Genomic DNA, 461,373 nt, shown 5'->3' with positions numbered 1-461,373 from the left:
AATTCCTGGGGAATGTTCGTGCCTCGTCGGTATTCCTGGAACCTGTGACAATGGGCAATTTCGGCGCCTTCCTGTGCCTCTGGGCGCTTTTCCGTTCAGGTATGCGTTATCGCTCACTGATGTTTGCTGCCGCTTTCGCAGCCGTCATTCTCCCAGACGCCCGTTTTGGAATGTTCGTTTGCGTTGCAATGGTCGCCGCAGCGGTGGCCGGACTCTTTCTGCCCAGAGTGACCTGGTGGAGCTTGCCGCTGCTGATCGTTTTCGCACTCGGCCTCTACGGAGGCTGGTCGACACAGATCGGATGGAGTGACGATTTTGCAGGCCGACTGGTGCACGCAAGCCAGTTGCTGCAGAAAGTCACGCCGGAGATCCTGTTCGGTGTCGACGGAAATGTGCCGTTCCTTGCAGACAACGGCTTTGCCTATTCACTCGCGCAAATCGGCGCCATCGGTCTTATCGCCCTGTGGACCTGCTATGTTTTCGCACCTTACGAAGATCAGCGCGCGATACAGTTCAAGGCATTGGCCGCGACCTACATCGCGCTGCTCATGACAATTTCCAACTCATTTTATTCGATCAAGCTTGCTGCGCTCTTCTGGATAGTTGCCGGCGCGGCCGACGTTGTCCGCCTCTCAGCCGCAAAACCATCAAGGCGGCCATCAAAACCTTCGCAAGTTGCCGAATTCCCAGGATCTGAGCGCATGAAGCGAGCCTGACTGGCTGCATGGCGAGACTCAAGCTGCAAAGATAGACCGGTAGAGATCTTCATACTGGCGCGCCCGTGAAGGCCAGCCATATGCCCGGGCGGCATGAACGGCGTCTTCGCGCAGATCCGGTCGCTGTTCCAGCTCCAGATATTCCGACTTTACAACATCTGCTGCCTGACGAGGTTTCGAATAGTCAACCGTGCGAACAACCGAATGTTTCTCCGCAATGACCCTGAAGGCTTCATTGGCTTCAACAACGGGTATCAATCCCGCGCTTAGCGCCTCAATCAGGACGAGCCCGAAACCTTCATACTCGGACGCACTGACAAACAAACTGCACCGCGTGATCAAGTCGCTCAACTGTGTATTCGTCAACCCGACATGAACGTCGACATTACCGGACACTCCACGGGTTTCGGCCATTTGCAACAGCTCATTGCGCGTCAGATCAGACTCCATGCCAGCGATATCGAGATGCCAACGGGGATCTTCGGCACAAAGCACTGCCATCATTTCAATCAGGCATTCCAACCGCTTGTTCGAAGAAAATCGTCCAAGTGTGAGCAGTCTTCGTTCTGGATGAAGCGCGGCGGCGTTCCGGAATTTTTCAATCGCCACGCCGTTTTCAATTAGGACCGACTTTCCTGGAGATATCTTGTTGAACAAGTCAAGATCACTGGTGCTGCAACAAGCAAGCGCTGAATACTGCGACGCTGAAAAGCGCGTAAGCGTATTGAACCAGACAGATTTCAGCCTGGCGAAGTTTCGCGTATGAAAAAATCCGCCATGTGTCGTGGCCACCAGTTTCCGGCGATGTACCGGTCTCGTCATTGCAAGAAAGTCGAAAAAGAAATCGATTGCGTGGACATGGACCAGATCAGCATCAGAAATCTGCCCGAGTACCGAAGGAGCGAGCGGATACCGCGAACTGCCTGAATAGGGAATACGAACCACTTCAATGCCGTCGATGACATCGTGGTGCAAAAGACTTGTCCCCGGATCGGTGAACAGGCGGTCGAGTGTAACGATCCTGACGCTGGCGACCCGGTCTTTCTGCTGTAACGCCAGATTTCTGACGACATCCTCCAGCCCACCGATGCTCGGCGAATACTGCCTCACGGCGTGAACAATATTCTTTCCCGAAAGGCTCGTGGGGTTGCTTTCCGCGATGTCCGGCTGACCTATTGCGTCCATCCAAGTTATCCGGCGATACTCGCTAAGTGGTGTTATCAGGAACCACATTATCATCTGCCCATCAACAATACCTTTATCGCCAGTCCATTTGACGCAGAAGCCTCCGAAACAAACGCATGTTCAAGCCCACTTCCGCTCTTCCATCGTCTCCTCCTCGGCTTGCAGCTGCAATTCGTCCAGCGTTCTTCTTCTGGTTCATTTGCGCCCTGGTCCCACTGCCTGCATCAGTTCAGGCGACCACATGCCTGCGGGGCGTTAATATTGCCGGCGCAGAGTTCGGAGACCCGGGTTCCATTCACGGTCAGGGTTACATCTACCCTTCGGAAACAACACTCGACTGGGCGGCGCAACAGGAAATGACCGCGATCCGGCTTCCATTCCTCTGGGAACGCCTGCAGCCGGAGCTTTTCGGCAACTTCGATCCTGCCGAACTCGCACGCCTGCAGGTCACCGTTCAAGCTGCCAACAACCGTGGCCTGAGCGTTGTTCTGGACCTGCACAACTATGCCGAATACAGGGGTCAGCGGCTTGGAACCGGCACGGTCACGAGCGAAGCACTTGCCGATTTCTGGAGGCAGCTGCCTCCTTATTTCGCTGGAAACGACATGGTCGTCTTCGGCCTTATGAACGAACCCGCCGACATCACGGCCAAGACCTGGTTCGAGGGGGCACAGGCCGGTCTCGATGCGATTCGCGACAGCGGCGCGGATCAACTGGTACTGGTTCCGGGCACGATCTGGACAGGCGCATCACACTGGTTCGACGAACAGGAGGGAGGGTCGAACGCGGATCATTTCCGGAACATTTCCGACAAGGCGGACAATTTCGCTTTCGAGTTCCATCAATATCTGGATGAAGACTACTCCGGAACGCATGCATCCTGCCCACGCACGCAAGATGCGCTCAGCGCACTCGAAAAGGTAACTGACTGGATGAGAGACCACGATTTCAAGGGTTTTCTCGGTGAATTTGGTGGCAGCCAGTCGGAAGATTGCCTGGAGGGTCTCAAGGACGTTGCCGGATATCTCAACAACAATCACGATACATGGATCGGCTGGACGGCATGGGCCGCTGGCGACTGGTGGGGAGACTATCCCTTGTCCCTGCAACCGTCCGCAGATGGTGAAAAGCCTCAAACTGTGGCGCTTAAACCGTTTTTCAACGGCTTTTCCGGCCAATGTGAATGAATGGAGCTCAATAAACACGTACATGCGTTGAAAGGTCTTTGAATGCCTGAGGAAATCCTGCTGGTTTCACGGCACGACTACCGGACCGGGTGGCGCGCAAACCTGCATTTTCTTGCCGATGCCTATCGCGACCTCGGCTGCAATGTCCGTTTCGTGTCCACCGGCTTCAGCCCGCTGTCGCTTCTTTCGACCGATCACCGCAAGGGTTTGTTTTGGGCCGGCAACACGTGGCAGAACATAAACGGTGTCGATTGTTACCTCTGGCGCTCGATCATTCATCCGTTCGGCAAGGGTCTGGGCAACCTCAAGTCCCTGACCAGTGGCTTGTTCAAATGGTGGATCAACTCGACATGCAACGCCCTGGACGACGCTGCAGCATCTGCAGACGTCGTCATTGTCGAGTCGGGCATCTCGGCGAGCCTGGTCGGACGTATCCGCCGCTCTGCTCCAAAGGCGAAAATCATCTACCTTGTGTCTGACCTGCTCGAAACTGTGGGGGCACATCCATTCATCGAAGAACAGCTCTTCCGGGACAGGGACGCCATCAGCCACATCGTGGTCGTTGCACGGGCGATGGCGGCGCATTTCGAACCGTATCATCGGCCCGTTCATTTCATACCGCACGGATTGTCGAAATCCGAATTCGACAATATAGGTCCAAGCCCCTATTCGGCAGGCAGGAACGTCGTCACCGTCGGTTCGATGTTGTTCGACCCCGGTTTCTTCCATGTCGGTGCCAGGAGTTTTCCGGACGTCCAGTTCCATCTCATCGGAACGCCACAGATGGAAGAGAAACCCGATAACGTAACGGAATACGGCCGCATGCCATTTGACCAGACACTGCCGTTCCTGAAGCATGCAGATGCTGGCATTGCCCCTTATCACGATCAGGACCATGCCGAATACCTGTCCGATTCCAGCATGAAGCTCATGCAGTATGACTACCTGCAGCTACCGGCAATCTGCCCGGACTTCGCGGCCGGCGACAAAGTGAACCGGCACGGGTACCGACCGGGAAACGAACCGTCGATCCGGACTGCCATTGAAAACGCCCTGCAGGCGCCATTCAAAGCAAACACAACCGAAATGCTTGACTGGAAGGATGTGGCAACAAGATATATTGAACTCTAGGGCACGGTTTCTGGTAATCAATCATCAAATCTTAATTGCTCATATCTATAAGTTGTTTCTGCTTGTACGACGGCAAATAACGTAAAATCCGGTGCGGAATCGCGGATACCGGAAACCGTTAGGGCACCAACAAAAAGACACGCCAACGGAATAACTGCGATGGGCCCCACCTGATGGCATCCATGTTGCGAATGTCAGTTGTGAATACTTCAGCCGGCATGCTGTCGATGATCGCAGGCTTTGTCTGCAGCATCATCGTTGCCAGAACCCTTGGTGTGGATGGAACCGGTATCGTTGCCTATGCGTTGTGGTTCATGTCGGTGGCCACGCTTGTTGCGGATCTGGGCATGCCCCAGGCGACATTGCGCTTCATTGCTCGGGACACCGACGGCAGTCCGGAACTGAGAAGCGGCTTGTTCCGCAGATTGTTTTTCCGCTTTGCATCGGCGTCCGTCGTGGCTGCGCTCGCAATGGCCTGTTACGCTTTCTGGCTGCTTCAGCGCGGTCTGGTCGAAAACGCGACTGTCTGGTTCGTCACCATCGCCCTCTATCTCAGCTATGCCTATTCGACCATGGCGATCGGAGCGGCCCAGGGACTGGGGCAATTCGACCGGGCGGCGCACCGGACGCTGGTCGGCTGTCTGATCCAACCTTTTGCCGTTCTGGGTGGTGCTCTCGCTTTCGGACCTGCGGGAGCCATTCTCGGACACGCGCTCCGGCATCTGCCGCAAGCAATGGACCTGAAATCCTATCTGGCAAAACGACCCTCCGAAAGAAAACCAATTCCAGCTGAAATCCGCAGGTATGCGAAAAACAACTGGATTTCAGGGAGTATCCTTGCGTTGTTCGGAGCGCGGATCGAGCTGGCGATCATCGGGTTCTTTTTTTCGATCACCCAGGTTGGTTTTTATTCCATCGGCCTGACGATGGCCGGCATGATCGCTCAGCTGGCGCTCTTCATTGTCGCGTTTGTGGTTCCCAAATTCGGGGAGTTGCACGATCAGGCGAACGACCGGGCCTTTGCCGATGCCTTCGAGAGAACAATCCGGTGGTTGTCCATCGTCATTGCACCAATCACGATCGGTGGAGCCGCAATTGCTCCCGAACTCATCCCTCTTGTCTTTGGTTCCGACTTCTCTCCAGCCGTCGGTCCGGCGGTGATACTGCTTGTCTTTTCCATTGCTCAGGCGCTGGCCGCAGTTCTTTCCCGCGCAATTCTCGCAAAGAACCGCAGCTCCGATGAACTTCGAATGTCACTTGTCTGGTGCGGCCTTTCGATTGTGGCCCTGATGATCGTTATTCCATCTTTCGGACAAACAGGCGCTGCATGGACGAGAGGCGCTGTGAATACTCTTCTGCTGGGCATTCTCACGATCTATTGCAGCCGTGTGCTCAACCTCCACGTTCCGGTTCTGACACTGACAAAGAGCATTTCAGCCGCCGCCCTTTGCGCTGCAGCCGCTCTTGCCGTTCTGCAATTTGTCTCCGGCATTCCGGGTCTCGTTCTGGCGGTGATGGCTGCCGTACCGGTCTATATCGTCGCGCTGCTCATGCTGCGAACGGTGCCCTCGTCCGAACTTGAACCGCTTGCGAACGAGGTCAGGTCCCGTCTTGGGTTGAATAACTTCTCCTGAGGCCCTGCACGATCCAAAACTGCGGAGGTCATCGGTGACCGGAGTTTCTCCCGAAGCCGTTTAAGCAGTTATTAGCCAGACTTTTTTATGGTGAAGGTGGTCCGGGGTCCACGGGGCCGCATCGATACAGATCGCAGGCGACCACGACACAGGATCATTGGGCTCGTCTCATGGGACGAAGACCGCCGCTCGTTGCCTTAACAAAGAAGATTGTTCCAAGTCATGACTATCGAAACCGCATTTGGCCATCGGTCCGGCCCTCTCTCGAATGCGCTTGGCCGGATCTTTTCCACGAACGTCGTGAACACCATCTCCGTAGGTGTCTTTTCCCTGATCGTACTGGGTACACTCGCGCTCGCCTATTTCAATCCCGTCTACAACTGGGACATTCTGGCGTATGTCGGTATCGCCGTGGAAGACAGGCTTGAAACGGCGGAAGAAATTCATGCAACCGCCTACAAGGAAGTTCAGGATGCCGCGTCCGATCTTCAGTTCTACAAGGTAACAGCGAGCATTCCCTACCGCGTCGGGCAGTACGAGAATCCGGAGCACTTCGTCTCCCTGTTTCCCATGTATCGCGTGAAGGTTGCCTATACCGAGGCCATCAAGATACTCGGGGATGTGGCTGGGCATGTCCATGCCACAACCATCATCTCGACCGCTTCAGCTGCGCTTGTCGGGTTCATCATCATCGTCTGGAGTTTTCGTCGGGACTTCGTGCAGGGCTTGCTTGTTGTCGGACCTGTCGCCATCCTGATCGGATACGTGTTTTCAGCTCGTGAAGCGACACCCGACCTCATGATGGCCGTCTTCAGTCTCCCGGCCATTTACTTCGTCTGCCGCGAAAAGCCGCTCTTTGCCGCACCGTTTCTTTATCTGATGTTTCTCGTGCGTCCGGACGGCGTCCTCTTGTTTTTCGCTCTCCTGCTGGCTTCGCTTGCACTCGGCAAACACAGGCTGATTTATCTCGGTCTGTTCGTCGCCTGCGTCTTCCTGTATTTTCCCGTCGTGGGATCCGCAGACCATCCCGGCTGGTGGACACACTTCTATTTCTCGAACATCGAATACCAGGACGATATGCGCGGGTTTGCTCCGGCGTTTGACGCAACCCTTTACGTGAAGGCGCTTGTCGTCAATCTCGCCAGAACCGTGCAGGCTTATGACTGGTTGATGCTTCTCGCGGTTTTCCTGTTCGGATTCGTTCTGCTGGTACGCAGTGGCAGGGAGATCTCCAAGGGGCAGTGGATCGCGGTGATTGCGCTGACACTTTGCATCGGTGGGAAGTTCGTTACCTTCCCGCTTCCGGACGACCGGATCTATCTGCCGTACATGCTGCCTCTGTTGCTGGTGCTGATGGAAATCTGGAGGCCGGAATTCTCATATCCGGCTGAAAGGATCAGGTCGGATCAGTAGGGGTGCCTGATCGCGATCCTGGAAGCAATAAACGCCGCCCGATGAGGGCGGCGCTTTGGTTTGTAATCCTGTGCTCGACACAGAGCGTTGAGACGGCAAATGCGCGTCACATGCCGCGTTGAATTCAAGCGCTCTTGCGGGACCTGAACAGCGCCAGACCACCAAGGGCCGACAGGAGAAGTACGGCGCCAGCTGGTAGCGGAACAACCGTGGCATGGACTGACCAGTATCCGTCTTCGATGGGGGGCAAGCTGCCTGCTGTTGCATCGACCTGGAAGGAATATGTTCCTGCTCCCAGAACACCGAGCCAGCTAGGCCCTCCGGTCCCACTGAAACTAAATGTATTTCCGGCCCAATTAAAATCACCGTCAAAAAGGCTACCGGCATGGGGTGCCCATCTAAAGGAGATATTGTAGGCCTTATCCAGGGTCATGGTCCAGCCGTCTTTGAAGTTGGTGCTGCTCGCATGTCTGACGGTGCCGAAAATGTTAGTATCGCCTACAAGGCTAAACGACGGATTCCCGGTTCCATTGCTGAAATCATCGTACAAGGGTGTACCGCCCGGCGCCCACGGGTTAAGCGGTTTGGGGCCATTTTCCTGAACGTTGCCGGATATGTTGCCCGAAATCGGGGCCGCATTTGCTATTCCTGCGGTTGCCAATGGGATAGCCACTGCTGCGGCCAATGCTAAGCCAAGAATTCTCATGTGAAGCTCCTACCAATACAAAATCTGCCCCAAATGTAAAAGACCGAGTTTCCTTAGATGAAACTTTCTCTTTTCATGCGGAATATTAACATATTATTAACTCTAAGGAAATGTTCGCATTGAAATAAAAAACATTACAGAACAATGGGTTACATGTTTACCCTGCAATCTCTGCATTATCCGGCGGACGCTCAAGCTTCAGGCGATATTTTTTCAGCGAGTCCGCTCTGGAGAAAATCACCCCACACGCCTGGATGGCGTTGGTACACACCGCAATGCAATCTGTCGTTTCACCAGATGGCATTTGCCTGATTTTCGCTCGTCCGAGACATTGCTCGCACTCAGCAAAAAACACAGGCTCACGCATCTTGCGATCGACACGTTTCACCGTGTTGTGGTGCTTGTCGTCAATCTGGCCATATTCCTGACGGCGTGTGGCTGGCTGATGTTTCCGGCGGTCTCGTACTGCCGGTCAGACGCAGCAGGGTGATACCCACGAGATGATGGTTCGCGGTGACCTGCCCGACGCTCTTCGTCGGCGGCACGTTCGTCTCATTCCACCTCCCGCACGAGCAGATCCACCCAGCTGCGAACTGCCGTTGTTTACGATGCCCGTTGAAAGGTGATCCAAGTTCTCAATCGGCCGCGCGAGGTCGTGGAACGATTTGGGCGGATTCGGAGCGCAACCTAACCCATCTGAAATCAAAAGGCCCGCTCGATCTGAGCGGGCCTTTCAACTTGTTCTCCAACCGGCGGCAGCATGAAGCGCTCCGGCATCCGGCAGTCTGCCGGTTATCCCTTTTGCGACTTGATAAAGCCATTGACGATGCTGACGATCCCCTTCGACAGGAGGTCATCAAGAGCGTCACAGAACGTGTCGACGTTCTCTGAGGTGCAGACCAGCGGCGGCTCGAGTCGGATCACATTTCGGTTGTACTCGGTAAAGGCAACCAGGATGTCATAGTCCCTGAGAAGCTGCGCGCCGATAAATCCCGACAGCGATCCCTTCAGCTTGTCATCCAGAAGGGAAATCATCGGTCTCAGCACTGCCGGCATCGTCTTGGAAAAGTCCTGGAACTCCAGCCCCACCATCAGGCCCTTGCCGCGCACGTCCTTGATGATTTTCGGGTAATTTTCCTGAAGAGCCTTCAGACGGGAAATCAGATGGTCACCGACACGCGCGGCGTTCTCGATCAGGTCTTCATCGTAAAGAACATTCAGACCTTCGATCGCGGTGATGCTTGCCTCGCCTATTCCACCGAAGGTGGCCTGGGCATGGATCATCGCCGTTTTCGGCGACCCGTAGGCCTTCATGTAGACCTCGCGTTTTGCGATCATCGCTCCGACGGCGGCCTTGCCGGCGCCGAGAGACTTGGCCAGCGCAGTCACGTCCGGAACAACACCATAGTGTTCGAATGCATAGAACTTTCCGGTGCGGCCATAGCCGCATTGAACCTCGTCGGCGACCCAAAGAACATCGTGTTTGTCACACAGGGCCCGCACGCCCTTCCAATAGCTTTCCGTGGCGGAAATGATGCCGCCGCCGCCCTGGACCGTTTCCAGCACGACAACGCCTATGTCCGGATCCGATTCAATTGCGCGGGTCAGAGCCTCCAGATCTCCAAACGGAACCTTGATGCGGTTCTCCACCAGCTTGAAATTGCCCTGGTAGAGGTCGGAGTCCGTGATTGACAAGACGCCCTTGGTCTTGCCGTGGAAGGAGTTCCCGGCGTGAACGATCTTGCAGTTCGGCCGACCGGAGGCCCGTTCCGCGACTTTGACCGCGGCCTCCATCGCTTCAGACCCAGAAGACCCGAGAAACACCATGTCCAGTTCACCGGGAGAACAGGCTGCCAGGTTCTTTGCCAGCGCAGACGCGTATTGCGACAGAAAGGCAATCGCGATCTCGTGTCGACCTTCGTCCTGAAATTTCTGACGGGCTGCAATCACGCGCGGATGGTTGTGACCGTGCGCCAGGGAACCGAAGCCACCGAAAAAGTCCAGGATCTTTCGTCCGTTCTGATCGACATAGTACATGCCTTCGGCAGTCTCGATCTTGACCTTGTGAAATCCGAGCAGCTTCATGAAGTGAAACTGCCCCGGATTGATGTGCTCCTTGAAAAGATCTGCCATCGACTGGGGATCAAGGGCTTTTGCCTCTTCGACCGTCAGAAGATCCGGCTTTGCGGTGTTCACGGGTTCGGCGTCAACATCGACTTCGGAGAATTCGGGGCGGATCGCGGTATTCTGCAACATCTGGAATTCCTATTCTGCGGGCTGGGCCGTGCCGTGGTCGACGCTGGTTCCGTCTTCTTTTTGTGTGCGATATTCGTCATATGCGGCAATGAGCATGTCTTCGTCCCGATACGCGGGAACCCAGCCGAGGTCACGTTCGCCCTTTGAAACGTCCAAAACGCACATTTCGTCAGCAATCAGGTACTGTTCGGGATCCATCAGGGGCAGATTGATCGCGTCCAGAAAATCGAGGGTCCGCTTCACGGCAAATCCCCATGTGGGCAGCAGGATCGACCTTGAATTTGCGTGCTTGACCAGATCGCCGAGCAATTTCCTGACAGGTGGCGGATCAATGGAACCCAGATTGTAGGCCTGGTTCGGTACGCCCGCCTTCCAGGCCTTGTAGGCCGCATCCGCGCAATCATAGACCGAGATGAACTGGTAGGGATTTTTCCCCGATCCGATCATGGGCACGGGCAAGTTCATGTCGATCAGCTTGAAGAGCTTGGTGAGGATACCAAGGCGGCCAGGACCGATGATAAGCCTTGGCCGGAAGAGCGTGATATTCATTCCCCGTTCCCGCCACTCGGCCGCCAGAATTTCGGTATCCAGCTTCGACTGCCCATATTCGCCGAGCGGTGCGACGCGATGATCTTCTGTCATCGGAAACGTGACCGTATGGCCATAAACCATGTCGGTCGTATAGTGCACCAGCTTACCCGCACCGGCACGGTCCATCGCCTCGATGATGTTCTTTGTGCCGTCAAAGTTGACCGGATAAAAGAAGTCGTGCCGCTTTGAACGCACCTGGATCGGCGACAGCATTTTCGCCGAGAGATTGTAGACCATATCTTCGCTGCTTATCGGCACGGCAGCGACGGCCTCGGGATCCGTTACGTCGCAATCGACAATCGTTGCATTGGCATAAAGATGCCGATGGCTGTCCGCGATGTCGGCGACGATGACTTCCTCGCCGTCCTCAAGCAGGCGCTTTGCAAGCTGCCGGCCGACAAAGCCGTCACCGCCAAAAAGGATATGTTTCACTTCGAGGTCTCCTCAAGAGCAGCTGTTTGAACCTTGGTGGATGTTCCGGCACGATCGTGGTTGGATCCGCCCTGTGCGATGAAGACCGTTCCGACACAAATCAGAGCAATGCCGAAAACGCGCATCGCGTTCAGATCTTCCTGAAAAATGAAATAGGCGTAGACGGCGACCACGACGTAGGCGAGCGACAAAAACGGATAGGCGTAGGACAGTTCCACCTTCGACAACACGTATAGATGAGACGCCATGGAAATCACGAACGTGCACAGCCCCAGGAACACAAAGGGCGAGAAGACGACCTGCAGCAGTTTGATGATCAGATTGCTATGCAACGTGCTGAAGTCACCGATCCGGACCATGCCGTATTTCAACAGGATCTGCGCAGCGGCGTTGGTCAGAACTGTAAACAATATGAAAGGAAGGTAGGTATTCATGCAGGGCCATCTCCGCGCGCGCTCGATGTATCAGCGAGATTATTCAACGAATTCAATTATTTTGTCTTAATTTTAAACTTGCTCCAACAACCCAATTCGACATGAATAATTAATTGTCACCAAGAACTATTGTTCTTACTAATAATTTTAACTCTTGGTTTACTTAATATTTTCATTGCAATGCTGTTCGTCGCCAGAAATCTGAAAGCAGCATGGGGTCTCGCAGCAATTCAAGACGCTGCCACTCCGGAAACGAGGCCTTGAAGGTTGCAGCCGACATTCGCCGGTCCTTGTACGGATTGACCGCACCGCCGGCGGCAAGTGTCACTTCGTCGAGTTTTTCCAGGAGCCGGTACGTCGAAGCTCCCTTGTCCGGAAAGTCCAGTGTTAGCGTGAAACCTGCGTGCGGAAAGCTCATGAATCCGGGACTTTTCATTGACCCAAAGCGTTTGAGAACCGTCAGGAACGAACCGTGCCGACTGGCCTGAGTGCACTCCAGGAGGGTTTTGACAGTCTCAAAACCCTGACTTTCCGGGATCACGCTTTGATGCTGATGAAGCCCGCGAGGACCATAAAGGCGATTCCAGCTGCCAATGCTATCAAGCGGAAAAAAGAAGGTGTCGAACGGAACGCGTTTCGAAGACGTCCCCTCCGGTGCATTCCGGAAATAGGTTTCGTTGAACATCCTCAAAAACGGACCCTGGAGCGGGCTGATCGGTGGCGTGAACGGTATGCTCAGTCTCGATGCGGCTCCGGTTGCAGGATGTCCCCCCGTCTGTTCGTGATCACCTGCGATCAGGTGACCGCGCCCGAAACGCCCTCCCTTGCTGAGAGAGTCGATCCAGGCGACAGCATATTCGTGTGTTTCGTCAATCCCCGGCGCGAGCTCGAAATAGGCTTCCAGATTGTCGAAGCGTGTTGTCTCCTGTCTGATCCACGACGAGCCTGCCTTCATGAGTTGCAACGAGGCCTTGCGGATCAGCCCCGTCAGGCCCAGTCCGCCAATCGTCGCTTCAAAGAGCCCTGTTTCATCACCCTGGTGCAGCACAAGGCTTCCCGCGTCGGAACGATCCAGGTGGATCTCGGTGACATGGCAACCGAAGGTGCCTTTCCGGTGATGATTCTTGCCGTGAATATCATTTGCGATCGCACCGCCAAGGGTCACGAATTGCGTCCCGGGAAGAACCGGCGGAAACCAGCCATGGGGTGCGACTGCATCAATCAGGTCGGAAAGCAGAACGCCGGCTTCTGCCTCGACAATTCCCGTGACCCGGTCAAATGACAGGATGCTGTTCGAACTTCGGTTCGCAATCGCAGTTCCCGATGCGTTCAGACAGCTGTCTCCGTAACTGCGGCCGTTACCGAATGGCAAAATGCTCCCTGCCGGTCTATCCGATTTCAGAAAGTCCTCGGGCTCAAGGAGATCCGGCGCTTCGACCTTCAGTCCACCCCAGCTCTGGATATGATTTGTCACGGCGGCCTACCAGATCGCTGCGACGAGGAACAAAAGGGCTCCGCATCCGATCATCAACTGGCTGCGCCAGTCTTTCAGGATAAAAACAATCGGGTCCTCATGCATTTCGTCCCGACGCGCGAGTATCCATATTCGCATGATGATGTAGAGAATGAGCGGACATAAAAGCCAGATCATCTGCGGCAAGGCATAGGCCTGCTCGATGGCGGGGCTCTGAATGTAAAGCGCGAGCACGAGGACCGCAGCGAACCCGGAGGTCATCCCGGCTTGCGAGATCGTTTCCAGATCCACATGACGATAACCGCGCCCTGTCACTTCCCTGGAGGCGATCTCGCCAACCTGCTGCAATTCGGTGAAGCGTTTTACAAGCGCAAGCGACAGGAAGAAAAACACGGAAAAGGCAAGCAGCCAGAAGGAATATTCGATACTTGCGGCCACTCCCCCCGCAAGGACGCGGATCGTGTATAGCCCGGCCAAAACAAACACATCCAGCAGCAGCATACGCTTGACGGAAAGAGAATAGGCCGTCGTGATGAACAGGTATAGAAGAAGAATTCCTGCAAATTCGATCGGCAGAAAGGCGGAAATGACGAATGCCGCCACGATTGATGCGAATGCCAGCATGAGGCCGTTCGGCACGCTCAAGCGCCCACTGGCGAATGGCCGTTTCCACTTGGTCTTGTGTTTCCGATCTGCTTCAAGATCCATCAGGTCGTTGAGGATATAGATGGCAGAGGCCGATAGTGAAAAGGCGACAAACGCAAGAGCCGCACTGAGAAACACAGAGCCTACGAAAATATCATGCGCCAGAACCGCCGGAACGAAGATCAACGCGTTCTTGAGCCACTGATGGGGCCTCATTGCCTGCAGTGCAGCTTTCAATTCACTTTCCGACGCATCGATGCGGTTCGCGCCTGACTGTTTCTGCCACTGGTTGGCGGCCCGGTCCGGAGCGACAACGATCGCTTCCGACGCTGCTTCGAACAAACAAATGTCGTGGTGCGAATTGCCATAGTACTCGAAGCCGACGCCGCCGGATTCCGCCTCGATGCGCTCCAGTTTGCGCACCGAGGTAAGGTTTGTTTCCTCATCCGATGCCAGAACACCGTCAAACAGGCCGAGATGGCCTGCAACTGCATGAGCCAGCTTCTCATTTGATCCGGTTGCCAGGACAATGCGCCGGCCCATGGCGCGCTGGCTGTTGAGCTGTTCAACAACTTCGCTTCGATACGGCAGTGCTGTCACGTCAATTCCGGCGATCTCCGCAAGTCTCGCCTTGGTGAAGGCAATTCCCTTCATGAGCCAGCCAAACAATGCGAAAATCACCAATGGGTTCCGTCGCAGGGCCTGAAACAGGCTTTCCCACAGCAGATCCGTGCGGAGCAGCGTTCCGTCCAGATCGACGTAGATTGCCCTGTTTGAAGTTTCTAAGCGCTGATCCATCACGCAGACGTCCCAAGATCAAACAACTGCTCCGGCTTTCTATCGAGCCCAGCAAACCTGATCTTTTCCCTGTTAGCCATTTCTAAACGCACAGTAATCGTGCTTCATTTTGGCTGAACGCTATCGCAAATTTCTTATCATGCGCTTTAAGGCAAAGTGGAAGAGTACGAAAGCTTGCACATTTTACGCAAACAACCCGTATTTTTGCCAAATCGATGCCGATATACTTAGCAAATCGTAAATTAAAAAATTCGAATTTTAGCCTTACAAAGTATGCGCCTGTTCAACAATTCACGCCTGGATAGGCAGCGAAGTCGATGTGACCGATCCTGACGCGGATCTCTCCGGACGCAGTCTGATCCGACCTAAGCCTCCGCCAGTCCTCCAAAACGTTGCGATCAAGACCTTTCCTCAGACCAAGACCTGCCCATCCATTCAGGAACTCCTCCAGAAAGTCCTTCTCTGACGCGTCGACACGCCAGTCCGACTGACCCTGCAAGACGTTGTATCCCCTCGCCTTGAAAAGCTCGACAGCACAGGGAGCCGCGCCAGGTCCCAGGGCAGGGCCGAAGCCTTTGTCCAGCAGCTGATCGGTGTTGAGGGCGTCCCGCATCGCCCTGTCCAGGGTTGCGGGCGGCGCGAAATCCGCCTGCCCGTCATACGTCAAGCTTGCCAGGAACGGCTTCCCTGCGCGGACGATGCAATCCACGAGCCGTGTGAGAAAACTCTCGGAGACAAGATCAAGAAATGCAGAGGTGCTGACGGCGTCTACTTCACCAAAGGGCAGATCCTCAAGCGCCCCGGCCAGATCAACCTGGCGGAATGAAAGGTCGCCTTTCAACCGGTTCTTCCAGCGTTTCGAGGCAACGTCAATCAAGCCCTTGTCATGATCCGTCAGCAACCAACGGGTATCGGCAGGAAGTCGATCTTTCAAGGCGGCCACGGTGGATCCCGCCCCACTGGCGAGATCCAGAATTTTTGGAGAGCCGCCAGGCAACTGCTCCAGGAAAGACTGTTCCACCGCACGATTGCGGGCTGCTATGTCGAGTGGTTCCCGAAGCGACAACCATTTGGAAGAAAATCCGCTCATGCGTCCCCCGCCTCCAACGTCAGCGCGAACTGGGTGGCTGCATCCCGCCAGCTTGGCAGTTGCGCCGCGGAGATCCTGGCCGCCGCAGACATGTCCCTGCGCCTGCCTTCATCAAGGATCAGCAACTGGAGCGCCTGGCGCAAACTGTCGATGTCTTCGGTACCGCAATAGACACTGGCGCGCGGAGGCAGCGTGTCCTTCACGGCGCCGCCGCCACTGCCGATGACCGGCAGCGCGTATGCAAGTGCCTCGGTGTAGGCCATTCCATATCCTTCATAGCGGCTGGCCAGCACGAAGACGTCCGCGCTCCGGTAGAATTCCGGCAACCTTTTCGGCGCAACAGCACCATGAAAGGTCACCCGGTCGCTCAACCCAAAGTCAACGACCTGGGCCTGAAGAGCCGAATAGCAGTCAGGATCTGCGTCCAGGCCTCCGACAACATCGAGGTTCCAATCCAATTCCGCAAGATCCGCCAAGGCGGCAAGCAGAAGATCATATCCCTTGCGGGGAACAACGGTTCCGACAGATAGAAGCCGCGTTGTGCCGGATGCTGCCCGCGAGACGGGGGCCGGAATGTCGGTTCCCGGAAGAACCACCGTGATATCCTTTTGCGCGATCGCAAAGAGGTCCGTCACCTGATCGGATGTTGCATGACTTGTGACGATGACATGTCTTGCATGCGCCAGGGATTTTCGCTCGCTTTGGAACAGTTCGGCTGCCTGATCGGGAGAAAGTCCCGTTTCACGGCACAGCGGGTGATGCACCAGTGCAATCAGGTCCAGCCGTTCAGCTTGTTCCGCGGCCGCCTCATCCATGACGCCAAGGGCCAGCCCGTCAACGACCAGCCTTCCACCATCGGGTACGCGTGCGAACAGCTCCCGTGCCTTTGTCAGCGTCGACTGCGACGGAAACGGGAACCCGTCGCCGAGCGACACAAGATCGACCTGCCACCCGAGGTCTCTCAGACCCGCGATGACCTTCCTGTCATATCCGTAACCGCCGGTGGGTGTTTCGAGATCCCCCGGATAGGCAAAACAAAGTGTTTTCATGCGGGATCAGATTCCGGCTTCGTACCAGGCCCGTGCGACGTGCGATTCGGAGATCGTCACCCGGATCGCCTTCAGTTCGTGCCCGGGCCGACCCAGACGGTCTTCTCGTGCCGCGTGCGCCAGATGGTCGTGAATGTGTTTGGTCAGAAATTCGGTCGTCGTGTTGACGCCCGCAAATTCAGGAACATCATCCAGGTTCTTGTAGTTGAGCGGTTCAAGCACTTCCTTCAAAGCCTCATGCGCGCGGCCAATATCGATTACCACGCCGTTAACGTCGAGCTTTTCTGCCAGAAAGGCCGCATCGATGACGAAAGTTGCTCCATGCAGTGCCTGGGCGGGACCGAAGAGGTCTCCCTTGAAGGAGTGGGCAATCATGACATGGTCTCGAACTTCAACAGCAAACATATTCCGGTTCCTGAAACTTCTGTGCAAATGGCGGGAAGGCCGTCGAGCGCTTTCTAGCAGGCTTTTGCGTCATAAACGACAACAGCTGCCAGGACATCTGACGCTTTGTTCAACAAATCGGGAAGTTGATCCGGCAATGCCCGGAAGGGCACCTCGTGCGTGATCAGCCTGTCGAGCACCGGGTCCTTCAACAGGGTCATCGCCACTTCCAGGCGCCGCCTGTAGGTCCAGCGTGGCTGGCGTTCCAGGGGAATGGAGCCCACCTGGCTGGACACGAGTTTCAACCGCCGGCTATGGAAGTCCGCTCCGAGCGGCGTGGCAACGCTCCGGGCGCCGTACCAGCTCATTTCAATGATCGATGTCCCGTCCCCGGCGCATGCCAGAGCCGTCGCCAGGCCTGCGGCACTCGCGCTTGTGTGAAACACGAGATCCTGATTGTCGGGAGCGTTTTCCGGCAGCGCAAAGGAAAGTCCCAGTGCTTTCGCAGTTTCTTCCCGTTGAGGGTTTGTATCAATGACGGTGACGGTTGATCCAGGCAACCTGCCGGCGACGTAAGCGGTCAGGAGACCGACAACACCACCGCCAACCACGCAGATGTGATCCCCAGGTGATGGTTTTCCGTCCCATATAGCGTTAAGCGCTGTTTCCATATTGGCAGCAAGAACAGCACGTTCCGACGAAACGCCATCAGGAACAGGCATGCAGGAACTGGAAGGGAGAGTGTAAGCGCTTTGATGTGGGTAGAGCGAAAAGACGGTTCGACCAACCAGATCAGGGTCTCCTCCGCGAACCGTGCCGACATTTGCGTACCCGTATTTCACGGGAAACGGGAAGTTGCCCGCCTGGAAAGGTGCGCGCATGCGCAGCCACTCGCTTTCGGGAACCTCACCTCGGGAGACGAGGCCCTCCGTTCCGCGACTGACACCGCTAAAAAGAGTTTGCACGAGAACCTCATCCGGTTTGGGTTCTTCAACCGCAACCGGTTCAAGTTCACATTGCCCGTTTCCGACGTACCACAGCGCCAGCGGCGTGGTTGTGCCGTGCGTCACCAGCCTTTTTTCCGTCATTCCCGTAACATTCCGCTTGCTCGCTTAGCCGTTGTCAATATTAGGACATTTTGACATGCGCACTATCGCCACGATTGCCCGGATTGGAAGTCACAAAAATGTTTCGAGTCACTGACACCTCCATTTCAGACAAAATAGCGACCAGAATGACGATCAGACGACTGATCTTCGCAATTCTTCTTGGAACCAGCTTTGTCGCACTCACTGCACTCATGGTGGTCACGCTGTCACCAGGCGGCCTGACACCGCTCGATCTGTTCATTGTGCTGTGCTTCATGGTCACGCTGCCCTGGACGATCATCGGATTCTGGAATGCGGTCATCGGCTTGCTGGTCATGCGGCTTTCACGCGATCCGCTTGCCGCTGTCTGTCCCATCAATGCAGGCGATCCGAAGATGCCGCTGAAAAGCTCGACGGCGCTCCTGTCCTGCGTGCGTGACGAGGACGTGGAAAGCCTGGAAACCAATCTCAGCGCGATGATGACCAACCTGATCCGTTCGGGTCAGTCGAAGCATTTCAAACTGTATGTTCTCAGTGACACGTCGCGCGGTGCAATTGCCCTTCAAGAGCAGGAAATGGCAGCGCGAATGTCCGAACGGTTCCAGGGCCAGATGGAAATCATCTACCGGCGCCGCTCGAAGAACACGGGCTTCAAAGCCGGCAACATCGAGGAATTCTGCGACAGTTGGGGCGACGATCACGATTTTGCGCTTGTGCTGGACGCCGACAGCTACATGTCCGCGGATGCAATCACGGGCCTCGTCCGACGGATGGAAGCCAATCCCAAGGTCGGTATTCTTCAAAGCCTCGTCGTCGGCCTGCCGACGGACAGCGCCTTCGCGCGGGTTTTCCAGTTCGGCATGCGGCTGGGGATGCGCTCCTACACAATCGGAAGCGCGTGGTGGCAGGGCGATTGCGGACCCTATTGGGGCCATAATGCACTTCTGCGCCTGAAACCCTTCAAGGAGCATTGCAGGTTGCCGGTCCTGCCCGGAAAGGGGCCGTTGGCAGGCACAATCCTGTCACACGACCAGGTCGAAGCTGTCCTGATGCGCCGTGCAGGTTATGAGTGCCGCGTGCTGCCTCTCGAAACTGGCAGCTACGAGGACAATCCGCCGCATCTGCTGGAATTCATCCGCCGCGATCTCCGCTGGTGTCAGGGCAACCTTCAGTATCGCCGCCTTCTGGGAATGAAAGGTCTGAAACCTGTCAGCCGTGCCCAGCTGTTCCTGGCAATTCTGATGTTCCTGGGTTCTCCCGCGTGGATCGGTTTCATGGTCGGCGCCGCAACACTTGGCATGACGACTGACTATGCGCCGTTTCGTGCCGACACCGGAGCGGTGCTGTTCTTCATGATCCTAACGATGGTGTTCGCGCCGAAGCTTGCGACAGTTGCAGATGTGCTCGCCCGCAAGGACTTGAGAAAGTCTTTCGGCGGGACGGTTCGTATCCTGATCAGTGTCGGCGCGGAAATCGTCTATTCGGCCATGCTGGCACCAATCATGGCCGTCGCACATACCCTGTTCATGGGAGGGCTGGTATTTGGCAAGAGCATCGGCTGGGGCGCTCAGGCGCGCGGCGTTGCGCGCCTTCCCGTGCCGCTAGCCGCAGCCAAGCTGTGGCCGCAGACGCTGTTCGGCCTCGCCGGATTAGGCTGGATCTCCACCCAGCCGATCGGTATGGTCTGGCCCGTTGTTCCGATTGCCATCGGACCATTGCTCGCCGTCCTCATCGCTGTTTCCACATCGACGAGATTTCTCGGAAAACTCGGGATCCGGTCGACATTGTGGCGTATTCCGGAAGAATCCAACCCGCCTTCCGAACTTGCCGACCTTTACTTGCCGGCTCTGTCCAAGGGAGCGGTTCAAACCGTTTCCCAGCCCGGCATGGTTCAAGGTGATCCCAACCCGGCGGAAGTCTGACACAAAAAAGACCTGCCCGGTCGGCAGGTCCTTTGTCATTTGAAACGATTAAGCTGCGTTGGAAGACGCCAGAGGCTGCGTCAGGTAACCGAATATCTGTTCAGCGTCCGAGGACGCGCGGATACCCTGGGTGACCGAAGAATCGCGTAACTGGCGCGCAATCCGGGCAAGAGCCTTCAGATGGTCAGCACCTGCCCCTTCGGGTGCGAGCAGCAGGAAAACGAGGTCGACCGGCTCGTCATCCAGCGCATCAAAATCCACTGGCTTGTCGAGCTTCGCAAATATCCCCATCAGGCGGTCAAGACGTGTCAATTTGCCATGCGGGATCGCAATGCCGTGACCTACTCCCGTAGATCCCAACCGCTCACGCTGAAGCAAAGTGTCGAAAATTTCGCGTTCGGAAAGACCGGTCAGTTCCGCCGCACGGCCGGAGAGTTCCTGAATTGCCTGTTTCTTGCTTTTAGCTTTCAGGCAGGAAACCACCGCATCTTTACCCAGAAGATCACTAAGATCCATTAGTTTGCCTACAAATTTCGGAAGCCGGCTCCGGCGTGGATGCCGGCTTCTTCCGCATCATTTTATTCGGCGGCCTCACCGGCCACCAACGCTGGGTCTATCCACCCTATATTGCCATCTGCTCTGCGGTAGACAACGTTTACACCGCCATTTGCCGCATTTTTGAACAGAACCACCGGTGCTTCGGTCAGATCCAGCTCCATCACCGCCATACCGACTGTCATGGTCTTAACCTTGGCAGAGGTCTCGGCAATAACAAGCGGATTGAAATCCACCGGCACTTCCTCGTCGTCCTCCGGTGACGCCAATACGTAGGATGCTGCTTCGAACGCCTCACGACCGTTGCCGTTGTGGCTGTGGTGATCCTTTAGCTTCCGCTTGTAACGGCGCAATCGCTTTTCGATCTTGTCCGCAGCAGCATCGAAACTGTTGCGCGGATCCTGATCCTGCGCCGACACCTGTAGCACGATTCCCGTGTCCAGGTGCAGGTTGCATTCAGACTTGAAGCCTGTGCCCTCCCTGCTAAGCGTGACGTGGCCAGTGAATCCGCCCGTGAAATACTTGGACAGGGCATCATCGATTCGGTCTGTGATGTGCTCGCGAAGTGCATCGCCCACATCAACATTCTTACCCGAAATCCGCAAAGCCATGGGGACCTCTTCTTTTTCTATTGGCCGATAAATCATCAGCAATTGCCGATGTCGAGACGCGAAACGTCTCAAGTCCACAGAATGGACCAGTCAGCGCGTCAGCGCCATCCCCTCATTACGTCATGAGGGCGGTGCTATAATTGCGCTAACGCAAAGTGTCAATTCTTAATAAACAGGTCGGCAAACGCATCGGAAGAATGGTGTAGTTCCAATAAATTGTCTCAGTGGATATTTCGATTTCAGTTCGAAATATTGCCATCTTTGGTCCTGTTGCTCGGCCGATCGTGTCTCAGATATTGGAATTTTTTTCGCGGCGGCGCTGAACCGACGAGCCGATTTTCATCGCTTCGCGATATTTTGCGACTGTTCTTCGCGCAATGTCGATCCCGTCATTCTTGAGAGTTTTCACGATCGTGTCATCGGACAGAATCGCCTTCGGGTCCTCGGCATCGATCATTTGCCGAATGCGGTGACGAACCGCTTCTGCCGAATGTGTGTCGCCTTCAGAGGTGCCGGAAATGGCAGACGAGAAGAAATACTTGAGTTCAAAAATCCCGCGAGGCGTTGCCATGAACTTGTTGGACGTCACGCGGCTGACTGTTGATTCATGCATGCCGATCGCTTCGGCAATGGTCTTCAGATTCAAAGGGCGCAGATGGGCAATCCCGTAAGTCAGAAACCCATCCTGCTGGCGAACGATTTCGGTTGATACCTTGAGAATGGTCTTGGCCCGCTGATCGAGGCTTTTGGCAAGCCAATTCGCGGTTTGAAGGGAATCTGTCAGATATTCCTTCTCGGTTTCATTTCGTGCCGTCTTGATAACCTTGGCAAAATACGTCTGGTTTACCAGAACCTTGGGCAAGGTATCCGAATTCAGTTCCACTGCCCAGGTGCCGTCGTTGGCCGGGCGGACAAACACGTCCGGCACCACAGGCTGCACGAGCGATGACCCGAACACGCTGCCCGGCTTGGGATCCAGAGCCCGGATCTCGGCGATCATCTCCGTCAGATCCTCGTCGTCGACACCGCAGATCTTCTTGAGCGCGGACAGCTCACGTTTTGCGAGCAGCTCGATATTGTCGATGAAAGCTTCCATCGCCGGATCAAACCTGTTCCTGTCAATCAACTGCAGCTTCAGACATTCGGCAAGACTGCGTGCAAAGACACCGGCGGGTTCAAAGGTCTGAAGGATGTTCAGCACCCATTCAACACGATCCGGCCCGACACCCAGCTGTTCAGCCGTTTCCTCCAGATCCAGATAAAGATACCCGTTTTCATCAAGAGAATTGATAAGATGACCGGCAATCAACCTGTCCGCCTCGTCGCTCAACGCGAAATGCATCTGCTCTTCAAGCGAAGTGACCAGAGAAGCCTCCTCGGCAACGAAGGCTTCCAGGTTGTAGTCTTCCGACGCGCCTCCGCTCGAGACGTTCTTGTAGCTGTCACCGGTTTTCAGGAGGGCAGGATCCGGAGATGCGGGCACGCCAGGTTCATCCGGAAATACATTGCCAAGATCGGTATCCATGCGCGATGCAATGGCCTCGGACCCGGTTTCCAGGTCGTTTTGCATCCAGTCCCCGGCATCCGGTTCTTCGCCAGCCGGAGAAGAACCCTCGGGATTGTCGGAGATCCGGTCCGAAGTGACGGAAGTGTCACCCGTATTTCCCTCGTTGGCCTCGCCGTCGGTTTTTTCGAGCAACGGATTGCGTTCAAGTTCGGATTCAACATAGGAAACAAGATCGAGATTGGACATCTGCAGAAGCTTGATCGCCTGCATCAGCTGCGGCGTCATCACCAGCGACTGGCTTTGCCGCATCTCCAGCTTTGTTGAAATGGCCATCGAGTTCCCGGGCGCCTATCAGCTACTTGTGGTCTGTTTTTTGCTTATAACTTGCAGACCTGCACTATACCCTAGCTCGCCACCCGTCATCAAAGCGTAAATTGTTCGCCCAGATAAAGCCTTCGCACGTCGGGATTCGTGACGATTTCCTGCGGCAGCCCTTCCGTGAGCACCTCGCCGGACGCGATGATATAAGCCCTGTCGATCAGACCGAGGGTCTCGCGTACATTGTGGTCGGTGATCAGGACGCCGATCCCGCGTTGCGTCAAGTGACGCACCAGTTGCTGAATATCACCAACCGCGATCGGGTCGATGCCTGCGAAGGGTTCGTCGAGCAACATGAAGGATGGACGGCTGGCCAGCGCCCGTGCGATTTCAACACGCCTGCGTTCTCCGCCGGAAAGGGCAATACTCGGCGATTTGCGAAGATGAGTCAGGCCGAATTCAGCCAGAAGCGAATCCAGTTCTTCGCGGCGTTTCTGACGATTGGATTCCACCACTTCCAGAACCGCACGGATGTTTTCCTCGACCGTCAGGCCCCGGAAAATTGACGCTTCCTGCGGCAGATACCCGATCCCCAGACGCGCCCTTCGGTACATCGGCATACGGGTGATGTTGAACCCTTCAAGCAGAATCTGGCCCTGATCAGGCCTGATCAGGCCCGTGATCATGTAAAATGTCGTGGTTTTGCCGGCGCCATTGGGACCCAGCAAGCCGACGGCTTCACCCGGTTTTACCGACAAGCTTACATACTTGACAACCTGGCGGCGGCCGTAGGTTTTGCCTATCCCCTCAACCACCAGCGCCTGTGACAGATCGTCTTCAGGCAAAGCAGGTTCCGGCATACTTCCATGCAATCCATTGTAGTCTGAAGAGCTTCTCTTCACGTAACAAAATTCCATCCAAAAATTGCCGGCGCGTTTCAGGTCAAGTAGCAACCAAATCCGTCATGCCCGCAGGGTAATAACTCAGTTCTCTTCCACGCTGTTCGGCAAGATACGAACCTTAACACGTCCACCACCGCCGCCCGAACCGGACACGTTGCCGTTGGCGGCCGTCAAATTCGCCTGTCCGGTCTTCAAATTGACCGTCAGCTTCTGGCCGACAACCACGTTCGGACCCTGACTGAGAACGACTTCACGGCCGGTCATCACCATGATTTCCTTGTTCATGTCGAAGCTTGCCGCATCCCCCTTGGCAGTCTGGTCCTTGGAGGTCACGAAAACCCCTCCTTCGGCTTCCAGGCGAGAAATACGTTGCTGCACCGCCCCTTCGTCTTCCGTTGAATCCGACCCGGCATAAAAAACTTTCAAGCGTTCGGTCTTAAGGCTGGTTTCGCCCTGGATCACGACAACGTCACCGACAAATGTCGCCGTGTTGTTGTTGTCTTCCACCCTGAGTTCACTCGCTTCAATCTCGATCGGTTCACCTTCGTTCGATCCGAAGCCCGCAAAAGAGTCCGAAAATGTCTGAGCGCCGGCAGTGCCGGTCAGCAGAACCGCAACAGAGGCGATCGCGAAAAGCTTGGAAAATGTCATCTGCTACTGTCCTTCCGATGCCGGTAGAATGGTCATCTTGATACCATCCGAAAACCGGACGAGACCTTTAGCCTTATCATATGAAAGTTTACCAGACTGAACACGACCTTGTTCCGACCGGATAGAAACCGGTTCTGACGTGCGCATCGCGCCATCCTTCAGATCGATATCCACTTCGGACAGATCCACGGTATATCCTTCGCTCCATTCGATCTGGATACCTTCAAAAAGACGCAAGGTCTCTGCCGCATTGTTGTAAGTGCCTTTAAGCGCAATGATTTCAGCGCTCTCATCCTCGTCGAGCACGATATCGGCGCGAATCGTCTCAAGATCGATGATACGCGGATCACTCAATCTCTGGATCGCGCGGCGCGCGGTCACCTTGTAGGATCGCTCGCCGTCATGACCGGACAATTCCGGATGATCCATCACTAGCCCGTCGCTGGTCAGCATCATGTTCGCCGCACCAAAACCGCTCAATACGTTGAACAGGACCACCAGCCCGACCATGACGGCCAGGATCAACAGGCCGATTCCGGGAAACAGCCAGCGTAAAACGCGCACCATAATGCTGTGCCGGCGGGCGGCCCGCTGTGCACGGCTGAACTGGTGCTTCGGGACCGATTGTCCCGTGTCTTCGCTGATGACTGTCAATGGTGTCTCCAAAAGAGCGACGCCGCCAGAACGCCGGCAACCACTCGCCCTGGTCAGGAATGAGCGAAAATGTCGTTTTCGTCCCAACCCTTGAGATCGAGTTCGGCACGAACCGGCAAAAATTCAAAGCAAGCCTTTGCAATGTGCCCACGTTCTTCCCGTTCGAGCATGAATTCCAGCTTTTCCTTCAATGCATGCAAATACAATACATCCGATGCGGCGTAGGCGAGTTGCGCATCCGACAGGTTTTCCGCGGCCCAGTCCGAACTTTGCTGCTGTTTCGACAGTTCAACACCCAGCAATTCGCGAGTGATATCTTTCAGGCCGTGCCTATCGGTATACGTGCGCACCAGTTTGGACGCGATCTTTGTGCACCAGACAGGTGTGACCTCGATGCCTAAATAGTGCCGCAACACGGCAACATCAAACCTGGCAAAGTGAAAAATCTTGGGCTTCGTCACGTCGGTAAACAGCCTGGCAAGGTTCGGCGCATCAGTCTGACCACGCGCTATCTGCACGACATCCGCGGTTCCGTCCCCAGAGGAAAGCTGGACGACACAAAGCCGATCTCTGTGCGGATTGAGGCCCAGGGTTTCCGAATCGACCGCAACCGCTTCCGCCGCCTCATAGGCCTTCAGATCCGGAAGGTCCCCCTTGTGGTACCGGATGGTCATGTCGAACTGTCTCCTGTTGCCGTGCCGTTGCAGCTTGTTTATCAGCTTTGTTTGACCGTCAGGTAAAACATGCTGCCCCATGTGGCAAGCAGATTGCTGAAGTCAACCGCTGAAGACGCGGCGTAATTGGCGACAGAAACTATTTTTTTATGCGGAATGCCTCGTGACAGGCTTTGCAGGTTCCCGCCATCTTCCCAAAGGCGGCCGCAACGGCTTTTTGATCCGCGCCTTGTTCTGCAAGTCCCTTCAAGGACTGCGCCGATGTTTGCAGACTGTCAGCATACCCGGAGAACTGCGTCCATTCATTCCAGATCGACGGGCTGGCTTCCGATGGCGCCTTCAAACTGCCTTCGGGAAACAGCTTGATCATCGCGTCACCTGCATGAGTGGCTATCGCCTGACCTGCACGCGCAATTTCAACGCCGTCGTAGGCCGCGTTGCCTTTCAGCATCTGGCCGACAAGTTTGACATTGCGGCTGATTTCCGTCATCGCATCCATGCGTTCCTTGACGATCCCCGTGGCTCCGCCATGGGCCCAGGCAGCTCCAAGGCCTGCAATGCCGGCCGCGATCGTCCACAAAACATGACTGGGTTTCATCAAGCTCTTCCTCTTCAATAGATACCGTTCGCCTGCTGAAGCGTACGCACATAGGCGACGATCTTACGCACATCATCCTGGCTTACATCCGCAACAGGCGGCATGTCGCCGAACGGCCAGTGGTGTGACCGGACACCTTGTGCAGCTGCCAGGAAAAAGGCTGCATCGCCGTGATGTCCCGGTTCATAGATCTTGTGGACCAGAGGCGGCCCCAGGCCTTCACGTCCGTCTGCGAGATTTCCGTGACAGGCAGCGCAATTCGCGCGGAAGACAGACTGTCCCTCCAAGGCAACCGGCAACAGCTCCGGTTCCGTCACCTGAACAAGTGGAGCACCTGTTTCGGCTGGCCGCGCGCCTTCAACAGATTGCAAGCGCCAGGTAACAGCCCCCGCCAGTATTGCGGCAAGCAGTGCAGCGACGGCCACTCCGGTTCCGATACGTTTCATGCTCTCGCGCCTCCGTCAGTCCTGATCCAGATCACTCTTGCCTGCAAGATCATCAATGATCGGGCAGTCCGGTCGGTCGTCGCCGTGACAAGCTTCCGCAAGCGTTTCAAGAACGCGCTTGAGCGATTTCAGCTCGCTTATCTTTCGATCCACTTCCTGGATCTTGGCGCGTGTCAGGGCCTTAACGTCCGCGCTTGCCCGGTTGCGATCCTCATAAAGCGACAGAAGATCCCTGCATTCCTCAATCGAAAACCCTAGCCCACGGGCGCGTTGAAGAAATTTCAGTCTTTGGACATCCACTTCCGAAAAATCCCGGTATCCATTGCCGCTGCGTGTCGGTTCGATCAGGCCGATCTCCTCGTAGTAGCGAATGGTCTTGACCGGCAGGTGGCTCAATTCAGATGCTGTTCCGATATTCATCCGGGTGTCCTCACAGTTTGAGGGTGCGCAAGCGCAACGCATTGCTGATCACGGAGACCGAAGACAAACTCATGGCGACCGCCGCCAGCATGGGCGACAGCAGAACTCCGAAAACCGGATAGAGCACGCCTGCAGCGACGGGAACTCCAACAGTATTGTAGGCGAAGGCGAAGAAGAGGTTCTGCCGGATGTTCCTCACGGTCTCACGGGCAAGGGTTCGTGCGCGCAAGATCCCTTCAAGATCTCCCTTGAGCAAGGTCAGGCCGGCGCTTTCGACCGCAACGTCTGCGCCTGTGCCCATAGCCAGTCCGACGTCAGCGGCTGCAAGCGCAGGGGCGTCGTTGACGCCATCTCCCGCCATTGCGACCGTGTGGCCACCGGCTTTCAAGTCTTCGACAAGCTTCTGCTTTCCTTCCGGCAAAACGCCGGCATGGACCTCGTCAATTCCCAAAACGGCAGCGACGGCCGCAGCTGTCTGCGGTGCATCACCGGTCGCCATGACGATTTTCACGCCATCATGATGGAGTGCAGCGATAGCCGCCTTGGCATTCGGTTTTACCGGATCGGAGACAGCAATCAGGCCTTGAAGAAAGGCTTGTCCCCCAAAATCCTGAACCAGGAACATGACGGTCCTGCCCAGTTCGGAAAGCTCCTCAGCACGTTCGTCCAGTCCGTCGAGATCAACACCGGTCTCCCTTGCAAAAACTGCATTTCCCAGGAAAACACGGCTGGTGCCGATTTTTGCGGTCACGCCCTTGCCGGTCACCGCTTCAAAACTGTTTGCCACCGGAATGTCGAGCTGTCGTTCTCCAGCTGCATCGAGGATGGCTTCGGCCAGGGGGTGTTCGGACCCTTTTTCGAGCGCTGCGGCCAGTTCCAGAACATGATTTTCCGTGACACCGGCATCGGGAAGAATATCGCTTACCACCGGACGACCTTCCGTAAGCGTTCCGGTCTTGTCGACAACAATCATATCGACCTCGGCAAGACGTTCCAGGCTTTCGGCGGTCTTGACGAAGACGCCCGCCTGCGCACCCCTTCCTGTTGCGGTCATGATCGACATGGGCGTTGCCAGTCCGAGCGCACAGGGACAGGCGATGATGAGGACGGAGACGGCGGCAATTACGGCATGCACCAGTGACGGGCTTGGTCCAAATACAAGCCAGGCACAGAACGCCAGCACTGCGACACCGACGACAGTCGGCACGAAATAGCCCGCCACGCGGTCAGCAAGACCCTGGATGGGAGCGCGGGACCGCTGTGCTGAAGCCACCATGTCGACGATCTTGGCGAGCATCGTGTCTTCGCCGACCAGCTGCGCTTCCATGACAAGGGTACCGGTCTTGTTGAGTGTACCGCCCGTGACCCTGTCGCCAGGTTCCTTTGCGACCGGAACCGGTTCACCTGTGACCAGGCTCTCGTCGACCGATGATCCCCCCTCCAGTACAACTCCATCGACCGGAACCGCTTCACCGGGCCGGACACGCAGCCTGTCGCCGGCCACGATGTTTTCAAGCGGTGCGTCATATTCGTCGCCATCAGCAACAATCCGCCGAGCGGTCTTCGGTGCAAGGTCAAGCAACGCGCGAATGGCGTCACCCGTGCGTTCCCTTGCATTCAATTCCAGAACCTGACCGACGAAAACCAGCGCAACAATCACCACTGCCGCCTCGAAATAGACCGGCATATGTCCGCCTGCACCCTTGAGGGTGTCTGGAAAAAGGAACGGCATGAAAGCGGCTATCATGGAATAAAGATAGGCGGCGCCGACACCGATCATGATCAGCGTCCACATGTTGAAGTGACGTGTGACGAGCGAAGTCCAGCCGCGTTGAAAGAACGGCAGGGCCGCCCAAAGCACAACGGGTGTGGCAAGAATCGCCTCGAGATAGATTGCAAAGCCTTCCCCGATCCAGTCGCGTACCGGCACGCCGACCATGGGTCCCATGGTCAGGACAAGAAGGGGGATGGCAGCCAACGCGCTGACCCTGAGACGAAGGGTGAAATCGATGAGTTCGTGATTGGGTTCGTCTGAGACACCGCTCATCGGTTCGAGCGCCATGCCGCAGATCGGGCATGTGCCCGGGCCCTCCTGCACGATTTCCGGGTCCATCGGGCACGTAAAAAGAGCGCCGGTCGCGGATCTTTCGGCTTCCAGCTCCTTCTTTTTCAGATTGTTGCCTGACAGGTAGAAGTAAGGGTCCGTCTCGAACTTGTCGTGACATTTCGGATTGCAGAAGTGGTAGTCTTCACCCTTGTAGCGAAGTGTCGGCTTGCCCTTGCCGAGCGCAACCGTCATGCCGCAGACCGGGTCGGTGGCCTCGCGGTTTTCCTCTGTTGGTGCAATTGAGGCAACGGTTTCCTGCATGATCTGGATACTCTTTCCAAGTTGACTGCAGGTGTCAGTTAGGGCTTCCAGTCACTGGAAGGTCAATCTGAAAAATCACGTATGCCTGTTTGATCCGCCAGCGTTTGCAAAGACTGCGCCTTGAGTTTTCACTCTGCCTTGCTTTTCAGGCTTGCCATCAGATTGTGAAACTTTTCGCCCTGAACCGCGACATGATTGCGTAGCGCATTGGCGGATTCCTCCGGCTTGCCGGTGGCCAATGCATCGACAATAGCCTCGTGTTCGGCCATGGATTGGGCCATCCGGCCGCGGAACTTCAATTGCTGCCGCCGGAACGGTTTCAAACGTTTGTGCAGTTTGGCCGCTTCCTGTTCCAGGAAACGATTACCCGACTGCCTGTAAATGGTTTTGTGGAAACGTTCGTTCTCGGTGTAGTAGCCGTCCGTGTCCCTGGCATCGACCGCTTTCTGGCACTTGGCATTCGCATCGCGAAGATCGTCCAGTGCCTCTTCCGATATCCGCATCGCCGCCAGGCGTCCGCACACGGCTTCAAGCTCTGCCATGACCTCGAACATTTCCATCAGCTCGATCGGTCCGGGCTGGCGAACGAATGCGCCCCGCCGAGGCACCAGTTCGACCAGGCCGGATAGCGCGAGTCTTTGAAAGGCCTCGCGTAACGGGGTGCGGGAGACACCGAACTGTTCGGCGAGCCTGACTTCATCGAGGCGATCCCCGTCCTGGAAAGAGCCGCTGAATATATGCTCTTCCAGCGCTTCAGCTATGTTGTCGGCGCGGCGTTGTTCCATGACATTTCTTGTAATTCGATCCCTTCTGAAACGCAAATTCGAATTTTTTGTATACAAGATTGTTGACTAAAAATACAAACCAACCTTAGATTGGCCACATCCACCCGGGTAAGCCTCCCGGGCGGACACTTCGGGAGGAAATTATGAAAACTTTTATGAAAGGTGCGGTGGCAGCCCTTGCCATCATGAGTTCTGCATCGATCGTCAACGCGACAGAACTACGATTGTCGCACCAATGGTCAAACAAGGATGTTCGCCACCAGGTGGCACAGATCGTTGCCGATGAAGTCGCAGCGGCTGATGTCGACCTGAACATCAAGATCTTCGGATCGAAGTCGCTGTTCAAACCCCGTGAGCAATACAAGCCGCTCAGCCGCGGTCAGCTCGACATGACCGTGTTCCCGCTGAGCTACGCCGGTGGCCAGCAGCCAGCGTACAACCTTACCCTGATGCCGGGCCTTGTGAAAAACCACGATCACGCAGCCCGTCTCAGCGACTCGCCGTTCATGGACGCCCTTGAAGCGAAAATGGCGGAAGACGATGTGATGGTTCTCGTCCACGGCTATCTCGCCGGTGGCTTTGCCGGAACCGACAAGTGCATCACGAGCCCTGATGACGTCAAAGGCCTGCAGACCCGTGCGGCCGGCAAGTCATTCGAACAGATGCTCGCCGGAGCAGGTGCGTCCATCGCTTCGATGGCCTCGTCCGAAATATACAACGCCATGCAAACCGGTGTTCTGCAGGCGGCCAACACCTCGTCCTCGTCCTTCGTTTCCTATCGGATCTACGAACAGGTGAAGTGTTATACACCTGCTGGCGACGTCGCGCTCTGGTTCATGTATCAGCCGCTGTTGATGAACAAGTCGAGCTTTGAAGGGCTGAACGAAGCCCAGCAGCAAGCGCTTCTGGCAGGAGCCGAGAAGGCCGAGGCGTTCTATCTGGAAGAAGCGAAGAAACAGGACGCCGCCTCGGTTCAGGTCTTTGAGGAAGCCGGGGTTGATATCGCCGAGATGAGCCCGGAGGACTTCGAAGCCTGGCGCAAGCTGGCCATGGAGACTTCCTACAAGAAATTCGTCGAGGAAGTGCCGGGCGGACAGGATCTGCTCGACAAGGCGCTGGCTGTCGAATAACGGCATTGCGGGCGGCCCAGGCCGCCCGCCCTTTCTTTCAATCCCGGATCTGGGGGAGTCGGTTATGGCCGGCCATAGCTCTGCTGTTGCCGCGCGCACTGGAAACAACCCGTTTCTGCGCGCCGTTGCAGCCATCTCAACCCTGGCAGGCTGGTGTTCCGCGACCATGATCGTCGCGGCCGTCGCCATTACCTGCCAGATGATATTCGTGCGATGGGTACTCAATGCCTCAACCGTCTGGCAGACCGAGGCCGTGATCTATCTTGTCATTTCCGCAACCTTGATCGGGCTGCCCTATGTGCAGCGCCTGCGCGGTCATGTGAATGTCGACCTCATTCCGCTTTCGCTTCCACCCCGGGCACGATTTGCGCTCGCCATTCTCACATCGGCGCTGTCTATCGTCATAATCTCGATCATGCTCTGGTATGGCTACGAATACTGGCATTTCGCCTGGGATCGCGGCTGGCGTTCCGACACGGTTTGGGGCGTCAGACTCTGGATCCCCTACCTCGCCCTTCCGATCGGTTTCGGCCTCCTCCTGCTGCAGCTTGTCGCTGACCTGGTGGCCGTACTGACCGGAGCAGACAAACCGTTTGGCCTGGAGTAACGGCGATGGACCCTCTTCTTCTTGGCGCAATCGTTGCCATTGCGACCATTCTGGTTCTCTTTTCCGGTGTGTCCGTTGCCATTGGACTGTTGATCGTATCCGCCGGTTTCCTGATCATATTCGATGGCCCCCGCTCACTGGAACTGATGCCGGAAATCCTTTTCGGCAAGCTCGACAACTTTGCACTGCTATCGATCCCGATGTTCATCATCATGGGCGCTTCAATCGCGTCCACCAGGGCAGGTGCAGATCTGTATGAGGCGCTCGAGCGGTGGCTGACACGGGTCCCGGGTGGGCTCGTCGTCTCAAATCTCGGCGCGTGCGCGCTCTTCGCAGCCATGTCCGGCTCTTCACCGGCAACATGTGCAGCCATCGGCAAGATGGGCATACCGGAAATGCGCAAGCGCGGATATCCGGATGGTGTCGCTGCCGGTTCCATTGCGGCGGGAGGCACGCTTGGCATTCTCATTCCGCCGTCCGTCACCATGATCGTTTATGGCATTGCGACCGAAACCTCGATCGGCCGCTTGTTTCTGGCAGGTGTAATCCCGGGCCTGATGCTGGTCGGCCTGTTCATGGCCTGGTCACTCTATTCGACCTGGAAATCCGGTGACGGCGGGCAACTGAGTGCGGGCAGTTACAGCTGGGCGGAACGATTTGAAATTCTTCCGCGCGTTCTCCCGTTTCTGGCCATCATCCTTGGCGTGCTCTATGCCATGTATGGTGGTATTGCGACCCCGTCCGAGACTGCAGCAGTCGGTGCTCTCCTGTGCCTGCTGATCGCCATGATCATCTACAAGCTCTGGCAGCCGCAGGCGCTTTGGGTGGTCCTGCGCGACAGCACCAAGGAATCGGTGATGATCCTCTTCATCATCGCCGCGGCCGGTGTGTTCTCGTACATGCTCAGCTCATTGTTCATCACGCAGTCGATCGCCGAATGGATCGGGACCCTTGATGTGAACCGCTGGATCCTGATGGGTGCCGTCAACATCTTTCTGCTGATCGCGGGCTTTTTCCTGCCGCCGGTTGCCGTCATCCTGATGGCCGCTCCGATCCTGTTGCCGATCATAACCACAGCTGGTTTCGACCCGATCTGGTTCGCCGTTGTACTGACTATCAACATGGAAATCGGACTGATATCTCCCCCCGTCGGTTTGAACCTTTACGTCATCAACGGCATTGCGCCGGATATCTCCCTGAAGACAATCCTGACCGGCTCCCTGCCTTTTGTCGGGTGCATGGTCCTGGCGATCATTCTCCTTTGCCTGTTCCCCGAGTTGGCGACCTGGCTTCCCGACGTGATCATGGGGGCGGCGGTATGACACTGCTCGCCGACCTTTTGTCCACCGTCTTCGAGCGTCGCTACCGGCAACCCGCACGATATCTGCGGAATGACCGGCCACTTGAAGAACTGGCTGGCGATCTGGTCGGCTCGGCGGGTGAAACGTCGGGACTGGCGCTCGCGCAGGACATCCTGTCGGGCTTCGAGGATCTGGACGATGAAGACAAGCTCGTCTTCTTCCGCACTGTCGCCGGCAGGCTCAACATTGACCCGGAAAAAGTGCGAACCGCACTGGATGCCTATGAGAAGAACCCCTGCAAGGCGAGTTACCGGGACTTCATGACGGCCTCAGAACCTCGAAGACAGGAACTCTTCCGGCGCCTGAACAGGGTGCCGGGAGCAACGGGCACACTCGTCAACATGCGTGCGGATCTGTTGAGGCTCGGCGACAAGGATCCCGAACTCGATGCCCTGGATCTCGATCTGCGGCACCTGTTTGCATCCTGGTTCAACCGCGGGTTCCTGGTTCTCAGGCCCATCAACTGGGAGAGCCCGGCCCATATCCTGGAAAAAATCATCGCCTATGAAGCGGTTCATGCGATCCATAGCTGGGATGATCTTCGCCGCCGCCTGGAACCGGCCGACAGGCGTTGCTTCGCTTTTTTTCATCCGTCGATGCCTGATGAGCCGCTGATCTTCGTCGAAGTCGCTCTGACAAAGGGAATTGCAAACTCAATACAGTCTCTCCTGGCGGAGGACCGGGAAGCGCACCCGGCCGAAGACGCCGATACGGCTGTTTTCTATTCGATATCCAATTGCCAGGCAGGCCTGGCAAATATCTCGTTCGGCAACTCACTGATCAAACAGGTCGCTTCCGATCTGGCCGCCGAACTCGGTGGACTGAAGACCTTCGTGACCTTGTCACCCATTCCAGGACTTACGAGATGGCTGGAACGCGAAGGCGTCGAGTGGCATGCTTCCGCGCCGGAAGAGATGAAGGCCACGGCGGCCCACTACCTGCTGAATGCAAAGTCCAGGGGCACCAGACCCTTCGACCCCGTCGCCCGCTTTCATCTTGGCAATGGCGCCATCATTCATGCAGTCCATCCAGATGCGGACACGTCGGACAAGGGCCGCGCACAATCCGGTGGAACGATGGTCAACTATCTTTACGACCTCGCCAAAGTCGCACAAAACCACGAAAAGTTTGCAACGACGCAGGAAGTGATGGCCGCGGATGCAGTCAAGTCACTAGCCAGATCCGCTGCGCTCCAACAGACAAGCAAAGGTAACGCCGATGCCTAATCCACTCTTTGACAGCCTGTTTGGCGTTCATGCCGGCAAGACGACACCGTTTCTCCACCTGCTGGACGGAAGCACGATCACGCATCAGGATTTCCTGGAAATGGCTGCGAGAACCGCCAATGTACTTGCGCAAATCGGGCTGACAGCCGGTGACCGGGTCGCAGCACAGATTCAAAAATCGCCGGAAGCACTCGCGCTTTATGCCGCCTGCGCCCAGGCGGGATTGGTGTTCTTGCCGCTCAACACGGCCTATACGGTCGATGAGCTGACCTATTTCATCGACAATAGCGGTGCTTCGCTGATCGTGTGCGATGGCCGCAGCAAAGATGCTCTGGAGCCGGTCGCGGCGTCACTGAACGCGAAGATCGAAACGCTGAATCCGGACGGAACAGGCTCTTTGAGCGCGCGCGCCGCCGAGATGCCGACACGTTTTGCCACTGTCGACCGATCAGGCGACGACCTTGCCGCGTTTCTCTATACTTCAGGCACGACGGGTCGGTCCAAGGGAGCAATGCTGACGCAGAACAATCTCCTTTCCAATGCCGAGACCCTTGTCGGGGAGTGGCGTTTCACCAAAGGCGATGTTCTTCTGCACGCACTGCCGATCTTTCACACGCATGGGCTGTTCGTGGCGACGAATGTCGTCCTGGCATCGGGGGCGAGCATGATCTTCATGCCGAAATTCGACCTGGACCAGATCATCGCACACATGCCGGACGTGACCGCGATGATGGGCGTTCCAACATTCTATACCCGGCTGCTTGACGACCCGCGGTTCACCCGGGAACTGACGGCTCACATGCGTCTATTTGTGTCCGGGTCCGCTCCGCTCCTGGCCGAAACCCACGTCCAGTTCGAAAACCGGACGGGTCATCGCATTCTGGAACGATATGGCATGACCGAAACGAACATGAACACGTCCAATCCCTATGATGGCCAGCGTCGCGCCGGAACCGTCGGCTTTCCGCTTCCCGGCGTGGAACTCAAGATCACCGATCCGGAGAGCGGTGCAACCCTGCCTCCGGGCGACGTCGGCCAGATCGAGGTGCGTGGCCCCAATGTGTTCAAGGGCTATTGGCAGATGCCGGAAAAAACCGCTGCCGAACTGCGTAGCGACGGATTCTTCATCACAGGAGATCTCGGGCGGATCGACGAGGACGGATATGTTCACATCGTTGGCCGCAACAAGGACCTGATTATTTCCGGCGGCTACAATATCTATCCCAAGGAAATCGAGCTTGTCCTGGACGATCAACCCGGTGTTGCGGAAAGCGCAGTGATCGGTGTTCCTCATCCGGATTTTGGCGAAACGGTGCTGGGCGTGCTTGTGCCGGAGAAAGACGTGGCCCCGGATATCGAGTCGATCCACGAAGCGGTCAAGACCTCGCTGGCGCGATTCAAGCACCCGAAAAAGCTGATCGTGATTGATGAACTGCCGCGCAACACCATGGGCAAGGTTCAGAAAAACATCCTGCGGGACAAGTTTCAGGACATGTTCGCGCCGGCCTGACCTGTCCGGCGCGCCCGGTGTCTCTCATGCTTGATGGTCTCCTCAAACAGGTCAAAAGATTGCCGGGATGATTGACTTGACGAAAAGACCGAACTAGCGTTCCGGACAGTCCACACGAGCCAAGGGAGGATCATTTGACGTATTTCCGCTTCCATGATCGAACCCGAGGTCCCGTCCAGGCCCTGCAAACGCGTTTGTAGGGCTGATCGGAGGACAATTTTTCAAGTCACCACGATCTGCCCAGAAGGCAGCTTTGATGCTGCGAATCCCGGTTCGAAAGTCGTGACACATGTCCCTGGTCAATCTGCGCAATCTCGGCGTTATTTACTCTACACCCCTGTTTGAAAACCTGAACCTTAGCCTTGGCAAAGGCGAGCGGATCGGTCTCGTTGCGGCAAACGGGACAGGCAAATCCACGCTGCTCCGCATTGTCGCCGGTGAGACCGAGGCGACACAGGGCGACATCATCCTTGCGCGGGGGACGAAGGTTGGACTTGTTACACAGGATGTTCCGAACGACCTTGAGGAACTGTCGCTCTATGACGCGGTCCTGTCCGCACTCGATCCCGAGCAGATCGAAACGGAAAGCTGGCGTGCCGATATCGCGTTGAATGACCTGGATGTTCCCGAGGTTCATTGGCGACGTCCCCTGAACCAACTGTCGGGTGGCTGGCAAAGGGTTGCGCTGCTTGCAAGGGCCTGGGTGAGCGAGCCCGATGTGCTTCTTCTGGACGAACCGACGAACCACCTGGACCTGAACCGGATCGGGGTTTTGCAGACCTGGATTGCGACCGTCGCGCGCAGCACACCGATGATCGTGGCCAGTCACGACCGGGCGTTTCTGGATGCGGTCTGCAACCGGACCCTTTTCCTGCGCCGCGAAAAATCGCATGTCTTCGCGTTGCCTTACACAAAGGCACGTGAAAGCCTTTCGGAACAGGATAGCGCTGCCGAACGTCAGTTTCAGAACGACCTCGCCAAGGCGAGCCAGCTCCGCCGCAAAGCTGCGAAGTTGAAAAACATCGGCATCAATTCAGGGTCTGATCTGCTGCTTAACAAGACCAAGCAGCTGAACGAGCGTGCCCAGAAGATAGAAGATACGGCCCGACCCGCTGAAAGGCATCAATCTGCAGGAAAAATCCGCCTGGAAAACTCAGGAGCGCACGCCAAGGCCCTGGTCAGCCTTGCCGAGTCTGCCGTGACAATTCCGGACGGCCGTACGCTGTTCAAGCTTCCACCGCTATGGATCAACCCCGGAGACAGGGTCGTTGTTCTTGGCGCGAACGGTACCGGCAAGACACGGCTGCTGTCGCTGGTGACGGGCGCACTTGATGCCGAAGTTGCCAATATCCGCGTTGCCCCTTCTGCAATCCCTGGTGTTTCCGATCAGAACCTTTCCCAGCTCGACAGGTTCAAGAGCCCGATGTCCGCGGTGACGGAGATGTCGGATGTCGGCGACCACAGAGCACGCGCGCTCCTGGCCGAAGCAGGCCTTCATATCGATCTGCAGGAAAAACGAATCTCCATTCTCTCGGGAGGACAACGCAGCAGGTTGGCGATGCTTTTGCTGCGCCTTTCAAAGCCGAACCTCTATGTTCTCGACGAACCCACCAACCATCTCGATATCGATGGCCAGGAAGCGCTTGAGCGGGAACTGCTCATCCACGACACCACAGCGCTGATTGTCAGCCACGACCGAACTTTCGTGCGCAATGTCGGCACACGATTCTGGCTTATCGACGGTAAACGGCTTGCGGAAACCGACAGTCCCGCAACGTTCTTTGACGTGCAAATGGACGGAGCGGTCTGAAGCTCAGCTCAGCACAACCACCTTGGTGCCGAGCTCGACGCGCTTGTAAAGATCGATAATGTCCTGGTGCCACATGCGGATACAGCCGCTGGACGCATTGGTCCCGATGCTGCTCGGCTGGTTGGTACTGTGGATGCGGTAGAGCGTATCCTTGTTGCCCTGCCAGAGATAGAGCCCGCGGGCACCGATGGGGTTTCGCGGTCCACCCTCCTGCCCGTCCCTATACTTTTCCAGTTTGGGGTCACGCTCGATCATCTCGTCGGGCGGGAACCATTTCGGCCATTCCCGCTTGAAACGGATTACCGCTTCCCCGTTCCAGGCAAAGCCCGCGCGCCCGACACCGATGCCATAGCGGATGGCGCGCCCGCCGGGTTGAACAAGATAAAGGAATTTCTTTTTCGGATCGACGACGATTGTCCCTGCAGGATATCTGGTTGGATAAAACACCGTTTGCCGCAGGTATTTCGGATCAAAAGACTGATAGTCGATCCCCGGAAGTGAAAATCCACCATCCCGGACCGGCGCGTAGGCGGACGCATAATTCGGTGTTCCGTCTGAAAGAGGGGTCAGACCCGCCTGAACAGTCGATTTCTGCTTGCCCTGACAGGCCGCCAACAGAAACGGAACTGCAAAAACCAAATGACGGCGGCTCAGTTTTGATGCCATTTTCAATTCCCTTTGCGCTCGGTCGAGCGGACAATCCAGTTCAACATTGCAACTGTGCGCCATCTGACCCCGGATCCGGGACCGAAAGGGCACTCTTCAATACGCAACGCAGAGTTCAAGCGAACAATATTATGGTAAACGGCAAATTAATGGCCGCTTCAAGTCATTGTGTTCTCAACCGGTTCCTTGACATCAATTCGGTTACCTTGGCGGAAGACAACGTCAACCGGGTTGCGTTGGAGCACCCGGCAAATCCGTTCGGGAGAAAAGCCTGACTTTGCAAGGCTTCCGGCCTTCGCCGCCGCCCCAACTTTATCCGTCCCCGATGATGTCAAACTCCACCGACGGCAGCGTCCGGAGCTGGCAGAAAATTCACACGGATATTGCGCGAGGGAGCATTCTCGTGACAAACAGCGGATTGAACCGCACGTGTTCCTGCCAACCGACTTCGGTCCGTTTCGGTAGCCCTTCGCCTCCTTTTGCAAGTTAAAGAGCCGCACATGCCCGCCAGCCCGATCGCAACCTACCTGTTCCTGGGTGCCGCCATCCTGGCAGAAGTCATCGCGACCTCCGCATTGGCAAGAACCGAAAACTTCACGCGTCTTGTGCCGTCGCTCATTACGATTGCCGGCTACGGTCTGTCATTCTGGCTTTTGTCCTACCCGATCCGGGTACTACCCACCGGTGTGGTCTACGCCATCTGGTCGGGTGCCGGAATCGTTCTGATCACCATGGTTGCCTGGCTGGCGTTCGATCAGAAACTGGACCTTCCCGCCCTTGTCGGTCTCGGCCTGATCATCGCAGGCGTCGTGATCATCAATGTCTTTTCGAAATCGGTCGCTCACTAGAAGCAGATACCTGCATGGCCTCTCTAGAGGCGCTGCCCTTGCCTGGCGATGAACAGGTTGTAGGCGGAATCACAACATGCTTTCGCCAGAGCGGTCGTATACCCGCCTGTCGCTGGATAACAAGGCCGAAGGCATCTTCGATACAATCAAGGCACGACATTTCCCTTTTGTTTAAAGAGGTTGCCGCCATTTCGTAAGGTAATGACAATAAAACTCAAATGCACCTCAACAGCCGCGTTGAAAATTACAAAATTCAGCAATATAATATCAATATACAGTTTGCTTTATTTTAGAATATTTCAATTCTTTCTCTTTTTGGTTGTGAGGGCGCGTGTATGTTGGCTTCAGACGACGAAAACAAACCTGAAATTACTGACAATATTGTTGGAATTACAAAGTGGGAGAAATACAGAAGCGAAAGAAACGGAGCCGAACAGGAGCGCAAGGACTTCGAGCGCTTCGCCCATGCGATCCTGAAAGTTCAGGACAAGGTCCGTCGCAGATCCGGTGCGCTGCGCATCGATCGCGCGCAACACGCCAAGGCACTTCTGGCGATTGACAATGCGGTGCTCAAGGTTTCCGAAGACCTGCCGGATGATCTGTCCGTGGGCCACTGGCAAAAAGGTGCGGAACTGCCTGTTGTCCTGCGCCTGTCCAACGCGAGCGGCCAGCACCAGCCGGACAGCGATCGTGACCTGCGAGGTGCGGCGCTCAGGGTGGATACCGGCGCCGGTGTCCAGGACCTCCTGATGACGAATTTTCCCGTTCCGCACGCCCGTGATGCCGAACAGTTCATCGCATTTGCCTCCGCCATGGCCGGAAACCGAATAGTCGGTGTCATCAAGCTGGTATTCGCGGTCGGTCCGCGGGAAGCCATTCGGATGCTTCGCAATGTTTCAGGTGGCACCAAGCGTCCCGTCCATTCGCTGACGGAGGAAAGCTTCTGGAGCCGCGGAGCGGCGCTCTGGGGTGACGCCGGTCCCGTGCGATACTTTATCCGGCCTGCCAACAGTGCTGCCGTAAAAGAGGGCAATACTGAAGTCCCGGACAATCCAAATTACCTGCGGAACGAAATCGCCCAATTGGTAAGTGAAGGGGACGCCAGCTGGGAATTTTGCGTCCAGCGCTTCGTGAACGAGGAGATCACACCGGTCGAGGATGCTGCTTCGGAATGGCCTGAAGACAGATCGGCACCGATAGTCGTCGCCGTCCTGACCGTGCCCGAGCAGGACGTCACCACGCTGGAAGCGCAGGACAAAGCCGTTCAGATCGACGGACTGGCCTTCAACCCATGGAACACCCGACCTGAATTCCGTCCACTCGGAAATCTCAACCGCGCTCGCAAGGCCGTTTACGCAGCAAGCGCTGCCCATCGTGCACGGAAACGGTTTTACGAACCAGTTCCGCTGCGCAACCGGATTGTCACGGCAGTACTCGAACGCGCCTTCGGGCTGCTCAACCGCTGGCGACCCTGGTACCGTCTGCCGCATCTGCTGGCGCTTTTGAACCTGTCCCTGCTGCGTCATCAGCTGCGCCGGGAAAACCTGATTGACCGCGAACCGGTCGAACCGAACCCGCAAGCGACGCAGCCCGGGGACCCGACACCGGAAGAGGCCTGGGACCGCAGGTCCTTTGACGGAACGCAGAACGACCTCGGCGTCCCTGACATGGGTAAGGTCAAGGCCGTGTTCGGTCGCAATCTGCCACCTGATCCGCGCCCGGACGATATCAATACGCCGAACCCGGTCGAAGTCAGCAAGCAGTTGCTCTATCGAAAGTCGTTTATACCGGCGACTTCGCTGAACGTGATAGCAGCCGCCTGGATCCAGTTCCAGGTCCATGACTGGGTTCAGCACAGCCGCCGTAAATTCGGGGAAGACGACATCCAGGTGCCAATGCCCGAGGGCGAAACATGGAAAAACACGCCCAAGGGTAAGAAAGAGACCGTCATGCGGATCTCCGGCGATGTTCCCATCGGGACTTCGGATGATCAGAAACTGACGTTTGAAAATACCGTTTCCCACTGGTGGGACGGATCGGAGATTTACGGCAGCAGCCTGCAGAAAGCCGCACGCTTGCGCGACGGCACCGGACCGATGCTGCGTCTGGAGGAAGGCTATCTGCCGGAAAACAATCTCGGCATGGAAGTTACAGGCTTTAACGAGAGCTGGTGGCTTGGCCTGTCCGCGTTGCACACGCTGTTTGCCCGTGAGCACAATTCGGTTTGTGACGCTCTCCGGCGTGAATACAGCACCTGGAGCGACGAGCGAGTCTATCAGACAGCAAGGCTGGTGATCTCCGCGCTGATTGCCAAGATCCATACGGCTGAATGGACGCCCGCCATCCTGGCAACTCCGGAAATCGATGTCGCCCTGAATGCGAACTGGTCCGGTCCGGGCGGGGCATTCACCCGGATGGGTCTGTGGCTTCAGGAAGCGCACGCACTGCGTGGCATTCCCGAAACGCTTCCGGACCATCACAACGCGCGATATTGCCTGACCGAAGACTTTGTCACGGTCTACCGGCTGCATCCGCTCCTGCCTGACGACTATCATATCTACGATTCTGCGACCGGCGGTTTCCGGGAGAAACTGGAATTCAATGATATCCAGGGGATCAGGACGGACGAAGTGATGCGCAGGGTCGGGCTGTCCGACGTGCTCTATTCGATGGGCAACTCACATCCGGGTGCGATCACGCTCCACAATTATCCCAGGTCGCTTCAGCACTTTACCCGTACATCGCCGGACCTCAAGACCGAGATCATAGACCTGTCGGTCGTCGATCTCGTGCGGGAGCGCTCGCGAGGGATACCGCGGTACAACAAGTTTCGTCAGGGACTTCACAAGCCGCCGATCCGGCGATGGGAAGACATCACGGCGAACAGCGAGGATGTGCGGCTCCTCAAGGACATCTACGGCTCGTTCGACAATGTCGACACGATGGTCGGTCTATTTGCGGAAACGCCACCACCGGGTTTCGGCTTCTCCGACACCGCCTTCCGGATCTTCATCCTGATGGCGACCCGCAGATTGCAATCCGACCGTTTCCTGACTGTCGATTTCCGACCGGAAATCTATTCACCGCTTGGAATTGCCTGGGTTCAGGAAAATACGATGACGAGCATTATCCTGCGTCATTTCCCTGAATTTGCGAGTGTCCTGCCCACGGGACAAAGTGCCTTTGCGCCCTGGCGCCCTCGGCAGACCTGAGGAGAACAGCTCATGCCAGTCTCCGTCCCTCGTCTCAACTATGTCTGGCGGGTCGCCCTTTGGGTGTTGAACATCGCCATTCTGATCGCCGTTCTGGCGACCGGCTACCTTGTTTACATCGAACGAGGCTGGGCCAAGCCGATCTATCGGGATGCGCCTCAGGCGTTTCGCAATGGCACGATCGGGACCGAAGTCATGCCGCTGCCCGTGGCGCTCGTCCTGCCGGATCTGTTTCCGCATCATTTCCAGCCTGGCGGCCAGGAGGCCGGCAACTGGGTGGAACAATTCGGATTTCTGGACGATCCGGACAATCCCGACGGCCTTCCTGTCGGGTTTACCACGACCAACTACCGGCCGCAGACGGCGGCCCCATCGCCGGTGCCGTTCGTCGCGCTTACCTGCGCGCTTTGCCACACAACCGAATTCAGCACGTCCGATGGCGCAGAACCCGTTCGGTTGCTTGGCCCCGGAAGCGTCTCCATCAACCTTTTCGCGTGGCTGGATGCCTTCCAGTCGTCGCTGATCGAACGCATGCCGACGGCCCCTGGAGAACCGGTGGAAGACGCCCCGTTCCGCCTGACGGTGCCGGCAATCATGGCCACTTACGAGGAAAAGACGGGAAAGAGCCTCAGCCTGCCCGAACGGATCATGACCGGCCTGTGGCTCCGTCAGATCCGGGAACGCCTTCTTGCAAACATCGAGCGATTTGACGAGCCATACGGCAATGGCCGCTCGCGAGATGAAGATGTCACTCCCACAGGGCCGACCCGAACACTGGCCTTTCGCACGTTGCTTCGAAACGTGATGCACTACCCGGCCAACAACCTGCCGATCCACTCCAAGATCGCGACAATCTACAATCAGGGCTGGCGCGAACGGGCTCAGTTCGACGGATCTGTTTCGAATGTGGAAGCGCGCAGTTCGCTTGCTGCCGTCGCGGCCGGCGCGACCGAGGTCAACCTCGCCCACCCCGAGATCGTGCACAATATTCGCGAAGCGATCGCCTACACGATTTCGCTCGCACCGCCCAAATTCCAGGACCTGTTTCCCGAAGCCGGGCAACCCGACCCGGGTGCCGTGCAGCGCGGACGGCAGGTCTACAGGAATTCTTGCATGTCCTGCCATGGCGACCGATCCGGCGAAGGGTGGGAACCGGGTGAAAGAACGCATGAAGTGATCCCCTTGTCTGAAATCGGCACCGACCCCGAACGGGTCATGTTCCGCCACTATGGCGAGATGCCGGATGCGCTCCACGCCTATTTTCCGAAGGAGCATCCCTTCGCCTTCGCTCGCGACGAGGTTCATCCTCAACCCCAGGACGCCGACAATCTGGCCATTCGCGGCTACGTGGCGGGGCCGGTCGACGGCGCCTTTTTGAGAGCACCGTTCCTGCACAATGCGAGCATTCTGACCCTGGCAGAGCTCATCAATCTCGAGCCGAGGCGGGCCCAGTTCTATCGCGGCTGGAACACCTACGACACCGACCGTGCAGGATTTGCCAGCCCATCGGCAAAAGACAGCCGGCGTTACTTCCTGTTCGAGACGTCAGCACCGGGAAATTCGAATGCGGGGCATAACTACCCGTGGGCGATCGACGACCCGGAGCGGGATCCGGCTGCCCTGTCCGACCTGCTTGCATACCTGAAAACCCTGTGAGGTCCGCCATGACCCGTGACAAACCTACCGCGCTGACGCTTGCGCAAATCACCATAGTGAACCTATCGGCAGGCCTTCTGATCATCTGGTGCATGATTGCGCCGGAGCTGGATGGTGACCTTGAGATGGGTCGCACAAAGCTGACCATCTGGGCGACCACATTCCTGCTGATCCCGGCGCTTGGCCTGTGGCTTATCAGGACCGCCGGCCAGACGGTCGCCAATCTGGCCTATCTTTTCTGGACAGGTGCCTGGGTGCTGTTCGTGCTGCATGCCTATTGGGCGATCTTCATAATTTTCGACGGTGTAGCCGATACGTTCGTACAACAGGGAACGTTGATCGCGGGCGGCAATTTCCTGCTGCTCGGCGTCTGGACACTCGATGTTCTGATGATCTGGCTGCTGCCAGCCAGAATGCAGTCCTTCTGGTTCCAACTGATCGCCAGACTGCTCGCCTTTCTAATCTTCGCCCTGACTCTTGTCATCCTGAGAGGGGGCGCGATCCAGATCCTGGGTTTTGTTTTTGCCGGCGCACTTGTCGGCGCGGCCCTGGTGCGGGCGATCGTCCAAGTACCGGCCAAAGTAACGGAGACCTGAGATGAACAAGCAGGCGGATATTCACAAGGGATTGGCAGACCTCCTCGCGCGGCCGTTGCTGGAAACCATCTGGCGCCGCAGAACCCACAGGGTTCCACGCGGCGTGGAGGAAGTCGCCGCGGGATCGATGACCTACCGTTCCGGTCAGGAGCCCAAACCCCTGTCCGATCTCGAGGAAGCCATCCTGATTGCCATGACCGGCGCAACAGGTCTGACGATGCCGGACCGGCCGTTCCAGGACCCCGAGACCGGTCGGCTGGTCATGGCCAAACCCAACCTCACCATGACCGGACGAACCGCGGGAAGCCCCGACAATGCACAGGGAACGCATTTTTTCCTGATCAACGACAGTGGTACCTATTTCCTCAGGCAGTTGCCGCCAAGCAGCGAACCGTTTTCGCCAGAGTTGCTGATCGAGCGCGCGAACCAGGCGAAAGTCCGTTTGCTCGACAAACGGCTGGATGTTGAACAGGGAGGGCGCAACTTTCCGGCCTATCTGGATTCCAACCGCCTCTTGTCAAATCTGCCGGGGACAACGATCCTGGTCCCGGTCGTCGACCTTTCGCATCAATATATCAACGGCCTGATGTATCTTCTGACCCAGCCGGACGGTTCGAGACCGGCGCTCGTAGACGACCGGAATTTTTACTTTTCCGCCGGCGTCAAGAACTGGGTTCGCCGCAAGTTCCTGAATGATGACATCAAGGTTCCACTCGGTGTGATCGGGTCTCTCAGAACCCAGCTGGAAGCACCCCTCCTCCTGCAGAACCTGTTTCTCGTGGCCGAGGCCATGGGACTTGGTGCCTGGATACACGCCACCATCAGTCCGCCTGTTCTGACGGGCGATCCAAAATTCAGCGACCGGTACGGACCCATGCTGGGATTTGACCATCACATACCCCGATGGCGGCTGCCGGACATTCTGCGCTGGCATGTCCCCTTGCCGCGTTTTGCCAATCTGCGGTCCCATCCCGTCGCCCTGCGCCACAATGGCGAAGACCTGATCGTCGCCAAGTGCCCGCCCAACTATGCCAACATGAGCGATGCGGTCGACGCGGTGCTTGCCAGGAAGTTCGGAGACGGTGGCGTCTACCAGGACAGGCACACTTTCAAGAAGATCTACAAGGGTGATTTTGGCGAACGCTACCTGCAGGAAGCTGCCGAATACAATCAGGATGTGATCAACTGCGCCCGAGATGTCTGCAACTATATCTACGACACCCACGGTCGCTTCCCGGCTCATTGCGAAGCCATTCACGTGCCTGGCGTCTGGCTGCAGGTGCATCACGTCGAAATTCCCTATTACGAGAAATTCTTCGAGGATGGCCTGACCGACTGCCACCGCAATCACGATGAGCTTTGGGATGGCGAGAGCGACAAATGAAAGACGCGGTCAGCGTTGGCGACATGTCAGCGGCCAACCTTGGAGCAATGCCAATAGAACCGGATCACCAGGGCTCGGAAATTCATGCAAGCAGAGGACGTTGCTTCTCCAGACATCACGGGGTTTGTAAGCCCGTTACAAGATGCTGACGAGACAAATCGAACCTTGAGCCAAAAACCACCCGTCAAACACGGTCGAGCAGGTCGGTTGAATGCCGGCAGAACGTCGAGTTACTTGTCCGTTGCCTTTTGCAGTGATTGTGCGACCAGTTGTTGTTGCTCATCAGAAATTGTCGCCCAGAACGGCAATCTAATCAGTCTTGACGACAATTCATTGGTAACTTCCAGATTGCTATGCGCGCGTCCGTAGCGCATTCCAGCCGGAGAAGAATGCAATGGCACGTAATGGAAGACAGATGCAATGTTGTGGCTCTTGAACTCATCCAGCACACTTTGCCTGTCCAGGTGCGGCTCAAGCAGGACGTAGTACATATGCGCATTATGCTGGCATTCATCCGGGATGACAGGGCGGCGCAGGACGCCCCGGGCTTCGAACGGTTTCATCAAGTCGTGATAGAGGTGCCAGTTCGCCAGTCTCCGGTCGGTGATCTTCTGTGCTTCTTCAAGTTGCGCCCACAGGAATGCGGCGATCAGCTCACCCGGCAGGAACGACGATCCGACCTCACGCCATGAATACTTATCCACTTCTCCTCTGAAGAAACGGCTACGGTCTGTCCCTTTTTCACGGATGATTTCCGCTCTGACTGACAGAGACTGATCGTTGACCAGCAATGCGCCGCCTTCACCGGAAATTACGTTCTTTGTCTCGTGGAAACTATACGTACCAAGATCACCAATGCTTCCCAGTGCACGGCCCTTGTAGCTTGCCATGACGCCTTGTGCGGCGTCTTCAACGACCTTTAATCCATGTTTGCGGGCGATGTTCATGATGGTGTCCATTTCACAGGCCACGCCTGCATAATGAACCGGGACGATCGCCTTGGTGCGCGGCGTGATCGCTGCCTCGATCAGGCTTTCATCGAGATTTAGAGTGTCTTCACGGATATCGACGAATACCGGCACACCCCCGCGCAACACAAAGGCATTTGCGGTCGAGACAAAGGTATAGGACGGCATGATCACTTCATCGCCGGGCTGGATGTCCAGAAGCAGGGCAGCCATTTCGAGCGCGGCCGTGCATGAGTGCGTCAGCAGTGCCTTGCTGCACCCGCTGTTTTGCTCCAACCAGGTGTGGCATCGTTGGGAATAGGGGCCATCACCGGCGAGGCTGCCGTTAAAATGCGCATCGGCAATGTAGTAAAGCTCCTTGCCCGTCATGTGAGGCCAGTTGAAGGGAATTGCTGAGCCGCTCGATTGGGTCATTTGTTCTCCTGCCTTTTCAGGACCACCAGACGGGACCCTCCGATTGGTAGCGACATCCCCGATTTGATGGCAACGTGCTCAATCCGCATGACAGTTTCCAGAATGCGATCAAGCATGGGATTGAGAGCCAGAGACTCAGTGTCCTGTGCCTGGCCCGCACGCTTTGCCTTCAACCGTGAAGCAAGCATCAACGGCAGAAGAAGCGTCACGAAGGATGTACTGCGCAAAACTTCAAATCCGGCAGCCGCTGCCTTTGCATGCAAATCATCCGCACTGTAGCGCCGCTGATGGCATGCGGCCTCATCGACCGGGCTCCAGAGCCATTGATGCTGCGGGACTGTTATCAGGCAACCGCCGCCAGGTTTGATGGCACGATGGATATTTTCAAGAACCAGCTCATCTTCCAGAATGTGTTCAAGCACGTCAAATGCACCAATCACATCGAACTCTGCCTCATAAGGCAGCTTGCGTGCATCCATCTGTGTCAACTCGACTCCAGGAAGACGCTCGCCAGCAAACGCTAGTCCAGCGGTGTAGATTTCGCTTCCCGCAAGACGTGCTTCCGGGTAGTTCCTGGAAATTTCCGACAGAACAAAGCCAGTTCCGCAACCAACCTCAAGGAAAGACCGGAAGTGAGGGAAATATTTTCCCAGCGCCCAGAGGATTATGCTGTTTCGGGTCCGGAACCAGAAGTTTTTTGCCTCGACCTTTGCGAGAACTCTGAAACTGTCTTCGGGAAATCCGTCATTGTGCCTCGCCAGGTCGGGCGCCCAAGCGGTAAATCCGTCCATCTGGGCGGGCATGAAGCCGCACTGGCGGCATCCCTCGTTTGGCTGGCGAATCTCGGCATTGCAGGAGGGACAAATAATCATTCGATGCTCAGAGAGATTGGGACGGGTGGGCAAATACGAAGTAGCGGAATAGCAGGTAGAGAATACCGGCTACGGTAACGATGGCAACGGCCTGCACCAGTTGGTGCGGGTATCCCAGCAAATCGGATAGCACAAACAGCAGCGCAACGTTGACGCCAAAACCCGTCAGATGGGCAATTATGTATCGAAAGATACCGTGTGATGTTCGTCCGAGATAGCCGAATGTATATTTGGCATGCCCGAAATAGGCGGTTACCGCACCAATGGGATACATGAGCGATACTGCGACAATAGGCTCAAGCCAGAGCCAGGTAACAAAAAGGTAGATCAGATAACTGAGCAGATTGTTAAGTACGCCAACCACGCCGTAACGCACCACCTGCCCCATTGTCGCGATCAGGTTGCTCATTGTCATGTTATTGACCCGACAGCGCCAGCAGGCCTTGCCGGTCAACTTTGCCATTGGCGTTTTTCGGCAGTTCTGAAAGAACGACAAGGCGACTGGGCACCATATAGTCGGGTACCAGCTGTCCCAGTTCCTTCAGCAGCACCTTGTCTTCCACCTTAACCTTGCACGAGACATAGGCGATCATTTTTTTGAACGCTGTGTGATACCAAAAATAAATACCTTCTGTTTGTATTTTTTGTCGAGGCATTCGCGCATTAATCATTTCCCGCCTTGAGCACAATTTGGCGCATAGCTTTCGACAACTTCTTGCAAAATAGTCTAATGGTTGCACGCGCTGCAAACCCAAATAAATGAACAAAAACCAGATCGAAGTTAACGTTCATATGAATGACTTTACGATCTAAGAATTGCTTTGATTCGGTACAAACACGAAAAGGTTACCACAATAATAACTGCCACGACATGAAGAGCAACATCTCGAAGTCGGACTATCATTTTGTATGAAGAAATCACGACCACAATGATATCTCGCCCGACAGTCACGCAGGTAGCAGAATCAAAAGTGCCTCCTACACAAGCGATTATTACGCAAAGTTGCAGTTAATCGAGGACTTACCAAAAAATTTATTGTTTTGAGAATAGGATTTTAACTTATTCTTGTACCGCTAAACCGAAGCCCGTTTTTCCATAGCCGTTACCATTATAAAGCAAGTAGCGCTTATCACCATGATCAAATACGAATGGATATTCAATCATTTCAGAATCCCAACCGTCGCATGAAACATCAATACCAGCGTTTTCCAGCTCTAGTTCCCAAGTAATTCCGTTCACCGATCGTGCGTACCCGATACGGTATTTCTCACCGGTTCCACTCCGATAAGAAAACCACATTTCTAAAGAATCTCGTGTTCCTGTAACTACGCTCGGCCGCGAAAATGCCTGAGCGACACCAATCTGGAAAGGAACAGCCAAACCATGACGATCCCATTTTCGCCCGTCACGCGACGTAGCATAGTTGATCACGTGCAGCATCTCATCATTACCAGCATCCCAAGTGAGTGTCGATCCATACCACATCTCGTATTTATCGAGTGAAGCGGACCGAACCCAAGGATACGATAGACTAATGGGGTCCACGCTATCGATTCCCAGAAAAACCTGTTGCGAGTCCAGTTTCAGCCTATGGTCCAGCGTCACGATCAACCGGCCAACATCGCCTCGCCAGTGCGCGTTTTGGGAAGCTTGCCATCCCATAAAAAGTATGTATTGAACACCGTTAGCCTTATAGGAGTTACCAATACTGACTCCATCAGCGAAGAAACTATTTTCTGGACCGTGTTCGAAAAAAGGATTGTAGTAGTCCCTGACAATCTTGCGCTGCACAATGTCAATATCAACCGCCCCAACAGATGAGCGATTCCTCTCATCCCGACCGCTGTAGAAAATCCTAAAGATGTCTGCTTCTTGGTGAATAGCCAGTGGATTTGCCGCGTGGGTAAGGAGCTTAGGGTGCCGGCCAACAGGATCAGGTTCATAAATTTGACCTAGCTTTGTCCATTTCTTGATCATATCCCCCTTAACCTCGAACTTGGGACTTTAGATCGTTCAGTTTCCGGTCCCAAGTATACTCCTCCTGGTGCAGCGTCTTTCAACAGGAGTGCTCCGGCGCCAATAACGCAACGATCTCCGATCTTGAGATGATCCCGAAGTGTTGCATTTACTCCCACGAAACACGCCTCACCAATTTCTACACCCCCAGAGACAACCACATGCGAGGCGACAAAAGTGTGATCCCTGATAGTTGAATGATGTCCGATATGGTTACCGCTCCACAACGTCACATTGTTGCCAATATTTGAGAAAGGCTGGATGGTATTGTCTTCCAAAATAAAACAGTTTTCGCCAATGCCTTGTTGCGTGAGAATAGTCGCCCTTGAGCTCACATAACTCGCCATTTCATAACCGAGGCTCTTTGCCGCGAAGTATTTTTCTTTGCGTAATGCATTAAGCTTAGAATAACTGAGCGCAACAAAGAAACTGAAATCGTTCGGTGGAAACTTTTCATCAACGCTGTCAAACGGGACGATAGGCAAGCCGCAATGCTCAGTTTTTGCAACGTACTCAGCATCGATGGTAAAGGCTGATACTTCATATACTGAATCAGTACTGAAATAGTAATGCGCTAGCTCTGCAATGTCGCCCGCTCCGAAGATTACTAACTTCTTAGACATTATACTTTCCTCACTAACAATGTGAATTCATAGAGTCCATAATCGTGAAGAAGCGCAACTTGAGGCGAGTATCGAACTTTACAAAGATCGAACAACATGCACGGATCTGCATAGTAAAGATAGTCACGCTTTTTATCTTCGTCAGAATATGAGGTAAGACAGTTGAAAGCAAAACCTCTCCGACTCGTTCTATCCAGAACATCTAGTGTTGTTTCCAAGTAATTTAACCACTCGTCATCGCTGCTCCCAAGTCGAACATTGAAGATCCCGCTCGCGAAGCCAAAATCCGATGTACTGTCGGGTTCCGTTCCCAAAATAAATCGCGCGTTCGCAGTCGCGTGAAAACATTTTTGTGCAGCAGCCACCATATCCTTTGAAACATCAACGCCAAGATAGGACGCAATTGAATATTTTGAATTTAAATACTCAAGTAGAGCGCCATATCCGCAGCCTAAATCTATGATAGACGACTGTTCGTCTTCATCTTGGATGATACGAGACAGTTGACTGAAGCGTAGCGTTTGGCCCTCAGCGCCATTCCAGTCCACCCCCAGGGGTGTTTCCCCGTATTTTGCCAATTTTTGAGAGTAGTAGTCAGCCACCTCAGACAGCAATGTAGTGTTAGTGTTTTCCATAAACCTGTCTCACGATCGTGTAAGGACGTTGCTTGGTTTCCGAAAAAATTTTTGAAAGATAGATGCCAACAACACCTATAAAAGATATAATCAAACCACCTAATAACCAAATGGAAGCCATTACTGACGTCCAACCACTCAAAGGCGTTGCCAAGAACAACCAATGCACGATCAAATAAACAATATAAAGTGATGCAAAAATAGATATCAATGCCCCAAAGTAAAAAATATTGACCAGCGGCGCATTACTAAAAGAAGTTACCGAATTCACCAATATAGACATTTTTCTTTGCAAATTATAAGTTGTTATACTAGTGTCGTGCTTTGTAATATTGCAAGAACACTGCTTGAATCCCGTGATGTGCCAAAGACCGGCCATGAAAACTTCGCGCTCTTGATGCCGCAAAAGCGAGTCAACATAACGGCGTGACATTAAGCGTGCCGTCACAACATTTTTAGGAAGCGCCAGTCCAGTCAAAACCTTGAAGGAAAGGTAGAACCATTGGCCACTGAGCCGTTCAAATCGATTGCCTTTTCTGCTTTCTTGAACACCGTATACGACATCACATTCCTCTTGGGCCATCATTGCACTAAACTTCAACAACCACTCAGGTTCTTCTTCCAGATCCGTATCGATCAAGAACACACGCTCTCCTTTGGCATGTGCTAAACCAGTCATCATGGCTTTATGGTGTCCAAAGTTTCTCGAAAGATCGACGACGACAACACGAGGATCGTTGTTAGTAAGCTCGATGGCACAATTCAGACTATCATCAGGCGAGCCATCGTTGACCAGGACGATTTCATAATCGTCTCCCACTAGTTTTTGAGCTATTGAACTTGACCGTTCAAAGAACTCTTTGATGTAGCGATCGGACTCATAGAGAGTTCCAACGATTGAAAGTTTCGTCATAAAAATCTCATGTATCTGGGTGCGTCTTTCCCGCAGTTGAACAGAAGATCAAGTATGGTGACATTGTGCGCAAAGTCCCCCCAAAGTTGCGGGTATTCGCAATAACCTGTGTAGTCGAACCAGGTAAGCTTGATGTTTCGGTCATGGAAGACACTTTCGTCGACATAGTCTTTCGCGGATGGGCCCGATATGTATTCGTCACCACCTGCATCAGCACAAAGACCAGCAAGCCGCTCTGTCTTGCCGTCGAGCAACGTGTAGTCCCAGGAGTTGGAAATTACCGTACGGATTTCCAGGAAGCCACAAACGGCTTCGATGAACCGTCGGTTCAACGTGGAAAGATGAGTTTCCTGACATTCGAGGTAGAGCGGTTCGAGCCAATCGGAAATTTCCCTGAAGCACGGCGCACGCCGGTAACACTGCAACAGATTTTTCCAGTGCGCTTCGGCCCAATCCGTGCCATCGATCCGGGTTTCCCGAATTTTCTGGTGGTACTTGCCTTTGACCTGCACGGGTATTGTCAGCCATTGCAAACCCTGAGGTGCCTTGATCTGATTGCGATTTCGCCAGTCGCGGCGCGTGTATTGCATGTCATCGAAAAGTACAAACTCATCAACGGCGGCAATCAGGTCAAAATAACCTTTCCAGGGAATATAGTTCGATTGAAGAATGGCTACTTTTTTCATTGTTCCACATCGTCTACGAGATCGTGTTCAACAGTCAGTCCGAATGTCAAATCGTCTGTTCCTCCATACACGCAATCAGAAGCGGCTGCGAATTCGTGAAACGTAATTCGTCCTGCCCGTCGAGTGCAACATCATCCATGATTGCCGATAACGGTACTGCTTCCTGTAAACATGCCCTCTCCTTTTTCAAGGACTTCAGTGCATGGAAAGGCGCGACGGATTTCCATTCTCGCGCTTCGCGGCTCAATTTGGCATAGGCACACAGCCGGAACGTATCGCGTGAAACGTCCTTCCGTTGGGCCTGAAGCGCTGAGGCAAAGCATGGTCATCAAGGCCCCCAAAGCGCCCTTCGAACCGCCCGAATGCTTCCAGACTGATTTCAATGGGATGAAGTTCCGACGCCGCTGCGAAAACACGGATATCAATGGGTCGGCATCATGTACTTGGACGGGTAGCGCGCATATTGCACGTCGGTCAATGGATTGCGATAAACTCTACATTGATCATGCGTTCTGGATCCAATGTGTCGATGCGATCTGCAACGAGTATGCGGTACACCAAAACGACAAACGCATCATGCACCTAGTCGACCCGATCGGTTCCGTTAAGGCCCACACCCAGGCGTCTTTTTCCATTTTCTGCCACATGCCAAAGTGGACCGATTGTCCAGGGCAATCCAGTTCATGAAAGGAACAGCGTACGCCGCTTGCGTGTTGCCGCCAATGGGATCAGGAGGCGGCCAACTTGGCATATCGGCAACAATATCCGCGACACCTACAGCCCCCTTCCCGCCCGTTCAAAGCCGTCCACCTGCCTGGCACCTGAGGGCAACATGCACCAGATTGAGGTTGCATTTGGCGAGATATGGGGAGCGGCGAGCAAAAGCTCACTATTTCACCCGCTTGGCCACAAAAGAATCAGCAGCGGCATAAGCCCTTTTTTTTCTGGCCTCATCAAGTTCATTCGAAATCTGACTTGAGAGCTCGGCGGCGTAGCCGGCACCACCTTTCTCGGCGATTGTCAGCCACATCAGCGCTTTCTCGAGATCCTTGGAAGTGCCGACGCCATCCCTGAAAAGTTGACCCAGTTTAGCCTGAGCCCAGGGATTACCCTGCGCAGAGGATTGCTCCAGCCAGTTCTTCCCGGTTTCGTTGTCCTGATCTACCCCTCTCCCGTCCAGAAACATTTCACCGAGACGTTGCTGTGCCCACATATGTCCCATTTGAGACGCGCCTGTCAGGAGCAGAACAGCCTGGTTGTAATTTTGGTCGATGACATCGCCTTCCAGATAGTAGACTGCAAGTTTCTCCATTGCTGCTGAAAACCCTTGCCGAGCTGCGCGCCAAAGCCAGTAGGCAGCTTTTTCTTTGTCGACCTCGACACCAAGCCCGTTCTCGTAGATGAGCGCTAGGTTAAATTCTGCGAAAACGTTGAATTTCTCGGCGCCCAACACGTACCAATAGCGAGCTTCGTCAAGGTTTTTTTCCAATCCTCGACCATCTCTGTAGACGTCTCCAAGCGAACGATAGGCAATCGGGAATCCTGCAGCGGCTCCCGATTTGTACATTTCCCGGGCCTCGTCATGACGCCCGGCTGCGTCTATCGCCCGGGCATAATTCATGAGGAGCCGGAGACTGTCTGGATATTCCTTGAGCGCATCCAGACATACTGCCAAGGCTCCTTGAGGTTCGATTTCGTGGAAAAAAACTCCAACGGCAGGATCTGCGGCTTCCTGAACGTGCCCGGCCAAGTAGTCGCATTCGGTTACAGGTGGATACAGCGGGTTGTCTTCAAACTCCTTAAAGTTCGGCGTGATGACGCTCGAAACCACTCCTATATCCTTGACGCCGGTGCCGGACACGCGTTCCAAACGCAATTTCGCCAACCGGGCGAACATTCCTTCAGGAAAGGCGACCAGGTAACGTTGGTATGATTCCGCGGTGCCTTCAAACGATGCCACATTCCAGGATTCAACGTCCGAAGCTGTTCCCAGGTTCCTAGCCGGTCCTTCGCCAGTCGTTTGCGCGCTCGCCAACACGGTGAGCTCCCGCATTCTCCTGTTGGCCAGATCGACAAACATGCCATCCGGCCAGTCATCAACATACTGCTCGTAGGCCTGACGCGTATCAGTCCGGGTTGCGCTTCGCCAAAACTCGACATCTTCGGCAACAACGGCCACGGGCGAAGAATCTGCTGCAAGAGCCTCACGAAAGAAGAAATCCTGTATGAGTGAAGAATTGTCCCAAGGAACCTGATAGCCATCCGTGGTCTCGACAACGCGTTCACGAACTCTCTTGAAAACCTGTTCCAACGGGAGCCCGGGCTGAGTAATAAAGTCTGCTATCGCAGCCGTGAACGGGCTGTTCAATCCAGCACCATCCGCGGCGATGCCGCCTGGTTCCGTAGCATAGGCAATGAACGTGCCGACTGGTCCCGTCGCGCGTGCGAGACCCACATTCGTGTCGCCTTCCAGATTTACGCCAACCTCCAAGGGATTGTTTCTACAAGCATCCAATATAATGACGGCAGTTTTCGGTTTCTTTTGAGAAAGCAGCTTAAAAACATTGTCAAGATTAAATGCCTCAAACGGCAAATCTTGCGTGGTATTCAAATTACTGTTAATCGGAATCAAGTAATTTTCTGAGAAAAATTGAACTCCGTGACCAGCGTAATAGAAAACAACTTCCGAATCCTCATCAATTCGATCTGAAAATTCCTTAAATACCGAGATCATTTCTTCCCGGTTGGCGTTTGTTGAATCTATGGTCGTGAAACCCACATTTTTTAGGGCATTGCTCATCAACTGGGCATCGTTTACCGGATTGGGGAGTTCGTTGAATTCCCCATATGCCGAGTTTCCAAACACGAGAGCGATACGATCGGACGCGTTCGATTGTGCGCTTGCAAAGCAAATCATGAACCCTAAAGTCGCCAATGATATTCGGCCAAGAACACCACGACGCGAAGCCGAACCATAAAAACGATACGACCGCACCAACCAACTTTCTTTTGCCAAATCAAGACTCCCTAAGAAAAAGTGCATTCCTAATTGACGCAATAGATCAGTCTTGAACTTTACGCAGAGTTCAAACTCGTCCTTCACATTGGATATTAAACAATTTGCTCAGCTCATGTCTATTCGGCAACCATCTGACAGCCCAAAAGATCACGCTCCATGAATTGAGCCACGATACGTGCTCCCTCGGGCTTGGTGCCACTGCTCGATACGCACTCGGCGCAGGCCCGGGAGAGCGCTTGCTGCTTCTCGTGCAACAGTAACTCGTCCAATACCAAGCGAATGTCTGCTTTCGCCGCATCCAAGTCGACCATCAAGGCGCAATGGTTCAAATTTGCCCATTTTGCTCTCAGATCCTGTCGATCCATATCAGGCGAAGTATCTGGAACAAAAACAGTGGGCAAACTTCCGAAAATTACTTCATGAAAAGTATTGTAACCAGCACGCCCAATGAATGCATCCCATGCGGCACTATAGGAATAAGCATGGAAGGGGATACGTCCAGATCTCGCTCCAGATCCGGAAGGAGATATGCTTTTCGTCACGTCGTCATTTCTTAACTCGAAGACTTCCACATCTGGCTGCGCGGCAAGGATTTCCAGAACCAGACTTCTTACAGTCTCAAAACGCTTGTTCCTTGAGCCTCCCAGGTCGACAGCAAATACCATTGCATTTTCGTCAACACCGAGCTTGTTCCGCGCCTCGATCCGGCTCAACCGCTGCTCGGGAGCGGTCAACAAAATAGGCGGAACGCGCATCACGCCGGTCATGTTTGTTATTGTTGGGCCATCATCGAAGCTCCCTGCCAGCTCTGCCGGCTCGATGATGTTTGAAAAATGAACGCCCGCCCCAAGATAAGACTCATGCAATCGCGGCCACATGGCTCTTCGAATCCACACGCTAGGTATGTTGATCCTTTGCAGGATCTCGATGACCCCATCGAAAATGAAATTCAGATCATAGACCAGGACTTTGACGTTGCCCGACGAGACAATGCTCTCGATTTCCCGCGCCAGGTTCTTGTGCCACCGCACAGTGTCCTCGCCGGTCGCATTGTGATGGGGAACGAAATGGGCCTGATGTCCTTTTTCGATCAACAGATCTATGTCTTCCGACATGGTCAAAAATATTGGTTTTGTTGATCCCAATTGCTCGGCGATAGCAATTGATCTGACCAGATGACCTTTTGCTGGGCCATCTCCTGTAATAAACAAAGCAGATTTTAACTGATTTATACCATTGAAGAGCTTTTTTCTTTTTCTTTCCTTCTCAATTGGGTTCGCCAGCCAACAACTCGTATGCGTCGCAGATATTTTCTCCAGAAAAAACACAGAATTGTTGTGGAAACCGTGCCACTGGTGTTCAGGAATTCCAATCTGTTGCAAGCGCTCGCGAGATAACAACCGCGTAGCGTCGTATCGCATCGGTGGATCAAATACTGACGAAATCACCTCCGCGAAATCGTCCGGTGAAAATACCCTGACATGATCATGTTGGCCGAACCGATCAATACGTTCGTCGACGGTTAGACCACTCAGGGATTCCTTGAAACCACCAAGCAAGAAGGGTAGCGAAAATACATGCAGCCCGCCAACCCGAAGCAGGTTGTCTATTTTTCTGAGCACTTCCTCATAGTCGCAGCTTAAATGCTCCAACACGTGATTATGAATGACAATATCGTATTCTCTATCCGCCAATTTCTCCAAATCACTGCATAGGTCAATTTGTTCGACCTGGAGGCCGTGATAGAGTCCGGGATCGATGTCGCATGCACGATAATCAGGGCCGAAGTGCCTGGTGAACTGGTCACCCAAACAAGTTTCTGGAGCGAAATGAAGGACACGCTGGTTCTTTGAAAGACGGCCGCTCTGTTGTAGCACCTCATAAATGAGGCGGTGCCTTTCCAATGAAAGGCAATCTTCACATTGAACATTCTTGCGGGTGAAGGTTGTATTACGATTCGGCTTCATATCGACAAACCTCCTGCAGCCGCAAATATTGCAACTCCGGTTCATTTCATCATAGCTATCGGCCATAGGTGTTTCCAGTTAGAATACATCCTTCGTAACATCTCGATCGGTTCGAACTAACCGCGCATTGTCCTCGATAAATTCCGCAATCTCGATCGCTCCGTTTCTCCATCGAATAGCATGGCATCGCGACCGTATGAATGATTGCTCGTCAGCATCCAGAAGCTGCCTCACCAGGAAACGGGCCTTTCCATCATCCCGATCTCGGCGATACATCAAGCCGCAACCCGTTAGTTCCGCCCATCTTCCTCTAGCAGCCTGCCGGTCCATTTCAGGGGCTTCGTTTGGCACAAAGAGAGTGGGTATGGCTCCAAGGACCTGTTCGTGAAAGGCATTGTAGCCAGCCACGGAAACTGCAGCATCAAATGCACGACTGAACCGGAAACTCGGAAAAAGCGAAATCTGCCGATACCTTGGATTCTCAGAACATTCAGCGCGGACATTGACGAGCGGGGAACAGATATCCAAGACAAACGTATCCGGGTATTCAAGTATTGCGTCTATGATTTCACGGCGCGCCCCTGACAGGTCAAAATTCACACCCGAACCCAATTGCAGGGCAACAACACGGACTTCATCGTCCAGACCCAGTGCCGCACGCGCACTTTCACGGGAAAGACGGGCCGTCGGATCAATTTGCAAAACCGGTGATACGGTGTGCACGGGCACGTTTCCTTGCAAGGTCGGGCCGTGATCAAACGCGTGTGCCAATTCTCCCGGTTCCAATATCAAATCAAAAGACGTTTCCGACTGCATGAATGGCTCATGGAAAGGTGCCCACATCGGTCGACGAACCCACACGGAAATCAGGTCTGGAAACTCCGCAAGAACCTCAGTGACACCACGAAAAACAGCAGTCGCATCATATGCAAGTACCGGAGGTTCAATGAATTTTATCAAGTCATACAGTTCTTCTGCGAGCATCGTGTTCCAGTTCTCTGATGGAACGTCAATTGAGGCGTGATGCGGCAAAAAGAAACTCAGATAGCCTGAATCTTGTACAATGGAATGCGCCTTGGACATTGTTGCAAAAACGGAATTCAAGCCCGACGGAAGTCTGTCGGCAATAGCCATCTGTTGAACCAGATGACCAACACCGATTCCGTTAGAGGAAAGGAATAAAATTGGCCTTTCAGGCAATGGCTGCAGAACTGGAGCACTTGCCGGAGCGGAGCGCACCTGCAAATCAAATCGGGCAAGCCGTTGTTCGTAGGCATCCGCTGAAAAATGACTGGAAACAAATGCGTGCGCACGATCAGATTGTTTTTGATACTCTTCAAGATCCCCTGCAAGTCGATCAACGATGTCTTGCACTTCTCCCGGCTCCGCGTAAATCGCGGCCTCTGCAAAGATCTCGCGAAATGTCGGTGGCAAGATAACAACAAGACCGACAGCCAACGCTTCCAATATCGTGCGACCGAATGCTTCAGACCATTCGTCACTATGAAAATACACATAAAAATCGAGAGACTGCAGGAACTCGGGTATGCCATCCCACGAAAATGGCAGCAGTTCCCAGTTTTGTGGGACTGGCCGATAAAGTTCCTCTAAGTATGGTCCTGCACCAAGCACCCTGACTTTGTATCTGCCTGCATCGTCCGGATATGCCAACAGAGCTTCCGTTCGCCTGTTTGGCCATTTCAATGGATCTGGTCGCGAATGCCGACCGATGACTACAGGGTTCCCGATTTCTCTTGATTTCTTGCGTGGCCAATCGTCCAGAAGAATCAGATTCGTCCAATTTTCTCCTGAAAGCGCGGCGTTTTCCGGCAACGGGCTCCGGAGGCTTCTGCGGACGGTGTCGCTCACCGGCGCGAGGACGACTTCCATGAAGAAGCTGTCAAAGCAATTCTGCACAACGCGATCAATATCATACTGCCGCTCACCCTGACGGTCGTACATGGGGTGATGAAGCACCAGCAGCAGCAACCTGGTACGTATGTTCAGCCGGCAAACCGGTCGGTTTTCCAGGATGTTTGGATGATGAACCAACACCGCTTCGGCTTGCACGTCGGACGTCGGATCGATCCGCTCAACCAATCCACTTTCCAAGAGACTTCGGATCTCCGGGTGCGTGGGAAACGTGGCTGGCAACAAGGGTCCCTTGATCATGAGCAACCCGACCCTGTAACCCGCTCGCACGGCAACCAACATCTCTGTCGCTATTGCGCTGGATGTTCCACCCTCGAACTTGCAGTCTGCGACAAAAAGCAGATCCAGTTGGATGCTCATTTTGAGAACTCGATGTCAGGCGCATTCTCGATGAAACGTTCTATGTTTTGACCGTAGGCGAGGATTTTCTTGGGTTGCCACTTCGAGAGCAGGAGATCCCAACGGTGTTGCAAATAGGTGCGCCATGGCATGGTATCGGAGTGCAGTTTTTGCACAATATTTGAGGGAAGATATTCGAATACAACTCCTCTCTTCATAAAAGCTGAAAAATCGGCGCAGTCAGTTACAAATACCAGGCGACTTGTTTTTGAATATCTTTTCGAGGTTACGGCGATAATTTCGTCGATCATCTCCTGCTCGACCGCAAAGATGGAGACAATTACAACAGGTTTTTTCTTGTCGTGAACGCACAATTCCCTTTTCGCCTCATCCGCTGTTTCTGCTTCCGGACGGCGAGAAAACAAACTACGAAGCCCTTGCAATTTTGTCCCCTTTTCGCTTGGAGTCACCGGTTTCATGAGCCACAAACAGTTTTTCGGAATTTGACCACTCAGTTATTTCCTTTAACGCAAACAATTCCTGCTCTGTTTTCTTTAAATTTCTCCGAAAACAAACGACTATGGAAGTTACTTCCGAAATCAATTCTATGTTTACATGCAAACATGTAATGCCGCTTTTTTGGGACCCGGCGACAGCGGGCTCCAGAGAACTCAATAGTATTTGGTTTTCTTTCGGCAGGACCAGATTGCATTCCAGAGAGACATCTTCCTTGCTCAATCTGGCCCCAGATCCATGTTGATCGACCTTCGCATCGGTGAAAACTCTCCAAACTGCCGAACCGGCTAACTTGCTTGATCCGGAAACCGAAGCCTGATTTGGCACAAGTTCGTCCCGGATCCACAGTGCGTCGTCAGACAACAGAACACCGCGCCTGTGGCGTAGTCCTGAACCTTCGCTTTCAATTTCAATCGCTGAGATCGCGTAATTTTCATGCCTGTAGCTAAACAACGAACGGGCCCGAGCGTTTTTGGATTGGTCAGCATCACCAATGGAAACGGTGTTATGCGCTTTTGTTTTCGCACGAAAATAGGAAAACCTGTCAGGGCCAAGGTAGCCTTCCCGGCTGTAATCCTCGCGTCCCAGGTCGCACAGGAAAGTCTGGCCGCCAAATTCAAACAAAACGGACCCCAGATCCAAATGCGCGTGATTTACTGAGTTGCTTCCCCTTTTCAGAAACACAAATGCATTGGGTAATGCTTTGGATGAAGACCTGATCACGGTCCCGATGTCTTCGAAATCGACCACATGCGATGTCTTGCAAGTGGTCGCTTTGACAACTGGTCCCGGCCAAACAAGGTCGAACGGATGCGGGCGTCCAGGTGCTGACCGTTGCCACTCTGCAGCGTCGGCATCGCCTGACTTCAATGCCAACCACCCCAAAAACGGTGAGCGTTTCGGGCGAAGAGTGCTATCCCCGTAGTTCACGCTCACTCCCGACGGACAGGTGAGTGACTTGCTGAATTTCCATGATTTCAGCACTCCTTCCGGTAACTCGATCGAGGGCTGAAACAAAGTTGCCAGGACCGAATAGCGGAGTGCCAACTCCCAATAGGACGGCCCTTCTAAATACCCACCATCTGGCCGAAAACCTGAAAAACCGGATCGAATTGCCGAAGACGCCAACTCCAGTAACTCATTGCGTTCCTGCTCCGGCACGCCATGCGCCACGGTGCACGCCAATATCAGACCGGAACAACATACGATGTTCCAATTTTGATGGGCATCAACCCAGAATTCCGATCTGGAAAACTGCTCCCGACCAGGGCGAATGGCAAAAGCAGCGAGCGCCTCATCGACGGCTGCTCGCTCCAGCGCCGTCATATCGCCGGCGAACCACACTCGCCCCAGAGATACCGCGGCCGCCATTTCGGCAACATCTAGAAAATGAGACGGGTTCCAGTCCGAAAACCTTGTAACGGCTTTGATTTCCAGGACTGCTCTTTTGCGAAAAACAGGGTTTGCCGTCAGCAAGGATGCAACAAAAAGAACACTTACCCGACGCATGAGAGAACGGCTAGTTGGCAGCAACACCCGACGTTTTCGTTCAAAGACCCTCTTTATCAGAGGTTTCTTCAATAACCTCAACGCATCCGAAACCACAATCTCGGCCGCGAAGGCGCCAAACGGGTCGCCCTGAGCAAATTTCCGAACGCGAAATGCTGTCTCCGAACTCTGCAGGGAAAAGATTTCAGCGGCGTCCATATCGGTGTACGCCTTCGATATTACACCGTTTCACAACGATCGAAATTTCTTCGGCAAACCAGATCTCAGTAATCCGAGCGACGGGTCTCATTGCTGCGATCCCGTTGTCCGCCGCTGACTCTGGCTGCTCTTTGTGAGTTAATGCTGTTTGTCACCTCAGGGGAACCCGCCTGTGTAATACAACCGGATGTAAGCATCGAAGATGAAATAAAAGCGGCAGCAGACACTACTTTTGTCCAAACAAATTTAGTCATAATAAAATCGCCCGCCCCAAAAAACCACAACATCACGTGAAGTTAGCTTCATGAAATATTCTAGTTTTATTAAAAGCCCAAATTTTCACACCTGTCAATACAATCGGAACGACAAGAGAACCTACACCAAACGGCACGAACCTGAGCTCCCAAGCCATTGTTGGAACAAATCCTTGCGGTTGACGCCACTTTCTTGCCTGATGACGTGTGCAACCCGTTCTTTGAATTTCGTTGCGCGCTAGGCCCTATGCCGTCGTGTTTTCACGCGATGGTTCCAGTGGGACAGGCTTCAAGCAAATCCGGATGCGTAGCGACAAAATGGTTTTGATGGTTCGGCAATGCTCTACCAGCAGCAAAATCCGCCATCCACCAGTAGATCGACGCCTGTGCAGAAGGAAGCTGCATCCGATAGCAGGAACACCGCCGGGCCAACCATCTCGTCAACATTTGCCATTCTGCCCATGGGTGTCTGGGCTTCGAATTCCTTTGTCTGATGCACCATCTCGGGTCGTGTGTTCATCGGAGTCGCAGTATAGCCGGGACTGATGGAATTCACTCGGATACCCTTGCCGACCCACTCCATGGCCATGGACTTCGACATCTGGATTACGCCTGCTTTCGAGGCGTTGTAGTGGACCTGGTTCAGACCCTTGTTGACGATCACGCCGGACATGGACGCTATGTTGACGATTGATCCGCCCTTGCCATGGGCGATCATCGCCCTGGCTTCGGCCTGACAGGAGAGCCAGACACCCTTCATGTTGATGTCCATGAGGGTCTGGTACTGCTCCTCTTCCATGTTCTCACATGGGTTGGCATTCGCAATTCCCGCCGCATTGAGAGCCAGATTAAGCGATCCCAGCCCGGCTTCGGTTTGCGACACTGCATCGGCAAGAGCTTTTGAGGATGTGACATCGGCCGAAATCGACAGGGACCTTCGTCCTGCTCTCGCGATGAGCTCGGCGGTTTGCGCCAATCCGTCATCCGTGCGTCGGTCGAGCAGCGCGACATCCGCACCGCATTGGGCCAACCCGATGGCAATGCGTTGTCCAATGCCGCTGCCGGCGCCTGTAACCATTGCAACACTGCCTGAAAGATCAAACAGTTTCGGCGCATTCAAATCGATGTTTTTCATAAGATACCCCAGCCATCAGGAACGACTTCAGGACATGATCAGACCGCCATCCACATTGATCGTCTGACCGGTGATGTAGTCTGCGTCTTCGCTGGCCAGAAAGGCAATGAGGCCTGCGACATCCTTGCCCTCTCCCGCCCGTTTCATGGGGATGTTCTGGACCCAACTGGCCATCAACTCACCCGGACCGAAATCACCCATCATTTTTCCCCAGACCCGGTCATTGTAGTCCCACATGTCGGATTTGATGATGCCGGGGCAGATCGCATTGACGGTGATATTGTCGAGTGCAACTTCCTTGGCAAGGCTTTGGGTCATGCCCATCACGCCATATTTCGAAGCCGCATAGTGAGGCGTATATATAAATCCGTCTCGGGCCTGTCCGGATGCCATGTTAATCAGCCTTCCACCGCCAGTCTTGCGCATGCGCCGGATGGCTTCCTGGCAACACAAAAATGCCCCCTTGGTGTTGACGTTGAGGTTCAAGTCCCATTCCGCCTCGGTCATGTCCTCGACCCTGGCAATGGTGATAACCCCTGCGTTTTGCACAGACACATCGATTGAGCCGAACTCACGCTCTGCGCGATCATACATCGCGACAACCGCATCGCGGTCGGTTACATCACAAAGAACACCGACCGCCCTTGCACCCATTGCACAAAGTTCGGCTGCTGCGTCCGCGACGGCCTCTTCGACCGACCCGATCACGACATTGGCCCCTTCAGCTGCGAACCTGCCTGCAATGGCAAATCCGATACCTCTGTTGCCGCCGGTGACAACGACGGTCTTGCCCTTGAAACGTTCCATGAAGATTCCTTCGTTGATTTATGGGCCTGAGAACTAGGCCGTCGCCAGTTCCATGACGGAAACGTCGTTTGCTTCCGAATGGTCGAGGATCCCCACCTGCCGTCCGGCCGCCATGACCATGATGCGGTTGGAAACACCCAGCACTTCTTCAAGATCGGAGCTTACAACGACAACCGCGACACCTTGCGCGGCCAGGCCGTGGATCAGTTCATAAATTGAAGATCGCGCTCCGACGTCGATGCCACGGGTCGGCTCGTCGAGCAGAACGACGTCCGGATTTCGGGCGAGCCATTTTGCGATGACTATTTTCTGCTGATTGCCGCCGGACATTTCATTGGCCATCTGGCTGCCAATTCCCTTGACGCCAAATTTCCTGATGTTTTCGCTCGCGAATTTTTTCACCCGCCGGTTCGACATCCATCCGGATTTGCTGACGGATTCGAAGTTGGAGTAGGCGATGTTTTCCTGAATGGAATGATCGAGGATCACGCCTTGAAGCTTGCGGTCCTCGGGAACCAGTATGATGCCGTTGCGAATTGCCTGTCCGGGAGATTTCGGCGTTATATCTTTCCCGTTCAACTCGACGGTTCCCGTCTGAATGGGATCCGCGCCGGCTATGGAACGAACGAGCTCCGTGCGACCGGCTCCAACCAGTCCGGCGATGCCGAATATTTCGCCCTTTCGCACAGAGAAACTCACGTCCCGGAATCGGCCGGTGGGTGAGGTCAAGCCCGACACTTTCAAGACCTGGCTGTCCTCTGGTCTGGCCAGTGGCGGGAACATCTGCTCCATGCTCCGCCCGACCATCGCCTCAACTATGGTGCGGATGGGAACGTCGGCAGTATCGAATTCCTGAACTTTCTCGCCATCACGCATGACGACGATACGGTCGGCAATCTGTTTGATCTCCTCCAGCCGGTGGGAGATGTAGATGATCCCGACACCTTCCGATTTCAATCGTTCGATCTGCTCGAACAACAGCTTTGTTTCTTCACTGCCCAGCGCAGCCGTCGGCTCGTCAAGTATGAGAAGTTTCGCATTCAACGTCAGCGCCTTGGCAATCTCGATCAACTGCTGACTGGCCGTCGAAAGTCCTTCCACGGGACGGCGCGGGGAAATTTCAAGACCGAGGCGTTTCAGCCCTGCCTGTGCACGCCGATCCATTTCTCCGCGGTCAAGCCGACCTGCCTTCATGGGATATCGGCCGACAAAGATGTTCTCTGCAATCGACAGGTGCGGCAGAAGCATTAACTCCTGGTGGATCATCGCGACCCCTGCATCAATTGCGTCGCGCGGGGTGGCAGGTGCGTAAGGTGCACCCAGCCAGGTCATCTCGCCTGACGACGGAAGGATCGTCCCGGAGATGATATTCGACAAAGTAGATTTTCCAGCGCCATTTTCGCCAAGAAGCGCCACGACTTCTCCGGCTGCAACGTCCAGATTGATCCCGTGCAGAACTTCAATCGATCCAAAGGATTTATGAATGTTCCGAAGGGAAAGAACCGGATTCTTGCCGTCGATCGTCATGGCGCTGCTCATGCTAATGCCTTGTTGGCTCAAAAGGCCTTAAGGGTGCTTTTCAACAAACTTCGCAGCGTCGTCGCATGTTGTCAGCACGGCATTCGGAATCTGGCGTGCAGGCACCGACGCGTCATTTGCGACCGCAATGGCAGAGTTCACCGCCAGAACACCCATGGCCTGTGTACTTTGCGTCGCAGTCACGATGAACGGGGTGTCACACGCCACAAGCGACTCCAGCGCGGCACCGTCGCCGTCATATCCGCCGACCACGATCTGATCGGCAAGGCCTGCGACCTCGACGGCCTTTGCAGCGCCCATGGCCAGGCCGTCAGCCTGCCCAAAGATGATGCTGATATCAGGATTTGCCTGCAACATGTTCTGGGCAATCTGAAAGCCCTCGTCCGGTGACCACTGCTGGCTCCACTGCTGAGCAACAAGCTCGACGCCAGGATTCTCGTCGATGGCCATCTTGCAGCCCTCGAAACGCTGAACTTCGGGAGTCGTTCCTTTCTGGCCATGGATAACGACCATTTTTCCCTTGCCTTCAGCCAGGCCGATAATGTGATCGCAAACCTGATACGCGGACAGAACGTTCTCGCCATAAATAACCGTATCACCGGGAGCGCCCTCAGGCTCACGGTCAACGTTGATGACAGGAATACCCTCCGCGCGCGCAAGGCGGGTCGGAACCGCAGCAGCCGCCGCCCCGGCAGGAATGTAGATGAACGCATCAATTCCTTGCGTGAGCAAATCCTGAACCTGGCTCACCTGTGTGGCGGTATCGTTCTTGGCATCAACAACGATAACTTCAATACCGAGCTTGCCGGCATAGCCCTCCACGCCGAGCTTGATCTGGTTGAAGAAATCAGCCTGCAGGTTGGGAACTGCAAGACCTATCTTCTTGATGCCGACACCTTCTGCCGAGGCGGTTCCTGCTGCAGCAACGAGCGCTGCCGCCGCAATCATGCTTTTAAATGCGGTTTTCATAGAATTCCTGCTCCTCCGTTGGTGGCCCGTTTTGTCTTATGGACCTATTACAAACCCGATAGACGGGCCTTCCTCGCGAGGCCGAAGCCCCTGTCTTATTTGTTTCTGTGCTTGAATGTCTCTGCCGCGACCGCGAGCACGATGACCAGGCCGATAATCACGGCTTGCAAAAACGGTGATACGCTCAAGAGATTCAGCCCGTTTCTGAGAACGCCTATGATCAAGACACCGATGATCGTGCCCCCGACACCACCGGTGCCGCCGGCAAGGCTCGTTCCACCAATGACGACGGCCGCGATTGCGTCGAGTTCGTATGCGACGCCTGAACTTGGCTGCACCGCGTCAAGGCGCGCTGCCAGAAGAACACCGGCGAGCCCGGAAAGCGCTGCACATGCGGTGTATGTCAGAACTGTCGCCCGCTTGACGTTGATGCCGGCAAGTCTCGCGACTTCCGGGTTCCCCCCGATCGCATAGAGCATGCGGCCACCTTCACGGTAGCGCTGGAACAGCAGCGCCACCACGAAGACGACGAGCATTACTGCAACCGTTGTCGTGAGCACACCGCCATGGCGAATGATGGCACCCATGTTGAACCATGCCGGGAAGCCGATAATCTGGGATCCGTTGGTGATCATGTTCGCCAACCCCCGTGCGATGGACATCATCGCGAGCGTTGCAATGAATGGCGGCACCTTGAATTCGGTAATCAGAAGCCCCGCCACAACTCCCACAAGCGCCGATGCGACGAGTGCACCGCCGATGGAAATGGCCATAGGCAATTCAGCTTCAACATTGAGAAATCCGAGCACCATCATCGACAGCGCAAGCACCGAGCCAACCGAAAGGTCGATCCCCGCAATCAGGATCACAAAAGTCATTCCGACAGCCATGATGCCCAGCACCGTGATCTGGTCGAGAATGTTCAGAAAATTGCGGAAGGAAAGGAAGGAGTCGGTGGCAATGGACAGGAATGCACACAGTAAAATCAGCCCGATCAACGGCCCGGTCGCACCTCCGAACGAAAACGCACCGCGTAAACCGGAAGAGGCCTTGATCATCGCGCTGTTCGTGTCTTCGGTCGATTGCATCCGATCCCCATTCAGACATAGAATAATTATGCAATAATGACTTTATATCCGTAACAAATTGAAAAAAACCTGTCAAGGCAAGGGAATGGCAAAATAGCGCGGCCCCGATTCCCTAATTGCCGCATTCACTCTTGTTGACAATCAGGAATTCTGCATATTAAATAATAGATGCATAAATATGCAGAGGATAGCATGAGTCCCGAAGAACTTCGCAAAATTGCAAACTGGATCCGCAAACGTGATCTGCAGGCTGTCTACGAAGCCGGTGCCGGGCATATTGGCGGAGAGATGTCGGTGACAGACCTGCTCACCGCACTGTATTTTCACACCATGTCTGTCAATCCGGATGCACCGCTGGATCCACAACGGGACAGACTGGTATTGAGCAAGGGTCACACCGCACTTGCGCTTTATGTCACGCTTGCGAAAAAAGGATTTATCCCGGAAAGCGAGATTGCGACATTCCTGAAACCTCACTCACGGCTGAACGGTCATCCGAACCGGACCAAGGTACCCGGAGTTGAAACAAACACTGGGCCGCTGGGTCATGGACTGCCCGTTGCAGTCGGAATGGCGAAAGCTGCGCAGCTGAACGGTGACAGCTGGCGGGTATTCGTGATTACCGGTGACGGGGAAATGCAGGAGGGCTCCAATTGGGAAGCCATCATGGCAGCCGCCCAGTTCAAACTGGACAACCTGACGCTGATCATCGATCACAACCGGCTGCAGCAGGGTGCCAGAGTGGCCGATACCAACAATCTTGCGCCGATTGCTCCGAAAGTTGAAGCCTTTGGCTGGATGGTTGAAGAAATAGATGGCCACGACATGAAGCAGATCTGCAAGGCACTGGCACCGGAAACAACAGAACCTGGCAAACCGAAATGTGTCGTGGCCCACACCAACAAGGGACAGGGCATTTCATTCATGACGGACAATGTGGCCTGGCACCACAAGGTTCCCAATGAGGAACAATTCCGCCAGGGCATGAGCGAGCTGGAAAAGGCGCTGTCATGAGTGCTCCGATTGAAACCTCCAAACTGCACGACTGCCGCGATGCATTTGTATCGACCCTGGAAGCTCTGGGAGAGGCGGACAACAATATTGTTGCCGTTTGCAACGATTCCGTCGGCTCTTCCAAGCTGGGCAATTTCAGGGACAAGTTTCCGGACCGGCTGATCAATGTCGGTATCGCAGAGCAGAACATGGTGGGTGTTGGCGCCGGCCTTGCCAACGGTGGCAAGACGCCTTTCGTTTGCGGTGCCTCACCGTTCCTGACCGGCCGCGCGCTGGAACAGATCAAAGCGGATGTGGCCTATTCGGAAGCCAACGTCAAACTCGTGGGCATCAGCGCCGGCATGGCCTATGGAGAATTGGGCGCAACGCACCATTCGATTGAAGATTTCGCATGGATACGCGCCCTGCCGAATGTACCGGTGATTGCCCCGGCGGACCGCATTGAAACCGCCGCTGCGGTGAAATGGGCGGCAGAAAATGAAGGGCCCTGCTTTCTGAGACTCAGCAGGGTCGGGGTTCCTGATCTGTTACCGGCCGGCCATGTGTTTGAACCCGGCAAGGCGAACAGGCTGCGCGAGGGTGGTGATGTCACCCTGATTGCCAATGGTGTCCTGGCACACCGTGCCTTGAACGCAGCACAGTTGCTGGCGGACCATGGAATTTCCTGCAGAGTGATAAACATGGCCTGCGTCCGCCCTATCGACACCGATGAAATTATCGCAGCCGCATCGGAAACAGGTGCGATCCTGACATGTGAGGAGCACACTATCTTCGGCGGCCTCGGGAGTGCTGTCGCGGAAGTTGTCGTTGACCATCACCCGGTCCCAATGAAACGGTTGGGTGTCCCCGGTGTCTTCGCTCCCACGGGGTCCGCAAATTTCCTGCTCGACGAATTCGGGATGGCTGCGGAAAGTATTGCAGACAGCGCCAGGGAGTTGTTGCGCCGAAAAGGATAACAGATGGCACGCCAGGTGATTCTTGCAATCGATGAAGGTACGACGAATTCGAAGGCGATCTTGATTGATGAGAACGGCAGCATCATCGCGGGCGGATCCGAGCCTGTTCCTATCGAACATCCAAAACCGGGCTGGGTGCAACAAGACGCCAATGCGATATGGCAGGCGACACAACAGGCTGTCACGAGTTGCCTGAACAAGGCGCCCGACGCTGAAGTCACAGCCCTGGGCATTTCAAACCAGCGTGAATCCATCCTGGCCTGGGACAAGAGAACCGGTGAGCCCTTCGGGCCCGTCATCACGTGGCAATGCCGCCGCACGGCGGAGGAATGTGACACGTTGAAAGCCGACGGGCACGAGGCCGACGTGATCACCCGAACCGGCTTGCCTCTTGATCCGCTCTTCCCCCCCACCAAGGCGGCCTGGTTGCTACGGCATTATCCATCTGCGGAAAGGGAAACCTGTATCGGCACTGTCGACAGCTGGTTGATCTGGAAGTTTTCCGGAGGCGCGCTCCACGTCACCGACAGTTCCAACGCTGCCCGGACACAATTGTACAATCTGGCTGAGGCACGATGGGATCCTGCATTGTGTGACTTGTTCGGCATCGATCAGGACATGTTGCCGGCAGTGCATGACTCGTCCCATGTCTTCGGGAAAACACAAGGCGCTGAAGTCATCCCGGACGGCATTCCAATCGCCTCGGCGATCGGGGATTCCCATGCTGCCCTGTTCGGTCATGGAGCGTTTGCCATCGGCGATGGAAAAATAACCTTCGGTACCGGGTCGTCCGTAATGACTACGGTGTCGGAATTTCTTGCTCCGCCACAAGGCATTACGACAACAATCGCATGGTCGATCAACAAGGTCCCAACCTTCGCCTTTGAAGGCAACATCCTGGTGAGTGCGTCGATCCTGCCCTGGACGGCAGAACTCCTGGGCCTGAAAAGCGTCGATGAGTTGCTGGATCTTGCTGCAACCGTCTCTGACACGAAGGAAGTTGCGTTGGTGCCGGCCCATGTGGGACTGGGCTCGCCCCACTGGGATTCGCATGCACGAGGGCTGATCAGCGGACTGTCGTTTGCGGCCGGCCGGGAACATGTGGCATTGGCCGCCGTCCAGAGCATGGCTTTTCAGGTCTGCGATGTCCTTGCAATCATGGAAGACACGTCCAGCAACATTGGACACCTTTATGTCGACGGAGGACCAAGCGGAAATCCCTTCCTGATGCAAATCGTGGCCGACCTGACAAAACGGCCGGTCCTGCCGGGCACCGATACCGAGCTTTCCGCACTGGGAGCCGCCTATCTGGCGGGCCTGGCGACTGGATTCTGGCCCGATATCGACGCGATTTCAAAACTCCCTCGTCACAAGGCGGAGATTCCGCCCCGCATGCCACCGGGCGACTGCGACGCGCTCATCGCGATGTGGAGAAACGCGATTGCCCGCAGCACTCTTAGAGTGTAGTGAATATTTATTCAAAACTGACTGCAGGAAACAACAGATGTCCCGACTAAATGAGCTTCGCATGATATCCCGCGTCGCTCAGATGTATCATGTCGAAGGTCAGCGTCAGGCCGCGATTGCCTCGCATCTGCGGATCTCGCAAGCTACGGTCTCCCGCATGCTGAAACGGGCACAGGAAGAGGAAATCGTCCGCACAACGGTTGTTTCTCCGTCAGGTACATATGGTGACCTCGAGGCACAGCTGAGAGCGGACTTTGATCTGTCCGAAGCGTTCGTTGTTGAATGTTCGGAAGACCGTGATGGCGCGATCATGTCCCGAATTGGCGAGGCGGCTGCGCATTTTCTGGAAGCCACGCTCCAGACCGGCGAAATCATTGGTGTTTCCAGCTGGTCCGAAACCATTTTGAAAATGGTCGACAACATTCATCCCATGAAAAACGGCAAGGCCCGCTACGTGGTTCAGACCATGGGTGGTGTCGGGGATCCAAGGGTACAGGCCCATGCCAACCAGTTGACAACACGGCTGGCAAGACTGACGGGCGCAGAAGCGCATCTTCTGAACACCCCCGGTGTTGCCCAGTCGCGGGAGGCCAAGCTTGTCCTTTTGAGCGATCCTTATGTGCGCGAAACCATGGATCTGTTCAGGAAACTCAGCCTGACCATTGTCGGCATCGGTTCGATTGAACCCTCAACCATGCTTGCGCGCAGCGGTAACGTGTTTTCATCGCGTGAATTGACGGAGGTAAAGGAAGCCGGTGGCGTGGGAGAAATTAGCCTGCGTTTCTTTGATGCCGACGGAAACTACGTGAAAACACCCCTGGATCAACGTGTCATCGGGATGACCCTGGAGGAGCATTCGGAAGTTGACCGTGTTATCGCGCTTGCTGGCGGACAATCCAAGACGAGGGCGATCCGCGCCGCATTGAAAACGGGCGTCATCGATATTCTCATCACCGACAAGTTCACCGCCCGGCGACTGGTCGGGTCCGAACCCTGATATTGCCGCCGGCTCGCGAAGGGCGGATTTTATCATTGCCCGGAAACTCAAACATGCAGCGGAACAAGGTCAGGCTGTCCACACTCAGCTATGCGAACCTTCGCTGTCGGCATTTTACATTCACAAGATCTGCTGACACGTTCGCATGAATGTCGCTCTCGGGCTTTTGCCGCCGGAGGGGAATATCACCTAGAGCGCATCCATTGAATGTTGGTTCGTTTGATGCCGGAAAGCAGGTCACTCGGCAAGGCGCGTCACGAAGGGCGATGCGGTGCATCGGTCAAGTGGCGCAACGCTGCCGATGCGCTGCTTTCCGGCACCCGAAGGGCCGGGCTCTTTCTCCCGCTGACTGCGTTGGCTTGCGCTTGTGGTGGGGTACACCGCTGCACACAAGCCGCCTGGGCAGCCGAAGAAAGCGCGCCGGTCAAATGATCCAACATTCAATGGATGCGCTCTAGCCTGAGAAAGAAGACCGCAGGCACACAAGGGCAAACAAGGGCATACCAGCCACCCGCACCGGACCTGCTCCCGGCTTCACCAGTCTATCCAATACAGGAAAGGACATCATTGAGTGTCCTTCCTCCGAACAAGTCCATCATCCGGCAAATCTGACTGTCCTCTGCCTCGAATTTCGAGGCAGAGGACAGTCAGCATTTTCGTGTCTTGAATCCGGCACGCGTGCAGCCCGCTGGCGTTCTCCAGGTCAATGAGAGCGGAGAACTGTTTAACGCGGAGTAGGCACCAGATCGGTACACGTTGTATCCGCATGATGCCGGTTTGTGGAGCGGACACGGTGCTGATTAAATGAGTTACCGGAAACAGACGATGTACACTGATGTACACTGCGGATGACCCACAAGATCATGTTTCACGAATTGCTGAAAACGAAGCCCTTTGCGCTGCACTGGGCTTGCAAGACAAGACAGCAAGGTCAAACACTGCGATGACCACAACGCCTTGATCAGGCTTAAGTATTTGGCGGGAAACACTCTTGAAGAGTGATGGTGCCAGGAGAGGCATGTGATTTTCGATATAAGTTATTATTTAATATGAGAATTCTTTAGTTCGATTTTCCTAAGACCAACAGAAAGACCAACTTTTCTTACCAATTATTTGTCTCTAACGTCAAAATCCAAGAAATTTTCCTTGGTGAAAAAAGAACACGAGAAACTCTGGCCATAACTTGATGCACAAATTTGTCTTTTCGCACGAACCCGCGTGTGAATGGCAACCCGTATTGGACACCGCGGCATGAAAATGCCATCTCTAATATACTAACTCAATCCCGGCATTAGTCTTGGGCAAGTGTTGGTTTTGATGAAGTAAATTAGCGCAACAAAACTCCGATAATTCGCAACGCTGGTGCTATGTTACGGGACAACATCAGCAGCCGGCGTTTCCGCGGGCGTTGTTTTGACGTGAGATTTGTCGTTCAGATTGGGCGCATTCTGAGCTGGCTGCCCGAAAGAGAATTTGAGTATTTCCTCGAACTGCCTTGCGTATCCGGCGATCAACTCCTTTTTATCACCATTTGCATTCACAATGTCTCGGGCCTCCTCATAATTGCTTTTTTCGTTCCCGAAGAAGTCCTCCAATTTGTGTGGCGGTCGGAATTGGCCCTTCTGCATTCCCTGAGCCAGTATGCAATAGGCATTTTTGGGCTCTAAGGCTTTGTCTGGATCTTCAACCAGTCCCGCAATGTTGCAACTTCTGCCGAGATCTTGATAGTTTCTTTTCCACGTTATCTGCACATATCCGCGTCCGTAGTATTTTGCTCCGTCTACCTTGCTGACGTGTAGCATCCTTTGTGCATCTTTGTGACCGGAGACTTTCTTGCCATTCTTGTAAACAGCCGGACCGTACTTCTCTCCAAAATATTCGCTCTTCTTACCGTTGTACTTCTCCCTTTCCGGTTTAAAAGTGTGCCCGGTTTCATGTTTCACGGTCGCCATCACATAGGCAATTTCTGTTATCGAATTGTAACTGCGATCTTTTTCAATAAAGCTTAGGAACGTTTCGATATTCGCTACCAACTTACTGTTTTTAATTCTCCCAAATTCATTTCTGTATTTCTCGAAGAACCTCTTTCTATCAAAAATGTAATTTTTGTTTTTTAGCACTTTATCGCCAGTTTTATGCTTGGAAGCCCTAGCTTTCATATTAGTTGAATCTGTCATCGCGTCGAAACTCCGTGTTAAAATCCAACCACATCCCGATCAGGTCCCAATAGCAACAAACGGTCCCCAGATCGCCGGGTGCCTGAGATCTTCTTCTTCACTGTTCAGGAGATCGAGCATGGCCTGGCGCAGCGCCTCGTTGATCGACTTTTCAGGCGCCTCGAGCCGGCGCGAGATAATCCGTGGCAGCAAGATTGCCGTTCCCACATCTGAGATGTACCAGTTGCTCGCCAGGACGGTCTTCGCTCCCGAGTGAAAGAACGAGCGGACGAGCCCTGAGAAGCCTGGAGCCCCTGGACGTCCGCTTGAACCGGCTGTGTTGCATGCCGACAGAACCACGAGATCGACATCCATGCTGAGCGCAGCGATTTCGCTTGCGAGCAGGACACCGTCGTCCTCGCGCGTCGGAAAGTCTGGCCGACTGAGCAACAGAGCAGGTTCCTGAATTTCGGGAACTTCGTATGCGAGAACTCCGTGTGTCGCGAAATAGACCACGTCAAACGCGCCATAGTCGGTCTCCTTGACCGTCGTCTCGGAAGCCTCGCGTCCCAGCAGGGTGGTCGTGTTCTCTAACCCCAGCAAGTTCTCGATGTGGATCAGTTCCTCTTCGGTGAAGGGCAGTTCCGGGATGTTCACGCCATCGAGATAGTAGACGCCCGGCTCACGGTTCGCCGATCCCGCGACCGTGCCACGCTTCCCGTCCTGGTCATCGCGCGTCTTATAGTAAGGGTTTCCGAACCCGATGGAGCGCATGGATTCTTTTGCCGACGCGCTTGTCTGGCGGCCGACAAACAGAATGTCGACCGCAGGCACCGTCGTCATCAGCCAGCGCTCCAGCATGAAGGTGTTTTTGCGAACGGCGTCAGTGTCGATCCTGCTAACGAGGATGGAGGGCGGGATGCCCTGCAACTGCGCATCGGCGACATACAAGATCTCGTCGACAGCTTCCAGCGCATCCTGGATGCCGGAAAAAACACACTGCTGAAGACCATGCGAAGACTTAGCATCGAACGTCTTTTCTATTCTGAGTGTCGCGCGGATGTTTTCGACGAGGCTTGTGACGAGTATCGGGTCGCATTGGGAGCGGTTGAAAAGCACCGTCTCCTTCGTGATCAGCAAAACATAGAGGCCTTCCTTGCCGAGAAAGGTCGAAACGACACCCTGCTCCGGTGAAATCTGGTCCTGTGTTTCCTGCACAGTTCGGATACGCGGTGAAAAATAGGCTGCAAATTCCGGGTAGGTGACCTCGATCATCCGATCGATCGCCTCGAGGCGGCTTTCCAGGACATTCAGGCGCTCGGTGAACCGGGTCGTTGCCTCAGTTGTATAGGCAACACCAAAGTTCCGCACATTATGGGAAAAGGATTTGGACAGGGTTCGAATGTCGCGCGAAATCGAACCGCGCTCTTGCAACGCGCTTTTCAGTTCCGCGGACTGCACCTGCGCGCCGACGGCGACCTGTCTCACGGCCTCCGATGCGGTCGAGAACAGCGGAAGCTGAAATGCGAAGAACAGATCATCAAGGTTTATCGGTGGCCCGCCACTTGCGACGGACGCTGCAGCAATCTCCAGATACCTTTCCACATCGTCCCGAACCAGGTTCGTGGCGAACTCGTTGCTATAGGTCGGACGCCGGGAGACCTGCTTCAGGCGCCGTTCGTGGAGCACCAGATTCCTGTGCATCTCTGACGAGGCTTCGTCCCACTGCCCTTGCGCTGCAAGCAGTTTGGCCCTGACGGCGGAAATATTGTGAAAGGCGGTTGGGAACCTCCTGTTCAGTGCGGCGGTCAGTTCACGGGCACGATCCGCATGTCTTTCGGCAGCCTCAAGATCTCCAATATCGGTCTTGGCCTCCGCCAGATTGGTCAGAACCGGGATTTCGTCAATTGAAACGTCCCCTTCGACCTTCGAAAAATAGTCGACCGATTTTTCGAAGGACTCGATGCTTTCCTCCGTTCTCCCCTGCTCGTAAAGCGCCCGGCCATGCCCGTTCCACCTGAGCGCGAACCGGTGATCAGAAACACCTGAGGATACCTGTTGTGAAATAGCCAAGCTGGTGCTGCTGTCTTGCTCGGCATCGTCCAGTCGACCCTGGAGACGCCTAAGCCGGGATCGCTCGGCAAGGGTCCCGGCCAGTGCATCATTTTGCCCATCGTCGACACTTGAGAACACTTCTATAGCGCGCCCGTAAAACCGATCACTCAGTTCAAGGTCGCCAAGTTCCTGGTAGACCAGCCCGAGATTGTGAAAGATCGTACCAAGATTGGTGGCGCGATCAGAGAATATAAGTTCGGCCGCTTCCAGTGCCGCCAGAAACTTGCGTTCCGCGTTGACATAGTCGCCAGAGAACATCGCAGTGCTTGCGGACTGGTTCAAGAATTTAACTGCTTCTTCGCTCTCTGGGATCTGGTCGACAAGCGACTTTAGCTTAGCCAGAGCGGCGTCATGATCGGCAATACGCATCTCGAAAAAGGCCAGTTCGGCGTTGAGAAACTCGGTACCAATCTTGAGACTTTGATCTTGAGAGCAAATTGCAAAAAACGGCCGCTGTTTGAGAGTTCCGAGCTCAGCTTTGACCCGATCGACCTGTGACAATCGCAAACGAGCCTTCAGCGTGTCCAAGAGGATGCGGCACTTCATCAAGGCATTCTGCTGCGTAGACATGTCGAGATAGCCCAACGCATCGTCAAACATTCGAACTGCATCCGTGAATTCGTTCCTGTGGAAATGAAACGTTGCGGTCGTAAAAGCGAGCTGCAGTCCCAGGTCCGGCTGCAAACGAACGACGTCGAGAACAGATGCATTGTCCAAATAACGCTGGGCGGCTGGCCAATCAGCTTGCGCAATGGCGACCTTTGTGGCTGTCAGCAGAAACTGAGCATGATCGGCCTGCTTGACGGTTCCGTCATCGACAATCGAAAGGGCTCGTAGGGTATGGAGTTTCGCCGCCTCAAGACTGCGCGCTTGCAAATGGGCTTTTGCCAGGTCGTTCTCGACGATTGCCACGGTCCAGTGACGATTCCCTGCCAGTGAAGCCATAACAGACAGTGCACTTTCATAAAGCGAAATTGCCTTAGGTATCTGCCCGCGTGTCGCCTGCTCACGCCCTTCTTCAACGGTCTTGAGTGCGGAAAGGAACCGAACGCTCGGATCTTGCTCGTTCGCGCTGCTGCCCGCCGCACAAAGGATGCAGACCGCAAGAAGAGATGCCAAAAGGCATGACCGTTTCCATGCACCGATCATTTGTTCACGCGACCCGTCCGAATGTCTTCAAAAGTTATTTCACTACGGTGCCATCAGCCGCGAACGTGCCCACCGCGTTGTAGTTGCCGCCATTTCCGATCGCAAACTGACCAGCAAGACCATTCGGTGTTCCTGAGGAATTCAAACCGCCTACAAAATTTCCCGAAAGTGTACCTGTGAAGTTATCTGCGGACTTTACAGTGCTTGCGTAAGCGGCTGAGCCTTCAGGACTACCGCTAAGTCCGTCGAAATTGCGACCGTCAAATTGAACAGCGGTACTACCTCTTCTAGTCGCAAAATCAAATGTGTCGGTGAACGTACCACTCGCAACATAGGTGTTGTCATTGTATTTTACGTTCCCGATCAAGTGGCCGTCGTAGCGCACAGTTCCTTTGCCTTTAAAGCCACCATCAACAGGTGCACCGGTCGCGAACGTGCCCATATGAACGTGGTGTGCATTACCTTTCTCATCAAACGCATCACCGAAGAAAAATCCCCACTGCACGTGTTTGTAATCCTTGGTGCGGGCAGCTTCGAACTCAGAATTGTTGCTTGGCAAACCTTCCTTGACAAAGTCGCTTGATACAAAGGTTATATTCTCTTGGCTTTTGGTCACGTCATCTTCATCACCAATTGAATAACCTCGGTTGAAATTCATCACGTCAAACTGTGAGGAAAGCGCGAAAAGGCTGTTGGAGATGTAGACGCTCCCAGCTGCGTTGGCCTGAGCAGTCGGGACTTCACTCTTTGTGCCTAGATTAATCGTAACCGCCGCGTCTTCAGCGAACATGTTCAAGTCGACAGTTCCGCCGATGGTATTGATGTCGCCATCCGCCTGGTAAATCGTTAAATTCGGTACAGTGTTAAATCCCTCTGAGTTGGAAGTTGAAAATATCCCATTCTGCGACGTCACACTATAAACTGATGAGATGCTGACAACGCCATCTGCAGGCTTATCAGGATTACTAGAGCTTTCAACGACGCCAACTGCGAATCCTTCTGCGACAATTCCCTTGTCTGCTGCCTCGTTAAGCTCAGCCGGTTTAGTAAAGCTCCGAGGATCGTGTCCAACGTTTTCGGTGAAATCAAGGTTCAAGCCACCGACTGCAGTCGCTAAACGAAGCAACCCGTATTGGAAATCTCTTTCGGGGCCTGTTCCTACGGCAAACTCAGCTCCGCCAGGAATGACATTATCTGTAGGCACGCCAAGCTCTTCGGACAATTTCACTCCATCAGAGACCACTTCTGTAATTTCGTTGCCAAATTCACCGAAGTTCTCAAGCACCAGAAAGCCAAGCCCTCCGTCGCCAGGTGAAGCCGGGTTGCCCCCTCCAGCGGCAGTGCTGAAGATACCAGACGTAAAAGAAACCGATCCTTCTCGTGCATCAGCAGTTAGTTTGCCCGATGTCGAACCAACTGTGCGACCTGCAGCAAAAACATCTGCCGAAACAACGGCGTCAGAATCTGTGATCTTTTGTAGTTCTGTTTGCGAATTCAGAATGACGGTTTTGCCATTCTCTTGGCGCGTGAAAACGTAACTCAATTGGCCAATCGTTGCAGAAATCGAAGAGTCTTGTATGCGACCTTGGCCCTCGCCGGTTTCGTTTACAAGAAAATCGAAATGCGCAAACACGCTTGGGCGATGAAATTTTTCATCACCTTCTGGTGACACTACCAAAATCCCTGTGTCAACGACTTGCTCTTGCTTTCCTGCCCTGAATGTTTCGAAACTCTGAAACCCACGAATGCCACTGGAAATCAAGGGGGACAGATCAGACGTCGCCCCCAAAATTGAATGACCGTTGGCTTTAGGATTAAGAGAAAGGCTATTTGCCGAGCTAACTGGGAACCCTTCGTCGTCGAATTTGAATTGTATCGAATCCAGACCCGGACTTAAAAAGTAGCGAATAACTCGCGCGTTAGCATCAAAATCTTGTGTAGTTTCAATCTCGTTTGCGATGGCCGAGCTTTGCGTGCCAGACAATTCCTTGACTGCACCATTCAAATCACCGTACCCAACCACTATGTTGTTTCCAATAGCATCCTCAAATAACCCAATCGTGTCTGTAAATATAAATTTGTCTTCATTGAATACTAAGTCAGTTTTATAGGCTACTATTGGATTTATCGAATTCCCGAGCAGATTTGCGTTCTCTAAATCTATCTGCGTCGTGATTGCATCTCTGATGAAAACAGGAGAAATTTTTTCTCCAATTCCAGAAGTCAATATTTTTCCTCTGTACCGCTCATCTAGATCGCCTCCAACTAAAAAAAGTTCAGCAGAATTGCCAAAAGAATCGCCCCCTTCCGCAGCATATATTTCAACTATATCTGGATAAAATGGCGGTTTTTCTTCGTTGTATTGATAGATATTCTTCCCGGTAAAAATACTCGTCCCTTCAATTTTTGCGTCAACAGGTCTAGGTTGACCTGACATCACGATTGAGAACAAACCTTCGGTTTCAATCCCGATGCCAGTATTGGCAAATCCAGCGCCAAGTGAATCGGATTGCACAAAACCCCCAGGCCCAAGAGCCGACTGCAATTTATCTACCGTCAAGTCGTCATTGGAAAACCCGCCACCCCCACTGTTCAAAAAGACCAAACTTCTATTTGTGGTCGACGCAGTGGTAGCACTATTAATATCGTTTAGTAGACTTCCGTTGCGTTTCTTGTAAAAATCTTCTGTATTTTCTAAATAATTTCGAAATAAAACAAGCTCTGAATTCGGATCAAAACTAGCCCTTACAGTAGAGCCCATTACTGTAAATTGATCGTTTATAAACACATCTAGAAGAGTAATGTTGTTTAGACTGGCCCGATTGCTTGTGACTTGGGAGGCATCAAAATTACTGCCGTTGGCTATATTGTCGAAGCTCACACTTAAAAGCGAAATTTGCGGCGGTTCTGCAATCACTGGCCCAACCGCTGCAGGCGTCGGGATAACCGGCGTCACCTGCCCCGTCTGGTCATCAACTGTAATCGGATTGTTCACGTTGACCGGATCATCGAACCCGTTTGTACCGTCTTCCTCATCAGCCGCCGCCAGATTGACAGGCTCGTCGGCGAGACCCGGATCGCCGGATTGCTGCTGTTGTGAGGAAGACGAATTGATGCTGCCGGTCGTGATGTTGTCGTCATCGGGCCCCGCAGGCGGCAGGCCGTTCGCGGTCTGATTGTTGCCTGCACTAGCGCGCGGCAGAACCCGGACCGGGACCACGCTGATCTTCAGGAGAGCAAGATCGTTCTGGATTTCCCTTTGATCCACACGTGCCGGCCGTGTCGGGCTGCCGCCATTGGACGTCGTCTTGAAGCCGGGACGGAAGATCCGCTTGCTCCGGTTGTTGCTCGTGAAGGTGAAGCCCGCGCCATTCAGCAGATGTGCTTTTGTCTCACCACCGCTGACGGCAACGAGCGCCGTTCCGGCGTCAAGCGCAATGCTCGCCTGGGGCGTTTCGATGGTGAAGGTGTTCCGGTTGTTCGCCAGACCGCCGGATATCCGAACCGTGCCGTTATTGATCTTCAGCCTCAGCGAACCGTCATTGCCGCCATTGTAGGTGAAGGAGACGATATCGATGCTGGCGCCCGGCGACAGGGTAATCACCGTTCCGTCTTCAAGCAGCACTTCGGTAACGTTGTTGCTCGGGGCGGTAATACGGCGCGAGGTGACGTTCTTGCCTTTCACGCTCTTGACCACGGCGGCCTCTGCCGGCCCCCCCACGACAACAGGCGCCACCAGCAGCGCAGCTGCAACCAGCGCCCCCACAGAAACGGCGGACATAAAGGAAGTTCTCTTTTGCCGGAAAGTCATCTTCAAAACGCCTCCACAAAACTAGAATTTGATGACCAGTCCTCCCGAACTGCCCAAATTTTCGAATTCATTAATGTCGTAGTTCGACTGGTTACGGGTGCCGTAGACATCGAACTGCAATGCAACGTTGGTGTGGATCGGAAGCTCAACCGAAAGACCCAAATCGGTGCGGTTGTCCTCGCGATCCTCAAGTGAAATGACCGGATCCGGCGTGTCGTAGAACCTGTGCCGAAAACCGACATAGCCGGACAGCCTGATGACCGGTGCTTCTGGGAAAACAATATTCTTGAAAAGCTTGGCGAGGCCGACCCGGGCGCCGGCCTGAGAGTAGGCCTCGTAGCCAACATTGGCATCGAACCGCTCGGCGTCCGCCGAAATGAATCCACGCAATGTCGGCGTGAACAGGTAGGTAACATATGCCCCGCCGCCGTAAACGCCCGCGTCGCGGCTGTCGAGAATCGGATTTTCGGCACTCTCGAGAAAGTCGTCATAGCCCGCGAACAGGTTCAGTCCACCTGCGAGCCGGCGATTGAACTGGGTGGTGACGGCCAGTCGAGCCTTGTAGGAATTAAGGTAGTTGTCGCTGCCCTCGATGACGTGGTCGTAGGTCAGGGAGGGAGAAACCGTCACAGGCAGCCCCCCGCCCTTGCCGAAAAAGATGTTGGTGCCGAGCCCCAGCGAAATGACATCCAAATTGATATCCCCGCGTTCGAAAAAGTGTTTCCCGTAATAGCCAGCATCCGCGAAAATTGTGTGCCCTGACTGGAACCCCAGGTCATACTCGACGCGAAGATTTGCAGTTGTAACGGCGGAAAAATCGTCTTCGGCAATCGAGTTGGGGTCGATCAGGGTCGCCAAGACGGGGGTATTGTTGGGGCCAAGGATCTCGACGAGGGCACTTTCGGCAGCTGCATTCGCGTTGCTGTCGTAAGCAATGCCGCCAAACGCCCGTCCCGTGATCCTGAAACGCTTCTGCGCGTCGTTGGTTGCACGCACCAGGGTTTCTCCACGAGCCCTGACCTCTTCCGGCACATCTCCCGACGCAAGTGCCTTTTCAACCATTGGGACGCCGACTTCCGGCAATCCTGCACGAATGTATAGAAATCCGAGTTCAAAGCGGATGTTGTCCAGTTCAGGATTGAGCAGAAGTATCCGCTCAAGAGCCGAAATCGCAATTCTCAAGTCGCCCGCCGCGACGGCTGCCTGAACAAGATTAAACGACGCGGCAGAGTTGCCAGGCTGCTCCAATACTGTTCTGAGAGCAGCATTGAAATTGCTCTGCACTACCTCCTGCCGAGACTCGTCCTGCTGAGACCATGAACTTGTTGAAGCGGCAAAAAAAACAGCAATAAAAACAAAAATAACTCGAACCAAGGCCACCCCTCCGCCTCGTGCGAAATTTGAGAAAATTTAAACAAAATGTTAAAGGTTGTAAAGCTGGTTGCTACAGCTCACGCTAGGGAAACAAAAAATGAAATATTTGCAATGACTTACAGTCGTGCTCAATTGAAGTGTTTAGCTGCAATCATTTCGCCGTGGTAGCTCAGCTTATAGTTTCAAAATTTTGAATGTCTATGTGGAGTCGACGTATGGTGCGCCATTTTTTTGTTCTTACGCTTTGCATGATGGCCTGCAATGCCCCGGTTTATGCGCAAGAAGGTCAGGCAGCTGATGAAGTCAAGCAGAAGGAGCCGAACCTGGCCTGGATCATCAGTTGTAGCTCTTCCGGCCAGAGCACCGACCTCACCTGCCAGGTGTCTCAAAGGATCAGCAGCGCAAAGTCGCGGCAACCGATCATGACGGTATCCGTTCAGGCCCTGAAATCGAACAATGAAAACGCCATGCTTATCAATCTGGCGCACGGCTTTTATCTGGTCGACGGCGTTAAGGTGCAGGTCGATGGGGGTGAAACGACAACACTACCTTTCCAGACCAGCGATTCAACGGGATTGGCCGCAGCCATGCCCCTGTCTTCTTCGCTTTTGGCATCGATGAAAGCCGGGAATGTAATGAATGTGACTGTGACGCAGTACAGCCCTCGGAACAACCTTACCTTCCCGATTTCACTAAAGGGATTCACCGCGGCATTCAGAAAGCTGAGTGGCTTAAAGTAATGCCCTATTTTGTATCTACTGCCACTGACAACTCTTGTGTATTGAGACTTTTTTGAGGGCAAGGTGACATGGCTAGATGGGAAAAAGATCACTCTTGGAACGACTTTAAAGAGACGATACAACGTCGCGGAAAAGCTCTTCGCGTAGATTTGATATTTGAGAACGGTTATCTAATTGTGCCCCATCGCACAAAGTATTGGCGTGCTTGTAGCGGCATAAAAGGTAAGTACGATCCTATTCCTGTAGGTTACTACATTGCTCACACGTTCAGAGTAAGAAATGAAGCTGCCATGAAACGTGATGGCGTCGGCTTCAGTGTTAATCTAGATCCTCTATTTGCCACGAACAGAAACTTGTTACGAATCCATCCAGACGGCATCACCGGCGGTAGTAAAATAGGAACGCGAGGATGCATAGGGATACAAGAGAAATGCCAAGAAGCGAACAACGTGTTAAAAAGCTTCTTTAGGAAGCCAACAGACATCGTTTACTTGCACGTGATCAACAACACGAACGTTCCATCACCGGATTAGGTATTGCAAGTTTCAAAGGGCATCCAAAGGGCCCCGGGGCTCCTTTGTGAAGCGTTCATTTGTGCAGGGTTGGGTGCCATCATTAAGCGTGGCTTACACGAGCGGTTTGACGCGCCGACACGCCAAGTTGTTGACGGATATGATTGATGCAGGCGTGACGACGGCCGGGTCTTAGAACTTGGGCAGCGTGGCCACTTCGCAGAACACATTGGAAGCATCCGACAAGATCAGCTTGTTAAGGAGCAAATCACGCCGATCTTCCAGAGCAAGAACTTATCGCCATCGCGAGACGCCGTCTGGACGTGCCAAGGGGACTTCAAATTGCTACACAAAAGCCAGTTACACGATTTTGGCAAAGACCCAAGGCGGGAAATAGCAACAGGGGCTCGGTTGGTCTGAATTTAGAAGAGCGCAAACTGACCTGACAATCAAAAAGTAGATTGTTTTTGAATTGATTGAACCTGTTTTAACTGGAGGGAAAAGGGGTTGACCCGCGCCGTTGCAGACGGTCGTACACACCGCAGCAAATGTCTCTAACCCGCTCAATAAGACATGCGCCTCTTGGGTCCTTCCACTCCTCATTTACGATTTCGTATCGACAAATGCTGCAAAACCTTAGCGACAGTGGCCGCATCCGGCACGTCGGCGCCGAATTCTTGCTGACCTTCAGACAGACGTAACTCATTCGACATCTCCGCCTGCCTGTGGCTGGTAACCTCGTCGTAGCTGGTGAAGGTCGTCAGAACCTTCTCATGAACAGGTTCTGGCTTCAGGCCTTGAACTCTTCTGGCTTACGGCAGGTATGTTCGCCGATCTGCGCTAGTGTTTGCGGAAGCTATGAGCGTGAAAACGCGATCTTTTCGAAGAACGCACCGCCATAGGCGGTTCACGCTTGGTGCTCAAATCTCTCTCAATATATCCGCCGTTCGCTGGGCATCCGTCTTGGCGTAACAGCTCAAGGTCGTGGCAAGGTTTTCGTGACCGAGATTGCGAGACCAAGCAAGCATTTGTTGCGCTGGCAAATTCAGCTCCACAGCGTGGTGCGCGAGCATGTGTCGAAAGCTGTGAGGACCAAAGGCAGGAAGCCCGACGTCGGCAAACGCTTTCTTGATTATTTCGCGCGCCGGGCCATCGGATGACCAAGCCTGCCGGTCAAGTCCCACCGTTTGAAAACCTCGGCCGGGCACCGCTTCAGTTTTGGACTTCGGAAACAACGGCTCCGTTGGACCGGCCAAGCGTTCTGTTTTGAGGAAATCGATCCAATCCAGAACGATGTCTTTGATGCCGTCACCAATTGGAAAGAACGTCGTTTGCATCGTCTTGGCAAATTTTGTGTCAACTTCCCGTGCGTCCTGAAACACATAGCCTTGCGCAACGTTCACATGTTTGAGGCGGAGCGAGATAAGGGCGCTGATCCGAATGCCGGTCAGCGCGGCCAAGGCGATCAGAGCCTGGTCCCGCTTTTGAATATCCGTATCGCGTGGCATCTGATCCAGCACATGGATGACTTGGGCAACCGATGGATGCTCCTTCGGCTTTGAGCGCTGGGCCTGAGAGTCTTCCTTTCGGCCCAAGTTGAAGTAGTCGCAGTCCGAATAAGAGACTGACGCGCGAAACCCCTGTTGATCCGCAAGCCAGAGAAAGAAGGCTTTGACGGCTTTCAATATGCCGCGTGTGGTGGAGAGTGAAAGAGGTTTTCCGCTACGCTCATTCACTGCCTTCTCCATCAAATGAATCTTGAAGGCTTTAGCATGTTCGATATGGAAGGCTTTGAACGACCGCCCCTTGTTGAACGTTTCAAAGCGATTGATCGCCGCAAGCGCTTGATCCACCGATGTGTCGCACAAGCGTCTTGCATGGATGAGATAATCAGCATGGCGTTTCTTCAAACGCGCATTTTCCATGTTGGTTTTCACCATGGTTCAACTCCTTTCCTGAAGCGGCGGATTAAGCAGGGATTGGGGCGTCCTAATAGTGTCCTCACTCACCTTATGACCTTCACCTCAGCATCCGGCCAATTGCGCGCGAGCTTTTCTTCACCAATACGTTGTTTCATCACAGTTGAGCACACCTCGCAGAGTCCGGAAATAGATCCCGCACCGATATCCGACGGCCTGAAATCCAGAGCATTGAACGCTGGACGGCGTGGGGCTTTGCATTTGAAACAATAGATATGTCCAGGCGGGCAAGGCCGCTTGCGTTCGGCATCGCGCTCATCGAGAAATACCTTAACCGCCATTCCCTCAAGCAAATGAGGGCGTTGATCATCGATGACCGGCAATCCCTTGGTCTTTACCCATTGCCGGATCGTTCGTTTGTGGACACCCAAGGCACGCGACAGCTCGTCATACGTATATAGCCTGTGCTTTCCCACCATTCGGGACGTTGGTTTGGACTTGCGCATGGGTTTATTCCCTTGCACCAATCTGGATTAACACTCTGATGTCCTCCACCCGCCAAACGGTGATGCGTTCGCCGAGCTTCACGGGCTTGGGAAAGCGCCCGTCTTTTACCCCTGCCCACCACGTAGACTTGCTGACGGGAATGGGGCCGTTAGGCGCGATAATGGATTTCAATCGTAGAAATCCAGTGGATGGAAGGCCGTCGGAAGTTGGTGATGCTGTATTCATGGTCGCGTTACCTGGTCTATACCGGACAACCCCGGCTGGTAACGGAACAAATATTTGGAGTGCCCGCGATTCGGGATGTCGAAACCTAGTCGTATGAGCCCGTAGTTACATCATCCTTGTCTTGCCGCCGGGAGTTTACCGCCCGGACTGTAGCCTCCCAGGCAACATCAGGCATGTCATCTCCGCCACATGCCCATGCCGCTTCAAGAAATTCCATAAAAATTGTATTCGGGCCTGATGGGGCATTGTCGCCGGTCAACAGAAACCAGAGATGAGACATACGAAACACAAACTCGTGTCGCCACTCCGATTTCGGTTTACCGCCTTGCGGAGGAGAGATTTCATCATAGCGTTCTCCCGACCACCTTTCAAAGTGATCGAGATAAGAATCGAGATTTGCAAGGCAATCAAAAAAATCGTAAGTAAATCTCATACGAAAGCCAAATTCTTCTTTTGATAAATTGCGCATGATAGAATTAAAATAAACAAACGACTGAATTTCGATGGTGGAAAATTCTGCAAGGGCGCGGCGTAATTCTTCGCAATTCTCGAGAAACCGCTGCGCTTCCTCAATCTCCATCTCTCTACGTTCTGGCGTAAGAGTGGCCACAGCTGAGAAAGCCATTTCAATGTGACTTCTGGCCAAGCCATACGGGCCGAAAACTCGCCAAATCAACAATGCGTATCGACTGTTCTCCGTTTTAGGGCGTAATTTCGGAGGTCTATTACGAGAAGCGATTTTCTTGATTACCTCATCAATAGGCAGCCACCATTTAGATCCGTATTCCGGAACAAGATCTTTCGGAAAATCGCGCGTATCTTCAACCAATCGGAAGTGGGCTTCGTACAAAAGCTTCTCATGATCAGAAGTCAAATCTGCCTTTGAAACAAGTCGTCTTTTCCGCAAACTTCACCTCAGTTACAGACCCTGCTGGAAAACTTACTTGAGCAGTTGTTCGATTTCACCAGACCACCACCCTGCCATTTTCTCGCGCTCCTCCCAATAGGCAGCTCGATGATAGGCCCGTCGCACTTCGTCCGCGCCAACATGACCTAACTCTGCCTCGATAGCATCCGGATTCCATTTGCCGCTTTCGTTGAGCAAAGTAGACGCCGTCGCCCGAAAGCCATGCGAGGTCATTTCCTCCTTCGTGAAACCCATGCGGCGCAGCGAGGCGTTCAAGGTGTTTTCGCTGATCGGACGCTTTGGGGAGGAAACGGACGGGAAGACGAGAGGCCGATTACCGGTTAGTTGATGCAAGCCCTGCAAGATTTCGACAGCGGCACCTGACAGTGGCTTTCTGTGTTCCCTGCGCATCTTCGTTCTCGGGGCCGGAATCGTCCATATTGCCTTTTCCAGATCAAATTCAAACCATTCGGCCAACCTCAGTTCCCCGGGTCGCGGATAGAGTAGAGCCATCAGCTTGAGCGCGGCGCGAGTCTCGTAAGCGCCCTCGTATCCCCAGATGCATCGAATGAGGCCCGACAGGCGTTGCCAGTCCGTGATCGCCGCCCTGTGCACTACCTTGGGGGCTGTCAAAGCGCCTCTGAGACCGAACGTCGGGTCGTTTTCTGCGCGAGTGGTGGCAATGGCAAACCGGAACACCTGCCCGACCGTAGCCCTGAGCCTTCGTGCGGTTTCGTAATTGCCTTGCGCTTCCACTTTGCGCAACACGGCGAGAATTTCGGACGCGGTGATATCCTTGATAGGCCGGCGCTCAAGAGCCGGTCGAGCGAGGCTGAGCACCCACTGTTTCTTGTCGAGCGTCGTTTTGGCCCTGCCCTCACGAGCTTCCTTTTTCAGCAGCTCATCGGCAATCGCCCCAAAGGTGTTTCCATGGGCAGCCTTCGCTTCGGCTTTTTCAACCTTCTGCTGCTGAGAGGGATCAATACCTGCAGCGAGCTGACCCTTCGCTACATCTCGCCTTTGACGGGCAATAGCCAAGGTTACATGCGGATAGGCTCCCAATGCCAACGTCCGCTGAGTGCCCGCAAACCTGTAAGAGAACCGCCAGAGCCGCGAACCGTTCGCAGTCAACAACAGATGTAACCCCCCACCATCACTCACTTTTTTGGGCTTCTCAGGTGTCTTGAAACTGCGGATTTGCCGATCAGTCAAAGGCATATTTGGCACCTCATACCAACAATCGCGGCTTCAAGTACCAACGACTGCGGTCCGTTCGAGGAAAATTGCCAACAAATATACCAACAAATGCGCCGGATACCAACACATCCCGCTGGACAACACCGGATAGTAGAAACAAAAAAAGCCCCGGAAAACCGAAGCTTTTTTGAGGATGCCAGACCGTATCGGACTGTCTGAAATCGGAATTTGGTGCCCAGGAGAGGACTCGAACCTCCACGCCCATAAGGGCACTAGCACCTGAAGCTAGCGCGTCTACCAGTTCCGCCACCTGGGCTGTGAGGGCGGCTTGTAAGGGCCGGACCCCTGCTTGTCAATCGGCAAGTGCGACTTTTTTTGATCATTCACAAGGAGCCCTTCACACCCGGCGCACAAAGGTCTAAGTAACTTCGTAAGGAGCGCGGTTTCTTCTCTTGCCCGCCCCATTCAGGATGCGACAGAAGGCATTGCAGGATGTCCACACCACTTAATGGCAAACTCGTCACGGTCTTCGGCGGATCAGGCTTTCTTGGCCGTCATATCGTTCAGGCACTCGCACGGCGCGGGTACTGCGTTCGAGCCGCGGTTCGGCGTCCGGATCTGGCAACACATCTGCAGCCGCTCGGCGCGCCCGGACAGATCATGCCGGTTCAGGCAAATCTGCGCTTTCGCTGGTCGGTCGACCGCGCGATCATCGGCGCGGATGCCGTTGTCAATGCCGTCGGCATCCTGGCACCGACCGGAAGCCAGACATTCGATGCCGTTCAGGGCTTCGGGCCCAGGGCTATCGCCGAAGCCGCGCGCGGGGCAGGACTTTCCGCAATCACCCACGTTTCGGCAATCGGGGCGAACAGCGACAGCAGTTCGGCTTATGCACGCACCAAAGCCGCCGGCGAAGCCGGTGTTCTGGAAACGTTGGCCGACAGCGTCATCCTGCGCCCTTCGATCGTGTTCGGTCCGGAAGATGATTTCTTCAACCAGTTCGCCGAAATGGCCCGGTTCTCCCCGGCCCTTCCGCTGATCGGTGGCGGCGTCACCAAGTTTCAGCCGGTCTATGTGTGCGATGTCGCCCAAGCCGTCGCACAGGCCGTAGACGGTCAACTCCAGTCCGGAGGGATCTACGAACTCGGCGGCCCAGAAATCAAAAGCTTCAGGGATTGCCTGGAAGAGATGCTCGAGATCACGCGGCGCTCGCGCGCGCTGCTGCCGATCCCGTTCCCTGTTGCCAGTGCTATGGGAAAAGTCATGCAGCTGCTTCCCGGTGCGCCGCTCACGGCGGACCAGGTGGAATTGCTCAAGACTGACAATGTCGTTTCCGACACCGCGAAGTCAGAAGGCCGTACCCTGGAAGGTATCGGCATCGACCCGGCAAATCTGGCAAGCATTTTGCCGACCTACCTGGAGCGCTTCCGCGAGCACGGACAGTACGACGCGCATCGCGCCGTCTGATTTCAGCTTTGATCTGAAGTCAAAGGCGGGGTTCACCCGCCTTTTTTCGTTGTGGCCTCACGTTGCCGCATCGGCAGATATCGCATACGCTCTTTCAGGTTAGGGGGAGCTGATGTCGTTTTTCGCCAAAGTAACAATGCTCTTTGTCGTCTTTGTCGATCTTCTGGGGCAAGGGTTGGTGTTTCCGATCCTCAACAGCCTGATCATGGAACCCGGCACATCGATGCTGGCCAAGGACACGACGGACGCGACGCGGCATTTCAACTACGGCCTGATCATCGGCATTTTCTTTCTCTGCTGGTTTTTCGGAGCACCCTACATATCCAAGCTTTCGGACGTGATCGGGCGGAAAAACGCCATCCTTATATGCCTTTTCGGCGCCCTTGGCGGCTACGCGCTGACAATTGCAGCGCTTTATCTCAACAGCTTTCTACTGCTCATTCTCGGTCGTGCCATTACCGGCCTGACAGCCGGCAACCAGCCAATTGCACAGGCCGCAATGATCGACGGCAGTGTCGATGACGAAGACCGGAACAGGAACATGGGCTATATCATCACCGGTGTCAGTTTCGGGCTGGTCGGTGGTCCGATCATCGGCGGCATCCTGTCCGACCCAACCATTCTGGGAAGCGTGGCGAGTGTCAAACTCCCTTTCTATGCCTGCTTCGTACTGGTTTTGATTGCGATCTTCCTGGTCCTCACCTGTTTCAAGGACCAGCACGACAAGGTCGCGGAACGGCAACCGTTCGTTTTCCGCCCTGCGGAAATTTTCGAGCTTTTGTGGCAGATCAAGAACTATCCGATTGTGGTGCGGTTGACGGTGGTCTTCTTCTTCTTCCACATCGCCAACCTGTCCTTTTACATTTTCGTGGACAATTACCTGACCAGCAAATTCGGTTACGGCACTTTCGGCGGCAGCATGGTGATGCTGACAATCGGCGTCGCGCTTGCCTTTTCGAGCACTTTTCTGGTCGTACCTGCGCAAAAGCGTTTCAGCAAGGAAGCCATCCTCGGAACAACCTTCGTGGTATGGGCCGTTTCTGCCGGTGCCTTTGTGGCGTCTCCGGTCGCAATCCTGACCTTCATCCCGGTTTTCTGTTTTTACTTCGTCTTCGGCATCGCCTATCCGACATTTCTCGGACTTTATTCAGCAGCTGTCGGCGACGAAGAACAGGGCTGGGTAATGGGCGTCACCATTGCAATCTTCACACTGGTCGCCGGTGTCATTTCATTGCTTGGAGGGGAACTGATCGGCCTCGATCTGGACATTCCCTTCTTTGGTGTGATCGCTGCCGCGATCATTGCCCTGGTGGTCATGTTCCTTGCCTGGAACAAACCGGAAATCAAGACGCTAACGCGCGTATCCGGCGGCTGACATCTCGATGGCAGCCGCCGGAATTGTTCATTTCCAGAGCTTTGCGCCATACCTGTTCTGATGCAATTCTCTGTAGCCTTGTCCGGTCCGCATGAGGCCAATGTCCTTCAACTCCTCTTCATTCAGATGAGAAAGGGCACGGGCAGTTGCCCGGCGGCGAAAATACCTGCGGAGCTCGTCGGCACATATACGAAGAGCGGTGAACACAATGCTGCGGCTCTGCGCACGGCTGCGGAATACGGTGTCAATCTCATAGCTCATCTCTCATCTCCTCGGGGATCATGTCCGCCGTTTGCCGGCGACAAGGAGACAATGACAGGGCAATCCTGACAGCTGTGAGTCAGGTTTGATCTCGTTCTGTTCCCGGGATATGATTTTTTTCCGATTAACCCTCTCAGGGCCATTTTTCATGAACCCGATTGAACGCGCGCTCGGCATTCTCCTGCTGCTGACCGGAGGCAAGCTTGTCTCGGCAACGGTGCTTGCCGAACGCTTCCAGGTGTCGCTTCGCACAGTCTACCGGGATATCGACCGGCTGATTGCTCTCGGCGTTCCCGTTGATGCAGAGCGCGGAGCAGAAGGAGGCTACCGGTTGGCGAGCGGATATCTGCAGCCTCCCGTCGCGCTTACGCGCAACGAAACCGCAGCGTTGCTGGCAGCGATGGCACTTGTGCGCAGCAGCAGGACAGTTCCCCTAGCCGACGACCTGACATCGGCCGAAAAGAAGCTGCTTGCCTCTTTGCCGAAGTCCGTTCACGGACTGCTGAAGGAAGCCGACCGGATCGTCGGGATCGAGCCCATACCGCCCGACATTTTTCACTCGGGCACAAAGGCCGAACCGACGGAAGACTGGCAACGGGCTCTCGACGGATTCATGTCCGGCATCCTGGACAGCAAGCGCGTCCGGTTCGAGCATGTCAATCCATCCCGCAATTCGGCCAAGGGGCACGATGTGGAGCCTTATGGCGTCATGTTCGACCGGGATCTGTGGTATCTTGCGGGCCGCTGCGTCGACACCGAAATGGTGAAAGTCTACCGGGCGGACCGCGTGCGCGATCTGGAAATCAGCGGCTTGTTCTTCCGGCCCGACAAGAACTTTTCCATCAAGACCATGCTCGGCGGTGCATGGCTTTCCCAGGCCATGCGCCGGTGGGAACAGGAAGAGGAAATCGCCAAGATCCTGATCACGGCCAAGCAGGCGAAGAAACTGAGCGCGGACTGGTATTATCGCCATGCGGTTTTCACGCCTGCCGGCGAGGGAAAGATCCTTGTCAGCATTCCCAGCACCGACCGAGCCCGTATCCTGCCGCTGGTGCGCTGGCTCGGCCCGGGAGCAGAACTGTTGTCTCCTGACGCGCTACGCCTGGAACTCTCCGAGGAGTATGCCGCGTTGACCGCGCTTTATCGCGCCGGAAGTCCGGTCACGAATTCAACCTAGAAAATAAAGCCCGGCGAATCCCGCTATCCCGACAAAAATCCGCCACCAGGCGAAGGGTGCGAAACCATGCCGTGAGACAAAGTCCAGCAAGCCCTTGACCACAAAGACACCGGAAATGAAAGACGCAACGAACCCAATCACGATAAGCGTGAGGTCATCAGCCGAGAGCACGTTGCGGTTCTTGTAGAGGTCATAGGCAAACGCGCCGGCCATGGTGGGCATGGCGAGAAAGAACGAGAACTCCGCTGCCGAACGCTTGTCGGTGCCCATGAGCAACGCGCCGGCAATCGTCGCACCTGATCGCGAAACACCCGGCACCATGGCCAGACACTGGCAGAACCCGATCTTGAGACAGAGAGACAACGGATAGTCCATGACGTTTGTGTAGCGCGGTCGCAAGGGCAACCGATCAATCCACAGCAATATTATTCCGCCGACAAGAAGCGTGGTGCAAATCAGCGCAGGCGATTCAAACAGAACCTCCTTGATGAAGCTGTGCAAGAGAACGCCGATCACCGCCGCCGGGAGGAACGCAATCAGAATGCCAAAGACAAAACGCCGGCTGGTCGCATCGCTCGGGAGCGTTACCGCCAATTTCCAGAGCCTGCCGAAATAAACCGACAGAATCGCCAGAATCGCACCGAGTTGGATCAAAACTTCAAAAGTTTTTCCCGTGCTTTCGAAGCCCAGAAAGTGTCCCAGAAGCAAAATGTGGCCGGTGGACGAAACAGGAATAAATTCCGTCAGACCTTCGACAATTCCTAAAATAAGAGCATTTACAATCGTTTGACCGTCCATTGGATGACATATCTCCGATAGGCGCGATGAAATCTGGCCTGAACAGGCAACATTGACGACTCAGGCAAAATACCTGATCGCTGCCTATTTGCCGGACCGACAAGGCAACGTCAAACCCTTGATAACCATATATGAGGCAAACTGGAGTTCGAATTCTTAGTCTTGCCACAGTTCGGGCTCTAAACCCTTTCATGCTCACGCTCTATCATCATCCCTTTTCACCGTCGTCCCGGTTCGTGCGCCTCATCCTGAGCGAGTATGGCGCGGCGTTTGAAGAACAGCATGTCGACCCCTGGGAACGGCCACAGCAACTGTTGACGCTGAACGCGGCAGGGACTGTCCCCGTACTGGTTGAAAATGAAGGTCCGGCCATCTGCGGTCCGGGACCCATCATGGAGTATCTGGACGAAACAAGGGGCTACGCGCTTTCCGACCGTCGCCTGATGCCTGACCATCCCGAAGCGCGGGCCGAAGCAAGACGGCTGGTCGAGTGGAGCCTGACGAAATTCGACCAGGAAGTCGTCGGTCATCTCGTCCGTGAACGCATCTACAAGCAGATCATGCCCAAATCCGCGGGCGGCGGCGAACCGGACTCCGCGGCCCTTCGTGTTGCCCGGGCCAACATTCATCATCATCTCAAGTATTTCGGCTACCTGGTTGCCTCGCGCCGCTGGCTGGCGGGTGATCGCCTGTCCTTTGCCGATTTTGCCCTTGCGGCCGAGCTTTCCTGCGCGGATTATCTGGGTGAAGTGTCCTGGAGCAACGAAGAAGATGTCAAAAGCTGGTATGCACGGGTAAAATCGCGTCCCGGCATGCGTCCGCTTCTGAGCGAAAAGGTGCTGGGGATGCCGCCCGCCGCATCATATGCGGATCTCGACTTTTAACAGCTGCCGACGAACTTGGACAAGAAAACCCAAAAGCTCCTGACCGCTCTTGAAGACAAGGCGCAAACCCTCGGTTTTTGCGGGCTGAAAATTGCGTCCGCCGACAGTATCCCGGGCGCGGCAGACCGGCTGCAGGCCTATCTGGACAACGGCTATCACGGAACGATGGTCTGGATGAAAGAGACGGCTACCCGCCGTGCCTCCCCCCGTGCCCTGTGGCCGGACGTCAGGTCGGTGCTCATGCTGGCGATGAACTATGGGCCTGACGATGCGCCTGAAAATCATCCGCTTGCACACCTGAGCGACGCAGGTACCGGCGGTCTTTCCGTATATGCACGCAACCGGGACTACCACGACGTCATCAAGGGCCGCTTGAAGGAACTGGCAGCGTTTCTGATTTCAAGAGCCGGAGGAGGTGACGTCAAGGTTTTCGTCGATACGGCGCCGGTCATGGAAAAGCCGCTGGGCGAAGCCGCAGGTCTTGGCTGGCAGGGGAAACACACGAACCTTGTTTCAAGGGAACATGGATCCTGGTTTTTTCTTGGCTCCATTTTCACGACGCTCGACCTGCCGGCCAGCGGCCGCGAAACCGACCACTGCGGTTCGTGCAGGGCCTGCCTGGACAGTTGTCCTACGGATGCTTTCCCGGCGCCTTACCAGCTCGATGCGCGCCGTTGTATCTCCTACCTAACGATCGAACACCCAGGCCCGATCCCGCTTGAATTTCGCAAGGCAATGGGAAACCGGATTTATGGCTGCGATGACTGTCTTGCAGCCTGCCCGTGGAACAAGTTCGCGAGTGCGGCCAACGAAATCAAGCTTGTTGCCCGCAAAGACCTGAACAACCCATTGCTTGCCGACCTCCTCGACCTCGATGACGCCGATTTCCGGAAATTCTTTACCGGATCTCCAGTGAAACGGATCGGACGCAACCGGTTCATGCGGAATGTCCTGATTGCGGCCGGAAATTCCGGCCAACGCGGTCTCCTGCCGAAGATAGACCGGCTGATGAACGATCCCGACCCGGTTGTCAGAGGCGCGGCGGTCTGGGCGTTTCGGCAGCTTGCAGACGAGGGAGACGTTTCTGCCCGAAGCGCAACCACGTTCGACACTGAAGCTGATGAAAACGTCCGTGCCGAATGGTTAGCCAATACTGGAGGTTTGTCCGCCCCGGAGTCGACCTCGTCACAAGAATGAGCCATAGTCATGGAATGGCCAGCAAGTAACAACTATATCGGAACAGACCGATTGGTTACGGTCCATTCTGATCATCCGATTTGGAGCCAAGACATTGTTTTTTAAGCCTGCATCTTCTTCCAACCCTCATCCGACCGGAAATCGTGCAAGATTTTTGACACTCAGCACCGCGATCGTCCTTCTCTCGGGTACTGCATTTGCCCAGGACACGGGCAAAGCCGCATTCGATGCCTATGTCGAAGGCCTGAACAACCTTGGCCTTGAATTTGAAAACGGAACGGTCGACTACGATGCCGGCAGTGACACTCTCACGCTAACGGACAGCAAGTTTTCTCTGAGTGGCAAGATCGAGGACTTCCCGGCGGAAGAAACGGATGTCACGGGCAATGACGGCGCGACCGACATCGATCCTTCCAAACTGGCGGATATTTCCTATTCGATCGCCATCAATTCAGGGACCGTCACCATCACGGGCCTGACGCACGAAAACAATAAATTCACCTCGACCAGCTGGATCTATTCCGACGACACCCAGATCGTGATTGAAGGTTCAGTGGAAGATGAAGGCCGGCTGAAAATGGATGGCCGTCTGGCTGGCATGAGCGCAACCAACTACGAGTTCGTGCTTCCCGATCTGCCGACGGAAGATGAAAGCCGCAAGGCAAGCCGATGGCTGCCATTCATAAAAGCAGCCTTGCTGACGTCTTATGACGAGGTGAAGGTCGACAATTCAGCCCTTACCATTGAGGCCTATGCCACTGAGGGTGACGCGGACACGCAGGTACTTTCCGGAACGGTCCAGATAGATGGATATCGCCTTGCAGGAGCACGGGATGGAAAGGTTGACGAATATTCGATCAACGGCATGACGCAGGTGATGAGGACGCTTGATGCGGCCTCCGGACAGATGCTGGCGCAAACGACCAGTCAGGGAAAGACTGTCTACAACACCATCGATCTCAACGGATTTATCAATCTCTTCGACCCCTCTGTTCCTGAAAACGGCGAAGAATGGACGCTGATCGGATCCGGGTCCGCGGTCGATTACAAATCGAGACAGGAAGTTGCCGAAGGCTTCGCAGTGCAAATGGAAGCAGAGCGAGCCACTCTTGACAACGTCACGATGATCAAGCGGGACAACAACGTCCTCAGCCTTCTTGATCAGGTCCTGAACAAACAGGCGCCCTCCCCCGAGGAATTGATCACGAACGTGTTCCAGTTCTACCGGTCCTTCGCCATTGGCGATGCCAGGGTCAGCGGGATTTCCGTAATAATTCCAATCGGCCCCGGACTGGAGTCAGCCGTCAAGATCAAGGAAGTGGCGATGACAGACATCGGGTCGGAAGGCATCGGTGAAATGATGCTGGTCGGTCTCGATGCACCAAAACTTCCGGAAGGGGCTTCGGTCAAGCTGGACTGGGCCGCGATCGGAAACATCGAGTTTGCCGACTACACACCAATGGAAGAAATGATCGGCAAGCTGATCGCAGACCCAAATTACGGCGAGAACAACCCGCTCGAGGTTGCTCGCGCGTTCATACCGAGATCATTCGCGTATGAGGTCGAGGGTCTTGATGTCAACATTCCGGACGTCGGGCGGACCGAAATCGGCAAGGCCGAAATGACGATTTCGACGACCGTGCCTCCGATCCCGACCAGTCTGCACATCAAGAGCGACGGCATCCGGGTTCCTGTCAGTGCAATCGACGATCCGGAGGCACAGGCCCTGTTTCAGGCGCTTGGTCTCGAAACAATCGTCTGGTCAGACGAAGCCCGGCTTTACTGGGATGAAGCAACTCTGGATCTTCGCCTGGAACGGTTGATGCTCGAAATCGAAGGTCTTGGCCGGGCTGAGGCCTCCTTGCGGTTCGCCAATGTTCCCAAAGCCCTGTTCGAAGATCCCGAGGGACAGGGTCAGCTGGCCGCGATTTCGGCCCAGTTCGTTGACGCGTCGATCATCTTCAAGGACGCAGGCGTGACGGCAAACGGTCTCAAGTTCTTTGCCGAAGCACAAGGTCTGCCAGAAAACGTCCTGAGGGAAGCACTGGTTGCACAGGCGGCACAGGCGACAGCACCGATCCAGAATGAAGCCTTCACGAAGATGGTCAGCGACGCTGTGTTGACATATCTGAATGACCCGAAGGAACTGAAAGTGACGCTTTCACCCGCCAATCCCATACCTTTGGCGCAGATCCTCGGCAGCATGGCAGCTCCCCAGACCCTGCCGGATCTCCTGAATGTGAAGATTGAAGCGAACTGACTGAAACAGTTTTTGGAATTGAAAGGGCGGCTCAAGAGGCCGCCCTTTTGTTTGTCCGTTATTCGGCTGCCTGCTGGTGCCCGGCAGGTCCTACGCGCGCGGCACAGAACTTGAACTCCGGGATCTTGCCGAAGGGATCGAGCTGCGGGTTGGTCAGGAAGTTCGCCGGTGCTTCGAAGAAGCAGAACGGGATGAACATCATTCCGACCGAGACATCCCTGTCGGCCCGGAGCGTCAAGGTGATTGCTCCGCGGCGGGTTTCGACCGTCACCTGCTGACCGATTTCCAGGCCTGACATCTTGATGTTGCGCGGGTTCATCGAAACAACCGGTTCCGGTTCAATGGCGTCAAGAACCGTGGCTCTCCTGGTCATTGCACCGGTGTGCCAGTGCTCCAGCAGACGTCCTGTCGTGAGCACAAGCGGAAAGTCCTCATCCGGCAGCTCACTGGGCGGCACGAGGTCCGTCGGCACAATCTTGCCGCGCCCATCCGCAGTCGGGAAGGAATGGCCGAAAAGGATCTCGTTGCCCGGCTTGTCCGGCGTATCGGCCGGATAGGTAACGGTTCCGTCGCGCTCGAGCCTCTCCCAGGAGATGTTATTGAGCGAGGCCATGTGCGAACGCATTTCCTCATAGATTGCCGGAACACCTTCATAGGTCCAGTTCAGACCCAGGCGGTTGGCGAGATCGATGAGGATCTGCCAATCGGCACGCGCATCTCCGGGCAGCGGAACACATGGCCGTCCGATCTGGACCTGACGGTTGGTGTTGGTGTAGGTGCCAAGCTTTTCCGCATGAGCCGACGCCGGCAGGATGACATCCGCATGCCAGGCCGTTTCCGTCAGGAAGATATCCTGAACGACCAGATGCTTCAGCGTGGACAGCGCCTTGCGGGCGTGGTTCTGGTCCGGATCGGACATGGCCGGGTTCTCGCCCTGAACAAACATGGCTTCGATGCCACCGGCGAGTATGTCGTTCATGATCTCGACAACCGTCAGTCCCCGAACCGGGTCAAGCGTCCGGCCCCAGGCATCTTCGTAACCGGCTCGGATATCCTCGCTTCCGACGGCCCGATAGTCGGGATAAAACATCGGGATAAGACCAGCGTCGGATGCCCCCTGGACATTGTTTTGTCCGCGAAGCGGATGAAGGCCGGTGCCGGGACGGCCAATCTGACCGGTGGTCAGCGCCATGGCTATCAGGCAGCGGACATTGTCGGTTCCGTGCACGTGCTGGGACACGCCCATGCCCCAGAAAATGATCGATTTCGCACTGGTTGCATATAGCCTTGCAACTTCACGAAGGGTCTGGGCTTCAATGCCGCAGACGGGTTCCATCGCCTCAGGTGTGAAGTCCCTGATTTTTTCCTTCAGGGCCTCGAAGCCGTCGACATGGGCTGCGATGTACTGACTGTCGTAGAGCTCCTCGGTGATGATCACGTTGAGGATCGCATTCAACATGGCGACATCGGTGCCCGGCTTGAACTGCAGGCCGTAATCCGCATGCCGCATCAGGTCCTGGCCACGCGGATCCATGACGATCAGCTTGCCGCCTTTCTTCGCTGCCTGCTTGATATAGGTTGCCGCGACCGGATGGTTCTGTGCCGGACGCGCACCAATAACGATCATGCAATCGGCATCTTCTGCGGCGTTGAACGGAGCCGTCACGGCACCCGATCCGATCCCTTCTATGAGGGCTGCCACAGAAGAGGCATGACACAGACGCGTGCAGTGGTCGACATTGTTGGTCTGGAAACCCTGGCGGATCAGTTTCTGGAAAAGATAGGCTTCCTCGTTGGACCCCTTGGCAGATCCAAAGCCGGCAACACCTGCGCCACCCTTGGCCTCGAATGCCGCTGTCAGGCCGCCGGCAGCCCTGTCCAGCGCTTCTTCCCAGGTTGCCTCACGGAAATAGTCGAGGTGATTGTCCCGCGTCATGGAAATGTCGCCGCGTTTGGGCGCGTCGTCCCGCCGGATCAAGGGTTTGGTCAGGCGCTCGGGACTGGAAACATAGTCGAAGCCAAACCGTCCCTTGACGCAAAGACGGTTCTCGTTGGCCGGACCATCCCGGCCATCGACCTTGACGATCCTGCCATCCTTGACCGAGACGGACGTCAGGCATCCGACACCACAGAAGGGGCAGACACTGTCGACGGTTTCCTCGGTGAAGATCTCGCGAACCTTGCCGGTCTCATCCAGAAGGCTTTTTTCCATCAATGCGCCGGTCGGACACGCGGAAACGCATTCGCCGCACGCAACACACGTGGAAATCCCCATCGGGTCTGCCAGATCGAAGACCGGTGCCGTGTGGGAACCACGGTCCGCCATGCCGATCACATCATTGACCTGAACTTCCCGACAGGCGCGTTCACACAGGTTGCACGCAATGCAGGCATCCAGGTTGACGGCGATCGCCGGATGGGAAACGTCCTGTTCTGGCTTTTCACAGGGAGCGAACCGGCTCTGCGTCACACCGATCGTGTCGGACCATTTCCAGAAGTCGCTTTCCGGGTCCGGGTGTGCATCCCGGCTCGGTTGATCGGCGGCCAGAAGTTCAAACACCATTTCACGTGCCTTGGAGGCGCGTTCGGTCGCGGTCTTGACGACCATGCCTTCCGATGGCTCACGAATGCACGACGCTGCAAGTGTCCGTTCACCTTCGATATCGACCATGCAGGCGCGGCAGTTGCCGTCTGACCTGTACCCGGGTGCATCCTTGTGACACAGGTGCGGAATGGCGACGCCTTCGCGCTTGGCAATCTGCCAGATGGTTTCGCCTTCCTGGGCGGTGACGTCCTTGCCGTCGAGGGAGAAAGTGATCTGGCTCATCTTTCGAATTCCTCCGGGAAAAATTTGAGCACCGATGCCACGGGGTTGCCTGCCGCCTGGCCAAGACCGCAGATGGACGCAGAACGCATCACTGCATCGAGATCAGCGATCTTTTCCTTGTTCCAGTCGCCGGACGCCAGGAGGTGTTCCATCTTTTCCGTTCCTGATCGGCACGGCGTGCACTGGCCGCAACTTTCGTGCTTGAAGAACCGCATCAGGTTCAGCGCCACGTCGCGCATGTCATCCTGATCGGAAAAAACGACGATGGCATGACTGCCGATAAAGCAGCCGTGACTGTCAAGTGTGCCGAAATCGAGCGGCTCGTCGGCAAGCGATGCCGGCAAAATTCCACCCGAGGCGCCGCCCGGCAGATAGCCCTTGAATGTATGGCCATCTTCCATGCCACCGCAGAACTCTGCCAGAAGTTCGTTCATCGTAATCCCGGCCGGAGCGAGTTTAACGCCCGGTTCCTTCACACGTCCGGAGACAGAAAAGGATCGGAACCCTTTGTGACCCCGACGGCCTTGAGACGCGAACCACTCCGGTCCCTTCTCGACGATATCTCGAATCCAGAAGAGCGTTTCGACATTGTGATTGAGCGTCGGGCGCCCAAAGAGTCCGACCTGGGCAATAAAGGGTGGACGGTGGCGCGGCAAACCGCGCTTTCCTTCGATCGACTCGATCATTGCGCTTTCTTCGCCGCAGATATAGGCCCCGGCTCCACGGCGCAGTTCGATATCGATGTCGGTGATGATGCCCGAAATCCGCAGTGCTTCGATTTCCTTCGCCAGAATTTCCAGAACTGCCGGATATTCATCGCGCATGTAAAGATAGACCCGGGCGGCGGAAATCGCATGGGCGGCGATCAACGCGCCTTCCAGCAGGCGGTGCGGATCGTGTTCCAGATGGTAGCGATCCTTGAAGGTTCCCGGTTCGCCTTCGTCTCCGTTGATGGTCAGGTATTTCGGCCCGGGCAGATCGTTGACGATCTTCCACTTTGTGCCGGTAGGAAACCCCGCCCCGCCAAGCCCGCGTAGGCCTGCCTCAAGGACCTTGCCTGCAATCGCAGCCGCGTCCAGTTCACTTGTACGTACCTGTTCGAGCAGCCGGTACCCTCCTTCGGCACGATACTGATCCAGCCCTACGTGATCCGGAATGATCGGAGCATTCTCGCCTTCATACAAAACCGAACGAACGGATATTTCACTCGCGTTGTCGACGGCACGTTTGCCGACCTGCACTGACGGCGCTCCCGCGCACCGTCCAATGCAGGGAACTTTCTGGATCCTGACCTTTGCAGGATCGACGCCATTCTCCAGAGCGGCAGCAAGTGCATCCGCACCCTTGATTGAACAAGTGATGCTGTCGCAGACCCTCACCGTCAACGGTGCCGGCTTTTGCTCATCCTCACGAACGATATCGAAGTGATGATAGAAGCTTGCGACTTCATAGACTTCCACCTGCGACATCCGCATCTCGGCCGACAGCGCCTTGAGGTGGCGGGCCTCCAGGCACCCGTAGGCGTCCTGGATCTTGTGCAGATGTTCGATCAGCAAGTCGCGGCGACGGGGTTCGTCACCCAAAAGCGCCTGAACTTCACTCAGGGCAGCATCTTCCAACTGACGCCCTTTTGGCTGGGACGGCTTTCGTGAAAGCCCCTTGCCGAAAGACATTGGCGTTCCTCCTAAACGTCCGGAACACGCAGCCTGTTCGCGTGTTCCTGCAATGGTCCGGTGTCTAACCGAATGCTTGAACCGCGCACGGTTGCAAAGCTCTCAGTCAATTTGGCCGGATGCTAGCGTTCGAATTATGCCTTGTCTGTTTGAAAAACGACAACGGGACTTCAAATGCTGACGCTTTGAGGATGTCGTGAAAGAGAGATCACGCAGTGAGGTGAGAGAACGCATCAACGACCCGTTCATAAACCGGTCTCTTGAATGGCACGATCAGGCTCGACAAACGGTCTGCGTGTTCCCATCGCCACGCACCGAATTCCGCCTTGTGTCCTTCCGGCGGTTCCAGAATGTTGATTTCCTCATTCTCACCATCGAAGCGGTATGCCAGCCATCGCTGCGCCTGTCCGCGGTGCTTGCCCCTTCGGGACTTCCGAACGACTTCTTCGGGATAGTCGTATGCGAACCACTCCGGTGCCTCCTCGAGAAGTGTCACCGATCTCACCGATGTCTCCTCGTAGAGCTCCCTGCGGGCCGCCTGCTCCGGGCTCTCGCCCTTGTCGATCCCCCCCTGCGGCATTTGCCAGGAAAACTCGTAGTTGGATGAGCTTCCACCGTCATCGCGGCTTCCGATCCAGACCATGCCATCCCTGTTGATCAACATGATGCCGACACAAGGGCGGTACGGCAGCCCTTCGGAAGGTTCGGGAAATCCCGGTCCGAGCGCAAGCTTTGTCACTTGTTCACCTATCTGAAATTCAAATGCTATCTGTCGATGGTCCCGCTGACAGGCACAAGTTGAAGACCGCGTTGCTCCAGGTCCTGCACCCATTTCTCCAGCTGACGTACGGTCACCGGAAGTGCGGACCCGGATGCAACGGCCACGCCACGGGATCTTGCTATACCTTCCAGCTGCAACAGTTTCGCGTCAATATTGTCTTCGCGCGGAACTTCATCAAGCACCACATCAACTCCAGCGAAGGGAAGGCGCAGATCGCCAGCTGTTTCAGCCGACAGGCTGCGCGATGACGTACCGTTGTCGACGAACATGAGCCCGCGAGACTTCAGCTTTTCCAGGAGATATTGCATCGACGGTTTGGTGGATGTGAACCGGGCCCCCATGTCGGGAATGGTACCCACGTAGTTTGTTGCCCGTGTCAGCAAGAATGCCAGCCTGTCCAGCATTTCTTTCGGTTGCAGGCTAACCATGAGCGTATGAGGTCCTGGATCGTTGTCCGGGAAATCAAAGGGTTCCAGTGGAAGCTGCAACAGCAGTTCGTGCCCCTTTGAACGTGCCTGCTGCATCCAGAGATCAAGGTCGTCGCCATAGGGAGCAAGCGCGAAAGTTACTTCAGGCGGCATGCGGTCGATGGCATTTTGGGTCCCGGTCTCACTCAATCCCATTCCATTCACAATAATCGCGATCTTGGGAATTGAAGAGAATTCACGAATGACGGGCCGGGAATAGGCATCCAGTGGACGTACGCCGGCATCACTGACTTTCGGAAGAAAACCGTAGTCGGACCTTTCGCTGACCCTCGTATCAGGGTTGGCCGACAGACTGGTAACAGGTTCACCTGTTCCCTTGCCATCGGGACGCTGGACCATTTCATAGCGAGGTCCAAGCAGATCCCGGCCGGATTCAGGCCTCAGATTCGGTCCGAGATCACCTGCAAGACCCGGACGGATTTCAACAACCTCGATATCCTGCGAGGTCACGCCTTCCACCATGGCATCAAGCGGAATGACGGCAACCGGCTCACCGCCCAGGGGATCATCGACAACCGCCAGCCAGATCATCGTTGTCGTGACGAAAACGCTCAATAGTCCGACACCGATAAGACCGAACGGCAGCCTGACCAGCCGCCGTTTGCCCATTCCTAGGGGAGCTGTGAGATCTTCGCTCGACATGTCGTCCTGAGCCTTTTTTCCGGCAGGGCGCCGGAATCAACTTTGTTTTTGGAATACGCAGAACGAGAACGAGAAGGCTGCGCGCCGGCAATGCGGCGCGCAGTCAGACGATTAGTTTTTAACCGCGGCGCTGTCTGAAACCGGCGGGAAAGCGCTGTTGGCCTGTTCACCGCGCAAAAGATCCAGTGCCAGGTTCAGCTGTGTGTCGTCTTCCGGATCCGGCGGGACATATGCCTGGCTGCCTGACTGCTCTTCGCCATCAGCTTCCAGGTGACCGCGCAAACCGGCTTCACCCTTGGTCTCTACGCGACCGACAAGCTCTTCGGGCAGTTCCTGAAGGGCTTCGATGTCCGGCACGATCCCCTTGGCCTGAATGGAAGTTCCGGCAGGCGTGTAATACCGCGCCGTCGTCAGGCGGATCGCTCCATTGGCACCGAGCGGAATGATGGTCTGGACCGACCCCTTGCCGAATGACCGTGAGCCGAGGATCGTCGCACGGCGATGATCCTGCAGGGCACCTGCGACGATTTCCGACGCAGAGGCAGAGCCACCGTTAACAAGGACGATCACGGGTTTGCCGTCGGTCAGATCACCGGCGCGAGCGTTGTAGCGCTGTGTTTCGTCCGCTTCCCGTCCACGGGTCGAGACAATCTCGCCGCGATCAAGGAAAGCATCGGAAACCGCGATCGCCTGATCGAGCAGACCACCCGGATTGTTGCGCAGATCGATGATGTAGCCCTTCAGCTTGTCTTCACCGATTGCAGCCGTCGTTTCCTCGATGCCCTTTTTCAGGCCGTCGAACGTCTGTTCGTTGAACTGCGTAACGCGGACATAACCGACATCTTCTTCCTCCCGCCAGCGGACGGAACGAATGCGGATGATGTCGCGTGTGATCGTGATGTCGAATGGTTCGGCGCGTCCATCGCGGCGGATCGTGACGATGATGTCGGTGTTGACCGGACCACGCATTTTCTCGACAGCTTCATTCAGGGTCAGGCCCTGGACCTGCTCGCCATCGATATAGGTAATCAGGTCGCCGGCCAGAACACCCGCCTTGGCGGCCGGTGTCTCGTCGATCGGGGAGACGACCTTCACAAGGCCTTCTTCCATGGTGACCTCTATGCCGAGACCGCCGAATTCACCTCGGGTCTGGACCTGCATGTCCCTGAAGCTCTTCGGTGACATATAGCTGGAGTGCGGATCCAGCGATGTCAGCATGCCGTTGATCGCGCTTTCAATCAGCTGGGCGTCGTCCGGAACTTCCACATAGTCTGACCGAACACGTTCAAACACGTCGCCAAACAGGTTGAGTTGCCGATACGTATCCGTCGCTGCCGCATTTGCTGCCACTGACACATTGAGCGGCATCTGGGACATAGTCGTAACTGCCGCAGCCCCCACAAGGGCACCCACCAGCAGCAAGGAAGCTTTCCGTATCATCCGCGAGCCTTTTCTTCTTCTGTGCGCGACCACCAGGGTGTGGGATCGATCGCACGTCCGTCCTTCCGAAATTCAACATATAGGATCGGCTGGGTCGAACCCAAACCGAACGTCGATGCGCTTGCCCACTGGGTTGCGCCCATAACACCAACCGGTTCCCCGGTAAGAACAAACTGCCCCAATTCCGCGTCTATCCGGTCCAGACCGGCGAGGAGCACATGGTAGCCATCGCCGGTGTTCAGGATCAAGAGCTGTCCGAACGAACGGAACGGACCGGAATATACAACCCAGCCATCGGCCGGGGAAGTCACATTAGAACCCGGTCTTGTGGCAATAGATTGTCCTTCAGTCAAACCACCGAATTCATCTTCCTGACCAAAACCCTTGAGCATCGTACCGGCGACCGGCTGCGGCAACCTGCCCCTGGCATCGTCGAACGCAATCGCCGGAGCAATTCTTCCCGGATCCGCGAACGGATCAAAATTGCGCGAGGCATTCCTTTTTGCGGTCAAAGACGCCTGTCGTGACTTTTCAGCCGCGTCCCGTGCGCTTTCGATCTCGACTTCCAGATTTGCAATCAGCTCCTGGAGAGACCCTGCCTGTTCAGCAAGCTCCGCAGCGCGTTCCTTCTCCTCCTTGAGCACCTCAACCGACTTCAGATGTTCCTGTTTTTTGGCGCTCAATAGAAGTTCCAGTCGGGACTTTTCCTCAGCCAATCGCATCGCGTCGCCGCGAAGCCTGTTTTTTTCCTCCGCAATGACCGACTTGAGCCGCTGCAGTTCCTGCAGGTCGGCCGCCAAAGCCTCCGTCTCGACTTTCAATTCCGGCATGACCGCATTCAGAAGAATCGCACTGCGCACAGCCGACAGTGCATCACTCGGGCGCACGGCCAGGGCCGGAGGCGGGCGCTTGCCCAATCTTTGCAGCGCCGCAAGCACTTCTGCGAGAATATCCCGGCGCGCAATGAGCGACAGCCGGACAGCATCTTCATTTTCTCCCAGGCTCATCAGCCGGCGTTCAGTGTCGGTCAGCTCGGTTTCAAGACCCTGGATCGTATCGGACGTACTGATGATCTTTGCATTCAGCGTTTCCCTGTCCCGGTCAAGAGCCCGGATCTCGCGCGCAATGGCAGCCTGGCGGTCCGACGAAACGTCTATATCTCTGGAAAGCGCAGCGAGCTCCTCTTCACGCTCTGTCTTGCGTTCGAGAAACGTATTTATCTCCGAAACTTCGGGCGTGGCCGTTTCAGGCTGCTCATCGAGACTTTCGCTTGAAATTGCAGAGCCGGACGCAAGCATCAATCCCAGCACAGCCACACTCAAGAACGGGTGTGAATACCGCCGCCTCCCAAGTCCTGGACGCACGGCCATGATGCGATCCGGTTTCAAACTGCTTCAGCTCCCAAAGGTTACCCTACCCTGCGATACACAGACTGCGTTAACGAACCGTTTACTCAAGTGACCAGTTCGTTAAGCCGGCGTCAGGAAACAGCTCCCCTTTCACCGAACCTGTGGTGCCTGTCTTGTCCATCATATCCGTTACGGGGGGAATACGGCGACATACGGGCAAAACCGTGTTTTGCTGCCACATTGACCTTAACAATCGTTCACGTCCCGACTACCGGCAAGCCTGTTTTGATGCTGGAAGTGCGGCGACCGCTCTGTCGCATGCCTGAACGCAGGCGAGACGTCGATCAGGCAGTCAGGCAAGGAAAAAGCCCGCGCCGGAGGCGCGGGCTTTCATTGTTGTCGGCGTTGTTTCGCTCCAAAGAGCTATCAGGCTGCCTTGCGGCGGCGAGACATTACTGCCAGCGAACCAAGACCGAAGATCATCAGGAAACCGGCCGCAGGAAGCGGCACAACAGCGGAGCCTCCGAAAGAGTCTTTTTCAGTCGCAACGATACCGCCATCGACAAGCGCATGTGTACCGAAGGAGCTGTCGCCTGCTGCGAGACGCTCGAAGGTCACGTCGAACGTGAAGGTACGGTCGACCGAACGATCGTACATGCCTTCAGCTGTGTCACCTACGCAAGCACCGGTATCCGCACCTGTACATACGACGGATACACCGATCTCGGGCAAACCGGCGCCCAGATCGTCGACGGTCACTTTCGTGTACTCGTCAAAGCTTGTGGTAACACCAGCGAGAATCGCATCGACGATGTCAGACGGCGTAGATCCACCGGCAAACGTGGTCCCGCCGACGGCATTGATAGCGCCAGCAAATGAGCCACCACCAAAGTTCAGACCGATAACATTGACGTTTTCCGCATCAAGAGCGGCTTTTGCGTCCGCACTTGAAACAGGGCTGTTCTTGAAGGAAGAATCGCCCAGGACAACAACGAAGCGGTTGGAGCCAGCACGCCAGCTAGCATTTTCCGCGACGCTTTTCAGGCCTTCATTCCCTCTTTCCGCGAAATCGCCGCCATTGTTCGGTACGCCGGCTGCAAACGTGTTGATTTCCGCGATCGTCGTAGCTGCGTTGCCGGTAAGGTCCTGCGTCACGCCATTGAATGCCGGATCTCCGTAAAAACCGGCACCCGTAGTCACGCTACCAAAACCGCCAAGGCCTGTAATGATGTTGCTCGCAGCTGATTTGGCGTTTGCGATTGCGCCACCCATGCTGCCTGTCGTGTCGAAAAGAAACATGACGTCCAGCAATGCGCTGGTCGTGCCTGCGGCCTCGATTACGACAGTCTTGCTGATTGTTACCTTGTCTCCCACACCGAGAGTATCGTTGGTGTAGGTGAGCGGCGAGATCGTATCCGCTAAAGCGACACCCCCGAACACGCCCATTGCTGCAATAAAGGTTGATATTCCACGAAACATAGTAGGCTCCCCGTTTGCACTAGCACGTTTCCAATCTGGACTGGCAAACCCCGAAAAACTTGAATAAGCAAAAATCCAAATCGGAAAAATTAATAATATCAAACACGCAAACTTCCATTTACGTGATGTGCACTATAACACAAATCTATCGGAAGATTACAAAAAATTAACGCAAAATTAACATCGAGGTTAAGCCACTCTTCGAATTGAGATTTCTTGTTGTTCTTTTTCTCAATTTCGCTTTTGATCCGTATTTCGGGCTGTTACACTTTATTTGAACCAAGTATGAAAAGCTCGATTCACTTTACATATTTCAATATTTTCAAATATTATTTCAATATAGACTTCAAAAATAACCATGATTTTGTAATTTTTTCTTTAACAACAATTAAACTCATTGTTTTTTACTAAATTTACTATTATAGTTACGCTAAATGCAATTTCGCGTTGGAGTTTCCCGCAATTATGCAGGCAAGATTCCGGCACAGACTTCACATCGCTTTGAAGATAACGAAAATTTGAAGAGACCCAGGTGTTGCGATGAGAGATCCAGACTCGATTTCCAGAAAATTTCTAAAATACGTTTTCCTTGCTGCTCTGGCCTTTGCCACTTCATCAGGAGCTGTGGCAGCAACCATCGAACAATATCAAGGCATGATGAAAACTGACCGCTTCGCAAAATTGCGACCTGACCAGCGTGCGGCTTTGGCGAACGCGATGGAGGCGTTGTACAATAGCGAGTTTTCCGTAAGCGAGACAATTACACGCGAACTAATTTCCACGTCACCCGACATTGCAGAAGCGTGGCAGATTCTCGGCCTCGCCCTGGCCAACCAGAACCGTTTCGAGGAAGCCGTCTCGGCGTTAGACGAATCCGCCAAACTCTACACAATCAATTCCGAACCCCTCATCATCAAGGGAGATATTCTCCTCGAGCTTGGCAGGGCGGAAGAAGCCCGTACCGCATACGAGGAAGCACTTGCACGGGATCCGGATAACTGGCGCGCGCCTCAAAGTCTTGCGCTTATGGCCGAAAGGCAAGGAAAGTGGCAAGAGGCCAGCAGCTACTATGAATCGGCTTTGAAAATTGCACCGGCTGACAATTACGAACTGGCGCTTTCGCACACGCGCCTCCTGCTTGTCTATTCCACGCCACAAGAAGCCCTGAACGTCGTTGATCCGGTGGCGAGTCAGGAAAACGCTCCTGCGGTCGTCCTCGAGACAGCCGCCCGGCTGAACCTTGAAAACGGAAACCTCGAAAGGGCGCGGTTTTTGTTCAAACGTATGGAGATACAGTCTCCTTCGGTCGCCAGTGCGATCGGACTGGCGGCGATCGATCAGGCAGAGGGTCGCATGGGATCAGCGGAACAAGCTTTGAAACGCTCGGTCGAACGTTTCCCACGCGATACGAAAGCCTATCTGGCCCTTGGCAATTTCCTCGGATCGACGAAGCGATACGGCGAAGCACTCGACACTTACGAGGGCGGGCTCCAGATTGCTCCCAACGATCCTGAACTCTTAAGAGGGGCAAGCGGCGCCGAACTGCGCCTCGGACGCACCAAGGATGCAATCAAACGCGCACGTTCGCTCGCGGAGCGCCCGGAGCATACGGCGAGCGACCTCGTCTGGCTCGCAAGCTTACTTGAGACCGAAGAAGGAAACAGGGACGAGACCCGAGCTGCCTATGCCGAGGCCATCGAACTGCAGCCTGACAATTGGGTGGCGCTCAACAATCTTGCTTCTCTGGTCGTGGATGACGATCCAGCAAAGGCTCTTGGTCTGGCGCAAAAGGCTGCCGATATCGCTCCCAACTCGAAAAATGTACAGGACACACTTGGCTGGGCTGCGCTGAAGGCGGGAGACACGGCCAAAGCCGGTGCCATTTTTGACGAACTGCACAAGGCCGATCCGGACAATCCCGTCCTCACCTATCGTCTGGCCATGGTGAGGCTGGCGGAAGGCGACGAAGTTGAGGGTCGGAAACTTCTGGAAACCGCGCTGGCAGCCGACCCGGATTTCCGTTATGCGGAAAACGCCAGGGCGGCGCTGAACAGGTAACAGACCTGCACGTCTCCAGTTCCCTGGCGGTGCGCCCGTCAGGGAACTGTGCAATTTCGCTCAAACGCCCGGCCCGCGATGGTCCTTAAAAGTGCCGGTAAACAAGGTCCGCCTGATCAGGTCGCTCGGCTTCATCGTCCAGTCTCGCACCCAGGCGTTCCGCGAGGCGTCGGGAGCGAACATTGTCCCGATCGATGTAACTCACCAGGCTTGGCAGGCAGCGCTCGTGTCGTGCCCAGTCGGCGAACTTTTGCGCAGCCTCGTAGCCGATACCCCTTCCCTCAGCGGCCGGATAAAGAAACCAGCCGAGTTCATGTTCGGGAAAAAGCGGCCCATGGTTTATCCCGACCTGCCCGAGACAAGTGCCAGTTTCCCGGTCATCGAGCATCAAGGCACCGTTTCCCATCAGCGGCCATTGCGCCATATCGTGACAAAACAGCGCCCAGGACATCTTTTTCTGAAATGGGCCTCCCATGCCGAGCGATCGATCGCTTTGCATGAATGAATAATAGTCATCCCAATCGGCCATCGTCATCGGCCGCAGGGTCAGTCGATCCGTTTGAAGGGTCGGTATCTCGATCATGCCGTTGTTCAGTGTCCTTGAGAGCGCCATGCTGGCAGCCAATGTAGTGGTGTCTGTCATGCTTCAAATCCGGTGGTACGGGTGCCCGGAAAGGATCGTCATGGCGCGGTAGACCTGTTCCGCCAACAAGATGCGCGCAATCTGATGGGGCCATGTCATCTCGCCGAACGCCAGTTTCAGATCCGCCCGGGCGAGAAGTTCCTGCCCGTGTCCGTCAGCCCCGCCAATCGCAAACACGACCTCCGGAATGCCCTCATCCTTCCAGCTTTCGATCTTGCGACTGAAGTCCGGGCTGGTCAGGTTCTTGCCGTTCTCGTCCAGAACGACGACCCGCGCAGAACCTGAGACAGAATTCAGAAGGCCTTTTGCTTCCTCGGCCTTCCGGTCTTCAGGGCGCTGAGCGCGGCTTTCGGATAATTCGCTGACCACGATATCGGAGATGCCCAACCCGCGTCCGGTCTTGCGCGCACGGTCAATATACCGGTCGAGGAGGTCTTTTTCCGCACCGGCTTTCATCTTGCCGATGCAGGAGAATGTAAAGCGCATAAGATCCTTGCCGGTTGAAACTCCGGTCTTCAGTTTCGCGGCAAATTCGATCGCCGTTCGAGACAATTCTCGGCTCAACCTGCTTTCGACATGACAAGCTCGAAAGCAGGAACCAAGATCCCGTTCAGCCGATATATTGCGGCGCTTCGTCCGTGTCCGGTGCCCACATCTTTTCGAGATTGTAGAAACCGCGTACCTCCGGACGGAAAATATGAACAATCACATCGCCTGCATCGATCAGCACCCAGTCACAGGTGCTCTGACCTTCCACCGTTGCCGATTTCAATCCGGCCGATTTCAGATCCTTCAGCAAATGGTCCGCAATGGCCCCAACGTGACGATGGGAACGCCCGGACACAATTACCATGTGATCCGCGAGGGAGCTTTTGCCTGCGATGTCGAGAGTTATCAGGTCCTCAGCTTTGGAATCGTCAAGGCTGCTCAGAACCGTATCGAGGAGACCTGCCGCAAGATCAGCGCTTACGGAAGCCTGCAGAGGAGAGGACAATTCTGTCCGCCCACTTTCAAAGGTCATGGTCAGGTGTAGTGCCTTTCGCCGTTTATGCCGCCCTGTGTCCAACGTCGTCACGAACCAGATAGTTCGGTTTCTACGTCACCCGTTTTGAATACAGGACCGGTTGACCGTACCTCGGCCGCGTTCATCGCGACCACCCCTATAATACAGCTTCCCTTTTGGCATTTTCAAGACAGCGCCGTTTTCTTGGTAACTTTGGCAATGTCCAATGTGTTAAATTTCCGCAAATCCGTAGACGATGTGCGGTCGAGTGGTGCATGCAAAAACGTCCAGACTGGTGGGTCCAAATTCGGCAGCAGCGACGCGTCTTCCTCGGGAAGCCTATATTTTTCATAGGCTTTTGCCATTGGCGACGAAAGAGCTGAAAGCGATGCACCCGGCCTGTCTACGATTGCGACCGGAACGGAACCGAGAATGGTGCGCCAGTCCTGCCATCGATGGAAACCGGCAAGATTGTCAGCACCCATAACCCAAACGAATCGCACTGAAGGCCGCATTGCGCGCAAAGCGGCAATTGTCCTGGCCGTATAGGGAGTGCCCAGAACAACCTCGTAAGCGGTCACTTTCATTCGCGGGTGATCCGCCAGAGCGCGGGCCAGATGCATGCGCAATTCAAGTGGCGCCAGGTCAGCATGACTTTTGAGCGGGTTGCCGGGCGTCACGAACCACCAGACCTGATCAAGCCCCAGACGCCTCAGGACCGTTTCAGCAACCAGACGGTGGCCTGAGTGGGGCGGATTGAAGGATCCGCCGAAAAGGCCGATGCGGTTCCCGGGTTCGACATGGGGCAGCTTCAGCCAATCTCGGTCGAGTTCCCCTCCAGGACCGAATGAAGTCATGGACGCGTCTGACCCTCACCATGAACCTTGTATTTGAAGCTGGTCAGCTGTTCGACGCCGACGGGGCCGCGCGCATGCATGCGTCCTGTCGCAATTCCGATCTCCGCTCCCATGCCGAACTCGCCGCCGTCGGCAAACTGAGTCGAAGCATTGTGAAGAACGATGGCTGAGTCCACCTCTGCCTGAAACCTTTGTGCAGAGGCACCGTCTTCCGTCAGAATGCAATCGGTATGGTTCGACCCGTAAGTGGCGATATGATCCATCGCCGCCTCAAGGCCCGGCACCACTTTGACAGACACGATCTTGTCGAGATACTCGGTCGACCAGTCATCTTCGCTGGCGGGAACGATATTCTCGCAAATGTCCCGTACGACATCGCAGCCGCGAACTTCACATCCCTCGTCCTGCAAGGCCTTCACGATGACGGGCAAGTGACCGTGCGCGATTTCCTCGTCAACCAGAAGCGTTTCCAGCGCCCCGCAGATGCCGGTGCGCCTAAGCTTCGAATTCACGACAATATCAACGGCTTTCTGCAGATCGGCTGCCTTGTCGACAAATATGTGAACCAGACCTTCCAGATGGGCAAAGACAGGCACGCGCGCTTCTGTCTGGACACGTTCTACGAGACTGCGTCCTCCGCGCGGAACGATAACGTCGAGATTTCCGTTCAGCCCCTTCAACATCTCACCGACAGCCGCCCGGTCTGTTACCGGCACGATCTGGATCGCGTCTTCCGGCAACCCGGCCGCTTTCAGCCCCTTTTGCAGTGCTTTATGGATCGCCATGTTGGATTGAATTGTGTCGGAACCTCCGCGCAACACCACGGCGTTGCCGGCCTTGAGACACAGCGCACCTGCATCCGCGGTCACGTTCGGGCGGCTTTCATAAATGACACCGATCACGCCGAGCGGTGTTCGTACACGCTCTATCTTCAGGCCGTTCGGGCGTTCCCATGCTGCAATCACACCACCGACAGGATCGTCAAGGGCAACGATATCCTCCAGCGCCCTGGCAATCGCCTCGATCCGTTCTTCACTCAGTGTACCCCGGTCGAGAAAAGCCGCCGTTTGACCATTGGCGGTCATGGCCTCGACATCGCGCCTGTTGCCGGCAAGAATATCCGGTGTCGCCGCACGCACCGCCTGCGCCATCTCGCTCAGGGCGCGGTTTTTCACAGCAGCTGGTGCCGTGGCAAGAACCCGGCCGGCAGCCCGGGCACGCTGCCCGATCTCTGCCATGAGATCTTCTGTTGTTCGGGCCTCGACCACTTCCAGCATACTCACAAACTCCTCGAATAGCGGCTCTGTGGACCGCAGAACATGCAGCGTTTTAACGTGTTCCGTTCAAAAACGCATCCTCAAGCACCAGATCATCCCGGTGGATCATTTCCGCCCGGCCCGGATAGCCGACAATCGCCTCGATTTCGCGGCTGTTGCGGCCGGCGATCAATCTGGCCTCGTCGACGTCATAGGCGATGAGACCACGTCCGATCGTTCTTCCGTCCGGACGGAGGAGGACAACGGCATCACCACGAGAGAACGTACCGGAGACAGAAATGACACCTGCCGGCAGCAAGCTCTTGCCGGACTTCATTGCCCTGACCGCTCCTTCATCCAGTGTAACGTCACCGCGCGTTTCCAGATGACCGCCGATCCACGCCTTGCGCGCGCTTGCCGGGGTCGCGAGTGCCGGAAACCATGTTCCCCGCCCGCTTTCTGTCAAACGCGACAGCGGATGCAATTCCTTGCCCGAGGTGATGACCATGGAAGTTCCGGCGGCTGTTGCGATCCTGCCTGCATCAATCTTGGTTTTCATACCGCCACGGGACAGTTCTGATCCGGCGCTTCCGGCCATCGCTTCAATTTCCGCAGTTATGCGTGAAACTTCAGGCAGGAAGACGGCATCCGGGTTCTGCGCAGGTGGCGCGGTGTAGAGCCCGTCGATATCCGACAGCAGCACAAGGCAGTCGGCACTCGCCATGGTCGCGACACGGGCGGCCAGGCGGTCATTGTCACCGTAGCGGATCTCGGACGTGGCGACGGAATCGTTCTCATTGATGATCGGTACGGCGCCCATCTTCAAAAGGGTTCCGATGGTTGCCCGGGCATTGAGATAACGCCTCCGTTCCTCCGTATCTCCCAGCGTGAGCAGGATCTGGCCTGCTTTTCTTCCGTGCCTGCCGAGCGCCCCGGCATAGGCCTGCGCCAGTGCAATCTGTCCTGCAGCCGCCGCCGCCTGGCTTTCTTCCAGTTTCAGCGGTCCGTTCGGCAGACCAAGTGCGCCCCGTCCAAGGGCGATCGAGCCGGACGACACGATCAGGATGTCGGCGCCTTCGGTCGTTAGCCGCACGATGTCGGAAACAAGAGCCTCCAGCCAATCGCGCTTCAACTCTCCTTTTTCGACCAGGAGAGCAGAACCGATCTTGATAACAATCCGCTTGAAGGCGCTGAGACTTCGGGAGGCTGAAACCGACATCAGGGGTGCCATCCCTCCTGTTCGGGAGCCGGAACCTGATTGGCGGCATCCTCCTTGTCCTTGTCGATCGCGCGCACGATCATGCGCAATGCCCGGTCCACGTTCAGGCCGCTTGCCGAGGACAGGATCAACGGTTTCTGACCACAGGACGCCTCCAGGCTTGCCGACCTTTCGGCGATCAGGTCTTCCGTCAGGGCGTCACACTTCGAAATTGCGACGATTTCCGGCTTCTCGGCGAGCCCGCCGCCATAGGCCTCCAATTCGCCGCGCACCACCTTGTAGGATTCGCCCGGATCCTCCAACCCGGAACCGTCCACCAGGTGAAGAAGCACGCGCGTCCGCTCCACGTGACCGAGAAACCTGTCTCCAAGTCCGGTTCCCTCGTGAGCCCCTTCGATCAGACCCGGAATGTCTGCCATGGCAAAGCTGTTGCCATCGATCTGAACGATCCCGAGATTGGGATGGATCGTCGTGAAGGGATAATCGGCAATCTTCGGCTTGGCGGCCGATACCTTGGACAGGAATGTCGACTTGCCAGCATTCGGCAGGCCGACCAGCCCGGCATCGGCGATCAGTTTCAATCGCAACCAGATCCACTTTTCCTCGCCTTCCAGGCCCGGGTTGGCCCGGCGCGGTGCCTGGTTGACCGACGATTTGAAATGCGCGTTGCCAAAGCCGCCATTCCCGCCCTTCAGAAGATGAACCTGTTGCCCGAGTTCCGTCAGATCGGCAATCAGCGTCTCGTTGTCTTCTTCGAGTATCTGCGTCCCGACTGGAACCTTCAGCACGACGTCCTTGCCGTGGGCTCCGGTGCGATTGCGCCCCATGCCGTGAATGCCGGTTTCGGCCTTGAAGTGCTGCTTGTAGCGGTAATCGATCAGCGTGTTCAGGCCATCGACACATTCAACGATCACGTTACCGCCCTTGCCGCCGTCGCCACCGTCCGGACCGCCATATTCGATGTATTTCTCGCGCCGGAACGATACACAGCCGGCGCCACCATTGCCGGAACGGACGTAGACCTTGGCCTGATCGAGGAATTTCATTTTTCTTCTCTTTGTATCCTGTTGTCAGGCCATGACCATGGTTGGTCAAAGACTGCTCAAATAGTCTGTTCGCGTCATTTCACTTCTGATGGCCGGCAGGGTTTCACCGCGTGACACGCTTGCGCAACCGACTTCGCCAACCGGCCGAAATCCGGCTTTTTCCATCACCTTGATCGAGGCCTGGTTCTCCGTCATGGCTTCACAGGCCAGCCGTTCGTGTCCGGTGTTTTCGAACATCCAGCCGATAGCTGCATCCAGAGCCTCGCTCATGAACCCCTTGCCCCAATAAGGGCGCCCCAGCCAATAGCCGATCTCCGGGGTCTCCTGCAACTTTTTGAAGCCGACACCTCCGATCAAATCGCCTTCATGGTCAATGTGAAAGCCGAGCTCATCCGCGTCCGCGATGTTTTCCCAACGTTTCACGGATCTTGCCAGATGCTGCCGCCCCAGTTCGAGATCATAAGGGTACGGTACGCGCGACAACATCTTGGCAACTTCATAGTCGCCGAGAAGAACAGCACACCGGTCAAGATCCTCCGGGTTCGGCGCCCGGAGAACCAGTCGGCTTGTCCTGATGACCGGCTTGCTCATGCGGCTTCCTTCCGCGCCTCGAAATCGGCTCGAGACAGCCGCACGACAACATTGGAGACCCTCCGGTCAAGCGCCTTGGAGAAACGCTCGGTGATGCTGTAGGGCTTGAACCCGAGCTTGCGCAGAAGGCCCCTGGAGCGGAAGTTGTCCTCAAAGGCCCGGGCTGCTATGGCATCGCTGCCATAGGCGGCAAAGGCCCAGTCGATGATCGCCTCCACCGCTTCGCTGGCATAGCCGTGCCCCTGGAACGCCCGACCGATCCAGTACCCGATGGTGGGATGATCGGACAGGTCCGCCAGATCGCCCGGCGCCTCGACGGCCGCGATACCGATGAACACGCCGCCAAGCGTGATTGCGTATACCGCCTCGGTCTTCAGCGGATCCTTGCCGACGACTGTCGACAAAAAGGCTTCGGCAGAACCATCTTCGTAAGGCCAGGCAAAGGACGTCATCCACCGGGCGACCTCGAAGTCCTTGCCACCAAGTTCCATGATTGCTTCTGCATCCGACATGGCGATTGGCCGCAATATCAGGCGCCGTGTTCTCAATTCCGGCAATATGGTCATCGTCCCTGCCCCCAGCCTTTCAAGGATTTCCAAACAGCTCTTTCCAGTGTGTACCGCTCGATCGGTACGGAGCCGCCCGCACCGACGGAACGGATCATCGCCTGATCCCGATACTGGAACCCGGATTTGACCAGGACGCGGCGCGAAGCCGGATTGGTTACCCTGCACGACCCCTGAAGCTCTTCGATGTCGTTATACGCAAAAGCGTGATCCACCAGGGAATGCACCGCCTCCGTTGCGTAACCGCGGCCCCAGAAGGGCTCGCCCAGCCAGTAGCCGACATGGACGACGCCGTCCTCTTCCACCGCTGCGTATTTCGCAACGCCGATCAAGCGGCCGGTGCTCTTCAGGCGAATGGCAAAGAGGGCGGAATTTTTCCGCACCTGCCCGGCCCGTGCGATCAGGGTACGGCCATTGTCGAGTGTGAACGGATGAGGCATCGCGGCAAGGTTCGCCGCCACGGTCTTGTTGTTGGCCAGAAACACCAGGTCGGCCACATCGTCCTTGCGCGGCTTGTCGAGCCGTACATGAACCGCTTCCTGCGGCAACGGGGCCGCTGCCAAACTGCTTTCGTCTAACAATCCATCGCTTTCAACAACCATCTTTTCCTCCAGGCAAAACAAATCAAGGGAGAGATGGCGCCCCATCTCCCCCTTGGATCTTCGACTGGTCTCTGGTTGCTGACCTGTCTCGAACTGCCGGGGTCTTGTGGGACGCCGGCGTTTCGAAAATTCACGTCGGCTTTACTCCGCAGCTTCCGCCACTGGGACCACATTAATGAGGGTTCGTTTGTTGGCTGCCGCCTTAAACTGAACCTTGCCTTCCACGGTCGCGAAAATGGTGTGATCCTTACCCATGCCCACGCCGGTGCCCGGGTGCCACTGGGTGCCACGCTGACGAGCGATGATGTTGCCGGGAATCACGGCTTCCCCGCCATATTTCTTGATGCCGAGACGGCGGCCAGCTGAGTCGCGGCCGTTGCGGGATGAACCGCCTGCCTTCTTGTGTGCCATCGTTAGAACTCCTCGTTCTTCGAATACTTAATCAACAGGTGAGAAACGGCGGCTCAGTTGCCTGCCAGTTCCTTGGCCTGCTCAACCCAGTTGTCGCGTTCGATACGTCCCTTGAAATTCAGGACCTCATCAACGCGGGCGATGTCTTCCGCTGAGAAGTTGACGATCTGCTCATAGGTGGTGATACCCAGAGCGTTCAGCTTCTTCTCAAGAACCGGGCCGACGCCGGAGATCTTCTTCAGATCGTCCTTGCCTTCCGGTGCGGTGAAGAGCGGCTCAACGGCTGCTTCTTCCTTTTTGGCTTCCTTCACGTCTGCCTTGGCTTCTTCAGCTTTCGGAGCTGCCTCGGCTTTCGGCTCGTCGGCCTTCGGCGCAGCCTTTTTCGGCGCTGCCTTCTTGGCCGGCTTTGCACCACCTGTCAGAATGTCCGTCACCTTGACGAGGGTGTAGGACTGACGGTGACCATTGCGACGGCGGGAATTCTGGCGCCGGCGCTTCTTGAAAATAATGATCTTGCGGCCACGGCCCTGATCGACCACTTCCGCAACAACGCTGGCACCTTCCACGGTCGGAGCCCCAACGGTGGTGTCCGTGCCGTTGCCTACCATGAGCACGTCTTCAAAAGTGACGGTGCTGCCGGCTTCGGCGTCAAGTTTCTCGACCTTCAGGAGGTCGTCTGCGGCAACAGTATACTGTTTGCCACCAGTTTTGATTACAGCGAACATGTCGCGCACGTCCTTCTTTTCGTTTTTGACACGCCGGTGCAGGCCATTCGGCTCAAGCAGCACCGGCTGCATTCAGGTCAAACTGAGGCGCCTGCCCCTCCGGATTGCCATCCGGCAGGCAGATCTTTGTGTCGGGTTGCGTGAAGCTAAAAGCCCGCGAGGCCTAGATCGACAAAGAAAACCCGAAAAAGATGAACCTTTTCGAGCCCGCGCAATATAGCCGCCCAGCTCTTGTTGTCAAACGGAATTATTGCAGACTGAAGGACGCGCGCGCCCGATTGACCAGTCCGGGACAGCCTCAATTCCCACAGGGGTCCCCATCACCGGTCACTCTCCGGACGGTTGGAAATACACCTTGAATTTCAGCCGTTATGAATATGCGCGCAAAAAGTCAACGTAGGCGGTGAAGAATGCAAATCGGGTCTTGCAGGTGCGAAAGAGCTTGTCTATGTTCCGCGCCACTTGAGACCCGTTTTGTCGAAAGTGCCGCGGAGAGGTGCCGGAGTGGTTGAACGGGGCGGTCTCGAAAACCGTTGAGCGCGCAAGCGTTCCGGGGGTTCGAATCCCCCTCTCTCCGCCATTTTCCAAAAAAACTTGCGCTTCCGGACCCACTTACCGGGGGCAGAACAAAAAACGTCACGTTTTTCGTAGTCAGTTTTAAGGCATACAAATAAATGATCGCGCACATGTTGGGCGGCCTGATATGCTCGTAAGCCGCATTACTACTATGCTGGACATTGCTGACTTCTGCATTGCTGTGATCAATGTCCGCACGTTCGCAAACTCCAAATTTACTGGAACCCTTCAACTACCGCGAAGAAATCGGCCCATCCCGTTTCTTGTCCGACAGGAACTTCGCTCTCATCTCTCCTGTTAAAGTGCTCAGGAGTTAACCAATCGATGTTTAGAGGAAGTGCCGCCGCGCACAGCTGCTCGATTTGTTGGCCGGTTATCTCAGTGCCGATTAATTTCGGTAGAATGTCCAATCCATCGGACATGCCGGACAACGTAGCTATGATAGATCCTAGCTCCGCTTGCTTTGCATCTTCTGGAAAAGCAACAATAAGTGCATTGATTTGGGCCAAGTCTTGATCTCGTTGCCCTCCGCAAGCCCATTTGACGGCCAAGGGCTGCAGAACGAATTCGAATCCGAAAAACACGTTGCTCGGATATTGATTTTGAGGTGACGCCGCTGAACCAGCTAAACTCATGCAGGTAAACAGCCCCCCTATGAGGGACGACACAACACGTGAAAGCAAAGCGTCTCCCTTCCGCAGAGAACGTGTTGGCACATTCTGCACATTTATCGGCTGATAGGTAGATGCTAACCGAGAAAGTCGAGATTCATTTACTGCGCGGCATCGATCGAACCGGGCTCGAATCTTCCGTTTGACCTTCGGATTGCCAATCCATAGCGGACGTGACCAATTCGATCTCATCTCGATTTTGGTCTTCGAAAAAATTCGGCAAGGGACTGAACATCGCTTCCCAGTTTCCCAGGTCTTTGAACATAACTTTACAAAGGTTCGGGCTTTCTCCCAGAATGCCCGCCATGTTTCACATACTCTGCTGATTTGAGAAAGCGACTGCGGAACTGACAGACCGGCCTGTCACCGAACAGGTTCTTTCAAGGTCCGACACTCAATCAGGACCCTGCCAAGCCAGGCTATTGCACGATATTGCAACAGCGCCTGCCTGACATGCACCTCGGGTTTGTTCCCGACTTTTTCCCGCGATTGAACCTTCAACATCGGAAGCGTCCGCCAAGGAAAAACCCCAAGCTTTTCGTCCCAGGAGAACAGCGCCTGACTTTCAGATTTCAGGATCAAGGCCATGCCCCCCACAACGGTGCAGGACCGTCGGGAGCGCGCGGCAAATGCCTTTCTGTTCCTTGTCGACATTCGGCCTTAACCTCTGCGTGGTGCAATCGGTCCGGAAAAGTGGCCCGATCAACGACGGGATCAGAAAAGCCGTTCCAATTGTCGTCGCGATATCCGTGATAATTTGCCTCGTTGTCACACTCGCCGGCCCTGCCCTCCGGCTTCCGTTTCTTCTCCAGTTCATTTCAAGGAACATCCATGAAACTGAAAGACAAAAACGTCATCATCACGGGCGGGGCTGGCGGCATCGGTGCAGCCCTGGCCAGAAAGTTTGCAGAAGAAGGCGCAAGGGTCGCCTTGGCGGACCTGGACAAGTCCGGAGCCGAGGCAACGGCGTCGCAAATTGGCGGCCTTGGACTTGGCTGCGATGTCACCAAGGAGACCGATGTCCAGGCCGTCGTTGCTGCTGTCGAAAGCCAATTGGGACCGGTGGACCTGTTCTGTTCAAATGCGGGCATTTGCCTGAGCGAACCGTCTCACTCAGCCTCCGCCGGCAACGATGTCTGGAACAGGAGCTGGAATATTCACGTGATGGCCCACGTATATGCTGCCCGTGCAGTGCTGCCCGGCATGATCGAACGAGGTGAAGGCTATCTTCTTCAGATGGCTTCCGCCGCCGGATTGCTGAGCCAGATCGGAAACGCGGCCTATTCGGCAACGAAGCACGCAGCGGTCGGTTTTGCGGAATCTCTTGCCATCACGCATGGTGCAGACGGTATCAAGGTATCTGTCATCTGCCCCCAATATGTGGCAACGCCGATGCTGGGATATGGGGACGAAAATGCCGGTGGCGATCTGCCGGGCGTGATTTCTCCGCAAGCCCTGGCGGAGACAGTCGTTCAGGGTGTTGATGAAGAAGCTTTCCTCATTCTGCCTCATCCTGACGTCGCGAAGTACATCCAGTTCAAGTCCGGCGACTACGACAAGTGGCTGGGAGCCATGCGCAAGCTGCGCGGCAGCATTCTGGACCGGGTCGGCACAACCGAGATCGAAGCCATGCATAAACTGGTTTGAACCAATGTTCGCCGGTGCATGCCAGGCAGCGCAGGCAATCCCGGCCAGCTTCCGGTTGGACGGCGAGCAGCAGATGAAGCTGCCATCAAAGAAGATCAATCCTCAATTGAGGACACACACTGCGACCCGGCCGTTTCAATCTTTCCAAATTTGGCCGTCCATGCGATCGACCTCTCCGGGCATGGCCGGGCGAAGGGAAAGAGCAAACCCGGCATCCATACCTGTGGAACCAAGGTCACCACGTTTTCCAGAGTTTTGAACCTGCTGGGCGTCTGTCTCGTCGGACATTCGATGGGCAGCACAGTTGCCCCGGAGGCATGGCTGTTGTCCCGGGAACTGGTGACGCCGCTCTGCCTGGTCACCGGAACAACTTGGATCAGCAACCGCCGGATTTCGTTGTTAAATCAGCGCGACCAGTTTTCCAGGTCTTCGGCAAAACCTGTCACCGCTGCCTCGAGCAGAGCCTTGCCGTGTTCCGCTGTTGCAAGCGCCGAATGAGATCCCACGCGCCCGTCCGGGAAAGCGCGGCGGTGTTCGTCAGGCGGGCCGTGCCGGTCACCCGCATGGTTCCTGATATATTCCACCGACAATTTCAGCGGCGGCGCCGATGCGGCACCCGGAGGCAAAACGCGATGGGTAGCCTGGGTGATCGCAACTTCCGATGGCGTTGCATGCATGCCCTCCCAATCGCCGTAGAGGTCCTTTCGGAGCTTGCCCACAGCCTCGAAATCCCACCAGGAGCGGATTCGGATATCCAGGCTTTCAACGACTTCGACCTCACCGGCTACCTGGCCAATCGGTTCCAGATTCGCGCCATGGCCGTTCAGGAAATAGACCCTTTGAAACCCTTGACCGTGCAGGCACGAAACGATCTCTGACACCATTGCCTTGAATGTCGCAACCGACACTGAAAGTGTTCCCGGAAACGCCGTGTTGAAGGGCGCAGGCGTCAAGGCGAGCGTGGGCGCGACAAGTGTTGAGGTTCGCTCTCCGGCATGTCGGGCGATGGTCTGGGCACACAGTGCGTCCGTACCGATCAGGCCCATGGGGCCGTGCTGTTCGGTCGAGCCGACAGGCAGGATGATGGTCCGGCTGCGTTCGAGATACTCTTCCACCTCAAGCCAGCTGCAAAGATCAAGCCTCATCTGGTTGCCATCCATGCCTTGAGGCGTGGCCCATATTGCGCAAGCTCATCGGAAACAGCCTTGTGCGCATTCAGGCCCTGGAGGTAGCGCTGCATGCGGGAACTCAGGACGGGAGCCCTCCGGAAATGCTCCGTCAGTTCGTTGATCCACCGGCAGGTGACCGGCATACCGCAATCAGCAAGCGTCAGCCGGGGTGTGGTTTCCGGGAGCAGTGTTTCCATTTGCGCCAGTCTTCCGGCCAGGGCATCCCACTTTTCAGAAACAGACTGGTCATCGGGACCGCGCCCGATCATCGGAAAGAGCGCACGCAAAGCCGGTTCAAGCCGGGTGTCGTGAAATCTTGACCGTTCGCGAATTCGGGCGCGCTCAAGGCTGTCGCCCGGCAACATCTCGGGCGCGGGCCACACTTCATTGATGTATTCGGCAATTGCTTCGGAGTCGCTCAGCAAATGTCCGTCATGCTCCAGGGCGGGCAGACTGCCGCCGGGAACGAGATCTTTGTAGGTTTGAGACCCGTAGCCACCTGGCGGAGGTACTTCTTCCCAAACCAGTTCCTTGTGACGGAGCGCGATGCGAAGCTTGGCGCAGTAAAGGCTCACGGGGATGGCGAACAGCTTTAACATGTAAGGTGGCGAGGCATTCCGGTTCGAATGCCCCTCTCCGCGTTGTCGGCGTTCAAGACCTATTCCTTGAGGCGCCACTTCTTGCCCAGGGCATCAAAGAATCCGCGCTCTTCCTTGAGGGCAATCCAGGTGTTTACATAGTTGATCCATACTTGGTCGCCCTGTGGCAGCAGCATTGCAATTGGGGTCGGCGCTTTGGGTGCGCTCACCGGCACGATCATCATTTGCGGGTATTTTTCAACGAGCTTGAGTGCTTCGACGTTGGACGTGATATGCGCGTCGGCGCGTCCCGCCAGCACTTCCTGAAAATCACGCGCCGGCGCTTCGACGATCTGATGCTGCGCATCGGGGAAGAAGTCCTTGACCTGTTTTTCCTGGGTGGTGCCGAGCGTTGCCGCGACAGTTACATCGCTCTTGTTGAGATCGTCCCAGTCCTTGAACTTTTCCGCACTCGTTTCAAGAATGAGCGGGACGGTTGCCAGCGAGAAATAGGACGTGGAATATCCGGCCGCCTTCGCCCGTGCGGGAGAAACAGACGCCGATCCGGTGAGGTGATATTTGCCTGCGGTGACACCGCTGACCAGCGTTTTCCAGTCCGCCGGAACGAACTCGACCTCGACATTGAGATCTTTTGCCAGCTCAGTCATGACGTCGATGTCATAACCGGTGTAGGTGTTGTTCGCGACGTCCTTCATCGTCATGGGGTTCCAGTCGCCGGTGGTGCCGACCTTAAGAACACCGTTGTTCAGAATGTCGTTGAGCGCTGATTGAGCCGTTGCCGGAAGGGTGGCAAGTGCCAGAAAGCAAAGCGTGGCTGTTGTCTTGATCAGTTTCATGCCGTTCTCCTCTCAGGATGAGGTAATGGTCCGTTGTGCACTGCAGTTTTGCCAGTTGATAAATTTATTGCACTACACTCAAATACATGACTAACTAATGGTCAAGACTTCCTTTTGTGCAATGTTGAATTTGTCCGCGAAGGCCATGATCAAAGTTGAAAATGTTTCGAAGACATTCGGTGACTTTCACGCCCTGAAAAACGTTTCCCTTGAAGTGCTTACGGGCGAAAAGGTGGTGGTGTGCGGACCATCCGGCTCCGGCAAGTCAACGTTGATACGATGCATAAACGGGCTTGAACGGCACGATGAGGGCCTGATTGAAGTCGCGGACAACAGACTGACACATACAAGTTCGAGTTTGCGTGCAGTACGTTCCTCGGTCGGAATGGTCTTTCAACAATTCAATTTGTTTCCGCACCTCACCGTCAAGCAGAATTTGACACTGGGACCGGTCAGAACCCGAAAACTGTCGCAACCGGACGCCGACAAACTCGCCATGGCTTATCTGGAGCGAGTTCGCATTCCCGAACAGGCAGACAAGTTTCCCCGGCAGCTCTCCGGTGGCCAACAGCAGCGGGTTGCCATTGCCCGATCGCTATGTATGGAACCGCAAATCATGTTGTTCGATGAGCCGACATCCGCACTCGATCCGGAAATGATCAACGAGGTTCTTGATGTCATGTCCGAGCTCGCGGGAAGCGGAATGACGATGATTTGCGTAACCCACGAAATGGGCTTTGCGAAACGCGTCGCCGACACAATGGTGTTCATGGATCATGGCGAGATCGTCGAAAAGGCACCGCCGGAACAGTTCTTCAGCAATCCCGGCACAGAGCGGTGCCGGGACTTTCTTTCAAAAATTCTCGCGCATTGAGACAGAAAGAGGGCCAGATGACATTCTGCCGACTTGCAGGTCTTTGCTGCCTGACCCTGCTGCTCACGGGCTGCTCCGGGAATTGGGGCTGGTATGTTGTTGATCCGACGGTGCCTGCAGGATGGAACAATCTCAAGTTTCTACTGAGCGGGCTTTACTACACGCTCCTTCTGTCCTTCACGGCAATCGTGATTTCCATCGTCATAGGCCTTGCTGTGGCGTTGCCGGCATTGTCGGCCAATCGGGCACTCAGGCGGTTCAACAGGGTCTACGTGGAACTGGTCAGAGCCGTACCCATTCTTGTCTTGATCCTCTGGGTCTACTACGGACTGCCTCAGATGACAGGGCTGTCCATCACGGTTTTCTGGGCTGGCGTGATCGCGCTTGCCCTTTCCGACAGTGCGTTTGAAGCCGAAATCTTTCGCGCAGGCATTCAGTCAATCGACAAGGGCCAGTACGAGGCCGCACACTCCATTTCGCTCAGCTACACAGACATGATGATGTACGTCATTCTTCCGCAGGCCGTGCGCCGGATACTTCCGGCACTTGGGAACCAGCTGGTTTACATGCTGAAAATGTCTTCCCTCGTCTCTGTGATCGGGATGCAGGAACTTACCCGAAAAGCGAACGAACTCGTCGTCGTTGAATACCGGCCCCTGGAAATTTATACGGTGCTTGTTCTTGAGTACCTTGTCCTGATTTTGATCGTTTCGGCCGGTGTCCGCTGGCTGGAGCGTAAATTGCAGTCAGATCAACGTGGTTAGGAGATACCATGGCAGCCTGGATCGAAATGATCTCCGACGAGGACGCAGATGCCGAATTGACGGAAGTGCTTCAGCTAGCGCGAACACCGCACGGCACGGTCGACAATGTGATGCGCGTGCATTCCCTGCGGCCCAATTCAATGAAGGGCCATGTCATCCTCTACCGGGCCGCGCTGCACGATGACGCCAACACGCTGCCCGAATGGCTTCAGGAAACCATTTCATCATATGTTTCGATCCTGAACGGCTGCCCGTATTCGCTTGCCAATCATTGGGCAAATGCGCGCCATCTGATCGGCGACGACGCACGGGCGGATCAAATTGAAAAGGCTCTCACTGCTCGGCAGCCCGAAGATGCATTTTCAGGCCTCGAACTGGAGCTGTTGAATTACACCGAAAAGCTTACGCTGCGCCCGGCCGACATGACCAAATCGGATGTTGTCGCCCTGCGTGACCTCGGCGCGGACGACGGCCAGATCCTGGAGGCCAACCAGATCATCGGCTATTTCAACTATGTGAACAGGCATCTGAACGGCCTCGGGGTCACGACAGACGGAGATACCGTCGGATATTACGCATCGAAGTAGTTGCATATGGATAAAATTTTTGCATAGAATGCAATAATTCTTCTAATGACAGGCAGAAACATGGTCTACGCTGAAGCCAAACCGATGGACTCGAACGAGATCCCGGTCATCGATATCACTTCCCTGCGAGACGGAACCGATCCGCATTCGGTGGCCAAAGATCTGCACGCGGCCAGCACCGGTCTGGGATTCATCTATATCAGCGGACATGGCATTCCGGAGACCTGCATCTCGGCAGCCCGCAACCTTGCCTTCGACTTTTTTCGAAGCCCGCCAGAGCAGAAAGAAACCGTACGTGTGTCCGCCAGCCATCGCGGATGGCTGGCTTCTGGTGGCGCCAAAATGGGCGAGAAGTTGAAGGCGGACCTGAAGGAGAGCTTCGTTTGGGGCATGCAAGATGAAAACGGCGACACCGTTGCCGATCATCCGCTCAGAGGCCGCAACCAGTGGCCCGAGTTCCTTCCGGATGTCGAACCGGCGGCCATGGACTATTTCCGCCAGGCGCATGAGGTGGCGCATCATCTGATGCGCGGTTTCGCGCTTGGTCTTGGACTTGAAGAGGGATTTTTCCTCAAAACAGCCTCACGTCCGTTGAGCAGGGCCTCGTTCGTCTACTATCCGGCCCAACCGGAAGACATGGGGGCCGACCAGTTCGGCGTTGGTCCCCACACCGATTTCGGCGTCCTGACACTTTTGTGCCAGGACGCTGTCGGCGGTCTCCAGATCGAGAACATTGACGGCGAATGGCTGCAGGCTCCCCCCATCGAGGGAACCCTGATCGTCAACGTTGCCGATCTTCTTGCCCGGTGGACCGGCAGCGCCTACAAGTCGACCCCGCACAGGGTCGTGAACAGCTCCGGTCGGGAACGTCTTTCGCTGGTGCTGGCATTTGATCCGAACCCTGAAACCGTTATTGATGCGCGACAAATCTTCGGTGCCGGTCATCTGCCTGCCGAAAGTGCCACGACCTGCGGTGAATACCTTCAGTGGCGGTTTGACCGCGCCTTCGCCTACCGGAAAACCGAGTGAATATGAACAATGACATCGACGGTGCAATCGGCGCCGCACTCAAGGATTTCAGACTTCGAAACGGATTTTCCGCCAGGCATCTTGCCGCACTGTCCGGCGTTTCCGGCGCGATGATAAGCCGGATCGAAAGCGGGCAGGTCTCACCGTCGATTTCAACACTGAGCGCGCTGGCCACCGCACTGAAAATTCCTCTTGTAAGCCTGTTTCGTGAAACAACATCGAATTACACGGATTACACGTTTGTTGAAAACGGTGCAGGCCTCAAATCGACCCGTATCGTCGACGAACATGTTCATGAATACGAAAACCTCGCGATTCATCTTCGGCGTGATCTGCAGTTCGGCGCCCGCATCGTGACACTAAAACGCCAGGAGGCCATACCGCCGGTCTACGTGGGCAATGGTGTCGTCTTCGTTCACGCGCTCGAGGGAGAGGCCGTGTACGGCTATGGGAAACAGGAATTCACTTTGCGGGCGGGAGACAGCATTTGCGTCGACGCCGAGATGCGTCATGGAATCCTGTCAGTGCACACACCTGAATTCAGATTCCTGACAGTGCAGGCCGAGGTGCAGCGATGAGGACACCTTTCAAAACGAAAGGCGGCGTCCAAAACCTTCTGCAGAATTGCATGAAGGTGAAGGCCGGTGACTTCGTTCTGATTGTTTGCGAGAATCCGGCGCTCGGCTGGTACGACACAGCGGCTCCCGGCCTTATCAAGACCGCTCTTGAGGAGTCCGGGTGCCGTGTATCGACAATTCTTGTCGGCGCCCCTGACGACACACTCCCGGCGGACTATGAAGACCAGTTGGCTGCACACGATACGATTGTTTTTCTCGCCCGTATCGGTGATCAGGACAGGTTTGCCGACAAGCTGCCCGGCAAAAATGTTGCCATGCTCTATGTGCGGAACCAGAAGTCACTGAAATCCGCCTACGCGGCAACAAACCATGATGCCATGGTTGCGATGAAGACGTCAGTCGACGCGGTGGCACGAGCTTCGGATCGCGTGTCGATCAGCTGTCCCCTGGGCACGCGCCTGGAAGGCCGGGTTGAGATGGAGGATGTTGTTGATGGAGAAGTCTCGGTCAAGAGATTTCCCCTCTGCGTACCGCAGCCAGTCCTTACACGTTCGATCAGCGGTCAGGTAGCGCTGAAGCGATGGCTGACACCCACCGGTTCGCGTTCTTATTCACCCGCATCTGTGCGTATCGACGGTGTTGTTATGGCGCATGTCGACCGGGGGCGAATTGTAGGATTTGAGGGTGACCGGCACAGCGTCAAGACAATTGAAGACCACTATTTCAAGGTAGCGGATCAATTTGATCTCGATAAGGATGCCATTCACTCGTGGCATGCCGGCATTCATCCGGCATGTTTCTACGAAGGCAATATCGATGATGATCCTGACCGTTGGTCAAACAATATTTTCGGAAATCCGCGCTTTCTGCATTTTCACACATGCGGAAGCTCGCCTCCGGGCGAAATCTGCTGGATGGTTCTGGATCCGACAATTGCCTTCGATGGCAAGGCACTGTGGCGCGATGGATGCCTGCAGCCGCAATATTTTGAGCAGACTGCCGCAGTCGTGAAAGCAAGGCCGGAATTGTCGACACTTCTTGCAGAACACCCGCTTCCGGTCGGCCTATCACAATAGTTTTGGACACCGACCGTTCTTGCCGGACTTCTACTCGATCGCCAACGAGCATCGGCTTGCTGTAGCATGGCGAAAAACGGTCGAAAAACAAGTTGAGGGCGCGCGATCCAGTCATGCGCACTTTCTGGGACGTAGAACCTGAGGTGACGTTAGAATTTGGGGGCCTTTGTACAAATGCAGGACGCGCACCCCTTCCGGTTTTTCCTCTAATCAATCAGATCACCGAAACAGAAACCGACAGGGCCTCATGATCGATTTGTGTCAGTGTTCCATTTCGCGGTAGCAGGATTCGATCCGTTCGACTTCCCCCGAACATCCCAGGATCACTGAGATCCTCTGATGGTAAGATTGCGGTCCGGGAGGACGAGACAGGCCAGAACATTCACACTGGCAAGGACGGCGTGATCCTCCACCACGGAAGTGGTCCGCCATCGTGACTAGTCAGCCTGAAGACACGGGAATAGCTTGTTGCGGTGACGCGGGCACAGCCCTGCCAACAAAAATGACGGTGTTTTCGAAGCGGGCTCATATCCAGTGAAGCGTCGAGTGCACCTCGCCCGTTGGCAGCAGCTGTATTCGTCTCAAGCCACCTTTTGTGGGCGTTCGATTGTGTTCGGGCAGCGGATGTTCATGAACGAGCTGCAGACATGTTGAAGGACCGAGAAGATATTTGACGCCGGTGCGTTCAGCCTCCGACGCGGAATGAAGATGACCGCTTGCAACGGCGCGAACATTCCCCGCGCTGTTGACGACATCCAGGAACGCGGCGGCATCTGCAAGTGTGCAATCAGGGTCCGCGCAGGTTGAAAGCGGCGGATGATGAAGACCTACCAGGACGTGCCCGTCCCACTCCTTTGCCAACCCGCCGAGTGTCAAGAGTTCAGCTTCACCCAATAGCCCGCCCTGGTCGCCCAAATTGGAATCGAGCACGACAATTCGCCAATTCCCAGCATCAATGCAGCGTCTTTCGATTCCGTTTTGCTGCAGTTTCGCGCCGAGCATCGCCGGATCATCATGATTTCCGGGTGAGACCAGCAGCGGTCTTTCGAGCCGCGCCAGTTGATCGAGCGCTTTTTCGTATGCCGCTTCATCGGCATTTTCCAGCAGGTCACCGGTGTGCAGAACCAGATCAAACCCGACATCCGAGACGCTTTCCAGAATGCGTTCAAAGGTTTCATCCGTTGTCGATCCATTCAGCATCGCTGCGGCATCAGCCAACGATTTCGGCGGGACAGACGGTGCTGTATCAGGAGCCAGATGGGTGTCTGTTATGTGCAGCACCTCAATGATCCGGCCCGGATCGATTTCCACTTTCAAATGTCGGTCCCCCTTGTTCGGATTGGCTGAGAGCCAGGTCGGCACCGCCGTGACGGCAAGACACGCGGATCATGGCATGAGGTTCCATGTCCGATCCAGTCCACTGCTGACGCCTCGTCGTCACAAAGGCTGCGGCCACCGGTGAAACGGCTGCGCCAATGATCGAAGTCGGTCACGCTGCAAATTTAAGGGTCGTATTCCAGATCAAATGCGTGCACATACTGCACAGTGAGATTTGCGGCCGGTGTCAATTCAACCGGTTGCGCTCGAATAGGGTTCATTCGGACAAATGCAATTTCCCGAACCCTGCCGATGGAACAAGCCCGGACGATCTTGACGCCAGTTCCTGAAACACCAGTCAAATTCGACCTGAAACTCCCAGTTTGCAAGAGGTGATCATGTCCAAACCAGACCGCAAGGAAAGCGACTCGTTCGGTGCTCTGGATATTCCGGGTGACAAATACTACGGCGCGCAGACAGCCCGCTCGCTCATCAACTTTCCGATCGGCGGTGAAACCATGCCGCTGCCGCTGGTGCATGCACTCGGGATCATCAAACAGGCCGCGGCACGGGTGAACAAGGACCAGGGCAAGCTGGCACCGGATCTGGCAGCGGCCATTGATCAGGCCGCCGGCGAGGTTGCCACCGGAAAGTTTGACGACAATTTCCCGCTGGTTGTCTGGCAGACCGGGTCAGGCACGCAATCGAACATGAATGCAAATGAAGTGATCGCCAACAGGGCGATTGAAATACTTGGCGGCAAGATCGGGTCGAAGACACCTGTACACCCCAACGATCATTGCAACATGAGCCAGTCGTCCAACGACACGTTTCCAACGGCAATGCACATTTCCGCCGCTCGTGAAATCCAGATGTCTCTCCTGCCCGCCCTTGCCCACCTTAAGGCGGCCCTGAGCGCGAAGTCGGAAGATTGGGCGGATATCGTCAAGATCGGGCGAACCCACACCCAGGATGCGACGCCGCTCACGCTTGGTCAGGAATTTGGCGGCTATGCCGCTCAGATCGAAAAAGGAATCGGCCGCGTAGGCGAAGCATCCGACGGCCTTTATGAACTTGCGCAGGGGGGGACGGCCGTTGGCACCGGCCTCAACACCAAAAAGGGCTTCGCCGAGAAATTTGCCGCAGAAGTCGCAACCATTACCGGCCTGCCTTTCCGGACCGCACCCAACAAGTTCGAGGCACTTGCAGCACACGACGCCTATGTCTATGCGCATGGCGCGCTCAACACCGTTGCGACGTCCCTTTTCAAGATCGCGAACGACATCCGGCTGCTGGGGTCCGGACCGCGATCCGGGCTGGGTGAACTGTCGCTACCCGAAAACGAGCCCGGGTCGTCCATCATGCCGGGCAAGGTCAACCCGACCCAGTGCGAAGCCATGACCATGGTGTGTGCACAGGTCTTCGGCAACGAGACGACGATGTCCATTGCCGGCAGCCAGGGCCATTTCGAACTGAACGTCTACAAGCCCGTCATGGCCTACGCGATGCTGCAATCGATCCGGTTGCTGTCGGACGCATGTATCAGCTTTACCGATCGCTGCGTTGCCGGCATCACGGCAAACGAAGACAACATCAAGGCCCTGATGGAACGATCGCTGATGCTGGTGACTGCACTGGCACCTGCCATCGGATATGACAAGGCAACCGAAATCGCGAAGACCGCGCACAAGAACGGCACTTCGCTGCGGCAAGAGGCTCTCAACCTGGGTTATGTCACCGCCGAGGAATTTGACCGGCTCGTCCGCCCGGACCAGATGATTTCCCCCGGTTAAAGGCTTGTTGAACCTTGCTGAATTGGAGCAAACCTTAACCGACCACCAGGAAGCTCCAATCCACCAGTATTGTTCCAAGGCTGCAGGTTGAACCGGGAAGCAGATGGCACGTTCAATTGATACGCGCAGCCTACTGGACGTGCTGCCTTACATGTTTCCACAAACTGTCGCTGTGGGATGCGGAAAGAAAATGTCCGGCTCCCTCAACTGGCAGAACCAGCGCATCCGGCCGGTCTGACACCACCTCCCTGACATCTTCAAGATCGGTCAGGGGATCTTCGCTTCCATGCAGAATCAGGAGCTTTGCCTTGGTTTGACCTGGAAGCCGAAGGCGCTGCAGCGCGAAGGAATAGTCTTCGGCAATTCCGGACACCGATGTCTGGTACAATTCGGAAAACCATCCATACACGGGCGATGCATTGCCCTTGCCTTCCAATACATCCAGGTCCGACGCACTCGCGCTGAACATGCGATGCAAGATCCAGCGTGACCGGTTTTCGTCAGGGTAGTGAGCACTGAATTCCAGTGTCACCGAACGCGCAAGACTTTCTGTTTCGATCAACCGCCGATATGCGTTGTAGAGGTTGCTCGCGATGCCTTCCTTGTCTGGATTTGCGTGCGCAAGATTTGTCGAGACGAGTATCAGTTTATCGACCAGGTCCGGGAAGCGACTTGCAAATTCAAGCGACAGGGCACCTCCAAAGGATTGCCCAAGGAGAAACCTCTGACCCGAGGGCATGTTTCGCATCAGGAACTCTAGGTCCTTCAGGCTGGCTTCCACATGGTGCGTTTTTGCCCGGAGCCCCAGAACAGGGCGTGCATCGAGATATCCGCGGCGCACCGGGATAACCAGACGGATGCCATGGGTGCACAAATCCTCCAGCACGCCGGAAATCAGCATACCGAACATCATTCCATGACAAACGAGCACCGGGATTCCGGTCTCGGGCCCAATCTCGATCACATAGATCTTTTCGCCATCGTCTCTGCTTTGTACCAGGAGTGAAGCGCCCTGCTTGATATGGTCCGCCAGAAATCCCTCGATGACCTTTGCCTGCTGCGAAACGTCGTTGGAGAGATTCAGAACATGCACCATCTGCCCCAGCAGAATGCGCACCAGATCCAGTTGGCCATTGCACTGCATCTTTGCGGACGCACTTTTGATGTGCGCACGTTTGGTTTCTATCCCGACATCGTCGAGTTCAGATGCTTCGCGAAGTGACAAGCCGCCCAGCAACTGAAAGGCCACACGTCGCTCTGATGCCGTCAGTCCGCGCCCGCTGTTGAAGTGCATGACGACTGAATCGAATGTCTCCTGATTGATCCTGAAACCGCGGACGAATGGCGTGGATCCGGAGTGGGCCGGTGCATCATGCACAGGCAGGAACCAGAAAAACGTGTTTGTGTCTCGCTGGTACAGGACCCGCCCCGCCTCCGCGCCACCGTCTGCCACGACACTTGCCATTTCGCCGAGGACAAGATCGCTCGAGGGCTCGCTGACGAAACGGGTCAGGTAATCCGACAACGTAGTGGAACCCCCACGCAGAAACCGGCCGGACCTGGTGAAATCGGCCCACTTCAGCGTTGGATTGACCTCATGTTGCTCCGACTTCAATCTTCTCAGGGCTTCGTCTGAGGCAGCTTGCACCAGGTCATCCGGAAGAACGGAAAACACTCGCTGGAATTCTGAATGCAAATTACCCGGCAATTTAAAATACCTTGCTTACAATCACTCACCCGGAAACTTCCACATTTTCTCGCCGATTGCTTTACCCATTTGGGTAACTTGGAGGCTTGTTCCCAAAACCACCCTAACACTGTTCCTTTCGAAACTTGCGGAAGTTCCGGGAGTTTCAAATGAAGCAATCTTTGTTGCTGTCTCTGCGGTCATGACATAGGCGAGCGTCGCCCAAGCAGCACCTGTGACAGATGCAGATTTGACATTCGACGATGCCGCAGTTGTCGGCACCGCGTTTGTCGTGTCCCAAAGGGGTGAATTCCCTTCCTTGTGTCACCTTCAAAGACAATCGTACGGTTCAAGCCACCGATGATTCTCTTCGAGATTTGCACTCTCACACGATGGATATCGTGAGACCGCAGGAGTTCGAGCGAATTCCAAATTGGAACATGCTTTCAATTGTCAGAAACTCCCAGTTCAATCCCTCAACCCTTCGATGTGCCAGTGCACGCAGTCGGCCTCATAAGACCTTCCTCTCAACAACAGCACGCTTCTTGCGCTTCGGTCGCCACGCGAAGTTGACCTTCCGGTGGAGATACGCAATACGGACCTTACAAATTCTGCGAACGACATGTCGCGAAAGGCCTCGAACCGTAATTTCGAACCGGCACCAGATTCGACCGCACTATTCAACAAGCTGTCTCGACAACTCGTCGAACAAAAAGACCGAAGGCAGAACATGGCACAGTGGAAAGGTCTCATTCTTGCGGGTGGAACGGGCTCACGACTTTTTCCAGTTACCAAGGTCGTGAACAAACATCTGCTTCCCGTCTACGACAAGCCGATGATCTACTACCCGCTTTCCACGCTGATGCTGGGCGGGATCCGCGATTTCGTGTTGTTGTGTGCCCCTGACAGCATCAGTCAGTTTCAAACATTGCTCGGGGACGGATCCCACTGGGGAATCACGATCGAATACGTTTCCCAAATTTCACCCAAGGGAATTGCCGACGGCTTCATCCAGGCGGAGAGCCAACTCAAGGATCACAACGTTGCGCTGATCCTTGGCGACAATATTTTCTTCGGGACAGGATTACCCGGCCAGATCAAACAGGCCATGTCCCAGGAACAAGGTGCAACAATCTTCGGCTATGAAGTCACTGACACAAGCCAGTTCGGCGTTGTCGAGACTGACGAAACGGGGAAACCGGTTTCGATCCGCGAAAAACCGAAATCCTCCAACTCGAAGCTGGCTGTCCCGGGGCTTTACTTTTACGATTCGAACGTCATCGATATTGCAAAGAAACTCTCGCCGTCACAACGCGGCGAGCTGGAGATAAGCGACCTGAACCGTGTTTACCTGGCAGACGGAGAACTCAAGCTGATGAGCCTCGGACGCGGAACTGCCTGGCTGGATGGCGGCACAACGAGTGATCTCTTCGAAGCAAGCCAGTTCATCAAAACGATGGAAAACAGAACAGGAATGAAAATCGCCTGTCTGGAAGAAATTGCGTTCAGAATGAATTTCGTCTCGCGTCAGCAACTTACCGATCTCATTGATGCAGAGCAAAACAAGAACGAATACTACGCTTATGTAAAAGACCTCATTTCGTGACGACAACTCAATTCGAAAAGATGAACAAGACGGAAAGGTGGCTGCTTGCCGTCAATGCAGCGCTTTCGGCTGCCATCGTTGTTGTATTTTTCTATTTTGTTCCAAATGGACTGGATACAACGGATGCCGCCTTTAACATATTAAACGCCAAATACCCTCACCTGGACCCCGCCAACGTTTCAAGTTACGAACTCTATACAAGTTTCCTGCTTCAGATCAGTCAGTTCAATGTTCTGATATTCAGATTCATAGCGACGTCACTGTTTTTCATTGTTTCACTGATTTTCATCTATCAAGTCGCCGAATATTTCCTTGGCAATCTGGCGTCCGATCATCGAGTCCTCCTGTTTTCTTCCCTTTTGCCTGCCGCAGCAAGCGGCCTGGTTGCATTTTACAGGATCCGGTCCCTGTCACCTTCCTACAACTGGCTCGACATGATCGGGATCATGCTGACAGCGATAAGTTTGATTAAGGCAGCGACCTGTTGCAGGGACCAACAAGATAATACTTCCTTAGGGAAATCCGTTGTTTCGCAACTGGCGATTTGCGCCGTTATGGTGGGACTCGGCGGCGTTTTGTCCTATTTGGCAAAACCAACGTCTGCGGCACTGCTCGCCGTTTCGGCTGTTATCTGGATTCTGGCGTCAGACCTTCGTCACAGGATCATTCTTTTCTCTTCAATTGCTTTTGTCTCCGCGGTTATCTTCCTGACCGGCCATGTATTCTTGTTTGAAGGGGGACCGGCATCGTATATCGCGAAGTTGCAGGAAGGTCTGGTCTATGCTCAGGTTCTGGGTGGAGGGAACGAGGTCGGTACGATCTTCGAAAACCTCTACCAGGATCTGGTCTATATCCTTCGCAAATCTGTCAACAAGCTCCGCATCACGTCGATAACTGCCGTCCTCATCGTTCTGTCATTCTTCGTGTTCCGCCGTTTCTCGTTTCGAAAATACTTTGCCTACAGTTTCGCCGCCGTGAGCATCCTTGCGTTTGCCGAGTTCATTCTGCGTTTTGGAGTGGATCAGAACACGACGGGCTTCGAGCTCTTTTCGCTCGCAGCGGTAATAGGTCTTTTCGTGTTGTTGAGTTTCGGCAAGTTTCTCATTCTTCGCGAAATCAGAATTGAGGCGCTGGACCTGCGCTTCTTGTTGATGGCAGCGTTCCTCGTAATGCTGTCAATTTCCTACACTTTCGGGACCAACACGGGTGCCGTCGATAAGATGATCGAAGCCTTCCTGATGTTCGGCATCTGCTTCATCGTCTGTGCGGAATATGCTCGGGTCCGCTTTGCCCAGATCGGAAGCACAGCTGCCGCAGGCCTTGTCGTTTCTCTATTCGGCTGCCTGATACTCTACGACACGGTGCACCAGCCACATCGTCTCCAATTCCCGTTGACGGAACAAACCGTCCCGGTTTCTTTTTTCGGTCTGAATGGCGGACTCAAGGTTGACCGGCTGACGGCAAGCTACGTCAACGGGCTGCAAAAGGCAGCCGCCGACAATGGCTGGAAACCGGGCATGTTTCTGGTCGACTTGACCGGTCGATCACCAGGGGCATCGGTTTTTCTGGGTGCGGAATTTCTCACAAAACCTTGGCTCTTCGGCGGATATCCCGGGTCCTCCGACTTTGCCGTCAAAGCCCTTTCAGAAGCTCCCCGCCCCGACCTGGAAGCCGCCTGGATATTGACCGCACCGAAAGGAAGGATCCAAATTCCGACCGACGCTCTTGCAAGGCTGGATCTTGATTTTCCATCCGGCTATCAGCAAGTCGGCGGTTTTCTGAGCAACAGTGGCGAGTTCCAGTTGCTCTGGCGCCCCGCACACCATCGCGAAACACCAAAATAGATCCAGTTTTACTGCTGAACAACTTCGGGATTTCCAGCAAAACAACATTCTTGAGACCGTTTTTCTGGTGGCCAGACCAAGGACTATCGGCAGCGACCTCCGTATACGCACCCGCTGTTTAGGTCGCCGAAAAGCTGACCCTTGTGAGAATTCGGTCACTCGATCGCAGCCGCGGACACGAACCACTTCCGCACGCGTTCTGCATTTTCACTCAGAGGACGGGATTTCGACCAGACGAGATAAAATCCCATGCCAGTCCGCCAGCTCCAGTCCATTCGGGCATTAAGCAGCTTCTTCCTGACCAGCGGACGAGCCAGGTGGTTCCACCCGAATGCAATGCCTTCACCGGAAATGGCGGCATTCAGAACCAGGGCGTAGTCGTTCAAACGCAAGCCTGAAGGCGGGATCGCAACATTGCATCCCTGCGCATCGAACCAGTCCTTCCAGCTGGGGCGCTCACGGACGGGTTCTTCCAGGTGGATCAGCGTATGACCGAGAATATCCGCCTTGTGCCGGAGCTCAGCAGCCGTCATCAGAGCGGGACTGGCGATCGGGTAGATAGTCTCCTCGGCAATCAGCGCGGCGTGACATCCCGGCCAACGCCCGTCGCCCCGCCGTATCGCCAGTGTGATGCCGCCATCGTCTATATCCGGCTCACGGTCGCTGGATTGCAGGCGAAGGTCGATATTCGGGTGCAGGTCACGCAAGGTTCTCAGACGCGGCATCATCCAGTAGGTGTTGAAGGCGGTCGAGGCACAGAGGGTGACGATAGCGTTCCGGGCTCCCGCCTGGACTGCATGCGCCGCTTCAAGAATCTGATGCAACCCCTTGGACGTTTCCGCATAGAACCGGGCTCCGGCCGGTGTCAGCTCCACCTTCTTGTGCGACCGGCGGAAGAGGGGAGCACCGAGAGCCTGCTCAAGCCGTTTGACCGCCGCGCTGACGGCCGGTTGCTGGACATTCAGTTCTGCAGCCGCCCGGGTGAACGAGCCATGCCTGGCAGCCGCCTCGAAAATGAGAATGTAGCGCGGAGAACCGACGATCTTCCAGAGATTCTGCATAACTTCAGTTTATGCATAGAGTGACATTTTTCAATCGTCACAACATGCCTCGAAAACAGTAGCTTCACAGGATTGGTCCAGTGAAAGGTGACAGGATGGCGAGACGTTCGCGCGCGGCGCGCGGCCGCGTTGAAAACACACAGGTGGCAGCCCCGTTTGTCAAACGTGTGCTTCCCTATTTCGATCTCCTGGACGAAGAGCGGCTGGCCGCCCTGGAAGCCCAGGTCGACTGGATCTTCGAGGATGTCGGCGTTGCCTTTCGCGATGATCGGGAAGCGGTGCGGATCTGGAGAGACGCCGGTGCGAAAATCGACGGCGACATCGTGCGTGCCGACGCGGCCTGGATCCGCTCGCTTTGTGCCCTTGCTCCCCGCGAATTCACGCAGCTGGCGCGTGATCCGAAAAAGTCCGTCGTCATTGGTGGCAAAAACCAGGTGTTCGCACCAGTCTACGGATCCCCCTTTGTCCGCGATCTGGAAGGTGGGCGCCGATACGGAGATATCGCGAGTTTCGAGAAGCTGGTGAAGCTCACCTATATGCATCCCTTTCTGCACCATGGCGGTTTCGTCACGTGCGAACCTTGTGATGTGCCGGTATCCAAACGCCACCTCGACATGCTGTTCGCGCATATGACGCTCAGCGACAAACCACACCTTGGCGCAATTACTGAAATGAGCCGGGCCAGGGACAGTGTCGACATGGCTGAAATCGTCTTCGGTCAGGAGGTCATGGCGCAAAACTGCGTAATCATGGGCAACGTCAACACCAACTCTCCACTCCTGGTGGACAAGGTGGCAAGCGAGGCGGTGCGTGCCTATTGCGGACGCGGTCAGGGAATTGTCGTCGTGCCGTTCATATTGTCCGGTGCGATGGGTCCGGTCTCGACAGCAGCCTCGGTCTGCCAGGCAATGGCCGAAGCGATGATGGTCTGCGCCTTTTCGCAGATCGTGTGGCCGGGTGCACCATTCGTACTTGGAAATTTTCTCAGCTCCATGAGCCTCAAAAGCGGGGCACCGACCTTCGGCATGCCCGAACCTGTCGTTTCGAACTATGTCATCGGCCAACTTGCACGGCGTGCCGGCCTGCCACTGCGGTGTGGAGGCTCGTTGACCGCTTCCAAGATCGAGGACGCACAGGCCGCCTATGAAAGCGCCGACTCAATGCATTCCACCATGCTGGCAGGAGCCAATTTCGTGCTGCACGCCGCCGGTTGGCTCGAAGGGGGCCTATGTACCGGATTTGAAAAGCTGATCATGGATGCCGATCGTCTCGGGTCGTATCAAAAGGTCCTATCGGGCGGCCTCGACACGTCGGAGGAAGCCTTCGCGAGGGATGCCTACGGCGAAGTTGGACCCGGTGGTCATTTTCTTGGATCGGCTCACACCATGCGGAACTACCAGACGGCGTTTTACGAGCCGAAGCTTTCCGACAGTGAAAATGTCGAGAGCTGGGAGGAAGGTGGCTCGAAGGACATGCGCCAACGCGCCTTTGGACGCTGGCAGACCATGCTCGCCGACTACCAGCCACCGAAGATGGACGAGGCGACACGTGAGGAGCTGGAAGCATTTGTTGCCAGGCGAAAGGAAGAGTTGCCCGATGCCTGGTATTAGGATCACCGGCCTGAGGGCGACGCCCGTCAATATCCCGCTGGAAAAACCGATGTGGTGGACCGGCGGACATTATCCCGGCACGTCAAAGACCGTTATCGAGGTCGAGACCGATCAGGGCCTTGTCGGTCTTGGAGAAGCGCCGTCGGTCGATGTGCTTTCGACCATCAGGGAAATGGGTGAACGGCTGATCGGAGAAGATCCGCTGGATATTGCAGGTTGCGAGAACCTCTGCGTACCGCCCTGGCAGATCGTGCAGAACACGGACGACAGTTCCGTGGTCAAGGCATTCGGAGCCATCGAAATCGCCCTGTGGGACCTGCGCGGCAAAGTCACGGGCGAACCGCTCTATCGTCTTCTTGGCGGTGCTGTGCGCAAGAACATCCCCTTCACGGAATACTTCGCCTTTCGCGAGGGCGGAGAAATGCGTCCGGAGGAGATCGCCGACTATTGCGTCCGCATGCGCGAGGAACACGGTGCCACCATGTTCGAAGGCAAGCTGATACTGGGTGACCCGAACCTGGAAATCGAAACCGTCAGGAGACTGCGTGCTGCGCTCGGGCCGCAAGACATGATCAGGCTGGACAGCAACATGCAATGGTCGCTGCCGAGTGCGATCCGGATCTTCCGTGAAATCGAACCATTCGACATCCGCAACTACGAGGACCCGGTCGCCACATTCGAGGAGATGGCCGAACTCCGCAGGCATTCCTCCATCCGGATATCGACGCATGCTCCGGACATCCGTCGCGCCGTCGCACTTGGCGCACCGGACTACATTGTCACAAATTTCGCGGTGCTTGGCGGTATCTCCAGGACTGTCCGCTTTATCGGCGCCTGCGAAGCCATGGGTGTCGGCTTCTGGTGCTATTCCGGTGATGCCGGGATCGCGACCGCCGGCTATCTGCACATGTCTGCAGCCATGCCCTGGATAACCGAGCCGAGCCAATCCCTGTTCCGCTGGCAGGTCGGTGACGTCATCGAGGGTGGCCCATTCCGGCAGACCGACAATGTGATCGCCGTTCCCGAAGGACCCGGGCTTGGTGTCACACTTGACCGTGATGCCTTGGCGCACTGGCACCGGCACCTGGTCGAAAACGGGCCACTCGACCATTTTCGCGACCCCGTACTGCCTGGCCGGTTCAGGCGACTGCCACTCGATTGAGGAGATCCGAGATGCCCGAGATCCAGAAAGACGAAACCGGTGGCGGCAAGAAACTGCCAAGTCACGCGCGGGTCGTGGTGATCGGCGGCGGGGTCGTCGGCTGCTCGATCCTGTTTCACCTGGCGAAGTTCGGCTGGAAGGATGTCGTGCTCCTGGAACGTGACGAGCTGACCTCCGGATCCTCCTGGCACGCGGCAGGACAGATTCATACTATCAGTTCCGACCCGAACATCTCGCGCCTGCAGTCCTACACAATTGATCTCTACCGGGAAATCGAGGAGATCTCCGGGCACAGTGTCGGGCTTCACATCACCGGCGGGTTCTACCTGGCATCGACCAGGGACTGGTACGATTATCTCAAGCGTGAACGTTCCAAGGCGCGCTACATGGGCCTCTCCCAGGAGTTCATCAGTCCCAAGGAAGTTGCAGAACGCCATCCACTGATCGACCCGAAACACTACCACGCAGCACTCTGGGACGATCAGGACGGTGATCTCGACCCGTCAGGCGCGACCTATGCCTTCGCCAAGGCAGCGCAACATCACGGCGCCCGTTACTTTACCCACACGCCGGCAACCGCAACGACGCAGCGCACGGACGGATCCTGGGATGTGACCACTCCCAAAGGCGTCATCAACGCCGAACATATCGTCAATTGCGGTGGCCTGTGGGCTCGGGAAGTCGGCATCATGCAAGGCGTGCACCTGCCGGTGCAGCCCATGGAGCACCACTATCTGATCACCGAAACGATCCCGGAGATCGAGGAAAGGATGAAGCAGGGCGAGCCAGGGCGACTGCCTGCCGGGATCGACTATGAAGCCAATATCTATTTCCGTCAGGAGCGTCACGGCATGCTGCTCGGGACCTATGAACCGAAGGGCACGCCCTGGATGGTTGACGGAACCCCCTGGAGCTTCGGTCATGAATTGCTGCCACCGGATATCGATCGTGTTGCGGACCGTCTCGAAATGTCCTTCGAGCGTATTCCGGCCATGGGCAATGCCGGCATCAAGAACATCGTCAATGGTCCCTTCACTTTCGGCCCCGATGGCAATCCGATGATCGGTCCCGTGCCGGGCATGCGCAACTACTGGTGCGCCGTCGGCGTCATGGCGGGGTTCTGCCAGGGTGGCGGTGTTGGCCTGACCATGGCGGAGTGGATGATCGACGGCGAGCCTTCGATCGATGTCTGGGCAATGGATGTTGCCCGCTTCGGCGACTTTGCGACACCCGACTGGGGAACCGTCAAATCGACCGAGAATTACGAACGACGTTTCGTCATGACATTTCCGAACGAGACGCTGCCCAGGGGGCGCCGTCAGAAGACGACTGCACTGTTCGACCGACTGGTTGCCGGGGGCGCCGTGATGGGACAGGGCTTCGGTCTGGAAAATGCGCTCTGGTTCGCCGAAGGGCCTGAGGATGCGCAAGAGGACCCAACCTTTCAGCGAAATCGCAGTCACGATTATGTTGCCCGGGAAGTGAATGCCGTGCGCGAGGCGGTCGGCGGGATCGAGATCGCCAATTTCGCCAAGCATGAATTCAAGGGAAGCGGTGCGCGTGCCTATCTTGACCGTGTTCTGGCAGGCCATGTACCCAAGCCGGGCCGGTTGACGCTGACGCCGATGCTGACCGAAGCCGGCCGGCTTTACGGCGACCTGACCGTAGCTTGCCTCGAGGAAGGGCACTTCATGCTGTTCGGATCGGGAGCAATGCAGGAAGCGCATCGACGGTGGTTCGAGCGTGATCTGCCGGAGGATGTGTCCTACGCCAACGTGTCCGACGACTGGCACGGCGTCGCATTGTCGGGGCCGAATTCCCGCGAGTTGCTACGGCGGCTGATGCGTGAAGACATTTCGGCGGAAGCCTTCAGGTTCCGTGATGTACGCCATAGCTTTGTCGCCGGCGTACCGGTCATTCTCAACCGGATCAGCTTTTCAGGCGAACTCGGCTACGAGATCTATTGCCGCCCTCAATACCTGCTCCGTCTCGCCGAATCCATCGAGGCTGCCGGCGCTGATCTCGGCTATCGCTGGTACGGCGCGCGTGCCCTCATGTCGATGCGCCTGGAAAAGAGCTGGGGCGTGTGGACGCAAGACTATCGGCCCGATTTCAACGCCGTCGAAAGCGGCTTGGACATTTTCATCAACTGGAAAAAGGACTTCGTCGGCAAGAAGGCAACGCAAGCTTTTCGCGACGAGGGTGTCAAGCGGAAGCTCGTGACCATGACGATCGATGTCGACGGAATAGACGTGTCGACTGATGAGGCGATCCTGAAGGACGGTATTGCCGTCGGATATGTGTCTTCCGGCGGTTTTGCGCACCATGTCCAGCGTTCGATGGCAATGGGCTATGTTTCCACGGAATACAGCACGCCGGGGACTTCTCTGCAGGTAGAAATTCTAGGAGAGTTCTTCGACGCAGAAATCCTGGGATCTCCGATCTATGACGCGAACGGGGCAAACATGCGCGCCTAGCGCACTCGCTTGACAATTCCTTGCAGCATTCGGGTCAAAGCCGCCGTGTTTCCTTGAGGCGCTTTTGCTGCCCGAGGCTCACACGCGCGTCCGGGCGACGACACTGGCGTCGGTCTGGCGTTCCGGCTTTCTGTGTTTTCGGCAATGCATTCGGGCATTCCGTACATGGCTTACATGCCGGTTACATTAGATACAAATGATACAAACTAATTGTTGGAAGTGAGTATTTCTGTTCCTAAGTTGAAGGAGTATCAAAACTTCTTTTGACGCCTCGCCTTGTAGATATTTGGAAGATTATTTGATCATCATACGCCAACTGATCTGAACGGTTACGTAGATCCGGCGGCAATTTGCAACATTTTTCCGGGATACCCGCCATGCCGATCTATTCCTCAATCGGGATCACTGCCTCTGTTGGGCGAAGTGGCCAGAACCGCGCGCAGGACGTTGTCGCTGTCCAGCAACGGCTCAACGACCTCATGCACTCACCGCGCATTCCGCTCGTGGTCGACGGGCAGTCCGGTCCGAAGACCCGAGGGATGATCAAGGACTTTCAGAAATCCGTGCTCGGCTTTCGCTGGCCCGATGCCCGTGTCGACCCTGCGGCAAAAACGATCATCGCGCTGAACGATCCATCTTCGGAAGGTATATGGGCGCAGATGTCCATCCCCGAGTTTCCGCCCGATCCAGGCCCCCAGCCCGAGGAAGACGACGAAAAGAGCAAGGGCGGAGCCATCACCAAGCAAGACGTCATTGACAGCACGATCGACAAGATCAAGGCAACACAGAGTATTACTTCCCAGGAAGAAACCTACTACCGGCAGATCCTGGAAGACATCTGGAAAGCCAACAAGGGCGCCTATACGGATGGTGGCGCCGGCCTGACGGTCGAACAGCGCGAGAAGCTGATCACAATCGGACTGAATGGCTTCAAGATCGTGAAAATGTCGCTCACATTCGCGGCTGCCGGCTCTGCGGCCGCCACCGTATTCGGTTACATGAGCATGCTGGCACCTTTCCTGATGGTCTATGGATTCTATCGTGCACTTGGCCACGCCATGGATTCCGGCGCACGGGTCTACGGCGGTATCAGCATGGCCTACTACACGACCTATTGGGTCTTCGGCGGCATGAAGCCGGTGAGCTGTCCAACATTCGTCAAGCGCAACGAAGAAGCTCCCGAACAATGGCGGACGGACCCCGACAAGCTGGAAACCCACTGGCGCAAGGGGCAGAAGGACGCCAGGCGCGGCCTGGAGGAATATTGCAAGAGCGTCGCCGCCAAGACCGGTACAACACAGGCAGAAGCGGAGGCTGTCTTCAAGGCTGCGCTGCGCATCGGCAAACCATCCATGCTTGCCCGCGCCCTGCTTACGGATATCTCCAAGAAGGCGCGTGCCGAGGGCGACCACAACGTTGCCAATGTACTGAAGCTGTTTGCCGACGAACTGATTTATCCGAAGTGAGGAAAGCCGGATGATTCACGCCATCTGGTGGACGGATTGACCGCCCTGCGTGAAGACCCGCTGATTGTGCGGGGTCACGCCGAAGCGGTTCTGATAGGTACGAATGAAGTGGGATGGAGACTCGTAGCCGCAGGCCAGAGCGATTTCCGAAATCGACTGTTCGGTCTGAAGGAGCAGGTTCCGGGCCTTGGTGAGCTTCTGGTTTATCGCGTATTTCTTCGGCGACATCTTCAGATGCTTCTGGAACAGTCTTTCCAGTTGTCGTGTTGAAATACCGATACGGCGTGCGATCTCGGAGGTTGGCATGAAATACGGTGCGCTTTCATTGAGCAACCGGATCGCCTCGGCAATGTGCGGATTGCGGATACCGTAGCGCGCCTGCACGGATATCTGCTGCGTGGCATGTGCCGGACGAACGCCCGAATAGACCATCTGGTCGGCGATCGCCATGGCGAGATCCATCCCGTGCGTTTCTCCGATCAGGTGCAGCATCAGGTCTGTTGCCGCTGTCCCCCCAGAGGCTGTAACGAAGGTTTCGTCGGCAACAAACACATTGCGCACCAGCTCGACATCGGGAAAATTCTCCTGAAAACTGTCATGGAAAGCCCAGTGCATTGCTGCACGCCTGCCATCCAGAAGGCCTGCCTTGGCCAGAACAAAGGCCCCGGAACAGATCGCACCGATCAAGGTTCCGCGGGACCGTTCCCGGCGAATGAAGGACAGAACGTCCGCAGACGCCCTTTCCCCGACATTCAATCCCGAAATCAGAAAAAGACTGCTTCTTGACGGCAAGGGCTCAAGACCCTGATCAACCAGGGTGACTGTTCGGTTCGAACAGGTCGCGCTTTCTCCCGAAGGCGACGCCAGCTGCCATCGATACAACTCCTTGCCTGAAAGAAGGTTGGCAATCCTGAGTGGCTCGACAGCGCAGGAGAAAGCAATGTGGGAAAAATCATCAAGCAAAAGAAAGGTGACGTCGATGGTGCGGGACATGTCGCTTTTCTCCGGCCTCTGTCGCCTCATGCTCATGAAGGCGGCAAGCGCATTTGTATAATTATTGTGTTGCTATTGTATTCATCATGTATACAAGCAGGTCAACAAAAATCGAAACGGAGCGGTTCCATGCCCAACGTGCGCGGCACAGCCAAATCGGTTGCCTATGAGGATCTGAAGCGCGAAATTCTAACGCTTGAGCGCCAGCCGGGCAGTGCTTTGGAGGAGAGCGAGCTTTGTGACCGGTACGGCCTGTCGCGAACACCTTTGCGCGAGGTGCTGCAGCAGCTTTCGGGGGAAGGCTATGTCACGCTGCAGCTGAACCGCGGTGCGCGTGTCTCCGACATGTCGCACTACACACTGCGAGACTTCTTTCTCGCAGCGCCACTGATCTACAGTGCCGTTCTGCGGCTTGCGGTTCAAAATGCCAGGCCTTCGCAGATCGAAGATCTCAAAAGCGCCCAGGAGGCCTTCCGGACCGCCCTGAGAACAGGCGATACAACAGACCGTGCGCTCACCAACGACAAGTTCCACCGGATCACCGGGCAGATGGCCGGCAACAGCTACCTCCTGGCGAGCCTTGACCGGCTCCTGATCGATCACACCCGCATTGCCATGACGTTTTTTCGCCCGAAATCCGGTGCGAAGGATGACCGGCTTGCCCTTGCCTGCCAGCAGCATGACGAAATGATCGCCTGTATCGAAACCGGCGACGAGGACCGGGCAAGTGAACTGGCGCTGGAACACTGGGCCCTGTCGCGCGACCAGATCGAATTGTTCGTGATGCCTGACGGGCTGGAGGCACCTCTCGGCGCCCCGCTGGGTGCAACGGCGAAACAGAAATCCGCATGAGGAAAAAATGACACCCATAATGGCTTTCGAGGGCATTTATACGCCCGTGGTCACCCCCTATGACGACGACGGCCGTGTCGTGTGGGGCGCTTTGGAACGAGTGATCGATCATCTGGTAGACAGTGGCGTGCAGGGTTTGATATCCGGCGGCTCGACCGGCGAGAACTATACCCAGACGGTTGAAGAACGTCTTGAACTTGCCCGGTTCACCAAGGACAAACTCGACGGACGCCTCCCTCTCATTGTCGGCACCGGCACCATGCGGACGCCGGATTCGATCGCGCTCGCCGAAGGGGGCGCTGGAATGGGTGCAGATGCCCTTCTTGTCGCAACCCCGCCCTATGCAGTGCCCACGGAGCGGGAAAATGCCCTGAATGTACTGACCATCGACAGGGCCGCAGACCTGCCGATCATGCTCTACAACTACCCGGGCCGGATGGGTGTCAACATGGGTGAGGAATTTCTCGACCGCGTTGGCCGTTCGCGCAATGTCTGCGCAATCAAGGAAAGCTCGGGCGACATCAATCGGGTGCACCTTCTGGCGCGAGATTATCCGCACATCCAGATGTCCTGCGGCATGGACGACCAGGCATTGGAGTTTTTTGCCTGGGGTGCGCGCAGCTGGGTCTGTGCCGGATCGAACTTCCTGCCGCACGAGCATGTCGCACTCTACAAGGCCTGTGCCGTTGAAGGTGACTTTTCCAAGGGTCGCAGGATCATGTCGGCAATGATGCCATTGATGCGTGTTCTCGAGCAGGGTGGAAAGTTCATTCAATGCGTCAAGCACGGTGTCGAAATGACCGGCCTCGACGCAGGCCCGCCACGCCCGCCGCTGAAAGCGCTCAACAAGGACGACAAGCGGCAGCTGGAACAGGTTATCCGGGTTCTGAAATCCACAATTGAAGACATTACGGCGGGAGCATGAGCATGACGGATCTTCTGACGCGCGAGGAATACAAAACGCTCGCGGCCAAACTTGCTCTGCCGACCAGCGCGTTCATTGACGGCAGTTACCGGCCCGCGCATTCGGGCAAGACGTTTTCAACCGTCAATCCCGCGACGGGAGACACCCTTGCAGAGGTCGCGGCCTGCGGCACCGAGGACGTCGAATTCGCCGTTGTGAAAGCACGCGAAGCCTTTGACGACGGACGCTGGTCGAAACTGCATCCATCGGAACGCAAGGACATTCTGATCCGTTTTGCAAAACTGCTGACCCGCAACCGGCGAGAGCTTGCGGTGATGGAAAGCCTCGACAGCGGCAAGACAATATTCGACTGCGAAACTGTCGATCTTCCCGAAACGATCAGCTGCATAAAGTGGCACGCGGAAGCCATTGACAAGATCTATGATCAGGTTTCGCCGGCTTCCGACGATCATATCGCCATGATCGTGCGCGAACCGGTCGGTGTCGTCGGCCTAGTTCTTCCCTGGAACTTCCCGCTGCTGATGCTTGCCTGGAAGATCGGACCGGCGCTGGCAGCAGGGTGTTCGGTCGTGGTGAAACCGGCTGAAGAAACGTCACTGACTGCCTTGCGCGTTGCCGAACTTGCAATGGAAGCCGGTATTCCACGCGGTGTCCTGAACATTGTGCCGGGAACCGGCCCGGAAGTCGGCGAACCGCTCGGCCGGCACATGGACGTCGACATGATTTCCTTCACCGGTTCGACCGAGACCGGGCGGCGGTTCCTGCGGTATGCGGCCGACAGCAACCTGAAGGAAGTGGTTCTGGAAATGGGAGGCAAGAACCCGAGCGTCGTTTTGAGGGATGCCGAAAATCTCGACCGCGTTGCCGCTCACGTGGTCAATGGCGCGTTCTGGAACATGGGCGAAAACTGCTCGGCAAGCTCACGCCTGATCGTCGAAGAGGAGATCAAGGACGCATTGCTGGAGCGGATCTTCGCACATGCCCGGGAATGGACCATGGGCGACCCGCTTGATCCCGAGCACCGGGTCGGGGCACTGGTGTCATCAGATCACTTCGGCAAGGTCTGTTCCTATCTGGAGACCGGGGCAACCGTACTGATGGGCGGCAAGGCTCATGACGGTGCCTTTGTCGAACCGACCATTCTGGAAGCCTCGCGCGGGTCACGCGTTGCACAGGAAGAAATCTTTGGGCCCGTGCTGAATGTCATGACCGTCAAGGGGTTCGACGAGGCAATCGAACTGGCGAACTCCACCGAATACGGACTGGCCGCTTCGATCTTCACAGCCAACGCCAAAAAGGCCCTGCGCGGCGCGCGTGCCATTCGCGCGGGAACCGTCACCGTCAACTGCTTCGGTGAAGGTGATATCGCAACACCGTTCGGCGGCTTCAAACAGTCCGGCTTTGGCGGGCGGGACAACAGCCTTGCTGCCCACGACCAGTACACGCAGATCAAAACGATCTGGCTGGATCTGTCCGACGACGAGGACGAGGCTGTCGGATGACATCAACCTGGTTCGCCAAGACGTTGCCGGACTTGCCAGGACCCGCAGCCTGGAACCGGATACTGGCGGACCAGCCCGCGCCTCAGACCCTGGCAGGCTCGACAACCGCCGATGTTGTCGTCATCGGCGCGGGTTTTGCGGGGCTGTCTGCAGCAAGGCGCCTGACCCAGATTGATCCTGCCCTGAAAATTGCCGTTCTGGATGCCTGCCGAATTGCGGAAAGTTCCGCCGGCCGGAATTCAGGCTTCATGATCGATCTGCCGCATGAGCTGAATTCGGAAGATTATGCAGGTGCAGGCGATGACCAGGCGATCACATCCTTGAACCGGCAGGCGATCGCCTTTGCCGGTGAAGCGGTTGAAGACTACGGCATCAATCCGAATTTCTTTGATCGTGCCGGCAAGATCAACGGTGCGGCCAGCGCCAAGGCCGTCCAGCACAACGAAAGCTATGCAACACATCTCCAAGGTCTCGGCGAGGCTTTTGACATGCTGGATGCCGCACAGATGACGGAGATCACCGGGAGCCGTCACTATCTTTCCGGGCTCTATACGCCCGGCACCGTCATGCTTCAGCCTGCGGGGTATGTTCGCGGGCTGGTGGACGGGTTGCGGCGTGTCGGTGTCCGCATTTTCGAACATAGTCCCGTACATCGGTTTTTACGCCAGGGAGGCGCATGGAAGGTCGTCACACCCGAAGGCGACATTGCGACACAGAAGATAATACTGACCGTGAATGGTCACCTTGAAAGCTTCGGCTTTGAACGCGACCGGTTGATGCAACTCTTCCTGTTCGCCGTCATGACGCCGGAACTGGACGCCGACGCCGTTTCAAGACTGGGCGGCTCCCCGAGATGGGGCGTGACGCCTTCGGATCCGATGGGAACGACAATGCGCCGCATCGATACTGACCAGGGCGGCAACCGGATCGTGACGCGCACCTGCGCGCTTCTGAAACCGAACATGCGCCCTGAGCCGAAAAGCCTGGAGCGGGCGGCGGGCGTGATGCAGCGGAAATTCGATCAACGGTTTCCACAGCTTGCAGGAATGCAAATGGAATACAGGTGGGCTGGGCATCTGTGCCTCAGTCTCAATTCGGTGGCTGTCATGCGGGAACTGGAGGACGGTGTATTTTCCGGCTGTGTACAGAACGGCCTCGGCACAGCGCGCGGAACCCTTACCGGTATTGGCGCTGCAGATCTTGCCTTTGGCGTTTCCAGTGAAATCACCCGCCACTTCGGCACGGAGGCTTCGCCGACGAAACTGCCGCCGCAGCCCTTTCGCGAGATCGGAGCCAACATGGTCCTGCGCTGGAAGGAATGGCGGGCGGCGGCAGAGTAGATCGTTCAAGCAGTTCGGAAGTACCACTCGAAAAGGTAACCGGACAAAAGTGACCCGATCACCGCCAGCACCAGGTACAGCAGAAACGGCTTCAGCCGCAGAACCGGGAAGATCGCAAGAGCGCCCCAGATACTGACTACCCCTCCTGCAACGAGAAACGCCATCGCGGCACCTGCTGCCATGCCGTTGTCCAGAAGGGCGCGGGTCAGAGGCAGAGCCGCATAGCCGTCAATGTATGCCGGTGCGCCGACAAAGACCGCCATGGGTATCGACCACCAATTGTCGTTTCCGACATAGGTCGCAAGCGCTCCGGGCGTGAGAGCTGTATTGAGTGCATATTCGGCAAAAAAGGCCGGTATCAGACAGATCAGGATGAGGCGCGTTGTCGAATAAGCCTGCCTTTTCAGGACGGTAGTCCTTTCACTGTCCTGCCAGACATACGGGTTGAAACCGTTGTCCTGTCCGCAGGCACAGGCGGAAGACGACACTGTCAACCTGTTGGATCTCAAGGCAGTTATGCCGCTTTGCTTTCGAAAAACCAGCGATGTGACAAAGCCGCCAAGCAGACCCATGCCGAAGGCTGCCAGCGTCTTGCCGATCGCAAACGGCATTCCAAGTGTTGCCGCTGTTGTCGCCAGCATCGCCGGATCAGTGATCGGTGACGACAGCCAGAACGCCATGACGGGTGCCAAAGGAACACCGGCTCCCAGAAGTCCTGCCATTAGCGGAAGCACGGTGACGCCACAGACTGGCGTAATTGCCCCGATCAACGAGGCCATAAGAATTGATCGACCATGATTGCCCTCGAACGCGAGCCTTATCTTGTTGTCCGCGCCGCTGGCGATGATCCACGCCGTCAGCGCAATGCCGGGAACGACTAGCGGCGAGACGGCAACAAGACCAAGTATCGAGAATTTGAAACCTTCCCAGAAAAAACCCGGCCAGATGGCGACGGGCAGGATCATCAGAGCGACGCAAGCAGCCAGTCGAAGCGACCGGATCCTGATCGCGGTCAAAGCAGTGCCACGGACATCCATTTTTTTGGCTCCTATCGTTTGTGGTTGCACGATAGAAGCAAATCATTCATAAGAAAAACGAATATCTTTAATTTCTGATATTGGTAAAACCGATGCAACATCTCGACAGTGATCTCTTGCGCACTTTTCTTGCCGTTGCCGAAACGGGCAGCATCACGGAGGGCGGACTGAGAATCGGAAGGTCTCAGTCCGCGATAAGCCTCCAGATGGCGCGACTTGAGCAGATCGTCGACCAACCGGTGTTCCACAGAACCGGCCGCGGCGTCACCCTGACGGATGCGGGAAAACAATTGTTTCCGGTGGCAAGGGAAGTAACCGCAAGGCTGGATGCGACGCTGCGCGACCTCACGTCCACGTCCCTGAGCGGGACATTGCGGCTTGGAATCCCGGACGATCACGGCAGAACAAAACTGACGCAGATCGTCGGAAGGTTCGTACAGGCGAACCCGCAGGTTCAGCTTGACGTGACCTGCTCATTGAGCCCGGAATTTCCGGTAATGCTGTCCAGCGGCAGACTTGATCTCGCTGTCTACGAGGTCCAGAATCCGTCTTCAAGCGAAGAGGTCGTATTCGAGGACACCACGCACTGGGTCAGCAGCAAGCACAGGAACCTTCTGGAGACAGATCCTCTGCCGGTGGCGTTGTTCGACCGTGCCTGCTGGTGGCGGGACGCGGCAATCAAATCCCTTTCCGCGAGTGACAAAGCCTTCCGCGTTGCCTATTCCAGCCAAAGCGTGGCGGGAGTAAAGGCGGCAGTCGAGGCAGGTGTCGCTGTCGGTCTGCTCGGTCGTTCCTCGATCGACGGTTCGATGACGATCCTCGACGAGCTTCACGGATTTACGCCAACTCCTTCATCCAAACTTGTTGTCGGTGTCGGTGACCAACAGGATGCGAACCTGATCAATTCTATGAAATCAGCTATTCGTGCAGTGTACCAACGCCAGCCGGAGACCATAATCTAGAGTGCATCCATCGCATGTTGGATCAATTGATGGACAGGCTTCAAGCGAACTGCTTCGGCTCAGGGAAGGCTCAAGCGGGTCATTCGCCCGCCATCCACGACATATGTCTGCCCCGTGACAAATCCGTTCTCCTCAGCAGCGAGGAACGCAACAAGGGCGGCCACTTCTGCCGGTTTTCCGGTTCGTCCAACCGGATGGAGAGAACCGACATCCCGCCTGAAGGCGTCCGGATCCGGCATCGCGTTGATGAAATCGAGATTGAGGTCGGTATCGATCCAGCCCGGCGCGACGGCATTGCACCTGATGCCATGCTTGCCATGATCAACAGCCACCGCACGCGTCAATCCATGCAACCCTGCTTTCGACGCCGAATAGGCGGCGTGATGGGCATTGCAACTGATGCCTTCGATGGATCCCACGTTCACAATGGCACCACGGCTTTGCCTGAGATGCGGCAGCGCGTGCTTGATCAGAAGGAACGGCGCAGTGAGATTGACATTCAAAGAGCGCTGCCAGTCGTCAAGATCCATCTCTTCGACGACGGCTTCCTGCATGACCCCTGCGTTGTTGACGAGCACATCCAATCGGCCCGCGCGCGCGGCAATTTCACCGACAATGCGTTCGGGCACAGCCAAATCTGCAAAGTCTGCAGGCACATGTTCGAAGTCAGGGTCCTTGCCGCGCTGTGCGGTGAACACCCGGGCGCCCTCGTCGCGCAACCGCATGGCAATGGCCCTGCCGATCCCGCTGCGCCCTCCGGTAACGATCGCAACCTTGCCTTCGAACCGATTCATGAAACCGACTTTCCGCCATTGACCTCGACAAGGGATCCACACATGTAGCGGGCCGCGTCGGACGCAAGAAACAACACGACCTCCGCAATATCGGCGGGCGCGGCGACCCGTCCGAGTGGAACGGTCTTGCCGAGTTCCTCGATTGCCGATTGCGGGTCAAAGCCGCGTTGTTCGAAACCGGAACGCAACATCGGTGTGTCGACTTCGTTCGGGCAAACCGCATTGATCCTGATACCCTGATGGGCATGGTCATGACCCATACACCGGGTCAGAGAGGCAATCGCGGCCTTTGTCATGCAATAAAGCGCGTGGTTCGGACCGGGGTGCACGCCCCAACACGATGCAAGATTGACGATCGCGCCGCCACCGGATGCAGCCATAATCGGAATACCTGCGCGGCAGATCCGGAAAGGTGCCTCCACATTGACACCGACCGAAAGCGTCCAATCCGCATCACTGGTTTCGGTCACGGGGCCCCGGGAAATTACACCCGCGTTGTTGATGATGATATCGAGACCCCCGAGTGCCTCCGCCGTCACCACCGGCAGCCGGTCAGCGTAAGATGCCTCCAGCAGGTTACCGGCAAATACCGCATCAGCCGCAACGCCATCGCAGTTTCGATCAGCGGCAGCCACTCTTGCACCCTCGGCCCGCAGCATCTTCGTGATTACCTGACCGATGCCGCCTGCGGCTCCGGTCACCAGAACACGCTTTTCTGAAAATCGCATGTGAGATCTCCCGGTCAGAACGAGGCGATGGGTGCACCGAACAGTGCTTCGTTCACCTCAATGCCAAGTCCGGCGCCCTGCGGCAATCGGATGTGGCCTTCGCGAATTTTCACGCCTTCATTTGTCGTATAGGGCGTTTCGATCATGGGTTCGGCAAGCCAGACACCTTCAAGGAGCGACGGCTTCACAGTGGCGGCGAGATGAGTGCAGGCGGCCGCGATGATGTCACCACCCCAGGAATCATCGCATGTATGGGGCAGATTGAATGCTTCACAGACATCCCTGAATGCGGCCATCTGCTGCAAACCGCCGATCCGCGTTACCTTCATGCCGAAACCATCTACCAGCCCGCGTCCTGCGGCTTGAATTGCGGTGGCAAGATCGACGCCGCTTTCATCCATGTAAATGCCGTGGGAAACCTGCGGCCGGATCTTTTCCAGATCCTCGATCCTGTTGCAGGGTTGCTCCATCACGAACGGAATGTCCTGGCATTCCCGGCTTACACGGAGCGCGTCGCGTGTTGTCCATCCCCGGTTGCCGTCGATGGCGAGCCGCATGCCAGACGCTGAAACCGTTTCCCAGACCTTGCGGATCGTTTCGATATCGAGTTCCACGGGACGGCCGCCGACCTTGATCTGCAGACGCGGGTATCCCTCATCCCGTTTCTGCGCGGCCAGCCTCGCGATGTCGTCGGGCGCTCCAACGCCTGTCGCGTAGTAAGACGGCAATCGTTCCCGTGTCACCCCACCCAGCAGATCGGCAACCCGGATATCGTAGTGTCTTGCCAACAGATCGTGGGCGGCAATGTCGACTGCTGCCTTGGCATAATTGTGCCCGTTGAGCTGACCATGCATGAGCCTGTTGATTGTCAGCGGCAGGATCTCTTTGCCGATCAATGCAGGGGCCAACTGTCTGAGCGCAGCCTGCGCACCACGCGCATGTGCTTCGGCATATGTCGGTCCGACCGGGCATGTCTCACCCCAGCCAACTTTACCGTTGTCGGCAACTAGCTTGACCAATGTCGATTCCAGAGCCCAGACCTCTGCATTGGCCATCGTGTATGGCCCGTTCTTCACCGGAAGATCGTGGCGAAATATCTCGACCGATTTGATTTTCATCTGGCATTCCGAAATGCTGGGAGACAACGGGAAGGACAGGACGCCTCTCCCGGCGATCGTCAGTAGTCCTGGTTCAGGGCGTCTTCCGCCGGAATTTCACGCTCGCGGCGGGCAATATAATCGAGCAACGCCTCGTTTCTGGCTTCATCGAGTTTCGGCTCCTGATATTCGGACAAAAGCTTTCTGGCCTGTTTCAGGGCCCGCTCGGTAATCTCGACTTCCCCTTCTGCCTTCCATTGTTCGATCGAATTGTTGTCGAACATGTCCGGCATGAAGAAAGCCCGCTGGAAGTTCTCCTGGGTGTGGGGATGGCCAAGGTAGTGACCGCCCGGGCCGACATCACGCACCGCGGCGAGTGCCTCGTCGAAATCGTCCCAGCGAGGCCCCTCCGCCATGCGATAGACCATCGCGCACTGTTCGGCATCAACGATGAACTTGGCAACGCAGCAATGCATGCCGGCCTCGTTCCAGCCCGCCGCATGCCAGATGTAGTTGGCACCTGCATGGATGACCGCGTTCAGGGTTGTGGCGCTTTCGTATCCGGCCTGCGCGTCGAAGGTTTTCGCACCGCCGAGTGATCCCGAGCTGCGCCACGGGACGTCATAGTACCGGGCCAGTTGCCCGATGAGAAAATTCATCAGGCTGATTTCAGGCGTACCGGCCATCGGAGCGCCGGATCTCATCGAGACCGTCGACAGGTAGTGCCCGTATATTGCAGGCGCACCTTTGCGGATCACCTGGGTATAGGCGAGTGCGCTGAGAGCCTCCGCGTTGAGCTGCGCCACCGCCGGAACGACAGATGCTGGTGTATTGGCGCCACCAAGCACAAAGGGTGAGCAAAGAACGGGCTGGTTCCGCTTGCTGAAGGCCCGCATGGCGCCGAGCATGGTCTCGTCCCAGACAAGCGGTGAGTTGCCGTTACAGTTTCCGGTCGTGACCGGATGATTTTCCAGATATTCCTCGCCGAACAGGATCGCGCACATGTCCATGACGTCTTCCGCATTCTTCGGACTGGTCGTCATGCCCATGAATGTCTTGTCGGAATGTTTCATCGAGGAATAGGTGATACGGAGGTGGCGGTGGCTGATAGGGTGGTCGTAAGGTTCCACGATGTGGTGTGCACTGGAGTGGATCGCCGGAAGCATGTGACTCAGCTTGTGAAACATGGCCAGGTCATCCAGCATCGGATTGCGCCGGACGCCGTCCAGGTCACGCAGGAAGGGTGCACCGGTCATCGGAACGAAGATCGTTCGATTGCCACCTACGGGGACGTTCTTCTTCGGGTTGCGGGCGTGATAGGTGAAACTGGAGGGAATGGTCCTGATCAGTTCGCGTACATGCTCGCGGTCAAGATAAACCCTCTCTCCATCGACCCTGGCGCCGGCCTTCTTCCAATCGTCCAGAGCGATCGGATCACGAAAGATGATGCCGACATCCTCCAAGATCGACATCGACGCGTCGTCGAGTTTCCGGATCTGATCTTCATCGAGCGGTTCGCACAGCGGCAGGTTCCGGGCAAGTCCGGGTAGCATGTCGTGGTCGGGAGCGGTCCGAAGGGCCCTGCGGCCTGCCCGGCCACCGCTACGGCTGCGAGCTGCAACACTCATGAATGTCTCCGAATTCTGGTCTGCTTTGACTCCAGCCTGCTCGTTCGGAGCCGCATTTTCCTGTCCGAAACCGAACACGGGGCGCATTTTCCGACATTGCCGCATTATTCGGCGATCAACGGGAACTCCTCCGGGCCGGAAGCGCCTGACCGGCGTGCGTTGTCGTGAAGGAACATCGCCCCTGCATCGAAGGCAGCAGCCTGACCAAACCGGTCACCGATATAGTTGAGGATCAGGTCGAGTGCGGCAGACGCGCTGCCACATGTCCAGAAGCGGCCATCCTTGACGAAACGGTCAGACAGGACACGCACCTTGGGAAAGGTCTCGGCGAACTCGTCGAGCAACTGCCAGTGAAGAGTTGCCGAACGTCCGTCGAGGTGGCCCAACATTGCAAGTTTCCAGGCGCCTGTGTCCGCGGCGATGATCGTGCAGTCCCGAGTGAGTGAAGAAAGGTAACGGCGAAGCGCTGTTGACGCATCGCCCTCACGGAACTCGTCTCCGGAGATCAGAAACACGAGATCAGCGGGCCCGGCGTCTGCGAGGCGAATGTCCGGAGAGACCTTGATCCCGCTCGAACTGCTGACTTCGGTGTCTGCCTCCGTCGCGATCTTCCAGCAGATCTCCGCTCCGGTGCAGTCCCGCACGACCCGAAGAGGCTCCAGCAGGCAGGCCAGTACCATGTTCGAGAAGGACCCGGAGAGCAGAATTGTCACATTGAAGTCAGGCATTGGCAGATCGGGACAGGTTTTTGGCAGAATCGGCACAACATTATCCGCTTGCATACATAAGCTGTATCCCCAGGAGAACAAGTCGGAGGCTTATCGTGCAGGGAAGGCGGCGCTCAAGAAGGAGAGCGAGGCGGACACCGAGATCCGCCCACACCTTCGGCGCGGTCCGCCATGAAGCGCACCTCACAGGGCGATGGGTTGACCTTGCTGCGCCCAATGCGTTGCGTCCCGAACAGGAACGGGTTGTTGGTCCCGGCCACGTGCCCAAATACGAGGCGCATACCAGGGACATCCTCTCGGAACCATGCTTCGGGGTTCGCGATATCGACACAATGATTGCCAATAGCTCCGCCGCAGACCAATGGTCGGAGAAATATCTTCCGGAATAGTTTCATGAAGGATGAGAAATGCCTGTCGACATGCTCAAAATCCCCTTGCGAACGGTGCCGTTTCTGATTCAACGCTCACAACACTCCCGTGTGAATCGCAACAATTTTCTTGCCACAATTGACGGGAAGCGGCTGAAAACTTGGAAGATAATGATGCTAAAAGTTAAATAATGTTAATTTCAGGGTCGTTGCAAGATGATACTAAAGTATTCAATAATATTAGCAGCTCAACATGCACCCAGAATGTGCGCCGCTGCCCAAAATTGAAGCAACTGGTCAAATCCTGTGCCGCAATGCGGAAAAACTGGATTTAATCAAGATCGAAAAAATGAAAGGAATAATTTCATCCAAAGGGTAGCGGAATCGGCAGTGTTCGTGTTTTGCTGATTATATGTCGCATATGAGCTTTGCAAATACCGGAAAAATGCTGAAGCTACATTTGGGAAACTCGCAGGCCTTGTGCCTGAAAAAAATCCATAAGGGGAGTAAGTATGACAAAATCCAAAAACCCGGAGTTACTGAACAATCTTGAGAAAGCGGCCCGTACCGGCGGCATCTCAAAACGTGAGTTCCTGCAATACTCCATGCTCGCGGGCGTGACGGCCTCCACTGCAACCGGACTTTGGACTTCGCAAGCCAAGGCACAACCCAAGCGTGGTGGAACGTTCCGCTACGGCGTACACGACGGCAACACGAGCGATAACCACGATCCAGGCACCTATCAGAGTGTCTATTCCATTCAGCTGGCGCACACGCATCGCAGCTATCTGACCGAAATTACGGAAGAAAACGGCCTTGGTCCCGATATGGCGACCGGTTGGGAAGCAAGCCCGGATGCCAAGGTCTGGACGTTCGAGCTCAATACCGATGCCGTATTCCACGATGGGCGTAAGTTTACCGCAAACGACGCCGTTGCTTCGTTGAATCACCACCGCGGCGAGAAATCGACATCGGCCGCCAAGGCTCTCCTCGATAGTGTCGTCGACATCAAGGTAGATGGTGACAAGCACATCGTGATCGAGCTCGACCAGGGCTTTGCCGATCTGCCGTGGATCATGACCGACTACCATCTCGTCATGCTGCCGGCAAAGGATGATGGTTCGGTGGACTGGGAAAGCGGTGTCGGCGCCGGCCCCTACAAGATCGAGCAGAACGAATTCGGCATTGGCACGACCCTTGTCCGTCACGACGGCTGGCACCGCGAGGGAGCGTGGTTCGACCGGATTGACATGACGGTCCTGAACGATCCGAACGCCCGCCAGACCGCACTTGTAACCGGTGATGTGGATGCGATTTCATCCGTGGACCTGAAGACCATGGCCCTGCTGCAGCGTCATCCGGATGTTGAACTCGACAACATTCCTTCGGGATCGGCAATCACACTGCCAATGTTCTGCGATGTTGCACCGTTCGACAATGTCGACGTACGCATGGCGCTGAAGCTGGCGATCGACCGCGAGGAAATCGTCGAGAAGATCGTTTTCGGCACCGGCACCCCGGGCAACGATTTCCACGTCTCGCCAAACATGCCTTACTTCCCGGCAGATATTCCACAGCGCACATACGATCCTGAAAAAGCCAAATGGCACCTGAAGCAGGCCGGTATGGAAAATCTTTCGGTCAGCCTGTCCGCTGCGGACAGCGTGCTGCCGGGCGCAGTGGACATGATCGTGCTCTACTCCGAGCAGGCGAAAAAGGCCGGCATCGACATCAAGCCGGTTCGTGAGGCAAACGACGGCTACTGGTCGGATGTCTGGCTCAAGAAGCCCTGGGTGTTCGTCAAGTGGGGTGCGCGTCCGACACCGGACAACATGTTCACGCTCGCCTACAAGGACGACGCTGCCTGGAACGAAGCGCACTGGAAGAATGCGCGCTTCAACGAACTGCTGCTTCAGGCCAAGGCGGAGCTCGACGAAACAAGGCGGGGCGAGATGTATCACGAAATGTGCACGCTCGCGCGTGACGACGGCGGCACAATCATCCCGATGTTCGTCAACTTCGTCTACGCTCGCCGCAAGAACGTCAAGCACGGCCCGAGTGTTGCCTCGTCCTGGGAGACGGATGGCGCACGGGGAACACACCGCTGGTGGTTCGAAGGCTGATATCTGAGATCGCGGCGGGCCCAGCTCGCCGCTTTCAACATGGGGCCGCCCTTTTGAGGGCGGTTCCGCACTAGACTGTCGGGTATTTCAAAAAGACAAATTCAGGATCTGTTCGAGATCCGCACCCGACACGAATCCGGTCAATTGGGGTACCGGACGTCTTTATTCTGGAGGGACAAATGGGGGACATCCTACAGCTGGTCCTAAAGAGACTTGGCTTAGGTGTGGTCACTCTTCTGGTGATCTCAATCCTGATTTTCTTCGCGGTTGAGCTGCTGCCGGGCGATATCGCCCAGGCCGTTTTGGGCCAAGCAGCAACACCAGAAACCGTGGCTGCATTACGCGAAAAGATGGGCCTCGATCAGCCCGCGATCTTGCGATATTTCCAATGGCTCGGAGGTGCCCTCACCGGTGATTTCGGTGTTTCGCTCATATCAGGCGAACGCGTCAGCGAAGCAATCAGCGGCCGCTTCGTCAACACGTTGTTCCTTGCGACATATGCAGCAGTCATAGCTGTACCGATTTCGATCATTCTCGGTGTCATAGTCGCATTGCTGCGCAACACGCTGTTCGACCGTGTCGCCAATGTCGTGACCCTGACGTCCATCAGCTCTCCGGAATTCTTCCTCGGCTACATCCTGATCCTGTACCTGGCCGTGAAGACCAACTATTTCCCTGCCATCGCCAGTCTCAGTACAGACATGAGTTTCGGTGAATTGCTTCACAGGACATTCCTTCCGGCGTTGACGCTGGTTCTGGTCGTAACCGCGCACATGATGCGTATGACCCGAGCCGCAATCATCAACCTCCTTGCATCGCCATATATCGAAATGGCCCGGCTCAAAGGCGTGCCGCCCTGGAAGGTGATCGTCAAACACGCGCTTCCCAATGCCTGGGCACCGATCATCAACGTGGTAGCGCTGAACCTTGCCTACCTGATTACCGGTGTGGTTCTGGTGGAAGTTGTCTTCGTCTATCCGGGTGTCGGCCAGCTCCTCGTCGACGCTGTTTCCAAACGCGACTTCCCGATAGTCCAGGCATGTTGCCTCATCTTCGCTGCGACCTTCATCCTGCTCAACCTGGCAGCAGATGTCGGATCAATCTTGACCAATCCGCGTTTGCGGCATCCGAAGTGAGGGCAGCGATATGAATACATTCGTCATCGGATACTATGCGCTGCTGATTGGGGCCTCCTGTCTCGCAGCCTATTTCAAGAAAAGACAACTGTTCCTGTTGATCTTTTCCCTCACACTCATTTCCTTCGTCACCGGGATCGTTGGTGGTGTCGGTGCCTTGCGTTTCATCACAGTCGCGGCTGGTCTTCTGGCACTGGCAGCCGGGGTGTCGTACGCTTTCCGTGAGTTTCTGATCATCATCGCGTCGGACGGTGTTGCAAAGGAACTTCGCACGGCTCCCCTGACCGCCGCGTTCGGCATGTTCGTGATCTTCACCTACGCCATTGCAGGGATCTTCGCGCCTATCATTGCCCCTTTTGGCGAAGCAGAGGTCATTTCCTCCGCCTTCGCGCCGGCGGATGAAAACATGCTGCTCGGAGCAGACCAGCTCGGGCGCGACATGTTCAGCCGGTTGATCTACGGTGCGCGCAACACCGTCGGTCTTGCCCTGGTGGCAACCAGTCTTGCCTTCATCCTCGGAGCGCTGACAGGTCTGCTGGCAGCGACCAAGGGGGGTTGGTTCGACCAGTTGATGGGCCGGGTCGCCGACGTGATCATGTCGGTTCCCTCGCTGATCTTCGCGCTGCTGATGCTGAGTATCTTCGGTACAAGCCTGTTCGTGATTGTCATCATCGTCGCCTTGATCTATTCCCCGCGCGTTTTCCGTCTGACGCGAGCCGTTGCGGGCAATGTCGTCGTGATGGATTACATCGAGGCTGCAAAACTGCGCGGGGAAGGCAACTGGTACCTGATCCGAAGGGAAATCCTGCCGAATTCGACCGCTCCACTGGTCGCTGAATTCGGCCTGGAATTCTGTTTCGTGTTCCTTCTGATCGCGGGTCTCTCGTTCCTTGGTCTCGGTATCCAGCCGCCGACCGCCGACTGGGGCTCCATGGTGCGCGAAAACGCCACGCTGATTTCGTTTGGCGAACTGACACCCCTCATTCCGGCAGCTGCTATCGCGTTGCTGACGGTTTCGGTTAACTTCGTCGTTGACTGGATGCTTTTCCGGTCCTCCGGCCTTAAGGAGGTTTGAGCATGGTCCCTAAAAAAGATGTGCTTCTTGAAGTCAAGGACCTTCGGATCGAAGGCTATTCGGATGAGCAGTGGATCGAGATCGTTCATGGTGTCGATCTCACTCTCCACAAAGGCGAGGTTCTCGGCCTGATCGGAGAGTCGGGTGCGGGCAAATCCACCATCGGGCTCGCCGCGATGGGATTTGCCAGGGACGGTTGCCGGATTTCCGGTGGTTCCATCGAGTTTGACGGCATGGAACTGACCACGACACCGGAAGGAGATTTGCGTGCGCTGCGCGGGTCAAGGATTGCCTATGTGGCGCAGTCTGCCGCCGCGTCCTTCAATCCGGCCCACCGGATCATCGATCAGCACACCGAAGCCCCGATCCAGTACCGCATCCAAAAGCGCGTGGAAGCGCAAGAGGATGCAATGGAGCTTTACCACCGCCTCCGGCTTCCCAATCCGGATGAAATCGGCTTCCGGTATCCGCACCAGGTTTCAGGTGGACAGCTGCAGCGCGCCATGACTGCCATGGCAATGGCATGCCGTCCCGACCTGATCATCTTCGACGAGCCGACAACGGCGCTGGACGTGACGACCCAGATCGAGGTTCTTGCCGCGATCAGGGACATTGTCGACCAGTTCAATACGGCCGCGATCTATATCACGCACGACCTCGCGGTCGTTGCGCAGATGGCAGATACGATCAAGGTCTTGCTGAAAGGCGAGGAAGTCGAAGAAGCGCCTACGGAGCAGATGCTGGATGCGCCGAGCGAAGACTATACCAAGAGCCTTTGGGCGGTGCGCAGTTTCAAGCGTCCGCAGAAGGAACGCCCGACGGAGGCCGGTTCAATACCTATTGTCTCTGTCAAGAACGTGGATGCAGCCTACGGCAAGATCAAGGTGCTTGATGATGTCTCTTTCGACATCTACCCGGGCATGACAGTCGCGGTGGTGGGCGAATCCGGATCCGGGAAGTCGACGACCGCACGGTGTATTACTGGCCTGCTGCCACCGACGAAAGGCGAGATCCAGTTCAATGGTGAATCCTTGCCGCCCCGCTATCAGGACCGCACAAAGGATCAATTGCGCCAAGCGCAGATGATCTACCAGATGGCGGACACCGCGCTGAATCCAAAGATCAAGATCAGCGAGATTATCGGACGCCCGGCGCAATTTTATCGTGGCGTGCGCGGAGCGGAGTTGAAGAACCGTGTCGACGAACTTCTGGACCTGATCGAGCTGGATCCGGCGAAGTTCTACAACCGCTACCCGCCAGAGCTTTCCGGCGGTCAAAAGCAGCGTGTGGGAATTGCGCGCGCGCTGGCGGCGGACCCGTCCTTCATCATTTGCGACGAAGTGACAAGCGCGCTCGACCAGCTTGTCGCGGAAGGCATCCTGAAGCTTCTCGACAAATTGCAGGAAGACTTCAATCTGGCCTACATGTTCATCACCCACGATCTGGCGACCGTGCGCTCGATTGCCGACGAAGTGGTCGTGATGCAAAGGGGCAAGGTGGTTGAGCAGGGGGCAAAGGACGAAATGTTCACCCCGCCACACCATCCCTATACGGATCTTCTGCTGTCTTCGGTGCCCGAAATGGACCCCAACTGGCTGACGACCTTGCTGGAGGAGAGGGGAACCGACTCCATCGGCGAAGCCGCGAATGTCTAGGACCACAAAATGAAAAACCCCGGGACCAGGGTCCCGGGGTTTTTCAATGTCTTCATTGAACAGGCAGGCGCTTGCCTAGCCGACCATCAGATAGCCGGACAGAGCCATTACGCCGACGATTACGGCGTATACGCCGACCAGACCCTGCCAGGATCCGCTCTGCTCTTTGTACTCACGAATAAGTTCATCACGGGTCATGCCGACCTCCTGTCGCCCGGGCAATGTCCGGGATGATGGTGTTTCCATTTGAGGCGACACTTAAGCGACAGAGATTAATATTTCAATGACCCAAACATGAAATCGCACTAACATTTCTGCATATCTACTCTGCTTCACATTCACCCAGCGGGTAGCTTCGACGGCAATTCAGACGCGATCCGACACGAATCAAGCGTGTTCAGACCTTGATTGAAGCTTTCCCCAAGTGTCCAACAGACAGGACGCTGGAAGATCGCACCCGATTTCCCAGACGGAAAGACCATCGCGCCATGCCGACGGAGGTCCTATCTTTCAGACTTCGATTTGTAGGTTTCAAAAACCGAAGCCGTATCGAACTGATTGGGCAATTCGTCGACAGTCGCGTCATAAACGGACCTGCCAGCTTCGAACAAAGGGGCAAAAACACCCTTATCTTCAATATCTTCGCCAATAATCCGCAGATCCTTTTCAAACATTTTCAGACTGGCGGAAGGCGGATCGTAAGCGCCGTTGATCATCAAGGGCATGCGCAGGTCTGACATGCGAGACTGCCCCGCACCAGACGACAGCAATCGATAGACCGTGTCGCGCTCCAGACCGAGTGCATCGGCATAGTTCAGCGTTTCGGCCGCTGCGACATTGTGAATTGCTACGGCATGATTTGCGACGAATTTCAGTTTCGTTCCGTTTCCGAAGTCACCGACATACATCACCATGCGCGTGAATTTTTCCAGAAGGGGTCGGATTTCCGCGACCACCTCTTCTGGCCCGGACGCCATCATCACGAGATCGGCTTCAGCAGCCTGGGCACCCGTTCCGCTGACAGGACAGTCCAACAGGACCGCGCCGGATTTTTCCAGGAGCGATCTGGCCTCCTCCTTGTCCGCCAGGGAAAATGTTCCGGTCTCGACAACGACCTGCCCTGGCCGGAGTCCGGTTACCAACTTCTCGCAGACCGAAGCGAGCACATGCGGTGCGGCCAGCGAAAGTACGATTGCGTCACAATCTGAAACCCAGTCACCGAGCGTTTCGAATACCGAACCTCCCTCCTCCGCCAGCTTGGCCCGCGCAGTTTCAGACGGGTCGACACCAAACACGGTTTCACCGGATCGAATGAGATTGCGAGCGTATGCGCTCCCCATGATTCCGAGACCGATCACTCCAACAACCACAGTCGTTCCTCCTCGTCCGCATCGGAGAGTTCAAATGAGCCAGACCGGGGCAGAGCGGCAGCCCTCCTGGCGGTATGCCTTCAGGACATTTCTGGCTGTAACGGGTATTCCCAATCCCGTACAAACAGCGGTTCGGGTAGCCGAAAAAGTTCATTGCCCTGCCATGCACCGACATCCAGCGGAGGCAATTCGTCTGGGAATGTTTTCACCTTGTCACCATCTGGCAGTCGTAACGTCACCCTGGCAGCATTCATTGCATTGTTCAGTTTCAATCCTTCCGGGCGACCATGAAGCGCCTTTGAGAACCTCGGAACCTCGCCGGAAGATCTGGGGCCAAGCGGGTACCCGGCGGACTGGAGTTCAAGCGGAAATGCCGGATGTCCGACCATGTCATTGTCAACTGTAATGTCCAGTTCCGTCCAGGCCTTGGTGAATCTTCTTTTCTCAATGGACTTGATGGTTTCCCAATCCGAAGACGGGTCATGCCGTGCCTGCCAGTCCTTGCCAAATGGATTGACCTGGTTGAGTGAAATCGACAGAGCGTCCTCGTTATATGCAATGACATTGTTGAGGTGATGGAAATTTCGTATCCGCTTTTTCTTGAATATCGGATTGCGCACGAACCAGGAGTTATGCACGACATAATGCGGACCGACCGCTTCGTGGTTCGTTCCGAATTTGAAGAGGCGGCCTGTCGACGGATCCTCCGGGTCGGGTCCCGGCCGCTCACGGCTCCAGCCGAGATTTCCATAGATGTAGAAAAATCCGGATTGCTCCGGTTCGAGGGAGAAGGGCGCGTAGCAATCGACGAACTTGTTGTGTCTGACTGTCCAGTTGAAGGCATAGTTCTCAGGTTCGACCGCATTGTCGCGAATGCGGACAAACCAGTTGTCGCTGATCATCACATTCCTTGAATGACGATGCCGCGTATCCTTCGACGCCTGATTGAAAAAATGGATGCCGTTAAAAGCGTCCACGATGCAGTTGTTGCGCAGGATGACATATCCGGCAATGGTCCATGCCCGGAAAAAGTCACCGTCATAGGCGCGTGAATCGTCCGGCTGGACGAATTCGCCCGTTACACTGACATCGGAATGAATCTGGTTAAAATGCGTTTTTCGCCAGAGATGGCAACCGTCGACCTCCCTTTCATCCAGCAGGTATCCGTTGTCCCTGATGGACCGGACCTGAATGTCTCCATGACAACCAAGGTCCTGGATCCAGTCGCAGTTTTCAATCAGGAGGTGTCGCGTGTCGGCTCCCGTTGCCCCGATGGCAAAGGTTCCACCGCGGAAATGGATGCCCCTGATCGTTATGTGCTGACAATTCTCGATATAGATCGCAGTTGGCCAGCAGTTTTCGAATGTAAGGTCTTCCAACACGATCCACTGACAGTCACGCAGGACAAGATGGGCGTTGTCGGCCATGAAGTAGAGGCCGGGATAGTTTCCAGCCGCTTCATGCGCCCGCGCCAGTCTGTTGGCTTGAACATTGAATTCTTCGAAAGTTTCCCTGGTGCCGAAAACAGTCGGCGATCGTTTGGCCGCCATCTTGTTCACATCCGGGGCAACCGGCTTTTCTCCGCGGATGCAAACGGGTCTTTCACGCGTGCCGCTGATGCCACTGATTACAACCGGATCGGTAAAACACGCGGCTTCGAGAGCCAGCACATCGCCGGGTCCCAATTCCCTGACGGCAGCGTGAATGTCCATATTCCCCCCAACATCCCAATTCAAAATACCGAAGATCCAGATCGAAAACAGCGCGAAACGTGACAGCCCGGCTTGAGCGCCATATTCAGACGCCCGCATTCAGATAAACGGATTTAGGCACGGGCACCCTACCACAACCCAGACCTGTCCTCGAACCGGCGGATTACGGGTCTCTCGCCGCCATGGCACGCTTCTGGTGCTGGCAAAACCGGTGTCTACGACTTGACAAGTGGCCAGTTTTCTATTTAGTTCGGTTACTGAACGAACTAATTGAGAGAACCAGTGGCCGATCCTTCCAATATATCCAGGCGAATGTCCCTGAGCGCGGTGGTTCAGGCCATCGCGAGCTTCGGCCCCATCTCCCGGGCAAGCGTTTCGAAAATCACGGGCCTTTCCAAGCAGACGGTCTCGGAAATCGTCGGCAACCTGGAAGTTGAAGGCTGGGTCAGAACCGTTGGTCAGACGGAAGGCCATATCGGGCGCCGGGCCGTCGTTTACGAAATCGTACCGGACGCCGCCTCGGTCGCGAGTGTGGACCTTGGCGGCACAAAGATCCGTGTCGCGATCTGCAACCTGACCGGAGCCGTAGTCAACGAACTGGAGGAACCGACGGACAAGTCCGGTGGCGAGGCCGTCATCAGGCATGTCACCGATCTGGTTCAAAGAGCGGCCGGCGGGGCGAAGCTCAACTCGAAACTGCCGCGTGTTGCCGTCATCGGTGTGCCGGGTGTCCCTGATCCAGGAACGGGACAGATCAGGATGGCTCCCAATATCCCAGGTCTCGACTGTATCGATGCGCCAGGCCTATGGCGGCGCCAACTCGGTATCGAGGTTTTCGTCGAAAACGACGTGAACCTGGCGGCGCTTGGAGAACACTGGCTTACAAAACGCGGCGAGAAGGATGACCTTGTCTATGTCTCCATTGGCACCGGGATCGGTGCGGGGATCGTTGTCGGCGGGCAGCTTCACAGAGGTGCCAGCGGTGCCGCGGGAGAAATTGGCTATCTGCCCTTCGGAGCTGATCCGTTTGAACCGGAAAGCCTGAAAACCGGTGCGCTTGAACGCGTCGCGGCGACCCATGCCATCACCGAGATGTATCGGAAGAGAAGTGGCAGAAACCGGAGTGTTCCGGAAATATTCGAGGCCGCCAACCAGGAAGACGCGGACGCACAGGAGACGTTGGACCAGACATCGAGACAGATCGCTCGCGTAACAGCCGCCCTCACTGCCGTGATGGATCCCTCGTGCATCGTGATAGGTGGCTCCATCGGAGCGCGGGAAGAGCTTTTCAACCGCGTTCGAAAATACTTGTCGATGTGTTTTCCACGCCCTGTGCTGATTGAAAAATCAACGCTTGGAAACCATGCGGCACTTGCAGGCGGCGCATCGGTTGCCCTTTCCCGATTGCACCTGTCACTGTTCGCCGAAGGCCTGAAGGGTGTTGAAATTTCAGTTCCGCCACCCTCCGTCGAAACCTTCAAGAAAGGTGTCGCGTGATGGCCCGGGATCTCCTTTCCAGCCTTGAGGCCCATCAGGACCGGGACGCAGACCTGCAACTGCTTCAGCAGGCCATCGCCGTTGAGAGCGTTACCGGAAACGAAAGCGCCTTTGCACTCTTCCTGAAATCACAGCTGGAAACACTCGGACTTGAAACCGGATCCGGAGAGTTTCTGCCCGGCCGTATGAACGTCTGGGGCCGCACCGGGAAGAATGGTGATGAGGACCCTAAACTGATGTTCGTGGGGCACACGGACACGGTTCATGTACGCGGCTGGGAAGAAAACTGGCAAGGCAAGCCCCAGCAGGATCCTTTTTCCGGCGCGTTGATCGACGGCGAAATCTGGGGTCGCGGTGCGTGCGACCTGAAGGGCGGTATTTGTTCTGCACTGGGCGCGGTCAGACTGTTGCAACGCGCGGGTTTTCGACCGGCAGGCGGTCTGTCATTTGCATTCATTGGCGATGAAGAAAGCGGCGAACCGGGCACCGGGGTCTCTGCCGGCGCCCACGACCTCGTGAAGCGTGTCACTTCGGGTGACATCGACCGGCCTGATTTTGCAGTCTACCTCGAACCGACAAAGCTCGATGTCTGCACGGCACAGATCGGATTTTTCATTGCCGACGTCGCGGTTACCGGCAAGTCGGCCTATTTTGGAACACCAGAACTCGGGACCGACGCCTTGAAGGCAACCCATTCGGTTCTGGAATGTCTTTGGGCACACGAAGACGACCTGGCGGCCGGTCCGAAACATGATCTTGTGGGTGCCTCTTCCATTCTCGTAACGGACATACAAGGTGGCGGCTACATCGCCGTTCCCGGGTCGTGCCGAATTTCCCTGATCCGGAAACTCCGACCCGGTGAAAACCTCGATGTTGCCGTCAGTGCATTTGAGACCGTTGTCCGATCCGCTCCGGTCGCGGACGGCATCACGATTGATATTCAATATCCCGCCGGCCGGGATCACAGATATGGCGGTTCGCCTGTCGAGATCCCGCAAGATGATCCGACCGCGGTCCGTCTTTCAGACAGCATTCGCCGGACGACTGATCACGGTGGAGCCATCGGGGGAGCACCCTACTGGTCGGAAATGCCGTTTCTTGTCAACGAGATCGGATGCCCGGCCGTTTATTGCGCACCGGGCGATATCAGCCTGGCGCATACATTCGAAGAGCGCATCGACGTGGAGAGCTATCTGGCAGCCGTCAGGGCTTTCGCGCTGTTCGTGGCCGACTATTGCGGCCTGGAAGAAGCACCATAAACACCAATACCAGAGGGTTACCAATGAGACTGACTGCAAAAAATCTGGCTTCATCCGCCCTTCTCGGGCTGCTGAGCTTCGCCTCCCTGTCCAGTTTTTCCCTGGCTGAAACCATTGGACCGAACAACGAAAACGCAACTCCCTCCTCCGCTGTCGTCGTCGCGGATGACAAAGTGGACGCCATTCGGTCCGGCAACTACAAGGCCGCGCTCCTGTGGCACGACCAGTCGGATTTCGTGAACGCCGTCACCGCAGGTGCAAGTGACGAGTTCAAACGCCTCGGAATTGAGGTCGTGGCGACTGCCAGTGCAGGTTTCGATGCAGCGAAGCAACGCAGTGACATCGAAACTTCGCTCGCAAAGGAACCGAACATCATCCTGTCTCTGCCGCTTGATCCGGTTACATCCGCAGCGGCATTCAAGGAAGCGCGCGACAGTGGTGTTTCGCTTGTCTTTCTGTCCAACCTGCCCTCCGGGTACGAACATCCACGGGATTACGCAGCCATCGTCACCGACGACCTTTTCCAGATGGGCAAGCAGGCGGCCGACGCCCTTGCGTCATCAATGAACGGCAAGGGAACCGTCGGCTGGATCTACCACGATGCCGACTACTACGTGACCAATCAGCGGGACAACGCCTTCAAGACAACGATCGAAAACGACTATCCGGACATTTCAATCGTCGCCGAACAGGGTATCAGCGACCCGGCCCGTGCCGAGGAAATCGCCAATGCGATGCTTCTGAAGAACCCGGATCTTGGTGGCATCTACGTAACCTGGGCAGGACCGGCAGAAGGCGTGCTGGCGGCCTTGCGGGCGAACGGCAACAAGAGCACGAAGATCGTGACACTCGACCTGTCCGAGCCGGTTGCCGTCGATATGGTTCGCGGTGGTAACGTCGCTGCAATCGTCGCAGACGAGGCTTACGAACTCGGGCGCGCCATGGCCGCCGCCGCTGCCCTGCGTCTTGTCGGCACGGATGTACCGCCCTTCGTCGTCGCACCGGCCATAACGGTTACCGCAGACACGGTTGCCGAAGGCTGGAAGAAATCATTGAACATCGATCCGCCGGCAAGCGTTTCCTCCGCGAATTAACCCGGCCAAGCGGCGGGCAGCCTGCTGCCCGCCGGTTCATTCGATCATCCTTCGCTTTCAATCACTCGGGCAAGAACCAAAGATGTCGACCTTCGATCCTCGGAAAACCGGCAAAACGAGACTGCGATGAGCTCCTCCCTTTCGCTGCTGCGGCGACTGGATCTGCAGAGATCCGTAATCTATGTGGGCTTTCTGGCCATCTTCCTGTTCTTTGCGGCTACGCTCTACAACGATGGCTTTCTGACCTCGCGCAATCTGACCAACATCGTGCTGCAGACCGCACCCGCCACGATCATGGCCATCGGTCTGGTATTTGCCCTGTCCGCAGGCGAGATCGATCTGAGTTTCGGATCGGTCGTGGCTGTCTCGGCGCTGTCCGCCGCAGTTGCCATGCAGAGCTTCCCGATGGCCGTCGGCATCCTGGCCGGGCTAGGCGCAGGCGCGCTGATTGGAGCGATGAACGGCATTCTGGTTGCCTATCTTCGCCTGCCTTCGTTTCTGGTCACACTGGCCACGATGGGCCTGTTTGCCGGCATTGCACGTTCAATGACGGATCTGCGGTCCATTCCTGTACTGAACGACACATTCACCGGCATCTTCGGATCCGGGAAACTGTTTTCCATACCCTCGCTCGTCCTCTGGACCATCGTTGCGGTTGCGATCGGACACATCGTCTATCGCAGCACACGGTTCGGTGCTCATGTGCTCGCAACGGGCGACAATGCCCGGGCTGCGCAGGTCTCCGGGATCAAGGTGCCCCGGATCCGCCTGGGTGTATTGACGCTGTGCGGCACCATGGCCGGGCTGGCGGGGCTACTCTATGCCGGTCGCCTCCAGGCCGCAAAATACACACTCGGCGAGAGCGATCTGATGACCGTAATTGCCGCTGTCATTGTCGGCGGTACGGCCCTGAACGGCGGCAAGGGGTCGATCATCGGCGCGTTGCTCGGCTCGCTTCTGATGGGAATGCTCAACAACGGACTGATCCTCATGGGTCTTGATGTTTCCGACCAGATGATCGTCCGAGGGCTGATCATCCTGATCGCGGTCGCCGTTTCGCTGCGCGACACGAGCCGGTAACTCGGAGAAGACAGATGTTTCTTGACGTTTTAATCTGCCGTAATCCGGCATTCATCGAAGCCGCGATGGAACTTCATCAGGCAGGACGCATTCCGGCAAATGCCTATGTACTCGACCTTGATGCGGTCGAACGCAACGCACGCCTTTTCCAACATGAGGCGCAAAGACATGGCCTGAAAACCTTCGCGATGACCAAGCAGGTCGGACGTCATTCCGGCTTTTGCCAGGCGGTCATGCGCGGCGGCATCGACCGGGCCGTCGCCGTCGACATGGCCTGCGCGCTTGCCTGCGACCGGGCCGGTCTCAAAACAGGCCATCTGGGACACCTGGTGCAGATCCCCCGACATGAAGCGGCCTATGCCGGTACCAATCTGCAACCGGACTACTGGACCGTCTTTTCAGACACAAAAGCCGGGGAAGCTGCATCGGCAGCACGCTCGGCGGGCCGCGAACAAAATCTGCTGGCGCGAATTCAGACCGAAGGCGATACGTTTTACCGTGGCCATGAGGGCGGGTTTGCGGCTGAAGACATTGTCGCGATAGCAGAGCGGCTTGATGATATGGAGGGCGCTCGCTTCGCGGGCATCACGACCTTTCCAGCGCTGCTGTTCGATCTTGAGGCCCGCAAGGTAAAACAGACACCGAACCTGGCAACCCTCGGCCGGGCAGCGGATGCCCTGGCGAAGGCCGGCAGGACCGGTATCGAGATCAATGCACCCGGCACGACCTCCTCTGCCGTGGTCGCGGCACTGGCGGCATCGGGTGCGACCCAGTGCGAACCGGGCAACGGGCTCCACGGCACAACGCCTCTGCATGCGGTCGAGGACCTGCCGGAGGATCCCGCTGTTCTCTACCTTTCCGAAGTCTCCCACCATCATGGCGGCAAATCCTATTGCTTTGGTGGCGGTCTTTATATTGATCCTGTTTTTCCGGATTATCAGGTGCGGGCGATCGTCGGTCCGGAACCGACATCGGACCGGTCTGCGCTACGCGATGTCGAGATCCCCGATTATTCCGCCATCGACTACTATGCGATGATCGACGCCACCGGCCCGAGACCGCCGGAGCCAGGTGACACGGTCATATTCGGTTTTCGCGGCCAGGCCTTCGTCACGCGAGCGCTTGTGGTCGGCCTCTCAGGTGTCGCATCGGGCAACCCCGCCGTTACGACAATAGAAAACGGTTTTGGGGATCAGGTCTCCTGGCCGGGAGCGTTTCGTCCGTGAACCTACAAGCCCCCGTCCTTTCGCTCGCCAACATTCACAAGGCTTTCGGCGGCATTGTCGCGATAGAGGATTTTTCGCTCGATCTACATGCGGGCGAAATCGTCGCGCTTGTCGGTGATAACGGTGCCGGCAAGTCTACGCTGGTCAAGATTGTTTCCGGGGTGCACCGCCCCACATCCGGCGAGATCCGCCTGGACGGCGATCCCGTCTCCTTTTCAGACGCCAGTTCCGCACGCAGCTTGGGGATCGAGGTGGTCTATCAGGATCTTGCCCTTGCGGACCAGCAGCCAGTCTACATGAACATGTTCCTCGGCCGGGAACTGATCAAGCCGCCCTTCGGTCTGCTCGACAGGAAACGCATGCACAGGGAATGCCAGCAACTGGTCGATGAGCTGGACGTGCGTATTCCGTCCGCAGGGTCCGTCATCCGGGATCTCAGCGGCGGTCAGCGACAGGGAATAGCAATTGCGCGCGCCACGCACTGGGCAAGCAAGCTGGTGCTGCTGGACGAGCCGACCGCAGCCCTTGGTGTCGCGGAAACGGCAAAGGTGGAGGAACAGGTAGCCGCGCTGAAGGAAAAGAACCTCGCGATTTTGATCATCAGCCACAGCCTCGACCAGGTCTTCCGCCTTGCCGACCGGATTTGCGTCTTGAGGCGTGGACAACAGATCGGCGTGCGCGAGACTGCCAAAACCGACAAGAACGAGATCGTCTCCATGATAACAGGTGTTTCGGGAAAATCCTGATCACGGCCAGTTGGCATCCGGCCGGCAATGCCAACCATCAAATCGGATTTTGATTGCTGGAGTAGCTCCGCTCAAGTTCGATGAGACGCTGTTTGCGCCAGAGCCCACCGCCATACCCGGTCAGCGATCCGTCCGCTCCCAGCACCCTGTGGCACGGCACTACAATCGCGATCTGGTTCGCACCGTTTGCCCTGGCAACCGCGCGCACAGCTTCAGGTCTTCCCAGCTCTCTTGCAAGCTCTGAATAACTCCTTGTGCCTCCGGCCGGAATTTTCAGAAGTTCCCGCCAGACATCCCGCGTGAATGTCGAGCCGTGCAGCGCAAGCTTCGTTTCAAAGACGCCGGAACTGCCGTCGAAAAACAGTCGCAATTCATCCTGGATCTGGTCGGTTATTTCGGTGCGCCCGAAGCCGATATTGCCTTTTGCGAAACCCTGGAGCTTTCTGAATTCCGCCGGCAGGGCCCTGCGGTCCAGAAACTCCAGAAGATGCAGTTGCGTCCTGTCCGTCACTGCAATCAGCGGACCGAGCGGAGATGGCACCCAATCGGCAAACAACATGGGGTCCTGCGAAAATGTTCCCGGCGCCTGCCCCAGTATTTTGGCAAACGCCTCGCGAAAGGCGCTTGGCGATTCAAAGCCAGCGGTGATTTGCGCATCGATGACCTTGCCGCCCTCGGCCAATGTCGAAAAACCTTCCTGCAATCGCCGCTGTCGCGCCATTTCCAGAAAAGTCATGCCGAAATGGCGCTTGAAGGCCCGCCGTACCGTTGATGGGTCCAATCCCATCCGGACGATATCCGGCTCGCGCCAACGATATCCCGGCTTTCCTTCCAGGGCTTCTATCAGGGGCTTTACGACCGGGTCCGCACTTGCTTGCGGTGTTGTCGGCTTGCACCGTTTGCACGGGCGGAAGCCGGCGTCGATACATTCGGCAACAGTTTCGTAAAAGGTGCAGTTTTCGCGTTTCGGTTTGCGTGCCGGGCAAGTCAGCCGACAGAAGATGCCGGTAGAGGCCACACAGACATAGACACGCCCGTCATAGGACGGGTCGCGATTGAGGAGCGCTTCATACAGCGTGTCGAAATCGGATCGGATCATCAGCATGACCTGACAATAGTTTGTCCAGCGGAATGGCGCAGCCGGAAATCGGGCGTCTATTCACGGCTTGCACATCGTCAACGATACACCTGATCCTCGGCAGGGAACTTGCGGTCCTTGACCTCGTCCGAATAGGCTTTCACCGCTGCCTCGATCTGGCCACCAAGATTGCCGTAGACCTTGACGAATTTGGGCGGTGCCGGATTGAGGCCAAGCATATCCTCCAGCACCAGGATCTGGCCATCACAGTCTGCGGATGCACCTATGCCGATGGTCGGGATCGGGATTTCCCTGGTGATCTGCGCGGCAAGCGGTTCAACCATACCTTCCAGGACAACCGAAAATGCACCTGCTTCGGTAACAGCTGATGCGTCCTCGAAGTGCTGGTCCCAGTCATCCTCGTGCCTTCCTTGCGTCTTGAAACCGCCCATGACGTGGACCGATTGCGGCGTCAGGCCGATATGAGCCATCACGGGAATTCCGCGCTCAGTGAGGAAGTGAATGGTTTCGGCCATGCGGACACCACCTTCCAGCTTTACCGCGCCGCATTGGGTCTCTTTCATGACGCGTGCTGCGTTGCGGAAAGCTTCTGAAGGACTTTCCTCATAAGTGCCAAATGGCATGTCGACAACAACAAGCGCTTTCTTGGTGCCGCGGACGACCGCCTTGCCGTGCATGATCATCAGATCGAGCGTGACACCGACCGTCGATTCCATTCCGTGCATGACCATCCCAAGGCTGTCGCCAACGAGAATGAAATCGGCGTAGTTATCGACGATGGCGGCCGTGTGCGCATGATAGGACGTCAACGAGACGATGGGATCCCCGCCCTTGCGTTTCGCGATTTGCGGCGCGGTCAGGCGGCGGACAGGTTTTTGAACACTCATGAAAAGTCCCTTCAGCTTCAGGTCACCGGCGCGATGACGCGCTGATCAATCAGGAGAACAGGTCCGAAACGTACCGCCAGCAGCACAACAGCCGGTCGATCCAGCGCGCCTGACAGCGCGCCCAGGGTCTCGGCATCACGGATGTCGACGCTTTTGACCTCCGCGGATGGGGCCTGCGCGAGTCGAGACCTGACAACGGCCTCCAGTTTGGCGATTGCAGGCCCTGTTTTTGCAAACTCCTGTGCCCGATCGAGCGCGCGATTGAGCATGACGGCTTCAGACCGGTGATCTTCCGAAAGACGAACATTCCGGGAAGACATTGCCAGACCATCGTTTTCGCGCACGGTCGGGTGGCCGGCGATTTCCAGCGGCATGTCGAGGTCACGTACCATCTGACGGATAAGTGTGAGTTGCTGGTAGTCCTTCTCGCCGAAGACGGCGATGTCCGGTGCAACGATATTGAACAGCTTGGTCACGACAGTCGAGACTCCACGAAAGTGCCCTGGACGCAGGGCTCCTTGCAGGATTCCAGACAGGCCCGGCACGTCGACATGAGTTCCACCGCCCGCGCCGTACATTTCCTCCACGCTCGGCAGAAACACTGCGTCCACCCCCTCCGCTGCCAGAAGGTCAAGATCTTGTTTCTCGTCGCGTGGATAGGTCGCCAGATCTTCATTGGGACCGAACTGAGTGGGGTTCACGAAAATACTCGCGACGACCCGGTCTGCCTTCTGGATCGCCATACGGACCAGAGCAAGATGCCCTTCATGCAAGTATCCCATTGTCGGCACGAGTCCGACCGTTTGCCCCACCCGTTTCCAATTCCGCACGTTTTCGCGCATATCCGCCTTTGTCCGGCAGATTATCATTGTTTGCCCTCCCAGACCTTCAGTTCCCGCCAAGGTCCCGCTTACTTCGCAGGTGCAACATAAGCCGGCGATCGATCAAGGTCCAGTAGCCAAAGAGAGGTGGCAAGGCGTCATCATTACCGCATGCAAAAGCCAATGCGAGCCGGTCCGGATAGCGGCCAGTCCCGGAATACATTCAGAAAACAAACACGAACGATCCGCTCGGAACTTCAATTTGAATTTCGTGCGGACTGACCTGCTTTCAGCACCCAATCGACACTCCGCAGATAATCGTCCAGGGTCAGACCATGATTTGACGGCGCTGCAACTGCGGAAAAAACAAAGCCATGTGTGTAGTCGACCAGCAGATTGAGCAGCACGTCCTGCTCGTCGCCATCGTTGAGCATTCTGGTGTTTTTCCGGATCTCTTCCGTGACCGTAACGACCTCGCCGCTCATCAAAGATGGATCGTTCAGGATGCAGCGCACAACGTTCGCATTTTCCAAGGCCCGGGTGCAGTAAGTTGAGAGTATGTGTCTGAGACGTTCTTCCGGGGTGTTGCCTTCGATATGAGTAAGGGTACCCTCGAAGGCGTTTCGTATCAGCGCGGCAATCAAACTCCTGTGGCTGCCGACATGGTATTTGATCGCCATCGCGGTCACGTTCAGCGCATCGGCCAAACGCCGAAAAGACACTGCTTCCAAACCTTGCTCATTGAGCAACGGAAGTGCGGTCGAAAGTATATGTTCCCTGGAAATGGAGCGACTGCCTTTCTGCGGGCGCCCTTTGAGCCTGCCAGACGACATCACTCAAATCACCACGTAGTACATATGGATCAGTCCCGACTTGAACCGGTCCACGCTTTCGAGTCTCAGGTCGATGTCACGATCCAGTTCTCCGAACATGCGGATACCTTCACCAATGAGAACAGGAGCAATCGCAACCCGCATGTCTGCAATCAGGCCTTCGCGCATGAACGATCGGATGATAGCGCCGCCGTCCACATAGACGCGGCCAATACCACGCTCACCGAGACGCGACATGAGTTCGGCCGGTGAGAGCCGGCTCAGCTCGACCTTGGACTTAACGTCTTCGGGGATCTCATCATCGGCAAGTGACCTGCTCATCACGATGACTGGTTTCCGATACGGCCATTCGCCAAATCCCAGGACCGTCCTGAAGGAGCCGGAGCCCATCACGATGACATCGATGCTGTTCTGAAAAGCGGCAAATCCGTAGTCTTCACCCTCCGTGTCGAGCTTCATCAACCAATCGAGGGTGTGATCCTTTCGCGCGACAAAACCATCAAGCGACATTGCCATCATCGTGTGACCGGTCGGCACGATTTCCTCCTCTTTTTATACAGTGTATAATTATTGTGGCGACAATCGTCAACCGCACTCCGAAAGGTTGTTTCATCCATTCTCTTTAGCCTGGTGAGGATGCCGAATTGCGGTGCCGGACAATCGCATCCTTGCGGACGACGACAACAATTGATCGACACATCATGTTGCTATCGGGATCGCGCGATCCCCGCACGCCGGTCTGCAGCACTCCGGTCCGCTGCACTCCGGTCCGCTGCAACGGGCGCGACATGAGTGACAACGGAGACCGATGGCACAATGACGCATTGGTACGCGCCATCCGGCTATTGTTAACCCGTCCGCGCAATATGCGGTTCGCCGGCACCTGCCTCGTTACCGGTTTGTCTGGGAAATTGTGCCAATGCGCTCAACATCAACCAGTCGGGCAGTGCCCTGCGATAGGCCGTCGAGCCAGACACGGACACCTGACCGCTGGCAATTTCGCTGCGCAGATCTCGTATGCCGCGCCAGGCTTCGACAAATCGCCTGATATCCGAAGAGATGGCGACATCCACCTCCAGACCGGGATACTTAAGGCACATGTCGACGTGACCGTCTTCAACCACAAGCCAGAAGCGGCTCAAGCCCTTGTGCGTCCCGGAAAAGGCAAATTCCATGACAATACGGTGCGCGGGCATGGCCTCGACATTCAGCCTTGTGTGCATGCTCCACGCCAGGAATGCCGGATCAAGATCTTCGGTTTCCATATCCCGCGACCATTTCTGACCCCAAACGGCAAGGCTCATGATGATCGGATCGAGTTCACGCCCGGCATCCGTCAATTCGTATGAAAATCCCCGGCCGTTTTCCAGGGCCCGGCGCGTAATCAAGCCGGCATGCTCCAGACTGGACAACCGCTGACTGAGCAAAGTGGCCGAGATCTTCGGAACGCCGCGATGAATTTCATTGAAGCGTGTGCACCCGTCGATCACCCGGCTAATCACCAGCAAAGTCCAGCGTTCACAGAGGACTTCAGCAGCCAGGGCGAGCGGGCAGTATTGTCCATAACCTTTGTACGGCATCCGACACTCCTCACATCCTGCAACAGAACTGAAAGAGTACGGTGCACCCCGAATTCGGACAACTCCGGAATCTGTAGTTACTTCACATTCATGAGTTTTTTGTGCCGGAAACTCGCGACAGACTTCTGCCGACAGTAAATGGCAACGAATGGCAGATGGCATCATGGAAGAAACTCGACTGAACTTGCTGGCAGCGCGTCTCGGCTCCGATGCCGTTTTTCCAGGCAATCCGGAATTTGATGAAAGACGACAGGTCTGGAACGCCGCAATTGACCGCAAACCGATAGCAATTGTGCCGGCGCGCCACCCGGAAGATGTCTCCAGTGCTGTCAAAACGGCAGCGGAGCGGGGATTGGCCTTATGTGTGAAAGGCGGTGGACACAATATCGCGGGTTCGGCGGTAGCAAATGGCGCGCTGATGATCGACATGTCGGCGCTGAACAGTGTCCGGATCAATTCAGTTAACCGGACTGCGCGTGTGGGTGGCGGTGCCACATGGAGGCAGTTTGATGCAGCTGCGCAAACACAGGGCATGGCGACACCCGGAGGTGTTGTCTCGTCGACCGGCGTTGCCGGACTTACCCTTGGCGGTGGCTTTGGCTGGTTGGCCAGACTGCACGGGCTGGCCGTCGACAATCTTCTGTCCGCCGAAATCGTTCTTGCCGACGGATCAATCGTGATGTGTTCAGACGACGAGAACACCGACCTCTTCTGGGCCATTCGCGGTGGTGGGGGCAATTTTGGGGTCGTCACCGAATTCACGTTCCAGCTTCACGCACTCGACCCCACTGTCCTTTTCGGACCCACTTTCTTTGCCCTGAAAGATGCAAGGACGGTTCTGGCAACCTACGCCGAACACGCCCCGATGCTGCCCCGCGAATCCTGTGTCTGGGCCAACCTGATGACGGCACCCGCAACCCCTGCCCTACCGGACAATCTTCATGGGGCGAAAGTGCTGACACTGATGCAGTTCTTCGCAGGACCACCGGACGCGGGATACAGCGTCGTGCGGCATCTTTACGGTGGAGTCGAGCCGGTCGGCAGCGCCCTTGCGCCACGCGCTTACACGGAGGCGCAAAGTTTTCTCGACCAGGCCTATGATTTTGGTGCGCGAAACTACTGGCGCACACACAATCATCGTGCGCTGACACCCTCGTTGATCGACACACTGGTCGATATGGCACCAGAACTGCCGACAGCCGAATCCGAACTGCTGATCTGCCTTCTGGGAGGTGCTGTCGCGGACGTCGATAACGACACGACCGCGTTTCCTCATCGCGATGTTTCCTTCGTTTCAACACCGGGTGTTCGCTGGCGCGACCCGTCGGCAGACACCGCCATGACCGGATGGCTGAAATCCGCCTCGAGACGGATCGCTGACCATGCAGTTCCCGGCTCCTACGTGAATTTCATTGCCGAGCGCTCCGGGGACATTTCCAGCGCATATGGCGGCAACCTCGATCGTCTCACGTCGATCAAGCGTCGGTACGACCCGCATAACCTGTTCAGGTCTAACCAGAATATTGCGCCGAACGCTTCGACCGATGAGCCGTGAGAACCGGGAAGTCAAAGAGAAATCAACCGTAAAAGAAAGGAATCACACCATGGCCAAAAGCTTCAGACTTTTCCGGCAGATCTTTTTGGTCGGCTCCAGTGCCGCTTGCCTTGGATCCCCTTCCCTTGCCGCAGACGGAGCAATTGCTTCGCGACCTGTCGAACACATGGCGACGGCGGAAACTCCGGCGGTGCACATCCTTGGTGCAGAAGCGCGGCTGTTGCGGAGCACCGAAGGAGCAACAATGACCCTGCGTACCTCCGAACTCACGCCGGGCCACGTGACCACTGCGTGGTGGGTGATCATGACGCAGCCGGAGAACTGTTCGGCGTCTCCCTGCACAGCGGAAGATGTCATCGGCCGGGCCGAAGAGGTCGGAACGCAGATTGTTTACGCGGACGGGGTCGTCAACCAGCCGGACGGAACCGCTGCCTTTGCGGCCTTTCTGGCTGCCGGTGATGTCAAAAACGGGTGGTTCGAACAGAGTTTCGACGCGCCGTCAAATGCGGAGATTCACCTGGTACTGAATGACCACGGTCCGCTGATCCCAGAGATTTCGGCATCGATGCTGACAAGTTATCGCGGCGGGTGCAGAGGCGACAGCCTGCCGCCTCCCTTTCCCGACACTGCAAAGGCTGACGGGATTGAGGGACCCAACGAGTGTCGCCTGATCCAGGATGCCATTTTTTCGGCACCGGCATCCCGCGCAAATTAGCCGTCATTTTCACGAAAGGAATTTACCCATGTTCAACCGACTTATAACCTTTGCCTCGATCTTGATGCTTTGCTCCGGCGTTGCCCACGCGATTCCAGTCAATCCGGGTGACACGATTCGTGGCAGTTATGCATTTCCCACATACGGAGCAACGGAACTGGAGCCGACCTCGTTTCTGCTCAGGCTGTTCTCCGCCGACTTGTTTGGTGGTGCCGACGCGGTCGGGATTCGCATCCTGGACGAAGGCCTCAATCCGCTGCTTTTCACGACCTTAAATGCGAGCGGAACCGCGCTTGATCCAACAATCGGAATCCCGGTCAGTCTCTCGGATTTCCTTCCGGGTGTACTTGGACCAAGCGACCCGGCAAGGATACCCCGCACCGGCTTCGTCGATGTTACAGGCCTTGCGGGATCATTTGATGTCTCTTCCCTTTCTCTGTTCGGCACAGAGTTTGTTGGCAAAGTCGGCATTCTGCGGCAGGCGCGTGTGGATGAATTTTATGCCGTCTCGACACCAACCACCGTACCGCTGCCAGCTGCCGGCTTCCTGTTGGCAGGAGCCGTCGCAGGTCTATTCGGCTTCCGGGCCGGCAAAACCCGACGCGGTTAGCCGGGACATTCAAATGCCGATAGGTTGATCTGTATTTTCGGACATCTTCCCATGGCACATCGTCAACCGGAAACAGCAAGATCGTGGGAGCGGCGACAGCATCTGGACAGCTTTGCCGCTCCCATTCCACTCATCACGCGATTCAGGTTCAGGACAGGATTGCCTGACATCCGGAACCGGGGGTCTGGTCAAATGCGTTGCGACGGTCAAGAATAGTCGCACGACCGGCAGAACAACATCCAAGTGCGAACACTGGTTCTGACACACGAAATGGACTTTGCGATCAGGATCGCCAACGCCATGCCGGTCAAACAGCTGCCAAAAGGCAACGCCGCATTGGTTCAAACAAGAGGTTCCCATGTCCGACCGCATAAATCCCGACACTCTCTATAACAGCGTTCAATGGGGATTTTCCCATGCTGCTGTCTCTGAACCCGGACGCCTGCTGCATCTCGCCGGACAAGTAGCCTGGGACAAGGATTGTCAACTTGTGGGCGGCGATGATTTGAACGCTCAGGCCCGGCAGTGTCTGGCAAATCTCAAGGCCGTGCTCGCCGACCAGGGCCTCGGTCCGCAGCACCTTATCCGTCTTCGGACCTATGTCGTGAACCACACACCGGAAAAACTCGAACCGGTTGGCATGGCCCTTGGAGAATTCTGGGGAGAGGTCACGCCGGCTCCCAATACCTGGCTTGGTGTGCAGTCCCTGGCGCTGCCCGAATTTCTGGTCGAAATCGAAGGCACGGCGGTGTTGCCGTAAGCGATACTCTCAGGTTTCCAGTTCGCCTCGTACGCACCGACTGAAAACGCTGCAGCCTGCGCAAATTCAGGCCCTGGCGTTTTCAGCTCTGTCTTCCCAACACCCGAATTCGCAACCAGCGAGCCCGCAACCATCGGCGGTCATTGCAGGAAGCGGCTTTGGAACCAGTCACGCGTTACATCATTTGCCGGCAAAAGAGTTTCGATCCGCAAATCATCAAGCGTCGCGTCGGCGCTCATGCCGATCGTCGCGATGAGCGAAAACAACTCCAACTCGGTTTCTTCGATCCGAAACCGGATCGTCATCACAGGCGCGCTCACACCTGAACTGGGGTGAGACAAAAGTTCATCCACTCCATCGAACGACCTTAGCTCGGCGAAAAGCGCATGTGCCTCACGGTCATGGGGACGGCGTGTGATTTCCAGTTCCAGCAACCTCAACAGGGCTCGGGCGGTCTCTTGCCAATTCACGATTCGCTCTCGCAATGGCCCGGGCGCGAGAATCTCGCGCAATAGATTGCTGTCGCCGCGCGCGCCGGCGAGCGCAAAGAACCTTTGTGCGGCTTCATTCGCGTTCAACAAATTCCAGATCCGGTCGATTGAAACTGCCGGAAAGGGTTCATGCCCTTTGAGCACGTGATCGACGGAAGCCTCAACAGCTCTTTGAATGGAGCCGTTCCAGCCATTGCGCGAGGACTTGGCAGCGAACCCCGCCGAGAGCAGCATGGCATCGACTTCTGCCGCGGGCATTTGCAGCGCTTCTGCCAATTGCACAATTGCAAAACGACTGGGATTGGATCTTCCGGTTTCCAGAAAGCTTATGTGTCGTTGCGACATGCCAGATTGCAGCGACAGCTCCAATTGCGAAAGTCTGCGCCGCAGTCGCCAATTCTTCAAGAACCCAGGAAATGTCGGTTCGTCCATGTTCGGATTGTAGCTCATTTTCCTTTCCTGACCGAAAACTGCACACAGGTCTATTACCTCCAATGTAATTGAGAAGAATTTTCTTCAGCAGCAGGATTGCCGGCGATCGATAACTGACGAGCGAGACTTCACCATGAAAAATTCCGGAACTGCCCGCATCTTTCTCGGGCTCAACGCGGCCTTTTCGCTGATTACCGGAGCTAACCTGCTATTCCTGCCGGGCTTTTCCGCTGAAATCCTGTTTCTTGACACCGCCGGATGGCAGAACCTCTCCTTGTGTATTCTGGGTGCGGGATTGATCGTGTTCGCACTCGATCTGACACTGATGGCGACCGACCGCTTCGTCGCCAAGGGTCAGGTGCTGCTGATAACCGCAATGGATACCGGCTGGGTTCTGGCCAGCATCTTGCTGCTGGCGTTCGGCAGCCAACTGTTTTCAGGGACTGGACAGGCGGTGATTGTCGCTGTTGCTGTTTTCGTCGCAGTTTTTGCGATCGGCCAATATCTGGGCGCCCGCGATATTGTTGTTCCTCTCAGCCAGGCCACCGTGAAGTCCTCCGGCGACAAACTTCTCGCCAAAGTCAGTCGCACAGTTGATGCCCCCAGGAATGTTGTCTGGAAAGTCATGACAGACCATCCCCGTTACGCCGATGTGGCGGACAACATATCCAAGGTCGAGGTTGTCGCAGGCAATGGTGAAGGCATGCAGCGCAGGTGTTACGGCCCAAAGGGAGAAAACTGGCTCGAAACCTGCGATCTGTTCGACGAAGGTCACGCGTTCGGATTTCGTATTCACACAGAGGCGGACGATTACCCCTATCCGATCTCGAAACTCCACGGCGCATGGTCGGTCGTGCCACAGGAGAATGGCTCGACCTTCACGATCGACATCGAAGCCACGCCAAAGGGCAATCTTCTCATGAGGACATTGTTCAAAACAGCGGCAAAGCGCCAGTTCAAGGCGGTGCTCGCCGATCTTGCCGATGCCTGGGCAGACCGCATGGAACGCGAAGCCAGAGCATGACCGACACTCGCGATTTGGCGCCGGAGGACGGCATTGATTGTGTCCGGGACGCGGTCCCAGCACCTGACCTTTCGGGTCACAACACCGGAACTGCTCGCACATGGCAGCCGTCTTGAAACAGTGCAGGCCGGTTAGCCGGCCGCACTTGCCCCGTCTACATCAAAAGGCTCCGTCGTAAGCCCGGCGTGAAATGCGGCAGGCGAGTACCGTGAAGCCATCCCGTTCCAGAGCTTGCGCGGCTTCCCGCTGCAAGTCGTCGGCACTGTCGATCCAGACACCGTGACCCCCATAGGCTTGAGCAACGGCGGGGAAATCGGTCTCACCGAAATCGACACCCACGTTCGGACGCTGGCTGCCACGCTGTTTCAATTCAATCAGGGCCAGGCTGGTATCGACGAGCACGCAGATGATGACCGGAATCTTGAGATCCCGAAGGGTAGAAAGCTCGCCCAGGCACATCTCCAGTCCGGCATCGCCGACGAAGGCGATGACAGGCGAAGCGCCTTCGACAAGCCGATGCCCCATGGCCAGCGGGACAGCACATCCCATTGTGCACAAGGCGGAGGACTGCAGCATCTGACGCGGCAACGGGCATCGCCAGATCTGGCTGGCCAGGATCCTGTGCGCTCCGCTGTCCGCCGTTGCCACGGTGTCGGCCGGCATCACACCGCGAAAGGTGTGAAAGACGGTTCCCGGTCCCCAGCCGTCCTGCTCCGGCGCAAATGCAGCGTCCAGTTCCTGTCGGACCTTTGCCGGTTCACCATTTTCCCATGAGCGGTTCTCCGGGTCTCTTGCTTCGCCCAGAACGTTCAGAACCGGCATCGTGGCGCTACGCAATGTTGCCGATACGCTATGCATGCCGTGCGTTCTGAGAACCGGAGTCACATCGATCACATTTGCGTCCGCGTTCCAGGGATCGCGCCAGTTGATACGCATCTCGATCGGATCATAGCCAAGCAGTAGAATGCAGTCGCTTGCGTTTATCAACGGCAGCAGATGTCCGTCTGCCTTCGGTGAAAGCCCCGCACCGCCGAGTGCAAGCGAATGGTTTTCGTCGAGCAGACCCTTGCCCTTGTAACTCGTGACCAAAGGCACACGGAACTTCCGGCAGAACTCGCTGATCCCGGCTGAAGCGCCTTCATTGACCGCATCAACACCGGCAATCGCGATCGGCCGTTCCGCCTTTGCAAACAGATCGGTGGCCGTTTCAAGTTCGGATCCCGCAGCGGGCGCGGATCCGACCGGTGCTGATCGGAAGGTGTTTGACCATTTTTCTTCGGTTTCCATCTCGGCGACCCGAATCGGGACATCGATATGAACCGGACCCGGCTGTCCATCGAGCGCGATGGCAAGCGCCTTTTCCATCATCACATCCAGCGCACCGAGACGCGCAGAAAAACTCGCCTTGACGATCGGGCGCAACAGCTGCTGATGGTCGAACACCTGGTGGGTATAGCTCTCCGCCTCGCCTTGATCCACACACCCCGTCAGGAAGACCAGGGGAACACGGTCCTGCCATGCATTGGCAATGACATTGACGGCATTCGCCGCACCCGGACCGAGCGTCGCCAGCAGCACGCCCGGTGCGCCATCGGCGTGCCAGCCGCCTTCGGCCATGAACCCACCGGCGTTTTCGTGTTTAACCAGCACGAAATTCATACCAACCTGGTCCAGGGACTGCATCAGGGCCAGAACCTCGCCACCGGGAATTCCGAAAGCATGTCGGCAGCCGGCGGCAAATAGCTTGCCGGCAATAATGTCTGCGCCGGTTGTCATTTGGCTGTTTGGTCCTTTTTGTCAGATGAGTTTCCAAGATCCAGAATGCCCTTGGCACAAAGGTCTTTCAAAACTTCTTCGGTCAAGCCGAGATGCCGTTGAAGAACGTCCGCAGTGTCGGCTCCGAGCATCGGTGGAGCCTTGTCATAGCTGACCGGTGTCTTTTCCAGATTGATGGGCGATCCGATCAGATCGACAGAACCGCTGAGCGGGTGCGGCAGCGTGATCCGCATGTTCCTTTCCAGGATATGCGGATCTGAAAACACCTGACCGAGATTGTTTACAGGTCCGCAAGGCACACTCGCCGCCTCCAGCAGCGCGATCCACTCTGCGGCAGTCCTTTCGATCGTCAGGCGGCGGATCAATGGCACCAGCTGCTTCCGGTTGCGGACCCGGTCAGCATTCCGTGCATAGAGCGGGTCATCCGCCAGTTCAGGCGCTCCGGCAACTTCGCAGAACTTCCTGAATTGGGTGTCATTGCCAACGGCAATGATGAATGACTGATCGCTTGCGGGAAACGTTTCGTAGGGAACAATAGTCGGATGCCCGTTGCCAAGCCGGCCTGGCACATCACCAGAGACAAGATACCCGGCACCCTGATTGATCAGCCAGGAAACCTGCGCGTCCAGGAGCGAGATATCGATATGCTGGCCTTCACCCGACCCATTCCGGTGATTGAGGGCGGCAAGGATGGAAACCGCCGCATACATGCCGCACATCACATCCGCAATGCCGACCCCGCATTTGGTCTCCGTGCCGCCTTCATCGTCCGGAAATCCGGTCAGAGACATGATCCCGCCCATGCCCTGGATCAGAAAGTCGTACCCGGCGCGATGCGCATAGGGTCCGGTTTGTCCGAAGCCGGTGATCGAACAATAGATCAGACCAGGATTGATTTTCCGGAGCGTGTCGTAGTCGAGCCCTCGCCGCTTCAGATCGCCAACCTTGAAATTCTCAAGAAGGATGTCCGCCCTGGCTGCGAGATCCGCGATAAGTTTCTGGCCGTCCGCACTGGCGAGATCGATGGCGACTGACGACTTGTTCCGGTTGGACGACAGATAGTAGGCGCTTTCGGCGGTCTCGTTCCCATCCGTATCCTTCAAAAACGGCGGACCCCAGCCACGTGTGTCGTCACCGCGGCCTGGCCGTTCGATCTTGATGATCTCCGCACCGAGATCACCAAGGACCTGCGAACAGGTTGGCCCGGCCAAAATACGGGACAAATCGAGGACAACGAGACCGGAAAGGGCTCCGGATGCGCTGGTGGGCTGGGACACGCAACACCTTCAGACTGACAAGATCCGGGGAAATGGGCACATAGCCCCTTTCCCGTCAACTCCGGTCTGCATGCACGATGAACACCTTGCCTCACATTCCTGTTAAGGCGATGTGAAAACTCAACTTTTCCGATCCCAGCCCTTGATGGTACCGAGTTCGTTCCAGGCACGCTTGATCCACTTGGCTTCCACGCTGTGTCCCCCGGTATGAAGGCATAGCTCGAAAAGCCCTTCTTCCGGTGCCCAGCGCTCGCATTCCAGATTACCGTCGGAAAGCTTTTGAGATTTCTCTTCCACGAGCCCGTTCTGGCGCCGCCAAACATCGAAGCTTTCAAATACGTCACCCTGTTTCCACTTGCCTCCTCCCAGCCAGCGTCCCGCGAGCGGAACAACCGTGTCGCTGGTACCGTGAACGTGGAAAAGGTACGGATTTTCTGCGGGGCAAGTGTCCGGGAGCGGTTCCCAGAATGCGCCGGCGATCGGCGCGTAACCCGAAAAACGATCGGAATCTTCGCAGGCAATATACCAGGTCATGAAGCCGCCGGAAGAAAATCCCGAAAGCATCGTCCGGTCCCTGTCGATGCCGAAGCGGTTTTCCAGGTCAGACAGAACCGTGTCAAAAAACACCGGCTCGTCACGCAGATTTCTGGGGGCGGTTGGAAACGACCATGTACCGTTGACACCTTGAACCGCCACAAAGGCCACCCCGAGGTCGTCCGCCATGCGCTGGAAGCCCTTGTTGCGGATAGCATTGACTGCCTTGCCACGGTGGCCGTGCAGGTAAAAAATCGCACCGAGCGGTGAACTGTCGTCCAGGTTCTCAGGCAGGTGGATGTAATATTCCCCGTTGTCGACGTTGCACGGGATCTCTTCGCCACACCCGGACTGGTCATCAGCCGACGCGGGGCCCGCCACAAGCGCGGAGGCCAAAAGGGCGGCGCGGACCGCAGATGGATACTTTTCAAAAAACAAGACCGGCTCCTGTGACACGCTTCTTCGTCTGCCCAGCGCGGAAAGACTGCCAGAAGAGAATGGTTTTTCCGGTCCGTTTGTCCAGCTTGGCGTCATCACAAGTCAGCGAGACACAAATACCTAATCCCAGGCGCCTTCCGTTGGAATGTTCAACATGCGACCACAGTGCTTGCAGTGGATGGCATCGGTGTCGTGGCGGTTCAAGCCGCAGTCCGGGCAGGCAAGCTGTGCCTTCGAGGGACGGAAAATCGTCTGCACCAGCCGCAAGAACAGGGCAACGCCGAATATCATGATGAGGACTGTCATCAGGCGTCCGACACTGTCCGTCATCGTGATGTCGCCAAAGCCTGTCGTCGTCAACGTGGTCACTGTGAAGTAGAGCGCATCCAGATAGTTGTTGATGTTCGGATTGCGGTCATCCTCAACGACAAAGACGATGGCCGTGACGACAAAAATGAACACAACCAAATTGACAGCTGACTGCAGAATGTCTTCGTTTCGGCGGAACCAGCTCGACGCTTCACGCAACTCTTTCAGCAGGTGGTAGGACCGCAGCAACCTGAGCATCCGGACGATACGCAGGAAGGCAAAATTCTCCAGAAAAACCGGGGCAACAAGAGAAGCAATCACAACCAGGTCCGCGACCGACGTGAAGCTGAATATGTACCTGGCCGGCGTCGCGGAGGCAATCAACCGGGCAACGTAGTCCAGCGCGAGAACAGCGGCAATTGCGTAATCAAGCGTATGAAAGTGCCGCTCGGGATCCATCACGGAAGACACGATGAAATAGCCGATCGTGATCAGATCGAAGGCCAGGAGTACATATCTGAACACCCGTGCCCTGGTTGAGTGACCAAAATAGAGCTGACGAAACAAAGTCTGCAGAACCGGTTTATCAGCCGCCATCAATTGTGCCTCGTTTTTCAGTCGGAATGTTGCACGCAACATCAAATCGCTAAAATACAGTTTTCAAGCATTCGTGTAATTCTTACACGAAGTTGCTGCAAACAAGCTGTTTATTCCGATGCTTTCTGCCACTAAGTTTGCGCCAAGTTCAACAAGGACCGGTCGGGTCCATATAACTCGGGAACACTCTATGTTTGATTTGTCAGGACAGGTTGCCATGGTGACAGGTGCCAGCCGCGGTATCGGTGAAGCTGCGGCACGGAGTTTGGCAAGATACGGCGCCAAGGTTGCCCTGGCGGCACGGTCAGGTGACGATATCGAGCGGATCGCGGCGGATATCAACGAAAACGGTGGCGAAGCAATTGCCATCACATGCAATGTTGCCGACTATCGCGACGTGGAAAGCGCGATCGCGCAATGCGTGGAGACATTCGGCACAATCGACATCCTCGTCAACAATGCCGGCGTCATCGAACCCATCACCAGAATTGAGGCGTCCGACCCCGACGCGTGGGGCACGGTGATCGACGTCAATGTGAAAGGTGTCTACCACGGACTTCGCGCCGCCGCTCCGCATATGCTTGAAAAGGGCGCAGGCACGATCATCAATATCAGTTCGGGTGCCGCAACCGGCGCTTTGGAGGGTTGGAGCCACTATTGTTCGTCAAAGGCAGCAGCGCTCTCGCTGACCCGCTGCGGGGAAAAGGAATTCGGAGAAAAGGGTTTGCGTGTCATCGGCCTCAGCCCCGGCACCGTCGCAACCCAGATGCAGGTCGACATCAAGGCGTCCGGCATCAATCCGGTCAGCCAGCTGGACCCTTCCGTGCACATCCCCGCCGAATGGGTCGGTGAGGCCATCTGCTGGCTCAGCACGGAGGCTGGCGACACCTATCGCGGTATCGACTGTTCCTTGCGGGACGAAGATGTGCGCAAAGCCGCCGGACTGGTCTGACACGCCTGTTTCCGGCTGCCCGCAAAACAAAAGAGGGCCGCATAGCGGCCCTCCCATGAGATCGACGTAGACCCCAGGTCCGGATCAAATCCCGGCGAAACTGTCCGATACCAGAGGCTGCTCCAGCACCGTTCGATTCCACCCAGATCCCCGGGCCACGTTCCGATACTCATTAGACATGGGCACACCTCCTTTCGGTTGTTAACGACATGAACAGTGTCGCGCCTGAAATGTGGCATCACAAGGTTAAACGCGCTTCATCCCCAAAAAGAAACGCAAATTCAATGCAGTGTGTTACCGTGATGCAACAGCGTTTTCAGCGATGGTCCGGAAAACACCATCGAGCTCTGCCGCAAGTTCGCGGAGCGCTTCGCCCCCCTCCTCCATGTAAGGCGCGAAAACGAAGCCGGGCGTTTTCCATGACAGGGTTGCCGTGCCATCACTGTTCTCCGTCACGTAAAATCGTATCGGTGCTTCAATACCGGCGGCAACGGAAGCTTCGAGCATTCTGATCGCATAATCATTGCGATAGACACCCATCACCCTGTTGCCCGGGATCGTAAGACCGCGGCCCTTCGCGCCACCGGAAGCGCTAGCCTGGGTGACCAGAAGCATCTTTTCCGCCTTGATGGCCGACTTCAGATCGTCGACGAGCGTCTGATACGGCTTTTCCGTGGGCATCACCCGCCAGCCATCCCTGACAGGGACGCTGTCGGACAAACCCATTCCGGTCATACACAACAATAGAAAAACGCAACCAACCAGCACCCGCATGTCCTGTCTCCCGTGACCAGGCAGTAAAATGAGCCGCAAGTTACCGCAGACGAACTCACGCGGCCCTCACAATCGGGTGTTTGTCCGAGGTCTTCAGATCATCCCATGCCGAGCTTAAGTCTCAATCGGGTTCCCAGCAGACTGCCGAGAAACCCGAAAAGCAACCAAAGCCAGCCATGAAGGGATCCGGAGACAAGCCCGCCCAGATACGCGCCGATGTTGCAGCCATAGGCAAGACGTGCGCCGTAGCCCATGAGCAGTCCACCTGCGATCGCAGTCCACAGGTCTCGGCGGCTGAGGCGCCAGACCGGAGCAAACCGGCCCGCCAGCGCGGCAGCGACCATGGCCCCGAGAATGACGCCGAAATCCATAACGGACGTCGTGTCCCTGAGGACCGAGTTTTCAAGTGCACCGCGTTGCCACGTCCAGTAGGGCCAGGTATCGACAGGAACGCCGATCGCATGGAAGAACTTGCCACCCCAAAGCGCAAAGGCCGACGTGATGCCCCAGGGCCGGCCGACCACGACAAATGTCGCGATGCCGACGACCGCCAGCATGACTGCACCCAGCATCGGTGACCACGGCCCTGTCAGGAACGATCCCGTCGCTCGTGATGTGGCAAGGTCGCCATGCGCACCTCGTTCGATCCGGATCGTGACGATGGCCAGCACACCAAGTACGCAGGCCGTTAGCAGAAAGGCTCCGTGAGGCCCCAATTCCCTTATCAGAGAGATGGCGGGCAACTTCGGCAGACGTCCCCAGAGGTGCAGATGCGCCGTTGCCAGAACAGACCCCAGGACAAAGGCTGCAAGCGTGATCATCATGCGGGTGGAGCCGCCACCTGCCGTAAAGAGCGTACCGGATCCGCAACCACCACCAAGCTGCATGCCCAGTCCGAACATGAAAGCTCCAACGGCGGCCGCCACACCGAATGGAAACACGAAACCACCGGTGGGCCAGCCAAGCTGACTGCCCCAGGCAATCAACGGAAAGGAGACCACGCTCGTCAGAAGAATGAGAACGAATTGCGCCCGGAGGCCCGCGCCACGTTTTTCGGTCACGATCCTGCGCCAGGCAGCCGTAAAACCGAAACTCGCGTGGTAAAGAGAGAGCCCCGCGACACCGCCGATCAACACTGCGACAGCCTGTCGCATGCCGGCTTCGTTATATGCACCGATTGCGATCACGGCCAAAAGACCGGTCGCAACCGCTATGACCGTGCCTTGAGACTTCGCAATGGTAACCGCCATTATTTCCGCTTCCTGTCCGGTCCGATACCGGTTTCGTCGACTGTGCCTGACTGCCGAAATTTTGACCTTTACCCTTGCATTAACCGCCATATGTTCACAATCCAAGGGTCGTTTGGCGCACTACACATTGCCAACACCTTTTTGTGTTTTGCAGTTCATGAGAATGCTGCGGATTTTTAGCGGTAAGTATTCATTCGGTTGACTGCCGCCATCCGCTTCAGAAAGTGCGATGTGCGACAGTCGCCAGCATGGGAAACAAAAAGGCCAGACATGCGTCTCAGCGATCAATTTGGGTATGATCTCACTCTTTCCGACCAAGACGCTTTGGCGGCCTGGAACGCGACTGTCCTGGCCTTTCTGGCGCACGGTAAAACAACGCCGGAACATCTTGAAAGATGCCTGAGCCTCAGTCCGGATTTCGCTCTTGGCCATGCGGCCCGCGGATTGTTCTGTCTTTTGCTCGGTCGCAAGGAACTCCTGGGAACATCGCAGGAATGCCTGGCGATTGCCAAGACCTCGGCACAACACACTCCGGTCACCGAGCGCGAGCAGGCCTTTATCGATGCGCTGGACACCTGGATGCAGGGCTTTCCCTCGCGATCCGCGGACATCCTCGACGCGATGCTTGTGCGCGCTCCCGAAGACGCGTTCCTCATGAAAGTCCTTCACGCCATCCGTTTTGTGCTCGGCGATGCCGTCGGGATGCGCCAGTCCATTGAACGCGTCTTTTCGGCATACGACGAAAAGCATCCGGCCTATGGCTACCTGCTTGGCTGCCGTGCGTTTTCCCTTGAGGAGACCGGCGATTACCGCCTGGCAGAGGCTTCGGGTCGCAAGGGATTGGAATTCGCTCGTGACGATGCCTGGGGCCTGCATGCGGTCGCGCACGTTCACGACATGACCGGCCGCTCCGAAGAAGGTGCCGGCTGGCTTGAAAACCATCCGGATGGCTGGGCTCACTGCAACAATTTCGGTTATCACGTCTGGTGGCATCTCGCGCTGATGTATCTGGACCAGGGCGAAGCCGACAAGGCGCTTGCACTCTATGATGCAGACATTCGCAAAGACAAGACAGACGACTACCGGGATATTTCCAATGCGGCTTCGCTGCTGGTTCGTCTTGAACTGGAAGGGGTCGACGTCGGCGCCCGCTGGGAAGAAATTGCCCAACTCTCCGACAAACGTGCCGAAGACGGCTGCAATGTGTTTGCCGACCTCCACTACCTGCTGGCGCTGCTGAACGGTGGACGCCGAATGGGCTCCGACAGGCTGCTGAACGGCCTGAAAGAACGCGCGCAGAGTGAAACGGATATCGGCCGGATTTCCGCCGAAGCCGGATTGCCGACGGGCCTCGGCCTGGAGCAATACCGCAAAGGCAACTACGCCTCAGCGTTTTCGCTGTTGACGTCTGCCCGTGACAATCTTCACACGATCGGCGGCTCGCATGCACAGCGGGATGTTTTCGAACGCATCACCATTGACGCCGGCTTGCGGGCAGGCTTTTCGTCAGAAGCTGAAACGCTGATCAAGAGCCGTAGCAGCAAGCGCGGCGCACTTGACCGTTTTGCCGAACAGCGGCTTGAGATCTGCGGAAAGATGCGGCGCGCCGAGCAGGTGATGGAAGACGAGAACCTGAGAGCTGCGAACTCGGTCTAGACGCATCACCCGGGATCTGTTTGACCGAAATACTCTGGATTTGACGTGAACGTACATACTCAAACGAAACGTCCGCGCGACCCGCGACTCGACTTCTTTCGCGGCATCGGCATGTTCATCATATTCATCGCCCACGTGCCCTGGAACTGGTGGACGCTGTGGATCCCGGCACGTTTCGGTTTTTCAGACGCGACTGAAATTTTCGTATTCTGTTCCGGGATGGCCTCCGCCCTGGCATTTGGAAAAACATTCGATGTCTACGGATGGGGTATTGGCGCTGCCAGGATCGCGCAAAGGATGTGGCAGGTCTACTGGGCATTCATCGGACAGTTTCTGGTCGTTGCGGTCGGACTGGTGATGGTCCACGAAAGCGGGTTCCTGAACGACTGCTGCGGCCTGACGCAGGACTATGTCAATTCACTGAACCTCTGGCATCTTTACAACAAGACGGAGATTGCCCTGCCGGGTCTGATGACGATGACCTGGGTACCCAACTACTTCGACATCCTGCCAATGTATGTGGTGATCCTGGCGCTGATGCCGGCCATCATGCTGATTTCACGTTACTCGGTGCCCGGTGCATTCGCCTTTTCAATCGGTCTGTGGCTGGCCTCACAATTCGGTTTGCTTGACCTTCCGGCAGAACCCTGGTCGGACCGCAAGTGGTTCTTCAACCCCTTCGCATGGCAGATGCTCTTCTTCACCGGATTTGCATTCATGCGCGGCTGGATCCCGGCACCGCCTGTCAGCCGAAACCTCGTGCTGTTTGCCCTTGCAATCCTCGTGATCACGGTGCCTTTCGCATATTTCCGCGTCTACAGCGCGAACCACCTGGACCTCGTCTGGGCAAAGGAAGTTCGCGAGGCCATCAGACCGCTCTGGGTCAAGACCGAATTCGGCATTCTTCGCTACATGCATTTCCTTGCCCTTGCCTATGTCGCCTGGGTTGCCGCGGGTGAACATGGCAAACGCCTTCTTGGACACGGCGTGCTGTGGGGCGGGTTTGTACGTGTTGTCCAGAAGGTCGGTCAGCAATCGCTTGCCGTCTTCATGGCGAGCCTCGTGATTGCACAGACCGTGGCCATCCTGCGGGACATGGCATGGGCCCGCGGTGAGTGGCTGGCGCAGGTGTTCACCAATTTCGGCGGCTTCCTTGCGCTGATTGCCGTCGCCTATGTGGTGTCCTGGTACAAGAGCCAGCCCTGGCGGAAACCGCCGTCAATCTCCAATCCTCCATCGAGCACGGTCCCGGGTTCTTCACCCAGGGAAGGAGGCAACCAAACCACCGAGCACGCACGGTCGGAGGCAAAAGAGCCCGCCCTTACCTGATTAGAACCCGCCTATCTTGAGAGCCGTTCTCCAGGCGTCCCCTCAGGATGGGCGGACAGGAAAGTGAACCAACGGAGACCGAACCGTCGGGCGTTCCGATGTTCTCAATAGATGCAGACACTCATGCCGCGTTTTATCGGCATGTTTCCTGTTCGCCGCTACTCAACGTTCTTCATACAGGGGGCCCATAATGCTCCGTAATTCTCCAACACTGGTCATCTCTGCCAGGGCCCTGTTGAAACTCTGAAGAATCCGCTCTCCCGCCTGATCATCGGAACAAATGAAACCGTCGGGCGTTTGTTCGAAGGCATCCCCGTTTCGTATCAGTTCAGCGGGCGCATGCTGATCTTCGAACTCAAGCGGAAAATCCGGGCTTATGGAAAAAATGAAATCGACCCGCTCCATACGCAGCATATTTGCCAAATTGCGGTTTGACGAAACATAGATGTCGACATCCAGACCCATCTGCTGCGCCAAACGTCTGGTTTCCTCGAAATCCAGAGCAGCGACCGCGTAGTCTCCCGCCACAATCTCTTCAATTGCCATTCGGGGATAATTCAGCGAGAAAAACTGATAACTGAAATAATTTACCAACACGCTCGAGGTGCCGACGTCTGTCACCCCACGAAATCCGATCGGGTAGACACAGGAATAATTGCCGCGTTCGAATTCCTTTATCGCCCTGTTCATGGGCAAATATTCGACAAGGACCTCAAGTTCAGACTTTTCCAGCACCCTTGTGAGCACACGATCATACAAGCCTGAACTGTCCCGTTCCGCGACGTTTGGAATCTCCATTACAACAATTTGCTCCATTGCACTCAATGGAGACGAAAGCAACACCAGAACAAATACAACCAAAGCGACAGATTTCATATAGCACCCACCGAAACCTTCGTTTAATTGTCAAAATTAACAGGCAATAGATCGTCTTAATTCAAATAATATCACGGAATTTCTGAATTTTTCTTATATTCTATTTCTCAAAATGGAAAATTCAAATCTGTCTTCTATGAATTTTACAAATAACCTGCTGAGGCGTGCGACTTTCCTGCTCAAAGCATCGGCAATTCTCACCTAACAGCCAGTCGTGACCCTGTTCAGGTCAAGGAACTTCTTGGCGAACAAAAAAACACCGGCCCAAGGACCGGTGCTTCTGTCTTTCGATGCTGCTCAATGTAATGACGCCATTTCCAGCTCTGCCTCAAAGGCATTGGCGACAGCGGCTTCGCGGCTGTCTGCCAGCAGGATCGGCGTGCCGTCTGCATTTTGCAGGGCATACAGCGTCACATTGTCATGCAAGGGCGGGACGTCGGGAAACATTTCCTTCAGATCGACTGCCTTGATCGGCTTGATATAGGCGATATCACCGGTACCGAGTTCGGTCAGTTCGTCCGCCGACATGAATTCGGACAAAATAGTCTGGTCAGCCCAGTCAGGGCCATTGGGATCGTGCATCAGTCTTTCTCCATTCTTGTAGCCAACGAGGGTCTATTCGCCGCTGGAGATTTCTATTTTTCTTATCACGCGCTCCGGTTCCGGACGTGCCAGATCGATGGACAGAAGCCCATCCTTCAGGTCTGCGCCGAGAATATCAATTCCTTCAGCCAGAACAAAGGCCCGTTGGAACTGCCGGGCTGCGATGCCGCGGTGCAGATATTCGCGAGACTTGTCGTCCACCTGCCTGCCTCGTATCACCAGTTGGCTCTCTTCCACCGAAACGTCGAGCTGTTCCCTGGTAAATCCGGCGACCGCAAGGGTGATCCGGATTACATCGCCCTGGCCTTCCACTTTCGGAAGTCTTTCGATGTTATAGGGCGGATAGCCGTCATTGGCGGCCTTGGAAACGCGATCGAGCACACGTTCGATATCGTCGAACCCGAGCATAAACGGGCTGGAAAACGCTGACATGCGTGACATCCTCAAAGTCCTTGTCGAAGCGACCTTGCACCCGGACCCTTAGAGAGGCATCCAGGCTGGAACCAAGAGGTTCCATTCACGATTAAATATGGAGCCTAGTTAATTTTGATTCAAGGAGCGCGCAATTTTCCGCCTATTACGAGGTTGTTTTGATGGAAAACTAGAACTCCGAACATAAAATCGGGTCAGTTTTCAACAGTTTTGCCAGTGCCGCCAAGGCCTGACGCACAGCCGGCTCATGCCTTTCATCCTGGTGCATGACCAGCCAGCGCTCCGTCTGCAGACTGTCGATCGGGTCGGAAATCCGCTGCAAATCTGCAAAAGCCTCGCCGACAAACATCGGCAGCAGCATTCGTGCGGTTCCCTGGCGGACAAGCGACAAAGCATGGGCCGCCCTGTTCACGGTAACGACCACCTGGTCGCCATGGTTTTCCCTGATCCAGCTTCCCGTCGGAAAGTGCGCCTCGTCCTCGACGACGCCTATCCAGCCCGGATTTACGTCTTTGGCAATTGATTGAGACTGATAGACCGCATATCTGACGGTACCGATCTTCCGGCCTGCCAACCATTCCTGTTTCGGTCTCCGGCTCCTGATGCCGATATCGATCTGTCGGCGGGCGACATCCCGATTGCGGGGGTCAGCCAGAAACTCCGGCACCCAGGGGTCGTCGGGAGACCAGAATTCGGAGATATTGTCCAGAAGCAAGCGTGCGGTCCAGTCGCCCGCAGAAATGCGAACGCGGCGTTTGGTCCTGCCACTTTGCCGCCATTTGGAAATGGACCTTGCCACCTCGTCCATGTCCTCAAGCTGAAGCACCAGTTCCCGCCCTGCCGGTGTAAGCTGGTAGCCGCGCGCCTCGCGTTCCACAAGCCTCACATTCATGTTGTGCTCCAACGACGAAACCCGTCTGCCCAGTGTCGCTGAACTGAGACCGGTTTTTTCTGCTGCGCCTGCAAGCCCACCGGCTTTCGCCACCGCGAGAAACAGGCGCAGGTCCTCCCAATCCAGACTTTGTTTCATTTTTGAAACCTTAATTTCAATTGAAAAACATGCAGATAAACTCAACTCGTGAGAAGTTCCGTGTCAACTCATTCATGAAAATCAAATATGAGAGGATATTGCAAATGCCAATTCCCTATTCTCTTTTGAATGTTGGTGAACCGGACTGCGACGCCGGTCTCGCATGGAACGATCCGCGCCGGAAACTTTATCCGCACCATGCCGAGTTCTGGCCGGATGAGATCCCGGAGCATGTCTGCTTTGAAATGCAGGCGATCGAGCTCAGAAAGCAAAAACAGAAAGAATGGCTGCGCTCCTTCTTCCGATTCCGCTGGCTAACGACCGCAACTGCATTTTGTAGAGATCCACGGTGGCCGAAGCCGATATTCGAAAACCCCATGAACCTGCAAAAGCGGCCCGACGACACGAAACGGCGCTAGGCAGCTTGATGCCCGGGAACAAGCCAGGCACTGCTCTGTTCTTCAGGCGGCGCGCGTCGGCGCGCCGCCTGAGGTTCCATCCCGTTTGGCGTTATTTCAGCAGATGACTGCCGTGCGGGTTGTCGATGACCATTTTCCAGGACCCATCCGGCTGTCTGCGCAAAACCGCGATGGACAGGCCCTCGCCCTTGATCGCGTTGCCATCGGGATCAGTGCCCGACATTTGCCACGGCGCAATGTGGATGGCGATGTCTCCCTCCACGATCACCTCATGTCCGGAGTAGGAAAACCTGGGTGAGATGGCTGCAAATCGTTCAAAGGATGTCTTTGCCGTTTCACCGTCCGACACCGGATTTCCAGGCTCAAACATGATGGTCTGATTGGGCTCGTAAGTCCGCATGACTGTCTCAAGATCTCCGGCTTCGAAGGCGCTTGTCATCTTCTGAACTAGCGTCAGAACATCCTGCTGGTCCTGGTTCATTTTTTCAGATCCTTCTGCATAGGTCAGCGTCGAAAAGGTTGAGAAAACGGCCGTGCAAACGGCCGTCAGAACGCGCGTTCGTAGTTGCATGTTTCCATTCCTCATGTTCAGGCAATGCGGTGCCAGTCCCGCTTGATGCCAAGCTGGTTAAACGATCTAGTTGTCTGGCGGATCTGTTCGCTTAGAAGCCTAGAGGCTCGGCGACAGAATTCGGGTCAATTGTGTGCGGATGTCTTGTGGGCACTTGTGATACGGCACGGCGCGTTGAAGCTTGAAAGACCTGAGATCCTCAATCACGGCTTCGACCTGTTGCTTTGTCTCAATGTAACTGAGGGAAGACCCGATCGAATTGGGATGATTGCCTCGTACCACCCGTCCGGCCTTCATGGCAGCTGGAAGACGTCTGGGGCAGCTGCACTTCGCCCCGGCACTCACAAGTCCGCAGTGACGGGACGTGAAAGCAATAACTTCCGACCGGGCACGGGACAACCGTTTGCGATAGGCAGATGGCGCGAGTTCCAGTATTTCCGACGCTTCCCCGTGGTCCAACTCGAATACATCGCCCAACACATAGGCGAGGCGAAGGTCCATCGTAAGACAAAGCAGCATCGCCATGGTGCAGGACACCCTCAACTCGTTCAGCAGGAGCGCCTGGTCAGGCGCTTCGGGTGGATCAGCGACGAGACCCGTTTCAAGGTCGGCGGCAAACATCCCGAACGTGAGTCCCAAATCGCGGTCACGCAGCTTTTTGGCCGAAAGAATATGGCGAACGGCGACCTGGTAAGCCCAGGTCGAAAAGGCGCTTTCACCTCTAAATGTCGACAGCTTGGTCAAGATCTGGACCAGAATTTCCTGTGTGGCTTCGCTTGCATCCTCAGGGTTCACCAGCACACGCCGGGCGAGGTTGTAGATCCGGTCCTGTATGCCGACAAGCACCTTTTCAAGGGCTTGCCGGTCACCTTCCTGAGCGGCTGTTACCATCTCCAGGGATACATTGCCTGTTGTCATCTCATGTTCCTGTCATCTGACACTTCATAGTGTTAGAGGGGCCGGAGCAGAATGTGTGACATATTTTTTTGATCGCTCCGAAGCTTGCGCGATCGGATTTGACACGCCACTGTTGCGCATCCCGTCTTCCCGTGCTGTTCAGACACGAGTTTCAAATGACCCGCGACGAATTTGACGTCTTTTGCAGTGAATTGCCTGCCACCTCCCATGTGATCCAGTGGGGTAACGCTTCTGTCTGGAAAGTCGGTGGCAAGATTTTCGCGATCTGCTCCCGTTGGGGCGACGGCGACCATCAGCGGATCGGCTTCAAGTGTTCCGATATCTCCTATGCGCTCCTGATACAGCAGGAAGGAATGATCCCGGCACCCTATCTTGCGCGCGCGAAGTGGGTCCAAATGGAACGGGCAGGTGCACTCCCGGATCAGGATCTGAAGGCCTATATTGTGGCCGCTCACAAGATTATTGCGGGCAAGCTCACGAAAAAAGCCCGGAAAGAACTCGGCCTTGCAGATTGACTTCTCCGGAAAATGGCGCTCGCTGTCATTCCTGATGATTGCCGAGGTCGCCGGCATGAGCCTGTGGTTCATGTCAGCTGCGATCCTGCCGGATCTCACGCGGGAATTTGCAATCTCCGAAACACGGCAGGCAGCGCTTTCAAGTGCTGTCCAGATCGGGTTTGTCGTCGGCGCACTCGCGTCGGCGCTCCTGGGTCTTGCCGACCGGATCGACCCGCGGCGACTGTTTGCCTTTTGCGCAATCACGGCAGCGCTTTTCAATGCGAGTCTTCTGGTTGTTGAACCCGGCGGCTTGGTGTCGATCTTTGCACGGTTCGCGACAGGTGCCCTGCTCGCCGGTGTCTATCCGGTCGGCATGAAAATCGCCGTCGGCTGGGGCCAGAAGGACCGGGGTTTTCTCGTCGGCACGCTTGTCGGCGCCCTCACCCTTGGCTCCGCCGCGCCGCACCTCCTGGCGCTTCTGGGAGGAGCAGACTGGCGCTGGAGCCTGATCGTTGCCTCCATTGCGTCTGCTGCCGGTGGGGCCCTCTGCCTCTTTGCAGCACTCGGTCCCTTTCATGCCAAGGCACCGCGCATGAAAATCCAAGCGATCTTTACCGCCTGGACCGACCGGAAAATCCGCTACGCCTATGCAGGATATCTCGGTCACATGTGGGAGCTCTATGCCATGTGGGCCTGGATCGGCGTTGCGCTGACGCTGTCGTTCTCCGCACACATGCCCGAGAGCGATGCTGTTTCCCTGTCCCGCCTGATCGCCTTTCTGACGATTGCTGCCGGCGGCGTCGCCAGTGTCATTGCCGGCGTTGTCGCCGATCGGGTCGGCAAGGCAAACATCGCAATCCTCGCCATGATTGTCAGCGGATCCGCCGCCATCGCATCAGCCATCACATTCGGCGGCCCCGTCTGGCTGACGATCCTGTGCGTTTTGATCTGGGGCGCGGCGATCCTGCCGGACTCAGCCCAGTTCTCCGCGCTCGTCGCCGACTATGCTCCGCCCGAACAGGCCGGCAGCCTGATGAGTTTCCAAACTGCGCTTGGCTTCGCGCTAACGTTTTTCACGGTCCAGCTCACACCACTCGGGGCGGAGCTGATCGGCTGGCCCGGCATGTTCGCCCTGATGGCGATTGGTCCCGCGCTCGGAATTTTGGGCATGTTGCGGCTGAAGCGGATCAGTTGAAGTGAAAAAAACGAACCACAAAGCGGCAGCAGTGCTTTATGTTGCTCTAGTCGCCGCATACTTTATTTTCATCAATCAAGAAATTGAATCCAGATACACTGCTAAATTGGGTTTTTGTTTAATATTGATACCCCTTTACTATTTTTTTGTTTACTTCAAAAATAAAAGACAGCGCGGCGATCGCTCTTATATGCTGGAAATTGTTGTTTGCGCGGCTGGCTGGCTTGTTTATTTTTTGCTTTCGAACCAATTTCCAGAACAGAAATTTCTAACGTTCGCCTACGGTTTTCAAATCTTCTTTTCCATTTATTTGGGACTGGTCTTTTTTGCCAAGTTTATGCTCAAGATTGCAGGCGAAGAAGATCGACTCTAGGTCGCTCATATCATGAGTTTCAGCCGTCGAGTGGTATTGCCCGATGTGCTACCACCGCTAGCAGTTCTGGGAAGCTGGTTGCTGAACCAATTCAGCAGACTTTCCGAGCAGCCGGCCATCTCTTCGTTTCATACCGTCGCTCCCCGGTTCCGGATCTCACTCGCGTTCGTCCGGGGTGACGGTTGCAAGTTGAAATCTTGAGCTTTCAGAATACCAGGATCTTTCCTTTTCCTTGTCATCCCTGCCTGCGCAGGGATGACAAAAGAGACAGTCGCCGGCCCTATGAAATCTCCGAATGTGCCTCTTCATCGTTGTCCCGGCCAAGCGCAGTGCGTGCCGGGATCTATTCAATCAAAATTGACAACCAGGCAAGCAGGTCCCGGAATTTCGTTGCGCTGCGTCCGGCACGGAAAGAGATGCGTCCATACTCCTCGTCTACTCCATCACCAGGTCAAACTCCGAAAACCCGAAATCCTTGCCGTTAATCCTGAGGCCGATGGCCTGGGTGCCGCCGTAGTAGACCCGTGTCGTGATCGGCCTGATGGCGTGGTCGCGGGAGAGGGACAGCATCTCGCCGGGTTCAAGTTTCACTTTCGTCCACTTGAAGACCTTTGGCGCCAGCGTCCCGTTCGCTTTCTTGAAATGGACAAGATAGTCGATCACGAGATCCTGAGCCTTCTTGCCTGTCGAGCTTAGTTCGACATCAAATGAAACCGCATCGCCATAGATCACCCGGGGCGTTTTGACGTTCGGTCCACCCACTGTGATCTCAGGCGGCTTGAGCCCGAAGGCTGTCAGCGTTCCCGGATGCCCCTGCTTGACCAGGGATCGACAGGCGTGACGCACAAGCTTCTCGCGGTTCCTGTCCGCATCCTTCAGCCAGCGCCTTGCGATATCCGCGACAAGATCAGGATGATCCTTGGCGATGTCATTGAGGTGATTGGCAACCGAGCGGCGGACATATTCCTCGGGATCATCCTTCAGCGCCTCCAGAAGCGGCAGGGTCGGAGACGGATCCTTGACCAGCTTCTTCAGCCGCATGCCCCAGGGCAGACGCGGCCGCGTGCCTTCGGACACAAGACGGCGGACATGGACGCTGTCGTCCTTCACCCAGGGCGTCATGATTGACAAGGCCTTGTCCTGGTCCTGGTCGAGGAACGGGCGCACCTCGAATTCAGCGGTCGCGCGCTTGGTCATTTCCTTCAAAAGCGCAAACGACTTCTTGAAGTCCCCAAGACCATGATCGGTAACCACCATCCCGAGCGGCATCATGCCCCAGCCGCGGATGCCCTTGTCATCGCTCGCCCGATCCACATCCTCATTTTCAAGCGGATGGAGAATGGAGCGCAAAATGTGGAACTTCGCATCGAGGGTTTCCGGCAGAATTTTGCCGGTTTCATCGGCGATCAGCCGGGCCCTCTGCTTCAGCTCAAGCTGATCAAGCGCGGAGAGAATTGCGGCTTCATATGCTGCGCGGTCAAAAGTCTCAAGATGGCGTTCGATATGCATTCCGAGGCACTGCACGAGGTCCGGCGAGATCTTGTTTTTGAAAGGTTCCATCAGTCATTCCCTGTGCCTGCTTCAACGTTGCCCCTGTGTGCCAGTTGTGGTGTGCCGGTCCTAGCCTGTTCCTGCCATCCTCCTGACAAGCACTGTCAGGAGGATGGCAAAGAAAAAGCCACTCCGGTCGCCCGGAGTGGCTCTTGGGGAAGGGCCGCCCCCACATTTGCTGCCCTTCCCTTTTCAGCATGGTTGTCAGTCGATCCGACGACCCGTGCTTGAATCGAAGAAATGAACGTCCTTTGCATCAGCGTGCAGATGCATTTTTTCACCCGGCTCATGGCGAGCATGGCTTGACACCCTGACGACAATTTCCGGCCCGCCGTCCGGGAAGCTTGCATAGACGAAGCTTTCCGCGCCGACCGGCTCGAGCACGTCGACATTGACTTCCAGGTTGACGCCGTCACCAGACGAAGGACCATCGACCACTTGCAGATGCTCAGGACGAATGCCGACAATATAGCTGTCTTTGCCCTTCGCGTTGGAACCTGACAATCCGGCTCCATTTTCAAGAGACAGTCCGTCCCCATCTGCCTTGACATTCAGAAGGTTCATCGCCGGTGAACCGATGAAGCTCGCGACAAAGGTGGATGCCGGCTTGTCGTAGACTTCAATCGGCGCACCGATCTGCTCGATATTGCCACCGTTGAGAACCACGAGCCGATCCGCAAGCGTCATGGCTTCCAGCTGGTCGTGGGTGACATAGACACTCGTGGTGCCGAGCGACTGCTGCAGACGCTTGATTTCGACACGCATCTGGACGCGAAGCTTGGCATCCAGGTTGGAAAGCGGTTCGTCGAACAGAAATGCGGCCGGTTCGCGCACGATCGCGCGACCCATGGCGACGCGCTGCCGCTGACCACCGGACAGCGCCCTCGGCTTTCGGTCGAGATAATCACCGATCTCCAGGATGCGGGCCGCTTCCTTCACACGGCGGTCGATCTCCTCTTTCGCCATGCCCCGGTTCTTCAAGCCGTAGGCCAGGTTGTTGTAGACACTCATGTGGGGATAGAGCGCGTAGTTCTGGAACACCATCGCGATATCGCGGTCGGCCGGGTCGACCTTGTTCACGAGCCGGTCACCGATCTTGATTTCACCGGTGGTGATGTCTTCCAGTCCCGCGATCATGCGCAGCAGAGTGGACTTGCCGCAGCCGGACGGGCCGACCAGCACAATGAATTCACTGTCGGCAATATCGATGGAGACGCCTTTGACCGCCTCCACATCGCCGGCATACACCTTCCGGACGGTGTCGAGAGTAATCGTTGCCATTTATAACCTCACTTATCGCTCTCGACGAGCCCTTTGACGAACCAGCTTTGGAAGATCACCACGATGAGTACAGGTGGCAACATGGCCAGAATCGCCAGCGCCATTGCCTCGTTGAAAGCCGGGATCTGCGCACCCACCCAGACCTGAAGGATCTGCTTGATGCCGCGAACCAGTGTGAACAGGCTTTCGTCCGTTGTGATCAGGGTGGGCCAGAGATACTGGTTCCAACCAAAGACGAACATGATGATGAAGATGGCCGCGATCATTGTCTTGGACAGCGGCACCAGAATGTCCTTGAAGAACTTCCACGGTCCTGCGCCATCGATACGGGCCGCTTCCAGGAGTTCATCGGGAACGGACATGAAAAACTGCCGGAAGAAGAACGTACCGGTCGCTGACGCGATCAATGGCACGATCAGGCCGGAATAGGTGTTCACCATGCCAAGCGACTGAACGATCTCGTAGGACGGCAGAATGCGAACCTCAAGCGGCAGCAGAAGTGTGGCGAAGATGATCCAGAAGCAGACCGAGGCAAACGGAAAACGGAAATAGACGATCGCATAGGCGGCGAGCATCGAAATGACAATCTTGCCGATGGCAAAGCCGAAGCCGAGGATCATCGAGTTTTTCAGCATCACGAAACCGTTGACTTCCTGGGTGAAACCTCCGGCCTGGAACAGCACGGTTTCGTAGTTTTCAAGAAACTTGTCGCCCGGGAGAAACTGAACGCCGCCCTTGTAGATCGCGATCGCGTCGTGCGTGCTTGTCATGAAGGTCAGCACCACCGGTGCAACCATGAAGAACACACCTGTCAGAAGGATCAGATGGTCCGTAATCTTGAGTTTGTACATATCCGCCCCCTACGTGTAGTGCACGCGCCGCTCGATGAGGCGGAACTGAATGATTGTGAGGATGAACACCAGCGCCATCAGGATGACGGACTGTGCGGAAGACCCGCCAAGGTCATTGCCCCGGAAACCATCCAGATAGACCTTGTAGACCAGTGTGACCGGGTTGTTGCCCGGCTCGTTCTTCACGATGACGTCGACGATGCCGAACGTGTCGAAGAAGGCGTATGTGATGTTGATGATCAGCAGGAAGAAGCCGGTCGGCGCAAGCAGAGGAAAGGTCACTGTCCAGAACCGGCGGAAACCGGAACGGCAGTCGATGCTCGCTGCTTCCTGAACCGACTTGGAAATGCCCTGCAGGCCTGACAGGAAAAAGATGAAGTTGACCGGAATCTGCTTCCAGACCGCGGTCACGATCATCGCGAAACTGGTGTCGAAATAATTCACGCCGATCTGCATTTTCCAGCCGAACATGGCGAAGAGATCAACCATCGGGCCCACATGCTGGTCAAACAGCAGAACCCCGATCAGGCCGGCAACCGGAGGCGCAACCGCATAGACCCACATCAGCAGCGTCTTGTATGTCGACGCGCCGCGCAGGACCTTGTCCGCCTTGACCGCCAGCAGCAAGGCAAAGCCGAGTGACAGGAAGGTCACGAAAAAAGTGAAGACAGCCGTGAAACGCGCCACCCGGCCATAGTCGGTCGAGGTCAGCATGTCGGTGAAATTGTCCAGTCCGACAAAGGTCGAACCGAAGCCGAACGGGTCCTCCAGATAGAAGGATGACTGTATGGCTTCCGCAGCCGGCCAGAGGAAGAAGATCGTCACGATGGCGAGCTGCGGCAGCAACAGCATGTACGGCACCATTCGGGACTGAAACTGAACTTTTTTCATTGCGTCACCGGAAAAGGAGGAAGCGGACCATCAGTAAAACAGCTGGCCCGCGTCCTCACAAGGAAAAGGGGGCGCAGGGCGCGCCCCCAATAAGGGGTATTTCAGACTGGCCTAGTTGCCTGTTGTCTTTGAAAACCGCTCCAGAAGCTTGTTGCCGTCCGCTTCGATGGTTGCAAAAGCATCTTCAACCGTGGTTTCGCCAGACATGAGCTTACCATATTCGCGGTTCATGACGTCGCGGATCTGGACGTAGAAGCCCATGCGGTAGCCCTTGGTCCATTCGCCGCCCGGCAAGGTCAGCTGCTTGATGCCGATTTCGGCAGCCGGGGTGCTTTCGTAGTAACCGTCCTTCTTGGCCATGTCGTAAGCGGCGTTGGTGATCGGCACATAGCCGGTTTCCTTGTGCCACATGTACTGGACTTCCGGAGATGTCAGGTACTCGAAGAACGATGCGACGCATTTGTTTTCGTCGTCCGACTTGCCGGCCATGGAGAACAGCGCCGCACCACCGATGAAGGTTCCGGTACCCGCGCCGTCAACTGCATCCCAGTAAGGCAGATAGGTTGCGGAGAACGGGAAGTCGACAGTCTTGGAGATGCCACCGAAGGACCCGGAAGAGCCGAGCCACATTGCGACCTTGCCTTCGTTGAACGGTGTCTGATTGTCGCCCCAGCCGGTGCCGTAGTAACCGAACAGGCCGTCATCCAGCCAGCCCTTGACGGCGGAGAAGTGGTTCTTGATCGGCTCACCGAATACCAGCGTGGTGTCCTTGGAACCATCGTAACCGTTGTTGTTGGTCGCGAATTGCAGGTTGTGACGGGACTTGAAGTTTTCGGTGAAGATCCATGGCAGGTGAGACTGCGCAAGCGGTACGTAACCGGCTTCCTTCAGCTTCGGAGCGATTTCCTGAAACTCTTCCCAGGTCTTCGGAGCTTCAACACCGGCCTTTTTCAGGGCGTCGACATTGTAGTAGAGGATCGGGGTGGAAGAGTTGAACGGCATGCCGATCATCTTGCCGTCGCTGTCGGCATAGAAGTAGCGAACACCGTCGATGTAGTCTTCGATATCAAAACCAACACCGGCATTTTCCAGGATGTCCTGAGCCGGGATAACGGCGCCCTTTGCACCGATGATGGTTGCTGCACCGGCGTCAAAAACCTGCAGGATGTTCGGCTGTTCACCGGCGCGGAATGCCGCGATGCCTGCCGTCAGAGTCTCTTCGTAGGTACCTTTGAAGACCGGTGTGATCTTGCAAGCGTCCTGGGCAGCGTTGTAGCCGTTTGCGATGTCGACGACGACTTCGCCCAGACGTCCGCCCATTGCGTGCCACCAGGCAATGTCGGTTGCGGCATAAGAAGCGGTGGAAGTGCCCAGAAGGGCGGCCGCAGCGACGAAGCTGGCGACAGTCTTACGATAAGCCATGTTCATTTGCTCCCATCTCGAAGGGCTATGTGCCCCGGTCAGCAGTTGGTTTTCCTGGTGCCGAAATGGCTTGGCCGGCACCTGAAACGATAACGCCTGCGTTTCGTATTGTTTTCATATGAACGTTGTATGACGCTCATATGAACATTTAAACACGCCTAAGTCGCGTCCGCAAACAGGAATAATGTTATTTTGCAGATACTCACCAGATCGCTGGCCGCGAGAACAGTTTTCGTCGGCATTCCGGAGTAAAGTACCCCTGCGGCACTCTCAACTTCGCGCGTTCCGGGCGGTTGTATGCCCCCTTTTTCACACCGCAACCCGGAGAAAGATTAGTCGGCTCATGTCTGGCTTCGACGTCACCGATATGGAATTGTGGCGGCACACGACGAACTCCGTGATTTTACCCGAGTTAGCGCGTTTTTCCGAGTCGTGACTTCATCGTGGCGGCGTTCGGGCCGCGATGTCCGTCTTTGACCCGGCCTTCATTGCACCTTTGCAGCGGGGCGCTATATTCGAGCTCCGATCATGTTTGAGACAGAGCAGCTCCCCTGAATCCATGTCCACGTCCTTCTCCTCCGTCTTTCCGTTGAAAAGAGCCCGTGCCCATGAGGTGTGCGGTGAAAGCTGCCTGGTCTTTGCCGCGATAATGGCCGGGCAGGCGACTGGCCCGGTGGTCTGGGTGTCGGAACGCTGGCGCCCGGTGGTCAATCCGGAAGGCCTTGCGCCCTATTGCGATCCGGGCCGGCTTCTTGTCACCCGGGCCGACAGTCAGCTGAATGTTCTGGCCAGTGCCGAAACAGCGCTCCGCTCCGGCGCTGTCGGCCTCGTCGTCGCCGAAATCGCCGGCCCCATCGGCCTGACCGAAGGCAGGCGGCTGCAGCTTGCCGCCGAAACCGGTGGCACCACGGCGCTGTTGCTGATCCCGGAAGGTGGCGGCAGCAACGCAGCGGAGACCAGATGGCACTGCACAGGCTTCCCAATTCCTGCCGTCCTTTCCCAGCATGGCCTTCCTCAGCATGACCCTCGTGAAAATGACCACGACTCGACTCGCTGGCGGTGGTCCCTTATAAAGAACAAAATAGGAACATTGTCGGAATGGGTGGTCCGTTGGGATGCAGCGGCGCGTCGTGTCATTGTGGTTTCCGAGGCTGGCAGCTGAGCGTTCGCTCCGCGCCAATCCTGTTGACGCGCCCTTTGCCCTGACCCTTTTCGACCGTAATTCGGAACGCGTCTACGACCTGTGCCCGCGCGCGGAAGGTGCCGGTCTGAACCGGGGCATGACGCTGGTCCATGCCAGGAGCTTCTGCCCCGGTCTTCTGACCCGGCCCGCCGATCCCAAGGCAGACCAACGGTTCCTGCACCTGCTTGCCCGGTGGGCGACCCGCTATTGCCCCTGGGTCGGGCTCGACGGGCCCAACGGGCTCTTTCTCGACATCACCGGCTCTGCGCATCTCATGGGTGGCGAGGAACCGCTCCTGGACGATATCCGCGCCCGCCTTGCCCGGGCCGGGCTCACCGCCCGACTGGGTCTTGCCTCTACGCCGGGGACCGCCTGGGCGCTTGCCCGTTTTGCCGAGGGCATTGCCCAGCCTGGCGAGAACCTTACCCGCATCGGCCCCCTGCCGCTGACTGCACTGCGGCTTGCCGACCAGACCTGCACCAGTCTGGAACGGCTGGGCATCGCCACCATCTCCGATCTCTACAACCTGCCGCGGGCAACCGTTGCAAGGCGCTACGATCCGGAAGTGCTGCGCCGTCTCGATCAGGCGCTCGGCGCCATTGCGGAACAGATTTCCCCCCTGAAGGAAGGTCTCAGCTTCGCCGTACGCATGACCTTGCCCGAGCCGGTCGGCCTCCTCGACGACGTGATGGCCGGGGCAGAACGGCTGATCGGTCATCTGTGCGAGCGATTGGACACGGCCCAGAAGGGCGCGCGCAGCCTGAAACTGACCTTCCGCCGGGTGGATCAGGAGAACCAGTCGGTCGAATTGCGCCTGGCCCGGCCGATGCGTGACGGCGACCGGATCCTTGCTCTTTTCGAGCGCGGGGTGAGCGCGATCGATGCCGGTTACGGCATCGACATGATCCGCCTGGAAGCCACCCAGGTGGAAGAGCTCGGCCCACGCCAGCTGACTCCGTCGCAAACGCTGGAAAAGGACAGTCTCGCGGACCTCATCACCCAGCTCGGAAACCGGATCGGGCTGGAAAACATCCTGCGTTTTTCTCCAGTCGACAGCCATATTCCCGAACGCAGCTTCAAGCTGGTGCCGGCCGCCTACAGCATGCCGGTCCGCACCTGGCCCTACCGGCGCCCGCGTCCGTTGCGCCTGTTTCCACCCGAGCCGATCACCGGTTCCGGCGCCACTCCGCCCGGACGCTTCCGCTGGCGCGGCCGGGCGCTGACGACACTTCAGGCAGAAGGTCCGGAACGCATCACCCCCGCCTGGTGGGAGGGTGACGACGACTGGACAAGGGGCCTGCGCGACTACTGGCGCGTTGCCACCGGCCAGGGCCAGCGTCTGTGGCTGTTCCACACGCCGCAGAACCCGGGCTGGTACGTACAGGGGGAGTTCGGCTGATGTCCGCTGATGTTTCTCCGCACAAACACCGCCGCCCCGGCTTGATCGGGGGTCCAATCCGCGGGTCCGCGAAACAGTCACATTCCAGAAGAGACGACCGAGCCGTGGATCCTTTGCCCGAAGAGGTCTTCTCTGAAAATGAGTGGGGCCCCGATCAAGTCGTGGATGACCCAGGAAAGAACGTGGAGGCCGCCCGATGACCTCCCATGTGCTGCCGGACAGCCTGCACTGGGACATTCCCCGTCATGCGGAGCTGACCGTTACCTCCAACTTCACTTTCCTGCGCGGGGCGTCCCACCCGGAGGAACTGGTGACGCGGGCTGCCGAGCTCGGACTTGAGGCGATTGCCATCACCGACTGGAATTCGCTTGCTGGGGTCGTCCGGGCCTATTCGGCGCTGAAGGAGATCAGGCGTGCGGCGAACGAGGAAGGCGTGCCGGTACGGTCCCACTCGCAGATCGATGCTTCTTCCCGGCAACAGATAAACGGGATCCCGCCCCTGCCCGTACCGCAAGTCCTGAAACTGCCGCGGCTGATCGTCGGCGCACGCCTGGTGCTTATGGACAGTCCTGTCGATTTCGTTGCCCTGCCGACCAACCGGGCGGCTTATGAACGGCTCAGCCAACTGCTCACCCTCGGCAAGCGGCGAGCGGAAAAGGGCGACTGCCATCTGGAATTTCAGGACGTCGTGAAGTTCTCCGAAGGCCTGCTCTTCATCGCGCTGCCCCAGGGAGACCATACACGGAATGCATTTTCTGAGACGGCTAAAGATCATATCCGTACCCTTCGCCAGGAAGTTCCGGGCCATGTTTTCCTGGGTGCCGCGCCGCGCTATGACGGCACCGACCAGGCCTGGTTCCGCACCTGCGCGAAAGCTGCCCATTCGCTGGCAACGCCGATGGTCGCGGTCGGTGATGTCCTGATGCACCATGCCGGACGACGGCGGCTTGCCGATGTGCTGACCTGCCTGCGCGAAGGCTGCACCATCGACGAGATCGGCACCCGCGCCCTGCCCAATGGCGAGCGGCGGCTGAAATCGGCTGCCGACATGACCCGTCTCTACCGCCATCATCCGGCGGCCCTCCGGCGGACGGTCGAGATCGCGACCCGCTGCAGCTTCGACCTTTCCGAGCTGTCTTATGAATATCCGGACGAGATCACCGACGGGGAGAACCCGCAGGACCGGTTGGAGCGGTTGACCTTCGAGGGTCTGGAGATGCGTTATCCCGCCGGTGTTCCGGAACATGCACAAAAGCTGGCGCGAAAGGAACTGAGGCTGATCGCAAAGCTCAAGTTCGCCGCCTATTTCCTGACCGTTCACGACATCATCGGCTTTGCCCGCAGCCGGCATATCCTGTGCCAGGGGCGCGGTTCGGCAGCCAATTCCATCATCTGCTATGCGCTCGGCATCACCGATGTAGGTCCGGAAACCATCACCATGGTGTCGGAGCGCTTCATCTCCGAGCACCGGGGCGAGCCGCCGGATATCGATGTCGATTTCGAACATGAGCGGCGCGAAGAGGTGATCCAGTATGTCTATGAGAAATACGGACGCCACCGGGCCGGCCTCTGCGCCACGGTGATCCATTTCCGCACCCGCGCGGCGATCCGCGAAGTCGGCAAGGTGATGGGGCTCAATGCCGATGTCACCGCCGCCCTTTCCGGCCAGATCTGGGGCAGTTCCAACAGCGGGCCGGACGATGCGCGCATGAAGGAACTGGGGCTGGATCTTACCAACCGGCGCGTGATCCAGACCATCGAGCTGATCCGCGAGATCATCGGTTTTCCCCGCCATCTCAGCCAGCATGTCGGTGGTTTCGTGATCACGCAAGGGCGGCTCGACGCGCTTTGCCCGATCGAGAACGCAGCCATGGAAAACCGCACGGTGATCGAGTGGGACAAGGACGATATCGACGCACTCGGCATCCTCAAGGTCGACATGCTCAGCCTCGGCATGCTGACCTGCATCCGCAAATGCTTCGACTTGATCGACACCCATCACGACCAGGAATTCACACTCGGCACCGTGCCCCAGCACGACACCGACACCTATGACATGCTGTGCAAGGCCGATGCGATCGGCGTCTTCCAGGTGGAAAGCCGGGCGCAAATGAATTTCCTGCCGCGCATGCGCCCGCGCGAATTCTACGATCTCGTCATCGAGGTGGCGATCGTCCGTCCCGGCCCGATCCAGGGCGGCATGGTGCACCCCTATATCAACCGCCGCCAGGGCAAGGAGCCGGTCTCCTTCCCTTCAAGAGAGTTGGAGGAAGTGCTCGGCAAGACGCTCGGTGTGCCGCTTTTTCAGGAACAGGCCATGCAGATCGCGGTCGTTGCCGCCGGTTTCACCCCGTCGGAGGCCGACAAGCTGCGCCGCTCCATGGCGACCTTCCGGCGGATGGGCACGATCGGCCAGCTCAGGGAGAAATTTCTCGCCGGCATGCTCGAGCGCGGTTATGAGCTGGAATTCGCCCAGAACTGCTTCAGCCAGATCGAAGGCTTCGGCGAATACGGTTTTCCGGAAAGCCATGCGGCCGCCTTTGCCATGCTTGCCTACGTCTCGGCCTATCTCAAATGCCACTTCCCGGCCGAGTTCGCCTGTGCGCTTTTGAATTCGCAGCCGATGGGCTTTTATGCGCCGGCGCAGATCGTACGCGATGCGCGCGAACATCAGGTCGAGATCCGGCCAATCTGCGTCAACACGAGCCGCTGGGACAATACGCTGGAACGGCGCAGCGACGGCGCGCTCGCGCTGCGGCTCGGCTTCCGCCAGATCAAGGGCATGCGCGAGGAAGACGCGGACTGGATCGTGGCGGCACGCGGCAACGGCTATCCCGATACCGAAACCCTGTGGCTGCGAACCGGCGTACCGCCCGCAACGCTGGAGCGCCTTGCCGAAGCCGACGCCTTTGCCGGCATGGGGCTCAGCCGCCGGGATGCGCTCTGGCAGGTGAAGACCATCCGCAGTCCGAAGCCGCTGCCGCTTTTCAACGACCCGATCGACGGCGAGGCGATCTTCGAACCCGATGTCCTTCTGCCACAGATGCATCTCGGCCAGGAGGTGGTGGAGGATTATCTGTCCACCCGCCTCACCCTGCGTGCCCATCCGATGGAGCTGTTGCGTCCGCATATTCCAGGTCTCACACCGCACGACCGGCTGGCACGGCTCACGCCATACGAGGCACGGCGCGTCTCCGTCTCGGGCCTCGTCATCACCCGCCAGCGCCCCGGCACGGCCTCGGGCGTCATCTTCATAACGCTGGAGGACGAGACCGGTGTTTCCAACGTGGTCGTCTGGCCGAAGATGTATGAAAAATACCGCGCCGCCGTCATCGGCGGGCGGCTGTTGAAAGTCACCGGACGGCTGGAGCGTGAGGGCATCGTGGTGCACCTGATTGCCGATCATATCGAGGACTGTTCCAACCGCCTCGCCCTGCTCGGCCATCCCAATGACGAGGTGCTGGGCCAGATGACGGCCAAGACCGACGAGGTTCCCGTCCACCTCAAGTCAGACGCGCCGAAACCCAGAGCGATGCATCCGCGGGACCAGGCGAAGAAACTGTTCCCGAGCCGGGATTTTCATTGAGGAGTGCAAGATGGAGGCCTGATACAACGAAGCCTATTGGAAGACGGCTGCTCCCGGACCGCTCGAGACCTCCGATCAGCGTCAACGATCAAGCCAGACCAGATGCCCGTTTCCTGAGTGCCTCGACCGGTTCATCGTTGAAGTCACAGGTCTCCAGAACGCTCTTCATCAGGTCAGGTTCAACACCGATCCACTGCTCCACACCCGACAGGGCACTTTCACGGCAGGCTGGATTGGCCAGCGTCAGCTGAAACCGCATGACATCAGCGCAAGCCGGTGCAATGCCCGCCTTCCCCGCCGTATGCGGTCCCAGCGGTGCAATGTCCCAGAACATCGCACAAGCCATATTCAGGTATTGCCCTGGCTCCAGGGAATGCTGCAAAACCGGATCACAATGAGGATCGAACAGCTCTGCAAATAGGGTCTTCAAACCGCCCGTCAGCGAAAGCCGGGTTTCAATCGGAACGGCCGCATCAGTCAGCAGGCGCAGACAGTCGGAACTCGAGCTGTCACAAAACCGCCAGGTCGCAAATCCAAGGCGTTCGGGTTCCGGTGCGCAAAGGCGAACCAGGCCGGACGGGTCAGACAGCAGGCCGGAAACGTCCTGCAACAGCGTCTCTTCCGGCAATGCAACTTCCCGGGTCGGCTCGCTGGACAACAATTCGAAAAAGGTCGGATTCAGATGAGACATGGGGGCAAACTCCATGCGGATTTATTCCATGTGTTTGACAGTCAGGCAATACTTGCCATGCGCGGGTCAGCCGGCTTGACCCTCCACGCTGCTAGGCAGCGAAGATTGGTGTTCGTGCCCAAATGTCACTGTTCAGGAATTCCTGCGTCAGTGGAATTTGAAGCCACAATTCGAAGCATTTTACTCCTCTCCAAGTTTGACAGCGCAGACATTGGCAGCGCGCAGGGCTGAATCGATGGCTTCCTGATGACCCGCATCAGCACCGCCGAAACATTCGGTTACATATTGTCGTGCTGCGGCGCAGTTTTCGTTGCGTGCTCTGTATTCCCGAAGTGTATCGCGCTGACTCGGAAGCACGCTGGCACAGGAGCGTTTGACATCACAAGTCGGGTGGACATGCGACTGCCGGTGCCTGCATTCCGCGACAGAACACAGATCCAGGTTAACGTCATTGCAGCTGGCCAGCCCGGGCGCTGGAGCACCAAAACCAGTCAGGAACACCGTTGCCATCATAACCGAATACTTCATCTAATCCTCCTTCGGCTCCAGGGGTGAGTGGTGAGTTGGATGGTCAGGTGAAGGTGAAACCTCCATCTGAATAGGTCGCCGTCACCGGCGTGTCCTCGGATATGGCTGTCGTGCTGAGATGAATGAGGGCAACATTCTGGAAAACCCCCACCCCCGTGAGCGTGCCGACAAAAAGGTGGATCCTGTCGACAAGCTGAAAACAGCCGATTTCTCCGTTCAAAACGGTCCGGATAGAATTGGCGACCGGACTGCCAGGCAATTTGTTGCCATTCACCGTGCAATCGCGCGCCAGACCAAAGGCCAGGCCCGAATGCGCGTTGCTGTTGCACATGTAATAGGAATTCAGATCCGTGCCTGCCGGTCGCTGACCGGCTCCAAAGCCGCTCGTCGTATAGGGATAGACAACACCCGGACTGACCGGACGGACCGAGTTTGACTGAACGATTTCCGCTCCGGATGAAGGTTGGCCGGATTGATAGATCGCGACATCCCGTTCCCAGGTCACGGTGGTGTTCTGAACCGGTGCGAATGTCACCCAGACAACTTTTCCCGCCTGGAAGTTGACGATATCGGGCGTGTCGTCGCCGTCTCCGTGAGCAATCTCCGAACCTTCGACCAATTCGCCGGTTTCGCCTTCGGCCTTCACCCCTCCACTAAACGCACCTGATGCCACTTCCTGAACCAGAGCCACTTTCTGGCCGGCTGAAACAAGTGCCTTCACGTCCGGAATGTCGATCTTGATATCAAGCTGGTACATGGCCCGGCCTCACCTTATGAGAGCGAAGTCAGCGCCCTCGGGATTGCATCCCGAAGACGCTGCTACAGCGGTTTCAGCCAAAGCTCGTGAAGGTGAATTCGTTCAGTGCATCATCGAAACCCAGAAGCGCCGTCGGCTTTTGACTTGTGAGCTGAACCGCCAGGGCGGTGTCCGCAATCTGGGACAGGACGACACCATTGTTCTGGATTGAGGAAACCCAGATCGAGATGTTCTCGATTGCGGTGAAACTTGCATGCTGATTGTACGGCACCCGTACCGCATTCAAAGCGGACATGGTGGTCTTGCCAGCCACCGTTGCCTCTTGCGCCAGTCCCATGGTCCAGGGCTTTGGCGATTCCTGGAAATTCTTGGTTTCAAATGCAGTTCCGGTGTCGGCTGGCGCGGAACTGAATGTGGATGCGGTCCCATATGTATATAGCTGACCGGATTGAATGGCTGAATCCGTGTAGGAGGTCATGTCGATGGTCGCACCACCTTTGGCCTCACTTGTGGACGCATAGAGGTAGTAGTCTTCGGTCCAGGTCACGGTAATATGCTGCGCCGGTTCAAAGGAAATCCAGGCAGTCGCCAGATTGCCGCCGACCATGGAAGCGGTCACTGTCTTGGCGATACTGATGGTTTCTCCCCTTATCTGCTCCAGCCCCGTTGAATCAATCGAGATATCCAATGTGTATGTGGTCATGTGACGCTCCACTGTTGCTTTGTTGACGCGCACTGCGTTTGCCTACGCAGCGGCCAACGATTTCCTGGAGGGAAAATTTCGACCAAGGCAGTCAGCCGCCGCACAACCGATAATAGTTTTTTGCCGTAACGTTATCTATTTAAGGTTGTTGACCGCCGATCAAAGAATCGCGAATTTTGAGCGTCAGGAAATTTCTCTTCAGAAGCAGGCAGACGTTCGTGAAATGGGTAGATCATCCACATTCAGGACGATGCCAGGAAAACGCCGGCTATTTGGGTCGCTCCGGCACTTCACGCACCAGACTGAGCAGGACACTTGTGAACCTTTTGGGTCGCACGCGAAGCAGAAGGATGAGTTCCTGTTCCAATTCCGAAAGACCGGTGTTCTTGTGTGCCTCGGGAAAACCGCGCCCCAGCAAAAGCCAGTCGAGAGACGTATCCAGCACGGTGGCGAAACGGCAAATGTTGTCGATGGAAAAATTCCGCCCGTACCGCCACTTTGAAACCGCACCCGGCGACACCTTGAGTTCCTCGGCAAGCGCAAGGAGTTTGGGTTGCCCCGATATCTTGATCGCATATCGGATACGCTTGCCGCGCTCTTCGGACGCATCGGTGTAAGGCATTGACAGCACTCCAAAAATGACAGGAGCAATCAACCTAGAATAGATATTTATATTTTTTATACTTTTACATGTACCTCATGCCAGCCAACACGGTGTCTCGCTCGAAGGACCGGAAGGTGAAAAGCAGCGTTGAGGCTCAGGCCTGATTGCGCGCTGCCGGAAACCTTCACCGAAACGCCAATGCAGGCCTGTTCTTTCTTTCAGTGCGGCGCGTGCGGCGAACACTTTTGCCATTCCAGGTCCCGCACCCTGTGCACATGCTGCGTGAGACACTATTTCCATTCTTGTCGCTCACATGACGATGGTATCGTCCGGCGATACTGAAATGAAACGGAGTGAGCATGCCGATCCCAAGACTCCCACCACCACTCAGATTCCTGGAACGCGTGCGCAAGATGCAGGAAGAGGAAAGGCAGCAAGCCCGTTCAAATCCATTTCTGGCGCAGGCGCTCGAGAAGGAAAAAATAGAGGGTCATCGACTTGCGATCATCGCCCGTACGGTGGCGCTGGGTCTGGTCGGCCTCCTGCTGCCCTTTCTGAACTTCAGCCCGAGCGTGCTTTACTATGAAGCAACACTCTTGCTTTTCATCGCGCTTGGCTGGCTGCAGCTGCGCATGGCAAGTGTCGGCTACTCAAAGGCGGAGCTTTTGCTGATCTTTGCCGATGTTGGTCTTCTGACGCTCCTGTTCACCACACCGAACCCGTTCTTCAGCCAGGACATCCCAACCGCCTTCATGTACCGGTTCGATAATTTCATCTACTTCTTCATGTTTCTTGCCCTTGGTACACTGGCTTATTCCTATCGGACCGTTTGGGCCATGGGCACATGGGTCGCCCTGCTTTGGCTGATTGGACTAGGGGGCGTCTCGTGGCTCGGTCAAACGATTCCGGGCCTGAGTGAAGCTGCTGCGATTGCATTCGAAGGCCATCCGCTTATTCGGGAGGAAATGGATCCGAACAGCATCCAGGCCGGTGTCCGTGTCCAGGAAATTCTGGTCTTTCTGATCGTTGCGGGCATTCTGGCTCTGAAGGGCTGGCGCTCCAACCAGCTTGTGATGCGGCAGGCAAACATCGCCGCTGAACGCGCAAACCTGTCACGGTACTTTCCCTCCAGTCTTGTCGATGTACTGGCCGCGACCGACCGTGATATCGGCGCCGTGCGCACCCAGGAAGTGGCTGTCCTGTTCACCGATATCGTCGGTTTCACGCAATTCGCGGAGCAGCATACTCCGGAAGAAGTGATGGACCTGCTGCGCCACTATCACGCCTTTGTCGAACGCTCGATTTTCCAGAATGGCGGCACGCTCGACAAGTATCTGGGAGACGGCGTCATGGCGACTTTCGGTACACCTGAAACCAAACCCGGTGATGCCGCCAATGCGCTGAAAGCCGCCATGCAACTCATCGAGGAAACCGAAAGCTTCAACAAGGAACTCGAGACCCGCGGCATCACACCGATCAGCGTTTCGATCGGTGTTCATTTCGGCCCGGTCATCCTGGGCGACATCGGCCCCTCCAGGCGCCTGGAATTTGCAGTTGTCGGTGACACGGTCAACGTCGCCAGCCGGTTGGAAGCATCAACCCGGGAACTCGGATGCAGATGTGTGGTCAGCGAAGAACTGATACGTCAGGCCGCGCGCTCCGAAGGCAAGGACCACCCCGAGAAGGCCTTTTCTGCAAGGGACCCGATCAAACTGCGCGGCCGCCAGAATTCGATTAACGTCTGGACGGTGTGACTGTCCGGGCCGACACCGGACGCAAAACATATGCGTGGTGCATCAAGATCCTTCCGGCAGGGCTGCAAGCCAGTCCAGACCTTGGCCCACCCATTCTGCGGGGATGGAATGACCGCGCTGATGCAGACAGAGTTCAAGCACCCGCCCGCTCTTGCTTTCATCCCATCGCTCACAGGAAAGACGGTTATCGCCGCTTTCCACATTTCGGCTTGCGCGCGCAGCCCCGTTTGCCTGTGCAAGTATGTCAAATCCTTCCTCTATCGGCATGGAGTTGTAGATGCCGACCTCGTCGAACGCGACAACACCGTCGGAAAGCCCATGGATATGGCGCAGATTGACAGCACCTGTCGGGCAGGCTTCGGGATTGGATCTCCAGAAACCGCCTGCAATGGGCGCATAGGCGCGGAACAGATCTCCGGTATAGCAGGCAACATTCCACACCATCGATGCGCCACGCGAAAAACCTGAGGCCAAGGTCCGCCTTTCGTCAACCGGCCAGCGTTTGCGGACATCCTCCATGACAGCGCGAATGTAAGCTGCCTCGTCCCGGCCGCGCTCCGCGCGTCCCTGGCCGATCTGCCGCCAGTATCCCTTTTCAGCGAACGGGGCCACAAACAGGGCGCCCCGGTCAGTTGCGCCGCGCACCATGACCCGGTTACGGAAGGTTGCCTCTGGCGAACTGTTCCAGCCATGAAAATAGACCACCAGCGAAAGCGGTCTCTTTTGGTCCCAATCCTCCGGCACAGCTGCCAGATAGTATCCACCCGGCACCTCGCACCTGGTTTCAGGGCCGCAGGCCTTTGCCACGGCGGGAATGGCAAATAACAGGAGCATAATTGCAACCACACGCATCGAAACACCTCGCGAACAGATTTCGCGATCATTTGCGCTCGCCCGCACATCTGCAATGAACATGTGCGTGAAGCCGCACGATGTACTTCCTGACCGGACGATCATGATGAAAACCGGCCACCGAGATCAGGGATTGTTTTCCTCATCCAGTTCCGCTCGAGTCCGGAACACACTCAGAAACAGCAGCGGCACACCGCAGGCCAGAACCCAAATCGCTGCCATGCTTTCATCGTCCAGAATCAAGGTTCTGATATCCTTGAAGGCGATGGGACACACAATAAAAACCACTCCGAGCAGGACGTAGTAGAGCGACCCTGTCAGGCGGCCCCAAAGATAGATCACGCTTCCCCAGATTGCCCAGCTGGCGATCGTGACCAAGAAGCTGAATTTCTCCGAAATCCCGCCATCTGCCGCCAGTCCATCCATAACGAATACGGCCTTCATCGACGCGATGATCGACAAGACCAGCAGAACGTTTGCAACTCCGAACAGAAGATCACCGGCATCGAGCTTCGAGCCGTCTCCCTTGATGTATTTCAGGGATTTCAGCACCGTTTGCGCCACAGAGAGAATATTGCCGACGATCGGAATTGATTTAACCGCATTCACCGAGAGTCGATACAGTCTTCTCAGGTACACGACGTGCCGGTCACGGATTAGGCCGCACCACCAGGGAAGGCCTTTTTCGAAACTCCGGCTTTGCGAAACAGAGACGGCAACCCCAAATCCGACCGCGAACAGGAATTGCAGGCTGAGTTGATGCAGGGCGAATACATCGTCGATCACCAGGTCGGAGCCGCTTTCAAGGTTTTCCAGATCTGATCTGCCTGCCGGTGCGAATTTTTTGACCTCGTACAGCACACGGCCACTGAAGTCTTCCACGGCCAACAGCAGATAGAAGCACAGGCCCGCCGTCATGACAGCGGCAACCAACCTGACAAACGAATTGCCAATCGCCTCGGAAAACCCGACCAGAACGAGGACAATCGCTGCCGTCAAAATCGTGGGTAGCCAGAGTTCGTGAAACACCAGGTAACTCGTATCGAAATTCATCCACACGGCAAAAGTGGCAACAATGGCAACCCAGCTGACCCGGGTTGGATTGCCCTGCCCCTTGCGCACGAAATGCATCAGGACCGCATATGCGATCACGGCGGCAAGCCAGCGCAGCGACATACCGACCTCTCCGTCGCGAGGATCCAGCAGATATGCCGAAACGCCGAGGATGACGACAACAAGCCCCTGCACAAGGAAAAAGCGCTGATCCGACTGACGTCCGTGCCTGGCCCAGACTTCATAAACAATTATGGCGCCCACAATGACGGCAAGCACGAGGTAGATCTGTACCGAGGGACCGTCTTCACGATCGATCTCCCCAAACAACACGATCGCGACTCCGGCGAGCAATCCAACAGCGCTGGAAAGATCCTTGCGATGAGCCAGATAAATGAGAGCCGACACAAGACAGATCAGGTAAACCACGACCGGAAGGAGCGTTCCTTCTTCCTGCCAGAAGACAACAAGAAACAAGGCGAGGTAGATCCCTATGGCATTGAGGCAGCCAGCTGGAAAGATTTTTGCTTCTATGGCACAGAGGACCAGCACGAACCCGGACACGAGGAAGAAGGCTGACGGCGTCGGCCAACTGTAGCCCGCTGCTTCAAGTCCCAGGATACCGACCATCAGAAAACAGAAAATCGCCGCCGCGTATCTTGTGCGATCCGCCAGTTCCAGCCGATCTCCCCTGAAACGGAAATAGGCGGTCAGAACGAAAGCTGTTGCCGGCAGCAGGACACTTGCCACCAGGAAAACAGTCTCATCCGTCTGACTCAGGATAAGTGTGGCAATCATGCTGCCGTGAAACCCCAGAAACGGCAGGAGGACTTCGGTGACGAACCTGTCGAGCTTGAGAGCACGCAGTTGGATTGTCCTGGTATCGAGACTGCCGATTGCAGAAATAATCTGTTTCATAACCGTCTCCACTACGATGCGTGAACGGATCGACCGAAAAATCAAAAATGTCTTCGGTTACAACAGTTGAAAAATTCAGATTAACTCACAGACGATCGCGTTGATAGTTGTCCGGCAACAATAAAACTCCTGATTGCAGAAAGGTTGCAGCTCCGACCAAGAATTCTGGTTTGACCCGATCGGCATTTGTCTTTGCCGGACTGCACGCGGACACGAGTGCCTGATCGCTATCTATCGCTCGGATATCAGCAAGTTGGCACCAAGAGCGATCAACACTGATCCGGCGGCCCTGCGCATCCAGCGGCCCGCTGACCGGGATTTTTGAAACAGTCCAGCAATCTGGTCCGCAAAAATCACACAGCCTGCCTCGGCGAATGAAAAGAACAAATTGGCCGCTACTCCCAAAAGAATGATCTGCAGCCAGACCGGATAGGCCGCCCCCTGGTCCGTGAATTGCGGCAGGAAAGCAATAAAGAATACAGCAGATTTGGGGTTGGTGACTTCAACAACAAAGCTCTCTCGGAGCGCCTTGAAATGCATTGCTGGTTCAGAATGGCTTTCAGGACCGGAAGAGATCTCTTCGGCCATAAGAAAGCGAATGCCCATCCAGAAAAGAAACAGGGCACCGACAATCTTCAGCGCGAGATAGGCGACTGGAACGGCTTCAAGAAAAAAGCTCAGGCCGAAGGCCGTTGCGATAATGTGAACATAGCTCGCCAAATGTGTTCCAAGAGCAGAGAACCAGCCAGCATTCCGGCCTCGCCCGACAGTCTGGGCAGCGATGTAGAGCATTCCGGGGCCCGGAGTGATCGAGAGCAACAGGACTGTGACCACGAACGGAAGCAGAATTTCACCACCCGGCATCTTCAACCTCCTCGAACGTCACCACGGCACGATATGGATCAGGTTGCAAAAACAACCGAAAGAGCTGCTTCGCGGCAATGAAAACCGCGCATCCTCCGACACCCTTCATCAGGGTGTCATTGGTCTGGACGGCACGGGAGGCAGATCGTCGTAGCCACCCCAGACAGACTGATCGAACTGAACGACCGAACCGGTCATCATGCCGCTGTCCTCCGATGCCAGAAACGCTACGGCCTTTGCCACTTCGCCGGGCTCCAGCAAGCGTTCGAACGGCAACGTTGCGGCTTGTTTTTCCATAAAGTGGGGATCACCGGTCTCCGACACCTGCAAGGCACGCTCATTGTCGGAATTCATCCAGCCGATATCCAGTTGATTGACCCGGATCCGGTTTCTCATCAGGGCAAATCCGGCATTCCGGGTGAGCGTGGCAAGCGCTCCCTTGGAGGCACAATAAGGCGCGATGAAAGGCTGTCCCGCAAGAGACGAGGCCGATCCGATATTGACAATGCTTCCGGCAAGCTTTTCGCGGATCATCAGCTTGACGGTCTCCTGCATGAGAAAGAAAGGCGCCCTGACGTTGACGGCAAAAATCCGGTCAAACAATTCGGGGGACGTATCAAGCAGATTACCACGGTCTGTCAGGCCGGCGGCGTTGACCAGGATATCCGCCCGGCCGAAAACGTCATCTGCAGCCTTGACGACGGCAACACAATCGGACACTTCCGCGAGGTCGGCAGGGACGAACCTGACCGGAACGCCGGTGTCACGGGTAATGTCGGCCGCGACCGCTTCGCCTTTCGAAATATTGCGCCCACATGTTATCAGGCCGGAGACACCGGCGTCCGCGAACAATCGGCCAATCGCAGCGCCAAGGCCTTGCGTTCCACCCGTGACAATTGCGATCTTGCCGTCAAGCCTGTTCATTTTGGATCCCTCAAGTTTTGCGAAATCAGCCGGGTTTGTAGTCCCGATCTGCTTCCGGATCTTCCGACGAGAAGGGCAGAGTATCAAGCTGCGTCCAGACCGCCGGATCGATGTCCTGGCTCGCCCAATTGAGCGTCTGCGCGACCCGCGCCGCTTTCGATACACCCACGATCGTCGATGTGACACGCGGATCGCGCATCGAGAACTGGAGTGCCAGCGCACCCGGGTCAATTCCGGCACTTGCACAAATATCCTCGACCGCCTTCACCGGCTTCATCGTCGCCTCCGTTGCAGGCTGGTAGGTGATGCGCGGCATCTGGGCGCTGCCCTTGGCGAGAACGCCGCCCGCGTAAGGAGCCGCGTTCAAGATGGCGATCCCCCTGGAATGGGCGTAGTCGAACATTTCATGCGCCGAACGGTTCAACACGGTGAAGCGATTGTGGCTGATAAGTGCATCAAAAGGCCGTTCGCGGAGAATTGGCAACATGACGTCGATTCTTCCCATGGCAAGTCCCACTGCCGATGCGATGCCTTCCTCCTTGAGCTTGAACAATTCGTCCAGTGCGCCTCCCGTTCCTGTGATTTCACCCAGGTCTCTTGCATGTTCCGGATCATGCAAATGCAGCAAGGGAACATGGTCCAATCCCAGCCGCGAAAGGCTTTCATCGATCGACCGGCGAACGCGCGCTGCATCGAAACGTCCCGTTTCCATGTCGCGGTCGAGTTTGGTCGACAGAACAAACCCCTCAGGCAAGCCACCGCGTTCCCGCAAGGCTGCGCCTATCCGTTCTTCACTGCGTCCGAAGCCATAATTGTTTGATGTGTCCAGAAAATTCACGGGACCATCGAATATTGCTCTCAAGGTGTCACGAGCACGCGCTTCGTCGACTTCGTAGCCATAGGTATCGGGCATGTTGCTCAGGCCGGAGGCGCCGAAACATAGCGGTGTGACCCTCAGGTCCGATTTGCCAACAGATCGTTTTTGCATAATGCCTCCAGTGCCCCGGATCGCGACCGTGATATCCGTGGAAAGATGGTTACGAACCAACCGTAGCTGACAGAATGGACCGCTGAAACCGTCCAACAGCCAGAAACCCGCCAGGTCGTGTTCATTCGCCGGACAAAGGTCACGACGATCGCGCATCCGATAGCCGGTGCACGCCAAGCCTCAAACGAAAGGGGCGGCACGAATGTTCGCACCGCCCCAATCCTTGTTGTCGTGACAGGCCCTACTGGACGCAGCTGTCGATGTTTTTGTTGTCGCAAACGTCGAGGCCCGTGAAAATCGGATCGTCAACCGACTTGCCTTCGGCAATATCCTTCAAGATATACATGGCCTTGTAGCCCATCTCGTAAGGACGCTGACCAACCAGACCGTTGCCAAGACCGTCCTTGGTTTGCTCAAGCTGCATCGGCAGAGTGTCCGCAACCACGATCGTCATGTCACCGGAATCCATCTTTGCCTTATAGGGCTCTGCTGCCTTGCGGTAGGCATTGTCGAACCACTGCGTGAAGGCGCCCGTCGACAGGAATGCCGTCAAATCCGGATTTGCCGCGAGTATATCCGTCATGCCTTGCACAGCGACATTGCCGTCATCATTGGTGATGAGCGGGCATCCGGAAATCTCGGTCCAGCCACCGTCACCAGCGAGAGCGGACCCGGGAGGTGTCCCCGTATCCTTGCCAGACAGTGTATCGCGGGCACCTTTCAGACGTTCGTTGTGGTTTGCTGCAGCAGCCCCACCCGTCTGCAGGCAGACCGTGCCACCGTCCGGATGCCGCGCCTGGATCAGTTTCGCCAGGTTCACACCGATATCGTAGTTGTTTGTTCCGACATAGGTTGTGCGCAGGCTCTTGTCCTTATCAAGAAGGTCCGAGTCCCAGGTCATGACTGGTATGCCTGCGTCGGCCGCAGCTTTGAGAACCTTCGCCATGGCGGGTGCATTCGAAGGTGCAACCGCAATTCCATCAACACCCTTGGTTATGAGATCCTGCACGATCTGGATCTGTTCCAGCTCGGTATGTTCACCCGGCCCAATATATTCACAAGTAACGTCGGCAAGTTCTTCCTGGGCTTTGTAGCAGCCATCACGCGCGAGATCGAAGAACGGATTGTTCATCGCCTTTGGCACGAGCGCGAATGTATAGTCCGCCATTGCCATCGAGGGGGCCAGAATGGCCGCCATGGCGGTTAAGGTCAGTAGTTTCTTCATATTCTCCTCCCTGGATTTTGAAGAAATTGAGGGGCTTTAACTGCGCCCTCTGCTTCGGATCTGTTCCAGGAGCACTGCAAGTATCAGGAACAGGCCAACGAAGAATTGCTGCCAGAGCGCCGGAATACCGGCCAAAAGCAGTGAATTGCGAATGAGTTCGACCAATGCGGCTCCGATTGGAGCACCAAGGGCATAGACGACACCGCCCATGAGATTGGCGCCACCGATCACGCTGGCGGCGATCACATTGAGCTCATAGGTCACACCCATGCCGTTGGTGGCCGAGCCGGTGTAGCCGATAAACATGAATGCCGCGAGACCCGTGCACATGGAACACACCATGTATACCGAGACGATCATCCGCTCGACCGGAATGCCCGAGAGCTTTGCCGCTTGCGCGTTTCCGCCGATGGCGATCACCCATCTGCCCCAGGTGGAATATCTCCAGACCCACCAGAAACCCGCCGTCATCAGTATCAGCACCCAGACCACATTCGGTACACCCAGCATGCTTTCGCCACCGATCCATTCGAACAGCTCCATGTCGGGACCGAATTCGTAGATCATCTTGTTGTTGGAAATGACCATCGCAATGGATCTGGCCATAGCCAGCATGCCGAGCGTGACAACGAAGGGCGCCATCTTCAGATAGGCAATCAGAACGCCGTTGATCGCGCCAACGGCCGCTGCCGTCAGCATGCAAACGACAAAGCCTACCTCAATGCCCCAGCCAGCCTGCATGGTCAGGCCCAGCGTAATGGCACACAGACCGAGCAGCGACCCGACGGAAAGGTCGATACCAGCCGTACAGATAACCGCTGACATCCCGAGAGCCATGATGCCGAAGAAGGCGAAGTTACGGGTGATATTGAACATGTTGCGTTCTGTCATGAACGCATCGGAGACAAAGGTCATCACGATACCGATTGCCAGGATCGCCAGGAACACCCAAAACGGCTGTGTCCTGATCATCGAGCCGAAGCCGGACACTTCCTGGCGGGACGTGATGCTTTCGTCAATGGCGGCATGATCCATTTCGTTCAAGGTGTCCACCGGACCACGGCCCGGATGCCGACGTTGTTTCTGATCTGTCAGTTCTTCGGTCATGCAGCTTCGATCGCCCCCGTGATAAGCCCGGTCACTTCCTCGGGGCTTGTTTCCTTGATGTGCTTGTCGGCAACTTTCGTACCCCGGCGAAGAACAGCGACCCGGTCGCACACATCGAAAACATCCGGCATCCTGTGAGACACCAGAATGACGGCATGGCCGGTATCCTTCAGGCGTTTGATGAGCGCCAGAACTTCCGCAACCTGGCGAACCGATATGGCGGCCGTGGGCTCATCCATCAGGACCAGCTTCGGATCCGACAAGCGTGTCCTGGCGATGGCAACGGCCTGCCGTTGTCCACCCGACATCTGACGAACAAGATCTCTCGGCCGGGTTTCCGATTTCAACTCCGAAAACAGTTCCCCGGCGCGCTTGTACATTGCCCCGTGGTCGAGCCACGAAAACGGCCCGATTCTCTTCTTCGCCTCCCGACCGAGAAACACATTCGCCGCGGCCGTCAGGTTGTCGCACAGCGCCAGATCCTGATAAACGATCTCAATTCCCGCGTGTCTCGCATCAATCGGTTTGTGAAATTCGACCGACTTGTCCTCGATCCGGATTTCACCGCTCGTCGGTTTGAAATTTCCCGCGATGATTTTCATCAGGGTCGACTTGCCCGCACCATTGTCTCCCATCAGGCCGACCGCTTCCCCCGGATCGATCGACAGGTCCACCCCGTTCAGCGCGTGGATTGCACCAAAACTTTTCGTGATACCGTTCAGATTCAGAAGCCCCAACGATTTCCTCCCTCAAATTGCCTGCGGCACATAGTCGGACGGCGCAACAGGCAAGACATTACGGAGCATTTCAATCGATTTAACAAGCCCTTCCTCAGAGTTTAGCAAGACATCTTCGTGCTCAATACTCAGCCAGCCATCATATTTTGCCATTCTCAATCGATAGCAAAACTGTCGCCACCACTCTTCCCCGTGACCAAATCCCAGCGTTATGTAACTCCAGCTACGCGAGACGATATCCGTAAGGCTGCCGTTTTCAAGGAGGCTCCTTGTGGCCTGTACCTGCGGGTTCAACATCGTGTCTTTCGCATGCACGTGATAAATCGCGTCCCCGAGTGCTTCCGCCGCGACGAGCGGATCGGCACCCATCCAGAAAAGATGCGAAGGATCGAGGTTGACCCCGATAACGGGCCCGACCGCTTCGCGCAGTTTTTCAGCAGAGGAAACATTGAAGACACACTGGTTGCCGTGCAGTTCAAGGGCGATACGCCGCACACCATGCACTTTAGCCAGGTCAACGATCTCACCCCAGAATGGAATGAGAACATCGTTCCACTGATAATCGAGGATGGTTCGGGTTTCAGGCGGCCAACTGGAAACGATCCAGTTGGGCGTCGTGTCGCCCGGTGCTCCCGCCGGCAATCCCGACATGGCGCAAATGGTTGTTATACCCAGGTCGCCAGCTATTCGGATCGTATCCTTCAGGCACTCGGCCTGTGACGTGTCCACCGGATGCAAGGGATTGCCATTTGCATTAAGACAGACGATTTCCAGCCCCCGGTCGTCAAACGCCCTGCGAAAGGCCTTGCGGGCGTCTGTGCTGGATTTCATGGCATCCAGGTCAAAATGAGGAGCTGTTGACCAGCCGCCTGTGTTTATTTCAACACCTTCTGCGCCAAGGCGAACCGCCGTATCGAGAAGCTCCTGGAATCCCAATCCGCCCAGGCTGTCCGATACAAAGCCGAGCTTCATGCCGCGTCTCCCGTTTTGGCGTACAGTGCCGGCCGCTCGACCAGCTTGACTGCGGCCTTGTTGCCTGAAGTGAGAGCACTTGCTCCGGCCTCTGCAATCACGGCTGCGCAATAGCCATCCCAGGCATCGGCAGCCTGGACCACAGGCTGACCGGAACTGACCGAGGCAATCCAGGCCTTGTTCTGCAACCGATAGGCCTCGCGAAATCGAGGGCGCCAATCTGCGGCGTAAACCGTTCCGGCCGACAGGTTCTGGTCGATGCGTGTCTGAAATTGGGTCTGAAGCGATACGGAACCCTCGGTGCCTACGAGCTCGCACCTGACGTCATAACCGTAGCCTGCATTGTTGTTTACCTCGACGGTAACGAGCTGACCGCATGTTGTTTCGATGATCATGACAACCGGCTTGCAGACACTATCTGTGTCAAGCGCCGGTTCAAAGGCCGAAATTGCCGCAACATTCGTGGCCAGAACATATCTGATGATGTCGAACTCATGCGGCGCGGAATTTGTAACCGCCATCAGTCCACTGAAATTTGGCGGTGCGGCAACGTTTCGATGAAAGTTGTGCATCATGACCGCAGCCCCGATCCGGCCCGCATGCATTGCCGACTTCATTTCGACATATGATGGATCGAAACGGCGCATAAAGCCGACATGCACCAGCTGTTGACCAAGTGCGCATTCAGCCTCGAGAACCATCAGAGCCTCATCCACAGTCTGTGCCAGTGGTTTTTCGCAAAGCACGGGCTTGCGCTGTTGAAGGGATGCAAGTGTCAGCTCCGCATGCGTGGGGTCGGGACTGGCGATCAGCACCGCATCGACATCTTTGCGCCTGATCGTGTCCAGAGGGTCCGTGCTGACGTCCTTGGCCGAATACGCGTCCGCGATGCGAATTGCCGTGTCTTTCGAGGCGTCGCAAACGACATGAAGCGTTGCTCCGGGCACATCACCTGAAATGATGCTGGCATGATCCGCCCCCATCACTCCGGCACCAATCAAGGCGACTCGAACCGACACTTGTTCTTCGCCACCTCAACAGGTGACGTCCTCCCGTTTTGTTTCGGTCAGTATGTGAGTGGAAAACCCGGTTTCAAAGCGTGTTGAACGATGAATATTGATGTGAAATCCATCATTGATTGGAATTTTCGTTCGATTTCGGCAAAAGATTGGATTTGAGAATTTGTTCTGATGTATTTCACATCAGAAAATAGTGAACAGTGATGACACGAACCAAATCGGCTCATAACTGGAAAGGACCGACGATCAAGGAGATTGCCGATTTTTCCGGTTTGGGAGTTGCTACTGTAGACAGGGTTTTGAATGGACGGGCGGGCGTCCGGAATGAAACCCGCGCGCGCGTTCAAGCGGCGCTTTTCAAGCTTCAGCACTCCGCCAGTTCATCCGGCGATCTAAACATTACGCTTCTGTGCGAGTCCGGAAAGACCTTCAACAGTGCGGTCAGCGATGCAGTAAACGTTACCAATCGATCCCAGCCTGGTGTTTCAGTGTCCGGCACATTTGCCGAAACCAACCAGTCCGACCCTCAAAGTCTGGCAGGCAGCATTATCGATGCCGGCAAAAACAGCGATGGCCTTGTCCTGATTGCCAGGGAACATCCGGCAATCAATCACGCGGTTCGGACAGTCTGCCGGGATGGAGTACCCGTTGTCTGCCTCACCACGGATCTTCCGAGTTCACGACGAAGTGCCTATGTCGGAAACGATCAATACGCCGCCGGAAGTGTCGCGGCTCAATTGATCGGTCAGTCGCTGACGAAAACGCGGCAAAGGATCCTCATCGTGATGAGTGTCGCTTTCCGATGTCAGCAAGAACGGGAGATGGGTTTTCGGCGCGTCTTGAGATCGACCTATCCTCACCTGCGTATCGACGAAAGGGTAATCGCCGACGATGCACCCGAGACAACCTGTTCTCAGCTATTGCAACATTTCGAAGCACACGGGTTGCCACCTGCCATTTACAATGTTGCCGGTGCGAACCGCGGTGTTGCGCAGGCACTCGAAGTGGCAGCGGGTGCGGAAACAACCATTTTTGTCGGTCACGAACTGACCGTCAATTCTCAGCAACTGCTCGTGTCAGGAATCATGGACTACGTGATTTCACACGACTTCGAAGCAGAGGTTCAGGCTGCGGCTCACTGGATCAGGACATTTCACGAAGGTATCGACACGGACGTCCGGCCGACACAGATCCTTGTTCACACCAGATACAATTGCAGTCTCTAGCTCGAACAGATCAGTTCTGCTCACATCTCATGGCGGGCGGCAGACATGAAAATACCGGCTCCTATAAACCCGGTGCAGGGTGAAGAAAACTCGCGGGAGGTCGCCAGAATGAGTGTTTGCATAGTCGATGCACAAGCTGAACACCCGTCAGGGCCGATCGCCGATCTCATCTGGACCGTCGACAAACCGCTCATGACAATTCTCTTCGGCACCAGGGACCGCTGGCGCCGGGTCTTTGCCAGCGACTGGCCGGAGAACAATGGTATCGTGTGCCACAAGCAGATGACCCTTGCCGTTCGAAATCAAAAAATTCTGGGTGTCCTGGCATCGCACACACTGGAAGAATTCGGCGAACATTTCATCCACACACGCGAACGGCAGGGCCGGAATGAAGGTGCGGAGTTTCGCAAGCATCTGAACCATGCATTTGACCTGATGGCTGAGCTTTTTCCGCACGGGCTCGAAGGGTCCTATTTCGTGTTTGATCTTGAAGTATCGTCCAAAGCCCGCCGTCTCGGAATCGGTCGACAATTGCTCGATGTTGCGACATCAAACGCGAAGGAAGCGCACTGCGATCGCATTTGCCTTGACGTGGCGGCTGACAACGATGCGGTGCAATTTTACATACGGATGGGAATGCATGTTGCAGTCGAGACACGGATTTCGGAACTGGCGGACCGACACGGTGTGGGAACGCATTTGCACATGGTTCTGCCCGTCCGGGATAGCGCCGAATAGCGGACTGTTGCAAAAACCTCCTCCTCCGACTGGCTGGATTCGACCACCCCTCAAGCTCGTAAAGTTGAATGAAATGCACAAAGATGCATGTTGACCGCTACTGACCGAGCAGCAATATTAGGATCGACCTAACCAAAGGGAAAACAAGAAAAAATCAAAACGAACGCACCTGCAAGGCAGTTCAGTTCAAAAAATCAATATCGCGAAACGGGCAATCATTTGAAATGCTAAGACACTGTATTGCCATTCCTGTTGCTGTGCTTCTGCTGCTCACACAGCTTTCCTCGGTGCTGGGTGGAACGACTGAAGTGCTGAGACCGGAGCCCGTGGAAGGGAACCTCTCGCGTATTGCGCTCGTCATCGGCAACAATGACTACGAGTACGTTACCGATCTCGACAACCCGATCAACGATGCCACATCTGTCGGCGAAAAACTCAGGGGGTTGGGATTTACCGTTCACCTCGGGCTGGATCTGGATATCTTTGGCCTGTCCGAACTGATCGACAATTTCCTGAGTCGGATTGAGGACGGCTCCGAAGTTGTCGTTTTCTATGCCGGTCACGGATTGGAGGTCCAGGGATCCAACTACCTTCTTCCGGTCGACGTGCCCGCGCTGAGCGTGGACGGAGAAAGGAAACTGCGGCACCGGGCCATAAACCTGACCACCCTGTTGCTGGATCTTGAGGCAAGTGGCGCAAACGTGTCCCTCGTTATTCTTGATTCCTGCCGCGAAAATCCCTTCCAGTCAAACGGAACGCGCAGCCTGGGAGCAGCGCGTGGAATGGGAGATCTGGGCACGCCCCCAGACGGCCTGTTCGTGATTTATTCCGCCGGTGCCAATCAACTCGCGCTGGATAACCTCGGTCCCGGCGACGCCAATCCCAATGGCTTGTTCACCCGGCATTTCCTGAGACTGCTGGACGAACCTCAACTCGGCATTCGGGACATGATGCTCCGGTTGAGGACCGTCGTTCGCGAAGAAGCCTCCCAGGTCCGCCACAAACAAACACCGGCCTATTATGATCAGCTGATCGGAGAGTTTAAGCTGAACCAGCGGCAAAAACCTGCTGTCGCCCAGTCACAACCGGTTGTTCAGGAAGACCGTGTTTCCACAAAGACCAATGTTGCCGATATTTCTTCTCCGTCTGCGATTGCAATCCGAAACCCGGAAGAAGAATCATGTTTCCTGGAAGCAACGCGTGAATTCGGACTGGAGACCACTGCAGCGACCCGCGGCTACCATGATTTTGTCAAGCTGTTCGAACAATGCGTTGGCAACGAGGATGCAGGCCTGTCACAAGCAGAACTGACTGAAGAAATCACGATGTGCGATCACCTTGCCGCGTCACCCGACGATCCGATGCGCCCTGCCGGCGTGGCTGGTGTCTATTTTGGCGATATCGACGGCCTGGAAGCCGCAGAGGCATGTTCGCAAGCCGTTGCCGATCATCCGGACAAACCCCGGTTCCTGTTTCAGCAGGCCAGAGCACTCGACTACCTGGATCGCGATGCGGAGGCTATTGATCTCTATGCCAGCGCGGCGGCCGCCGGATCGGCGGCCTCGATGAACAATCTGGGTCTGATGTACCTCAATGGCGAAGGAACGGTGAAGGACCTTGGGAGGGCAAGAGAGCTGTTCACGCAGGCGGCGGCCCTCGGTCATAGTGATGCCATGGTCGAGCTCGGATTGATGCATGACCGGGGTCAGGCCGAGGACATGACGCACGCTGACGAGTTCGACTGGTATCGCAAGGCCGCAAATCTCGGCAACAGGGCAGCAATCAACAACATAGGCGTCATGTACCGTGATGGACAGGGCGTGGCGCAAGATGCCGAAGAAGCGGCCAAATGGTTCACCCGGGCCGCAAACCTGAACTTTCCCAAGGCGATGAGAAACCTCGCCGATCTTTATGTGTCCGGCGAAGGAATACCGCCAAACCCCGCGGAAGCACTGAAATGGTACCGGTTGGCCGCCGACAACGGCAGCACGGATGCCATGGTCGACATCGGCATTCTTTACGAGAACGGAACAGGCGTTCCGCAGGACAACGCCCAGGCATTCATCTGGTACGAAAAAGCCGCGAACCTCGGCAATTCCTATGGCCTCAACAATATCGGGATCCTCTACAGGGACGGTATTGGCGTGAAGGAAGATCCCGCAGAGGCACTGTCCTGGTTCCTGAAGTCGGCAGCTGACGGCAATGAGGAGGGAATGTATAACGCCGCCGATCTCTACGAGAGCGGGACCGGGACGCAGCGCGACTATGCCAAGGCTCTGGACTGGTACCGGAAAGCCGCCGAACAGGGCAACAGCGCGGCAATGGTCAATATCGGTCTCATGATCTACGAGGGCAAGGGAACAGATCCGGACCCCAAAGAAGAAATGGACTGGTATCAAAAAGCCGCATCACTTGGAAACCGCGCGGCGATGAACAACATCGGCGTCATGCATCGTGAAGGTGAAGGTGTGCCTCCGGATTTTGTCAAGGCACGCGAATGGTTTCAAAAGAGCGCCGATGAAGGCTTTCCGCTCGCGATGTACAATCTTGCGGAATATTACGCAGGCTCCCGGTACAAAGAACAAAGCTATGAAATAGCTGCGTTCTGGATGGAAATGTCGCTTCGTTCCGGTTCTGAGCGGGCATTGAACGAGTTGTCCGACAATGCGCAAGCCTGGCCTTCGGACTTTCGCAAAACGTTTCAGGAGCGATTGCTCAACGCCGGGTTCTACAGCGGGGCGATTGACGGAGCCTTCGGCAGACAGACCCTGACAGCTGTGAACCGGATTTTCGACGCGGGAGGTTGAACCCGTTTTGCGAGCGCATCCAGCCCGGGAGCCTTAGGTTTCTTCGCATCGACATGGCGCGACTATCGACTGGGTGAAACGGCAACTCTTCGCAAACCGGGTCCGGCGACGACGGCAATGACCAGCCTAACTCGACAGCACCTGCCCGACGAAACGCGACTGCGGCTGGTTGAGTATTTCCGCTCAAACCGCGCTATGATTGCAAATGGACCAAATTTTTTTACCAGAACCCGAATTGCGATCTCGCTTGATCGAGATCATATTGTAATAAATACTTATCTCACTGAAAGTCTATACACGCTTTCACCATCGTAATGATGATTGTTTATGTTTATCTAACATGTTCGCTTTACAATCGAATACACGGTTGCGAGGCAAAATGGATTTCTCGGTACTTACAAAAAACTTCATTGAGTTAACCGGCGACGCCATTGCCATCGGGCATCTCGCGCCCGGCACAAAATCCGCGTGTCTTGTCCATGTAAACGAGGCATTCACTGAGCTCTTTGGCTACAGCTCGAAAGACATTCTCGGGCGGACAATGGACAGCTTTCACGATGGTGAAACCCTGCTTCCACCCGGCGCGAGCTTCAATCCCGATACAATCGTCCATCGACAGGCTTTTCTGAAAAAGATCAGTTTTGTGCACTTTGACGGCACGCCGGTCCGCACGAGTGTTTCGATCATCCTCCTTCCGAACCCGGACGCGGGAGGGCTGCTTGTCTGTGCAACCTACCGCAGTCTTGCCGACAACGAACAGTCGGAAGTGACCAAGACAGGCACCGCGGGAACTGTCGCTTCAACCGAAAAAGCAAGTTACCCGTCCGGCGAAAACGAAGCATCCGCAAACCGCTTGCTATCAGCGATAGATGACTATTCCGAACCGGTGGCGGTTTATGACAAGGAGATGCGCCTTTGCTTTTGGAACAAGGCGTTCGCGGCCTCGCTGACGGACCGACCGAACGAAATCGGAAGCGGATTGACTGTCGAGGAACTTTTGAGGATCGGTCTCAAAAACGGGAAGTTTCCAGCAGCCCGGGGCCAGGAAGAGGACTGGCTGAACCAACAACTTACTGACCTGTCGGAAGCAGTACCAGCATCGGATGTGGAAATTGACGGGAACGTTCACCAGCGTATTGTGCGCAGTCGGGCACACAACGGCGATTTGCTCGTCATGCGCTTCGATACCACCGAAATCGTTCGCCAAAGAATGGCTGCCGACCGCGTTCATGCCCGCCTCGTGGCAGCGCTGAACGCCTATCCGGACCCGATCGTGATCTACGACAAGGACCTGAACCTGGTCTGCTGGAACGACGGTTATGCGGCTTCAATGACGGATGATCCCGTTGATCTTTTCGAGGGGATGCATCTGAAGGAAGTGCTTCACACGGCCATTCGCCACGGGCGTTACCCTGATGCCATCGGACAGGAGGACGCCTGGGTAAGGGGCATAATGGCGGCCGATGCACTGGACCGTGACTGGCAGGATGTTGAACTGGACGGAGATATCCATCATCGCCTGCTCAGATCCCGTTCGTCCAATGGCGACTACGTCGTGATCCGGTTGAACTCCACGGAGCTCGTGCGTCAGAAACGGGCGGCCGAAGCCACGCAGGCAAGGCTGATTGCAGCCCTGAATGCATATCCGGCACCTTTCGTCATATATGACGCCGACGACTGCCTTGTCGTCTGCAATGACGCCTACCGCATGTCGATGGCCAACAATCCGGATGATCTGGAAGTTGGAATGCACCGCACCCATGTTGCCCGTATTGCAATACGCGCCGGAAAAATTGCCAACGCGATGGGCCGCGAACAAGAGTGGATGTCCAACGAGCACCAAAGCGTTGATGTCAGCAAACCGATGCAGGACCTCGAGCTTCCCGGAGATGTTCATCACAGAATTCTGCGGTCGCGCGTGGAAAACGGCGATCTGGTCATCTTACGTATCGACACAACAGAACTTGTTCGACAACGCCGTGCCGTGGAGGAATATTCCCGAAAACTGGAGACCGCGAACCAGGAAATTACCTACAAGGCATTGCATGATGACCTGACCGGTCTCGGCAACCGTCGGTTTCTTTCTTTGAAATTCGATGAGATGGTCAGAAAACGAAGTGTCGAAGGAGGAGAAATCGCAGCTCTTCACATCGACCTCGACCGGTTCAAGCAGATCAATGACACGATGGGCCACCTGGCGGGAGACGAGGTGCTTCTGGACATTTCGATGCGCATTCGCGACCAAGCCGCCCCCGAAGACATTGTCGCGCGCATCGGAGGAGATGAATTTGTTGTCCTTCTGAGTGTTTCGGGTGACGGAGACCGGCCGGAGAAACTTGCAAACATTCTGATCGCGACACTGTCACGCCCCATGCGTATCAACGACAAGGTGTGCCGTGTGGGCGCGTCAATCGGCTTGGCACGTACACCGCTCGCCGAAGTCGACCAACTGCTGACAAATTCCGACGTTGCACTCTACAAGGCAAAGCGGCGTGGTCGCGGTCAGCTCGGAATTTTCGATCGATCGGACCTTGAAGATTTACAGCACACCAAGGAAGTGGCAGATGATCTGCTTCTTGCCATTGAAAACGGTGATTTCGAACCGTTTTATCAGCCGCAGGTAAATGCGGTGACCGGACAGGTTGTCGGCATTGAAGCGCTGGCACGATGGCGTCATCCTGACAAGGGTGTTTTGGCACCGGCGGCCTTTTTGTCGGTTGCAACGGACCTGAATGTCGCTGCTGATATAGATCGGATCATTTTTGAAAAGGCGATCGCCGAATGCGAGCATGCATTCGGCGCGATGCCTCATCCGCTGTCGCTGTCCTTCAATGTCAGCGAAAACCGGGTCAATGACGGTGAAATCGACGCGATCCGCCGGCAGGTTCAGGCATATTCAGGCCAAATCAGTTTCGAGCTTCTTGAAACGATTTTCCTGGAGGAACAGGATGACGAATTCCTTTTCCGGCTCAATCAGCTGCGAGACCTGGGGATCGGTATCGAGGTAGACGACTTTGGAAGCGGGCGGGCGTCGGTTGTCGCGTTGCAGCGGATCAACCCGGAGCGGCTGAAGATCGACCGCCGCCTTGTTTCACTCGTCGCAGAGGGCAGTGGTGGTCTTCGATTGCTCCGATCGATCATCGAGATTGGTCATGCACTTGAAATGGGTGTCACGGCCGAAGGCGTTGAAACGCGAGAGCAGGCAGAGATCCTCGCCAAGCTGGGATGTGATCAACTGCAAGGCTTCCATTTCGCAAAGCCCATGGCGTTTTCTGATTTGATCAGGTTTCTGGAACTTCAACGCAGCTCCGTGGCGAGCGCTCGGGACGAACACCAGGCAAAGGCATCTTCGCGAACAACCTGAATTCGTTTATTGGCAATTTCCTGCATCAAACCTTGCCAGCTCGCCTCAAGGCCAACCGTTCTCGGTTTAAGGTATAAATTCCCGTCGCGACAATGATCAGTGCTCCGAGCCAGGTCCATGCATCGGGAAGCTGACCGAAGACGAGATAGCCGTAGATCGTGCCCCAGATCAAAAGCGAATACTGCAAAGGAGCGACAACGACGGCCTGGGCGGCGTCGAGGGCCATGATGACCAGGGTTTCTCCAAAGGCTGCCAGGACAGCCATCGCAACCAACAGGGCGATTTCAATGCCCGTGTCCGGCGTCTCCCAGACGAACAGCATTGGCACAGTCAGCAGCGCGCAGGATACGATGGCCGTGTAGGCGACTGTCGTCGCCGCACCGTCTCCTCCGGCAAGAATGCGCGACAGGATCTGTCGGAGTGCGAATGCGGAGGCGGCGATCACCAGCAGGCCTGCGGCGGGATGCAGGACACCGAGGCCGGGGCGGATCACAATCAGGGTACCGACAAAACCGATAATGACCGCCGTCCACCTGCGAATGCCGACCGGCTCGCGCAGAACCAGTGCGCCCAACACGGTCACCATGAAAGGCGCAACAAATGTTATGGCCACCGCATCGGCGAGCGGAACGAACTTAACTCCGATAATGAAGAGGGTCGCGGAAACAGCCGCAAGCGCGCCGCGCCCAATCTGCAGTTTCGGATTGGCTGAGACAAGGACGGACCGGCCTCTCAGGCCGACAAGAATAAACACCCCAATCAGCAAACCCAACTGGCGGCACCAAACGATCTGAAACGGATGGATCGTGTCAGTGAGAAACTTCGCCATTGTATCAACGGCGGAAAACATGAACATGCCGGTCGTCATCAGCGCGATACCGCGCATGGTATCGGCATGCCCCGGCCCAGGGCCCGATTGTCGTGTGCTTGATGTGGTTGTGATCTCGCGTCTCCATTGACCGGTCCGATCAATGGGCCGTCACGCAGTGTTATCCGCGCAAACGGTTTTCGTCCATGGCAACTTGCAAGAAGTGACCTTCAGCGTTCGCTCAGGACTTCTCGGGATGCCCCGGGAATTGTCTTGCACCATCACAGATTTCATACCAGGCGGGTTTTTCCGAAACAAATTCATGAAAGGCGTTACGAACGATAGGGTCGTCATCCAGACAATGCGCATTGATCGGAAAGGACGTTTCGGTAGAAAGCGGTTCTCCCAGAGAGGTCCCGCACCGGCGGCAAAAGGACCGGACATAGGTGAATGGCGCATCGGGCATCAAGCATTGAATGTCCGCCTCGCCGCTTATCAGTTCGAATTGCTCCCGACTGACGAATACGAAGGGTGTTGCACCCAGTTTCCGGCAGCGGGAACAATGACACGTTCCCATCATCGCGGGCATTCCCTCAATGGTGAAACGGACCGAACCGCAACAACAACTACCTGACAATTTCATGACCTGTTCTCCAGCGGGGTGGCGTTGCAGATCATTTAGCGACACTATGCTGACAGCGTGTTGTCAGCATAGTGTCAGCAGTATTTTTGCGAGGGTATATGAGGCGCGGCGACCGGCTGTTCGAACTGATCGAGATCTTGCGGCGGGCGCGGCAACCGATCTCTGCCTCTGCAATTGCGTCGGAACTGGAGGTCTGCAAACGAACGGTCTACCGCGACGTTGCAGCGCTCATTGCGCAGCGGGTACCGATCCGGGGAGAGGCGGGCGTCGGATATGTTCTGGAGGCCGGATTTCACATGCCGCCGCTGATGCTGACCCAGGACGAGATAGAAGCAGCAGTCCTTGGAGCGCAATGGGTGCGGACACGCGGTGAACCTGACATGCAGCGCGCCGCGGAAAGTCTCGTTGCAAAGATCGAGGCGATCGCGCCGGGCGACCTGCACAGTTTCTTTGCACGTCCTGCAACCGGTGTTGCGCCGGTTGATCCGCCTGAGGAAATACTATGTTCCTCAGAAATCAGAGCGGCCATCCGGCGACAAAAGAAAATCCGGCTGGAGTACGGAGACGACAGGGGCGAGATAACCGACCGGATCATCTGGCCGCTTCTGCTCGGATACCGGGATCAGGGCCGGATCATCGCTGCCTGGTGTGAATTGCGGGAAGGTTTTAGGTATTTCCGGACGGAACGGATAAAACGCGCGAAAATACTCGAAGAAAGCGTGCCAAGACGACTGGATCTGCTGCGTGCCGAATGGCATGTGGCAATGGCTGAAGAACGTCAGAATTTTTCAACTTCAGAACTTGAGGGAGCATTCCACCCGCCATCCGAAGAAGATTGAACTCAAAACAACATGCTATCCGCCGCACATGACGCTTCGTCACATGCGGCGGACAGCTGTCTCCGTGGCCTATCCCCGCAACCGGTGATGCAGGATGATCGGGACAGCCAGTTCCTCCTCGTCGGCAAGGTGCCGGTCGAGAAAAGTTTCTATTGTCCCGGCCAGACCATGAAGCCGGCCAGTTTCCTCGTGGGCCTGGTTTTCATCCAGATGGATCAGCTTGATCGCGCGGTTGGCCGTTCTCGTGAAGCTGTCCAGTACGTGATCAAGTTCCTGATGGTCCTTTTCAAGGATCTCAAGGCCCCTGTCGAACCTGGGGTCGGCGGCCGAAAGCTCCGGGAAATAATTCTTGTCTTCCCAGGTATGGTGGCCGTGCAGGTTTGCGACAAGTGCGTTGCCATAGTAGGAAAGGCGCCCGGCAAAATCGTCGGATGCACGGGATTTCTCCAGATAGAGTTCCGTTTCCCGGCGTACGAGTTCGCCAAGCCGCCGGAACATCTCATGTGCTCCGAGCCAGTGTCGGGTTTTTTCCCTGAAGCCCGGATGCGCTTCCCAGCTGTCGCGGGGATATTCGTCCAGAAGGACACGCATGGTCGCGGGCATGTCTTGCGTTCGGATGTCGAATTCCTGTGTCATCGCCATCTCCTTTCCGCAGCTATATCGGAACGGAGGCCGGACAATTCCAGCTGGCGAACTGCAATGCCGTTATGCGTCAGACGGTTGGCGGAGGTTCTTGCCAATATTCACATGCGGGACGCACAATACAACAAATTGGTTTTCGGCTGGTCGCAACATCAATTGGTTTTGCCTGACCGGGCAGTGGTTCAGTTCACGAAAGTGATCATCATCGGTTTGAATACGTGAGCACCGCGTTTCGTGCGTCATTGGCGTAATTGCATTTCAAAGCGAATTGGGGGTCTGACATGCCGTTCTACAGCCACCTGAAGAAAAGTCATCCGAGAGGGTCGGAAAAGGAAGAGCAGCGCAAGCGCACGATCCGAGGAATTCGACGTCTGCGAGATGCCTTGGCCGATCACTTCCCCGCAGGCACCGACCGGACAAAAACACTGCGTATCGGCACGTGGAACATCCGCGAGTTCGGCAACACCAAATATGGCGGCCGCGACAGCTATGAGCCGCTTTACTACATGGCAGAGATCATCTCGAACTTCGACATTGCCGCCATTCAGGAAGTGCGCGACAACATGAAGGAGTTTTTGTACCTGCTGGACATTCTGGGGCCGGACTGGAGCTACATTGCCACCGATGTGACCGATGGCGGTGCCGGCAATGGTGAGCGCATGGTCTTCGCCTACAACAAGAACAGGGTCCATTTCCGTAACATTGCCGGCGAATTGACGTTGCCTGAAGGCGAAAAGGTGCTTGCCAGTTTCGGAGAACGCATCCGGCTGGAAAACGGCATTGCGCTTCAAATGCCGGCAGGGACGGATCTTTCCGGCGTTTATGATGCAAGATCCGACAAGAAGAGCAGCGGGTCGATCAAGCTTGCTCAGGACGTCGAGATCCCGCTGCCCGATGGAACGTCGCTGGTGCTGCCCGACGGGAGCGCCCTGGCAGTTACGCGCGGCACGGAGGTGACAAGACCGCCGGGAACACGCGGTCAGGTGAATGTCAGAGTTCCGCAAGGCAGGGTCGAGGGCAAGGACTTCAGGTTACGCTTTCCCGGCGAGGCACTGGACCAGAGTTTCAAGCAATTCGCCCGGACACCCTATATCGTCAGTTTCCAGGCAGGCTGGCTGAAGATCGACCTTGCCACCGTGCATATCTACTTCGGCGACAATGAAGACGAGAGACTTCTCGCGCAGCGCAAACGTGAAATTCTGCAGCTCACCGAATCTCTCGGCGACAGGGCTTCGAAGGAATTGAAAAAGAACCCCGACAATTCCGTGATCACGGCTGTTCTCGGCGACTTCAACATTATCAGCCCGCAGCACCAAACAATGGAGGCCCTGGAGCAAAACGGATTTGTCGTCCCCGAGAAAATTCGCGCGATTCCGGGGTCGAATGTCGACAAGTCCAAAGCCTACGATCAGATCGCCTTTTGGGAGCCGCGGCGCAATCGCGGCTACGCGCGCGTTGAAGTGCTGGATGCGAACGTCTTCGATTTCTTTGAACATGTCTACCGCCTGGACGAGCGCGATATTTATCAACCGGAACGCACCGAGGGCTCGTACAAAACCTGGCGAACCTACAAGATGAGCGACCATCTACCGATGTGGGTCGAACTGGTCAGCGATTTTTCCGATGCTTATATCGATGTCTGCGAAGCCACCGAGCCCACGGATTGAGAAAGCCGGTTGCCGAAAGATGTCAGTCGGTCAGCTACCAGACGGTCTTGTTGCGGCGGCTATTGCCGTGAACATCCTGCGAAAACCTGACGTCCGTTCAACCGCCACGACGAGGTTTCCTGGTCACGAGGAAGATCGCGATGAGGATTGCGCCGAGAGCTGCAAGCTGGTGCGTCATGATCGTTTCGGAAAGAACAGTTGCGCCGATCAGCGCGCCGCCGACGGGAACTGCGAAGTTGACCTGTGACATCCGCGTCGCGCCGAGACGCGGCACGAGCTGGAAATAGATCAGCGTCGCAAGTGCCGTCGAAAACAACCCGAGATAAATGACTGCCCCCACCGCTGTAGCGGTCAACTCGATATCCGTCGGGTTTGCCCCCGAAAGTACCATCATGCCGATCATTGCACCTGCAGCAACAATCGTGGAGCCTGTTGCCATTTCCAATGGCGGGCGTTTCACAAATCGCCTGACGTAGATTGTTGTCACGCCGTAACAAAGCGCTGCTGCGAGGATCGACAATTGTGCCGGAAGGTCTCCGCCAAGGTCAGTCAGCGCGCCCGGCCCGACAAGAAGAATGATACCGGCGACCCCGCATACCAGGCCAAGGACAATTCGGCGCGTCAGATGTTCGTCGGCAAACACGATCGATGCCATGAAAACCGTCGTCACCGGGGCGATACCCATGAGGATGGAAGCCAGGGCACTGTCGACAGTCTGCTCCCCATAGGAAATCAGCAGAAACGGAATGGCACTGCCCATCAGGCCGCTGACGGCATAGTGCTTCCAGTCTTCCGGTTGCCGCGACAATGGCATCCTGTTCATCTTCAGGATTGCATAAAGGACAAACGCGCCGATCGACAGTCGCCCGGCGACGAGAATGACAGGATCGAAGGATTGAACGCCAACCTTGATCGCCGTGTAGGAGGAACTCCACAGGGCGGCGAGGACAATCCAGAGAATGATGTCGGCGGGACTTGCTTTTTCTTTCAATACTTCGCTCCATCCTGCTACTATATTCGTAGCATACATTGCTACTCTTTTCGTAGCAAGGAAAAACCGGAGACGGCATGACCGAAACAAAGACCGACCTCAAGATCCCCAGACCCGGAACCCCTGTACGCGGTTCAAAATCGGGGCAACCGATCATGGTGCTCTTCGACCTGATAGGACGACGCTGGTCCATGGGCATCCTGTGGAATCTCAGCGATGGAAATCGTACGTTCCGCGACCTGCAGGACAGGTGTGGATCCGCTTCCCCAAGCGTTCTGAACACACGCCTGAAGGAGCTTCGTGCCGCGGGCCTGATCTACAACGCCGAGAAAGGGTACGCTCTGACGGAGGACGGGCGGCAGCTTTTTGAGAGGTTGGAGCCGCTCGGTGACTGGGCGGCGGGCTGGGTTGAAAAGCTGCAATAAGGGGCATCGAAGCATCACTCCTGGCGAAACCCAATTCACGAAGGTCTGAAAATTTTTCAATCCGCCTTGTTCTGAACACTGTTTTCGTATACGCACGTGCAATCGATTTTGCTTGTTGGACTTTGTGACTGCGCAGTTCTCTGCGACCTGAACGATCTTCCCTATCAACGTCGACCTAACCGCTGCATCGTGCAATTTGTGCTTTGCGCATAACCCACGACCGATTGAAAGGAAATCGTAATGACCATCGGTACCGTAAAATTCTTCAATGCGACCAAAGGCTTCGGCTTCATCCAGCCGGAAGACGGCTCTTCTGACGTTTTCGTCCATATCTCTGCTGTTGAGCGTGCAGGCATCCAGTCTCTCGTTGAAGGCCAGAAGATCAGCTTCGAAGTTGTTCAGGATCGCCGCTCGGGCAAATCTGCCGCGGACAATCTTCAGGAAGTCTGATTTCGCGCCTCGATCCCTGACTCCACACGCGTGGCCACAGGGATGCGAAGATGTTTGGAAAGGCCGGGAAATTTCCCGGCCTTTCTGGTTTTTGCCGCCGATAAAGGAGCAATCATGCCTTCCGACGATGCCATGCGACCGAAAAGGGAATCCGCCGAAAGCAAGGCGGAGACAACCAAACGCGTCTCGCAGGAATTAACGCGAGCAGCGACCGAACGGCGAGAAGCCAAGACCGCAAAGCTCAGGGCGGCACGGCTTGCCCAGGAGGAAAGCCAGCAGGAACAGCCGATCGTAAAAAGCCGCCGCAAGACGCCTGACACCAGCGGCAGCAAGTAAGATCCACCTGAACGGGTCCTTTTCATCCGTCGTCTTCGTGCCCGGTGCATGTGCCAGCCCAATCGACAGCGGTTTCAATCAGGACGCCGGTATTTACCGGATCAGTATGGGATTCTATCTTTCGATCGGCATTCCGACCATGCTGCCCCATTCCGTCCAGGAACCGTCATAGACACGAACATTTTCAAATCCCAGCAACTCGGTCATCGTGAAGCTCGCAAGAGTGGCCCGATGTGCCAGACGGCAGTAGGAAATGACGGGCGTGTCAGGCGATCCGACGTGCTTGCCAACCATCTCTCGTATCTCCGCATCACACCTGAAGGAGGTATCCTTGTTGAGCAAGCTGTCAAAGGGCAAGTGTTTTGCCCCCGGAATACGCCCGTAACGTTCCGCGCCCACGTCGGGCTTGCCGGGCAGCCCGACCCGTTCACCGGAAAATTCCTCCATCGACCTGTGATCGAGGATCACTGAACCCGCTCTACCGATCGCTGCCAGCACATCATCGCGACCTGCCCGCATGTGTCCAGATCTCGCCGCTCCATGATACCGTGCGGATGTTGTGTTCGGTTCATCTTGTGTGAGTGGCCGACCTTCCGCGCACCACTTGACCTTGCCCCCGTCAAGCATCCTGACGTCGGCGTGTCCAAGCAACTTGAATACCCACCAGGCATACGTTCCGAACTGGACCGGCGCACCATAGAACACCACGATGGATTGCGCCGATATTCCAGCCGCACCGAGACGCGCCGCGAATTCGGCGTTTGAGGGGAATTCACGTTCGAACGGATCCCAAAGTGCCGTCTTCCAATTCCACCCAAGCGCCCCTGGTATATGACCTGCTTGATAATCGCGTCGTCCATCCCAATTGATTTCAATCAGGCAGACCCTCGGGTCGGACAGGTTCCGCGCAATCCATTCCGTGTCGACCAAGGACGTCATCACAAGCTACTCCGCAGTGTTCCAACAATTTGGATTGGCTGGTCGACAATGGCACAGAGCCCGGTGTCAGTCGGAATCCTTTCGATCCAGTCTGAAGCCGAGTTTGACGCCGACCTGGAAATGGCCGACAGACCCGTCGCTGTTCACGTGACCGCGGATTTCCGTGACTTCGAACCACTCAAGATTGCGAATGCTTGTGCTGGCAGCGCTTATGGCATTGCGTACCGCCTGATCGATCGACTCGGGCGATGAGCCGTATACTTCGGTTACCGGATAGACGTGGTCCATGCTTTCCTCCCTGAAACGTCCAAAATGCTGCACCAGCGCGCAGAAGCGGCGCTGCCATCTGATCGTGACACATGCCGGGACGCTTGTCAGGCAAGGGGCTGCACCACGTGGATGTTTGGCAAAGAGAGCAGCAATCCGGCAATTCGAACCCATCGAATTCCGAGCCATTCGAAACCGCAGGAAATTTGGCCGGTATTGCCTGACCGAAATTCGGCCAACGGAGAAATCCTAAAGGAAATCCACCTTTCCGGTGGTGATGTCATAAACGCCGGCAACGGACGTCAGTTTGCCGGAACCATGCAAGCCAGCCAGAACAGGCTCCGACGCCGCTGCTTTTTCGGCATTCAGCCTGGCATTCTGGCTGATGACCGCTGACAGAAGATCCACCGGTTTTTCAGGCATGACGTCGTAAACAGCCGGGCGAATGGCATCGACCAAGTTGGGCAGGTGACCCATTGGAAGTTCCCTGTCCTCTACGGATCTGATCGTCGCATCGACTGCACCGCACGAGGAATGCCCAAGGACGACGATGACCTGGACACCGAGGACAGCTGCACCGAATTCCAGACTGGCCAGGCCGTCATCGTTGATGAAATTTCCCGCAACGCGAACAACGAAGATGTCGCCCAGTCCCTGATCGAAAATGATCTCCGGGGCGACGCGAGAGTCGGAACAGGCAACAACTGCGGCAAAAGGTTTTTGACCTGCCGAACGTTTGGCTCGGTCGACAGAATGATCGGTGTTAACCGGAGCATTGGCGACATAACGGGCGTTGCCTTCCTTGAGCCGCTGCAACGCTTCGCGGGGTGTTGCCGGTGGCGTGGTGCCTGTTGCGGTTTCGGTCACCTGCGCAAGAGCTGCCGGTGATAACAACGCCCCGGCGCCTGCAATACCAGCCGCAAACATACCCCTGCGGCTGATGCCGCCTTCAGCACTGCTCTTGCACATAGAAGTTTTCCTTTCGAATCGCGGCGAAAAGTTATCGCCGCCTGGCACTCAATTGCCTCAATGGCCTGTCCGGATGGGCGGCCTGAAGAAGAAGCGACGCGACCGAGCAGTCACGCTCGTGACGGTTCTCGCAGGCACAACCATAAAGGTGTACGAATTTAGAAATTGTTGCGAAGGCTGGCACAAGAACCACTTCTCGGCCAGGGATCTCAAGTCGTGGAATTTGCGTCCGTTGAAGAAATGGTTCCCGGCGGCAAAAAACAAAATTAAACTTGCTTAATCTAGGCGTGTTTCATCTATCAATCAGCAAGCGTCGAAGGCTCCAGTAAATCGACACTTCAACAGAGCCTTGACCTGGTTCCTTCGTCGATCGTCGCGGTTGTCAAAACACCTGCATTCGTGCAGTCGCAAATCCGGATGGAACCGCGCGCCAGAGGCCCGGCATAAAGGCGCCGAATGTTGAACGGTTTCAGGCCCACAATTGCGTCCCGATGCCGTACCCGGATCTGATTCAATTTGGCCTGAGGCCTATTGCTCGACCAGTTGCATGGATTTCACGACCCAGGAGCCGTTCTCAAGGCGCATTTGCGCCGAACCGACCAGTCCCTCGATCGGCAGACTGAATTTGACGGTTCCATCGGCGTTATCAAGCTCCAGCATCGAAACGATCAGATTGGCCCTTGCAGGATCGGGTGCCGTTCCGCGTTTCAGGAAAACAGATGGAACACCGAGGTCGATCCCGGCAAACGCCTCGACGCCAACGCCTTCCGGCAGATTGACCTGCAACGGAAATCTTTCGTCGATTTCAGGATGCATGAAAGCCTGAACTCTCGGATCGCCAATAACGATTTGGAGTGCTTTGGATTGGTTCGTCACAACAGAGTCTCCTTTTGCGGAAGGCATTTCGGTCACGATGGACGCCCAGATGGACATACCGGCAACGAGGCACCTCGATACAAAGCGCGACGCGGGTCTCATCCTTCCGTGTTCCGTCCATAAACCGCCTGTTCGAAGAGCTCTCCCTCTTCGCCCGGATAATCGACCCCGTCCTGGTCATCGCCCCAGTGCACCAGCTCATGCAGAATGGTAACGCCGACGCGCGGCATGCGCTGGCCGGCCGCATTTCTGGTAAATGCCAAGTGAGCCGGTGTGCCGTTTTCATAGGCAGTCACCAGGATCTCGTTCAAACGGATTTCGTTCGAGCTGCTATTCGGTGTGAATTCACCGTTGATGAATGATCCCGCTGGAGACGCGATTGCAGTGATGTTGAGTGTCGGCTGATTTCCCCATGCCAGTGCACGGCGCAAGGTCGTGCTGTTCATTTGCGCATACCTGCGGAACGCGCGCCGCATCGATGCGATGTTGGCAATGGAGGGTAAACTTCTGCGGACATACCGCGTGAATCTTGGATATCTGGTTTGGTCGGCGGCACTGATAATCATTTTGCTTCCTTCTCAAATGATCGCTCACACAACACGCCTCCCAGTATAAACTCGAATTGAGTGCTAAACTGTGATGTTTTGCACACAATTCTCATTCATGCTTTTCTTTTTTTGATAACAACTTAGATAGATTTTATTTTTCTCCACTTCTTACTTAAACGAAGAAATGGTAACTGAATTTTTTCTTATAAAATCAGATTTGACGCCATCTGAACTGAACTCGGAAAAGTTCAGCAGAAAATTTTTAGGCACGGTTTATTGAAAACAGTATGCGAGGGATGGACAACTGGCGCGTTGTTGTTAGCTCCGCCCACCATTGCTGAAATTGCACTTTTCCCGCATTCTTCTTCAGTCCTCAAGTATAACATGCGGGACAAAGCGGGAGAGATCCTGAGTAATCGGATGACGATCCTCACGGATGCAGATGCCTGATGCGAGACCTCCTACGATCCAGGAACCGATCATGACATAGTCCTCGCCAAACTTCGGCGGTTCCTGGTAGGCCTGCAGTATATGCCCTTCTTCACCATAATGCCCCGGGGTCGACAACTCGGCGTCGTCCACACCACGTATCGTGATGTTGGCGCCTTCCCGGCTGTAAAAGGGTTTTCGAACGTGCGGCATGTCCAGTATCGTCTTGTCGGCCACCTCTTCGAAACAGGCTGGCAAAAGATTTGGATGACCGGGAAACATTTCCCAAAGCAACGGCAGAATCGCTTTGTTCGAAAGGACAGCTTTCCAGGGTGGTTCTATCAGCTGTACAGGTGCCCCCGGCAAATATGGTCCGTATTCCTCGCGGAACATATCCTCGTACGGGTAGAGTTTGAACAGCGCCTCAATAACGTGCTCATCGTTGTCCGCAAACCGTCCATCGGCGTCAACGCCTATTTCCTCGACGGCGACAAAGTGTGGATTCAAACCAGCCTGACGAGCACAATCTTCCAGATAGCGAACGGTTGCCCGGTCTTCATCCTGATCCCTGGTCGACGCAAAATGAATGTGATAGCCGGGAGCAAACATGGCCGCAAACCGCTCAATGAGCCTTTCCTGTACCGAATTGAACTGGTCGGCTTCAGTCGGCAGCTCGCCGGCAGAAATCTGGTCTTCCAGCCACATCCACTGGAAAAAACCGGTTTCATAAAGCGCTGTCGGTGTGTCGGCATTGAACTCCAGCAGCTTCGCCGGGCCACTACCGTCATAGAAAAAGTCAAACCTTCCGTAGAGCGAAGGTTCCGAGGCTTCCCAGGAGGCTTTGATCCAGCCGTGATACTCTTTCGGAATGGCAATCTTTGTCAGGAGTTCTTCATCACGGACGACACGGTCCACGAGATCCAGGCACATGCGGTAAAGATCCTGGGACGGATCTTCCAGATCTTCCTCAATTTCAGAAAGAGAGAGCACGTATGCCCGGCTTTCGTCCCAATATGGAGCACCATACATGGTGTGAAAGCCGAACCCGAGCCGTTCAGCCTTTTCTTTCCAACCAGGTCTTTCCGGAATTGATATCCGTCTCATGTGATGGCGATCGGGGCGTCAAAGTTTTTCAAGCAATGCTCTCACGTCGTTTCGACCCGGGTTTTCCAAAGCCTTGATCTTGGCTTCAAGATCCGCTCCGCTTTCCAACCGTGCTTCTTCGTCTGCTGCTTCCAGAATGGCCTGTTGCTCAGCCTGACGCTGCTCAAGACGCGCCAGGCTGTCAACAGCGCCAGCAAGTTTGCCATCAGAAGCAGTCGTGTTCGTGGATGCTGCCTTTTGCGCCTTGATCAGTGCTTCATTCGCCTTGGCACTTTCCATCTTGCGCTGCAGGGTTTCGATTTTGCTTTCCGACTGTCGAATGGAGCTGTCCATCCGTTCTTCGGTCGCCTTGTATTGGTCGAACAGCGCCTGATCCGCCTCTACCTTGTCACGAAGCTTCAAAATGCTCTCGACAATCTCAATGGCCAACGGCTCATCGCCTTGCGATTTTGCGGTGCGGGCAGCTTCCGTTCGACGCTCGATTTCCCCCAACAATTCCGAAACCGACTTTTCCTTGAGCTTCCGGTTGGCAGACATGCGCGCCTTTTCGTCCTTGGCAGCTGCAATCGCCTGCCGGGCCTCGCGCACCTCTTGCTCAAGGATCGTCATCAGGTTCGCGTCCTGAACGGCTTCAGCCGCATTGCTGGCATGGCCTTTGAAAGCCGTGATCAATTTGCCCCAAACACTCATGTCTCAACTATCCCGTTCCAACCAATCAGCAGATCTCAAACGACGCCGGCCCTTGGCCCGACATCAGCTGCCAGTTCCAGGGCACTATTGGCGATCGTGCGCAGTTCCGTCTCCACCGAGTTCAGCGTCGAGCGGACCGACATTGCTCCAAAGAGCTCATAATACTCCTTGCCGTCGACTTCATCGATAGATAGAGCGCAAAGCGGCAGCAGTTTTTTGTGATTGCGAAGCATCATGGCTTCAAACGCAGCCGGGTCATCCTGTAGATCCCTTGGCCACAAGACGGTTGTCGTCAGGATCTGCGTTTCACCGACCGTCAGAAACAGAGTGATTTCACCAGCTGAACGAAGTTGCACTTCCAGAACATCAGGCTGGGTCTCGCTCAATGCGCAATGGACTTCGTTTTCCGCGAACGAAGCGGACCGTTCGAGGGCCTCTTTCAGTTCGTGCAATGTCCATGGGATTTGCCGCGCGCTCATTCTTTGGCCTCCAGTTAATGGCCAGGCCTTCAACCCAGCATCGAACAAGTAGAAGTGATGCAGGCTGGTTTCAAGCGATTTTTCGCCATGGAGGTTCGATTTGACAAGCCTCCGCCCTCTGGTCAAATTACCAATGCGATTCAACCGGGGGCAGAATCCATCCGTGCCAATATTGCAGCTACTTATTTCGCGAGTTTATCAGCATGTTCTTGAGCTGAAGCTCTGGCTACTGACAACGCTGATCTGCGCTTATCTGATCATCTCGTGGGCGCTGTTTCTGCTTGCGGGCGAGACCGGCCTGACTGGTAATCCGCTTACATTCATCTATTTCGCGGCGACCACGGCATCGACCGTCGGCTATGGCGATCTGTCGCCGGAGACCGAAGCCGGACGCATGGTCGCAGCTTTCTGGTTTTTTCCCGGTGCCTTGTTGATTTTCTCAGCTGTTCTTGGCCGGCTGACAGGTGTCCTAGTCGAAGGAGTGAGACGTATGGCCGACGGAAACGGTAACTTTGAACGCGTGCAAGGCGCCACCGTCATTGTCGGATACCATCGCGACAAGACCCCTCTCATGGTGGAGAACCTGATTGCCGGGCAGGATGGTGATGAAAAAATCATTCTTCTGGCAACCTCCAAAAACATCGAAATCCCCGAGGGTGTCCGGTTGATCCGTGCCGAACGGCTTGACGCTCTCCAGTCTCTCAAACGCGCCGCAATTGCCGGGGCACAAAAAGTCCTGGTCTATGCCGGCACCGACGCCGAGACCTTCAATACCTGCCTTGCCATCCGGGAATTGAACAGCGAAGTTCATATCGCCGCCTATTTCGAAGACCGCGACACCGCACGCCGTTCCGGCAAACTTGCGAACATTGAGCCGGTTGTTTCGAACGCCTGCGAGTCCCTTGTGCGTGCCGCGCAAGATCCAGGTTCCGGGCAGATACTCATGGCTCTTTCAACCGCCGGATTCGGGGCGACAATCTACTCCGCAATTGTCGAAGCCGATAAACCGACCGGAACGTCCATGCTTGAACAATCGTTGCGCGGGTCCGACGGCACACTGATTGCGGTCTCCCAACCAGACGACAAGGAATTTGTGTTCCGGCCATTTCCAAAGGAACTCAATTCAGGAGGCTCAATTTATTATCTTGCCAACAAGCGACTGAGCGCTGACGACATTTCCAAAGGCCTGGAGGGATCAAATGTTCGGATCTCTGTTTAAGCGGTCAAAGGATTGGCTGCCATCTGAAATCCTGGGCCTCACAATCGGGCGCGGCATCACATTCGATCCAATCGCTCTTCGGTTGCTGCCGGATGAAACCCTCATGGAAAAACCCGACACCACGCTGATGATCGCTGCACAGGGACACTGTGACCTTGGCGAGCAATCGCATATGCATCGCTTTTATCCGGATGATGATCGGTTCCTGATCCAGTTCCAAGGTGGAGATGGCAATGCCGACAATCGCGTCGACGAAATCATGCTTTGGTACTTTTATGATGTTCAGTATCCTTCCGGCGAGGCGGAATGGAGCAAGTGCAAGAACAACATCCGCCAGAAGAACTACAGCTTGTCGCGTGGTGGTGAGAATATCGGTTTCGAGCGCGCTTGGTTCGACACTTCGACCTCGCCTGAAGATCCGATGACCTATTGGGAAGAAATCTGCGACGACCGTTCCGGCGGGGGACGGCGCCGAATTTTTCAGACTGCAATGTTGTTCGCCCGCCAGCTCAAAGACGGCCGGGACGAAATGTTACTCATCAACATGGAAGAACCTGAAAACGCGGAGCGGAGCGTCGCATTCATGATCGGGTTTCCGCTCGAACAGCACAATTTTTCTGTCTAAGTCACATTACCGGAGATCAAAATGGCCGACCTACAGGCATCTCTATCAGGCATCGTTCCCTTCATCGCGTATTTCATTGCCGCAATCGTCATGCTGCTGGTTTTCATGAAAATTTACACCATCATGACGCCCCACGACGAGATGGCGCTGATCAAGGACAACAACGTGGCAGCGTCACTGGTCTTCAGTGCCGCCTTTGTCGGCTTTTCACTACCGCTCGCAAGCGCCGCCGCCAACTCGGTCAATATCGTCGACTTCATTATCTGGGGCATCATCGCCTGTGTTGCACAGTTGATCGCCTATCAGGTTTTCCGACGCTTCTACCCCAAGATCACTTCCCGTATCGAAAAAGGTGAAATTGCCATCAGCACGAAGCTCGCAGCGATCTCCATTACGGTGGGATTGCTCAACGCTGCTTGTATTACTTATTGATCGACTTCGAATTGGCTCACACGGAGGCCAGCACAATGCCCCTTCTGCTTACCAATTTCATCAGGCCGATTTGACGGTCAGGAGATTTTCTATGAAACGATCCAAATCGATCAAACTGGTTGTCATGGCAACGACGACAGCAACGCTAGCGGGCTGTTCGCAGGAACCCGACCTGGAAGGTCGCGTTTACAAGACCGAGTCCGAATGTGTGGCAGACAGCTATATCTCGGATGACGTCTGCGTTAGCGCCATGAAAACCGGCATCAACATTCACGAGAATTCTGGCCCACGATACGAATCGATGAGCCTTTGCAGCGACCAGCACGGCAACAATGCCTGTGTCGGGGAGTCTTCCAACGGCAGATCGTATTTTTCACCGATCCCGGCAGGATACTTCCTCGCCGGCGCATTGACGGGCGCAATCACGAACGATCTTCTTCGTTCCAATGTTCGCCCGGTTTACCCGGAACGTGGCAGCAAGCGTTATTATACTTCAGGCGGTTACTATGTCGGAAGTTACGGCGGCGGAAGCTGGCGGACATACAATGACGCAGTCAAATCGCCTCCTAAACCCGCCAAAGTGCAGACACGCACGTCCGTCGCCTCGCGCGGTGGTTTCGGCAGTCGCTCCAGTTCCGGATCGAGGGGCGGCTGATTTGCCTGCCGCCGAACATCAGACAAGCATGGCGGCCGGGAAACAGTCCTCTAACTGGCAGAAACTCACATGACCGCCCTGGTGTGTATGTGCATGATGCGTATCGTGGCCAATTGAACGTCGCAAAAGAGACTGCAGATCTCGGTCACAGACGGGTTCTGCTCGCCACTATCCGGATTGTGGGTGGTGCGATCGAAACTGACCTTGATCGGGTCCAAGGCGGTCAAATGCTTACGGATCCAGCTATAGCGACGGGTCTGCATCGTGTCTTCACGGGGAAATCCGCCGGTTGGTGAGACCGGACAATCTGTTTTTCGAAAACCATCAGGGCTACGCATTGCATGGCGCTGCGTCGATTTCGGGCGGGTGCCGGACGATGCGCGCCGGCCTGTAGAGTATTCCTAGAAAATCGGTGGCGCGAACTGAAAGACGCGCCAGACAAAAGAGACGCGATTGCGGCATCCGCACTTTTCGAACATGGACTTCATTTGTGACTTGATCGTCTCGGGACTGACGTCGAGTTCGAGAGCGATTTCCTTGTTGGTCAGTCCTTTGAGGACAAAGTCGACCAGCCGATGTTCGGCAACAGTCAACCTGTAGGCACCGGCAACGACGTCCGATTTTATCTTCATGGGTTTCTGCGGATCGATCAGGGTGACGAGCGCTCCGGCCAGATTTCGCTCCAGTTCCATTTCGGCGTCCCTGAGCGGAGAAACGACCGCGACCAAAGCTGCTTTGCTGCTCTTGCGAGCGATCTGAATGATCCGCCCGGCTTCATCATTTTCACCGACAGCGGTTCCGGCCAGGCATCAGGCGGCATCTTTCAATGCCGCCTCCGCTTCCGCCGCAAAGCATGAAACGACCTTGTCCGGCCCGACAGACAGTCCATCACCTTCGGCAAGGACCTGTGACGCAGCGCTGTTCTTGAGAATGATTTCCCCCGCTTCGGTCAGAATGAGTATGCCCGTGTCGATCTTGTCGAGAACAGCCAAGGCAGCGTCGTACCGGCGCCGAAGCTCGACGGTGAACCGGTTCAGTTCAACGGCCTTCGATAGATGCGGCCCAAGCTGGTTCACAACCTCTGCCGCCTGTTGCGGGACCGCTGCGTCACATTGCCGGCCGTACAGAAATATTGCACCCCTGAATGTGTTTGGATCATCGGAAAGGTTCACCAGGGCTCGACGTAAAAACCCGGCGCGGATCCCGAGTCGCACTTCCGGTCGGGCTTGATAGCTTTCGTCCAGTTGCCAGATGTCCGTGTCGAGCACGACTTCAAACGGATCCGCACGGTGAGTGGCTCCAAGACCTTCCTGATCATAATTCGACCCTCGACCGTCTGCCAGGAGTTGATTGTATTCAGCGAGGATATCGGCGGCAGCGTGGAGTGCGGAATTGGTTTCGTTCAATGCAAAATTCACCTGACTCAAATTCGAGAATTCGTAGAGCATCGCTCCGTTTGCTCCCATGGATCGGGCGCACATATCGAGCGCATTGCGCCAATGGTCGTTCGAAAACGCCGCATCGTAAATAGATATGAGCGTGCTCGGGGTCATTGTCCCGGAAAATGGTCTGCCCTTCATCGGTCCCTTTCTGATGTCGAAAACATTTCGGGGTCCAACTCCGTCTATGCAGGGAAATATTTCAATCACATCACGCGTTTTAATTTGCTTACAATTATCCAATGACAACAATTCGTCAAATTTCTCCAAGTTGTGACGTCAATATTCACACTTGAAAACTGCACATCACATTTGTGAACACACGTCTACCGGAATAACGCCTAGTCATCGCGCCGCCTGGTTCCGGGAAATACTACGACGAAGAAGACAGAGCGCGTATGACGGCTCGGCTGGTGCCGGAGCCTGCAAAAGTTTCTTAAGGGAAAGGGTTACCTGGTGCCTGGCCCGTAGCGCTGAAAATGCCGCTGTCATGAACACCCTGACAAGCCCGTCGGCAACGGGGTGTCAGCCGAGCCCCAGGAACCACTGAATGATGAACGCGTTCGCCAGATCGACAAAAAATGCGGAAATCAGCGGCAATACGATGAAAGCAAGCGGAGACGGCCCATAGCGCTGCGTCACCGCCTTCATGTTTGCAATTGCGGTGGGGGTCGCACCGAGTGCAAAACCGGCGAAACCGGCCGACAGGACGGCTGCAAAATAATTGCGCCCCATGACCCTGAAAACGACCAGCACTATGAAAACGGTCGCCGCAGCCGCCTGCAGCAGCATGGTCACGGCAAGCACACCCGCGCTGCCGGCAAGGGTCCAGAGCTCCATGCTCATCAGCGACATGGACAGGAACACCGAAAGACTGAACTCGTTGATGAGATCCATCGACTGGGTTCCGGCCGGGGCCCTTGCCTTCCTGAATATGAGCGGAACAACATTCGACAGGACAATGCCCGAGATCAGGCATGGCACGAACAACGGCAGCTTTAGTCCGGCTGCCAAGAGGCTTTCATGGGCCGAGTAGCCGATGACGATCGCAACATGGATCCAGAGGATGCAGCGCATGATTTCAACGTGGTTGATCGCTGAACGGGTCTCGTCGGTCGCCGCCGCCTCGTGCGGTTCGTCCGCATCCTCGCCATCGGACGCCGTCAAGCCGTTCTTCGTGATCAGATACTTTGCAATCGGACCACCAAGAATGCTCGCCAGAATAAGCCCGACGGTCGCGGAGGCAATGCCAAGTTCGGCTGCACCGGCCACTCCGTACTGGGAGGCGATCGTGGGACCCCAGGCAATCGCCGTTCCGTGACCGCCGATCAGGGAAGCCGTGCCCAGAAGGACACCGGACTGGGACGGCATGCCGAAAAGCAGTGCCCCGGCTGCACCAACGCCATTTTGAACGAGCATGAACACCAGGGTCAGTGCGAGCATGACCGCGAGGATCGGCCCGCCACGTGCCAGATCGGAAACCCTCGCATTCAATCCAACCGTTGTGAAAAAATAGACCAGCAGAAAGTCGCGGACCGAGAGGTCGTATTCAATCGTGCGACCGGTAGCAACCACGATCACCAGAGCGCAAAACGCAGCCGCCAGACCTCCGCTCACGGGCTCGGGAATGCTGTAGGAGGAAAGTAGCGAAAACCGCTTGGTGAGCTTTGCTCCGAGGAAATAGACGATGATGCCCAATGTGAACGCTGCAAAACTGTCAATGACGATCGGATCGGCAGCGGTGGTCACATCCATGAATTTCTCCAATACCCGGCAATCTCACAACACAGGATGGGCAAGTATGTCGCGCCCGGAAGCCCTTGAAAACGCATCGTAAGCTGAAAAGCAGTGTCAAACCAAGCGTGTTCTGGGTTCTGATCGTCGTGGTAACATGAACAAATGGCCGCAAATTCACGGGGCAACCTTCAGGATGTGATTGCGCGTGCAACCCGCTCGGCTGACTCCAACGCTCCTTCAAGAAACCCACCGTTTTCGGGTGCCGTTTCTGTTCCTGCAAACCGTAACCGTCCGGACCATGGGTCAATCGCAAGTTCGATATCCCGATATCGAGGATGGGCTGACATGTCCGCGGAATCGAGTGGAGTCGCCGTTCGCTCCTCACATGCCCAATTCATGAAATGCAAGCGCGCGGGTTCGGCGGCCTCCGAACCAAACAAGTCGGTCAACTGGGCGACGGCGTCGCGAAGAAGTTGCTTTTCATCGATGCGCTGCCCGCCTCGACCAGGTGCAACAAAACCAAACAGGGCAGCTTCTCCAGCCGCCCCTTCGTCGGCGCTGGCATCATGAATTTCAAAAAGCGGGCCACGATGACTGATTGCATCTCCTGAAAGGCCTGCCTGGCGCCAGAAGGCCCTCTCGTAGATTACCACAACCTTTGCGTGACCGGCCATCCATGTCGGTACATTGGTCATCGAAGAGATGACATTGGCAGGAAGCGCGGGAGAAAAATCAACGTCCATTGCAGCGAGACGCGGAGGCAGCGCCAGAACAGCCCGATCTGCGGTCTTCGTATACGGGCCGGATGAATTTTCGCCGGACACCCGAAGTCCGGCTTGAAGCGCTTCGATTCGCGTGACGGAATGCTCCAGGTGAAGGGTCTCTTGCGGCAGTCTTGCCGCCAGATGTTCGGTGAGCTGCGCGAGACCGCCTGGTATTCGCAATGCATCGCCCATGGTTGCGAACTCGAGATCGCGCCGTACATGGCCATTCTGGTCCTGAAACACGAGATTGCCCGCCGAATGCTGTCGCATCAGTGACAATCCGAGTTCCGACATGAGGCTGAGCATTCGCCTGTTGTGCGGCCAGATCCATGCCGGCCCCAAATCGTAGCGCAAATTGCCCTCGGCTTGTCCCGGCAGGGAAACAATTCGTCCTCCGACCCGGTTCCTTGCTTCAAGGAGCGTGACATCGTGTCCTTCGTCTGACAGCAACCGGCCAACGGCAAGGCCGCTCAATCCGGCTCCGACAATCAAGATCTTCTGTTTCTTGCCTGTCACCTGCATGCCTTTCTGTCGCTCAGGACCCAGGGGCCGAGACATGGTCCAGGTGACCGGTCTTGATCCAGATACGCGCGCCCTCCGGACCCGCTTCAAGCTGGACATGCTCCTGCACCGGCCGGCGAAGCCACGACCAGGGTGCCAGCCATTCGCCGTCTACCGAAACGGTTCCAGACAGAACCAGCAACTCTGCACCACCCGGTGCTTCCACATGTGCCTTTGTCCCCCCGGCCCATGTCTCGACCCTGACTGTCTCACGCGCGTCTTCAAAAAGGGGAGAAACACCGACACCAGGCCGGGCCGCATCCGAAACAGTTCCGAGCTTGTTGGTATCGATGCGAACGTGACTGCGATCATCCGGATCGAACTGCCACAGCTTGACGAAAATCACTGCGCCTTGCGGAGCGCTCGGCGTGTGGCTCGAACCGGGAGGATTGCGGATATAGGAGCCCGCTGGAAATGCACCGTGCTCATCCTCGAACACACCTTCCAGCACAATGAATTCTTCGCCACCATCGTGCATATGCGCCGAGAAGGCGCTGCCTTGCGCATAGCGCACGATTGTCGTCGCCCGTGCCATCTCATCCCCGATCCGGTCGAGCATCATTCGTTCGACACCCGGCATGGGAGACGCCACCCAGTTGTGATCTTTCGGTGTGATCCGGACACTGCGATCGAATTCGGCGTTCACTTCCATGGTTCTTCTCCAACAGGCTTTGTCTTGACGCTTGCTGCATCAACTACCCGGTGAAAAATCCTGGCCGCCGCTGCAGTTAAGGCAATCAAATCTATCTATTGATAGATAGATGAAACCATTCCTCTTGTACTACAATTCACGAAAGCGTGATCCCGTGGACACCCTCTCCGGTTCGCGACGGCTCACTGACTCTCTGACAGACCAGGCCTTGACGCACATCAACGCATAATGGGCCGCAATCCTCCACCATACCTTCCAACATTTGAAACTAGTGAGAGGCAGGAATGGCCGTAGCTGATTGGGAAAAGTTCATCACCCAGACCGATGGCCGGATGGCGGAAGTCCGGAAAGGCGCACCTGATACTGCAAAGGGTTTTGCAGCCCTTGCAGCCGGCGCGATGAAGGACGGTGCGCTTGATGCAAAGACCAAGGAACTTATTGCGCTGGCAATCGGCATCACCGCCCGCTGCGATGGATGCCTTGCCTACCATGCCCGTGCTTCCGCACGTCTTGGGGCCAGCCGGGAGGAGATTCTGGAAGTCATCGGTGTTGCAATCTATATGGGCGGTGGCCCATCAATGATCTATGGATCGGAAGCCCTTGCTGCTTTCGACGGCCTGACTGCATCAGACTGAAGAAACTGCCCCGAATACGAGAGACACCATGACCGCCACACTTAACGGGACCCTGAGCTTGGGAAACCAGGCGGGAGCCTCACCGCGTCGCGTCGCCTGAAGGTCAAGAAAAAGAACCAGTGCAAATGCTGCGAAAAGTACCAGCAGCCCCCATAACACAGGCAGGAGCAAGGCGCCCCATCCGACAAGTGACGGAAGCACACTGAGACCGAGACGTCTGGTCAGGACATCGGTCGGATCTGCAGATCCTGTTGCAAGACCCCACTGGATGCCGCCGAGGAAAGACAGAATCACTGCTCCATAGCAGACCATCACCTGAACCGCCCATGACGCTCCGGGTTCCGGGCCGAGCAGTGCTAGCAGCGCGCAAGCAAGGAATGGAACAACACCAGCACCGCCGAGCCATATTGCCGGGGACGGGACGAAGGCCCCGTTGGAAGTGCATTGCGATGCGGCGGTTTGCGAATTCATCGGTTGTATTCTCCACTGGTCAGACCACCGCACGGCATTTCCGGTATTTCATCTTCCGGCGCAAAAACTCGGACAACGAACCCGGTTCCCGGGCTTGCAGATGGCGAGCAGCTTCGCTGGGCTCCGGCGTGCGATATACGTGAAACGGTGGCTCCCGGATCTTCGACAACACCCGATCATTGCATTAGACACTGCAATTGAGCGGCCGTTGTTCCGCTCTCCGCAATATGGCTTCATTCCGCTCATAAAAGTGTGATTGGCCTTAGAGACAATCTCCGAATGAAACTGCCCGCCATTAATGATCATTCTATCTGGAGACGAACATGCTGAATGTTGCTTTCAAATCACTCCTCCTCGCGCTGTTTCTCATGTCGTCGGCCATGGTCGCAAAAGCCGCCGACACCGATCTTGTGAAAGTTCCGAGCCCGCACTCGGTCGAACAGACCGCCGACAATCTCGTTGCCGCGGTTGAAAAGGCAGGGGCGAAGGTTTTTGCGCGTGTTGACCATGCTGCCGGCGGAAAAAGCGTCGATATGGAAATTCCGGCAAACCAGGTTGTAATCTTCGGCAATCCGAAACTAGGAACACCGGTGATCCGGGACGCGCCCGAAGCCGGCCTCGACCTGCCGATCCGCGTGGCGATCATCGAAACCGACAACGGCACAATCCTCGTTTACCACGCTCCTGCGTCCCTTGCAGCGGCACATGGCCTACCGGCCGACCACCCCAGCATCGGCAAGATGACCGGTGCTCTGAAAAATCTGACCGCGAAAGCGTCAGAGTAAGCCACCGGCCAATAGCTCCGGCTCATGAGACCGCTGCGGTATGGGTGGAAGATCGCTGATCAAGAACACCGATGCCGCCGCTTCGCATGATCGCGCCTCATGCGCCGCGTCCATTTAGGTTGACCGGAACAAACGTCTGAAATCTGCTTGGGTGTCGCAGGTCTGTCCCGAGACCTCGGGTGGGTTTCGCGCGCCAAAAATCCATAAACGACCCGACGCTCTATTCGCTCAGAACCGCTTCGAAGCCTTCGAATTTGGGGTGACCTGCATATAGGTGCCTGTTCCCGCCCGCGTTCTTGTGGGCTTCGCGAAAGTGCTCCGACTTTGTCCAGTTGACGAAATCCTCTCGGTTGCTCCAGATCGTGTGGGTGGCGTAAAGGGTCGTTCCGGCGTCTTCGTCGAAAGCCCCTTTCAGCAAATGAAACTTTTGAAAACCAGGCACATCGGACAGTCTGGATTCGCGTTCCCGCCACACTGTTTCAAAAGCCTCCTCCTGGCCTTTCAGAATAGAGAACCGGTTCATCGCCAAATACATGATCTGCTCCAGACAAGTCTTTTCTCACCTGCCGCGGGACAGGGACCGCTCATAACCTGATGTAGATGTTCAAGTTTTTCAAGGCGTTTTGGTATTCTTTCCCTCAGCCAGGAAAAACAGCACGGGCTTACAACGAACTTCTTCACGCGACTGTGATCAGCAATTCAGCATGATGAACAAACCATTCCGGCGACCAACCGTAAACATCCGCGATGGGGCGCAAGTAGGGAGCGCAAAAAAATGCCTACAAACACGATCCTCGATATTGCAAGTGGAAGTTCCGATTTTGAAATTCTGACGGCGGCACTCGGTGCCTTTCCAGATCTCGCGAATGCGGCAGGTGACAAGAACGCAAGCCTCACAGTGTTCGCGCCAACCGACCAGGCGTTTCTGAATCTGGCGAATGCGCTCGATCCAAGCGTGGGCTCGGACGAATCCAAAGTCGTGCCGGCACTGATTGCCGCTTCAGAGCTGCTTTCACCTTCAGACGATCCAACCTCCTTCCTAAAGTCGGTTCTGACCTATCATATCGCCGGGGATGCTCTGGATGGCAGCGCCGTTGCGGGTTCCAATACCGTTGAAACCCTCTCGGGCGAAACAATCAAGCCGGACAGCTCACACGGTGGCCTCTCGCTTGGTGACAAGGACCCCGGCTTTGCCGATCCCGCGGTGACCAACCCGGCAGGTTCGGAGAACGGCATTGTCGCAGAAAACGGCATCATTCATGTCATCGACAATGTCCTTCTGCCCTATGACATTACCTTCGCCAAGGGCGGGTTCCTGTTTACAGGACGTGGCCCTGACGCGGTCATCGGTTCAGATCACTTCGACTTCATCTCTCTTGGGAAAGGTGACGACATCGCCAACGGACTTGGCGGACATGACATCATTTTCGGTGGACGCGGATCGGACCTGGTCAAGGGTGGTGACGGCAACGACTACCTGTTCGGCGGTCGTGGTAAGGACACGCTGGAAGGGGGCGCTGACAACGACTACCTGAATGGTGGACGCGGCAAGGACATTCTGGTCGGGGAGGAAGGGAACGATTTCCTGGTTGGCGGCCGTTCCGCCGACAGTTTCGTTTTCAATCCTTTCCGTGAAGGAGAAGGCCACGACGTGGTTGCGGACTTCAACGCCAAGCACGACAAGCTGGTGCTCGATCTGAGGGACGGTGATCCGGTCGTTCTGGATGCGATCGCCGCAACCGGTGATCCGGGACTTCAATTCACCGACCTTCTTGAATTCGATACCGATCCCGTCGCAGATGGCCTGCAGGCCGCCGTATCACTCGGCGCTTCCGGAGATGGCGATCTGCTGATCACCCATCTGACGGGAACGATCGAACTCAACGGGATCCCCTCCGGTGTCGACCCGGCAGCTCTTCTGCCGGCGATCGAGTTCCTCGTGAACGACGATCCTTTCAGCGTCTGAAAAATGCACCGCTGAATGTCCGGTACGTTTTTTTGGCATCGGCCGGCCTCAACAGAACCGGCCGATGCAAGCTCTCAACGCTTTTTCAGAGTCTGTGTGCAGCGCGTTTGCGCCGTCAACGGCACCGGCATCGGCACCGGCACCGGAAAAGTGATCGCGCTGGAATGCCGCACACCCGCAATTCGCAATCAGGTATTGCACGCTGTAGCATCAGGAACCGGCACCCGGTCCGGAAGGCATTTTCCCGAAGGAAGACCAACCATGTTGTCGCGACCTGGCAAGCTGTCCGATCCGCTCGCATTTGCAGCCGGATTTGCGGTTCTGTTCGGAGTTCTGACAATCCTGTCCGGCGGCACCGCTCTGTTTTCGAGTGAAGACATCCGTTCGAATTTCGGAGATGTGGTTCAGACTGTCCTGTGGTTCAACTTTGTTTCGGGGTTCTGGTATGTACTTACAGGCCTTGGGCTTTGGGCGCGCAGATACTGGGCAGTTCAGTCTTCTGTCCTGCTGTTGCTGGCGATCCTGGCGGTTTTCGCGTATCTCGGCGTGCATATTCTGGATGGTGGAGCCTTCGAAATGCGCACCGTCGTGGCGATGACGTTCCGCACCTTCTGCTGGTCACTGATCAGCATGATGGCGGTCAAACTCATCCCACACCGTTGAAGCTTCCAATCCTTGCCGGCGAATGAAGCCCTGCAGATCTTTCAAGGGACCCCGCGACTTCCCCTCAAGGAAACTGCAGCTGTCGCCACTCTCTGTCACCGATTTGAATTCCGGCTGCAGGGCAGAGGACAGGAGACCTTGTCCCGGCACCGGGAAAATCCGGCCGCCGGACCAAAACCCTCTTACCTTCTCCCTACGGTCGAGGCCCCTCTCCGACCCGGGCGCGTGGACGGGTACCAGCAGCAATTCCCACACAGAGGACAATCTCGTTCGCACGTGGTGCGTCGGCGATGCAGAGCGTCATTGTGTCAATGAAATTGAACGCCCAGGCTTCGTCCTTGTGGCCAAGCGGCAGGTCGATCGTTGCACCTGCGGCGGCGACCTTCACGTTGGAAGGCATCAGCGCCTTGCCGCCGCCAATTGCGGCACGAACGGGTTTGCCCAGTCCTGGATGCAAAAGCGCGGCACCATGTTCAGCGGCACCTCCAGTCCCGACGATTGCCGCCTTGCCGTAGCCGGTCGGCGCGCTGCCCAATCGTTCCATGATTTTTCCGGCAAGCCTTTCGCCGAGTTCCGCACCCATTTCAAACAGCACAGAAAGATCGTCTGCATCGGTATCGGTGAAAGGGTTTTGAAGAACGGCGAGTGCCGCCATACGCTTCAAAGGATCGCAGGCCACGCCAAATTCATCGGTTTCGACGATCTCTTCGATCACAAGCGTCTTTCGAATGTTCATCCAATTCCCTTCCTCGATGTATCAGGTCCGTCTCTCTGTCGCACAAATCGGAACAACAGTGCGGCGGGAACAACGAGCGCAAACAGGACCATACCGAAGGCAAGCGCAGCCCCTGCGGTTCCTGCCCACTCATAGATCCATCCGGCGACAGGCGGCCCAACTGCCATGATCGCGTAGTAAACCGTGAAAAAGACGCCCATGCCAAACGCCCGCCGCGCGGGTGGGACCGCTTCGCCGGCAAGTGCCATGATGACACCGGCGGGCGCCATGCCGACAAGCCCGAAGAGGAGACTTGCAGCGAGCCCGGCACCGGACGTGCCAACCAGCCATAAAGCTGCAACGGCACTCGCCATGCAGACGATCAGAATGAGATCACGATGCCCGAAGCGGTCGACGACCTGACCGCAAATCGCGCCCGAGACGATCATGATCCAGCTGGCGATGCTCACCAGCGCCGCGGCCTGCAGCGGAGAATGGCCAAGCTCTTCCAGCATCCGAGGTCCAAAGGAGAGGTAGGCAACATAACCGGCGTTGAAGACCCCCCACGCTGTTCCCGCGAGCAGGACCAGCTGCAATTCCCGACCGTTCAACCTGCCGGAGCTGCGGTCAGATGCAACGGTCCGTTCCGGTGGCGGCCGATAAAAGGCCAGGACGCCGACCGCAGCAAGCCCGCAATACATGGAGGCTGTAAAAAACGGCACTCGCCAGTCAAAGAGATCCGCCAGAAAGACATGTCCCACCTGCCCCATGGCAATACCGAAAGGCCAACTCATGACAAGGATACTCATCGCGGTTGAAATTTCCCTGCCTTCGAACCAGTCGGCGATCATCTTGGTGAAGTAGAGCGTCGCAAACAGAAAGCCTGCGCCGGCAAGCAACCTGCCAACACCGATTGTGACAGGTCCCGGTCCAAGCCCGCTCACGAGGCCACCGAGCGCGAGCGCGCCCAGGCCGGCGACCGCAAGCATTCGGTCGGAGAGAAACCGCCCCGATGCCCCGGCCGGCAAGGCCAACAACAGGCCAGGGGCCATGAAAAGGCCGATCAGTATCCCGACTTCCGAATAGTCCAGTTCAAATGCCGTGACGAGGTCGCCACCTACGGATACGGCCGTTTGAAACTGAAATCCGAGGGCAATGCGCGCGAAGAACAGCAGCGCCAGCATTCGCCAACGCATCACACCGCCCCTGTCACGTGAGCGGAACCTGTGTTCTTCGCGATAAATTCGCGCCGGCGGGCATGGTACCGGTCCGTTGAAACCCTTTGTCTGGTCATTGCATTTCCCCTCGCTACCCAAGCTTAGGGACGTCTCGCAAGCCGCGGTATCGTGCAGATGCAGTATATTGTCCGGCACCTTGCTGTATTCGGCTACACTACATGCGGTATTGCTGCCACATTGGAGTGACGCAGGATGAGCAGAAAAATGTCGGAGGCGTTGTTGCGTGCAGCCTGAAAAGAGTTTGAGCCCGCGCGAATTGGAAATTGCCCGTTGCTATGCGCATGGGGAAACCTATCACGCGATTGCCGAACGGCTGCATATTGCACCCTCAACCGTGCGAACGCATCTGGCCGCGATCTACCGAAAACTGGAAGTTTCCTCCAAGCTGGAATTGCATTCGCGCCTTGAAGGCAAAGGCCGGCAACAAATGAGCCAGAGCGACCATGCAGCAGTGATTTCCGAACTGGCACTCAGCCTGGAAGAAGCAATCGGGCGGGAGAAGGCGCTCAGCGAGGTGCTGAGGATCATCAGCAGGTCGCGCGGTGACATTGACGATGTGATGGCCGCAATCCTGGGTCACGCCCTGATACTATGCGATGCGGAATTCGGCATACTCTTCGAATATCGCCGCAACAGACGGTTCTCGGCCAGGTTCTCGCGGGGCATTCCCGCAGAGTTCAAGGACTGGCTTGAGGCGCAAGGTGTCTTTGCCGTGAGTGCGGAAACCGGACTGGGACGAATGGAAACGGTGCAGGACATCATCAACATTGTGGATGTCCGCTCGGAAGAGCTTTATCGCACGGAAGATCCATTGCGTGCCGCAACAGCTGATCTTGGCGGCGCCCGATCTTTCGTTGCCATTCCGATGCTCTCCGGCGACAGCCTGGTCGGCGCCTTCACAATCTACAGGCAGCAGGTCAGACCCTTCAATGCGCAGGTGACCGCACTTGCCCAGACCTTTGCCGATCAGAGTGTCATTGCACTCGACAATGCACGCATGATCAGCGAATTGAGGGCTGTTGCCCAGGTGGAGTGACCCACTCTATCGTGGACCTCCAATGCCTCTCATCAGACGCTTTCCTGCAGGTTGGCATATGTCAGCCCGGCGATGACACCGCGCAGTTCCGCAAGTCCCTTCAGCCTGCCGATCGCGGGATAGCCGGGTTGTGCCCGGCGAGACAGATCATCGAGAATATCCTGTCCATGATCGGGTCGGAAGGGAATGGAATTGTCTTCGCGCCCTTCCGAAGTCCGGCGTTTTTCCTCATCAAGGACCGCGGCAATCAAGGCGGGCATATCGACACTTCCCGCCAGATGTTCCGCCTCGTGAAACGAACCGATTGTTTCGTCATGTTCCAGGGCAACGTTGCGCAGGTGCAGGAAATGTACGTGAGCGCCAAGCCGGCGCATGATGCCGGGAAGATCGTTGTCGCCACGCGCACCAAGTGAACCCGAGCAGAGCGTTATTCCATTTGCCGGCAAATCAACTGCCGCAACGAGCCGTGCGTAGTCGGCCTCGGTCGACATGATGCGCGGCAGACCCATAAGACTGAACGGCGGATCGTCCGGATGGCAGCAGAGTCTCAATCCCAGAGATTGCGCATGCGGGACGACCTGTTCCAGGAAGTCCGCCTGGTGCCGACAGAGGGCGGAATGATCATAGGGTTTGTAGGCCTCAAGATGGCCGCGTATATCTTCCAGCGTCAATTCGTCGTTTCCACCCGGCAGGCCGCAGATGATATTGCGCACGAGCGCTTGCTTGGCACCATCATCTGCATCCATGAAACGTTGCCGCGCCACCTCGATCACCTCGGCAGGGAAGCTGTCTTCCGCGCCAGGGCGCTTCAACAGGTATAGATCGAACATGGCAAAATCGATCAGGTCGAAACGCATGCAGGTGGCCTTGGTCGGCACGGCGTAGGCAAGATCCGTCCGTGTCCAGTCAAGGAGCGGCATGAAATTGTAACAGACGGTTCGAATGCCCGCTTCTGCGAGATGAGTGAGGCTGGTCTTGTAGGCTTCGACATGATCCCGCCAGGGTCCGGTCTGTCGTTTGATGTCTTCCGATACCGGCAGGCTTTCCACCACCTCCCACTCCAGGGATACAGGCAAATGCGCACCCTGTTCACGGATCAGGGCCTGGCGCGCGGCGATTTCCCCGGGCGTCCAGACATCTCCCACCGCAACATGGTGCAAAGAGGTGACCACGCCGCCTGCCCCCGCCTGGGCGACGTCGTCCAGTGAAACCTGATCCGCCGGACCGAACCATCTCCATGTCTCGCGCAACCCTGCTCCCTCCTGTAGCCTTGAATAAGTATGTGACTCATTTTTTGAATGCTTCACCGCCACTTGTCAAATTTTTGTTGACTAGTATGGCAGTATGGTAGATAACGGCGCTGGGAGGACTTCTCGTGTTGAACGAAGTCGTAATCGATACGTGGCTTGACGATACCGTTGCGATCGCACCGCAAGTGCGACGCATCATGCGTGAGCGCATCGTCAAGAATGACCTCCCGCCGGGCAGCAAGCTGTCCGAGGCAGAGATCGCCAAGAGCTATGGCATCAGCCGGCAACCGGTCCGCGAAGCTTTCATCAAACTGGCCGAGGAGGGGCTTCTCCTGATCCGGCCGCAACGCAGCACACTTGTCACCAAGATCGACTACCCGACCGTCCTGCAATCGCGGTTCGTTCGGGAAGCCGTCGAGGCCGACATCGTGCGGTTGCTCGCACAGGATCCGCAGCCGGCGCTGGTTCAGGAATTGCGGTCGCAATTACGGAACGAGGCCAAGATCGGCAAGACGTCCTCCGCGGACTTCATCAATGAAGACGAGATATTCCACCGCACCCTTGCAGAGGCTGCCGGAAAGGACGTTGCGTGGCAATTCGTGGAAGGGCTGAAGAGCCAGATGGACCGGGTCAGGTTCCTGAGCTTCGAACTCTTTCCAATCGCCACGCTGATCAAACAGCACACGGCCATTGTCGATCAGATCGAAGCAGGCAACCCGGACACAGCCTCCCGGGCGATGCGTGAACATCTGAACGAGATCCTCAAAACTCTGCCCCAGATCATTCAGAGAAATCAGATCTATTTTGATCGCTGCGAGGATCTGGCGACTGATGGATCACCATTCAACAGGGAGTGACGGAACATGGCATTCAGATTTAGGACTTTCCTCGCGGCATGCGTCGTATCGCAGTTCGCTGCAGGGGCTGCAATGGCGCAGGAAACGACATTGAAGCTGGGTCACCTGGCAAACGAGCAGAATGCCTGGCACAAGGCAGCGGTCAAATTCGGTGAAGAGCTTTCGACACTGACCGATGGGCGGATCGCAGTCGAGGTCTATCCGAACGAGTCGCTCGGCAAGGAAATCGACCTGATCAATGGCATGCAGCTTGGCACGGTCGACATGACAATCACCGGCGAAAGCCTGCAGAACTGGGCTCCGATGGCAGCGCTTCTCGCAGTCCCATACGCGTATGCGTCGACCGAGCACATGGACGAAATCGCCTCCGGCGATATCGGCGACCAGATCAAGGCACAAATTGTCGAAAAAGCGCAGATCAGGCCAATTGCCTATTTCGCGCGCGGACCACGCAATCTCACGTCAAACCGGGCCATCCCGTCTCCGGATCAGCTTGAGAGCCTGAAGATGCGCGTTCCCAATGTGCCACTCTTCGTTGACGTTTGGAAAGCACTTGGGGCCGCGCCGACACCCATGGCCTTTTCGGAAGTGTTCACAAGCTTGCAGAACGGCACCATCGGGGCTCAGGAAAACCCGCTTGCCCTGATCCGTTCGGCGAATTTCAACGAGGTCCAGTCACATGTGAACCTGACCCAGCACGTCAGATCCTGGATCTACCTGACGATTGCTGAATCGACCTGGCAAAACCTCAGCCCCGAAGACCAGGCAAGCGTTCTTGAAGCGGCGAAACGCGCTCAGGCTTTTGAACGAGGCCTTCTTGAGGCCAGTCTCGCAGAAGACCGTGCCTATCTGGAAGACAAGGGAATGACCTTTGTCGAGGTCGATGGAGCAGCCTATGCAGCAGCGGCGAAGGACGCAGTTCTGGCGAACGTAAACGACGAGGTCAAACCGATCGTGGAAGATCTCTTCAACAGTCAGAAGTAGTCCCTCCCCAACTTGCCTGCCGCCGGGATTACCTGGCGGCGGGTCTTTATCCAGGTCAATTCATGAAGGTCATTCTCAAAATCCATCGAAGCCTCGAGCTTCTCTGCCGTATCGGGGTTTTTGTTGCCTTCATGGTTCTGATCCTGGCGGTGCTCACCCAGGTGCTGGGGCGAACGATCGGCGACTCTCCCGTCTGGACAGAAGAACTTACCCGGTTTGCGCTGATCTACATGACGGCGCTTGGTGTCGGATTGGGTCTGATGAGCGGAGACCTGGTGAATGTCGATATCGTCTGCGACACCCGCCCCGATCCCTGGCCGCGTATTCTGCGCCTGGTCGCCTCTCTGGCGACGGCGTTTCTTGCGGCCATCTTGCTGCCCGGTGCCTGGAAATACGTGCAAATCGGGTTACTCCAGAAATCTCCGGCAATGGGCCTACAGATGTCCTTTATCCATTTCAGCGTCTTTCTTCTTTTTCTTCTCCTGCTTGCCTTTGCAATGGTTCGAGCCGTTCTGACGCTGTTGTCGGCTGATGAAGCTGACATGAAACGGGAGACCTGAGCGTGGAGGTCTTTGTTCTGTTTGCCGTTTTCGTGGGATCGCTCGTGATCGGCATCCCTGTTGCCATTGCTCTCGGCCTTTCGTCCCTAAGCTATCTGCTGGTCTCCGGCATTCCGCTGGTCGTCATCCCGCAAAAGGTCTACGCGGGGATCGATGTCTTTGTCCTTCTGAGCATTCCGGGGTTCATTCTGGCCGGAAACCTGATGAACAATGGCGGCATCACCGAGCGCATCATCCGGTTTGCGAATGCTCTGGTCGGCTGGGTCCGGGGTGGACTCGGCCTGACCAATATCGGCGCCTCCATGCTCTTCGGCGGCATCACCGGAACGGCCGTCGCGGATGCTGCCTCCATAGGTGGCGTCATGATACCGGGCATGAAAAAAGCCGGTTATCCGGCCGACTTTTCCGCAGCCGTCACCGCCGCCTCCTCCACGGTCGGCCCGATCATTCCACCGAGTGTCCCGATGATCATCGTCGGCGCGCTCAGCGGCATTTCTGTTGGCCAGATGTTCATGGCAGGCGCCGTTCCGGGTCTTTTGATGGGTCTTGCGATGATGATCACCTGCTACGTGATCGCACGCCGGAAAAACTTTCCCCGCGAACCCTGGCGCGGCGCAAGCGAACTCGTGCGCGCCCTGGGAAGCGCTTTCTGGGCGATCGCCATGACCGGCATCATCATCTACGGGCTCCTGAGCGGCATCGCCACACCCACCGAAACCGCAGTTGTCGCCAGTGTTTACGCCTTCATTGTCGGAGCGTTCGTCTACCGCGAACTGCCGCTGAAAAAAGTGCCGAAGATCATCGTGGACAGCGCCGTATCGGCAGCCTCGATCCTGGCTCTTGTCGGACTGGCGAATGTTTTCGGCTGGATCCTCGTCTCGGAACGGATACCTCAGGCGATCGCCAGCGCCGTGTTGACGATTACCGACAATCCCATTCTCGTTATCCTGATCATCAACCTGCTTCTGCTCTTTGTCGGCATGTTCATGGAAACGATCGCCGCATTGATCATCCTCTTCGTGCCCCTGCTTTCTCTCGCGCAGGCAGTTGGTATTGAACCCCTGCATTTTGCTACATTCGCGGTGCTCAACCTGATGATCGGACTGACGACACCACCGGTCGGAGTTTGCCTGTTTGTCTGTGCCGGCATCGCCCGGCTGCCGCTGACACCGGTGGTCAAGGCAATCCTTCCCTTCCTTTTGAGCAATATCATCGTTCTCTTGCTGGTGTCGTTCATCCCGGCCCTGGCAACCTGGTTGCCGAACCTCATCTTCCAATAGGATCCACCATGATGTCTCGCGCCTGTGTCCTGCATGGAATCCGTGACCTGAGGCTTGAAAAGCATCCTGAACCGCAATTGGGACCTGGAGAAATAAAGGTCGACATTCTTGCCGGTGGTATCTGCGGCTCAGACCTGCACTACTACCATGATGGCGGCTTCGGCCCTGTGCGTGTGAGAGAGCCTATCGCCATGGGCCACGAGGCGGCCGGTCGTGTCGTTGCGGTCGGTGAAGGTGCCGGTGCGTTTCAACATGGCGACTTTGTTGCCATCAATCCAAGCCAACCATGCGGGAGCTGCAAGTTCTGCAAGGCAGGCGAAGAGGTTCATTGCCTTGAAATGCGGTTCATGGGATCGGCCTACCGACTTCCCCACGAACAAGGCCTCTTTCGCGAACGGGTTGTCGTTCCTGCGCGCCAGGCATTCCGTTACCGGAACAAGGTTTCGGCCCGCAAGGCCGCCTGCGCAGAACCTCTGGCAGTGTGCCTGCATGCCCGCGCGCAAGCGCCCGACCTCAAGGGAAAACGGGTTCTTGTAACAGGAGCGGGACCGATCGGCGCGTTGTGCGTTGCCGCGGCGAAAGACGCAGATGCCTCCGAAATTGCCGTCACGGATTTGCAGGCAATGCCACTTGCCGTGGCAAGACAAATGGGTGCGAACGAAACCATTGATTTGAGCACTGATCCTGATGGCCTTGCTCCATACAAGACCGACAAGGGACAGTTCGACGTCGCGTTTGAATGTTCAGCGTCGGCGGCTGCGATCAAGGACGCTCTGCTCAGCCTGCGGCCGCGGGGAACGCTCGTAACCGTCGGAGTTGCGGGAGACACGCCCATGCCGCTCAACCTGATTGTCAGCAAGGAGATAACGGTCAGGGGAACACACCGGTTTCACGCGGAATTCGCGGCTGCAGTCAAGGCAATCGATGAGGGAACAATTGACGTTGGACCAATCATCAGCCCTTCCTACCCGCTTGAACAGGCGGCCGAAGCATTTGACCATGCCGGTGACAGGGCGCGTGCCATGAAGGTCCATATCGTGTTCAATGGATACAGCACGGATTAGGTCGCTAAACCTGCCGCTGCTCGCAGGTCCGGGCGGCTCCAGATTGCCACATACCCGGCACATTCTCTCCGGTGTGCTTCCCGAACGTGTTTGCTGAGAACTGTCAGCCGGTGGTGGTTTTCCGTTGCCTCAAGGAGACGCCGCTCACCTCAATCTGTTGCGGCAGATCCGGATCCACCAGTCGCTGCATCAGAAGGTTCAGCGTTATATCGCAAAGATCCTTGCGGCTTTGAACGATCGTGGTCAGGTCATATGACTTCCAGGATGCCTGAACTATGTCGTCATAGCCAATCACCTGCATATCTTCCGGCACCCTGATGCCGTGTTCATGGCGCAACCCGTCGAGGACGCCCAGTGCAAGATAGTCGGCTGTACAGAAGACTCCGTCGATTTCGCTCTTCACGCGGTTGACGTAAGCGGATGCTGCCAGACCACCGTCATAGGATTGAGCTCCCCAGGCGATGCGAACCACCGGAAAGCCTGCATCATTGGCTGCCTGTTCGAACGCGAGCGCCCGACCGTTCACAGAGTAAGACGACCGCTCCGGTGTCACGACAGCGAGCTTCCGGCAACCGCACGAGATGAGATGATCGAATGCCAACCGTCCACCAGCCTCGAAGTCGGTCACCACGCGATCGACCGGGGCACCCGGATCACGCTTGTTGACCACGACAAGCGGCACGCCGTTTTCAAGGCATTCGCGGCAGATTTCTTCAGGTGGCGTGTCGGACGTCACGATGACACCGGCAACGCTGTATTGAAGCAGGGAGCCGATAAGATCGGCGACGTCGGTCGACGGGTCTCCCCTTAGAAGAATGGGGCGCAGTCCCATTTCCAGAAGGCCTTGCGACAAGAGATCGATCTGCTCCCCCCTGAAGGGGTTGTCCAGATCCGCGGCGACCACACCGACCAGATCGGATTTCTGCTTGTGCAACGAGCGCGCAAGAACATTGACCCGATAGCCGAGTTCTGTCGCGGCCCTGGTCACTTTTTCGCGTGTTTCCTCAGAGACGCTGGCACCGTCGGTGAAGGTTCGCGACACGGCGGAACGTGAAACGCCGGCGAGCCGGGCAACATCGAAGGAATTGACCTGTTTCTTCGAACTCCCTCGATCAGCCATCGCTTGTTCCGTCCTTTTCCGATTGAATGAACATCTTCCGGACAAGAAACGGCTCATTCACGTTGAGAAGATCCGGTTGAAGCTGAGCAAGCTCCGAGAGGACGTTAAGGTCGTCACCCATATAGGCAAGCATTACCTTGCGCCCGGCAGCCCGAACCGCTGCAACATCCCCAGGGTTCGCGTTCCGGGCATTGAATTCGACGATATCGGCGTCATAAGCCGACAGGCAGTCCTCCAGCGTCTCATAATCCTCCGGCCGAACCATGAGGCGTGCGTTCGGGTAGGCTTTGCGGATTTGCATCATTCGGCTCTGATCGAACGACCAGAAGAAAACCTGTTCGTGCGACAGTTTGCCGAGAACCTCCCCGGCCGTCTTCACGGCGTCAGCCTGCTTTATCTCGACATAGAGTTTCCGGTTGCCTTTCGCAGCAAGCAACACGAACTCCGAAAGCGTGGGTAGTCCTATTCCCTTGAAAAAGGCATCGAACCAATTGCCGGCATCCAGCTTTTGCAGCTCACGCAGGTTGCGGCCTGCCAGTGGCCCCGTCCCGGTCGTCGTGCGCTCGAGGGTTTCATCGTGGTGGAGGACCAGTTGCCCGTCGGCCGTTTCGCGTACATCAATCTCCACATAGTCGAAGCCGCCGTCCCAGGCTGTCCTGGCACTGGCACCCGTGTTTTCAGGGGCGATCCTGCAAGCCCCCCGGTGGCAAACGATTTCAGGAACATGCAAAGGATCGGATGAGTAAGGACGGACCATTTCCGGCTTGTCGGAACAAATACCAAGTATGGGCATCTGAACCAGCTCGGCCAGCACATCTGCTCGTTCTTCATGCCAGGTCACGACAGGCAGCCCGAGCGAATTTGCTTTCCGGAAGAATGTATCGTCAAGAAGCCTGTCCGGCCTGTCGCTCGCATGCTCCCAGCACGGGTGAACAAGCTCTGCCCCGCATGCGCTGGCAATTGCGAACGGATCACGGCCGGGACCGACGAGGATCGAGACCGGATACGGACAACCGGCTGCGATCAATTCAGCGCAGTATTCTGGTGTGTTGGCACCGACAATGACCCGTTCGATCCGGTTTTCAACGAGGTTTTCGATCGCCAGGGAAGCGGCATGACCCTCTTTTGCATCCAGATAAATTCCCGCGCCCAGTTCCGCGGCCAACCTGGCCACCTGGGAAAACGCGGGGGCCTGGCGTCCCGCAAGGGCCGTCATTTCAAAGAGCTCTTCCGCGCTCACATCACAAAGCAATCTGTCAACGCCGCATGTCTTTCTCAGATCCTCGTCGTGGAACGCGACCGGTACGCCATCCTTTGTCAGGCGGACGTCGACTTCCCACATGTCTGCACCAAGCTCATGTGCAACCCTGAAAGCACGCATCGTGTTGTCAAAGGCATGGGCGCTGGCTCCGCGATGCGCGATCACCAGAGGCCCGTCGCAGCGGTCTCGAACCCAGGTCTTTCCAGGCAGAAAGGATGTCATCGGAGACCCTTCAAAGCCTGTTGCCGGCAGCATCGAAGGCCAGAATCCGGTCTCCGGCGATCCCCCAGTTCACGTTGTCCCCCAATTTGAAACTGCCACCTTGCGACTGGATCGACCGCAGCACCGAGCCGTTTTCCAGCGTAACGTCATAAAGCTCTTCGCGGCCTTGCGTTTCCACGAAGCTGATCCTGCCTTTGATCTTTAGATCATTATCGGGCTGGAAAAATTCTGGCCGAATTCCAAAACGGACCGCAGCGCCGTGATCCGGCAGGTTTATTGCGGCAGGAACGGGAAGCGTAACTTCGGAATTGGCTAGGCGCATTCCCCCCTCCGCTGCAACACCTTCCAGAAAGGCAATCGGTGGATTGCCAAGGAAACCAGCGACAAAATCCGAAGAAGGATCCTCATACATCTCCTTGGGAGACGATAGCTGCATGATTTTCCCCTGGTCCATGATCGCGATCCGGTCGCACATGGACATCGCCTCGACCTGGTCATGCGTGACAAGCACGGCCGTGATCCCCGTCTGTTGCTGGATACGGCGGATTTCGGACCGCATTTCAAGACGCAGCTTTGCATCCAGATTGGCAAGCGGCTCATCCAGCAGGAGAATGTCGGGCTCGCGCACCAGAGCACGCGCAAGAGCGACGCGCTGCTGCTGGCCTCCGGACAGCTCGGCAGGCTTGCGGTGGAGCAGTTCGCCAATATGAACGAGATCCGCAATATCCTTGACCTTCCGTTCAATGTCTGCCCGGGTATCCCTTCGCACCTTCAGCGGAAATGCGATGTTGTCGAAGACATTCATGTGCGGGTAAAGCGCGTAATTCTGAAACACGACGCCGACATTGCGCTGTTGTGAGGATATCCGGGTGACATCGCGCTCGCCAAACAAGAGCCGCCCCGAATTCATCCGGTGGATGCCGCAGATTGCAAAGAGCGTTGTCGACTTGCCGCAACCGGACGGACCAAGCAACGCCAGCATTTCCCCGCTATTGATCTCCAGGGACATGTCTTTGATCACGGTCGTGGTCCCGAATGCCTTGGTGAAATTTTCGATCGAGATACGCATCAGCCCTTCGTGCCTCCGCCATAGATGTTCATGAGTTTGTTCTGGAAAACCAGATAGATGATGATGACCGGCAGCGCGTAGAAAAGGCCGACAGCCTTGAAGAGATTAAAGTCCGCCTGCGTTCCACCATCGAGAAGCATGGTTGCCAGATACGTGGACAGCACCTGCGCATCGTTACCGGGTGCAAGCACCATCGGCAGGATGAACTCGGACCAGCCCGACAGAAACGAGAAAATCAAGATGGCCATCAGGCCTGGCTGAACCTGAGGCAGGATCAGTTTCCACCACACGGTGAACCGGCTCGCCCCATCCTGGACGCCGGCCATTTCGATCTCCCAGGGAACAGTGTCGTAGAAGCCCTTCATTACCCAGATGCCGAATGGCAATTCCAGCGCCGCCTTGACCACGATGACCCCGATCAGGGTGTTGTAGAGACCAAGCAACTGCAGGATCAGGAATATCGCGATGATCAGCGTGACGGTCGGAAAGGCGTGGAGCACGATCAAACCGCCGAGAAAAAACCCGCGCGCCGGGAACGCCAGCCGTGACAGGGCATAACCGGCAGTAACCGAAATCGCGGTAACGGCAAGAGAGGTGAACAGGGCGAAATTGAAGGTGTTCAGCGTCACGCCCCAGATGCCCCAGCTGCCGTTGTCGAGATCGGTCCAGAGGAAACGGAAATGGTGCAGGGTGACACCGCTCGGAACCATGGTTCCGGGAACCTTTGTCGTAAACGCATCCACCAGCAAGAAGGTAAGCATGATCAGGAGCGGAGCGGAGAAGACAAAGAGCACCAGAAGAACTGGCCAGTTTCGGAAGTTCTGCCTCATGACTTTATCCCTCGATCCGCGGTTTTATGAGCAAGTTGCGGAAATTGAACAGCCGCAGATAGGCGAGGCTCGCCAGCAGCCCGATGACGACCAGGAGCAGGGCATAGGTCGCACCCAGTCCGTATTGCAGGTTGCCGCCGTAGTTGTTGAGGGCCGTATGAAACGCTGCCAGGGCCCATACCTCCGTGGCACCGCCCGGTCCCCCGTCAGTTGCAAGGTAGATGTATTCAAACGACGTCAGCAGCGACATGGTCTGATAGGACGTGATGAAAAGGATCGGCCAGCGGAGCTGCGGTAGAATGATGTGCCAGATCTGCTGCAGCCGATTGGCACCATCGACTTCCGAGGCGTAGAGCATGGAGGACGGGATCGCCCGGATGGCGGAGGAAAACACGATCATCCCCATCGAAGCACCGACAAATCCGTTGATCAGGACTATTGTCGTCCAGGCGTGGAACTCGGTGTCCAGCATCCAGTTCTTTGGCGCCACGCCGAAGCCGGACAGCACCGTGGAGATGAACCCTGTGTCCCAGGTGAACCAGCGCCACATCACGATGTAAAGCACCGGCGGAAGTATGCGCGGAAGAAACCAGATCGCCCGAAAAGTGGACGCTTGCCCCGCCGGCAAATAGAATGTTGCAATTGCCAGGAACAACCCGAAAAGCACGTTGAACGACAGGGTAAACACCACATAGATCCCGGTGTTCTTGGCGTATTGCCACGTGGATTCCAGTGAAAACAGGAAGCCGAAATTTTCTGCTGTCCAGACCCAACCGGTATAGGCGACCTTCGTGATCAAAGGACGGTCGGCCTCCGGGATCTTCGCTTCCTCAAGTGCCGCTTCAAATGCGGGCAAGGTTGGGAAGCGCTCGTTCATCATGGATCGCTTGAACAGTTCAGCGGCGGCCTTGCGGTCCCGCGTTTTCCGGATCGGGTTTGAGCGTAGACCTTTCAGCGCGCGTTCGACGTCGCGTCGCTTGGCAAAGACCTCGCCGGTGTGCACTTTGCCAAATTCATCCGCAGTCGGCTGACCAAAATCCGCAGCCAAGGCTTCCAGTCCCCTGGCATCCACCCGGTAACCGGCGCCTTCGATCTGATCCAGTGTCTTTGCAGGAAGCCCTGCATCCGCGAGCGCCCGCAATCCGCTGGCGTTGAGGACGTACTCGCCGCCCTTCACACCCGTTGCAGTGCTCATGTTGGTGAACGCAAAAAAGCCTGTCAGTACCACCGGCACCATGAAAAACAACAGGACGACGATGAGTGCAGGAGACAGAAAGGCCAAACCCAGCCAGCTCGAGCGTTGCATAAGATGCTCCCGTTTGAGGCCGGACAGGGCGGTAGCCGCCCCGTCCGCTTGCTGATTAGGTTATGGGCTTAGCGGACGATCAATTCGTCGCCGAGAGTGGCTTTCATTTGAACTTCAACCTCGGCAACCGCTTCGGCCGGAGTTTTTGTGCCGGTCCAGGCTGCTTCAAGTCCCTTGAACAATGCCTCCGAATACGCTCCGTAGTTGACGTGGTTCGGTTGAGAGTTCGCGTGGGCAAGCAGGCGGTCAGTCGCTTCGTCAGCCCAGCGGTTGTTCGAATAGAGCTCGATGTTGGACTGCTGTCTGGAAATACCAAGGTGATTGGACTTGATCGCGTGCAGCGTATTGAGGCGCGGCTCGGAAGCAATCTTCACGAGATTGGCCGCAATTTCCTCTGCCTCGTCATCCGCATTGTCGGTGATGAGGTAGACCAACGGGTGCGTAATTGTGTTGGCGCGACCATTTTCAGTGCCGGCCGGGATCAAGGAAAACTCGATCGTATTCCAGAAATCCTCGTTGCCTTCCTGGGCATAGCGTCCATAGTGCCACGTGCCGCCGTGCCAGATGGCGGCCTTGCCATTGGCGACCTCGTTGTACCATTGGCCCCAATCGGTTCCGAGATGGTTCTTCCGGGTGATTCCGGCATCAACGGCATCAACGAAAAACTGGTAGAATTCTTCCATCGCTTTCTTGTCGAGGACCAGCTTGCCGCTATCCGGATCAAGGAGCTCCCCGCCGAAAGACTGATAGAATTGCGCGTAGTCGGGACCGTTGGAAACGCGTGGGTAAAAGCCGTAGCCTTCCTCCACGACGCCCATGTCAACCGCCTTCTTGGCGTCTTCGAGAACGTTCTGCAGCGTGTATTCGCCAGCTTCAACCCTGGCCGGAATTGCAGCAATGTCTTCGTCGCTGTAGCCGATCTTTTTCAAGGTGTCTTTCCAGAAGAAAAACGGACGACTTTCCGCATCCTGCGGCAGGCCCCACTGCACGTCATCGAATGCGGCGATTTCCATTATGTTGGGATAGATGTCGTTGAGCGGCCAGGCATCGATATCGAGATATTCTTCGACCGGAACGATGTAGCCGGCTTCCGACCAGGGTGCGATATCGAGATGGGAGGTAACGACGATATTCGGCGCAGTACCTGCTTCGGCTGCCAGCGTAACCGCCTGCTTGAATTCCTGCCAGTTACCGAATTGCCCCTTGGATTCAACGGTAATATTCAGGTCTTCGCCGAGGATCGCAGCTTCGCGCTCCAGAATGTCGGCCGCCATTTCAATGGCTTCCCAGCGATACGCATCGCTGTCGTTGGACCCCCCGGCCCATACGGTGATTGTCAGATCTTTTGCGAAGGCTTCGCCGGCAACGGTCGCTGCTGTGAGAGCCAGAACGGCAGCCGCAGTGGACTGGCGCAGTTTGGAAACAAGAGTAGTCATCAATCTCACCTGCTTTCTGTCTTGCGCCGCCTCCCTGAGGAATTCACAGCGCAGGATAGGATCTTTGCACACGTGTGCAAGACGATCAATACCGCCGAGTCATTACGGCTGTATGACACTTTCGAACATTTTGGGATGCCAGGCTTTTGAAGGCCAAAATCAGTGCAGAAGTCACACGAACCCGTGTTCCGGCAATCTCGCTGCCAGCACAGAAACCTGTTCAGCCGGGCCCGGAATGACCTCGGAAGGTCCACTTTACATTTCTTTACAAAAGCGACGAACGGCAGAAACCGAAGCGATCCAATTCTAGATTGCCGGGGGACGCAAAAGACAGTCCGACCGATCGCCGGAAAGCGCTGGACAGGGTCCGCCCCTGCCTTTTCCGGCGATGGTCAGAGACTTCGCTTCAAAATTTCTTCAACCCACAGGAGCCTTCCATGCTTAACAAACTTGAGAACTCCCGCCTGAGATCAAGCACGGCAAAAGCGGGGCGTGTCGTCGCGGCTTGCGTCATTTGCGCCGGCATTCTGTCGGGAACCGCATTTGCCGTGACCAGCGCTCCTCAAACAGCGGGGTTCGGCAACCTCGTCGCGCCCGGACGTGCCGAACTCCCCAACGTTCAGACCGTGGGCTGGCGCCGAGGTGGAGGTGGTCCGGGCATGCTGCACCGGATGAGCGACGACGACATCAAGGAACGACTGACACGCGTCGTCCGCCACGTCGCCATCGAGATTGACGCCACGCCGGAGCAGCAGACAGAGATCGTCAGCATCGTGACGCCGGTCGCGCTCGGGATGAAGGAAAACCACCGGGAATTCGCGAGCGTTTCTGAAGACCTGCGCGCACTGTTATTGGCACAGGAAATCGATCGCGTTGCAATCGAGGCGCTGCGCGCTGAAAAACTGGCCGTGGCGGATGAGATCAGCAAGACGTTGACCGCGATGATCGTTGATGTTGCGGCGGTGCTCACACCTGAGCAGAGAGCACAACTCGACGAGCGTATCGAGGAATTCCGTGCTATGGGTCGACGTTTCCGCCATCGCTGAACCTATCTGAGCCTTGCCAAGAATGCCCCAGCAGATTCTCCTGATTGAGGATGACAACCGACTTGCCGAGATGGTCCGGGACTATCTCGGCGCCTCGGGGTTCAAGGTCACGATTGCCGCTGACGGCCAGAAAGGTCTGGACCAGCAAAGACGACAGCAATTCGATGCCATCCTGCTGGACATCATGCTGCCCGACATCGATGGTCTGGAAGTCTGCCGCAAGCTGCGGGCGAACGACCGAACCCCGATCCTGATGCTCACGGCGAAAGGTGAGCCGATGGACCGGATAATCGGACTGGAACTCGGCGCGGACGATTACCTGCCAAAGCCGTTCGAACCACGAGAACTGCTTGCCCGCCTGAAAGCGGTGTTGCGCCGCGGCCGCAGTGAAACGGACACCAGAATATTGCGCTTCGGCAGGCTAGAAATTGACTCTTTTGCGATGGAAGCAAGGGTCGACGGCCACGTCTGCAACCTGACTGCACACCAGTTCCAGCTTTTGGAAGTTCTTGCCAGTCGTGCCGGCCGTGTGCTTTCCCGAGACACAATCATGAATGCACTCAAGGGCGAGAACCTTGCAGCCTTCGACCGCTCGATCGACGTGCATGTTTCACGCATTCGCGCGGAAATCGAGGACGACCCCAACAAACCCCGCCGGCTTATCACCGTACGAGGGGCCGGGTATGTCTTCGCCCGGTCGCAGGAATAGGAGCGCGACATGCGTCGCCTTTTCACATCGATCCTGATGCGCCGGCTCTACCTCCAGATCTATGCGACCATCGTTGCAAGTCTTGTGCTGGTGGTGATCCTGTCAGGCATATTGTGGGAGGTTGTGGGCCGGGACCGTCATAACCGGAACATCCTGGACACGGTCAGTCGATTCGTTGCACTGACACTGCCAGCAGCCAACGCAAGTATCGCCGACCAGCGACGCACTATCGAAGGACTTGGCGAGGAACTCGACATCGCCTTGTCGCTGTTCGACAAAAACGGCCAGCTGATCGCTGCATTCGGTGAAGCCGACCTGCCCCCGGAACGACATGCTGGCAAGACCGGCTGGTTCCGGACACGCGGCGGACCTGTTCTTTCGCTGATGCTCCCGGACGGACGCCAGCTGATTGCCGATGCACATGACGGAGCCCCGCTCGGTACACTCTTGAACCTGTTGCTTACGCTGGTTCTTGTCGCCGTCAGCGTGGGGATCGGCGTTTACCCGATTTCCCGCCGTCTGGCGAAACGTCTTGAAACCCTGAGCCAGGGCGTTGAGCGCATCGGCTCCGGAGATCTCCATGCGCGTGTTGACGTGCAGGGTCAGGACGAAGTCGCTCAGCTTGCCCTTAAATTCAACGCGGCCGCTGACAAGATTGAAAAGCTGGTTACAGCGCACCGGCTTCTGCTTGCCAACGCATCGCATGAATTGAGAACGCCGCTCGCGCGCATCAAACTCGGTCTTGAAATGGAGCAGACAGACCAGTCGGCGAAACGGCGCAGCGCACTCCAGCGGGACATTGCCGAACTTGACGCCCTGATCGACGAGATCCTTGTCATGAGCCGTCTCGACGGAGACACCTCAATGGGCCAGAGCGAACCGGTTGACCTTCTCGCACTGATTGCCGAGGAATGCTCACGTTTCGATAATTGTTCGTATTCCGGACGTGCGCCCGAAATCGTCGGCAACCCGCGGCTTTTGCATCGCATGCTCGGAAACCTACTCGAAAACGGGTTCAAACACGGCGAACCGCCGGTGACGATCAGCCTCTCCGTAGCCGGCAATACCGTCAAGATCGACGTGATCGACTGCGGCAACGGCATCGCGGAACAAGACAGGGAAAATGTCTTCCAGCCTTTTTTTCGCGCTTCCGACAAGCAGAATGTAGACGGCTACGGTCTTGGTCTGCCCCTTGTGCGCAAGATCGCCGAAGCTCATGGTGGCACAGCCTTCGTTGTCACCGGTCAGGAGGGAGCTTCCATGCTCCGCGTCAGCCTGCCGCTGGTGTCCGGTGCAAATTGACGACCGTCATTGCGCATTCGCCTGTGCTTCACATGATCGTTGAGCAGCCCTTGTGAAGCTATCCGCTCTTACAATTGTTGAAGTTCCGTTCTCATCCATCAAGAAAGCTGATTAGGTATGGCCAGGGCCTGAAAATCCAATACCATCCAGGCGGAACAGAACAAAAGGCGATTGCCGATGACCACCGACGACCCGGCGTTTAACAGCGCGGACCCGCTTTGTCAGATGAGTGCTCGCGAGCTTGCCGAGGCCTATCGCCGACAATCCGTTTCTCCCGTCGAGGTCGTCAGGGCATGTCTGGCGAGAGCCGAGGAAATCGATCCCGTCTTCAATGCCTTTTCGTTCATCGATCACGCCAGAGCGCTGGATGCGGCGAAAGCCTCGGAAAACCGCTGGGCAAATGGGGCACCGCTTTCAGAGGTCGACGGCATCCCCGCAACGATCAAGGACATTGTCTGGGTCAAGGATTGGCAGGTGCGGTACGGTAGCTCGGTTACAAGTGACGCTCCTGCGACCGCGGATGCGCCGAGCGTTCAGCTGATGCGAAATGCGGGTGTCATTTTCCTCGCGCAGACAACGACACCGGAATTCGGCTGGAAAGCGGTCACCGACAGCAAGGCGTTCGGGATCACCCGAAACCCCCGTAACAAGGATAAGACCGCAGGTGGATCATCCGGAGGCGCGGCCGTCGCGGCGGCACTTGGCGCCGGTGTCTTTCACCTGGGTACCGATGGTGGCGGATCAATCAGAATTCCATCGGCCTTTTGCGGCCTCACAGGGCTGAAACCGACATTCACACGGGTTCCTGCCTATCCGGCCAGTGCTTTCGGGACCGTAGCCCATATAGGACCGATGTGCCGCGACGCGGCAGACGCCTTTGCCATGCTCAAGTCGATGTCGGGCCGGGATCGGCGAGACTGGTACCAGGGAGAAGCGGTACTCGCACCACTGAAACTGGCGCCGGTGTCGCTCAAGGGACTGCGCATCGGCTACTGGTCGACACCACCGGCAGGCACTCTGGATCCGGAAATCGCGGCGATTGTCGACCGGCAACTGAAATCACTGGAGGCGGAAGGGGCAATCGTCGAGCCTTTCGAATTGCCTGGCAGGAACCTTCTTGACATGTTCCACGTGCACTGGTTTTCCGGTGCTGCCGCGCGTCTTTCCCCTTTTGGTGCCGCGGACCGCGCGAGGATCGATCCGGGTCTGGTGGAGATAGCAGACACCGGTGCCGCGTTCGACGCCCGGCGTCTTGTTGGTGCCCAGGTCGAAAGAGCCGACTTCGGTGCAAGAATGGATCAGGCGCTTGCCGACCATGATTTCATCCTGTCGCCGGCAGTCACAATTCCGGCGTTCGAAGCCGGGCTGGAAGTCCCGTCAGGTTCAGGCCTTGAACGCTGGACGGAATGGGCCAGCTTCAGTTTCCCGATCAATCTGACGCAACAACCCGCGGGCGTTCTTCCATGCGGCAAGACACATGCAGGGTTGCCCGTAGCGCTTCAGGTCATCGGCGCACGCGGGGCGGACGCGCATGTTCTGTCGTTCATCGCAAAACTAGAAGAGACCCTGGATATGTGATCTGCGACAAAACGCCGGACGAGAAAACCAGATTTGCATTTTCTGGACTCAATGACAGTTACTTTGACTGTCCTTGCCTGGACTGAAAGAACCTGCCGCCGGTCGCGTCGCACCGAAAACCGCGAGCAAGGCACCAGCCATGTAGATACTCACCCCCACAAGTGTCGCTCCCGAATAGTCGACCCGTCTTTCCATCAATTGCATCAAAAACACCATTACCGGGCCCAGGGCAGTCATGGCAGCTATCACCGACGCATGCAGGAGCGGGATTGCCCGTTGGACAAGATAGAGGGGGAAGGCAATGACGGCCAATCCGATCAGGACAACCAGGGCTAAATCCGCGGCTACGGTGTGATCTCCCTTATCGTCCAAACCTGCCGCGAACGCGATCAGGGCAAGACACGTATACAGCAAGAAACGAAATCCGAATTGTGCCAACGGGCCCACGCCATGACCGTTCAGGCGTACGGAAAAAAGAATGACAAAGGCCGTGCAGGTGCCCGAAAGCGCAGACAAGACAACACCAGCTACAGCCATGAGCCAGCCTCCACGCACAAATCCGGAGAAGCCCAAAACCGTTATTGCAGCGAGAAACAAGATCGCCAGGAAAATCAGGATGTTGCCCAGATCAACCGACTTCCGCCTGAAGGACGAGGCCTCCGGCAAACCAATCAGTTTCGCCAGAACCGTACCCATCGGGACCATGCCCGAAAAAATCGTGAATACAATCGCCGGTTCGATAAGCTGAACTGCCAGGAAATAGGTGCACCACGTCACCGCTGCGAACAGATTGAGTGCGAGTACAATTCTCCACGCCCTCAATGACACTGCAAGCTCGTCAGGCCGGAAAATGGCAGTCATCACAGTGCAGCCGACGACAGAAACACCGAACACCCACGCCCCAACCAAAAACGAGTCGACTTTCTGGAAAACCGCCCCGAGGTAAACTGCCTGAAAAGCCTCCAGGGAAACGAAGACGAGACAATACATAAGTCCAATCCTTGCAGTGGACGACATTTGCAACTCCGGCTGTTCGATGGATCAGCTATCCAGGCACAGAATATGACCGGCTACGTGCTTCGTATTTGAAATCATGGATAGATATTGTAAAAAAGCGATATTTCCGCGTTTTTGCATGAGCCTAGGTTATGAAAAACTTGCGCCACTCGCTCCCGCCGCTTTCCCGCCTTAAACCTTTTGAAGCTGCTGTGCGGCTTGAAAGTTTTTCACGCGCTGCAGACGAACTCGGCATGACCCAAACAGCGGTCAGCAAGCAAATTGCCCAACTCGAACAAGAGCTGGGAACGACTCTTTTCGAGCGCCGGAACAGAGCGGTCTTTGTTACGAACGAAGGACGCAGGCTTGGCCAGGTCGTGAGCCGCGCTCTCACTGATATCGCCGAGGAAATGGCACTGCTAAGAGGCGGCAGGAGGTCAGAGGAGCTGATTCTGCACTGCCAGTTATGCGAGGCCTTTTACTGGCTGATGCCACGGCTTGCGCGTTTTCATGAGCGCCATCCGGGGATTGAACTGAGAGTTGTAAGCTCGCTCAATCCGATTACCGAGGCAAAGGAACATTTCGATGTGGCCGTCCAAACAACCGGTCGTCCGTCCGGCACTGCGAGACTGGCATTTACGGCATCGGACGACATATTTCCGGTGTGTGCACCCAAGCTCTTGAAGACGCAGAAACGGATATTGAAACCCCGGGAACTCGCTGCCTATCCGCTGCTGTCACATCGGGTCATTCCCCAGGACTGGATGGACTGGTCAGGCTGGTTCGAAGCCGTTGAAGCGAAGGAGCCCAAACGCTCGCGTCATGTTCAGTTCGACAGCTATCCGGTTGCCCTTCAGGCAGCCGTTGCGGGCCAGGGTGTCGCGCTCGGCTGGCACCGAACGACGCAGACGATGATTGAAGAAAACAAACTCATCAGACCCTGCAAGGAATTTGTGACCCGGCCCGCTGAAATCTCGGTTTATCGCGGACCAACCCGTGCATCCCATTCCGACACCGGCAAGCTGCTTTCATGGCTTTCGGACGAACTATCATAAGTGAACATCCGGTGCGCCAAACCGGTGCGCCGAGGCCGGGGACACGCGATGGAACCGGCATCACGCATAGGAGCAGGACTTTGACGTCGACAGATTTGCCTTCACGAGTGCCTCTGCGAACGTGACCGCGCAGGCGACACCGTCAACTACCGGAACACCGAATTCCCGAGACAGTTGCGTCATCAGATCGCTCATGCCGGCGCACCCCAGGACAATGGCTTCCGCCCGGTCCTGCTCGATGGCACATTTGACTTCCGCCCGGATCTTGTCGAGCGTGCCGGGGTCCATTTCCTCAAGCTTCAGGACCGGAACGTCGGTGGCTCGCACCCTGACGCACCTCCGGTCCAACCCGTACCGCATCAGGTTGGCTTCCAGGCCCGGCAAAGACCTGGACATGGTGGTGATGACGCTGAACTTCGGACTGATCATGGCCGCCGCGTGATAAGCCGCCTCGCCGACGCCGATCACCGGCGCGGTGGTGAGACAGCGGACCGCGTCCACGCCGGTGTCGTCGAAGCAGGCAACGACAATCGCGTCGACATCCGGGTGCCGAGCGACCTCGGCCAACAGACCGGGCACACAGGTGGACACATCCAGAAAACCCTGAATGCTCGGAGGCCCATCTTTCGAACTGGTTGCAATGATCTCTGTTTCGGGATGAACGGCAGCGCGCGCCACCGCTTCAATCTTTCGGGTCATCGATTGTGTCGTGTTTGGATTGACCACAAGAATTTTCATGGCAGCATCACACTTCCCCGCCGAGATAGGCGGCCTTGATCCGAGGATCAGTTAACAGCTCTTTGGAGTTTCCGGAGATAACGACGTTACCCGTCGTGAGCGCATATGCCCTGTTCGAGATCGACAATGCCATGCGAGAATTCTGTTCAACAAGCAGAACCGAAACGCCTTCGTCACGATTGATTGCGACGATGGAACGGGCGATATCCTGAACGAGTTTCGGTGCGATACCCAAGGATGGTTCATCGAGGAGCAAGAGACGCGGTTTTGCCATCAGCGCCCGTCCGATCACCATCATCTGCTGTTCGCCGCCGGAAAGTGTTCCGGCGCTTTGCGCATATCGCTCCTTTAGCCGAGGGAAACGTTCAAGCACCGAATCGAGCGTATCCCGGATACCGGACCTGTCGGTGCGCGTGAAGGCGCCCATCATCAGGTTGTCCTTGACCGACATGAGGGGAAACACACGCCGGCCTTCGGGTACCATGGCGATCCCCCTGGCAACGATATCGGCGGCGTTGGTTCCGTCGATCTGTTCCCCTTCGAAGGAAATCGATCCGGACCTGATCCTAGACAACCCGGTGATCGCACGCAGGATTGAGCTTTTTCCGGCGCCGTTGGAACCGATCAACGCGACGGTCTCGCCCTGTTCCAGGTCGATCGATACGCCCTTGAGCGCATAAACGTGATCGTAGTAAAGCTCGACATTTGCGAAATCCAACATCTTGGCCATGGCTCAGATTCCGATCTCGTCATCGGCGCTGCCCAGATAGGCTTCGATGACCTTTTGATTGTTCTGGATTTCCGTTGGAGTCCCTTCGGCGATCATTTCGCCGAAATTCAGCACTATGATCCGATCGGAAATGCTCATCACGGCAGGCATGTCATGTTCGACAAGTAAAACCGTCACACCACGGTCATCGCGCACCTTGCGCACCAGTTGAACCATTCGCATGGTTTCGTCGTGGTTCATCCCGGCGAAAGGCTCATCCAGCAGCAACACCTTGGGGTCAGTCGCAAGACCGATCGCAAGACCAAGCGCGCGCAGGTTGCCTTGCGGAAGGTTGGACGCCAGTTCGTTGCGGATCGCGGAGATGCCGAGAAAGTCGATCAGGTCGTCCGCGTAACGGCCAAAACTCTCCACGTCCTCGCGAGCGGACTTCGTGCCCCAGAAGTATCCGGCAAGAGAGGCCTTCGCGCGCAGGTGCTGTGCGACCACAATGCTCTCGCGCACCGTCATCGACTTGAAAATGGTTGTTTCCTGGAACGTGCGCACGACGCCCATCCTGGCGACGGTATGAGGCTTCAGGTTGGAGATGCGCTCGCCCCTGTACAGGACCTCGCCGGACGATGTGGGAAGGAATGACGAGATCATCTTGAACAAGGTGCTCTTGCCCGCCCCGTTCGGGCCAATGACGGACAGGATCTCGTTTTCTTTGACACTGAAAGATATATTGTTGTTGGCCGTCAGGCCGCCGAACTTCCTGGTCACGTGGCGAACTTCGAGAAGATTGCTCATCTGCCTGCAACTCCCTTGCCGCGTATCCTGAGGCTCAGCAGACCATTAGGCAGGAAGAGCATCAGGATGATCAGCAATCCGGAATAGACAAGCAGCTGATACCGCCCGAGCTCGAAAAGAAGATCCCAGCCGAAATAAAGAACAAGCGTTCCCAGCATCGGGCCGAACACATAGCCCAGGCCGCCCAGGAAACAGTTCAGCATGAAATTCACGCTGTCGGTGACCTGAAAACTGGAGGGATAGACCGATTGTGCGATCGATCCGAACATTGCCCCACCGATGCCGCCAAGGAAGGAGGAAATCGCAAACACAATGACGCGAATATAGGCGATGTTGACGCCGATCGAGCTGGCCAGTTCCTCGTTTTGCTGCATCGAGCGGCACAGATGGCCGAGCCGTGAATTCACCAACCGGTACATTGCGGCAAAGGTCAGCACCATCAGTGCGCAGGATGTGTAGTAGAAAGCGAGGCGCGGATTTTCCAGACCCGCAAAATCCGGAATAACCGTCAGTCCAAATACCGAGATCTCCCCCGGCAAGGGAATGGACGTGATCCCTTTTGCGCCATTGGTGACCGGCAGTGCGAGGGCCGTGAGTGTAACGACCTGGGTCAGGACAAGCGTGATCATCGCGAAATAGACACCGCGCAGCCTTAGGATCGGCACTCCGATCAAAACCGATACTAAGGCGGCAAACAACCCTGCCAGAGGCAATGACAGCCAGAATGAAATGCCGGCCTTCGTGACCAGAATTGCAGACACGTAAGCCCCGATCAGAGCGAACGCACCCTGACCGATATTGATGCGGCCGATGTAGAAAGTCAGCCAGACACCGGCACTCGCAATCGACAGCAAGGCAACCGATGTCAGGGTGTAGTAAAAGTCGGTTCTTCCCGAAGCCGCGATATAGGCCGGGACAAGAACAAAGACGGCGAGCAGAAACACCAAAAGGCCCGTCCACTGGATCATTGACAGTCTTGGCATCGGCTTACCCCCAGGGCTTGCCCATCAGTCCCTGCGGACGGATGGCCAGAAAGATCATCAAGGACACGAAGATAAGCAGATAGGTGATATCGCCGTATTGCGAGAGTACCGCCAGGCCTATCGCCTCCATGAAACCCAGGATGATTCCGCCGGCGATCGCGCCGGAAATCACACCTGCGCCGCCGATCATCACCATCATGAAAGCCTTGATCGACGTCGGTCCGCCCATGCCGAGATTGACACCAGTGATTGTCACCAGCAGACCGCCGACCAGGCCGGCCAGCATTGCTCCGATGGCAAATCCGATCATGGAATAACGTTCGACGTTCACTCCCATGAGCTGAGCTGCGGTCCTGTCTTGCGCAAGTGCTCGCAGCGCCCGCCCGGTCTTGGAATACTGCATGAAGACGATGAACCCGACGATCGACAATATCGCCAGAAAACAGATCAGTATCCGGTCATAGGGCATGATGATCCGGAAATCCCAGTTCAGGACGCCATTCACGATCTTGGGAACGCCGCGTTGCTTTTCGCCAAAGACCAGCAGGATGATAGCGTCGAAAAAGAACGCCAGCCCTGCCGCCAACAACATCGTGCTTTCTTCGCGTGAAGAACGTCTTATGACAGGTGCAAACAGAAATTTTTCGATCAGCGCCCCCAGCACGGCCAGCGTAACGCAAGATGCCAGCAGTGCGACCACGAATGGCCAGCCGAGCTGCCCATAGAATGTATAGGTGACGAAGCCGCCGAGAACATACATCTGCCCGTGAGCAAAATTCAGCACGTTCATCAAGGCGAAAATCAACGTCAGGCCAAGGGCGATCATCGCGTATTGCGCACCCAGGTATATGCCATTTGCTAGAATCTGTTCCATGAGAGTCCCGTGAATGGTTCCGGTGTCCCGGGCCGCAGGATCGGCCCGGGAAAAACGCTGGTCCAGCTCAAAGCCCGAGCAGAAAGACCGGCTTAGTCGACTTCAGCGACAAAGAGCGTTTTGAACTCACCATCCTGGTAGACATTCACCACAAGGGGAACAGCAACCTGGCGCTTCTGACCGAACGAAGATGATCCGACATAGCGCAGCTTCGCATCGCCCTTCATGTAGGGGTTAGGCGCCTCGAACGTGTCCATGGTGGACTGGAATTCCTTGACATTGTCGATTGCCGACGGATTCGCCTTGAGCGTTTCCAGAATGTATTCCAGAGCATAGACCTTGGTATTCGACTCATCGTTGTATTCGCCGAACATCTTCGTATAGCGTTCGACAAATTCCTTCATCGCATCCGATGCGATTTCCGGTGTGGATGCACCACCGACGGAAATAAAGCCGTTGGCCAGTTCCCCGGCACCTTCCCGTAGAACAGTCGCGTCCTGAGCGGTTTCGGTCGAGATCAGTCCCTGGAAGCCGAGCTCGCGCGCTGAACGGATCAGCTGCGGGGCGTTGGCAGGTGACACACCGGACAGAACCAGTAGATCGGGCTGCGTACGGATGACGGGGGTCAGAACCGGCGTGAAGTCGGTCGTGTCGACCTGGTAGGTGACATTGTCGGAAACGACTTCCAGACCAAGGGCTTCAGCTGCGGCCACACCTCCGTCACGCTGACTGAGCGGGTCGGATTCGTTCGCCGCAATGAATGCGACGGTGTTCACACCTTCCTTTTCCTTGAGGTGTTTGTAAATTGCTGGTCCCGACTGATAGTTTGCGACCATCCCCAGAACCGCGTTGGACGCCGGTGCGGTGTAGAGTTCTTTTGGAAAGGCGTAAGGGAAATACATGATCCCCTTGGCCTCCGCGACCGGACGGACCGCCGCAGCGCCATCATCCACGTTTGGTCCCACGACATAGTGGATGCCTTCCTGCGCCATTTTTTCCATGCCGGCGATTGCACGCTTGGGATCCTTCTGATCATCAAAGGAAACGATCTCGATGTCGTAAGTGGTGTCACCGATCGTGTAGCCACCCGTTTCGTTGATCCACTCAGCGCGGGTTTCCATCGAACGCTGATTTGAAATTCCCCAAGCGGCCGCCGGACCGCTGGTCACTCCCACGAAACCGATTTTCAGGACCGGATTTTCCGCGAGCGCAATCGATGTTGTCGTCGCAAGGACGGCGGTCAAAAGCGATGCGCCTAAAAAGTGTCTTCTCTTCATTTGTTCCTCCCAACAAAAAAACCAGATGCTCGACTCCTCCTGCCGAACTTTGCCGAAATTGAGTGCTTCTCGTGGTTCGACTTCTACCGTTATAAATCGTTAACGATTATTATCAACGTTTTTAATTCACTTCGTTAACAAAGAGAATGGAAAGCGTTGACTTTGACATGCGAGAAATCCTATCTATAGGATTGTAATTCACATTGAGCAGTCCATCGGCATGCCATCTAACTCATTGAACAAAATGGAAAATAATTCGACAGAACCAGACGAGCATCTGATTGTGAATCGAATTTACGCCGCAGTCATGGAACAGCGGCTTGCACCGAACACAAAACTGAGCGAACCGAAACTGTGCGAGACTTTTGGCGTCGGGCGGATGCGGGTTCGACGCGCCCTGCTGCTCCTGGCGAGCCAGGGGATCGTGGACCTTCAGTCCAACAAGGGAGCGTATGTGGCGTGCCCGACACCTGGGGAAGCCGACGAAGTCTTTTCCGCTCGAAAACTCATCGAAGCCGGGATCGTGCGAAATCTGGCGAAATCGTCAGACGAAACCGCGATCGCGGGGCTGCGGCACCATATCGAGAAGGAAGACCGTGCACGTGAAGTCGGTGAACGACGCGAGATCATCCGTCTGTCTGGCGAGTTTCATGTCGAACTTGCAAATGCATATGGCAACAGCGTCCTGAACAAGACCATTCGGGAATTGATTACCAGAACGTCGCTGATTGTCGGCTTGTTCGGCACAAATCGAAGCGCCACGTGCCCGGAAAACGAACACGCCCAGATCCTCGACGCCATTGCGGCGGGAGACACCGAGCGTGCTGCCGAACTCGTTTGCCATCACCTTGAACACATTCAGGCCGGCCTCAATCTTCAGCACCAGCAGCCCAACGAGGACGACCTGGTCGCCATTCTGGGTTCGCGGTGACTGCTCCTCAGCAGACCTTCAAGTGACCGTTGTGTAAATCTTTCGGGAGACGTGTTTTTTCAACCGGTCTGACCGCCCTATGACACAGAACACGAAGACCTTGTGACGTCATCATTGCAAAACTTCGGCAAGGCAAGGACTGTCGAAATACACCGGATCCTGACATGCCGTACAGGCACAAGAAGTGCGCCGCACTTTGCCCAGTGATTTGCAGTCAATCAGAAACCGGAAAGAAAGGAATGGTGGAGCCAAGGGGAATCGAACCCCTGACCTCTTCGCTGCCAGCGAAGCGCTCTCCCAGCTGAGCTATGGCCCCATGTTCCATGTGTTGGCCGGTTTGGGTCTCCGGCGCTGATGGAGGCGGAACATAGTCACACCGCCTTCCAAGATCAAGCACAATTTTGTTTGAAAATTTCCGCCCGGAACATAAAAGTCCGGGCGGAATAAAGTCGCTTTAAAATCAGAACGTTACTGATCGGTGTCGTCTTCAATTTCGACGAGAATAGGAGGAACGGAATCCTCGTCTTCGTCTTCATCTTCGAGGAAAACGTCGTCATCGCTTTCATCGCTCTCGATTTCGACGTCATCGCCTTCAATATCCGGCACGTCTTCGGAGCCTTCCGCTTCCGCATCTGCCTCTTCAAGGCTCACGACCTCAGGAGCCGCCGCGTCGTCTTCATCTTCTTCTTCTTCTACCGGCTTCTCTTCCGCCTTGGCCGCCTTGACCGCACGCGTCGCCGTAACGATTTCAAAGATTGTGCCGCATTTCGGACAGGTAATCGGATCCCGAAGAAGATCGTAGTATTTGGCGCCGCAGCTCGGGCACAGCCGCTTGGTGCCAAGTTCAGGTTTTGCCACTGTGCTCACCCTTCAATTGTTAAATGGCTGACTTGATAAGTGGGCCGCCCCATAGCGTCAAGCTCAACCGGTGTCAAAGGCAAAACGGACGAAAAATGCCGTTCGCCCCATTCTTCTGCACGTTGCGGCCCAAATATCAAGCACCTGAAAAAAGTTCTCGCCAACAAATCTCAACTTTGTCCGGCGGATGACAAGCACGGCAAAAAGCCGGGTTGATGAAAAGACCAACACAACCCGAAACGCGTCGCAATCGGCCTAACCGGCAACCTGCCGCGGCTCACGAGCAGAAATTGCTTCAGCTCAAGGCTGAAGCGGCAGAGTGTTTTGTGACGGCACGCGTCTTGAAAAACTCGAAAGATGACGAGGCAGCATCCACATGATAGGACGTGTCACCTTTTTGAAAACATCCAAGTTGCGGACATTGAAAATGTCACATGATTCTGCGCCCTCTCCCCTTTCGTCGAGCACGGGCAGCTCCCTGACCGGTACAATCCGCGTGCCGGGCGACAAATCCATTTCCCACAGATCCTTGATGTTCGGGGCGCTTGCCGTCGGCCGCACCACCGTCAAGGGCCTGCTGGAATCGGAAGACGTTCTGGCCACCGCAGATGCCATGCGCGCCGTGGGTGCCATTATCGAACAGCTCGATGACGGGTCCTATTCCGTCGACGGCATCGGTCTCGGCAGCCTGCTGGAGCCCGAACAAGTGATCGATTTCGGCAATGCCGGTACCGGCGTGCGCCTGACGATGGGTATCTTCGGCAGTCACAACATCGCCGCAACCTTTGTCGGTGATGCGTCGCTTTCCAAACGCCCGATGGGGCGCGTTCTCAATCCGCTGCGCGAGATGGGTACCAACGTGATCGCACGCGATGGCGACCGCCTGCCGGCGTCCATTCGTGGTGCCGAAACCGCTCTGCCGATCACATACCGGGTTCCGATGCCGTCCGCGCAGGTCAAATCCGCGGTCCTGCTTGCCGGCCTCAATGCACCGGGCGAAACCACGGTGATAGAACCGATCCCCACGCGTGATCATACGGAAAAGATGCTGAAGGGCTTTGGTGCGGACATCACCGTTTCCCACAACGAAAACGGTGAGAGGGTCATCAAGTTGAAGGGACAACCCGAGTTGAGGCCCCAGGATATCGACGTGCCCGGCGATCCGTCCTCTGCGGGCTTTCCCCTGGTTGCCGCTTTGATCGTACCGGGTTCTGACGTCATGATCGAAAATGTCCTCCTGAACGAGCACCGAACCGGCCTGATCACCACCCTGGTCGAGATGGGTGGAGACATCGAGATCATCAACCGCCGGGAAACCGGCGGTGAAGAGGTCGGTGACCTCCGGGTGAAGGCAAGCAGGTTGAAAGGCATTACGGTGCCGGCGGATCGTGCTCCATCGATGATTGACGAATACCCCGTGCTTGCGGTTGCCGCCGCATTTGCCGAAGGCGACACATTCATGCCGGGCCTCGACGAATTGCGCGTCAAGGAATCCGATCGTCTTGCCGCGGTTGCCCGTGGCCTGGAAGCCAACGGGGTTCCGTGCATAGAGACCGAGGATACGCTGACCGTGAAGGGTGGTGCCGACAATATCGGCGGCGGCACCGTCACAACCCATCTTGACCACAGGATCGCGATGGCGTTTCTGGTTCTGGGCATGGCATCTCATCGACCGGTTACCGTTGACGACGGCGCCGTGATTGCAACGAGTTTCCCCACCTTCACCTCACTCTTTGAGGAACTGGGGGCCGTTATTTCGGCAAATGCCAGCGAGGCCGCATGATCATCGCGATTGACGGGCCCGCGGCCTCCGGAAAGGGCACCCTGGCCCGGCGGCTGGCCGATCATTTCGGCCTGCGCCATCTGGATACGGGATTGACCTACCGCGCCGTCGCGGCAGCGCTGCTGGCAAATGGCCTCCCGCTCGGCGACGAGAGTGTCGCCATCGAGATCGCCCAGAATCTCGACCTTGCACAGATGGACAAGAGTATTCTCGCCGCTCATGAAATCGGTGAGGCCGCTTCGCGTATTGCGGTTCTCGGCGGTTTGCGCGAAGAGCTGGTGAACCTGCAGCGCCGATTTGCCCAAACGCCTCCCGGGGCCGTTCTGGACGGACGTGACATCGGCACCGTTGTCTGCCCGGACGCAACCGTCAAACTGTTCGTTACCGCTGCACCGGAGGCCCGAGCGCGCCGTCGAACAGACGAAATGATCTCCAACGGCAAGGACGCCGGCTACACATCCGTGCTGGACGACCTGAAGCGCCGGGACGAGCGCGACAGCCAGAGAACCGTTGCGCCGATGAAACAAGCTGACGATGCGGTCTTGCTAGATACGACAGAAATGGATATAGAGACCGCGTTCCAGGCGGCTGTGGATATCGTGTCCCGCGCCAAGGGTGTTTGACGAACGTGGGGTCCGCCGGCAGGTGTGCCCCTTTTCGTGCATCCGGAGCAAACGGCCCTGAGGGCCAGCTGTTCTTGTTAAGAACGACAGTAATTTCGGCAGGACGCTGCATATCTGCGTCCTGTGACGAGACTGGATTTTTTGTCTTCCGCCTCCGCCGGCCCGCTTTCGAGCGGCAGGATCAGCGGAAACCGCGATCCCGGGAGACGGACAATCCGGAGTGCAACACCAACCCGCCGGCGGTGCGCCCACAGGCGCTCAGGAGAATAAATGACCGATTTCAATCCCTCTACCGAGGATTTTGCAGCTCTACTCGAAGAGTCTTTCGTCCAGAACGACCTTTATGAAGGTGCCGTCGTCAAGGGCACCGTTGTCGCCATCGAAAAGGACCTTGCCGTCATCGACGTCGGCCTCAAGGTTGAAGGCCGCGTGCCGCTGAAGGAATTCGGCGCCAAGGGCCGTGACGGCGAAATGGGCGTTGGCACGGAAGTTGAAGTTTACCTGGAGCGTGTCGAGAACGCTCTCGGCGAAGCCGTTCTGTCGCGCGAAAAAGCCCGCTGCGAAGAAAGCTGGGTTCGCCTGGAAGTCGCGTTCGAAGCCAACGAAAAAGTCAACGGCCAGATCTTCAACCAGGTCAAGGGTGGTTTCACCGTCGATCTGGATGGCGCAGTTGCATTCCTGCCGCGTTCCCAGGTGGACATCCGTCCGGTGCGCGACGTGACCCCGCTGATGCATACGCCGCAGCCGTTCCAGATCCTGAAAATGGACAAGCGTCGCGGCAACATCGTCGTGTCACGCCGTGTCGTTCTGGAAGAGACCCGCGCCGAACAGCGTTCGGAACTGGTCCAGAGCCTGGAAGAAGGACATACCGTGGAAGGTGTGGTCAAGAACATCACCGACTACGGTGCGTTCGTCGACCTCGGCGGTATCGATGGACTGTTGCACGTCACCGACATCGCGTGGCGCCGCATCAACCATCCGTCGGAAGTTCTCACCATCGGCCAGACCGTCAAGGTGCAGATCATCCGCGTCAACCAGGAAACGCACCGCATCAGCCTCGGCATGAAGCAGCTTGAAACCGATCCGTGGGATGGCATTGAAGCCAAGTACCCGATCGAAGCCAAGTTCACCGGCCGCGTGACCAACATCACCGACTACGGCGCATTCGTCGAGCTGGAGCCTGGCATCGAAGGCCTGATCCACGTTTCGGAAATGTCCTGGACCAAGAAGAACGTCCATCCGGGCAAGATCGTTTCCACTTCCCAGGAAGTCGAAGTGATGATCCTGGAAGTCGATCCGGTCAAGCGCCGCATCTCGCTCGGTCTCAAGCAGACCCTGCAGAATCCGTGGGATGCGTTCGCAGAGCAGTTCCCGGTCGGCACCAATGTCGAAGGCGAAGTCAAGAACAAGACCGAATTCGGATTGTTCATCGGCCTCGACGGCGACGTGGACGGCATGGTTCACCTTTCCGATCTCGACTGGAACCGCCCGGGCGAGCAGGTCATCGAAGAGTACAAGAAGGGCGACATGGTCAAGGCCGTCGTTCTGGATGTCGATGTCGACAAGGAGCGTATCTCCCTGGGCATCAAGCAGCTCACCGGCGACCCGATGGAAACCGGTGCAGGTGGCGAACTCCGCAAGAACTCTGTGGTTACCTGTGAAGTCACCGAGATCAAGGATGGCGGCCTGGACGTCAAGATCGCAGACAGCGACCTGACGGCCTTCATCCGCCGCGCCGACCTGTCCCGCGACCGTGAAGAACAGCGTCCCGAGAGATACTCCGTCGGCGACAAGTTCGACGCCCGTATCACCCAGTTCGACAAGAAGACCCGCCGGGTCACCGTGTCGATCAAGGCGCTCGAAATCGCAGAAGAGAAGGAAGCTGTCGCACAGTACGGTTCTTCCGACTCCGGCGCGTCCCTCGGCGACATTCTGGGTGCTGCCCTGAAGCAGCAGTCCGACGACTAGGAACTCCACTTCTCCAATCGAGAATGGAACAGAAAAGCCCGGCAGAAATGCCGGGCTTTTTTTGTTTCAAGCAGCAGCCATTTGTTCAGCCGTGCAGGAAACTTCTCCTGTTTCCCTGACGCAATAAAGTTGGCACATGCCGGCTAAACGGCATTCCTTCCTGTAATCAATCCGCTCTTCTTTTTCCCATCACTCTGTTTTTTCAGAAGATTTCATATCTTGTCTCCGTCTATTGACTTATATTCTCTTTAGTTATATCTATTCTGATAATAAGGAGTATATCATGTCCTATCCCAAACCGTCTGTTGCGGTAGACCTTGCGTTGATCACGGTCGCAGAAGGCAAATTGCACTGCATGCTGATGGTGCGAAAGGACGCGAACACGGTCGGAGGTGACTGGGCGATCCCGGGTGGCTTCGTTCACATGGAAGAGGCAATCGAGGACACCGCCAAGCGTGTTCTTCGCGAAAAGGTCGGCGTGATTGAGGTCTATCTCGAGCAGCTATTCACCTATGGAGCTCCGGACCGGGACCCGCGCGAACGCGTCATAAGTGTCACGCATATTGCCCTTGTTCCATTTGAAAACCTGAGCCGGCTGGTCAAGACCAACAAGGATCTGACCCTTGCGCAAGTACACACCGACTGGAAGGACGACACGGGGGGCAGTGCCCGTGCCTTGACCGGAACGCTTGGCGAACTGTCCCTCGCATTTGACCACGCATACATTCTCGGTGACGTGGTCAAACGGCTGCGAGGCAAACTGGACTACACGAGCGTGGCTCTTGAACTGCTTCCCCCGGTTTTCACCTTGCGGCAGGCGCAGGAGATCTACGAAGCCATCCTCGACCGGCCGCTTACCAAGCCGGCATTCAGACGAAAACTGCTCGACCGAAAGATCATAAAACCAACTGGCAAACGTGAAACAGGGTCTGCATTCAGACCGGCAGAACTCTACACACGGATCTAGGAAGGATCTGGAAATGGCACAGATACAAAGATACCCGTTCCTGCGTCACATTCGTGCCGACGCCTCCTGCCATGTCCAACAATTCCACAGGGGCAGGCGTGTGCGCTCAGGCAAGGGACTGTCCTTCTGGTTCCTGCCGGCGAGAACCTCACTCAGTGAAATACCGATGGATGACCGCACTCTGCCCTTCCTGCTGAAAGGGCAATCCAGGGATTATCAGGACCTGACTGTACAAGGCAGCATCATCTGGCGTGTCGCGAACGCGGAAGTTCTCGGAGACCGCATCGATTTCACCATAGACCTGAAGAAGGGCCTGCTGCTGGGGCAACCCATCGATCAGATCAATGACCAGATCGGCTCGCTTGGCAGACGCTACATTTCCGCCTACGTCAAATCCAACACGGTGCGGGACCTTCTGGAGGCAGGTGTGGAACCACTGCAACTTGCCTTGAGAAACGGGTTTGCAGAAGACGGCACCATGGCGGCAATGGGCGTCGAGATCGTCGGCGTCGGAGTGGATGACGTGTCTCCCAGCTCCGCCCTTGCCCGCGCCCTGCAGACACCCACATTCGAAGACCTCCAGCAAAGAGCGGATGAGGCGACTTTTGCCAGACGTGCACTTGCCGTGGAGAAAGAACGGGCGATTGCAGAAAACGAGCTGAGCACAAAAATTGAACTGGAGACCCAGCGCAAGCAGTTGATCGCGCGTGAAGATGAAAATGCCAGGTTCCAGGCCGAAGCCCAGGCCGCTGCATTGAAAATCGATGCAAATGCCGAAGCCGGCCGGATCCGGACCATCGATCAGGCGCGCACCGACATGGAAAAGGAACGGATGGCGGTCTATGCCGATCTTCCTCCCATGGTGATGTTTGCAATGGCAGCTCAAGAGTTTGCCGGCAAACTGCAGAACATCGACAATCTGACGGTGACCCCCGACATGCTGTCGAATGTGATCGGCCAGGTTCAGGGCGCCATGAAAGCGAACCCGGTGCGTGATGAGGCAAGGTCATGAGCAGCCTGGCACCCCGCGTTGTCCTCGTGACCCGGCAATCGGAGTATCAGGCGCTGCTGGCTGCTCATGGAACGCGGGGACAGGCCGCCTTTTTTCTGCGGAGCCGGGATCAGGACATCGATGAGGTGGAAGCGGTACATGCTGCGCTGCAGTCGGCGATTCAGCAGACAAAGGCAGCCGTGCCGAATGACTGGTCGGTTGCCAGTGTCGAGCGTGACGATCTGGATCGGTTCCTGTTCACGGAAAATGACATCGTCATGGCCATCGGACAGGACGGGCTGGTCGCCAATCTGGCAAAATACTGTTCCGGCCAACCTGTGATAGGCGTCATGCCGGGGCAGTCCGGTTCGGAGGGAATTCTGACAAGAGTTCTCCCGGGCGAGGTTGCCCCACTGCTCAGGTTGATAGAAAACAATGACGCTCCAATCGAGCGCAGAACGATGGTGTCCGCCAGAGCCGGCGGGGGTGAAACACTGAGTGCGCTCAACGAACTCTTTATCGGCCACCGCAGCCATCAGTCAGCCCGCTATTTCATTCACTCGGCTGGGCAAGAAGAATACCAGTCGTCTTCCGGCGTAATCGTTTCCACCGGGACAGGTGCAACAGGATGGGCGAAATCCATCATGACATCGACGCATCAGATGTTTGAGATACTGCCAACAGATCCAACAGCGCTCTATTTTGCCCGCGAGCCGTGGCCGAGCCATCTCAGCGGCTGTGAAATGCGGGCCGGAGCCATTCGCGAAGGTTCCGTTTTGCAAATGACCTCACGTATCAACGATGGCGGTGTCATCTTTGCCGACGGTATCGAACAGGATTTCATGCGTTTCGACTGGGGCCGCCGGGTGACCATTTCGATCGCTGACAAGACACTGAACCTGGTCTCCGGTCTTCACGAAAACCTTCCAGCGCATTAGCCCACGACGGGCACAGATCCGGCTGGACAGCACTTGAAGAATGTGAAGGTATGGGCAGTAGACATTGACCATCATGGTGCGAAGCAATCATGCGCCTGTTTCCTTTCCTAATTCTGGCGTCACTCTCCTTGTCCTCGGCATCGGCGGAGATCATTCGCTCAACCGAAAAGTGGCAGGTCAAACCCGACTTTGAAAAAAGCAGCAATGCGCGTGAGTCGATCAGCGGGGCTGACTGCGTTCCAGACGGAGGTTTGTGTCTGGCAGCCAATGACGAAAGGAATTATGCGCAGTTTTTCAAGCTGAAGAAAAACAGGCTCGACCCGGACAAGAAAGGCGTTATCCGGCTGCTGCCGAAAAAGGTCGACGGCAAGAAAATGGGCGAGATCGATGCGGAAGGTGTGGTCTTTGTGCCTTCCAGTGACGGCAAAGCACCGTCCTATTTCTATGTTACCGGTTCGCACGGGCTTTCCCGAGGCGGTGAGTTCCAGCAGTCTCGCTTCACACTGTTCCGATTTCCGGTCAAGATCAGGTCCGGCAAGCCGACTTTCAAGTACAACGACAAGAAGGTGGCACCGGAAGTCGAGCGAACCATGCTCCTGGCCGAAACGATCAGGTCCAATCCCGATCTTGCGCCTTATGCAGACCAGAGGCTGGACAGAAATGGTGTGACCATCGAGGGGATTTCGGAGCTGGACGGCGACATGCTGTTCGGTCTCAGAAGTCCCTGTCTTGCCAATCACGCCCTGATCCTGCGGGTGCCCTCCGAAGAGCTGTTCAAGGAGACACCGCCCACATCAACAACTGCCAGGGTCAAGCTGGGCGACAATGTCGGCGTGAGAGACCTGACCCGTGTAAAAGATGGCCTTCTCATTCTGGCAGGAAGAAGTGACGACCGCCGCGGATCTGAAGATTTCACTTGCGGCGAAGAACGCGCCCCACCTTCACCGTCGCCGTCTCTCTGGTTCTGGAGCGGAAAATCAGGCGATGAGCCACAGCCTCTGGGTGCGCTTCCGGGCGTCGATGTAAATGCGAGTGCAGAGACACTGCTGTTGCTTGAAGAAACCGACACGACTTATCGCGTACTAGTGCTGTTCGACGGCGAGAAAAACGGGGCACCGGTCGAGTTCATTATCGGCAGATAGGCCTCTGTCGGAACGCGCGCCAACATGCCGATCAATGGTCTTCAATGCAGTGGGCAGGAGGTCCGATTTCTGTTGAAGAGGGCTTGCGCTCCGATCGTTTTTCAATTGTATCGGTGTGACGCTCAAACTCTCTCCAAGCGGTCTCTTTCATGCACCTCCTCGACCTGTGCCGGATAGCTGGCACCGTCTTTTTCGCTGTTACCCTGATCGTCGTCGGTGACACGTGCGGCAAGCTGCTGACCGCCGGTGGCGTCGATCCGTTTTTCGTCGCCTTTTCCCGCTTTGCCATCGGCGCCCTGGCGCTATGGCCGATTGCGCGTATCCGGCTGCATGAGCTGAGTGCCTACAAGGACTGGCGGGTTGTTCTGCGGGCTGTCTTCATCACCTGTGCCATCTGCTCGATTTTGACGGCACTCAAGACCGAACCCATCGCGAATGTTTTCGGCGCCTTCTTCGTCGGGCCGGTAATCTCCTACGTTCTGGCAGTCATTTTTCTCGCCGAAAAACCGTCGCCGACACACACCATTCTGCTCGTCCTGGGTTTTTGCGGGGTCCTTCTGGTGGTCAAGCCCGGTTTCGGTGCGTCCGCCGGCATTCTTTTCGCTGTCCTGGCCGGCATCTGCTATGGCTGTTATCTCTTCATGACCAAATTGCTGGCCGGCGCGATGCGGCCAAGTCTTCTTCTCATGTCGCAGTTGCTGATCGGCTCTGTCCTGTTGATACCGTTCGGTCTGAGTTCGGGCCTGCCGGAACAAAGCTTCAATTTCTGGGTCCTGATCATTTTGAGCGCATTGGGGTCAGCCGCCGGCAACTACGCCCTGGTCGTGGCGAACAAGATGGCCGATGCCAGCCTTGTCGCGCCACTCGTCTACAGCAAACTCATCTCCGCGACCCTGCTCGGTATTCTGGTCTTCGGCGACTGGCCGGACACGGTTGCATTCATCGGTCTGACGCTGATCATCCTGTCGGGCCTTGGATCCCTCGCCGCAAGGAGACGCCTGCCCGGCAAGACAGTGCCAGGTTAGGTCTGCAATCAAGTGCAGGAACGACATGCTCTGCCGAAATCCACCTCATCGGCGACCCCTGACCGATGTCAGAAGGGCAGATCTTCGGTTTCGAAATAATTCAGGACAGCCTGGATTGCGTTGTAGCCCAGAGAACTCTTGCGCACATAGATACCGGCTTCCCTGCGCGGCATGCCATGAAGGCTCGGACGGATCATAAGTCCTTCGCTTTCAATGCGATGCGCAAGTTGGAGCGGTGCCGACATGACAAACCCGCCTTCCTTGACCAGTTGCAATCCGGTCGCAAACGACGTTGTTCGAATGTCGATTATCGATTCCACAGCATCTTCGGGAGCGCAGTGTTCCTGAATACGGCTTTCCGTTTCAGGATCAACCACGAAACTGACCCACCGATAGCCGCGCAGATTGGAAGGATCAATGTGCGTGCCCTGCGCGTTCGGGTCATCGGCCCGCACGACAATACCGTGTTCAACACTGGTTATGTATCTGACAAGTATCGCATCATCTAACTGTTCTTTCGGAATGATGCCCAGATAGATGTCGATTTCTCCCGCACTCAACGGCTGTGCGATGTCGTGCCCCGTGTCCGTTTTGACCTCCAGCTTCAAGGCAGGAAACTGCTTTATCAAGGCCGCGAACAGTCGTGCGACACTGTTCAGGTGGAACACCGGCCCCGCGCCAACCCTGAGAACCGGAAGTCCCGCAGTGGTAATGGTTGAAACCTCCTCCAGACACTGCCGGTATTCATGCTGAATGCGCTCCGCCCGCTTCAGGAATACCCTGCCCGCCGCCGTCAGTCTCATGCCTCGCCTGTCCCGCTCGAACAACGTCGCACCGACCTCGTGCTCAAGATTGGCAATGCGTTTGGTCACCGAGGGCTGCGTCAAGGCCAGTTCGTCGCAGGCAGCGGTCAGGGAGTGATGACGGGCAACTGCCAAAAAAGCTGTCAGGTTCTTGTCCATCTAACATTCTTTTTTTGAATGATAAGTATCAATAAATCGATTTTACAGAATATCTCTTTTCGATCAAGGTCTACGAAGTTCGCTCAACAACCAGCTTTGGGAGGAGCAATGCGGACCGTTTTTGTCCTGTTCGATTCACTCAACCGCCTTGCGCTCGGCGCCTACGGCGGTACCGCCGTTGAAACACCCAATTTCGACCGGTTCGCCCAACGGGCCGTCACGTTCGACAAGCATTATGTCGGAAGTCTTCCTTGCATGCCGGCGCGCCGGGACATGCATACGGGCCGGCTCAATTTCATGCACAGGCATTGGGGTCCGCTTGAACCATTTGACGAATCTTTTGCGAAAATCCTGAGTGGCGGCGGTGTCTATTCCCACCTGATCTCCGATCATCTCCACTATTTCGAGGACGGCGGTTGGGGGTATGCCAATGCCTTCGACAGCTGGGATTTCATCCGGGGTCAGGAATATGACGCGCTGAAAGCCCTGGCGGCACCACCGGTCGAAAGGTACCGTCAAAAATTCGACCCGCGTCACTATCCGATGTCGCCCCCTTCAAACGGCAGCATGACCAGAGGCAATACCGACAAGACCTCCTGGAAAAGGTCCCGGGCCGCAATAACACATGAATTTCTAACGGAAGAAGCCGATTTTCCGACCGCCAAATGCTTTGCCGCAGCATTCGAGTTTCTCGACTTGAATGCAGATGCGGACGACTGGTTCCTGCAGCTTGAATGCTTTGATCCACACGAACCCTTCGTCGCCCCGGAGCGATTCAAGGAGGCTTACAAAAGCGGCTACAATGGCAAGATCCTGGATTGGCCGCATTACGAAAAGGTCAGCAATTCCAGCCAGGAAATTGCAGAAATTCGCGGCAATTACGCCGCGCTGGTTGCCATGTGCGACGAATATTTCGGAAAACTTCTGGATCATTTCGATGCGCATGGCCTGTGGGACGACACCTGCCTGATCCTGACCACCGATCACGGTTTTCTTTTGTCGGAGCATGAGTGGTGGGGCAAGAACAGGATGCCCTACTATGAGGAAATCTCTCACATTCCACTCATGATCTGGCACCCCGGGCACGCGGACCAATCCGGTGCGCGGCGCAAGAACCTGACGCAAACACCGGATCTCATGCCGACCATCCTGGAGATCCATAATTGTCAGGTTCCTCCCAGCGTGACCGGTGCATCCTTGAAGCCCCTGCTGGGCAAAGATGCACCGGTTCACGAAAGTCTTGCCCTTGGCATGTTCGCCGGCCCGGTTTGCGTGACCGACGGGAAGTACAGCTACTTCCGCTATCCGGACGACCTGTCCGGTGAAAATCTCAATCTCTACACGCTGATGCCGACACATCTGTCGTCGCATTTCGAAATAAGCGAACTGAAGACGAGCGTACTGGCCGGGCCGTTTGATTTCACCAAGGGTGCACCGCTCCTGAAAATCAAGCTCGACCCGAAGAACACCCAGGTCGGCAATGACGGGCAGACGCTCGAAGATTGTGTTTCAGCCCTTTATGACCTGGAACGCGATCCCGGTCAGACAACCCCTGTGCCGGATGAAGCCGTCATCGGACGCCTGACGGGCCGGATTACCTACCACTTCATTCAACATGATGCTCCGAAGGAACTCTACGCACATTTCGGTCTGGAAACAGACCGGGAGGCCCACCAGGGCACCGCGGGACCGGGCATCGAAAGAGCAATATAGGAGGAGGACAACGTGAAACTTTCAAGGCCATTGAAGACCCTTGCGGCCGCGACGATGCTCATCGCCGCATCCACCAGCGCATCCATCGCCGAGTTTCCCGAGCGGACGGTCGAATTGATCCATCCCTGGGGACCGGGAAATGCCATGTCGGTGAGCCAGTTGATCGCCAAGGCCATGGGTGAAGAACTCGGTGTCGACATGCCCGTGATTTCAACACCGGGTGCCGCGGGCACGAAGGGGCAAAAAACAGCGATGTCGCGGCCTGCCGACGGCTATACGGTGTTTGACGGCTATGTTGCGCCCCTCGTTTTGCAGCCCGTACTCGGGAATGCCGACTGGACGTATAGCGACTTCAAGCCACTCCATTCGGCGGTTTCGAACGCGTTTGCGATTGGCGGGCGTACCGACGAAACACGCTGGTCCAATTTCGAGGAGATGATGGAATACGGCCGGGAACATCCGGGCGAACTTCGCTATTCTTCGGGCTCGCGAAACAACCTGCCTCACATGGTGATTGCGAAAGTGCTGCAGTCCTATGGTGTGGTCGCCCAGAACATCCCCTACACGCAGGACGGAAATGCGGTCAAGGACCTGAAGTCCGGCGTCCTCGATTTCTCCTTCATCAATGTCGGCAACTACATTCAGGACAAGCCGGCTTTCAACATCATGCTGGTACTGTCCGAGCTTCCCGGCGCCAAGGCCTCGTATGACGGCGCGCCCAGCATTGCGGATCTCGACATCGATCTCGGCCTGTCCGGTCTGGCACCGATGGGATGGACCTGGTGGATCGTTCACAAGGACACACCGGACGAAGTCACCGGCAAACTGCGCGCTGCAATGGATGCCGCCATGCAGAGGCCGGACGTTCGCGAGGCAATCGAAAAGGTCGGGTTCGTTCCCCTGGACTGGGATCACACCCAGTATGACGAGGTCGTCGGACCGGTGTCCGACCAGCTTTCCGCAATGGGCAATGCCCTGAAATGGGAAGAAGATGAGCTGAAGAAACTGCGATAAGGTGACAGCGACGATGACTTCGAGAACCCTTACCCTGATGGTTACAGTTTTCTTCGCGATCATCGTCGCGATCGTCTTTCAGCAAATTCATACATCCATGCAAGAACAGGGGATCGCCAGCGGCGGTCCCTATGACAACGCGGCCGCCTATCCGCGCGCCGTTGCCCTGGCCATCGCTGTGCTGGTCATCGTTCAGATCCTGATTGAATTCGGGACCGGCCAGCGCGAGAGGATCGTTGTCGATCCGCATGGCTTCAAGAGAGCAGTCGGCCTGCTGGCCGTTTTCGCAATCTATCTGGGTTGCCTTGGCTGGCTCGGCTATCACCTGACGACCACTCCAATGGTTTTTGCAATAATGATCATCTGCGGCGCGCGTCAGTTCGGAAAGATGTTGCTTGCCGCGCTTATCATGTCTTTCGGCTTCGCCTTCATTTTCGAGAAATTTCTCAATGTCGTGCTGCCGGGTGGCGTTCTCAGCCTGAACATACCCTGGTAGGCCGATGCTCTTTGAATCCCTGCTTGCTGGTTTCCAGCTCTTTCTGACCCCTCTGGCAATCGGCCTGACGTTCATCGGCATCCTGATCGGACTGCTTGTTGGCGCAATGCCCGGGCTGGGCCCGCTCATGGGCATTATCCTGCTACTGCCGGTGGCGATCGGACTGCCTCCAGTCGCGGCAATGGGCTTTCTCATTGCGATCTTTGTCGGCGGATCCTGCGGCGGGTCGATCTCCGCAATTCTTCTGCGTATTCCGGGAACGCCACTGGCGGCCGCAACGCTTTTCGACGGCTATCCGATGGCGCAGAAAGGACGGGCGGCCGATGCGATCGGCATTGCCATCTCCGCTTCGGCAATCGGCGGCCTTATCGGCGGGGTCGTGCTGATCGTGGCCTCGCCGCTTTTGGCAAGGTTTGCCAGCGGCTTTGCCCCTCCCGAATACGCCATGCTTGCGGTAACCGGCCTGTTTGCCATCGCGATCATTTCCGGCGGGTCACTCATCAAGGGATTGGTCTCGGGTTGTTTCGGGCTGTTGCTGGCTACTATTGGCACCGATGAATTCTCAACAGGTTACCGTTTCACATTCGGCTCGCACCACATGCTCAACGGCTTTCACATCGTTGCGGTCGTTGTGGGTTTGTTTGCAATTTCCGAAATGGTCCACCAGATCGTCGGCGACGACCTTCTGAAGAAGCCGGACATCAAGGTGGAGCGCCCCGGTTTCGGATCGCTGCTGACAACAATGCGGCACTGGGTCAATCTGCTCAGATCTTCCGGCATCGGTGTCTTTTTCGGTGCGTTACCTGGCGCTGGCGGTGTCATCAGCTCGTTCAGCGCGTATGCAATTGCGAAAGCTGCGGCGAAACCGGACGAGAGATACGGAGAAGGTGCCGAGGGCGGCGTTGTCGCCACCGAAAGCGCCAACAACGCAACGGTCGGTGGAACGCTGGTGCCTACGCTGGCACTTGGCATTCCCGGCGACGCCTCGTCCGCAATGTTGCTAGGGGCTTTGCTGATACTCGGCTTTGTGCCGGGTCCGATCCTGTTCGAACAGGAGCCTCAATTCGTGGGCGGGATCTTCCTTGTCTACATGGCGTCAAACGTCTTTTTGCTCATCGCGGGCATTCTTGCGACACCGTTCTTCGTCTATGTGTTGCGGATCCCGAAATTCTATCTGATACCGATCATCCTCATCCTGTGCTCGATTGGCACGTTTGCCCTGCAGGCGTCCGTTTTCGACCTGATGGTGATGTTCGGATTTGGACTGGTCGGCATCCTGTTTCGCGCTGCAAACTATCCTTTGGCGCCAATCGTCATCGGCATCATCCTGGGACCGATCCTGGAAAACAACCTGCGGCGCGCCCTGCTCATTTCCAGAGAAGGCTACTGGATTTTTCTCGATCGCCCGGTGTCGGCGACCCTGGTGTGCGTGAATGTTCTGCTTTTGACCGGAGCGCTCTATTTCGCTTTCAAAAACCGCAAAAGGCTGTTTTCCCGACAGGAAAGCTGACCAGGCAGAGTGTCAGGAAGACTTGAGACCATAATTGGCAACGGCGCCCAGCACCTCATCGATCTCACCCCTTGACAGGATGTGGGGAGTGCCGATCGATTGGCTGACGATGAAGGCACGCGCAAGGACTTCAAGTTCTTCCATCCGCCAGAGCGCCTTTTCAAGCGTCTCGCCGACGACGACCGCGCCATGATTGGCCATGAGGCAGCCGTGGCGTGAAGCCATCGCACCGGTTACATGATCCGCCAGATCCTGGCTTCCGAAAAGCGCATAGTCCGCCAGGGGTACGGTGTTGCCGCCGAAAATCGCAATCATGTAGTGGCACGCGGGAATTTCCGACCGGTTGATCGAGAGCGCGGTGCAGTGCACAGGATGCGCATGTACCACGGCGTGCATGTCGGGTTTGCTCCGCAGCAAGGCCTGATGAAACTGCCACTCGGTGGACGGCGGATACGGACCCTTGTTCTTCCCTTTTCCCTTAAGGGAAATCGAAACGAGCATGTCAGGTGTCATGCTGTCATAAGGAATACCCGAGGGCGTGATAATCATCCTTTTGCCGACCCGGGCGGAGATGTTTCCCGATGTTCCCTGATTGATGCCTCTCGTGTTCATTTCCTTGCAGGTATCGATGATCGCTTGACGCAATTCCGGAGTGTCTTTGTAGGGTGCCCTAAGCATTGTCGTCCGCCAGTTTCAGTAATTCGGCCGCAGTCTGGGAGCAGGTGGCCACGTGCGTGGCATAGCCTCCGCGAATGGCTGCCAGCATCGGCTCAGCCCGGTCAGGGCCGGATCCGACCAGGAGCCCGATCTCCTTGTTGCGCATCTGTTCGAGCGTGACCGCGATCATGCGGTCCTCGATGTCCCGATCAAGACCATTGCCATTGTGATCGATCAGCCGGCCACAGATGACCCCAATGGCGCCATCAGCAGCGCAGGCGTCGATATCTGTCCTGTCAAGAAGACCCGTGTGAACCACGTGGCTGTCGTCCCCACACGTGCCGCAGGCGAAAATCGTCTTGTTGCAATTCGCCACAGCCTCCAACTGTGCCTGAATGACCGGTTCCTGCTTAAGCTGCTCGACAAGCTTCCTGTCCGACAGGATCAGCGGAACATGCAGATTGACGCAGTGGGCGCCATACCGCCTTGCAAGGGTTGCCGAACAGGTTTCCGCGGCAAAGCCAAGCGCTGCCGGCCGCGAGCCGACCAGCTGGACGATGGTCAGGTCTTCCAGGGTAATGCGCGGCGCAGCCTCGGCGACCCTGTAGACGGTCTCGCCCCAGGCAACCCCAAGCCGGTCGCCCGGTTCCAGCAGGCTCGGCAACCAGTCGGCCACCGCACGGGTCACGCGCTCCAGAGATTGTTCCGCGCCATCAGGCGAAGATGGAATAACCACTGCATCCCCAAGCCCGAACCGATCGACAAGACGACGAGCCAAGTCCTGGTTTCGGAATACATCGGTGTCGAGCGAGATGCGGACATAATCCCGTTTTCGGGCTTCCGCCAGATAATTGACCACCGTGGCCCGTGAAATTCCGAGACGTTCGGCAATCTCGTTCTGGTTCATTCCGTCCTGATAGTAACACCAGGTGACCTCGACTATCGCGTCCTCCTGCGTGCGGGCGCGCGCGGCCGCTCCACGCGCATTGCCCCTGGATTCCGTTAGTCGCGACTTGGACGGGCCAGGGCTCATGCGCTCCTGGCAACCTTCGCCAGGTCGGGAAAAAGCCCGGCGAGCCCGTCGGCACTCGCCTCGCACACACCGCGCTCGGTGATAAGGCCTGTCACCAGATGGTTCGGCGTTACGTCGAAGGCCGGATTGCCACCGGGCGTACCATGCGGAGTGACCTGCACCTGCCCGATCCTCCCATCCTCTGTCAGCCCCTGGACGTGAGTTACCTCACGTTCCAGTCTCTCCTCGATCGGAATTTCGGCAACCCCGTCCTCCACGGTCCAGTCAATCGTCGGCGAAGGCAGTGCGACGTAAAACGGAACATCATTTGCCTTTGCCGCAAGCGCCTTCAGATAAGTGCCGATCTTGTTGCAGACATCTCCACGACGGGTGGTACGATCCGTTCCGGTAATGACGAGGTCGACCTGGCCATGCTGCATCAGGTGCCCACCCGCGTTGTCGGTTATGTATGTGTGCGCAATCCCGTGACTGCCGAGTTCCCAGGAGGTCAGAGCGCCCTGATTCCGCGGACGTGTTTCGTCAACCCAGACATGGATCGCAATATTTTCATCATGCGCCTGATACATCGGGCTCGTTGCGGTGCCCCAGTCGACTGTCGCGATCCAACCGGCGTTGCAATGGGTGAGAATACGCACAGGTTCACCATCGGGTTTTCCGGCCGCGATCCTGCGGATGATTTCCAGTCCGTTCTGACCAATGCGGTAATTGATATCCACGTCTTCGTCGGAAATCTCGTGAGCGAGCTGCAATGCCGCTGCAGCTCGATCACCTACGGGAAGCGCCTTGAGTTTTGCGCGGCAGCGATTGAGCGCCCAGCGCAGATTGATGGCTGTCGGACGGGTCTTGTCCAGGTACTCCCAGGCCTTGTCGAGATTCTCATCGGATGGATCCGACCCGGCGGCCAGGGCCATGCCATAGGCAGCGGTGGCGCCGATCAGCGGCGCACCGCGCACACGCATTTCAACGATCGCGTCGGCAAATTCCTGAAGCGTGTTGACCTGCTGCACCCGAAACTCGTGCGGCAACCAGCGCTGATCGATAATTTGCAGCGCGTCCTTGTCCTCATCCCACCAAAGCGAGCGGTAGTGGGTTCCGTTGACCTTCATAGGATGTCCTTCTTGTTGACCTGGCGTGCAAGCCTCAGCAATTCTTCCACGGACCCGAGCGTGCCGGCATTCCGGATCAGGTCCGTGCCCATCTGGAGATTGCGCGCTTCCAACGCTGCCTTGACTTCCTTGTCCTCGATGTCTTCGAAATCGGCATTATGGGCAAGAGAAAGCGTCCGGCGATGCATCTCGATACCGCAAAAGCCGAGGGCGTCTACCCAGATCTCCGCAAGAAGGTCTGCGCACGCCTCCTCCGACTGATGCCCCTGCCCTTCAAACAAGGCTTCCGGATAGAGCATGCCGGTGCGTTCAGTTTTCCAGAGATGATCGAATTCTTCCTCGAATGTGTTCACCGTTTCCGCAATGACGGACAGAAGCCATTCCTGATAGTCGTCCAGACTGGCTGCTTCCCTGTGCGCCGGCTGGCTGAAATAGGCCATGAGAAAGTTCGCCAGAAGCATCCCGATATCGAAACCCATCGGGCCGTACTGGACGAATTCGGGATCGATAATGCGGCTTTGCGTTCCAGTGGACATGATCGATCCGCTGTGAAGGTCGCCGTGCACCATTGTTTCGGTGTTCGAGGCGAATTTCATCATCAGGCGTTGCACTTTCGCCTTCAGGCGCGCATCGGACCGCAAGCTGGAAACGACCGGGTCGAGACCGTCGGTATGATGGTTCATTTCCGCGTCGTGATACGGATCGGTAAAGACCAGTGCTTCGGTGATTGCCGGAATTTCGATATTGCCGGCAAACAGGCCAACGTCCTTTTTCTTGTCGGGACTCTTCATGGAAAGCTCGGACCCGCGAAATGCCGTGCGGGCACAGAACCTGCCGAGAAAACCGCCAAGCCCCTCGACCTTTTCCCCGTCGATCAGTTTCCGGCGCAGAATCTTGTGCGGTGCCAGGAATTCCATGACGATCAGCGCCTGCGTTTCGTCGAAATAGTAGACCTCCGGGACGGACCCGGGATCCCTTTCCGCCTGCCGCACCAGGGCATGGTTTTCAAAAAAGGCACGGTAAAGCGGCAATGGCCAGCTGTCCCCGACGAGGCGGACATATGGCAATGCCTGCTTGACGATGACGGTTCCTTCCGGGCCTTCGACAATGAAAACCAGGTTCAGATTGCCGTCGCCAACTTCGCGCACAACCCAATCTGCCGGATCGGATCCGATCCGTTCAACAACGGCGTCAATCGAGGCAAGACGGCCTCCGAGCGTTTCCGGCGTCAAAGGCTGATACTGGTCCGGCGTATCCATGACTGTGATCATTCCTCCCTGTTTCCGTCCCGATAATGATCAAGATTGTTCAAAAGTCAACTTGGTTGACAAATGACTATATTGCGTGTTGTAACACTATCCAACGGGAGTGGAGCTCGTGAAATATTGGGAGGAACGGTGAAAAACGTCACCTGCAAACTCCGCGGTCTGGAAAAGTCCTTCGGGCAGAATCACGTTCTCAAGGGCATCGATCTGGATTTGCGGTCCGGCGAAGTAACGGCATTGATGGGAGCCAACGGCGCGGGCAAGTCGACGCTCGTAAAGGTGCTGTGTGGCTATCACTTTGCCGATGCAGGACACATTGAGCTGGGTGGCGAACCATTCGCTCCGACCGACGCGGCCGACGCCATTTCAAAAGGCGTGGTTACAGTCCACCAATCCATCGACGACGGCGTGATCCCGGACCTGGACGTGGCGACAAACCTGACCCTCGACCGATTGACGGAACCCGGTGTCGGCTTGTTCGTCAATGACCGAAAGCTGCGCCGGCAGGCACGCGAGGTCGCAGAAGGCATGGGGCTGACGATGGATGTACGCATGCGCGTCGCAGATCTCGATGTTGCCGACCGTCAGATGATCGCCATCGCACGCGCCATGGCACGGGCACCGAAACTGCTCATTCTCGACGAGCCCACTTCGTCCCTGTCGTCATCGGAAGCAGAACGCCTGTTTGCTCTGATCGACAGGCTGCGCGCGGAAGGGGTGGCCATCCTCTATATATCCCACCGCATGTCGGACATCCGTCGGGTGGCCGACCGGATCATTTCCATGCGCGACGGGGCCATTTCGGGCCTGTTTGAGACCGATCCGCTCGACTATGTCGGTGCGGTCAATGCCATGCTCGGACACCAGATGACCGAAGTGGATATCGATCCTGTCGAAGGTGGTGAACCTGTTTTGCGGATCGAAGGCCTGAAACTTTTCGAAGACAGCCGGGAAATCGACTTCGAGGCCCGGGAGGGCGAAGTTGTCGCGTTTACCGGACTGCTCGGTTCCGGCAAGACACGTCTGGCTGAAATCATCTACGGACTTTCAGAGCCCGCGGCGGGACGTCTTCTTCTAGACGACAAGGATTACCGGCCGCACGGGGCCGGTGATGCGGTTTCAAAAGGCGTGTTCATGTCTCCCAAGGACCGTAGCGTGAATGCCGTCGTCCCCGATTTCGATATCGCCAACAACATGACAGTACCGTTCCTCGGTGCCTTCAGCGGCCTTTCGTTTTTGAACGACAAGGCGCAACGTCGTTCCACGGATGACATGATCGACAAGATCGGTGTCGTCTGCCAGTCCAATTCCGATGGTATCGACACGCTGTCGGGTGGCAATCAGCAGAAGGTCATGATCGGGAGGTGGTTACTCAAGGCTTCCAGGGTCCTGTTGCTCGACGAACCCTTTCAGGGTGTCGACATTGGCGCTCGGCGCGACATCGGGCGGTATATCCGACAAACGGCAAACGGGCGGACAACTCTCGTCTTCGTTGCCGAGATCGACGAGGCACTGGAAATAGCAGACCGGATCGTGGTTCTGAACGAAGCGGCAATTGCCGGTGAACACAAAAACAAGAACGTGGACCTGAACAGCCTGGTTGCGGATGTGTCCGGCCCCGGTGAGCGGCTGGCTCTCGCAGGATGATATTTGAAAAATGAACAAGAACGCACTCGATTTTGCCATCAAATACGGCTTTCTGATCCTGCTCGGCGGGCTCGCACTCTTCTTTTCGCTTTACGCAAGCGGCTTTGCCAGCCCGCGCTCGGCCGTCTTCATTCTACAGTCCGTCGCCATCACCGGAATTCTGGCATTGGGCGTGACCTGTACGCTTGTTGTCGGTGGATTTGATCTTTCCATCGGCTCGGTTGCGACCTCCGCCCTGATGTTGTCGGCCTACACGATGGTCATTCTCGAACAATCCGCCTTCGTGGCCGTTGCGGTGTGCCTTCTCATGGGTGCCCTTGTCGGGCTGGTGAACGGTCTTCTGATCGTCAAGATGCGGGTCCCGGACCTACTCGCAACGCTTGGCATGATGTTCCTTCTGATCGGCTTGCAGCGCATTCCGACACAAGGCAATTCCATCGCAACCGGCATGAGCCTTGAAGACGGATCCGTTGCCGAGGGCACTTTTTCGGCAGCGTTCCTGTGGCTTGGCCGCCATCGGTTCGACCTGTTCCTGGATCGACTGGTTCCCGTGCCGGTCGTGGTTTTTCTGCTGATTGCCCTGCTGATCTGGCTGTTTCTCGGCTACACCCGGCACGGTCGGCTGATGTACGCGATCGGCTCCAACGAACGGGCGGCGGGTCTCGTCGGCACGAATGTCCATCGTTACAAGATCGTTGCCTACATGATTTCCGGAATGCTGGCGTCCGTCGGCGGCATTCTGCTGGCTGCGCGCCTCGGGCGCGGCGACATCGCGTCCGGAAACAACCTTCTGCTCGACAGCGTGGCCGCCGCCCTGATTGGATTTGCAGTTCTGGGCGCGGCACGTCCGAACGCGTTCGGGACGGCGGCCGGCGCGCTCTTTGTCGGGATTCTTCTGCAAGGGCTGACCATGATGAATGCCCCCTACTACATGCAGGATTTTGTAAAGGGGGCCGTACTGGTCGCGGCCCTCGTTTTCACATTCTACCTGTCCTCGCGACGCGGTGGCAGGAGAACAGCGTGACGCCCGCAAGGCGCCGTTCATATTGGGAGGAAACAATATGCTCAGACGTGATTTGATGAAAATGGCCCTTGTGGCCGGACTTAGCTTCACTGGAGGCAGCGCATTTGCTGCGGATATGCCGGCTCCCTTCGACAAGCCGGAAGAGGTAAAGATCGCGCTCGTCCGTTATCTCTCAACCGGTGACTTCTTCCAATCCTACCTGTCAGGTGTCGAAAAACAGGCCGAGGCGCTCGGCGTCGACCTGCGTGTCTTCGACAGCCGTCAGGACGCGGCGCTTCAGGCCGACATGGTGGATCAGGCAATTGCGCTTGGTGTTGACGGGATCGTCATCCAGCACGGGCTGACAGAATCCATGAAACCTGCCGCGCAACGTGCCGTCGATGCCGGTATCAAGGTTGTTGCCTTTGACGTGAATGTCGAAAACGATGCCATTCCGCAGGTCGAACAATCTGACTACATGCTCGGAAAGCTGGCCCTTGAGCAGGCCATCAAGGACAATGGAGATACCTTTACTGCGGGATATGTCTATGTTCCCGGTATCGCACCGCTTGATCGCCGGGACGTTGCCTGGAAGGAAGTCAAGAAAGACAACCCGGGCATCAAGGAAGCGGCCATGTTCGGCACGCTCGACAACCCGATCGCCAATTCCGTTGCCAACCAGGCGCGGTCCGTGTTGCAGGCGAACCCGACGATCAACGTGGTATTCGCGCCCTATGATGAATTTGCAAAAGGCGTGAAAATCGCGGTTGACGAAGCCGGCCTGAGCCAGGATATCAAGATCTATTCCGCAGACGTCTCAACAGCCGACATTTCCGCGATGCGCGAGCCTGACTCAGCGTGGGCCGCTACCGTCGCCACCAACCCCGCCGTGGTTGGCGAAGTCAGTGTTCGCACACTTGCCCTGATGCTCGCCGGTGAAGACCCGGGCAAGCAGGTCATCGTTCCGCCAACCCTGATCACCCAGGACTTCCTCAATGAGCAGGACGTGCGCAACATGGGAGACCTTGGCGAAAAGATGCCCCAGTTCCAGCACGCGGACGTTTCTGTCGCCGAGTGGATCCCGCTGCCGAAACGCTGAGTTGGACGTCTTGAATAATGAAACCCGGCACCTGGTGCCGGGTTTTGTTTTGCCTCGCAACATTGACGTCTGTTTTGCAATCCTCATCAGTTTGAAGCGCTATCAAAACCTGCCTTTCATTCAAACTGCTCGACGCCTAAGCCACTCATATTCCTTACTTTTCAATGCATTTTTGTTTTGTTTGCCATGCGCCTCATGCAACACTCGATGCAGAACTCGGCATATCTGCGATGCGTGAAGAAATCGCCTTCTCCCGACGGAATTGCAGTGTTCAGAAATAACAGGAAGACGTGTTTTACCGGGTCAGCGCGACCGGTGGCGGAGGATTGCAACGGCCAAGAATGAAACGCAAACCCAGAACGTCAGAAATCAGGATTGAAGACCCGGGGCTGTTTGTTTGCAGATATGAGCACGGCCGGGACCCGGCCGGATTCCCAGGGTATGTCCATAACAAGTTCTGAAAATCAAACCCTGTTTCCCGAGCCGCACAACCGGTCTTTGACATTTCAATCCAATTCTTTACGCTCAAATTCATACGACGAGTACCCGCCTGGTTCACGCGGTCTCAAATCTCACTCCAGACAGAATTGCGAACCCCATCATGACCGAGGCCAAGAGCGGCGACACGGTACAACTACACTATAAGGGCACGCTGGACGACGGCTCGGTTTTCGACAGCTCGGAAGGTCGCGAACCACTGGAATTCACGGTCGGTTCAGGTCAGATCATTCCGGGTCTCGACCGGGAAATCGCTGGAATGAAGGTTGGTGACGAAAAAACCGTGCGCATCGAACCGGAAGACGCCTATGGGCCTTCCGACCCTGCAGCAAGGCAAACGGTGCCGCGCGCGACGATACCTGCCAACATCCCGCTGGAAGTCGGACTGCAACTGCAGGCGCAGACCGAGAACGGCCAGACAATGTCCGTCACCGTCGTCGAAATCTCCGACGACGAAGTCGTGATGGACGCAAATCATCCACTGGCAGGAAAAGCGCTGACATTCGAGATTCAGCTGACGGGGATCAGCTGACCTGACATGAGAGACGGTCGAAACAGTCTCTCCGCCATGCCGGCAAATCCGCGGTCGAGCCCTGCTCGACCCTGGATTTGGCAAGCCGCAAAGTTTGCCTGCCTCCCTCGCTCCAGGTCCAGGCATGCCGGTTAAGTATCGGGCGATTGGTCCTGCAGGCTCGACTGATCCACCAATTCGCCCTCGGGCAACTGATAATAGTCGCCCTTGGTCTCGGGATAGAGCTGTCTGTCCATCTTCAGACCAGTGTTTCCGTCGATTGTTCCAGCCATAACCGAAACATAATCACTGCCATGCCTTCTCCAGAAAAGCTGGCTGCCACAGGTCTTGCAGAACCCTCGCTCTGCCGTTTCAGACGATTGAAACCATGTGACATTTTCAATCCCCTGAAGTTCCACGAAACTCTTCAACACCTGTGTTGCTGCAACGTAGTGGCCTGATGCTTTTCTGCATTGGTTGCAATGGCATCCGACAATTGATCTTGGAGAACCCGAAATCCGGTATTTCACCCGGCTGCAAAGGCAACTTCCGCGCATTGTTTTCTCCCGAACTGAAGACTTCAGTCTAGATCCGGCAGGAAACGTCGCGCCTGTCAAAAACGGAGAATGATTGAGAAAATGCGACTTCCGCAAGGTACCCGCAGTTTCGGATCTCGCGGAATGTTCTCCTCAAGAGTTTGCTTCCAACAAAACGAAGGCTGCCAGCGCGCCGAAAGAAATCACGCTGAACCAACCGTCAGGCAAAGGCTCCTAGCCGCTCGGGCGATCCCGCACCAGCGTCTCTTCCATGAACACCACATAGATGACAAGGCCGACCGCCGCTGTCGCCGCGAGGCTTAAAAAGCCGACCGTGTAGCTGGTGTATTGCACGATATACTCGGCAACTATGTTGCTGAGGGATGCCCCGATTCCGATCAGCATTGCCAGAACGCCCTGGGCGAAATTGAACCGTCCCGTCCCGGCGGTGATATCGGCCAGAACCAGGAGAAACACCATTGCGAAGATACCATTGGCAACCCCGTCAAGAGCCTGAATGGCAACGAGCGCGAATGTGTTGTCGAACTGGCTGAACAGAATTCCCCGGATCGGAAGCACTAGAAACGCGATCAGCAACAAAGGCTTGCGCCCCCAGACGTCCGCTTTTTTTCCGCAGAAGATCGCCATGACGATCATCACCAGTTGCGCGGCAATCACACAGGCCGCCGTAAAGGCAACCCCATGCTCGGCGTCACTGTTGGACGACAGTTTCTGGCTGACCAATGGCAGCATGGAGGCATTGGCAGAATGAAACAGGAAGATGCAGATCGCGAAAACAAACAGCCGCCTGTCTTCGAAAAGACTCAAGATACCTTCCGGGGCTTTTTCACCCGCATTTTCCTCCGCGACACCGCCACGGGCCAGGTCGTGATCAATCTCATCCTTGTTGATCAAAAGCGCGCAGACAATCATGCCGCAGGCCATGGCCGCCACTAGCCAGAAAACCCCGAGCGCTGACCAGGTCAAGGCAAGAATGGCCGCAAGCATGGCCGCGATCATGTTACCGGCATGGTTCCAGGCCTGGTTGGCGCTGGTCTGCCTGGTGAAATAGGCGTGCCCGACCAGCCCGAGGGTGACGGCGGCAATCAGGGGGCCAAGAAAGGCAGACGCCGAGCCGATCAGAATCTGTGCCGTATAAACTGTAAAAGCATCATTGAACACCAGAATGCCGATCGTGCTGCACGCAATCGCGATGGCGCAGCCGATCAACAACGTCCGCTTCCACTTGACTGTGTCGACAATGGCACCGGCCGGTGATTGCATGACGACGGTTGCGATACTGCCGGCAGCGAGCGCGATCCCGATCGAACCGGGCGACCAGTGTTGAAGCGTCAGAAGATAAATTGCGAGATAAGGGCCGATCCCGCCCACGACATCTCCGGCGAAGAAATTCACGCCGAGCAACGATCTATTCAACTGCATGACTTTCGCCCCGGAACCGGTATGAGTTTTTACGTAGTACAGGACTATCACAAACGGAAATTTAATTTTGCATTTATATCCTTGCAAAAATAGACTAACAACGGTCTTCAATAGAATAACCATGAGAAATAGTTAGATGCCTTTAAGTTTAATTGTATCTATATTTGTTTTTTTCATGATTGCGATCCGGCAATGGTTGCCGGATTGGCTTAAGATCTGGATGATCATGACAATCGGCGCAGTTATCGTGCTTGTCACAGGTAATATTTCGCCTTCAGAAGCATTGAATGCGGTGGATTGGGATGTAATTGCCTACCTGTTTGGTGTTTTCGCGATCTCTCACGCGCTGTTTGCCTCCGGGATATCGGAAAAGGTCAGCAACTGGATATGTGCCGACTCACGTTCCATTCCGCAGATCCTGTTCTTCTTCATCCTGTTCGTGACCGCCATCTCGGCCGTCCTGACCAACGATGCCGCCGCGGCGATTGGAACACCAATCGCCATTGCCATCGCAGCGAGCCTCGGCATTTCGGCAGCACTGCCATTGATCGCCCTTTGTGTTTCCGTGACGGTCGGAAGCATGTTTTCGCCTGTCGGCAACCCCCAGAATCTGCTGATCGTCGCAGATGGACACTTCACCAATCCGGTTGGCGTCTTTCTGGAGTGGCTCGCCGTTCCGGCGCTGATTTCACTCGTCTTCACGCTGTTGTGGTTCTGGTTCTGCTTCAAGAGAGCGCCGAAGGGAGGAGCTCCGGAACATGTCACTCCGGACGAACAAACAATGCGCCGCTGGCCAGCGCTTCTTGCCACGGGTCTGTTGTGCGTACTTGTCCTGACGGACAGTATCGCCCATGACAGCGACTGGCTGCCGGACCTGCCGCTCGGTGCACTGAGCCTGATTGCGGCAATCCCGCTGTTTGTATTTTCATCGCAACGGGTTCAACTGGTAAAGGAAGTTGACTGGCACACGCTGATCTTCTTCGTTTCCATGTTCATCGTGACCGGCGCCGTGCTGAAATCGGGTGCCTTGCAGGAATGGCTCAGTCCCTGGCACGACCAGCTGGGCGAACCCATCCTGGTTACATCCATTGCGTTTTTCGGCAGCCAGGTCTTCTCGAATGTTCCACTGGTGGAAATCTATCTGAACCTGCTGCGGGACCACGACACCCCGACCCTGATGCTTTTGTCGGGTATTTCCACCCTTGCCGGCAATCTGTTCATTTTGAGCGCGGCCAGCAACGTCATCATTGTTCAGCAGAGCGAAAAGCACGGCGTGACCCCGTTCCAGTTCTGGCAATTCACGCGCTATGTCTTGCCCGTGACTGTCGTCTCCCTGCTCGTCTGTTATCTCTGGGTCGCATTTCTGGTCTCTGTTTCCGAGTAAGGCAAGATGCCGGATATGTGGTGAATTATTGCCACCCCTGCCCGAAACCGCCGCAATCTGATGCCAAAGTCGGATTAAGCGATTGCAATTTCCACGCCACTCACCCTATGTATGCTGTTGGTTTTCATAGGATCTTAGTCGGAGCAAACTGTTCATGCCTGTTGATGTTGACGCGCTGGTGGATAGACGACGTTTGCGGCGCAAGGTGACTTTCTGGCGCGTCGCGACATTCATCGTGATCGCAGGAGCTCTTGTCGCTGGCCTCGCCTACGTCTCAGGTGTTTCCGGCCTGTCCAAGCGGTCGGCACATATCGCGCGGATCCCAATTGAAGGCGTGATCATAGAAAACCGCAAAACGCTGCAGATGATCGAGAAGATCAGCAAGGCCGACGCGGTCAAGGGCGTCGTGATCTCCATCAATTCGCCCGGAGGCAGCACAACCGGCGGCGAAGCGCTTTACCTGGCGCTGCGCGACCTGGCCGAAAAGAAACCGGTGGTCGCCGAGATCCGCACGATCGGAACGTCCGCAGGCTACATGGTTGCCCTGGCGGCCGATCACATCGTTGCGCGCTACAACACCATTACCGGCTCGATCGGTGTGCTGTTTCAATTCGGCAATCTGGAAAAACTTCTGGAGACGGTCGGTGTTCAAATGGAAGCGGTCAAGAGTGCACCTCTGAAAGCCGAGCCTGATTTTTATTCGGAAGCAAGCCCACAGGCGCGCGCCATGCTGCAGTCTCTTGTAAATGACTCTTATGAATGGTTTGTCGGACTGGTCGCCGAACGACGAAAGCTGGATCCCGCGACGGCAAAACAACTTGCCAACGGTCGCGTCCTGACCGGCCACTCCGCGCTGGAAAACAAGCTGGTTGATGCCATCGGCGGCGAAGACAAAGCTGTCGAATGGCTGGTCGCGGAAAAGGGCGTGACCAAGGATCTTCCGGTCGTCACATGGACGACAAATGAAAATCTTGACGAGCTGCCGTTTTCCTCCCGGATCTCCCGTGAATTCGGAAAAGGGATCGGATCTGCCATCATAAACCCGTTAAATGACGCTAAGGGGCTGATTCCTCGAGGCCTTACGCTTGACGGGCTCGTATCCGTTTGGCAGGCTTCTGACGCGGCAGAACAAAAACCGTAAGCCAGGGGGCTCTCCATGATCAAATCTGAGCTGGTTCAGCATATCGCAGAACAGAATCCGCATCTCTACCAGCGGGATGTCGAGAATATCGTCAATGCGATCCTGGATGAAATCACAGAGGCGCTCATGCGCGGAGATCGTGTCGAGCTTCGCGGCTTCGGAGCGTTTTCCGTAAAGAACCGCCCGGCACGCATCGGGCGCAATCCTCGCACCGGACAAAAAGTGGAAGTGGACGAGAAACACGTTCCCTTCTTCAAAACCGGTAAGGAAATGCGTATACGTTTGAACGACGGTGTTGATCACGGCGACGACTGAATCCGGTTCGCACGATCACCCGTTTCAATTCGAGTTCCATACTGACTATTCCGGGAGACCGCTGTGACCCGTTTCATCAAGAATGTGATCCTGTTCGCGATCGCGGTGGTCCTGGTTCCCTTGTCTGTGGCCAACAGGCATACGGTTTCCCTGTCACTGAACCCGTTCGACCCGCAGGACCCCAGACTGACAATTCCCGATGTTCCGTTGTTCTGGGTGATTTTCGCCAGCCTGGGTGTCGGTATTATTGTCGGCGGACTTGGAGCCTGGGCGAGACAGGGCCGGTGGCGCAAGGAAGCGCGGGTCAAGCGGCGTGAAGCCGACAAATGGCATAAGGAAGCCGATCAGCTTCGCGAGATGTCCGCTGCAAATCAACCTGCCACAGGTGTCAAGGGATTGCCGAGGCCGGGCGATCGGTCTGCGGCCTAGAATCTGCTGATGAATGCGAATTATCTCAAGCGATGAGATTGATGCCTGTCTTGAGGATCGGGATGTTCTCGAGACGCTTCGCCGGGCATTCCGTTCGAATATCGTGGCGCCAGTTGCTCCGGATTTAAGGATCGACCGGCTTGACCAACTGGCGGGGCACCTCACTCTCCAACCCGCCTGGACGAACTTTGCCGAACAAAATGATGTGACACGCGGTTATATCGGCTGCAGCCTGAATCTGGACCTTCCCGAGAACAAGGGCTTCGCTTCCAATCTCTATCTTCTCTATTCAGGGACAGGCGGCCAGCCGATAGCGCTCGTTGACGGCATGCGCATGAGAACCTGGCGCACCGCCGGTGTTCATGCGCTCGCAGCATCCTACCTGTCGCGCGAGGACGCACGACGATTGCTCGTGATCGGTGACGACCTTCGCCTGCCACGTCTACTTTCAGCCTACGCGACAGTTCGGAACCTGACATCCATCCTGTTCGCCGGAACATCACCCGAAGTTCGCAAAAAAGCCGCGAGCCAGCCGGAACTTGGTAATGTTCATTTCGGAGTGACCTCCGAAATTCATGCGGCACAAGAAGGCGCGGACATCATCTGCGTGGCGGGTCCCGACAACAGCTCCGGCAGCTATGACACCCTGACCTATCTTGATCCACCGGTCGGATGTCACGTCGACATTCTGGATCCCTCAGCCACGCTTTCCTCCGAGTTGCTTCAAGAGTCCCGACTGTTTTCGTCCGACCTTACGGCGCCCGCGCGTGCGGAACTGGAGTGGGCAGCAGACCTTTCGGATCTGGCCAAGGGATCGAAAGCAGGCAGGCGCTACTATGGCCAAAGAACGCTTTTTCTCCCCGGTGCCCGGACCGGTCTGGCGGACTTTGCAATCGCCGCACACATTTTTTTGAGATCCTGAGATCTGGAATATTCCCCGACAATAGCCACATAAGTGCGCAGTGGAGGATGATTCATCAAAGCGAACACCTGGGGGCCTGCCGAAACAACCGGTAGCCGGGAATACGCTTTGCCAACGTCGTTTTTCAAAGGAGCAGAACATGCTGACGACCCTTGCCTATTCGGCAAGCCTTCCAGCGATTGCGATCGGTCTGATCTTTTACGTTTCAGCCACGTCGGGGCTTGTCTATTAAGCCAAACGAAAGCCGGTTCCCTGGGAACCGGCTTTGTTGTTTCTTCTCAAATTTCATCCAGTCATTTCAGCCGGGGTCATCCATCCCATGACGGCGCCGCCGGCGTCTTTGAGGATTGCTATCCGGCCGATACCTTCCACATCGAACGGTGGTCTGAGAACCTCTCCGCCATGAGCGACTGCCAGTTCGAGGCGTTCATCGACATTGTCGACGGCGATGTAGGACATCCAGTGTTCGGGAACTCCATCGAAGTGGGGACCTTCCATCAGGAACATGCCTCCAACGTGTTTGTCACCAAGGTTTGCAACAATATAAGTGCTGCCACCATCCATTGGCATTTCCGTAAACGTCCACCCGATGGACTTGCCGTAAAACGCTCTGGCTTTTTCCGTGTCCCTGGTCATCAGTTCATTCCAGTAAAAAACACCGTGTTCAACCATCACGACCTCCACTTGGCAACAAATAAGATGGTCAACAGGCTAGCGCCATTGTGACGTCAAGGCCATGGCTCAATGCATGAATGGAAATGAACCTAACCGTCGCGCCTCGTGCCATATCCCGGCAACGTCCATCCCCGCAGGATCGCACCGCCACGCAGTATCAGGGCCACCGCCGCCGCCAGACATGCCGCGACGATCTGCGGTGTACCCATTGCCGCCAAAAGCACGAAGCTGCCAGCGCCGCCAAAAGCCGCGCTGACATAGATTTCAGGCTTGACGATGGAAGATGCCTCGCCTGCGATCGTATCGCGGATTATTCCGCCAAACGTCGCCGTCACCACTCCCATCAGCACCGCCACCAGCACCGTGTCTCCAACGGACATGGCCTTGGCGGCGCCCATGACCGAGTAAGCCGAAATCCCGATCGCGTCGGCCCAGCGCAGCGGCTTGCTCAAACGCTCGATCAGATGCGCAAAAAACCAGACGACAATGCTGACGAACAGACAGACCAGGACATAGGCTTCGTTCTCGACCCAGAAAACCGGGACTCCCAGCAAGAGGTCCCGCAAGGTGCCGCCGCCAATGCCAGTTACCGTCGCGAAAAACAGTAGTGCAATGAAGTCAAGCTGTTTGCGGGAGGCAACAATGCCGCCGGTTACCGCGAAAACGGCCACTCCCAGGTAATCGAGCAGCTGAAGCAGCATCGTGTTCTCCAACAAAAAAGCCGCTTCAACACCAGTCGAAAGCGGCTTTCAAGAAAAGAGTCAAAAGAGATTGCCGTCAAGCGCTCTTGTCGACGGTCTGGCCCGCGTCGCCGTTGCCTTCGGACTGTGGCTGCGGCACTTCCTTTGGACCGCCCTTTGATACGCCGACCATTGCCGGGCGCAGAACACGCTCACCGATGACGTATCCGGCCTGCATGACCTGAACAACAGTATTGTTCGGCACTTCGGTGTTCGGCACTTCAAACATGGCCTGGTGGAAGTTCGGGTCGAATTTCTGACCTTCCGGATCCAGCTTTTTCACACCATTCTTTTCGAGCTGGTTGAGCAGATCACGTTCAATCATTTCAACGCCGTCGATCAGGGCTGCAACACCGGCATCAGCGTTCTTCCGGTCGTCTTCCGGCAGCGCTTCGAGCGCCCGGCGCAGGTTGTCGGATACCGTCAGCATGTCACGCGCAAAGCCCGATACGGCGTATTGCCGTGCATCCCTGACTTCCTTTTCGGTCCGCCGGCGAAGATTTTCCATCTCCGCCATGGTCCGCAGAGCCCGATCCTTCAGATCAGCGTTCTCGGACTTCAGAACCTCTGTCGGATCAACCGCCTCTGCTTCCGCCGTTTCCGGGCTCGATGCCGCGGCTTCGGTCTCCGGAGTTACGCCTGAGGGCTGATCTTCCGGGGTTTTGTTCTCGTCACTCATGAATGTTCCGTTTGGCTCAAACTGTTTGCGGATGCTTATACGACCGGTTGCAGAGATTTCAAAGCAAATCGGCGGACACGCCGTTGCCTGTCCGCCGGATGCGTTCATCTGCTCCGCTGCCGGAGCAACCGCAGCAAATCCAGATTAGATTGCGCTCTTGATCCAGTCAGACAGTTTGCCCTTCGGAGCGGCTCCCACCTGGGTTGCCATGGGCTCGCCATCCTTGAACAGGATCAGCATCGGAATGGAGCGGACGCCATACTTCATGGCCATGTCCTGGTTCTCGTCGATGTTGAGCTTGGTGATTTTCACCGCCCCGTTCATCTCCTCGGAGATTTCCTCAAGGGCCGGCGCAATCATTTTACACGGACCGCACCATTCGGCCCAGAAGTCTACGACAACAGGATCTTCTGATTTCAGAACTTCGGCTTCGAAGGAAGCATCGGTAACTTGGGTGGTAGCCATATCAAGATCTCGTGGTTCGATGTCTCACGCCTACCCTATGTAAACGTGTCAGTTGGCCCGAACGTAGGTAGCGTCACGCCCCTCGTCAAGCCGCACTGCCGTCTGGCTTCAGCGAGGCGAGGGTTCTGTCGAGAATATCGCCGGGAATCTCCATCAACGACGGACCTGAGGTCCACAAGAGATACGCCCGGACGTCACGACCGGGGAAAATCTGGCGCAGCAACCCCCTGTAAACACTCAACTGCGCCCGATACTCGAGCGGAACCGCATCCGTTGTCGAAGGTGGGTAGAGGTTCGTCTTGTAATCCACAATCACAACCCGTTTATCCTCCACCAACAACCGGTCAATCTGCCCTGAGACCTCCACTTCCGTACCATCGGCGGCGCGAATCGTTCCGACAAGAGGAACTTCTGCCTGCGCATCGCCTTCGAAAAGCGGCGCGAAGGCTTCGCCCTGCACGATGGCGACCACTTCCTTCAGAAGCTTCTCCATGTTCCCGGAAAACTGAGGTTTCAAGGCTTGCTTCAGGAACCTTTCGGCAGCTGAAATGCGCTCATCAACCGGAACACCGGGCAAAAGTTCCAGCAACCGGTGCACAAGACGGCCGCGTTCCAGCGGCCACGAAGCCGGTTCCGTGCCTGCCAGCAACCGGTTGGCCGCCGGAACAGGAACGACACCGTCCTTTTCCTCCATCTCCTCGAAGGCTTTTGAGGGTTGCAGCCGTTTTTTCTTCGGCAATGGTGAAACGGTTTCTGTCAACCAGCCGGGCAGGCTTGCCGGACGATCTTCCGGCTGCTGATCCAGAACCGATGTTTCTTCCGAAATATCCAGCGCACTCTCCGATGCGCTTTTTTGCCAACGCCAGGCTACAGTATTCCCTGACGGGTCGCTCAATTCCCGTGCCTCAGGTTTCAGAGCCCGTTCGACAAGCGAATACCAGCATTCTTCATGAGCCCCCCGTTTCGGCTCCCAGCCGCACACGATCAGTCGATCCTCGGCGCGGGTCAGCGCGACGTACAGCAGGCGCCGGTACTCCTCGGCCTGGGCCTCGCGCAAGGTCTCGACCGCCTCGTCGTGCCAGGGTGTCCGGCTGGCTTTCGGCGGCAGCCAGATCAATGCAGGAGGCAGCAATTCGTTTGCCAGTCGTTCGTGTGGCAAAAAAGAGGGGTCATGGATGGCGCTGACGGGCGCAGCACCGGGGTCAACGAGCACGACAGTCTTTGCTTCCAGGCCCTTGGAGCCGTGAACGGTCATGATCCTGACCATGCCCTTGGTGTTGGTCAGCTCTCTCTTGATTTCCGTCGGAGCAGCAGCCATCCAGGCAAGAAACCCTTCCAGGCCTGGCGTCCCGGCCTGTTCATAGGCGATCGTCAGAGCCAGAAACTCGTCCAGAACGTCATCCACTTCCACGCCAAGCCTGGCGCGGAACGCCTTGCGGCCGCCATCGCTCCCCAGAAGCCGGGAGTAGAATTCATAAGGCGGAACGAAGTCGGCACGAGCCCGCCAATCTTCCAGCCGGGTCCTCACGTCATGCCATTGCGGGGACGATTCCGACCGCCTCACCAGCATCTGCCACAATGTACCGGGACGAATTTTCGCCGCCGTTTCCCTGGCTATTTCGAACAGGTTTTCGTCGGTCAGACCGAACAGCGGGCACTTCAGCACAGCGGCGAGCGACAGATCGTCTTCAGGCAACAACATGAACCGTCCGAGCGCAGCAAGATCCTGAACCGCTATGTGGTCCGTCAGAACCAGCCGGTCACTGCCGGCTGCGGGAACATTCAGTTCCTTGAGTTCCCGGTTGAGCGCTTCGACAAACGGCCCCCGCTTGCGCACCAGGATCATTACTTCTCCCGGATCCGCTGTGCCTTCGCGCATCCAGCCGGCGATCTGCGCTGCAATTCGCCTTGCAACCTTCAGCATCGGGCTACCGGACCCGACATGATCGACCGGCAGCCGCCAGTCCTCGGGCTCCTCGATGTCGGCTTCCACCTCGAGAGGCCAGAGATCCACTATTCCGGGATCACGCCTGATGGCTTCATGTACCGGAGCACTGACCTCCTGAGACAAACCACGATGGGCGGATTCCTCTTGAAAAACCCTGTCAACGGCGCCGAGCACGTCGGGTGTCGAACGAAAGGACAATTGCAGATTGACCGAATGAAATTCCTGCTCCGCGGCATCTGCCTGCTTCGAAAATGCGCGCCGCATGGCATCGAAATAGGCCGGGACAGCGCCCTGGAAGGAATAGATCGACTGTTTTTCATCACCGACCGCAAAGAGTGTTCTGGTCCGTTCATGCGCCCCGGCTCCAACAAAAAATTCAGAGGCGAGCGAAGTGACCACGTCCCATTGCCGCGGGCTGGTATCCTGTGCTTCATCGACGAGAATATGATCAAGCCCCTGGTCAAGCTTGTACTGGACCCATTGCGCAGCATCCGATTTCTGCAGCAACGTCGCCGTCTTGACGACAAGATCCTCAAAATCGAGAAAGCCTCGTGCCGTCTTGGCGCGTTCGTAGTGCCGTATCACCGCATCTGCCAACCGGAGCAGCGACGAAGTCCCCTCAAATGTGGCGATATTTCTGCGTTCCTCCAGAAGCGAAAGCAACCGCGACTGCTCGGCGGTCAGCGCTTCCATCATCTCAGGGAAATTCTCTGCCACCTTTTTTGTCGCGAGTGATTTTCGAGGATCCAGTTTCGATGTCAAAAAGACCGGCAGCCACGCCGCCCGGAAAGTTTCCGGGTCTTTCTGACGGGCAGCCTCAACGAGTGCTTCGGCACGCGCCTGATCTGTCTTGGCCCCCGTTTTCAAGGCTTCCGCGTAACTCAGGCAGGTGTTCCGATCGAACGGACAGCCGGTCCTGAAACGCGCGTCGAATTCGTCAAGCCGGTCGGACCCGTCAACACCCAGAAGCCCGGCAAGTTCTTCAATAGCGTCGTCAAGGCTGCCTGCGTCAACCGTCCAGCGGCGGAACGCATCACGGCTCTGGATCAGTTCCTCCAACGCCTTCTGTGCGCCGCCATCGCTCATGAGCGATATGACGGAAGCAAGTGCCTGGCCAAGGTGACTGGCCGGTTCAGATTCCGCCCGGTGAAGTACGGTCCCGCGCGCTTCTGCCATCAGCTCAGCGGCAACCCGGTCGTCAAGCACGGAAAAATGACCGGCGACGTTTGCTTCCAACGGGAACTGGTGAAGCAAGGCTTCGCAAAATCCGTGGATCGTCTGGATCTTCAGACCACCTGGTGTTTCCAGCGCCCGGGCAAACAACCGACGCGCCATTGCCAGCCGCGCAGCATCGGGCTTGCGCCCCTCAATGTCCCGAAGCTCGGCGGCGAGCGTTTCATCGGGCATGGTCACCCAGGCGCCGAGGTTGCCGAAGACACGGTTCGCCATTTCCGCCGCCGCAGCCTTTGTGAACGTCAGCGCCAGAATGCGGCTCGGGTCTGTCCCGTCCAGTAACAGCCGGACCACCCGGCGCGACAGCACGAATGTCTTTCCGGAACCGGCATTGGCGCTCACCCATGCCGATGCGCGTGGACGAGACGCAAGGTCCTGGCGTTTTCTGGTCAGTTCGGGAACCTGAATACCGCTCATGTCGGTTCCTCGCCTCCCAACGCCCATTCCTGGGTGCGTGCCAGGTGATCGTAGTCACCATCCATCGCCCTGCCGCGCATAACCCGGGCACGGGAGAGGTAACCGGTTTGCGGATTGCAATAGTGAGCGATCAATTGTTCCAGGCGTTGCCAGGCATCCTCAATGAGGTCTTCCAAGGATGTTTCCCTGGGATTGCGTGGAACCGGATCAGCACCGTCTTTCAGTTGCAGATAAAGCAGTTCGGAGATCTGCTTTCCTGATGGAACATCCTTGAACCCGGACCTCCTGATCATGGCAGCTTCCAGAGGCAACTGGGGAGACAACAACGCATCGACCTGCTTCTGGGACGGGATCTGCCCCGTCTTGTAGTCAATGACAGCCAGGTCTCCGGTTGTCATAAGATCAATACGGTCCGCGCGTCCCCGCAGCCGGAAATCGAAGCCCGGCAGCGTGAGTTCCACACCGCCACCAATCTCAAGAAACCGTTCCTCGACCGCTTTCGAACGTCGTTCCTCAAAGGCCACAAATCCTGTCGCGATCTTCTGGAACCGTGGCCACCACAACGCCCGAACGGCCGGAAAGGCATCGAGAGGCTCGAATAGTTTTTCGCCGATCTCCTTGAGGGCTGCAACGGCGCTGTCATCAAACGGTCCCGACCAGGTTGCGAGAAACTCGGCCAGGGCGTCGTGGATCAGGGTTCCCTTGTCGGCTGCTCCCGGTTCGCCGCCGATGGGATCCACCGCCTGCAGCTCCAGGACGTGACGGGCATAGATCGCATAGGGATCGCGGATCAGTCGCTCGATCTCCGTGATCGACAGCGATTTCGGTCTTGCACCGAGAGCGGGAGCTGGAACAGGCCGTTTTGCCGGCCTAACCGGACCATCCGGCTGGTCCAGAAGACCAGCCAGTTTTGCGTATGTACCTCCGCGCAGCTCCATCGAACGGGTCGCGTCGGGACCTGCGAGCGTCGTCAGTCGCTGCAGCCAGCGGGAGGCGACCGTGGGGGCGCCGTCAGCGCGTGCGGCTCGAGACAGGAGTACCCGTCTTGCTCCGAGCCCCTGAGCGAAATCATGGGCTGCGGCACCAAGTCGCCTTTCCGGCGGCTCCAGACCGATGTCCCGCTTCATGGGTCTGCTCAACCAGGGATCATTGCGGGTTCGTTGCGGCCAGATACCTTCATTGAGCCCGCCCAGGATCACGAAATCAAATGTCTGAAGACGCGCCTCCATCGGACCGAGTATCTGTACTCTCTGATCTCCCGGAAGCCTTCGGCGCACCGCCTGTCCCGCCATCAATGCAGGCAACACGGTCGGCCATTCGCCGGGCGGCACATCCAGGCCGCTCGACCCACCTTCAAGAAGGTCACTCAGAAACTGTGCGAGACCCTCACCCGCCTCTCCGGCATAAAGCTCATCAAAGGAACCGGTATCGTCCGTCGCCACGGCCTGGATGACCTCAATATGAAGCCGCGCAAGGTCGGTGACCGAGATCGCTTCAGTGCTTTCACCGAGATCTTCCAATGGTGCCAGGGCGACCGCGAGCCTTTCGACAAGGTCGACAATCACATCCCAGTCCGCTTCGTGCACTTTCTTCCAGCGCGGTATGTGCGCGTTGTCCACTTCCTCGCGGCTGGCTTCGACCGCAGCACGCAAACCGCCGGTTCCGGGTCTTGCACGCGGACCACGGATGACGCCGCGTTCCAATGCACGCGCGGCGGAACGGATATCCTTGAACGGCAAACCGAAACGTGCGAGCGGGTGCTTGAGCAACGCCAGAAGGTCGATCGGTTCACATCCATTCAAGGCCAGCTTTGCTGCAAGGACCGACAGGATCGCCGGAGCAGTCTGGTCGAGCGGACGCCCGGCACTGTCATCCACCTGGATGTTCCATCGTGACAATTCCGCCGCGACCCGTCGGGTCAGCATCCTGTCCGGTGAAATCAACGCCGCCATTTCATTCCGCTCAATCGCCTCACGCAAGGCAATCGACAGGCTCAGGGCTTCATCCGCTTCGTTGCGCGCCACCAGAATTGCGACATCTTCGAGAGCTTCTGCACGATCGGACTTTCCCGTTTCTGCAAGGAAGCCAGTCCAGGCGTCGGACGTATCGGCGGGCCGCAAGGCTTCAGAAACAAGTGTTTCCCTGAGTGTCCTCGCACGATCGGGAATCTCCCCGAGAGTTGCGACATCAGGACGGGAAACACCGAGCCGGTCGAGCAGTTGCTTGAGCGAGTATTGCGGATGAGACGGCAAGGTCGCCATGCCCTTGTCGATCCGCGCAGCGTTTGTCGTTGCACCGGCGCTACGTTGCCCAAGCGTTGCCCAGGACCTGTTATCGAGATGCTGATCAAGCCCCGGAAGCACGATGACGCCCTGCTTCAATCCGGCAACAACTTTCAAAAGTTCTGCGGTTGCAGGCACTGATCCGGTAACCCCGGCGACGATGACGGGGTTACCAGGTGCTGCCTTTGCAAGACGCTGAGCTTCCCGACGTATCAGCGCGGACCTGCGCGCTTTCGGATCCATCTGTCCCCGTTCGGCAAGGTGGGTCGGCCAGGCTTCCTGCACGATCTTCAGAAAATCCAGCGTGATCTGCCAATAGCGCGCAAAATCCTCCGGAACGAGCGCGGTCAGTTCACTCCAGTCCGCCTCCTCGGTCTCAACCTCGTCCATCAGTGACAGCAGATCTGCGGCGAGCCAGGCGGCATCCGCAGTGGAAGCGGGAACACCCAGGGGTTCGTCCAGACGCAAGCTCAGCGCTTCCCGGCGCAGGGTTCCCTTCCAGGCCTTGACGAGCCGGGTCATTGCCAGGTGACGCTCTAGCAGGGGCATCGCCGGTGGCAGGGGCGCAAGATCGATGTCAGCCGCGAGGCTCTGAGCGTCTTCATCCGCATCGCCAACGGGCCTGATATCGGGCAGAAGTACCGGTATTCCACCGAACTTCTTCTGAAAGACCTGCGGAAGCAGCCGTGCAGAGCGCCGCGTCGGCAGATACAGTGTCACCGAAGGCAAAAGGTGAGGATTGTCCTGGGGACAAAATCCCGGAACCAGGGCGCCTTCAACAAGCTTGTCGACGAGAGTTTCGAGGAAGGGAACGGATGGCGGAACCGAATAGAGACGCGCGCGCTCGGCCATTCTAAAACCCTTTTGAAGAATACGGAGCCGCTCGACCCGGTCTTCGGTTATGGCGACACAATCGGCTTGCATCCGTGCGCGCGTGTTTTGAAGCGCAAAGTTGTCCGCCTTTCAACTGGCGAAGCATCTGATCGGCATTCCATTGGATGCGGGATGTCTTGCGCATATTCTGCACTTTGACCCCAGTGGCAACCAGCGGAATGGAAAGTCGCCCTTCTGGTCCGAAACTCGGCCCATCTTCCTCGCTGCCGAGCAGGTCCGATACCGTGCACCGAACGTCGCTCCGCGTCTCGGAAATGAGCCGATCTGGATCCATCAAGAGGCTCCGTGTACTTCAATTGGACTACCGGCCAAACGCTCACATACGACTTTGAATCGCTGAATGTGGTCTTGCCCGGATACAAGGCGCAAGCTTGCAGGAAACAACCCGATTTTCAAGAGCTTGCGACGCTGTTGCCAGCCTAATCCACCTCGTCGCCAAGCGGGACCAACACGGCTTTGAATTGCTTTGCCAGGCGCTTCAGCTGGCAGCAACATTGCTGGTTGCGTTTTTCCCGGTCGATTCTGGCTGTTTCCAGCACCGTTTCGACTTTTTGTCTGAGCGCGCTGCCTAGGCGGCGCTGCCACCAACGGCATATTCCGCAGCACGGATTGCATCCGGTGTGCCTATGTGAAGCCACAGACCTTCCATCTGAACACCGAACAGGCGCCCTGATTCGATTGCCCGGTCAAACAGGATGTTCATCGAGAACGGTCCCTCCGGTGCGTCCTCGAAAAATCGCGGATGCAGGATCGCCGCCCCCGCATAGGCAAAGGGTGTCACGCCTTTTTCCAACCGTCTGGTAAGACTGCCGTCTTTCGACATTTCGAAGTCCCCCCGACCTGCATACCCGACGGACTTGACTGTTTCGGCGACCAGGAGAAGGGCATCCATGCGGTCCTCGTCCCAGGCATCAACCATGTGTTCCAGGTTCGGTTTGACGCCTTCGATCCAGTAGCAGGTATCGGCGTTCAACTGGAAGAACGGATCTGCACCAAGCAGCGGAAGCGCATTCTTGATGCCGCCCCCGGTTTCCAGCAGTTGCTCGCGTTCATCGGAGATGAGGATTTCCATGTCACTGCGGCGGCGCACATGAACTTCGACAAGATCGGCAAGGTAATGCACGTTGACCACGCATGTCCTCACTCCTGCCGCGGCCAGCCGGTCCATACCGTGGTCAATCAGCGCCTGGCCATTGACTTCGATCAGCGGCTTGGGCGTGGTCGCGGTCAGAGGACGCATCCTCTTGCCAAGGCCTGCGGCCAGGATCATTGCTTTTGATGGGCGGAACCGCTGTTGATTCATTTTTTCACTCGAATGATTGTGCCCGGCATCGCACGACCTGTTTTTCAGAACCGGAAACGTCCGTACCAGTCTTTCAAGCCCGACATGCCCGGCCTTTCAAGAACGCGATCCAGATAGCCTATCATGCGCGGCAAATGGCTCAAATAAGCCGGCTTGGCATCACGCCGCGCCAGCCGGACGAAAATCCCGAGGATCTTCGAAACTCGCTGAACCGCCATTACCGAATAGGCGTCTGAAAAGCTGGCCCTGTCGAACCCCGGAGACTGCTTCTCCATCCCGGAGACATAAGCATCATACAGACTGGTTTCCAGCTCGACACTCATTTCGGTTCGAGCGTCCAGCAAAAGAGAGGCAACATCATAGGCGACGGGGCCGATCACCGTATCCTGCAAATCGATCAATCCGATCCTGTCGATGCCGCCTGCCGCTTCCTGCCACAGCAAATTTGGGGAATGGAAGTCCCGAAGCACCCATCCCCGTTGCGCACCGGAAACACGATCCAGGTTCTGATGCCAAAGAGCTGCAAATTCCGCGCGCAAGGACGCATCAACAGGATCTCCCGAGATTTCGGGGACATACCAGTCCAGAAACAAGGCAGCTTCCGCAATGAGCGCCGCATCCGAGTAATGCGGAACCTCATAGGTCCCTCCCTCCTTAAGCCGGACACTCTCGGGCCAACTTTGCCGGTGGAGGTGAACAAGGATATCGATGGCGACACGGTAGCGCGCAGGTTCCGGACGGCCATCGACCACAATCGTTTCGCTGCCGAAGTCCTCGGAAAGAACGAGACCATTTTCAAGGTCGGCCGAAAAGGTTTCCGGCGCCCTGATCCCCCGCCGGCGCAGCTCAGAACCGATCGCAAGAACGGAGCGGCAGTCCTGCGCCAGATGGACACGGGTCATGTATGCCCTGACGTCTTCCGAAACGGTACCTTCCCGAAAGGGCCAGCGCATCAGAACAGATCTTCCGGATATCGATGCGATGCTTTCGAACGTCCGCAAGGAGGCATCTCCGGCCAGAAACCGGCGGTTGGCACTACCGAGACCTGCATTTTCCAGGAAATCTCGAACACCGAGCGTCTGCTCGATGCGCTGCTGCCAGTCCGGGTTTTCGGAATGGAAAACGAACCGCCTGTTGTCCGTCTCTTCATCCGGCTGGACAATCTGTATCCACAAGGCATCCCGCGGGAGCAGGCTTTCCGCCCTTTCGGGCCACTCGATCAGTGCGGCTCCTGTTTCCAGAAGATCTTCAAGACCGAGTTCTTCCAGCTCTTCCGGTTCTTCAAGACGATAGAGATCGAAGTGTGACAGGTCGAACCGCGGGAATTCGTAAGTCTGCACCAGTGTGAAAGTCGGGCTTGGTACTTCCAGACCCACGTCCGCCGCGAAAGTTCTGATCAAGGCACGTGCAAAAGTGGATTTGCCGGCTCCCAGGTCTCCGGAGAGGCACACAACATCCCCCGCCTTCAGGATCATGGCGATGTCATCCGCCAACTGCCCTGTTTCAGTTTCGCCGGATGTCTCCAGTGTCAGGAATGATGCAGGCAATTGCCGCAGCCGGTGCTCTGCCATGGGCCGTCCTGTTTATTCGGCGGCGACCTGGTCCGCCAATTCGGGGCGCGCCGGAAACACGCATGTGACGGTTGTCCCCTTGCCTTCTGCGGATTCGATATCAACCGTACCGCCGTGAAGCTCAACAAAACTCTTCACGATGGCCAATCCAAGTCCGGCACCCTGCCTGCGGCTGCCGGTGTCGTGGCCGACAAAGCGGTTGAAGACCTGGGCGAGAATTTCGGCCGGTATGCCATAGCCATGGTCCTGCACCACGAAGGAAACCTTGTCGTCCTCCCGGTTGCAGCTCACATCGACGACGCCGTTTTCTTCCGAATAGCGCACAGCATTGGCAATCAGGTTGAACAGGACCTGCCGGAGCCTTTTCTCATCTGCAACGATGACGCCGATGTTTTCAGGCACATTGGTTCGGAGATTGATCTTTGCTTCGGCAATTCGGTCTTTCAGCCCTTCGACGGCTGCCGATACGGTGGAGGCAACATCGACCTCACCCAGATCGAGTTCCATGATACCGGCATCAAGCGTCGCCAGATCAAGAATGTCATTGATGATTGCAAGAAGTGCCGAAGAAGACGACTGAATATATTCGGCATATTCACCCTGTTTTTCGGACAGTTCTCCGAACTTCGGATCCGACAGCAGTTGGGCAAATCCGATGATATTGGTCAGCGGTGAGCGCAATTCGTAGGAAACGTGCTGGATAAAGGCGTTCTTGATCTGATCGGCCTGCTGCAGCGCCTCGTTCTTCTCAAGCAGGGCGCGTTCGACATTCACGCTGTCCGTCACGTCGACGAAGGTTACCAGCGTCCCGCCATCCGGCAACGGGACGGTGGCATAATCAAGAACATCGCCATTGTGGCGTTCAAGACGGCTGACCTTGTGCGTGCGATTGTCGAGGAGGCCGGTGACATTTCCAGCCAGCTGTTCCCAGGCGTTTTCTTCCGTTTCGCTGAGTGTACAGGCCGAGACGACTTCGTTGACGTGCGGCAACTCAGCCAACTGGTCTTCCTCGAGCTGCCAGATACGGCCGAATGCCGGGTTCCAGAGGCGCAGACGGCCATCGGACCCGAACACGGCAACGGCTTCGGACAGATTATCGAGAGTTTCACCCTGAACCCGGGTCAGCGCGTTGTACCTGCTTTCCAGGTCAAGCCGCTCGGTGAAGTTTTCATAGATATAAGTGACGCCGCCCTGCGGATGGGGGTTCGCAATGACACGCAAGGTGCGGCCATCGGGCAAATGCCACCAGCTTTCCCGCGCTTCCAGCGACTGGTAGCTTTTCAGCATCTTGTTGCGCCAGACCCGGTAGTCGGCCTGTTCGGGCAGTTTGCGCGAGGCACGAAGCGCATCCAGGACAGTGCTGTCTTCCGGGCGGCTCTCCAGGAAGGCATCATCCAGGTCCCAGAGCTGACGGAATGCAGCATTGTAAAACTGCAGCTTGCGATCGCTGCCGTAAATTGCGACCGCGGCGGCAAGCTGGTCCAGCGTGCGGCCATGAAATTCCTCGGCCCTGCCGAGTTCCTTGCGCGCCTGTTCAAGCTCACTGATGTCAACGGCAATACCGGCACCGCCGACACTCGCGTTGACATCGGTGACTTCAAACACGCACCGGTCGCCGGAGGCGACAATGGGAATGCGTGCCGAGAAGCACCCATCTTCGGTGCGCTGCACGGCCATGGCTGTACGGGCTGCAGCGTCCAGGAATGTCGCCCCTTCCCTGATTGCACTTTCCGCATCGGTCATCTCAACGGCTTCGGCGTATGCCGCATTGGCCCAGATCAGTTTGCCTTCCGCGTCCCGCTGCCAGGCCGGAGCGGGCATGGCGTCCAGCAATGCGTGCAGCATATGGAGCTCGCCGGAAATTCTGGCGTTGCGTGCGGACAGTTCCGCCTGCATCTGCCGTTCGCCGGTCAGATCGCGCAAACGCAGGACAACCGCGCCACCGGTGGTGCGCCCCAGGGCCTCCACATAAGTGCCCGTGCGTGTCTTCAATGTTGCGGTAAAGGCCTCGCCGGTCCGAAACAGCATATCCAGATGCCGCTCGAGATCGCCGGCACATTTGGTCGTGAGCCAGCTTCCAAGTGCAAGGAGCTGCGCAGGAGGACGCGGCACACCCGATTTTTCAGGAAGAATGCCCCAGATCTGCGGGACGGCACCGTTGCCGGTCCAGACGATCACACGCTGCTCATCCGTGTTGAGCATGGCCTCCAGCCGATCGATCCGGAATTTCAGGTCGCTCTTTTCCTTTTCAAGCGATGCAGTTACCTGAGCGGACTGCTTGCGATGCCTGACAAGGGAGACAGCCGCGGTTACGGCAAAGGCGCACATGCCACCGACTGCGCCAACAAGGATCATTGCACCCGGATTGATCGCGGCTGTGGTATCGGCGAGCATGTTCGCTGCCGCCGGACCCGACATAAGTCCGCAGCCCGCCAGAGCCGTGCTGCCGAGCTTCAACGATTTCAGACTCCGATCTCGCCACGCCGCGCTTTTGAGCGCGCCGTCCTTGCTGCCTTTCGGCATATTATGATCCCCTTACGCCGCCTATCCCGCCTTGCGGGAGCAGCCCCCGGATTCTGGGAGCAAATCAAAGGCATCCGCCTCTTGGCCCCTGATTCGCTTAAACCATAACCTTTTTGAGAATCACGCAGAAGAGTCCGTAACCGAAAAGTTAACAGAACCCTTCAAATTGAAGGGTTCTGCATTTTTTTGTTCACATGGCCGAATCGTGGCGATTACCACATGTAGTGGGCCAGTTTTGTGAAATCAGTATTTGTAGTGCTCTGCCTTGAACGGACCAGCCTTATTAATCCCCAGATAATCAGATTGATTGTCCGTCAATTCGGTTAACGTGACACCCAGTTTTTCAAGGTGCAGACGGGCAACCTTTTCATCCAGGTGCTTCGGCAGAACATACACTTCGTTCTTGTACTGATCGCCCTTGGAGTAGAGCTCGATCTGCGCCAGAACCTGGTTGGTGAAACTCGCGGACATCACGAAGCTCGGATGACCGGTCGCATTGCCGAGATTTACCAGGCGTCCCTGTGACAAGAGGATCATGCGCTTGCCGTCCGGAAATTCGTACATGTCGACCTGGTCCTTGACCGGGCGGCACTTGGTGTTCTTCAGAGCGGCAACCTGAATTTCATTGTCGAAGTGGCCAATGTTGCAGACGATGGCCATGTCCTTCATGCCACGCATGTGGTCGAAGGTGATAATGTCCTTGTTGCCTGTCGCGGTGACGTAGATGTCGCCTTCCGGCAGTGCCTGTTCCATGGTCTTGACCTCAAAGCCGTCCATGGAAGCCTGCAGCGCGCAGATCGGGTCGATTTCAGTAACGATGACCCGGGCGCCGGCGCCTGCCAGAGACTGAGCGGAGCCCTTGCCGACATCGCCATAACCGCAAACAACGGCAACCTTGCCGGACATCATCACATCGGTGCCGCGCCGAATTCCATCGACGAGAGATTCACGGCAACCGTAACGGTTGTCGAACTTCGACTTGGTGACACTGTCGTTGACATTGATCGCCGGGAACGGCAGCGCGCCCTTCTTCTGCATTTCGTAAAGACGAAGGACACCGGTGGTGGTTTCTTCCGAAACACCCTGGATCAGCTCTTTCTGCTTTGTGAACCAGCCCGGATGAGAGGCCATGCGCTTCTTGATCTGAGCGAAGAGGCACTCTTCCTCCTCCGAAGTCGGGTTCTCGATGAGGCCGGTTTCACCAGCTTCAACGCGTGCACCCATCAGGATGTAAAGCGTTGCATCGCCGCCATCATCCAGGATCATGTTGGCGCCATCGGGGAAATCGAAGATCTTGTCGGCATAATCCCAATATTCTTCCAGTGTCTCGCCCTTGATAGCGAAAACCGGAACACCAGCCGCTGCGATCGCAGCTGCTGCCTGATCCTGAGTGGAATAGATGTTACAGGACGCCCAACGGACTTCGGCGCCCAGAGCAACCAGCGTCTCGATCAGCACTGCTGTCTGGATGGTCATATGCAGAGAGCCGGCAATGCGTGCGCCCTTCAGCGGCTTGGTTTCGCCAAATTCCGCACGGCATGCCATCAGGCCCGGCATTTCGTGTTCGGCGATTTCGATCTCTGTGCGGCCCCAGTCTGCGAGCCCGATGTCTTTGACGATGTAGTCAGTCATGAAAATGTCCTGCTGTTGGATCCAGCTTTGTGCGCCGGCCTTGTGAAAGCAGCTGCCCTGTTGCCGATCAGTGAACGTCACGGGTTCGGCAGCCGCCAGCCGGATTCCGGTTCAAGCCGGAAGCCGTTGGGTGCGGTTATAGCGCCCGAATCCACTTCTCGCAATAAAGATATAAAGAATTCTTTATATGATTTTTTTCAACTGCGGTTCACCGCTGATAAAGGTCTTCCCTGGAAGGCGGCAGTCCGGAAGGCCCTTTCGTACGGCGGGACGCGACGGTCTGGAAGATACCGATGGACCCGCGGTCGAAACCGAGGGATACACCGCACAGATAGGCCAGCCAGAGACGGTATTTCTGTTCACCGATGTCCGCGATTGCCGCGTCCCTGACCGCCATCAGGTTTTCGGCCCAAAGGCGCGTGGTGCGGGCATAGTGTTCACGCCATGCCTCCACGTCGTGAACTTCAAATCCGTGCGCTTCCAGATTTGTCAGTGTCCAGCCGATATGGTCCACTTCTCCACCAGGGAAGATATAGCGTACCAATGCCTGGTACTCCGGCTTCTTTCGGCGAAACTTCTTCAGGTCCTTCTTGCCGCGCCGAGTGATTGCGTGGTGCAGATAGATCCCCCGCGGCTTGAGCAGCCGATGCACGCTCTGGAAATAATTGTCGTAGTTGTCCAGACCGACGGCTTCGAACATGCCGATTGAGGAAATCTTGTCGAACCGTTCGCCCTTCATGTCGCGGTAATCGATCAACTCGACCGAAACCTTGTCCTCAAGACCACGCTCCGCGATCCTTTCGCGCGCAAGTTTGAGCTGCTCTTCGGCAAGGGTCACACCGACCGCCGTCACGCCATAATGTTCCGCCGCATGGCAGATCAGGGCCCCCCAACCGCAACCGATATCGAGCATCCGGTCGCCAGGCTTCAGGCGAAGTTTCCTGCAAATCATGTCCAGCTTGTCTTTCTGGGCTGTTGCCAGATCATTGGACCAATCGCGGAAATATGCGCACGTATAAACCATCTCGGGGTCAAGAAAGAGCTTATAGAAGTCATTTGAGACGTCGTAGTGAAAGGCGATGTCGTCCTTCCGGCTGCCGGAGCCTCTGTCGGCCACCGTGCCGGCGTCCAGACCCTCTTCCTGTTGCCGGGCGCCGGTGTCCTTTGCACCCAGTAGCAGCGGTACCGCGTTTTTCAGCAGCAACATCTTGTTCAGCCGCTTGCGCAGTTCCCGGCTTTTGATCTTGGGTCTTCTCTCGGCGAATTCGAAGATTGTTCCGCCGCGCGGGTCGATCTCTCCGGTGGAATAAAGGTCGACGACGGTCTTGATACCCGGACTGCGAAGCAGCCTGGTTAGAGCTTTGGGTGCCAGCGCAATCCGAAGTCCGTCCGCTGCTGCATCCGCCGGGACGAGAGATCCGTCCCATAATTCGAATGCAAACTGCAGATCCAGTGCCTGATGAAGATGAGAGAGCACGGACCGTGCCGCTGAAATCGTCCGGTCACCGGATTGGCTTGCCATAACATTCCCCACCAAGTTTACGGCATATGATCCGCGTCTTGACACCCTTTCGAACCGGCACGCGGGTTCTTCCCTGGAAACGAACGATCCAGGTCCTGGACATCAATCCGTTTCGCCAAATCCGCTTTCAACTAGTTCCGAAATCGCGTCGAGTGCAGCCTGCGCTTCCTGGCCGCTGACGCAAACCCTGATGCAGCAGCCCGGACTGGCCGCCAGCATCATCAGTCCCATGATCGATGTTCCGCCAACCGTCTGTCCGTCCTTCGACACCTGAACATCAGCCTCGAAGGTCTCGACAAGCTTGACCATCTTGGCAGATGCCCGGGCATGCAATCCGCGCTGGTTGACGATGGTCAGGTCTTTTTCAAACAAATTCTGTGCCGTCATAATCGTTTTTAGTTTTGTCCCGACAGCACCTGGCTTGCAACTGAAATGTATTTTTGTCCGGCCTGACGAGCCTCATCGACGGCGTCTGCCAACTCCCTGTCCGCGCGTACACTGGCAAGCTTGATAAGCATCGGCAGGTTCACCCCGGCAACCACTTCCACGGATTTGCCATCCATGACGGAAATGGCCAGATTGGAAGGCGTACCGCCAAACATGTCCGTCAGCAAAACAACCCCGTTACCGGAATTGGCTGCCTCCACGGCGGACAAAATGTCCTGCCGTCTCTGTTCCATGTCGTCGTCGGGACCAATGGAAATTGTTTCGATCTGTTCCTGGGGACCGACAACATGCTCCAGCGCCGCCTTGAATTCTTCAGCGAGGCGTCCGTGCGTAACAAGTACAAGTCCGATCATTCAGTCTTCAGCCTGACTATCGTGTGCATTTGGCTCTCAAACGGAGCCGGGCGTTTATCAGTCTGATGCACTCTCTTCAACCGTTAAACCAGTTGCAAGCAAAAAACGCATCGATACCCTAAATGTAATCCGGAGAAGCCGGAAAGAGCGTTCGCAATCCCCAGCGCAGCAACCTCAGACTGACGTCCGGCCTGTTTGCCGGGCAAGTCAGCGCGGGGAGTGAGACTGTCTCAAGGTTCTGCCGCGTGACGGAGTTGTCCGGCAGGCGTTCCATTGTCCCGATCGGGCGCAAACTGACAACAATGTGCACCTTCGCCGCCGATATCGCCTGCGTTGCCTGCACCCCTGCCCCGCGCACTTCCATCAAGCCCAGAATACTTTCCGGCGCCCTTGCAACGAGCTGCCCCCGCTCTGCCGACAGGACGACACGGTCGTCGGCGACCAGGACACCCAGATTGCCGCTGGCCCTTGCTGCAGTAATCAGCGTGTCGGTCAGTTCCGATTTGCCGCTGCCGGATTCTCCCTGGATGAGGATACCGCGCGTTCCGACAACAAGGCAGTTTGCGTGAACGGATTGCCCGGTCACTTGGCGGTTCCCGCTGGTAGATAAATCGTGAACCGGGCGCCTGCGATCTTGGCCTCCCCATCCGCGCCCTGTTCCTTGCGGTTGGTCGCGGACAACGTGCCACCATGCGCTTCGATTATCTGTCTCGAGATGGAAAGCCCGAGCCCGGAATTGTTACCAAAGCCTTCACCGTCGGGTCGGTCGGTATAAAAGCGCTCGAATATGCGTTCGGTATTTTCCGCACGAATTCCGGATCCGTCGTCGTCCACAGTGACCCTGATCCGTCGGCCCTCGCGGGCAAGATCGATCCGCACCGTCCCACTGGTTGGAGAAAAGGACCGCGCGTTGTCGAGAAGATTGCTGATCACCTGTCCAAGCCGGATGTCGTGCCCCTGGACCCGATAGGGTTTGGAGCCTGGCGCATCCGCGACTGTCAGTTTCACCTTGGCTTCTTCAGCACCGGTATGCTGGTTTGCCGCATCCGCCATGTTTCGCAGAAGTTCGGCCAGATCGATTGTCTCTGACTGAATGCGGGCAAGCTCCGCATCGAGACGCGACGCATCTGAAATGTCGCTGATCAACCGGTCCAGACGGCGAACGTCATGCTGGATAACTTCCATCAGCCGGTCCTGAGAGGACTTTGTTCTTGCAAGCGGCAAGGTTTCAACGGCACTTCTCAATGAAGTCAGCGGGTTCTTGAGTTCATGGGCGACGTCCGCGGCAAAACGCTCGATCGCATCAATCTTGTTGTACAGCGCATTGGTCATTTCCCGGAATGAACGGGCGAGATGGCCGATCTCGTCCTGACGTTCCGAGAATTCCGGAATTTCCTCGCGGGAATTGGATCCGCGGCGTACCCGGTCTGCTGCGGCAGCCAACCTGCGCACCGGCCCGGCGATCGTACCTGCCAAAAGGATCGACAACAGGATCGTTACTGTTGCCGCGAACAGAAACACGCGGATAATGGCGATACGTTCAGCCCGAACAATCGCGTCGATGTCTCCCCCCTGTGTCGACAGAAGCAAAGCGCCAAGAACGGCGCGAAAACGCTGGATCGGAACAGCAACTGAAACAATCAGTTCACCTCGCTGCGAGATCCGCGTCACACTGGCCGGTGACCCGGCCAGCGCTGCCTCCACCTCCGGATAGGCACGCCCGTCGCCACCACCGACTTCCTGGTAGAGCGGCAAGTCCCCTTGCCGAAGCAGGCGTTTGGTCCATTGCCAGGCTGAATCCCAAAAACCGGTCTCTTGCGCCGTCGGCGGCGGCAGATCGAAGCGAAGGATCTGCGCGCTGGAATAGAGGTGGCGGGAATCGAGGATCAGAATGCCTTCCGGATCGTAAATCCGGGCGCGGGTCTTGGTCGGGGAAATCAAGCGCCGAAGCACAGGACCTACCCGTTCAGGGTTGATCGGAAAATCGAGACTGTCCAGATCATCGACCGTGGGCGTGATGCTTTCCCCGGCCTGCAATTGCAGCAATCGCTCCGGATCCACGGTGATCGTTCCGGTGTCTACCGTTGCCGACGCGGCAATCGCACCGGCAATGATCTCACCTTGCGTCAGCAGGCTCTGAACCCGGGCGTCGATCAGCCCCGCCCGAAACTGGTTCAGATAAAGGATGCCGATCACGAGAGCGAGCAGGCCGACGAGATTGATCGCAATGATCCGGCGCGTCAGCGACGACAGCACATAGGTTCCGAAAATACGGCCCAACTGGTTCAGAAGACGGCGCCGGATCCGCTTGTTGCCAAGCCGGCGCAGGCGGGAGCGCTCCGAACCGTTGGCGGGATCGGAGTCGACAATGCTCTCAGCGCTCTCGCTTTCAACCGCCATCTGCCCGCTATCTTAATGGCTGCTTCAGACTTCCCGGAAGCGGTACCCAACTCCATAAAGTGTTTCAATCATGTCGAAGTCGTCGTCAACAACCTTGAACTTTTTCCGCAGACGCTTGATGTGGCTGTCGATTGTCCGGTCGTCCACGTAGACCTGGTCATCATAAGCTGCATCCATGAGCGCATTGCGGCTTTTCACGACCCCGGGCCGCTGCGCCAGGGCAGACAGGATCAGGAATTCTGTGACTGTCAGCGTTACGGGCTTGTTGTTCCAGGTGCAGGTGTGTCGTTCCTGATCCATGACGAGCTGGCCACGCTCAAGCAATTTGTCCGCGTCGTCTCGCGGCGCGCTGGCATCCTTCGGCTGTGCCCTGCGCAGAACCGCACGCACACGCTCGACCAGAAGACGCTGGGAAAACGGTTTGCGAATAAAATCGTCCGCCCCCATTTTCAAACCGAACAATTCATCGATCTCGTCATCCTTGGATGTCAGAAAGATGACCGGCAGATCCGAGTTCTGGCGCAATCGGCGCAGCAACTCCATGCCGTCCATGCGCGGCATCTTGATATCGAATATTGCCAATTGCGGAGGGTCGCTCTGCAGCCCATCAAGCGCAGACGTTCCGTCCGTGTAGGTCTGGACGCGGTAGCCTTCCGTCTCAAGCGCAATCGACACCGAAGTCAAAATGTTGCGGTCGTCATCGACCAGAGCAATTGTCGGCATACTTTATTTTCCATTTCCGGCAGCGCACGACAGTACGCATCGGTATTACTTACTGTATCACACAGCCTTTGGCCTGCTAAATGCGCATAAATTAAGGCAAACCCTATCTTCAGGCGTTCCAAAAACCTTCAGACCGGGTCGCAATCTGCTTGATGAGGGCTTGAACACCGAAATACAAGGTCTCTTTTGGACGCTTTGTACGTTAACCACTCGCGAACACAAAATTCGTTAACAGGATGCGCGATTTAAGTGCGAATATTTTCGCATTGCCCTTCAAGTCGAACAATTCGAAGGTTTCGTTTATTACTTTGCATTCCAAATTAATCATTCAAAACTTTGCGCGGCATTTTAATCGATTAAACAATGACATAGCACCTTTGGTAGTCTTGCTGCCGTTCAGTCATTCTACTAGGTTCGCAGCCCTCACAGCCGGAAAAGTCTTCTTGGTCTGTCTCCGGCGACGGAATTGCACCCATCACGAGGACTGCGGGAACATGCAAGAAACAGGTGTCAGGAACCCTTCCAGTGGCAGCGAAACCTTCGGCTTCAAGGGGCTGAAGGCGCTCTATTGGAACCAGAACGAGCCTGCCCTTTACGAACATTCCCTGTCCCGCGGTGAAGCCAGGCTTGCAGCAGGCGGTGCGCTCGTAGCCGAAACCGGCATCCACACCGGAAGATCTCCGAAAGACAAATTCGTGGTTCTCGACGAGGAGACCAGAGATACCGTCTGGTGGGACAACAACGCCCAGATTTCAAAGTCGCAATTCGATGTCCTTTTGGACGATTTCCTGGAGCATGCGGAAGGTCTCGAGCTGTTTGCACAGGACCTGTATGGCGGAGCGGATCCAAAGCACCGCCTGCCTGTGCGGGTCTATACACAATATGCCTGGCACTCTCTGTTCATCCGCAACTTGCTGCTGCGGCCAAAGGCTGCGGAGCTTGCTTCCTTCGCACCGGAAATGACGATCGTAGATCTGCCGAGCTTCAAAGCCGATCCCGCGCGGCACGGATGCCGAAGCGAAACGGTCATCGCCTGCGACCTGACCCGAAAGATCGTCCTCATCGGTGGAACGTCCTACGCCGGTGAGATGAAAAAGTCGGTCTTCACAATGCTGAACCACCTGCTGCCGGCGAAAGGCATCATGTCGATGCATTGTTCCGCAAATGTCGGCGACGCCGGTGACACAGCCGTCTTTTTCGGTCTGTCGGGAACAGGCAAGACAACACTCTCCGCTGACCCTGACCGGACGCTGATCGGCGACGATGAACATGGCTGGAGCGAAGGTGGCGTCTTTAATTTCGAGGGTGGCTGCTACGCCAAGACGATCAAACTTTCCGCCGAAGCGGAACCCGAAATCTACTCGACGACGCAGCGGTTCGGCACAGTGCTGGAAAACGTGGTGCTGGATGAAAATCGCATCCCGGATTTCAACGACGGTTCAAAAACCGAAAATACCCGTGCCGCCTACCCGATCCATTTCATCTCGAACGCCAGTGGGACCGGTTACGCACCGATACCAAAGACGATCATCATGCTGACTGCGGATGCGTTCGGCGTGATGCCTCCTCTTGCCCGGCTGACGCCCGCACAGGCGATGTATCACTTTCTGTCCGGATACACGGCCAAAGTAGCCGGTACCGAAAAGGGTGTCACGGAGCCGCAAGCAACTTTCTCTACCTGCTTCGGTGCTCCGTTCCTGCCGCGACATCCGTCCGAATACGGCAATCTGCTGAAAGAGCTGATCGCAAAACACAATGTGGATTGCTGGCTGGTCAACACCGGCTGGACCGGTGGAGCACACGGTACCGGCCACCGCATGCCAATCAAGGCAACCCGCACGTTGCTCCAGGCTGCCCTTTCGGGAGACCTCAAAGAGGCAGAATTCCGCACGGATGCGAATTTCGGCTTTGAAGTCCCTGTCGCTGTTCCGGGTGTCGAGACAAATATCCTGACACCGCGCGAAACCTGGAGCGACAGGAAGGCCTACGATCTGCAGGCAGCCAGACTCGTCCAGATGTTCGTCGACAACTTCGAGACATTTGAGGCCCATGTGGACGGAACCGTTCGAAACGCGGCTCCCTGTCTTCAGTCAGCCGCCGAGTAGAGACTAAAAACCAACTGACCAAATGGATCGGCATCTGAGGCGTCAGGTGCCGTTTCTGTTTTGTAGAGCTTTCATCTGCTTCAAAAATTTCTATATTCGAGTCGGGCAGACATTCTTCGGGGATCAAGCAATGACGAATGCACATAGCCGGCAAATCGCTGATGTGTTGAAAGCCGCGGAAGACTGGAGCAAATCCGGCCGTGACGTGGCGATTGCAACAGTTGTCGAAACGTGGGGATCGGCACCGCGTCCGGTCGGCTCTCATCTCGTCATCGATGCCGAGGGCAATTTCGAGGGTTCCGTTTCGGGTGGATGTGTCGAAGGCGCCGTGGTTGCAGAAGCCGTCGAAGTCATTGAAACCGGAAAACCGACAACGCTGGAATTCGGTGTCGCCGATGAAACGGCCTGGCGCGTCGGCCTTTCCTGCGGTGGCCGCATCCGTGTCTATGTCGAACCCGTCAACTGATTGAGATTTCGCCTTGCCGACAACTGAAACGCTTCTCGCCTTTTTCGCAGCAACCGCGCTTTTCGCCTATATGCCCGGACCTGCGCTACTTTATACAGCCGCACAGACTGTTTCACGCGGCCAGCGCGCCGGTTTCATGGCGGCCGCAGGGATACACCTGGGTTGCTACGTTCACGTTCTTGCAGCAGCGTTCGGCCTGTCGGCGGTCTTTGCGGTTGTTCCAAGCCTCTACTTTGCTCTCAAACTTGCCGGAGGCCTGTATCTGGTTTTTCTCGGTGTCCAGATGATCCGGACAAAGGTCTCGAACGGCACCGTCCCCACCCTGCCGCAAAAATCGTCACGAAGAGCCTTTGTGGACAGCATCCTCGTCGAGGTGCTCAACCCGAAAGTTGCCGTCTTTTTCATTGCGTTTCTTCCCCAGTTCGTCAGCCCCGAGGCCAGCCTTCCAATCTGGGCGCAATTTCTCGTTTTGGGAACGGTCGTCAATCTGGCATTTACATCCGCAGATATCGTGACCGTGCTCTTTGCATCCCAGGTCAAGAAAAAGCTTGCCAGAACGTCCCGTTTCCAGGACCTGACCCGCTGGATAGGCGGCTCGCTGCTGGTCGGACTTGGTCTGAAGCTGGCAACGGACCGAACCTGACATCATGGATCTTTCTCTGCTCCAACAGTTGAATGAGGAACGCGCCGCACGCCGCGCAGCCATTCTCGTAACCCGGCTTGACGACGGCTCCCAGAGGCTGGTGCGCAGAAGCGGGAACCACTCCGCCGATCCTTTGAAGGACGAATTTGCAAAACGCTTCCGGTCAGGCAAATCCGGAACCGTCGCGACAGATACCGGCGATGTATTTCTGACCGTTTCCGTGCCGTCTCCAAGACTTGTCGTGATCGGCGCAGTCCACATTACCCAGGCGCTGGTACCCATGGCCGAGATCGCCGGTCTGGATGTCACCGTCATCGATCCGCGGACCGCCTTTGCAACGGAAGAGCGTTTTCCCGGATGCACCCTTAGACCGGATTGGCCTGAAGAGGTTCTGAAGCACACACCTCTGGATGCATATACAGCGGTTGCTGCCGTTACACATGATCCCAAGATCGACGACTTTCCGCTGATAGAGGCACTCAAAACCGAATGTTTTTACATCGGCGCCCTGGGCAGCCGGAAAACTCACGGCAAACGCTTGGAACGTTTCACGGCAGAAGGCTTGGATCCTGCGCTGTTCGACCGGATCGACGCGCCGATCGGCCTGGATATCGGGGCTGCATCTCCTCAAGAAATCGCAGTCGCTGTTCTTGGCTCAATCATCAGCGCGCTGCGCAAGGCGCCGGAGCCAGGTTTATGAAGTTCGGCCCTGTTCCGCTGAACGAAGCAGCCGGTTGCATCCTTGCTCACAAAACGAGACTCCCTGGCCGGGTGCTGAAAAAGGGGCATGTCTTAACCGAACAGGATTGCCGCGAACTGTCGTCAACCGGAGAATCGAGCCTCACGGTTGCACAGCTGGAAGTCGGCGATGTCGGCGAGGATGAAGCAGCAAGGCGGCTGGGTCTGGCTGCGAAGGGTCCCGGTATCAGCGAAGACACAGCGTTTACCGGCCGCATGAACCTCTATGCGGACACGGACGGCATTCTTGTCGTCAATAGCGAGGCAGTCACCGCTGCCAATCGAATTGATCCGGCCATAACCTTCGCAACCCTGCCGAACCACAGCAAGGTTTCCGGCGATCGGATGATCGCCACCGCCAAGATCATTTCATTTGCCGTTTCAAACGTGTCCCTGACCCGTGCGGAAGCTGCCATTCGCGAGGCCGTGGGGATTGCAGCGTTCAAACCCAGGAAGATCGGTCTTGTCGCAACGGAGTTGCCACATCTGAAACCGGTGACAATGGACAAGACGCGCAGGGTTCTGGAAGACAGGCTAAGACCGAGCGGCAGTTCCATTCTTGCGGAAAAACGTGTTCCTCACTCTGAGGAGCCTGTTGCGTCCGCCATGAAAACGCTTGCGGAAGAGGGCGCCGATTTTCTGATCCTGTTCGGTGCTTCCGCGGTTGTCGACCGTTACGATGTTCTTCCAGCGGCCGTCGAACATGCAGGTGGGTCCGTGACGCATCTTGGCATGCCGGTCGATCCTGGAAATCTGCTTATGCTTGCGGAATTCGACGGCATTCCCGTTCTGGGTGCTCCCGGCTGCGCCAGGAGCCCCAAGGAAAACGGTTTCGACTGGGTTCTCGACCGATTTCTTGCCGATGTGGCGACCGAACCGGACGACATCACTGCAATGGGCGTTGGAGGCCTCCTGATGGAAATCGGAACGCGTCCACAACCCCGCGAAACCAAGCGACAATCGGCAACTGCGAAAATCGCGGCGATTATCCTCGGAGCGGGAAAATCAACGCGCATGGGTGGGCCGAACAAGTTGCTTGCAGAACTCGATGGCAAGTCTCTTGTTCGTCACGTGGGTGAAGCTGCCTGTGGCGTCGGATTGTCGCAGACAATCCTCGTGACCGGACATCTTGCGGACAAGGTTGGCAACCAGGTCGCAGACCTGGATATCGTAATCGTTCACAATCCGGATTTTGCCGACGGCATGGCCAGTTCCATCCGCACCGGAATGAAGGCGCTGGCCGCTGACACACAGGCCGTCCTCATTCTGCTCGGTGACATGCCCGGGATCACAACTGAAGATATCGGGAAACTGATTGCCACCTATCAGGGCAGCGACAACAACCTGATTGTGACGGCAACCGCAAATGGCAAACGCGGCAACCCCGTCCTTTGGGACCGGCGGTTTTTCGACACCCTCAACGGTCTTCGAGGAGATGTCGGTGCGCGACATATCATTGCGGACAATCCGGGCTTTGTCGCCGAAGTGGAGCTTGGAATCGCTGCACGTCTGGACCTCGATACGCCTCAGGCGCTTCGCGAAGCGGGTGGCTCATTCCCGGACGACATCAACTGAACGCACTCATCTTTGTGCGCACTGCAATATTCGTTATCTTAAATTAACCTGCTATGCGCTGAGTGCAGGCCGGAAATGTCAGGTATTCTATTGCATTTTTGTGACATGCCGCTTATGTAATGCCTGCGCTTGCTGAAGGGCACCTGTTACAGGTTGGACAACGGATGACGTCCCGAGCGCCGATTACATCCGATTTCTTACGAAAGCTGTTCGGATCCTCTCCTCCCGAGGATGCTCGAGCGCTTTTGTTGCTTGGTTGAAAAGGAAGAACAAATGGCTGACATGACTCTCCCGCGTCCGGGCTGCTGCAAATGGGCAGAAGGCGAAGCTGGAAACTACACATTCCCGTGCAACACTCGCGTTGAGCCGGGTGTCTCCTACTGCGCTGAACATAGCGCAATCGTGTATATTCCGCCGGAAGAGCGTCGTCGCAATCGTTCCGGTGGCGGAGGCATGAGCCTTTCTTTCCGCCGCGCGGCGTAATCAATAAATCTGCTCGCATTGAACAAGCAGAATATTTGTGGAATTTTCCACATTCCCTGGAACCCGGCTTCGTGCCGGGTTTTTTGTTGGGGTCCGGTTCAGCGATACTGGCAATTCTCTCTAGGCTGCAGAGCACAATTAGTATTGGCAGTCTCTCATTGCTTTGTACTGCTCTTTGTGTTTTTGGAACTCGAACCCCAAAGATATCAATATTCGCTCGAAAAAATTCAACCTGCCCGGAAAGGGAGTATTCTTAGTACTTTCCAACTTCGAATGCGAAAATATTAATTGCATCAATGCAACTATTTGGTTTTATTCCCTTTGGATATTTCAATTCTGGGTTTATTGCACACACTTTGAAAAAATCTCGATACTAAGTCTCTGGCTTGGATCCGTTGCATTTCAATCACGGAGTTGACGCCGCCTATGACGCTTGCGCAGGTTCAAATTGAGACAGAAAGACTGGAAGCTCTTCGCAGGCTTGCACTCCTTCACTCAGAGCACCTGCACGAGTTCGACGCCGCAGTTTCGAACGCGTCATATCTGTTTGACTGTCCCATGGCCGTGATTTCGATTGTCGATGCAGAAGAAATCTGGTTCAAGGCCGCTTTTGGTCTCGATGCGACAGAAACGCATCGGGAAAACTCCTTCTGCGGGCATACCATCCTTTCAGATGATGTTCTGATTGTGCCGGACGCACAGGCAGACAGCAGATTTTGCGACATCCCGCTTGTCACCGGAGACGTCGGCGCCCGATTTTATGCCGGTTGTCCAGTTGTTGTAGACGACAAACATCGTATCGGAACGATCTGCGTCATAGATACAAAACCCCGCAGTGTGAGCGAGGAGCAAATCGCCCAGCTGCGCAACCTGGCAAAGATCGTCGAAGGTCTCATCAAGGCCCACAAGGCAGGCCTGGAAACCCGGGAAGCGCTACAAGAAGCGCAACTCGAGCAGGACAGAGCACGCCGGAACCAGGACCTGCTCAAGGAAATCACCCTTGTTTCGGGCGTAGGCGGTTGGGAGTACGACCCAAAAACGGACGCAATGACCTGGACAGCAAAGACCCGGGAAATTCATGAGGTCGGGCCAGACATTCAACCGAACTTGAACACCGCGTTGAGCTTTTATCCATCCGACAGCCGCAAAGCGCTAAGAGCAGCATTCGAGACTGCCTTCGAAACCGGTTGCGGCTGGGATCTTGAGCTCAATCTTGTCACCGCCGGGGATCGGCAAATCTGGGTCCGGGTTGTCGGAAATCCCGTATTCGAAGGAGGCTCGGTCCGCCGCATCATCGGCGCGCTTCAGGACATTTCAGACAGCAAACGCAAGCAGGAGGAAGTCCGGACCTCCGAGGTCATCCAGCGAACAACGCTCGAAGCACTTCAGGAAGGTATTCTTCTCGTAAGCCCTTCAGGCAAGATTCAGTCGTCAAACAAGGCTGCCTCGCAACTTCTGGGTTATCCGGAAACCACCTTGGTCGGATCCAATGTCCACGACCTTCAGCTGACTTTTCAAGACGTAGCCGATGCCGGCAGCCATCGCGTGAGCCCGCTGGTTCTCGCCGTGACCGATCCGGGACAGGATCTGGATCTCGAAGTTCAACTTACGGAAGCCGGATCCGGACAGGTCCGATGGCTCCGGATCAATGCCAGGCCTGTCGACGAAAACAGTGTTCACGGCCCGGATTGCGTGGTCGTGTCGCTCACCGACATCACAAAGGTCAAACAGCAGTCCGACACTCTACAGGGGTTTTTCGATAATTTCCCCGGCGGCCTGGTTCACTACAACACGCAGCTTCAACTCACCTTCTGGAATGAAGAATTTGCCCGTCTGCTTAACTTGCCACACGATTTTCTCGACCAGCGGCCCAACTTGCGACAGGTCATCAGGTATCTTGCAGACCGTGGAGACTATGGCCCAGGTGACCCGGCACTGATTGCCGGCGAGAGGCTGGACAGGTACGGCGCCGGCAACCGGCACGCCTACGAGCGCAGAACCAGCGACGGCAAGGTTCTCGAAGTGCGCGGTACGCCGCTTCCGGGCGGCGGAAGCGTATCGAGTTTTCTTGACATCACCAGACGCAAACGCATGGAAGAGCAGCTCGTTGAAAAAGAACAGCTTGCCAGCAATCGCCTCTTTGAAATGGAGGCGGTGATCGCCAACATGCGACAGGGTGTCAGTGTCTTTGATGGCGAGGGCCGCATCACACTCTGGAATACCGATTTCCAGAAACTTTTCGGAAAACCGGATGGCGAAATCCGAAAGGGCATGACACTGGTCGAAATGCTTCAGCTGGAGAAGGAACGGGGAGAATTTCACGACGATCCCTATGCCTTTTACGCTGCCTTGAGAGAAAAACTGGATGCCGGCAAGGTTATCAAAACCAACTTCAAACACCCCAATGGCACGATTATCAGTATCGTGCGCACGCCGCTTCCTGACGGGGGTTGGGTGGGTATGCATGAGGACGTGACCTCGCGCGAAAAGGCGACCGAGGAAATCACATATGCCGCCCATCACGACACGCTCACGGGGCTGGCCAATCGAACGCTTTTCAACCTCAAGCTTGAAGACGCAATCGCCAGGACAGAACACCACGATGAAACAAGCGATCTTCTGATGATTGATCTTGATCACTTCAAACCGGTGAACGACACATACGGCCACGATGTCGGCGATGATCTTCTGCGTCAGGCTGCGATGCGCCTCAATGAGTGCGTGCGAACCAAGGATACCGTCGCACGACTGGGTGGCGATGAGTTTGCAATCATCGTCCGCAACACTGCCGGCGACCGGGATCTGGCTTCCAGGATTGCGGAGCGTGTTGTCGAAAAACTGAAGAAGCCCTACCACATCAACGGTAACATTCTCGAAATTAGTGCAAGTGTTGGTATTGCATCCATTTCCGGCGAACAAGTCGCGAGTCCGATCCTAAAGAAGGCTGATCTTGCCCTTTATGCCGTCAAGAATGAGGGCCGCGACGGCTACAGGCATTTCGAAGAAAACGCTGTGGAAACAGATTGAATGCGTGACGTTAGCACCTTGTGTTCAATTGTTGGTGTCCGGCAATTCCATTTCCGCTAAAAATACCTTGTTATCAATATCTTATGAAATCTCTCAGGCACGTTGCAACATCCTCCAACAATGCCGGGAATGTTCAAAACTTAATCATTTGTTGCGCTTCTTGGCCTAGTGTCATTTCCGATCCGGCGGGCACATACCCAAAGGAGATTCCTGTGGGAGACGGGACGCAGCATGGATACCGTGAGGCCAGAAAACGAAGAAGAGCGAATTGAGACCCTGCACGAACTTCAGATCCTCGGGTCTGAACGTCTGCCTGAATTCGATTCCGTCGTTGAATCCCTCGCAGCCATTTTCGATTGCCCGATAGCCCTGGTGTCCCTCGTTTCGGAAGATGAGCAGTGGTTCAAGGCCAGATGCGGTCTGGATGTCGAAGGCACGCCGCGTGATATTTCATTCTGCCAGCACGCCATTCTTTCCGACGAGCTTTTCATCGTCGCAGACACCCATGCCGACAAGCGGTTCAAGAACAATCCACTCGTGACCGGGGCTCCCAATATCCGTTTCTACGCCGGATGCCCCCTGTCCATCGATGGCCGGAACCGGTTGGGCACGCTCTGCGTCATCGACCGTGTTCCACGCAGTCCTTCCCGGCAGCAACTCAATCAATTGCGCAGGCTGGGCAAGGTTGTCGAGGGCCTGATCAAGTCGCATGAGATTCGACGGGAGAAGGATGCAGCTCTGGCGCAGGCCGAGCAGGAACACGAACTGGCCGTTCAAAAGAATGATCTTCTTGAAGAAATTACAAGTGTATCCGGCGTCGGCGGCTGGGAACTCTGTGTTCGGACCAAGACACTGACATGGACTGACAAAACAAAAGAGATTCACGAAGTGCCCTCGGACTTTCGTCCGACCGTGGATTTTGCATTGTCTTTCTATCCGCCCGACAGCCGCCACATCATTTCAAAGGCAGTCGAGGACGCGATCGAACTTGGCGTCAGCTGGGATGCCGAACTGCCTTTCGTTACTGCAAAGGGTCGTAACATCTGGGTCCGCGCCGCCGGCAGACCCATTGTCAAAGACGGTGAAGTCATCCGTATCGTCGGCGCTCTTCAGGACGTTACTGCGCGGAAAAAGACCGAACAGTCGGTCCGTTGCTCCGAATCCATGCACCGGGCCACCTTGCATACATTGTCGGAAGGTGTCCTTCTCCTCAGCCGTTCCGGGCGCATCCGGTCGATCAACAAGGCCGGTGAAGACCTTCTGGGTTGTTCGCATGAAGACGTTGTCGACACCAGGTTCAAGGACCTCGACCTTGAGTTCCGGTTTGAAGACAAAGCGTTCAACTCACCTGAAGACCTGTTCCGGCAAATCGCCAACGGCTCCGATCATGTCAACGGCACAGTTGTTCATGTTACCCGGCGAAACGAAACCGGAGGTGCCTGGCTCAGGATCAATGCAGCGTCCATTGGCGAAACAAACGAATTCGGTCTGGACGGTATCGTCGTTTCGTTGACAGACATCACGGAAACAAAGACCCAGAGAGATACCCTGCAAGCGATCTTCGACAACTTTCCCGGCGGAATGGTCTATTTCGATGAAGCCTTGCAACTGCAGAACTATAATGATGCCTTCCAAAATGCCTTCAAGCTTCCAAAGGAATTGCTGTCCCAGAAACCTCACCTGAAAGACACAATGATGTACGCCGCACGCCAGGAACAGCGCGTTGCAAGCAAAGCAGAGAAGGTGGTCGAGGAGAGATACAACCCGTTCATGAGCGGAAAGCCTGTTCAACTCGAACGGGTAACTGCAGACGGGACTGTTCTGGACGTGAGATTCACGCCTTTGCCGAATGGCGGCATCGTGTTCAGTCTTCTGGATATTTCAGACCACAAACGGCGGGAACAGACAATCAGGCAGTCGGAAGTTGTTCAACGGGCAACTCTGGAAGCCTTGAGCGAGGGCATTCTTTTGCTGTCGCGGGATGGTGTCATCGAATCCGCAAATCCGGTGGCGGAAAAACTGTTTGGCTTTGACGACAACGGATTGACGGGTCTTCGAATTGACGAACTCGCGCGCTCGGTCACCCTGGAGTCTTCGGAATTCATCAACAACAGCGACCCACTCAAACTGGCTGTCCATGATCCAGACGCCGTTACGGATCTCGTTGCGAGCCTGAGCACCTCCTATCGCCATGGTTTGACCTGGCTTCGCATAAACGCGAGGCCGATCGATCCGCTTGGCGAGAATGGACTGGACGGAGTTGTCGTCTCGATCGCCGACATCACGGAAACAAAGGAGCAAGCCGACACGCTGCAGGCGATCTTCGACAATTTCCCAGGCGGATTTGCATATTATGACGAGAATTTTCAATTGGGGGCGGCAAACTCGGAGTTCGGGCACCTTCTTGGTTATCCGCAGGATTTCGTCGATCAGAAACTTCATTTGCTCGACTACCTGAAATACAACGCGGAGCGAGGTGACTATGGCGAGGGCGACCCCGAGCAACTCGCTCTCGACAAGTTTCATTCCTACGACCGAACCCAACCCCACAGTTATGTTCGCGGTGCCGCAAGCGGTTCGTATCTGGAAATCAGAGGGACGCCGTTGCCTTCGGGCGGTTTTGTCTACAATTTCTTTGATGTGACAGACCGCAAGAGAATGGAAAGCCAGCTGGCCGAAAGCGAACGTGCTTCGCGCAGCCGGTCTCTGGAACTTGAAGCCATTCTGGCCAACATGAGGCAAGGCGTCAGCGTCTTTGACAAGGACGGCCGCCTGAGGCTCTGGAACAAGCAGTACATCGACATCTTCAACAAGCCAGAGGACGACGTCAGAGAAGGCGTTACCCTTGTCGACCTGATTGAGGCGGAAAAAGCCCGTGGTGAATTCGATGGAGACGTGATCGAACACGTCAGGGATCTGCTCATTCGGCTCTCAGCTGGAGAAGTCGTTCGCTCCAAATTCAGGCATCCCAGCGGAAGGTTCATCAGCGCGGTTCATGCGCCACTGCCTGGAGGCGGCTGGATCGGAACGCACGAGGACGTCACGAAGAGTGAATTGGCCGTTCAAAAAATCGAGTATGCAGCGCATCACGACACGCTGACAGGGCTGGCCAATAGAACACTTTTCAATTCCCGGCTCGACGATACCCTGGAGGAATTGGACCAGGATTCGGAAAGCGCCCTGATGCTGCTTGATCTCGACAAGTTCAAACCGGTGAACGACACGTATGGTCACGACGCGGGCGATGCCTTGCTCAAACAGGTCAGCGAACGGCTGAAAGCGTGCGTGAGGTCCACTGATCTTGTGGCCAGGCTGGGTGGTGACGAGTTTGGTATCATTCTCAACAGCGCGTCAAGGACGGTTGCTGAAGTCATCGCAAGCCGGATCGTTCACAAATTGCAGGGTGCGTTTTCCATAAAGGAACATACGATCCGAATTGGGGTGAGTGTCGGTATCTCGCCGATCTCCGGCTCCCGTTCGGATGCCAATGCAATTATCAAGAACGCTGACGTCGCGCTTTATGATGTCAAGAACAGCGGCAGAAACGATTTCAGGTTCTTCGATCTACCTGAAGAACCTGGCGCGATGAATGCGTAGACATTTTTCCTGATAGGCTTTTGCGTCTCAATCAAAAAACGCGGCCCGTTTCCGGTCCGCGTTCTGAATGATGTGAACTGCAGGGCGCCCGTCAGATCTTTTTCAGGGCCTCGGCAACATCCTTGAGCCTGCGAAGTGTCCGGTCTGCCTTCTGCCTGGTCATGTCGTCCTTGGCGTCAGCAGCGTCTTCCTCCGCGTTCTTGATCGCGAGATCAAGTTGTTCGCGGCTGATCTCCGAAACCGGAACAGCCTGTTCGGCAAGCACCGTCAACCCGTCGGCCGATACATCGGCAAAGCCGCCGCGCACGAAGTATTCCGTCCAGGAATCGCCGTCGTTGCGAACCTTCAGAATGCCCGGCGCTATGCTGGACATGAACAGGCTATGGTCCTTCAGAACGCCAAACTCTCCTTCAGCACCGGGCACAACGACCTCAGCCACCTGTTCGGAGAGGAGCTGGTGCTCCGGCGAGACCAACTCAAACTGGAAAAGTTCAGCCATTTGGCGTCTTCCTTGTCAGTCTACGTTTCAGATGGCCAGGCCATCAGAAATCAGGAATACCGGACGCTCGAGCGGGCGTCCGGTTAAAACTCGGATCAGGCAGCTTCCGCAGCCAGTTTCTGAGCTTTCTCAATTGCTTCTTCCATGGAACCGACCATGTAGAATGCTGCTTCCGGAAGGTGATCGTATTCACCATCAACGAGGCCCTTGAAGCCTTTGATCGTGTCTTCCAGAGCAACCAGTTTGCCCGGTGAACCGGTGAACACTTCTGCGACGAAGAACGGCTGAGACAAGAAGCGCTCGATCTTACGGGCACGGGCCACGGTCAGTTTGTCTTCTTCAGACAGTTCATCCATGCCGAGAATGGCGATGATGTCCTGCAGCGCCTTGTAGCGCTGAAGCGTACCCTGAACGGCACGGGCAGTGTCGTAGTGCTCTTCACCGATGATGCGGGCGTCCAGCATGCGGGACGTGGAGTCCAGCGGATCCACAGCCGGATAGATGCCTTTTTCCGCAATCGCGCGGTTCAGAACCGTCGTCGCATCCAAGTGGGCAAAGGTCGAGGCCGGTGCAGGGTCGGTCAAGTCATCGGCCGGAACATACACGGCCTGAACCGACGTGATCGAGCCCTTGTTCGTGGTCGTGATGCGTTCCTGCATCGTACCCATGTCTGTCGCAAGTGTCGGCTGGTAGCCCACAGCAGACGGGATACGGCCGAGAAGCGCGGACACTTCGGAACCGGCCTGGGTGAAGCGGAAGATGTTGTCAACGAAGAACAGAACGTCCTGACCCGCGTCACGGAAGTGCTCCGCAACTGTCAGACCGGTCAACGCAACACGCGCACGCGCTCCGGGAGGCTCGTTCATCTGGCCATATACAAGAGCAGCCTTGGAGCCTTCGCCGCCGCCTTCCTTGTTCACGCCGGATTCGATCATTTCCCAGTAAAGGTCATTGCCCTCACGAGTTCGCTCGCCAACACCAGCGAACACCGAGTAACCGCCGTGAGCCTTGGCGACGTTGTTGATCAATTCCATGATCAGAACGGTCTTGCCAACGCCGGCACCACCGAACAGACCGATCTTGCCGCCCTTTGCGTAAGGGGCGAGAAGGTCGACGACCTTGATGCCCGTCACCAGGATTTCAGCTTCGGTGGACTGTTCGATGAACGATGGCGCTTCCTGGTGGATGCCGCGCTTGTCGGTGTGTGGAATTTCACCAGCTTCGTCAACCGGCTCGCCGATAACGTTCATGATGCGGCCCAGCGTGCCATCGCCAACCGGCACCGCAATCGGTGAGCCGGTGTCGACGACGTCCTGTCCGCGCACCAGACCCTCGGTGGAGTCCATTGCGATGGTGCGTACCGTGTTCTCGCCGAGGTGCTGTGCCACCTCAAGAACCAGGCGTACACCCTGGTTATCCGCTTCCAGAGCGTTCAGGATCAACGGCAGGTGGTCATCGAACTTGACGTCGACAACGGCGCCGATGACCTGGGTGATCCGTCCGACCTGTTTGTCAGCCATGTCCCTAATCCTCGTCTCGATCCCGTTAGATCAACTTGCCCTGTGCGTCTTCGCAACAAGGCGGAAGAGTTGATCGATACTAATTCTAGTCCGGCACTCTGCGCCCTGACGGGCGCAAAACGCTTTAGAGCGCTTCCGCACCCGAGATAATTTCAATCAATTCCGTCGTAATCTGCGCCTGACGCCGGCGATTGTAGTTGATCGTCAGTTTGTCGATCATGTCACCGGCATTGCGGGTCGCATTGTCCATCGCGGACATGCGGGCACCCTGTTCGGAAGCAGCATTTTCCAGAAGAGCCCGGAAAATCTGTACGGAAATGTTACGCGGCAGCAGATCCTCAAGGATTTCCGCTTCATCCGGCTCATATTCGTAAACCGGCTGGGCACCGCTACGGTCCTCAGTCTCGTCGGTTTCGAAACTGGCCGGGATCAACTGCTTTGCCGTCGGCTCTTGTGCAATCACCGACCTGAACGTCGAATAGAACAACGTGCAGACGTCGAATTCGCCGTCGGCAAACATGGAGAGAACCTCTTTGCCGATCTCATCGGCATTGACAAACCCCACATTCTTTACGCTGCGCAGATCGATCGTCTTGATCACATGCTGGCCGAGTTCGCGCTTGAGGGCATCAAAACCCTTCTTGCCGACACAGATGATCTTGACCGTCTTGCCGTCCGCGATCAGGCTGCGCGCCTTTTCACGAGCCAGCTTGGCAATGTTCGTGTTGAATCCCCCGCAAAGCCCGCGTTCTGCGGTAGCGACAACCAGGAGATGAACCTGGTCGCTGCCCGTACCGGACATCAGCTTCGGAGCGTCATCGCGACCCTCGAATGCTTCCGCGAGGTTGGTCAGCACCGCTCCCATGCGTTCCGCATAGGGCCGCGCGGCCTCCGCAGCTTCCTGTGCGCGACGCAGTTTCGCCGCGGCCACCATTTGCATGGCCTTGGTGATTTTCTGCGTCGCCTTCACGGAAGCGATGCGGTTTCGTAAGTCCTTCAGGCTCGGCATGGCCGCCCCTGCTCCTTATCCCGGCGTGTCGTCTTAAGCGAAGTTCTTGGCGAACGCATCGATGGCAGCTTTCAGCTTGCCAGTCAGTTCGTCGTCGAGAGCTTTCTTGTCCCAGATTGCATCCAGCAGATCCTGATGCTCACCGCGAAGGAACAGAAGCAGGCCTTCTTCGAAGTCCTTCACCCGGTCAACCGCAAAACCATCCAGATAACCATTCACGCCGGCATAGATCACCGCGACCTGTTCCTGCGTTTTCAATGGCGAAAACTGCGGTTGCTTCAAAAGCTCGGTCAAACGTGCGCCACGGTTCAGCAAACGCTGCGTGGTGGCATCGAGGTCGGAACCGAACTGTGCGAAGGCCGCCATTTCACGGTACTGCGCGAGTTCACCCTTAACCGGGCCCGCAACCTGCTTCATCGCCTTGATCTGGGCAGAAGAGCCAACGCGGGAGACCGACAGACCGACGTTCACCGCCGGGCGGATGCCCTGATAGAAGAGGTCCGTTTCAAGGAAGATCTGACCGTCGGTGATCGAGATCACGTTGGTCGGAATGAACGCGGACACGTCATTGCCCTGGGTTTCAATGACCGGCAACGCGGTCAATGAGCCGCTGCCATGCTCTTCGTTCAGCTTCGCAGCACGTTCCAGCAGGCGGGAGTGAAGGTAGAAAACGTCGCCCGGGAAAGCTTCACGTCCCGGCGGGCGGCGCAGAAGCAGCGACATCTGACGATAGGCCACGGCCTGTTTGGTCAGATCGTCGTATCCGATAACGGCGTGCATGGAATTGTCACGGAAGAACTCGCCCATCGCGCAGCCGGCAAACGGTGCCAGGAACTGCAGCGGAGCCGCGTCGGACGCGGTCGCGGCGATGACAATGGAGTAATCCATGGCACCGTTGTCTTCCAGAACCTTTACGAACTGGGCAACGGTGGACCGCTTCTGACCGACGGCAACGTAGATGCAGTACAGCTTGGCGTCTTCGTCATCGGAAGCGTGCAGAGGCTTCTGGTTCAGGAAGGTGTCCAGAATGATTGCGGTCTTGCCGGTCTGACGGTCACCGATGACAAGCTCACGCTGCCCACGTCCGATCGGGATCAGGGCGTCAATGGCTTTCAGGCCAGTCGACATCGGCTCATGCACGGATTTCCGCGGCAGGATGCCTGGTGCCTTTACGTCGACGCGGCGCTTTTCAGTGGCCTCGATCGGGCCCTTGCCGTCAATCGGGTTGCCGAGCGGGTCAACAACGCGACCGAGGAGGCCCTTGCCGACCGGAACTTCCACGATGGCGCCGGTCCGCTTGACGGTGTCGCCTTCCTTGATGTCGCGGTCAGACCCGAAGATAACGATACCGACGTTGTCTGATTCCAGGTTAAGGGCCATGCCCTTGATACCACCTGGAAACTCGACCATTTCACCAGCCTGAACCTTGTCCAGACCATAAACACGGGCGATACCGTCACCGACGGAGAGCACCTGACCAACTTCAGAAACTTCGGCTTCCTGGCCAAAGCTCTTGATCTGGTCCTTGAGGATTGCGGAGATTTCCGCGGCCCGAATATCCATCAGCCGACCTCTTTCATCGCGAACTTGAGTGAATTGAGCTTGGTACGCAACGACGTGTCGATCATGCGGGAACCGACCTTGACCACGAGGCCACCGATCAGTGCAGGATCGACTTTCGCTGCGATGTTTACGGTTTTGCCCGTCGAAGCAGACAATGCTTCCTTCAGGGCTGCGACATGCTCGTCTGAAAGGACAGTTGCAGAAGTGACTTCTGCAGTTTCCTCACCACGCTTGTCTGCGAGCAGGGCGTGGAACGACTTGATCATGTCGGGGAGAACGAAGAGGCGCCGGTTACGGGCGGCCAGCTTCACGAAATTTGCGGCGAGGCCAGAGATGCCTGCCTTGTCAAGAAGTGCGGTGAGCGCTGTAAGCTGCTCTTCTGCACTGAATGCCGGGCTCTTCACAAGACGGTCGAGATCTTCGCTTTCGGCAAGCATGCCTTGGAAAGCAGTGAGATCCCGTTCCACGTCAGCGGTAGTGCCGTCACCCTCCGCGAGGTCGAGAAGGGCGGACGCATAACGCTGTGCCACGCCGGATACGAGAGATACGTTGTCAGTCACCAGGTCCGTGCTCTCTGACGTTTTTCAAGCCCGCAAAACGGCAAGCGCTCGCAAGGCATTGAAAATAATGAATGATTTCGAGGTCAGAAGGTATGACGGTTAAACCGTTCCCCCAAAGCCGCGCCTCAATTAGCACAGGGTTTCCCAGTGTGCAACTTCGCCAAAAGACTGTTCTGAAGGAATCTTGGGTGTTTTTTGCTGCATGGCGATAAAAAGTCCTTCCAGGCGAGGCCGCTCAGCCTTCCGAAATAAACCCGGGCGAGTGTCCGGCCGCGCCTGTTCGCGAGGCCGAAGCACGTTGCAATCGCAAGAGAATTCCGGTTTCGGCAACGGCCCGACAAACTCTGCACTGTCACATGAAATGCTGAGGATCGATATCGATCTGGACGCGCAGACCTTTTGTTGGTTTCGGACCCTGATTCAACCAGCGCCGCAGGTAGGACTGGAGATCGAACTGGCGCGGCGCCATGGTCAGCAGCCGATAACGGTGCCTGCCGCGGACCATCGCAAGAGCGGCTTCTGCCGGGCCCAGCAGGGTGACCGCTTCATCGGGAGGCGCCGCCCGGGCCAGCGCACGGGCATAGCCTTCGGCAAAAATCTTGTCCGGTCCCGACACGACAACGGCCGCCAATCGGCCGAACGGAGGCAGGCCCGCAACCCGTCTTGCCTCGATCTCGGCCTGGTAAAAGGCATGCTTGTCCCCCGATAGCAGCCCCTTGATGACAGGATGATCCGCATTATAGGTCTGCAGCAGTCCCCGGCCGCCTCCGGTCACCCTCCCCGCGCGGCCTGTGACCTGAGCAAGAAGCTGAAAGGTTTTTTCGGCAGCGCGCGGATCACCGTGCGCCAGACCCAGATCGGCGTCGATGACCCCGACCAGTTTCATCTTGGGGAAATTGTGACCTTTCGCGACCAGTTGGGTCCCGATAATGATATCGGCACCGCCTTCCTCGACAATCTTCATCTCCCGCTTCAAACGTTCCGGTCCACCCGGCAGATCGGAAGACAGTACAAGGGTGCGCGCCTGCGGGAAGAGATCGGAGACTTCTTCGGCAACGCGCTCGACGCCCGGTCCGCAGGCAACAAGGCTGTTGGCGCTCTGGCACGAGGGACAATTGTCCGGAACCGGTTCAAAATGACCGCAATGGTGACAGACAAGTCTTTTCTGAAAACGGTGTTCAACCAGCCAGGCACTGCAATGGGCGCACTGAAACCTGTGGCCACAGGTGCGACATAAGGTCAGAGGGGCGTATCCACGCCGATTCAGGAACAGGAGAGACTGGTCACCTGCGGCAAATGTATCCTTGATGGCATGGACAAGCCGTGGCGCAAGCCATCTGCCCCGCTCCGGCCCATCCAGCCGCATGTCGATCGCCTGCAAATCCGGCAGAGCCGCGCCCGATGCCCGTTCAGGCAGTTCATAAAGAGTGTATCTTCCGATTTCCGCATTCACGTGACTTTCCACGGATGGCGTTGCGGAAGCGAGCACGACCGGGAATCCTGAAATGTGCCCGCGCACAACGGCCATATCCCGCGCGCTGTAGGGAACACGGTCGTCCTGTTTGAAGGCCGCGTCATGTTCCTCGTCGACAATGATCAGGCCCAGTTCCCTGAAAGGCAGGAACAGGGAAGACCTGGCGCCAATCACCACGCGCACGTCACCCGACGCCACGCCGCGCCAGACACGCGCCCGGTTCTTCGGAGTGATCTCTGAATGCCATTCAGCCGGATAAACACCGAATCGCTGCTCATAGCGGCGCAGGAACTGCTCCGTGAGAGCGATTTCCGGCAGAAGGACCAGAGCCTGTCTCTCCCGCCGCAAGGCCTCAGCGATCGCCTCGAAGTAAACCTCCGTCTTTCCCGACCCCGTGACACCGTCGATGAGCGTCACGCCGGTTCCCTTTTCGAAAGTGCTGACGAGGCCCGCAGCAACCGCTTCCTGGGCGTCCGTCAGTTTCTTGCGGGCATAGTCGAGCTGTGGTTTCGGCGGTGGCGGCGCCGCCGGCATGGAAACAACTTCGAGGACGTTCTGCTGAATCAATCCGTCAATCACCGACGGCGACACGCCGGCGGCATGTGCCAGACCGCTCCTGGTCCAGGCAAATCCGTCTTCCATGGTTTCCAGTACGCGGCGGCGGGCAGACGTCTGCCGCTCCGGTTCAGCGCCCTCGACCCGGCGCACACCGGGGACGGGTGGCTCAGGTTCCAATGCTTCTTCCGAACGCAGGACCATGCGCAGCACCATTCCGGGTGCTCCCAGCGTCCAGTTCGCCACCCAGTCGACAAAGCGGCGCAGATCTTCATCCAGCGGCGGGGTCTGGTCGTAGACCCGGGTGATGGATTTCAGTTTTTTCGGATTGATCGCTGCATCCGGTTCAATGTCCCAGACCGCACCGACGACTTCCCGCGGACCGAGCGGCACCCTGACGATTGTTCCGGGAACGACCGACTGCCCGGGAGGGACTTTATAGGTATAGGCCCTCGGCACCGCGACCGGCACCAGGACACTGGCGATGGTTTCCTGAAAATCTTGATCGTCAAACAGCACTAATATTCAGGTCTCCATACCCTCGATTTTGAAAGGCGCCGAAGGGCGTTCGCAATATGGCAAGAAGATACAGAAGTTTGCCTGTGGTCGGCAGGCAATCAAGGTGAAAGGGTGTTGAGGTACGTACCGCAGAAAAATCGTCCACCGGAGAATCAGGGGTTCTTCTTGTCATCATCCTAGGGTAAAGAGGGCGCGACCAACCACGCAACCGTTTTGCACAAGACGGGACGAGCGTATCCGGCGGCCGAACGGGCGCCTCACCGGGAGACAACACGTATGAAATTCTTTGTCGACACAGCCGACACCGCCGAGATCAAGGAACTGGAATCCACCGGGCTCCTCGACGGCGTGACCACCAATCCATCTCTCATCGCCAAGTCGGGCCGCGACTTCAAGGAAGTAATCGCCGAAATCTGCGCGATCACACAGGGCGACGTCTCCGCCGAGGTAGCTGCGACCGACTTTGACGGCATGATCAAGGAAGCCCATGTCCTGCGTGCCATCGCCGATAACGTCGTCATCAAGCTGCCGCTGACATTCGATGGCCTGAAAGCGTGCAAGCAACTGACGGAAGAAGGCACCAAGACCAACGTCACCTTGTGTTTTTCGGCGAACCAGGCGCTGCTCGCCGCAAAAGCCGGCGCGACCTACATCTCTCCGTTCATCGGCCGCCTGGACGACCTCAATATCGACGGCCTTGAGCTGATTCGGGAAATTCGCGTGATTTACGACAATTACGGGTTCGGTACGGAAATCCTGGCCGCATCGATCCGCACCGCAAACCATGTCAAGGATTGCGCACTCATCGGCGCGGACGTCGCAACGGTCCCGCCCGCAACGCTGAAGGGCCTCGTCAAACACCCGTTGACGGACAAGGGCCTCGACGCATTTCTGGCCGATTGGGCCAAGACCGGCCAGAGCGTTCTCTGACGGCTCATATACAAATCAGTGTTTTTGAACGGCCCGGTTTCCGGGTCGTTTTTTTTCCGACGCCGCAAACCACAGTTGCAAATAAGGTTGTGTCAACGTTAACAATACGCTAACTAGTGATGGTGTGCTTCAAACGAGCCCGATAAAAAACTTTCGAATTTCGTATCTACAATTTTTGGGGGACGACAATGAAAAAATTGCTTGGAACTGCAACGGTATTGGCTGCCATCCTGGCAACAAGCAGCGTTTCAGCGGCTACTTTGTTTTATGACAGCTTCAACAGGGCAAACAGCAACAATCCCGGCAACGGCTGGACTCAGCTTGAAGACGACAACAACGACGTTGGAGTTTTCGGCAACGCCCTGAGACTAAGAGACTTTCTGCCTGGAAATCCGGATGCAGCGGCTGCCAGCAAGACCATCGACGCGACAGGCTATACCAATATTCAAGTCGAGTTTCGCTGGAAGGGATTCAGCAGTGTTGAGACGGGTGACGACTTTTACCTTTCCTGGGCTGAAAGCCCCGCACCGGCGATGAGCAACGAAGGCGCGTGGAACGAGGTATTTAACGGGAACACAGGCGGCGGGACCTGGCTCACCAATCTGATCTCGATCAGCCCTGGCGCCGACAATTCCATCTTCAACCTGATGTTCTGGTCGGATGTTGGTACCAGCAGCGAAGGCTACAAGGTCGACTGGGTCCGGGTCACCGGTGATGCGATTACACCTGTACCGCTTCCCGCTGCATTGCCGCTGCTCGCTGGTGGCATCGGCCTGCTTGGCTTTGCCGGATGGCGTCGACGCAAGACAGGCTAACCGCAGTTAGTGACGACGAATTCAAAGCGGCTTTCGAGCCGCTTTTTTTTGTTTTCTGGGCCAATTCGGAGTTTATCCGATAAGATTGCCGTCGTGCGAAAACTGCCCGGACAGGAAATATTCCCATGAAGATGTTCAATGCTACCAGCCTGGTCCTGCTGGCCCTCCCGGCGTCAGCAGGAGAACTGATCGGAGGTACGAATACCTATATCTCCGAAGCCCGGACCTGGAAGACCGGCGAGTATGCCGGCTATTACGTTTACGACAGCAAGGGTACGACAGTCTGGGAGAAAGGACCGCTTCCGGATGGTGCCGTCGAATGCCATGGTGCCGGCTTCTGGACGCCCAAGGAGATTCTGGGAGACGGCATCTGCATCTTTGGCACGTCTCCTGATCGGTGGACAGTCGCCCATGAGTTGACACCCGGCAGCAATCTGTGGAACGCGCAGGACAAGAACCCCTTTCACAGGCAAGGTGTCTGGCACGTGGTCCATGGTACTGGCCGCTATGTCGGCATGACGGGTGAAGGGACATATGTCAGCAACGAACTCTCCGACGGTCGCAAGACCACATGGTTCGAGGGCGACGTCGAGTTTGCCAATTAAAGCTGCCATCGACAGATGTCATTGTGGATTGCGAGCTATGCTGCCGGAACGCATCGCGGGACGACATTCGGTCTGAAATCCGATCCAGACTCTCTGTCAGCCCCATTAACCAATCGGAACCGGCTATCGCGTTAGTGTTCCTCATGAGCAAGACCGCCCCCGATACGTCAGACCTTCTTGTGACCGCGAAACCGGACCTCAATCACCGGGTCGGACTTTGGCTCGATCACCTGTCCGACGAGCGACGGCTGTCGGACCAGACGCTGGTTGCCTATGAACGGGATCTGCGGCAGTTCCTTCGCTTTTTGACCGAGCATCTCGGCGGGGCACCGTCGCTGAAGGATCTTGCCGAGCTGCGCCCATCGGATTTTCGCGGCTTTCTGGCTTCCCGTCGCAGGACCGGGGCCCAGAGCCGGTCGCTTGCACGCGGGCTTGCCGGAATTCGTTCCTTCCTGAAATTCCTGGAACGGCGCGGAGAAGTGAATGCGGCGGCGTCCGCCGCTGTCCGGCCGCCACGCCAGGCGAAATCGTTGCCCAAACCCGTTTCCTCGCGCGACGCGATCGATGTGACAAGCGGTGATTTCGCGCTGGAAAGTGCCCCCTGGATCGAAGCACGCAACGCGGCGGTCCTGACCCTTCTTTACGGCTGCGGCCTTCGAATTTCCGAAGCCCTGTCGCTGACCGGCGGTATGGCACCGGGACCAGGCACGAAGACCCTGCGCATCGTCGGCAAGGGCCGCAAGGAGCGCATCGTTCCGATCCTGCCGGCGGTCTGCGAGGCCATCGCCCAGTATCAAAAGCTCTGCCCCTACGCCATCAGTCCGGAAGGTCCATTGTTCCTGGGTGCATGCGGAGGAGCCCTCAATCCGCGCATGATCCAGCTCGCCATGGAAAAACTGCGTGGCGCGCTCGGTCTGCCGGACAGCGCGACGCCTCATGCCCTGCGTCATTCCTTTGCCACGCATCTCCTGGCAGGCGGCGGCGACCTCAGGACGATCCAGGAATTGCTCGGCCACGCGAGCCTGTCCTCGACGCAGATCTATACCGAGGTCGACAGCACACATCTGCTGGCCGCCTATGACAAGGCCCATCCGAGGCGATGAACACCCTCCGATTTCAGTCTGGGCGCGGCAACTCATAGACAGTGCGGGTTTCGCCGTCAGGAAAGATCTCGCGAGCGATCTCCGTGCCATCCAGTTTCTGGACCAGTCGCTTTGCAGCGATATTGTCATCACTCATGTGCGTTTCAGCACGTGGCCAGCCATAGTGATCATAGGCGTGGCGAATGGCGGTGCGCGAAGCTTCGACGGCAATGCCGCGGCCACGGGCCTCCGGCATCAGCCACCATGTCAATTCACGCCTCGGCCAACCCTCCGGCCAGACGAAGCCGCAGCCACCCACAGGCTCCCCGCTTTCACCGGGCACAATCATCCACATGCCGTAGCCACGCAATTGCCAGTGTCCGAGATGAGAGGCCAGAACCCGCCACGCCTGATCAGGCCGTAGCGGACCGCCGTAATATCGTGACGCCTCCCGTTTGGAAAAAAACGACTTGTAAACTTCAAAGTCGCTATCCTCTGGTGGGCGCAGCACAAGCTGCTCCGTGGTAAGTGAGTGCATGACCGGGTTATGTCCGAATGATTGCGAATCGCCGAAGATGACCAGTATATCGTCGGCGGGTTCGCAGGGCACCTGCATCCAGTCATGGCGCTGAACTGGAAGACGCGCCGCAGACATGCACCGCTAGCGAACCTTCTCTGGAGAGCGTCAATGCGTATGTTGATCCTGGTCGCCGGAATGTTCCTGCTTCTCGTTGCACCATCCCAGGCGCAGCGGGTTTACTGTCCGCTTCCCGAAGACGGGACATGGGTCTATTCGGACGCCAAGCCCAAGGAGATCAGCCGGATCGAAGTGGAAAGCAAGTGCGAGAACGAACAGGTTTTCGTTCGTGTCAGGGCGTTCACATCCTGTATCCCGCGTGACTGCAAGTGGGGCTGGACCAAGGCAGACCTTCGTTCCGATGGCGCGATAGACGTTCTTCTGATCGGTTTTCTGAGCAGCAAGCAGATTACGCTAAAGGCGTTCGGGGACATGCTCGACGCACATGTCGTCAACGTTGTCAATGACTTATCTGAGCCCCGGACGGAAAAGACATATAATCTTAACAGAAAGTAAACCGGCCGATCTTAACCTTGGTATCAATCTCTACCCGGTTTTTCCTTGTCCGATTTCATTTTTGCTTTACCCTACATGTTACTGCGCTTGTCCCGCGCAGCAACAGACGGAGGCTCATCATGCGTCTGATCAACACAGCCATAGCAGGTTTCGCCCTGACAGCATTCGCCATTGCTCCGGCAAGCGCGTGTTCCTGGGGAAAGACAGCCAAGGCCGACGAGAACATGTCTGTCGCGGACACGACTTTCGTTCCGGAAGTCAATGTCGATGTCGCCATCGCGACCAACGATCTCAGCGATGAGATCACGCAGGAAGAGATCATCCTGCCGGTTCCTGCAGAGGAACCAACTGAGTAATCCAAGTTTCTTTTGCTCCAATCAGTCTCCCGCTGCTTCGGCAGCGGTTTTTTTTTGCGCAAGGCCAACCTGCACAAAATCTGCTGAAAGTCTCCTTCATTGCGCCTCTTCCGGACTGGATAGTGCTGAAAAGCCAAACGCAATTCCGATGGCAAACCAAGGGGCTTCATGATTTCCAGGCGAAATTTCCTGCAAGGCTTGGGCATCGCTGCCCTCAGCACCATGTCGACCGCCGCCTACGCGGTCGGCATCGAACCTTTCCGTCTACGGGTGCAACACCACTATCTGACGCCCCCGAATTGGCCCAAAGACCTGCACCTCACGGCCGCGCTCATCGCAGACCCGCATATCTGCGACCCCTGGATGGGCCTCGACCGGGTCCGTTTTATTGTCGAGAGAACCAATGAGTTGAAACCGGACATCATCCTGATGCTGGGGGACTACGTTGCTGATCACAAAATGCAGTACGGTCCGATTCCACCACAGGCCTGGGCGGATCAATTCGGAAACCTTTCCGCACCGCTCGGCACGCACGCGATCCTGGGAAACCACGACTGGTGGGATGACAAGGAGGCGCAATTGTCCGGCAGCGGCCCGACGAAATACGGCCAGGCCCTGCTCAACGCGGGTATTCCTCTTTATCAAAACCGAGCGGCCCGCATTGAAAAGGACGGCCATCCATTCTGGGTGGCAGGCCTGGAAGACCAGATGGCACTCGGTCCGAACCTGAAGCTGAAGCGGAAGACAATGCAGGGGCTCGACGACTTGTCCGGCACCCTTGCGCAAATTACCGATGATGCACCCGTCCTTCTGATGGCACATGAACCCGACATATTCGACGATGTTCCTTCCCGCGTCAGCCTGACCGTGAGCGGGCACACCCATGGCGGCCAGATCAACTGTTTCGGCTACCGGCCAGGATATCCGGCCAGACACGGCAAAAAGTACCCTTATGGACATTATGTCGAGTACTCGGGTTCGAAACTTGTCCGGCACCTCGGTCTGTCGGCCGAGCCCCGGCACCTGGTTGTGTCCGGCGGTCTCGGCTGTTCTCTGCTGCCCGTCAGGATCGGCGTTCCGCCCGAGGTAACCCTCGTGCATCTCGGCAATACTGAACCCGGGGCATCTGCCTGATGCTTCGGGTCTGTCTGCTCAGGAGCGTTCCGTGGATATCAGGGTGTCGTGCCTGAATTCCCGAATTCCCTGGCTCAGGATCTGAACCGCAGAGCTTACGAACAGCGCCGCCATCAAGCCGGCAACCACGAGGTCCGGCCAGGCAGTCGCCGTGCCCCAGACACCCATCGCAGCGATCATGACCGCAACATTGCCGATCGCGTCATTGCGCGAACAGAGCCAGACCGACCGGACATTGGCATCACCATCCTTGTAACGCACCAGCAGCATCACACTGGCAAGATTGACCGCCAGAGCGAGAAACCCGACAGATCCCATAACGGCGGCCTGAGGCACGCCAAGAACAAAAACCTGGTGAAGCGTTGTTCCTGCAACCCACAAACCCATCAGCAGCAGGCTGACACCCTTTGCAAGCGCCGCCACAGCGCGGGTCTTCAAAGACGCGCCGATCACGGCCATCGAAATTCCGTAGGTCACGGCATCGCCGAAGAAATCGAGAGCATCCGCCTGCAGCGCCTTTGATCCTGCCGCCTGACCCGCCCCCATTTCAACGATGAACATGGCCGCGTTCAAACCGATCACGAGCCAAAGACGCCGGCGGTAGTCTTTCGACATACCGTCAAACGTTCCGTGAGAGTGTCCGCAGCAGGCGCCCATTTCTTTCTCCGTAAAGTGTCTTGATTTCTTCCTTGCAGAGTCTTCTAATCCCTATAGCGACTAGAGCTTCAAGAGGTTTTTTTTGATGCATTTTTCAATCGGCGAACTGTCAAAGCAGACCGGTGTGAAAGTACCGACCATCCGGTATTATGAAAAAGAGGGCCTGATTGACCCGCCTGTGCGCACCGAAGGCAATCAGAGGCGGTACCGGGAAACCGACCGTGAGCGTCTCCGTTTCATCAGGCACAGCCGGGATCTCGGTCTTCCCATGCCGGCGATCCGCGACCTGATCGAACTCAGCCAGCACCCCGACAAGCCCTGTCACGAAGCGGACCGGATTGCGGCCGACCAGCTCAAGTCGATACGCGAGCGTATTGTTCATCTGAAAAAACTGGAGGCGGAACTCGCCCGGATAGCAACGAGTTGCCGAGGCGATCATACGGTGACCCAGTGCAATGTGCTCAAGGCGTTCGGCGATCACAGCCAGTGCCTGGACAATCACTGAACCGGAAGACGATCAGATGCTCCAATTCGACGAACGGACAACGAAGCTTCTGGAGGAGGCCTATCTGGGGGCGGATTTTTCCAGACGCAGGCGTGCCTCATTCGATGCCTTGCGACCAAGACCAGGTGATATCATTGCCGATATCGGCTGCGGCAACGGACTGCTGACGCTCGAACTTTCCCGCACCATCGGAGACGCAGGAAAAGTTCTCGGCATCGACCCGAGTGAAGACATGCGTGACGCTGCCGTCAAGCGCTGTGCACAGTGTTCAAACGTGAAGATCCTGCGCGGCACCGCCACAGAACTGCCGCTTGAGCGAAATTCCGCAGACAAGGCGGTTTCGTTGCAGGTGTTCGAATATCTGGACGATCTTGCCGGCGCCATAGCCGAGGTTAAGCGCATCCTGAAGCCCGGCGGCCGGTTGGTTGTCGGCGACATGCACTGGGACACCACGGCCTGGTTCAGCGACAAGCCGGAGCGCATGAAACTGATGCTCGACACCTGGGACAAACATCTCGTGGAACGTTGCGTCCCCGCCGTGTTGCCGCCCATCTTGCGTGATGCCGGTTTCCGGGTCGACAACGTGACCGCAATCCCGTTCAACAGCACCGAATTGCATCCCGACGGTCTGCCGAACATGATGATCCATCTCATGAAACCATATGTTGTCAGCAAGGGTGCGGTGTCGGAGGACGACGCGAATGACTGGGCCGAGGAACAGGTTCAGCTCTCCAATTCAGGACGCTTCTTTTTCTCGATAACCCACTTTGTCATAACGGCTTCGAAGCCGGGTTGAGGTCTCCTCAATTTGCCGGAACCGTAAACTCGCGATCAGACGCGTAGTCAGTCACCATGATCCGGTCATCATCCCGCTGAAGGCGAAGCATGGTCCATCGTTCCGCCGGAAGGCGGCAGGAATGCCGACCCATGACACAGGAAAGCTGGGGCAAACGCCGGTAATCGACATCCTCGGCGAGCGCTTTGGCAATTGCGGTGTGTCCCTTGAGATAGGCAAACAGCGTATAGGGGCTCAGATACCAGACTTCACCAGCTCTCAATTCGTTCAATTCCTCTGCGCGCGCCAGCGGGAACTCCCGACCCCATGTCCATGAAACAGCATCGCGGGTCTGATGATCGAGATAGTGATGCGCCATGGTCTCGTCGATGAAGACCCGGTTGTCTGCATCAATATCGTTCCAGTAGTCCCGGGTTGCTGCAGCCCGGCCCGACGCACGTTCGGAGAGGACATAAAAAACCAGGAAATTTGCCGTGAGGACGAGGAACACCAGCGTGTAAAGCACGTAAGCGGTTCTCTGGAACCGTTTCCTCGTGACTGCGTCGAGCGCCACCAGAAAAACCATGCTCGCAGCGAGATTGCGTACCAGAACCTTGTCATGAAGAAATGCAGCAAGTCCCTGACCGACGGACAATAGCAGGCAGACAAGCGCGGCAGGGCGCGACCATCTTGTCAGCGCAGCTCCGACAACGGCAAATATCGCCGCCCTGCCAAGCGCCTCATCATTGATCCCGTGTCCGGTCGACCTTGCTGCATGGAAGACGATCTGGTCGACGAACTCGCGATACTGAAAGTCGATGCTGAGCGAAAAGATCACCAGTCCCAGAGCAAGCGCGACGGCATTTTCGAAGAACAATGCAACGATCTTTGCTTCCCGGAACACGAACCTCCAGATGTCGTGAACAACAATAGCGCCGAGGCCCCAGGCGAAGAGAGCTGGTGAGGCCAGTGGTGCAAAGACCAAGGCCAGCTTCGCAAGTGTCCTGAGACAGGATACCTGCAAATCCGCCCTTCCGGCGTCCTTCAGTCTTGCAGCCCAGAACAACAGGGAAAGGCCCAACATCCAGAAGACACAGGCAGTGACCTCAAGCCGGAACCCGGTCACGACATAGGTCGGGACGAGTAACAGCGGCGCGACCAGCGCAGCTTTCGGCAATCTGATGGCCAGGCACAGGGCCGTGAAAGCAAGCGTCGTCAGCAGGAAGCAAAGATACTCGTAAGCAACGACGCTTTGTCTGCTGACACCGAACTGATCCAGGAACAAGCCGGAAAGGATCAGATGGAAGCGGGTATAAAGATGATAGTTTTCAAGTCCGGGAAACTGAACTGCTAGCAGTGGATTGCCGTGATTTCCTGTCGTGGCATATTCCGCAGCCCAGGGTATGAAAAAGAGATCATCCACATGCGCAATCGTGTGATCCGGCCAGAAAAAGACAGGTGCCGCCAGGCCGGCCAACAGCAGCCAGAGGCAGGCATGCAGTATCGTGAAGCTGCTGGCGTCGTCATTTCGCACGATAGCCCCCCGGCTTTGCGATCCCTTGTCCGCGAGGCCTATCCGCACCGGCATCGCAACTCCAGCCAATACAAGCAACGGGCGCCGCAGCCAATGATGCCTGCGGCGCCCTAATTCCGTCAATTCTCAGCGCGTTTGCCCACTCAGGAGTGAATTGGCTTTGCAAAAGTGGCAAGCGCGGCTTCCTTGACCGCTTCGGACATGGTCGGGTGCGCGTGACACGTTCTCCCCAGATCTTCCGAAGAGCCACCGAATTCCATCAGAACCGCTGCTTCATGGATCATCTCGCCCGCGCCGAAGCCGACGATGTGAACACCGAGGACCCTGTCGGTCGCGGCATCTGCCAGTACCTTCACAAAACCGTCGGTGTGATTCATGGCACGAGCCCGGCCGTTGGCGGAGAAGTTGAATTTACCGGACTTGTACTCGATGCCGCCTGCCTTCAGTTCCTCTTCGGTCTTGCCGACAGAGGCCACCTCCGGCTGGGTGTAAACGACCCCGGGAATGACATCGTAGTTCACGTGTCCGGCCTGACCTGCGAGAATTTCGGCAATCGCGACGCCTTCGTCTTCTGCCTTGTGTGCCAGCATCGGTCCGGCTACCACGTCGCCAATTGCATAGATGCCGTCGACATTCGTCTTGTAGTGCGCGTCAATCTGTACGCGGCCGCGATCATCAAGAGCGACACCTGCCGTCTCAAGTCCAAGGCCTTCCGTATAGGGACGGCGGCCGATGGCGACCAGGACAATGTCGGCCTCGATTTCCTGAGCGTCTCCACCCTTGGCGGGCTCGACGCTGACAGAAAGGCCCTTGCCCTTTTTCGTGACGCCGGTGACCTTCGACGACAACTTGAATGTCATGCCCTGCTTTTTCAGCATCCGCTGGAAGTTCTTGGAAACATCCCCGTCCATCGGACCAAGGATCTTGTCCATGAATTCAACCACGGTGACCTCTGATCCGAGCCGGTTCCAAACGGACCCCAGTTCGAGGCCGATGACACCGCCACCCACGACAACCAGCTTGCCCGGAACCTTTTCAAGTTCCAGGGCGCCGGTAGACGACACAATCTGCTTTTCGTCAATCTCGACACCGGGCAGCGGCATGACATCGGAGCCGGTCGCGATCACGATATTCCTTGCTTCCAAGACGGACGCACTGCCGTCGTCGGCGGTGACCTCCACCTTGCCGGCCCCGAGGACCTTGCCGGTACCGGTGTGAACGTCGATCTTGTTCTTCTTCATCAGGAAGGCAACACCGTTGACGTTGGCATCCACGGTGTCGGTCTTGTGCTCCATCATGCCGGGAAGATCGACCTTCGGTTTCGAGACCTTGATGCCGAGCTTCTCAAAACCATGGCCTGCTTCCTCGAACATCTCCGACGCATATAGGAGCGCCTTGGAGGGAATGCAGCCGATATTGAGGCAGGTGCCGCCAAGGGTTGCGCGTTTTTCGACAACGGCGGTTTTCAGACCAAGCTGAGCCGCCTTGATCGCACATACATAGCCGCCCGGGCCGGTTCCGATGACGACAAGATCATATTGGGACATTTTGGTCGCCTTTGCCTCTTTCAGTTTCAGATCCAGTTTGCCGGATCAAGGTAGGATTGCCCGGCCACCGGACACGTCCAGGATAGCTCCGGTCGTGTAGCTGGACTGGTCGGACATGAGCCAGATGATTGCATCCGCCACTTCATCGGCGGTCCCCGCACGTTTCATGGGGAGTTTCGATTGCACTTGAGCCACCCTGTCAGGCAGCCCGCCGGATGCATGAAGTTCCGTGTCGATGATACCGGGTCGAACGGCATTCACGCGAATGCCTTCGTCGGCAACTTCAAGTGCGAGTCCCACCGTCATCGTGTCGATCGCACCCTTGGAGGCAGCGTAATCGACATATTGCGCCGGCGAACCCAGTTTGGAACCCGCCGAGGCCAGATTGACGATAGAGCCACCCTGTCCGCCGTGTTTCGTCGACATGCGTTTCACGGCTTCTCGGGCACACAGAAAGGAACCGACCACGTTGATCGTGAAGATCCGGTTGAGGCGCTCGACACTCATTTCGTCGACGCGTTGGGAGACGTCGACCACGCCGGCATTGTTGACCAGTCCTGCAAGGCCGCCGTACTTGTCCGCTTCTTCGAACAGGCGGAGGATATCGGCCTCGCTGCCGACATCGCCCTGCACAGCGACAGCCTTACCGCCCTGCTGCTCGATTTCGGCAACAACCGCATCGGCAGCCGCCTTGTTGGCGGTGTAATTGACAACAACCGTTTGCCCCGGAATACCGAGTTTCCGGCTCACGCTGGCGCCAATTCCCCGGCTTCCGCCCGTTACGATGAACACACTGTCAGACATCTACTCTCCAGAACCTGCTTGATTGGACACAAGCCGCCGATTTGAAACCCGTCACTGCTCCGCGACTGCCAGCCTGAGGCCGAATCCGGCGAAGGCAGCTGCGATCGTCCGCCGCATCCAGACCATGACCCGTTCGCTCTTCAGGACCTTTTCTCCGACCAGCGATGCAAACAGCCCATATCCGAGAAAGACGACAAAGGTCATGGCCATGAAGACGCCACCGAGCATCAGCATGTCCATTGTCGGGTTCACTGCAGAGGGACTGACGAATTGCGGCAAAAACGCCATAAAGAAGACGGTCAGTTTCGGATTGAGAATATTGATCAGGAAGGCGGTTCGTGCCGTCGCGACGAAGCTCTTGCGCACTCCCCTGTCCGCCTTCAGGTCAACAGGACCGCTGTCATTCAGTGTCTTCCAGGCCAGATAAAGCAGGTAGGCGACACCGGCATATTTCACCACCTGAAAGATCAGGGCGCTGGTGTGCATGAGAGCTGCCAGCCCGACGACGGACGCCAGGATCGCCGGAACGATCCCGATCGTACAGCCGACGGTGGCGGCAAGAGCCGCCTGCCGTCCCTTACCGAGCCCGACGGCGACCGTGTAGACGACCCCGGTCCCGGGGACCAGGACGACGATCAGGGCGGTAATCAGAAATTCCAGACTCATTTCGGTCCCCAGACTTTCCCTGCTCTTGTCAAACGTGGTTCTTTGCCTGGTTCTTGAGATAGTGGTAAATCGCAAGCCAGATCGCCGCCAGGATTGTGCCAATTATCGCAGCGGACACAATCCCTTCGTAAAAGCCGCGCGTTGCGAACCCTGCCGCAATCAGGCTGTAATAGACTACCGTGAACCCAAGGTTAGCCAGGGCGGCTCGCAGGATACGGCGACTCTGCAGCCAAATCTCGATCGCAAGCCATGACGCCAGACCTGCGATCGCGGCACCAAAAACCGAGTGCAAGGTGACCGAAGAAGCGCCCACACCCAGTGTGGAGACCAAATTCCATGTGGCTCCCAGCGCGATATAGGCCAAGAACCCAAGGATCAACCAGATTGGAATTGGCCTGCCGAACATTTGCGGTGTCCCTTAAAGATCCAGAACCAGGCGTTGCGGATCTTCCAGGCTTTCCTTGACGCGGACCAGGAAGGTCACGGCTTCCTTGCCGTCGACGATCCGGTGGTCATAGGACAGTGCCAGATACATCATCGGACGGATCACCACCTGACCATTCACGGCCATCGGGCGATCCTGGATCTTGTGCATGCCCAGAATGCCGGACTGCGGCGCATTCAGGATCGGAGACGACATCAGCGAACCATAAACACCGCCATTGGAAATGGTGAAGGTACCGCCGGTCATGTCGGCCATGCCGAGCTTGCCGTCACGTGCCTTGCGGCCAAGATTGCCGATCTCCTTTTCGACTTCCGCAATGGACATCTGGTCCGCATCGCGGACAACCGGAACCACGAGACCCTTGGGTGTGCCGACGGCGACGCCGATGTGGCAGAAATTCTTGTAGATGATGTCCGTGCCATCGATCTCGGCGTTGACAGCCGGGATCTCTTTCAGGGCATGGGTGACCGCCTTGGTGAAGAACCCCATGAAGCCGAGCTTGACGCCATGCTTCTTTTCGAACAGGTCCTTGTATTCCTTGCGCAGATCCATGACCGGGCCCATGTCCACTTCATTGTAAGTGGTCAGCATTGCGGCCGTGTTCTGCGCATCCTTCAGGCGGCGCGCGATGGTCTGGCGCAGCTTGGTCATGCGGACGCGCTCTTCACGTCCTTCATCATCAGCTGCAACCGGACCCCGGGCGACCTGCGTCGCTGCCGAAGCGGATGCAGCAGCGGTCGCGCCGGACGCAATCGCTCCAATGACATCTTCCTTCAGAACCTGACCGCGCTTGCCGGAACCTGCAACCTGACCGTCGGCAAGATTGTTTTCCGCCATCATCTTCTGTGCCGACGGCGCTGCTGGCATCGAAGTACCTGAGGCTGCGGGCGCCGGCGCCGAAGCGGCTGCAACCGGGGCGGCAGCAGCTGCAGCACCCGAAGGATCGATCTGGCAGAGCAGAACGCCCGGCTCAACCGTGGCACCTGTCTCCGCCGCGATCTTCACGACGGTTCCGCCGACAGGGGCCGGAACTTCCTGGGCGGCCTTGTCTGTTTCCAGTTCGACAAGCGTATCGTCCGTCTTGACGACGTCACCGACCTTGACGCTCCATTCACCGACTTCAGCCTCGGTGACCGATTCACCGGCGCTCGGCGTGATCACGTCCACAAGCTCCGCCTTTACCGCGGGAGCTGCCTCTGCCTTGGCCGTAGCAGGCGCGGCGGCAGCCGGTGCGGCTGCAGCTCCGGCGCCTTCTGCGATCTGTCCGAGAAGCGCACCGACCTCTACGGTGTCCCCTTCGTTGACCACGATGCTTTCAAGCGTCCCGGCGGTCGGGGCCGGTACTTCAACGGTCACCTTGTCGGTTTCCAGTTCCACGAGCGGCTCGTCCTGACTGACGGCGTCACCCGGCTTCTTGAACCACTGTGCAATAGTTGCTTCAGAAACGGATTCACCCAGAGTGGGCACGCGAATTTCGGTTGCCATGGTCGCCTTCTCTTAAAATTACCCGGCCAAATTTCGGAAGGGGCCCTTGAGCCCCCTCAAGATCAGTTTCCAAGAGACTCTTCAAGGAACTGCTGCATTTGCGCGAGATGCACGGACATCAGACCTGTCGCGGTCGATGCCATTGCGGAACGACCGGCATAACGCGGCCGCCGGTGCTTGGCGTCGATCTGTTCCAGGACCCATTCGATATAGGGCTCAACGAAGAACCAGCTGCCCATGTTCTTGGGCTCTTCCTGACACCAGACCATTTCGGCCTGGGGGAAGCGGGCAAGCTCAAGCATCAGCGCCTTCTTGGGGAACGGATACAGCTGCTCGACACGCATCAGGTACACGTCATCGACGCCGCGTTTCTCGCGCTCCTCAAACAGGTCGTAGTAGACCTTGCCTGAGCACATCACGACCCGGCGGATCTTGTCGTCCGACACGAGCTTGCCGTCCGAACTCAGATTGGGACCCCAATCATCCCAAAGCAGACGGTGGAATGTGGTGTCCGGACCGAGTTCGTCGATCCTGGAGACCGCTTTCTTATGGCGCAGGAGCGATTTCGGCGTCATCAGGATCAGCGGCTTGCGGATATCGCGGCGCAACTGCCGCCGCAGGATGTGGAAATAATTCGACGGTGTCGAACAATTGGCAACCTGCATGTTGTCTTCCGCGCAGAGTTGCAGATACCGCTCGAGACGGGCAGAGGAGTGTTCCGGCCCCTGACCTTCATAGCCGTGCGGCAGAAGGCAGACGAGACCGGACATGCGCAGCCACTTGCGTTCCCCTGACGAAATGAACTGGTCGAACAGGACCTGTGCCCCGTTGGCGAAATCGCCGAACTGAGCTTCCCACATGGTCAGAGCACGCGGCTCGGCCAGTGAATAACCGTACTCGAACCCGAGCACCGCCTCTTCGGAGAGCATCGAATTGATGACCTCGTAGCGCTGCTGGTCCGGCGAAACATGGTTGAGCGGGATATAGCGGCTTTCGTCTTCCTGGTCGTAAAGGACCGAATGACGCTGAGAGAATGTGCCGCGCTCACAATCCTGGCCCGACAGGCGCACCGGATGGCCTTCCTTCAGCAAAGAGCCGAAGGCAAGCGCTTCCGCAGTTGCCCAGTCAATCCCCTCGCCGGTCTCGATCATGCGTTCACGATGCTTCATGAAGCGCGAGATGGTGCGGTGGATGTTGAAGCCTTCCGGCACATGGGTCAAAGCCCGGCCGATCTCCTTGATCTCGGCGATCGTGAGCCCGGTTTCGCCGCGGCGAGGGTCTTCCTCATCGCGGGCCCTCTTCATGCCGGCCCATTTGCCGTCGAGCCAATCGGCCTTGTTCGGCTTGAATGCCTGACCGGCATCGAATTCACCATCCAGGTGCTCGCGCCAGTCCGCCTTCATCCGGTCGACGTCTTCCTGACTGAGCACACCTTCCTTGATCAGGCGCTCGGAATAGCGCTGCAACGTCGTCGCGTGCTTGCGGATCTTGCGATACATGATCGGCTGCGTGAACGCAGGCTCGTCGCCCTCGTTGTGACCGAAGCGGCGATAGCAGATGATATCGATGACCACCGGACGCTGGAAGGTCTGGCGGTACTCGATCGCGATCTTGGCTGCGAACACGACCGCTTCCGGGTCGTCCGCATTGACGTGGAAAATCGGCGACTCGATCACCTTCGCCATATCGGACGGATAGGGCGAGGACCGCGAGAAGCGCGGGTTGGTGGTAAAGCCGATCTGGTTGTTGATGATGACGTGAACAGAACCACCGGTACGATGGCCGCGCAACGCCGACAGGCCGAAACACTCCGCGACGACACCCTGGCCGGCGAATGCCGCGTCGCCGTGCAGCAGCAGAGGCAAGACGGTGTTACGTTCAACCTCGGTGGTCTCGATGAATTTGCCGTTCTCGTCGGCCGCAAGCTGGTCCTGCTTTGCACGCGCCTTGCCAAGCACGACCGGGTTGACGATTTCCAGATGAGACGGGTTCGCTGTAAGCGACAGGTGAACGTTGTTACCGTCGAACGTCCGGTCGGATGATGCACCGAGGTGATATTTCACATCGCCGGAACCTTCCACCTCGTCAGGTGCATAGGAACCGCCCTTGAATTCGTGAAAGATGGCGCGATGCGGTTTGCGCATCACCTGGGAAAGCACGTTCAGCCGGCCACGGTGCGCCATGCCGAAAACGATGTCCTTGAGCCCCATCTGGCCACCGCGCTTGATGATCTGCTCAAGTGCGGGGATCAGGGCTTCACCGCCATCCAGGCCGAAACGCTTGGTGCCGGTGTACTTGACATCCAGGAACTTCTCGAAGCCTTCCGCCTCGACCAGCTTGTTGAGGATTGCCTTCTTGCCCTCGGAGGTAAAGGCAACCTGCTTGTCCGGGCCCTCGATGCGTTCCTGGATCCAGGCTTTGGCCGCCGGGTCGGAAATATGCATGAACTCGACACCTAGTGTCGAGCAATAGGTCCGTTTCAGAATATCCATCATCTCGCGGATGGTGGCGTATTCCAGACCCAGAACATGGTCGATGAAGATCTTGCGGTCCCAGTCGGCTTCAGTGAAGCCGTAGGATGACGGATGCAGCTCTTCGTGATCACCCTTGCCGGCAAGACCCAGCGGATCGAGATCAGCGTGAAGGTGACCGCGCATGCGGTAGGCCCGGATCATCATCAGGGCACGAACCGAATCCCGGGTCGACTGGTGAACCTCGGCGTCGGAAACAGGCTCGCCCCTGGCCTCGGCCTTTTTCTTGAGCTTGTCACCGAGCTGCTGCTCTATCGGTGCCCAGTTGCCGTCAAAGGCATTGACGAGATCGCCATTGGCTTCGATCGGCCAGTCCTTGCGCTTCCAGGGAGCACCGCGTGCTTCCTTGAGCACTGCTTCCTTTTCATCCTGGAAGGCCGCAAAGAAGTCCTGCCACTCGGCATCAACCGAGTTCGGATCCGTTTTGTACTGGGCATAGAGGTCTTCGATATAGGATGCGTTGGCGCCGTAAAGCAACGACGTCAGTGCGAATACGTTGTTCGCTTCCTGCCGTGCCATGTCCTTTAGCGGAGGGCTGCTCCGCCCTTTTTGTTATGGCGGGCCGAAAATAGACCCGCGGCCGGTTCCCTACAAAGACCGGAGAATCACCGGCCCCTCGAAAAGTATTACGACACTTTGTCGCGCCGTAACCTATCCTTTAACCATGCAGCAGGAAACGTAAACAGTTTCCGTCACCTGCTGCATAGAATTCTTGTGATTTCAGCCTTTCAAGGCTTCCAGAAGCGTCTCGCCAAGCTTGGCGGGAGACGGTGACACCCTGATGCCGGCTGCTTCCATCGCCGCGGTCTTGTCTTCCGCGCCGCCCTTGCCGCCGGAAATCACGGCTCCTGCATGACCCATCGTGCGTCCCGGAGGCGCAGTCCGGCCCGCAATGAAACCGGCCGTCGGTTTCTTGCGGCCCTTCTTTGCCTCATCGATCAGGAACTGAGCTGCATCTTCTTCAGCTGATCCGCCGATCTCACCGATCATGATGATCGATTCGGTTTCATCGTCGGCCAGGAACATTTCCAGGACGTCGATGAACTCGGTTCCCTTGACCGGGTCACCGCCGATACCGACAGCGGTCGTCTGGCCGAGGCCGGCATTGGTGGTCTGGAAGACGGCTTCATAGGTGAGCGTGCCGGAGCGCGACACGACACCGACAGAACCCTTCTTGAAGATGGAGCCCGGCATGATGCCGATCTTGCACTCTTCCGGCGTCAGGATGCCCGGGCAGTTCGGGCCGAGAAGACGTGAACCGGACTTGTCCAGCTTCGCCTTGACCTTGACCATGTCGGCAACCGGGATGCCTTCGGTAATACAGACGATGAACGGAACTTCCGCATCGATCGCCTCGATGATCGCTGCACCTGCACCTGCCGGCGGCACATAGATCACGGAAGCGTCCGCACCGGTTGCCTCCCTGGCTTCACCAACACTGGCGAAGATCGGCAATTGCGCGGCACCTTCGACAGAGCCCCAGGTTTCGCCGCCCTTTTTCGGGTGAACGCCGGCGACCATCTTGGTGCCATAATATTCAAGCGCCTGCTCCGTATGGAACGTGCCGGTCTTGCCGGTCAGGCCCTGAACAATGATTTTCGTGTCTTTATTTACGAGGATGGACATCTTCTTGAAGTTCCTCTCTGATTCTCGCCGCTAACTTTTGGCTGCACATGCGGCGCGACCGGTGATGGTCGCTCCGATCCAGTTCAGACCGTCGTTATTAAATTTGAAGACCTGGATTTGCGCCCGCTGGATGCCAACTTTGATAAATCCGATTGATTGCGGATCGTCGTCTGGCGTAATTCGCGGACCCGCGACCGTTACCGTTCGCTTTATCACTGCTTGCGCTGCCTTGTTTGGGTTGTAGGTGCCAAAAGTTAGCTTGCATGAGCACTTTCGACCGGACCCTTGCATAGACGCTACAATCTCCGTTTGTTTGAAGATAAAGGTTCCGCCAGAGTTTGGCCGAAAGCCTGCCTTCGTAGCAGCAGCTTTGAAGGACGATCCGGTGAGAACCGGCCTCAGGCACACACGCTCCCAAAAATTGACCCGCTGATTTATCCAAGAACGTGACCCTGGATTCGCCGCAAGGCTTGCGCTTGACAAAACGCCCAGCGCAAGAAACGAGAACGCAAGGTTCAGGGTCATCGCTCGCATTGCCAGTCAGCCCTTGACCGCTTTCACGATTTTCTGGGCGGCGTCGTCGAGATCATCGGCGGCAATTACATTCAGACCGCTTTCGTTGATGATCTTCTTGCCGAGTTCCACGTTGGTGCCTTCCAGGCGGACAACGAGCGGAACCTGAAGACCGACTTCCTTGACGGCAGCAACCACGCCTTCCGCGATCACGTCGCAACGCATGATGCCGCCGAAGATATTGACCAGGATGCCCTTCACGTTCGGATCGGACGTGATGATCTTGAAGGCCGCGGTCACCTTCTCCTTGGAGGCACCGCCACCGACATCAAGGAAGTTCGCCGGCTCGGCGCCGTAGAGCTTGATGATGTCCATGGTCGCCATGGCCAACCCGGCCCCGTTGACCATGCAGCCGATGTCGCCGTCGAGCGCGACGTAGGCAAGATCGTGCTTGGACGCTTCGATCTCTTTTGCATCTTCTTCGGTGATGTCGCGCAGTTCCATGATGTCCGGATGACGGAACATGGCGTTGCCGTCAAAGGATACCTTGGCATCGAGGACGCGCAGGCGTCCGTCCTTCATGACGATCAAAGGGTTCACTTCCAGAAGGCTCATGTCCTTTTCGACAAAGGCCTTGTGCAGGATCGGGAACAGGGTCATGCCGTCCTGGCGCGCCGCGCCGTCCAATGCCAGCGCGTCGCAGAGCCTGGCGGCATCTGCTTCGGTCACGCCGGTTTCCGGGTCGATCGGCAAGGTTATGATCTTTTCGGGGGTCTCTTCGGCAACCGCCTCAATGTCCATGCCACCTTCGGTGGAAACGACAAAGGCCGGACGTCCGACCGTGCGGTCCACGAGAATGGAGAGATATAGTTCGCGCTCGATGTCTGCACCGTCCTCGATATAGAGACGGTTGACGACCTTGCCTGCTTCGCCGGTCTGCTTGGTGACAAGCGTGTTGCCGAGCATGTCCTTCGCGTGCGCGGTGACTTCGTCCAGAGAGAAAGCCAGCCGGACACCGCCCTTGGCATCGGCCGGCAGTTCCTTGAACTTGCCCTTGCCACGGCCACCGGCATGGATCTGTGTCTTGACGACCCAGAGCGGACCGGGAAGTTGCTTTGCTGCGGCTTCCGCCTCATCGGCGGAGAATATGGCGACGCCGTCGGCGACCGGAGCGCCGAAATCCTTCAGCACAGCCTTTGCCTGGTATTCATGAATGTTCATGTGTTTCCCCCGTTGTCGGAGGACCGTCCTTTCCAGGGTTGAAAAGAACGATCGCTGCTTACCCGAGACAGTCGACGCTTAGGCGAGCGCCGGCTGAATTTTCTTACAGGCTTCAACCAGACCGTCGACCGAACCGACGGACTTTTCGAAGTTGGCCTTCTCCTCGCCCTGAAGGTCGATTTCGATGACGCGTTCGACACCGCCGGCCCCAATGACAACCGGGACGCCGACATATGTGTCTTTCAGGCCATACTGACCGTCGAGGGCGGCCGCGCATGGCAGGACACGTTTCTTGTCCTTCAGATAGCTTTCCGCCATCGCGATGGCGGAAGCCGCCGGGGCGTAGAAAGCCGAACCGGTTTTCAAAAGGCCGACGATCTCGGCGCCGCCATCACGTGTGCGCTGAACGATTTCGTCCAGACGCTCGGCGGTGCACCAGCCCATCTTGACCAGATCCGGCAACGGGATACCGGCAATTGTCGAATAGCGGGTCAACGGCACCATCGTGTCGCCGTGACCGCCCAGAACGAATGCCGTCACGTCTTCAACGGAAACGTTGAATTCCTCCGCAAGGAAATACCGGAAGCGGGCGCTGTCGAGCACACCGGCCATGCCGACGACCTTGTTCTTCGGCAGCCCGGAGAACTTCTGCAGGGCCCAGACCATTGCATCCAGCGGGTTGGTGATGCAGATGACGAACGCATCAGGCGCATGTTTGGCGATGCCGGCTCCGACCTGCTCCATGACCTTCAGGTTGATTTCCAGAAGATCGTCGCGGCTCATGCCCGGCTTGCGCGGCACGCCCGCAGTCACGATGACCACGTCCGATCCGCTGATCGCTTCATAGCCGTTTGCACCGGCCAGCTTGGCATCGAAGCCGTCTACCGGGGAAGACTCTGCCAGGTCCAGGGCCTTGCCCTGCGGCACACCTTCCGCGATATCGAAGAGAACGATGTCTCCCAGTTCCTTCAAACCTGCCAGATGAGCGAGCGTGCCACCGATCTGACCTGAGCCGATCAAGGCAATTTTATTTCGCGCCATGTCGAAAGTTTCCCTTTACGTAAGATGGAACTACATGCCATCCGCTGATGACTGAAGATGGCACTACCCCCTTTGCCGCCCCTGCGCAAGTTCGCCAAAAGAATATTGCGTTTGGGGCAGCAAAATTTCTCAATTCCTCTCGCCTGCGTAATTCTCCTATACGGAATGCAGACCTAAGCGTGTATTTCTCGTCTCTCACCCGCAAGGTAGGCTTCGGAGCGCATTTCGATCAAACGCGAGCTCGTCCGGTCGAACTCGAAAGCTTCCGTGCCATCTTCCGACGTGTAAAGTTCCTGGGGTTCCGCCTCAGCGGACACCACAATCCTGATGCCGTTATCGTAAAGCGTGTCGATCAGGTTGATGAAACGTTTGGCCTCGTTCCGACGTGCCTTCGACAGGACCGGGATGTCCTCGATGAAAACCGTGCTGTACGCATTGGCGATCCGAAGATAGTCGCTTGCGCCCAGGGGCTGCATGCACAGGTCGTCAAAGCTGAAACGGGCCGCACCGGACGCAACACAGGGAACCGGAATTTTCCGTCCCTTGTTTTCAAGTTCTTCGGCATGCGATTTCATACCGTGCGTCAGCTTTGTCCAGAGGCGATCCATCTCCGTGTCCGCTTGCTGTCCCAGCGGCGTTACATAGACCGGGGCTCCTGCCAGCTTTTCCAGCCGGTAGTCGGTCGGCGAGTCCAGGTGAAGAACCTCGACCTGCGACTTCAGCATGGTGATGAAGGGAATGAAGAGCTGGCGGTTCAGTCCGTCCTTGTAAAGGTTCGACGGATTGACATTGGAGGTCGCGACAACAATCACGCCCTTTTCGAATAGCTGAGTGAACAGGCGGCCCAGGATCATTGCGTCGGCGATATCCGTCACGGAAAACTCGTCGAAAAGCAACAGCCTGGTTTCGGCAGCAATCTGGTTGGCCACCGGAAGTATGGGGTCATCCCCCTTGACCTCACCGCGTTTGTGAGCCTGCCGATGTTCATGGATGCGCTCGTGTACATCCGTCATGAATTCGTGAAAATGGACCCGGCGCTTCCGCTGGATGACGGTCACCTCGTAATACAGGTCCATCAGCATGGTCTTGCCCCGGCCGACGCCACCCCACATGTAAAGGCCCTTCACCGCAGACCACAACTGGTTCTTCTTCTTGGCGAACAACCAGCCGAGCGAGCTTTTCTTCGAAGCAAGCCGGGTTTCCGCAAGCCGGGTGTTGAGCAGGTCGAGATGCCGGACGGCTTCCCGCTGAACGGGATCTTCCTTGATTTCACCGGATGCGATCAGGGCATCGTAGCGGGCACTCAAGGCGCGGTTAACCGGCAGTTCCATCTTCAAGAGTGCGGCTCCCTCCATGAGAATTCATGGGGCTGTGGCCAGCGAATGGCCTCGACTGTCAACTCGGCGAATAAGGTCATCAGACCACAGATGCAAGTCAAGTTATGGTTTAAAACTGTTACACTGCTTCACGCCGGGGCCTATTCAACCGATTGAAAGCTAACAATATCAAAACAAATGGCTATTAAGCTTTTTTCTCATGACCCAGACTGGATCAAACAGGCCGAATTGCTGATTTTCGACCTGTCGCGCCTGCTCGGAGATAAAGCGTCGAGAATCGATCATGTCGGGTCCACTGCCGTTCCCGGACTTTCAGCCAAACCAAAACTCCACATCGACATTACGCTTCGCCCGGATATCGAACCGGTTTCGCTCTGCCCTCCGTTTTACCTTTTCGGCTACGCGAACCCCGGAATTGTTCGCCGGGAGGGCGAAATTCAGCTCACCAGACCGGCCGGCCGGAGAATGTTTCCATACCTGCCCTGCGGACGCCCAACACTTATGGCCCACAGGCTCTGCCTGTGCCGATCCGGGCGCACAGCATCAAGACACCGGCGTAATTTCAGAGATGCACTCAGGAGCGATCCGGTGACCGCTGCAAACTATCAGCAACTCAAGCAGGAGCTGGTAGCAAGGTTTGGTCCTGCAGAAGACTGGGAGCGCTACAACTCGGGAAAAACGTCATTCATCACGAATGTGCTCAGCCAGCTCCGCACTTGATCTGTGAACAATAAAAACGCCCGCAACCGGCGAGCCGGATGCGGGCGAACTGCACAGGGAGGGGACACTGTGCTGGAGGAAACTACCTCAAAAGCAACGTCGACTTTCGGCCACTTTGCAGTTCCTGCAGATAAAGCAGCTGCGCAACCAGATAACATTCGGACTGATCATCAAGGTTTGCCTTGCGGCCTCGTCCGTCCGTAAGAAGCCATGCGTTTCCGGGTTTGACGACATCGCACTCGATCGGCGCAGCCGGATCAAATCCGGCCTTTTCGATTAACTCCGGGCCAATGCGTGAATCGTCCTCGGCATCAAGACCTTTCATCTCGAGCCGTAATCCCCTGTAAGCACGGGACACCGCGAGCGTGGCGACGATGCCGGTGACGACACTGTCACCCTCCATAGCCGCGAACCGCAGGACACCGCCCTGCTGGGGTATCGAACTGCTCGAGCATGGTGTGTTCTGGACTTCGCCCAGAAGCTCCCATTCCGACCTGAGGGTCACGGTCGCAGGCTGTCGAAGCGCCGCCATCTCCTTCGCAAGCCGCTTTTCAGCAGCCCGTTTCGGATTCTTGGAGTGTTTTTCAGCAACGGCAGCCCGCGCGACGGCGACCGTTCCTCCGATCCGCAACCGTCTGAAAACGATGACGTCGCGCATCAGGTCTGTGCGCTCGACGCGCCACCCCGCATCAAGCCAGGAATTCTGGTGAACCAGACTGCCGCCTGAATTCGCCCACCACGTCCGGTGCTCCCGCGCACTTTTCGGCAGGCATGTACCTAGAATTTCTTCCAGTTCGTTGAGCTTGGGAGCCCACACGACATCTTCAAGACGGGACAGGTGTTCGCGTAAAGGATCGTATTTTGACATTTGCACAGCCTTTCCGATAGCAATGCAAACATACACCTATTACGCGCAGTGTCCAGCAAAAATACTGAGGGTATTTAACGGTAAAGTGAAATGGGTGAGCCAACCGAGGTTTGACCGTTAAACTTCCCGGGTTCGCTGGAATAAAGTTGTGCCACGATCACACCGGATCCGTCCTTAAGAACCACCTGGTTACCGTTCAGGTCCCACGCCGAGATCCCTGACAGAGTTGGCGTACTACAACCTCTGGTGTTAGCCCGGTAGCCGCCTGACCAGGTTGTCAGCGTCATGAAAGCCATGCAGTTGTCACCGGCTGAAGCGAGCTTCCAGCCACCCAGAAGATCCGTACGGCCGACTTGTTGTGCATTGCCCGGAGCCGAGACAGGATTGCTCGCCAGATCAGCAGGCGCTCCCGTGCCATCCGTCGTTGTTCCGACGGGCGGCGCGGCATTCGGATCAAGTGGTGCAAGCGTGCCTGCCCCGACCGGTGTTGTCGGCGTTGCCGGCAAAGGTGCCGCATAGTTCGGGCCTCCGGAAAGTCTCTGGCATCCCGCCGCCAGAACCACCATTCCCAAAACCAAAACCAGTTTTCCCGCGCGCATCATGACGAATCAATCCCTCACCATCGTCCTAATTGGAGGCATCTCTTAGCCTACAATTTGTATAAAATCCAAAACACTGCAAAATTGCGTGTACTTTCCCTGTCACGCAACATTCCACACAGATGATTTCCCCAACCCGTTTGACGGTTCGATCAAAAAATCTATCGCGGAGCGAATTTCCTGAAAGCTCTCGACACAGGCGCCGAATGTTTCCCCTTCGGCAGACGCGCCGACAATACTCCACCAATGGCTGGAGGTGGTAGATTTCCAAAGTGGCGGCAACGTGACGGGAGCCATTTCGGTGAGATAAATGACCCGGTCCGGAATGATGGCATGCGGCATCAGGAATATATCGACGGATTTGGGCGCAAGGCCGCTTGCATCAACTCCGCAGGCCGACAGCAGCCTATTCACGTGCCGGTTCAGGCAGACTGCAGGATTCGTGCCTGCGGAAAATGCCCTCATCAGACCCCTTGCCCTGAAATTCAGATAGGCTTCGGCCAACGGCCCCAGAAAGGCGTTGTCCGGACACAGAAACAGGACGGTTGTCTTTGTCACCAGCAATTCCCCAAATCGGCAGGCGAGAATCATTTCACCTTCTGCGCCTTCGCATAAACGGACGACGGGATGAGAATGTGACAAAGCCTGTGTCCAGATGATTTTCATGAGGATTTCGGGGCCGGCGGTATTTCTGCAAGGGTGATCCGGCAGCGTCGCTTCCAATCTTTTTCTCACAATCTTGCAATTCTGACCTATTTGAAATGGTGACACATTCAACAAGGACCCAAACATGCCGATTGCCATCTGGTGCATTCTCGCCGCCGCAATTCTTCCTGTTCTGTCGATTTTTCCTGCCAAGCTCAGCAAGGACTACGACAACGAGAACCCGAGAAATTCGGATTTTTGGCGTGACGGCTTCCGCGCCCGGGCGCAAGCAGCCCAGGTCAACGGGTTCGAGGCCTTTCCGTTTTTCGCGATTGCCGTTTTCGTTGCCATGAGCCAGGGCGCATCGCTCTACTGGATCGATCAGCTGGCGGTCCTGTTCGTTCTGTTGCGGCTGATCTACGTGTTCTGCTACTGGACGGATCGCGCCACACCGCGCTCAATCGCGTGGTTGGCATCCTTCATCACAATTGTGGCACTTTTCACAAGTTCACTGTGGAGTTGATCCGTCCCTAGACCGCAAATTAATTCAGGGAGCATTTGCACCACGCGGCCGATTTCGCTAACGATGCAGGTGAGTAGTACAGGTTACCGATGGGCAGAGGTGCATTGTGCGGACGACAGACCAGACGACAAACACCTTGCCGGCGCACCGTCAGGCAGCGTTGCAGCGGCAGGTAGCCGACCAGCATATCGTTGACGCACTGATAGCGGAACGCGGTAAACTCGTGATGGCGAGCCCCTGGTGGCCCTTCATCAAGCCGTTTGCCTATCGCATCCTGCGTTATCGTTCCGCCGTGGATATGGCCGATACCATTGCCCAGATGGAGGCGGTCGACGTTTTCGCCCGTCTGAGTGACATTCTCACGCTCAACGTCACGACCAAGGGGCTCGACCGCGTTCCAACCGAAGGTCCGGTTGTCCTCGTGTCCAACCACCCGACCGGCATTGCCGACGGCATCGTGCTGTACGACGCGATAAAATCGCGGCGCACCGACCTGGCGATCTTCGCGAACAGGGATGCGATTCGCATCAACCCGCGCCTCGCAGAGATGATCATTCCGGTCGAATGGCGCGCTGATTTCAAGAGCCGCGAAAAGTCCAAGGAGACGATAAAACTGGCGTCCTCCGCGTTTGCAACAGAACGTGTGGTGGTGCTGTTTCCTTCAGGACGCCTTGCCTACTGGCACCAGGGCAAGTTGACGGAACGGCCCTGGATGACATCAGCCCTGGCACTTGCGCGGAAAAACAAGGCGCCGATCATCCCGATGCATATGGGCGGACGAAACTCCGGTCTTTTCTATTTTCTTGCCCGTGTCTCGACCGAGTTGCGGGACATGACGGTCTTCAACGAGCTGCTCAACAAGCAGAACGCGAAATTCAACGTTCATTTCGGCAAACCGATCCGTCCCGACCGGTTGCAGGGCGACCTCACGGAACTCACCGAACAGATGCGCATCCACTGCGCCGAAACCCTGGCCGGCGACCCCGACGCCGAATTCTGATTGAATTTCCGGTCGATTGCGAAAATCATCCACAGGCCGGTTTGCCCTTCGCCAGCGAATAAGACATGGTGCGGAAGACTTTAGGGAAGCAGCCGCCTCATGCCAGTCTCGCCCGCTCTTGCCGCGGATGACTCAACACTCGTTCAACTCAGCGATCCGCCTTCGGTCCGTCCGGAGCCGAAACCGCTTGCCGTTCTGCAGAATGTGTTCGGGTACAGCAGCTTCCGCGGCAAACAGCAAGCCGTCATCGAAACCCTCATTGACGGCAGAGATGCCGTTGTCCTGTTTCCGACAGGAGCCGGGAAATCACTTTGCTTTCAGATCCCGGCCCTGTGCAGACGTGGTGTCGGAATTGTCGTCTCTCCGCTGATCGCCCTCATGAAGGATCAGGTCGGTGCCCTGTGCGCCGCCGGCGTCCGTGCAGCCGCGCTCAATTCGACCCTGTCAGGTGAAGATCAGGCTGCTTTGAGAGAAGAGTTGCGCCGCGGCGAAATCGACCTTCTCTACGTGACACCCGAGCGCCTAGGCAACGAGAGCTTCCGCAAGTTTCTGGATACGCTCGACATAGCACTCTTTGCGATCGACGAGGCGCATTGCGTCAGTCAGTGGGGGCACGATTTCCGCCCTGAATACATGTCGCTTTCATGCCTCGCCGAAAGATACCCCGGCGTCCCCAGGGTCGCCCTCACCGCGACCGCCGACCCGCATACGCAAGAGGACATCCTTTCCAGACTGAAACTGGAAGAGGCAAAGGTATTCGTTACAAGTTTCGACCGGCCCAACATCCGCTATGAAATCGTCGAACGATCGAACCAGCGCCAGCAATTGTTGGACTTCCTCGCAAAGCACAAGGGTGAAAGCGGCATCGTCTACTGCCTGTCACGTGCCAAGGTTGAAGATATCGCCGCGTGGCTGTCTGCCAAGGGAACGAGGGCATTGCCCTATCATGCCGGTTTGCCGGCAGACCAGCGGGCCGCCAACCAGGATGCCTTTCTCCTGGAAGAGGGCCTGTGCCTTGTCGCGACTGTTGCCTTTGGCATGGGGATCGACAAGCCGGATGTGCGCTATGTCGCGCATCTTGACCTGCCCTCCTCCGTCGAAGCCTACTATCAGGAAACGGGTCGGGCAGGACGCGACGGAGCGCCTTCAGAAGCCTTCATGGCCTACGGTATGGCTGATCTGGTGCAGCGGCGGCGCATGATCGCGGAAGGCGACGCTCCGGACGAGGTCAAGCGGGCGGAAAATACGAAGCTGAACGCGTTGCTGGGCATCTGCGAGACGGTAGGATGCCGCAGGCAGGCGCTTCTGGCTCATTTCGGGGAAACCTATCCGCAACCCTGCGGCAATTGCGATACTTGCCTCTCACCGGTTGAGACCTGGGACGGGACGGAGGCGACCCGAAAACTGATGTCCGCAATCTACCGCACGGGTCAGCGTTTCGGCACGGGACACGTGATTGACGTTCTGCTCGGCAAGTCCAATGAAAAGGTCACCCGGTTCGGACACGAAAACCTGTCTGTCTTCGGCATCGGCCAGGATCTGTCGCAAAAGACATGGCAATCGATCGCACGACAGTTGGTCGCGGCGGGCTTCGTTGATGTGGACCATGCCCAGTTCGGAGCGCTTGTGCTGACTGAAAGCGCGCGGCCGGTCTTGCGCGGAGACAAAACCATTGCCCTGCGCAAGGACAGAAGCGCTGCCGGACTGAAACAGACGCGTTCTTCAAGATCGGCATCCGTCGCGGACGAACTCGAGGACGAGGACAAGCTGCTTTTTCAGCGATTGCGGCGTCTCCGGACACAGATCGCACGGGATCAGAATGTTCCTCCATATGTCGTCTTTCCCGATGCGACGCTCGCCGGGATAGCGGCTGCCAGACCGGTCAGTGCCGACGCACTTTTGGGCATATCAGGCGTGGGTCAGTCCAAGCTGGAGAAATATGGCGAAGCTTTCATGGACCTGGTGGAAGCTTTCGAAGCCGGCGTATGATTTCGTTAACCTTAATCAATTCTTGAGATTTCAGCCCGCATTCTTCTCCGTAAAAGTTGTGTGCGGAGCTGATACATGCGGATTTGGATTGCCTGCCTGGCTGTTCTACAAACTTTGGTCTGCGGACAGATTGCGACGGTTTACGCGGCCGACCTGTTGAATGAAGGAATTCCAACCGCCGATGAATTGAGACTTCGGCCACAGACCTGGTCGGGCTTCAGCGGTGTCGCTTTTGCCGGTGGCGGAGTGGTCTCCGGCCGTGACGGTGTCGGATGGGACCTGACCATGCACTCCGGACTTCTTGGTGCCGCGGCCGGCTACGACACCCAGTTCGATCGGATCATCCTGGGTGGTCATCTGGAGGGATTTTTCTCGAACTTTCAAAAAACGACCGACAGCGGCAATGTCCGACAGTCCGCGGAATGGATCGCCTCCATCACCGGACGGCTCGGCTACGACGCCGGCCGGTTCATGCCATACCTTACGGGCGGCCTGGGTATTGCCAAATACAAGTTCGAACAGACCCGCCCCCGCGAGGTGATCGATGCTCTTGCGTATGACTATGCCGTTACCACACCCGATAGTTTTGCAGGAGGAACCGTGACCGACACCAGGATGCTTTACGGACCTGTTGTCGGAGCGGGTGTCGAAACCAGACTGACGGACAATCTGTTTCTGCGCCTCGACTACAAGCATTTTCATTTTCTCGACCGGGATTTCCGTTTTCAAAACGGACAGCCGTTCGAAGCCGGTGCAACGGCCGACATCGTTGATTTCGGCGTAGGTTTCCGCTTCTGAATAACGGGGACCTGATCCAACACCCCCGATGAACAAGCGAAACGCCGCAGATGGTTCTTGCCGTCGATCGGGTCGTTTTCGACACCGGTCACAAAACCCGCCAGCATACTGGCGGGCCATTTACATCCAGATATCGAAAGTCCTTTACGAACCTGCTTTGGGCAATCCCTTGTAAGCCTCGCCACCCCACACGGACTTTACTCTCGCATCGCGGCCGCAGGCCTTGCGATAACCCTTGTATGCCTCAGCCCGGGTAACATAGCCGAACCGCGTCAGCGTCCTGACATCGCTTTTGTAGTAAGCCTGATGGTAATCTTCTGCCGGCCAGAACACGGCCGCCCCCTCGACAGGCGTGACGACCTTTCCGCCAAGAGACTTGTTGGCCTTGTCGATTTCCGCTTTCGCCGCCTCGGCCTGTTTTTCATCCAGGGGATGAATGGCAGTGGAATAGCCAAAACCGCGATCACAGAACTGGCCGCCTGCGTCTGTTACGTCAACCGTGCGCAGAAAAATACCTACAAGGTCGCCATAACTGATCTTGGTCTCGTCGAAGTCAACCTGGACAACTTCCCTGTGTCCGCCGCGCTCATAGTTCTTGTAAGTCGGGTTTTGTGTCTTGCCGCCGGCATAACCGGACACGACGTCACGGACGCCAGGCAGTTTTTCAAGATCCGATTCAACACACCAGAAACAGCCTCCGGCAAATACGGCTGTTTCCGCCTGTGCCGGTGCAAATGGTGCAGCAACGGAAAGAGCGGCTACGAGAGAAAGCGGTAGAAGTCGCATCATGACAGTCCTCCATGAGTTGCCGGTAGAGGTAACGCATCCGTGCGCCAAGGCAACTCAACTCCATTTCCCTGCCTCGCACATCCGTGTGAGCAGATCGTGACCTGTCCGGCTCCGGTCAGGTGTCCCACTCGGTCGCCGCATCCTCGAACCCGGGCAATTGCGGATGGACCACGCAGAAACGATGCCCGCTGTTGGCCTGCATCACCGTCCAGCGATCCAACTTGCTGACAATCGTTGCGCCAAGCGTTTCGAGCCGCTCGACCTCCCTGTCGGGATTGTCTGCTTCGATATCCAGGTGAACGCGTGGTGCGTGTTCGACCAGTTGCAACAAGATGCCGATTTCACCCTCCTTGCCATAGAGGCGGCGATAACGCGGACTTTTCGGTTTCTCCTCTACGGTTCTGCCGAGAGCACCCGCCCAGAATGCGGCATGGTCGTCAATATTTCCTCCCTGGCAATCGATCACCAGATCTCCCAAGCGACTCTTGTGCATGCAATCCTCCAACAAATTTCATGAGAACAAATATCGAACAAAACGAGGCGAGCCGCAAGACCCGCCTCGCTCCCTTCGCGTCTTTTCGGGTCAAGCCGGCTCGGTTGCCGAGCGGTCGTTCGATTTTTCGTGGCCGGACCAATCGATCTTCTGGGTGACGAACATTGTGATCGCCAGCGCGACGAACCCTATGACAGACCCGATCAGCAGCGCGTAGTCCTGTTCGCGCATCAAGGCAAACAGGACACCGAAGATGCTTGCGAGAACCGCGAGCATCACAAGACCCGCTGTGCGGCTTTTCAGCGAGGTACCGACATAGACGGCATTGAGAACGGTCGCCGCGCCTGCGGCAGTCAGATACGCCAGCGCATAACCGACATGTTCGGCGAATGCGAGCAGCATGACATAGAAAATAATCAGGGAAAGGCCGACCAGTGCATACTGGATCCAGTGAAAGCGCCAGCCGGACCGCATCTCCAGAACAAAGACGGCAAGGAAAGTCAGACTGATAAACCCGATCGCGTATTTCAGCGATCTGGAAATCGTCTGGTAGAAATTGACCGGTTCCACGAACTTGACACCCAGGAGCTTGTCCTGAAGTGGTATATTGCCGGTTTCCAGCATCTTCGGAATGCCGCGGGCGAGATAGGGAATGGTCCAGGCGGCGTCAAAACCGCTATCGGTAATGGTTCGCGTTTCGGGTAAAAACGCGCCAGTGAATCCGGGGTGCGGCCAATCGGATTGGAGCGCCACCTTGGTAGTCTGTCCCGCCGGAGCAAAATAGATTGCAGTCGAACCGTTGAGCTGCAGGGGGATATCAAAGGCAAAACCCCTTTGCCAGGTTCCGGGTGGCACGGAAGCATTGATCCCCGATGCCTTGAAGGAGCGGTAAGCATCCCGGTCGCTCGTCATCTTCAAGGGACCGGATCCCGGCTCGAACGGAATGGATCGTTTCCCGTCGAGCCCGAGAGCGATCTCACTCTTGAGCGCCCGAACGTCCCCGATACCGATGACCAGAACCGCCTTGTCCGCGGCAACGTCGATCGTGCCACCATGCTTCGGTTCGAACATATCGTCTGCAGTTGCGGAAAACGCTCCGCTCAGATTGACCCGGCCGTTGTAAACCGGAAGCGCATAAATGGATTTCCTGCGTTCTTCAACGGTGATGTCGCCTGATACATTCAGACGCTGCGGGAAGAGCACGGCTGTCCGGCGCACTGTTTCGGTCTTCAATTTGTCGCTCGGCCCGGTGGTGTAGGTCTCCGTGAACGGGATCACCAGATAGGGACCGTTGATCTCCTGGGTCCCGCCCCAGGATCTGGCGATGTCTCGTGCGACTTCGGTTGCCCTGTGCGAACGTTCTTCAACCAGCACCCAGACAAAAACACTGGGAACGAGAAGCAGGAAGGTGAGCAGACCGATCAGGACGAATTTTACCGCGGGTGAGTTCAGGAAAGTCAAAAACCTGGGCGCACTGGATCGCTGCGTTGCCTCAGGACCATCCGGCGCATTGTGGCTTAGTTCGTCAGTCATCAAAAATCCCTCTGCCAAGCGGGTGCGAAACGGAAACGGCACCCGTCAATCGACGAGACCCTCGCATTGCACTTGGGAGATTACCGGGCGAAACCGGGCAGGGACTTCTGGGATTTTGTGCAAATTCCGTGCAGGCGCCAGAGAAACGAGAAGATACTCAATCGGGTCTTGAATTGTCGTTTAACGAGACATCGAAAGACGCACATTTGTTACCCCGGTTCTGCGAAACTGAGACCGGGCTTCGTCTTGGCGCACCACTTCAAGCCGGAATGACAAGCTGAACCACCAATACGCAAAAGGCCGCCCGGAGGACGGCCTTCGCAAATTGTATGGGAACCAACCGAAACTCAAACCCGGCGTTCCACCATCATTTTCTTGATCTCGGCGATCGCCTTGGCCGGGTTGAGCCCCTTCGGGCAGGCCTCCGAACAGTTCATGATGGTGTGACAGCGGTAGAGGCGGAAAGGGTCTTCCAGATTGTCCAGACGCTCACCCGTCGCCTCGTCACGGCTGTCGATCAGCCAGCGATAGGCCTGAAGCAAGATCGCCGGGCCGAGATACCGGTCTCCGTTCCACCAGTAGCTCGGGCACGAAGTGGAGCAGCAGGCGCAGAGGATGCATTCGTAAAGACCATCCAGTTTGACGCGGTCATCGTGGGACTGGAGCCATTCCTTTTCCGGTGCAGGAGAAACGGTTTTGAGCCAGGGTTCGATGGATCGGTGCTGGGCATAGAAGCGGGTCAGATCCGGCACCAGATCCTTGACAACTGCCATATGCGGCAGCGGGTAGATCTTGACAACGTCGCCGGCGATCTCGTCCATGCCCTTGGTACAGGCCAGGGTGTTGGTGCCGTCGATATTCATGGCGCAGGAGCCGCAGATGCCCTCGCGGCATGAACGCCGGAACGTCAGCGTCGGGTCGACCTTGTCCTTGATGTAGATAAGCCCGTCCAGCACCATCGGACCACAGTCGTCGGCATCGATGAAATAGGTATCGACCCGCGGATTTCGTCCATCGTCCGGGTTCCAGCGGTAGATCCGGTATTCGCGCAGGTTGGTTGCCCCTTCCGGCTTGTCCCATACCTTGCCTTCCGTCACCGTGGAGTTCCGGGGAAGCGTCAGCTGAACCATCTCGTTACTGCTCCGCGTTGGGCCCTCAATTCGCGTCAAGGCGCATTCGGGCCGGTAATTCTTCTCGCTCAGCCCTTGAGTTCGAAGATCATGTTGTCATCTGTCCGGCCCGTTACCTCATAGCCGCGGCTTGCCAGTTCGGGCAGGCAATCCTCGGACCAGTAGGGCCGGCAATTCGTCTCAAGAAGGATCACGCGGGGCCATTGCTGTCTGTCCGCGTGTCTGAGGAACGGCAGCACCACCCGGTCCTCAAAACCTTCCACGTCAACTTTCAGGATATCAATCGCCGTAACGCCATGCTGGTCGGTAATCGCCGTCAGGGGCCGAACCTTCACATAGGTCGGCTCCCAGTTTCCCGCCCACTCGCCTGTGGTCAGGTCCTTGACGAAGGTAGCGAACCCGCAATTGCTCGGCTCGAGCCAGAGCGGCAGCGTGTCTTCCTGGGCCCCGACCGCAGAATGGACAACCGTAACGTTGTCCAGATCATTGGCCGTGACATTGAAGCTCAGCTTGTGTGCCGTCTGCGGATTGGCCTCGATCGCCAGCACACTTGCCCCGCGTCTTGCCGCAAAGACCGAATAGGAGCCAATGTTGGCACCAACATCGACGAAGACCGTTCCCTCTCCCAGATGCGGTTCGAGCAATTCATGCTCCGCGCGCTCCGGCAATCTGCCCTTGGCGAGCATCTTGCGGTCGTCATAGTTTTCGCCTGGATAGATCCGGAACTTGAGACCCTCAGCCTCCAGATCGTATGGACCCTTGAAAATGTGCGCAACGAAGGCGCGGATGCGCTTGCGCAACCCGCGGGAAAGGTCGTGACGGTCGGCAAGGCGCCAGGCGGCACGGACCATGCGTTCGGCAGGATAGGTGCCAAACGGGCTTCTGGTGTCCAGTTCTGTTGCGGCCTGGCTCACGAACCGGTCTCCCTAGTAGACACGCGCTTTCGGCGCGATCTTTTTCGGGTCGATGCCGCCTTCCTCGAAGGTGGTCAGCGGGTCGGTCACGACCGGACGGTAGTCAAGTTTCACATCGCCCGCCTCGTTGACCCAGGCAAGCGTGTGCTTGCGCCAGTTCTCATCGTCACGGCCTGAGAACGGACCATCCTTGTAGTCCTCGCGTGCATGGGCACCGCGGCTTTCCTTGCGGGCTTCCGCGCCATAGACGGTGGTGATCGCGTTTGCCATCAGGTTTTCCAGTTCCAGCGTTTCCACCAGATCGGAATTCCAGATCAGCGAGCGGTCGGACACCTTGAGATCCTTCATTTCACCCCAGATCGCGCTAAGCCGCTGGCAACCGGCTTCAAGGCTTTCCTGGGTGCGGAACACGGCAGCGTCTTCCTGCATCGCGTGCTGCATCTTGTCCCGCAATTTTGCTGTCGGGATCGAGCCGCTGGCATTCCGCAGCGTGTCAAACCGATCCATGATCTTTTCACAGGAGGCTTCGCTGGGGGCGGGGGTCGCCTCCTTCGGGTCGACCACTTCTCCAGCCTTGATCGCGGCTGCACGGCCAAACACCACCAGATCGATGAGGGAGTTCGATCCAAGACGGTTTGCGCCGTGAACCGACGCGCAACCGGCTTCGCCGACCGCCATCAGGCCTTCCTGAATGCGGTCGGGGTTCTTGCCGTCGGCGTTGAGAACCTCTCCCCAGTAGTTGGTCGGCACACCGCCCATGTTGTAGTGAACCGTCGGCAGCACCGGGATCGGGTCCCTGGTCACGTCGACACCTGCGAAAATACGGGCACTTTCGGAAATGCCCGGCAAGCGCTCCGCCAGCAAGGCAGGGTCCAGGTGATCAAGATGCAGGAAGATATGGTCACCCTTTTTGCCGACGCCGCGGTTTTCACGGATTTCCATGGTCATGCAGCGCGAAACGACATCGCGGGATGCAAGATCCTTGGCCGAAGGAGCGTAGCGTTCCATGAAACGCTCGCCTTCGGAATTGACCAGATAGCCACCCTCCCCGCGCGCACCTTCCGTAATAAGGCAACCTGAACCGTAAATGCCGGTCGGATGGAACTGGACAAATTCCATATCCTGAAGCGGCAGGCCGGCACGGGCGACCATGCCTCCACCGTCACCGGTGCAGGTGTGCGCCGACGTTGCGGAGAAATAGGCGCGGCCATAGCCACCTGTTGCCAGAACCACCATCTTGGCGGCAAAGCGGTGCATGGTGCCGTCATCAAGGTTCCATGCGATCACACCCTGGCAGACGCCATCGTCGGACATGATCAGGTCGAGCGCGAAATACTCAATGTAGAATTCGGCGTTGTGTCGCAGGGACTGGCCGTAGAGCGTGTGCAAGATTGCGTGACCGGTCCGGTCGGCTGCCGCGCAGGTGCGCTGAACGGGGGGTCCTTCGCCGTAATTTTGCATATGGCCACCGAACGGGCGCTGGTAGATCTTGCCTTCCTCTGTGCGCGAAAACGGAACGCCGTAGTGTTCCAGCTCATAGACTGCCTTCGGTGCCTCCCGGGCAAGATATTCCATGGCGTCGGTGTCGCCGAGCCAGTCCGACCCCTTCACGGTGTCGTACATGTGCCATTCCCAGCAGTCCGGCGTCATGTTGGTCAAAGAGGCTGCAATTCCGCCCTGGGCCGCCACTGTGTGAGATCGCGTCGGAAAGACCTTGGTGATGCAGGCCGTGCGCAATCCCTGCTCCGCCATGCCGAGTGTCGCGCGCAGGCCGGCGCCACCCGCACCGATAACAACCACGTCATAGGTGTGGTCGACAAATTCATACGTTTTGGCCATGCGGGTTAGCCTCCAAAGCCAATCTTGAGCACTGCGAAGATGCAGCCGAAACCGATAAAGGCGCAGAAAAAGGTGTTTGCCATCAGCGTCAGAAACTTGAGGCCTTCACCATGGATGTAATCCTCGATGATCACCTGCATGCCAAGCTTCATGTGATAAACGCCGGACAGGATCACCAGAAGAAGGATGATCGAAACGAGCGGGTTCCGGAGTGTCTCAACGACATCGCCATGGGTGGACCCCTGCATCGCGATCACCAGGATCACGAAGAATGAAATCAGGAACACATTGGCGACGGCCGTCACACGCTGTTTCCAGAAGTGATCCGTCCCTTCCTTGGCTGAACCGAGGCCGCGAACCTTGTTGAGGGGGGTGCGCATATCCGTCATGACACTCTCCTTATCGAACCATATAGCCGATGATCCAAAGGATCAGCGTGAGAGAAACGGAACCGATGATGGTGGCTTTTGCCAGCCACTCGCGGGCTTCCTTGCCGAACCCGGCACCCATGTCCCAGATGAAATGACGCAACCCGCCGAGCATGTGATGCACCAGCGCCCAGGTAAAGCCGAACAGGATCAGCCTGCCGAGAATCGAGCCGTAGATCTCGTTGACGAAATCAAAATAGGAGGGACCTGCGGCGGCGGCGATCAGCCACCACGCCAGCAGGATTGTTCCGAAATAGAGCGCTGCTCCGGTGATACGGTGCAGGATGGACATGACCATCGTCAGAATGGGCTTGTAGATCTGAAGATGGGGCGATAGCGGGCGGTTGCCTCGCAAATCGGCGTTCGACATGGAATTCCTCTCCCGTACGACGCAACCTCACGTTTACGCAAACGTAAGGAAATCAGAGCGTTATATAGAACGGTTCTAGCGCCAAGAAGGCGTCGCGTCAAAACATCAAAAAGGTGAATCTGAGACGTCACTTTCCCCAACGGTGCACTTAAATCGTTAAAAACCGCGAAAACTCTTGTCGCAGTGCACAACATCAAAGAACTTTCCAGACGATCAAATTTGGGTAACTCTCTCGTACGTCACCGCAATTCCGGTGATCTTGTCCGGATTTCCGGCCTGATTTGGAGGCAAGTAGAATGAAAAAAGCGATTGCTGAATTTGTCGGTACCTTCACCCTCGTGCTCTTTGGTTGCGGCGCGGCTGTCATCGCGGGAATGGGTACCGGTGCGACTTCAATTGACGTACTTGGAATTGCGTTTGCATTTGGACTTTCCATTGTCGCAATGGCTTACGGCATCGGAATGATCTCGGGATGTCACATCAATCCGGCTGTCAGCCTCGGGGTCCATCTGGCTGGACGCATGTCCGCCGGAGAGATGGTCACCTACTGGATCGCCCAGGTACTCGGAGCCCTTGCAGGGGCCGCGGTCCTGGCCATCATCCTGAGCGGCAAGGCCAGCGGCTGGGACGGCGGCCTTGGCCAGAATGGCTGGGGGGCCGGATATCTTGGCGAATACAACTTGCTGTCCGCGCTTGTCTTTGAGGTTGTCGCGACCTTTCTGTTTCTTGTCTGCATTCTTGGCGTTACGCAGAAAGGCGCACCGTCCCATCTCGCCGGACTGGCCATCGGCCTGACGCTGGTCGTCATTCACATTGTCGGTATCAACGTCACCGGCGTATCGGTGAACCCGGCGCGATCCCTCGGCCCCGCAATCATAGGCGCGGGAAGCAATCCCGGAGCGCTGGCCCAGGTCTGGCTGTTTATCGTCGCCCCCCTCATCGGCGGAGCTGCGGCGGGAATTCTGTTCAAGACCGGCCTGCTTTCAGCCGAATCGGAAGACTGACCACCGTCCCTGCGAATTGGCAGCCGGAAGCTGTTCCGGCTGCCAGCCAGTCCCAGGCCCCACCTATCCGAAAACGGACCAACCGGTGCGTTTTGCGAACATTTCCATTGCCTCGGTTCCCAGCTTGGAGTTGCCGTAGCGGTTGAGGCCCGGCGACCAGACGGCAATCGATGCCCGGCCGGGTGCGATCACCAGTATTCCACCCCCAACGCCACTCTTGCCGGGAAGCCCCACGCGAAATGCGAAGTCGCCCGAACCGTCATAGTGACCGCAGGTCATCATCATCGCGTTGATGCGACGCCGCCGCAGTGCCGCAACCAGCGGCGGCATATTTGCTGATTCGATCAGAAACCGGCCTGCCATGGCCAGTTGCCGGCAACTCATTTCAATGCCGCACTGGTGACAATAGGTCCCCAGAACCTTGTCGACGGATGACCGCAGGTTGCCGCAAGAAGCCAGATAATGCGCAAGGGAGAAATTCCGGTGCCCGGTGGTCAACTCCGATTGCGCAACTTTTTCATTGATGTGGATGCTGTCATCGTCGGCGGCCGCACGGATGAATCCCAGCAATTCACCAAGCGCTTCGCGGGGATTGGACCCGGCAAGGTAGGTATCCGTCGTCACGAGGGCACCAGCATTGATGAAGGGATTGCGCGGTATCCCGTCTTCACGCTCCAGCAGGAGGATTGAATCGAAGGAAAGACCGGAAGGTTCCCGACCGACGCGATACCAAAGCTGATCTCCGACGCGGCCAAGTGCAAGAGCAAGTGCGAACACTTTTGAAACGGACTGGATGGAAAACGGAACTTCAGCGTCACCCGCTGTCAGGAGGCGGCCGTCCTCAAACGCGACGGCTATTCCGAACTGGTCGGGATTCACGCCGGCCAGTTCAGGGATGTAGGTTGCGACCTCACCCTTGTCCGGACTGGCTTCAGCAACTTTGGCGATTTCAGACAGCAGTTCCTGCATGGGCCCCTCCGGTCAGCCTCGATCCTGAAAACGCCGACCCGCGGCCCGCAGTTCGTCAGATAGCTGCGCCGGATGCAAGTTTCTTGTAAAGATGCAGCATGAAAATGGTCGCGAATATCGGCGTGACAAGGTTCAGGATCGGCACCGCCAGAAGACAGGCAATGACAAGGCCGCCGAGGAAAACCGTCCCTCCACGCGCCTTTCGGAAAGCTCTTGCTTCGGCTGGCGGCATGTACCGCATGGCCGCGAACTCGAAGAATTCACGACCGAGAAGGTAACCGTTGACCACGAAAAACGCGACGAGATTGATACCCGGCACCAAGAGCAACAGCAGCGCGAACAGGTTGCCGAGAATGACAACGCCGGTGAACTTGATTGTCTGCGCCAGGGATTTGGAGAGAGGCAGGGCATTGCCGGGGCGATCCCCGGGATAATCCTTCACGTCGACAATGTCGGCAATGTCGTCCTGAAAGAGGCCTGCCAGCAGTGCCGAGATCGGCGCGATCAGAAAACCGAGTACAAAGACAGCACCGATACCGGTCAGGATGGAAATCGACCATTCCGTCCAGCTGATCCATGCGCTGCCGTCCCCCCACTCGTTTGCAGCAACACCCAGGAAATGCCCGACGATTCCCTGCAGTGCGATCCAGATCATGATCAGGATTGCCAGCGTAAAACCCAGCATTTTCCAGAAAATCGCCCGGAATTGTTGTTCGAATACCTCGGACATGGCGCGGGAAGCGGCTTGAAACATGAAACCCCTGTGAGAATAGACACTGCTGGATGGGAGATAGGAGATGAACCGATTGATCGCAAGGTTGCCAGGGACCGCATCCCCGACATTCACCGACCGTTACCGCCCGACATTTCCGTTCCGAGATCCGGCCTTTAGCTCTGCTCGCGTTCGACAAGCTCGAGAACGGTCCTGGCAACATAGAGGTCCTGGACGGACAAGCCTGAACTGTCAAAGATGGTGATCTCATCGTCGTCAGTCCGCCCGGGTGCGCGACCACACAACACGTCTCCAATCGCGGCAAGGTGCAAGTTTTCAGCTGCATGCTGGAACTCTCCGATGCTCCGCGATTGACCGGGCAGGTCGCAAAAGAGGCTGGCATTTTCGAACAATCCCGGAGGGAGTTCCTGCTTGCCGGAAGTGTCTGACCCCATTGATGCGACATGTGATCCGGGCTTTACCCAGTCCGCCTCAAACAACGGTTCGCAAGAGGGAGTTGCAGTAACGACAATATCCGCCCGGCGACAAGCTTCCTCGGCCGAGCAAACGGATGCTTCCAGTCCTCCCCGCCGGAGGCCGTCTGCAAATCTCGCCCCTTTTTCCCGGTTTCTTGCAACGACAAGAACATGCGTGATCCCGCGTATGCGCGACAAGGCCTGAACCTCGAACCCGGCCTGATGGCCTGCTCCAAATATCGCGAGGGTTGATGCATCTTTCCTCGCCAGAATATCGGCAGCAACGGCGTCGACTGCCGCGGTGCGAAAAGCATTTAGGTGCCCAGCCTCGACCGCCGCGCCGATGCGTCCGGTATCCTGGTCAAACAAGAAGATAATCGAGTTGTGCCGCGGAACACCCTGTCTGTCATTGCCCGGCCAATAGGATCCGACCTTTAGACCCGCAATCTCGGCAACTGCGCAGGACTTGATTGCATAGACGTTGTTCGGGTCACTGCCATGACCAATCACGACCGGAAAGGTTGCCGTCTCGCGATCGGCGGCGGCTATGAGCGCGTTTCGAACGGCTTCGTATGCCATTTCATGTGTGGCCAACCGGGAGGACACTTCTTCCGGGACGTATTTCATGATCTTTTCCTCACCAGCCGCTGAACCGTTGCCAGGTTTTCAATGACACGCCCGAACCTGCGGGCAGGACGTTGTAGACGCCAAAGTTGCCGGCGGTCGCGCAGGCATGCACCGGCAATATTCTGAGCAATGCACCAACGGGCAGTTCCGGCAGTGCAGAATTGCTCCCGGGCCGCACGGAAACAATTCCATGTTCCTGATTGGCCTTGACCACGATCAGATCGGAATAGGGTTTTCCGGAAGCGTCACACACCAGCCCCAATCCCTGATCGACCCGCTGCCGGGAAGTTCCCTTGTCCTGCGACAGCGCCATCCAGCCTGCGTCCGTGATGATCCAGCCCTTTTCGCGTTGATGTCCGACAACGGTGGTCAGGACAGACAGTGCAATATCATCGATCGTGCAAACGCCGATGCCAGCCTGGAAAAGGTCGAAGAATACATAGACGCCGGCGCGGACTTCGGTGACGCCGGTGAGGTCTTGCGCTGCATGCGCCGTCGGCGTCGACCCGACACTGACGACCGGGCACGGCAAACCTGCCGATCTTAGGGTTTCAGCTGCAAGAACGGCTGCTCGCCGCTCCCTTTCGGCAAAATCTGAATGTGCCACATGACCACTCACTTCATAGCTTTCACCAGCATGTGTCAGAACGCCCCGGAGTTCGGCAGCTCCCTCATCAAGGATACGGCCCACCTCCACAAGCACCGGGTCGCCTGGATCAATTCCGCTTCTATGGCCATCACAATCGAGTTCGATCAAGGCCGGAATGGATTTGCCGGCTTGCCGAGAAGCCTCTGACACAGCCCTTGCCTGCTCCGCGCTGTCGAGAATGACTGAAAGATCACAGCCCTTTTCACGAATCTCAGCCACACGCCTCAGTTTTTGCGGGGTAATTCCGACGGCGTAGACAATGTCCCTGACACCGGCGGCGGCAAACACCTCGGCCTCGGCCAACGTGGATACCGTTGCCGGTCCCGTTCCTCCCGCGAGCAGCACTTTGGCAACATCAACGGATTTTGCCGTTTTAAGATGAGGCCGCAGCAGCGCTCCCTTACCGGAAACGTGAGTTTCGAGCCTTTGGATGTTTCTCCGCATTCGGCTCTCGTCCAAAAGAAGAGCGGGTGTTTGAAGGTCGGACAACGGGCCGTGTTCCATCTTGAGTGATTTCCTCGCGGGACAGGTGGAGGACACCAGAATACAATTTCAATACCCATAGTTTCCATTAATCATTTCTTTATTTTATGATAAGCTGCCACTTAATGCTGGAAACCAAAGATCTTCGTTTCTTTTCAGTTGTTGCCGCGTCCAGTTCCCTGGCTGCGGCGGCCCGGGCCCTTGATGTCACGCCACCTGCCGTGTCCCAGCGCCTTGCACAAATCGAGACGCGAATAGGCCTGCAGCTTGTTGAGCGCGGTCGCGGTCGTCTCACATTGACGACAATCGGCGATGCGCTGGCTCAACGCGCTGAGATTGTGCTCGATGAAATCGAAAACATAAACGAAGAGATCCTTGCCCATAGAGACAGGATCTCCGGGCCTCTGCACGTGATCGCGCCTTTCGGTTTCGGTCGAGCGCATGTTGCACCCGTGCTGTCACAATTGGTGCAAGACCACCCGGACGTTTCCCTGAATCTCACATTGAGTGATGCACCCTATCGGGAAATCGCCTCAAGTAACTGGGACCTTCTCATCCATGTGGGTCAGTTGAGAGACTCGTCGCATATTCAGCGAAAGCTGGCATCGAACCGGCGGTTTCTGGTCGCCTCGCCGGCGTATCTGGAAAAATGGGGAACACCCGCACATCCCGGAGATCTTTCCTCGCATAGATGCGGAGTGGTTCGAGAAGATTTGGCAGACGTGACCATGTGGAGTTTTTCCGAGGTTGACGGGCCGGAGCATTCCATTCGGATTCATCCGGTTTTTGCCAGCAACGACGGTGGAGTGATCAAGTCCTGGGCACTCGATGACCTGGGAATCATCCAGAGATCGGAGTGGAATGTTGCAAGAGAAATTGGCCAGGGCCAGCTTGTCCAGCTGTTGCCGGACTTCCGGCTGCCAAATGCCGACATCGTCGCCCTTCTCAGCCCCAGAACCCTTCGGACTGCCCGCGTAGATCACGCCTTGAAACGCCTTGTCGACGCTTATTCATCGCCTCCCTGGAACGCGCCTGCGAGCAATGAGAGTTAAAACCGCGTGCGCGCCTTCAGCGCCTGGGCGAGCGTGCCCTCGTCGAGGTAATCGAGTTCGCCGCCGACCGGAACACCGTGGGCCAGCTTGGTGACATTCACACCAAGTGGTGACAGCTGATCCATGATGTAATGGGCCGTCGTCTGGCCTTCGACCGTTGCGCTGATCGCCAGGATGACTTCACTGAAATCCCCGGAACCGCAGCGATCGACCAGCGCGGTCAGGTTGAGGTCTTCCGGGCCAACACCGTCGAGCGGGGACAGCGTACCGCCAAGCACATGATAACGTGCCTTGACGGCACCGGCGCGTTCCAGCGCCCAGAGGTCGGCAACATCCTCCACGACAACAAGCACGGAGCTGTCACGCTTTGGATCGGCGCAGATCGTGCAAGGATCGGACGTGTCCACGGTGCCACATATTGAGCAAATACCTATTTCGCTGACCGCGACACCCATGGCATCTGCCAGCGGAACCAGCAACTGCTCCTTCTTCTTGATCAGATGAAGAGCCGCACGACGGGCTGAGCGCGGGCCAAGACCGGGCAGCTTCGTCAGAAGCTGGATCAACCGCTCGATTTCCGGTCCCGCTACACTCTTTTGCACCATCAACTGCCTCCCCAAACGGTTGTCAGAATGGAAGCTTCATGCCTGCAGGAAGCCCAAGCCCACCCATCAGTTCCTGGGTTTTTTCCTGGATTGCCATCTCGATCTTCGCGCGAGCGTCGGTATGGGCGGCCATGATCAGGTCTTCAAGGATTTCGCCTTCATCCTCTTTCAGGAGCGACGGGTCGATCTTGAGGCCTTTCAGGTCGCTTTTACCGTTGAGCGTGACCCTGACAAGGCCGGCACCCGCGACACCTTCTGCCTCGATCTCGACGATCTGTTCCTGCAGCGAGCCCATCTGCTCCTGCATTTCCTTGGCCTGCTTCATCATCTTGAGGAAGTCCATGGGATCTCTCCTTGAGTAACCGGTTGCGCCGGATCGATATCTTTCATCTGGGGATAGCGTTTAGAAGAACAATAGGGGAATTACCACCCCTGTTCCCATTGTGCCCCAGCCCGCTACGGCTTTTTGAAACAGAGAAAAAATATCCTGGCGATAAAATAGAGACCCAGACAAAAGAAGCCGCAGACAATTCCGAGAACAATCAGGAATTTCGTGAAATCTTCAATTCCGCTTTTGGAGATTGCAAACATTGCAAGGAAGCAGGTTATTCCTGTCACGAAAAACAGGATAATGTTCCGCTTTATTTTTTCCTCTCTCGCTATTTCTGAGCTGGCGCTGCGGCTCTCGTCAATCGTCTTCATCGTCGCCCAACGCTTCGTTCAGCAGAGGATCCGCCACCATCGGATCGGACATCGCAGCCTCGTCTTCCTCCGTCACCTGTACCTTGACGTCAACTACCCGGGCGCCCGGAAACTGCGCAAGCAAGGCGGCGACGGTCGGGTGGGACTTGGCATCGGACAAAAGTTGCTGCTGGTTGGCTTCCTGCTCCTCATGGATCGTTGGACGGCCGTGCTCGCGCGATACGACGACAAACCATCTTTGTCCGGTCCATTCCAGCAGTTTGCGGCCGAATTCGCCTGCGATATCGGCAGGGGCATCGTCCGTTGGCTGGATCTCGATCTTGCCGGGTTCAAACTTTACCAGCCGCATTTGCCGCTGGATCGCGACCTTCATCGGGATATCGCGTTTTTCCGAAGCCAGCGCCACACAATCGTGAAGGGTCTTGAGGGAATAGGCTGGCTGTTGGGGAGCCTCCTCCCGAGGCATGGCGTCGGGCGCCACCTGCTGATCGGGCATGCCCCCCTGAATTGTTGCGAGCTGTGGCCTGACGGCGCCCTGCATTGCAGGTCCATTGCCTTCGGTTCCGGGAGACTGACCGGCGGAAGAGCGCGGCATCCCGACCGCCATCGCCTGGGCACCACCGCCGGACGAACCTGTTGTGGTGTTAGCGTCACCGGATTGGGCTGGTCCGCTTGCGAAGGGGTTCCGGCCGTCTTTGACCTGCGCCAGCAAATCACCCGGATCGGGTAGATCCGCCGCATAGGCGAGGCGCACCAAAACCATATCGGCAGCTGCCAGCGGCTTGGAAGAGGCCTGTACCTCCTGAACACCCTTCAGCAGGATCTGCCAGGCCCTGGACAAAAGACGGATCGAGATTGCATCGGCGAATTCCCGTCCACGTGCTCTTTCCGCCTCGGTGACAGACGCTTCGTCTGCCGATTTCGGTGCCACCTTCATCCGGGTCACAAGGTGGGTGAAGTCGGCAAGGTCCGTCAGAACAATCGCCGGATCGGCGCCCACCTCATACTGAGCCTGAAGTTCCGCAAGCGCGTCTTCGATTCGCCCTGCCATCAGATGTCCGAACAGATCGATCACCCGCGCCCTGTCGGCAAGACCGAGCATCTGCCGAAGGTCATCGGCTTCGATCGCACCGGTTCCATGCGCCATCGCCTGATCGAGCAACGACAGCGAATCGCGTGCAGAGCCTTCACCCGCCCTGGCGATCAGCAACAGGGCGTCATCGGAAATCGCAATGCCTTCGGCATGCGAAATACGGCGCAGCAATCCGATCAGTTTCGACTGTTCGATCCGCCTGAGGTCGAACCTTTGACAGCGCGACAGCACCGTAATCGGAACTTTCCGGATTTCGGTTGTTGCAAAGATAAACTTCACATGCTCCGGCGGCTCTTCCAGCGTCTTCAAGAGACCATTGAAGGCGGCGTTCGAAAGCATATGCACTTCGTCGATGATATAGACCTTGTATCGCGCCGTTGCCGGGCGATAGCGTGCGGCATCGATGATTTCTCGAATGTCGCTGATGCCGGTATGAGACGCCGCGTCCATCTCGATGACATCGACATGGCGGCCTTCCATGATCGCCTTGCAGTGCGCCCCTTCCCGGTCAAGCCTGACCGTGGGTCTGTCGGCTTCACCCGGAACTTCATAATTGAGGCCACGTGCCAGGATCCGGGCGGTTGTCGTCTTTCCGACCCCGCGCACACCGGTCAGCATCCAAGCCTGTGCAATGCGACCCGTTTCGAAGGCATTTTCCAGCGTCTGGACCATCGGCTCCTGGCCGACCAGGTCTTCGAAGGTTTTCGGCCGGTATTTGCGCGCCAGAACGCGGTACGCGCCGTCCAGGCCCTGTGCGCCGGATTCAGTATTGCCTGTCGTGCCCGGCGCCGGCGCGCCTTCATTCGGAAAACCTGACTCATCCATGAGCCGCACCATACCGACTTTTTCGAAAATGGGGACGGGCTTTTGAAAGTTTTTCTGTGAACTCTGGAAGGGTCTATGCGTTCGTCGGCCCAACTGTCCCGCTGATTTCAAACCTGTCGGGCAACAGGAACATCTGTCTGGCATTTTCGCTGGAGACACGCTCCTTCGAGTACCAGGCGTCCATAAGAGAGCGCGAGAAAAGGTCCGGGTTCCTTTCCAGAAACTCATCGAAATTCGCGTGCGGGGTAACTTCCATGCGTTCAGCCAGCAATCCAAGAAAGACGAGTGTTACCGTCGTGTTGAATTTGCCGCTCGCGCCTGCCTTTGTGGCAATCTCCTTCAACGCGCTGCCATAGCGCGCGGCCGCCTCGAGAAAGTCGTATCTTTGAAGCATCTGGCAAGCGACACCGATGTGATCACGGTGTGTGAAGGACCTCGCGTCCAGGATGCGCGCCTCGAACAGATCAGTCAGGTCGCCGTAGTTTCCCGGTTCAGCTTTCATCTGTCCGATCCTTTAGTTTGTGACTGTCCGAGGCGCCCAGATCGAGGTCGTAAACGCTTTTCAGCTGTTCGATCTTGCGGAGCGTTTCTTCGGTAAACGGCGGTTTGTTTTCAAAGCAATGCAGCGCCAGGCCTTCAATCAGATCGCCCAACGACATGTCCAGATGCTCTGCGAGGCCTTTGAGAACCTTCAAAAGCCGCTTCTCGAGACGGACACCGGTCTGGATACGTTCAACGGATTTGTTCATGATTGTTACATTGGTACCAAGGTAACAATTTGTCAAGCAATGTCGCGTTCACGCAGGTCCTGGTGATGCACGCAAACAAAAAACACCGCACGATGCCGGGCGGTGTTCGAAACAGGACAACTGAAGAAGGGTGGGAGGCTGGCACGATGACCCGTGCCGAGGCTCGTTAGGGCTGCTTCCTTCCGGATCTGACCCGGTTGGCGAGTGGCTCGTCCACCACCAACCTCCCGAGCGCCTTATATCAGAAACAGCATGGGGTTTGGCAAGGGGCTCGTCGAGTTTTTTATTTGCACCGAATGATTGGCGTTCATGGACGCAAACTGGCCAGTTTCAGGCCAAAGGCCATGAACACCAGACCGGTAACACCTTTCAACCAGCGTTGGAACGACGGACTGCCGGCAGCCTTTGACATGCGCGCAAGCAACATGACCATCGCGCCGAACCAGACCACATTGATCAATGCGTGGATGCCGACCAGCGTAAACGCAGCGGACATTGCGCCGTCTCCGACCGGAATGAATTGGGGAAACGCAGCCAGGTAAAACATGGAAACTTTTGGGTTCAAGGCATTGGTCAGGAAACCTTCACCGAATGCCCGCGCCAGCGTGCGACGGTGTCTTGCAGGACGTGACGAGGGTGCGAGTACCTTTCCTGAAAATGCATCCCGCAGCGCCTTCAAGCCGATCCATATCAAATACGCCGCACCGATCATCTTGACGACAAAGAAAGCGTCAGCGGAGTGGACCAGGATCATTGATATTCCGAGAACCGACAAGGTTCCGTGCAAAAAGAAGGCAGCCACGAAGCCACCGATATTCGAAACCGCGGCCAGACGGCCCGAAGTTGGAACGGTCTTGGCAATCAGCACGCCGTTCGGCCCCGGTGACAGCACCAAAAGACCCGCAACAACAGCAAAACTCAATATTGTATCCAATTGCATGACACTATCCGGAACAGAGGAATGAAAGGCGGGATAGGCGGTTCTGGAAAACCGGTTCGCATCTGTCGCAATCTACCCATATGCTGGTTAAAAGCAATCTGAGCGATACCCCCGGTCGAGCGTTTCCTCGATCAACATTACCGGATCACGTTTCATGTCTTCATTCGCCCTCAATCCCCGTCTGGAAGGTGACAGTCTTTTTGTCGCCGACTTGCCGCTGTCAATGCTCCGGCTGATGAAGGATGCCAACTACCCCTGGCTGCTGCTCGTCCCGCGGAAATCCGACCTCGTTGAAATCATAGATCTGGATGAAGCGGAACAGGGGCAGTTGATGCAGGAGATCGCGCTGGTGAGCAAGCTCCTGAGAACCGTGTCGAATTGTGAAAAACTCAACATCGGAGCACTCGGCAACCAGGTCTCTCAGTTGCATGTCCATGTCATCGCCCGTTTCCGGGACGATGCGGCGTGGCCAGGTCCTGTCTGGGGCGTCGTGCCTCCCCGCGAATACGATCCGGAGAGCGCAGACAATCTGATCGATCATCTTCAGGACGCCCTGGCCGACGCAAATCGCTAGGCCTTGCTGGACAGTCTCATCATGCCGCCCTAGGGTACGGCCCAGATTATGACCCGCCAGATTTTCCAGGGATCCCAACATGAATCCAGCAGCAGCCAGTCTCCAGGCAATGGAGATGAGCTTTATTGCAAATACCCTCGATCGACAATCAGAACGGCGCGGGAACACAAATTACATCAATGAATTACTTGAACGGCCGGGCACACGGATCGTTCTGTCCACCGACAAGACGCTCGTCTTCAAGGCCGCATCGGACCCGGAAATCGGGCACGACCTGGCTTCGGCACTGGCGCTTGGCGCGGCCGCCGATGAAATGGTGTTTCTCGGCCTGAGACCGAAAAACGGTCAGGCGATGTTCGCCACTACCGTGCCACACGACGATGAGGAACTTGCCGAGCGAGCAGATCTGAATGTGCAGGACCTCAGGACGCTGGCCCTTCAAAACGCATTTTCCGACGAAGACCTGAGCGCCCTTGCCCAGGCGCGTGCGCTGATCCACTGGCATCGAACCCACCGGCATTGCTCCAGTTGCGGCGAAAAATCCGTCATGGCCGAAGCGGGTTACCGGCGCGACTGTCCATCCTGCGGTACACCGCATTTTCCACGTACCGACCCTTGCGTGATCATGCTGATTACCCACAAGGATCGTGCCCTGCTTGGCCGCCCTGCCCGCTTGCCTGAGGGCATCTACACGACGCTGGCAGGTTTCATGGAGCCAGGGGAAACCATCGAAGGGGCGGTTCGCCGGGAAGTCTTCGAGGAAAGCAGAATTGAGGTGGGAGATGTCAACCTTGTCTCCAACCAGCCGTGGCCGTTTCCCGCGAACCTGATGCTTGGGTGTATTGGAACGGCAACATCATTGGATATCGAGATCGCGGATGATGAACTGGAAGCCTGCAAATGGTGCGACAGGGCCGAAGTCAGGCAGATGCTCGACGGAACCCATCCCGAAGGCCACAGGATACCGCCGTCGATCTCGATAGCCTACGAATTGATCATTGGATGGCTGGAAGGCTCCGCGTCATGACCTGGTGCGTTTACCTGACCCATCCGGAGGTCGCCATCGACCCTTCTGTACCCGTCACGGAATGGGGGCTCTCGCCACTCGGGCAGGAACGGGCTGCAAAAGCAACGGATCTTCCATTCGCTAAAGAGATCGGCGCTGTTGTTACGAGTGCGGAAACAAAGGCTATCGAAACGGCACGGTTTTTTACCGGCAAACTGGATGTTCCGCTCCACACACGGAAAGACCTTCATGAAAACGACCGTTCGGCGACCGGTTTTCTGCCGCCGGACGAATTCGAGCAGGTGGCAAACCGGTTCTTTGCCGAGCCACAGACCTCGGTTCGCGGTTGGGAACGCGCAGAAGATGCACAAAACCGGATCGTTGGCGGTATCCGCGACGTGCTGTCCGGTGTGGCCCGGAATATACCGGTTCTTTTTACCGGCCATGGTGCTGCCGGTACGCTGCTCATGTGCCATCTCATGGGCCGTCCCATTTCCCGGGCATACGACCAGAAACGCGGTGGATGCTGGTACCGGTTCGAAAAAGACTGGCTCAGCACGCAAACCGGGAGCGATTTAAGCTGGATTGAGGTTTGAGGCCGGTCGGCGTTGCCGCTGGATCGTGATAGGCTTCCATCAGAAAAAGAATCTCTGGAGCCTGCCGTGATCCGTGGTCTGACGTTTGTCCTTGCCGCAATGCTGATTGCATTCATCTCCCAGCCGAAACCTGCAAACGCCGGAAAGTACGATGCCCAGTTCCGGCAGTTCCTGAATTCCGACGTTATCCCTGCCGCGCGACGGGCGGGTGTCTCGCAAGCAACTCTTGACCGGGAACTCGCCGGCCTAACGCCCGATACATCGCTTCCCGGCCTTGTCGGCCCCGGCGGCAAGGGCGCGCCTCCCAAAATCAACTTCCAGGCGGAATTCCGTTCACCCCAGCGCTATTTCCGGAACAGCCAGTTCAACTCTCTTGTACCCGGCGGCCGCCGCCTCATGAAGAAACACGCTGCAACGCTGAAAAAGATAGAAGCCCGGTATGGTGTTCCCAAGCGCATCATTCTGGCGATCTGGGCGCGGGAGTCCGGCTACGGCGGCGCCAAAATTCCACATGACGCCCTCCGCGTCCTGGCCACTCAGGCCTTCATGGGTCAGCGCGCCGATTTCTTCAAGGGCGAACTGATCGCCGCGCTGAAGATCCTGCAAAAGGGGGACGTGTCGCGCCGCACGATGAAGAGTTCCTGGGGCGGTGCCATGGGACAACCCCAGTTTCTGCCCTCTTCCTATCTGAAATACGCTGTCGATTTCGATGGCGACGGCAAGCGCAATATCTGGACATCGGAAGTCGATACAATGGCCTCCATTGCCAACTACCTTTCTGAACATGGCTGGGTAAAAGGACGCGACTGGGGCTATGAGGTCTTTTTGCCGGAAACCCTGTCCTGCACGCGTGAAGGACCGGACAATCGCCAGAAGATCTCGGCCTTCGTCAAGGAAGGTGTGAAGCGGGTCAGCGGCAAGCCGTTTCCGAGCCAGGAGCTCGGCCAGCCAGGCAATGTACTCCTGCCCGCAGGCCGCTACGGCCCGGCGTTCATAGCGACCGAAAACTTCTATGTTCTGAAGGAGTACAACGAGAGCGACACCTACGCGCTCTTTGTCGGTCACCTTGCGGACCGATACAGCGGCAACAAGGCCTTCGTGGCCGACTGGAAACCGATGAAGGACACGACAAGGGGTGCGGTACGCAACCTGCAGGTCCGTCTTGAAGGACTTGGCCATGACGTCGGCGGTGCTGACGGCCTGATCGGCTTCAAGACTCGTCGTTCAATCGGCAAGGACCAGGAGAAGAATGGATTCTTCGCGACGTGTTGGGTCGGGTGACTGGATCGATCAAAGTAATTTCCATGCTGCCCTGACAAAAGGCATGCTTACTTTTCAATCATTTGGTAATTCAGAATATGTAGTGTGCGGTAATCTGCTCCAAACATCTGCGATACGGGATGTCAATGAGACAATTACGGCAACAGTCCCTTGGGTCCGCCGCGCTCGTATTTGCCGGAGCACTCATTCTTGCACTTTCATTCTTTGCCGTTTCCCTGTGGGAGTTCAGCCGCACTGAAGCTGATGATCGTGCCCGGATCGTCCAGCTTTCCGAAGCCTTCGTGAAACAATATGCAAATTCTCACTCTGAGGGAATGCCGCTACCGGCAGCGTTCCGCCGCATGGGACTGGAAAATTTTCTGCAATCAAGGCTGGGAGACACAACGCACGCTCCCATGAAAATACGGGTCCCCGGTCTTCCGGGTCGCGAGCTTGGCTTCAGCGAAACCAGCCCTCATGTTGCAGAACAAATTTCGCAGATTGCCAGGCACAACGATGCGGCCATCCACGAAGAACTTCGTTTTGAAAACTCGAAAGTCATTGGCCGATCCATCTTCCCGACATTCGCCTCGTCGGAGGTTTGTGTTTCCTGCCACAACCGTGAACTCGGTGAAGACGTCTACCAGGCCGGAGACGTCATGGGGGCATTTGTCGTCGAATCCGACCTCACGGGTTATGTCGCCAGAAGCCTTGCTTATTCTGGCGTTGCATTCGGCCTCCTGATACTTGGCTACCAGTTGCTCGCAATCCGCGAAAACCGTCGAACCCGCTCGATTGTAGAACTTGAAGGCCAGGTCAAGCTGGAACGGCAAAGGCGGGAAGCCGAGGCTCATTCAAATTTCGTGCTGTCGCACGATTCGCTCACCGGTCTTGCCAGACGTTCGGTATTCATGGACAGGCTTCAGGCGTTGTGCTCGGAGCATCTTGAAACCGGGTTCTTTCTTGCGCTGGTCGATCTAGACGATTTCAAATCCATCAACGACACAATGGGCCACGATGCAGGGGATGCATTGCTGGTTGCCGTTGGAACGCGACTAAGGCAAATCGCTGTCGAAAGCGGCGGCCTGGCCGCGCGCTTCGGAGGCGATGAGTTCGCTTTGATTGTCCCGCAGTCCGATCAGTTTCCCTCCATGCAGTCTCTCGGATCGAGAATCGTCGAATTCTTGCGCTGTGAAGTGAACCACAACGGATTCTCAATCCATCCCAGCTGCTCGGTCGGCCTCTCGGCTTGCGGCATGGGATACCTTGAGGACACGACCGGATTGCTGAAATATGCCGACGCGGCGCTTTATGCGGCGAAAGACGGCGGCAAGAATCAATACTGCCAATTCAATGATCATATCCTCAGGGACCTGAACCGGCGTACCCTCATAACAAAAGCTCTTGCACAGGCGATCCAGCACGACGAGTTGCAGGTCGCATTTCAGCCAAAAATCTGTCTTGCCAGTGGAAGGCCCGTCGAACTTGAGGCCCTTGCCCGGTGGGATCTGGATTCAAAATGCGTGTCTCCAAGCGAATTCGTCAGGGTCGCGGAAGAAACCGGCTCCATTCTCGACCTGGACCTCGCCACTCTCACGAAGGGCGCGCGTTTCGCCGCGACTGCCTCCAGCGAGATCTGTGCCCCTGTCAGGATCAGCTCGAATGTCTCTGCGCTTGGTTTCCGCTCGCCTCACATAGCCGAGAAGATTGTCCAGTGCCTGAAACAGGCCGGCCTGCCTCCAAACCACCTGACGATCGAAGTCACCGAAAGTGTTCTTGTGGAAAATGTTGCTTCCGCGAACGAAAGCCTGAGCCGTCTGCGGGCCAGTGGCGTCCGCGTCGCACTCGACGATTTCGGGGTCGGGTATTCTTCGCTGCGCTATCTGCAACAGCTGGTCTTCGACGAAATCAAGATCGACCGGTCGTTCTTGCAGGACATCACCACAGACAACGAAAAGCACTTTTTGTTCCTGAAAATTGTCGAGATGGCAAAAGGCCTGAACAAGGAAGTTGTCGTTGAGGGCATTGAGACTCGCGCTCAACTCGACCTGGCCCAACTGACCGGAGCAAGATTGGGTCAAGGCTACTTTTTCTCAGAACCGATGGGTCAGGAAGAATGTCTTGACTATCTGCAACGATCGATCGGTCAACAGACCCGTTCCCAGCTTGGCTGAAGCCTGCCGGTGCCTTCAAGACGGACCAGTCAGTTGATGGCTCCGACCAGGTTCTGACTGATCAGGTCAAGGCCTCGCGAATGGTCAACGAAAACCCTGCAACATTCCGGTTTTGAATGAGCGAGTCGGCTCCCGCACTCGGCGATAATATTTGATTTCGCGATTTTAAAACTTTTTGCTTTTAATTATTATTGTTTTACGATAATTAATCACTATCGTTCAAAGATAGAGAATTCCAGATGCTTAAATTGATGTTTCAGCGCGCGACACGGTCGGCGCGCACCGGATCCCTGTTGATTGCCGCAAGCCTTGCTGTTCTTTTTGCGTCTCCGGTTCACAGCAGCGAACTGGACAAATTCAATCCCGCAACGACTGACCCCGAACTGTTCCGGATTGCGGTCCGCCATTCAGAACGACTCAAGGTTCCCGAAAAGGGGGTCAAAATGCTGGTTGTGATGACGGACAGAAAAAATGGCCGTATCCTCAAAGAGAAGAAAGTCTTTTTGCAAAAGACGACGGCCACAGCCGACGCTGCGAAGTTGGCAAACAGCCAGAATGGATTGGTTTCGATCTACCGGATACCGGACCGCCAGATCAGCAAGATAAGGGCGCTGCAGGCAAAATTCCTGACATTGCCCGAAACGCGCCGGGACGAAATCGCCGGGTCGCTGTCCATCGACGTTACCGGCTGCAAGCTCGACCCGGACGATACCGGTCAAATGTTGATTTCCACTTTCCTGAAGTCTTCCGAGTTTTCAGACTTTGTTGCTCTTGCGACGGATTATGACCTGCGCAACGTGCCGTCGGGCGACCTGGCGACGAATGCCGACCCGGTTCGACCCTGCCGCTGATCCACACAATTCAGTCCCGACTGATCGTCCAGGCAATCAGAAACACGGACGAACCTGTTTTGCCAACGTATCCCGGCGAATTTCAGCGCCTGAAGAAACACCCAACCACGGATTCGATCAATGCCTTTCCCGCATTCAAAGACCAGAATGGTCCTCAGGATCCTTCTTCTGCTTCCCCTCCTGGGACTTTTGGCTGTGGCCTGCAGTCATGTTCCGTTGGCCACCATGGTCAAATTGAGAGATTTCGATCTGCTCAAGACCGACCCGGACGGCATTCGTGTGGCGGTCCGATATCCAGACGGTATCAATATTCCCGTGGGCGCCGCCGGAATGCACCTTACGGTCAGGACGAAATCAGACGGCGTGCTGGTGCTGGAGGAAAAAGTCGCTTTCGAGGAACTGATATCAAATGCAGAAAAGGCGGAACTCGGCGCGGAACTAAGAGACGGCACGCGGATCGGCATTTACCGGATTCCGCCTGAAAACATCGCGTTTTTCAGAAGCTTCCAGGAGTTCATGCTATCGAAGTCAAAAGCAGAACGCGAAACGATGGAAGGAAACATGTCGGTCAGCGTGTCAGGATGCCGTGTCTCCCGGCAAATGCCGGGAAAAATTCCGGTGAGCACTTATCTGAAGACGTCAGAACTCGGCAGCTATGTTCCGTTGATGCGGGATGTTGACCTGGTGGAAGTCATGGCCGATGCACCGGACGCAGACACACCGGGTCTCCTCCCTTGTGACAAACCGGAACTGCCGGAGATGAATTGAACGATGGTGTCAGGCGTTCACCACGCCTTCCGGAGCAGTTTCCAGACGGAATGCGGCTGCCATCAGGGCCTTGGTATAGTCGGTCTGCGGCGCGTCGAAAATCTGTTCCGAGGGACCGGACTCCACGACCTTGCCCTGCCGCATCACGATCACTTCGTTGGCAAGGGCGCGCACCACCTTGAGGTCGTGCGAGATGAACAGATAAGCAAGGCCATGCGCTTTCTGAAGGTCCCTGAGCAGATCGACGACCTGGGCCTGCACGCTCATGTCGAGCGCAGAGGTGGGTTCATCCAGCATCACGAATTTCGGCTCCAGAACCATGGCGCGTGCAATCGAAATGCGCTGACGCTGGCCACCGGAAAATTCATGCGGATATCGATTGCGGGTCGACGCGTCCAGTCCAACTTCCTCAAGTGTTGAGGCAACCTTGCGGTCCCGTTCTTCAGCAGAAATACGCGGAAAATGCACCTTGAGACCTTCGCCGACAATATCGGCGACCGACATGCGGGGCGAGAGCGCTCCGAACGGGTCCTGAAACACGATTTGCATGTCGCGCCGCAGGGGGCGCATCTCCTTCCAGGAATTTTCCTGGATGTCCTGACCGCTGAAGGAAATACGGCCGGTTGAGGAAATCATCCTAAGGATGGCAAGGCCGAGTGTCGTCTTGCCGGACCCGCTTTCGCCGACAATGCCGAGCGTCTGGCCCTGCCTCACCTTCACATCGATGCCGTCGACCGCCTTGATGTGATCGACTGTCTTGCGCAACAGTCCCCGCTTGACCGGAAACCAGACCTTCAAATCATCCGCCTGCACAACGATCGGTTTGGAATTATCTGTTGCCGGCGGCTCGCCTTTCGGCTCAGCGGCAAGCAGGTGTTTCGTGTAATCGTGTTGCGGGCGCTCGAAAATGTCGGCGACCGGCCCCTGTTCGACGATCTTGCCGTCGGTCATGACACAGACGCGGTCCGAGAACTTCCTCACGATGCCCAAGTCGTGCGTGATGAACAGCATGGCCATGCCCTGCTGGCGCTGGATCTGCTTCAGAAGCTCCAGGATCTGCGCCTGGACGGTAACGTCGAGCGCCGTTGTCGGTTCATCGGCAATCAGGAGTTCCGGCTCATTGGCGAGCGCCATAGCAATCATGACGCGTTGACGCTGACCGCCGGAAAGCTGGTGCGGAAACGACTTGAGTCTCTTTTCCGGTTCGCGGATGCCGACCTGGTTGAGCAACTCCAGCACCCGCTGACGCGCCTGCGTCTCACCCATGCCACGGTGTATCTTCAGGATTTCCGATATCTGCCGTTCGACCGAATGAAGCGGATTGAGCGATGTCATCGGTTCCTGAAAAATCATCGAAACAGCGTTGCCGCGGATCTTGCGCATTTCGCTGTCGTCTGCCTTCAGCATGTCCTGACCGTTCATCAGGATTTCACCTGCCGGGTGTGAGGCCGAGGGATAGGGAAGCAGTTTCAGGACCGAAAGTGCGGTCACGGACTTTCCGGATCCGCTTTCACCGACAAGAGCAACTGTCTCGCCTTTTTTGATATCGAAGGAAATCCGGTCGACCGCCAGCGTTTTTTCGTCGCCCTGGGTAAAGGCGACCGACAGGTCTTTTACGGAAATGAGGGCCTTGTCAGTCATGTTCACCCTCTCAAGCCAACGTTTTGCGTGGGTCGAACGCATCGCGCACGGCCTCACCGATAAAGATCAGCAGACTGAGCATCAAGGAGATCACCACAAAGCCGGAAATGCCTAGCCAGGGTGCGCTCAGGTTGTTCTTGCCCTGTGCCATCATTTCGCCGAGGGATGCCGAACCCGCCGGAAGGCCGAATCCGAGAAAGTCGAGTGCGGTCAGCGTGGAGATCGACCCATTCAAAATGAAGGGCATGAAGGTGAGCGTTGCGACCATGGCGTTGGGCAACAGATGTCGCCACATGATGACCGGGTTGGAGACACCCAGTGCACGCGCCGCCGCAATATATTCGAAGTTTCTTCCCCGGAGGAATTCAGCCCGAACGACACCAACGAGCGCAACCCAGGAAAACGCCAGCAGGATCAGGAACAGAGTCCAGAACCCGGGTATGAAAAACGAGGATACGATCATGATCAGGTAAAGGGAGGGCACTGCGGTCCAGATTTCGATGAATCGCTGCGAGAGAAGGTCAATCAGGCCGCCGTAGTAGCCCTGTACCGCACCTGCCGCGATGCCGATGACCGATGATGCGAGTGTCAGGACAAGCCCGAAGAGAACCGACACCCTGAATCCATAGATCACACGGGCCAGCACATCACGCGCCTGATCATCCGTTCCAAGCCAGTTCCAGTTTCCGATGATGCAGTTCGGATCATCAACGCCCAGCGGGTACTGCTTGCAGCGGGTTTCTTTGTCCATCGTCCAGGACGGAGGCGTTGGCGCCGTGGTGGGTATTTCCCGATTGACGGTTCTGTAGTTGTAGCGCACCGGCGGCCAGATCATCCAGCCGTCCTCGTTGATCAGGTCCTGGATAAAGGGATCCCGATAGTCGGTCACCGCCAATGCCAGTTCATCGTCATAAAACCTGTCTTCGGGGTAGTCGATCACGGTCGGGAACAGGAAATCGCCCTTGAAATAGACCAGCACCGGCCGATCATTCGCCAGAAAATCCGCAAAAAGCGTCAGGACGAACAGGACCAGAAAAATCCAAAGCGACCAGTAGCCGCGCTTGTTTGCCTTGAAGTTTGCCAGACGCCGCTGGTTGATGGGCGACATGCGCATCTTCACCGGTGGTGGAACCGTTTCCTCCGGCAAGGGATTGTAGACATCGTATCCGGCGGTTTCCAACTCGTCGCGAGCTTGCGAATCCATGGATCAGACCTCCCTGCTCTCAAAGTCGATCCGGGGATCGATCCAGGTGTAGGTGAGGTCTGAAATCAGACCGATGACCAGGGCCATCAGACCGAAAATATAGGCGATCGCAAAAACCACCGCGTAATCCCGACCCAGAACGGACTCAAACCCGAGAAGACCAAGCCCATCCAGCGCGAAGACCGTCTCGATCAACAGGGAACCGGCAAAGAAGGCGGAGATAAATGCCCCCGGAAAGCCGGCGACGATGATCAGCATGGCATTTCTGAAGACGTGGCCGTAGAGAACCTGTTTCTCCGTCAGCCCCTTGGCGCGCGCCGTGACCACATATTGCTTTCTGATCTCATCAAGAAACGAGTTTTTCGTCAAAAGGGTCGTCGTTGCGAAAGCGGAAAGTACCATCGCGGTCAACGGCAGCACCAGATGCCACAGATAGTCCACGATCCGCTCGGGCCAGGACAGTTCCGACCAATTGTCGGATACAAGCCCTCTTAGCGGGAATATGTCCCAGAAGGTTCCTCCGGCGAACAGAACGATCAGCAGGATCGCAAAAAGGAAGCCGGGAATCGCGTATCCCACAACGATCACGCCCGATGTCCAGACATCGAAGCGCGACCCGTCACTCACCGCCTTTCGAATGCCGAGCGGGATGGAAACGATGTAGGAAATGAAAGTGATCCATAGGCCAAGGGACACCGAAACCGGGAGTTTTTCCTTGATCAGGTCCAGAATGTCTATGTCCCGGAAGTAACTCTCACCGAAGTCGAAACGGGCATAATTCCAGAGCATGGTCAAAAAACGCTCCAGAGGTGGTTTGTCGAACCCGAATTGCTTTTCAAGCTGCGCGATGAACTCCGGGTCAAGGCCTTGCGCGCCACGGTATTTGGACGTGACGCTGTCAGCCGCCGAGCCTGACCCACCCGAGGCATCATTGCCGGTACCGGCAAAATCGCTGCCTCCGCCGCCAATCCGCGAACTGGCAGATACGTCTGTTCCCTGCAATTGCGCAATGACACGTTCGACCGGACCGCCTGGAGCGAATTGGATAATCACGAAATTGACCGCCATGATCCCGACCAGCGTCGGTATCATCAACAGCAATCGGCGAAGGATATAGGCGCCCATGGGGTTTGTGCGTTCCCTTTTCTTTGGCCTTCTGAAGCGGGCTCAGGTCATCCTGGCAGATTAACCGGCTTTGCCGAGTTTTTCCGCTTTTTCCTGATCTATCCACCACAGATCTTCTACGGGAAAATCGTAGCGTGGCGGCTCGGCGGGATATCCGAACATATCCCACAAGGCGACCGTGTGGATCGGTTTGGTCCATTGCGGCACCCAGTAGTGTCCGGATCTGAGCACGCGATCGAGCGCTCTGGCCGCAACGTTCATGTCCTCGCGCGTCTGCGCTTCGAGCGCCTTGTCCAGAAGCGCGTCGATCACCGGATCGGAGATCCCGGCAATGTTACTGGTTCCCGGTATCTTCGCCGCTTCCGATCCCCAAAATGTCCTGATCGACTCCGACAGCGTCGGTGTCAGCGAATACCGGCGCGAACAGATGTCGAAATCGTAGTCGTTCAGGCGAGACTGGTATTGGGCCGCATCAACGAGCCGGAACGTAGCCTTGATCCCCAGTCTTTCGAGGTTCTTGATGTATGGCAGTATGATGCGTTCGAATGACGGCGAGTTGTTCAGGAACTCGATGGTCAACTGGGTGCCGTCAGGTCCGATCAACTCACCGCCCTGCCGTTCAAAGCCCGCCTGCTTGAACAACCTGCCGGCTTCGCGCAGCAGGCTTCGGTCACTTCCCGAACCGTTGCTGACCGGCTGAATGTAGGGCTCGCCGAAAACGCTTTCAGGGAGCTGATCGCGAAATGGATCCAAGAGCTTCAGCTCTTGCGGTCCAGGCATTCCTTCCGCCTTCATCTCGGAATTTTCAAAGAATGACTGGGTCCGCTGATAGACACCAAAGAACAGGTTCTTGTTCGACCACTCGAAATCGAAAGCGTAGCTGAGCGCTCGCCGGACATCCGGATCCTTGAATTTTTCGCGCCGCGTGTTGATGAACCATCCTTGTGCACCGGAGGGGCGACCGTCGGGAAACTCCCGTTTGACGACGCGGCCTTCCTCAAAAGCAGGGAAGTTGTATTCGGATGCCCAGATCTTCGAAAAGAACTCTTCTCGGTAGTTCATCTCGCCTTTCTTGAAGGCTTCGAAGGACACCTGGCGATCGCGGTAGAAATCTATGCGGACGATGTCGAAATTCTTCTGGCCCTTCAGGACCGGCAGGTCGTTGCCCCAATAGTCGGGAAAGCGCTGATACTCGACATAGCGGCCGACAGCGTGTTTGCCGACCTTGTAGGCGCCTGAAGACAGCGGAGCCGTCAGGGTACTCTGGCTGAAGTCGTAACGCGTATAATATCTCTTGGAGAATATGGGCAAGGCAGCCACGAAAAGCGGCATCTGGCGCGACTGATTTCCGGTGAAATGAACTGCCACACGGTGCTCGTCCAGAACCTCTGTATCCTGAAGCTCCTGAATGTTCTGACTGATCTGGGGATGCCCGTCTCCCTTCAGCAACATCAGCGAAAACGCGACATCCTCGGCGGTCAGCTTGGAGCCATCATGAAATCTGGCTTCAGGCCGCAGGTTGAATATGTAGGTGTTTCCGTCTTCGGAAATCTCGACGGTTTCGGCGACCAGTCCGTACATTGCGTCCGGCTCGTCGAACGCGCGCACCATGAGTGTGTCGAAACACAGTTCCATGCGCGGCGGCGCATCGCCTTTGAGGATAAAGGAATTGAAGGTGTTGTAGGTCAGAGGATTCTGATTGTAGCCCCATGACGGCGCCGTAAAGATGAATTTTCCACCTTGCGGGGCTTCCGGGTTGGCATAGTCGAAATGGGTGAAATCCGGACCGTATTTCAGATCACCGAACACGGAGAGACCGTGACGGGCCTGACCGGTCTCGGTTCCGGATGCCAGCCGGGTCACACCCGGCACGAACGGGACGGAGACGGCAACGGCGGCAGCTCCGGTCAGTTTCAGGAGTTGTCGGCGCGAGGGCGTAGACGTGTTGCTCATCTGGCTGCTCCCGTCTTGTCGGCCAACGCCTGATCGTACCACCATATTGCCGGGAACCCTGTGCTGAATTCCGGCATTTCCTCCGGGTGCGCGAAGCGATTCCAGCGGGCTGTCCTGGTTTCGTCCGTATAGAACTGAGGTACCAGATAGTGGTTCCACAGGAGCACCCGGTCCAATGCATGGGTCGCTGCCACAAGCGTTTCACGATCCTCGGCAAAGATGATCTTGTCGATCAGATGATCCACCGCCGGGTTCTTGATACCCATGCGGTTTGCCGAACTCGGAATATCGGCTGCTTCCGATCCCCAGTACTCACGCTGCTCGTTGCCGGGCGACAGCGACTGTCTGATTGCAAGTGTCGTGGCATCGAAATCCCGGCTGCGAATGCGGTTGATGAATTGCGACGGATCGACAATGCGCAGGATCGGCTTCACCCCGATCGCTTCCAGGTTCTTGGCGTAAGGCAACAACGTGCGCTCGGCTCCCTTGTCGCGATAGAGAAACTCGATGCTTAGCTGTTCACCTGTCGCCGGATCGATCATCTTGCGATCTTTCAGCTCGTACCCGGCCTTGCGGAACAGATTGACGGCCTCACGCAGATTGGTTCTGACCTTGCGCGGATCGCCGCCAACAGGGTTCCTGAACTCCTCGGTAAAGACTTCAGGCGGAACCTGGTCCCTGACTTCCTCGAGAATTTCCAGCTCCTTGCCCTCAGGCAATCCTGAAGAGGCAAGTTCCGTTCCGGAAAAATAGGAATTGATTCGCTTCAGAAGGTTTGCAGAGACGATCTTGTTTGTGGTTTCGAAATCGTATGCATAGTTCAGTGCCCGGCGAACGTCCGGATCTCGAAATTTGTCGCGGCGCAGGTTCAGAAAGAAGCCCTGCATGACACCGGAGGATTTGTCCGGAAAAACTTCCTTGACCACCCGGCCATCCTCGATCGCAGGAAAGCTGTAGCGTTTTGCCCATTGGCTGGAACTGCGCTCGACATGATAGTCGTACTGATCGCCCTTGAAGGCTTCAAACTGAACAGAATCGTCGAGAAAAACGATATAGCGAAGCTCGTCGAAGTTGCCGGTTCCGACCCTGATTGGCAGATCCTTGCCCCAATAGTCCTCGACCCGTTCATAGGTCACGCTTCTGTTCGGCGAAAACCCCTTGATCCGGTACTGGCCCGACCCCAGCGGCACTTCCAGCGTTCCCTTGGAGATGTCGCGTTTTTCGCCTTTTTCGTTGGTCCCTTCCCACCAGTGCCTTGGCAGGACAATGAGTTGCCCCATTATTTTTGGCAGTTCGCGATTGCCGGCTGTATCGAACGTGAACCTGACAACACTGTCACCAACAGGTTCGGCACTTGTCACGTTTTTATAGTAATATTTTCTTTGCGGATCGAGTTCTGTCGACTTTTTGAAAGACCAGATCACGTCCTCGACCTTCACCGGCTCGCCATCGTGCCATTTGGCCTCTGGGTTGAGCCGATATTCCACCCAGGAATAGTCGTCCGGAAACCTGACGGCATCTGCAAGCGCGCCGTATTGGGCGCTGATGTCATCTTCATCCAGAGAGGGCTCCATGAGGCTCTCGTAAATATTCTGGATGCCGGGAGCGATATTTCCCTTGGGTGGAATGATGTTAAACGTGTCAAACCCGCCTCGTCTGGCAAGGCGCACCGACCCAGCCTTGGGTGCTTCGGGGTTGACGTAGTCGAAATGTGGAACGTCGGCTGCGTATTTGGGAGTACCGTTCAGGGCCGATGCATGATGCCATTCAGGCTCTTCCGCTTTTGCCGGCAAAGCGGCCAGGGCCGTGACAGATAAAACACCCGCGAAAACTGCTATTGCAGCCGTCGCTTTCCATGCGCGCCGTCCAATCACTATCGGTTTCTCCGTGCCATTCCATCTCACTGCCCCCAAATTTATAGGGCCGCTTTGAGACCAGTGTAGGGACCGGTCGGTCAAACGTCACGTGCTGGTTTCCATTATGACAGAAATTTAACCGGCTTGGGGAACGCCGTCTTCGCGAATGTCAGCTGATGCCTGCTTGGATTTGGCCTTCTGAGCATACATGCGTCCGTCTGCTACACGCAGCAGATCCTCGACTGTCATCGCGTCCTTTGGAAAGCTGGCACTTCCGATGCTCGCCCTGACGTCAATGAAGGTCCCCGAGAACTCGAAATCCTTCGAAACGCGCTCCGACAAGCGTGTCACAAAAGCCTCCCTTTCAAGCCGCCGCATGCTCCCGGGGGTCAGGACGATAAATTCATCACCGCCAACTCTTGCAACGGTATCATATTGCCGTGTCTGGCTCTGCAACCGGTCACCGACCGCTATCAGGAGCTGATCACCAACCGAGTGGCCATAGTTGTCGTTGACCGGCTTGAAAGCATCCAGGTCCACGTAAAATATCTCGAATCCGACACCGGATCGCTCACACATGGCCGCAAGTTGATACATGCGCTCTTCGAGAAGGCGCCTGTTGGCAAGTCCTGTCAGCGGATCATGCAGTGCCATTGATCTGACCTTGTAGATTTCACTGATCAGAAGGAATGCCATTACACCGAATATCAACGAGATCAGACTGCCGACAAACTGTGTGATCCAGACCTGCTTGCCCGTACTCGACCAGCCTTCCTTCGGGTAGCCCAGAAGTTTCCAGTTCAGTCCTCCGGGCAGAAACAGCGGCAGTGAAACAAAATCCGTTCCTTCGGGCGGCAGATTTCCGAACAGAACCTTTGAGGCCGCGTCACCTGCGTCCCCATCAACGATGGACAAGCTGGTTCCGTTTACCACCGCATTGATGCCCGAGGCCTGCATCAGCGTTTCTTCGTCGAGAGCGAGCGTGGCAACACCCCAATAGCTGCGATCCTTCAGAGGCTGGTCCGCAAATGCCGCGGGATAGACCGGTATCCGTATCAGGAGCGCGCGGCCGCCCTGCACAAGCTGCAACGGGCCGCTGATTACGGTTTCTCTTGAATTCATGGCCCGTTCGACTGCGGGCCACTGCGAAGCGTTCGACCGGTAATCCAGGCCAAGCGCTGCCTGGTTCGGCTCCATCGGGTATACAGCCCGGACAATATTGTCCGGAGCCAGCCCAATCGACCTGATCGCGGGATTTTCCGCGAACAGTTCATTGGCGATATTCTGATAGTCAGCGGGTACAAAAGGCCTGTCATTGAACTCTGCAAGGAAAGCCCTGAACCCCAGGCCATGCGCAACAATTCGGCTGATTTCACCTTCCAGCCGCGCTCGCGCCTCGGACAATTCGGTCCTGACGGTCTGCTTGTGCTGGGAAACAAGTTCGTTGCGAACCAGAAGACCGACATGTGCAGTGACGGCGATGCCTGTCAGAAAACAAATAATCGCTACAACGGAGGCCACCCAGGCTCCATTGGACGTGAATGCAAATTTTCCCGTCAGCCGTCTGCCCATATGGCCCCTGTCCGACGTCAGCCGAGACGTCACCCTACTACGGAACCCGAACTTCGTTAAATTTTCTTATAATCCAAACAAAAAGCCGGGCTATTCACCCGGCTTTCCAGATTATTCGCAGGCATTCAACCGGCTTGCTATTCCGCCGGCAGCGGCTTCGGCGCGCCTGATTGCTCTCTGAGATAGGCAATCATGTTGGCACGGTCTTCAGGTTTGCGAAGTCCGGCAAAACCCATCGACGTGCCATTTATGTACTTTTTCGGCGCTGCCAGAAAGTTGTCCAGGGACTCGTATGTCCATTCGGCATTTTCATCACCGTAAGCGGTCATGGCCGAGGAATAACGGAAACCCTCGTGGCCACCAGGCTTGCGACCCACGATGTCCCAAAGGGCCGGACCGACCTTGTTGGCGCCGCCATCATCAAACGTGTGACATGCGGTGCATTTCTTTGCAACGTTCGCACCGTCCGTGGCGGACGCAGCGATCAAGCGCTCTGAAATCGGCACGACGTCAGGTTCTGCTTCCACAGTCGACGTTGCATCCGGTGAAGACTCCAGCACGATCTCGTAGCCCGGCTTGCCGGGGATCGTCGGGTGAAAGATGATGTCGGATACGATCCCAACACCCATTGTCAGAATAAGAACCATCAGAACCGCACCAGCGGCCTTGTTCAGCGTGAAGGAATCCATTCTCTCCGGCTCCAAGCTCATACGCGCCCGGGCCCGCAGCCATGGCAACGGACCCTATCAGCTTCTATAAAGTCGCCGGAACCTACAAATTTTTTGACCTTGCTGTCCATAGCTTTAAAAGGACAACAGATACGACAAACGGACGCGGCAGGTCTTTTTCACACGAAATACAGTCTGACCGGCCAAATGGAGACCCGATTGACTTCAGCACTGGTGATAATTCCAGCACGACTTGCAGCTTCGCGCCTGCCACGGAAAATTCTTGCCGACATCTGCGGAAAACCAATGATCGTGCGCGTTCTCGAGCAAGCGCAACAATCCGATATCGGCCCGGTAGCGGTTGCCTGCGATGACAAGGAGATCGCAGATGCCGTCATGGATCATGGTGGCCGGGCTGTCATGACCAGAGCCGATCACGTTTCAGGTTCTGACCGTATTCAGGAGGCTGCCGACCTTCTGGATCCGGAAAACCGCTTCGACGTCATCCTGAATGTGCAGGGTGATGTGCCGCTCATCGAGCCGAATGCGATTCGCGCCGCCTTCGTCCCGCTGGCAATACCGGACGTCTCGATTGGCACGATAATGACCGAAATTACCGATCCGAGGTTCCGGCAGGACCCCAGTTTCGTGAAGGCCGTCACGACACCCAACGGTCAAGGACAACACAAGGCGCTCTATTTCACGCGCACAACGGCGCCGGGCGGCGACGGTCCACTCTTCCAGCACATCGGGATCTACGCCTATCGCAGAACCGCGCTCGACCGTTTCGTGAAACTTGCCCCGTCGCCACTCGAGCTTCGCGAGAAGCTGGAACAGTTGCGCGCTCTTGAAGCGGGCATGCGGATTGACGTGTCAGTCATTGACAGCGCCCCCATGGATGTGAACACACCTGAAGACCTGGAACGTGCCCGTGCGGCCTACCAGACCCTATGAACCAGATTGCCGAAAATGCGAACAGATCGATGACAGACAGAAAGAGAATTGTATTTCAGGGAGAAACCGGGGCCAATTCCCACATGGCCTGCCGCAGCGTTTACCCCGACTATGAGGCGATCCCCTGTGCCACCTTCGAAGACTGCTTTTCCTCGATGGCGGACGGTTCGGCAGATCTTGCCATGATTCCGATCGAAAACTCGGTTGCCGGTCGCGTTGCCGATATTCACCACCTTCTCCCCAAGTCTAATCTGCACATTATCGGCGAATATTTCATGCCGATTCGCTTTCAGCTCATGGCGACCAGGGGAACGAACCTGGAAACGCTTGAAAAAGTCCAGAGCCACATCCACGCACTCGGACAGTGCCGGAACATCATTCGGGAACTTGGCCTGAAGGCCGTCGTCGGAGGTGATACGGCAGGATCTGCCCGCCAGGTCGCGGAACTCGACGATCCGACAGTGGCTGCGCTCGCCCCCGAAATGGCGGCGGAAATCTACGGCCTTGATATCTTGCGCAGGGACGTTGAGGACGCGGCTCACAACACGACCCGCTTCGTGATCCTGTCGCGTGAAAAGCTCGAAGCAGCACATAACGGTCAATCGGTCATCACGACATTCATCTTCCGAGTTCGCAACGTACCGGCTGCGCTCTACAAGGCACTCGGAGGATTTGCGACCAACGGCGTCAACATGACCAAGCTGGAATCCTACCAGCTGGAAGGACAGTTTTTCGCTTCCATGTTCTATGCCGACGTGGAAGGTCACCCCGAAGACCCTGCGGTGAGCCTTGCAATGGAAGAACTTGCCTTCTTCTGCGCCGAACTCAACGTTCTCGGCGTCTACCGTGCCAGTCCGTTCCGCGACAAGATCAAGGAACCGGAAGCCAATCGCGCCCTGCGACCCAATCCCCATTCCTGAGACTGCACCGGCAGTCGAAAACAGAGGTATTCATGACCGAAGTGAAATTTGATGCGCTATGCATCGGCAATGCTATCTGCGACGTGTTCGCCCATGTCGAGGAAGACTTCCTTGTCCGGGAAAACCTGGTCAAGGGCTCGATGCGCCTGATCGATACGGAAGAAGCCGTACGGCTTTTCGACAAGATGGGACAGACCGTGCGCATTTCCGGCGGGAGCGCCGGCAACACGGCCGCAGGCATTGCCTCTCTGGGCGGCAACCCCGCCTATTTCGGAAAGGTTGCTCAAGACGAACTCGGTGACAGCTACTCTCACGACATGAATGGCACGGGCGTTTATTTCAACACGCCCCGGTTGATCGACGGCAACCCGACCGCTCGCTCCATGATCCTGATCACGCCGGACGGCGAACGGACCATGAATACCTATCTTGGTGCCTGCGTCGAATTCGGCACGTCAGACGTCGACGAGACGGTCGTGGCGGCCTCCGCAGTTACCTATATGGAAGGATATCTGTGGGACCCGGAAGAAGCGAAGAAGGCATTCCTGAAAGCAGCTGACGTCGCCCATGCAAATGGCCGCAAGGTTGCAATCACACTTTCCGATTCATTTTGTGTCGACCGGTATCGAAGCGAATTCCAGGCGCTTCTGACAGACAAGGTCGTCGACCTGATGTTCGCAAACGAACACGAACTCAAGGCGCTCTACGAGACCGGGGATCTGGACACTGCGATTGCGGCGGCACGGGATTCGGGTGCCCTGACCGCGCTTACGCTCGGGGAAAACGGGGCAATGGCGTTTGACCGGAACGAAACAGTGAAAGTGTCCGCGCGGGAGGTCGACAATGTGGTGGACCTGACCGGAGCCGGCGACCTTTTCGCGTCCGGTTTCCTGTTCGGCCTTGCTCGGGACTACAAGCTCGGCGACGCTGCGGAACTCGGCTGCCTGTGTGCTGCAAACGTGATCAGCCATGTTGGCGCTCGGCCGGAAAAACCCCTGAAGAACGTTGCCGCCCAGGGTGGTTTCGAAGTCTGACACAAAAAAGGCGGTCGCAACGACCGCCTTTTTTCCAAATTTTCCAGTTCAGATCAGTCCGCCAGATCCTGGACACTCAGCACACCGCCATTTTCGTCAATGCGGTAGACGATCGGTGTTCCGGTTCCAAGTTCGCGCTTGAGAATTTCCTCGGGACTCAGGTTTTCCAGTTCCATGATCAGCGACCTCAGAGAATTGCCGTGGGCGGACACGAGCGTGCGTTTGCCCTCCAGCACTCTGGGAAGGATTTCAGACTTGTAGTAGGGCAGAACCCGTTCCGCGGTCATTTTCAGGCTTTCACCGCCCGGAGGCGGGACATCGTAGGACCGCCGCCAGATGTGAACTTGTTCCTCGCCGAACTCCTCGCGGGCCTGGTCCTTGTTCATGCCCGTCAGGTCACCGTAGTCGCGCTCGTTCAGAGCCTGGTCCTTGAGTGTTTCCAGACCGGTCTGGCCAAGTTCTTCCAGCATGATGTCCAGCGTTCTTTGTGCACGCGACAGAACGGACGTGAACGCAATATCGAATGTCAGCTTCAGGTCCCTGAGTTGCTGACCGGCCTTGTGGGCTTCAGTAACTCCCTGCTCCGTCAAACCAGGGTCTTTCCAGCCGGTGAAAAGGTTTTTCAAGTTCCATTCGCTCTGCCCGTGGCGGACAAGCACAAGAAGGCGCTCCATGCCTTTCTCCCTAAATTCACTGTTATGCATTGAGGCCGAGAACATCGGCCATCGAATAAAATCCGGGTTTCTGGTCAAATCCCCATAGCGCCGCCTTCACGGCACCGCGTGCAAACAACTGCCGGTCTTCCGAACGATGGGTCAATTCGATGCGCTCGCCTTCGCCGGCGAAGATGACGGAATGTTCGCCAATGACCGAACCGCCACGTAACGTCGCAAAGCCGATGTCCCCGGTCTTTCTCGGATCCATGATACCGTCGCGTGAGCGAACGGAATGAGACGAGAGGTCTATCCCGCGCCCGTCCGCTGCTGCCTGCCCCAGCAGGAGGGCCGTTCCCGACGGTGCATCGACCTTGTGTTTGTGATGCATTTCAAGGACTTCAATGTCAAAGTCGGAGTCCAGCGCAGCAGCGGCCTTGCGCACAAGGTTCGCAAGCAGATTCACGCCCAGGCTCATGTTGCCTGACTTGATGATGCGTGCATGCCGCGCTGCCGCCTTCAAAGGCTCGTCCTCGCCTTCAGACCAGCCTGTGGTGCCGATGACATGCACAATCCTTGCCTGGGCCGACAATTCGGCAAACCAGAGGCTCGCTTTGGGCGTGGTAAAATCCAGAACACCGTCCGAATGCGCGAAAGCCGCCAGCGGATCATCGGATATGGGAACACCGATATTGCCGACCCCGGCAAGTTCCCCGACGTCCTGACCCAGAAATTCAGAGCCTTCCCGCTCAACGCCTGCGACGACCTCGGCTCCTGCCATTTCCGTCACGGCCTGTGTCAGCGCGCGGCCCATCCGACCGCCTGCACCTACGACAACCAAGCGCATTTGCCTCATGCCAGTCCTCTTGTTCGACGTTTGCCAGCGGGTATAGCAGCTTCAACAACAGAGGCAAATGCGTGTTGTTCACCTGCATCTGAGACAGGGTCCGCAAGAAGCCGGTTGACCTGAATTTTTTCCAAAGGCAAGTCCAACAAAAAACGCGCGGGAGAAGCTCTCCCGCGCGTACTTTTTTATAGAATTGCCGCTTATTCGGCGGCGTTTTCCTTCGGAATTTCCTTGCCGGTTTCCTGGTCGACAACCTTCATGGAAAGGCGAACCTTGCCGCGCTCGTCGAAGCCCATGAGCTTGACCCAGACCTTGTCGCCTTCCTTGACAACATCGGTGACCTTGCCAACCTTCCGCGGGGCAAGCTGGGAAATGTGCACCAGGCCGTCCTTGGCCCCGAAGAAGTTGACGAATGCGCCGAAGTCAACGCACTTGACGACGGTGCCTTCATAGATCACACCCACTTCCGGCTCAGCCGCGATGGAGTTGATCCAGTTGACGGCTGCCTTGATAGCCTTGCCATCTGCAGACGCGATCTTCACGGTACCATCATCTTCGATATTGACCTTCGCACCGGTCTTTTCGACGATTTCACGAATGACTTTACCGCCGGAGCCGATGACTTCACGGATCTTGTCTACCGGGATCTTCATCATTTCGATGCGCGGTGCGTGTTCGCCGAGTTCCGAGCGGGCTTCCGTGATCGCCTTGGCCATTTCACCAAGAATATGGATACGGCCATCCTTGGCCTGACCCAGAGCGACTTTCATGATCTCTTCGGTGATACCGTCGATCTTGATGTCCATCTGGAGCGACGTGATACCGTCCTCGGTACCGGCCACCTTGAAGTCCATGTCGCCAAGGTGATCTTCATCACCAAGAATGTCGGAAAGAACCGCATAACGGTCGCCGTCCTTGATCAGGCCCATCGCAATACCGGCGACCGGCGCCTTGAGCGGCACACCGGCATCCATCAGTGCAAGAGAGGTGCCGCAAACGGTTGCCATCGACGAAGAACCGTTGGATTCGGTGATTTCCGAAACAACGCGAAGCGTATAAGGGAAATCGTGGTGCTGCGGCAGCATCGGATTAATCGCACGCCAGGCCAGTTTGCCGTGACCGATTTCACGGCGTCCCGGCGAACCCATACGACCGGTCTCTCCGACGGAATAGGGCGGGAAGTTGTAGTGCAGCATGAAATGGGACTTCACGGTGCCTTCGAGCAAATCGATGAATTGCTCGTCTTCGCCTGTCCCCAGCGTTGCGACCACAAGGCCCTGGGTCTCGCCACGGGTAAACAGGGAGGATCCATGCGCCCTGGGCAGGATACCGACTTCCGAAGAAATTGCACGGACCGTGGAAAGGTCGCGGCCATCGATACGCGTGCTGGTGTCGAGGATTGCGCCACGAACGATCTCTGCTTCCATCTTCTTGAACTGTTCGCCAAGAACTGTGGCCTCAGGTGCTTCACCCTCTGCAGCGTTCGTGATCAGTGCTTCAACTACCTTTGCCTTGGCAGCGTCTACCGCATTCTTGCGGTCGGTCTTTGATGTGATCTTGTAGGCTGCCGAGAGCTCTTCAGCTGCAAGCGACTTGACCTGTTCAAAGAGCGCTGAGTGATCCGGAATGGACAGTTCACGCGGTTCCTTGGCTGCGGTTTCGGCCAGCTTGATGATCGCATCGATGACGGTCTGGAAACCCTTGTGACCAAACATCACCGCGCCGAGCATGGTGTCTTCGTCCAGTTCACTGGCTTCCGATTCAACCATGAGAACAGCGTCATTGGTGCCGGCCACAACAAGGTCCAGAGCGCTTTCCGGCATGTCGTCCACAGGCGGGTTCAGAACGTACTCGCCGTCGATGAAGCCGACGCGCGCGCCGCCGATCGGACCCATGAAGGGAACGCCGGACAACGTCAGTGCGGCGGAAGCTGCAACCAATGCCAGGATGTCCGGTGCGTTTTCCATGTCATGAGACAAAACCGTGATCACGACCTGGGTGTCGTTCTTGTAGCCGTCTGCAAACAACGGGCGGATCGGGCGGTCGATCAGGCGGGAGGTGAGCGTTTCATGCTCCGACGGCCGGCCTTCGCGCTTGAAGTAGCCGCCCGGAATCTTGCCGGCGGCAAAGGCCTTTTCCTGATAGTTCACGGTCAGCGGAAAGAAATCCTGTCCTGCGCGCGGCGCCTTCGCGGAAACGACAGTCGCCAGTACCTTGGTTTCGCCATAGGTCGCCATAACGGCGCCGTCGGCTTGACGGGCAACCTTGCCTGTTTCGAGTATCAGCGGCCGTCCGCCCCACTCGACTTCCACACGATGAATATCAAACATCATCTGTCCTTACGTATTTGCCTGTCCAGTGCTGCTTTCGGTACAGCATCGCGAACAGACACATTCCCGGTCGGCCCCGGATGGGCCGGTTACCGGCGGACAGGTCACGGGCAAGACAACGGGCTGCTTTCAAAGTTCGAATCCGAAAGCGGCCGGCAATCCTGCCCCATGACTTGTCACGAAGCTTCTGTAGAGCGTTTGCGGTCGATTGGAAACGCGCTACTTTTCTTATGCATTTCCGAACCGCAAAACCGGCTTTCGGCTTTGCAGGAAACGCTGTGAATCAAAACGCGGCGGGAACATGCCCACCGCGCTTCGTTTTTCAGACCTTAGCGGCGGATGCCAAGACGCTCGATGAGCGACTTGTAACGTTCCTCGCTCTTGCCGCGCGTGTAGTCCAGAAGGGACCGGCGCTGCGCAACCATCTTCAGAAGGCCGCGACGGGAATGGTTGTCCTTGCCATGCCCTTTAAAATGTTCGGTCAGGTTGTTGATGCGCTCTGTCAGGATCGCTACCTGGACTTCCGGAGAGCCGGTATCGCCTTCCTTCGTCGCAAATTCCTTCATGAGCTCAGCTTTACGCTCTGCTGTAATCGACATCGCTCTTCCTTTCAAAGAGTGGTGGTCCGTTGACCGGACACGTTGAACCGCCGGAATTCCGGCCAGATCCGAATGTTTCCAGAGCCGAGATGTCGTTCAGCAAAGGATCCTTCCGGACGTATTGGACCTTAGTATCCAATGGCGGCGGTATATGGCAGAAAACACGGGGAAAAGCTAGGGAAATCTTTGAACAAAGTGACCAGAAGCATCTCATAGTCCTGGAACTGCGGTGGGGAAAATTATTCAGGCAATTCCGCCTCAATTTCGACCGGCGAAACTCCTGCGCACGCCTAAAGATCCGTCAGGCACATCTTCAATGGTTACCTGTCCACGCTCCTGATTGATTTGAACAGCGAACCTGTCGAATACAAACATCGAAACGTGATGCGCATTCTGTTTTGCGCTCCTGCAAGGCAGTCCGGCGATCACTGCGAATAGCGCCCGATTGTTCTTCAACAACTAGTGTCTCGCGCAATCTACCAATCATCGCAGCGATGTCCGAAACAAACCTGAGTATTCCTGGTGCTTCCGATTGCAACGCTACAAGTGAAACACACGCGTCGGCTGGAAGCGGCCCTTGTCGATCGAGCCGATCGCGACCGGAACATTCGCGTGGCTGGCAAAGGCGACGTCCGAATTCAACGGCGCCTCGCGGCCGCGCAACAGCACCGCCATACCCTTGCGGATTTTGGCCGCATCATCCAGCGAAACAGGTATTTCGACAAGCTCGTCCATGGCCTCGCGCACGGGCAAGACAAACTCATTCACCAGGGCGTCCACTCCGGCTCCCTCTTCCAGCTCCTCGGCCATCGCGAGAATTTCGTCAAGCTTGACGAGATCCTGTTCGCCAAACGGACCGACAAGGAGACGGCGAAGTTCGGTAACGTGGCCGCGTGTCCCCAGACGCTGCCCCAGATCACGCGCCAGTGCACGTACATAAGTTCCTTTGCCGCATTCTGCTTCGAACACTGCACGGTCCTCATCAGGGCAGTCGACAAGATCCAGCCGATGCACATCGATCGGGCGGGCCTCGAGCACGACCTCCGCACCGTCACGCGCAAGATCATAGGCGCGTTCACCGGCAATCTTGATCGCCGAAAACTTCGGCGGGACCTGCATGATCGTTCCGGTAAATTCGGCAAGTACAGCTGCGATGGCATCCGACCCCGGGCGAATTTCCGACGTCGCAATCACTTCACCTTCGGTGTCGTCCGTATCGGTCTCGGCACCCCAGGTCACTTCGAACCGGTAGACCTTGCGGCCATCCATAACGAACGGAACCGTCTTGGTTGCCTCTCCGAAAGCAACAGGCAGCAAGCCCGACGCGCGTGGATCGAGCGTACCCGCGTGACCGACTTTCTGCGGCGAGAAAACCCGCTTGAGCTTGCCGAGTGCTTCGTTCGACGTGATACCGAACGGCTTGTCCAGCGCCAGCCAGCCGTTGATGGGATTCTTTATTCTTTTGACTTGTTTCTGGCGTGCCATGTGTTCGCTTCAAAAACCGGTGAATTGTTCAGGCAGGCATGCCCGACTTGCGATTGTCATTCCCGTTGCCCGTTTGTCATCCCGGTTCGAACCTCGCGAGAGACCGGGGTCCAAAATCGCCTGTTTCAACAAGGTCAGAAAACCTACAGGCAGAAGGTGTTTACCGGATCTTGGCCTGCACAGGTATGCAACGCCGAACAGCTGCGGTCACATTCGACAAATCAGTCTTCGGCGATCTCGTCGCTTCCCAGATCCCGCGAAACCTCGGGCGAGTGCAGCAGCGTTCCGATACGATCGTCGTCATCAAAACGGGTGTCGAGTATGAAACGCAGGTCCGGCATGTATTTCATCGTCAGCCTGCGGGAAACCTGCCCGCGCAAATACTTGGCGCTCCGATTGAGTGCCTTTTCAACTTTTTCCGCGTTCTTGCCACCCAGCGGCATGACGAGACACGTCGCCACTCTCAGGTCGGGCGTCATGCGCACTTCCGGAATGGTGACGATTGCGCCTTCCAGATCCGGATCGGAGAATTCGCCGCGCGTCAGAATGTCGGACAGTTCCTTGCGCACCGTCTCGCCAACCTTGAGCTGGCGCTGAGACGGGCCACGGTTGTCCTGACCGTGATGTCTAGCCATTTTCTTTGTCCTGTTTGCCGTCATTCCAGACACTTGCAGCCAGGCTGCAGGGTTTTTGAGGAAACCGGCCTATGCTGCGCCAAAGGCGCGGCTAACTAAAAAGAGCGCGCTTTCGCGCGCCCTCAATTCTGGTTTCCGGGTCGGTGTGCGGCAAGAGCCGCACCTTTCCGGAATGAAGAGAGTCTCCCTGGTGTCAGAGCGTTCTTGCAATCTGCTCGACACGGAAACACTCGATGATGTCGCCCGGGCGCATGTCCTGGTACTTGACGAAGTTCATGCCGCATTCCTGACCGGATTCGACCGTCTTGACCTCGTCCTTGAAGCGCTTGAGCGTGCCGAGTTCGCCTTCGTGGATAACCACGTCGTCGCGAATAAGGCGGACATTTGCACCACGTTCGACGACACCCTCCGTGACCAGACAACCCGCCACCTTGCCGACTTTGGAAATATGGAAGATCTCCTTGATCTCCGCATTTCCGAGGAAGGTTTCGCGACGTTCCGGCGACAACAGTCCGGACATGGCAGCCTTGATGTCGTCCACCAGGTCGTAGATCACATTGTAGTAGCGAACCTCGATACCGTCGCGGGACGCCGCCTCGCGAGCCTGCTTGTTGGCGCGCACGTTGAACCCGAGGATCGGTGCGTTGGAGGCCGCGGCCAGCGTAATGTCGCTTTCCGTGATCCCGCCAACACCGGACAGCAGGATACGTGCACCCACTTCCTCGGTACCGAGTTCGTGTAGCGCATGTGCTATCGCTTCTGCCGATCCCTGCACGTCTGCCTTCAGAACCAGCGGGAATTCCTTGCGGCCGGTCTCCTGAAGACGGTTCATCATCTGCTCAAGAGAGCCGCGGGCACCGGAGGCGACCACTGAGGCCTTCTCTCGGATCTGACGCAGGCGGTAGTCGGTGATTTCACGGGCGCGAGCCTCGTTTTCAACAACAGCCACCTGATCACCTGCGGCAGGTGTTCCCTGGAACCCGAGAACCTCGACCGGCTTGGCCGGACCCGCTTCCTTCACCTGTTTGCCATTCTCGTCGAGCATTGCCCTGACGCGGCCCCACTCGGAGCCGGCTACCAGAATGTCACCAGGCTTGAGCGTACCCTTTTGAACCAGCACCGTCGCCACCGGTCCGCGGCCGCGGTCGAGCTGGGCTTCAATGACGATACCCTCGGCTGTACGTTCAGGATTGGCCTGAAGTTCCAGAACCTCAGCCTGCAGCAGGATCATTTCAAGCAACTTGTCGAGATTGGTTCCATTGAGAGCGGAAACCTCGACATCGATGATGTCACCGCCCATGGATTCCGTGACGAGTTCCTCGCTCAGCAGTTCCGTGCGCACACGGTTCGGATCGGCTCCGGGCTTGTCGATCTTGTTGATAGCAACAATGATCGGTGCTTCGGCCGCCTTGGCGTGCGCAATCGCTTCCTTGGTCTGCGGCATGACGCCGTCATCGGCAGCCACTACGAGAATGACGATATCGGTCGATTTCGCGCCGCGGGCACGCATCTGCGAGAACGCAGCGTGGCCCGGCGTATCGATGAAGGTGATCTTCTGACCATCCTGATCGACCTGATAGGCACCGATATGCTGCGTGATGCCGCCGGCTTCACCTGTAACGACCTTGGATTTGCGGATCGCGTCGAGCAAGGATGTCTTGCCGTGGTCGACGTGGCCCATGATCGTCACGACCGGCGGACGTGATTGCAGTGTCGATGTGTCATCTTCCTGCGTGAAGAGACCCTCTTCAACATCCGCCTCGGAAACGCGCTTGACCGTATGGCCCATCTCTTCCGCGATCAGTTCTGCCGTATCGGCGTCGATCACGTCGTTGATCTTGAGCATCTGGCCCTGCTTCATCAGCAGCTTGATCACATCCACGGCACGCTCAGCCATACGGTTGGCGAGTTCCTGGATCGTAATTGCTTCAGGCAGTGTGACTTCGCGCGAAATTTTTTCGCGAACAACCTGCTGCTGACCACGCTTGGCCTTTTCCTGACGGCGGCGCATCGACGCAAGAGAGCGTGCTCGCTGTCCGTCATCGCCTCCCGTTGCCGCGGAAATCGTTAGTTTCGAACGGCGGCGGTCGTCACCAGCGCGCGGGCGCGTGGTCGGCGTCGGCGCCTGCTTGGGCCGTTTGACAGAACGCAAGCCCTTGTTCGCGCGATCGTCTTCCGGTGCCGCAGGCTGTGCTTCGGGTTTGGGACGTGGCGACGGCGCGGTCTTGCGCTTGCCCATGTCATCCAGGCTACGCGGTTTGTTGCCGTTGGATGGAGCAGGTCTGCGCTGAGGTTCCCTGCCGGCTGCTGCCGCTTTTTGGGCATCAGCACCGGCTGGTTCGCGTTGCTCGGCGTCACCGGGAGCTTCAGCACTTGCTGGCTCCGCCTTGGCCTTTTCCTCGGCATGACGCGCTTCTTCAGCTTCGCGCTGTGCACGCTCTTGCGCCTCTACCTTGGCACGTTCTTCTTCTTCCGCCTGGCGCTGCGCAGCTTCCACTGCCCTGCGCTTTTCGTCCTCTTCGCGCTGCTTGCGCTCGACAACTTCCCGTTCCTTGGCCATCTGAAGCGCAGCAGCACGGGCCGCAGCTTCTTCCTTGGTCAAGGTGCGCAGCACGTTGCCGTTACCCTTCTGGCGCTGACCAGAGGCAGCGCGGCGGGCCTGCTTGGCTGCCTGCGGGTCGGGTTGTTGCGGCTTGCGCGGAGCTTCGGAGGGTTTTTCAAGACGCTGTGTCGTCGGCGCGGGCGCTTCCGGTTTCGGGTCCTGACCCGGAATTACAACACGGCGCTTCTTCTTCTCCACGACGACGGCCTTCGACCGGCCATGCGAAAAAGATTGCCGAACAGTTCCCTGATCGCCGCCCCCACGCTTAAGGCCAAGAGTCTTGCCACGCTCAACGCTGATAGTTTTGTCGCCCGGATTTTTCGTATCGCTCATATTGCCTTCAGTCCTGCGCAACCGCCCTGCTATGCGTTGCTCTGTTCGTCGCTTGCTGCGGAATACCCGCGAAAACGCTCCATGTCACGCACTCGTGCCAGAAAGTTTTCACTCGCTTGTCCCGCAAGCAGTGCAGCATGTATCACATTTGACCGGCCCAATGCCAAATCCAATTGGGTCGAATCGAACAAACGGACGATTTGGCATCCGTTTGCCAGTTCTTCTCTGCCAGCAGCTACTGCCGCCAGCTTGCGTATTCCATCCCCGGCAGCATCCGAGGCATGGATCAGCCCAACAACGGCGTCGCGCCGCAAGGCTGCTTCAACCTTTGCGTAGCCAGTGACGAGTTCGCCGGCCTTGCGCGTCATGGAAAGCGCCTGTAGCGCCACCCTTTGCAGAAGCGCATCCACGCGATCCGCCAGTCCGGTTTCGATCAGGGCCTCACTCTTGAACCCCCGGCCGAACACCTTCTTCCGGCTTTTCTCGGCAGCAGCGACACTTTCCATTGTCGCCGTTACCCAAACACCGCGTCCCGGGAGTGTCCGCTTCAGGTCCGGAACCACCTGCCCTTCGGGGTCAAGCACGAACCGGATCAGCGAACTAACGGGTTGAACCTCCCTTGTCACGGCACATTGCCGCTCGGTGGGTTCATTCTTCCTCGGCACGCAGCCACTCCTTCAGATCAATCGACCGTTGTCCGATTTCGTTCAACTAACAGCCGACCGACACAAATTCCCAAAAAAAGGCGCAGTCGTTATCAGCCGTTCAGAATAGCGCCGCTCGGTGCTTCTTCTTCTGGCAACTCGACGACCTCTTCCACTTCCTCTTCGATTTCTTCCGCTTCGGCTGCCATCGCCGCGAGCTCTTCCTCGGTAATCCAGCCAGCTGCAAGACGCGCCGCCATTACCATGTTTTCAGCATCAACGCGAGACACGTCTGAACCGGACAACGCTCCTTCGAAACGTTTGGTTTCGCCATCCTTGCGCTCTGTCCAGCCGACAAGGTCGTCTGCCGCACAACCGGCGAGGTCCTCCATCGATTTGATGTCTTCCTTGCCGAGGGCGACCAGCATCGCTGTCGTAAGACCGTCAATCGAACGGAGTTCGTCAGACACTCCCAGTTCGATCCGCTCCTCATCAAGCTTGGCTTCCAATTCGCCGAGATAGTCGCGCGCACGCGCCTGGATCTCAACGGCAGTATCATCGTCGAAACCCTCGATCATGGAAATTTCCTCAATCTCCACGTAGGCGACTTCTTCAACGGACGTGAAGCCTTCGGTTGCCAGCAACTGGCCAACCATCTCGTCCACGTTGAGCGCTTCCATGAAGAGCTGTGAGCGTTCGAGGAATTCTTTCTGGCGCCGGTCCGACTCTTCCTGCTCGGTCATGATATCGATCGCCCAACCCGTCAACTGGGAGGCGAGACGCACATTTTGACCACGGCGACCGATCGCAAGCGACAATTGGTCATCGGGTACGACAACTTCAATACGCTCGGCGTCTTCATCCAGAACAACCTTGGCGACTTCCGCCGGCTGAAGTGCATTGACGATGAAGGTCGCTGCTTCGTCGTTCCAGGGAATGATATCGATTTTCTCACCCTGCAGCTCACCGACAACCGCCTGAACGCGGCTACCGCGCATACCGACACAGGCCCCGACAGGGTCGATGGAAGAGTCCTTCGAAATCACCGCGATCTTCGCGCGTGACCCTGGATCGCGGGCAACCGACTTGATCTCGATAACCCCGTCATAAATTTCCGGCACTTCCTGTGCAAACAGCTTTGCCATGAATTGCGGGTGGGTGCGGGAGAGGAATATCTGCGGTCCACGCTGTTCGCGGCGCACATCATAAATGAATGCGCGAATGCGATCACCGGTCCGGAAGATCTCACGCGGGATCAGTTCATCCCGGCGCACGATGCCTTCGCCACGGCCCAGATCGACAATGACATTGCCGTATTCAGCACGTTTCACAACACCGTTGATGACGTCGCCGACGCGGTCCTTGAATTCATCGAACTGACGGTCGCGCTCGGCCTCGCGCACTTTCTGAACAATCACCTGTTTGGCGGATTGTGCGGCAATACGACCAAAATCGAGCGGTGGCAGCGGTTCGGCGATGAAATCGCCAAGACTGGCTTCCGGGTTCCGTACCAGTGCATCGGCGAGAGAAATATCGGTCGACACATTTTCAACCGCTTCAACAACCTGCAGGAGGCGCTGCAAACGGATCTCACCGGTCTTCGGATTGATCTCAGCGCGCACTTCGGTTTCCGTGCCGTAGCGGGAGCGGGCTGCCTTCTGGATCGCATCTTCCATCGCGTTGATCACGATCATCCGGTCGATCGACTTCTCCCGGGCAACCGCATCAGCAATTTGCAGCAGTTCCAGCCGGTTCGCGCTGATTGCCATATTCCACTCCTCTTGCGCCAGGTTCGTGCCTTGGTCTTTTTGGCGCATTTCTTTTCGCCGCTAAGCCGGATGCCTAGTTGGGCGCGTTGTCCTGTGTCAGGTCATCTTCCTGGCCTCGGGCTGCAAGCGCAGCCTTTTCCGCCTGAAGAGCCGCGGTAATCAATTCGTCGGTGAGAACAAGCTTGGCCTCTCCGATGTTCTCCAATGGCAGAGACACCGTTTCGTCCTCACCTTCGCGCGCGTCGGGCAGGCGAACATTCGCCGCGCCGGCAGCAGCGCCGAGCAAGGTTCCCCGGAATCGCTTCCGGCCATCAAGCATGACGGCCATTTCCACTTTCAACTCATGCCCGGACCAGCGATCAAAATCACCAGCACGCACGAGCGGGCGGTCAATTCCAGGAGAAGAAACTTCCAGATGATAGGCCCGATTGATCGGGTCCTCGACGTCAAGTGCAGGGGACACGGCACGGCTGACTGATTCACAATCCTCGACCGTCATCGTGCCATCCGGGCGTTCAGCCATGATCTGAAGCGTGCAGCCATTGGCCGCGCTGATCTTGGTGCGCACAAGACGAAAGCCGAGATCCTCGATCACCGGCTCAACAATTGCGGCAACACGGGCATCAAGGCCCTGTTCCGTAACAATTCTCGGTTCGTGTGCGCTCACACTTGGCTCCTGTCAAAACCGTTTCCGGTCATTAGCATCAGATGCGCCGTTCATCGGTCTACATAAGGCTATCCTGCTTGGTTCGTACGTTCCCGGCCTGTGCTTAAGCAAAAAAGAGCGGGTCCCCGGCGGGCCCACTCTCAAAACGCTCTGATTAAGCCGTTTGAGGTGAAACACGGGCTGTATAACGCCAAAGGCAGTCTGAAAGCAAGTCTCCTGCATCGAATCCGCAAAAGAACTTTTCCGGTCTCTGGACGCAGGCAGTTTCCCGGGAGTTTTCGCGTTGCGTCAGGTGCGCAGGAAAGTCAGATAGCGCCCTGCACGGCCCTCGCGGATCGCCTTGGCTTCATACCGGGTTCCCGGCCAGTCATGCCAGGGCGTTTTCCAGTCGGCTGCGGTCTCGGCACGCCAATCGAAAGCATGGTGGTCCCGGCAGTGGCGCAAGGTCCAGTCGATATAGGTGTCAATGTCACTGGCAAAGCGGAATTCACTTCCATGTTTCAACACGCGAGCGTAGCGGTCCAGATTCTGCGGGTTGATGAACCTGCGCTTCCAGTGCCGCTTTTTTGGCCAGGGATCCGGGTAAAGCTGATAGGCCAGGTCCAGCGACGACCGAGGGAGCCAATCCAACACATTGACGGCATCGTCATCATAAAGCCTGACGTTTTGCAGACCTTCCTCGACCACCGCAACAACCGCTTTTGCCATGCTGCCGACAAACGGCTCGATACCGATAAACCCCGTTTCGGGGCTGGTGCGCGCCCTGTGCAGCAAATGCTCTCCGCCGCCGAAACCTACTTCGAGGCAGGTATCCTTTACATCTGCCTCAAACAGGTCCCTGAGATCTGCAGGAGCAGAACGGTCCAGATCGAGGATCAGGCGCGGCAGCTCATGTTCCATAAGCGCCTCGCGGCGCGGGCTCAACGGCTTGCCCTTGCGGCGGCCGAAAAAAGAACCTTCGTAGCGGTCGGTCATCTCAATACAAGCTGTATCTTAAAGCAGCAGATCGCCGGCACGAAACCGGCGATCTGATTGTTCGGGATCTCGATGCGTCTTGAAGGGAGTTACCCTGCAAGCGGACGCAGAGTGTCAACAAGATCCGTTTTTTCCCAAGAGAACCCACCGTCGGCATCCGGTTGACGGCCAAAATGGCCGTAAGCAGCTGTGCGCTCATAAATCGGTTTGTTCAGGTTCAGATGCTCTCGAATACCACGCGGGCTCAAACCCATGACATCGCGGAGCGTTGACTCAAGTCTGGCTTCGTCGCAGCGGCCCGTTCCGTGCAGATCGACATAGACCGAAAGCGGTTCGGACACGCCAATCGCGTAGGACAACTGAATGGTGCAACGGTCAGCCAGATCCGCAGCGACAACATTTTTCGCAAGGTAGCGCGCAGCATAGGCTGCAGACCGGTCAACCTTTGTCGGGTCCTTGCCCGAAAAGGCACCGCCGCCATGCGGTGCAGCGCCACCATACGTGTCGACGATGATCTTGCGGCCGGTAAGTCCGGCATCACCATCGGGGCCGCCAATGACGAAAGCGCCCGTCGGGTTCACGTGCCAGGCAGTTTCACCGGTGATCCAGCCATCTGGAAGCGCTGTGCGAATATAGGGCTCAACAATCCTGCGAACATCTTCAGATGTCAGCGCGGGATCCAGGTGCTGCGTCGACAAAACAATCGATGTTGCCGCAACAGGGACACCGTTCTCGTAGCGAACCGTTACCTGACTTTTTGCGTCCGGGCCGAGAACCGGCTCCTTGCCGGACTTTCGTGCATCAGCCAGAAGACTCAGGATTCTGTGGGAGTAGAGGATCGGAGCCGGCATCAGTTCTTCGGTCTCGCGGCAAGCGTACCCGAACATGATGCCCTGGTCGCCAGCGCCCTCATCCTTGTTGCCACCAGCATCAACGCCTTGCGCGATGTGTGCCGATTGCGCATGGAGATGAACCGCGACATCGCAGTTCTCCCAATGGAAGCCATCCTGCTCATATCCGATATCCTTGACGGCCATACGGGCAAGATGAGCGATGTAATCGTTGGTAATGCTTGCCGGGCCGCGCGTCTCACCGGCAACCACGATGCGATTGGTGGTTGCCAGGGTTTCACAGGCAACGCGCGCTTCAGGCATTTCCTTGAGATAAGCGTCAACAACTGCATCTGAAATGCGGTCGCAGACTTTGTCCGGATGTCCTTCGGACACGGATTCCGATGTAAACAGGTAATTCTGACGTGCCATTGGCGATCGTCCTTCTGGGAATGAATATAGCTGAAGCGGCAAATGACATCGCCGCTTCAGGTGCATCAATCTTAGAAGTTTTTCGCTGCGTCAAGCGTATTGTGCAAAATTCTCAGTCGTCACCGCCAAGAGAACGCACAAGATCGACGATCCGGCGTCGCACCTTGGGATCTTCAATACGTACAAAAGCTTTGTTCAGTGACAGACCTTCGGACGACGACAGGAAATCAACCACATAGGATGTGGGCTGCGTCTCTCCAAAGCCTTCCGCTTCCTCAGGTGTCCCCGGTGCATCCTCGAAGAAGAAGGAAACCGGCACTTTCAGAACAGTCGCAATGTGCTGCAGGCGGCTGGCGCCAATACGGTTCGTGCCTTTTTCGTATTTTTGTATTTGCTGGAAGGTGATGCCTAGGCTTTCACCCAGTTTTTCCTGACTCATGCCGAGCATCATCCGCCTGAGGCGAACACGGCTGCCGACGTGTATGTCAATTGGATTTGGTGATTTCTTACTGGGCATTTACGTCGCTCTTTCTTTTTCTCTTGGCGAATGTCCGCTCGTTTTCGTCTGTACAAGCATCTCCAAGTCCTCCCACGAGACCCAAGAGAATAAAGCGAGCCCGCAACCCCTCACTTGCACATGAATCAACCTTCAATCGGCGATTTCACGGTTGTATCACACTTTAATCACTCAACTCAAACAAAAAAAATCAATTTTTACGCGAGTAGCGGTTGTATTTTGAAGTACCCGCAAATACCACAAGTGTTATTGAAATAAACAACACTGGAAGATCGCCAAAACTGCCGTAGAGGGTTTTGCCAAAACTCTGTGGAAGCTTTGCATCGACAACACCTCGCTCGAATATTACCAACTCGTTAACAACAGCCCCCCTGCCATCAACAACCGCCGAAATACCCGTATTTGCGGCTCTTACAAGGGGAAGTCCCGTTTCGACGGCTCTCATGCGCGCCTGGGCAAAATGCTGGTAAGGACCTGGTGTCAGACCAAACCAGGCGTCGTTGGTCACATTCAACAGGAAGGACGGTTCTGCGGATTCCCCCGCGCCAACCCCCGGAAAAATCGCTTCATAGCAAATCAGGGGTAGAAAACTGAAACTATCGGAAGTGGACAGTACACGCTGCTGATAGCCGGCTTGGAAACCATCCATCGGACCTGCAAGATTGGTAATTCCGATTCTTTCCAGCAAAGGTTTGAGCGGGACAAATTCCCCAAATGGAACCAACCGGACCTTGTCGTAAAGGCCTTTTACCGTGCCGTCGCCAGCTACGACAAAGACGCTATTGAAGTATTCAATGCCCTTGTCCCCTGTCTCTGCCCGAACGGCGCCGGTTACAAGTTCCGTGTTCTCACCAAGCGCCAGACCGATGCGAAAGAGAGCACCCGGTTCCTGCGTCAGGAGAAAGGGAAGGGCCGATTCGGGCCAGACGACCAGTCGCTGCTGACCGACCCGGGCGTCACCGCCAAGCGGCGCTTCGGTCATGTCCAGATAGGTTTGAAAAATCTCTTCCTTGAGGTCCGGTCGCCACTTGTCCTTCTGATCGATCGCGGGCTGTACTATCCGGATATCAAGCGCGGTGTTCTGCGGCTCAACCGACCAGACCCGCAGCGACCCATAGACCATGACGACAACAAAAGCCGCTGAAGCAACCAGGATGGCTTTGATGCGCTTGTGAAACGGTTTTGCATCGGCAAGCATTGCAGGAGCGGCGCCAATTGCGATGACCAGAAAGGTCAACCCGTAGATGCCGAACAGACTTGCGACCTGAACAAGTACCAGATAGTCCGAAACGCCATAGCCAAATGCATTCCACGGAAATCCCGTCAGAAAATGGCCACGACCCCAGTCTGCCAGTGTCAGACAGGCTGCGAGTAACAGTATGCGGCTGAACCGATCGCTCCAGAAAACAGCAGCAAGGGCGACACCTGCGGCCGTGAAAAGCGCAAGTCCGGCCGGCATCGCAACGACGGCGAAAGGCATGAGCCAGGCAAAACGATCGGCTTCCACGAGAAAGGCAGCGCCGATCCACCAAAGGCCGGACAGGAAATAACCAAAGCCAAACAACCAGCCCAGCGCGAACCCGGCCCGTGCTCTTGCCCGCCTTTGCCCGCTTCCCGGCTCCAGCGCACCGTCCAGCATCCACACCAGGCCCGGTAAGGTGATCAGCAAAACCGGGGAAACATCGTAGGGTGGCAGGGCGAAAGCCGTGAGCGCACCGCAAATCAGGCAAAGGAAACGTCGCGGCCATCCCCAAGCCAGCAAAAACGTGTTTGGAAAGACAGACAGTTTTTGCGCTAACCAGTTCATTGATACCGATCCCCAAGCCAGGCATGGAGATTTGTCGGCTCAGTGCGGACCGGTCAAGCGCTAATATCCCGCGGGCTGACCTGTGCTATCGGAAATTGTCTTTGCTCAGGTGCTGCTGTCGGGGGGTGCCGACCGCTCTGACACCGCCTCGGCACTCGTTCCCGCTGATGCCTCGCCCTGAATCGCACCCGTTTTTTTCGGCCTCCGCCTCAGGTCCTGAGGTCTCGGCTCGGCGCGCCTTCGCCGGATCTTCAGGCGCTTGATGCGTCTGGGATCCGCGTCCATAACCTCGAATTCGAAACCAGGAACTTCGCCGGGCACGAACAAGAGTTCCCCGCGTACCGGAACCCGTCCGATTGTGACATAGAGCAGGCCCCCGAGCGTATCGACATCTTCGGAAATTTCACCGTCGTTCAGATGTGTTCCAAGAGCCTTGTCGAGATCTTCCAGCGGCAATCTGGGATCGGCGATCCAGACGCCTTCTTCTGCGGAGGCAAGCATGGCCTCCTCGTCTTCATCATGTTCGTCTTCAATATCGCCGACGACTTCCTCTACGAGGTCCTCCAGCGAAACGAGGCCGTCGGTACCGCCATACTCGTCGATAACAACCGCCATCTGGATACGGCCTGCCTGCATTTTCGCCATCAGATCGGTTGCCGGCATTGATGGCGGAACAAACAGGAGGTTCCTCAACAGATCCGTTTCCTTCAGCGTGACCGACAGGTCGACGCAGGACAGATCCAGGTCCGGTGCATTGTGGCCCTTACGGGCCGAGCCGTTTTCAAGAGGCGCGAATTCCATTTCCCTGGTGCTGCCATTTTCCACAGCAGTTGCAACGCGTCTGCTTGCTCCCCGCTCGGCAATAAACGCCATAAGGTCCTTGATGTGAACCATGCCGCGGGGATCGTCCAGCGTTTCCTCATAGACCGGCATGCGCGAGTGGCCACTCTTTTGAAAGAGCTCCATCAGTCTGCTGAGGCTGGTGTCAAGATCTACCGCATCGATATCGGCCCGCGGGATCATGACGTCGTCGACCCGCAACTCGCGCAATCGCAAGATGTTGCCGAGCAAAAGGCGTTCTTCCGGAGAGAAGGCAGCGTCGCCGCTTCCTTCGCGCGCCAACTCGTCCTGGAGGTTTTCGCGAAGGCTCGAGGACTGGCGCCCCAAGCGCAAAACGCGTTTGAATTTGTCGAGAAAGGCCGCAGTCCGCTGCGGCTTTGTCTGTTGCGGATCTTCTCCATCGGGAGATTGTCCGGCCTCGGTGGCCTTGGGCTCGCCCGCCGGACTTTGCGGTTCAACTGCGCTCATCATCTATCAATACAAGAACTTTATGCCCCATGATGCCATCTATTCACCGTCTCCCACAAGAGGGCTGTCGGCGTAAGGGTCATCAATGTCTATCGACGCCAGAATGGTCTTTTCAAGACTTTCCATCAATTCGGCTTCGTCACTTTCCTGATGATCATAGTCGAAAAGATGAAGCAAACCATGAACGGTCAAATGGGAAATGTGATCGGAGAATTCAACTCCCATCTCCTTTGCTTCGAGTGAAATGGTCTCGTAGCCGAAAACGATATCGCCCAGAAGCGGCCCGTAGGCATCCCCTTTCGGATCACTGCCCGGGAATGACAGAACATTTGTCGGCTTGTCCTTGTTCCGCCATTGACCATTCAGTTTTCGGATCGCGGTATCGTCCGTGAATAGCAGCGAGACTTCGGTGTGTTTCAATACCTGCAGGTCCGCACTTGCAAATGCCGCGCCTATCGCGCGCACGGCAAGAGGCTCAAGCTCTTCCTTCGCGGGCCAATCACCGGCCTCTATCGACAGGTCGACTTGAAATCCCTCGGGCAGCACCACTGTCATTTCGGCTCAGCCATTTCAGGATGCTGCCGCCTTGGGTGATCGGGATGTCGTCTTGTCGCTTCCGGTTTCGCGCCGGCGATCCGCGTATTGCCGCTCACGGGCCTGGGATTCCTCGCGCGACGCGTTGTCGTAGGCTGTCACGATCCTGCCGACGAGTTCGTGACGGACAACATCCGTTTCGTTGAAGCGGATATGGGAGACTGCCTGAATATCGGTCAACAGGCCTAGTGCCTCCCGAAGACCCGATTTCTGGCCGGCCGGAAGGTCGATCTGACTGGGATCGCCGGTGACAATCATTTTCGAACCTTCGCCAAGGCGGGTCAGAAACATCTTCATCTGCATCGACGTCGTGTTCTGAGCCTCGTCCAGCAGAACGACAGCGTTCGACAAAGTCCGTCCGCGCATGAATGCGAGCGGCGCGACTTCGATCATGCCGGACTGGAGTCCACGGTCGACCTTTTCCGCAGGCATCATCTCGTAGAGTGCATCGTAGATCGGCCGCAGGTACGGATCGACCTTGTCTTTCATTTCGCCAGGAAGGAACCCAAGACGCTCGCCTGCTTCCACTGCCGGGCGGGACAGGATCAGACGCGCAACGTCACCACGCTCCAGCAGGGCTGCAGCATAGGCAACAGCAAGGAAGGTCTTGCCGGTTCCGGCAGGGCCGGTGCCGAAAATAAGGTCGGCCCGGTCCATCGAGCGGATATAGGCATCCTGTGTCGGGGTCCGAGCCACGATCGTCTTGCGCCGGGTGGCGATCTGGGCAAAGGCAAGCCGCGACTTCGGCTCAAGGGTTGGCAACGGCAGTTGCGCCTCGGCGGCGGCGGCCATCCGAAGAGCACCGTCCACGTCACCGGGATGAATTTCCTGACCCTGCAAGAGCCGTTGATACAACGCCTCGAGTGCGGTACGCGCCTGGGCGCAGCCAGCCTGGGAACCTTTCAGCGTTACCTGATTGCCCCTGGCGATGGCGTCGACGCCGACCCGCTGTTCGATCAGCGCGAGATTCTGGTCGAACTGACCGAACAGATCCCCAATCAGACGGTTGTCTTCAAACGCAAGCACGATGTGCGTCGCGTCGGACGCAGAACCGGAGGATGCAGCTTGATCCGTTTGCTTGCGGGAAGAAGAGCTGTCGCGCGTCAAATGACGTCTCCTTTAGAGCGTAGCCGGGGTAAACCGGGATTCGCATGATCATCTTGCCCGGCAATCAATTGCCCGAACAGCGAATTAGATCCGATCTCAACGATTTCCACCGCTTGTATGCTGCCGATCAGGTCTTCCGCTGCATCCAGCTGTACCGGCTGCAGCCAGGGAGACTTGCCGACAATCTGGCCTGGATTGCGTCCCTTCTTTTCGAGAAGGACATCGCAGACCATTCCGCGACGCGACGCGTTGAAGGCTTTCTGCTGCCCGGATATCAGCGCCTGAAGATCGGCGAGCCGGGCAGATTTCACGTCTTCGGGCACCTGATTGTCCATCGTTGCTCCCGGTGTTCCAGGACGTTGGCTGTACTTGAACGAAAATGCAGAGCCGTACTCGACGCGGCGGATCAGATCCATTGTGTCTGCGAAGTCCTGATCCGTTTCGTCCGGGAAACCGACGATGAAATCGCCCGAAAGTGCGATGTCCGGAGCGGCTTCGCGAATTCGGTCGATCAGCCGGAAATACTCGTCTCTGGTATGACGGCGGTTCATGGATTTCAGGATCTTGTCGGAGCCGGACTGTACGGGAAGATGCAGATAGGGCATCAGGCTTTTCAGATCCCGATGCGCCAGGATGAGATCATCATCCATGTCCCGTGGGTGGCTCGTGGTGTAGCGAAGCCGGTCCAGGCCGTCGATATCCGCAAGCCGGCGCAACAAACGACCAAGTCCCCAGATCGATCCGTCCTTTGCCTCACCGTGATAGGCGTTCACATTCTGGCCCAGCAAGGTGACCTCGCGCACGCCCGCTGCCGCCATGCGTTCGGCTTCAGCGACAATCTGCTCGACGGATCGTGAAACTTCAGCGCCTCTGGTGTAGGGCACCACACAGAAGGTACAGAACTTGTCGCATCCCTCCTGCACCGTCAAAAAAGCCGCGGGCGGGCGTTTCATGACCGGTCTTTCGGCGCGCGCCGACAGGTGATCGAACTTCGCATCGATATCGAATTCGGTTTCCACAACCTTGTTGCCGTTTCGCACCTTCGACAGGAGACCGGGAAGCTGATGGTAGCTCTGCGGCCCGACCACCAGATCGACGATCGGAGCGCGCCGGGATATTTCCTCGCCTTCAGCCTGCGCCACGCATCCGGCGACACCGACCATCATGTCCTTGCCGTGCCGGGCGCGTTCCTGCTTCACTTTCCGGATCCGGCCCAGTTCCGAATAGACCTTTTCGGCAGCCTTTTCGCGGATGTGACACGTGTTGAGGATGACGAGGTCCGCGTCTTCCATGTCGTCCGTCGCCTCAAATCCTTCAGGCGCCAGCACGTCGGTCATCCGCTCACTGTCATAAACATTCATCTGACAGCCGTAGGTTCGCACAAACACCTTTCGTGTGTTCGTGCCCTTCACTGTCTGGTCTTGTGCGGGGGAAACGGCGGAAGGTGTCGTTTCTTGTTCTGCTTCCGGACGGCTTGTCATTCGCTCCTCGTGGCCTTGATCAGTCGGCCGACATGTCTTGATGGCAGGTGCCCGGACTTGCTCCGGTATAGCGGGCGATCGGAAAATTTCCGTTCGCTTCGTCTCTCAGACAGTCACTGCTGCGGACGGCACTCAAAATCAGGCGCCAGCTTTAGCGGGTTTTTCGTCGTTTGAGAAGAACTCGCGGGGTCCGATTTCGCCAGAATCTGTACTCTCGACCGGTTTTTGCAGCAAAGAAGAGATCGTCATCGCGCGAACTTCATTTTCCAGACGCTGTGTGAGTTCCTTGCGATCCGTCGTTTTGCCAACAAGAACCGGTTCTCCCCAGGACACGATAACATCCAGAGCACCTCGCGAGAATATTCCCCAAAGATGGCCGGGAAGTTCCATATCCCCGTACCAGGCCACGTGCGGCCGGTGTGCCCGGCCCATCGGAAGTCCGTAAAAGCCCTGGTAGGCAATCGAAAGAGGCTGGACCCAAACGTTGGTTTCGTCGTCTCCAATTGCTCGCGTGGCTGCGCCCAGCAAAGCGGAGCGGAAAGGAAGCACGCAATTGCCGTCGTTCGACGTTCCCTCCGCGAACAGAACCATCGCGTCGCCTTCCGCCATGCGTTCGGCGATCACGTCCGCAACCTGGCCCGTCTCGCTCCGTCGCGTGCGATTGACGAAAACGGTCTGTTGAAGCTTTGCGAGCAGACCGAAGATCGGCCAGCCGGACACTTCCGACTTTGCGATGAAGGAAAGGGGGATCAGGGAACCGACAACGGCAATATCAACCCACGAAGCGTGATTTGCCGTGATGAGCAGCGGACGGTCCGTCGAGGGAACACCGATCTGCCTGATCTTGATCCCGACCAGGCGCGTGGCGATCCGGTGCCAGATCTGGGGAAGTTTTTTCCGGGCGCGAAGCTTGAGCTTCAGCGATATCCACTGCAGCGGGATCAGGACCAGCGAGACGAGCGCCAGAACGAAAATTGTCCAGGCGGCCTTGACTTCAGCCATCACCTTTTTCACCTTTTGAAGCCTCCAGCGGAACACCATAGAGTTCCAGCCGGTGATCGACCAGCTTGTAACCGAGCTTCTTGGCGATGAATTCCTGTAGCGCCTCGATTTCCTCGCTCCGGAATTCAATCACCCGACCGCTGCGCAGATCGATCAGATGGTCGTGATGCTCGTCCGGCACCGTCTCGTAGCGTGACCGACCGTCCCGGAAGTCGTGTCGTTCGATCATTCCGGCATCTTCGAAAAGCTTGACGGTGCGATAGACGGTCGAAATGGATATTCCCTTGTCGATCGCGACAGACCGGCGGTAGAGTTCCTCGACATCAGGGTGGTCGTCGGAAGCTTCCTCGATCACCGTAGCTATGATGCGGCGCTGCTCGGTCATGCGCATACCCTTTGCCACGCACATTTCCGCCAGCGTTGTTTGCCGCTCATCCGTCATTGGTTCGTCGCCTGCTGATTGACCGGAATTTTCGTAATACAGCGCTTAGCGAAGATCGATGCGCATGACAAGCGCCGTGCCGTCACCGCCACTCTCGCTGTAATAACCTTTTCTCTGGCCAACCTGCTTGAAGCCGAGGCTGCGATAGAGCAGCAATGCGGCATTGTTCGCCGCGTCCACTTCCAAAAACAGATGGCTGCAGCGTTCGCCATAAAGCCTGAACAGGCCGGCTTCCATCAGTTTTTTGCCGATGCCCCGCCCGCGCTGTCTTGGATGCACGGCAATTGTGATCACCTCTGCTTCATCGGCCACCGTGCGCAAAATGAGAAATCCCAGCGGAGCGCGCGTTCCGTATGGACTGGCACGGCGTGCGACCAGGATCGCGACACCCTCCTGCGCCTTCATGCGCGCAAGTTCTTCGGAATTCCACTTGTTCGGAAACGAGGCAGCGTGGATATCGGCTATCTTCGGCAGGTCCTCGTCCAGCGCTTCTTCCACAACCGGCGGCTGGGCCCAGAACCACCAGAAACTCATTGCCGTTCAATCCTTCCTCTGGTCTGCGGCGTCGCATCGGGTGGTCGCAGATATAGCGGTGACGGTGTGGAAACGACCGGATCAGCAACAAGGCCGAGTTCGGCAACCTCCCGTATCGCCGCAAATTCCATCCTCGAGATGATCTGATCCTGCGGCAGATCCAGCGCCTGAGCGATTTTTTCTGCGGCCGACCCTGCCAATCTTATGCTCCGTGGCAGTGTTGCC

General features: G+C 56.5%; 422 protein-coding genes, 3 tRNA genes and 1 other RNA gene (2 of these 426 running past the window's edge). 164 read left to right on the top strand and 262 right to left on the bottom strand.

Going from position 1 to position 461,373, the window contains the following annotated elements; translation table 11 throughout:
• Positions 1 to 716, top strand: partial view of a UDP-phosphate alpha N-acetylglucosaminyltransferase gene (locus tag ACO6TI_RS10315; protein WP_196998959.1) — the 3' portion only. The gene continues 607 nt to the left of window position 1, outside the view; the window shows 716 of its 1,323 coding nt (coding positions 608-1,323); the start codon falls outside the window, past its left edge; its stop codon occupies positions 714 to 716.
• 18 nt (positions 717 to 734) lie between these two features.
• On the opposite strand, the gene ACO6TI_RS10310 is transcribed toward ACO6TI_RS10315, so the two are convergent.
• Positions 735 to 1,901 (bottom strand): glycosyltransferase family 4 protein, encoded by a 1,167-nt coding sequence (locus ACO6TI_RS10310; RefSeq protein ID WP_196998958.1) that lies wholly within the window; start codon positions 1,899 to 1,901, stop codon positions 735 to 737.
• Between the two features lie 116 nt (positions 1,902 to 2,017).
• Here ACO6TI_RS10310 and ACO6TI_RS10305 point away from each other — a divergent pair, with 116 nt between their 5' ends.
• The 4 genes from ACO6TI_RS10305 to ACO6TI_RS10290 all read left to right on the top strand — a co-directional run bounded on the left by ACO6TI_RS10305 (position 2,018) and on the right by ACO6TI_RS10290 (position 7,266).
• A complete protein-coding gene (locus tag ACO6TI_RS10305) occupies positions 2,018 to 3,088 on the top strand; it encodes a glycoside hydrolase family 5 protein (RefSeq protein WP_422384891.1) in 1,071 nt (356 codons plus the stop codon).
• Between the two features lie 42 nt (positions 3,089 to 3,130).
• A complete protein-coding gene (locus tag ACO6TI_RS10300; RefSeq protein ID WP_196998956.1) occupies positions 3,131 to 4,219 on the top strand; it encodes a hypothetical protein in 1,089 nt (362 codons plus the stop codon).
• Between the two features lie 200 nt (positions 4,220 to 4,419).
• Positions 4,420 to 5,853 (top strand): oligosaccharide flippase family protein, encoded by a 1,434-nt coding sequence (locus ACO6TI_RS10295; protein WP_196998955.1) that lies wholly within the window; start codon positions 4,420 to 4,422, stop codon positions 5,851 to 5,853.
• Positions 5,854 to 6,075: 222 nt separating this feature from the next.
• Positions 6,076 to 7,266, top strand: coding sequence for a hypothetical protein (locus ACO6TI_RS10290; RefSeq protein WP_422384890.1), 1,191 nt, complete (start codon positions 6,076 to 6,078; stop codon positions 7,264 to 7,266).
• A gap of 124 nt (positions 7,267 to 7,390) precedes the next feature.
• On the opposite strand, the gene ACO6TI_RS10285 is transcribed toward ACO6TI_RS10290, so the two are convergent.
• Positions 7,391 to 7,972, bottom strand: a complete 582-nt coding sequence (locus ACO6TI_RS10285) for a VPLPA-CTERM sorting domain-containing protein (RefSeq protein ID WP_196898353.1) — start codon at positions 7,970 to 7,972, stop codon at positions 7,391 to 7,393.
• Positions 7,973 to 8,276: 304 nt separating this feature from the next.
• Here ACO6TI_RS10285 and ACO6TI_RS10280 point away from each other — a divergent pair, with 304 nt between their 5' ends.
• Positions 8,277 to 8,462, top strand: coding sequence for a hypothetical protein (locus tag ACO6TI_RS10280; protein WP_196998953.1), 186 nt, complete (start codon positions 8,277 to 8,279; stop codon positions 8,460 to 8,462).
• A gap of 302 nt (positions 8,463 to 8,764) precedes the next feature.
• Here ACO6TI_RS10280 and ACO6TI_RS10275 read toward each other — a convergent pair whose 3' ends face one another.
• The 9 genes from ACO6TI_RS10275 to ACO6TI_RS10235 form a co-directional block, all read right to left on the bottom strand.
• On the bottom strand, positions 8,765 to 10,228 hold the full coding sequence (locus ACO6TI_RS10275) for an aspartate aminotransferase family protein (RefSeq protein ID WP_422384889.1): 1,464 nt from the start codon (positions 10,226 to 10,228) through the stop codon (positions 8,765 to 8,767).
• Positions 10,229 to 10,237: 9 nt separating this feature from the next.
• Positions 10,238 to 11,251 (bottom strand): NAD-dependent epimerase/dehydratase family protein, encoded by a 1,014-nt coding sequence (locus ACO6TI_RS10270; protein ID WP_422384888.1) that lies wholly within the window; start codon positions 11,249 to 11,251, stop codon positions 10,238 to 10,240.
• Positions 11,248 to 11,685: a transporter gene (locus ACO6TI_RS10265; RefSeq protein ID WP_055120305.1), complete on the bottom strand. Its 438-nt coding sequence runs from the start codon at positions 11,683 to 11,685 to the stop codon at positions 11,248 to 11,250. Before ACO6TI_RS10265 ends, ACO6TI_RS10270 begins: the two co-directional genes overlap by 4 nt.
• Before the next feature lie 172 nt (positions 11,686 to 11,857).
• Entirely contained in the window at positions 11,858 to 13,159 is a 1,302-nt protein-coding gene (locus ACO6TI_RS10260) for an FAD-binding oxidoreductase (protein ID WP_196891533.1), read from the bottom strand.
• Between the two features lie 6 nt (positions 13,160 to 13,165).
• Positions 13,166 to 14,602 carry a UbiA family prenyltransferase gene (locus ACO6TI_RS10255; RefSeq protein WP_196917493.1) on the bottom strand — a complete coding sequence of 479 codons (1,437 nt, stop codon included), beginning with the start codon at positions 14,600 to 14,602 and terminating at the stop codon, positions 13,166 to 13,168.
• 283 nt (positions 14,603 to 14,885) lie between these two features.
• On the bottom strand, positions 14,886 to 15,692 hold the full coding sequence (locus ACO6TI_RS10250) for a class I SAM-dependent methyltransferase (protein ID WP_196891538.1): 807 nt from the start codon (positions 15,690 to 15,692) through the stop codon (positions 14,886 to 14,888).
• Positions 15,689 to 16,741 (bottom strand): glycosyltransferase family 4 protein, encoded by a 1,053-nt coding sequence (locus ACO6TI_RS10245; protein WP_422384887.1) that lies wholly within the window; start codon positions 16,739 to 16,741, stop codon positions 15,689 to 15,691. Before ACO6TI_RS10245 ends, ACO6TI_RS10250 begins: the two co-directional genes overlap by 4 nt.
• Positions 16,742 to 16,747: 6 nt before the next feature.
• Positions 16,748 to 17,146, bottom strand: coding sequence for a 6-pyruvoyl trahydropterin synthase family protein (locus tag ACO6TI_RS10240; protein WP_422384886.1), 399 nt, complete (start codon positions 17,144 to 17,146; stop codon positions 16,748 to 16,750).
• Between the two features lie 53 nt (positions 17,147 to 17,199).
• On the bottom strand, positions 17,200 to 18,213 hold the full coding sequence (locus ACO6TI_RS10235) for a zinc-dependent alcohol dehydrogenase (RefSeq protein WP_422384885.1): 1,014 nt from the start codon (positions 18,211 to 18,213) through the stop codon (positions 17,200 to 17,202).
• A gap of 98 nt (positions 18,214 to 18,311) precedes the next feature.
• On the opposite strand from ACO6TI_RS10235, the gene mdoH reads away from it, so the two are divergent.
• The gene (gene mdoH / locus ACO6TI_RS10230) at positions 18,312 to 20,135 is read left to right on the top strand and encodes a glucans biosynthesis glucosyltransferase MdoH (RefSeq protein WP_422384884.1); all 1,824 of its coding nucleotides are present in this window, start codon (positions 18,312 to 18,314) and stop codon (positions 20,133 to 20,135) included.
• Between the two features lie 48 nt (positions 20,136 to 20,183).
• On the opposite strand, the gene ptsN is transcribed toward mdoH, so the two are convergent.
• The 12 genes from ptsN to ACO6TI_RS10170 form a co-directional block, all read right to left on the bottom strand.
• Positions 20,184 to 20,651: a PTS IIA-like nitrogen regulatory protein PtsN gene (gene ptsN, locus ACO6TI_RS10225; RefSeq protein WP_055120320.1), complete on the bottom strand. Its 468-nt coding sequence runs from the start codon at positions 20,649 to 20,651 to the stop codon at positions 20,184 to 20,186.
• Between the two features lie 62 nt (positions 20,652 to 20,713).
• A complete protein-coding gene (hpf, locus tag ACO6TI_RS10220; protein WP_055120458.1) occupies positions 20,714 to 21,301 on the bottom strand; it encodes a ribosome hibernation-promoting factor, HPF/YfiA family in 588 nt (195 codons plus the stop codon).
• 289 nt (positions 21,302 to 21,590) lie between these two features.
• Positions 21,591 to 23,141, bottom strand: a complete 1,551-nt coding sequence (gene rpoN / locus ACO6TI_RS10215) for an RNA polymerase factor sigma-54 (protein WP_422384883.1) — start codon at positions 23,139 to 23,141, stop codon at positions 21,591 to 21,593.
• A gap of 89 nt (positions 23,142 to 23,230) precedes the next feature.
• Positions 23,231 to 23,986, bottom strand: a complete 756-nt coding sequence (lptB, locus tag ACO6TI_RS10210) for an LPS export ABC transporter ATP-binding protein (protein ID WP_055120324.1) — start codon at positions 23,984 to 23,986, stop codon at positions 23,231 to 23,233.
• A 123-nt stretch (positions 23,987 to 24,109) separates the two neighbouring features.
• A complete protein-coding gene (locus tag ACO6TI_RS10205) occupies positions 24,110 to 24,679 on the bottom strand; it encodes an LptA/OstA family protein (RefSeq protein ID WP_422384882.1) in 570 nt (189 codons plus the stop codon).
• Positions 24,680 to 24,682: 3 nt separating this feature from the next.
• Positions 24,683 to 25,333: an LPS export ABC transporter periplasmic protein LptC gene (gene lptC, locus ACO6TI_RS10200; protein ID WP_208992863.1), complete on the bottom strand. Its 651-nt coding sequence runs from the start codon at positions 25,331 to 25,333 to the stop codon at positions 24,683 to 24,685.
• A gap of 53 nt (positions 25,334 to 25,386) precedes the next feature.
• Positions 25,387 to 26,007, bottom strand: coding sequence for a ribonuclease D (locus tag ACO6TI_RS10195; RefSeq protein ID WP_055120462.1), 621 nt, complete (start codon positions 26,005 to 26,007; stop codon positions 25,387 to 25,389).
• 139 nt (positions 26,008 to 26,146) lie between these two features.
• Positions 26,147 to 26,605, bottom strand: coding sequence for a c-type cytochrome (locus ACO6TI_RS10190; RefSeq protein WP_055120328.1), 459 nt, complete (start codon positions 26,603 to 26,605; stop codon positions 26,147 to 26,149).
• Between the two features lie 14 nt (positions 26,606 to 26,619).
• Positions 26,620 to 27,051, bottom strand: a complete 432-nt coding sequence (locus ACO6TI_RS10185) for a c-type cytochrome (RefSeq protein WP_422384881.1) — start codon at positions 27,049 to 27,051, stop codon at positions 26,620 to 26,622.
• A 15-nt stretch (positions 27,052 to 27,066) separates the two neighbouring features.
• Positions 27,067 to 27,471, bottom strand: coding sequence for a Cu(I)-responsive transcriptional regulator (gene cueR, locus ACO6TI_RS10180; protein WP_029062012.1), 405 nt, complete (start codon positions 27,469 to 27,471; stop codon positions 27,067 to 27,069).
• Positions 27,472 to 27,481: 10 nt separating this feature from the next.
• Complete coding sequence (locus tag ACO6TI_RS10175) at positions 27,482 to 29,839, bottom strand: heavy metal translocating P-type ATPase (protein ID WP_422384880.1); 2,358 nt, start codon at positions 29,837 to 29,839, stop codon at positions 27,482 to 27,484.
• A 128-nt stretch (positions 29,840 to 29,967) separates the two neighbouring features.
• Positions 29,968 to 30,624, bottom strand: coding sequence for a GntR family transcriptional regulator (locus ACO6TI_RS10170; RefSeq protein WP_055120336.1), 657 nt, complete (start codon positions 30,622 to 30,624; stop codon positions 29,968 to 29,970).
• Positions 30,625 to 30,767: 143 nt separating this feature from the next.
• On the opposite strand from ACO6TI_RS10170, the gene dctP reads away from it, so the two are divergent.
• From dctP to ACO6TI_RS10140, 6 genes are all read left to right on the top strand, one after another.
• A complete protein-coding gene (gene dctP / locus ACO6TI_RS10165) occupies positions 30,768 to 31,754 on the top strand; it encodes a TRAP transporter substrate-binding protein DctP (protein WP_029062015.1) in 987 nt (328 codons plus the stop codon).
• Positions 31,755 to 31,818: 64 nt separating this feature from the next.
• A complete protein-coding gene (locus tag ACO6TI_RS10160) occupies positions 31,819 to 32,361 on the top strand; it encodes a TRAP transporter small permease (protein WP_055120342.1) in 543 nt (180 codons plus the stop codon).
• Between the two features lie 5 nt (positions 32,362 to 32,366).
• The gene (locus ACO6TI_RS10155) at positions 32,367 to 33,683 is read left to right on the top strand and encodes a TRAP transporter large permease (RefSeq protein WP_055120344.1); all 1,317 of its coding nucleotides are present in this window, start codon (positions 32,367 to 32,369) and stop codon (positions 33,681 to 33,683) included.
• Positions 33,680 to 34,948, top strand: coding sequence for a malonyl-CoA decarboxylase (locus ACO6TI_RS10150; RefSeq protein WP_422384879.1), 1,269 nt, complete (start codon positions 33,680 to 33,682; stop codon positions 34,946 to 34,948). Before ACO6TI_RS10155 ends, ACO6TI_RS10150 begins: the two co-directional genes overlap by 4 nt.
• On the top strand, positions 34,941 to 36,458 hold the full coding sequence (locus tag ACO6TI_RS10145; protein ID WP_422384878.1) for a malonate--CoA ligase: 1,518 nt from the start codon (positions 34,941 to 34,943) through the stop codon (positions 36,456 to 36,458). The genes ACO6TI_RS10150 and ACO6TI_RS10145 overlap by 8 nt, the downstream gene beginning before the upstream one ends.
• 289 nt (positions 36,459 to 36,747) lie before the next feature.
• Positions 36,748 to 38,268 carry an ABC-F family ATP-binding cassette domain-containing protein gene (locus tag ACO6TI_RS10140; protein WP_422384877.1) on the top strand — a complete coding sequence of 507 codons (1,521 nt, stop codon included), beginning with the start codon at positions 36,748 to 36,750 and terminating at the stop codon, positions 38,266 to 38,268.
• Between the two features lie 3 nt (positions 38,269 to 38,271).
• Here the strand turns inward: ACO6TI_RS10140 and ACO6TI_RS10135 are convergent, their stop codons facing one another.
• Positions 38,272 to 38,934 carry a L,D-transpeptidase gene (locus ACO6TI_RS10135; protein ID WP_104705308.1) on the bottom strand — a complete coding sequence of 221 codons (663 nt, stop codon included), beginning with the start codon at positions 38,932 to 38,934 and terminating at the stop codon, positions 38,272 to 38,274.
• Between the two features lie 515 nt (positions 38,935 to 39,449).
• Between ACO6TI_RS10135 and ACO6TI_RS10130 the strand changes: the two genes are divergently transcribed.
• From ACO6TI_RS10130 to ACO6TI_RS10110, 5 genes are all read left to right on the top strand, one after another.
• On the top strand, positions 39,450 to 39,782 hold the full coding sequence (locus tag ACO6TI_RS10130; RefSeq protein WP_173937438.1) for an SMR family transporter: 333 nt from the start codon (positions 39,450 to 39,452) through the stop codon (positions 39,780 to 39,782).
• Positions 39,783 to 40,117: 335 nt separating this feature from the next.
• Positions 40,118 to 42,994, top strand: coding sequence for a peroxidase family protein (locus tag ACO6TI_RS10125; RefSeq protein WP_422384876.1), 2,877 nt, complete (start codon positions 40,118 to 40,120; stop codon positions 42,992 to 42,994).
• Positions 42,995 to 43,006: 12 nt separating this feature from the next.
• Positions 43,007 to 44,650, top strand: a complete 1,644-nt coding sequence (locus ACO6TI_RS10120; RefSeq protein ID WP_108873441.1) for a hypothetical protein — start codon at positions 43,007 to 43,009, stop codon at positions 44,648 to 44,650.
• A gap of 8 nt (positions 44,651 to 44,658) precedes the next feature.
• Positions 44,659 to 45,246, top strand: coding sequence for a hypothetical protein (locus tag ACO6TI_RS10115; RefSeq protein ID WP_282045461.1), 588 nt, complete (start codon positions 44,659 to 44,661; stop codon positions 45,244 to 45,246).
• 1 nt (position 45,247) lies between these two features.
• Entirely contained in the window at positions 45,248 to 46,630 is a 1,383-nt protein-coding gene (locus tag ACO6TI_RS10110) for a hypothetical protein (RefSeq protein ID WP_108873439.1), read from the top strand.
• A gap of 230 nt (positions 46,631 to 46,860) precedes the next feature.
• Here the strand turns inward: ACO6TI_RS10110 and rffA are convergent, their stop codons facing one another.
• From rffA to ACO6TI_RS10015, 19 genes are all read right to left on the bottom strand, one after another.
• A complete protein-coding gene (gene rffA, locus ACO6TI_RS10105; RefSeq protein WP_422384875.1) occupies positions 46,861 to 48,012 on the bottom strand; it encodes a dTDP-4-amino-4,6-dideoxygalactose transaminase in 1,152 nt (383 codons plus the stop codon).
• A complete protein-coding gene (locus ACO6TI_RS10100) occupies positions 48,009 to 48,884 on the bottom strand; it encodes a class I SAM-dependent methyltransferase (protein ID WP_199915741.1) in 876 nt (291 codons plus the stop codon). The genes rffA and ACO6TI_RS10100 overlap by 4 nt, the downstream gene beginning before the upstream one ends.
• A 7-nt stretch (positions 48,885 to 48,891) precedes the next feature.
• Positions 48,892 to 49,299 carry a GtrA family protein gene (locus ACO6TI_RS10095; protein ID WP_422384874.1) on the bottom strand — a complete coding sequence of 136 codons (408 nt, stop codon included), beginning with the start codon at positions 49,297 to 49,299 and terminating at the stop codon, positions 48,892 to 48,894.
• 1 nt (position 49,300) lies between these two features.
• Complete coding sequence (locus ACO6TI_RS10090; RefSeq protein ID WP_422384873.1) at positions 49,301 to 49,540, bottom strand: hypothetical protein; 240 nt, start codon at positions 49,538 to 49,540, stop codon at positions 49,301 to 49,303.
• A 404-nt stretch (positions 49,541 to 49,944) separates the two neighbouring features.
• Complete coding sequence (locus ACO6TI_RS10085) at positions 49,945 to 50,862, bottom strand: hypothetical protein (protein ID WP_196891580.1); 918 nt, start codon at positions 50,860 to 50,862, stop codon at positions 49,945 to 49,947.
• A complete protein-coding gene (locus tag ACO6TI_RS10080; protein ID WP_196998935.1) occupies positions 50,859 to 51,524 on the bottom strand; it encodes an acetyltransferase in 666 nt (221 codons plus the stop codon). Before ACO6TI_RS10080 ends, ACO6TI_RS10085 begins: the two co-directional genes overlap by 4 nt.
• On the bottom strand, positions 51,524 to 52,159 hold the full coding sequence (locus ACO6TI_RS10075) for a class I SAM-dependent methyltransferase (RefSeq protein ID WP_196891586.1): 636 nt from the start codon (positions 52,157 to 52,159) through the stop codon (positions 51,524 to 51,526). Before ACO6TI_RS10075 ends, ACO6TI_RS10080 begins: the two co-directional genes overlap by 1 nt.
• Entirely contained in the window at positions 52,146 to 53,072 is a 927-nt protein-coding gene (locus ACO6TI_RS10070; protein WP_422384872.1) for a glycosyltransferase family 2 protein, read from the bottom strand. Before ACO6TI_RS10070 ends, ACO6TI_RS10075 begins: the two co-directional genes overlap by 14 nt.
• A complete protein-coding gene (locus ACO6TI_RS10065) occupies positions 53,069 to 53,758 on the bottom strand; it encodes a WbqC family protein (protein WP_422384871.1) in 690 nt (229 codons plus the stop codon). Before ACO6TI_RS10065 ends, ACO6TI_RS10070 begins: the two co-directional genes overlap by 4 nt.
• Before the next feature lie 889 nt (positions 53,759 to 54,647).
• Complete coding sequence (locus ACO6TI_RS10060; protein WP_422384870.1) at positions 54,648 to 56,861, bottom strand: caspase family protein; 2,214 nt, start codon at positions 56,859 to 56,861, stop codon at positions 54,648 to 54,650.
• 32 nt (positions 56,862 to 56,893) lie between these two features.
• On the bottom strand, positions 56,894 to 58,810 hold the full coding sequence (locus ACO6TI_RS10055; protein WP_422384869.1) for a methyltransferase domain-containing protein: 1,917 nt from the start codon (positions 58,808 to 58,810) through the stop codon (positions 56,894 to 56,896).
• A 12-nt stretch (positions 58,811 to 58,822) separates the two neighbouring features.
• Positions 58,823 to 60,733 (bottom strand): glycosyltransferase, encoded by a 1,911-nt coding sequence (locus tag ACO6TI_RS10050; protein WP_422384868.1) that lies wholly within the window; start codon positions 60,731 to 60,733, stop codon positions 58,823 to 58,825.
• 299 nt (positions 60,734 to 61,032) lie between these two features.
• Positions 61,033 to 61,458: a hypothetical protein gene (locus ACO6TI_RS10045; protein ID WP_159100677.1), complete on the bottom strand. Its 426-nt coding sequence runs from the start codon at positions 61,456 to 61,458 to the stop codon at positions 61,033 to 61,035.
• Positions 61,442 to 63,238 (bottom strand): heparinase II/III domain-containing protein, encoded by a 1,797-nt coding sequence (locus ACO6TI_RS10040; RefSeq protein WP_422384867.1) that lies wholly within the window; start codon positions 63,236 to 63,238, stop codon positions 61,442 to 61,444. The genes ACO6TI_RS10045 and ACO6TI_RS10040 overlap by 17 nt, the downstream gene beginning before the upstream one ends.
• A 597-nt stretch (positions 63,239 to 63,835) precedes the next feature.
• Positions 63,836 to 64,627 (bottom strand): SDR family oxidoreductase, encoded by a 792-nt coding sequence (locus ACO6TI_RS10035; RefSeq protein WP_055119710.1) that lies wholly within the window; start codon positions 64,625 to 64,627, stop codon positions 63,836 to 63,838.
• 27 nt (positions 64,628 to 64,654) lie between these two features.
• Complete coding sequence (locus ACO6TI_RS10030) at positions 64,655 to 65,434, bottom strand: SDR family NAD(P)-dependent oxidoreductase (protein ID WP_196880311.1); 780 nt, start codon at positions 65,432 to 65,434, stop codon at positions 64,655 to 64,657.
• Between the two features lie 33 nt (positions 65,435 to 65,467).
• A complete protein-coding gene (locus ACO6TI_RS10025) occupies positions 65,468 to 66,973 on the bottom strand; it encodes a sugar ABC transporter ATP-binding protein (protein WP_282045450.1) in 1,506 nt (501 codons plus the stop codon).
• Between the two features lie 27 nt (positions 66,974 to 67,000).
• Entirely contained in the window at positions 67,001 to 67,942 is a 942-nt protein-coding gene (locus ACO6TI_RS10020; RefSeq protein WP_029062047.1) for a substrate-binding domain-containing protein, read from the bottom strand.
• A 95-nt stretch (positions 67,943 to 68,037) separates the two neighbouring features.
• On the bottom strand, positions 68,038 to 69,000 hold the full coding sequence (locus ACO6TI_RS10015; protein WP_055119854.1) for an ABC transporter permease: 963 nt from the start codon (positions 68,998 to 69,000) through the stop codon (positions 68,038 to 68,040).
• A 222-nt stretch (positions 69,001 to 69,222) separates the two neighbouring features.
• Here ACO6TI_RS10015 and ACO6TI_RS10010 point away from each other — a divergent pair, with 222 nt between their 5' ends.
• The 5 genes from ACO6TI_RS10010 (at position 69,223) to ACO6TI_RS09990 (ending at position 73,896) form a co-directional block, all read left to right on the top strand.
• The gene (locus ACO6TI_RS10010; protein ID WP_108873424.1) at positions 69,223 to 70,044 is read left to right on the top strand and encodes a transketolase; all 822 of its coding nucleotides are present in this window, start codon (positions 69,223 to 69,225) and stop codon (positions 70,042 to 70,044) included.
• Positions 70,041 to 71,000, top strand: coding sequence for a transketolase family protein (locus tag ACO6TI_RS10005; RefSeq protein WP_055119704.1), 960 nt, complete (start codon positions 70,041 to 70,043; stop codon positions 70,998 to 71,000). Before ACO6TI_RS10010 ends, ACO6TI_RS10005 begins: the two co-directional genes overlap by 4 nt.
• Positions 71,001 to 71,003: 3 nt before the next feature.
• On the top strand, positions 71,004 to 72,467 hold the full coding sequence (locus ACO6TI_RS10000) for an FGGY family carbohydrate kinase (RefSeq protein WP_422384866.1): 1,464 nt from the start codon (positions 71,004 to 71,006) through the stop codon (positions 72,465 to 72,467).
• Positions 72,468 to 72,504: 37 nt separating this feature from the next.
• Entirely contained in the window at positions 72,505 to 73,464 is a 960-nt protein-coding gene (locus ACO6TI_RS09995; RefSeq protein WP_055119700.1) for a sugar-binding transcriptional regulator, read from the top strand.
• A 207-nt stretch (positions 73,465 to 73,671) separates the two neighbouring features.
• A complete protein-coding gene (locus ACO6TI_RS09990; protein ID WP_055111745.1) occupies positions 73,672 to 73,896 on the top strand; it encodes a hypothetical protein in 225 nt (74 codons plus the stop codon).
• Between the two features lie 938 nt (positions 73,897 to 74,834).
• Here the strand turns inward: ACO6TI_RS09990 and ACO6TI_RS09985 are convergent.
• From ACO6TI_RS09985 to ACO6TI_RS09970, 4 genes are all read right to left on the bottom strand, one after another.
• Positions 74,835 to 75,641, bottom strand: a complete 807-nt coding sequence (locus ACO6TI_RS09985; RefSeq protein ID WP_422384865.1) for a glycoside hydrolase family 19 protein — start codon at positions 75,639 to 75,641, stop codon at positions 74,835 to 74,837.
• Between the two features lie 39 nt (positions 75,642 to 75,680).
• On the bottom strand, positions 75,681 to 78,854 hold the full coding sequence (locus tag ACO6TI_RS09980; RefSeq protein ID WP_422384864.1) for a CHAT domain-containing protein: 3,174 nt from the start codon (positions 78,852 to 78,854) through the stop codon (positions 75,681 to 75,683).
• Between the two features lie 64 nt (positions 78,855 to 78,918).
• Positions 78,919 to 82,695: a FecR domain-containing protein gene (locus ACO6TI_RS09975; protein WP_422385306.1), complete on the bottom strand. Its 3,777-nt coding sequence runs from the start codon at positions 82,693 to 82,695 to the stop codon at positions 78,919 to 78,921.
• Positions 82,696 to 82,716: 21 nt separating this feature from the next.
• Positions 82,717 to 83,979 carry a hypothetical protein gene (locus ACO6TI_RS09970; protein WP_422384863.1) on the bottom strand — a complete coding sequence of 421 codons (1,263 nt, stop codon included), beginning with the start codon at positions 83,977 to 83,979 and terminating at the stop codon, positions 82,717 to 82,719.
• A 305-nt stretch (positions 83,980 to 84,284) separates the two neighbouring features.
• Here ACO6TI_RS09970 and ACO6TI_RS09965 point away from each other — a divergent pair, with 305 nt between their 5' ends.
• Both ACO6TI_RS09965 and ACO6TI_RS09960 read left to right on the top strand, forming a co-directional pair.
• A complete protein-coding gene (locus ACO6TI_RS09965; protein ID WP_422384862.1) occupies positions 84,285 to 84,809 on the top strand; it encodes an invasion associated locus B family protein in 525 nt (174 codons plus the stop codon).
• A 68-nt stretch (positions 84,810 to 84,877) separates the two neighbouring features.
• Positions 84,878 to 85,342: a hypothetical protein gene (locus tag ACO6TI_RS09960; protein ID WP_422384861.1), complete on the top strand. Its 465-nt coding sequence runs from the start codon at positions 84,878 to 84,880 to the stop codon at positions 85,340 to 85,342.
• Between the two features lie 899 nt (positions 85,343 to 86,241).
• Here the strand turns inward: ACO6TI_RS09960 and ACO6TI_RS09955 are convergent.
• The 6 genes from ACO6TI_RS09955 to ACO6TI_RS09930 form a co-directional block, all read right to left on the bottom strand.
• Complete coding sequence (locus ACO6TI_RS09955; protein WP_422384860.1) at positions 86,242 to 87,261, bottom strand: tyrosine-type recombinase/integrase; 1,020 nt, start codon at positions 87,259 to 87,261, stop codon at positions 86,242 to 86,244.
• A 65-nt stretch (positions 87,262 to 87,326) separates the two neighbouring features.
• Positions 87,327 to 87,746 carry a helix-turn-helix domain-containing protein gene (locus ACO6TI_RS09950; protein ID WP_422384859.1) on the bottom strand — a complete coding sequence of 140 codons (420 nt, stop codon included), beginning with the start codon at positions 87,744 to 87,746 and terminating at the stop codon, positions 87,327 to 87,329.
• Between the two features lie 4 nt (positions 87,747 to 87,750).
• Complete coding sequence (locus ACO6TI_RS09945) at positions 87,751 to 87,972, bottom strand: helix-turn-helix transcriptional regulator (protein ID WP_422384858.1); 222 nt, start codon at positions 87,970 to 87,972, stop codon at positions 87,751 to 87,753.
• Between the two features lie 85 nt (positions 87,973 to 88,057).
• Positions 88,058 to 88,822 (bottom strand): hypothetical protein, encoded by a 765-nt coding sequence (locus ACO6TI_RS09940; protein ID WP_422384857.1) that lies wholly within the window; start codon positions 88,820 to 88,822, stop codon positions 88,058 to 88,060.
• A 90-nt stretch (positions 88,823 to 88,912) separates the two neighbouring features.
• Positions 88,913 to 90,097, bottom strand: a complete 1,185-nt coding sequence (locus ACO6TI_RS09935; protein WP_422384856.1) for a tyrosine-type recombinase/integrase — start codon at positions 90,095 to 90,097, stop codon at positions 88,913 to 88,915.
• 208 nt (positions 90,098 to 90,305) lie between these two features.
• Positions 90,306 to 90,392: transfer RNA gene (locus tag ACO6TI_RS09930), tRNA-Leu, on the bottom strand.
• A gap of 176 nt (positions 90,393 to 90,568) precedes the next feature.
• On the opposite strand from ACO6TI_RS09930, the gene ACO6TI_RS09925 reads away from it, so the two are divergent.
• Together ACO6TI_RS09925 and ACO6TI_RS09920 are read left to right on the top strand one after the other, a co-directional pair.
• The gene (locus ACO6TI_RS09925; protein WP_104701565.1) at positions 90,569 to 91,543 is read left to right on the top strand and encodes a complex I NDUFA9 subunit family protein; all 975 of its coding nucleotides are present in this window, start codon (positions 90,569 to 90,571) and stop codon (positions 91,541 to 91,543) included.
• Positions 91,544 to 91,655: 112 nt separating this feature from the next.
• The gene (locus ACO6TI_RS09920; protein WP_055119694.1) at positions 91,656 to 92,918 is read left to right on the top strand and encodes an MFS transporter; all 1,263 of its coding nucleotides are present in this window, start codon (positions 91,656 to 91,658) and stop codon (positions 92,916 to 92,918) included.
• Between the two features lie 27 nt (positions 92,919 to 92,945).
• Here ACO6TI_RS09920 and ACO6TI_RS09915 read toward each other — a convergent pair whose 3' ends face one another.
• Positions 92,946 to 93,179 (bottom strand): DUF1127 domain-containing protein, encoded by a 234-nt coding sequence (locus tag ACO6TI_RS09915; RefSeq protein WP_082442561.1) that lies wholly within the window; start codon positions 93,177 to 93,179, stop codon positions 92,946 to 92,948.
• A 148-nt stretch (positions 93,180 to 93,327) separates the two neighbouring features.
• On the opposite strand from ACO6TI_RS09915, the gene ACO6TI_RS09910 reads away from it, so the two are divergent.
• A complete protein-coding gene (locus ACO6TI_RS09910) occupies positions 93,328 to 94,356 on the top strand; it encodes a helix-turn-helix transcriptional regulator (protein ID WP_055119690.1) in 1,029 nt (342 codons plus the stop codon).
• Here the strand turns inward: ACO6TI_RS09910 and ACO6TI_RS09905 are convergent.
• A complete protein-coding gene (locus tag ACO6TI_RS09905; RefSeq protein WP_055119688.1) occupies positions 94,348 to 95,154 on the bottom strand; it encodes an undecaprenyl-diphosphate phosphatase in 807 nt (268 codons plus the stop codon). The genes ACO6TI_RS09910 and ACO6TI_RS09905 overlap by 9 nt on opposite strands.
• Positions 95,155 to 95,345: 191 nt before the next feature.
• Between ACO6TI_RS09905 and ACO6TI_RS09900 the strand changes: the two genes are divergently transcribed.
• The 3 genes from ACO6TI_RS09900 (at position 95,346) to ACO6TI_RS09890 (ending at position 99,495) form a co-directional block, all read left to right on the top strand.
• The gene (locus tag ACO6TI_RS09900) at positions 95,346 to 96,038 is read left to right on the top strand and encodes a glutathione S-transferase family protein (RefSeq protein ID WP_055119686.1); all 693 of its coding nucleotides are present in this window, start codon (positions 95,346 to 95,348) and stop codon (positions 96,036 to 96,038) included.
• Between the two features lie 15 nt (positions 96,039 to 96,053).
• Entirely contained in the window at positions 96,054 to 97,235 is a 1,182-nt protein-coding gene (gene queG / locus ACO6TI_RS09895; RefSeq protein WP_422384855.1) for a tRNA epoxyqueuosine(34) reductase QueG, read from the top strand.
• Positions 97,236 to 97,389: 154 nt separating this feature from the next.
• Complete coding sequence (locus ACO6TI_RS09890) at positions 97,390 to 99,495, top strand: hypothetical protein (protein WP_422384854.1); 2,106 nt, start codon at positions 97,390 to 97,392, stop codon at positions 99,493 to 99,495.
• Between the two features lie 58 nt (positions 99,496 to 99,553).
• Here the strand turns inward: ACO6TI_RS09890 and fdhF are convergent, their stop codons facing one another.
• The 7 genes from fdhF to ACO6TI_RS09855 form a co-directional block, all read right to left on the bottom strand.
• Entirely contained in the window at positions 99,554 to 102,322 is a 2,769-nt protein-coding gene (gene fdhF / locus ACO6TI_RS09885) for a formate dehydrogenase subunit alpha (RefSeq protein WP_422384853.1), read from the bottom strand.
• The gene (locus ACO6TI_RS09880) at positions 102,319 to 103,995 is read right to left on the bottom strand and encodes an NAD(P)H-dependent oxidoreductase subunit E (RefSeq protein ID WP_422384852.1); all 1,677 of its coding nucleotides are present in this window, start codon (positions 103,993 to 103,995) and stop codon (positions 102,319 to 102,321) included. The genes fdhF and ACO6TI_RS09880 overlap by 4 nt, the downstream gene beginning before the upstream one ends.
• 208 nt (positions 103,996 to 104,203) lie before the next feature.
• Positions 104,204 to 104,734 carry an RNA pyrophosphohydrolase gene (locus tag ACO6TI_RS09875; RefSeq protein ID WP_281928416.1) on the bottom strand — a complete coding sequence of 177 codons (531 nt, stop codon included), beginning with the start codon at positions 104,732 to 104,734 and terminating at the stop codon, positions 104,204 to 104,206.
• 26 nt (positions 104,735 to 104,760) lie between these two features.
• Positions 104,761 to 105,906: a divergent polysaccharide deacetylase family protein gene (locus ACO6TI_RS09870; protein ID WP_208992842.1), complete on the bottom strand. Its 1,146-nt coding sequence runs from the start codon at positions 105,904 to 105,906 to the stop codon at positions 104,761 to 104,763.
• Between the two features lie 111 nt (positions 105,907 to 106,017).
• Positions 106,018 to 107,346, bottom strand: coding sequence for a S41 family peptidase (locus tag ACO6TI_RS09865; protein WP_055119671.1), 1,329 nt, complete (start codon positions 107,344 to 107,346; stop codon positions 106,018 to 106,020).
• Positions 107,343 to 108,716 carry a peptidoglycan DD-metalloendopeptidase family protein gene (locus tag ACO6TI_RS09860; RefSeq protein ID WP_209012203.1) on the bottom strand — a complete coding sequence of 458 codons (1,374 nt, stop codon included), beginning with the start codon at positions 108,714 to 108,716 and terminating at the stop codon, positions 107,343 to 107,345. Before ACO6TI_RS09860 ends, ACO6TI_RS09865 begins: the two co-directional genes overlap by 4 nt.
• 405 nt (positions 108,717 to 109,121) lie before the next feature.
• On the bottom strand, positions 109,122 to 110,174 hold the full coding sequence (locus ACO6TI_RS09855; RefSeq protein WP_082442559.1) for a VPLPA-CTERM sorting domain-containing protein: 1,053 nt from the start codon (positions 110,172 to 110,174) through the stop codon (positions 109,122 to 109,124).
• Between the two features lie 540 nt (positions 110,175 to 110,714).
• On the opposite strand from ACO6TI_RS09855, the gene ACO6TI_RS09850 reads away from it, so the two are divergent.
• Positions 110,715 to 112,232, top strand: coding sequence for a tetratricopeptide repeat protein (locus ACO6TI_RS09850; RefSeq protein WP_422384851.1), 1,518 nt, complete (start codon positions 110,715 to 110,717; stop codon positions 112,230 to 112,232).
• 85 nt (positions 112,233 to 112,317) lie between these two features.
• On the opposite strand, the gene ACO6TI_RS09845 is transcribed toward ACO6TI_RS09850, so the two are convergent.
• From ACO6TI_RS09845 to ACO6TI_RS09790, 12 genes are all read right to left on the bottom strand, one after another.
• A complete protein-coding gene (locus ACO6TI_RS09845) occupies positions 112,318 to 112,875 on the bottom strand; it encodes a GNAT family N-acetyltransferase (protein WP_422384850.1) in 558 nt (185 codons plus the stop codon).
• A gap of 3 nt (positions 112,876 to 112,878) precedes the next feature.
• On the bottom strand, positions 112,879 to 113,361 hold the full coding sequence (rlmH, locus tag ACO6TI_RS09840; protein ID WP_422385305.1) for a 23S rRNA (pseudouridine(1915)-N(3))-methyltransferase RlmH: 483 nt from the start codon (positions 113,359 to 113,361) through the stop codon (positions 112,879 to 112,881).
• A gap of 124 nt (positions 113,362 to 113,485) precedes the next feature.
• Positions 113,486 to 113,896: a ribosome silencing factor gene (gene rsfS, locus ACO6TI_RS09835; protein WP_029061939.1), complete on the bottom strand. Its 411-nt coding sequence runs from the start codon at positions 113,894 to 113,896 to the stop codon at positions 113,486 to 113,488.
• A gap of 167 nt (positions 113,897 to 114,063) precedes the next feature.
• Positions 114,064 to 114,735: a nicotinate-nucleotide adenylyltransferase gene (locus ACO6TI_RS09830; protein WP_104701554.1), complete on the bottom strand. Its 672-nt coding sequence runs from the start codon at positions 114,733 to 114,735 to the stop codon at positions 114,064 to 114,066.
• Positions 114,732 to 116,012, bottom strand: a complete 1,281-nt coding sequence (locus ACO6TI_RS09825) for a glutamate-5-semialdehyde dehydrogenase (protein ID WP_282045437.1) — start codon at positions 116,010 to 116,012, stop codon at positions 114,732 to 114,734. The genes ACO6TI_RS09830 and ACO6TI_RS09825 overlap by 4 nt, the downstream gene beginning before the upstream one ends.
• Before the next feature lie 52 nt (positions 116,013 to 116,064).
• Complete coding sequence (gene proB, locus ACO6TI_RS09820) at positions 116,065 to 117,210, bottom strand: glutamate 5-kinase (RefSeq protein ID WP_348315729.1); 1,146 nt, start codon at positions 117,208 to 117,210, stop codon at positions 116,065 to 116,067.
• Positions 117,210 to 118,256 carry a GTPase ObgE gene (gene obgE / locus ACO6TI_RS09815; RefSeq protein ID WP_422384849.1) on the bottom strand — a complete coding sequence of 349 codons (1,047 nt, stop codon included), beginning with the start codon at positions 118,254 to 118,256 and terminating at the stop codon, positions 117,210 to 117,212. The genes proB and obgE overlap by 1 nt, the downstream gene beginning before the upstream one ends.
• 45 nt (positions 118,257 to 118,301) lie before the next feature.
• Positions 118,302 to 118,847 (bottom strand): GNAT family N-acetyltransferase, encoded by a 546-nt coding sequence (locus tag ACO6TI_RS09810; RefSeq protein ID WP_055119656.1) that lies wholly within the window; start codon positions 118,845 to 118,847, stop codon positions 118,302 to 118,304.
• Positions 118,844 to 119,413, bottom strand: coding sequence for a GNAT family N-acetyltransferase (locus tag ACO6TI_RS09805; RefSeq protein ID WP_104701551.1), 570 nt, complete (start codon positions 119,411 to 119,413; stop codon positions 118,844 to 118,846). The genes ACO6TI_RS09810 and ACO6TI_RS09805 overlap by 4 nt, the downstream gene beginning before the upstream one ends.
• Positions 119,410 to 120,015: a GNAT family N-acetyltransferase gene (locus tag ACO6TI_RS09800; RefSeq protein ID WP_055119652.1), complete on the bottom strand. Its 606-nt coding sequence runs from the start codon at positions 120,013 to 120,015 to the stop codon at positions 119,410 to 119,412. The genes ACO6TI_RS09805 and ACO6TI_RS09800 overlap by 4 nt, the downstream gene beginning before the upstream one ends.
• A gap of 141 nt (positions 120,016 to 120,156) precedes the next feature.
• Positions 120,157 to 120,426 carry a 50S ribosomal protein L27 gene (gene rpmA / locus ACO6TI_RS09795; RefSeq protein WP_055119650.1) on the bottom strand — a complete coding sequence of 90 codons (270 nt, stop codon included), beginning with the start codon at positions 120,424 to 120,426 and terminating at the stop codon, positions 120,157 to 120,159.
• A 53-nt stretch (positions 120,427 to 120,479) separates the two neighbouring features.
• A complete protein-coding gene (locus tag ACO6TI_RS09790) occupies positions 120,480 to 121,151 on the bottom strand; it encodes a 50S ribosomal protein L21 (protein WP_055119845.1) in 672 nt (223 codons plus the stop codon).
• 490 nt (positions 121,152 to 121,641) lie between these two features.
• Here ACO6TI_RS09790 and ACO6TI_RS09785 point away from each other — a divergent pair.
• Positions 121,642 to 121,731 (top strand) — tRNA-Ser (locus ACO6TI_RS09785).
• A gap of 211 nt (positions 121,732 to 121,942) precedes the next feature.
• On the opposite strand, the gene ACO6TI_RS09780 is transcribed toward ACO6TI_RS09785, so the two are convergent.
• Entirely contained in the window at positions 121,943 to 122,362 is a 420-nt protein-coding gene (locus ACO6TI_RS09780; RefSeq protein ID WP_209014903.1) for a hypothetical protein, read from the bottom strand.
• Positions 122,363 to 123,229: 867 nt separating this feature from the next.
• On the opposite strand from ACO6TI_RS09780, the gene ACO6TI_RS09775 reads away from it, so the two are divergent.
• Both ACO6TI_RS09775 and ACO6TI_RS09770 read left to right on the top strand, forming a co-directional pair.
• Positions 123,230 to 124,045 carry an SDR family oxidoreductase gene (locus ACO6TI_RS09775; RefSeq protein ID WP_422384848.1) on the top strand — a complete coding sequence of 272 codons (816 nt, stop codon included), beginning with the start codon at positions 123,230 to 123,232 and terminating at the stop codon, positions 124,043 to 124,045.
• A gap of 18 nt (positions 124,046 to 124,063) precedes the next feature.
• Positions 124,064 to 124,543, top strand: a complete 480-nt coding sequence (locus ACO6TI_RS09770; protein WP_422384847.1) for an alpha/beta fold hydrolase — start codon at positions 124,064 to 124,066, stop codon at positions 124,541 to 124,543.
• On the opposite strand, the gene ACO6TI_RS09765 is transcribed toward ACO6TI_RS09770, so the two are convergent.
• From ACO6TI_RS09765 to ACO6TI_RS09755, 3 genes are read right to left on the bottom strand one after another with little or no spacing between them, the layout of a single operon-like run.
• The gene (locus ACO6TI_RS09765; protein WP_422384846.1) at positions 124,450 to 125,190 is read right to left on the bottom strand and encodes a creatininase family protein; all 741 of its coding nucleotides are present in this window, start codon (positions 125,188 to 125,190) and stop codon (positions 124,450 to 124,452) included. The two genes, ACO6TI_RS09770 and ACO6TI_RS09765, sit on opposite strands and share 94 nt — an antisense overlap.
• Positions 125,187 to 125,813, bottom strand: coding sequence for a glutathione S-transferase family protein (locus ACO6TI_RS09760; protein ID WP_422384845.1), 627 nt, complete (start codon positions 125,811 to 125,813; stop codon positions 125,187 to 125,189). The genes ACO6TI_RS09765 and ACO6TI_RS09760 overlap by 4 nt, the downstream gene beginning before the upstream one ends.
• A 59-nt stretch (positions 125,814 to 125,872) precedes the next feature.
• A complete protein-coding gene (locus tag ACO6TI_RS09755) occupies positions 125,873 to 126,649 on the bottom strand; it encodes a transporter substrate-binding domain-containing protein (protein ID WP_055119641.1) in 777 nt (258 codons plus the stop codon).
• A gap of 145 nt (positions 126,650 to 126,794) precedes the next feature.
• Between ACO6TI_RS09755 and ACO6TI_RS09750 the strand changes: the two genes are divergently transcribed.
• From ACO6TI_RS09750 to ACO6TI_RS09725, 6 genes are read left to right on the top strand one after another with little or no spacing between them, the layout of a single operon-like run.
• On the top strand, positions 126,795 to 127,523 hold the full coding sequence (locus ACO6TI_RS09750) for an amino acid ABC transporter ATP-binding protein (protein ID WP_029064413.1): 729 nt from the start codon (positions 126,795 to 126,797) through the stop codon (positions 127,521 to 127,523).
• Positions 127,524 to 127,540: 17 nt separating this feature from the next.
• Complete coding sequence (locus tag ACO6TI_RS09745; RefSeq protein WP_055119638.1) at positions 127,541 to 128,287, top strand: amino acid ABC transporter permease; 747 nt, start codon at positions 127,541 to 127,543, stop codon at positions 128,285 to 128,287.
• A gap of 8 nt (positions 128,288 to 128,295) precedes the next feature.
• The gene (locus tag ACO6TI_RS09740; RefSeq protein WP_055119636.1) at positions 128,296 to 128,874 is read left to right on the top strand and encodes a carboxymuconolactone decarboxylase family protein; all 579 of its coding nucleotides are present in this window, start codon (positions 128,296 to 128,298) and stop codon (positions 128,872 to 128,874) included.
• A gap of 60 nt (positions 128,875 to 128,934) precedes the next feature.
• The gene (locus ACO6TI_RS09735) at positions 128,935 to 129,903 is read left to right on the top strand and encodes an isopenicillin N synthase family dioxygenase (RefSeq protein WP_422384844.1); all 969 of its coding nucleotides are present in this window, start codon (positions 128,935 to 128,937) and stop codon (positions 129,901 to 129,903) included.
• A gap of 2 nt (positions 129,904 to 129,905) precedes the next feature.
• Complete coding sequence (locus tag ACO6TI_RS09730) at positions 129,906 to 130,481, top strand: helix-turn-helix domain-containing protein (RefSeq protein WP_029064409.1); 576 nt, start codon at positions 129,906 to 129,908, stop codon at positions 130,479 to 130,481.
• A 50-nt stretch (positions 130,482 to 130,531) separates the two neighbouring features.
• Positions 130,532 to 131,557, top strand: coding sequence for a hypothetical protein (locus ACO6TI_RS09725; RefSeq protein WP_422384843.1), 1,026 nt, complete (start codon positions 130,532 to 130,534; stop codon positions 131,555 to 131,557).
• A 525-nt stretch (positions 131,558 to 132,082) separates the two neighbouring features.
• Here the strand turns inward: ACO6TI_RS09725 and ACO6TI_RS09720 are convergent.
• Positions 132,083 to 132,868, bottom strand: a complete 786-nt coding sequence (locus ACO6TI_RS09720; RefSeq protein ID WP_422385304.1) for a metallophosphoesterase family protein — start codon at positions 132,866 to 132,868, stop codon at positions 132,083 to 132,085.
• Between the two features lie 404 nt (positions 132,869 to 133,272).
• Here ACO6TI_RS09720 and fumC point away from each other — a divergent pair, with 404 nt between their 5' ends.
• Positions 133,273 to 134,667 carry a class II fumarate hydratase gene (gene fumC / locus ACO6TI_RS09715; RefSeq protein WP_422384842.1) on the top strand — a complete coding sequence of 465 codons (1,395 nt, stop codon included), beginning with the start codon at positions 133,273 to 133,275 and terminating at the stop codon, positions 134,665 to 134,667.
• Between the two features lie 130 nt (positions 134,668 to 134,797).
• Here fumC and ACO6TI_RS09710 read toward each other — a convergent pair whose 3' ends face one another.
• Entirely contained in the window at positions 134,798 to 136,315 is a 1,518-nt protein-coding gene (locus ACO6TI_RS09710) for an alpha/beta fold hydrolase (protein WP_196878292.1), read from the bottom strand.
• Positions 136,316 to 137,084: 769 nt separating this feature from the next.
• On the opposite strand from ACO6TI_RS09710, the gene rfbA reads away from it, so the two are divergent.
• Together rfbA and ACO6TI_RS09700 are read left to right on the top strand one after the other, a co-directional pair.
• Positions 137,085 to 137,960: a glucose-1-phosphate thymidylyltransferase RfbA gene (gene rfbA / locus ACO6TI_RS09705; protein ID WP_196898451.1), complete on the top strand. Its 876-nt coding sequence runs from the start codon at positions 137,085 to 137,087 to the stop codon at positions 137,958 to 137,960.
• Complete coding sequence (locus ACO6TI_RS09700) at positions 137,957 to 139,804, top strand: hypothetical protein (RefSeq protein ID WP_422384841.1); 1,848 nt, start codon at positions 137,957 to 137,959, stop codon at positions 139,802 to 139,804. The genes rfbA and ACO6TI_RS09700 overlap by 4 nt, the downstream gene beginning before the upstream one ends.
• A gap of 155 nt (positions 139,805 to 139,959) precedes the next feature.
• Here the strand turns inward: ACO6TI_RS09700 and ACO6TI_RS09695 are convergent, their stop codons facing one another.
• Positions 139,960 to 140,865: a LysR substrate-binding domain-containing protein gene (locus tag ACO6TI_RS09695; RefSeq protein ID WP_055119622.1), complete on the bottom strand. Its 906-nt coding sequence runs from the start codon at positions 140,863 to 140,865 to the stop codon at positions 139,960 to 139,962.
• Between the two features lie 95 nt (positions 140,866 to 140,960).
• On the opposite strand from ACO6TI_RS09695, the gene ACO6TI_RS09690 reads away from it, so the two are divergent.
• The 4 genes from ACO6TI_RS09690 (at position 140,961) to ACO6TI_RS09675 (ending at position 147,580) form a co-directional block, all read left to right on the top strand.
• Positions 140,961 to 142,475: a trimethylamine methyltransferase family protein gene (locus tag ACO6TI_RS09690; RefSeq protein WP_108873397.1), complete on the top strand. Its 1,515-nt coding sequence runs from the start codon at positions 140,961 to 140,963 to the stop codon at positions 142,473 to 142,475.
• Positions 142,462 to 143,637, top strand: coding sequence for a mandelate racemase/muconate lactonizing enzyme family protein (locus ACO6TI_RS09685; RefSeq protein WP_422384840.1), 1,176 nt, complete (start codon positions 142,462 to 142,464; stop codon positions 143,635 to 143,637). Before ACO6TI_RS09690 ends, ACO6TI_RS09685 begins: the two co-directional genes overlap by 14 nt.
• Before the next feature lie 11 nt (positions 143,638 to 143,648).
• The gene (locus ACO6TI_RS09680) at positions 143,649 to 146,114 is read left to right on the top strand and encodes a GcvT family protein (protein WP_422384839.1); all 2,466 of its coding nucleotides are present in this window, start codon (positions 143,649 to 143,651) and stop codon (positions 146,112 to 146,114) included.
• Between the two features lie 377 nt (positions 146,115 to 146,491).
• Positions 146,492 to 147,580 (top strand): peptidoglycan-binding domain-containing protein, encoded by a 1,089-nt coding sequence (locus ACO6TI_RS09675; protein WP_422384838.1) that lies wholly within the window; start codon positions 146,492 to 146,494, stop codon positions 147,578 to 147,580.
• A 15-nt stretch (positions 147,581 to 147,595) separates the two neighbouring features.
• On the opposite strand, the gene ACO6TI_RS09670 is transcribed toward ACO6TI_RS09675, so the two are convergent.
• Positions 147,596 to 148,573: a GlxA family transcriptional regulator gene (locus tag ACO6TI_RS09670; protein ID WP_055119834.1), complete on the bottom strand. Its 978-nt coding sequence runs from the start codon at positions 148,571 to 148,573 to the stop codon at positions 147,596 to 147,598.
• Between the two features lie 129 nt (positions 148,574 to 148,702).
• On the opposite strand from ACO6TI_RS09670, the gene ACO6TI_RS09665 reads away from it, so the two are divergent.
• From ACO6TI_RS09665 to ACO6TI_RS09650, 4 genes are read left to right on the top strand one after another with little or no spacing between them, the layout of a single operon-like run.
• Positions 148,703 to 149,425, top strand: a complete 723-nt coding sequence (locus ACO6TI_RS09665; protein ID WP_422384837.1) for a GntR family transcriptional regulator — start codon at positions 148,703 to 148,705, stop codon at positions 149,423 to 149,425.
• Positions 149,426 to 149,444: 19 nt separating this feature from the next.
• Positions 149,445 to 150,350 (top strand): dihydrodipicolinate synthase family protein, encoded by a 906-nt coding sequence (locus ACO6TI_RS09660; protein WP_104701537.1) that lies wholly within the window; start codon positions 149,445 to 149,447, stop codon positions 150,348 to 150,350.
• Positions 150,351 to 150,352: 2 nt separating this feature from the next.
• Positions 150,353 to 151,852, top strand: a complete 1,500-nt coding sequence (locus ACO6TI_RS09655) for an aldehyde dehydrogenase family protein (RefSeq protein ID WP_104701855.1) — start codon at positions 150,353 to 150,355, stop codon at positions 151,850 to 151,852.
• Positions 151,849 to 153,192 carry an NAD(P)/FAD-dependent oxidoreductase gene (locus ACO6TI_RS09650; protein WP_422384836.1) on the top strand — a complete coding sequence of 448 codons (1,344 nt, stop codon included), beginning with the start codon at positions 151,849 to 151,851 and terminating at the stop codon, positions 153,190 to 153,192. The genes ACO6TI_RS09655 and ACO6TI_RS09650 overlap by 4 nt, the downstream gene beginning before the upstream one ends.
• Before the next feature lie 5 nt (positions 153,193 to 153,197).
• Here the strand turns inward: ACO6TI_RS09650 and ACO6TI_RS09645 are convergent, their stop codons facing one another.
• On the bottom strand, positions 153,198 to 154,229 hold the full coding sequence (locus ACO6TI_RS09645) for a permease (RefSeq protein WP_422384835.1): 1,032 nt from the start codon (positions 154,227 to 154,229) through the stop codon (positions 153,198 to 153,200).
• Positions 154,230 to 154,321: 92 nt separating this feature from the next.
• On the opposite strand from ACO6TI_RS09645, the gene ACO6TI_RS09640 reads away from it, so the two are divergent.
• Positions 154,322 to 155,191, top strand: coding sequence for a LysR substrate-binding domain-containing protein (locus ACO6TI_RS09640; RefSeq protein WP_196878284.1), 870 nt, complete (start codon positions 154,322 to 154,324; stop codon positions 155,189 to 155,191).
• A gap of 59 nt (positions 155,192 to 155,250) precedes the next feature.
• Here ACO6TI_RS09640 and ACO6TI_RS09635 read toward each other — a convergent pair whose 3' ends face one another.
• The 5 genes from ACO6TI_RS09635 to ACO6TI_RS09615 all read right to left on the bottom strand — a co-directional run bounded on the left by ACO6TI_RS09635 (position 155,251) and on the right by ACO6TI_RS09615 (position 160,166).
• Positions 155,251 to 155,985, bottom strand: a complete 735-nt coding sequence (locus ACO6TI_RS09635; protein WP_282045422.1) for an SDR family NAD(P)-dependent oxidoreductase — start codon at positions 155,983 to 155,985, stop codon at positions 155,251 to 155,253.
• Positions 155,982 to 156,713, bottom strand: coding sequence for an SDR family NAD(P)-dependent oxidoreductase (locus tag ACO6TI_RS09630; protein WP_282045421.1), 732 nt, complete (start codon positions 156,711 to 156,713; stop codon positions 155,982 to 155,984). The genes ACO6TI_RS09635 and ACO6TI_RS09630 overlap by 4 nt, the downstream gene beginning before the upstream one ends.
• Positions 156,714 to 156,727: 14 nt before the next feature.
• A complete protein-coding gene (locus tag ACO6TI_RS09625) occupies positions 156,728 to 157,831 on the bottom strand; it encodes a mandelate racemase/muconate lactonizing enzyme family protein (RefSeq protein WP_422384834.1) in 1,104 nt (367 codons plus the stop codon).
• Positions 157,832 to 157,890: 59 nt separating this feature from the next.
• Positions 157,891 to 159,438, bottom strand: a complete 1,548-nt coding sequence (locus ACO6TI_RS09620; RefSeq protein ID WP_196878281.1) for a trimethylamine methyltransferase family protein — start codon at positions 159,436 to 159,438, stop codon at positions 157,891 to 157,893.
• Between the two features lie 104 nt (positions 159,439 to 159,542).
• Positions 159,543 to 160,166: an AraC family transcriptional regulator gene (locus ACO6TI_RS09615; RefSeq protein WP_422384833.1), complete on the bottom strand. Its 624-nt coding sequence runs from the start codon at positions 160,164 to 160,166 to the stop codon at positions 159,543 to 159,545.
• Between the two features lie 880 nt (positions 160,167 to 161,046).
• Here ACO6TI_RS09615 and ACO6TI_RS09610 point away from each other — a divergent pair.
• The 4 genes from ACO6TI_RS09610 (at position 161,047) to ACO6TI_RS09595 (ending at position 166,523) form a co-directional block, all read left to right on the top strand.
• Complete coding sequence (locus ACO6TI_RS09610) at positions 161,047 to 162,657, top strand: ABC transporter substrate-binding protein (protein ID WP_104701530.1); 1,611 nt, start codon at positions 161,047 to 161,049, stop codon at positions 162,655 to 162,657.
• Between the two features lie 179 nt (positions 162,658 to 162,836).
• Positions 162,837 to 163,793, top strand: a complete 957-nt coding sequence (locus ACO6TI_RS09605) for an ABC transporter permease (RefSeq protein ID WP_196917032.1) — start codon at positions 162,837 to 162,839, stop codon at positions 163,791 to 163,793.
• A 10-nt stretch (positions 163,794 to 163,803) separates the two neighbouring features.
• Entirely contained in the window at positions 163,804 to 164,868 is a 1,065-nt protein-coding gene (locus tag ACO6TI_RS09600; RefSeq protein WP_196898465.1) for an ABC transporter permease subunit, read from the top strand.
• A gap of 2 nt (positions 164,869 to 164,870) precedes the next feature.
• Positions 164,871 to 166,523, top strand: coding sequence for an ABC transporter ATP-binding protein (locus tag ACO6TI_RS09595; RefSeq protein WP_055119584.1), 1,653 nt, complete (start codon positions 164,871 to 164,873; stop codon positions 166,521 to 166,523).
• 75 nt (positions 166,524 to 166,598) lie between these two features.
• Here ACO6TI_RS09595 and ACO6TI_RS09590 read toward each other — a convergent pair whose 3' ends face one another.
• The 3 genes from ACO6TI_RS09590 to ACO6TI_RS09580 form a co-directional block, all read right to left on the bottom strand.
• A complete protein-coding gene (locus ACO6TI_RS09590) occupies positions 166,599 to 166,769 on the bottom strand; it encodes a hypothetical protein (protein WP_422384832.1) in 171 nt (56 codons plus the stop codon).
• Positions 166,770 to 167,026: 257 nt separating this feature from the next.
• Positions 167,027 to 167,893, bottom strand: a complete 867-nt coding sequence (locus ACO6TI_RS09585) for an NAD(P)-dependent oxidoreductase (RefSeq protein ID WP_422384831.1) — start codon at positions 167,891 to 167,893, stop codon at positions 167,027 to 167,029.
• An 80-nt stretch (positions 167,894 to 167,973) separates the two neighbouring features.
• Positions 167,974 to 169,605, bottom strand: a complete 1,632-nt coding sequence (locus ACO6TI_RS09580; protein ID WP_422384830.1) for a right-handed parallel beta-helix repeat-containing protein — start codon at positions 169,603 to 169,605, stop codon at positions 167,974 to 167,976.
• Positions 169,606 to 169,887: 282 nt separating this feature from the next.
• Between ACO6TI_RS09580 and ACO6TI_RS09575 the strand changes: the two genes are divergently transcribed.
• From ACO6TI_RS09575 to ACO6TI_RS09550, 6 genes are all read left to right on the top strand, one after another.
• Positions 169,888 to 171,102, top strand: coding sequence for an ROK family transcriptional regulator (locus tag ACO6TI_RS09575; protein WP_422384829.1), 1,215 nt, complete (start codon positions 169,888 to 169,890; stop codon positions 171,100 to 171,102).
• A complete protein-coding gene (locus ACO6TI_RS09570; protein ID WP_422384828.1) occupies positions 171,102 to 172,361 on the top strand; it encodes a M20 family metallopeptidase in 1,260 nt (419 codons plus the stop codon). Before ACO6TI_RS09575 ends, ACO6TI_RS09570 begins: the two co-directional genes overlap by 1 nt.
• Before the next feature lie 23 nt (positions 172,362 to 172,384).
• A complete protein-coding gene (locus ACO6TI_RS09565) occupies positions 172,385 to 173,455 on the top strand; it encodes a substrate-binding domain-containing protein (RefSeq protein ID WP_055119576.1) in 1,071 nt (356 codons plus the stop codon).
• A 126-nt stretch (positions 173,456 to 173,581) separates the two neighbouring features.
• Complete coding sequence (locus tag ACO6TI_RS09560; protein ID WP_422384827.1) at positions 173,582 to 174,535, top strand: ABC transporter permease; 954 nt, start codon at positions 173,582 to 173,584, stop codon at positions 174,533 to 174,535.
• Positions 174,536 to 174,549: 14 nt separating this feature from the next.
• On the top strand, positions 174,550 to 175,761 hold the full coding sequence (locus ACO6TI_RS09555) for an alanine racemase (RefSeq protein ID WP_422384826.1): 1,212 nt from the start codon (positions 174,550 to 174,552) through the stop codon (positions 175,759 to 175,761).
• Positions 175,758 to 176,507, top strand: coding sequence for an ATP-binding cassette domain-containing protein (locus ACO6TI_RS09550; RefSeq protein WP_104701524.1), 750 nt, complete (start codon positions 175,758 to 175,760; stop codon positions 176,505 to 176,507). Before ACO6TI_RS09555 ends, ACO6TI_RS09550 begins: the two co-directional genes overlap by 4 nt.
• Before the next feature lie 37 nt (positions 176,508 to 176,544).
• Here the strand turns inward: ACO6TI_RS09550 and ACO6TI_RS09545 are convergent, their stop codons facing one another.
• The 6 genes from ACO6TI_RS09545 to ACO6TI_RS09520 all read right to left on the bottom strand — a co-directional run bounded on the left by ACO6TI_RS09545 (position 176,545) and on the right by ACO6TI_RS09520 (position 181,727).
• Positions 176,545 to 177,612: a methylated-DNA--[protein]-cysteine S-methyltransferase gene (locus ACO6TI_RS09545; RefSeq protein WP_104701523.1), complete on the bottom strand. Its 1,068-nt coding sequence runs from the start codon at positions 177,610 to 177,612 to the stop codon at positions 176,545 to 176,547.
• Positions 177,613 to 177,683: 71 nt separating this feature from the next.
• Positions 177,684 to 178,493, bottom strand: a complete 810-nt coding sequence (gene panB / locus ACO6TI_RS09540; RefSeq protein WP_108873378.1) for a 3-methyl-2-oxobutanoate hydroxymethyltransferase — start codon at positions 178,491 to 178,493, stop codon at positions 177,684 to 177,686.
• A 17-nt stretch (positions 178,494 to 178,510) separates the two neighbouring features.
• Positions 178,511 to 179,362, bottom strand: coding sequence for a pantoate--beta-alanine ligase (gene panC / locus ACO6TI_RS09535; protein WP_108873377.1), 852 nt, complete (start codon positions 179,360 to 179,362; stop codon positions 178,511 to 178,513).
• 209 nt (positions 179,363 to 179,571) lie between these two features.
• Complete coding sequence (locus ACO6TI_RS09530; RefSeq protein WP_108873376.1) at positions 179,572 to 180,147, bottom strand: TetR family transcriptional regulator; 576 nt, start codon at positions 180,145 to 180,147, stop codon at positions 179,572 to 179,574.
• A gap of 3 nt (positions 180,148 to 180,150) precedes the next feature.
• Entirely contained in the window at positions 180,151 to 180,684 is a 534-nt protein-coding gene (locus ACO6TI_RS09525) for a dihydrofolate reductase family protein (RefSeq protein ID WP_108873375.1), read from the bottom strand.
• 311 nt (positions 180,685 to 180,995) lie between these two features.
• Positions 180,996 to 181,727: a winged helix-turn-helix transcriptional regulator gene (locus tag ACO6TI_RS09520; RefSeq protein WP_196917040.1), complete on the bottom strand. Its 732-nt coding sequence runs from the start codon at positions 181,725 to 181,727 to the stop codon at positions 180,996 to 180,998.
• 163 nt (positions 181,728 to 181,890) lie between these two features.
• Here ACO6TI_RS09520 and ACO6TI_RS09515 point away from each other — a divergent pair, with 163 nt between their 5' ends.
• The 4 genes from ACO6TI_RS09515 (at position 181,891) to ACO6TI_RS09500 (ending at position 185,367) form a co-directional block, all read left to right on the top strand.
• The gene (locus tag ACO6TI_RS09515) at positions 181,891 to 183,282 is read left to right on the top strand and encodes an FAD-binding oxidoreductase (protein ID WP_422384825.1); all 1,392 of its coding nucleotides are present in this window, start codon (positions 181,891 to 181,893) and stop codon (positions 183,280 to 183,282) included.
• Positions 183,283 to 183,331: 49 nt separating this feature from the next.
• The gene (locus tag ACO6TI_RS09510; protein WP_158705316.1) at positions 183,332 to 183,997 is read left to right on the top strand and encodes a hypothetical protein; all 666 of its coding nucleotides are present in this window, start codon (positions 183,332 to 183,334) and stop codon (positions 183,995 to 183,997) included.
• Positions 183,998 to 184,025: 28 nt separating this feature from the next.
• Positions 184,026 to 184,607, top strand: a complete 582-nt coding sequence (locus ACO6TI_RS09505) for a hypothetical protein (protein ID WP_422384824.1) — start codon at positions 184,026 to 184,028, stop codon at positions 184,605 to 184,607.
• A 358-nt stretch (positions 184,608 to 184,965) separates the two neighbouring features.
• Complete coding sequence (locus ACO6TI_RS09500) at positions 184,966 to 185,367, top strand: RidA family protein (protein ID WP_055119550.1); 402 nt, start codon at positions 184,966 to 184,968, stop codon at positions 185,365 to 185,367.
• 140 nt (positions 185,368 to 185,507) lie between these two features.
• Here the strand turns inward: ACO6TI_RS09500 and ACO6TI_RS09495 are convergent, their stop codons facing one another.
• Positions 185,508 to 186,308, bottom strand: a complete 801-nt coding sequence (locus ACO6TI_RS09495; RefSeq protein ID WP_422384823.1) for a helix-turn-helix domain-containing protein — start codon at positions 186,306 to 186,308, stop codon at positions 185,508 to 185,510.
• A 115-nt stretch (positions 186,309 to 186,423) separates the two neighbouring features.
• On the opposite strand from ACO6TI_RS09495, the gene ACO6TI_RS09490 reads away from it, so the two are divergent.
• Entirely contained in the window at positions 186,424 to 187,314 is an 891-nt protein-coding gene (locus tag ACO6TI_RS09490; protein WP_055119546.1) for an SRPBCC family protein, read from the top strand.
• 159 nt (positions 187,315 to 187,473) lie between these two features.
• On the opposite strand, the gene ACO6TI_RS09485 is transcribed toward ACO6TI_RS09490, so the two are convergent.
• The 4 genes from ACO6TI_RS09485 to ACO6TI_RS09470 all read right to left on the bottom strand — a co-directional run bounded on the left by ACO6TI_RS09485 (position 187,474) and on the right by ACO6TI_RS09470 (position 192,245).
• Positions 187,474 to 189,090: a thiamine pyrophosphate-binding protein gene (locus tag ACO6TI_RS09485; RefSeq protein ID WP_422384822.1), complete on the bottom strand. Its 1,617-nt coding sequence runs from the start codon at positions 189,088 to 189,090 to the stop codon at positions 187,474 to 187,476.
• A complete protein-coding gene (locus ACO6TI_RS09480) occupies positions 189,087 to 190,367 on the bottom strand; it encodes a CaiB/BaiF CoA transferase family protein (RefSeq protein ID WP_422384821.1) in 1,281 nt (426 codons plus the stop codon). Before ACO6TI_RS09480 ends, ACO6TI_RS09485 begins: the two co-directional genes overlap by 4 nt.
• Positions 190,368 to 190,487: 120 nt before the next feature.
• A complete protein-coding gene (locus tag ACO6TI_RS09475; protein ID WP_209012206.1) occupies positions 190,488 to 191,339 on the bottom strand; it encodes an alpha/beta hydrolase family esterase in 852 nt (283 codons plus the stop codon).
• Positions 191,340 to 191,459: 120 nt separating this feature from the next.
• On the bottom strand, positions 191,460 to 192,245 hold the full coding sequence (locus ACO6TI_RS09470; protein WP_055119823.1) for an ion transporter: 786 nt from the start codon (positions 192,243 to 192,245) through the stop codon (positions 191,460 to 191,462).
• Positions 192,246 to 192,435: 190 nt separating this feature from the next.
• Between ACO6TI_RS09470 and ACO6TI_RS09465 the strand changes: the two genes are divergently transcribed.
• Positions 192,436 to 193,197, top strand: a complete 762-nt coding sequence (locus tag ACO6TI_RS09465) for an SDR family oxidoreductase (RefSeq protein WP_104701510.1) — start codon at positions 192,436 to 192,438, stop codon at positions 193,195 to 193,197.
• Positions 193,198 to 193,491: 294 nt separating this feature from the next.
• Here ACO6TI_RS09465 and ACO6TI_RS09460 read toward each other — a convergent pair whose 3' ends face one another.
• Together ACO6TI_RS09460 and ACO6TI_RS09455 are read right to left on the bottom strand one after the other, a co-directional pair.
• On the bottom strand, positions 193,492 to 193,971 hold the full coding sequence (locus ACO6TI_RS09460) for a DUF302 domain-containing protein (RefSeq protein WP_104701509.1): 480 nt from the start codon (positions 193,969 to 193,971) through the stop codon (positions 193,492 to 193,494).
• A gap of 98 nt (positions 193,972 to 194,069) precedes the next feature.
• Positions 194,070 to 195,221 (bottom strand): YeeE/YedE family protein, encoded by a 1,152-nt coding sequence (locus tag ACO6TI_RS09455; protein ID WP_422384820.1) that lies wholly within the window; start codon positions 195,219 to 195,221, stop codon positions 194,070 to 194,072.
• Positions 195,222 to 195,491: 270 nt separating this feature from the next.
• On the opposite strand from ACO6TI_RS09455, the gene ACO6TI_RS09450 reads away from it, so the two are divergent.
• Positions 195,492 to 196,877 carry a tetratricopeptide repeat protein gene (locus ACO6TI_RS09450; protein WP_422384819.1) on the top strand — a complete coding sequence of 462 codons (1,386 nt, stop codon included), beginning with the start codon at positions 195,492 to 195,494 and terminating at the stop codon, positions 196,875 to 196,877.
• A gap of 111 nt (positions 196,878 to 196,988) precedes the next feature.
• Entirely contained in the window at positions 196,989 to 198,206 is a 1,218-nt protein-coding gene (locus tag ACO6TI_RS09445) for an OpgC family protein (RefSeq protein WP_029064361.1), read from the top strand.
• Positions 198,207 to 198,368: 162 nt separating this feature from the next.
• On the opposite strand, the gene ACO6TI_RS09440 is transcribed toward ACO6TI_RS09445, so the two are convergent.
• From ACO6TI_RS09440 to ACO6TI_RS09425, 4 genes are all read right to left on the bottom strand, one after another.
• Positions 198,369 to 199,004: a hypothetical protein gene (locus tag ACO6TI_RS09440; RefSeq protein WP_144436126.1), complete on the bottom strand. Its 636-nt coding sequence runs from the start codon at positions 199,002 to 199,004 to the stop codon at positions 198,369 to 198,371.
• Positions 199,005 to 199,379: 375 nt separating this feature from the next.
• Positions 199,380 to 199,664, bottom strand: a complete 285-nt coding sequence (locus tag ACO6TI_RS09435) for a DUF1150 family protein (protein ID WP_051645067.1) — start codon at positions 199,662 to 199,664, stop codon at positions 199,380 to 199,382.
• 33 nt (positions 199,665 to 199,697) lie between these two features.
• On the bottom strand, positions 199,698 to 200,126 hold the full coding sequence (locus ACO6TI_RS09430; protein WP_029064358.1) for an Hsp20 family protein: 429 nt from the start codon (positions 200,124 to 200,126) through the stop codon (positions 199,698 to 199,700).
• A gap of 160 nt (positions 200,127 to 200,286) precedes the next feature.
• Positions 200,287 to 201,147 carry a LysR family transcriptional regulator gene (locus ACO6TI_RS09425; protein WP_108873363.1) on the bottom strand — a complete coding sequence of 287 codons (861 nt, stop codon included), beginning with the start codon at positions 201,145 to 201,147 and terminating at the stop codon, positions 200,287 to 200,289.
• Positions 201,148 to 201,251: 104 nt separating this feature from the next.
• On the opposite strand from ACO6TI_RS09425, the gene ACO6TI_RS09420 reads away from it, so the two are divergent.
• Positions 201,252 to 201,566: a hypothetical protein gene (locus ACO6TI_RS09420; protein WP_159100668.1), complete on the top strand. Its 315-nt coding sequence runs from the start codon at positions 201,252 to 201,254 to the stop codon at positions 201,564 to 201,566.
• Between the two features lie 91 nt (positions 201,567 to 201,657).
• Here ACO6TI_RS09420 and ACO6TI_RS09415 read toward each other — a convergent pair whose 3' ends face one another.
• On the bottom strand, positions 201,658 to 202,137 hold the full coding sequence (locus tag ACO6TI_RS09415; RefSeq protein ID WP_422384818.1) for a YybH family protein: 480 nt from the start codon (positions 202,135 to 202,137) through the stop codon (positions 201,658 to 201,660).
• A 99-nt stretch (positions 202,138 to 202,236) separates the two neighbouring features.
• A complete protein-coding gene (locus ACO6TI_RS09410) occupies positions 202,237 to 203,055 on the bottom strand; it encodes an RNA polymerase sigma factor (protein WP_422384817.1) in 819 nt (272 codons plus the stop codon).
• Between the two features lie 155 nt (positions 203,056 to 203,210).
• On the opposite strand from ACO6TI_RS09410, the gene ACO6TI_RS09405 reads away from it, so the two are divergent.
• From ACO6TI_RS09405 to ACO6TI_RS09395, 3 genes are read left to right on the top strand one after another with little or no spacing between them, the layout of a single operon-like run.
• The gene (locus tag ACO6TI_RS09405; protein WP_055119814.1) at positions 203,211 to 203,570 is read left to right on the top strand and encodes an MmcQ/YjbR family DNA-binding protein; all 360 of its coding nucleotides are present in this window, start codon (positions 203,211 to 203,213) and stop codon (positions 203,568 to 203,570) included.
• A complete protein-coding gene (locus ACO6TI_RS09400; protein ID WP_409855985.1) occupies positions 203,560 to 204,747 on the top strand; it encodes an MFS transporter in 1,188 nt (395 codons plus the stop codon). The genes ACO6TI_RS09405 and ACO6TI_RS09400 overlap by 11 nt, the downstream gene beginning before the upstream one ends.
• 1 nt (position 204,748) lies before the next feature.
• On the top strand, positions 204,749 to 205,120 hold the full coding sequence (locus tag ACO6TI_RS09395; RefSeq protein WP_348315771.1) for a hypothetical protein: 372 nt from the start codon (positions 204,749 to 204,751) through the stop codon (positions 205,118 to 205,120).
• Positions 205,121 to 205,555: 435 nt separating this feature from the next.
• Here ACO6TI_RS09395 and ACO6TI_RS09390 read toward each other — a convergent pair whose 3' ends face one another.
• From ACO6TI_RS09390 to ACO6TI_RS09370, 5 genes are all read right to left on the bottom strand, one after another.
• Positions 205,556 to 206,680: a DNA alkylation repair protein gene (locus ACO6TI_RS09390; RefSeq protein ID WP_422384816.1), complete on the bottom strand. Its 1,125-nt coding sequence runs from the start codon at positions 206,678 to 206,680 to the stop codon at positions 205,556 to 205,558.
• Between the two features lie 195 nt (positions 206,681 to 206,875).
• The gene (locus tag ACO6TI_RS09385; protein WP_422384815.1) at positions 206,876 to 207,952 is read right to left on the bottom strand and encodes a sn-glycerol-3-phosphate import ATP-binding protein UgpC; all 1,077 of its coding nucleotides are present in this window, start codon (positions 207,950 to 207,952) and stop codon (positions 206,876 to 206,878) included.
• An 8-nt stretch (positions 207,953 to 207,960) separates the two neighbouring features.
• Entirely contained in the window at positions 207,961 to 208,803 is an 843-nt protein-coding gene (ugpE, locus tag ACO6TI_RS09380; protein ID WP_055119520.1) for a sn-glycerol-3-phosphate ABC transporter permease UgpE, read from the bottom strand.
• Positions 208,804 to 208,812: 9 nt separating this feature from the next.
• A complete protein-coding gene (locus ACO6TI_RS09375) occupies positions 208,813 to 209,694 on the bottom strand; it encodes an ABC transporter permease subunit (RefSeq protein WP_029064349.1) in 882 nt (293 codons plus the stop codon).
• Between the two features lie 111 nt (positions 209,695 to 209,805).
• On the bottom strand, positions 209,806 to 211,116 hold the full coding sequence (locus ACO6TI_RS09370) for an extracellular solute-binding protein (RefSeq protein WP_055119812.1): 1,311 nt from the start codon (positions 211,114 to 211,116) through the stop codon (positions 209,806 to 209,808).
• Positions 211,117 to 211,675: 559 nt separating this feature from the next.
• Here ACO6TI_RS09370 and ACO6TI_RS09365 point away from each other — a divergent pair.
• The 3 genes from ACO6TI_RS09365 to ACO6TI_RS09355 all read left to right on the top strand — a co-directional run bounded on the left by ACO6TI_RS09365 (position 211,676) and on the right by ACO6TI_RS09355 (position 217,284).
• Positions 211,676 to 212,278 (top strand): ImuA family protein, encoded by a 603-nt coding sequence (locus ACO6TI_RS09365; protein ID WP_422384814.1) that lies wholly within the window; start codon positions 211,676 to 211,678, stop codon positions 212,276 to 212,278.
• A complete protein-coding gene (locus ACO6TI_RS09360) occupies positions 212,232 to 213,698 on the top strand; it encodes a Y-family DNA polymerase (RefSeq protein ID WP_196891718.1) in 1,467 nt (488 codons plus the stop codon). Before ACO6TI_RS09365 ends, ACO6TI_RS09360 begins: the two co-directional genes overlap by 47 nt.
• Positions 213,699 to 213,894: 196 nt before the next feature.
• The gene (locus ACO6TI_RS09355; RefSeq protein WP_422384813.1) at positions 213,895 to 217,284 is read left to right on the top strand and encodes an error-prone DNA polymerase; all 3,390 of its coding nucleotides are present in this window, start codon (positions 213,895 to 213,897) and stop codon (positions 217,282 to 217,284) included.
• An 88-nt stretch (positions 217,285 to 217,372) separates the two neighbouring features.
• Here the strand turns inward: ACO6TI_RS09355 and ACO6TI_RS09350 are convergent, their stop codons facing one another.
• The 5 genes from ACO6TI_RS09350 to ACO6TI_RS09330 all read right to left on the bottom strand — a co-directional run bounded on the left by ACO6TI_RS09350 (position 217,373) and on the right by ACO6TI_RS09330 (position 220,585).
• A complete protein-coding gene (locus ACO6TI_RS09350; RefSeq protein WP_422384812.1) occupies positions 217,373 to 217,975 on the bottom strand; it encodes a hypothetical protein in 603 nt (200 codons plus the stop codon).
• A 180-nt stretch (positions 217,976 to 218,155) separates the two neighbouring features.
• Complete coding sequence (locus ACO6TI_RS09345) at positions 218,156 to 218,503, bottom strand: hypothetical protein (RefSeq protein WP_196891724.1); 348 nt, start codon at positions 218,501 to 218,503, stop codon at positions 218,156 to 218,158.
• Between the two features lie 43 nt (positions 218,504 to 218,546).
• Positions 218,547 to 219,260: a hypothetical protein gene (locus tag ACO6TI_RS09340; protein WP_196898510.1), complete on the bottom strand. Its 714-nt coding sequence runs from the start codon at positions 219,258 to 219,260 to the stop codon at positions 218,547 to 218,549.
• Between the two features lie 73 nt (positions 219,261 to 219,333).
• Complete coding sequence (locus ACO6TI_RS09335; protein WP_144436122.1) at positions 219,334 to 219,963, bottom strand: hypothetical protein; 630 nt, start codon at positions 219,961 to 219,963, stop codon at positions 219,334 to 219,336.
• Between the two features lie 268 nt (positions 219,964 to 220,231).
• On the bottom strand, positions 220,232 to 220,585 hold the full coding sequence (locus ACO6TI_RS09330; protein ID WP_422384811.1) for a helix-turn-helix domain-containing protein: 354 nt from the start codon (positions 220,583 to 220,585) through the stop codon (positions 220,232 to 220,234).
• Between the two features lie 341 nt (positions 220,586 to 220,926).
• Here ACO6TI_RS09330 and ACO6TI_RS09325 point away from each other — a divergent pair, with 341 nt between their 5' ends.
• Entirely contained in the window at positions 220,927 to 222,321 is a 1,395-nt protein-coding gene (locus ACO6TI_RS09325; RefSeq protein WP_108873356.1) for an adenylate/guanylate cyclase domain-containing protein, read from the top strand.
• A 42-nt stretch (positions 222,322 to 222,363) separates the two neighbouring features.
• Here ACO6TI_RS09325 and ACO6TI_RS09320 read toward each other — a convergent pair whose 3' ends face one another.
• The 10 genes from ACO6TI_RS09320 to ACO6TI_RS09275 form a co-directional block, all read right to left on the bottom strand.
• Positions 222,364 to 223,155: an alpha/beta hydrolase family esterase gene (locus ACO6TI_RS09320; RefSeq protein WP_422384810.1), complete on the bottom strand. Its 792-nt coding sequence runs from the start codon at positions 223,153 to 223,155 to the stop codon at positions 222,364 to 222,366.
• 144 nt (positions 223,156 to 223,299) lie between these two features.
• Positions 223,300 to 225,144 carry a hypothetical protein gene (locus ACO6TI_RS09315; RefSeq protein ID WP_422384809.1) on the bottom strand — a complete coding sequence of 615 codons (1,845 nt, stop codon included), beginning with the start codon at positions 225,142 to 225,144 and terminating at the stop codon, positions 223,300 to 223,302.
• 231 nt (positions 225,145 to 225,375) lie between these two features.
• A complete protein-coding gene (locus tag ACO6TI_RS09310) occupies positions 225,376 to 226,008 on the bottom strand; it encodes a LysE family translocator (protein ID WP_055119496.1) in 633 nt (210 codons plus the stop codon).
• A 108-nt stretch (positions 226,009 to 226,116) separates the two neighbouring features.
• Positions 226,117 to 226,932, bottom strand: coding sequence for an SDR family oxidoreductase (locus ACO6TI_RS09305; protein ID WP_422384808.1), 816 nt, complete (start codon positions 226,930 to 226,932; stop codon positions 226,117 to 226,119).
• A 25-nt stretch (positions 226,933 to 226,957) separates the two neighbouring features.
• A complete protein-coding gene (locus ACO6TI_RS09300; RefSeq protein ID WP_055119810.1) occupies positions 226,958 to 227,920 on the bottom strand; it encodes an aldo/keto reductase in 963 nt (320 codons plus the stop codon).
• Positions 227,921 to 228,161: 241 nt separating this feature from the next.
• On the bottom strand, positions 228,162 to 229,145 hold the full coding sequence (locus tag ACO6TI_RS09295) for a sugar-binding protein (RefSeq protein ID WP_108873351.1): 984 nt from the start codon (positions 229,143 to 229,145) through the stop codon (positions 228,162 to 228,164).
• A gap of 36 nt (positions 229,146 to 229,181) precedes the next feature.
• Positions 229,182 to 230,252: an ABC transporter permease gene (locus ACO6TI_RS09290; protein ID WP_082442550.1), complete on the bottom strand. Its 1,071-nt coding sequence runs from the start codon at positions 230,250 to 230,252 to the stop codon at positions 229,182 to 229,184.
• Positions 230,249 to 230,989 carry an ATP-binding cassette domain-containing protein gene (locus ACO6TI_RS09285; RefSeq protein ID WP_055119490.1) on the bottom strand — a complete coding sequence of 247 codons (741 nt, stop codon included), beginning with the start codon at positions 230,987 to 230,989 and terminating at the stop codon, positions 230,249 to 230,251. Before ACO6TI_RS09285 ends, ACO6TI_RS09290 begins: the two co-directional genes overlap by 4 nt.
• A 12-nt stretch (positions 230,990 to 231,001) precedes the next feature.
• Positions 231,002 to 231,961 carry a sugar phosphate isomerase/epimerase family protein gene (locus ACO6TI_RS09280; protein ID WP_196898522.1) on the bottom strand — a complete coding sequence of 320 codons (960 nt, stop codon included), beginning with the start codon at positions 231,959 to 231,961 and terminating at the stop codon, positions 231,002 to 231,004.
• On the bottom strand, positions 231,958 to 232,980 hold the full coding sequence (locus tag ACO6TI_RS09275; RefSeq protein WP_422384807.1) for a Gfo/Idh/MocA family oxidoreductase: 1,023 nt from the start codon (positions 232,978 to 232,980) through the stop codon (positions 231,958 to 231,960). The genes ACO6TI_RS09280 and ACO6TI_RS09275 overlap by 4 nt, the downstream gene beginning before the upstream one ends.
• Before the next feature lie 203 nt (positions 232,981 to 233,183).
• Between ACO6TI_RS09275 and ACO6TI_RS09270 the strand changes: the two genes are divergently transcribed.
• The 4 genes from ACO6TI_RS09270 to ACO6TI_RS09255 all read left to right on the top strand — a co-directional run bounded on the left by ACO6TI_RS09270 (position 233,184) and on the right by ACO6TI_RS09255 (position 241,115).
• Positions 233,184 to 234,206 (top strand): LacI family DNA-binding transcriptional regulator, encoded by a 1,023-nt coding sequence (locus ACO6TI_RS09270; RefSeq protein WP_422384806.1) that lies wholly within the window; start codon positions 233,184 to 233,186, stop codon positions 234,204 to 234,206.
• A 108-nt stretch (positions 234,207 to 234,314) separates the two neighbouring features.
• Positions 234,315 to 234,944, top strand: coding sequence for a GNAT family N-acetyltransferase (locus ACO6TI_RS09265; RefSeq protein ID WP_422384805.1), 630 nt, complete (start codon positions 234,315 to 234,317; stop codon positions 234,942 to 234,944).
• Positions 234,945 to 235,168: 224 nt separating this feature from the next.
• Positions 235,169 to 237,751: a caspase family protein gene (locus tag ACO6TI_RS09260; RefSeq protein WP_422384804.1), complete on the top strand. Its 2,583-nt coding sequence runs from the start codon at positions 235,169 to 235,171 to the stop codon at positions 237,749 to 237,751.
• Between the two features lie 379 nt (positions 237,752 to 238,130).
• Positions 238,131 to 241,115: an EAL domain-containing protein gene (locus ACO6TI_RS09255; RefSeq protein WP_422384803.1), complete on the top strand. Its 2,985-nt coding sequence runs from the start codon at positions 238,131 to 238,133 to the stop codon at positions 241,113 to 241,115.
• Between the two features lie 25 nt (positions 241,116 to 241,140).
• On the opposite strand, the gene ACO6TI_RS09250 is transcribed toward ACO6TI_RS09255, so the two are convergent.
• The gene (locus tag ACO6TI_RS09250) at positions 241,141 to 242,001 is read right to left on the bottom strand and encodes a DMT family transporter (RefSeq protein WP_422384802.1); all 861 of its coding nucleotides are present in this window, start codon (positions 241,999 to 242,001) and stop codon (positions 241,141 to 241,143) included.
• Between the two features lie 163 nt (positions 242,002 to 242,164).
• The gene (locus ACO6TI_RS09245; protein ID WP_422384801.1) at positions 242,165 to 242,566 is read right to left on the bottom strand and encodes a GFA family protein; all 402 of its coding nucleotides are present in this window, start codon (positions 242,564 to 242,566) and stop codon (positions 242,165 to 242,167) included.
• Positions 242,567 to 242,664: 98 nt separating this feature from the next.
• On the opposite strand from ACO6TI_RS09245, the gene ACO6TI_RS09240 reads away from it, so the two are divergent.
• Positions 242,665 to 243,405, top strand: a complete 741-nt coding sequence (locus ACO6TI_RS09240) for a helix-turn-helix transcriptional regulator (protein WP_196878239.1) — start codon at positions 242,665 to 242,667, stop codon at positions 243,403 to 243,405.
• 69 nt (positions 243,406 to 243,474) lie between these two features.
• Here ACO6TI_RS09240 and ACO6TI_RS09235 read toward each other — a convergent pair whose 3' ends face one another.
• Complete coding sequence (locus ACO6TI_RS09235) at positions 243,475 to 244,041, bottom strand: hemerythrin domain-containing protein (protein ID WP_055119804.1); 567 nt, start codon at positions 244,039 to 244,041, stop codon at positions 243,475 to 243,477.
• 287 nt (positions 244,042 to 244,328) lie between these two features.
• Here ACO6TI_RS09235 and ACO6TI_RS09230 point away from each other — a divergent pair, with 287 nt between their 5' ends.
• Entirely contained in the window at positions 244,329 to 245,714 is a 1,386-nt protein-coding gene (locus ACO6TI_RS09230) for an endonuclease/exonuclease/phosphatase family protein (protein ID WP_104701482.1), read from the top strand.
• Positions 245,715 to 245,811: 97 nt separating this feature from the next.
• Here the strand turns inward: ACO6TI_RS09230 and ACO6TI_RS09225 are convergent, their stop codons facing one another.
• The gene (locus ACO6TI_RS09225) at positions 245,812 to 246,705 is read right to left on the bottom strand and encodes a DMT family transporter (protein ID WP_208992838.1); all 894 of its coding nucleotides are present in this window, start codon (positions 246,703 to 246,705) and stop codon (positions 245,812 to 245,814) included.
• A 77-nt stretch (positions 246,706 to 246,782) separates the two neighbouring features.
• On the opposite strand from ACO6TI_RS09225, the gene ACO6TI_RS09220 reads away from it, so the two are divergent.
• The 3 genes from ACO6TI_RS09220 to ACO6TI_RS09210 all read left to right on the top strand — a co-directional run bounded on the left by ACO6TI_RS09220 (position 246,783) and on the right by ACO6TI_RS09210 (position 247,916).
• Positions 246,783 to 247,130, top strand: coding sequence for a winged helix-turn-helix transcriptional regulator (locus tag ACO6TI_RS09220; protein ID WP_196891764.1), 348 nt, complete (start codon positions 246,783 to 246,785; stop codon positions 247,128 to 247,130).
• A gap of 240 nt (positions 247,131 to 247,370) precedes the next feature.
• Complete coding sequence (locus tag ACO6TI_RS09215; protein WP_029064322.1) at positions 247,371 to 247,580, top strand: cold-shock protein; 210 nt, start codon at positions 247,371 to 247,373, stop codon at positions 247,578 to 247,580.
• Positions 247,581 to 247,694: 114 nt separating this feature from the next.
• Entirely contained in the window at positions 247,695 to 247,916 is a 222-nt protein-coding gene (locus ACO6TI_RS09210; RefSeq protein ID WP_196898545.1) for a hypothetical protein, read from the top strand.
• Between the two features lie 114 nt (positions 247,917 to 248,030).
• On the opposite strand, the gene ACO6TI_RS09205 is transcribed toward ACO6TI_RS09210, so the two are convergent.
• The 8 genes from ACO6TI_RS09205 to ACO6TI_RS09170 all read right to left on the bottom strand — a co-directional run bounded on the left by ACO6TI_RS09205 (position 248,031) and on the right by ACO6TI_RS09170 (position 254,217).
• Positions 248,031 to 248,855, bottom strand: coding sequence for a rhodanese-like domain-containing protein (locus tag ACO6TI_RS09205; RefSeq protein WP_108873343.1), 825 nt, complete (start codon positions 248,853 to 248,855; stop codon positions 248,031 to 248,033).
• 66 nt (positions 248,856 to 248,921) lie between these two features.
• A complete protein-coding gene (locus tag ACO6TI_RS09200) occupies positions 248,922 to 249,143 on the bottom strand; it encodes a dodecin (protein WP_055119462.1) in 222 nt (73 codons plus the stop codon).
• A gap of 228 nt (positions 249,144 to 249,371) precedes the next feature.
• Entirely contained in the window at positions 249,372 to 250,091 is a 720-nt protein-coding gene (locus ACO6TI_RS09195) for a carbonic anhydrase (RefSeq protein WP_422384800.1), read from the bottom strand.
• Between the two features lie 528 nt (positions 250,092 to 250,619).
• The gene (locus ACO6TI_RS09190; RefSeq protein ID WP_196878236.1) at positions 250,620 to 250,967 is read right to left on the bottom strand and encodes a hypothetical protein; all 348 of its coding nucleotides are present in this window, start codon (positions 250,965 to 250,967) and stop codon (positions 250,620 to 250,622) included.
• A 98-nt stretch (positions 250,968 to 251,065) separates the two neighbouring features.
• A complete protein-coding gene (locus ACO6TI_RS09185; protein WP_029064315.1) occupies positions 251,066 to 251,533 on the bottom strand; it encodes a hypothetical protein in 468 nt (155 codons plus the stop codon).
• Positions 251,534 to 251,881: 348 nt separating this feature from the next.
• Positions 251,882 to 253,048 carry a glutathionylspermidine synthase family protein gene (locus tag ACO6TI_RS09180; RefSeq protein WP_196998868.1) on the bottom strand — a complete coding sequence of 389 codons (1,167 nt, stop codon included), beginning with the start codon at positions 253,046 to 253,048 and terminating at the stop codon, positions 251,882 to 251,884.
• Between the two features lie 18 nt (positions 253,049 to 253,066).
• Positions 253,067 to 253,738, bottom strand: a complete 672-nt coding sequence (locus tag ACO6TI_RS09175; protein WP_055119451.1) for a PspA/IM30 family protein — start codon at positions 253,736 to 253,738, stop codon at positions 253,067 to 253,069.
• A 35-nt stretch (positions 253,739 to 253,773) separates the two neighbouring features.
• Entirely contained in the window at positions 253,774 to 254,217 is a 444-nt protein-coding gene (locus tag ACO6TI_RS09170; RefSeq protein WP_055119449.1) for a YjfI family protein, read from the bottom strand.
• Positions 254,218 to 254,380: 163 nt separating this feature from the next.
• Here ACO6TI_RS09170 and ACO6TI_RS09165 point away from each other — a divergent pair, with 163 nt between their 5' ends.
• From ACO6TI_RS09165 to ACO6TI_RS09150, 4 genes are all read left to right on the top strand, one after another.
• Positions 254,381 to 255,436, top strand: coding sequence for a potassium channel family protein (locus ACO6TI_RS09165; protein ID WP_055119798.1), 1,056 nt, complete (start codon positions 254,381 to 254,383; stop codon positions 255,434 to 255,436).
• Positions 255,417 to 256,061 carry a DUF2491 family protein gene (locus ACO6TI_RS09160; RefSeq protein WP_282045374.1) on the top strand — a complete coding sequence of 215 codons (645 nt, stop codon included), beginning with the start codon at positions 255,417 to 255,419 and terminating at the stop codon, positions 256,059 to 256,061. Before ACO6TI_RS09165 ends, ACO6TI_RS09160 begins: the two co-directional genes overlap by 20 nt.
• Positions 256,062 to 256,082: 21 nt before the next feature.
• Positions 256,083 to 256,493 (top strand): DUF350 domain-containing protein, encoded by a 411-nt coding sequence (locus ACO6TI_RS09155; RefSeq protein ID WP_055119444.1) that lies wholly within the window; start codon positions 256,083 to 256,085, stop codon positions 256,491 to 256,493.
• Positions 256,494 to 256,584: 91 nt separating this feature from the next.
• The gene (locus ACO6TI_RS09150; protein ID WP_108873339.1) at positions 256,585 to 257,148 is read left to right on the top strand and encodes a DUF1190 domain-containing protein; all 564 of its coding nucleotides are present in this window, start codon (positions 256,585 to 256,587) and stop codon (positions 257,146 to 257,148) included.
• 65 nt (positions 257,149 to 257,213) lie between these two features.
• Here the strand turns inward: ACO6TI_RS09150 and ACO6TI_RS09145 are convergent, their stop codons facing one another.
• The 6 genes from ACO6TI_RS09145 to ACO6TI_RS09120 form a co-directional block, all read right to left on the bottom strand.
• On the bottom strand, positions 257,214 to 257,411 hold the full coding sequence (locus ACO6TI_RS09145) for a hypothetical protein (RefSeq protein WP_422384799.1): 198 nt from the start codon (positions 257,409 to 257,411) through the stop codon (positions 257,214 to 257,216).
• Positions 257,412 to 257,549: 138 nt separating this feature from the next.
• Positions 257,550 to 257,840 (bottom strand): helix-turn-helix transcriptional regulator, encoded by a 291-nt coding sequence (locus ACO6TI_RS09140; protein ID WP_422384798.1) that lies wholly within the window; start codon positions 257,838 to 257,840, stop codon positions 257,550 to 257,552.
• A gap of 117 nt (positions 257,841 to 257,957) precedes the next feature.
• Complete coding sequence (locus tag ACO6TI_RS09135; RefSeq protein WP_422384797.1) at positions 257,958 to 258,728, bottom strand: hypothetical protein; 771 nt, start codon at positions 258,726 to 258,728, stop codon at positions 257,958 to 257,960.
• 384 nt (positions 258,729 to 259,112) lie between these two features.
• A complete protein-coding gene (gene gltS, locus ACO6TI_RS09130; protein WP_422384796.1) occupies positions 259,113 to 260,342 on the bottom strand; it encodes a sodium/glutamate symporter in 1,230 nt (409 codons plus the stop codon).
• Positions 260,343 to 260,512: 170 nt separating this feature from the next.
• Entirely contained in the window at positions 260,513 to 261,646 is a 1,134-nt protein-coding gene (locus ACO6TI_RS09125) for a flavin monoamine oxidase family protein (protein ID WP_422384795.1), read from the bottom strand.
• Positions 261,624 to 262,301 carry a cupin domain-containing protein gene (locus ACO6TI_RS09120; RefSeq protein WP_422384794.1) on the bottom strand — a complete coding sequence of 226 codons (678 nt, stop codon included), beginning with the start codon at positions 262,299 to 262,301 and terminating at the stop codon, positions 261,624 to 261,626. Before ACO6TI_RS09120 ends, ACO6TI_RS09125 begins: the two co-directional genes overlap by 23 nt.
• 284 nt (positions 262,302 to 262,585) lie before the next feature.
• On the opposite strand from ACO6TI_RS09120, the gene ACO6TI_RS09115 reads away from it, so the two are divergent.
• On the top strand, positions 262,586 to 262,936 hold the full coding sequence (locus ACO6TI_RS09115; RefSeq protein ID WP_104701472.1) for a carboxymuconolactone decarboxylase family protein: 351 nt from the start codon (positions 262,586 to 262,588) through the stop codon (positions 262,934 to 262,936).
• On the opposite strand, the gene ACO6TI_RS09110 is transcribed toward ACO6TI_RS09115, so the two are convergent.
• Positions 262,928 to 263,407 (bottom strand): DUF3429 domain-containing protein, encoded by a 480-nt coding sequence (locus ACO6TI_RS09110; protein ID WP_422384793.1) that lies wholly within the window; start codon positions 263,405 to 263,407, stop codon positions 262,928 to 262,930. The genes ACO6TI_RS09115 and ACO6TI_RS09110 overlap by 9 nt on opposite strands.
• 323 nt (positions 263,408 to 263,730) lie before the next feature.
• Here ACO6TI_RS09110 and ACO6TI_RS09105 point away from each other — a divergent pair, with 323 nt between their 5' ends.
• Entirely contained in the window at positions 263,731 to 264,192 is a 462-nt protein-coding gene (locus tag ACO6TI_RS09105; RefSeq protein WP_422384792.1) for a DUF302 domain-containing protein, read from the top strand.
• 220 nt (positions 264,193 to 264,412) lie between these two features.
• Here the strand turns inward: ACO6TI_RS09105 and ACO6TI_RS09100 are convergent, their stop codons facing one another.
• Positions 264,413 to 264,727 (bottom strand): antibiotic biosynthesis monooxygenase family protein, encoded by a 315-nt coding sequence (locus ACO6TI_RS09100; protein ID WP_055119423.1) that lies wholly within the window; start codon positions 264,725 to 264,727, stop codon positions 264,413 to 264,415.
• Between the two features lie 240 nt (positions 264,728 to 264,967).
• Between ACO6TI_RS09100 and ACO6TI_RS09095 the strand changes: the two genes are divergently transcribed.
• Together ACO6TI_RS09095 and ACO6TI_RS09090 are read left to right on the top strand one after the other, a co-directional pair.
• On the top strand, positions 264,968 to 266,158 hold the full coding sequence (locus ACO6TI_RS09095; protein WP_422384791.1) for a fasciclin domain-containing protein: 1,191 nt from the start codon (positions 264,968 to 264,970) through the stop codon (positions 266,156 to 266,158).
• A gap of 261 nt (positions 266,159 to 266,419) precedes the next feature.
• On the top strand, positions 266,420 to 266,821 hold the full coding sequence (locus ACO6TI_RS09090) for a hypothetical protein (RefSeq protein WP_282045368.1): 402 nt from the start codon (positions 266,420 to 266,422) through the stop codon (positions 266,819 to 266,821).
• Between the two features lie 193 nt (positions 266,822 to 267,014).
• On the opposite strand, the gene ACO6TI_RS09085 is transcribed toward ACO6TI_RS09090, so the two are convergent.
• The gene (locus tag ACO6TI_RS09085) at positions 267,015 to 267,557 is read right to left on the bottom strand and encodes an amino acid synthesis family protein (protein ID WP_108873334.1); all 543 of its coding nucleotides are present in this window, start codon (positions 267,555 to 267,557) and stop codon (positions 267,015 to 267,017) included.
• The gene (locus ACO6TI_RS09080; RefSeq protein WP_422384790.1) at positions 267,554 to 268,732 is read right to left on the bottom strand and encodes a CynX/NimT family MFS transporter; all 1,179 of its coding nucleotides are present in this window, start codon (positions 268,730 to 268,732) and stop codon (positions 267,554 to 267,556) included. Before ACO6TI_RS09080 ends, ACO6TI_RS09085 begins: the two co-directional genes overlap by 4 nt.
• Positions 268,733 to 268,997: 265 nt before the next feature.
• Between ACO6TI_RS09080 and ACO6TI_RS09075 the strand changes: the two genes are divergently transcribed.
• Positions 268,998 to 269,810 carry a LuxR C-terminal-related transcriptional regulator gene (locus ACO6TI_RS09075; protein ID WP_196878225.1) on the top strand — a complete coding sequence of 271 codons (813 nt, stop codon included), beginning with the start codon at positions 268,998 to 269,000 and terminating at the stop codon, positions 269,808 to 269,810.
• A 32-nt stretch (positions 269,811 to 269,842) separates the two neighbouring features.
• On the opposite strand, the gene uxuA is transcribed toward ACO6TI_RS09075, so the two are convergent.
• A complete protein-coding gene (gene uxuA / locus ACO6TI_RS09070; RefSeq protein ID WP_422384789.1) occupies positions 269,843 to 271,060 on the bottom strand; it encodes a mannonate dehydratase in 1,218 nt (405 codons plus the stop codon).
• Positions 271,061 to 271,185: 125 nt separating this feature from the next.
• On the opposite strand from uxuA, the gene ACO6TI_RS09065 reads away from it, so the two are divergent.
• The 5 genes from ACO6TI_RS09065 to ACO6TI_RS09045 all read left to right on the top strand — a co-directional run bounded on the left by ACO6TI_RS09065 (position 271,186) and on the right by ACO6TI_RS09045 (position 275,805).
• Positions 271,186 to 271,917, top strand: coding sequence for a GntR family transcriptional regulator (locus tag ACO6TI_RS09065; protein ID WP_422384788.1), 732 nt, complete (start codon positions 271,186 to 271,188; stop codon positions 271,915 to 271,917).
• Positions 271,918 to 271,923: 6 nt separating this feature from the next.
• Positions 271,924 to 272,901, top strand: coding sequence for a TRAP transporter substrate-binding protein (locus ACO6TI_RS09060; protein WP_055119410.1), 978 nt, complete (start codon positions 271,924 to 271,926; stop codon positions 272,899 to 272,901).
• Positions 272,902 to 272,963: 62 nt separating this feature from the next.
• Complete coding sequence (locus ACO6TI_RS09055; RefSeq protein ID WP_422384787.1) at positions 272,964 to 273,461, top strand: TRAP transporter small permease; 498 nt, start codon at positions 272,964 to 272,966, stop codon at positions 273,459 to 273,461.
• 2 nt (positions 273,462 to 273,463) lie between these two features.
• Entirely contained in the window at positions 273,464 to 274,741 is a 1,278-nt protein-coding gene (locus tag ACO6TI_RS09050; RefSeq protein WP_055119408.1) for a TRAP transporter large permease, read from the top strand.
• Between the two features lie 8 nt (positions 274,742 to 274,749).
• A complete protein-coding gene (locus ACO6TI_RS09045; RefSeq protein ID WP_422384786.1) occupies positions 274,750 to 275,805 on the top strand; it encodes an L-idonate 5-dehydrogenase in 1,056 nt (351 codons plus the stop codon).
• Positions 275,806 to 275,908: 103 nt separating this feature from the next.
• Here the strand turns inward: ACO6TI_RS09045 and ACO6TI_RS09040 are convergent, their stop codons facing one another.
• From ACO6TI_RS09040 to ACO6TI_RS09015, 6 genes are all read right to left on the bottom strand, one after another.
• Positions 275,909 to 276,925, bottom strand: coding sequence for a LacI family DNA-binding transcriptional regulator (locus ACO6TI_RS09040; protein ID WP_055119404.1), 1,017 nt, complete (start codon positions 276,923 to 276,925; stop codon positions 275,909 to 275,911).
• Positions 276,918 to 278,408, bottom strand: coding sequence for a glycerophosphodiester phosphodiesterase (locus tag ACO6TI_RS09035; RefSeq protein ID WP_422384785.1), 1,491 nt, complete (start codon positions 278,406 to 278,408; stop codon positions 276,918 to 276,920). The genes ACO6TI_RS09040 and ACO6TI_RS09035 overlap by 8 nt, the downstream gene beginning before the upstream one ends.
• A gap of 10 nt (positions 278,409 to 278,418) precedes the next feature.
• Complete coding sequence (locus ACO6TI_RS09030; RefSeq protein WP_055119400.1) at positions 278,419 to 279,477, bottom strand: ABC transporter ATP-binding protein; 1,059 nt, start codon at positions 279,475 to 279,477, stop codon at positions 278,419 to 278,421.
• On the bottom strand, positions 279,477 to 280,307 hold the full coding sequence (locus ACO6TI_RS09025; protein ID WP_055119397.1) for a carbohydrate ABC transporter permease: 831 nt from the start codon (positions 280,305 to 280,307) through the stop codon (positions 279,477 to 279,479). The genes ACO6TI_RS09030 and ACO6TI_RS09025 overlap by 1 nt, the downstream gene beginning before the upstream one ends.
• Positions 280,308 to 280,311: 4 nt before the next feature.
• Positions 280,312 to 281,613, bottom strand: a complete 1,302-nt coding sequence (locus tag ACO6TI_RS09020) for a carbohydrate ABC transporter permease (protein ID WP_104701459.1) — start codon at positions 281,611 to 281,613, stop codon at positions 280,312 to 280,314.
• A 68-nt stretch (positions 281,614 to 281,681) separates the two neighbouring features.
• Complete coding sequence (locus tag ACO6TI_RS09015) at positions 281,682 to 283,049, bottom strand: ABC transporter substrate-binding protein (RefSeq protein WP_055119781.1); 1,368 nt, start codon at positions 283,047 to 283,049, stop codon at positions 281,682 to 281,684.
• 437 nt (positions 283,050 to 283,486) lie between these two features.
• On the opposite strand from ACO6TI_RS09015, the gene ACO6TI_RS09010 reads away from it, so the two are divergent.
• The 4 genes from ACO6TI_RS09010 to ACO6TI_RS08995 all read left to right on the top strand — a co-directional run bounded on the left by ACO6TI_RS09010 (position 283,487) and on the right by ACO6TI_RS08995 (position 287,684).
• A complete protein-coding gene (locus ACO6TI_RS09010) occupies positions 283,487 to 284,095 on the top strand; it encodes a Spy/CpxP family protein refolding chaperone (protein WP_422384784.1) in 609 nt (202 codons plus the stop codon).
• A 22-nt stretch (positions 284,096 to 284,117) separates the two neighbouring features.
• On the top strand, positions 284,118 to 284,804 hold the full coding sequence (locus ACO6TI_RS09005; protein WP_108873326.1) for a response regulator: 687 nt from the start codon (positions 284,118 to 284,120) through the stop codon (positions 284,802 to 284,804).
• A gap of 9 nt (positions 284,805 to 284,813) precedes the next feature.
• On the top strand, positions 284,814 to 286,106 hold the full coding sequence (locus ACO6TI_RS09000; RefSeq protein WP_196891788.1) for an ATP-binding protein: 1,293 nt from the start codon (positions 284,814 to 284,816) through the stop codon (positions 286,104 to 286,106).
• Positions 286,107 to 286,283: 177 nt separating this feature from the next.
• Positions 286,284 to 287,684, top strand: coding sequence for an amidase (locus ACO6TI_RS08995; RefSeq protein WP_422384783.1), 1,401 nt, complete (start codon positions 286,284 to 286,286; stop codon positions 287,682 to 287,684).
• A gap of 48 nt (positions 287,685 to 287,732) precedes the next feature.
• Here ACO6TI_RS08995 and ACO6TI_RS08990 read toward each other — a convergent pair whose 3' ends face one another.
• On the bottom strand, positions 287,733 to 288,701 hold the full coding sequence (locus tag ACO6TI_RS08990) for a hypothetical protein (protein WP_422384782.1): 969 nt from the start codon (positions 288,699 to 288,701) through the stop codon (positions 287,733 to 287,735).
• Positions 288,702 to 288,832: 131 nt separating this feature from the next.
• Here ACO6TI_RS08990 and ACO6TI_RS08985 point away from each other — a divergent pair, with 131 nt between their 5' ends.
• The gene (locus ACO6TI_RS08985; RefSeq protein WP_422384781.1) at positions 288,833 to 289,735 is read left to right on the top strand and encodes a LysR substrate-binding domain-containing protein; all 903 of its coding nucleotides are present in this window, start codon (positions 288,833 to 288,835) and stop codon (positions 289,733 to 289,735) included.
• Positions 289,736 to 289,795: 60 nt separating this feature from the next.
• Here ACO6TI_RS08985 and ACO6TI_RS08980 read toward each other — a convergent pair whose 3' ends face one another.
• The 6 genes from ACO6TI_RS08980 to ACO6TI_RS08955 all read right to left on the bottom strand — a co-directional run bounded on the left by ACO6TI_RS08980 (position 289,796) and on the right by ACO6TI_RS08955 (position 295,123).
• On the bottom strand, positions 289,796 to 290,473 hold the full coding sequence (locus ACO6TI_RS08980) for an aspartate/glutamate racemase family protein (protein WP_055119381.1): 678 nt from the start codon (positions 290,471 to 290,473) through the stop codon (positions 289,796 to 289,798).
• Positions 290,474 to 290,480: 7 nt separating this feature from the next.
• Positions 290,481 to 291,194 carry an ABC transporter ATP-binding protein gene (locus ACO6TI_RS08975; RefSeq protein ID WP_345741787.1) on the bottom strand — a complete coding sequence of 238 codons (714 nt, stop codon included), beginning with the start codon at positions 291,192 to 291,194 and terminating at the stop codon, positions 290,481 to 290,483.
• Between the two features lie 12 nt (positions 291,195 to 291,206).
• On the bottom strand, positions 291,207 to 291,989 hold the full coding sequence (locus ACO6TI_RS08970; protein WP_422384780.1) for an ABC transporter ATP-binding protein: 783 nt from the start codon (positions 291,987 to 291,989) through the stop codon (positions 291,207 to 291,209).
• Complete coding sequence (locus tag ACO6TI_RS08965; RefSeq protein WP_196915868.1) at positions 291,986 to 292,972, bottom strand: branched-chain amino acid ABC transporter permease; 987 nt, start codon at positions 292,970 to 292,972, stop codon at positions 291,986 to 291,988. Before ACO6TI_RS08965 ends, ACO6TI_RS08970 begins: the two co-directional genes overlap by 4 nt.
• Positions 292,973 to 292,976: 4 nt before the next feature.
• Positions 292,977 to 293,846, bottom strand: a complete 870-nt coding sequence (locus tag ACO6TI_RS08960; RefSeq protein ID WP_055119377.1) for a branched-chain amino acid ABC transporter permease — start codon at positions 293,844 to 293,846, stop codon at positions 292,977 to 292,979.
• A 92-nt stretch (positions 293,847 to 293,938) separates the two neighbouring features.
• Positions 293,939 to 295,123, bottom strand: a complete 1,185-nt coding sequence (locus ACO6TI_RS08955) for an ABC transporter substrate-binding protein (protein ID WP_196915867.1) — start codon at positions 295,121 to 295,123, stop codon at positions 293,939 to 293,941.
• Between the two features lie 283 nt (positions 295,124 to 295,406).
• Between ACO6TI_RS08955 and ACO6TI_RS08950 the strand changes: the two genes are divergently transcribed.
• Positions 295,407 to 296,054, top strand: a complete 648-nt coding sequence (locus ACO6TI_RS08950) for a GntR family transcriptional regulator (protein ID WP_208992837.1) — start codon at positions 295,407 to 295,409, stop codon at positions 296,052 to 296,054.
• A gap of 240 nt (positions 296,055 to 296,294) precedes the next feature.
• Here ACO6TI_RS08950 and ACO6TI_RS08945 read toward each other — a convergent pair.
• Positions 296,295 to 296,370 (bottom strand) — tRNA-Ala (locus ACO6TI_RS08945).
• A 152-nt stretch (positions 296,371 to 296,522) separates the two neighbouring features.
• Complete coding sequence (locus tag ACO6TI_RS08940; RefSeq protein WP_104701450.1) at positions 296,523 to 296,912, bottom strand: TIGR02300 family protein; 390 nt, start codon at positions 296,910 to 296,912, stop codon at positions 296,523 to 296,525.
• A 427-nt stretch (positions 296,913 to 297,339) separates the two neighbouring features.
• Between ACO6TI_RS08940 and aroA the strand changes: the two genes are divergently transcribed.
• The 8 genes from aroA (at position 297,340) to ACO6TI_RS08900 (ending at position 306,349) form a co-directional block, all read left to right on the top strand.
• Positions 297,340 to 298,695, top strand: a complete 1,356-nt coding sequence (gene aroA, locus ACO6TI_RS08935; protein ID WP_055119777.1) for a 3-phosphoshikimate 1-carboxyvinyltransferase — start codon at positions 297,340 to 297,342, stop codon at positions 298,693 to 298,695.
• The gene (gene cmk, locus ACO6TI_RS08930; protein ID WP_196898598.1) at positions 298,692 to 299,318 is read left to right on the top strand and encodes a (d)CMP kinase; all 627 of its coding nucleotides are present in this window, start codon (positions 298,692 to 298,694) and stop codon (positions 299,316 to 299,318) included. Before aroA ends, cmk begins: the two co-directional genes overlap by 4 nt.
• A gap of 270 nt (positions 299,319 to 299,588) precedes the next feature.
• Positions 299,589 to 301,286: a 30S ribosomal protein S1 gene (rpsA, locus tag ACO6TI_RS08925; RefSeq protein WP_422384779.1), complete on the top strand. Its 1,698-nt coding sequence runs from the start codon at positions 299,589 to 299,591 to the stop codon at positions 301,284 to 301,286.
• Positions 301,287 to 301,569: 283 nt separating this feature from the next.
• Complete coding sequence (locus tag ACO6TI_RS08920; protein WP_422384778.1) at positions 301,570 to 302,253, top strand: NUDIX hydrolase; 684 nt, start codon at positions 301,570 to 301,572, stop codon at positions 302,251 to 302,253.
• A 13-nt stretch (positions 302,254 to 302,266) separates the two neighbouring features.
• Entirely contained in the window at positions 302,267 to 303,265 is a 999-nt protein-coding gene (locus ACO6TI_RS08915) for an SPFH domain-containing protein (protein ID WP_104701447.1), read from the top strand.
• Positions 303,262 to 304,182 (top strand): hypothetical protein, encoded by a 921-nt coding sequence (locus ACO6TI_RS08910; RefSeq protein WP_422384777.1) that lies wholly within the window; start codon positions 303,262 to 303,264, stop codon positions 304,180 to 304,182. The genes ACO6TI_RS08915 and ACO6TI_RS08910 overlap by 4 nt, the downstream gene beginning before the upstream one ends.
• An 89-nt stretch (positions 304,183 to 304,271) precedes the next feature.
• Positions 304,272 to 305,324, top strand: a complete 1,053-nt coding sequence (locus tag ACO6TI_RS08905) for a DUF3616 domain-containing protein (RefSeq protein WP_422384776.1) — start codon at positions 304,272 to 304,274, stop codon at positions 305,322 to 305,324.
• 149 nt (positions 305,325 to 305,473) lie between these two features.
• The gene (locus ACO6TI_RS08900; protein WP_422384775.1) at positions 305,474 to 306,349 is read left to right on the top strand and encodes a DMT family transporter; all 876 of its coding nucleotides are present in this window, start codon (positions 305,474 to 305,476) and stop codon (positions 306,347 to 306,349) included.
• 68 nt (positions 306,350 to 306,417) lie between these two features.
• Here ACO6TI_RS08900 and ACO6TI_RS08895 read toward each other — a convergent pair whose 3' ends face one another.
• Positions 306,418 to 307,311, bottom strand: a complete 894-nt coding sequence (locus ACO6TI_RS08895) for a LysR family transcriptional regulator (RefSeq protein WP_196898608.1) — start codon at positions 307,309 to 307,311, stop codon at positions 306,418 to 306,420.
• A 108-nt stretch (positions 307,312 to 307,419) separates the two neighbouring features.
• On the opposite strand from ACO6TI_RS08895, the gene ACO6TI_RS08890 reads away from it, so the two are divergent.
• The 4 genes from ACO6TI_RS08890 to ACO6TI_RS08875 are packed head-to-tail and all read left to right on the top strand — an operon-like array spanning position 307,420 to position 312,044.
• The gene (locus tag ACO6TI_RS08890; protein ID WP_196998846.1) at positions 307,420 to 309,024 is read left to right on the top strand and encodes a sulfatase; all 1,605 of its coding nucleotides are present in this window, start codon (positions 307,420 to 307,422) and stop codon (positions 309,022 to 309,024) included.
• A 12-nt stretch (positions 309,025 to 309,036) separates the two neighbouring features.
• Entirely contained in the window at positions 309,037 to 310,038 is a 1,002-nt protein-coding gene (locus tag ACO6TI_RS08885; RefSeq protein WP_029064262.1) for a Bug family tripartite tricarboxylate transporter substrate binding protein, read from the top strand.
• Between the two features lie 13 nt (positions 310,039 to 310,051).
• Positions 310,052 to 310,534, top strand: coding sequence for a tripartite tricarboxylate transporter TctB family protein (locus ACO6TI_RS08880; protein WP_029064261.1), 483 nt, complete (start codon positions 310,052 to 310,054; stop codon positions 310,532 to 310,534).
• 4 nt (positions 310,535 to 310,538) lie between these two features.
• Positions 310,539 to 312,044, top strand: coding sequence for a tripartite tricarboxylate transporter permease (locus tag ACO6TI_RS08875; protein ID WP_422384774.1), 1,506 nt, complete (start codon positions 310,539 to 310,541; stop codon positions 312,042 to 312,044).
• A gap of 12 nt (positions 312,045 to 312,056) precedes the next feature.
• Here the strand turns inward: ACO6TI_RS08875 and ACO6TI_RS08870 are convergent, their stop codons facing one another.
• From ACO6TI_RS08870 to mtnK, 4 genes are read right to left on the bottom strand one after another with little or no spacing between them, the layout of a single operon-like run.
• Positions 312,057 to 312,722 carry a class II aldolase/adducin family protein gene (locus tag ACO6TI_RS08870; protein WP_196898614.1) on the bottom strand — a complete coding sequence of 222 codons (666 nt, stop codon included), beginning with the start codon at positions 312,720 to 312,722 and terminating at the stop codon, positions 312,057 to 312,059.
• Positions 312,715 to 313,734 carry a sugar-binding transcriptional regulator gene (locus ACO6TI_RS08865; RefSeq protein WP_108873310.1) on the bottom strand — a complete coding sequence of 340 codons (1,020 nt, stop codon included), beginning with the start codon at positions 313,732 to 313,734 and terminating at the stop codon, positions 312,715 to 312,717. The genes ACO6TI_RS08870 and ACO6TI_RS08865 overlap by 8 nt, the downstream gene beginning before the upstream one ends.
• Positions 313,731 to 314,840, bottom strand: a complete 1,110-nt coding sequence (gene mtnA, locus ACO6TI_RS08860) for an S-methyl-5-thioribose-1-phosphate isomerase (protein ID WP_422384773.1) — start codon at positions 314,838 to 314,840, stop codon at positions 313,731 to 313,733. The genes ACO6TI_RS08865 and mtnA overlap by 4 nt, the downstream gene beginning before the upstream one ends.
• The gene (gene mtnK / locus ACO6TI_RS08855; RefSeq protein ID WP_422384772.1) at positions 314,837 to 316,111 is read right to left on the bottom strand and encodes an S-methyl-5-thioribose kinase; all 1,275 of its coding nucleotides are present in this window, start codon (positions 316,109 to 316,111) and stop codon (positions 314,837 to 314,839) included. Before mtnK ends, mtnA begins: the two co-directional genes overlap by 4 nt.
• A gap of 126 nt (positions 316,112 to 316,237) precedes the next feature.
• Between mtnK and ACO6TI_RS08850 the strand changes: the two genes are divergently transcribed.
• From ACO6TI_RS08850 to ACO6TI_RS08835, 4 genes are all read left to right on the top strand, one after another.
• Entirely contained in the window at positions 316,238 to 317,752 is a 1,515-nt protein-coding gene (locus tag ACO6TI_RS08850; RefSeq protein WP_235808786.1) for a sugar ABC transporter ATP-binding protein, read from the top strand.
• Between the two features lie 10 nt (positions 317,753 to 317,762).
• Positions 317,763 to 318,776, top strand: coding sequence for an ABC transporter permease (locus ACO6TI_RS08845; protein WP_055119329.1), 1,014 nt, complete (start codon positions 317,763 to 317,765; stop codon positions 318,774 to 318,776).
• 37 nt (positions 318,777 to 318,813) lie between these two features.
• Positions 318,814 to 319,854 carry a substrate-binding domain-containing protein gene (locus ACO6TI_RS08840; protein ID WP_029064253.1) on the top strand — a complete coding sequence of 347 codons (1,041 nt, stop codon included), beginning with the start codon at positions 318,814 to 318,816 and terminating at the stop codon, positions 319,852 to 319,854.
• 601 nt (positions 319,855 to 320,455) lie between these two features.
• Positions 320,456 to 320,884: an FKBP-type peptidyl-prolyl cis-trans isomerase gene (locus tag ACO6TI_RS08835; RefSeq protein ID WP_104701437.1), complete on the top strand. Its 429-nt coding sequence runs from the start codon at positions 320,456 to 320,458 to the stop codon at positions 320,882 to 320,884.
• A gap of 131 nt (positions 320,885 to 321,015) precedes the next feature.
• Here ACO6TI_RS08835 and ACO6TI_RS08830 read toward each other — a convergent pair whose 3' ends face one another.
• Both ACO6TI_RS08830 and ACO6TI_RS08825 read right to left on the bottom strand, forming a co-directional pair.
• Positions 321,016 to 321,420 carry a GFA family protein gene (locus tag ACO6TI_RS08830; protein ID WP_108873306.1) on the bottom strand — a complete coding sequence of 135 codons (405 nt, stop codon included), beginning with the start codon at positions 321,418 to 321,420 and terminating at the stop codon, positions 321,016 to 321,018.
• A 213-nt stretch (positions 321,421 to 321,633) separates the two neighbouring features.
• Positions 321,634 to 322,842: an MFS transporter gene (locus ACO6TI_RS08825; RefSeq protein WP_422384771.1), complete on the bottom strand. Its 1,209-nt coding sequence runs from the start codon at positions 322,840 to 322,842 to the stop codon at positions 321,634 to 321,636.
• A gap of 136 nt (positions 322,843 to 322,978) precedes the next feature.
• Between ACO6TI_RS08825 and ACO6TI_RS08820 the strand changes: the two genes are divergently transcribed.
• The 5 genes from ACO6TI_RS08820 to ACO6TI_RS08800 all read left to right on the top strand — a co-directional run bounded on the left by ACO6TI_RS08820 (position 322,979) and on the right by ACO6TI_RS08800 (position 327,033).
• Positions 322,979 to 324,226 carry an SLC13 family permease gene (locus ACO6TI_RS08820; RefSeq protein ID WP_104701434.1) on the top strand — a complete coding sequence of 416 codons (1,248 nt, stop codon included), beginning with the start codon at positions 322,979 to 322,981 and terminating at the stop codon, positions 324,224 to 324,226.
• Positions 324,227 to 324,380: 154 nt separating this feature from the next.
• Positions 324,381 to 325,367 carry a signal peptide peptidase SppA gene (sppA, locus tag ACO6TI_RS08815; protein ID WP_029064248.1) on the top strand — a complete coding sequence of 329 codons (987 nt, stop codon included), beginning with the start codon at positions 324,381 to 324,383 and terminating at the stop codon, positions 325,365 to 325,367.
• 15 nt (positions 325,368 to 325,382) lie between these two features.
• Entirely contained in the window at positions 325,383 to 325,682 is a 300-nt protein-coding gene (locus ACO6TI_RS08810; RefSeq protein ID WP_008191762.1) for an integration host factor subunit beta, read from the top strand.
• 63 nt (positions 325,683 to 325,745) lie between these two features.
• Positions 325,746 to 326,111 (top strand): lipopolysaccharide assembly protein LapA domain-containing protein, encoded by a 366-nt coding sequence (locus ACO6TI_RS08805; RefSeq protein ID WP_055119316.1) that lies wholly within the window; start codon positions 325,746 to 325,748, stop codon positions 326,109 to 326,111.
• A gap of 13 nt (positions 326,112 to 326,124) precedes the next feature.
• Positions 326,125 to 327,033, top strand: coding sequence for an ornithine cyclodeaminase (locus ACO6TI_RS08800; protein WP_348315834.1), 909 nt, complete (start codon positions 326,125 to 326,127; stop codon positions 327,031 to 327,033).
• Between the two features lie 285 nt (positions 327,034 to 327,318).
• Here the strand turns inward: ACO6TI_RS08800 and ACO6TI_RS08795 are convergent, their stop codons facing one another.
• From ACO6TI_RS08795 to ACO6TI_RS08720, 16 genes are all read right to left on the bottom strand, one after another.
• Complete coding sequence (locus ACO6TI_RS08795; protein WP_422384770.1) at positions 327,319 to 327,705, bottom strand: VOC family protein; 387 nt, start codon at positions 327,703 to 327,705, stop codon at positions 327,319 to 327,321.
• A 92-nt stretch (positions 327,706 to 327,797) separates the two neighbouring features.
• On the bottom strand, positions 327,798 to 328,409 hold the full coding sequence (locus ACO6TI_RS08790; protein WP_104701431.1) for a trimeric intracellular cation channel family protein: 612 nt from the start codon (positions 328,407 to 328,409) through the stop codon (positions 327,798 to 327,800).
• A 76-nt stretch (positions 328,410 to 328,485) separates the two neighbouring features.
• Positions 328,486 to 329,127 (bottom strand): nucleotide exchange factor GrpE, encoded by a 642-nt coding sequence (gene grpE / locus ACO6TI_RS08785; protein ID WP_055119771.1) that lies wholly within the window; start codon positions 329,125 to 329,127, stop codon positions 328,486 to 328,488.
• 144 nt (positions 329,128 to 329,271) lie between these two features.
• Positions 329,272 to 329,592, bottom strand: coding sequence for a thioredoxin (trxA, locus tag ACO6TI_RS08780; RefSeq protein ID WP_029064241.1), 321 nt, complete (start codon positions 329,590 to 329,592; stop codon positions 329,272 to 329,274).
• A gap of 85 nt (positions 329,593 to 329,677) precedes the next feature.
• On the bottom strand, positions 329,678 to 333,190 hold the full coding sequence (addA, locus tag ACO6TI_RS08775) for a double-strand break repair helicase AddA (RefSeq protein WP_422384769.1): 3,513 nt from the start codon (positions 333,188 to 333,190) through the stop codon (positions 329,678 to 329,680).
• Positions 333,187 to 336,324: a double-strand break repair protein AddB gene (gene addB / locus ACO6TI_RS08770; RefSeq protein WP_422384768.1), complete on the bottom strand. Its 3,138-nt coding sequence runs from the start codon at positions 336,322 to 336,324 to the stop codon at positions 333,187 to 333,189. The genes addA and addB overlap by 4 nt, the downstream gene beginning before the upstream one ends.
• Positions 336,325 to 336,934: 610 nt before the next feature.
• Complete coding sequence (locus ACO6TI_RS08765; RefSeq protein WP_055119306.1) at positions 336,935 to 337,669, bottom strand: nucleotidyltransferase family protein; 735 nt, start codon at positions 337,667 to 337,669, stop codon at positions 336,935 to 336,937.
• 44 nt (positions 337,670 to 337,713) lie between these two features.
• Positions 337,714 to 339,240 carry a tRNA (adenosine(37)-N6)-threonylcarbamoyltransferase complex ATPase subunit type 1 TsaE gene (gene tsaE, locus ACO6TI_RS08760; protein ID WP_196891867.1) on the bottom strand — a complete coding sequence of 509 codons (1,527 nt, stop codon included), beginning with the start codon at positions 339,238 to 339,240 and terminating at the stop codon, positions 337,714 to 337,716.
• A gap of 12 nt (positions 339,241 to 339,252) precedes the next feature.
• Positions 339,253 to 341,763: an ATP-binding protein gene (locus tag ACO6TI_RS08755; RefSeq protein WP_422384767.1), complete on the bottom strand. Its 2,511-nt coding sequence runs from the start codon at positions 341,761 to 341,763 to the stop codon at positions 339,253 to 339,255.
• 243 nt (positions 341,764 to 342,006) lie between these two features.
• Positions 342,007 to 343,395, bottom strand: a complete 1,389-nt coding sequence (gene ahcY, locus ACO6TI_RS08750; RefSeq protein ID WP_104701836.1) for an adenosylhomocysteinase — start codon at positions 343,393 to 343,395, stop codon at positions 342,007 to 342,009.
• Between the two features lie 208 nt (positions 343,396 to 343,603).
• Positions 343,604 to 344,917, bottom strand: coding sequence for an SAM-dependent methyltransferase (locus tag ACO6TI_RS08745; RefSeq protein ID WP_055119302.1), 1,314 nt, complete (start codon positions 344,915 to 344,917; stop codon positions 343,604 to 343,606).
• Between the two features lie 102 nt (positions 344,918 to 345,019).
• A complete protein-coding gene (locus tag ACO6TI_RS08740) occupies positions 345,020 to 345,304 on the bottom strand; it encodes an HPr family phosphocarrier protein (protein WP_029064233.1) in 285 nt (94 codons plus the stop codon).
• 8 nt (positions 345,305 to 345,312) lie between these two features.
• Positions 345,313 to 345,717: a PTS sugar transporter subunit IIA gene (locus ACO6TI_RS08735; RefSeq protein ID WP_029064232.1), complete on the bottom strand. Its 405-nt coding sequence runs from the start codon at positions 345,715 to 345,717 to the stop codon at positions 345,313 to 345,315.
• Between the two features lie 118 nt (positions 345,718 to 345,835).
• Entirely contained in the window at positions 345,836 to 346,303 is a 468-nt protein-coding gene (locus ACO6TI_RS08730) for an HPr kinase/phosphorylase (RefSeq protein WP_281928143.1), read from the bottom strand.
• On the bottom strand, positions 346,300 to 348,117 hold the full coding sequence (locus tag ACO6TI_RS08725; protein WP_281928141.1) for a sensor histidine kinase: 1,818 nt from the start codon (positions 348,115 to 348,117) through the stop codon (positions 346,300 to 346,302). Before ACO6TI_RS08725 ends, ACO6TI_RS08730 begins: the two co-directional genes overlap by 4 nt.
• 24 nt (positions 348,118 to 348,141) lie before the next feature.
• On the bottom strand, positions 348,142 to 348,840 hold the full coding sequence (locus tag ACO6TI_RS08720) for a response regulator transcription factor (RefSeq protein WP_055119296.1): 699 nt from the start codon (positions 348,838 to 348,840) through the stop codon (positions 348,142 to 348,144).
• A gap of 494 nt (positions 348,841 to 349,334) precedes the next feature.
• Here ACO6TI_RS08720 and ACO6TI_RS08715 point away from each other — a divergent pair, with 494 nt between their 5' ends.
• From ACO6TI_RS08715 to ACO6TI_RS08680, 8 genes are all read left to right on the top strand, one after another.
• Positions 349,335 to 350,945, top strand: a complete 1,611-nt coding sequence (locus tag ACO6TI_RS08715) for a phosphoenolpyruvate carboxykinase (RefSeq protein WP_422384766.1) — start codon at positions 349,335 to 349,337, stop codon at positions 350,943 to 350,945.
• 130 nt (positions 350,946 to 351,075) lie between these two features.
• Positions 351,076 to 351,411 (top strand): XdhC family protein, encoded by a 336-nt coding sequence (locus tag ACO6TI_RS08710; RefSeq protein WP_055119759.1) that lies wholly within the window; start codon positions 351,076 to 351,078, stop codon positions 351,409 to 351,411.
• Positions 351,412 to 351,424: 13 nt separating this feature from the next.
• The gene (locus ACO6TI_RS08705) at positions 351,425 to 352,054 is read left to right on the top strand and encodes a LysE family translocator (RefSeq protein WP_029064226.1); all 630 of its coding nucleotides are present in this window, start codon (positions 351,425 to 351,427) and stop codon (positions 352,052 to 352,054) included.
• Positions 352,055 to 352,058: 4 nt separating this feature from the next.
• Complete coding sequence (locus ACO6TI_RS08700) at positions 352,059 to 352,754, top strand: XdhC family protein (RefSeq protein WP_055119290.1); 696 nt, start codon at positions 352,059 to 352,061, stop codon at positions 352,752 to 352,754.
• On the top strand, positions 352,751 to 354,367 hold the full coding sequence (locus tag ACO6TI_RS08695; RefSeq protein ID WP_422384765.1) for an NTP transferase domain-containing protein: 1,617 nt from the start codon (positions 352,751 to 352,753) through the stop codon (positions 354,365 to 354,367). Before ACO6TI_RS08700 ends, ACO6TI_RS08695 begins: the two co-directional genes overlap by 4 nt.
• A 273-nt stretch (positions 354,368 to 354,640) precedes the next feature.
• Positions 354,641 to 354,850 (top strand): hypothetical protein, encoded by a 210-nt coding sequence (locus ACO6TI_RS08690; RefSeq protein ID WP_055119756.1) that lies wholly within the window; start codon positions 354,641 to 354,643, stop codon positions 354,848 to 354,850.
• Positions 354,851 to 355,276: 426 nt separating this feature from the next.
• Entirely contained in the window at positions 355,277 to 357,877 is a 2,601-nt protein-coding gene (locus tag ACO6TI_RS08685) for a PAS-domain containing protein (protein WP_422384764.1), read from the top strand.
• 231 nt (positions 357,878 to 358,108) lie between these two features.
• Positions 358,109 to 361,474, top strand: a complete 3,366-nt coding sequence (locus ACO6TI_RS08680; protein WP_422384763.1) for a PAS-domain containing protein — start codon at positions 358,109 to 358,111, stop codon at positions 361,472 to 361,474.
• A gap of 91 nt (positions 361,475 to 361,565) precedes the next feature.
• On the opposite strand, the gene ACO6TI_RS08675 is transcribed toward ACO6TI_RS08680, so the two are convergent.
• The 6 genes from ACO6TI_RS08675 to ACO6TI_RS08650 all read right to left on the bottom strand — a co-directional run bounded on the left by ACO6TI_RS08675 (position 361,566) and on the right by ACO6TI_RS08650 (position 369,173).
• Positions 361,566 to 361,973 (bottom strand): F0F1 ATP synthase subunit epsilon, encoded by a 408-nt coding sequence (locus ACO6TI_RS08675; protein WP_422384762.1) that lies wholly within the window; start codon positions 361,971 to 361,973, stop codon positions 361,566 to 361,568.
• Positions 361,974 to 362,068: 95 nt separating this feature from the next.
• Complete coding sequence (gene atpD, locus ACO6TI_RS08670) at positions 362,069 to 363,493, bottom strand: F0F1 ATP synthase subunit beta (protein ID WP_055119281.1); 1,425 nt, start codon at positions 363,491 to 363,493, stop codon at positions 362,069 to 362,071.
• 124 nt (positions 363,494 to 363,617) lie between these two features.
• Positions 363,618 to 364,502: a F0F1 ATP synthase subunit gamma gene (locus tag ACO6TI_RS08665; protein ID WP_055119280.1), complete on the bottom strand. Its 885-nt coding sequence runs from the start codon at positions 364,500 to 364,502 to the stop codon at positions 363,618 to 363,620.
• Positions 364,503 to 364,535: 33 nt separating this feature from the next.
• Positions 364,536 to 366,065 carry a F0F1 ATP synthase subunit alpha gene (gene atpA, locus ACO6TI_RS08660; protein ID WP_055119278.1) on the bottom strand — a complete coding sequence of 510 codons (1,530 nt, stop codon included), beginning with the start codon at positions 366,063 to 366,065 and terminating at the stop codon, positions 364,536 to 364,538.
• A complete protein-coding gene (locus ACO6TI_RS08655; protein ID WP_055119276.1) occupies positions 366,065 to 366,625 on the bottom strand; it encodes a F0F1 ATP synthase subunit delta in 561 nt (186 codons plus the stop codon). Before ACO6TI_RS08655 ends, atpA begins: the two co-directional genes overlap by 1 nt.
• 352 nt (positions 366,626 to 366,977) lie before the next feature.
• Complete coding sequence (locus ACO6TI_RS08650) at positions 366,978 to 369,173, bottom strand: primosomal protein N' (protein ID WP_409856113.1); 2,196 nt, start codon at positions 369,171 to 369,173, stop codon at positions 366,978 to 366,980.
• A gap of 276 nt (positions 369,174 to 369,449) precedes the next feature.
• Here ACO6TI_RS08650 and fsa point away from each other — a divergent pair, with 276 nt between their 5' ends.
• The 4 genes from fsa (at position 369,450) to ACO6TI_RS08630 (ending at position 372,626) form a co-directional block, all read left to right on the top strand.
• Complete coding sequence (gene fsa, locus ACO6TI_RS08645; protein WP_055119272.1) at positions 369,450 to 370,103, top strand: fructose-6-phosphate aldolase; 654 nt, start codon at positions 369,450 to 369,452, stop codon at positions 370,101 to 370,103.
• Between the two features lie 188 nt (positions 370,104 to 370,291).
• On the top strand, positions 370,292 to 370,918 hold the full coding sequence (locus ACO6TI_RS08640; RefSeq protein WP_409856115.1) for a PEP-CTERM sorting domain-containing protein: 627 nt from the start codon (positions 370,292 to 370,294) through the stop codon (positions 370,916 to 370,918).
• A gap of 125 nt (positions 370,919 to 371,043) precedes the next feature.
• Positions 371,044 to 371,523: a hypothetical protein gene (locus ACO6TI_RS08635; protein WP_422384761.1), complete on the top strand. Its 480-nt coding sequence runs from the start codon at positions 371,044 to 371,046 to the stop codon at positions 371,521 to 371,523.
• Positions 371,524 to 371,666: 143 nt separating this feature from the next.
• Positions 371,667 to 372,626: a tyrosine recombinase XerC gene (locus ACO6TI_RS08630; RefSeq protein WP_422384760.1), complete on the top strand. Its 960-nt coding sequence runs from the start codon at positions 371,667 to 371,669 to the stop codon at positions 372,624 to 372,626.
• Between the two features lie 13 nt (positions 372,627 to 372,639).
• On the opposite strand, the gene ACO6TI_RS08625 is transcribed toward ACO6TI_RS08630, so the two are convergent.
• On the bottom strand, positions 372,640 to 373,260 hold the full coding sequence (locus tag ACO6TI_RS08625; RefSeq protein WP_422384759.1) for a GNAT family N-acetyltransferase: 621 nt from the start codon (positions 373,258 to 373,260) through the stop codon (positions 372,640 to 372,642).
• Between the two features lie 33 nt (positions 373,261 to 373,293).
• Between ACO6TI_RS08625 and ACO6TI_RS08620 the strand changes: the two genes are divergently transcribed.
• From ACO6TI_RS08620 to ACO6TI_RS08610, 3 genes are all read left to right on the top strand, one after another.
• Complete coding sequence (locus tag ACO6TI_RS08620) at positions 373,294 to 373,698, top strand: hypothetical protein (protein WP_055119264.1); 405 nt, start codon at positions 373,294 to 373,296, stop codon at positions 373,696 to 373,698.
• 119 nt (positions 373,699 to 373,817) lie between these two features.
• Positions 373,818 to 374,054, top strand: a complete 237-nt coding sequence (locus ACO6TI_RS08615; RefSeq protein ID WP_055119262.1) for a hypothetical protein — start codon at positions 373,818 to 373,820, stop codon at positions 374,052 to 374,054.
• Positions 374,055 to 374,222: 168 nt separating this feature from the next.
• On the top strand, positions 374,223 to 375,188 hold the full coding sequence (locus tag ACO6TI_RS08610; protein ID WP_197000054.1) for a metallophosphoesterase: 966 nt from the start codon (positions 374,223 to 374,225) through the stop codon (positions 375,186 to 375,188).
• Positions 375,189 to 375,206: 18 nt separating this feature from the next.
• Here ACO6TI_RS08610 and ACO6TI_RS08605 read toward each other — a convergent pair whose 3' ends face one another.
• Positions 375,207 to 375,845, bottom strand: a complete 639-nt coding sequence (locus ACO6TI_RS08605) for a cation transporter (protein WP_055119257.1) — start codon at positions 375,843 to 375,845, stop codon at positions 375,207 to 375,209.
• A gap of 85 nt (positions 375,846 to 375,930) precedes the next feature.
• Between ACO6TI_RS08605 and ACO6TI_RS08600 the strand changes: the two genes are divergently transcribed.
• Together ACO6TI_RS08600 and ACO6TI_RS08595 are read left to right on the top strand one after the other, a co-directional pair.
• Positions 375,931 to 376,350 (top strand): MerR family transcriptional regulator, encoded by a 420-nt coding sequence (locus tag ACO6TI_RS08600; RefSeq protein WP_104701415.1) that lies wholly within the window; start codon positions 375,931 to 375,933, stop codon positions 376,348 to 376,350.
• Between the two features lie 16 nt (positions 376,351 to 376,366).
• On the top strand, positions 376,367 to 377,146 hold the full coding sequence (locus ACO6TI_RS08595; RefSeq protein ID WP_055119750.1) for a methyltransferase domain-containing protein: 780 nt from the start codon (positions 376,367 to 376,369) through the stop codon (positions 377,144 to 377,146).
• A gap of 7 nt (positions 377,147 to 377,153) precedes the next feature.
• On the opposite strand, the gene ACO6TI_RS08590 is transcribed toward ACO6TI_RS08595, so the two are convergent.
• From ACO6TI_RS08590 to zapE, 12 genes are all read right to left on the bottom strand, one after another.
• Positions 377,154 to 378,713 carry a hypothetical protein gene (locus tag ACO6TI_RS08590; RefSeq protein WP_348315854.1) on the bottom strand — a complete coding sequence of 520 codons (1,560 nt, stop codon included), beginning with the start codon at positions 378,711 to 378,713 and terminating at the stop codon, positions 377,154 to 377,156.
• An 89-nt stretch (positions 378,714 to 378,802) separates the two neighbouring features.
• Positions 378,803 to 380,206 carry a dihydrolipoyl dehydrogenase gene (gene lpdA, locus ACO6TI_RS08585; protein WP_197000057.1) on the bottom strand — a complete coding sequence of 468 codons (1,404 nt, stop codon included), beginning with the start codon at positions 380,204 to 380,206 and terminating at the stop codon, positions 378,803 to 378,805.
• Between the two features lie 45 nt (positions 380,207 to 380,251).
• The gene (locus ACO6TI_RS08580; protein ID WP_196878183.1) at positions 380,252 to 381,010 is read right to left on the bottom strand and encodes an SDR family oxidoreductase; all 759 of its coding nucleotides are present in this window, start codon (positions 381,008 to 381,010) and stop codon (positions 380,252 to 380,254) included.
• A gap of 51 nt (positions 381,011 to 381,061) precedes the next feature.
• On the bottom strand, positions 381,062 to 381,676 hold the full coding sequence (locus tag ACO6TI_RS08575; protein ID WP_197000058.1) for a LysE family translocator: 615 nt from the start codon (positions 381,674 to 381,676) through the stop codon (positions 381,062 to 381,064).
• A gap of 28 nt (positions 381,677 to 381,704) precedes the next feature.
• Positions 381,705 to 382,082, bottom strand: a complete 378-nt coding sequence (locus tag ACO6TI_RS08570) for a hypothetical protein (RefSeq protein WP_055119246.1) — start codon at positions 382,080 to 382,082, stop codon at positions 381,705 to 381,707.
• Between the two features lie 12 nt (positions 382,083 to 382,094).
• Positions 382,095 to 383,606 (bottom strand): 2-oxoglutarate dehydrogenase complex dihydrolipoyllysine-residue succinyltransferase, encoded by a 1,512-nt coding sequence (gene odhB / locus ACO6TI_RS08565; protein ID WP_422384758.1) that lies wholly within the window; start codon positions 383,604 to 383,606, stop codon positions 382,095 to 382,097.
• A 62-nt stretch (positions 383,607 to 383,668) separates the two neighbouring features.
• The gene (locus ACO6TI_RS08560) at positions 383,669 to 386,656 is read right to left on the bottom strand and encodes a 2-oxoglutarate dehydrogenase E1 component (protein WP_055119242.1); all 2,988 of its coding nucleotides are present in this window, start codon (positions 386,654 to 386,656) and stop codon (positions 383,669 to 383,671) included.
• Between the two features lie 201 nt (positions 386,657 to 386,857).
• Complete coding sequence (gene sucD, locus ACO6TI_RS08555) at positions 386,858 to 387,763, bottom strand: succinate--CoA ligase subunit alpha (protein ID WP_422384757.1); 906 nt, start codon at positions 387,761 to 387,763, stop codon at positions 386,858 to 386,860.
• 30 nt (positions 387,764 to 387,793) lie between these two features.
• Positions 387,794 to 388,288 (bottom strand): hypothetical protein, encoded by a 495-nt coding sequence (locus tag ACO6TI_RS08550; protein ID WP_422384756.1) that lies wholly within the window; start codon positions 388,286 to 388,288, stop codon positions 387,794 to 387,796.
• Between the two features lie 15 nt (positions 388,289 to 388,303).
• Positions 388,304 to 389,497 carry an ADP-forming succinate--CoA ligase subunit beta gene (gene sucC / locus ACO6TI_RS08545; protein ID WP_055119236.1) on the bottom strand — a complete coding sequence of 398 codons (1,194 nt, stop codon included), beginning with the start codon at positions 389,495 to 389,497 and terminating at the stop codon, positions 388,304 to 388,306.
• Between the two features lie 78 nt (positions 389,498 to 389,575).
• Complete coding sequence (mdh, locus tag ACO6TI_RS08540) at positions 389,576 to 390,538, bottom strand: malate dehydrogenase (protein WP_055119234.1); 963 nt, start codon at positions 390,536 to 390,538, stop codon at positions 389,576 to 389,578.
• Between the two features lie 173 nt (positions 390,539 to 390,711).
• Positions 390,712 to 391,869 (bottom strand): cell division protein ZapE, encoded by a 1,158-nt coding sequence (gene zapE, locus ACO6TI_RS08535; protein WP_055119748.1) that lies wholly within the window; start codon positions 391,867 to 391,869, stop codon positions 390,712 to 390,714.
• 183 nt (positions 391,870 to 392,052) lie between these two features.
• On the opposite strand from zapE, the gene ACO6TI_RS08530 reads away from it, so the two are divergent.
• A complete protein-coding gene (locus ACO6TI_RS08530; protein ID WP_055119232.1) occupies positions 392,053 to 392,595 on the top strand; it encodes a GrpB family protein in 543 nt (180 codons plus the stop codon).
• Positions 392,596 to 392,677: 82 nt separating this feature from the next.
• Here the strand turns inward: ACO6TI_RS08530 and ACO6TI_RS08525 are convergent, their stop codons facing one another.
• The 3 genes from ACO6TI_RS08525 to ACO6TI_RS08515 all read right to left on the bottom strand — a co-directional run bounded on the left by ACO6TI_RS08525 (position 392,678) and on the right by ACO6TI_RS08515 (position 394,620).
• The gene (locus tag ACO6TI_RS08525) at positions 392,678 to 393,463 is read right to left on the bottom strand and encodes a DUF7662 domain-containing protein (protein WP_055119230.1); all 786 of its coding nucleotides are present in this window, start codon (positions 393,461 to 393,463) and stop codon (positions 392,678 to 392,680) included.
• Positions 393,464 to 393,537: 74 nt separating this feature from the next.
• A complete protein-coding gene (locus ACO6TI_RS08520; protein ID WP_055119228.1) occupies positions 393,538 to 394,065 on the bottom strand; it encodes a protease inhibitor Inh/omp19 family protein in 528 nt (175 codons plus the stop codon).
• A gap of 99 nt (positions 394,066 to 394,164) precedes the next feature.
• Positions 394,165 to 394,620 (bottom strand): low molecular weight phosphatase family protein, encoded by a 456-nt coding sequence (locus ACO6TI_RS08515; RefSeq protein ID WP_209004489.1) that lies wholly within the window; start codon positions 394,618 to 394,620, stop codon positions 394,165 to 394,167.
• A gap of 232 nt (positions 394,621 to 394,852) precedes the next feature.
• On the opposite strand from ACO6TI_RS08515, the gene ACO6TI_RS08510 reads away from it, so the two are divergent.
• From ACO6TI_RS08510 to ACO6TI_RS08495, 4 genes are all read left to right on the top strand, one after another.
• On the top strand, positions 394,853 to 395,230 hold the full coding sequence (locus tag ACO6TI_RS08510; RefSeq protein WP_422384755.1) for an MAPEG family protein: 378 nt from the start codon (positions 394,853 to 394,855) through the stop codon (positions 395,228 to 395,230).
• Positions 395,231 to 395,336: 106 nt separating this feature from the next.
• Entirely contained in the window at positions 395,337 to 396,230 is an 894-nt protein-coding gene (locus ACO6TI_RS08505; RefSeq protein WP_055119224.1) for a GNAT family N-acetyltransferase, read from the top strand.
• A gap of 99 nt (positions 396,231 to 396,329) precedes the next feature.
• On the top strand, positions 396,330 to 398,219 hold the full coding sequence (recQ, locus tag ACO6TI_RS08500; RefSeq protein ID WP_422384754.1) for a DNA helicase RecQ: 1,890 nt from the start codon (positions 396,330 to 396,332) through the stop codon (positions 398,217 to 398,219).
• A gap of 75 nt (positions 398,220 to 398,294) precedes the next feature.
• Positions 398,295 to 399,017, top strand: coding sequence for an outer membrane beta-barrel protein (locus ACO6TI_RS08495; RefSeq protein ID WP_196878176.1), 723 nt, complete (start codon positions 398,295 to 398,297; stop codon positions 399,015 to 399,017).
• 144 nt (positions 399,018 to 399,161) lie between these two features.
• On the opposite strand, the gene msrA is transcribed toward ACO6TI_RS08495, so the two are convergent.
• From msrA to sdhC, 8 genes are all read right to left on the bottom strand, one after another.
• Complete coding sequence (msrA, locus tag ACO6TI_RS08490) at positions 399,162 to 399,806, bottom strand: peptide-methionine (S)-S-oxide reductase MsrA (RefSeq protein ID WP_055119216.1); 645 nt, start codon at positions 399,804 to 399,806, stop codon at positions 399,162 to 399,164.
• 115 nt (positions 399,807 to 399,921) lie between these two features.
• The gene (locus ACO6TI_RS08485) at positions 399,922 to 400,299 is read right to left on the bottom strand and encodes a VOC family protein (RefSeq protein WP_422384753.1); all 378 of its coding nucleotides are present in this window, start codon (positions 400,297 to 400,299) and stop codon (positions 399,922 to 399,924) included.
• 90 nt (positions 400,300 to 400,389) lie between these two features.
• Entirely contained in the window at positions 400,390 to 401,832 is a 1,443-nt protein-coding gene (gene creD, locus ACO6TI_RS08480; RefSeq protein WP_422384752.1) for a cell envelope integrity protein CreD, read from the bottom strand.
• Positions 401,833 to 402,179: 347 nt separating this feature from the next.
• Positions 402,180 to 402,962, bottom strand: coding sequence for a succinate dehydrogenase iron-sulfur subunit (locus ACO6TI_RS08475; protein ID WP_029064184.1), 783 nt, complete (start codon positions 402,960 to 402,962; stop codon positions 402,180 to 402,182).
• A gap of 68 nt (positions 402,963 to 403,030) precedes the next feature.
• Positions 403,031 to 403,876: an FkbM family methyltransferase gene (locus tag ACO6TI_RS08470; RefSeq protein ID WP_422384751.1), complete on the bottom strand. Its 846-nt coding sequence runs from the start codon at positions 403,874 to 403,876 to the stop codon at positions 403,031 to 403,033.
• 12 nt (positions 403,877 to 403,888) lie between these two features.
• Positions 403,889 to 405,715, bottom strand: a complete 1,827-nt coding sequence (sdhA, locus tag ACO6TI_RS08465; protein ID WP_422384750.1) for a succinate dehydrogenase flavoprotein subunit — start codon at positions 405,713 to 405,715, stop codon at positions 403,889 to 403,891.
• Between the two features lie 5 nt (positions 405,716 to 405,720).
• Entirely contained in the window at positions 405,721 to 406,104 is a 384-nt protein-coding gene (gene sdhD, locus ACO6TI_RS08460) for a succinate dehydrogenase, hydrophobic membrane anchor protein (RefSeq protein WP_029064181.1), read from the bottom strand.
• 10 nt (positions 406,105 to 406,114) lie between these two features.
• On the bottom strand, positions 406,115 to 406,513 hold the full coding sequence (gene sdhC / locus ACO6TI_RS08455; protein WP_029064180.1) for a succinate dehydrogenase, cytochrome b556 subunit: 399 nt from the start codon (positions 406,511 to 406,513) through the stop codon (positions 406,115 to 406,117).
• A 296-nt stretch (positions 406,514 to 406,809) separates the two neighbouring features.
• Between sdhC and ACO6TI_RS08450 the strand changes: the two genes are divergently transcribed.
• Positions 406,810 to 407,517: an aquaporin gene (locus ACO6TI_RS08450; RefSeq protein ID WP_055119207.1), complete on the top strand. Its 708-nt coding sequence runs from the start codon at positions 406,810 to 406,812 to the stop codon at positions 407,515 to 407,517.
• A gap of 63 nt (positions 407,518 to 407,580) precedes the next feature.
• Here ACO6TI_RS08450 and ACO6TI_RS08445 read toward each other — a convergent pair whose 3' ends face one another.
• The 4 genes from ACO6TI_RS08445 to ACO6TI_RS08430 all read right to left on the bottom strand — a co-directional run bounded on the left by ACO6TI_RS08445 (position 407,581) and on the right by ACO6TI_RS08430 (position 411,394).
• The gene (locus ACO6TI_RS08445; RefSeq protein ID WP_104701395.1) at positions 407,581 to 408,486 is read right to left on the bottom strand and encodes a glutaminase; all 906 of its coding nucleotides are present in this window, start codon (positions 408,484 to 408,486) and stop codon (positions 407,581 to 407,583) included.
• Between the two features lie 55 nt (positions 408,487 to 408,541).
• On the bottom strand, positions 408,542 to 409,240 hold the full coding sequence (locus ACO6TI_RS08440) for a sulfate transporter family protein (RefSeq protein WP_422384749.1): 699 nt from the start codon (positions 409,238 to 409,240) through the stop codon (positions 408,542 to 408,544).
• 134 nt (positions 409,241 to 409,374) lie between these two features.
• Positions 409,375 to 410,301 (bottom strand): ornithine cyclodeaminase family protein, encoded by a 927-nt coding sequence (locus tag ACO6TI_RS08435; protein WP_422384748.1) that lies wholly within the window; start codon positions 410,299 to 410,301, stop codon positions 409,375 to 409,377.
• Between the two features lie 10 nt (positions 410,302 to 410,311).
• Positions 410,312 to 411,394, bottom strand: a complete 1,083-nt coding sequence (locus ACO6TI_RS08430; protein ID WP_422384747.1) for an alanine racemase — start codon at positions 411,392 to 411,394, stop codon at positions 410,312 to 410,314.
• 164 nt (positions 411,395 to 411,558) lie between these two features.
• Here ACO6TI_RS08430 and ACO6TI_RS08425 point away from each other — a divergent pair, with 164 nt between their 5' ends.
• Positions 411,559 to 412,485 (top strand): LysR substrate-binding domain-containing protein, encoded by a 927-nt coding sequence (locus ACO6TI_RS08425; protein WP_196878170.1) that lies wholly within the window; start codon positions 411,559 to 411,561, stop codon positions 412,483 to 412,485.
• Here ACO6TI_RS08425 and recR read toward each other — a convergent pair.
• Positions 412,482 to 413,087, bottom strand: coding sequence for a recombination mediator RecR (recR, locus tag ACO6TI_RS08420; RefSeq protein ID WP_173937262.1), 606 nt, complete (start codon positions 413,085 to 413,087; stop codon positions 412,482 to 412,484). The genes ACO6TI_RS08425 and recR overlap by 4 nt on opposite strands.
• A 25-nt stretch (positions 413,088 to 413,112) precedes the next feature.
• Positions 413,113 to 413,433 (bottom strand): YbaB/EbfC family nucleoid-associated protein, encoded by a 321-nt coding sequence (locus ACO6TI_RS08415; protein WP_029064172.1) that lies wholly within the window; start codon positions 413,431 to 413,433, stop codon positions 413,113 to 413,115.
• A gap of 11 nt (positions 413,434 to 413,444) precedes the next feature.
• On the opposite strand from ACO6TI_RS08415, the gene ACO6TI_RS08410 reads away from it, so the two are divergent.
• Positions 413,445 to 413,759 carry a hypothetical protein gene (locus ACO6TI_RS08410; RefSeq protein WP_158705297.1) on the top strand — a complete coding sequence of 105 codons (315 nt, stop codon included), beginning with the start codon at positions 413,445 to 413,447 and terminating at the stop codon, positions 413,757 to 413,759.
• 19 nt (positions 413,760 to 413,778) lie between these two features.
• Here the strand turns inward: ACO6TI_RS08410 and ACO6TI_RS08405 are convergent, their stop codons facing one another.
• From ACO6TI_RS08405 to ACO6TI_RS08385, 5 genes are all read right to left on the bottom strand, one after another.
• Positions 413,779 to 415,710: a DNA polymerase III subunit gamma/tau gene (locus tag ACO6TI_RS08405; RefSeq protein ID WP_422384746.1), complete on the bottom strand. Its 1,932-nt coding sequence runs from the start codon at positions 415,708 to 415,710 to the stop codon at positions 413,779 to 413,781.
• Positions 415,711 to 415,783: 73 nt separating this feature from the next.
• The gene (locus ACO6TI_RS08400) at positions 415,784 to 416,212 is read right to left on the bottom strand and encodes a hypothetical protein (protein WP_422384745.1); all 429 of its coding nucleotides are present in this window, start codon (positions 416,210 to 416,212) and stop codon (positions 415,784 to 415,786) included.
• Positions 416,202 to 416,459: a hypothetical protein gene (locus tag ACO6TI_RS08395; protein WP_029064169.1), complete on the bottom strand. Its 258-nt coding sequence runs from the start codon at positions 416,457 to 416,459 to the stop codon at positions 416,202 to 416,204. The genes ACO6TI_RS08400 and ACO6TI_RS08395 overlap by 11 nt, the downstream gene beginning before the upstream one ends.
• 130 nt (positions 416,460 to 416,589) lie before the next feature.
• An RNA gene (gene ffs / locus ACO6TI_RS08390) (signal recognition particle sRNA small type) lies at positions 416,590 to 416,687 on the bottom strand.
• 79 nt (positions 416,688 to 416,766) lie between these two features.
• Positions 416,767 to 417,399 (bottom strand): LysE family translocator, encoded by a 633-nt coding sequence (locus ACO6TI_RS08385; RefSeq protein ID WP_422384744.1) that lies wholly within the window; start codon positions 417,397 to 417,399, stop codon positions 416,767 to 416,769.
• Positions 417,400 to 417,553: 154 nt separating this feature from the next.
• Between ACO6TI_RS08385 and ACO6TI_RS08380 the strand changes: the two genes are divergently transcribed.
• The 7 genes from ACO6TI_RS08380 to ACO6TI_RS08350 all read left to right on the top strand — a co-directional run bounded on the left by ACO6TI_RS08380 (position 417,554) and on the right by ACO6TI_RS08350 (position 424,628).
• Positions 417,554 to 417,973, top strand: coding sequence for an HIT domain-containing protein (locus ACO6TI_RS08380; RefSeq protein WP_196898688.1), 420 nt, complete (start codon positions 417,554 to 417,556; stop codon positions 417,971 to 417,973).
• 79 nt (positions 417,974 to 418,052) lie between these two features.
• Positions 418,053 to 419,000 (top strand): NAD(+) diphosphatase, encoded by a 948-nt coding sequence (gene nudC / locus ACO6TI_RS08375; RefSeq protein WP_422384743.1) that lies wholly within the window; start codon positions 418,053 to 418,055, stop codon positions 418,998 to 419,000.
• The gene (locus ACO6TI_RS08370; protein ID WP_422384742.1) at positions 418,976 to 419,575 is read left to right on the top strand and encodes a histidine phosphatase family protein; all 600 of its coding nucleotides are present in this window, start codon (positions 418,976 to 418,978) and stop codon (positions 419,573 to 419,575) included. The genes nudC and ACO6TI_RS08370 overlap by 25 nt, the downstream gene beginning before the upstream one ends.
• Positions 419,576 to 419,674: 99 nt before the next feature.
• A complete protein-coding gene (locus ACO6TI_RS08365) occupies positions 419,675 to 420,856 on the top strand; it encodes a lytic murein transglycosylase (RefSeq protein WP_104701828.1) in 1,182 nt (393 codons plus the stop codon).
• 125 nt (positions 420,857 to 420,981) lie between these two features.
• A complete protein-coding gene (locus tag ACO6TI_RS08360; RefSeq protein ID WP_422384741.1) occupies positions 420,982 to 423,009 on the top strand; it encodes a putative bifunctional diguanylate cyclase/phosphodiesterase in 2,028 nt (675 codons plus the stop codon).
• A 239-nt stretch (positions 423,010 to 423,248) separates the two neighbouring features.
• Positions 423,249 to 423,860, top strand: coding sequence for a hypothetical protein (locus ACO6TI_RS08355; RefSeq protein WP_196891916.1), 612 nt, complete (start codon positions 423,249 to 423,251; stop codon positions 423,858 to 423,860).
• Between the two features lie 147 nt (positions 423,861 to 424,007).
• Positions 424,008 to 424,628: a hypothetical protein gene (locus ACO6TI_RS08350; RefSeq protein ID WP_422384740.1), complete on the top strand. Its 621-nt coding sequence runs from the start codon at positions 424,008 to 424,010 to the stop codon at positions 424,626 to 424,628.
• 9 nt (positions 424,629 to 424,637) lie between these two features.
• Here the strand turns inward: ACO6TI_RS08350 and ACO6TI_RS08345 are convergent, their stop codons facing one another.
• The 7 genes from ACO6TI_RS08345 to ACO6TI_RS08315 form a co-directional block, all read right to left on the bottom strand.
• The gene (locus tag ACO6TI_RS08345) at positions 424,638 to 426,269 is read right to left on the bottom strand and encodes an ABC transporter ATP-binding protein (RefSeq protein WP_196878163.1); all 1,632 of its coding nucleotides are present in this window, start codon (positions 426,267 to 426,269) and stop codon (positions 424,638 to 424,640) included.
• Positions 426,270 to 426,279: 10 nt separating this feature from the next.
• Entirely contained in the window at positions 426,280 to 427,383 is a 1,104-nt protein-coding gene (locus tag ACO6TI_RS08340) for an ABC transporter permease (RefSeq protein ID WP_208992845.1), read from the bottom strand.
• Positions 427,384 to 427,476: 93 nt separating this feature from the next.
• Positions 427,477 to 428,598 carry a microcin C ABC transporter permease YejB gene (locus ACO6TI_RS08335; protein WP_055119169.1) on the bottom strand — a complete coding sequence of 374 codons (1,122 nt, stop codon included), beginning with the start codon at positions 428,596 to 428,598 and terminating at the stop codon, positions 427,477 to 427,479.
• 60 nt (positions 428,599 to 428,658) lie between these two features.
• Positions 428,659 to 430,551: an extracellular solute-binding protein gene (locus tag ACO6TI_RS08330; protein WP_196898694.1), complete on the bottom strand. Its 1,893-nt coding sequence runs from the start codon at positions 430,549 to 430,551 to the stop codon at positions 428,659 to 428,661.
• Positions 430,548 to 432,428, bottom strand: a complete 1,881-nt coding sequence (locus ACO6TI_RS08325) for an extracellular solute-binding protein (RefSeq protein ID WP_422385303.1) — start codon at positions 432,426 to 432,428, stop codon at positions 430,548 to 430,550. The genes ACO6TI_RS08330 and ACO6TI_RS08325 overlap by 4 nt, the downstream gene beginning before the upstream one ends.
• 114 nt (positions 432,429 to 432,542) lie before the next feature.
• Positions 432,543 to 433,928: a diguanylate cyclase gene (locus tag ACO6TI_RS08320; RefSeq protein WP_209003454.1), complete on the bottom strand. Its 1,386-nt coding sequence runs from the start codon at positions 433,926 to 433,928 to the stop codon at positions 432,543 to 432,545.
• A gap of 188 nt (positions 433,929 to 434,116) precedes the next feature.
• On the bottom strand, positions 434,117 to 434,668 hold the full coding sequence (locus ACO6TI_RS08315) for a c-type cytochrome (RefSeq protein ID WP_104701378.1): 552 nt from the start codon (positions 434,666 to 434,668) through the stop codon (positions 434,117 to 434,119).
• Between the two features lie 186 nt (positions 434,669 to 434,854).
• Here ACO6TI_RS08315 and ACO6TI_RS08310 point away from each other — a divergent pair, with 186 nt between their 5' ends.
• From ACO6TI_RS08310 to ACO6TI_RS08300, 3 genes are read left to right on the top strand one after another with little or no spacing between them, the layout of a single operon-like run.
• Entirely contained in the window at positions 434,855 to 435,601 is a 747-nt protein-coding gene (locus ACO6TI_RS08310; RefSeq protein WP_104701377.1) for a 3-deoxy-manno-octulosonate cytidylyltransferase, read from the top strand.
• Positions 435,602 to 435,630: 29 nt separating this feature from the next.
• Positions 435,631 to 436,521, top strand: coding sequence for a prephenate dehydratase (locus tag ACO6TI_RS08305; RefSeq protein WP_104701826.1), 891 nt, complete (start codon positions 435,631 to 435,633; stop codon positions 436,519 to 436,521).
• A 32-nt stretch (positions 436,522 to 436,553) separates the two neighbouring features.
• The gene (locus tag ACO6TI_RS08300) at positions 436,554 to 437,555 is read left to right on the top strand and encodes an adenosine kinase (RefSeq protein WP_055119160.1); all 1,002 of its coding nucleotides are present in this window, start codon (positions 436,554 to 436,556) and stop codon (positions 437,553 to 437,555) included.
• A gap of 53 nt (positions 437,556 to 437,608) precedes the next feature.
• Here the strand turns inward: ACO6TI_RS08300 and ACO6TI_RS08295 are convergent, their stop codons facing one another.
• The 22 genes from ACO6TI_RS08295 to tsaB all read right to left on the bottom strand — a co-directional run.
• Positions 437,609 to 438,229: a 2,3-bisphosphoglycerate-dependent phosphoglycerate mutase gene (locus tag ACO6TI_RS08295; protein ID WP_055119157.1), complete on the bottom strand. Its 621-nt coding sequence runs from the start codon at positions 438,227 to 438,229 to the stop codon at positions 437,609 to 437,611.
• A 22-nt stretch (positions 438,230 to 438,251) separates the two neighbouring features.
• Positions 438,252 to 439,064 carry a 4-hydroxy-tetrahydrodipicolinate reductase gene (dapB, locus tag ACO6TI_RS08290; protein ID WP_422384739.1) on the bottom strand — a complete coding sequence of 271 codons (813 nt, stop codon included), beginning with the start codon at positions 439,062 to 439,064 and terminating at the stop codon, positions 438,252 to 438,254.
• A gap of 191 nt (positions 439,065 to 439,255) precedes the next feature.
• The gene (gene pnp / locus ACO6TI_RS08285) at positions 439,256 to 441,385 is read right to left on the bottom strand and encodes a polyribonucleotide nucleotidyltransferase (protein ID WP_104701825.1); all 2,130 of its coding nucleotides are present in this window, start codon (positions 441,383 to 441,385) and stop codon (positions 439,256 to 439,258) included.
• A 329-nt stretch (positions 441,386 to 441,714) separates the two neighbouring features.
• Positions 441,715 to 441,984, bottom strand: a complete 270-nt coding sequence (gene rpsO / locus ACO6TI_RS08280; RefSeq protein WP_055119153.1) for a 30S ribosomal protein S15 — start codon at positions 441,982 to 441,984, stop codon at positions 441,715 to 441,717.
• A gap of 540 nt (positions 441,985 to 442,524) precedes the next feature.
• A complete protein-coding gene (truB, locus tag ACO6TI_RS08275) occupies positions 442,525 to 443,469 on the bottom strand; it encodes a tRNA pseudouridine(55) synthase TruB (protein ID WP_422384738.1) in 945 nt (314 codons plus the stop codon).
• Between the two features lie 221 nt (positions 443,470 to 443,690).
• Positions 443,691 to 444,104 (bottom strand): 30S ribosome-binding factor RbfA, encoded by a 414-nt coding sequence (gene rbfA, locus ACO6TI_RS08270; RefSeq protein ID WP_055119731.1) that lies wholly within the window; start codon positions 444,102 to 444,104, stop codon positions 443,691 to 443,693.
• A gap of 193 nt (positions 444,105 to 444,297) precedes the next feature.
• Positions 444,298 to 447,039: a translation initiation factor IF-2 gene (infB, locus tag ACO6TI_RS08265; protein ID WP_108873264.1), complete on the bottom strand. Its 2,742-nt coding sequence runs from the start codon at positions 447,037 to 447,039 to the stop codon at positions 444,298 to 444,300.
• 29 nt (positions 447,040 to 447,068) lie between these two features.
• The gene (locus tag ACO6TI_RS08260) at positions 447,069 to 447,704 is read right to left on the bottom strand and encodes an RNA-binding protein (protein ID WP_029064144.1); all 636 of its coding nucleotides are present in this window, start codon (positions 447,702 to 447,704) and stop codon (positions 447,069 to 447,071) included.
• A gap of 92 nt (positions 447,705 to 447,796) precedes the next feature.
• On the bottom strand, positions 447,797 to 449,452 hold the full coding sequence (gene nusA / locus ACO6TI_RS08255; protein WP_055119729.1) for a transcription termination factor NusA: 1,656 nt from the start codon (positions 449,450 to 449,452) through the stop codon (positions 447,797 to 447,799).
• Between the two features lie 73 nt (positions 449,453 to 449,525).
• Entirely contained in the window at positions 449,526 to 450,119 is a 594-nt protein-coding gene (gene rimP, locus ACO6TI_RS08250; RefSeq protein ID WP_422384737.1) for a ribosome maturation factor RimP, read from the bottom strand.
• A gap of 288 nt (positions 450,120 to 450,407) precedes the next feature.
• Positions 450,408 to 451,094 (bottom strand): tRNA (guanine(46)-N(7))-methyltransferase TrmB, encoded by a 687-nt coding sequence (gene trmB, locus ACO6TI_RS08245; protein WP_422384736.1) that lies wholly within the window; start codon positions 451,092 to 451,094, stop codon positions 450,408 to 450,410.
• 89 nt (positions 451,095 to 451,183) lie between these two features.
• Positions 451,184 to 452,356, bottom strand: a complete 1,173-nt coding sequence (gene metK, locus ACO6TI_RS08240) for a methionine adenosyltransferase (protein ID WP_055119139.1) — start codon at positions 452,354 to 452,356, stop codon at positions 451,184 to 451,186.
• 112 nt (positions 452,357 to 452,468) lie between these two features.
• Entirely contained in the window at positions 452,469 to 452,873 is a 405-nt protein-coding gene (locus ACO6TI_RS08235) for a helix-turn-helix domain-containing protein (protein ID WP_029064139.1), read from the bottom strand.
• 190 nt (positions 452,874 to 453,063) lie between these two features.
• Positions 453,064 to 454,680, bottom strand: a complete 1,617-nt coding sequence (gene lnt / locus ACO6TI_RS08230; RefSeq protein ID WP_422384735.1) for an apolipoprotein N-acyltransferase — start codon at positions 454,678 to 454,680, stop codon at positions 453,064 to 453,066.
• A 105-nt stretch (positions 454,681 to 454,785) separates the two neighbouring features.
• Entirely contained in the window at positions 454,786 to 455,988 is a 1,203-nt protein-coding gene (locus ACO6TI_RS08225; protein WP_321190329.1) for a hemolysin family protein, read from the bottom strand.
• 39 nt (positions 455,989 to 456,027) lie between these two features.
• Positions 456,028 to 456,543, bottom strand: a complete 516-nt coding sequence (gene ybeY, locus ACO6TI_RS08220) for an rRNA maturation RNase YbeY (protein ID WP_422384734.1) — start codon at positions 456,541 to 456,543, stop codon at positions 456,028 to 456,030.
• 15 nt (positions 456,544 to 456,558) lie between these two features.
• Positions 456,559 to 457,689, bottom strand: coding sequence for a PhoH family protein (locus ACO6TI_RS08215; RefSeq protein ID WP_422384733.1), 1,131 nt, complete (start codon positions 457,687 to 457,689; stop codon positions 456,559 to 456,561).
• Entirely contained in the window at positions 457,686 to 459,170 is a 1,485-nt protein-coding gene (miaB, locus tag ACO6TI_RS08210) for a tRNA (N6-isopentenyl adenosine(37)-C2)-methylthiotransferase MiaB (protein WP_104701369.1), read from the bottom strand. The genes ACO6TI_RS08215 and miaB overlap by 4 nt, the downstream gene beginning before the upstream one ends.
• 138 nt (positions 459,171 to 459,308) lie before the next feature.
• A complete protein-coding gene (locus ACO6TI_RS08205; RefSeq protein WP_104701368.1) occupies positions 459,309 to 460,172 on the bottom strand; it encodes a lysophospholipid acyltransferase family protein in 864 nt (287 codons plus the stop codon).
• Complete coding sequence (locus tag ACO6TI_RS08200; protein WP_055119129.1) at positions 460,165 to 460,614, bottom strand: Fur family transcriptional regulator; 450 nt, start codon at positions 460,612 to 460,614, stop codon at positions 460,165 to 460,167. Before ACO6TI_RS08200 ends, ACO6TI_RS08205 begins: the two co-directional genes overlap by 8 nt.
• Before the next feature lie 45 nt (positions 460,615 to 460,659).
• Positions 460,660 to 461,148 (bottom strand): ribosomal protein S18-alanine N-acetyltransferase, encoded by a 489-nt coding sequence (gene rimI / locus ACO6TI_RS08195; RefSeq protein ID WP_055119126.1) that lies wholly within the window; start codon positions 461,146 to 461,148, stop codon positions 460,660 to 460,662.
• Positions 461,145 to 461,373, bottom strand: the 3' end of a protein-coding gene (gene tsaB, locus ACO6TI_RS08190) for a tRNA (adenosine(37)-N6)-threonylcarbamoyltransferase complex dimerization subunit type 1 TsaB (protein ID WP_209012217.1). It continues 464 nt past the right edge of the window; the window shows 229 of its 693 coding nt (coding positions 465-693); the start codon falls outside the window, past its right edge; it ends in the stop codon at positions 461,145 to 461,147. Before tsaB ends, rimI begins: the two co-directional genes overlap by 4 nt.

It is taken from the genome of Roseibium album, assembly GCF_965233825.1.
GTDB lineage: Bacteria > Pseudomonadota > Alphaproteobacteria > Rhizobiales > Stappiaceae > Roseibium > Roseibium album.
The sequence above is the reverse complement of the archived record's forward strand: the minus strand, read 5'-3'. Positions and strand labels throughout refer to the sequence as shown.

Coding starts and splice junctions, on each gene's coding strand:
- ACO6TI_RS10310 (WP_196998958.1), bottom strand. CDS start 1,901: ATGGACGCAATAGGTCAGCCGGACATCGCGGAAAGCAACCCCACGAGC.
- ACO6TI_RS10305 (WP_422384891.1), top strand. CDS start 2,018: ATGTTCAAGCCCACTTCCGCTCTTCCATCGTCTCCTCCTCGGCTTGCA.
- ACO6TI_RS10300 (WP_196998956.1), top strand. CDS start 3,131: ATGCCTGAGGAAATCCTGCTGGTTTCACGGCACGACTACCGGACCGGG.
- ACO6TI_RS10290 (WP_422384890.1), top strand. CDS start 6,076: ATGACTATCGAAACCGCATTTGGCCATCGGTCCGGCCCTCTCTCGAAT.
- ACO6TI_RS10285 (WP_196898353.1), bottom strand. CDS start 7,972: ATGAGAATTCTTGGCTTAGCATTGGCCGCAGCAGTGGCTATCCCATTG.
- ACO6TI_RS10275 (WP_422384889.1), bottom strand. CDS start 10,228: ATGTTGCAGAATACCGCGATCCGCCCCGAATTCTCCGAAGTCGATGTT.
- ACO6TI_RS10265 (WP_055120305.1), bottom strand. CDS start 11,685: ATGAATACCTACCTTCCTTTCATATTGTTTACAGTTCTGACCAACGCC.
- ACO6TI_RS10255 (WP_196917493.1), bottom strand. CDS start 14,602: ATGGATCAGCGCTTAGAAACTTCAAACAGGGCAATCTACGTCGATCTG.
- ACO6TI_RS10250 (WP_196891538.1), bottom strand. CDS start 15,692: ATGAGCGGATTTTCTTCCAAATGGTTGTCGCTTCGGGAACCACTCGAC.
- ACO6TI_RS10245 (WP_422384887.1), bottom strand. CDS start 16,741: ATGAAAACACTTTGTTTTGCCTATCCGGGGGATCTCGAAACACCCACC.
- ACO6TI_RS10240 (WP_422384886.1), bottom strand. CDS start 17,146: ATGTTTGCTGTTGAAGTTCGAGACCATGTCATGATTGCCCACTCCTTC.
- ACO6TI_RS10235 (WP_422384885.1), bottom strand. CDS start 18,213: ATGACGGAAAAAAGGCTGGTGACGCACGGCACAACCACGCCGCTGGCG.
- mdoH (WP_422384884.1), top strand. CDS start 18,312: ATGTTTCGAGTCACTGACACCTCCATTTCAGACAAAATAGCGACCAGA.
- ptsN (WP_055120320.1), bottom strand. CDS start 20,651: ATGGATCTTAGTGATCTTCTGGGTAAAGATGCGGTGGTTTCCTGCCTG.
- hpf (WP_055120458.1), bottom strand. CDS start 21,301: ATGGCTTTGCGGATTTCGGGTAAGAATGTTGATGTGGGCGATGCACTT.
- rpoN (WP_422384883.1), bottom strand. CDS start 23,141: ATGGCCATTTCAACAAAGCTGGAGATGCGGCAAAGCCAGTCGCTGGTG.
- lptB (WP_055120324.1), bottom strand. CDS start 23,986: ATGCCGGAACCTGCTTTGCCTGAAGACGATCTGTCACAGGCGCTGGTG.
- ACO6TI_RS10205 (WP_422384882.1), bottom strand. CDS start 24,679: ATGACATTTTCCAAGCTTTTCGCGATCGCCTCTGTTGCGGTTCTGCTG.
- ACO6TI_RS10195 (WP_055120462.1), bottom strand. CDS start 26,007: ATGACCATCCGGTACCACAAGGGGGACCTTCCGGATCTGAAGGCCTAT.
- ACO6TI_RS10190 (WP_055120328.1), bottom strand. CDS start 26,605: ATGAAACCCAGTCATGTTTTGTGGACGATCGCGGCCGGCATTGCAGGC.
- ACO6TI_RS10185 (WP_422384881.1), bottom strand. CDS start 27,051: ATGAAACGTATCGGAACCGGAGTGGCCGTCGCTGCACTGCTTGCCGCA.
- cueR (WP_029062012.1), bottom strand. CDS start 27,471: ATGAATATCGGAACAGCATCTGAATTGAGCCACCTGCCGGTCAAGACC.
- ACO6TI_RS10175 (WP_422384880.1), bottom strand. CDS start 29,839: ATGCAGGAAACCGTTGCCTCAATTGCACCAACAGAGGAAAACCGCGAG.
- ACO6TI_RS10170 (WP_055120336.1), bottom strand. CDS start 30,624: ATGGAACAACGCCGCGCCGACAACATAGCTGAAGCGCTGGAAGAGCAT.
- dctP (WP_029062015.1), top strand. CDS start 30,768: ATGAAAACTTTTATGAAAGGTGCGGTGGCAGCCCTTGCCATCATGAGT.
- ACO6TI_RS10160 (WP_055120342.1), top strand. CDS start 31,819: ATGGCCGGCCATAGCTCTGCTGTTGCCGCGCGCACTGGAAACAACCCG.
- ACO6TI_RS10155 (WP_055120344.1), top strand. CDS start 32,367: ATGGACCCTCTTCTTCTTGGCGCAATCGTTGCCATTGCGACCATTCTG.
- ACO6TI_RS10150 (WP_422384879.1), top strand. CDS start 33,680: ATGACACTGCTCGCCGACCTTTTGTCCACCGTCTTCGAGCGTCGCTAC.
- ACO6TI_RS10145 (WP_422384878.1), top strand. CDS start 34,941: ATGCCTAATCCACTCTTTGACAGCCTGTTTGGCGTTCATGCCGGCAAG.
- ACO6TI_RS10140 (WP_422384877.1), top strand. CDS start 36,748: ATGTCCCTGGTCAATCTGCGCAATCTCGGCGTTATTTACTCTACACCC.
- ACO6TI_RS10135 (WP_104705308.1), bottom strand. CDS start 38,934: ATGGCATCAAAACTGAGCCGCCGTCATTTGGTTTTTGCAGTTCCGTTT.
- ACO6TI_RS10125 (WP_422384876.1), top strand. CDS start 40,118: ATGTTGGCTTCAGACGACGAAAACAAACCTGAAATTACTGACAATATT.
- ACO6TI_RS10120 (WP_108873441.1), top strand. CDS start 43,007: ATGCCAGTCTCCGTCCCTCGTCTCAACTATGTCTGGCGGGTCGCCCTT.
- ACO6TI_RS10115 (WP_282045461.1), top strand. CDS start 44,659: ATGACCCGTGACAAACCTACCGCGCTGACGCTTGCGCAAATCACCATA.
- ACO6TI_RS10110 (WP_108873439.1), top strand. CDS start 45,248: ATGAACAAGCAGGCGGATATTCACAAGGGATTGGCAGACCTCCTCGCG.
- rffA (WP_422384875.1), bottom strand. CDS start 48,012: ATGACCCAATCGAGCGGCTCAGCAATTCCCTTCAACTGGCCTCACATG.
- ACO6TI_RS10100 (WP_199915741.1), bottom strand. CDS start 48,884: ATGATTATTTGTCCCTCCTGCAATGCCGAGATTCGCCAGCCAAACGAG.
- ACO6TI_RS10095 (WP_422384874.1), bottom strand. CDS start 49,299: ATGACAATGAGCAACCTGATCGCGACAATGGGGCAGGTGGTGCGTTAC.
- ACO6TI_RS10090 (WP_422384873.1), bottom strand. CDS start 49,540: ATGCCTCGACAAAAAATACAAACAGAAGGTATTTATTTTTGGTATCAC.
- ACO6TI_RS10085 (WP_196891580.1), bottom strand. CDS start 50,862: ATGATCAAGAAATGGACAAAGCTAGGTCAAATTTATGAACCTGATCCT.
- ACO6TI_RS10080 (WP_196998935.1), bottom strand. CDS start 51,524: ATGTCTAAGAAGTTAGTAATCTTCGGAGCGGGCGACATTGCAGAGCTA.
- ACO6TI_RS10075 (WP_196891586.1), bottom strand. CDS start 52,159: ATGGAAAACACTAACACTACATTGCTGTCTGAGGTGGCTGACTACTAC.
- ACO6TI_RS10070 (WP_422384872.1), bottom strand. CDS start 53,072: ATGACGAAACTTTCAATCGTTGGAACTCTCTATGAGTCCGATCGCTAC.
- ACO6TI_RS10065 (WP_422384871.1), bottom strand. CDS start 53,758: ATGAAAAAAGTAGCCATTCTTCAATCGAACTATATTCCCTGGAAAGGT.
- ACO6TI_RS10055 (WP_422384869.1), bottom strand. CDS start 58,810: ATGGCCGATAGCTATGATGAAATGAACCGGAGTTGCAATATTTGCGGC.
- ACO6TI_RS10040 (WP_422384867.1), bottom strand. CDS start 63,238: ATGGACGCCGCTGAAATCTTTTCCCTGCAGAGTTCGGAGACAGCATTT.
- ACO6TI_RS10035 (WP_055119710.1), bottom strand. CDS start 64,627: ATGAAAAACATCGATTTGAATGCGCCGAAACTGTTTGATCTTTCAGGC.
- ACO6TI_RS10030 (WP_196880311.1), bottom strand. CDS start 65,434: ATGGAACGTTTCAAGGGCAAGACCGTCGTTGTCACCGGCGGCAACAGA.
- ACO6TI_RS10025 (WP_282045450.1), bottom strand. CDS start 66,973: ATGAGCAGCGCCATGACGATCGACGGCAAGAATCCGGTTCTTTCCCTT.
- ACO6TI_RS10020 (WP_029062047.1), bottom strand. CDS start 67,942: ATGAAAACCGCATTTAAAAGCATGATTGCGGCGGCAGCGCTCGTTGCT.
- ACO6TI_RS10015 (WP_055119854.1), bottom strand. CDS start 69,000: ATGATCAAGGCCTCTTCCGGTTTACGCGGTGCGTTTTCGTTCGGAGGT.
- ACO6TI_RS10010 (WP_108873424.1), top strand. CDS start 69,223: ATGAGTCCCGAAGAACTTCGCAAAATTGCAAACTGGATCCGCAAACGT.
- ACO6TI_RS10005 (WP_055119704.1), top strand. CDS start 70,041: ATGAGTGCTCCGATTGAAACCTCCAAACTGCACGACTGCCGCGATGCA.
- ACO6TI_RS10000 (WP_422384866.1), top strand. CDS start 71,004: ATGGCACGCCAGGTGATTCTTGCAATCGATGAAGGTACGACGAATTCG.
- ACO6TI_RS09995 (WP_055119700.1), top strand. CDS start 72,505: ATGTCCCGACTAAATGAGCTTCGCATGATATCCCGCGTCGCTCAGATG.
- ACO6TI_RS09990 (WP_055111745.1), top strand. CDS start 73,672: ATGTTGGTTCGTTTGATGCCGGAAAGCAGGTCACTCGGCAAGGCGCGT.
- ACO6TI_RS09985 (WP_422384865.1), bottom strand. CDS start 75,641: ATGACAGATTCAACTAATATGAAAGCTAGGGCTTCCAAGCATAAAACT.
- ACO6TI_RS09975 (WP_422385306.1), bottom strand. CDS start 82,695: ATGACTTTCCGGCAAAAGAGAACTTCCTTTATGTCCGCCGTTTCTGTG.
- ACO6TI_RS09965 (WP_422384862.1), top strand. CDS start 84,285: ATGGTGCGCCATTTTTTTGTTCTTACGCTTTGCATGATGGCCTGCAAT.
- ACO6TI_RS09960 (WP_422384861.1), top strand. CDS start 84,878: ATGGCTAGATGGGAAAAAGATCACTCTTGGAACGACTTTAAAGAGACG.
- ACO6TI_RS09955 (WP_422384860.1), bottom strand. CDS start 87,261: ATGGTGAAAACCAACATGGAAAATGCGCGTTTGAAGAAACGCCATGCT.
- ACO6TI_RS09950 (WP_422384859.1), bottom strand. CDS start 87,746: ATGCGCAAGTCCAAACCAACGTCCCGAATGGTGGGAAAGCACAGGCTA.
- ACO6TI_RS09945 (WP_422384858.1), bottom strand. CDS start 87,972: ATGAATACAGCATCACCAACTTCCGACGGCCTTCCATCCACTGGATTT.
- ACO6TI_RS09935 (WP_422384856.1), bottom strand. CDS start 90,097: ATGCCTTTGACTGATCGGCAAATCCGCAGTTTCAAGACACCTGAGAAG.
- ACO6TI_RS09925 (WP_104701565.1), top strand. CDS start 90,569: ATGTCCACACCACTTAATGGCAAACTCGTCACGGTCTTCGGCGGATCA.
- ACO6TI_RS09920 (WP_055119694.1), top strand. CDS start 91,656: ATGTCGTTTTTCGCCAAAGTAACAATGCTCTTTGTCGTCTTTGTCGAT.
- ACO6TI_RS09915 (WP_082442561.1), bottom strand. CDS start 93,179: ATGAGCTATGAGATTGACACCGTATTCCGCAGCCGTGCGCAGAGCCGC.
- ACO6TI_RS09910 (WP_055119690.1), top strand. CDS start 93,328: ATGAACCCGATTGAACGCGCGCTCGGCATTCTCCTGCTGCTGACCGGA.
- ACO6TI_RS09905 (WP_055119688.1), bottom strand. CDS start 95,154: ATGGACGGTCAAACGATTGTAAATGCTCTTATTTTAGGAATTGTCGAA.
- ACO6TI_RS09900 (WP_055119686.1), top strand. CDS start 95,346: ATGCTCACGCTCTATCATCATCCCTTTTCACCGTCGTCCCGGTTCGTG.
- fdhF (WP_422384853.1), bottom strand. CDS start 102,322: ATGAGCCAGATCACTTTCTCCCTCGACGGCAAGGACGTCACCGCCCAG.
- ACO6TI_RS09880 (WP_422384852.1), bottom strand. CDS start 103,995: ATGTCTTTCGGCAAGGGGCTTTCACGAAAGCCGTCCCAGCCAAAAGGG.
- ACO6TI_RS09870 (WP_208992842.1), bottom strand. CDS start 105,906: ATGTCGAGCGAAGATCTCACAGCTCCCCTAGGAATGGGCAAACGGCGG.
- ACO6TI_RS09865 (WP_055119671.1), bottom strand. CDS start 107,346: ATGATACGGAAAGCTTCCTTGCTGCTGGTGGGTGCCCTTGTGGGGGCT.
- ACO6TI_RS09860 (WP_209012203.1), bottom strand. CDS start 108,716: ATGGCCGTGCGTCCAGGACTTGGGAGGCGGCGGTATTCACACCCGTTC.
- ACO6TI_RS09855 (WP_082442559.1), bottom strand. CDS start 110,174: ATGTTTCGTGGAATATCAACCTTTATTGCAGCAATGGGCGTGTTCGGG.
- ACO6TI_RS09850 (WP_422384851.1), top strand. CDS start 110,715: ATGAGAGATCCAGACTCGATTTCCAGAAAATTTCTAAAATACGTTTTC.
- ACO6TI_RS09845 (WP_422384850.1), bottom strand. CDS start 112,875: ATGACAGACACCACTACATTGGCTGCCAGCATGGCGCTCTCAAGGACA.
- rlmH (WP_422385305.1), bottom strand. CDS start 113,361: ATGCGCTTTACATTCTCCTGCATCGGCAAGATGAAAGCCGGTGCGGAA.
- rsfS (WP_029061939.1), bottom strand. CDS start 113,896: ATGACCTTTGAAAGTGGGCGGACAGAATTGTCCTCTCCTCTGCAGGCT.
- ACO6TI_RS09830 (WP_104701554.1), bottom strand. CDS start 114,735: ATGACTTCATTCGGTCCTGGAGGGGAACTCGACCGAGATTGGCTGAAG.
- ACO6TI_RS09825 (WP_282045437.1), bottom strand. CDS start 116,012: ATGCTGGAAGTGGTCGAGGCCCGAACAACAGAAGATCTCATGGCAGAG.
- proB (WP_348315729.1), bottom strand. CDS start 117,210: ATGTCGGTTTCAGCCTCCCGAAGTCTCAGCGCCTTCAAGCGGATTGTT.
- obgE (WP_422384849.1), bottom strand. CDS start 118,256: ATGAAATTCCTCGATCAGGCCAAGGTCTACGTCCGTTCCGGCAATGGT.
- ACO6TI_RS09810 (WP_055119656.1), bottom strand. CDS start 118,847: ATGAGCAAGCCGGTCATCAGGACAAGCCGACTGGTTCTCCGGGCGCCG.
- ACO6TI_RS09805 (WP_104701551.1), bottom strand. CDS start 119,413: ATGACCATATTGCCGGAATTGAGAACACGGCGCCTGATATTGCGGCCA.
- ACO6TI_RS09800 (WP_055119652.1), bottom strand. CDS start 120,015: ATGGTTGTTGAAAGCGATGGATTGTTAGACGAAAGCAGTTTGGCAGCG.
- rpmA (WP_055119650.1), bottom strand. CDS start 120,426: ATGGCACACAAGAAGGCAGGCGGTTCATCCCGCAACGGCCGCGACTCA.
- ACO6TI_RS09790 (WP_055119845.1), bottom strand. CDS start 121,151: ATGTTCGCTGTAATCAAAACTGGTGGCAAACAGTATACTGTTGCCGCA.
- ACO6TI_RS09780 (WP_209014903.1), bottom strand. CDS start 122,362: ATGAGTTTAGCTGGTTCAGCGGCGTCACCTCAAAATCAATATCCGAGC.
- ACO6TI_RS09775 (WP_422384848.1), top strand. CDS start 123,230: ATGAAACTGAAAGACAAAAACGTCATCATCACGGGCGGGGCTGGCGGC.
- ACO6TI_RS09770 (WP_422384847.1), top strand. CDS start 124,064: ATGCCAGGCAGCGCAGGCAATCCCGGCCAGCTTCCGGTTGGACGGCGA.
- ACO6TI_RS09765 (WP_422384846.1), bottom strand. CDS start 125,190: ATGAGGCTTGATCTTTGCAGCTGGCTTGAGGTGGAAGAGTATCTCGAA.
- ACO6TI_RS09760 (WP_422384845.1), bottom strand. CDS start 125,813: ATGTTAAAGCTGTTCGCCATCCCCGTGAGCCTTTACTGCGCCAAGCTT.
- ACO6TI_RS09755 (WP_055119641.1), bottom strand. CDS start 126,649: ATGAAACTGATCAAGACAACAGCCACGCTTTGCTTTCTGGCACTTGCC.
- ACO6TI_RS09750 (WP_029064413.1), top strand. CDS start 126,795: ATGATCAAAGTTGAAAATGTTTCGAAGACATTCGGTGACTTTCACGCC.
- ACO6TI_RS09745 (WP_055119638.1), top strand. CDS start 127,541: ATGACATTCTGCCGACTTGCAGGTCTTTGCTGCCTGACCCTGCTGCTC.
- ACO6TI_RS09740 (WP_055119636.1), top strand. CDS start 128,296: ATGGCAGCCTGGATCGAAATGATCTCCGACGAGGACGCAGATGCCGAA.
- ACO6TI_RS09735 (WP_422384844.1), top strand. CDS start 128,935: ATGGTCTACGCTGAAGCCAAACCGATGGACTCGAACGAGATCCCGGTC.
- ACO6TI_RS09730 (WP_029064409.1), top strand. CDS start 129,906: ATGAACAATGACATCGACGGTGCAATCGGCGCCGCACTCAAGGATTTC.
- ACO6TI_RS09725 (WP_422384843.1), top strand. CDS start 130,532: ATGAAGGTGAAGGCCGGTGACTTCGTTCTGATTGTTTGCGAGAATCCG.
- fumC (WP_422384842.1), top strand. CDS start 133,273: ATGTCCAAACCAGACCGCAAGGAAAGCGACTCGTTCGGTGCTCTGGAT.
- rfbA (WP_196898451.1), top strand. CDS start 137,085: ATGGCACAGTGGAAAGGTCTCATTCTTGCGGGTGGAACGGGCTCACGA.
- ACO6TI_RS09695 (WP_055119622.1), bottom strand. CDS start 140,865: ATGCAGAATCTCTGGAAGATCGTCGGTTCTCCGCGCTACATTCTCATT.
- ACO6TI_RS09690 (WP_108873397.1), top strand. CDS start 140,961: ATGGCGAGACGTTCGCGCGCGGCGCGCGGCCGCGTTGAAAACACACAG.
- ACO6TI_RS09685 (WP_422384840.1), top strand. CDS start 142,462: ATGCCTGGTATTAGGATCACCGGCCTGAGGGCGACGCCCGTCAATATC.
- ACO6TI_RS09680 (WP_422384839.1), top strand. CDS start 143,649: ATGCCCGAGATCCAGAAAGACGAAACCGGTGGCGGCAAGAAACTGCCA.
- ACO6TI_RS09675 (WP_422384838.1), top strand. CDS start 146,492: ATGCCGATCTATTCCTCAATCGGGATCACTGCCTCTGTTGGGCGAAGT.
- ACO6TI_RS09670 (WP_055119834.1), bottom strand. CDS start 148,573: ATGTCCCGCACCATCGACGTCACCTTTCTTTTGCTTGATGATTTTTCC.
- ACO6TI_RS09665 (WP_422384837.1), top strand. CDS start 148,703: ATGCCCAACGTGCGCGGCACAGCCAAATCGGTTGCCTATGAGGATCTG.
- ACO6TI_RS09660 (WP_104701537.1), top strand. CDS start 149,445: ATGGCTTTCGAGGGCATTTATACGCCCGTGGTCACCCCCTATGACGAC.
- ACO6TI_RS09655 (WP_104701855.1), top strand. CDS start 150,353: ATGACGGATCTTCTGACGCGCGAGGAATACAAAACGCTCGCGGCCAAA.
- ACO6TI_RS09650 (WP_422384836.1), top strand. CDS start 151,849: ATGACATCAACCTGGTTCGCCAAGACGTTGCCGGACTTGCCAGGACCC.
- ACO6TI_RS09645 (WP_422384835.1), bottom strand. CDS start 154,229: ATGGATGTCCGTGGCACTGCTTTGACCGCGATCAGGATCCGGTCGCTT.
- ACO6TI_RS09640 (WP_196878284.1), top strand. CDS start 154,322: ATGCAACATCTCGACAGTGATCTCTTGCGCACTTTTCTTGCCGTTGCC.
- ACO6TI_RS09635 (WP_282045422.1), bottom strand. CDS start 155,985: ATGAATCGGTTCGAAGGCAAGGTTGCGATCGTTACCGGAGGGCGCAGC.
- ACO6TI_RS09630 (WP_282045421.1), bottom strand. CDS start 156,713: ATGCGATTTTCAGAAAAGCGTGTTCTGGTGACCGGAGCCGCAGGCGGC.
- ACO6TI_RS09625 (WP_422384834.1), bottom strand. CDS start 157,831: ATGAAAATCAAATCGGTCGAGATATTTCGCCACGATCTTCCGGTGAAG.
- ACO6TI_RS09620 (WP_196878281.1), bottom strand. CDS start 159,438: ATGAGTGTTGCAGCTCGCAGCCGTAGCGGTGGCCGGGCAGGCCGCAGG.
- ACO6TI_RS09615 (WP_422384833.1), bottom strand. CDS start 160,166: ATGCCTGACTTCAATGTGACAATTCTGCTCTCCGGGTCCTTCTCGAAC.
- ACO6TI_RS09610 (WP_104701530.1), top strand. CDS start 161,047: ATGACAAAATCCAAAAACCCGGAGTTACTGAACAATCTTGAGAAAGCG.
- ACO6TI_RS09605 (WP_196917032.1), top strand. CDS start 162,837: ATGGGGGACATCCTACAGCTGGTCCTAAAGAGACTTGGCTTAGGTGTG.
- ACO6TI_RS09600 (WP_196898465.1), top strand. CDS start 163,804: ATGAATACATTCGTCATCGGATACTATGCGCTGCTGATTGGGGCCTCC.
- ACO6TI_RS09595 (WP_055119584.1), top strand. CDS start 164,871: ATGGTCCCTAAAAAAGATGTGCTTCTTGAAGTCAAGGACCTTCGGATC.
- ACO6TI_RS09590 (WP_422384832.1), bottom strand. CDS start 166,769: ATGGAAACACCATCATCCCGGACATTGCCCGGGCGACAGGAGGTCGGC.
- ACO6TI_RS09580 (WP_422384830.1), bottom strand. CDS start 169,605: ATGGACATTCACGCTGCCGTCAGGGAATTGGGACCCGGCGATGTGCTG.
- ACO6TI_RS09570 (WP_422384828.1), top strand. CDS start 171,102: ATGGCCCGGGATCTCCTTTCCAGCCTTGAGGCCCATCAGGACCGGGAC.
- ACO6TI_RS09565 (WP_055119576.1), top strand. CDS start 172,385: ATGAGACTGACTGCAAAAAATCTGGCTTCATCCGCCCTTCTCGGGCTG.
- ACO6TI_RS09560 (WP_422384827.1), top strand. CDS start 173,582: ATGAGCTCCTCCCTTTCGCTGCTGCGGCGACTGGATCTGCAGAGATCC.
- ACO6TI_RS09555 (WP_422384826.1), top strand. CDS start 174,550: ATGTTTCTTGACGTTTTAATCTGCCGTAATCCGGCATTCATCGAAGCC.
- ACO6TI_RS09545 (WP_104701523.1), bottom strand. CDS start 177,612: ATGCTGATGATCCGATCCGATTTCGACACGCTGTATGAAGCGCTCCTC.
- panB (WP_108873378.1), bottom strand. CDS start 178,493: ATGAGTGTTCAAAAACCTGTCCGCCGCCTGACCGCGCCGCAAATCGCG.
- panC (WP_108873377.1), bottom strand. CDS start 179,362: ATGATAATCTGCCGGACAAAGGCGGATATGCGCGAAAACGTGCGGAAT.
- ACO6TI_RS09530 (WP_108873376.1), bottom strand. CDS start 180,147: ATGTCGTCTGGCAGGCTCAAAGGGCGCCCGCAGAAAGGCAGTCGCTCC.
- ACO6TI_RS09520 (WP_196917040.1), bottom strand. CDS start 181,727: ATGCCGTACAAAGGTTATGGACAATACTGCCCGCTCGCCCTGGCTGCT.
- ACO6TI_RS09515 (WP_422384825.1), top strand. CDS start 181,891: ATGGAAGAAACTCGACTGAACTTGCTGGCAGCGCGTCTCGGCTCCGAT.
- ACO6TI_RS09510 (WP_158705316.1), top strand. CDS start 183,332: ATGGCCAAAAGCTTCAGACTTTTCCGGCAGATCTTTTTGGTCGGCTCC.
- ACO6TI_RS09505 (WP_422384824.1), top strand. CDS start 184,026: ATGTTCAACCGACTTATAACCTTTGCCTCGATCTTGATGCTTTGCTCC.
- ACO6TI_RS09500 (WP_055119550.1), top strand. CDS start 184,966: ATGTCCGACCGCATAAATCCCGACACTCTCTATAACAGCGTTCAATGG.
- ACO6TI_RS09495 (WP_422384823.1), bottom strand. CDS start 186,308: ATGAGCTACAATCCGAACATGGACGAACCGACATTTCCTGGGTTCTTG.
- ACO6TI_RS09490 (WP_055119546.1), top strand. CDS start 186,424: ATGAAAAATTCCGGAACTGCCCGCATCTTTCTCGGGCTCAACGCGGCC.
- ACO6TI_RS09485 (WP_422384822.1), bottom strand. CDS start 189,090: ATGACAACCGGCGCAGACATTATTGCCGGCAAGCTATTTGCCGCCGGC.
- ACO6TI_RS09470 (WP_055119823.1), bottom strand. CDS start 192,245: ATGGCGGCTGATAAACCGGTTCTGCAGACTTTGTTTCGTCAGCTCTAT.
- ACO6TI_RS09465 (WP_104701510.1), top strand. CDS start 192,436: ATGTTTGATTTGTCAGGACAGGTTGCCATGGTGACAGGTGCCAGCCGC.
- ACO6TI_RS09460 (WP_104701509.1), bottom strand. CDS start 193,971: ATGCGGGTGCTGGTTGGTTGCGTTTTTCTATTGTTGTGTATGACCGGA.
- ACO6TI_RS09455 (WP_422384820.1), bottom strand. CDS start 195,221: ATGGCGGTTACCATTGCGAAGTCTCAAGGCACGGTCATAGCGGTTGCG.
- ACO6TI_RS09450 (WP_422384819.1), top strand. CDS start 195,492: ATGCGTCTCAGCGATCAATTTGGGTATGATCTCACTCTTTCCGACCAA.
- ACO6TI_RS09445 (WP_029064361.1), top strand. CDS start 196,989: ATGTTCATCATATTCATCGCCCACGTGCCCTGGAACTGGTGGACGCTG.
- ACO6TI_RS09440 (WP_144436126.1), bottom strand. CDS start 199,004: ATGGAGATTCCAAACGTCGCGGAACGGGACAGTTCAGGCTTGTATGAT.
- ACO6TI_RS09435 (WP_051645067.1), bottom strand. CDS start 199,664: ATGCACGATCCCAATGGCCCTGACTGGGCTGACCAGACTATTTTGTCC.
- ACO6TI_RS09430 (WP_029064358.1), bottom strand. CDS start 200,126: ATGTCACGCATGTCAGCGTTTTCCAGCCCGTTTATGCTCGGGTTCGAC.
- ACO6TI_RS09425 (WP_108873363.1), bottom strand. CDS start 201,147: ATGAAACAAAGTCTGGATTGGGAGGACCTGCGCCTGTTTCTCGCGGTG.
- ACO6TI_RS09420 (WP_159100668.1), top strand. CDS start 201,252: ATGCCAATTCCCTATTCTCTTTTGAATGTTGGTGAACCGGACTGCGAC.
- ACO6TI_RS09415 (WP_422384818.1), bottom strand. CDS start 202,137: ATGCAACTACGAACGCGCGTTCTGACGGCCGTTTGCACGGCCGTTTTC.
- ACO6TI_RS09410 (WP_422384817.1), bottom strand. CDS start 203,055: ATGACAACAGGCAATGTATCCCTGGAGATGGTAACAGCCGCTCAGGAA.
- ACO6TI_RS09405 (WP_055119814.1), top strand. CDS start 203,211: ATGACCCGCGACGAATTTGACGTCTTTTGCAGTGAATTGCCTGCCACC.
- ACO6TI_RS09390 (WP_422384816.1), bottom strand. CDS start 206,680: ATGGAACCTTTCAAAAACAAGATCTCGCCGGACCTCGTGCAGTGCCTC.
- ACO6TI_RS09385 (WP_422384815.1), bottom strand. CDS start 207,952: ATGGCAACGATTACTCTCGACACCGTCCGGAAGGTGTATGCCGGCGAT.
- ugpE (WP_055119520.1), bottom strand. CDS start 208,803: ATGTACAAACTCAAGATTACGGACCATCTGATCCTTCTGACAGGTGTG.
- ACO6TI_RS09375 (WP_029064349.1), bottom strand. CDS start 209,694: ATGAAAAAAGTTCAGTTTCAGTCCCGAATGGTGCCGTACATGCTGTTG.
- ACO6TI_RS09370 (WP_055119812.1), bottom strand. CDS start 211,116: ATGGCTTATCGTAAGACTGTCGCCAGCTTCGTCGCTGCGGCCGCCCTT.
- ACO6TI_RS09365 (WP_422384814.1), top strand. CDS start 211,676: ATGTCCACGTCCTTCTCCTCCGTCTTTCCGTTGAAAAGAGCCCGTGCC.
- ACO6TI_RS09360 (WP_196891718.1), top strand. CDS start 212,232: ATGCAGCGGCGCGTCGTGTCATTGTGGTTTCCGAGGCTGGCAGCTGAG.
- ACO6TI_RS09355 (WP_422384813.1), top strand. CDS start 213,895: ATGACCTCCCATGTGCTGCCGGACAGCCTGCACTGGGACATTCCCCGT.
- ACO6TI_RS09350 (WP_422384812.1), bottom strand. CDS start 217,975: ATGTCTCATCTGAATCCGACCTTTTTCGAATTGTTGTCCAGCGAGCCG.
- ACO6TI_RS09345 (WP_196891724.1), bottom strand. CDS start 218,503: ATGAAGTATTCGGTTATGATGGCAACGGTGTTCCTGACTGGTTTTGGT.
- ACO6TI_RS09340 (WP_196898510.1), bottom strand. CDS start 219,260: ATGTACCAGCTTGATATCAAGATCGACATTCCGGACGTGAAGGCACTT.
- ACO6TI_RS09335 (WP_144436122.1), bottom strand. CDS start 219,963: ATGACCACATACACATTGGATATCTCGATTGATTCAACGGGGCTGGAG.
- ACO6TI_RS09330 (WP_422384811.1), bottom strand. CDS start 220,585: ATGCCTTACACCGATGCGTCCGAAGAGCGCGGCAAGCGTATCCGATAT.
- ACO6TI_RS09325 (WP_108873356.1), top strand. CDS start 220,927: ATGCCGATCCCAAGACTCCCACCACCACTCAGATTCCTGGAACGCGTG.
- ACO6TI_RS09320 (WP_422384810.1), bottom strand. CDS start 223,155: ATGCTCCTGTTATTTGCCATTCCCGCCGTGGCAAAGGCCTGCGGCCCT.
- ACO6TI_RS09315 (WP_422384809.1), bottom strand. CDS start 225,144: ATGAAACAGATTATTTCTGCAATCGGCAGTCTCGATACCAGGACAATC.
- ACO6TI_RS09310 (WP_055119496.1), bottom strand. CDS start 226,008: ATGCCGGGTGGTGAAATTCTGCTTCCGTTCGTGGTCACAGTCCTGTTG.
- ACO6TI_RS09305 (WP_422384808.1), bottom strand. CDS start 226,932: ATGAACAGGCTTGACGGCAAGATCGCAATTGTCACGGGTGGAACGCAA.
- ACO6TI_RS09300 (WP_055119810.1), bottom strand. CDS start 227,920: ATGCAAAAACGATCTGTTGGCAAATCGGACCTGAGGGTCACACCGCTA.
- ACO6TI_RS09295 (WP_108873351.1), bottom strand. CDS start 229,145: ATGAAGAAACTACTGACCTTAACCGCCATGGCGGCCATTCTGGCCCCC.
- ACO6TI_RS09290 (WP_082442550.1), bottom strand. CDS start 230,252: ATGACCGAAGAACTGACAGATCAGAAACAACGTCGGCATCCGGGCCGT.
- ACO6TI_RS09280 (WP_196898522.1), bottom strand. CDS start 231,961: ATGAAGCTCGGCTTTGTATCGGACAGCCTGGGCGGATTGGGATTCCAG.
- ACO6TI_RS09270 (WP_422384806.1), top strand. CDS start 233,184: ATGACACGAACCAAATCGGCTCATAACTGGAAAGGACCGACGATCAAG.
- ACO6TI_RS09265 (WP_422384805.1), top strand. CDS start 234,315: ATGAGTGTTTGCATAGTCGATGCACAAGCTGAACACCCGTCAGGGCCG.
- ACO6TI_RS09260 (WP_422384804.1), top strand. CDS start 235,169: ATGCTAAGACACTGTATTGCCATTCCTGTTGCTGTGCTTCTGCTGCTC.
- ACO6TI_RS09255 (WP_422384803.1), top strand. CDS start 238,131: ATGGATTTCTCGGTACTTACAAAAAACTTCATTGAGTTAACCGGCGAC.
- ACO6TI_RS09250 (WP_422384802.1), bottom strand. CDS start 242,001: ATGCGCGGTATCGCGCTGATGACGACCGGCATGTTCATGTTTTCCGCC.
- ACO6TI_RS09245 (WP_422384801.1), bottom strand. CDS start 242,566: ATGAAATTGTCAGGTAGTTGTTGTTGCGGTTCGGTCCGTTTCACCATT.
- ACO6TI_RS09240 (WP_196878239.1), top strand. CDS start 242,665: ATGAGGCGCGGCGACCGGCTGTTCGAACTGATCGAGATCTTGCGGCGG.
- ACO6TI_RS09235 (WP_055119804.1), bottom strand. CDS start 244,041: ATGACACAGGAATTCGACATCCGAACGCAAGACATGCCCGCGACCATG.
- ACO6TI_RS09230 (WP_104701482.1), top strand. CDS start 244,329: ATGCCGTTCTACAGCCACCTGAAGAAAAGTCATCCGAGAGGGTCGGAA.
- ACO6TI_RS09220 (WP_196891764.1), top strand. CDS start 246,783: ATGACCGAAACAAAGACCGACCTCAAGATCCCCAGACCCGGAACCCCT.
- ACO6TI_RS09215 (WP_029064322.1), top strand. CDS start 247,371: ATGACCATCGGTACCGTAAAATTCTTCAATGCGACCAAAGGCTTCGGC.
- ACO6TI_RS09210 (WP_196898545.1), top strand. CDS start 247,695: ATGCCTTCCGACGATGCCATGCGACCGAAAAGGGAATCCGCCGAAAGC.
- ACO6TI_RS09205 (WP_108873343.1), bottom strand. CDS start 248,855: ATGACGTCCTTGGTCGACACGGAATGGATTGCGCGGAACCTGTCCGAC.
- ACO6TI_RS09200 (WP_055119462.1), bottom strand. CDS start 249,143: ATGGACCACGTCTATCCGGTAACCGAAGTATACGGCTCATCGCCCGAG.
- ACO6TI_RS09195 (WP_422384800.1), bottom strand. CDS start 250,091: ATGTGCAAGAGCAGTGCTGAAGGCGGCATCAGCCGCAGGGGTATGTTT.
- ACO6TI_RS09185 (WP_029064315.1), bottom strand. CDS start 251,533: ATGATTATCAGTGCCGCCGACCAAACCAGATATCCAAGATTCACGCGG.
- ACO6TI_RS09180 (WP_196998868.1), bottom strand. CDS start 253,048: ATGAGACGGATATCAATTCCGGAAAGACCTGGTTGGAAAGAAAAGGCT.
- ACO6TI_RS09175 (WP_055119451.1), bottom strand. CDS start 253,738: ATGAGTGTTTGGGGCAAATTGATCACGGCTTTCAAAGGCCATGCCAGC.
- ACO6TI_RS09170 (WP_055119449.1), bottom strand. CDS start 254,217: ATGAGCGCGCGGCAAATCCCATGGACATTGCACGAACTGAAAGAGGCC.
- ACO6TI_RS09160 (WP_282045374.1), top strand. CDS start 255,417: ATGTTCGGATCTCTGTTTAAGCGGTCAAAGGATTGGCTGCCATCTGAA.
- ACO6TI_RS09155 (WP_055119444.1), top strand. CDS start 256,083: ATGGCCGACCTACAGGCATCTCTATCAGGCATCGTTCCCTTCATCGCG.
- ACO6TI_RS09150 (WP_108873339.1), top strand. CDS start 256,585: ATGAAACGATCCAAATCGATCAAACTGGTTGTCATGGCAACGACGACA.
- ACO6TI_RS09145 (WP_422384799.1), bottom strand. CDS start 257,411: ATGCAGACCCGTCGCTATAGCTGGATCCGTAAGCATTTGACCGCCTTG.
- ACO6TI_RS09140 (WP_422384798.1), bottom strand. CDS start 257,840: ATGGAACTGGAGCGAAATCTGGCCGGAGCGCTCGTCACCCTGATCGAT.
- ACO6TI_RS09135 (WP_422384797.1), bottom strand. CDS start 258,728: ATGAAGGGCAGACCATTTTCCGGGACAATGACCCCGAGCACGCTCATA.
- gltS (WP_422384796.1), bottom strand. CDS start 260,342: ATGGATGTGACCACCGCTGCCGATCCGATCGTCATTGACAGTTTTGCA.
- ACO6TI_RS09125 (WP_422384795.1), bottom strand. CDS start 261,646: ATGTCTCGGCCCCTGGGTCCTGAGCGACAGAAAGGCATGCAGGTGACA.
- ACO6TI_RS09120 (WP_422384794.1), bottom strand. CDS start 262,301: ATGGAAGTGAACGCCGAATTCGATCGCAGTGTCCGGATCACACCGAAA.
- ACO6TI_RS09115 (WP_104701472.1), top strand. CDS start 262,586: ATGGCCGTAGCTGATTGGGAAAAGTTCATCACCCAGACCGATGGCCGG.
- ACO6TI_RS09110 (WP_422384793.1), bottom strand. CDS start 263,407: ATGAATTCGCAAACCGCCGCATCGCAATGCACTTCCAACGGGGCCTTC.
- ACO6TI_RS09105 (WP_422384792.1), top strand. CDS start 263,731: ATGCTGAATGTTGCTTTCAAATCACTCCTCCTCGCGCTGTTTCTCATG.
- ACO6TI_RS09100 (WP_055119423.1), bottom strand. CDS start 264,727: ATGTATTTGGCGATGAACCGGTTCTCTATTCTGAAAGGCCAGGAGGAG.
- ACO6TI_RS09095 (WP_422384791.1), top strand. CDS start 264,968: ATGCCTACAAACACGATCCTCGATATTGCAAGTGGAAGTTCCGATTTT.
- ACO6TI_RS09090 (WP_282045368.1), top strand. CDS start 266,420: ATGTTGTCGCGACCTGGCAAGCTGTCCGATCCGCTCGCATTTGCAGCC.
- ACO6TI_RS09085 (WP_108873334.1), bottom strand. CDS start 267,557: ATGAACATTCGAAAGACGCTTGTGATCGAAGAGATCGTCGAAACCGAT.
- ACO6TI_RS09080 (WP_422384790.1), bottom strand. CDS start 268,732: ATGCGTTGGCGAATGCTGGCGCTGCTGTTCTTCGCGCGCATTGCCCTC.
- ACO6TI_RS09060 (WP_055119410.1), top strand. CDS start 271,924: ATGGCATTCAGATTTAGGACTTTCCTCGCGGCATGCGTCGTATCGCAG.
- ACO6TI_RS09055 (WP_422384787.1), top strand. CDS start 272,964: ATGAAGGTCATTCTCAAAATCCATCGAAGCCTCGAGCTTCTCTGCCGT.
- ACO6TI_RS09045 (WP_422384786.1), top strand. CDS start 274,750: ATGATGTCTCGCGCCTGTGTCCTGCATGGAATCCGTGACCTGAGGCTT.
- ACO6TI_RS09040 (WP_055119404.1), bottom strand. CDS start 276,925: ATGGCTGATCGAGGGAGTTCGAAGAAACAGGTCAATTCCTTCGATGTT.
- ACO6TI_RS09035 (WP_422384785.1), bottom strand. CDS start 278,408: ATGACATCCTTTCTGCCTGGAAAGACCTGGGTTCGAGACCGCTGCGAC.
- ACO6TI_RS09030 (WP_055119400.1), bottom strand. CDS start 279,477: ATGCGTATCTCGATCGAAAATTTCACCAAGGCATTCGGGACCACGACC.
- ACO6TI_RS09025 (WP_055119397.1), bottom strand. CDS start 280,307: ATGAGGCAGAACTTCCGAAACTGGCCAGTTCTTCTGGTGCTCTTTGTC.
- ACO6TI_RS09020 (WP_104701459.1), bottom strand. CDS start 281,613: ATGCAACGCTCGAGCTGGCTGGGTTTGGCCTTTCTGTCTCCTGCACTC.
- ACO6TI_RS09015 (WP_055119781.1), bottom strand. CDS start 283,049: ATGACTACTCTTGTTTCCAAACTGCGCCAGTCCACTGCGGCTGCCGTT.
- ACO6TI_RS09010 (WP_422384784.1), top strand. CDS start 283,487: ATGCTTAACAAACTTGAGAACTCCCGCCTGAGATCAAGCACGGCAAAA.
- ACO6TI_RS09005 (WP_108873326.1), top strand. CDS start 284,118: ATGCCCCAGCAGATTCTCCTGATTGAGGATGACAACCGACTTGCCGAG.
- ACO6TI_RS09000 (WP_196891788.1), top strand. CDS start 284,814: ATGCGTCGCCTTTTCACATCGATCCTGATGCGCCGGCTCTACCTCCAG.
- ACO6TI_RS08995 (WP_422384783.1), top strand. CDS start 286,284: ATGACCACCGACGACCCGGCGTTTAACAGCGCGGACCCGCTTTGTCAG.
- ACO6TI_RS08990 (WP_422384782.1), bottom strand. CDS start 288,701: ATGTCGTCCACTGCAAGGATTGGACTTATGTATTGTCTCGTCTTCGTT.
- ACO6TI_RS08985 (WP_422384781.1), top strand. CDS start 288,833: ATGAAAAACTTGCGCCACTCGCTCCCGCCGCTTTCCCGCCTTAAACCT.
- ACO6TI_RS08980 (WP_055119381.1), bottom strand. CDS start 290,473: ATGAAAATTCTTGTGGTCAATCCAAACACGACACAATCGATGACCCGA.
- ACO6TI_RS08975 (WP_345741787.1), bottom strand. CDS start 291,194: ATGTTGGATTTCGCAAATGTCGAGCTTTACTACGATCACGTTTATGCG.
- ACO6TI_RS08970 (WP_422384780.1), bottom strand. CDS start 291,989: ATGAGCAATCTTCTCGAAGTTCGCCACGTGACCAGGAAGTTCGGCGGC.
- ACO6TI_RS08965 (WP_196915868.1), bottom strand. CDS start 292,972: ATGCCAAGACTGTCAATGATCCAGTGGACGGGCCTTTTGGTGTTTCTG.
- ACO6TI_RS08960 (WP_055119377.1), bottom strand. CDS start 293,846: ATGGAACAGATTCTAGCAAATGGCATATACCTGGGTGCGCAATACGCG.
- ACO6TI_RS08955 (WP_196915867.1), bottom strand. CDS start 295,123: ATGAAGAGAAGACACTTTTTAGGCGCATCGCTTTTGACCGCCGTCCTT.
- aroA (WP_055119777.1), top strand. CDS start 297,340: ATGTCACATGATTCTGCGCCCTCTCCCCTTTCGTCGAGCACGGGCAGC.
- cmk (WP_196898598.1), top strand. CDS start 298,692: ATGATCATCGCGATTGACGGGCCCGCGGCCTCCGGAAAGGGCACCCTG.
- rpsA (WP_422384779.1), top strand. CDS start 299,589: ATGACCGATTTCAATCCCTCTACCGAGGATTTTGCAGCTCTACTCGAA.
- ACO6TI_RS08920 (WP_422384778.1), top strand. CDS start 301,570: ATGTCCTATCCCAAACCGTCTGTTGCGGTAGACCTTGCGTTGATCACG.
- ACO6TI_RS08915 (WP_104701447.1), top strand. CDS start 302,267: ATGGCACAGATACAAAGATACCCGTTCCTGCGTCACATTCGTGCCGAC.
- ACO6TI_RS08910 (WP_422384777.1), top strand. CDS start 303,262: ATGAGCAGCCTGGCACCCCGCGTTGTCCTCGTGACCCGGCAATCGGAG.
- ACO6TI_RS08905 (WP_422384776.1), top strand. CDS start 304,272: ATGCGCCTGTTTCCTTTCCTAATTCTGGCGTCACTCTCCTTGTCCTCG.
- ACO6TI_RS08900 (WP_422384775.1), top strand. CDS start 305,474: ATGCACCTCCTCGACCTGTGCCGGATAGCTGGCACCGTCTTTTTCGCT.
- ACO6TI_RS08895 (WP_196898608.1), bottom strand. CDS start 307,311: ATGGACAAGAACCTGACAGCTTTTTTGGCAGTTGCCCGTCATCACTCC.
- ACO6TI_RS08890 (WP_196998846.1), top strand. CDS start 307,420: ATGCGGACCGTTTTTGTCCTGTTCGATTCACTCAACCGCCTTGCGCTC.
- ACO6TI_RS08880 (WP_029064261.1), top strand. CDS start 310,052: ATGACTTCGAGAACCCTTACCCTGATGGTTACAGTTTTCTTCGCGATC.
- ACO6TI_RS08875 (WP_422384774.1), top strand. CDS start 310,539: ATGCTCTTTGAATCCCTGCTTGCTGGTTTCCAGCTCTTTCTGACCCCT.
- ACO6TI_RS08870 (WP_196898614.1), bottom strand. CDS start 312,722: ATGCTTAGGGCACCCTACAAAGACACTCCGGAATTGCGTCAAGCGATC.
- ACO6TI_RS08865 (WP_108873310.1), bottom strand. CDS start 313,734: ATGAGCCCTGGCCCGTCCAAGTCGCGACTAACGGAATCCAGGGGCAAT.
- mtnA (WP_422384773.1), bottom strand. CDS start 314,840: ATGAAGGTCAACGGAACCCACTACCGCTCGCTTTGGTGGGATGAGGAC.
- mtnK (WP_422384772.1), bottom strand. CDS start 316,111: ATGATCACAGTCATGGATACGCCGGACCAGTATCAGCCTTTGACGCCG.
- ACO6TI_RS08845 (WP_055119329.1), top strand. CDS start 317,763: ATGAACAAGAACGCACTCGATTTTGCCATCAAATACGGCTTTCTGATC.
- ACO6TI_RS08840 (WP_029064253.1), top strand. CDS start 318,814: ATGCTCAGACGTGATTTGATGAAAATGGCCCTTGTGGCCGGACTTAGC.
- ACO6TI_RS08835 (WP_104701437.1), top strand. CDS start 320,456: ATGACCGAGGCCAAGAGCGGCGACACGGTACAACTACACTATAAGGGC.
- ACO6TI_RS08830 (WP_108873306.1), bottom strand. CDS start 321,420: ATGCGCGGAAGTTGCCTTTGCAGCCGGGTGAAATACCGGATTTCGGGT.
- ACO6TI_RS08825 (WP_422384771.1), bottom strand. CDS start 322,842: ATGCAGTTGAATAGATCGTTGCTCGGCGTGAATTTCTTCGCCGGAGAT.
- ACO6TI_RS08820 (WP_104701434.1), top strand. CDS start 322,979: ATGCCTTTAAGTTTAATTGTATCTATATTTGTTTTTTTCATGATTGCG.
- sppA (WP_029064248.1), top strand. CDS start 324,381: ATGCCTGTTGATGTTGACGCGCTGGTGGATAGACGACGTTTGCGGCGC.
- ACO6TI_RS08810 (WP_008191762.1), top strand. CDS start 325,383: ATGATCAAATCTGAGCTGGTTCAGCATATCGCAGAACAGAATCCGCAT.
- ACO6TI_RS08800 (WP_348315834.1), top strand. CDS start 326,125: ATGCGAATTATCTCAAGCGATGAGATTGATGCCTGTCTTGAGGATCGG.
- ACO6TI_RS08795 (WP_422384770.1), bottom strand. CDS start 327,705: ATGGTTGAACACGGTGTTTTTTACTGGAATGAACTGATGACCAGGGAC.
- ACO6TI_RS08790 (WP_104701431.1), bottom strand. CDS start 328,409: ATGCTGCTTCAGCTGCTCGATTACCTGGGAGTGGCCGTTTTCGCGGTA.
- grpE (WP_055119771.1), bottom strand. CDS start 329,127: ATGAGTGACGAGAACAAAACCCCGGAAGATCAGCCCTCAGGCGTAACT.
- trxA (WP_029064241.1), bottom strand. CDS start 329,592: ATGGCTACCACCCAAGTTACCGATGCTTCCTTCGAAGCCGAAGTTCTG.
- addA (WP_422384769.1), bottom strand. CDS start 333,190: ATGAGCGGTATTCAGGTTCCCGAACTGACCAGAAAACGCCAGGACCTT.
- addB (WP_422384768.1), bottom strand. CDS start 336,324: ATGGCCGAGCGCGCGCGTCTCTATTCGGTTCCGCCATCCGTTCCCTTC.
- ACO6TI_RS08765 (WP_055119306.1), bottom strand. CDS start 337,669: ATGAATCAACAGCGGTTCCGCCCATCAAAAGCAATGATCCTGGCCGCA.
- tsaE (WP_196891867.1), bottom strand. CDS start 339,240: ATGGCAGAGCACCGGCTGCGGCAATTGCCTGCATCATTCCTGACACTG.
- ACO6TI_RS08755 (WP_422384767.1), bottom strand. CDS start 341,763: ATGCCGAAAGGCAGCAAGGACGGCGCGCTCAAAAGCGCGGCGTGGCGA.
- ahcY (WP_104701836.1), bottom strand. CDS start 343,395: ATGACTGACTACATCGTCAAAGACATCGGGCTCGCAGACTGGGGCCGC.
- ACO6TI_RS08745 (WP_055119302.1), bottom strand. CDS start 344,917: ATGGCAAGCCAATCCGGTGACCGGACGATTTCAGCGGCACGGTCCGTG.
- ACO6TI_RS08740 (WP_029064233.1), bottom strand. CDS start 345,304: ATGACGGCACAGAATTTGTTTGAAAAAGACCTGACCATCGTCAACCAG.
- ACO6TI_RS08735 (WP_029064232.1), bottom strand. CDS start 345,717: ATGATCGGACTTGTACTTGTTACGCACGGACGCCTCGCTGAAGAATTC.
- ACO6TI_RS08725 (WP_281928141.1), bottom strand. CDS start 348,117: ATGGCGGTTGAAAGCGAGAGCGCTGAGAGCATTGTCGACTCCGATCCC.
- ACO6TI_RS08720 (WP_055119296.1), bottom strand. CDS start 348,840: ATGCCGACAATTGCTCTGGTCGATGACGACCGCAACATTTTGACTTCG.
- ACO6TI_RS08715 (WP_422384766.1), top strand. CDS start 349,335: ATGCAAGAAACAGGTGTCAGGAACCCTTCCAGTGGCAGCGAAACCTTC.
- ACO6TI_RS08710 (WP_055119759.1), top strand. CDS start 351,076: ATGACGAATGCACATAGCCGGCAAATCGCTGATGTGTTGAAAGCCGCG.
- ACO6TI_RS08700 (WP_055119290.1), top strand. CDS start 352,059: ATGGATCTTTCTCTGCTCCAACAGTTGAATGAGGAACGCGCCGCACGC.
- ACO6TI_RS08695 (WP_422384765.1), top strand. CDS start 352,751: ATGAAGTTCGGCCCTGTTCCGCTGAACGAAGCAGCCGGTTGCATCCTT.
- ACO6TI_RS08690 (WP_055119756.1), top strand. CDS start 354,641: ATGGCTGACATGACTCTCCCGCGTCCGGGCTGCTGCAAATGGGCAGAA.
- ACO6TI_RS08685 (WP_422384764.1), top strand. CDS start 355,277: ATGACGCTTGCGCAGGTTCAAATTGAGACAGAAAGACTGGAAGCTCTT.
- ACO6TI_RS08680 (WP_422384763.1), top strand. CDS start 358,109: ATGGATACCGTGAGGCCAGAAAACGAAGAAGAGCGAATTGAGACCCTG.
- ACO6TI_RS08675 (WP_422384762.1), bottom strand. CDS start 361,973: ATGGCTGAACTTTTCCAGTTTGAGTTGGTCTCGCCGGAGCACCAGCTC.
- atpD (WP_055119281.1), bottom strand. CDS start 363,493: ATGGCTGACAAACAGGTCGGACGGATCACCCAGGTCATCGGCGCCGTT.
- ACO6TI_RS08665 (WP_055119280.1), bottom strand. CDS start 364,502: ATGCCGAGCCTGAAGGACTTACGAAACCGCATCGCTTCCGTGAAGGCG.
- atpA (WP_055119278.1), bottom strand. CDS start 366,065: ATGGATATTCGGGCCGCGGAAATCTCCGCAATCCTCAAGGACCAGATC.
- fsa (WP_055119272.1), top strand. CDS start 369,450: ATGAAATTCTTTGTCGACACAGCCGACACCGCCGAGATCAAGGAACTG.
- ACO6TI_RS08640 (WP_409856115.1), top strand. CDS start 370,292: ATGAAAAAATTGCTTGGAACTGCAACGGTATTGGCTGCCATCCTGGCA.
- ACO6TI_RS08635 (WP_422384761.1), top strand. CDS start 371,044: ATGAAGATGTTCAATGCTACCAGCCTGGTCCTGCTGGCCCTCCCGGCG.
- ACO6TI_RS08630 (WP_422384760.1), top strand. CDS start 371,667: ATGAGCAAGACCGCCCCCGATACGTCAGACCTTCTTGTGACCGCGAAA.
- ACO6TI_RS08625 (WP_422384759.1), bottom strand. CDS start 373,260: ATGTCTGCGGCGCGTCTTCCAGTTCAGCGCCATGACTGGATGCAGGTG.
- ACO6TI_RS08620 (WP_055119264.1), top strand. CDS start 373,294: ATGCGTATGTTGATCCTGGTCGCCGGAATGTTCCTGCTTCTCGTTGCA.
- ACO6TI_RS08615 (WP_055119262.1), top strand. CDS start 373,818: ATGCGTCTGATCAACACAGCCATAGCAGGTTTCGCCCTGACAGCATTC.
- ACO6TI_RS08610 (WP_197000054.1), top strand. CDS start 374,223: ATGATTTCCAGGCGAAATTTCCTGCAAGGCTTGGGCATCGCTGCCCTC.
- ACO6TI_RS08605 (WP_055119257.1), bottom strand. CDS start 375,845: ATGGGCGCCTGCTGCGGACACTCTCACGGAACGTTTGACGGTATGTCG.
- ACO6TI_RS08600 (WP_104701415.1), top strand. CDS start 375,931: ATGCATTTTTCAATCGGCGAACTGTCAAAGCAGACCGGTGTGAAAGTA.
- ACO6TI_RS08595 (WP_055119750.1), top strand. CDS start 376,367: ATGCTCCAATTCGACGAACGGACAACGAAGCTTCTGGAGGAGGCCTAT.
- ACO6TI_RS08590 (WP_348315854.1), bottom strand. CDS start 378,713: ATGCCGGTGCGGATAGGCCTCGCGGACAAGGGATCGCAAAGCCGGGGG.
- lpdA (WP_197000057.1), bottom strand. CDS start 380,206: ATGTCCCAATATGATCTTGTCGTCATCGGAACCGGCCCGGGCGGCTAT.
- ACO6TI_RS08580 (WP_196878183.1), bottom strand. CDS start 381,010: ATGTCTGACAGTGTGTTCATCGTAACGGGCGGAAGCCGGGGAATTGGC.
- ACO6TI_RS08575 (WP_197000058.1), bottom strand. CDS start 381,676: ATGAGTCTGGAATTTCTGATTACCGCCCTGATCGTCGTCCTGGTCCCC.
- ACO6TI_RS08570 (WP_055119246.1), bottom strand. CDS start 382,082: ATGTTCGGCAGGCCAATTCCAATCTGGTTGATCCTTGGGTTCTTGGCC.
- odhB (WP_422384758.1), bottom strand. CDS start 383,606: ATGGCAACCGAAATTCGCGTGCCCACTCTGGGTGAATCCGTTTCTGAA.
- ACO6TI_RS08560 (WP_055119242.1), bottom strand. CDS start 386,656: ATGGCACGGCAGGAAGCGAACAACGTATTCGCACTGACGTCGTTGCTT.
- sucD (WP_422384757.1), bottom strand. CDS start 387,763: ATGTCCATCCTCGTAAATAAAGACACGAAAATCATTGTTCAGGGCCTG.
- ACO6TI_RS08550 (WP_422384756.1), bottom strand. CDS start 388,288: ATGACCCTGAACCTTGCGTTCTCGTTTCTTGCGCTGGGCGTTTTGTCA.
- sucC (WP_055119236.1), bottom strand. CDS start 389,497: ATGAACATTCATGAATACCAGGCAAAGGCTGTGCTGAAGGATTTCGGC.
- mdh (WP_055119234.1), bottom strand. CDS start 390,538: ATGGCGCGAAATAAAATTGCCTTGATCGGCTCAGGTCAGATCGGTGGC.
- zapE (WP_055119748.1), bottom strand. CDS start 391,869: ATGGAACTGCCGGTTAACCGCGCCTTGAGTGCCCGCTACGATGCCCTG.
- ACO6TI_RS08530 (WP_055119232.1), top strand. CDS start 392,053: ATGGCTATTAAGCTTTTTTCTCATGACCCAGACTGGATCAAACAGGCC.
- ACO6TI_RS08525 (WP_055119230.1), bottom strand. CDS start 393,463: ATGTCAAAATACGATCCTTTACGCGAACACCTGTCCCGTCTTGAAGAT.
- ACO6TI_RS08520 (WP_055119228.1), bottom strand. CDS start 394,065: ATGATGCGCGCGGGAAAACTGGTTTTGGTTTTGGGAATGGTGGTTCTG.
- ACO6TI_RS08510 (WP_422384755.1), top strand. CDS start 394,853: ATGCCGATTGCCATCTGGTGCATTCTCGCCGCCGCAATTCTTCCTGTT.
- recQ (WP_422384754.1), top strand. CDS start 396,330: ATGCCAGTCTCGCCCGCTCTTGCCGCGGATGACTCAACACTCGTTCAA.
- ACO6TI_RS08495 (WP_196878176.1), top strand. CDS start 398,295: ATGCGGATTTGGATTGCCTGCCTGGCTGTTCTACAAACTTTGGTCTGC.
- msrA (WP_055119216.1), bottom strand. CDS start 399,806: ATGATGCGACTTCTACCGCTTTCTCTCGTAGCCGCTCTTTCCGTTGCT.
- ACO6TI_RS08485 (WP_422384753.1), bottom strand. CDS start 400,299: ATGCACAAGAGTCGCTTGGGAGATCTGGTGATCGATTGCCAGGGAGGA.
- creD (WP_422384752.1), bottom strand. CDS start 401,832: ATGACTGACGAACTAAGCCACAATGCGCCGGATGGTCCTGAGGCAACG.
- ACO6TI_RS08475 (WP_029064184.1), bottom strand. CDS start 402,962: ATGGTTCAGCTGACGCTTCCCCGGAACTCCACGGTGACGGAAGGCAAG.
- sdhA (WP_422384750.1), bottom strand. CDS start 405,715: ATGGCCAAAACGTATGAATTTGTCGACCACACCTATGACGTGGTTGTT.
- sdhD (WP_029064181.1), bottom strand. CDS start 406,104: ATGACGGATATGCGCACCCCCCTCAACAAGGTTCGCGGCCTCGGTTCA.
- sdhC (WP_029064180.1), bottom strand. CDS start 406,513: ATGTCGAACGCCGATTTGCGAGGCAACCGCCCGCTATCGCCCCATCTT.
- ACO6TI_RS08450 (WP_055119207.1), top strand. CDS start 406,810: ATGAAAAAAGCGATTGCTGAATTTGTCGGTACCTTCACCCTCGTGCTC.
- ACO6TI_RS08445 (WP_104701395.1), bottom strand. CDS start 408,486: ATGCAGGAACTGCTGTCTGAAATCGCCAAAGTTGCTGAAGCCAGTCCG.
- ACO6TI_RS08440 (WP_422384749.1), bottom strand. CDS start 409,240: ATGTTTCAAGCCGCTTCCCGCGCCATGTCCGAGGTATTCGAACAACAA.
- ACO6TI_RS08435 (WP_422384748.1), bottom strand. CDS start 410,301: ATGAAATACGTCCCGGAAGAAGTGTCCTCCCGGTTGGCCACACATGAA.
- ACO6TI_RS08430 (WP_422384747.1), bottom strand. CDS start 411,394: ATGCGGAGAAACATCCAAAGGCTCGAAACTCACGTTTCCGGTAAGGGA.
- ACO6TI_RS08425 (WP_196878170.1), top strand. CDS start 411,559: ATGCTGGAAACCAAAGATCTTCGTTTCTTTTCAGTTGTTGCCGCGTCC.
- ACO6TI_RS08415 (WP_029064172.1), bottom strand. CDS start 413,433: ATGGACTTCCTCAAGATGATGAAGCAGGCCAAGGAAATGCAGGAGCAG.
- ACO6TI_RS08405 (WP_422384746.1), bottom strand. CDS start 415,710: ATGGATGAGTCAGGTTTTCCGAATGAAGGCGCGCCGGCGCCGGGCACG.
- ACO6TI_RS08400 (WP_422384745.1), bottom strand. CDS start 416,212: ATGAAAGCTGAACCGGGAAACTACGGCGACCTGACTGATCTGTTCGAG.
- ACO6TI_RS08395 (WP_029064169.1), bottom strand. CDS start 416,459: ATGAACAAATCCGTTGAACGTATCCAGACCGGTGTCCGTCTCGAGAAG.
- ACO6TI_RS08385 (WP_422384744.1), bottom strand. CDS start 417,399: ATGCAATTGGATACAATATTGAGTTTTGCTGTTGTTGCGGGTCTTTTG.
- ACO6TI_RS08380 (WP_196898688.1), top strand. CDS start 417,554: ATGTCTTCATTCGCCCTCAATCCCCGTCTGGAAGGTGACAGTCTTTTT.
- nudC (WP_422384743.1), top strand. CDS start 418,053: ATGAATCCAGCAGCAGCCAGTCTCCAGGCAATGGAGATGAGCTTTATT.
- ACO6TI_RS08370 (WP_422384742.1), top strand. CDS start 418,976: ATGGCTGGAAGGCTCCGCGTCATGACCTGGTGCGTTTACCTGACCCAT.
- ACO6TI_RS08365 (WP_104701828.1), top strand. CDS start 419,675: ATGCTGATTGCATTCATCTCCCAGCCGAAACCTGCAAACGCCGGAAAG.
- ACO6TI_RS08360 (WP_422384741.1), top strand. CDS start 420,982: ATGAGACAATTACGGCAACAGTCCCTTGGGTCCGCCGCGCTCGTATTT.
- ACO6TI_RS08355 (WP_196891916.1), top strand. CDS start 423,249: ATGCTTAAATTGATGTTTCAGCGCGCGACACGGTCGGCGCGCACCGGA.
- ACO6TI_RS08350 (WP_422384740.1), top strand. CDS start 424,008: ATGGTCCTCAGGATCCTTCTTCTGCTTCCCCTCCTGGGACTTTTGGCT.
- ACO6TI_RS08345 (WP_196878163.1), bottom strand. CDS start 426,269: ATGACTGACAAGGCCCTCATTTCCGTAAAAGACCTGTCGGTCGCCTTT.
- ACO6TI_RS08340 (WP_208992845.1), bottom strand. CDS start 427,383: ATGCGCATGTCGCCCATCAACCAGCGGCGTCTGGCAAACTTCAAGGCA.
- ACO6TI_RS08335 (WP_055119169.1), bottom strand. CDS start 428,598: ATGGGCGCCTATATCCTTCGCCGATTGCTGTTGATGATACCGACGCTG.
- ACO6TI_RS08330 (WP_196898694.1), bottom strand. CDS start 430,551: ATGAGCAACACGTCTACGCCCTCGCGCCGACAACTCCTGAAACTGACC.
- ACO6TI_RS08315 (WP_104701378.1), bottom strand. CDS start 434,668: ATGGATTCCTTCACGCTGAACAAGGCCGCTGGTGCGGTTCTGATGGTT.
- ACO6TI_RS08310 (WP_104701377.1), top strand. CDS start 434,855: ATGGAGACCCGATTGACTTCAGCACTGGTGATAATTCCAGCACGACTT.
- ACO6TI_RS08305 (WP_104701826.1), top strand. CDS start 435,631: ATGACAGACAGAAAGAGAATTGTATTTCAGGGAGAAACCGGGGCCAAT.
- ACO6TI_RS08300 (WP_055119160.1), top strand. CDS start 436,554: ATGACCGAAGTGAAATTTGATGCGCTATGCATCGGCAATGCTATCTGC.
- ACO6TI_RS08295 (WP_055119157.1), bottom strand. CDS start 438,229: ATGGAGCGCCTTCTTGTGCTTGTCCGCCACGGGCAGAGCGAATGGAAC.
- dapB (WP_422384739.1), bottom strand. CDS start 439,064: ATGAGGCAAATGCGCTTGGTTGTCGTAGGTGCAGGCGGTCGGATGGGC.
- pnp (WP_104701825.1), bottom strand. CDS start 441,385: ATGTTTGATATTCATCGTGTGGAAGTCGAGTGGGGCGGACGGCCGCTG.
- rpsO (WP_055119153.1), bottom strand. CDS start 441,984: ATGTCGATTACAGCAGAGCGTAAAGCTGAGCTCATGAAGGAATTTGCG.
- truB (WP_422384738.1), bottom strand. CDS start 443,469: ATGGCACGCCAGAAACAAGTCAAAAGAATAAAGAATCCCATCAACGGC.
- rbfA (WP_055119731.1), bottom strand. CDS start 444,104: ATGGCTAGACATCACGGTCAGGACAACCGTGGCCCGTCTCAGCGCCAG.
- infB (WP_108873264.1), bottom strand. CDS start 447,039: ATGAGCGATACGAAAAATCCGGGCGACAAAACTATCAGCGTTGAGCGT.
- nusA (WP_055119729.1), bottom strand. CDS start 449,452: ATGGCAATCAGCGCGAACCGGCTGGAACTGCTGCAAATTGCTGATGCG.
- trmB (WP_422384736.1), bottom strand. CDS start 451,094: ATGACCGACCGCTACGAAGGTTCTTTTTTCGGCCGCCGCAAGGGCAAG.
- metK (WP_055119139.1), bottom strand. CDS start 452,356: ATGGCACGTCAGAATTACCTGTTTACATCGGAATCCGTGTCCGAAGGA.
- ACO6TI_RS08235 (WP_029064139.1), bottom strand. CDS start 452,873: ATGCCCAGTAAGAAATCACCAAATCCAATTGACATACACGTCGGCAGC.
- lnt (WP_422384735.1), bottom strand. CDS start 454,680: ATGAACTGGTTAGCGCAAAAACTGTCTGTCTTTCCAAACACGTTTTTG.
- ACO6TI_RS08225 (WP_321190329.1), bottom strand. CDS start 455,988: ATGAGCGCAGTTGAACCGCAAAGTCCGGCGGGCGAGCCCAAGGCCACC.
- ybeY (WP_422384734.1), bottom strand. CDS start 456,543: ATGACAGTGGTGCTGCCCGAGGGATTTCAAGTCGACCTGTCGATAGAG.
- miaB (WP_104701369.1), bottom strand. CDS start 459,170: ATGACAAGCCGTCCGGAAGCAGAACAAGAAACGACACCTTCCGCCGTT.
- ACO6TI_RS08205 (WP_104701368.1), bottom strand. CDS start 460,172: ATGGCTGAAGTCAAGGCCGCCTGGACAATTTTCGTTCTGGCGCTCGTC.
- ACO6TI_RS08200 (WP_055119129.1), bottom strand. CDS start 460,614: ATGACGGATGAGCGGCAAACAACGCTGGCGGAAATGTGCGTGGCAAAG.
- rimI (WP_055119126.1), bottom strand. CDS start 461,148: ATGAGTTTCTGGTGGTTCTGGGCCCAGCCGCCGGTTGTGGAAGAAGCG.